Genomic DNA, 452,868 nt, shown 5'->3' with positions numbered 1-452,868 from the left:
CCGACTGGCCGCACGCGCTGCTGCCGAACGGATGGCGGAAACGTTGGGCCAGCGGGCGGGTGAAACGGTTGGTTATCGCGTGCGCGGTGACGCCAAGGTTTCGAAATCCACGCGGATTGAGGTGGTTACCGAGGGTATCCTGACAAGGATGCTCCAATCCGATCCCGACCTGCCCGGCGTCGGTGCGGTGATCTTTGACGAATTCCACGAACGGTCCCTGAACGCAGATCTTGGGCTGGCATTGTGTCTGGAGGTCACAGGAGCACTGCGGGACGATCTGATCCTGTTGGCCATGTCCGCGACACTGGACGCGGAACCCGTAGGGCGACTGATGGAGGCGCCGCTGGTCACTTCAGAGGGGCGCAGCTATCCGGTCGAAACCCGCTGGCTGGACCGGCCCTTAGGTGCGCAGGCCAGACGGCTGGACGCCCTGGTCGATCTGGTTGTTCAGGCCGAGCGAGACACGCGCGCAACCGGCGGCGGCGTGTTGGTATTCCTACCTGGCGAGGGCGAAATTCGGCGGGCCGAGGCCGCCCTGTCCGGGCGCTTGCCCGGCAATTGCGTGACCCGCCCCCTGTTCGGCGCGATGCCCTTTTCCGCCCAGCGCGCGGCGATTACCCCGGTTAAAGAAGGGCGCAAAGTGGTCTTCGCTACGTCGATTGCCGAAACCTCTCTGACCATTCCCGATATCCGCGTAGTGGTCGATATGGGCCAAGCGCGGCGGGCGCGGTTCGATCCGGGCTCGGGCATGTCGCAGTTGGTGACCGAGCGTGTGACACGCGCCGAGGCCACCCAGCGCGCAGGCCGCGCCGGACGTGTGGCCGAAGGGGTCTGCTATCGGCTGTGGTCCAAGGGCGAAGAAGGCGCTCTGACCGCCTACCCCCCGGCCGAGATTGAAGCGGCGGACCTGACCGGACTCGCGTTGGAGCTGGCTTTATGGGGCGCCGAGCCTGGGGATCTGGCCTTTCTAACACCGCCGCCTGAAGGCACCATGGCTGAGGCAAAGGCACTGCTAACCATGCTGGGCGCGCTGGATGTCAAAGGGCGGATCACTGAACACGGGCGTGCACTGGCCGCGCTGCCTTTACATCCGCGTCTGGGGCATATGCTGGTACGCGCCGGACCTGACGCCGCGCCGTTGGCCGCGCTGATGGCCGAACGCGATCCTCTTAAAGGGGCAACGGTGGACCTGCTGCTGCGGTTGGAAGCTTTGCGCGACATGCGCGCGTTTCAGCGCAACCGAGTCTGGCAAGTCAATGCGGGCGCCGTGGAGCGGATCAAGGCCGAAACCAAGCGGTTGCGCCAAAAGGGCAAGCGCACTGATCTAAGCCCAGCCTCAATGGCTGCTTTGGCCTATACCGACCGGATCGGACAACGTCGTAAGGGCGATGTGCCACGCTATGTCCTGTCGGGCGGCAAAGGCGTAGTGCTGGACGCTGGCGACACACTGGCCGCTGCTCCCTATCTGGTGGTCACAGATACCGACGGCAACCCGCGTGAGGCGCGCGTGCGCATGGCGGCCCAGATCTCGGAACGCGAAATCCGCGACCTGTTCACGGACCAGATCGAGTGGGTTGACAGTTGCGAGTGGTCGAAACGCGACCGGAGGGTGGTGGCTCGCCAACAAGAGCGGTTTGGCTCGATCACTCTGAGCGACCGCATCTGGAAGAATGTCCCTGACGACGCGGTGGCCCGAGCCATGCTGGACGGTGTACGCGATCTGGGCCTAAAGCTGGACGGCGCTGCAGCCCGCCTTGCCGCCCGGGTTGAACTGGTGCGGACTGAAGGTGCTGACCTGCCCGATTTCAGCATCGTTGGGCTTACGGGATCCCTTGAAGATTGGCTTTTGCCGATGCTCTCAAACGTGCGAAATGCAGAGGAGTGGAAGCGGTTTGATCTGCTTCCGGCCCTACGCGCCCGGTTGGACTGGAACCAGACACAAGAGCTGGATCGCCGCGCGCCGGGATCGTTTGAAACGCCGCTGGGGCGCAAAGTGCCGATTGATTACAGCGGCGCCGTGCCTGAAATATCGGTACGTCTGCAAGAATTGTTCGGTATCACCCGCCATCCCGTTGTCGGAGGCGAAGCATTGAAGATCACCCTGCTATCTCCGGCACAGCGCCCGATCCAAATCACCCGCGACCTGCCCGGTTTCTGGGCCGGATCCTATGCGGACGTCCGCAAGGACATGCGCGCGCAATACCCTAAGCACCCCTGGCCCGAGGATCCGACCCAGGCTGATCCCACACTGCGCGCTAAACGGCGTGGGCAAAATCGCGATTGATCTTTTCTTCAGGTTTTTCGATCAAACATCTTTGCGAGCAAAGGGGACACGCCGGCTTTCATAAAAGGTTCATTGAAGCTGCGCCTTTGTGTTGCTATATCTCTGCGGCTTAACAGTAACGCGCGTGTAGTTGATCAACTCATGACAAAATGGTTGCGAAATATTTGGGAGGAGGTCGCACGACCTATTTTCCTGCGCCCCAAGCGGGTGCAGTTCGCTGCGCTGTGCACACGTGAAACTGAGACCGGACCTGAAGTTCTGCTGATCACCAGCCGCGACACAGGACGTTGGATCATTCCCAAAGGCTGGCCGATGAACGGCAAGGACGGCGCTGAAACCGCCCTGCAGGAGGCCTGGGAAGAGGCTGGCGTACGCGCGCCAGTTCCCGCCAAAGACCCGATTGGCCATTTTACCTATGACAAAATTCTAAAAGACGGCTCGGCCCTGCCGGTTCTGACCAGCGTCTATCGGATCGTGGTGCGGGATCTTGCAGATGATTTCCCCGAAGCCCGGGAACGCACCCGAGATTGGGTAACTCCCGCAGTAGCCGCCGAACGTGTAAATGAGCCGGAACTGCGCGACATACTGCTCCAATTGTAACAGTTTCCCAAAAATTTGATGACAAAGCGGTTGCCCGCGCGGGTGAAACCGTCTAGCCGCGTGTGTCAATTCAAATAAGCCGCAAAATCCCATGTCAAACATGACTACTAAAACCCGTTGGCAGGCGCTGGACAGCGACCTGCACCGCATCTCGCGTGTCGAAAACGCGAATGTCCACGTCGCTCGCCCCATGCTGGCACCCGGCATCGCACTGGCCTTTATAGCGTTGGCCGGCTTGTCTGCGGCCGTGTTTTTCGGACAGGCGGACGGCGGGCTTATTGTTGTCGCGGCTGCGGTTTTCGGGGCCTATATGGCCGTCAATATTGGTGCCAATGATGTGGCCAACAACATGGGCCCAGCGGTTGGCGCAAATGCTCTGACCATGGGCGGCGCGATCGTCATCGCAGCCATCGCCGAAAGTGCGGGCGCGCTGTTGGCGGGTGGCGATGTGGTCTCGACCATTTCAAAAGGGATCATCGACCCGGCCTCGGTTCAGAACAGCAACGTGTTTATCTGGGCAATGATGGCGGCGCTGATTTCATCGGCGATGTGGGTCAACCTTGCCACCTGGGTCGGCGCACCGGTTTCAACCACACACTCGGTCGTCGGAGGTGTGATGGGCGCGGGCATCGCTGCAGCGGGCCTGAGCGCCGTCAGCTGGGGCACGATGAGCGCTATCGCGGCAAGCTGGGTGATCTCTCCTGTTCTGGGCGGAGTCATCGCGGCGGGTTTCCTGGCGCTGATCAAAGCCAAAATCCAGTATCAGGACGACAAGATTGCTGCCGCCCGGCGATGGGTTCCGATCCTCGTGGCCGTTATGGCCGCGGCATTCGCCACATATCTGGCTGTCAAAGGTCTAAAGCGGATCGTGAAGATCGAGCTTGAGATCGCTTTGCTGATCGGTCTGGCTTCGGGCCTGCTGGCCTGGTCGGTGACAGTCCCTTGGGTGCGGCGCAAATCCGAAGGGTTGGAGAACCGAACGAAGTCACTAAAGACGCTGTTTGGCTTGCCGTTGGTGATCTCAGCCACATTCCTCAGCTTTGCCCATGGCGCCAATGACGTGGCGAATGCGGTTGGTCCGCTGGCAGCGATCGTGCACGCGGCGGAATTCGGCGATTTCGCTTCGAAAGTGGCGATCCCAAGCTGGGTGATGGTGATCGGTGCCTTTGGGATTTCCTTTGGTCTGTTCCTGTTCGGTCCCAAGCTGATCCGTATGGTGGGTAGTCAGATCACCAAACTGAACCCGATGCGCGCCTTCTGTGTGGCGTTGTCGGCTGCGATTACAGTAATCGTGGCCAGCTGGCTTGGTCTGCCGGTTAGCTCCACCCACATTGCCGTAGGTGCGGTGTTCGGAGTTGGGTTCTACCGCGAGTGGCACTCGGACCGCCGCTGGAAACAATCGAACCTCCAGCGTCCCGCCGAACAGCGCTTGGCCCGCGAAGAACACCAGCGTCGCAAGCTGGTGCGTCGGTCGCATTTCATGACCATCGTGGCAGCCTGGGTGATTACCGTTCCTGCTGCGGCGGCGATGTCGGCGGCGATTTTCGTGTTCCTGACGGCCTTTGTCTGACCGCGACTATGGTCTGATCTGATCCGGCGACAGTGCGGTTTTCGGTGCTTGTTCGATCAGCGCCCGCACTTTGGTGCAGATTGGGGTTGCCACTCCAAACTGCACGCCAAGGCAGATAATTTCACCTTGCAGGCTGTCGATCTCGGTCGGGCGGTCTGCCATCAGATCATAGGCCATTGAGGTTCGCGCACTGGGATCAATCGTCAGCAAACGCGCGGCGATCCGGGTAAACACCGGCGTCGGCAGGCGCAGAATGTGCGGCGTCATCCACGCCGGCAGAGGTGTGGTCGAGGCCACCGGGTGACCTGCTGCCTTAAGAACTGCCAAGGCTTCAGTCATCTGATCGGCCATCAGCCGCCGCCAGTTGCGATCCAGCAGTTGCTCTTTCAGCGTCAGACCAGACAGCGCATTCAGCGCGTTGTTGAGGTTGATCAACAACTTACCCCATTGCACGGCGTCGATGTCATCGCTTTCGATCACCGGCAGATCGGGGCTGCTGAGCCTTTGGCCCAAGGCACCGGGGCCGCTTTGAATGACAATCTCGCCCGAAGTTGCCCGATGAAAACAAGCCGGTTCAGTCGGCACTACGTTAAAAGGCACCATCCCGGCCCGCACATCGTGATCCGGCAGGGCCTCACGCAGTGTGCCTGCGTTTTCCATCCCATTCTGCCAGGAAAGAACCGGGGCAGACGTCTGCGTGAACTGGGCAATTCGGGCCGCCATTTCAGCCGTTGCACCGGTCTTGACGGTCACGATCACCACTTCTGCTGCAGCCAGACAGCTTGCATCCTCGGTCAGAGTCACATTCTGCGCTGCCACATGACAATTCAAGCCCGAGAAATCGGTAACCGTCAGACCCATGTCCCGGATTGGGTCTAGAATGCGTGGTCGGCCCAGCAGGGCCACGTCATGGCCGGAATTGGCCAGCAACGCCCCGCAATAGCATCCGATACTGCCCGCGCCTGCGATCACAATCTTCATGGTGCGCCTCCCCGGCGGGAAGGATCGCCGGGATCAAAGTGCCGGGCAAGCCCCCCTGACGTTTGGTCAGCGGGCCAGTCTTGGCCGGGTTCGCTCCAACTCTTCAGAGATCGGAATGAACTCCTGATCATCCCCCGGAGGCAGGTGAAATGCGCCATTCGCCCAATCGGCGGTTTTCCATTCACGGGTGGCGGTCTCGATCTTCTCCTTCGAGGACGACACGAAATTCCACCAGATGTAACGGTCCTCGTTCAGTGTCGCACCACCCAACAGCATCAGCCGTGCCCCCAATGGCCCGGCCTTGACCGACAGATGATCCCCCGGGCGGAACACCATCATGCGACCCTCTTCGAACGTGTCACCGGCAATTTCGACCGAACCCTGCGTGACATAAACACCCCGATCCTCGTGATCATCCGGCAGGGGAAACGCGGCGCCCGGTTCAAGCTGAACGTCCAGGTAAAAAGTTTCGGACAGCATCGTAACCGGGCTGGTTTCACCATAGGCTGAGCCGAGGATCAGGCGGGCGCTGACCCCTTGGTCCTGAATATGCGGCAGGGCGGTTTGTTTGTGATGCTCGAAATCCGGGGCCATATCCTCATGCGCCTCGGGCAGAGCGATCCAAGTCTGGATGCCGAACAGACTGTGTTTTTGCGCACGCGTTTCCGCGCTGGTACGTTCAGAATGCGTAACACCACGCCCGGCCACCATCCAATTGACCTCGCCGGGGTAGATCATCTGATGGGTCCCCAAGCTATCTCGATGTTCGAATTCACCCTGATATAGATAGGTGACCGTGCCCAGACCGATATGCGGATGCGGGCGCACGTCGATGCCGCCTTCGGTGATGAACTCGGCGGGACCCATCTGATCAAAGAAGATGAACGGCCCGACAAGTTGGCGTTTGATCGAAGGCAGCGCGCGGCGCACTTCGAACCCGCCCAGATCGCGAGCACGCGGGATGATCAAGGTTTCCAGCGCCGTGCTTTCCGACAGGCATTCGGGGGTGTGGGTCGGGTTCCAACTCATTCCAGCTCTCCTGTGATCAGGGTATTAAGGTTCACAAAAGAAGGATATAGGGCGAATTTTTGCAATAAAAATTGCAAATTCGCACAGACAGGGTGCAGGCATTTTCGCGATGCCTACGGCCACAGCTGTGGGAAGAACGGCCCGTCGATGCGATCCCCTTCACGGTAGCCAGCCGCCTCGAACTGCGCGCGCTCATCTTTTGCCCAATCGCCGCGATACCGGATGGTCCCGTCGGGCGCCGTCATTCGCAGGGTAAAGCGTCGGACCGTTTCGCTGGGCGTGACCGAGGACAGACCACCATGTAGCGTACGCATGTCGAAAAAAATGCAGTCGCCCAACTGCATATCCCACTGCAGCAGATCATAGGCGTCCGGGTCAGCGTTGACATCGGGCGGCGGATGATAGGTCAGGCCGGCCACCTCGGTCGGTTCATAGCTAGGATGTCCGTCCGCAAACCGCACCCGCATGAACAGCTTGTCCCACAGGTGCGAGCCTCTGACGAAGGCGATTCCGTTTTCCTTGCTGACAGGCTCCAGCGGCAGCCAGAGCACGCACATCGTGCCTTCGAAATCGAAATAGGACAGGTCCTGATGGAACGGTGGGCGTGAGGTCGACCCGGCCTCGCGCAGGAACCAGTTGTCCATGACAAGGTTGATCGAAGGTGCGCCAAGCAGTTGCCCGGCCAGCGCGGCGCAAGGGGAATTGTGCACAAAATCAGTGAATTGAGGGATTTTTTTCCAGGCCCAGTAGTCCTCGAAATAGGCCGGGGCGCTGGGGTCTTTGGTGTGGCGAGTGAAGTTGTCTGTTGGGTCGGCAAGGTCCGCATCAATTCCTGCGCGCAGCAACGACAGCCAATGGCCCGAAAACTTCGAGCGCAGGACCACGGCCCCGTCGCGTTTAAAGGCGGCGATTTCGTCAGGTGACACTGCTTGCATTTTGTCCATTGGGCGCCCTTTCGGATCGGTAGCGCAAGGATGGCACCACCGTTTGCTTGCGGTCAAAGAAATTCGCGCTGAACGATCACAGGCCCGTGAAGGTCGCCTCGGAATTTGCGTGAACCGTGCTATCTTTGCGCAGTGGCGCGTTGCGATCCTATTGGAAGACACCTTGCAGGAGGTCCCGACATGACGAAGACAGGCTTTTCCCGCCGTTCCATGATTGCCATCGGCGGTGCTGTTTTGGCAACCGGCACAACTGGATTGCTGCTGCCCGCACGTGCAGCTGGGCTGTCCCCGACACCGTCCATGCGCGGAGGATCCAACAACTATCGCCCAGGCGCACCCGTCGTTGATCGGATCGGAGGTGGCGGATTCTGGATGACCGGTACCGTACGCCGCGCGGGTGACGGAGCGCCCCTTCCCGGCCAGCGCATCCAGATCTGGGCGCACACGACCGAAGGCCATGAACGCGACCCGCAGAGCCACGGCGCAACTCTGACCGATGCGAACGGAGAATTTCGGCTCGAGATGCCACAGATCGTACCTGCGTTCGGCCAACCCCATGGCCATCTGGCCTATGACAGTGGTGAGTTTGAGACAGTATTCCTGCGCCCGATCATGGCAAGTTCAAAGGACAAGACCCTAGCCGCACACTTCGTCCTGCAACCCCTCTGACCATTCGTGACCCGTGCCTTGCTGATCTGGACGGTTCTTGCCCTCGTCCTGACGGTCCCGTTGATCGCGGCAGTGAACAGCCCGTTTCTGGCTTGGCGCGATCCAGTCTACATCATCGCAGGGTTTGCGGGCGTTTTCGGTATGGGTTTGCTGCTGCTCCAGCCACTTCTGGCCGGTCGTTACCTGCCTGGGCTTTCTCCGCTGACCAGCCGTAGATGGCACCGGTGGGTTGGCATCACTCTGATCGCGGCCATCCTGATCCATGTCGGCGGCTTATGGATTACCAGCCCACCCGACGTTGTGGACGCTTTGCTGTTCGTCTCACCCACTCCGTTCTCGGCTTGGGGCGTAGTTGCAATGTGGGCGGCATTTGGGGCCGCCCTTTTAGGCGTATACCGGCAACGGCTCGGGCTTCGGTTCAGAGTATGGAGGCTAAGTCATACGGGACTGGCCGCTGTAACCATCATCGGTAGCGTGGTGCACGCAATGCTGATCGAAGGCACGATGGAAGTTATGACCAAAACCGCCCTGTGCACGTTGGTCGTATTGGCGAGCATTCGGACGCTCGCCAAACTGCGTGTTTGGGATGTAGGCAGGCGTTAAACGCCCAGACACCAGCGCATGACAGCCTTTTGCGCGTGCAGGCGGTTCTCGGCCTCATCAAAGATCACCGAGTTCGGGCCGTCCATGACCTCAGACGTTGCCTCTTCCTCTCGGTGCGCGGGCAGGCAGTGCATGAACAGCGCGTCGGGCTTGGCGTGGGACATCAACTCGGTGTTGACCTGATACGGGCGCAGCAGGTTGTGGCGGCGCTCCTTAGCCGACTGAGAATCGTGCATCGAGACCCAGGTGTCAGCAACAACCAGATCAGCGCCTTCAACGGCCTTGTACGGGTCCCGCTCAACTACGATTTTCGAGCCTTTCTGGCGTGCAAATCCCATGAATTCCTCTTCGGGATCAAATTGGGCCGGGCCGGTGAAGGTCAGATCGAATCCGAACTGGCCAGCGGCGTGCAGGAACGAGGCGCAGACATTGTTGCCATCGCCGGTCCAGACAACCTTTTTGCCCGCGATAGGGCCGCGATGCTCCTCAAACGTCAGCACGTCGGCCATGATCTGGCAGGGGTGGGTGCGGTCCGTCAGGCCGTTTATTACCGGCACGTCGGAATATTCGGCCATCTCGGTCAGGATGGTTTCATCAAAAGTCCGGATCATGATCATGTCGACATAGCGCGACAGCACGCGCGCGGTGTCCGCGATCGTCTCACCATGGCCCAACTGCATGTCTTTGCCCGAGAGCACCATCGTCTGGCCGCCCATCTGACGCACGCCCACATCAAAGGACACGCGGGTCCGGGTCGAGGGTTTTTCGAATATCAACGCAACCATGCGGTCCTTGAGCGGCTGTTCGTCGTCCAGTGCTGCCTTGGGCTGGCCCGAACGGGCCTGCTTCATCGCGGTGGCTTGATTGATCATCGCCCGCAGATCGTCTGCGTCTGTTTTGTGGATATCGAGAAAATGGTTCATTTCGTTTCGCTTTTGGCTGTCGGTCGGCGGGGGTCAGCCCCCACACCCCGGAATAATTGGGAAAAGATGAAGATCAGGCGGTCGCAAGCGCGCCTTCGACCTGCGCGGCGGCCTTGTCGAGGCGGATCATGGCCTGGGCAATGTCATCCTCGGTCAGGGTCAGCGGCGGCAGCAGGCGGATCACGTTGTCCGCAGCGGGAACAGTGATGACCTCGTTGTCATAACCCGCATTCACAACATCCGTGTTGGTCGCCTTGCATTTGATGCCCAGCATCAGCCCAGAGCCGCGCACGTCTTCAAACACCTCCGGGTGATCGGCAACCAAACCCTCCAGCTTTTGGCGCAGCAGGCCGGCCTTGCGGTTTACCCCTTCCAGAAAAGCGGGGGTGGCGACCTGATCGATCACCGCACAGCCGACGGCGCAGCCCAGAGGGTTGCCGCCATAGGTAGAGCCATGGGTACCCGCCGTCATGCCGCTTGCTGCGTCTTCGGTGGCCAGTACAGCGCCCAGAGGGAAGCCGCCGCCGATGCCTTTGGCAACCATCATGATATCCGGCGTAACTCCCGCCCATTCATGCGCGAACAGCTTACCGGTCCGACCGACGCCGCACTGCACCTCATCAAGGATCAACAGCAAGCCGTTTTCGTCGCAGATCTGGCGCAGGGCCTTCATCTCAGCGTCTGGTACCGGGCGGATACCACCTTCGCCTTGCACCGGCTCAATCATGATGGCAGCCGTCTTGTCGGTGATCGCATCGGTGACTCCATCGAGGTCTCCGAACGTGACATGCACAAAACCCGGCAGCAGCGGGCCGAAACCCTTGGTCATCTTCTCGGACCCAGCCGCCGCGATACCGGCCGAGGACCTGCCGTGGAACGAGCCGCTGAAGGTGATGATCTCAACCTTCTCAGGCTGGTCTTTGTCATAGAAATACTTGCGGGCCATCTTCACGGCCAGCTCGCAGGATTCCGTACCCGAGTTGGTGAAGAACACCGTGTCGGCAAAAGTATGTTCGACCAGCTTATCCGCCAGCGCCTGCTGTTGCGGGATGTTGTACAGGTTCGAGACATGCCACAGCGCGTGCGCCTGTTCCGTCAATGCATTGACCAGTGCGGGGTGCGCATGGCCCAGCGCGTTCACCGCAATCCCGGCGCCGAGGTCCAGAAAACGTCGGCCGTCCGCCTCGGTCAGCCAAGCGCCTTCGCCCTTCACAAAGGTCAGGGGCGCACGATTATAGGTCGGCAGAACGGACGGGATCATCGGATCATCCTTTTCGATATGTTGAGCCCCGTGAGTGATACACGAAGGCAGTGTTCGTCAACAGATTTGGTGGGGTTTGCGCGGATTTACAGCGCGCAATAGATCAAACAGGCCGGTTACGCGGCAATGCGTCGGCGTCGGAGTCGCAGGATATGTGCGTGTTTGATCATGTCGCGCCGTATAGCGGGGCGCGGGCGTTGTGAAAACCCTGAAAATCACGACCTCCGAAATTTCGTTCTGAGACGAATGTTTCTTGCTTGCTATTTTCACGATGCTGGCCCACCGCTAGGGGCATGACACCCGCGCGCCAGAACCCTGCCCTTGCGGCTTTGCTGATCGTGACCGCCAGCGCATTCATCGCGGGCACGACGCTGCTGGCCAAAGCACTGGGGACGGATACGCTGGGCCCCGCGCTGCATCCGATGCAGATCAGCCACGGGCGGTTTCTGTTTGCGTTTCTGGTGATTGTTAGCGCGGTGGGCATTCTGCGCCCAAAACTGCGTCGCCCGCATTGGGGACTACATATTGGACGGACCAGTTTCGGGTGGGTCGGGATCACGCTGATGTTCGCCTCGGTCGCGTTCATCCCGATTGCGGACGCCACGGCAATCTCATTCCTAAACCCGGTCTTCGCAATGGTGCTGGCCGTCCCGTTGCTGAAAGAGGGGGTAGGCCCCTGGCGCTGGCTGGCTGCGGCTGTGGCACTGACCGGAGCCTTGATCTTACTGCGACCGACGCCTGCCAGTTTTCAGCCCGCAGCGCTGCTTGCACTGTCAGCGGCGGCGGTGATTGGGATGGAGCTGATTTTCATCAAGAAACTCTCGGGCCGAGAAATTCCGATCCAGATCCTGCTGGTCAATAACGCGATGGGGCTTACGATTGCCTCGGTAGCGGTCAGTTTCGTGTTTCAGATGCCAACGCCTGCGCAATGGGCGGCACTGGCGGGTATTGGCGTGCTGATGGCCTGCGCTCAGGCCTGTTTTGTCAACGGCATGGCCCGCGCGGATGCGTCCTTTGTCGCGCCCATCAGCTATGCAACGCTGATTTTCGCCGCCCTGTACGACTTTGCAGTGTTCGACGTGATCCCGGATGTTGTGAGTCAGATCGGTTCAGCCATCATCCTGACAGGTGGGCTGATCCTGGTCTGGCGCGAAACACGGCAGCGTCAGGCCTTGAGCCGGTAACCCGTCCGCAGCATCTGCCAGGTGATCGCGCCAACCACCAGCGTAGCACTGGTGCACACGACCATTCCTAACCACGGAGAGCTGTCGGACACTCCGATCATCCCAAAGCGCAAGCCATCTATAAGGTAGAATACCGGGTTCAGGTGGCTCAGCTTGTTCAGCAGCGGCGGCAGCGCCTCGACCGAGTAGAACGTGCCCGACAGAAAGGCGAGCGGCGTGACGATGAAGTTGGTAATCGCCGCCATCTGGTCGAACTTGTTTGCGAAGATACCGGCAAACAGGCCCAACGCACCCATGAAGGCCCCACCGAGGATGACAAAAACCAGCGTGATCAACAGGTTTTGCGGCGCAATCGACAGAAAGACCAGGAACGCAGTCGCGACGACAAAGGCGATCAACACGCCCCGGATAATGCCGCCAGCCAGATAGCCCAGCAGAACTTCCAGAGGCGAAAGTGGCGGCATAAGCGTGTCGACAATGTTTCCCTGAATCTTGGCGATGATGATCGAAGACGACGTATTGGCAAATGAATTCTGGATAACTGTCATCATCATGATGCCCGGTGCCAGAAAGACCAGAAACGGAACCCCCATTACGTCGGGTCGCCCTGGTCCAATGGCGATGGTGAAGATCAGCAGGAACAATCCTGCGGTCACCAAAGGCGCCAGCAAGGTCTGCGTCCAGACGGCCAAGAACCGCAGCGTTTCGCGTTTGGCCAGCGTGTAGAGGCCCATCCAGTTGACCGCACCAAACCGGCGCGCGTCCTGATCAATAAGATTCTGCATGTCTGCCCCATAGCTGATTCGAAGACCGCTTGTAACTCGGCCCGCAGTGATTAAAATAGGGGGCTGAGACGAATTCCCAAGGCGGCCCGAATCCGGGGCCGCTTTCCGCTTTTGAAAGGCAACCGATGTCCTGGACTGACGAGCGCGTAGAACTTCTGAAGAAAATGTGGGGCGAAGGCCAGTCGGCCAGCCAGATCGCCAAGGAACTGGGCGGTGTAACCCGCAACGCCGTGATCGGCAAAGTGCACCGTCTGGGCCTGTCGAACCGCGCAACCGGTGCAACGCCTGCCAAGGCCGAGCCCAAGGAAAAACCGGCACCCGCGCCCAAGGCCGAGGCCAAGCCGAAGCCCGCACCCAAAACCGAACCGGCGCGTCCCGCCCCTGCCCCCGCGGCAGAGGCGAAACCCGCCGTACCTGCACGCCGCCAGATCATCCCGGCAGGTCAGCCGCTGCCGCCGCAGCCCTCGGCCAACGAGATCAGTCCCGAGGCACTGGCCAAGGTCAACGAGATCGAAAAGAAGGCCAAGAAGCTGACGCTGATGGAACTGACCGAGAAGACCTGCAAATGGCCTGTGGGTGACCCCGCGACCGAGGATTTCTGGTTCTGCGGCCTGCCCGTAGAAGCCGGTAAGCCCTATTGCGAGGCGCATGTCGGCGTAGCCTTCCAGCCCATGAGCTCGCGCCGCGACCGCCGCCGGTAAGCTTGATCTAACAAATAGGCTGGCCGCTCGCCCAATGGCGGGCGGTCAATCCTAACACTCCGCTTTCTTTACAAGAGTTTTTCAGATTCAGTTCAGATTGAATCCCAAATACCTTTTCTGCGGGTACGCTGCCCTGATCCTTTTGGCCTATTTCCAGCCTTTGGATCGAAATGTTGTCGAGCCGAACTATTCCTTCGGAACTTTCGAATTTTGGATAAAGGCCATGTATCTTGTGGTCTGGATTGCGCCTGCGGTGCCTTTGATCCTTTCAGCCATGACCCTCATGGGTTTGCGCGGGATTCCCACATTTCTCGCCCATACCCTTTTCGCCGTCACACTTCTTCTTGGAGTTTTCTTCACAATAGCCTCTGGCGTACTTTCTCTGTTTTCCACCACTCAACTGCTCCATGGCCTTACCCTGACAATGGCATTGGGGTTCGGGTTCCTCATCTGGTCGAGAAAAGATGGAAAAGTACGTCCATCACGTTTTGCAAAGCTGGGAATAGCGGTGTCGGTTATCGCAGCGCTGTGGTCATTGCTGACCGTTCCGATGATCCTAATTCAAACACGTGTGATCGCGGGTGGTTCGCCCTATTGCATCGCCGAACATGCAGAAAACTCTCCGATCGAAACCCTGCACCAACTACGTGGGTTTTCATTCTACACAACAGAGACCGGCTACAAATCGACTTCCGAATGGTACTTTCACGGTCTGCTGTTTGTCGATGATACCGACGAAGAACGTATCTACAATTGGTCCCCGAGACGATGGCGCTTCGATCTGGTCGAGCGTCCGGATGCACTGATCAAACAAGTCACAAACGTCTGCGTCCCAAGCTGACCTTCTACTGCGCCGGATGCGAGGGCAAATCCGGCATCGGCACCCAGCCCGGCAATTCATCCGGTGCGACCGAGACATGCAGGCGTTCTGACGGATCGCGACCAATCTTGCGGTGCTTGCGCAGCAGGAAAATCTTGCCCCACCCGCGCCAGGTGCCGACCGACGGCGCGGTTGTCGCGGTCGGAAACCGGTCGCGCCAGCCGTCGGGCAGCGGCAACCCGTGCAACTCGGCCTTGTCCAACATCCAGATCAGAGAAATGTTGCTAAGCGGTCGTGCGTCTTCGAACCCGTTCAGCTGGCCGCCGACATCGCCGTGGGTGCCGCGAAACCAGACCTGTTCGACATGACCGTCGAAGTCAGAGGTACACTCCCATAGAACCGGTTCATAAACCTCACGCGTCTCGTCCAGCGCCATGGCATGATAGCCGTGCCGGGTGGCAGGCCCAAGCTGATGGTTGTGGAACGCGTGCTTTTCCTCAGCCCGGCGCCACAGCAACGGCAGACGCAAGCCCAGCGCCTTGACCGTGTCCCAAACGCCAATCATTTCGATGGCGATTTCATCATGACAGAACTTGCGGCGGAAATCCCGGGCTGCGGTGCCTTCGGGATTGCATTCATAGTGGCGGTAAGCCTGTTTGATGTTGCGCACGGTGGCGTGCTCGGCCTTGAGCAGGCCAATCATGTCGATCACGCCCGCAAGGCTGCGCACACCGTAGGCCCCGCGCGAGTAACCGATAAAGAAAATCCGGTCACCGGGTTTGTAGCGCGACGCCAGATAGCCATAGGCGCGGCGGATTTGGCGGTTGATCCCCCGCCCCATCATCACATCCAGCGAAGTTTTCCAGCTTTCCCACTGAACCCCTGCTTCGTAGAATACCGAGACCTTGCCACCCATCTCCTGACATAGGCGGAATGCCTGACCGGCATGGGTCTCAAATCCCGGTTCCAGCGTCGACATGGTACCATCGAGGATGATGACATGGCTGACAGGCTCGCGATGAGGCGTCTCGGCCGAGTGCTCGGATCGCAGAGGCCGTCCGAGCCATCCCAGTACCTTTCTACTCAGCCGCGACAGAACCATGCGTCAACAATTCCCATACTCTGTTGGGTGTGAAAGGCATATCCGCCTGCCGCACCCCGTGATCCCAAAGCGCGTCCTGAACCGCGTTTGCCACAGCGGCCAGCGCGCCCACGGTGCCGGCCTCTCCGCAGCCTTTCATCCCCATCGGGTTGGAAGTTGACGGAACCGGCGCCGAGGTAAACTTAATCATGGGTATCTCGGCCGCGCGGGGCAAGGCGTAGTCCATCAACGAAGCCGTGAGCAGTTGCCCTTGCGCATCATGCACAACATGCTCTGTCAAGGCTTGTCCAATGCCCTGAACCACACCGCCATGCACCTGCCCTTCGGCCAGCATCGGGTTGATTAGGTTACCAAAATCATCAACGACTGTATAGTTGTCCACCCATGTTTCACCGGTGAAGGAGTCGATAACGATTTCGGCAACATGCGCGCCGTTGGGATAGCTTCGGGCATCCAGGTTGGCGCGTGCTTCGTGCTGCAACAAATCGGTGCGACCATCGGCGCGGGCCATCTCGGCCGCCTCGGTCAGGGTGGGCGTCAGGTTTGACCCCGGCGCGCGGAATGTTTCGTGATCAAAGCTCACGTCAGCCTCCTCAACGCCCATCTTATCGGCAAGGTAAGGCGTGAATGCGGCAGTCATGACGTCGATTGTTGCCAGCGTCGCGGTACTTTGCACAGTGACAGAACGTGACCCACCTGTGCCGCCACCGTGAGGCAGCTGGTCGCTGTCGCCCTGAATGACGATGATCCGGTCCATGGGAATGCCGGTTTGATCTGACAGAAACTGGGTATAGGCCGTCTCATGCCCCTGCCCGTTTGACTGGGTTCCGACATAGAGGTTCACGGTCCCATCCTCACAAAATTCGATCTTTGCGTTTTCAGACGGGTCACCCAGAATGCTCTCGATATAGTAACACAACCCCTGCCCCCGGATCAGGCCACGTTCGGCATCGGCCGCCTTACGATCAGCAAACCCCTGCGTCTGTTCACCTACTCGGTTCAGGACCATGTTGAAGTCGCCGACGTCATAAGTTTCGCCGGTCGCAGAGGTGTAGGGAAACTTCTCGGGTCGGATGAAATTCTTCCGCCGCAGCTCCCACGGATCCACGCCCAGCTCACGTGCTGCTCGGTCCATCAAACGTTCAAGCACATAGATGGCCTCGGGCCGTCCGGCACCACGATATGCATCAACTTGTGTGGTGTTGGTATAAAACCCCTCGACCCGCAGATAGGTGGTTTGGACATCATAAACCCCCATCAACACCTTGCTGAATAGGTTGGTCTGGATAGCCTGACCGAAATGGCTGTTATAGGCGCCCAGATTTACCTTGCTGTGGACGCGGTAAGCGGTAACCCGATGGTCCTCGTCAAACGCCAGTTCAGCCAGCGATGTCAGATCACGGCCATGATGGTCAGACAGCATCGCCTCGGACCGGTCAGACATCCAGTGGACGGGCTGACCCAACTTCATCGCGGCGACCGCGACGCAGAAGTATTCAGGATACGGCATCACTTTCATGCCAAAGCCACCGCCCACATCGGGGGTGGTGACACGGATCGCTTCAAGCTCCAGCTTCAGCTTTTGTGCCATTTGCGCTCGCATGGCCCAGACCCCCTGGCCTCCATAAGAAAACTGCAGTCGCCCATCGACCCAATGCGCCTGACAGCCGCGCGGCTCAAGTGAGGTGATGATCACCCGATTGTCCGCCACATTCAGCGAAACAGTATGGGCAGCCTGCTGAAACGCAGCCGCGGTCTCAGCCTCGTCCCCCAGCCCCCAGTCAAAGGCTCGGTTGTCCGGAGCCTCGGGGTGCAGCACTTCTCCTCCGGTGTGGACATCCAGCTTGGCGGGCAGATCGTCGATCTCCATCCAGATCATCTCAACCGCGTCGCGGGCCTGCATCGGGGTCTCGGCAATAACCACCGCCACTGGTTCACCGACAAACCGCACCCGATCCTTGGCCAGCATATGCCGATCCGGTGCCGCCGCCTTGGAGCCATCTCGGTTCTGAAGCGTCGCCGCATTCAACACGGTGTCTATCCCGGCCCCGGTCAGATCATCCAGCGCCATGACCAGCCGCACGCCGTCGGCCTCTCTTGCTGCGTCCAGATCCAGTGCAGTGATCTGGCCATGGGCAACTGGGCTGCGGAAAAACGCCGCATACAGCGCGTCACCCGGCACATCGTCATCCATGTAACGCCCCTGTCCGGTCAAAAAGCGCTGATCTTCGGTCCGCTTGACCGGCTGGCTTTTTCCGAACTTTTCCATTGCGTGCTCCTGTCGCTGCCCTGCAGGCGACATTAGGCTGCGCCGGTTCGTTGTCCAGAGCGTCCGCAGACCCTTCCACTTCGCGCCGCGTTTCGCTATTGCAGGCGCTAACCCAAGATTGATGACGCAGGACGCACCCCATGGCGATGGAAAAGACATTCAACGCGGCCGAGGCCGAGGCCCGCATCTACGAAGCCTGGGAGCAGGCCGGAGCCTTCAAGGCAGGCGCGAACAAATCGCGCGACGAAAGCTTTACCATCATGATCCCGCCCCCCAACGTGACGGGGGCGCTGCACGTGGGTCACGCCTTCAACAACACCCTGCAGGACATCCTGATCCGCTGGCACCGGATGCGCGGGTTTGACACGCTGTGGCAGCCCGGTCAGGACCACGCGGGCATCGCCACGCAGATGCAGGTCGAGAAAATGCTCGCCGCCACCCAACAACCCGGTCGGCGCGAGCTGGGCCGCGAGAAGTTCCTTGAGAAAGTTTGGGAATGGAAGGGCGAGTACGGCGGCACGATCATCGAGCAGTTGAAACGGCTCGGCTCGTCGTGCGACTGGTCGCGTAACGCGTTCACCATGGCCGGTGCCGCGGGTGACCCGCGCACGGGGCACGAGAACTCCGCCAATTTTCACGACGCGGTGATCAAGGTCTTCGTCGACATGTACGAAAAGGGCCTGATCTATCGCGGCAAGCGTCTGGTCAATTGGGATCCGCATTTCGAAACCGCAATCTCGGACCTTGAGGTCGAAAACATCGAAGTCGCGGGCCATATGTGGCACTTCAAATACCCGCTGGCCGGGGGCGAGACCTACACCTACGTCGAAAAAGACGAAGACGGGAACGTTATCCTAGAGGAAGAGCGCGATTACATCTCGATCGCCACGACCCGCCCCGAAACTATGCTGGGCGACGGTGCAGTTGCGGTTCACCCCTCGGATGAACGTTACGCGCCAATCGTTGGAAAACTCTGCGAAATCCCTGTTGGCCCGAAAGAGCATCGCCGTCAAATTCCGATCATCACCGACGACTATCCTGATCCTGATTTCGGCTCGGGTGCGGTGAAGATCACCGGTGCGCATGACTTTAACGACAACATGGTCGCCAAGCGCGGTGGCATTCCGATGTACCGCCTGATGGACACCAAAGGTGCGATGCGGGCCGATGGTGCGCCCTACGCCGACGAGGCGGGCAAGGCGCAGGAATACGCGCGCGGTCGTGAGTTCACCGAGAACGAGATCGACGCGATCAACCTAGTCCCCGACCATCTGCGCGGGCTCGACCGGTTCGAGGCGCGGGCGAAGGTCGTCGAAGAAATCACCAATGACGGTCTGGCCGTCATGTGCCGTGCCGATGACGCGCGTCTCGGCTCCACTGCTCTAAAACCTGAGCACGAGGGCGCGGACAAGCTGGTTCCGCTGGTCGAGAGCAAACCGATCATGCAGCCCTTCGGCGACCGCTCGAAAGTGGTGATCGAGCCGATGTTCACCGACCAGTGGTTCGTAGATGCCGAAAAGGTTGTCGGCCCCGCGCTGGATGCGGTCAAGGACGGCACGGTCAAGATCATCCCCGAGTCGGGCGAAAAGACCTATTATCACTGGCTGGAAAACATCGAGCCTTGGTGCATCTCGCGCCAGCTGTGGTGGGGGCATCAGATTCCGGTTTGGTATGGGCTCAATCTGTCCGCAGAAGGGTTCAAGGACGACGAGAACGACGGCGACCTTGATCTGGTCGAGTTGGGCCGTTTGCTGAACGAAGGCGGCATGCTGCATCGTGGCAGTGTTATGGAATGCGCGGCGAACCTTGAGGCCGTCACGGAAAAATTCCTCGACGACAATGCAAACATCCCCAGCCCGCTGAGCCACGCGACCGTCATCGAAGTCGCAGACAAACAGGAAGCGATCCACCAGTTCGCTGAAAGCCTTGCTCAATACGCTGTCGACCAAGACCCGACCAAGCTGGTTTACCCGGTGTGGCGCGACCCCGACGTCCTCGACACCTGGTTCTCCTCCGGCCTCTGGCCCATCGGCACTCTCGGCTGGCCCGAGCAAACCGAGGAATTGGAGCGTTATTTCCCGACGGACGTTCTGATCACCGGCTTCGACATCCTGTTCTTCTGGGTCGCCCGGATGATGATGATGCAGCTGGCCGTGGTCGATCAGATCCCGTTCCACACCGTCTACCTGCACCAGCTCGTCCGTGACGAGAAGGGCAAGAAGATGTCCAAAACCACCGGCAACGTCATCGATCCGTTGGAAATCGTCGACGAATTCGGTGCCGACGCGCTGCGCTTTACCAATGCCTCGATGGCGGCGATTGGCGGGGTGTTGAAACTGTCCAAAGAGCGTATCACCGGTTACCGGAACTTCGGCACCAAGCTTTGGAATGCCGTCCGCTTTGCCGAGATGAACGAGGTCTTCACCGACTCCGTTCCGCAATTGGACGTGGCCAATCTGAAGCCCAAAGCCGCCGTGAACCGCTGGATCATTGGCGAAACCGCCCGTGTGCGGGAAGAGGTTGATGCGGCGCTGGAAAGCTATCGCTTCAACGATGCCGCCAACGGTCTCTATGCCTTTGTCTGGGGCAAGGTCTGCGACTGGTATGTGGAACTGTCGAAACCGCTACTGCAGGGCGATGACGCCGAGGCGCAGGCAGAAACCAGAGCCACCATGCGCTGGGTTCTGGATCAGTGCATGGTTCTGCTTCACCCGATCATGCCCTTTGTCACCGAAGAGCTGTGGGGCCTGACAGGCAACCGTGCAAAGATGATCGTTCACGCCGACTGGCCGACCTACGCCGCTGCCGATCTGGTGGATGCGGATGCGGATCGTGAGATGAACTGGGTGATTTCCGTGATCGAAAACACCCGTTCGGCCCGCGCGCAGATGCGCGTCCCTGCTGGCCTCTATGTGCCAATGCTGGTGACCGAGATCGACGAAAACGGCCAATCCGCGTGGGACCGCAACGAGGCGCTGATCAAACGTCTGGCGCGGATCGACAGCCTGACCAAGGCCGGTGAGCTGCCTAAAGGCACCATCTCGATCGCCGCCCCCGGCGCGAGTTTCGGCCTGCCGCTGGCGGATATCATCGACATCGGCGCGGAAAAGGAACGGCTTGAGAAGGCCAAGGGCAAGCTCGCCAAAGAGCTCGGCGGTCTGCGCGGGCGCCTGAACAACCCGAAATTCGTGGCATCGGCCCCGGAAGAGGTTGTCGCAGAAGCCAAAGCCAACCTCGCCGCCCGCGAAGAAGAAGAAGAGAAACTGAACGAGGCGCTCGCCCGTCTGGCTGAAATCGCCTGATCTTCACCTTTTCGAAATTACGCAACACCAAACCCCACCGCCCGATCCGGCGGTGGGGTTTTCTTTTACCTTAGGGGACTTGCCCCCAAAGCCTGACCCTTGTTAGCAAGTGCTGGTGACAAGCCCCGAGGTCAGAATGGCACGTACAGTTCCCCCGATCCAAACCGTCTCGACCGGGCTGGTCGTGGCCATTGTCGGGTTTTTCAGCTCATTCCCCATTGTGTTACAGGGGCTGGCTGCTATGGGCGCATCCCCGGCCGAGTCCGCCTCGGGCTTGATGATGGCGGCTATCGCTATGGGCTTGACGGCAATTGGTCTCAGCCTGTGGTACCGTCAACCCATCAGCGTTGCGTGGTCGACACCCGGAGTTGCACTCTTGGCGGTGTCCGCGATGCCTGCGGAGGGTTTCTCCGAAGCCGTGGGGGCGTTTCTATGTGCAGGCGCGCTTACCGTGTTGGCCGGGCTTTGGCGCCCATTGGGAAGGTTGGCTGCAGCCATCCCAACGACATTGGCACAAGCTATGTTGGGCGGCGTTCTGCTGCCGCTGTGCATCGCCCCTTTCAAGGCTGCCGTTGACCTGCCCTGGCAAGCGCTGCCGGTGATCCTAACGTGGTTCATCGCCGGACGGATCAATCGGCTGTTCGCCGTTCCGGCGGCGGTGGTCGCTGCAGCGATTATCGTGATCCTGAACGCCGGCGACACATCGGTTGCGCCCTCTCATCTGATGGCCGCGCCTGTCTGGATCATGCCGACGTTTTCTCTGGCATCGATCATAGGCATAGGCGTGCCGCTATTCGTTGTCACCATGGCCACACAGAACATCCCCGGCATCGCGGTGATGCGCAGCTTTGGGTACACACCCGCGCCGGGCAAACTGTTCTCATCCGTCGGCGCGGCAAGTATTCTGTCAGCGCCTTTCGGTGCTCCGGCGACCTGCCTTGCCGCGATCACCGCCGCGATGTGTTCCAACGAAGACAGCCACCCCGACCCGACCCAACGCTACTGGTCGGCCGTGATGGCGGGGGTATTTTATTGCCTGTTCGGCATCTTCGCGGTGGCCATAACAGGGTTCGCCGTGCATGCCGATCCTCTGCTGATGGGCACATTGACCGGGATCGCCCTGATCGGAGTGCTGGCCAACGCCACCCACGCCGCGCTTGAAATCCCCGCCGAACGCGAGGCTGCGATTCTGACCTTTGCTATAACAGCTTCGGGCATATCCGTCTTTGGCCTGGGTGCGGCCGTCTGGGGCTTGGTGGTGGGTGGCATTGCCTATCTTGTGACGAACCGAACGCGCTAGCCGCTTTCACCCGCCACAGAGCTGGAGTATCCTTTCGCCATGTTTGGATCGCTAGGTAAACTGATCGAACGCCAGATCAAAAAGGCGCAGGCCGAGGGCCAATTGCAGGGTTTGGAAGGCGAAGGCCGCCCGCTGCCTGACCGATCCGGAGAGGCCCAAAGCGACCCGGCCATCGCCGCCGGGCATCGGATCATGGCGCAGGCCGGAGTGCTTCCCGAAGAATTCGAGATCCGGAAAAAGCTGGATGCAGCCCGAAAAGACTATGCTGTGCTGACCGACCCGAATGACCGCAGAGCCGCAATGGTCCGGATTGCAGACCTTGAGATGCGGTACAACATGGCACGCGATGCGCGGCGAGCGTTTATGCGCTGACCTCAGGTGGCAAAAGCGCGGCTGGAAATGGAAATCGAGTTTTTTGAAGGGTCCTTTGCGTTTGCAAACTGGTATCCGTCTGCCTTGTGGATTGGACCGAAATCCAGTCCCCTTTCACGAGCAGCCTCACAAAAACCCGCAACATCCGGAACATCAAAAACTAGCTTTATGGCGACCTGACCTTCCCGTGCTGCCTTACCAGCCGGGTGCAGAAGCAAACGCAGGCCCTTTGCTCTGGGGACTAACTCTATGATGCGGTCCCCCTCTGCGTGATGCGCAGAGTACCCGAAATGCGTTTCGTAAAAACGAACCATTTCCTCCATGCGTTTGGTGTACAGGATGATCCGGGTGATCGCGGCATCGGTCATTTGAACTCGGGCTTACGACCCTGCATCTGTGCCACCACCACCTCCATCTGATCGGGTTTGCCGATCAGTTCGACCTGCTCGGCGGATTCTTCCATCAGAACTTCGGCGCGGGATTTAGTCTCAGCCACTTCGATCAGGCGTTTTGCCGCGCGGATAGCTGAAGGGCTTCTACCCGCGATGTCTTCGGCCAGCGCTTGTGCTTCGGTCAACGGGTCATCTGAGAGTTTCGTGACCAGCCCCCAGTCTGCCGCCTGCTGCGCGCCGATGGGACGCGCAGTGTAGGTTAGCAAACGCAGCACGTCCGAGCGGACAAGCTGCGGCAGCAGAACCATCCCGCCCATATCGGGGATGATGCCCCATTTCATCTCCATCACCGCCAGTTTGGCCTCGGGGTGGGCGATGCGGATATCCGCACCCAGCGCAATTTGCAGACCACCGCCATAGGCCACGCCCTGAATGGCGCAAATCACCGGCACCGGCACACGTCGCCAGACCAGGGCCAGTTCCTGCATCTCGTTGGCGTCTTCATGGCTGCGGGTCATCAGCCATTCGGTCGGGTCCATATGGGCCATTTTGGCAAAGCTCGCCATGTCGAGGCCAGCGCAAAAGCCTTTACCTTCGCCTGACAGCACCACCGCGCGCACGCCTGAGGCCGCGACCTCTTGCCCGGCGGACAGCAGTGCTTTGATCATCGCGTCATCCAACGCGTTCATCTTGTCGCCGCGCGTCAGCGTGACATGGGCGATGTGATCTTTGTACTCGACGGATACGCGTGTCATGCGGCCCTCCCAAATTCTGTTACCCCAAACATGCCCGGATGGGTCGCCAAGTTCCACCGCAACGTGGGGGCACGTCCAGCGGTACTGTTGCAGGTGGTTGCCTGACAGGAGGTCATGAGGTTATCTCGCAGCATGACTGACCCACGCTATACCCCGCTTGCCCTGTCACTGCCTGCAACCGTGCCCTTTGTCGGGCCGGAGACGCAAGAGCGTCAGCGCGGCGCGCCCTTTGTGGCGCGGTTGGGCGCAAATGAGAGCATCTTCGGCCCCTCACCTCGCGCGATCGAGGCGATGGCTGCGACCGATATCTGGATGTATGGCGACCCCGAGAACTATGATTTGCGCCAAGCGCTTGCGGATCATCACGATGTGAGGCCTGAAAACATCGTGGTTGGCGAAGGCATCGACGGTTTGCTAGGCTACCTCGTGCGGTTGCTGGTTGAACCCGGTAATGCGGTCGTCACATCGGACGGGGCTTATCCGACTTTCAACTATCACGTCGCAGGCTTCGGCGGCGTGTTGCACAAGGTTCCTTACAAGGGTGACCACGAAGACCCCGCGGTGCTGTTCGCTAGGGCCGCGGAAGTGGATGCAAAGCTGGTCTATCTGGCGAACCCCGACAACCCGATGGGCAGCTGGCATAGCGGCGCAGAAATCGTCGCCGCGATGGACGCTCTGCCCGATGGATGCCTTTTGGTATTGGATGAGGCTTATGTGGAGTGTGCACCCGACGGAACAGCGGCCCCGATCGAAGCGGATGATCCGCGAGTAGTCCGGATGCGCACGTTTTCCAAAGTCTATGGCATGGCAGGGGCACGGGTTGGCTACGCCATAGGTGCGCCGGGTTTGATCGAAGCGTTCAACAAGGTGCGCAACCATTTCGGCATGAATCGGGCTGCTCAGGCTGGGGCTTTGGCAGCGTTGCAGGATACGGAATGGCTCGCCCATGTGCAGGTGAAGATCAGTGCTGCCCGCGACCGGATCGGCCAAATTGCGCGAGATAACGGGCTAGAACCCCTCCCCTCGGCCACAAATTTTGTGGCCATTGATTGTGGACGGGACAGCGCCTTCGCCAAGGCGGTGCTGGAATCACTTGTAGCGCAGGGCATCTTTGTGCGTATGCCCTTCGCCACGCCCCAAAACCGGTGCATCCGTGTCAGCTGTGGTGCAAAGGATGATCTGGACGCATTTGCTGCCGCGCTGCCACAAGCCTTGGCGGCTGCGCGGGCCGAATAGGTTTCGTCTATTGGGATAGAACAGCCGCCGCCGCTTCGAGCGCGCCTTTACCGCGCGGGATGTTCTGGGCGGTCATTGCGGTCTCCATTCCCCCCAACATCGCCATCACCATCTGACCGTTCACATGGCCCATATGGCCCAGACGGAAAAAGCCGTTCCAGTCTTCCATTCCAAGACCGATGCCCAGTGTCAGACCCATCTGTGTCTCGGTAAACTGGCGCAATGGCGTGCCGCGCTCATCTGTTAGGCGCAGAGTAGTGACAGCGTGGCTGCGATAGGCGCGATCAGCGACGTTCAGGTGCAGCGCGCCGTCGTCAGCCCAGATTTCACATGCCGTCCAGATTGCAGTGGCAAGGCGTTCATGGCGGGCCCAGACCGTCTCAATGCCTTCTGCGTGGATCAGGTCCAAGGCGGCGCGCAGGCCGTACAGGTGATGCGTCGGGGCGGTGCCGTTGAAATACTGGTAAAACAGTTCCGGCTTTGCTCGCGGCTGCCAGTCCCAATACTGAGAGACACGCGGCATTTCAGCCCGCTTGGCCTGCGCTTTTTCGTTGAAGAACACGAACCCGACCCCCGCCGGGGTCATCAGCCCCTTTTGGCAAGCGGTGACCATGACATCGACGCCCCAGGCATCCATCTCAAACCGATCACAGCCAAGCGACGCGATACAATCCGCCAGCAGCAGCGCGGGGTGGTTCAGATCGTCCAGCAGAGCCCTCAGCGCCGGGACGTTGTTGCGGATCGAGCTTGAGGTATCCACATGCACTGCCAGAACCGCCTTGATCCGGTGGCCTGTGTCCGCGCGCAGAGCGTCCGCGATGCGCTCCATATCCCACGGTGAGGACGTGCCGAAATCGATCAGCTCAACTTTGGCGCCGATGGCTTCGGCCATTTCGGCCCAGCCATGGGTGAACCGGCCCGAGGCCGGTGCCAGCACGGTTTCCCCCGGTGCGATCACGTTGGACAGCGCGGCCTCCCATGTGCCGTGACCGTTGGCGATATAGATGGCGACGTGATGCTCAGTCCGGGCCACGCGCTTCAGATCGCGGGTCAGAGCAGGCATCATCTCGATCAGTTCGCCGTCATAGATATTGGGCGACGGACGGTGCATCGCCTGCAACACCGCATCGGGCATGACGGACGGGCCGGGAATAGCCAGATACTCGCGCCCCCGCGCGAGAGAGATTTGATTTGTCATGGGGTCAACCTGTTTGAATTAACGCCCACCCTAACGCAGCTAAAAGTGGCGTCAATCCGCTAGCTTGGCGGCCTCACGCGCAAGTGCTTCGATACCGGCCCAATCCCCATCCAAAACCTTCTGCTTAGGTGCGACCCAGCTGCCTCCGGCGCAGACCACATTCGACAATGACAGGTAATCCCGCGCGTTTGCGGGGGACACGCCGCCGGTCGGGCAGAAGGTGATCTGAGGCAGAGGCGCACCAATGGCTTTCAACGCAGGCGCGCCGCCCGAAGCCTCGGCAGGGAAGAATTTCAGCATGTCATAGCCCTGCTCCAGCAGGCGCATTGCCTCGCTAGCCGTGGCCGCACCGGGCAGCAGCGGCAGGCCTTCCGCCTCACAGGCCGCAATCAGGGCATCGGTCGCGCCGGGTGATACGCCGAACTGTGCGCCCGCCGCTTTGGCAGCGCGGACGTCTTCGGGGGTAACCAGCGTGCCTGCCCCGACGACCCCGCCGGGCACCTGCGCCATCTCGCGGATTACGTCCAATGCCGCAGGTGTACGCAGCGTGACCTCCAACGCGGGCAGCCCGCCCGAGACCAACGCCTCGGCCAGAGGGCGGGCGTGTTTGGCATCATCGACGACTAAAACGGGCACAATCGGCGCAAGGGCACAAATCTCACGGGTACGTTGGGTTTTCGACATTGGGATTAAGCTCCGAAAATGCTGGCGCCTGCGTCGGCAGAGCCGACATTGTTGCGGAAAGCGGCGAACAGATCGCGACCAACTCCGTGTTGGTTGGCCGACAAGTCGGCGGTGGCAGGGGTACGGTCCAGCACGCTTGGGGTGAGGATTTCCAGATCCCCTTTCACTGCATCAACGCGCAGCAGATCACCATCCTGCAGATATGCGATCGGGCCGCCGTCAAGCGCCTCGGGGCAGACATGGATCGCAGCGGGAACTTTGCCCGACGCGCCGGACATGCGGCCATCCGTGACCAGCGCCACCTTTTGGCCTCGTCCCTGCAAGATCGACAGCATTGGCGTCAGCGAGTGCAGCTCGGGCATACCGTTGGCCTTGGGGCCCTGAAAGCGGACAACAACGATAACGTCATCGGTGAATTCACCGGCCTTGAAGGCTGCTTTGACCGCATCCTGATCGTGGAACACACGCACGGGTGCTTCGACGATCTGATGTTCAGGGGCCACGGCCGAAACCTTCATGACGGCTGTCCCCAGATTGCCGGTCAGACGCGACAGGCCACCGGTGGGCTGGAACGGGTCGTTGGCGGGGCGCACGATCTTGTCGTTCAGACTGTGGCCTGCGCCTTCTTCCCAGTTCAGCTCGCCGCCCTTCAACTTGGGCTCTTTAGTGTAGTTGTGCAGGCCCTGCCCCGCCACGGTCAGCGTGTCCGGATGCAGCAAGCCATCCTCAAGCAGTGTGCCGATGGCAAAGCCCAGACCGCCAGCTGCGTGGAAGTGATTCACATCGGCCAGACCGTTGGGATAGACACGCGCGATCAGCGGCACCACTGCAGAGATGTCGGAGAAGTCCTCCCAATCCAGCACGATCCCCCCCGCACGCGCCATGGCGATCAGGTGAATCAGCAGGTTGGTCGAGCCACCTGTCGCCATCAATCCGACAATGCCGTTCACAAAGGCGCGTTCGTCCAGCACCTGATAGACCGGAGTATAATCATTGCCCAACGCGCTGAGGGAAAGGGCGCGGCGAGCACCCTCTTTTGTCAACGCATCGCGCAGGGGAGTGTTTGGGTTGATAAAGCTGGAGCCCGGCAGGTGCAGACCCATGAATTCCATCAGCATCTGGTTGGTGTTGGCCGTGCCATAGAACGTACATGTGCCGGGACCGTGATAGGCTGCCATTTCCGCCTTCATCAACTCGTCGCGGCCAACCTCTCCGGCGGCGAATTTCTGTCGGACCTTGGCCTTTTCGTCGTTTGGCAAGCCGCTGGTCATCGGACCCGCAGGCAAGAAAACCGCAGGCAAATGCCCGAACGCCTGCGCACCGATAATCAAACCAGGCACGATCTTGTCACAGACGCCAAGGAACACCGCCGCGTCGTAAGTGTTGTGGCTAAGCGCTACACCCGTCGCCAGCGCGATCACGTCGCGTGAGAACAGCGACAATTCCATCCCCGCTTCACCCTGTGTGACGCCATCACACATGGCAGGCACGCCGCCTGCAACCTGTGCAGTGCCACCGGCCGCTCGGATCGCATCGCGGATCAGGCCGGGGTAGCGTTCGAATGGTTGGTGGGCCGAAAGCATGTCGTTATACGAGGTGACAATGCCCAGATTTCCAGCAGTTCCCGTTGCCATCGACTGCTGATCTTGCCCTGCTCCTGCATAGGCATGGGCCTGACCGCTGCAGGACAGATGCGCGCGCGCTGGCCCTTTTGACCGGGCTTCCTCCATCCGTTTTACGTGCGGTCCGCGCAGGTCGGCGCTGCGGCCGATGATCCGCTGGGTTACGTCAGTGATAACAGAATGAACCATGATTAACCTCCGATCTGACGCCAGCGACGACCGTCGCGATGCATCAGCATCAATGCTTCTTCGGGGCCTGAACTGCCCTGATCATAGCGCGCAGGGCGATCGCCCCTCTCTTCCCAACCCTGAATGATGGGATCGACCCAGGCCCAGGCCGCTTCGGCCTCATCCCCGCGCATGAACAGGGTCTGGTCGCCGCGGATGACGTCCATAACCAGCCGTTCATAGGCATCAGGTGCGCTGGATTCAGCACCCAGCGCGTCGGCAAAGCTCATGTCCAGCGCCACATCCGACAGGCGGAACCCACCCGGGCCGGGATCTTTGATCGTGGTGCGTAGGGTGATGCCTTCGTCCGGTTGTAGACGGATTACCAGGACGTTGCCATGCAGCGGGCCGACATTCGGAAAGATCGTATGTGGAGGGTCGCGGAAGAACACTGCAATCTCGGATTCCCGCGCACGCAGGCGTTTACCGGTGCGCAGGTAGAAAGGAACCCCGGCCCACCGCCAGTTGCCCAGGTGAACCTTGAGGGCAATAAAGCTCTCGGTCCGGCTGGCGGGATTGTCGACGTGATCAACGTACCCACCCTTCCCTTCTTCAGCACGGTACTGGCCACGCGCAATATCTTTGGGCTCAACCGGTTCCAGCGCCTCGATCACCTTGACCTTTTCGTCCCGCACAGCGTTCGGCGCGAATCTCGAAGGCGGCTCCATCGCCGTCAGGCACAGAAGCTGCACAAGATGGTTCTGGATCATATCCCGCATGGCACCGGACTGGTCGTAATACCCGCCGCGTCCTTCGACGCTTACGGTTTCGGCGACAGTGATCTGCACGTGATCGATATGGGTCGAGTTCCACAACGGTTCGAACAAAGAATTGGCAAAGCGCAGAGCCATCAGGTTCTGTACTGTTTCCTTACCCAGATAGTGATCGATCCGATAAATCTGATGCTCTTCGAAACAGGCACGCAGACCCTCGTTTAGCGCCTTGGCCGAGGGCAGATCGTGACCGAAGGGTTTTTCCACCACGATGCGGCTGTCCGGCGTCGCCATTCCGTGATCATGCAAACGCTGCGCGATACCCGAAAACAGGCTGGGACCAACCGACAGATAGAAGGCGCGAACCACATCCGGACGCAGAAACTTGGCGAGATCAGACCAGCCCGCCTCACCCATTGCGTCGACCGGCACATATTCGACCCGGCTTAGAAACTGGTCCAGCACGTCCTTTTTGAACTTGGGCGCAAATTCCTTCATCGAAGTGCGGATCTGTTCGCGAAACGCGTCGCTGTCCATATCCGACCGGGCTGTGCCGATGATCCGGGCGTCTTCGGGCATCTGACCCACTTCGAAGCGATGATAGAGGCCCGGCAGAATCTTGCGCTGTGCTAGATCGCCAGTGGCGCCGAACAACACCAGATCGAACGGGTTGACCGGAATTACGCGTGAAACCATCGACGGGCTCCTTCAGTGTTCACCTGAGCCACCATAGCACCACCAATTGGTTGCGCTTGGGGTATGGGTAATGTTACCGCTAACATTCACGGTCTGAATAGGCAATGCGGATGCAGAAAGCAAGCCCGGATTTGGAAAATCAACTCTGATTGCGCAGCCATTCCATGACAGCCGGGCGAACGGATTGCTCTCCGCGATGGCGCGCGTCGGCGATAATCTTGCGCAGCGATTGCAAATCAGCCCGCAACAGAAGGCTTTTGACAGGGCCGATTGAGGCCGGGCGCATCGACAGTGACCGAATGCCCATCGCGGCCAGGCACAGCGCCTCGACCGGGCGGCCCGCATCCTCGCCACAGAAAGACAGTGGCGTGTCCGAGATGTTGCAGCGCTCCACGATACGCTCGATGAAACTTAGAAAGCTGACATTCAGCGTATCATAGCGGCGGCGCACCAATTCGTTCTCGCGGTCGGCGGCAAAGAAGAATTGCTTCAGGTCGTTTCCGCCGATCGATACGAAATCGACCTCGTCAAAGAACTTCTGCGGCGCAAAGGCCAGCGACGGTGTCTCGAGCATCGCGCCGACCTCAATTGTTTCGGGCAGGACATGGCCAAGGCGCTTTTCCCGCTCGATGGTCTTGTTGACTTCCCACTTGGCCTCGCGGAACTCGTCGGCCTGCGCCACGAAGGGGAACATGATTGTCAGTGGCCGCCCATTGGCGGCGCGCAGCAAGGCCTGCAACTGCATCCGCATGACCCCGCGCTTGTCCAGCCCGACACGAATCGCGCGCCAGCCCAGCGCCGGGTTCGGCTCGGCCACGTGTTTCATATAGGGCAGAACCTTGTCTGACCCGATATCCAGCGTCCGGAACACCACACGCTTGTCGCCGGCGGCATCCAGAACCCGCTGATACTGTGCCACCAATTCCGACCGTTTCGGCATCTGGTTGCGGATTAGGAACTGCAACTCGGTCCGGAACAGGCCCACGCCCTCAGCGCCTGAGTTGTTTAAAGACGGCAAATCAGCCATCAGCCCCGCGTTCATCACCAGATTGATCCGCTCACCATCCCGCGTCACGGTCGGGGTTTCGCGGATCGAGGCGTAGCGTTCCTGCGCCTTGGCCTGCATCGCGATCTTGTCGCGGAAGGCACTGACCACGGTATCTTCGGGGCGCAGGTGAACAACGCCATGATCGCCGTCGACCAGAATGTGATCTCCGTTCAGCGCCTCGGTGGTGATGCGACCCACATGAACGACCAGCGGAATCGCCAGAGCACGGGCAACAATCGTCGCGTGACTACCGACCGAACCTTCCTCAAGCACGATGCCCCTGAGCGAGCGGCCATACTCCAAAAGATCCCCGGGGCCGATATTGCGGGCGATCAGGATCGGATCTGGCGGCAGGTCGGCCCCATCGGTTTTGCCCTGCCCGGTCAGGATGCGCAGCAACCGGTTCGACAGATCGTCCAGATCGGCCAACCGCTCGCGCAGATAGGGGTCGGTCACCTGCCCCATACGGGCGCGGGCCTGCGATTGTTCTTTCTCGACAGCGGCTTCGGCACTGAGACCGCGGGCGATGTCCTCTTCCATCCGCCGCATCCAGCCCTTGGAATTGGCAAACATGCGGTAGGCTTCCAGAACCTGAAGCTGTTCCTTGTCTGCTCCTTGTGAGATCTCTAGCATCTTGTCGACGCCGACGCGCAACTCCTCGATCGACTCGGTCAGGCGCTCAAGCTCACGATGGGGGTCTTCGGCGATTGGGTTGGTCACCACGACGCGGGGTTCATGCAGCCAAACATGCCCTTCGGCTGAACCTTCCTGCGCGGGGCCACCGTTCAGCTGCACCGATTGCTGGTGCAGCGGCGACAGGGCAGCGCCTTCACCCACAAAAGCGCCCAGCTCGGCCATTTCGGCCAGAACCATGGCGACCACTTCAAGCGCGTAAACCTCATCCGCTGAAAGCTCGCGCGCTTCGCGGGATTGAACCACCAGCACGCCCAGCTTTTCACCCAAGCGCTGAATGGGAACACCAAGGAAGGACGAGAACCGTTCCTCGCCGGTTTCCGGCATATAGCGGAAGCCTTTGGCCGACGGCGCATCCGCCGTGTTCATCACTTTGCCGGACTGGGCGACACGACCGACCAGCCCCTCACCCATGCGCATGCGGGTCTTATGGACCGCCTCGGGCGACAGGCCTTCGGTGGCGCACAGTTCAAGCGTGTCTTCGTCGCGGAACAGGTAGATCGAGCAGACTTCGGCCCGGATGCTGTCGGCGATCAGGCTGGTGATCCGATCAAGACGTTCCTGACCGGCGGCTTCGCTCGCCATCTCTTCGCGCAGCCGCCCCAGCAGCTTGCGGGATTCTGTTTCGGTGCCGTCCGCCATGGCCCAACCAAATTAAGGTGTCAGGCTAAAACCTTGGCTGAAAGCTCAGGCCGCCTTGTCCAGTTCAAAGGCATCATGCAGTGCCTGAACCGCAAGTTCCATGTATTTCCTGTCGACCAGGACGGAAATTTTAATCTCAGAGGTTGTAATAACCTTGATGTTGATTCCCTCATCCGAGAGCACCTTGAACATTTTGGCTGCCACACCGGACTGAGAGCGCATGCCGATCCCAACAACCGAGACCTTGCAAACGTCCTGATCCGCAACCAGTTCGGCATAGTTCAACTCGCCCGCGTCCTTGATCGCCAGCAGGGCTTTTTCTGCGCGCGCCACCTGATCAGTCGGGCACGAGAAGGTCATGTCTGTGCGTCCCTCGTCCGAGATGTTCTGCACGATCATGTCCACGTTCACGCCCTCATCGCTGAGTGCCGTAAAGATGGTCGAGGCGATTCCGGGGCGGTCCGCCACCGATACGACGGTCATCTTGGCCTCGTCGCGGGAATAGGCCACACCGGCCACAACATTGGATTCCATGATATCCTCCTCGTCAACGACCAGCGTACCGGCCTCATCGGATTGTTCTTCGAAACTTGAAAGAACGCGCAGTTTCACCTTATAGCGCATCGCCAGCTCGACCGAGCGGGTCTGCAGCACCTTGGCCCCCAGCGAGGCCAGTTCGAGCATCTCTTCGAACGAAATACGGTCCAGCTTGCGCGCTTTTTCACAGATGCGCGGGTCAGTGGTATAGACCCCGTCAACATCAGTGTAGATATCGCAACGTTCGGCGCCGAACGCGGCAGCAAAGGCCACAGCTGTGGTATCCGAACCGCCCCGGCCCAGCGTCGTGATGCGGCCTTCGGGGCTAATGCCCTGGAAACCCGCCACAACGGCTACTCGCATGCCTTCGCCGAACTTCTGGTTGAGGTTTTCGGTCGGGATTTCCTCAATCCGCGCCTGGCTGTGGGCGCTGGTGGTCATCAGCGGCACCTGCCAACCCTGCCAACTGCGCGCCGGGATATCCATTTCCTGCAGCGTCAGCGCCATCAAGCCAGCTGTGACGTTCTCACCCGAGGACACCACGGCGTCGTATTCGCGCGCATCAAACAGCGGAGACGTTTCGTTGACCCAACCCACCAGTTCATTGGTCTTGCCGGACATGGCCGAAACGATGACGATCACATCATAACCCTTGGCCACTTCGACACCGATGCGTTTCGCCGCTCGGCGGATGCGGTCAAGATTGGCAACCGACGTGCCACCGAATTTCATAACAAGTAAGGGCATGGGGGTGGTCTCTCCGCGCCTTGGAATTCAGGTTCCGTGCGTCTTATGCGAGGGGGGCCGTAAGGGCAAGGGTTCAAAACTGCCGCGAATGCCGCATGGGGCCGCTTTACATCTGATCGTGCCGGTGTCAGCCTTAGACACCGAATTTTCCAAGAGGTTTTCCATGCTCCGCCTTGCCATCGCAGCCATGCTGCTTTCTTCGCCCGCTATTGCGCAAGAGGCCTCATTGGCCGCAACCGATGGAAAGAACGCCTTGGGCACGGTGCCCTGCGCTGCGGGCGGCGCACCCCTAAGCAGCTGCCATGCCGAACTGCGCCACCATGACGATGGCACCACCACCCTTGCCGTTGCGCTGGGTGCCGGTGAGGTGCGTAGCATCTATTTCACCGATGGCGTGCCGACGTCCAGCAGCTCGCCCGCCAAGATCACGCATGAGACTCGCGGTGACCTTACGGTGGTTTTTATTGACCCCGATGAGGTCTACGAAATCCCTTCGGCCGCGTTAATCCGTCAATAAGCGTGGGGACGACCGTCCCAGGTTTCGAAACAGCCCGTGGTGTCCAGTGACAACGCGTCAAACCGCTCAATCAGGCCCTCTGCGGCCTGGGCTGAGGTGATCTCGGCCGCAGGTCCACCCATTTCAGTTTTGACCCAACCGGGATGATAGACGCCCACGGCGATGCCATCCGCTCGCAGATCGGTGGCCAGATTTCGCCCCAGATTCAAAGCAGCGGCCTTTGACGCACGATAGATATAGCTGCCGCCCGGTGCACGCGTGTGCGAAGCCATCTGAGAGGACAGGATCGCAACCTTCCCCTGCGCGGCGCGCAGGTTGGGTAGCAAAGACTGAACAGTCAGGAATACGCCGGTGACATTGGTGGCAAAGCTCTGTGCCCACATCTCAGCCGGATAGCCGTCGATCCCTTGCCCCTTGTCAAGATAAACCCCGGCGTTACAGATCAACAGATCAACCGGCTGGTCCGCTAAGTGCGCTGCCATGTCGGCTTGCTGCGCCGGGTCGGCGACGTCCAGCACCACCTGCGCGGACCCATCACGCGCGGTGCCGGTCAGCGTGTCTCCGCGCGCTCGATAGTGATCCGCCAGCGTTCGGCCAATCCCACGACCGGCGCCAGTGATCACAACATGCATGGGTCAGTTGGTCTTTCTGCTGGGAACAAAGGGCAGCGGAGCCACCGGCACCCCGTCATCTATAAGCGCCTGCGCGTCTTCCGGCTTGGCCTCGCCATAGATCGCCCGCTCGGGGGCGTCGCCCAAGTGTATTTTGCGCGCTTCGCTAGCAAAATCCTTACCGACATAGTCCGAGTTCTCTTCGACTTTGCGGCGCAGTTCGGTCAGTACCTTTTCGACATCGGGGTCCGGGGCCGCAACATCGATCGTTTCAGCCTCGGGCGTCGGCGCCAGAGGCCGTGCCTCGGCGTTGCGGGCCGGGCGAACGCGTGGTGTCATGATAGCTTTTTCAACATCCGAGCACCCGCACACCGCGCAGGTCACCATACCCGCGGATGCCAGTTTGTCGTAAGCAGCGGCCGATTGGAACCAGCTGTCAAAGGTGTGGCCGTTGCTGCACTTCAATGCGTACTGAATCATGGTCCGTCCAAATGTCGGTTGCCGAATAGATACCGAGGGACATGACAAGATCAAGCCCTTCCAAAGACAACTCAGTGCTTAACGGGCTCAAGCTTGCGTAACAATATTGCCAATTCGCGAGAATTCACCATTTGAGCCGCCTTTTTCGGCGAGAACCACTTTCGGTTCCGCTGCCTACATTCCGGAAAACGCGAAGAGACCGACTGCACCAACAGGGGATAAACGTCCACGGCACATAGTACCGGCCCTTTTTTGCTGCGATTCTTCTGATAGTGAAACCGGCCAATCGCGTGGCTGTCGCACAAACCTCGAATACCCGCCTCTTCCCATGCTTCTTGGCAGGCTGTTTCGGATGGGCTAAGCCCATCGATCAGCCATCCTTTGGGAATGATCCAGCGGCGGGATTTGCGGGTGGTAATCAGCAACACCTCGGGGCGCCCCTGCGCAACGCGATAGCACAGCGCCGCAGATTGCTGGCGCACCGGAATGTGCCGGGTCTTTCGCGAAACATGTGGCGCAATTCTGGCGTCAACCACGCTGAGCCGCCTTTCAAATGGGATTCTTGCCTGTTTTCCCGCAGTTTTCTGCTTATTTAGCGGGTCCTCAGATAACGGATACCATATAAGGCGTTTTCCTCCAAGCCCACGGCTTTGGATTACATGCGCGCGACTAGCTTCCGCACCAGATCATCATGCGGGATATCGGCGTCGACCGCCAATCGCCGCAACCCAAAATGCACGCGGGCGATCTGCTGATAATAGCGCGAATAGACATAGTTGGTGCCGCCACCAGCAATCGCCCCCAGCACCGGCACGGACTGCGCCGCCAGTTTCTGCCCCAGCACAACGGACAGGCGCGGAGCAACCGCCGCAACCAGTTTTTGCATGGCTGGTCCGGTCAGCGTTAGCCTGACGGAAAAGAACCCCAGATCGGCACCATCGTCATTGGACAAGGGGCCCGCCGCAGACAGAACGCGCACGCAATCGAACTTCACACCCTTTTCAGAGGGATCGAACCCTTCGCGTGCCGCAGCACCCTGAATGGCGCGCAGTAGCATTGCGGTGGTGGCAGGCAACTCCATCAAGGCGGTTGATACACCACCCAACCCACCCGCCGCGCCCATGGCGGTAGTCACTGCGGTATTGACCCACGGGCGTTGATCGGGAACTGCACGTCGTGACCCTTCGGCTGCGTGCATGGCCAGCCACAGCGCTTGCTCCGTAGCACCCGTCAAGCCGTGTCGGATCGGTTCGGGCAATTGCTCCAGTAAGGATTCGGCCGAACCGCCCAAACTGTTCAACAGTTTGACACCCGGGCCACCCGCAGACCTGTAATACCCGGCCAAACGGTCAAGTTCAGCCTCGGCATCCAGTTTTTCGACAAGAACCACGTCCTGCATAAACTCCCTCCTGTCCTTTAGACATCGGGGCTTACGGTCAGCGTTTCAATAGCTCAGCGGCTCCAACGGGTCACCGGGCCACGGATCCCATCCCAAACGCCTGGCGACAATTCCACGCCCAAAACACGGTCCGGGTTGGTAGGCGGCGGCATCTCTACCCCTCTAAGAAGAGTAAACCCGAACCGGGCGTAATAGGGCGCATCACCGACCAGCATGACACGGTCCCAACCCAAAGCGCGGCCGGCCTCAAGGCCTTCGTGGATCAGAAACCCACCCAGACCCTCGCCCTGGTGGGTGGGGTGTACGGCAACCGGCCCCAGTAACAGGGCATCGTGCCCCCCCACATGCACCGGCCAGAATCGGATGGCACCGGCCAAAATGCCCTGCCCGTCACGTGCCACCAAGGACATACCTGAAACGGGTGGCACATCATCGCGCAAACGGTACGAGGACAGCGCCTCGCGCCCGGGCGCAAAGCACAGGTCATAGAGGGCCTCGACCTCCCACCAATCATCCGGCTCTTCCGGCCTGATCCCGAACTGCTGCACCCCGGCCCTCTTTTCCTTGCTGGCATTCGCCCTAGCACTTCGGTACGCCTTGGGCAAACGCTTGGAGATCAGATGTTCTATCGCCCCGAAGACGGCCACGGCCTGCCGCACAATCCGTTCAATGCAGTTATTACTCCTCGCCCGATCGGTTGGATTTCCAGCCGAAGCCCCGACGGGATCAACAATCTGGCGCCCTATTCATTTTTCAATGGCGTTGCCTACACGCCGCCGCAAGTGATGTTCGCCTCAACCGGCACCAAACACGATCAGGATAGTGGCAAGGACAGTGTGTCGAATATCGAGGCAACCGGCGTGTTCTGCGTGAACGTGGTGGCCCATGCACATCGAGACGCGATGAATGCCAGTTCCGCAGGCCTGCCCAAACACCACGACGAATTCGATCACGCCGGCCTGACACCGGTCGAATGCGAAACCATCCCTTGCGCCCGGGTCCAAGGCGCTCCGGCCGCATTGGAATGTAAACTGACGAAGATTGTCACTCTTCCGGGCGAGTCAAACCGTGTCGTTTTTGGCGAAGTTACTGGTGTTCACCTGCGCGACGACTGCCTGAAGGACGGTATTTTTGATGTCACATCCTTCCAACCGCTGGCCCGGCTTGGATATCGGGATTATTCGGTCGTAACCGAATTGTTTTCACTGAGCCGCCCGGACGATTGATGTGCGTTTGTGGATGCATTCCACGCCAGAAAGCTTGAGGCCAGACGAAGCAACGATTCCCTGCCTCATCTGGCCTAAACTATCCCAGAGCGCGAGGCTGAGTCTCGCAATAATCAGTGACCGCCGAGGATACCCGTGCGGACTGAATAATCGACGGCCAACTCGTAATCCGGGTCATCATCGCTATCGACCATCAAGTGTCCGGCCTTGTTTAGCAACTTGTGGCAGTCCCGGCTGAGATGGCGCAGCATGACGCGTTTGCCCGCGGCCTCGTATTTGGCGGCGACGTTCTCAATTGCCTGCAGCGCCGACTGATCGACCACGCGGCTTTCGGCAAAATCTACGATCACAGTTTCTGGATCGTTGGGCACATCGAACAACTCAACAAATCCTTCAGATGAGCCAAAGAACAGCGGGCCCTGAATTTCGTAGACTTTCGCACCTTTTTCCGTCGAAGAGTCGCGGGTAACGGCGTGAATACGCTTGGCATTGTTCCAGGCGTAGGCCAGCGCCGAGACGATGACACCGACCACCACAGCAACTGCCAAGTCTTCCATCACAGTCACAACGGTTACCAGAACGATCACGAACGCATCGGTGAGCGGCACCTTGCGCAGGATTTTGAACGAGTTCCAGGCAAAGGTTCCGATGACCACCATGAACATCACCCCGACCAGCGCAGCCAGCGGGATCTGTTCGATAAGGGGTGAAGCGAACAGGATGAAAATCAGCAGGAACAGCGCCGCTGCGATGCCCGCAATCCGCGTACGACCACCGGATTTTACGTTGATCATCGACTGACCGATCATCGCACAACCGCCCATACCCCCAAAGAAACCGGTGGCCACGTTTGCGACGCCCTGCGCGATACACTCCTGCGAGGCTCCGCCGCGCTTGCCGGTGATTTCGCCCACAAGGTTCAGGGTCAGCAGCGATTCAATTAGGCCAATGGCGGCCAGAATGACTGCGTAGGGCAGTATAATTTCAAAGGTTTCCCAGGTCAGCGGGACCATTGGGATGTGGAATGCGGGCAGTCCGCCCTCGATTGAGGCCAAGTCGCCGACACGCGGGACCTCCAGTCCAAAGCCAATCACCAGCGCGGCCACAACCACAATTCCCGCCAGCGGTGCGGGAATGATGCGTGTGATACGCGGCATTACCCAGATCACCGCCATGGTCAGCGCAACCAACCCCAGCATAGTATAGAGCTGCATGCCCGAGAGCCATTCGCCCCCACCAACGCCATGGCCGGTGTTTTCCATGGTACCCGGCACTTTGAACTGGCCCAATTGCGCCAGGAAAATCACGATCGCCAGACCGTTCACAAAGCCCAGCATCACCGGATGCGGCACCAGACGTATGAACCGTCCCCAATGCATGGCTCCGGCAATCACCTGCAGGATACCCATCAGCACAACGGTCGCGAAAAGGTATTCAACTCCATGCTCGGCCACCAACGCGACCATCACAACCGCCAGCGCTCCGGTCGCACCCGAGATCATGCCCGGGCGACCGCCGATCAGCGCTGTGATCAGACCGACCATGAAGGCCGCGTAAAGACCTACCAGCGGGTGCACCCCAGCAACAAAGGCAAAAGCCACCGCCTCGGGCACGAGCGCCAGGGCCACGGTCAGACCGGACAGCAGCTCGATCCGCAAACGTGAAGCAGTCAGCCCCTCGTCCGGCACCCAACGCAAATCGGGTTTGGCTATACGATTGGCAAAGCTTGCCAGCATGGCTCGGGGCATGGGGCGGTCCTGTCGGTCAGTTTTTGTTCGCGCGAAAGGGGCCTTTTAGCGGTCAAACCCCACCTGAGATACCGCGTCAGGCGGGACCCTGATATGCGTCTGACGCATACCGGACCAGCGCCCAACACAAACCGTTGAAGCCACTTGCCAAATCCTCTGCCGCCCCGCAGAAATTCCCCAACGGATTTTTTTCTTGCGGAGCACAGCCATGACCCAGACCAAAATCGCCATCATCGGTGGATCAGGCATTTACGATATCGACGGGCTGGAGAACGCGGAATGGGTGACTGTTGAAACGCCATGGGGAGATCCTTCGGACCAAATCCTGACCGGTTCCTTGAACGGTGTCGAAATGGCGTTCCTGCCCCGCCACGGCCGCGGCCATGTGCATTCTCCGACCGACGTGCCCTATCGTGCCAATATAGACGCGCTGAAGCGGCTGGGGGTGACGGATGTGATCTCAGTTTCTGCCTGCGGGTCATTCCGCGAGCATATGGCGCCGGGGGACTTCGTGATCGTGGACCAGTTCATCGACCGGACCTTTGCCCGCGAGAAGAGCTTTTTCGGCACTGGATGCGTCGCTCATGTCAGCGTCGCGCACCCGACCTGCCCGCGCTTGTCGGATGCTTGCGAAACCGCGGGCAAAGCTGCGGGCATCACCATTCACCGTGGCGGCACCTATCTGGCGATGGAGGGGCCGCAATTCTCATCACTTGCGGAATCGAAGATGTATCGCGAGCAATGGGGCTGTGACGTGATCGGCATGACCAACATGCCCGAGGCCAAACTCGCCCGCGAGGCCGAGCTTTGTTATGCCTCGATCGCTATGGTTACCGACTATGACAGCTGGCACCCGGACCACGGCGAGGTTGACGTGACCGCAATCATCGCCACGCTGACTGGCAATGCCGAGAAAGGCCGCGCGCTGGTCAAAGGTCTGCCCGATCTGTTGGGAGCTGAGCGCGAACCCTGCCCCCATGGCTGCGACCGGGCGCTGGAATATGCTATCCTGACGGCACCGGAAAAACGCGACCCGGCGTTACTGGCCAAGCTGGATGCAGTTGCCGGTCGGATTCTCTAACCGGGCTGCTGCCCAAGCACGTTTTGCACTTCAGACCAAAGCCCATGCGACCAGAGATCGCTATGGGTTCCGCCCGGGATGACGTGCAATTGGGCACTATCCCCAGACATCGCAGCCAGTGCCTCACCGTGATGCAGCGGGACGGTTTCATCCTCGGTGCCGTGGAAGATCAGGGTTGGCACGGTGATGCTGTCGATCAAGTCCCGGGTGGCGAACTGATCCTTCATCAGGAGCGAGACCGGCAGAAACGGATAGCGCTCAGCCGCAACGTCCACAGTTGCCGTAAACGGTGCCTCAAGCACCAGCAACTGCGCATTCGGGCGCTCTTCGGCCACCGCAGCCGCAATGCCGGTGCCTAAGCTCTGGCCATGCAAAACAATGTTCGAGCCTTCTGCGTCCAAACGATCAAACAGAGTAATCCCGTCCGAGATCAACGCCAACTCCGAGGGCTCACCCCCACTGCCCGGAAAGCCACGATAGCTGGGTGCAAGCAGGCCGAAACCACTGTTGAGGATTTCACGCATACGGTCTGCACGGTCACCCAGGTTTCCGCTTTGACCATGGAAGAACAGAACCGTCGGCGCACCCTCGGTCGCTGGCGGCGCGGTCCATGCGGTTAGTACCACCCCATCAGACATTGGGACCTTGATTACCTCAACATCTGCAAGACCGACAGCCTTGGGGTCCGGCAATTCGCCCGAGGGTTTGTAAAGCAGCGTATCCTGATTTGCGTACATGTAACCTACGATCCCGGCGTAAATCACGCCACCAATCAGGATGAAAAGGATCAGAACACGTCTCAACCGTCCGGCTTTCGACCGGGACATGTCTTCGAACACTTTCGAATAGTCGGGATGCGTCTGCGACACGATAGCCTCCAATCCTCAATTTACCTGAGTTTGGAATGCCAGAAGCTTGTTTCAAGGAACATGTAGAAGCCTTAACAATATCTTTATCTGACCGGCGCTCGCACCCCTTCGATTAATCCGCGGAAACAGAACAGCCTCGCAATTCACGAAAGGCTTGACCTTGTCGCCACACCGGGGCTTGGTAAGGGCGATTTCAAAACAGGAACGCCCATGTCCCTCGACCTTTGGCTGGCCTTTGTGGCCGCATCGACCGCCTTGCTCCTGATCCCTGGACCGACCGTTCTGCTGGTGCTTAGCTATGCCTTATCGAAAGGGCGCAGCGTCGCTGTCGCCTCGGCCACCGGAGTCGCGGTTGGGGATCTGGTGGCAATGACCGCTTCGCTGCTGGGTTTGGGGGCGCTGGTACTGGCCTCGGCCACGCTGTTTTCGGTGCTGAAATGGGTGGGCGCGGCCTACCTGGTGTGGCTCGGTATCAAATTGTTGCGCAGCGCGCCGGAAGGCGGATTACAGACAGTTGAGACTGGGCGCGACGTCACGGCCCGCAGCGTCTTTGGCCACGCCGCCGCCGTGACGGCGCTGAATCCGAAGTCCATCGCGTTTTTCATAGCCTTCGTGCCGCAATTCCTGCGCCCGGCGGACCCATTGGGCCCACAATTCGCTATCCTGATCGCAACTTTCGTCGGCCTCGCCTGGCTAAACGCTCTGGCCTATGCCCTGCTTGCGGACCGCCTGCGCCGCATGATCGGACGGGCCGGTGTCATCACCGCGATGACCCGGTTCGGAGGGCTGACTCTGATCGGAATGGGGGTAGCGACCGCCGTCCTGCGTCGCCCGGCCTGAGGATCAATCCTCGGCGTGTTCCTTCATGAATCCACGGATGAACCGACGGATTTCCCGCGCAGCTGAGGTATCCAACTCCTTGCACAGCTCAACAAAAGCGTCGCGCTCATCTTTGTCCAGACGCAAGACCAACTGACTGTTTTTCTTGGTAGACCCCATACCGTCTTTCTTTCCCACGCGTCTTTTCCCTGTCCAGCTCTTGATTCTTTTTGCGATGCATTGTATATACATAGCATAGAAGTTGTAGTTATCGAGCACCTAACAATAAAAAAGGGAACATGGCAATGAACCTTCATGCTGCTCAGGCATTTCTTTTGCGAGACCAGCGCAACTGGCGCAAACCGCATCTGTCGTGGCTGCCCGCCGCGCTGTATCGCTACAAAAGCCTGCCGAACTCAATTTCGCGACGTCGCAAGTAAGCTGGTAGTAATCTTTCCTTGCAAGGCTGACCCCAATGGGCCAAACACGCCCGCGTGTTTTGACGCCAAAGGGGTTGGCCATGTCCAGAAACAAGTCGGTCAAGGATTACATCCGAACCATCGTTGATTTCCCGCACGAAGGGATCATGTTCCGGGATGTCACCACCCTATTTGCTGACCCGCGTGGGTTCCGCATGGCGATCGACCAGATGCTGCATCCCTATGCGGGCGAGCGGATCGACAAGGTCGTCGGCCTTGAGGCGCGCGGCTTCATCCTTGGTGGCGCGATTGCCCACCAGCTGAGCGTCGGCTTTGTCCCGATCCGCAAAAAGGGCAAGCTGCCCGGCACCACCATCAGCGAGGATTACAAGCTTGAGTACGGTGAGGCCATTGTCGAAATCCATGATGATGCCATTCAGCCGGGTGAAAAAATCCTTGTGGTCGATGACCTGCTGGCCACCGGAGGCACGGCCGCTGCCGGGATCAAGCTGATAGAACGGCTGGGGGGTGAGATCGTCTCGTGTTCCTTCATCATCGACCTGCCGGAACTGGGCGGCCGCAAGGTGCTGGAAGAGATGGGTATGGACGTGCATATTCTGTGTGAGTTCGAAGGGCTTTAACCCCTTTTTCTTCACAAAAACGTGAGTGGAAATTGGATTTCGCACTGGCTTAGCGCGGGATACTTTTATTTCAACCCAGTCTCATAGACACATTCAGTGATCTTATTGTGGAGATCACGCGTATCGCTGTTGATGCCATATGAGGCATTCCAACAAGGGATTTGTATCATGTTTCGCAAGCTCGCTTTCGCTGGTGTGGCCAGCCTGATCGTTGGCACATCCGCATTCGCAGATGGCCACTCGAAGGATATCGTCGACACCGCCGTTGGTGCCGGCAGCTTTGAAACCCTGGTGGCCGCCGTGCAAGCCGCCGACCTCGTGGACACGCTGAAAGGCGAAGGCCCTTTCACTGTCTTCGCTCCCACAGATGAAGCATTCGCGGCGCTGCCTGAAGGCACAGTAGAAACGCTGCTGATGCCCGAGAACAAAGATCAGCTGGTCGCAGTGCTGACCTATCACGTGGTACCGGGCAAAGTGATGTCAGGCGATCTGTCCGACGACATGACCGCTGCCACAGTTCAGGGCGGGGACATCACCATTGATCTGGACAACGGCGTGATGGTGAATGACGCCAACGTTGTGCAGGCTGATATCGAGACCTCGAACGGCGTGATCCACGTCATCGACAAGGTCATCCTGCCAGGGTCGTAATCGCCCAGGCGCGGCCCGGCACAAGCCAGGGGCCGCGTCACTACCTCAAAACCGCGCCTGGATTCATGATCCCCAACGGGTCCAGCGCGGTTTTGATGGCGCGCATGGCCGCCAGCTTTGTCGCATCGCCGTATTTCTCAAGATCGCCGGTTTTTAGTCGTCCGACCCCGTGTTCGGCACTGACGGACCCACCAAACGCGTGCACCAGATCGTGCACAGCGTACTTAACGTTCTGCCTCAGACCGTCGAATTCCGATCGGTCATGACCCTTAGGAGGGAACACGTTGTAGTGCAGATTGCCGTCCCCCAGATGCCCAAAGCAATTGATGCGGAACGGACCAAGCGCCGCCACGACTTCGGCGCCACGAACGATAAACTCGGGAATCCGTGAGATAGGGACAGAGATATCGTGGCTCGATACCGACCCGATCAAGCGGTTCGCCTCGGGGATGCGTTCGCGCACGGCCCAGAGGTCCGCACGCTGCGCCTCGCTTTGCGCTATGACGGCGTCGCCGACTAGGCCGGCGTTGTCCGCTGCGGCGTAGAGCGTTTCCAGTGCCGTGGACGGCACGTGGCCAGCAAACAATCCCAGTTCGATCAGCACGCACCATTCGGGCTGCGCCGCAAAGGGCTGCCGCACTTCCGGCAGCACCTCGGTGAGGAATTGCAGGCCCTGCCGGTGGATCAGTTCAAACGTGCTGATGCCATCACCCAACTGATCCCGCGCCAACGCCAGCAACTCAATCGCCGCCTCAGGCGAGGTGACCTGAACCATCGCCGTCCCCACCGCTTCGGGCCGTGGAAACAGATGCAGAGAAGCCGCGGTGATGATCCCCAGCGTGCCCTCGGACCCGATCAGCAGGTTGCGAAGGTCATATCCGGTATTGTCTTTACGCAGACGGCTGAGACCGTGCCAGATCTCTCCATTCGGCAAAACCGTCTCAAGCCCCAAGCACAGGTCGCGCGCATTGCCATAGCGCAACACGTTAACTCCACCAGCATTGGTGGCCAGGTTCCCGCCGATCCGGCATGACCCTTGCGCCGCCAGCGCCAGAGGAAACAGCCGGTTCGTCTCCTCAGCGGCGGCCTGCACATCAGCCAGAATCGCACCCGCTTCGGCGATCAGAATGTTCTCAGTCGGATATACCGCCCGGATCGCCGTCATCCGTTCCAGAGAGATCAACAGCGGCGCAGGCCCATCGGACATGACCTGACCGCCCACCAGCCCGGTGCCACCGCCATAGGGCACCACCGGCACCCGCGTGTCCGAAGCTAACCGCACCAGCCCGGCTACCTCTTCAACCGTTCGCGGCAGGGCAAGCAGCCCCGCATGCCCGGCAAACCGGCGGCGCGGTTCTTCCAGATATCGCTCTGTGACGGGGCGCAGGATATCGTCACCAAGGTTGGCGCGGATCAGATTGGCAAAGGTCTCATTGGCAGGATTCAGTGTCATACCCATTCCTTGCCCAAGCGGCACGACCGCGACAAGCCCTATTCCAATTCAATCAGATAGCGCGGCTCCAACACCACCACCGTGGGTCGGTCCGGAAGTGTCTGAAGCGATACGGTCAACTCGGAAGCGCCATCGCGTTCGACAGGAAAGTCATTGCGGATATCAACCAGGAACCGGTCCAGCGAAAAGCCTGAAAACCAATGCATCGGGATGATCACCGAGCTTTTCAGCCGCTTCAAAACCGAGATCATGTCGGGAAGCGGCATGGTCGTGCCGCCATCCACTGCAGCCATCACCACATCCAACCGCCCCAAAGCGGCAAACTGTTCGTCCGAAGGCACGTGGTGCAGATGGCCGAGATGACCGATGCAAAGCCCTTCGATCTCAAACACAAAAATCGAATTTCCACGTTCTTCAACCCCACCATAGGGGGACCGGATATCGGTCGAGACATTGCGCACCAACATCTCACCCAAATCGAGGTGATGCTCGATGCCCTGCCCGAACTCTCCCCAACCGGGCAACACATGCGGAATGGCCGGATCGGGATGGGCCGTCCAATGGGTGCTGTGGGCGTGGTTCATGGTCACCACGTCCGGGATCAGATCAGCGCTGCCGATGAAGCCAGTGAAATCGGTCACCGCGTTCAACCCGCCCTGCGTCTGGATTAGGAACGAGGCGTGAGCAATATAGCTGATCCGCACTGAATAGTCGGGGATGGGATCCTGCCAAGCAGCCTTGTGAATGTACTCAATACCCGGCGCGGCATCGGCGATGGCGATACAATGGCTCGACCGCCGCTCCTGCGCCGCAGCCCCGCCCGAGATCACCATCAATGCCGCAACTATCCAGCGCATGACGGAAGTGTAGCGCAGATCGCCCTCATGTCATGCCCCTTGTTCATCCGGCCGAAAACAACCTAGGGAGTCGCGGCCTGCCGCGACGGTGGCAGAACCCCCTACCCCGCGTCGGTTTTCCCGCGTCGGTCCGACCGTAGGCTGGCATACAGGACATGCGTTCGCCACCGCCCGTTAATCTGCAGATACGACTGAGCCACGCCCTCGTATTTGAAACCCGAGCTTTCCAGCAAGCCGCGTGAGGGCTTGTTTTCGGGCAGACAGGCGGCTTCGATCCGACTCAGGTCCAGACGGGTAAAGGCGTGATGCACCACTGCTCCGATCGCCTCGCGCATGTAGCCGTTGCGCGCAAAAGCCTCACCGGTCCAGTAGCCCAGAGTCCCTGCTTGCGCCGGGCCGCGGCGGACGTTGTCCAGAGTGATCGCACCTACCAGAATATCGTCTTCGCGACGGAACAGAAACAAGGGAATCGCAGTACCGCTCGCCACCGATCTCTGTGCCCAATAGACCCGGTTGGTGAAGGACTTGCGGCTCAGATGATCCTTGGCCCAGACCGGCTCCCACGGAGTCAGGTATTCCTTGGAGGAACGCCGTAACGCCGCCCAGCCGTTAAAGTCCGAATGCACGGGCGGGCGCAAGCTCAAGCGCTCGGTTTCGAGTTTCAGCTTGCGTCTGCCCAGAAGCATCACGCCGCACGCCTCTCCTGCAGTTCCGCCAAAGTGGGGGCGCCCGAAACCGGACCGTACAGCGCCAGCGCCGCCGGGGCTTTGACGGCCATGGCTTCGGCAAAGGCGCGCACGTCCTCGGTGCTGACCGCATCGATCTTGGCAACGGTATCCTCAAGCGAGGGCACCCGACCCCAGATCTGCACCAGCCGCGCCAGACGTTCCGCCCGATTCGACGGGCTTTCCAGGCCCATTAGCATCCCGGCCTTCATCTGAGCGCGCGCGCGGGCGACCTCTTCGGGGCTCATATCCTCGGCAGCGCGCTTCATCTCGTCGATGGTGATACTAGCCAGTTCCGCGACTTGTTCGGCCGACGTCCCTGCATAGATCGTGGTCGTCCCGGTATCGGCATAGGCCCCGGTTTGCGCAAATATCGTGTAGCAGAGCCCGCGCGTTTCGCGCACTTCCTGAAACAGGCGCGAGGACATACCACCACCCAAAGCGGTAGAGTATATCTGAGCGGTATAGATCGCATCGTCACGATAGCCGGGGCTTTCCAGCGCCAGCGCGAAATGAGCCTGCTCCAGCTCTTTCTCCTGCCGCGCTTCACCGCCTGTAAATCGAGCCGCGTCAGGGATCAGCCCCTTGCGCGGCTGCAGATGACCAAACATTTCTTCGGCCATCTTCATCAGCGCATCGTGATCCACGGCACCTGCGGCTGACAGGATCATCTGCTCGGGGCCATAATGCTCGGCCACGAATCCCGACAAATCTTCACGCGAGAAAGCACTTACCCGCTCGGTTGGGCCAAGAATGGTGCGGCCCAAAGGCTGATCGTGATAGCTCTGCTCCTGTAGCCAGTCAAAGATCACGTCGTCCGGCGTGTCATAGGCCTGACCGATCTCTTGCAGGATCACGCCGCGCTCGACTTCGATCTCGCGCGGGTCAAAGACGGGGTTCAAAACGATGTCGCCAATCACATCCATCGCGAGCGCCACGTCGTCCTTCAGAACGCGCGCGTAATAGGCCGTCACCTCGCGCGAGGTGTAGGCGTTAATGTATCCGCCCACATCCTCGATCGCCTCGGCGATTTGCAATGCCGAACGACGCTCAGTTCCCTTGAACGCCATATGCTCAAGAAAATGCGCGATGCCGTTCTGTTCGATCCGCTCATGCCGCCCGCCGGCGGTCACCCAGATGCCGATGGCCGCAGATTGCAGCCCCGGCATATGTTCACTGACGATACGAAAGCCGTTCTTCAGTTGGTCTTGTCTGACTGTCACTCAGCGATATGCCTTCTGATATGATCCTCAAGGGCACCCAGATCGTTGGCAATGCGGGTCACCCGTTCCGGACGTTCATACAGATCAGACATGCGGGATGGAAGAGGCGGATGCACGTCGCTGGCCTTCTCGACCGCTTCAGGGAATTTCGCGGGGTGCGCGGTGGCCAGAGTTATCATCGGCACGTCTGCGGCGCGATGCTCTTCGGCGACCTTGATGCCAACTGCAGTGTGGGGGCAGACCAGTTCTGCACTGTGGGCGAGCGTGTGCTTAATGGTCTCCAGCGTTTCATCCTCAGACACACGGCCCGAGTCGAAGCTTTCGCGCAGCGCTTCCATTGCGCCCTGGCTGACGTTGAAACCACCATTCTTGAGCTCATCCATCAACTGAGCCACGGCACCACCATCCTCGCCATAGGCATAGTACAGCGCACGCTCAAAGTTCGAGCTGACCTGAATATCCATCGACGGGCTGATCGAGGGGATGGTGTCACCCTTGAAATACCCTTCGTCCGACAAGCAGCGATGCAGGATGTCGTTCTGGTTGGTCGCCACCACCAGACGGTCGATGGGCAGGCCCATGCGTTTGGCAAGATAGCCCGCGAAGATATCGCCGAAATTACCGGTCGGCACCGTGAAGCTCACCTTGCGATGCGGAGCACCAAGGCTAACCGCCGCCGAGAAGTAGTAGACGATCTGAGCCAGGACCCGCGCAAAGTTGATCGAGTTTACACCCGCCAGCTTCACACCATCGCGGAAGTCGAAATCGTTGAACATGTCCTTCAGCGCGGCCTGACAATCGTCGAAGTCTCCGTCCACAGCCAGAGCATGAACATTGCCGTCCGCAGGCGTCGTCATCTGGCGGCGCTGCACTTCGGACACGCGGCCATGCGGGAACAGGATGAACACGTCCACCGCGTCCAGCCCCCGAAACGCCTCAATGGCAGCCGAGCCCGTGTCACCACTGGTTGCGCCGACGATGGTCACCCGGTCACCGCGCCGTTTCAGAGCCACCTGGAACAGCTGGCCGATCAACTGCATGGCAAAGTCCTTGAAGGCTAGCGTCGGCCCGTGGAAAAGTTCCAGCAGGAAGTGGTTCTCGTTCAGCTGCTTTAGCGGCGCGCGGGCATCGTGGCCGAACCCGTCGTAGGCGCGGGCGATGATCGCCTTGAACTCATCCTCGGCGAACGAGCTGCTGACATAGGGCCACATCACCCGAAAGGCGATTTCCTCATAGGGCAGACCGGCGAGCGCTGCGATCTCGTCGCGCGACATCACAGGGATCTCGGCGGGTAGATACAGTCCGCCATCCCGGGCCAGCCCGGTCAGCATCGCCTCTTCAAACGTCAGTTCTGGCGCTTGGCCGCGGGTCGAGATGTACTTCATTGCTCTTCACTCTCAGAAGGGGCGCGGTTGCGCCACAGGAAATAACCGGTCATCGCGGCCCAGACCAGAGCCAGACCAAACCATGTGATTGCATACTGCAGGTGATCGTTGGGAATGCCTGCCGTATCCACTGGCAGAGGCGTCACACCCGGATCTGTTTCCGAACGGGCGATCAGCAGCACCGGTTCGGCCCCCAAGGCGGCCGCCAGGTTGGGCACATCACGGGCAAACCAGATGTTATCGTCGATATCAGGTTCGGGGGTGTAGCTGTCGATCTCGTCCGGCCAATGAAGGTTACCGATGACCTCCATCGGACCGGTCAGGCGATCAGCCTGCTTGGCCGTCGTCGGCACAAACCCCCGATCTACAAGAATAGTCCGATCTTCCGTGCTGAAGGACTGGATGATCCGATACCCCGCCCCTACCAGCTTGACCGAGACCAGAACGTGGATTTCACCCGGTTCCATATCTCCGGCAAGCTTAACTGGCAGATATCTGTCACGTTCCGGTGCGATGTTTTGTGGTAGGCCGACAGGCTCTGCCTCGATCCTGGCTTCGATATCCGCCAGCACATCCTGCTTCCACGACAGGCGCTGCACCTGCCAGACGCCCAGCGACAGCAACACGCCCAAACCGGCGAGGCCGAAGGTCAGCAAGAACAGAATGCGGCGCATGTTGGGGTCAAACCTTGTTGCAGAAACCGGCGTCTTGTTAAGGGGCGCGCGACCCGAATTGCAACCACGCAATTGTATCGGGCGCAATCTTGCGTCCTGATTGAGAAAAAGCCGCCCCGAAGGGCGGCTTTTGCAATTGAACAGCCTGATCGGCGTTACATCAGCGGGGCTTGGCCCCAGATGTAGACGGCGAAGAACAGGAACAGCCAGACAACGTCCACGAAGTGCCAGTACCAAGCCGCAGCCTCGAATCCGACGTGTTTTTCGGGGGTGAAGTCACCGCGCAGTGCTCGGATCAAACAGACAGACAGGAAGATCGTCCCGATGATCACGTGCGCACCGTGGAAGCCAGTTGCCATGAAGAAGTTCGAATAGAACTGGTCGCCGCCGAACTTCCAGCCTTCATGCGCCAGCAATTCATAGTATTCAAACGCCTGCAGGAAGGTAAACGCGATGCCCAGAACGATGCCGATGGCCAGACCCTGCACGAGCGCTTTGCGATCGTTGTTATGAACCAGAGCGTGGTGCGCCCAGGTGATCGCACAGCCCGACAGCAGCAGAACCAGTGTGTTGATCAGCGGCAGGTGGAACGGATCAACCGCGTGGATATCCGGCTGGATGTATTCGGTGCCAGCATAGTCGTACATCGGGTACATGCGATGTTTGAAGAACGACCAGAACCAGGCAAAGAAGAACATCACCTCGGACATCACGAACAGGATGAAGCCATAGCGCAGGCCGATACGAACAACCGGTGTGTGATCGCCGGCGCGGCTTTCGGCCACCACTTCGGACCACCAGGCGAACATGGTGTAGAGAACCGCCACCAGCCCCATCCAGAACATGAACGAGGTAATGCCGTGCATCCAGAGGACAGCTCCGAACAGCATCACAAAGCCGCCGACTGCGCCCAAGAGCGGCCAGATCGACGGGGCCAGAATGTGATAATCGTGGTTTTTAGCGTGTGCCATCAGCGTCCCTCACCTACAGGCGTTAGTTCGTGTTTGTGTCTGCCTGCGCTTCCAGGGCAGCAAAGCCCTCGGGCAGGTCTATTTCATAAAATGTATACGACAGAGTGATCGTATGCACATACTTGGCTTCCAGATCTTCAACCATTTCAGGATCGACGAAGAAGCTAACCGGCATCTGCACCCGTTCCCCGGGTTGCAGCACCTGTTCCTCAAAGCAGAAACAGGCGATTTTCTGGAAATACCCACCGGCCGAATAAGGCGCAACGTTGTAAGATGCCTGCCCTGCAATCGGGCGGTCGGTCGGGTTGTAAGCCTCGTAGAAGGCCAAACCGGTCTCACCGATGCGCACTTCCATTTCGCGCTCGACCGGTTTGAACTCCCAGGCCATGTCTTTGGCCTTGGAGGCATCGAACCGGACGGTCACAGTGCGGTCCAGAATATCCTCAGGCGCGGTGGTAGCCACACCTGTGGTGCCACCAAAACCGGTTACGCGGCAGAACCAGTCATAGAACGGCACCGCGGCCCAGGCCAGGCTGCCCATCAGGACAACCACACCCACCGTCTGCGCTACTGTCTTTTGCGGACCGGTCAAAGCCATCAGTTCTGCACCTCCTGCGCGGGCACACCCATACTTGTGCCCGAAACCTTCACGATCGTCAGGCCAAAGATAATCACGATGAAAGCAGCCAATGTCACGCCGACCCCCAGATTGCGGCTAAAGCGGCGTTCGTGCAGTTCGTGGCTCTTGCGCAGGCTCATGACCACCCTCCAAAGCCATAGGGTTTCAGCAGGGCTTCGGCCAGAATCGCACCGAAGTGCAAGAACAGGTAGAGCAGCGACAGCTTGAAGAAAGAGCGCTCGACCTTGAAGTTATCCGCCTCCGCGTCGTCCTCGGTCCGGCGCGAGATCTGCCAAGCGCCGCGTAGGAACAGGGCATTCATCACAACCGCTACGGTCAGATAGATCGGGCCACCGATGCCCGAAAAGGCGGTGCCAACGGCCAGCGTGGCTAGCAGAGCGGTATAGATCAGGATATGCCAGCGGGTTGCGCGGCGCCCGTGGGTCACGGTCAGCATTGGCACGCCCGCATCGTCGTAATCCGAACGCATGAACAACGCCAGAGCCCAGAAATGCGGCGGGGTCCACATGAAGGTCAGGGCGAACATCAGCCATGGCTCCAGCGTCATGGAACCGGTGGCGGCAACCCAGCCGATCACCGGCGGGAAAGCCCCTGCTGCACCGCCGATTACGATGTTCTGAGGCGTCGAACGCTTCAGCCACATCGTGTAGACAACGACATAGAAGAAGATGGTGAAGGCCAGAAACGCACCGGCAAACCAGTTCGTTGCCAGCCCCAACATGATCACCGACAGGCCGGATAGCGCCAAACCCAGCGCCAGCGCCTCGCCTTCCTGCACTTTACCGGACGGGATCGGTCGGCCTTTGGTGCGTTTCATCACCTTGTCGATATCCGCATCCCACCACATGTTCAGCGCGCCGGACGCGCCTCCGCCAATGGCAATGAACAAGATGGCGCAGAAGCCCACAAACGGATGCACCGGCACCGGCGCGGCCAGCAGACCAACCAGAGCCGTAAACACGACTAGTGACATCACGCGGGGCTTCAGCAGGGCGAAAAAATCGCCAAAGCTGGCCTCGTCCGCATGTGCCGTGGCGGTCACTGTGCTGGCATTGATGCTTGCGTCGCTCATACTCGGTCCTTTTGGGGCGAAAGCTGCGCGTTTCCCGCGCAGCTCACGTGTATTTACCTAGGCCTTATCAGGCTTAGTTCGAGGCAACCTGATAGGCAGCAGGCTGGCCTGCGTACTCTTCCAGAGCGCCCTGCAGCCATTGCTCATACGCCTCTTCGCTGACCACTTTGACGGTGATCGGCATATAGGCGTGGTCCTTGCCGCAGAGTTCCGAACACTGGCCGAAATAGACGCCTTCCTTGTCGGCCTGGAACCACAGTTCCGCCAGACGACCCGGTACGCCGTCCTGCTTCACGCCGAAGGACGGGATGGTCCACGAATGGATCACGTCGGATGCAGTCACCTGCATGACGACAATCTTGCCGACCGGGACAACAACAGCGGTGTCGGTGGCCAGCAGCCATTCGTCATCGCTGTAACCGGCGTCAGCCAGCTTGGCCCGCATCGCATCATCCAGAACAAAAGGAGTAACCTCGGCATCCGCCGGGCGAGCCCCTTCGTCCAGCGTGGCCGGGTGGCCCAGCAGATAGCTGTCGAATGCAAAATCGTGATCAACGTATTCGTAGGTCCAGTACCACTGGTTGCCCACCACCTTGATCACAACGTCGCCTTCCGGGATCTCCTGCTGTTTGAACAGAACCGGCAGCGAGAAGGCACCGATGAAGACCAGAATCAGAATCGGCCCCAAGGTCCATGCGATTTCAACCGGGGTATAGTGCGAGAAACGCGCCGGTGTCGGGTTCGCACGCTGGTTGTAACGCACGATACAGTAAACCAGCAGCGCGGCAACGAACACGCAGATCACGGTGATGATCACCAGAATCATGCCGTCCAACTTATGGATCCCGTCAGCAAGGCTGGTGGCTGCGGGCTGGAAACCCATACCCCCGTCAACCGGTTTGCCAATAATCTCAAGCTCCTGAGCCATGGCGGGAAGGCTGGAGAGGGCTGTCATAAAGCCCGAAAGCATCAAAGCATTCTTCATATTCTGTCCTGATCGTTTGATCTTTGCTTCTCTCGCGAAAAGGTGTGAATCGGTCGCACCTCTCCCGTTGTCTTTGGCGAAGTTAAAAACCATATTCCTGATGCTAGATAAAGCAAAATGCTTGCGTCAAACAGACGCTATTTTTGATCTGGATCAAACTCGAAAGGTCCCAAGTGATGCCCAACGACCCGTTTCGCCCTTTTGAGAGCGCTCTTCCGCAGGACGAAGCGCTGTCGGTTTTGCAGTCTGCCACTGCCGGGGCCGAAGACGGAGAGCTGTTTGTCGAACGCCGGAAATCCGAGTCTCTGGTCTTTGATGACGGGCGATTGAAGACAGCATCCTACGACGCGTCCGAGGGGTTCGGTCTGCGCGCAGTTCAAGGTGAGGTCGCGGGATATGCCCATTCCACCGACGTCTCGATTGCGGCGCTGAAGCGGGCGGCGGAAACTGCGCGGCTGGCTGTGGGTGACGGCGGCGGCACGCTGGCCGAGGCGCCGCGCGCCACCAACACCCGGCTTTATACAGACGAAGATCCGATCGAATCTGCCAGCTTTCCGGTTAAAATCGAAACACTACGCGAGATCGACGCGTTTGCCCGCGACCTTGACCCCCGCGTCGTACAGGTCAGCGCCACCATCGCTGCTGCGGTGCAAGAGGTCGAAATCCTGCGCCCTGATGGCGTTTTGGTACGCGATGTGCGCCCGATGACCCGCCTGAACATCTCGGTCATTGTGGAACAGAACGGCCGTCGCGAAAGCGGCTCGGCAGGAGGTGGCGGTCGCGTTGGTCTGGACGGGCTGATTGACCCATCTGATTGGCAGGACAAAGCCCGCGAGGCGCTGCGGATCGCGATGGTCAATCTGGACGCCGTCCCTGCCCCCGCTGGTGTGATGGAGGTTGCGCTTGGCCCCGGTTGGCCCGGCATCCTGCTGCACGAGGCCATCGGGCACGGGCTGGAAGGCGATTTCAATCGTAAGGGCAGCTCGGCCTTTGCCGGTTTGATGGGTCAACAGATCGCGTCCAAGGGCGTGACGGTTGTGGATGACGGTACCATTGCTGACCGGCGTGGTTCGATCACGGTGGATGACGAAGGCACACCCAGTTCGCGGACCGTGTTGATCGAGGATGGTGTCCTGACCGGTTACATGCAGGACCGCCAGAACGCCCGCCTGATGGGGGTTGCCCCCACCGGAAACGGTCGGCGGCAGAGCTATGCGCACAAACCCATGCCGCGCATGACCAATACAGTGATGCTGGGCGGGGACGCTGATCCTGCATCCTTGGTTGCAGATATCAAAGACGGCATCTGGGCCGTGGGTTTCGGCGGCGGACAAGTCGACATCACCAACGGCAAGTTCGTGTTTTCCTGCACCGAGGCCTATCGGGTTGAAAACGGCAAGATCGGTGCTCCGGTCAAAGGCGCGACATTGATTGGCGACGGGCCGTCGGCGTTGAACCGTATTCGCGGGCTGGGCAACGACATGGCGCTTGATCCGGGCATGGGAACATGCGGCAAGGATGGTCAGTGGGTGCCGGTTGGTGTTGGTCAGCCCACAGTTTTGATGGATGGCCTGACGGTCGGCGGCTCAGCGGCCTGAGAGAATCGGAGTCCGTTACGGTTAACGCCACGCCTTTGAAAACTAGGCTTTCTTGCGTTCGCTTGATATTCACCTCAAGCGGACGCATTTAGTTTTTACATTAAGATCAGTGCATTACGCGTTTTCACGCATGGAACCTCGAAAATTGTCCGAATAATTTGGCTGGATTCACAAGCTGTTAACCCCTGCAGCCGTAAACCAGTTCTGCAATCAGGCGGAGCATCGGATGACCGAAGAGCAGCTTTCTTCCTATCACCCCACACTCCCACCCACCACGGAAGAGGATCGGTTTTCCTGGCTTCGTCTGTTGCGTTCACGCAAGGTCGGTCCGGCGACGTTTCGTCGGCTATTGCGAGAACATGGCTCGGCGCAGAACGCGCTGGCCGCGCTGCCTGAAATGGCACGCGCTGCCGGAATTGAAGGGTATGAAATTTGCCCGCCCGGCGTGATTGAGGCGGAACTCAAGGCCGCAAAAGTCGCAAATGCGCGGCTTTTGTGCCTTGGGTCCGCTGATTTTCCTGATGCTTTGAATGATCTGTCCGATGCCCCTCCGATGCTGTGGGCGGTTGGCGATGTGTCTTTGCTGCACAAACCCTGTATTGCCGTGGTCGGGGCGCGAAACTGTTCATCACTGGGTGCGCGGATGGCACGCGGGTTGGCAACCGATCTAGGAAAGCGGGGTTATGTCGTCGTGTCCGGATTGGCACGTGGCATCGACACTTCGGCACATATGGCGGCACTGGACACCGGCACCGTAGCGATTATGGCCGGTGGTGTGGACGTGATCTACCCAACCGAAAACACCGAACTGGCCAGAGACATCGCCCAATCTGGGCTGCGCGTGTCAGAGCAACCGATGGGCGTGACCCCGCAGGCCCGGCATTTCCCGCGCCGCAACCGGATCATCTCGGGGCTGGCGCAGGCGGTCGTGGTGGTCGAAGCCGCGGCTAAGTCCGGCAGTCTGATCACTGCCCGGGATGCCCTGGATCAGGGGCGTGAGGTTTTGGCAGTACCCGGCCACCCATTCGATGCCCGAGCGGCTGGCTGCAACCTGCTGATCCGCGACGGGGCTACATTGGTTCGGTCTGCCGAAGACGTCATCGAAGCGTTGCCACAGCAGCAGACCAATTTGTTTGATGCTCCCCTGACCGAAATGCCTGTGGAATCGCCCCCCTCGGGCGCGACGCTCCAAAGTGAGATTCTTGCCCGGCTGGGACCGTCGCCTATCGCCGAAGACCAGCTGATCCGCGACATCGCCGCCACGGCGGGCGAGATTGGCCCGGCTCTGGTCGATCTGGAACTGGACGGGCGCATTCAGCGACAGCCCGGCGGGTTATTGTCACTGACGGCCTGACGCAGCAAACGCTGAAAACGCCGCGTCTAGCACACTGGAATCGCCATCAATTTTCGGTTTTTAAAGGAACGCATTGACAATTCGCTCTTGCCCTACACATTTTGCACGATCATAGAAGGCGCCCAATTCGTCGAGCGAGGTTTTCCCTTAAATGCCTGTAGTTGTTGTAGAATCCCCAGCTAAAGCCAAGACAATCAACAAATATCTTGGCCCCGACTACACGGTTTTGGCGTCTTATGGACATGTTCGCGACCTGCCCCCAAAGGACGGATCCGTCGACACTGAGCACGAATTTGCGATGAAATGGGAGGTCGGCAATGACAGCCGCAAACATGTCAAAGCCATCGCCGACGCGCTGAAAGAAGACAATGCCCTGATCCTCGCCACCGACCCCGATCGCGAGGGCGAGGCGATCAGCTGGCATTTGCAGGAGGCGCTGACCAAGCGCCGCTCGATCAAAAAAGATACGCCGGTCAGCCGAGTGACATTCAACGCTATCACCAAAGACGCGGTGACCGAGGCAATGCAAAACCCGCGTGAGGTCGACATGCCTCTGGTTGAGGCCTATCTGGCGCGGCGTGCGCTGGACTATTTGGTGGGGTTCAATCTTTCGCCTGTTTTATGGCGCAAGCTGCCCGGCGCAAAGTCCGCAGGTCGTGTGCAATCCGTCTGCCTGCGTTTGATCGTCGAACGCGAGATGGAGATCGAGGCATTTAAACCGGTCGAATACTGGTCGGTGCGCGCAGTATTTGAAACACCGCGCGGCCAGACCTTCGAAGCCCGTCTGATTACTCTGGCCGGCAAGAAGCTGGATAAACACGATCTGGCGAACGCCACACAGGCCGAACTGGCCGTGCAGGCGATTACCAGCCGCGCGCTCAGCGTCACCTCGGTCGAGGCCAAACCGGCCGCCCGTAACCCCAGCGCGCCGTTCATGACCTCAACCCTGCAGCAAGAAGCTAGCCGCAAGTTCGGCATGGGCGCGCGTCACGCGATGCAGGTGGCACAGCGGCTTTATGAGGCGGGCTACATTACCTATATGCGGACTGACGGCATCGACATGGCGCCCGAAGCTGTGACCGCCACCCGCGACGCGATCACGGACCGCTATGGTGCGGAATATGTGCCGGACAGCCCGCGTATCTATAAAAACAAGGCCAAGAACGCGCAGGAAGCGCACGAATGTATCCGCCCCACTGACATGTCGCGCGACGCCAAGGCCCTGAAGGTGACAGATGAAGATCAACGAAAGCTTTATGATCTTATTTGGAAGCGCACCATCGCCTGTCAGATGGCCGCCGCACGTTTGGAGCGGACGACGGTCGAGATTGGCAGCGCAGACGGTCAAGTCGGCCTGCGCGCCACCGGTCAGGTGGTTCTGTTCGACGGCTTCATGCGTGTCTATGAAGAGGGTCGCGACGACGTCTCGGACGACGACGAAAAGCGCCTGCCGCAGATCATGCAGGGCGATCCGGCTCCGTTCGCAAAAACCTCTCTGAAGGATCAGTTCGCCAAGGCGGAGGACAAGGCCGCCATCCTGTCCGACAACGAAGCTGTTCTGGCCCTGCAGCACCACACCCAGCCACCGCCGCGCTATACTGAGGCCACTCTGGTTAAGCGGATGGAAGAGCTGGGGATCGGGCGCCCCTCGACCTACGCCTCGATCGTGACCACGATCCAGGACCGGGAATATGTGCGCAAGGACAAGAACCGGCTGATACCGGAAGAAAAGGGCCGGATTGTCACCATCTTCCTGCTGAACTTCTTCCGGCAATATGTCGGTTATGAGTTTACGGCTAATCTGGAAGAACAATTGGACGACGTCAGCGCCGGTGACCGTGATTACAAGGACCTGCTGGGCAAGTTCTGGCGCGATTTCTCGGCGGCCATTGGCGAGACGTCGGAACTTCGTATTTCCGAAGTGCTGGACAAATTGGACGAAGCGCTGGCCCCTCAGCTCTACCCCCCGCGCGAAGACGGCTCTGACCCGCGTATCTGCCCGAAATGCGGAACGGGCCAGTTGCATCTGAAAACCTCGCGGACCGGTGGGTTTGTGGGCTGCGGCAACTATCCCGAATGCACTTATACCCGCCCCATCGCGGGCGAAGGCGCCGAGGGCGACGAACGTCTGTTGGGCGAGGATGCGGGCGATGAGATCTGGCTGAAATCCGGTCGGTTCGGGCCTTATGTACAGCGTGGAGAACCCACGCCCGAAAACAAGAAACCTCCACGCGCCTCCCTGCCCCGAGGCTGGAGCAAGGACGACATGGATCTGGACAAGGCACTGACGCTGTTGTCCCTGCCCCGCCAGATCGGTGAGCATCCTGAGGGCGGCATGATCAGCTCAAACTTCGGGCGGTTCGGGCCGTATATCATGCACCAGTTGCCGGAAGAGGCGAAACCCGTCTACGCCAACCTCAAAGACCCCAATGACGTGTTCGAAATCGGCATGAACCGCGCGGTCGAGATGCTGGCCGAGAAACGTGCCAATCCGGGGCGCGGACGACGGGCGGCCGCGAAGCCGTTGAAAGAACTGGGCGACCACCCCGATGGCGGCGCGATGCAGGTTCTGGACGGGCGTTATGGGCCGTATGTGAAATGGGAAAAGGTCAACGCCACCATCCCCAAGGACATTAAGCCCGAGGACGTGACCCAAGAAATGGCCATCGAACTGGTCAATGAGCGGGCAGCCAAAAAAGGCACCAAGAAAAAGGCCGCGCCGAAGAAAAAAGCCGCCGCTAAGAAGACAACCAAAAAGGCGGTCAACTAAGGGATTAGGTAGAAATACCACTACACAGTTGGATTCGTTGACTTCCCCGTGACGTGGCGGCACAACCTGCCCATCACCATATCATTGGGGGAGTTTTCCATGAAGAAAATCTATGCCAATGCCACCGAAGCACTCGACGGAGTGCTGACGGATGGCATGCTGATTGCTGCAGGCGGGTTCGGCCTGTGCGGCATTCCTGAACTGCTACTCGAAGCGATCAAGGACTCGGGTGCGCAGGACCTGACTTTCGCTTCGAACAACGCGGGCGTCGACGATTTCGGCATCGGCATCCTGTTGCAGACCAAGCAGGTCAAGAAAATGATCAGCTCGTATGTCGGCGAAAACGCCGAGTTCATGCGTCAATATCTGGCTGGAGAGCTTGAGTTGGAATTCAACCCGCAAGGTACTCTGGCCGAGCGTATGCGCGCAGGCGGCGCCGGTATCCCCGGTTTCTACACCAAAACCGGTGTGGGCACCGTGATCGCCGAAGGCAAAGAGCATAAAGACTTCAACGGCGAAACCTACATCATGGAAGAAGGCATCTTTGCCGATCTGGCCATCGTCAAGGCGTGGAAGGCCGATGACACCGGTAACCTGATTTTCCGCAAGACCGCCCGCAACTTTAACGTGCCTGCAGCCACCTGCGGCAAAATCTGCGTGGCCGAGGTCGAAGAAATCGTCCCGCGCGGCTCGCTGGACCCGGACGGCATCCACCTGCCCGGCATCTATGTGCATCGCATTATTCAGGGCGATCACGAAAAGCGCATTGAACAGCGCACCACCCGTCAGAAGGAGGAAGCATAATGCCCTGGGACCGCAATCAGATGGCCGCCCGCGCGGCACAAGAGCTGGAAGACGGCATGTATGTGAACCTCGGCATCGGTATCCCGACGCTGGTGGCGAACTATGTGGGTGACAAGGACATCACTCTGCAATCAGAGAATGGTATGCTGGGCATGGGTCCCTTCCCGTTCGAGGGTGAAGAAGACCCCGACCTGATCAACGCTGGCAAGCAGACGATCACCGAGCTGTCCCGCACCTCTTATTTCGACAGTGCCACATCCTTTGCCATGATCCGCGGCGGCAAGATTGCTGCGGCTGTTCTGGGCGCGATGGAAGTGGACGAAGAAGGCGATCTGGCCAACTGGATGATCCCCGGCGTGCTGGTCAAAGGCATGGGTGGCGCGATGGACCTTGTGGCCGGTGTCGGCCGTGTGATCGTCGTGATGGATCACACCAACAAGCACGGCAAGTCCAAGCTGCTGCAGAAATGCACCCTGCCGTTGACCGGTAAAAAGGTGGTGGATCGCATCATTACCAATCTGGGCGTTCTGGATGTGGTTAAAGGCGGCCTGAAGATCGTCGAAATCGCCGAGGGCGTGACCGAAGACGAAATCCGCGCGGCCACTGAAGCCAAGATCGTCAACTGATCTGCATGATCGAGAGAGAAGGCCCGCCGAAAGTGGCGGGCCTTTTTCAATTCAGAGTTTGGAACACACAGCCGTCCGAGATCAATTCGGGTGGCGTGGAACACAGGGCCTTTGCAATCTGAAAGGCCGCAAGCACCTTGGGCACATAGTCCCGCGTCTCGGCATAGGGTGGCACGCCGTCATGTTTGCGCACAGCCCCTTCACCTGCATTGTACCCGGCCAGCACCAGAATTGGGTCATTGCCGAACTCTTCCATCAGCCAGTTCAAGTATTTCACACCGCCGGAAATGTTTTGACTGGGCTGGAAACTGTCCTGAACACCAAATCGCTTGGCTGTGGCTGGCATCAATTGCATCAATCCCTGCGCTCCGGCCGAACTCACCGCATCCGCACGTCCCGCCGATTCGACCGAGATCACGGCAAGCACCAGCGCGGGTGATACTTCTGTCCCGACAGTGGATCGTAGAATCTCGATCCCTTGCTGCTGTGCGATGTTCTGAAGGGTCTGCAAACGCGGTGATGCCACATTGGTTGCGGACAACGCCCTAATCGCCTCATTCAGCCGACCCGCCCCCGAAGCAGAGAGCGCAGGCGAGATATTGTCCCAAAAGGCTTTGTAGGACCCCACCGGCTTTTTCTGCGATCCTGGGCCCGGAGCGCTTGGCGGAACGGTCGCCGTTCGCGGAGCAACTTCGGGTATGGAAATCTCAGCCCCCGTGCTGGGCGCGTAAGGGGCCGCCGCGTGTTCCTCGGGCGATATCTGAACAGTCACCTTGGGCCGGGAGCCGGGCTTAGGTGCCTTCACTCTCTTATAAACGCCCCTGGGTTCGGTTTCGGTCGCGACGACTGGCAATGGTGCTGACACCATCAACGCCGCGATACCGGCGCATGTGATTGCGTCCCGGAGTTTCATTTTGCCTGCCTCGTGTTTTTTCTTTTCAACAGTTTGAACCCCGAATCCCTTTGAAAAGCCAGAAAAACACGGCGAATTGGGGCAATTTCGCCTCATTTGCCGCAATTTTGCATCGGCGATACCAAAGGCCGCCTTTCGTTCCGATTTTTATTTCATTTATTTTCAATATGTTAGGTAAAAAACTACCAAAAAGTTAAGCCCAGAAGGAAAAAAACGGTGTTTGGCCCAATTCCTGCCACGCCTGACAGGCAAACATAATGCCATACCGAGACGGTCGGGAGCGGACTGAGAGAGAAAGCTCTGTTAGACACCGAGGTTTAATTGACTTTTTTGATCCTTTAGGAGGGACGTAACATGATCAAGTTCATCAAGAACTTCCGCAAAGACGAAGACGGCGCCGTAACTGTAGACTGGGTTGTTCTGACCGCAGCTGTCGTTGGCCTGGCCGCCGTTGCTTACACCCAGGTTGGTGAAGGCACCAAAGCGATCGCCGACGCTGTTGGCTCGACCCTGGACACCGCAGCAAGCAGCGTTGCAAGCGACATCCCGGTCAACCCCGAATAATAAGACCGGCTGCTTAGCCTAAGAAATTCTTTAGTGGGGCCTTGCCTGTTTAGGCGTGGCCCCATTTGTTTTGTAACCACCTAAGTCCGGCGCTTTCATGATGAACAGAATCCGAAACTTCATAGAGCACGAAGACGGGGCAGTAACTGTTGACTGGGTCGTGCTGACAGCCGCCATCGTAGGCATCTGCGCCAGCGTATACGCTTACTTTGGAGACCCCGTAAAAGAGCTGGATGCCAGATCAGGTGCTGCTCTGAGCAACGTCGATGTCGCCGAAGATATCAGCGTCAACTTTGACACAACGGACCCCTGATCGACACGGCCCATGATTGTCCCGAAAGCCACGGAGGCAAAATATTTCAAATATTGTCCCCTTTTTCGACACAATCTACCTTTATCCAAAAGTGATCTTTGTCGTAGCTTCTGCGGCAATTAACACGGAATAGAAAGAACGAGGGGACGCGAATGCGTTTGGTATTTGGACTTGTCCTGATTGCCGGTGTGGCTTTGGCCGGGGGTGCGGTCTACATGGCCCGCGACTACATCGCTCAGTATCAGGATCAGCTCGCCCGTGAGCGTCAAGCCACGAAGGATGCGCTGGAAAACGTCAAATCGGTGCCAACCGTCGGAGTCATTGTGTCCACACGGGCGATGAAATACGGCGAACCTCTGGTCAAAGAAGACGTTCGCATCGTGAATTGGCCCGAGGATGCGATTCCCGAAGGTAGCTTTGTGGACATGGCGGTGTTGTTTCCTGATGACGCCAAAGGGGATCGCTTTGTTCTAAGGGCGATGGAAAAAGACGAAGCGCTTATGGAGGTCAAGGTCACCAAACCTGGCCAGGCGGCAGGCCTTGTCTCTCGCATTGAAAAAGGTATGCGCGCGTTTGCCATCAGCGTTGACGTTTCCTCGGGCGTTTCCGGGTTTCTACGTCCGGGCGACAAGGTGGACGTATATTGGACTGGCGCTGTCAGCCGGGAATTCGAAGGCGGCGGCAACGAAATCACCCGCCTGATTCAGACCAACATCGAACTTATCGCGGTGGACCAGACCGCTGGATCCGACGTGACGGGCGCAACGATCGCGCGAACCGTAACCGTTGCAGCGACACCGGAACAGATCGCCGCTTTGGCACAGGCCCAAAACACTGGCCGGTTGTCTCTGGCTCTGGTTGGCGTACAGGATGATACGGTCGCATCGGCCGTCGAAGTGGACCAGCGCAAATTGCTGGACCTCAAGGAATCGGCCCCTGCTGCGGCCCCGGTCGTGGAAAAGGTCTGCACCGTAAACACACGGCGCGGCGGCGAGATCGTGAAAACCGAGATTCCCTGCACAAACTGACGTTAAATCAGAGATTTACGACCACAAGCCGCGCCATTTGCGCGGCTTGTTTCGTTTTTGATGTTGCGCATTGTCCACATAAGGAAAATTCCGGAAACCCTTGATTATTGCAATAAATTCGTAATTCGCGCAGTGTTACGTCACATAGGGCATTAGACCTAAAAACGAGGCGTGATCGGAGAGGCAGGTCACATGAAAATACGTTCTTGGATCAGCGCAACCCTGCTGGGGTTGGCGCTTACAGTTGGTCCGGTCGGCCATACGGCCTGGGCTGAAACTTTACGCGTGGTGAAGAATGGTACAGCGGAAACTCTGGACGTTCCGATGAACCGCGCGATTGTCGTGGAAAGCGAAGAACCGTTCGCCGAACTCAGCATCGCCAATGCCGGCATTGCTGACATTTCGTCGCTTTCGGATCGCACTATTTATGTGTTGGGCAAAACACCGGGTTTGACCACGCTGACCCTGTTTGACGGCGCGGGCAATCTGCTTGCGAACGTTCGGGTCCGTGTTTCTCCGGATGTGTCCGAGTTTAAAGAGCGGCTGCGGCAGATTCTGCCGGCTGAGCCGATCGAAGTGCGGACGGCTAACGACGGCATTGTACTTTCGGGTGTGGTTTCAGGCAGCGCAAAACTTGAGCGCGCGCTGGAGCTGGCCGAACGCTACGCGCCTGACCGGGTTTCGAATCTGATGTCGGTTGGCGGCGTTCAGCAGGTGATGCTAAAAGTACGTTTTGCTGAAATGAACCGCTCGGTAGCCAAAAGCCTGACCGCTTCGCTTGGTTTCGGCGGCGGTGACGTGACCGGTGGTATCAACAGCTTGAACACTTCGGCTGCTTTGGCAAACGCACTGAACAACAATATCCCTCCCCTGCAGACCAATACAGGTGCCATCCTGTTCGGGTTTGGGGCCGGATCGACGCAGGTTCGCCTGCTGCTTGAAGCTTTGGAATCTAAAGGGCTTGCACGCAGTCTCGCGGAACCCAACCTGTCCGCTCTGTCGGGTCAGGAAGCAACGTTCCTTGCCGGTGGCGAAGTTCCCATCCCGGTACCGCAGGAATTTGGTGTAATTGCCATTGAATACAAGCGCTTCGGGGTCGAAATCGACTTTATCCCGCGTGTGGTCGATGGCGATCTGATCAATCTTGAACTGGCAACTTCGGTCTCGAGCATTGATACCAACTCGAACTTCACGATCCAGGGTGACACGATCCCCAGCTTTGTCACCCGCCAGACCAGCACAACGATTGAGCTGCGCGATGGTGAGAGTTTTGCGATTGCCGGTCTGATTCAGGACGACTTTACCGACCTGAGCAGTCAGCTTCCTTGGATCGGTGATGTTCCGGTTCTGGGTGCCTTGTTCCGCAGCGCAGAATACCAGCGCGCGCAAAGCGAACTGGTTGTCATCATCACCGCTCATTTGGTGTCCCCGACACGTGGTGAAGCCCTGGCATTGCCAACGGATCGGGTTAAACCGCCCAGCGAATTTGATCTGTTCGTTAACGGCAAAGTCGGTCGTACAACACGCCCGGGTTCCGGTGCGGCTTCGGAAGTGGCCAAGCAAGACTTTGGCAGCTCCTACGGCTACGTTCTGGATTGATAGGAGGATAGACCAATGCACAAGTGGATCATCACACTGGGTCTTTCGGTCGCTGTCACCGCATGTACGCGTGAGGCCGGGTACGAAGTCGACCAAGGTTCATTCGGGAATGCGACCCTGAACAACCTCCAGGTCATGAACGGCGAATTGACCTACGCTCAGATCTTGGGCCAGCGATTCGCGGCCGAGGTTCCGACGCAGATCAACTTTGCCTTCGACAGCGCACAGCTGGATGAAACAGCTCAGCGTGTTCTGTTGCGGCAGGCTTCGTGGATCAAACAGTTCCCCGAGGCGCGCTTCCGCGTGTACGGCCATACCGATGCGGTTGGATCGGCGTCGTATAACAAGGCACTGGGCCAGCGACGCGCCGATGCGGCTGTTGCGTTCCTGACGCGGCAAGGCATCTCTCGCTCGCGCCTCGAAGCCGTCGTATCCTTTGGTAAAACGCGGCCACTCATCGCCACGCCGGACAGGGATCGCCGCAACCGCCGCACCGTGACCGAAGTGTCCGGCTTTGTGGATCGCAACCCGCTCATCCTGGACGGGAAGTACGCGGAAGTCATCTATCGCGAGTATGTTGCAAGCGCGACATATGTCGGCCGACTGAGCAAAGATACCGCTATTGGCGACACTAGCGAGTAACAATAAACTGGAACTGGGCGGCATCGTCGCCCATTTCCCTACAATTGGTTCTTTTGCGCCTAAATCTTGCCTAAGTTCCAAGCCAAATTTTCAACAATTAGGTGACTTGCGGCTGATCATGGCCGCACTGGGGCAAGAGCGAACCAGACGGGTCTTCAAGCCCACTGTGTTTGCCTGCTCCTGCGACGAGGATTGTGTTAATGACGAGCGCTTCGCCACAAGACGATACGAATGGCATTCTGGCCTGCACCATCAGCCGTGATGTCCAGAACTTCGATCTATTGATTGAGGATATGGAGGCCGCACTGGGGGAACGCTGGGGCGATCTCGGCTTTGCTGAAGCACTGGCCTTTTTCAGCCAACCCGATGCAGATTCACTGGAATTTGTGGCTTTGGCGATCGATGGCGAAGATGAAGACAACCTGTCGCTGATGGGCGAAATCATCTCCCGCGCCAAAGAAAAGAAGATCAAGGTTGTTCTGATTGCCGAAGATGTCACGCCGGCATCTCTGCATCAGCTGCTGCGTAAGGGGGCGGATGAATTCGTCCCCTACCCCCTCCCCGAGGGCGAGCTGCAGGAAGCCATCACCCGGATGAACCAACCTGACCCGGTTGCCGTTCACGAATCAGCCGCGACGCTGACACATGGCGAATCAAGAGAAGGCGCACTTTTCGTTGTGCATGGTCTGGCCGGAGGCGTGGGCTCGACTACAATGGCGGTCAACTTGGCCTGGGAATTGGCCACCGTTTCGGAAAAAGAGGAACCCTCGGTCTGCCTGATTGATCTGGACTTACAATTTGGCACCGTATCCACCTATTTGGACTTGCCCCGCCGTGAAACCGTCTTTGAGATGCTGTCCGACACGGCCTCGATGGATGAGGACGTGTTTGCTCAGGCGCTTCAAACCTACGAAGAAAAGCTGCAGGTTCTGACCGCGCCGTCGGACATGGTACCGCTGGATCTGATCACACCTGAGGATATTCAACGGGTGATCGACGCCGCCCGCCGTCATTTTGACTATGTGATCGTGGACATGCCTTCGACGCTTGTTCACTGGTCGGAAACCGTTCTTCAGGCCGCGCACGTATATTTCGCCTTGATTGAGTTGGACATGCGCTCAGCCCAGAACGCGCTGCGTCTGAAGCGTGCTCTGCAGGCCGAGGAACTGCCGTTTGAAAAATTGCGTTTCGCCCTGAACCGGGCCCCGAAATTCACCGATCTGAACGGCAAGAGCCGGGTTAAGCGGATGGGCGAAAGCCTTGGTATCTCGATCGATCTGCAACTGCCCGATGGCGGCAAGCAGGTCATGCAAAGCGGTGACCACGGACAACCATTGGCCAATGCGGCCGCCAAAAACCCGCTGCGTCGTGAAATTGCGAAACTTGCGAAATCGCTTCACAGCCTGGGCAGCAACAACGCTGAAGCTGCGTAACACAGTCTGAAAGGGAACGAGCCGCCGTGTTTTCAAGATATAAGAAACAGCCCGAAGCGCAGCCGGTTCAAACCCCGGCCGCTACACCGGAACCCGCAGTTCAAAAAAAGCCCACGGCCAATGCCGTCGCCCGACGCCCTGCGCCGAAGAAGGCAGCCGAGCCCGTGGTCGCCGATCGTGACCGCAAACGCAAAGAGCGTCTTGGCGAAATCAAGATCGAATTGCACCGCGAACTGCTGGAGAACCTGAACCTCGCCGCACTCGAGAATGCGGGTGAATCTGAACTGCGTGCTGAAATCAGCGCCATTGCCAGCGAAGTTCTCGAATCGCGCAATATCGTACTGAACCGAGAGGATCGCACGCAGCTAAACAAAGAGCTGTATGACGAGGTCACCGGTCTTGGCCCGCTTGAAACCTTGCTGCAGGACGACACGGTCAACGATATTCTGGTCAACGGCCCGCAACAGATCTTTGTGGAACGTGACGGTCGTTTGGAAATCAGCGACATCACGTTCAAGGATGAAAAGCACCTGATGCGGATCATCGACAAGATCGTGTCCGCTGTGGGACGTCGCGTTGATGAATCCAACCCTTATGTTGACGCCCGTCTGGCTGATGGCTCTCGTTTCAACGCCATGGTCCCGCCGATTGCGGTGGACGGATCGCTGGTTTCGATTCGTAAGTTCAAAAAAGACAAGCTGGGCATCGACGACCTGGTCAATTTCGGCGCCTTTACCGAAGAGATGGCCGCCTATCTGCAGGCCGCCGTTTCGACCCGCCTGAACATCATCGTTTCGGGCGGTACAGGTTCCGGTAAAACGACAACTCTGAACGCCCTGTCCAGCTTTATCGATGACGCCGAACGCATCCTAACCATCGAGGATACGGCGGAACTTCAGCTGCAGCAGACCCATGTGGGCCGAATGGAAAGCCGCCCGCCCAACGTGGAAGGCAAAGGTGAGGTCAGCCCTCGCGACTGTCTGAAAAACGCCCTGCGTATGCGTCCTGACCGCATCATCGTGGGTGAGACACGTGGCGCCGAGGTGATCGACATGCTGCAAGCCATGAACACCGGCCACGATGGTTCTATGACCACGATCCACGCTAACTCGGCGCGGGATGGTATCTCGCGTCTGGAAAACATGATCGCGATGGCAGGGATCGAAATGCCGATCAAAGCCGTCCGCAGCCAGATCTCGTCAGCTGTGAACCTGATCGTACAGGCCAGCCGTCTGCAGGACGGCTCGCGCCGGATGACTTCGATCACCGAGATCACCGGCATGGAAGGTGACGTTATCTCGATGCAGGAAATCTTTAAATTCCAGCGGGTTGGCCTGACACCGGACAACAAGATCATCGGTCATTTCACGGCAACAGGCGTGCGCAGCCACTATTCCGAGCGCTTCCGCCTGTGGGGCTTTGATCTGCCCACATCGATCTATGAACCCACGACTATGTAGGAGATCTGGATATGCAACTGCCTGTTGAGGCGCTCATATATGTCGTGATCTTCATCGCGGTGTTCTTTCTGGTCGAAGGCATCTATCTGGTGGCCTTCGGCAAATCCATCAGCCTGAACAGCAAGGTCAACCGCCGTCTCGACATGCTCGACAAAGGTGTCGGCCGAGAGCAGGTTCTGGAACAGCTGCGCAAGGAAATGCAGCAGCACATGAAGACGCAGAGTATCCCGCTCTACTCGCTGCTAGCCGACAAGGCGCAAAAAGCGGCGATCGCCTTCACCCCGCGGCAATTGATCATGGTCATGGTGCTGTTGTCCGGCTTTGCCTTTGTGGGCCTCAGCATTGGTACCGCGACCGATATGGTTCTGCGGGTCGCGCTGTCGGTCTTTATCGGTGTTGGCGGCGTTTACACCTGGGTAAACCGCAAGGCAAAAACACGTATGTCCCTGATGGAGGAACAACTGCCAGACGCGGTTGAACTGATGGTTCGTTCGCTGCGCGTGGGTAACCCGTTCGTTTCATCCGTTCAGATCGTTGCAAACGAAGTGCAGGACCCCTTGGGTACCGAGTTCGGCATCATTGCCGATGAATGCGCCTATGGCCGTGACGTGGGTGAAGCCCTGAAAGACATGGCCGAGCGTCTGGGTATGCAGGACCTTCGTTTTTTGTCGGTGGCCGTCGGGATTCAACAACAATCGGGTGGTAACCTGGCCGAGATTCTGGCCGGACTTGCCAAGGTGATCCGCGCCCGTTTCCGCCTGTTCCGGCGCGTCAAGGCAATCACTGCCGAGGCGCAATGGTCGGGCAAGTTCCTGTCCGGATTTCCGGTCTTCTGCCTACTGTTCATTTTGGTGACTGATCCCGGGTACTATGACGACGTGATCGACCACCCCCTGTTCATCCCGCTCTGTTTCTTTGTGGGCATCATGCTGACACTGAACCTGATTGTGATGCGCGTTCTTACCAACATTAAGGTCTGAGGGCTTAGCAATGGAATTCCTGACCCAAATCAACGACCTGATCAAACAATACCTGGGCGAGTTCGGACCCCTGATCGTCATCGGCGTTCTGGGGCTTTTCATGATCCTGATCGCTGTTTCCCTGATGCTGAACCAGCCAGAGGATCCGCTGAAAAAGCTGCAGAAATCTACTGCTGCGCCCAAGTCCGATAAGAAGTCCAAGAAGGACAAGCTCCGCAATACCAGCCGCAACGAGCAGTTGCAGAAATTCGCAACCTTCCTTGAACCCCAGAACGAGGAAGAACTGTCCGCGATGCAGCTCAAGCTGCGTCAGGCCGGTTATCACTCGAAAGATGCGGTGAGGTTTTTCCATTTTGCTCAGTTTGCACTGGGCATTGTCGGAATTCTGGTCGGCGTATTGTTGGTTACGGTGCTGTCGGGCGGGCAGGAATTCACCGGCAGCCAGATGACAATTCGCGTTCTGATTCCATCGGCCGCAGGGTATTTCCTGCCCCGCTACTGGATCACCCGGCGCGTCGAAGAACGGAAAGAAGCGATCACAGCCGGCTTTCCCGACACGCTGGACCTTATGCTGGTCTGCGTCGAGGCTGGTCAGTCTCTGGATCAGGCCATCGTGCGGGTGGCCCGCGAGATGAGCGTTTCCTACCCGGATATCGCGCAGGAATTTGAAGTCGTCGCCCAGGAAATGAAGGCTGGTAAAGACAAGGACACCGTGTTGCGCGACTTCGGTACCCGCTGCGGCGTTCAGGATGTCAGCGCATTTGTGACCGTGATGATCCAATCGGCGACATTCGGTACATCCATCGCCGAAGCTCTGCGGGTTTATGCCAGCGAGATGCGTGACAAACGCGTGATGCGCGCGGAAGAGGCTGCGAACAAGTTGCCAACCAAGATGACACTTGCCACAATGATGCTGACGGTACCGCCTTTGCTGGTCATTCTGGTCGGACCTTCGGCAAAAGGGATCGCAGATTTTGCAGGCAATGCTGGCGGATAACAGCAAGACATCCAGCTTCAGGCGTATCCGCTTTGGGATACGCCACCTATTAAAGGCCGCCGTGGTGATCGCCATGGTGGCCTCTTGCACGGACGCGTCGGGTAATCTGGACGCCCCCGGAATTGATCCGAATGGACCGGGCGCGGACGAGCTTACGGTCGGAAATCGGCTGATGGCTGCCGGAGAATACGAATTGGCGTTGGATTCCTTTACCCGTGCCGCACTGGATCAGGGGATGACGTCGCAGATATTGACTTCGATGGGGACGGCTAACCTTGGACTCAGCCGTCTGGGACAGGCCGAAGCCCTGCTGCGCCGCGCTGTAAAAGCTGACCCCGAATGGTCTGTCGCGTGGAATAATCTTGGCGTTTTGCTGGTCGAAACGGGCGAATACCCAGAGGCCGCACAGGTCTTCAAACGCGCCTATGCGCTGGACAATGGCGAAAGTGACGCAATCCGCGACAATCTACGCTTAGCACTCGCAAAAATGGAAAATCCTGCTAATAATACAGCGGAAGAACAAGAATATACGCTGGAGCGGCAAGGCGACGGGCAATTCAAGCTGCGCAAGCTCCCATAAAACAGGCAAGAGCAGTAAAGGACGCAAAAATGCGCCAACAATTCTTGATTGCGCCGATGATGATGTGCGGGCTGATCCTGTCAGCCTGCGAAAAAGAGACTGAGGAAGAAAAAGTCGAACGCACCTATCAGGAGGTCAACGTCATTGACGAGACCAACCTGAGCGAAGTGCTTCTGACCGCTGCAGATCCGAATGAGGCCGTGACCTACTTTCAGGGTGCGGCAGCCAAGAACCCCGGCAGGATCGACCTGCAGCGCGGATTGGCGATTTCACTTGCCCGCGCGAAACGCACGACCGAGGCCGCCGCCGCCTGGAAAAAGGTGACGACCATGAAGGGCTCGGCAAGTGTCGACAAGGTCGAATATGCCGACGCCCTTGTGCGCTCCGGCAACTGGAGCCAGGCTAAATCTGTTTTGGATTCGGTACCGCCCACCTATGAAACTTTCAAACGTTATCGCCTTGAGGCGGTGGTGGCCGATTCCAGACAAGACTGGAAACGCGCGGATCATTTCTATGAAACCGCTGTCGGCCTGACCACGCGCCCCGGCGGAGTTATGAATAATTGGGGCTATTCCAAGTTGACCCGTGGCCAGTACGCCGAAGCCGAACGCTTGTTCAACGAAGCGATCCAGCAGGACAAATCCCTTTTCACCGCCAAGAACAACCTGGTTCTGGCCCGGGCCGCGCAGGGTAACTACAGCCTGCCGGTGGTGCCGATGACACAGATCGAACGCGCCATGCTGTTGAACACGATGGGGATTTCTGCGGTCAAACAAGGCGATGTGGCCACGGCCAAGAACCTTTTCCGCGAAGCCATCGCCACGCACCCTCAGCATTATGACGAGGCCGTCCGCTCGCTCCGCGCGCTTGAGGATGCTTGATTGATGAACATTCCCGCGAACGCGGCGCTGTTATTTCTGCCCTTCGTTCTGCCGATCTGCCTGTACGTGACCTTCACGGACTTGCGTGCCATGCGGATCAAGAACCAAGCGGTGTATGCGCTGTTCGCGGTGTTTGTTGTTTTCGGTCTGTTCGTTCTGCCACCATGGTCGACCGCGTGGTCGACCACAAATCTGGGCTCATTAACGATCTCGCTGCCGCCGTATGTCTGGCATCTGCTTAATATCATACCGGCGCTAGCGTTTGGCATCCTGTTCAACCTGATGCGCCAAATGGGGGCCGGAGACGCCAAGTTTCTGGCTGCAGCCTCGCCATTTATCTGGCCCGGCGATTATGTTCTGGTGATCCTTATTCTGACGACGATGAACGTGGCGGCTTTGGTAACTCATCGGGTCGCCAGCATCACGGGCCTGCGGAATTTTGCGCCAGATTGGAAAAGCTGGAGCAGGGCCAGACGCATACCTATGGGGCTTTCCCTGGGCGGCGCTCTCGCCCTCTATCTGGTTCTCGGTACTGTTTACGGCTCGTGAACTATCATTATGCCGCCTTGCCCGTGCCTTGGTGCTGACACAAAGCCGGGACAGATTTCACCGTAGTGGCCCTTTTCGGGGCCTTTGGCGCGAAAACTGGATAGACGGGCAACGCTCATGAATATGCAGACAACCACGGTAATGGCCCCCCCTGCCCCCAAGGGCTTGGGTGAAATGAAACTGCCCATAGTCATGATGCGCGACATCATGTTGAAGACGATCTTCCGCAAAAACGTGGACACCGTTTCCGAGATCGCCGCAGCTGTCTGCCTGCCAGGTTCTGTCACACAAGAACTGATCGACATGGCGCGCGAGCAAAAGTTGATTGAGGCCACCGGCACGCTGAACGCCAACAGCGGTAACGAGATGGGCTATCAGTTGACCGATGCCGGCAAAGCCCGCGCGTTGGACGCGCTGAGTCAATCTGAATATTTCGGCGCCATGCCCGTGCCGCTGGATGTCTATCGCGAACAGGTCAAGCGTCAATCGATCCGCAACATTCAGGTCACCCGAGACCAGCTGACAGGCGCGATGGGCCATCTCGTTCTGCCCGACAGCCTGCTGGACCACCTTGGCCCAGCAGTCAGCGCCGGCCGGTCGATCCTGATGTATGGCCCGCCGGGCAACGGTAAGTCTTCGATCTCGAACGGGATCAAGGATGCCTTGGGGGACAATGTCTATGTTCCCTATGCCATCGAATACGCCGGTCAGGTGATCACCGTTTATGACCCGATCGTGCACACCGCGGTCGAGCAGGAACCCGATGATCCCAACAGCCTGCGCCGCCGCAAACGGTTCGACACACGCTATGTTCAGTGCGAACGCCCGACCGTTGTTACGGGTGGTGAACTGTCTTTGAGCATGCTGGATCTGGTCTACAACCCCACAGCGCGGACCTATCAGGCTCCATTGCAGCTGAAATCGACTGGCGGCATTTTCATTGTGGACGACCTTGGCCGTCAGCAAGAGCCGCCGCAGGCACTGATCAACCGTTGGATTGTTCCCCTTGAAGAGAAAAAGGATATCCTCGGCCTGCAATCGGGTGAAAAGTTCGAAGTTCCCTTCGACACGCTGGTCATCTTCTCGACCAACTTCCACCCCAACGAAATCTTCGACCAAGCGGCTTTGCGCCGGATCTTCTTCAAGATCAAGATCGACGGCCCGAACCAAGAGAACTTCTTGAAAATCTTCGCGATGGTGGCCCGCAAACGCGGTATGCCGCTGGATGAGGCCGCACTGGTACATTTGCTGAAGGTCAAGTACCCGACCATCAACAATATCTACGCGAACTATCAGCCGATCTTCCTGATCGACCAGATGATCTCGATATGCGAATTTGAAGGCATTCCCTATCAGATGAGCCCCGACCTGATCGACCGCGCCTGGGCCAACATGTTCGTCAGGGAAGAAAAGATCATTCACTGACCCCCTGCAATTCTGATCCCGGGCGGGTAATCATGCGACCATGACGCAGATTCCCGCCCGGATTACCGATTGGTTTGCCGCCAAAGGCTGGTCGATCCACCCCCATCAACAGGACATGTTCAACCGGGCCTCGGACCCGGCGACGTTGCTGATCGCCCCCACCGGCGGTGGCAAGACCATGGCTGGATTTCTACCGACGCTGGCCGAATTGGCCAAAACAGAACATCACGGCCTGCACACCATTTATGTCTCGCCGCTTAAGGCGCTGGCCGCCGATATTCGCCGCAATCTGCGCGGCCCCGCCGATGAAATCGGCCTGCCCATCCGGATCGAGGACCGCACCGGGGACACCTCGGCCACGCAGAAGAAACGCCAACGTGTGGACCCGCCGCATATCCTGCTGACCACGCCGGAAAGCCTGGCCCTGCTGACCTCGTACGAAGACGCACCCCGGATGTTTGCAGACGTCCAGCGGGTGATCGTCGATGAAATCCACGCCCTAGCCGAAAGCAAGCGCGGCGATCAGCTGATGCTGGCCTTAGCGCGTTTACAATCCTTGTGCCCCGATCTGCGCCGGGTCGGTTTGTCAGCCACAGTCGAAGACCCCGATGCCATCGCGCGGTTTCTGGCCCGGCATCCCGACCCGTGCCAGATCGTTCAGGCCGATCCCGGCCCGGACCCCGACATTCGCATGCTGGAGACGCAGGAAATGCCCCCCTGGTCCGGCGGCGGCGCAGCCTATTCGATCCCGGCTGTGTTGGATCAGATCAAGCAGCACAGGACCACGCTGATCTTCCACAACACCCGTGCGCAGGCTGAGATTTTCTTTCACAACCTGTGGCTTGCCAACGAAGATGGCCTGCCTATCGGTATCCATCACGGCAGCCTGGACCGGCAACAGCGTGAACGAGTCGAGGCCGCCATGGTCCGCGGTGACCTGCGCGCCATCGTCTGCACCGGCTCTTTGGATCTGGGTATCGACTGGGGCGATGTCGATCTGGTGATCCAGATTGGCGCGCCAAAGAACGTCAAACGTCTGGTGCAGCGGATCGGGCGGGCGAACCACCGCTACAACGCGCCCTCCAAGGCGCTTCTGGTGCCTGCCAATCGGTTTGAGGTGGTGGAATGTGTCGCCGCGCTTGAGGCTGCCAAGGCGCATGATCTGGACGGTGATCCGCGCGGCCCCGGGCCGCGAGACGTACTGTGCCAGCATATCCTGATCTCGGCAGCCGCCGGGCCGTTCGACGCGGATACACTCTTTACCGAAATGACCGCCGCCGGACCCTATGCGCAGCTGAGCCGCGCTGAGTTCGACGCCTGCCTGGAATTCTGCGCCACCGGCGGCTACGCCTTGCGCGCTTATGATCGCTGGCAACGGCTGCAACAGCGCGCCGATGGCCGCTGGCAATTGCGCGACCCCCGCGCAGCACAGCGGATCCGCATGAATCTTGGCACCATTCAGGATACCGATACGCTCAAGGTGCGCTTAAAGCGCAATCGCGGAGGCAAACCATTGGGCGAAGTGGAAGAGGTTTTCGCAGCCTCGCTGACCCCCGGCGACACCTTTCTGATCGGCGGCCAGATCGTCCGTTATGAAGGCCTGCGCGAGATGGTGGTCGAAGTAAGCCGCCGCGCGGATCGCAAGCCAAAGGTTGCGGTGTTCTCGGGCACGAAATTCGCCACCTCCACGCAGCTGAGCGACCGCATCCTGCGCATGTTCGCGCAACCCGACTGGCCGCAGCTGCCAACGCACACAGCCGAATGGCTGGCCCTGCAGCGCGAGATATCCCGCCTGCCCCAACGCGACCGCCTGCTGATTGAGAGCTTTCCCAATGACGGGCGCGAAAACCTGTGTGTATACGGCTTTGCCGGGCGCAACGCACAACAAACGCTGGGCCTTCTGTTAACCAAACGCATGGAGGAAACCGGCCTTGCCCCGCTGGGTTTCGTCGCCACTGACTATGCCACCCTGATCTGGGGGCTGGACGCGGTGACCGACCCGCGCCCCCTGTTTCAGCTGGATACCCTACGCGATGGGCTTGAGACATGGCTGGCCAGTAACGCGGTGATGAAGCGTACCTTCCGCGCCTCGGCCACTATTGCTGGTCTGATCGAACGGAACACCGGCGGGCAACGCAAAAGCGGACGTCAGGCGACGTTTTCCTCGGATATTCTCTATGACACCTTGCTAAAATACGACCCCGACCACTTACTGATGCAGATCACCCGCGAAGAGGCTATGCGCGGGCTAGTGGATTTCGGGCGGATCGAGGCGATGATCGACCGCATTGGCGACCGGATTGACCTGCTGCGGCTGGACCGCGTGTCACCCCTTGCAGCACCGCTGTTCCTTGAGGTCGGCAAAGTGCCGGTCAAAGGCGCGGCCGAGGAACGCTTGTTAGCCGAGGAAAGCGCGCGGCTGTTGCAGGCCGCGGGGCTGGCGCCCGGCTGATACCACTTGCGCCCCAGATCGAAACACGCGAAGAACGGATCATGAACAGCATCGCGTTTTCCTTTGCCGGTCAAAGCCTCAGCGCTTTGGGGTCCGGAGCGCTCTGGTGGCCCGAGCAGAAGCTGCTTTGCGTCTCTGACCTGCATTTGGGCAAGTCCGAGCGCATTGCCCGGCGCGGCGGCCCCACCCTGCCACCCTATGACAGTCATGAGACCTTGACCCGTCTGGCTGACGACATCGCACACACTGTTCCGGATACCGTCATCTGTCTGGGCGACAGCTTTGACGATCTGGATGCCTTGGCAGCGATGGGCCTGGCTGAGAAACGGGACATCTCCGCGTTGCAGGCCGGCCGCCGTTGGATCTGGATTGAAGGCAACCACGACCCCGGCCCGATTGATCTGGGCGGGGCGCACCTGTCTGAATTCAGTACCGGCCCGCTGACCTTTCGCCACATCGCGCAGACTGAGGCACAGGCAGAGGTTTCTGGGCATTACCACCCCAAAGCCCGGCTGCGCACGCGCGGGCGTACGATCAGCCGTCCGGCATTTCTGGTCGACCAGACGCGACTGATCCTGCCCGCTTACGGCACTTACACCGGCGGATTACGCAGCTCAGAAGCCGTGTTGAACGCGTTGATGGACGATCGGGCGATGGCAATCCTGACTGGCCCTCAACCCCAGATCATCCCCATGCCCAGATGAGGCGGGTTACATGACGCCGTCCTGTTCCAGCATCGGTTTGTACTTTCGGCTGACCGGAACCAAGTCACCGTTCAGCAACCGAACAAAGGTCTTGCCGTCCTCACGTTCGACCCCGACGATTGCATTATCCACCACCCAGTGCGAACGGTGTGTGCAGTGGCCCGGCACCGGATCCATATCGGCAATCGCATCGGTAAAACGCGACCTGATGGTGAAGGTCCCCTCGGATGTGACAACATCAACGGCATGATCCCGGACCGTTAGGCGGTAAATTTGGCCTTGGAAGGTTTCCGGCAGACGCTTCGCCAACCGCGGTAATGCGGGCGCAGAGTCTTCCTGCAGCGCATCCGTCGGCTTGTGTCCTCGTACCAGCAGCAACCCGGTGACGAACAGCGCCCCGTAAGGCACCACCGAGAGCAAACCCGGGGCCTGTTGTCCATTGATGGTGATCAACAAGTAGGACAAAACCCAAAGGGAGGGAACGAAAAGAGCCAGATTGACCAGAACCAGCGCTGTGTCCCGCCAGGAAAAATGAACACCTGCAAACAACGTCCGCCCCACATGTCTGGCAGCCCATGTCACACACAAAGCCAGTGCCAAAACACCGACCCAGAACACCAGTCGTTGGGTATAGGTAAGGTCAATGGTTGAAAACGGCTGAAAAGCAGAGGCCAGCAAAGGCGGAAAGGCAAGGACAGCAATTACTTTGCGCAATGAGACCTCGGCCAGAAACAGACTCAGCGTTTTGTTCATACCTACTCAACAATAAGTCTACGGGTCCAGCACAAACCCCGGAGACTTGCAATATCACAACGTAACCGGCTGGATTCATGTGTTTATCATTGAACCCGATACATTCAAACCCCGAGATTTAAAACTTAACGCGAGGGGATTGAAACAATGAGGTCGAGGGGTGCCTCCACCCCTCGACCCAAAAAACTTACAATACGCTGATGATCAGGCGGTCAGGCCTTCGGGCTCTGGTAGGCCGTTAGCGCGGCAGCAGGCGGTCAGCGTATTGGCCAACAGACAGGCGATAGTCATCGGACCGACGCCACCCGGAACCGGAGTAATGGCACCTGCGCGTTCGGCGGCGCTGGCGTAGTCGACATCGCCAACCAGCTTGTTCTTGCCGTCACGCTCGATGCGGTTGATGCCCACGTCGATTACGGTGGCGCCTTCCTTGATCCAGTCGCCCGGCACCATCTCGGGGCGGCCAACGGCGGCAACGACGATGTCTGCGCGGCGGACAACATCCGGCAGGTCCTTTGTACGCGAATGCGCGATGGTCACGGTGCAGCTGTCACCCAGCAGCAGCTGCGCCATCGGCTTGCCCACGATGTTCGAACGGCCAATCACAACCGCGTCCATACCCGACAGTGAGCCGTGATAGTCGCGCAGCATCATCAGGCAGCCCAATGGGGTGCAGGGCACCATAGATTTCTGACCGGTGCCCAGCAGGCCCACGTTCGAGATGTGGAAGCCGTCAACGTCCTTGGCGGGATCGATCGAGTTAATCACCAGATCTTCGTTCAGGTGCTTGGGCAGCGGCAGTTGCACCAGAATGCCATGTACGGCCGGATCGTTGTTCAGCTTGTCGATCAGCGCCAGCAGATCCTCTTCCGAAGTTTCTGCATCCAGCTTGTGCTCGTACGAGTTCATGCCGACTTCGACGGTCTGCTTACCCTTCGAACGGACATAGACCTGGCTGGCCGGGTCTTCGCCCACCAGAACCACAGCCAGACCGGGCGTGATGTCGTTTTCCTCTCTTAGCTTTGCAACCTGATCGGCCACTTGCGCGCGCACCTTCGCCGCAAAGGCCTTACCGTCGATAACCTGGGCTACCATCCTGTGATCCCTTCTTTCCAAAAAACGGATCGGGCGCAAGGCGCCCGGGTGTTCAATCGGGGCCGAGCACGCGTTCTTCGCGGGCGATCGACCAGTCAATCAGAATGCGCCAAAGCTGCTCGGCAAGATCGGGGTCCATCCCCAGTTCACCGGAACTCGTGCGCACGCGCTGCACCACGTCTTCGACACGATCCGGAATACGGGCCGGCAGGCCCTCGCCGGGTTTCAGCTGCGAAGCGCGATCAATGTAACCTGCGCGCGTCACCAACATTTCAATCAGTTGGCGATCCAGCTTGTCGATCTGAACGCGCAATTCCTGCATCGATTGGCAATCTTGCGGCGGTGTCAGAGTGGGCATTGCGATCTCCTCATGGCCCGGGGATATCCCCGGACCACGAGATGTCCTATTCGGCGGCTTAGAACAAGCCCTCGATCTGACCTTCTTCGTTGAGACGGATTGTCTCAGCTGCAGGTTTACGGGGCAGACCGGGCATGGTCATGATCTCGCCGCAGACAACCACGATGAAGCCGGCACCTGCGGACAGGCGAACTTCACGCACCGGAACCGAGTGGCCGGTGGGCGCGCCGCGCAGCGACGGGTCGGTCGAGAACGAGTACTGGGTTTTCGCCATGCAGACCGGCAGGTTGCCGTAGCCAGCGTCTTCCCACTCGCGCAGCTGGTTGCGGATTTTGTTGTCGGCCAGAACCTCGTCGGCGCGGTAGATGCGCTTGGCGATGGTTTCGATCTTCTCGAACAGCGGCATTTCGTCGGGGTAGATCGGCGCGAAGTTCGCGGTGCCACCTTCTACGATTTCGACAACTTTTTCGGCCAGCGGCGCCGAGCCGTCCGAGCCCAGTTCCCAGTGACGCGACAGAACCGCTTCAACACCGTGATCGGCGCAGTAGCTCTTAACCGCTTCAACTTCGTCATCAGTGTCAGTGACAAAGTGGTTGATGGCGACAACAACCGGAACACCGAAGGACTTCACGTTCTCGATGTGACGGCCCAGGTTGGCGCAACCGCTGACCACGGCGTCGACGTTCTCGGCACCCAGATCGGCTTTGGCAACGCCGCCGTTCATTTTCATCGCGCGCACGGTGGCAACCAGAACAACGGCCGACGGTGCTATGCCTGCTTTGCGGCATTTGATGTTCATGAACTTCTCGGCACCCAGATCAGCACCGAAACCAGCTTCGGTTACGACATAGTCAGCGACTTTCAGAGCGGTTTTGGTCGCGATGACCGAGTTACAGCCGTGCGCGATGTTCGCGAAGGGGCCGCCGTGGACGAAGGCCGGGTTGTTTTCCAGCGTCTGCACCAGGTTGGGCTGCATTGCGTCTTTCAGCAGAACGGTCATTGCGCCTTCTGCTTTGATATCGCGGCAGTAGACCGGTGTCTTGTCACGGCGGTAAGCAACGATGATGTCGCCGAGACGCTTTTCCAGGTCTTTCAGGTCGTTTGCGAGGCAGAGGATCGCCATAACTTCGGATGCAACGGTGATGTCAAAACCTGCTTCACGCGGGAAGCCGTTCGATACGCCACCCAAGCTAGCGGTGATCTGACGCAGAGCACGATCATTCATGTCGACCACACGACGCCATGCAACGCGGCGTACGTCGATTTCAGCTTCGTTGCCCCAGTAGATGTGGTTGTCGATCATCGCCGACAGCAGCGAGTGAGCCGAGGTGATCGCATGGAAGTCACCTGTGAAGTGCAGGTTCATTTCTTCCATCGGAACAACCTGCGCGTAGCCGCCACCTGCTGCGCCGCCCTTCATGCCGAAGTTCGGGCCAAGCGAGGCTTCGCGGATACAGATCATCGCGTTTTTGCCGATGCGGTTCAGGCCGTCTCCCAGACCAACGGTGGTAGTGGTTTTACCTTCGCCCGCTGGGGTCGGGTTGATCGCGGTAACCAAGATCAGCTTGCCATCTTCGCGGTCCTGAACCGAGTTGATGAAGTCCTGGCTGACTTTCGCCTTGTCGTGGCCGTAGGGCAGCAGATCGGCGGAATCGATGCCGATCTTGGCACCGATTTCCTGAATCGGCTTTTTGTTCGCTTCGCGGGCGATTTCGATATCGGATTTATAGCTCATTGGGCAGGGTCCCTGATTGAATGCCGTGCAAAACCGACATGGAACGTCGGCGCTGGGCAATCCATACAGTTGTGTACCGAACAGATGGCTGTGGATTCCGACATAATTATGCCGCGAAACGGCGTAGCGTCATTTCAGCCGTTTCAGATCGGAAACGAGCGCCCCTTATGGTGCCCACGCCCTTTGGTCAGGAACAAATAGGCTCATGCGTTCGCCCAGCTTCAGTTCACCTGGCCGTTCGACCCAAGCGGTAACGCCTCGTCGTCCTTTAGCCGCCGGTTTGAACGCAGCGCCGTGCCCTGGATAGTCTGCCTCAACCTCGCGGCCAGGGATCACGCAAGGGCGGTTTTCCATATCAACTGTGATGGTGACACCGCTTGCGGCCTGCAACCGTGACGAAGGCGGAATATGGGTAAAGTCGGGGATGCCCCGCAGCACGATGCTGACACCCAAAAAAGACGGGTCCAGTTGAGGCAGTTTCATCTCATGTGCGGTCGCTTCGATCTCTTCCGCGGAAAGTACTGAAAGCTGCCGGACATTGCGGATTTCCGTGCCCCGCGGGTAGAGGTTCGTCATTCGCACGCATGAGGCCCGGTTTACCCCTTCATGCCGCGCACCGCGATCCCCGGCAAAGCCCAATTCCAGTGAATTGACCGCCTTGGCTCGGATCGATCCACCTGCGGGCACATGGCCCAGCCAGACAACTTCACCCTTGAATTCGGTCTCTCGCATCACCGGCATTTTTGCCCCTTTCTGTGTCGGTCTTGTCGCCCGGCAGTAGAGGGGAGTCGGCACTGATTGGAAAGAAAAAAGACCCGGGACTAAGCCCGGGTCTTGTATGTTTATGCCGAAGGTTCCGGCTCCATCCCGCCATCGGGAGGAGACTTCTTGACCTTGGTCTTCGGGATCGCCGTCACGCTGGGCGCACTGCCTTCATCCGGCTTGTCACCCTCGTCGTCACCCTCGCCGGGTGATTCACCGTTCATGACGCGTTTGATCTCATCCCCGGTCAGGGTTTCGTATTCCAGAAGACCTTGCGCCAAACGCTCCCATTCCTCGTTCTTCTCGGTCAGGATCTGGTGGGCGCGTTCATAGCCCTGCTGGATCAGGCGCTTCACCTCTTCTTCGATCAGCTCTTTGGTATGAGCCGAAACCGAAAAGCCTGCGGTGTTCCCCTGATAACCTTCGTGGGCTTCCGCGTAGTCGATATTGCCAACCTTGTCCGACATACCCCAGCGCATCACCATGGCGCGTGCCAACTGGCTGGCTTGCATGATGTCGCCCGCCGGGCCGTTCGAAACGTGATCTTCACCGTACTTGATGACCTCGGCAGCCTTACCGGCCATGGTCATGGCCAGCTTCTGCTCGCACTCATCACGGTGATAGTTCAGGCGGTCCATTTCCGGCAGCGAGACAACCATACCCAGCGCACCGCCGCGCGGGATGATCGTCGCCTTGTACACCGGATCGCACAGTGGCAGCTCCAGACCAACAACTGCGTGACCAGCCTCGTGGTATGCGGTCTTCTCTTTCTGATCTTGGGTCAGCACCATCGAACGGCGCTCGGCCCCCATCATCACCTTGTCCTTCGCGTTTTCGAAGTCTTCCATGGTAACAAAGCGGCGACCTACACGTGCAGCCATCAGCGCGGCCTCGTTCACGAGGTTCGCCAAATCAGCGCCCGAGAAACCTGGAGTACCGCGCGCAATGATGCGCAGATCGACATCGGGGCCCAGCGGCGTCTTACGCGCGTGAACGCCCAGAATCTTCTCACGGCCTTTGATGTCCGGGTTGCCAACGGTCACGTTGCGGTCGAACCGGCCCGGACGCAGCAGCGCGGGGTCCAGAACGTCTTTACGGTTGGTCGCGGCCAGAATGATCACGCCTTCGTTGGCCTCGAACCCGTCCATCTCGACCAGCAACTGGTTGAGGGTCTGTTCGCGTTCGTCGTTACCGCCCCCGTAGCCAGCGCCACGATGGCGACCCACGGCGTCGATCTCGTCGATGAAAACGATACAGGGTGCATTCTTCTTAGCCTGTTCGAACATGTCGCGCACACGGGATGCACCCACACCAACGAACATCTCAACAAAGTCGGAACCTGAGATGGTGAAGAACGGAACACCCGCCTCACCCGCAATGGCACGGGCCAGCAGCGTTTTACCGGTACCCGGAGGGCCAACCAGTAGCGCACCCTTGGGAATCTTGCCGCCCAGGCGGCTGAATTTCTGCGGGTTGCGCAAGAATTCGACGATCTCTTCCAGCTCTTCCTTAGCCTCGTCGATGCCTGCAACGTCGTCAAACGTCACGCGACCATGCTTTTCAGTCAGCATCTTGGCCTTGGACTTGCCAAAGCCCATCGCGCCGCCTTTGCCGCCGCCCTGCATGCGGTTCATGAAGTAAATCCACACACCGATCAGCAGCAGGAAGGGCAGCAACGTGATCAGGAAGGACTGAAAGCCCGATTGCTGTTGCTTCACCGCCTGAACAGGAATGTCTTCCTTGATCAGCAGCTGGGTGACCTCGGCATCGCCAGGCTTGATAGTGACGTAGTTTGCGCCGCTTTGGGTGGTATAGCGAATCTGCTCACCATCCAGCGTCACATTCTTGACTTCGCCGCTTTCAACAGCGGTTACGAAGTCGGAATAGGTTTTTTCATTGCTCTGAAGTGTTCCGCCCTGACCGCTGAAAAAATTGAACAGTGCAAGGATCAGCAGAAACAGAACGACCCAGAAGGCGATGTTACGAGCGTTGCCCAAGGAAAATCTCCCAAAAGGTTTCGGCAGATGGGGACCTGCCGGGTTGCTCTATAAAATAGAGATGATTCAAGCATGTTCAATGCGATAAAAGAGAAGAGTAAAACTCGGGTCTTTGCGGCGCGAATTTTGCGGTCCAACCGTTTGAATAGTCGGCCAGAGGAGCCGCGAGCAGGTTTTCCCCGCTCCAGACGGCCGGAGTGGACAACAGCGCCTGACGCGGTTTGCCCATAGCCCGCCACCCAGGCACCTGCGGCAAGCCGGCCTCTGCCAGTGTGCGGATTTTGACACCTGCGGTCTGCGGCCCGGACAAAATCCACCGGTTGTCCCAGACCTCTGACGGTGCAGCGGTTTCCGTCGCAACTGCGTTTAGTTCCCTGCAAAACCACATATTATCCTTGTGCGAGATCAGCAGACACCCCGCGAGGGTCAGCGTATGCCCTTCGTCAACGGCGGCCACGGCCTGATCAACGGCCGCGCCGCGCGGCGGATAACCATTCCCCGCAATCCAGGCGATGATGCCGACGACCAACCGCCTTTGGATTTCCGTTGGCAGCAGCCTGAACCCATTGCGGTCGATACAGATGTCACCGCCGTCTACTTTTGCAAGCTTCCGCGCGGATTCTTGCGTGTAGAGCGCCAGCGCCTCACGCGCTTGTGCAAGGTTTTCAGCGACCCGGGCCAGAGAATGGGCCGAAATCCCGAGCTCTCCAAGCCAAGTCAACGCCTCGCGCGCCTTGATCCGGTCAAATTTCTGGTCCTGATTCGAAGGGTCTTCGATCCAGCCCTCTCCAAGCTCAGAAAGGTAATCCCGCAGGCTTTGCCGCGTGATCCCCAACATCGGGCGAAGCAACGTGACGCCGTTGTGATCCCGCGCGTAGGGCATGCCTGAAAGGCCGCTAACGCCGGCCGTCCGCCCCAAACGCATCAATACCGTTTCGGCCTGATCGTCCTCGGTGTGACCCAAAGCGATCACTGGAATGTCGTGGCGCTGCGCCCAGTCGGCCAACAGACGGTATCTCGCCTGCCGCGCCTGATCCTGCAGATTTCCCGATCCATCCCAGCCTTGCCACAGCAGCGTCTCGTGGGGGATGCCCAAACGCGCGGCCCGCTCGGCCACCTGATCGGCCTCGGCAGACGCTTCGGGACGCAAACCGTGATCTACCGTCGCGGCAAACAGCCGAATTGGTTCACTTTGTGTGATTTCGTGCAACAGGTGCAGAAGAGCAACCGAATCTCCCCCGCCAGACACCGCGACACCCAATCGCTGCGGCAGCCGGTCAGGCAGCCGCGCGCGGAGTTTGGATCGAAGCGTATTGCCCTGATCGGTCAAGAACAGCCCAGCGACGCCATTTCCTGCGTGGCAGCGGCTACGGTGGCCGAGGACGGAAAACGCACGCCAACCTCGGACAAGGTGATGCAGGCCTGATCGGTCTGACCCAAGCGCCCCAATGCGGCACCCAGTTCAAACAGGGCCTCGGGCGCGAAGACACCTTCGGAGTCACCTGTAAAGCTGGCCAGGAACGCCCGCGCAGCCTCACGCGTATCGCCAAGACCTTCCAGCGCCTGTCCGCGTTTCAAATTGGCTTCGGGCGCAAGGGGGCTGCCAGGGTATGAAGCCTCGAACTGCGCAAACTGATCGGCGGCGGCCTGAAAGTTTCCTTCGGCCAAAGCCTGCGCTGCAACATCGAAATCTGCCTGTTCACCTACCGCCAATTCTCCCTGTTCGATTACCGGAGGGGTCGTTGGTGTTGCAGGTGCTGCTGCGGTGATCTGAGCATCTCCGCCAAGGGTTGAGGTTTCACCCAATGTGCTCAGATCGCCACCTTCCAGCTCGACCAGACGGAACTCGAGATCACCGATACGGTTGGTTCCGTCCGTCACGATATTCTGCACCCGCTGGTTCAGCTGTTCGGTCTGGCGCGTCAGGCGCTGCAATTCGGCCTCGATGGCGTCTACCCGTTCCAAAACGGAACTGCCGGACAGGTTCGGGGCCGGAGAGCCCGTGGTCGAAAACTCACGCTTCAGACGCTGAACTTCCACATGCAGCACCGTCAGCTCCTGCCGGATATCCGCCAGAGTTTGCTGATCCTGTGCTTGTGCCATGCCAGCGGTCGCGACAACCGCGGCCAGAACCCATCCTGCAACTTTCATCGTCTTACCCCAAGGTTGAACCGGTCAGCACCGTCACCGCACGGCGGTTCTTGGAATAGCAATCCTCGGTGCTACAAATCTCGATCGGGCGTTCCTTGCCATAGCTGACGGTGGTCAGACGGTTGCCCGCCACCCCGCGCGAAATCAGAAACTCACGCGCGGCATTGGCCCGGCGTGCGCCCAAGGCGAGGTTGTATTCGCGGGTGCCCTGCTCATCCGCATGGCCCTCGATTGTTGCCACGTAGTCCGGATTTGCCATCAGCCAATCGGCCTGCCCCTGCAGGATCTGTTGCGCCTGCGGCGTCAGTGTCGACTGATCTACCGCGAACAACACTCGGTCGCCGATGGTTTGCTGGAAATAGGCCGGCGAGCGCGGATCGCTGGGCGAGCCCGGCTCAATCGCACCGTTCGCGCCATTCCCAAACCCGCCACCCAATGCAGACGGATCGTTGTTGGTACATGCGGCCATCACGCTCAGCGTGCCCAAGGCCAGGATTTTGCCCAATACGTTCATTTCAAGTGCCTCGTTGATTTATCGGTTTATTGCCGTCTCTGTAGCACAGTGCAGGATTTTTGTGAACTTTTCCAAGCCCCTGCCCCGATCAATTCTGTAATGGCCCCCATGACGGGTCGCTGCCACCATCCGGCGTACGCACCGGGCGCAGGTTCCGCCCTGAGATATCAACCGAATAAAGCGACGCCCGGCCACTGGCTCCCTGCGTTTCGCGAGTGAACATGATAACCCGACCGTTGGGCGACCACGTGGGGCCTTCGTCCAGGAACGACGAGGTCAGCAGGCGTTCCTCACTGCCATCAGTGCGCATAACGCCGATATGGAACCGGCCCTTGTTCTGCTTGGTAAAGGCGATCAAGTCCCCGCGCGGCGACCAGACCGGAGTACCATAGCGGCCCGCGCCAAAGCTGATCCGGGTCGCCTCACCCCCATTTGCGGGCATGATGTAAAGTTGCGGCGTACCGGAGCGGTCGCTTTCGAATACGATCCGTGACCCATCCGGCGAATAGCTGGGCGCCGTTTCAATCGCTGGTGTGTTGGTCAGGCGCACACTTTGCCCCGAAGCGATATCCATTTTCCACAGATCAGTATTGCCGCCCTGAATCAGCGAATACACAATTGACCGACCGTCCGGAGAAAACCGGGGCGAAAAACTCATCGTGCCGTCTTGGGTTTTCAGCTCGGTCCTGCGGACGCGGTCCACGTCCAGAACATAGATGCGCGGTTGGCCGGTTTCATAACTGGTATACAGCAACCGGTCGCCAGTGGGCGAAAACCGCGGGGCCAGAACGATGGCAGCGCTGTCAGTCAGGTACTGCACATTCGCACCGTCATAGTCCATGATCGCCAGCCGCTTCAGGCGTTGGTTCTTTGGGCCGCTTTCGGATACAAACGCCACGCGGCTGTCAAAATAGCCGCCCTCGCCGGTGATCCGACTATAGACCTGATCGGCCACCTTATGCGCCATACGCCGCCAGCCGTCGGTGGTGCCCGCAAATTGCAGACCATTGCCCAGTTCCTGCCCCGAGAACACGTCCCACACCCGGAACCGCACCGTCAAGCGGTTGCCCGAAACGTTAACGGCACCCGTCACCAGCGCATCGGCATTGATAGCCTTCCAGTCCGCGAACTGAACCGGGGCCTCGAAACTGCTAACCCGACTGATGAACGCGTCCGACGAGATTTCGCGGAACAGCCCGGTGCCGGTCAGATCGGCCGCAACGACCCGAGAGATGTCGTTGGCGTATTGCGTGGCCGCTGGCCCATCGGGCACAAAGTTCGGCACGGCAAAGGGCAAGGGTTCGATGATCCCGTCTTTCAGTTCCAGCCGCAGCGGTTCATTCTGGGCGTGTACCGGTGCTGCCAAAATCGTCAGGCCTAGCAACAGACTGGTCAGAAATCTCATCATTTGATCCGCATCCTCTCGGGATTGAATGTAATCTCAATATCTTTCCACTGATCATATTTGTCAGCAGGTAAGTCATATCCTCTGGCACCGCAGCGCAATATTGCTCGCCGGGCGGCCTCATAGGCCTGTTTTGCAGACACTTCTGTGCCGCCAGAGCTGTCGATCATACGCAGGCTGTTGCCAACGACCTTGCCATCAGGTGTGAGTGAAAAGCCAACAACCACAATCGTTTGCAATGCATCCGTGGACAAGGACCCTACATTCCAACACTGCGACACGGCCAGACGCATGGCGTCTTTCTCTCCGCTGGTCAAAGGCGGGCCAGACGGCGCGTTGCTCTCTTGCAAAGCTTCAGCCAACGCATCTTCAACCGCGTTTTCGTCAACCTGTTTCGGAGGCGTCGGCTCCTGCTCTTCGGCCACTTCGGTCTGCGGCTGAGGTGCAGGGCGGTTCGGCCTCACCCGCGGCCGCGGAGAGGTGCGCGGGGCGTTATCCTTGGTCTCTTCGGCCTCGGTTACGATCTCATCGGTCGCCTCTTCCGGGGCGGTCTGATCCTGCTGTTCCTGCTGAGTCTCGGCGCCCTCATCCAGCGACACGGCGGGTGTTTCCACATCATCCGGCTGCGCTTCGGGTGGCGGTGGTGCGATGGGTTCCGGCGCCACTTTGTCCGCGGGACGCGGCTGCGCCTCGGGGCCCGGAGGCACCGGCAACACCTCGGTCACTGGTTCGGGTTGCTCAAGCGTCGGAGGTTCCTCGACCACTTCTGGCTCGGGTGGTTCCTCTACCGGATCGGGCACCGGATCGGGTTCCGGTTCCGGGGGGGTCACAACCTCGGGAGGGGTCAGTTCCTCTTCTGCCGGCGCGGGCGGGGTTACTTCGTCTTCTGGTGTCTCGGGTTGTTGCAAGGCTGTTGGGGTTGTCACCTCGGGAGCGTCCCGCTGTGCGGTCATCGCATCGAATTGCTCACCCGTGACCACCGACACCTCCTGCACCGCCATAGGCAGGGGTTCGGACCGGAACGTACCGCCGAAAAAAGCCCATCCGATCAAAACGACGTGGGCAACTGCCGAGATCTTGGTGCCGGTGTCCACCGTGCGGCCTCACTCTCCACCTTCTTCCAGCGTCGGACCACCGGTGTCAGTCACCAGGCCGACATTGGAAAACCCACCTGCGTTCAGCGCGCCCATGATCTGCATCACCTGTGCGTAAGGGATCGCCCCATCGGCCCGCAGGAACACGCGGTCACTGCTGCGTTCTGACGCAATCGCTCGCAATTTGCCAATCAACTCTTCCCGCACAACATCCGTGGTCTGAATTTGCACCCGACCGTCCGAGGTCAGTGTGATGGTCAGCGGTTCCTCGTTGTCGCCCGGCAAAGCGCTGGCCGCAGTTTTCGGCAAATCCACAGGCACCCCGACTGTCAGCAGCGGGGCCGCCACCATGAAGATAATCAACAACACCAACATAACGTCGACGAATGGCGTTACGTTAATCTCGGCCATCGGCTGCGCGCGGCCACGACGCCGCCCGCGCCTGCGTCCGTTGCCGCCACCGTTCTGCTGAACCGCCGCACCCATGTCAGCTGTCCAACTGGCGCGACAGGATAGTTGCGAACTCGTCGGCAAAGGCTTCATAGCCGTTGACGATCCGGTCGCTGTCCGCGCTGAGCTTGTTGTAGAAAATAACCGCCGGAATCGCTGCCAGCAGGCCCAGACCGGTGGCTAGAAGGGCCTCGGCAATACCGGGGGCCACAACAGCCAAGTTGGTATTCTGTTGCTCGGCAATTTCGATAAAGGCGTTCATGATGCCCCAGACGGTGCCGAAGAGGCCAATAAACGGCGCGGTCGAACCCACTGTTGCCAGAATGGACAGGCCCTTTTGCAAGCCCTCAGCTTCTTTCGCGATGGCCACATCCATCGAGCGGTCAATCCGCGCCGTAGCCCCGGCAATCAACCCGCCATCGGTGCGGTGAGACCGCCGCCATTCGATCATCCCGGCGGCAAATATCTTTTCCGAACTGCCGTCAGGCTGAGTGCCAATCTGTTCAAACAGTTCATCAAGAGGATTCCCGGACCAGAAGCTTTCATCAAACCCCTGCGCCTCACGTCTGGCTGCGCGGTAGTTTATCAGTTTCTGAATGATAATCGCCCAGGACCAGATCGATGCGCCAACCAGCATCAACATCACCAGTTTGACGATAAATGTTGCGCGGGCATACAGCCCCCACATGGAGAAATCGATCTCCTGCGCCAGCGCCAGCGTTTCAGCTTCCATGAACCTGCTCTTTTTTGCCTGATGGCCGTTGGTTTGGCCTTGTTTTGCCAAACGCTAACCCAGATGGTCCTGAAAAGCCAACAGAACCACCCCAACGCCGCAATTTGTTACAACAATGCGCGAATCTCTGCCGGAAGACGCACCGGTTTGCCCTGCGCATTCATGCAAACAGCCGTGACGGTAGCGCGAAAAATCTCGGTTTCGCCGCGTTTTACCAACTGTCCCATGGTCAGCCGAACGCCCGAACGCGAAATGAACCAGGTCTCAATGGTCAGTTCATCCTCGAATTTTGCCGTTGCCAGATAATCCGCCTCGATCCGTCGTATGACCCAGACAACGCCGTCGTCACGCATGGCATTCTGATCATTGCCAAGACGACGTACGTAATCCGACCGGGCGCGCTCGATATATTTCAAATAATTCGCATGATAGACCACGCCGCCCATGTCGGTGTCTTCGTAATACACCCTGACCCGATAGATGTGCGTGTCTTGCGCTTGGGTGTTTTCGGCCATGGTTACAAATCCGGTTATTCAATCCGCTTAAATCATCGGGCTCGGACGAGCCCCCCCCTCAACAGATGCACCCGCGGTCGCGGTCGTGCAATCCCTGCGAGACTACAAAATTCGGCGCACACGGTTCTCGGTATCGAAATCCTGCCCTTTGCCGACTAACCTGCCAAAATTGGATTGTGAACGTAACAGGTGATTGAATGGCCGAACCCCAAGGAAAAGAGAGCAAATTTTCGCTTCCCGTTCTGCAGGGAATCCTGCCGGTCAATCGCGCTACCCTGCCGGCCGAAGTTCTGGCCGGACTGACCTTCGCCTGCCTCGCAATCCCCGAAGTCATGGGCTACACCAAAATCGCTGGCACCCCTGTGGTGACGGGGCTCTATACGATCCTAATCCCGATGGCTCTGTTCGCTTTGTTCGGATCGTCGCGGCACCTTGTGGTGGGGGCGGATTCTGCCACAGCCGCGATCACGGCGTCGGCACTGGCGGGCATGGCCGTGTCTGGGTCGTCCGAGTATCTGGCGCTGGCCTCCTTGCTGGCCCTGATGGCGGCGGTGTTGTTGATCGCCGCGCGCATTGTTGGCCTTGGGTTTCTGGCGGATTTCCTATCGCGTACGGTTCTGGTCGGCTTTCTGACCGGTGTGGGCATACAGGTGGCCACCGGCGAGATTCCCGGAATGCTGGGGATCGAGGGCGCGGGCCACGGCACAATTACCAAGCTCATAGACGTCGCGCGGCATTTCAGCCAGACCCACTGGCCGACAGTGGCGGTGTCTGCGGCCGTGTTGGCGGTTGTGATCGGGTGCAAAAGGCTGTCACCCAAACTTCCCGGGCCCCTCTTCGCCATACTGGGCATCATTCTGTGTAGCTGGGCCTTTCAGTTCAGCGCATCCGGCATTGGCGTATTGGGAACGGTTCTAGGCGGACTGCCCGCCCTGTCGATCCCCGATGTGGATTGGAGCTGGTCGCTGTTCAAACAGCTTCTACCCACAGCGCTGTCGATCTTTGTGGTCATCCTGGCACAAAGCGCGGCGACCTCTCGCGCCTATGCCGCTCGCTATGATGACAAGTTCAGCGAAAACACCGACCTCGTCGGGCTGGGGCTGGCCAATCTGGGCGCGGCCTTTACCGGAACCTTTGTGGTCAACGGCAGCCCCACCAAGACCGAAATGGTCGCCAGCGCGGGCGGGCGCAGCCAGATCGCGCAGCTAACGACGGTTGCCATTGTCCTCGTGGTAATCCTGTTTCTGACTGGCCCACTGGCGTTTCTGCCGAACGCGGCACTGTCAGCTGTAGTATTCCTGATCGGCGTCAAACTCATAGACCTCAAGGGCCTTGCTGCCATCTACCGCCAGGCGCGGTCCGAGTTCTGGATTGCAATCGCCACCGCCGCCGTGGTGGTTCTGGTGGGCGTCGAGCAAGGGATCATTTTTGCAATGGTCCTGTCACTGATTGACCACACGCGCCGCGGTTACCGGCCCAAAAACGCTGTAATCGTCAAAAGCGACGATGGAGGGTGGCGGTCGAAACCCATCACTGCCCCTAACCAGTTTGATCCGGGCCTTGTGATCTATCGTTTTTCCCACAGCCTGTACTATGCCAACACCCAACGCCTGTCGGATGAGGTCGCGGCCATCGTCGACCAATCCGATCCACCGCTGCAGTGGCTTTGTATCGAAGCGTCCGCCGTGGATGATATCGACTTTACCGCAGGCTACACGCTGCGCAGCATTCACGACCTGCTCAAGCCCAAAAACATCAAACTGGTTTTTCTGCTGGTCGAACCCAATGTCCGCAAAGAGCTTGATCGCTACGGTGTCACCGATCTTGTCGGCCCCGAGGCTTACTTTGAAAGTGGCACTGATCTGGTTAAAGCGTTTAAGCGAGCGAATAGCCCGCCCAGCTAACCCTTATTGCAGCGGCTGCATTCGCGCAAAGAGCCGCAACGCATGAGAGCCATCCTGCGCTGCCCCGGGCAAAACCGGATCGTATGCGGCCCGGATCAGCTCAGCGATGTCGGGGCGCAAAACCGTTGTATCTCCGGCCACGGCCAGCGGTGACTGAGACCGAAACGCGGTATCCGACCACAACAGAATGGTCTGCACCACCTGGCTGAGCGCCAGCGTTTCAGCAGGTACTTTGGACATCTCTTTGTCCATCCGCAAAAAAACAAAGGCCGCGCGGATCGTACCATCGTCCTCGAACCGGAAGACGCGGTATTGGTTGGCATCCGCGGCGACCAAGCGCTCTACCAGAGGCCCGAGATCGGGGATCAGCCGGTCCAAGTCAGGGACTTCCAGCAGCTCCTGCCAATCGCGAAAGAAGAACACCATGCAATTGGCGCCAAGTTCCGGGTCGGTCTCAGCCATCTTGTGGCAGGCCAACGCCACTACGGCTTCGAACGCGCCCTTGACGGTGGCCAGCGTTTCATCCTGAACGCCAAAGACGATGGGCACGATGGGGCGCCCCCAGCGAGCGAACAGAAAATCACCGCTTTCGCGGGTAAACAACGCCTGGATGTCTTCGGGTGTCACGCCCTGTCCTTTATCTATTCGAACAAACTCTCGCCAACGGCATAAAATCTCTGACGCCCGGCTTCAACCAAACAGATCGCTTTGGCCCCTCGGAGCGGCCATGCCCAGATGCGTCCACGCCTTTTTCGCCAGCATCCGTCCGCGTGGCGTGCGTTGGATCAAACCCTGCTGAAGCAGATAGGGCTCGATCACCTCTTCCAGCGAATCCCTGCTTTCCGAGAGGGCCGCTGACAGGGTTTCGATCCCTACCGGTCCGCCAGCGTAATTCTCGGCAATCAGCTTCAGATACCGCCGGTCAGCGCCATCCAGACCCAAATTGTCGACGCCCAGCCGGGTCAGCGCCCCGTCTGCCAATTCGCGCGTGATCCGCCCGTCGCCTTCGACGATGGCGAAATCCACCACCCGGCGCAACAATCGGCCAGCAATTCGGGGTGTACCGCGTGACCGACGAGCGATTTCTCTCGCGCCGTCATCGTCAGCGGGCGCTCCCAGCTTGCGGGCGTTGCGGGTGACGATCTCATGCAATTCTTCAACCGTGTAAAACTGCAGGCGCGTCGGAATACCGAACCGATCCCGCAAGGGCGTCGTCAACAGGCCCATCCGCGTGGTCGCACCGACCAGAGTAAATGGCTGCAACTCGATCCGGACGGTGCGCGCGGCGGGGCCTTCGCCGATCACCAGATCCAGCTCAAAATCCTCCATCGCCGGATACAGCACCTCTTCGACCGCCGGGTTCAGGCGGTGAATTTCGTCGATAAACAGCACATCCCGCGATTCAAGATTCGTCAGAATAGCAGCCAAGTCCCCCGCCTTGGCCAGCACGGGCCCCGAGGTCATGCGGAAGTTCACCCCCAGCTCGCGCGCCATGATCTGCGCCAGCGTCGTCTTCCCAAGCCCCGGAGGGCCGTGGAACAGCGTATGGTCCATCGCCTCGCCCCGCTGGCGGGCGGATTGGATAAATATGCGCAGGTTGGCACGCGCTTCGGCTTGACCGATAAACTCATCCAGCCCCTGCGGACGCAGCGCGCGGTCATTGTCCTCGGGCATGGGCTCGGGGCGCAGGGTGGGATCGGCGTCTACCATTCAGTCAGCCTTTCGGTGCAAGCAATTTCAGCGCCGCGCGTATCAGATCAGCCTCACCGGCATCGGGCAGGCTGGCCGCCGCTTCGGCCACGGCGGATGCAGCGTCAGACGGTCCATACCCCAGATTGGACAGGGCCGACAATGCGCCCGCCGAAGCGGCTGCAGACCCCGAGGCCGGTTTCGCCGCCCGCTTCGGCGCCGGTGTGGGTTCGGCCAGTTCCACGACTTCAAGAGCGGGTCCCTCCGTGGCTTCGGTAACCGTTCCGCCCATCGCCATCACACCCGGCGCTTTATCCTTGAGGTCCAGCACGATTCGCTGCGCCGTTTTCGGCCCAACCCCTTTGGCCGCCTTGACTGCACCCCAGTCGCCCAGAGCAATCGCCCGGCTAACGCCGTCCGGCCCCAGCGCTGACAAGATAGCCAGCGACACCTTGGCACCAACCCCTTGAACCGAGCACAGCAGACGATGCCATTCCTTCTCGACCAAAGACAGGAAGCCGTAAAGCTGCATCAGGTCCTCGCGCACCACCATATCAGTATAGATGGAGACTGCTTCGCCCACACCTGGCAGTGCCGCCATGGTTCGATCCGAGCAATAGACGATATAGCCAACTCCACGCACGTCGATCAGCACGTGATCCGCCGCGCGGTAATCCAGTCGCCCTGTCAGTTTTCCAATCATGCCCGCACCTCTTTCATCCGCGCCTGCGGCGCCGTACCGTAATAGGAGTGACAGATGGCAATCGCCAGCGCATCTGCGGCATCCGCGCCCTTGGGCTGACAGCCCGGCAATTGCAGTTTGACCATGTGCAGGACCTGTTCCTTCTCGGCGTGCCCCACACCCACGACGGTCTTCTTGACCCGATTGGGTGCATATTCCCCGACCGGCAGCCCGGCCTGCGCCAGCGTCAAAAGCGCTACGCCACGGGCCTGACCCAGCTTGAGCGTGCCTGCGCCGTCCTTGTTGACGAAAGTCTGTTCAATGGCGGCCTGATCGGGTTGATGTTCGGCAATGACCTCGACGATCTGGTTGTGTAGCGACAGCAACCGTTCGCCCAGATCATCGCCGTCGGATTTGCATAGACCGTTCGCAACGTGGCTCAGGCGGCTGCCATGCGATTCGATGACGCCCCATCCCAGGGTCCTGAGCCCCGGATCAATGCCCAGAATTCGCATGTTTCGCCTCAGCCTGCTCGGGTTTTTGTGATCTTTCTTTCGGATTAGCACGAAGCGTGAACATTTTCCAAGCGAATTGACCCCAAGCCTGAAAACGACACACCTATCTCAGGGGCGACAAAACGGCCTGTTTGCGACTGCAGAAAGTCTGAATTCGACACGTTTTCTGAACGATTAATGGCCTATAAATTAACGGCTTTTAAGGATTCAGCACCCTTGCAAAAAACGCATAGGACACATGCAATTTCCGCACTTGCGCGACCAGATCGACAAGACTAGATGCCGCGTACATCAGATGATTAAAAATTAAACACTAACCAGAAGGAAACAGGATATGGCTGCACTGGACACCACTCGCACCACCACTGGCTCGTTCGGCCTCGTCGGCCGTATCGGCGAGACTTTCGCATCGGTCGTAAACGCCGTTGTTGAATGGAATGACGCCCGCGTAACACGCAACGTGCTGAACGGTCTGTCGGACCGCGAACTGGACGATATCGGTATGTGCCGCGGGGACATTGACCTCGTGGCAGATGGTCGTCGCTAAGAGACAACCACCGCTCACTCTCCCCACTGGGGCACAAACAAAGAACGCCGCGCATGTCCCAATGCGCGGCGTTTCTTTTGAAATCCAGCGGGCTTAGCTGAGGAAACCGCCGATCAGCGTCGCCAGATACTCGGATACCGGATCAATCTGCATCACCCAAGCACCGGCTTTTTCAACAGATGTCCCCTGCGCCAGACTGTCGACGCGGTATTGATATGCCGACGCCCCCAGGCTTGTCAGCAAAAAGACCTTGAACGCGAATAAGCCTACAAAGCACCCTACAAGCGCCTTAACCGGAACCGCAGATTTGACCCGCTGCGGCTTCATCACCACAAGGCCATCCTTGCGCATGGTCGCGCGATAGCCCCGGCTAAGCTTAGCGTGCTTTTTGTTCAGGCGTTGAACGCGCTGATCGAATTCAAGATGTTTCACCGTCATGGCAGCCTCCAAAAACCGCCCCCGTAACCACGCAATGACGGTAGTTACAGATTGCGACAAAAAAGAGGCAAGAATCCATGGAACTCCTGCAAATGGTCTAATTTAGGCCTTTTTTGCACAAAATTAGCGTTGTCCATTCACCAATCTCATCTCTTTTGACCAGATTGAACCCGTTCCGAGAATAAACCGAAATTACATCATCGGCCTGTTCGTTGAGGATTCCCGATAGGATCGCATATCCTCCGACTTGCAGATTCGCTGCGATATCGGGGGACAAAGCCACCAGCGGGCCCTTGAGAATATTGGCAAAAATCAGATCATAGGGGGCGTGTGACTGCAGGTCAGGATGGTCGAACCCGGCGGCCTCGACACAGTGTACCTGCCCGGACATACCGTTGGCCTTCAGGTTGGCCTCGGCCACATCCACCGCGACCTGATCAATGTCACTGGCGATAATGTCACCATCCCAGACCCGCGCGGCCGCCATAGCCAGAACCGCAGTGCCGCAGCCGATATCGGCCACTTTGGTCGCCGCAAACCCGTCGTTCAGAAGATGATCCAGCGCCTTAAGGCAGCCCAGCGTGGTGCCATGATGGCCGGTGCCAAAGGCCATCGCGGCCTCGATAAGCAGCGGAATGCGCCCCTCAGGCAGTTTATCGGCATCGTGACTGCCGTAGACAAAGAATCGTCCGGCCTCGACCGGGGCCAGTTCGCGGCGCACATGGGCAACCCAATCGGTTTCAGGTAATTCCGAAACAACAAACGGCTTGGCCTCGAACGCGGCGGCCAAAACGGCCAGTGCGGTGTCATCCGGTTCTTCGGTGAAGTAGCCGCCGATCTCCCACAGGCCCGATCCATCCTCGACCTCGAACACGCCGACGCCGGTGGGCTCCGGATCAAGACGCTCCATCGCTTCGCCCAGACCTTCGGCGGCCTTCTTGCCGGTCAAAGTGGTAAGCGCGGTAAATGTGGGCATGAGGGCCTCCTGTCTCAGTTGAGACAGCGCCTAGGGCCACAAGTTGGCAAGGTCAAGCTTTGACACCTATTCCGCGGGCGCCGGAGCGTATTTCGACAGGATGGTCTCATTGCCGGGCTCGGGGTGGCGTGGGATCAGCAGCGACAAGGCCAGCGACACCAGCGCCATTGCGGCGGCCAGTGCAAAGACCGCGCCAGGCGACACTACCCAGAGCAGTCCCAGCAGCGCGGGCAGGAACACGGCCGCAATGTGGTTGATGGTAAAGGCCACAGCTGCCGTAGGCGCGATATCAGCCGGGTCAGCGATCTTTTGGAAATAGGTTTTCAACGCCAGCGCCAAAGCGAATAGCACATGGTCGATCACATAAAGGATCGCCGCCAACAAAACGCCCCAACCGAACCAGTAGATGCCGCCGTAGGCCGCAAAGACAATGGCCAAACCCGCGTATTCGAAAATTAGCGTGCGGCGTTCACCAAACATAGACACCGCTTTGCCCAACATAGGGGCGGCGGCCATGTTAATCACCAGGTTGATCAGGTAGAGGCTGGTCAACTCGTGTACTTCAAAGCCGAACTTTTCGACCATCATGAAGCCCGCGAAGACGACGAAAATCTGCCGCCGCGCGCCCGCCATGAATTGCAGCGCGTAATACAGCCAATACCGTTTGCGCAGGACCAGCTTTTTAGTCTGCGGCGTGGGTGCATCGAACTGAGGGTAGGCAAACAGGCAGAACAGCGCCAGCAACGCCGTCACACCTCCTGCGGCCATGAATACGAAATTATAGGACAGATCGAACCGATCCCAGGTCAGCACGATTAAGCCATAGACCACCGCGGTGGACGCCGAGCCCATGGCCACCAACCAACCCAGCACCTGTGGCGCCCGATCCTTGGGCAGCCACTGAAGTTGCAATGACTGGTTCACAGTTTCGTAGTAGTGAAATCCGATCGAGCTGAACAAGGTCACGAACAGCAACCCGCCCAGGCTCGGGAACCACGCCGTCACCGCCGTCGCCACACCCAGCATCATCAGCGAGATCATCGCCAGCACTTGCTCGCGGACGAAGATGATTACTGCGATCACACCTACCGCGAGGAAACCGGGGATTTCACGGACCGTATGCAGCAGACCTATATCCGCACCGTCGAAATTGGCCACTTCGATAACGAAGTTGTTCAGCAGTGCGCTCCACGCGTTGAAAGCGATAGGCATAGTCAGCGCCATCACGAACAAGAGCGTTATGGGACGGCGCCAGAACGGCAGGCTTTGCGCCTCGGAAAGCGGCATGGGTTTCAACATGGGACTCCCTCTACGCCCATTTTCACGGTTTGGCGAGGGGCAAGGACGCGGTGCACATTAGCCCTGCGCTGACGCAGGGTCAGTAAAAGTTCTGCGGGTCGATATCGACGGTCAGGCGGATATCCCCTTTCAGGCGCAGCGGAGCAATCCAGCGGGCGATGGCGTCTTGAATGGGCGCGCCCTTGGGGGCCTTGACCAACAGGCGCACGCGGTGGCGTCCCCGAATACGCGCAATCGGCGCCGGGGCTGGGCCGAAAACCTGCGCGCCGATCTCGCGCAGCGGTGCATCATTGCGGGCCATTGCGTTGCCGATATCGAACACCGGCCCCACCTCTGGCCCAGACAGCACGATCCCGGCCATGCGCCCATAGGGCGGCACTCCGGCGGCCTGCCGTCCGGCGGCTTCGGCCTTCCAGAACCCCTCTTCGTCGCCCGAGAGGATGGCCCGTATCACTGGGTGTTCGGGCTGAAAGGTTTGCAGTAGTGCTTGACCCGGCTTGTCCGCCCGTCCCGCACGGCCCGCGACCTGCCGCATCAACTGAAACGTCCGCTCGGCCGCGCGCAAATCGGCCCCGTGAAGGCTGAGGTCGGCGTCGATTACACCCACCAGTGTCAGCTTGGGGAAGTTATGCCCCTTGGCCACCAGTTGCGTGCCGATGACAATATCCGCGTCCCCTTCGGCAATTTCTTCGATCTTGGCCTTCAGTGCCCGCGCGGAACCGAACAGGTCAGAGCTGAGCATTGCAATTTTGGCTTCGGGAAAGGTCGCCTCGGCCTCTTCCGCCAACCGTTCAATTCCCGGCCCGACCGGGGCCAGCTTGCCCTCGACCCCGCAAGACGGGCAAGTGTCTGGCATCGGTTTGGTCTCACCGCATTGGTGGCACATCAGACGTTTGAGGAACCGATGCTCGACCATCCGCGCATCGCAGTGGTCGCAGGCGATCTGTTCGCCACAAGCCCGGCACAGCGTCACCGGCGCGTAACCCCGGCGATTGATGAACAGCAGCGATTGCTCGCTGCGTTCAATCCGCTGCCGCACTGCCTGCCGCAGAGACGGGGAAATCCACGTCCCAGGCTGCATCTGCTCGGCTCGCATATCAATCGGCTTCATCTCTGGCAAAACTGCCGCACCAAACCGCGAGGTCAGGTCGAGGCGCTCATACTTGCCAGCTTCGGCATTGGCCCAACTTTCCAGCGAGGGCGTCGCACTCGCCAGAACCACCCGACCGCCACATATGGCCGAACGCAGAACCGCCATGTCGCGGGCGCTGTAATGCACGCCGTCTTCCTGTTTGTAGGAGGTATCATGCTCCTCATCGACCACGACCAATCCTAGATCGCGGAACGGCAAGAACAGCGCTGACCGCGCGCCCACGACCAATTGCGCATCGCCCTGCCCGACCATCCGCCAGACCCGACGACGTTCGGTCATGGTCGCACCGGAATGCCACTCTGCAGGACGCGCACCAAACCGCGCCTCGACCCGCGTCAGGAATTCGGCGGTCAGCGCGATCTCAGGCAACAACACCAACGCCTGCCGTCCCATACGCAGCGCTTCGGCGACGGCCTCAAGATAGACCTCGGTCTTGCCCGACCCGGTCACACCTTTTAGCAACGTTGTTCCGTAGTCACCCGTCCGCTGCCCGACCTGAAGCTTGGCAACTGCAGCCGCCTGATCCTCGGTCAGCTCTTTTCCAGGCAGGTCGGGGTCCAGATGTGGATAGGGCAGATCGCGGGGACTGTCCTCTTCCCGAACCGCACCCTGTTTCACCAGCCCTTTCACGACCGAGGATGTCACCCCTGCCTGCTCCGCCAGCTCTTTCAACGTGAATGCCAGTCCACCAAAATCCCGCAGCACCTCAAGTACACGGGTTCGCGCATCGGTCATCCGATCCGGCTCACCATCGCCCAGACGATAAATCTTGCGCATCGACGGCGGATCACCCAGCCCGGGCGCGCGCGTTGCCAGCCGCAACATCGCAGGCATCGGCGTCAGCGTGTAATCGGCGACACGACCCAGAAACATCCGCATCTCTTCACGCATCGGCGCGACTTCAAGCACCCGGATGACCGACCGCGCCTTGCTGATGTCAAAGCCGCCCTGTCCCGGCCCCCAGACCACACCCAGCACCTTTCGCGGCCCCAAAGGCACCTCGACAAATGCACCCAGAAAACAACCGCCCTCGGGCGCTTTGTAATCCAGCGTCCGGTCCAGCGGCTGTGTGGTCAGCACTGCCACCAGCTCTCCGTGGTCGAAAAATCCGTTAGCGCTCACTGCATATCCTTTGCAGGGGGTTCCAGCATGGGTCTCTTTGAGGTAAAGCCATCCGCGACCAAGGCCAACCCATCAAAGGACTGCCCTCATGAAATTCTTCGTAGACACCGCCGAGATTGATGCCATCGCCGAACTGAACGATCTGGGCATGGTGGACGGCGTAACCACCAACCCCTCGCTGATCCTGAAATCGGGCCGCGACATTCTGGAAGTGACCAAAGAGATCTGCGATCTGGTCGACGGCCCCGTATCCGCCGAAGTGGTTGCCACTGAGGCCGACGATATGATCGCCGAAGGCCGCAAACTGGCCAAGATCGCGCCTAACATCGCCGTCAAAGTGCCGCTGACCTGGGCCGGCCTGAAAACATGTAAAACCCTCAGCGACGAAGGTCAGATGGTCAACGTGACCCTGTGCTTCTCGGCCAATCAGGCGCTTTTGGCCGCTAAAGCGGGCGCGACCTTCATCTCACCCTTTATTGGCCGCCTGGACGACATCAACCTCGACGGTATGGACCTGATTGCTGACATCCGCCAGATCTACGACAACTACGGGTTCGAAACCGAAATTCTCGCCGCTTCGATCCGCACGGTGAACCACGTAACCGACAGCGCGCGTATCGGCGCTGACGTGATCACCGCCCCGCCCGCCGTGATCAAGAAACTGGCCGACCACCCCCTGACCGACAAGGGCCTTGAAACCTTCTTGGCAGACTGGGCCAAGACCGGTCAGAAAATCCTCTGACACTGAACGCGACCACGCGGTGCCGTGAGGCGCCGCGCCCGGCCCAACTGTGAAGCCCGATCTTCTGATCAGGGCATTGCAGGCGGGAGCCATTCCGACACAATCAAGCGTTAAATCCACTTTTGCGTGCATTTTTTCCAAGGCAAATCGGGCGTCCCGTGTTATAAGCCGCTCAACAAAAAAAGACCGGACGGGACATGAGCAGCAACATCAAACTCAAGGATAATCTTCGCGCCGCGATTCTGGCTGAACCAGACGCCGTGCTGGACGACAAGGACCTGATGCAGGCGCTTGTGGCCGCTAACGAACAGGCGCGTGGTGACAATGTCATCGACCTGCGTGGCATCGCCATGCAGCGGCTTGAGGCTCGGCTGGATCGGCTCGAGGACACGCACCGCTCGGTCATCGCGGCGGCCTATGAAAACCTCGCTGGCACCAATCAGGTGCACCGCGCCATACTGCGGTTGTTGGAACCGGTCGATTTCGAAGATTTCCTGCGCACGCTGGGCGATGAAGTCGCCGATATCCTGCGCGTGGACCACATCACGCTGGTTCTGGAAACCACAGCCCTGCAGGAAGACCCCGCGATCGAAAAGCTAGGCGGAGTGCTGACCGTGGTCGAACCGGGTGCAGTCGATGCTTATCTCAGTCAGGACCGCGGCGGGCCGGCCCGGCAAGTTGTCTTGCGCCCGATTGCTCATGCCAATCCCCGAATTTTCGGCGCCATGGCCGGTCAGCTTCGATCCGAAGCCTGCCTGAGGCTGAATTTGGGTGAAGGCCGCCTGCCTGGCATGATTATTATGGCGGCCAGAGACGCTAACCACTTCACTCCGCAACTGGGTACTGATCTTCTGTCCTTCTTCGCTGGCGTGTTCGAACGCTCGATGCGCCACTGGCTATCGTGAGCCTGATCTCTCCCGCCTGTCGCGATGCGCTTCAGCATTGGCTGGACAGTCTGGGAGCACTGGCTGGGCGATCCGAGAACACGCAGACCGCGTATCGTGGTGATGTCACCGAATTCCTGTCTTTCATGACCTTGCATCACAGCGAACGCCAGGGGTTGGCGGCGCTGGCCCGGATCACCGTATCTGATATGCGCGCATGGATGGCGGATCAACGCGCCTCGGGCGTGGGTGCGCGGTCGCTGGCTCGTAAACTCTCAGCCGTCAAAAGCTTTTACCGCTGGCTGGCCGAACGTGAGGGGTTCGAACCCACAGCCGTCCTGTCGACCCGCGCCCCCAAATTCACCAAGAAACTGCCCCGCCCGCTGGCCGAAGACGCTGCCCGCGCCATGATCGAAACGGTCGAACTACAATCGACCAACGATTGGGTATCTGCCCGCGATGTGGCCGTAGTCACGCTGTTGTACGGCTGCGGGCTGCGCATATCTGAGGCCCTGTCCCTGACCGGAGCAGATGCGCCGTTGCCCGAAACCCTGCGAATCGTCGGCAAAGGCGACAAAGAGCGGATCGTGCCTGTCCTGCCCGCTGCTCGCGCGGCGGTGGATCACTACCTGAAACTGTGCCCCCATCCGCAAGACAAGGACAAGGCCCTGTTTCGCGGCGTCCGAGGTGGCCCTCTGAACCCGCGAGCCATTCAGGGCGTGATGGCCAAGGCGCGGATGCAACTCGGCCTGCCTGCAACGGCCACGCCGCACGCTCTGCGACACAGCTTTGCCACCCATCTTCTATCCGCCGGGGGCGACCTGCGCGCCATTCAGGAACTGCTTGGACACGCGTCGCTGTCGACCACCCAGACCTATACAGCCGTGGATACCGCGCGGTTGATGGAGGTCTACAACCGCGCGCATCCAAAGGCCTGATTAGTCCGCCTTCAACTTGATGGCTTTATAGCCGTAAGCGTCGCCCTCTTTTTCACCGCTCACCGATCCCGCGACCGCCCCACCGATAATACCGCCGACAAGAATGCCCGCTCCGATGGCATTGGCCTTGCGGTTGTCAGCCGAAGGGTTTGAGGGCTTAACGGTTTGAGAAAGCTCTTTTCCATCTACCAGGCATTTCACCTGAATGGGTTTCGTATTCTTCCCGTAGCTGGGAAGATTGACGATCCCCGGAGTGGCGACTTTCGCTGCAAAACCCTCGCCTACCAGATCACATGTCGCCTGCAGACTTGAGTTTTCGTCACGCGAAACCCGCACGCTTGTTGCGCGAAAACCGATAACGCCTTGCTATGCTACGTCTGAGGCAAACTCTACATTCTCAGCATGGCCTTTGGCTTTGAGAATACTCTCCTGTTTTGTCGCGCAAGCCGTGCATACCAAAGTCAGAATGACGGCAGTGAAGGGGGCAATTTTCAGTTGGGAACTGTTCCGAATTGGATTGTTTTTTGGTTGTGCAGTTAGGGTGCTAGTTGCGCACCCAAAAGTACTCAACAACGCGTAAAGCTCGCGTTAAAAGGTACTCTCCACCATGCGGCATGGAAACTACACAGGTAGCGCGTCTAGCAGAAGGGCTGGGCTTATCACCGCTCTAAAGTGATCAAAATTCATCTTATGTTGGTCGCGTGCGCAATAGAGAGTTTTTTGCTTTGCATCTGTGGCGCGCTTCGTACATGACACCCGCATGACACTCAGATTCAAAGCGCTTCTCGTCCATCTTTTCACCGCCACTGGCGCTGTTTTCGCGATGCTGGCCATGCTGGCCGCTGTCGAAGAGAAGTGGAGCTTGATGTATCTATGGCTGGTGGTCTCGTTCATCGTGGATGGCATCGACGGTCCTCTGGCCCGCCACTACCATGTGAAAAAGAATGCGCCCGAGTTCGATGGTGTGCTGCTGGATCTGATCATCGACTATCTGACCTATGTGTTCATCCCGGCCTATGCGCTGTTCAAATCCGGGCTGATGGACGGCTGGACTGGCTGGTTCGCGATCATCGTCATCACCTTTGCAAGCGCGATGTATTTTGCCGATACGCGCATGAAAACAAAGGATAACTCTTTTTCAGGCTTCCCCGGTTGCTGGAACATGTTCGTGATCGTGATCTTCGCGCTGGAGCCCAATTTCTGGATCATCTTGCTGCTGGTGTCGCTGCTGTCGCTGGCGATGTTCCTGCCCTTGAAGTTCATTCACCCCGTCCGCACTGAACGCTGGCGTGCCATATCACTGCCCATAGCGTTTGCCTGGACTTTCTTTGCCGGTTGGGCTGCCTGGGTCGATTTCCATCCTGAAAGCTGGGCGCATTGGGGCCTGGTGATCACCAGCCTGTATCTGGTGTCAGCAGGAATTGCGCAGCAGATCATTCCGCAGCGGAAAAGCGTGGATTACAGAACTTCCTGAACTTCGAACTCGGTACCGTTATGGGTGAAGACGTCGCCCTCTTGCAAGCCTACCATCGACAGGTAGATCGGGCTTTGGGTTGAGATCCCCATATAGGTTTTACCATCGACATCGAACCGCGTGGTCGAAACGCAGACCACAAAGCGGCGGTTGTTGAACTTGACCACTGCACCGGGCTGCACCTTGTCCGTCACACTAAAATCAGTGTTCTCGATCACGTCGATCTTTGCGTGGTGGGCGTGGACAGGGGCGTCAAAGGCTGCCGCCAGGTCCGCATTCTCGCGCGAGGCGGCAATATCGTCCTTGTCATGCCCTTCCCGGTCATCCAGCTGGGAATCCTTCAGGAAGGCATCGTAATGCGCCTGAGCAGTTGCCAGCTCTTGTTCCTCCAACGACATCAGTCGGTCAATAATAGCCTTTTTACGAGCGGCCGTATCTGTTTGGGCGGTCATGCAATGCGGTCCCTTGAATTCTCTATCTGATACAAATTGGGCCTCAAGCAACCGGATTGCAATAGAATTCCGCGTCTCAGATCAGTAAGCCCGCTGCCCGTTCATGACGCAGCAAGGCAACCTTGGTCTCGATTCCACCATCGCCGGAAAAGCCACCCAGTCCGTTGGCCGACAGAACCCGGTGGCAGGGAATGATAACCGGGATCGGGTTAGCTCCGCAGGCTTGCCCCACGGGCTGAGCGGGTTGCCCCAGCTCTTTGGCGATATCGCCATAGGTGCGGGTTTCGCCCAACGGGATGGCATACATCAGATCACAGACTTGCTGCTGAAACGCGGACCCGGCCACGTTATAGGGTAGGTCGAACCGTTCCAGCCGCCCCTGATCATAGGCCGTCAACTGCGCGGCAGCTTCTTGCAACAAAGGCGTATCGGGCCCTTCGTTCCGGCCATCCCAAACAAGGCGTGTGATGGCCCCGTCAGTCTCTTCAACCCCGAGGCAACCGAACTGAGTTTCTACGGCAATCATAGGCATGGGCGTAGGGTTTCAGATCGCTTCGTCCGGCGCAACGAAAAAACCCCGGCCGTTGGGCCGGGGGTTGATGTTAGCTCAGCGCTTCGTCGCAGCGTCCGCAGACACCTGCGTGGGCGTGGCGACCCACATCGGGCAGGATTTTCCAGCAACGCTGGCACTTTTCGCCATCAGCCTTTTCGAACACCACTGCAACGCCTTCGATTTCCGGCACGCGGAATGCCTCGGCTGGGGCCGGGTCGCCAGTGACGGTAAGGCCGGACGTGATGCACATGTCATCCACGTCGAAGGTGGCCAGCAGATCACGTGTTTCCTGATCCTCAACATGCACGATCGGCGCAGCCTCGAGGCTGGAGCCGATCACCTTGTCCTGACGCTGAACCTCCAACGCGGCGGTCACGGCGCGGCGCACGCGGCGCACCTTGGCCATGTAGGTTTCCATCACCTCGTTGCGCCAATCGGCGGGCGTGTCCGGGAAGTCCACCAGATGGACCGAGCTGTCATCGCCCGGGAACCGTTCCAGCCAGACCTCTTCCATAGTGAACACCAGCACCGGGGCCAACCATGTGGTCAGGCGATGGAACAGGATGTCCAGCACGGTGCGGGCCGCGCGGCGGCGCAGGCTGTCACCGTCGCAATACAGCGCGTCCTTTCGCACGTCGAAGTAGAAGGACGACAGATCGACCGTAGCAAAGGTAAAGACGGCGCTGAACACGCCCTGGAAGTCGAAAGACGCATAGCCTTTACGGACCTGCTCATCCAGGTCGGCCAGACGGCTGAGAACCCAGCGTTCCAGACGCGGCATCTCCTCGGGCGCGACGCGGTCGGCCTCGGTGAAATCGGCCAGCGAGCCCAGCATGAACCGCATGGTGTTGCGCAGACGGCGATAGCTGTCGGCGGTGCCTTTCAGAATCTCCGGCCCGATCCGCTGGTCAGCGGTATAGTCGGTCTGAGCCACCCACAGGCGCAGAATGTCGGCGCCGTATTGCTTGACCACCTCTTCCGGCACGATTGTGTTGCCCAGCGACTTGGACATTTTGTTGCCCTTGGCATCCAGCGTGAAGCCATGGGTCACCACATTGCGGTACGGTGCACGACCCTTGGTGCCGCAGGCCTGCAGCATGGACGAGTGGAACCAACCGCGATGCTGGTCGGTGCCCTCCATGTAAACATCAGCGATGCCGTCCTCGGTACCGTCTTCGCGATCACGCAGAACAAAGGCATGGGTCGAGCCGGAGTCGAACCACACGTCCAACACGTCAAACACCTGATCGTAATCGTCGGGGTTGGCGATACCGTCGAGGATCTTTTCTTTAAAGCCATCCGTGTACCAGATATCTGCGCCGTCTTTCTCGAACGCCGCCTTGATGCGGGCGTTCAGGTCTTCGTTGCGCAGCAGGTAATCCGCGTCGGTCGGCAGAGCGCCCTTCTTGGTGAAGCAGGTTAGCGGTACGCCCCAGGCGCGCTGGCGTGACAGAACCCAGTCCGGGCGCGCTTCGATCATCGAATACAGGCGATTGCGGCCGGTCTGCGGCGTCCATTTCACCAGTTCGTCGATAGACCGCAGGGCACGTTCGCGGATGGTATCCCCCATCTCACCCATGCCGTCATTCAGCTTGCGGTCGACAGAGGCAAACCACTGCGGCGTGTTGCGATAGATGATCGGAGCTTTCGAGCGCCACGAATGCGGATAGCTGTGTTTGATCTTGCCACGCGCCAGCAGACCGCCAACCTCGACTAGCTTGTCGATGACGGCCTTGTTTGCGTCACCCTCACCGCCCTTGCGGGACAGGATGAACTTACCGCCAAAGAACGGTAGATCGGCGCGGAAGCTGCCATCGTCCATCACGTTATAGGTGATGACCTGTTCCAGCATGCCCAGATCACGATAGAGTTCGAATTCCTCCATACCGTGCGAGGGTGCACAGTGGACGAAACCGGTACCTTCGGTATCGGTCACAAACTCGGCCGCGCGGAAGTCACGGATGTCATCCCATTCGCCATTGCCGCCCTCAGCACCGGCCAGCGGGTGGGTCAGTTGCACGCCTGCCAGCTCATCTGCGGTCACGTCACGAACGCGGGTCCACTGGTCGTCGTTAAGACGAGCGCGGCCAAGCACATCGGCGGCCAGATTGTCGGCCAGCAGGAACTTGTCGCCCACCGCAGCCCAGCATTCTTCTGGAGCGCCGGTGACTTCGTACAGGCCGTAGGAGATATCCTTGCCATACACTACCGCTTTGTTCGACGGCATGGTCCACGGAGTCGTCGTCCAGATCACGACAAAGGCATCATCCAGATCGCCCGCATTCACGACCTTGAACTTCACCCAGATGGTGAAGCTCTCCTTGTCGTGATACTCAACCTCGGCCTCAGCCAAGGCGGTCTTTTCGATGGGCGACCACATCACAGGTTTCGAGCCCTGATAGAGCGTACCGTTCATCAGGAACTTCATGAACTCATCGGCAATCACGGCCTCGGCGTGATAGTCCATGGTGATGTAGGGATCGGCCCAGTTGCCGGTGATACCCAGGCGCTTGAACTCTTCGCGCTGGATGTCGATCCAGCCCTCGGCGAACTTGCGGCATTCCTGACGGAAATCGACAACGTTCACCTCGTCCTTGTTCTTGCCCTTCTTGCGGTACTGCTCTTCGATCTTCCACTCGATGGGCAGACCGTGACAGTCCCAACCGGGCACATAGCGCGCGTCGAAGCCCATCATCTGATGCGACCGCACGATCATGTCCTTGATGGTCTTGTTCAGCGCGTGGCCGATATGCAGGTGGCCGTTGGCGTAGGGCGGGCCATCGTGCAGCGTAAAGGGCGCGCGGCCCTCTTTTTCGCGCAAGCGGTCATATACGCCGATGGTCTCCCACCGCTCCAGCCATGCGGGCTCGCGCTTGGGCAGACCAGCGCGCATGGGGAAATCGGTTTTGGGCAGGTTCAGCGTGTCTTTGTAATCAGGTGTCTGGATCGTGTCGGCGCACATTGGGGGCGTCCTTTGGATGATCTGGTCGTACTAGGATCGAAGCGGTCGGTGCGAAGTCTCAAACACCTTTGCCCGGCGTCTCAGAGGGTCAGAGCGCCGGGGATATAATTCGAATAATGATGGCCGTCCGGTCATACATGGCCGGGCTTATAGGACGCCCACGCCTAATGGTCCAGAGGTTCCGGGTCGTGCGGCGAATGGCGCAGCTTGGCCCAGCGATTGAGCCAAGCCAGACCTGCCAACGCCAGACCCAAAGCCAGCAGCGAGAACACCCGGATCAGGCCGCCAAGCCCGGCGATGTCGATCAGGAACACCTTGGCCACAGCCAACCCGATCACCACCAGACCCGCCTTGCGCATCAGGTCAGATCGGCGCGCCAACGACTGGTAGAACAACGCCGCCCCGATCACCAGCAGGGCCATAGTGTAAGTGTAAAGCTCAGGCTGGGTCACGCCGTTGACCTCATACATGCCGGTCGCGCCCTGCCAGACATGACGGATCATCAGCCCCAGCCAGACGGCTGCCAACAGTCCGCTCAAGCCCCAACTGGCGCGTTTCAGCCACAGCGGCGTTGCATGGATACGCCAGACCGAGAACCCGATGGCCAGTGCGGGTAACAAGTAAGCAACTGCGAGCGTATTCAATACCGGCGGCCCCAGAACCGGTGGCGCAACCGTGCTTAGCAACGGGTTCGCATCAACCAACGCCTGAACCAAACGGAAAAGACCGTGCCCGGCAAAGAAAGCTGCCAGCAGATATCGGGCATAGTTCAGCTTTCCGCCCAGTTCGAACCGCTGCACCTGCGCAAAGGCCAGCAGCAACCAGATGATCGCCAGCAGGCCCAGCCCCCAGTGACTGTTTGTAGCGTTGCCCTCGCCAAAGCTCTGCAGCCAACGTTCCAGCAGCAAGGACAGGAATATACCCCCGGTGGCCCAGGTGGCGCTCTCTAACAGCAGCGTTGCAACGGGTCGGTTAAGCGGTCGGATCAGCAGCCAACCCGACAGGAAACCAAGGGTTGCGACCGCATAGACCAGCGTCATTTCAAGGACCGGAGCCGTGCTGGCCCAACCAAGCCCCGGGTTCAGCACTAGCCTAACCGTGACCGTGAAGACACCCGCCCATATGAACCAACTCATCGGCGGTAAGGTGAATTTGCGATCCAGCGCGGCGGCCACGACAACCATCGCGACCAAAGCGATAGTCAGCGCCGCAGAACTGAGGACGATAACGCAGGCAAAGGTCAAACAGGATAAGGCCGAGAGCGTCGCCAGAGAGGCGCGCATCCGTTCATCCCCGTCAACGCGCGCAAAACGTTCGGCAAAGACAACCATCAAAACGCCCAAGGCGATACCATGCAGTGCCCAGGGGTAAGCTCCGATGACTGTCGCGGGGTGCCAACCAACCTCAAGCGCGATGGCCAACACGGGCGCAAAGACGGCGGCGGCACCGGCCCAGCCTGCCGCAAACCTGTGCGCCTGCATCGAGCGCCACACTGCGGTGACGGAAATCATCGCACCCAGAATGATCAGGATCGTGACCACCCACGGGTAATCCGCCTCGGCGGTCTCCGCATAGGTTTCAGCGAAATGGCGCAGTACGACCCCATTGTCCCACCCATGCATCAGAACGAACCAAACCAGACCGAGCGCAGGTAACACCGTCGCGTCCTGCAAGGCCCCTGCCCGCCTGCCCCACAGCATCAGTCCAAGCGTCAGTCCTGCCAATAGCGCAACACCCAACCAGAACTCCGCTGGGCTGTCGGCCCAATGCACTGACAGAATCGCGGAACTCACGGCAACTGCGGCAAAGCTAAGCCGCGTGGGAAACTCGGGCCACGCATCACCCTTTTTACGGGTGATGATCTGGCTGATCATCGCGCCGTCATGGTCGGGCCAGACACGCTGAACCGGGATGGCAATCGCAATCACCGCCAGTGCCGTAACGCAGATTAGATAGTCCGGTTCTGTCAGCGGCGAGGACAGCACCAGCAACAGGCAGGCGGTATAGGCACCAAACAGGGTCAGAACTGAAATCCACGCCCAGCGCCGCACTGTGTCGATACCCAATCCCAAAACCGCGATCACGAAGAAATAGGCATAGAGCCAACCCGGATCCTCGGACGTGCCACCAACAACAAAGGGCGCCGAAAAGGTCCCGATCAAACCCACGGCCGCCAGCAACGGGCCGTGAAACCAGCCGAGGATCAATCCCACCAGGGCAACCGCGACCATCGCGATCAATGCGGCTTCGGGGCCAATCAGGTCATAGAGCTGCCTTGCGGCCAGAATGCCTCCGAACAGAGTAACCAAACCGGCGCCAGAGAAGACCGAGGGCAAATAGGCGGTGGCCGAGGCTTCATCATCGCCGAACCTGCGGCGGATTACTTCTCCAACTACAATCGACACCGCACCGAAACTCAAAGCAGCAATCACGCGGGCGGACGGCGGTAGCAACCCGTTTTCGACACCGTATTGAACCAGGAATATCCCCGCCAGCGCCAGCGACAGGGCGGACACCGCATAAAACCAGTTCTCACGCAACCAGTTCGCGAGCGCGGCAAACCGATCCTCACGAAACACGACGGCGGCGGGCGGTGTCTGCTCAACAGCGGGTTGGGGTGTCTGCGCCTTGGACCACGGGGCGGGCTTTGGCGGCTTGTCTGGTTTCTCGGTCGGTTTGCGCGGCTCGGGTCGGGGTGGCGCAGCGCTGGTTTCGGAGACATCGCCCCCCAGCGCGCGAAGTTGCTTTTCCAACTGCTCGACACGGCGACGCAGGCGGGTGTGACCGACAAGCAGAACAATGATGGCTACCGGGATGGCCAGTACGATCAATCCGACAAGAACAAGCAGGGATTCCAATGGGCTCTCCGGTTGGTTTCACCGTCAGGCTACCCGAGGCACGCATTGGGCAACAGTCAGAAAACCCGCCAGTTTGCAGGTACATCCGCGCGCTGAATCTAGCCTAGCGTGGGGCGCGCGATAACTGTCCGAGGATGGTCTGCACCGCCGCAAAAGCCGCAAGCCCGCAATCAGAATAGTTGCGGGACAGGCCTGAGGCTGCATTTGTTGTCGGCGACAACCTCCTGCGCCAAGCTGGATTAATCTAGCCCGTCAGGGGTGAAACAGTGACCCGACGAGGAACGCGATCAATGCCGCAGCCCCGCCGATTAGGAAAGTTTCGAACCCGGATCGCCACCAGGGCGACAACGACCAGCGGCTCTTGAACGCTCCGATGGCAAAAAAAACACCCATGGTCATGCAGGCCGAGACGGCAAAGGCTTGATCAACCGACAGAAGGAAGGGCAGCAGCGGCACCATACCAGCAACCAGGAACGCAATGAACGTAGCCATCGCAGCCTTGAACGGATGCGGATCGACGCTGCCCAGCCCGTATTCGCCTTCGACCATCAGGTTGATCCAGTTTTCGTGGTTGGCTGTGATCGCATCTGTCGCCTCATCCAAAACGCGACCGGACAGACCTTTCTGCGCTAGAATCTCGCGTACCTCGCGGCGCTCACCATCGGGATAGAGGTCTATGTGACGCTCCTCAATGGCGCGGATTCGGCGAATATTGTCCAGTTCAGCCTTGGTGCCCGAATAGTTCCCGGCGGCCATGGAAAACCCATCCGCCAGCACATTCGCCAACCCCAATGCAACAATGATGAAGGGTGACAGCCCCGCCCCGGCTACCCCGGCCACGATGGCAAAGGTAGTCACGGACCCGTCGATTCCCCCATAGACCACATCGCGCAGCACCCCCCGACCCGGTGGCGCATTGATCCGCGCGGCGATTTCCTGCTGGCTGTGTCCGTGATCGGTCATGGCTGGCTCCGGCTTTATATTGCGCACCAGCAGACCGGAGGGCTTTGCGTCAGGTCAAGTTTTCGAAAACAACCCTCTCAGCGCCCGCTTGATCATCCCACGCGTCGAGGGTTGGTGCCGCTCGGAAAATGGCAGCGGACGGCAGACCTCCATCGCGGCCACGCCTACCCGCGCGCTGAGGGCACCGTTCACCAGCCCCTCACCAAACCGGCGAGACAGCTTGCTGAGGACCGATCCGCCCAGAACCGGTTCCAGCAGGTCGTCGCCCACAGCCACGGCCCCGGTTGCGACAAGATGCACAAAGACCGCCCGGGTCAGTCGCCAGCTGCCCAGAAACCCTGCGCGACCGCCGTAGATTTCGGCCACCCGGCGGATCATCCGCAGCGACGCTGCCAGCGCCGTCACTACATCCGCCAGCGCCAGAGGCACCAACGCGGTCACGGTCGCCACCTGCCGGGCGGCGGCCTCGACCTCGCGGCTGGCAGCGGCGTCCAGAGGGGCCAGCAATTCGTCTTCGGCCAAAGTCAAAAGGGTCGAGGCGTCGAATTGCTCGCCCATCCGCTCCGCCAGACGGTCGCGGCCCCATTGGGTTTCGTCGCGCCCTTTGTAGAATGCGATCAGACGGTTGGTGACCGCGCGGGCCTTTGCAAGATCACCTTCAGCCAGCGCAACGTCGGCAGCGTGCCGCATGCCATCCACCCGGGACAGTCGCCCAATGGCCGCCAGTTCCCGCACCGCGATGATCAAAGCAACCAAAACAAGCGCTCCGATAAGGCCGGTCACCACCCAGCCCAAAATCGGCGCGCGCAGCAGCAGCGAATTGACGAAATCCCACGCAGCAACCGAGACCACTGCACCGATCACCGCCAGCGCCAAGCCCCAGAACCATCTCGACAAGGCCGAAGGTTTGCGCGCCGCCAACCGCGCCGCCGTCTGCATCGCCTGCCCTTGCGGCGGCGCTATATCGGGCACCGGCGGTGCCTGCGACACGTCGGCTGCGGGTTCTTCCGCGTCCAGATCAATCAGTACCGGACCTTTAGCCATCCGCCCCCCCTTCGCTGCGCCAGACATATTTGATGTCCGGCAGATTCTCATCATTGTCGGTGCCGTCGCTGCGGGCAACCTCGGCAAACCCATTGCGCTCATAGAACCGCTGCGCACTCAAATTGGCCTGAAACGCAAATAGAGACAGTTGCGTCCGGCCGGATTTGGCGCCTTGCAGCAGACGCTGCCCGATCCCCTGCCCGCGCGCCGCTGGCGTCAAGTACAACGAGTGGATGTCATCCCCGTTCAGCGCCAGAAACCCAAGGACCTGGTCATCCGCTTCGGCCACAGTGACCCAACCCCAGTCTATCATGCGACCGCAAAAGGCGATGGTTTCGGCTCGGGAATGCAGTTCAGGCATCCAGTCGTTTTCAAGGGCGAACCGGTGCAGGATCTCTCCGATAGTGCCGGCGTCCGTGGTACGGGCGGGGCGGAGGGTGACGGTCACAGGCGGTCTCCAATCAGGAACTGCGCGGCGCGGTCTAGTCGGATATGCGGTGGCCCATCACCGGGGCGCAGGGTCAAATGGGCTGGCGCGAAGGCCATAAAACCGTATTCCTCACCCAACCAGCTTTCTGCTCCGTTTCGAGCAGGTCCCAGCAAATGCGCCGGATCGTCCGGTAGTTCGCCCGGATAAAACGCCGCCTGCTTGCCATCCAGCAAAGTGCCGCGCACACAAGGCAAATCCGCCCCATTGTGAGCGCGAATTTCTTCGGTCGTCGCCCGCAACGCAGCCAAAGACAACGCCGCTGTTTCCGCCCCGGCAAAACTGGCGCGGTCGCGGGCATCACGGGTCAGGGCCTCCATGATATGGGTCAGGCGGGGATGTTGTGTGTGATGCAGGTGATCAGCCTTGGTGGCTGCGAATAGGATACGTTCGACACGTTTGCCCAACAGTAACTGACTGAGCCAAGCGTTGCGCCCGGGACGGAAAGCCGCAAGGATATCGGCCATAGCGCGGCGCATATCCTCGACCGCTTGCGGCCCCTTGTGGATAGCGCCCAGCGCGTCGACCAGAACCACTTGTCGGTCGATCCGCGAAAAATGATCGCGAAAGAACGGCTTTACAACCTGAGATTTATACGCCTCGTAGCGCCGCGCCATTTCGCGGTGCAGGCTACGGCGGGGGGCGTGTCCCTCCACCGGCAGGGGGGCAAAGGTGAGCACCGGTGAACCCTCCAGATCGCCTGGCAAAAGGAAACGGCCAGGCGTGCAATCGTAGAACCCGGCATCTCGTGCGCCAGCCAGATAAGCCGCAAATGCCTTGGACAATGCCTGAGCCGTTGGTTCGTCATGCGCAGCAGCCGGGTCGGCTGCTTTAGCCTGCGCCAGAAATGCCTCAGCCTCGGATCGCTGCGCAATGCGCTCCAATGTTTCTGCCGACCAGACCTCATAGGATTTGTCCAGCAGCGCCAAATCCAGCAGCCATTCGCCGGGATAGTCAACAATATCCAGGTGGATGGTCCGCGGCCCCTGCAGACCGGACAGCAGACCAGATGGACGTGCCTTGAAGGACAGGCGCAGCTCGGACACAGCACGGGTGCTGTCAGGCCAGTGCGGCTGCGGGCCAGTCAGCGCGGCCAGGTGGTTTTCATAGTCGAACCGGGGCACTGTATCGTCGGGCTGCGGCTGCAGATAGGCGGTGTTGATCCGGCCCTCCTGCTGCGCGACCAATCCGGGCATCCGCCCCCGATCCAGCAGGTTTGCAACCAGAGACGTGATGAACACCGTCTTGCCCGACCGCGCCAGTCCGGTGACACCCAGACGTATGACAGGCTCGAACAACGTCTCGGACACGCGGTCGCCGACGGATTCGACACTACGTACAAGACTGTCTGCCAGGGATGAGATGACCAAACTGTCGCCCCGCTTTTTTCGTTTCGCTCAAGATAGGTAGAGCACACCGGACTTGCCAGAGCTTTCCCGCCCTTGCCCCTTTTCGCGCGGCACGTTACCAGCGGCCCATGCCCAGATACGCGCTGAAAGTCGAATACCAAGGGGAACCGTTTGCCGGGTGGCAGCGGCAAAAGGAATTGCCATCCGTGCAAGGGGCAATCGAACAGGCACTGTCACGTATTCAGCCCGGCGATCACACCATCGCCGCCGCCGGGCGCACCGATGCAGGTGTGCACGCGCTAGGTCAGGTGGCCCATTGCGATCTGATCAAGGACTGGGACCCGTTCCGCCTATCCGAAGCGTTGAACTATCACCTCAAGCCGCAGCCTGTCGCCATCGTAAAGGCCGCTCGGGTAGATGACGACTGGCACGCTCGGTTTTCGGCGCTGGAACGCCAGTATCTGTTCCGTATTTTGATGCGTCGCGCACCCGCGACCCATGACGCCGGGCAGGTCTGGCAAATTAATCACCGGCTGGACATTGATGCGATGCAGGCCGGGGCAGATATGCTGATCGGGCGGCATGATTTCACCACCTTCCGCTCGTCCATCTGTCAGGCTGCCAGCCCGGTTAAAACCCTGGACGAGCTGCGGATTGAGCAGGTTGAAGGCTTTTCCGGCCCCGAGGTGCATTTCCACGTCCGCGCGCGGTCTTTCCTGCACAATCAGGTCCGCAGTTTTGTCGGAACACTGGAACGCGTCGGTGCAGGTGCTTGGACGCCCGATGATGTGCGCAATGCGCTAGAGGCCGCAGATCGGGCCGCCTGCGGGCCAGTATGCCCGCCGCAGGGCCTGTACCTTGCGCGGGTCGGCTATCCGGAACCTGTGTTCGACTAGATCGCTCGCATCAGCAGGCCACTGGCGATCACAACGATGATCAGTCCTGCTACCAGTTCGATCGTCGGCGCCAACACCGAGGCAAATCGCGTGGCCGAAACAGAGGCCAACAACCCTCCGCGCAGTCCGAACGAGGTCCAACCGACCAGAGTCGTGACCAACGCGGTACCCAAAGCCATAGCAAACGCGCCTGCGATGCCGACCATTGCGATTCCCATTTGCCATGTCAGGATCAATACGAACAAAGCGCCGGTACAGGGCCGCGCGGCAATGCCAGCGATCAGCAGCATGGCCTCACGCAGACTACCGACCTGAGCGACCTCTTCGGCCGTCGGGCCGTGGCGGTGGCCGCAATCGGCACAGACGCCGTCATCGTGATCATGATGATGGTGGTTCTGGTTATGCTGATGGTGATGGTGATGATCATGATGCTGATGGCTGGTTTCGGTGCGATGCCGCCGTGCAAAGCTGCGAACGGAGCGGACCACTAGCCAAAGACCGATTGCGGCAATGGCTGCGTAACTGATTGGGGCCATGACCTGCTCAGTCGTTCCTACAAGGCTCTCGCGCGACATCTGAAAGATGAGAACCCCTGCGTAGACCAGCACAACGGCCGTCACCGCCTGACCCAAACTGGACAGCACACTGATCGCGGACAGGCGCCAAAAGGCGACGCGACGGCCCAGCCCGTAGCCTCCGATCAGCACCTTGCCGTGGCCGGGACCGATGGCGTGAAAGAAGCCATAGGCGAAACAAACCGTTAGCAGGGTCGCAACAGCCTCGGGCTGTTCGGCACGCGCGGCCCGCAGGGCGCGGGCGATCTGGTTTTGGAACTCGCGCTGCTCACCGGCGGCCCAAGCGGCCAGGCTGTCAAAGCCGCCACTTCCCCAGAACCACAGCAGCAACGCAATGGCGATGCCAACCGGAACAATCAAGTATTTGGACATGAAACGAAAATCTCGGTCGCAAAGCTTTCCCCGACCAGCGGGATATCGTTTTCTTCAAGATCGTAGTCGGCATCCAGCGTTAACAAGAAGGCCTGCATCTGGGCCAGTTGACCGTCGATATCAGGATCAATCCGGCTGATCTGGCAAGACGCGGGGCCTGTGACCGTCACCGGGCGGGTCACCTCATACGCGGTATAATAAGTTTCATCATAGGCTTTTGCCGTCAGCGCCGAAGCTGGCACAACACCTGCTTCAACGGCACGAAGGTGGGACGAAACGATACGCCCGTCCTCGGTGGTGGCCTGCGGCTCCATCGGGCCGGACAAGGCGACCGGAGCGCCATCTGCAAACACGACCAGATCGCCGTTATACCCCTCAACCCATTGCGCATCAAAACCGGCCAGAAAACCCTGTTCGCTGTCCGTCAGAACGCCGTCCGCATCCTGATCTAGCTTCATGTCTTCGAGGATCAGTAACGAGTAGAACTCATCATAGGCCCAGGTCACGCGTACATGCGTCAGCTGGCCGGTCTCGTCCACGATGAACTCCAACCCGGTGTCGATGAACACATGCGGGTGCGCCATCACCGGGATCGGCAGGCAGCAGGTCAAAAGGGTCACAATCCAGCGCATGGACGAAAGATAGGGGTTCGACCCACGCCCGGCAATGCGATTCACGGGTGACGTGCAGAAACCGGCCCACAGATCAGGTTGGTGGGAACAGAATAATTGTTTGCAAGGCCGTGCCCACCGGCCCTTCGGTGTCATAGAGAACCGATTGAGACATCCCGATTCCTGAGGGTTGCCAATGGCTGATCGATTCTGAGGCCAACCAGTCCGACACGGGCTCACGATGAATCTGGACCGTTAGATCGGTGTTCATGAACCCCATCTCACGCGTCGGCGCGTTCCACGAGATGCCATTGCCGCAATCGGCCAGCGGGCACAGGGCCTGTATCGGCGACGGAGCCTCTCCCTCCAACAGGGTCGGGACACGCATCCAGACAGTTTTGGGGCCTGCGTCCTGATTGCCGTTTTTCGGATACAACACGTCCGAATGATTGGCGAAGCCGGGTAAATCGTGGCGCACCTCACCGATCGGGAACGGGCCGGTCACCGCGTCTTCCAACCGAGGTGGAACCATCTTCACATTCGGAACTTGGCCCAGATCTCGGCGTACCAGATGCATCGTTGTAGCCGTCGCGCAGAGCCTGTCGTCCAAATCATGTACGGTGACCCGCGTGGTCGCCAGCGTCTTTGTATGGCGCGTGGTTTCCGCAGCCACCCGCAACCCCGCCAACGGTTGTGGCCGCAACAGATCGACCGTCAGACGGGTCAGCATCTTCTCGGGCCCAACCTCGGTTTCCGCCGCGCGCACGATCAGGCCGCTGACTGGCCCCGCGTGGCAATGATCGGCAGACCACGGCCCGCGCGCAGGATCATTGCCGATAAAAGCTCCGTCATCGCGCAAGTGGAAATAAGCCTGCCGGCTTTGCTCTGATGTGCCGTTCATCGACTGCCTCAAGTGTTTTCTGATCACCCGCCCCAGACCGGGCTTTACCTTCGGCCCGAGAATGACTTAGCTGCGTGGAAAATGTCCAGTTCAACGACGGGGCATAACGCAATTTGAAGCAGTGGGAGGTGCGACATGGCGTTGTTGATCGAAACCGGGCTGTCTGACTGGATCAGCGACAGCGATATCGCCCGTGATATCCAGCGGCAATATCCGGACGCGGATGTGCGGACGCCGGACAATTTGGGCAATCCCGCCGACATCACCATGGTCGCCGTGGTAGGGCTGAGAAACGACCACCCCGAACGCCTACCCAATTTACAACTGGTGCAAAAACTGGGCGCCGGCGTTGAGACCATCGTCAGCAACCCCTACCTGCCCAGCCATGTGCGCGTGGCGCGGTTGAAGCCGGATGCTCCTGCACAGGAAATCGCCGAATGGTTCGTGGGCTACGTCCTGCGCCATCAGCGCCACATGGTCTTTCACGAGGCCGCCCAGCGCCGCGCGGAATGGCTGCCCAAGGCGCCGCTCTATGCGCCCGAAACCGTAGTCGGCGTTCTTGGGCTGGGCCATATCGGTGCACGCAGCGCTAAAATGCTGCGCGCAATCGGGTTTCAGGTCATGGGTTGGAGTCGTTCGCCCAAACAGATTGAAGGCGTGACCTGCCTGCACGGCGACACAGCCCTGCCCGAACTGCTGGGCCAGTGCGATCATGTCTGTTCGATTCTGCCCTCGACCCCTCAGACCATTGGGCTGTTCGATGCCCGGATGCTGGCCGCGATGAAACCTGGCAGCCAGCTGTTGAATGCGGGCCGGGGCGATCTGATTGACGAAAATGCACTGATGGCTGCGCTGGACCAAGGCACGCCGGGCCACGCGGTGCTGGATGTGACCTCGGCCGAACCGCTGCCGTCTGACAACCCGCTTTGGACGCATCCCGGCGTTACCATCACACCGCATGTCTCTGGCTGGCATCTGGGCAACGCGCTGTCAGATGTCGGTGAAAACTTTCAACGGCTGAGCGTTGGGGACCCTCTGCTGCACGAGGTCGACAGGGCGCGCGGTTACTGATCCCGGATCAGGGCGTCAGGATCCAGTTGCCGCCCGCATCGCGGCAGCGGCGGGTCCTGACCTCTCGGGTCTGATCCGCCCCTTCGGGCTGAATAAAGTGCTGCAAGTGCACGCAGTTGTCACGCACATCGCGCACTCGGACCGTGCCTTTCGATCCGGTGTCGTCATTCACCCAGGTGCTTTCTTCGCCTACGCGGGGCGTACCATCCGCCAACATTGCAGCCGAGGTTGCGCTCAAAATTTCAAAGTCCGCCGGACTCAGGCCCATATCCGCAATGATTCGGGAAATTGTTTGGGCTTGAGCGATTGGGGCCGATCCCAACATCGCGACCGCCAACAGTGTAGAAGAAATCCAGGCTTTCATGTGCGCCTCGCCTTGCTGAAATAGATTTGCATTCAAGAATATACCGCCCGCGAACCGGGGCCAAGCCCCGTTGAGCGACCTTCAAATAATCCCGAACAAACCTATTTCTACACCGCCGCTAGGACCGGTGCGGCAATCCCCGCATAGTGCCCCAATCACCAAGCAGAGGCATCCAATGGCAAACCCCACCTACTACGCGCCCACCGGCGGCCACCCCGGTCAGGACCAGCTTTTGACCGACCGCGCCATGTTCACCGAGGCCTATGCGGTGATCCCAAAAGGCACGATGCGCGACATCGTCACCAGCGCGCTGCCGTTCTGGGACAAAACCCGGCTCTGGGTGCTGTCTCGCCCCCTCAGCGGATTTGCCGAGACGTTTTCGCAATACATCATGGAGGTCCAGCCGGGCGGTGGCAGCGACAGACCCGAGACCGACCCGCAAGCGCAAGGCGTGCTGTTTGTCGTCGATGGCGCGGTGACGTTGACGCTGGGCGACGAGGCGCACCCGCTGGGCACAGGCGGATATGCCTATATTCCAGCGGGTTCAGACTGGACCCTGCACAATAACACCGACGAAACCGCCCGCTTCCACTGGGTCCGCAAAGCCTACGAGGCCGTTGCCGGCCTGCCCGCCCCTGATCCAATCATCACCAATGAACGCGACGTGACCCCCGTCGAGATGCCCGGCACCGAGGGCCGCTGGTCCACCACCCGTTTTGCCGACCCGCAGGACCTGCGCCACGACATGCACGTGAACATCGTCAATTTCGAGCCCGGCGGCGTGATCCCTTTTGCCGAAACGCATGTGATGGAACATGGCCTCTATGTTCTTGAAGGTAAGGCCGTTTACCGGCTCAACCAGGATTGGGTTGAGGTCGAGGCCGGCGATTACATGTGGCTGCGCGCCTTCTGCCCGCAGGCCTGCTATGCAGGCGGTCCGGGACGATTCCGTTACCTGCTCTACAAGGACGTAAACCGACACATGCCGCTGTCCCTGCCTAAACGCTGACGCCAAATCGGCTTTTTCCGGCGCGGGGGTTCACAGATGCGCTTTAATCTGGTGAAATAACACCGGTTTTTAGCACTGGAGATTGTTCAATGGTACTGCGCGGATCGATGCTGGCACTGGCAGCTGTAGTTGGCCTATCGGCCCTGGAGGCAACCCCTGTTGCAGCCAGAGAGGAAACCAAATCGGTATTCGTCATGAGCCGCACATGGGCCGTTACAAAGGTTTCAGACTCTCCGGTCGTGTATCGCGCCACCCGCGACAACAACAACCTGAACCCGTTTGGCCCACCGCCGCGCCTGCGCACCATTCAGGCGATGGCGGCCATTCAGGCGGCAACTGGATGCAAGGCGCTCCGGTCCAGTATGTATCAAAACATCTCAGGTCAGTTCTTCTCGCAGGTCAGCTGCAACTGACCTCAGGTCGAAACGGGCATTGAGGTCGACGCGACCCGCTGCCATAGCTTGCGCATGAAACTTGCGATCAACGGATTCGGCCGCATCGGCCGCACGATCCTGCGGCAGCTGCTGGCTTTGCCGCAAGACAGTGATGTTGAATTGGTGCTGATCAACGATATCGCACCACTTGAAACCTGTGCCTATCTATTCAAATACGACAGCACCTTCGGGCCCTACCCTGGCGCGGTTGAGGCCGGTGACGAAGTATTGTTGATCGACGGACGCTCGATCCCCGTCACCCACAGCCCGGACCTGTCCAGCATAGACCTGACCGGCGTTGACGTTCTAATGGACTGCACCGGCGTCGCACGCACCTCGGACGTAGCCGGACAGGGGCTGACTGCCGGGGCGGGCAAAGTGTTGATCTCTGGGCCATCGCCTGCCACCGAAGTGACCATCGTCCTGGGTGCGAATGAAGGGCAGTTGGGTAACGCACGGATCGTGTCGAACGCCTCGTGCACCACCAACGGGCTTGCGCCACTGGTCAAGGTGGTGGACGGGATCGCAGGCATCGCCTCGGCCCATATGACAACGATCCATTGCTATACCAACAGCCAGCCCATGGTGGACGCGCCGCGCGGCGATCTCGCCAGGTCGCGCGCCGGGGCGCTGTCCATGGTTCCTACGACAACCAGCGCCACGCATCTGATTGATGAGGTCATGCCCCATCTTGCTGGCCGTATCTCGGGCGCAGCGGTGCGCGTCCCAACCGCCAGCGTCTCCGCCGTCGATCTGGTCGCAACCCTGAACCGCGGCATGTCCGCCACCGAGTTTGAGGCCGAACTGCGAAAGGCGATTGCACACTCCCCCGTTTTGGGCTGGACCGACCACCCGCTGGTATCGTCGGACTTGCGGACCAGACCTGAATCACTGGTCGTCGCTGGCCCCGAAACACGCATGGTCGGCGAAAATCAGGTCCGCATCTTCGGCTGGTACGACAACGAGTGGGGCTTTTCCGCGCGGATGCTTGATGTCGCGCGCCTGATGGCACAACCCTGATCCTCGCGAAACCGCAGCAGGCGGGCTTGCACGCGCGCTGCCCGGCCCAACGGGCCCCAAGCATCTTTGATGCGCAAGGGGCTGGGCGGGAGAGCCGGTATTAACTGGCCACCACCTCATACGGCTCGTCGAACCACACCTCTTCCAGATTGGCCCCCTCGCCGATCCGATCGACAACCGCAAACAGACCCGGCGCATGCAGCGGGGTCAGCACGCCGTGCCATGTGCCCCGATGATAATTCACCGCCTGCCCGGGCGCGGTGACAAATGCCAAAGGCTCTCCCGGCTGCCCGCCCACATCGGGTGCGACGATGACCAGAAATGGGTGTTGCGTCATCGGGATGAAGGCCTGACTGCCCTCGGGGTGCCGCTCTACCATATCTAGCCGATACGGAAAGCTGCGCGCATTGGCATCGAATAGGCTGATCCCCGCGCGTCCGTCAGAAAAATCCAGCCCAGCGCGATCATGATACCGGCCACACTGCCCCTGATTGATAATCTTGTCCGGCTCCCCCTCGACCTCCAGCACATCGCCAAACGGCGCGAAAGCCTCGGCGGTCAGCGGCGCGGCAACGATCCGGCGGCTCATGCGGGCAACACGTCCTGCAAACGGAACTCTGCGATCCGTTCGACCTGACGGCAGGCCTCGGCGAACTCCGTAGCGCGATCCTGTTCGATCCGACGCTGGAACGCTTGTAGGATCGAGGCCTTATTGTGATCGCGCACTGCAATTATGAAAGGAAACCCAAACGTCTCTGTGTAGCGCTGGTTCAGATCGGTGAAGGCTGCATGCTCTTCATCCGTCAAAGCGTCCAACCCGGCCGAGGCCTGCTCGGACGTGCTTTCCTGCGTCAAACGCTTGGCTTGCGCCAGCTTGCCCGCCAAATCCGGGTGCGCGGTCAACACGCCCAGACGTTCCTCGTCCGAGGCCGAGCGGAACATGCGGGACAGCGCGTTGTGCAACCCGCCCGCCGTGTCATGAGCCGGTCCAAGTTCCAGATCAAAGGCACGCTCCGCGATCCAAGCGGAATGCTCAAAAATGCCCCCATACGCCGCTACAAACTCATCACGTTCCATCTGCGAAGGCTTCGGATGCTGCACCGGGGGATGCTGCGTCGCCCAATGTTCCGCAATCTGCAACCGCGTCGCAAACCAGACATCCGAAAACCCACGCGCATAGTCCAAAAACCGCTTCAATGCCTTCACCCGCCCTGGCCGCCCAATCAGGCGGCAATGCAACCCGATCGACAGCATCTTGGGCGCTCCCGTCTCACCTTCCGCATAAAGTGCATCAAAACTGTCCTTGAGATAGGTGTAGAACTGATCGCCCGAGTTGAACCCCTGCGGCGTGGCAAAGCGCATGTCGTTGCAATCCAAAGTGTATGGCACGATCAACTGATCCCGCCCGCCGGTCTGCATCCAATAGGGAAGATCATCGGCATAGGTATCGGCCACATAGTCAAAACCGCCCTCTTCAGCCACCAGCCGAACGGTATTCTCGGAACAGCGCCCGGTGTACCAGCCGCGCGGGCGTTCACCCACGACCTCGGTGTGCAGCCGGATGGCCGCGTCGATCTGCGCACGTTCCTCATCCTCGGGCATGTCCTTGTGTTCGATCCATTTCAGACCATGGCTGGCAATTTCCCAACCTGCCGACTTCATCGCCGAAACCTGATCCGGCGAGCGAGCCAGCGCCGTTGCCACGCCATAAACCGTGATCGGCAAGTCCTGCATCAACCGATGCAAACGCCAAAATCCCGCGCGCGATCCGTATTCATAGATCGACTCCATATTCCAGTGGCGCTGCCCGGGCCATGCCGCAACACCCACGATTTCGGACAGGAACGCCTCGGACGCGGGATCCCCGTGCAGGATGTTGTTCTCGCCGCCCTCTTCATAATTCAGCACGATCTGTACGGCCAACTTGGCCCCGCCGGGCCATTTGGCCTCGGGCGGGTTGGCTCCATATCCGATCATGTCACGAGGGTATCGAGGCGGCTGCATGGCATCTTCCGTTCTTTTGTGTTTTGTCAGCCTTAGCCCAGAAACGCGCGGTTGATTATCAAACTAATCCGAACGCTGTTTCCGGTTCTTTCGGCATTTCCACTGTTTCGAACTTTGCGCCACACTGCGACAAAGCGAAAGGCAAATCAAAGGAGGCCCTCGTGGCAGGTTATCTGACAACCCACGTTCTGGACACGGCACGCGGCTGCCCGGCCCAAGGGCTGCGGATCGCCCTGTATGAAATCACCGGGGAAGACCGCCGCAAACTGGCCGAGACCGAAACCAATTCCGACGGCCGCACCAACAGTCCGATCCTACCGCAGGAGGATTTCAAAACAGGCAGCTACGAGTTGGTTTTCTTTGCCGGAGACTACTTACGTGCGTCAGGTCAAGCCGCCGAGGACCCTCTGTTTCTGGATCAGGTGCCGATCCGTTTCGGCATGTCTGACGCCGAAGCGCACTATCATGTGCCCTTGTTGCTGTCGCCCTACGGCTACTCGACCTATCGCGGCAGCTGAAGAAAAACCGTAGGGTGTCCGCAGGGCGCAATGAGGGGCGGGAGCCGTTGCTAGTTTGAAGTTTCGGAACTTCGTACAACCTTGCCAATCCGGGCGATCATGAAGTCCATGAACAGGCGCGCCTTAGGGTCCTGATGGCGACGGTGGGTATACAGGCAGGCCATCTGCACTGGAACCGGAGGTGTCTCGGCCGCAACGGGCACCAGTCGCCCGGCCTTTAGGTGTTCGGACACTTCAAAAACTGGCTTCATCGCAATGCCTTGTCCCGACAGGGCCCAATCGGTCAGCACATCGCCATCATCACATTCGAAACGGCCCGACACTGCGAAACGCCTCGGCCCTTCGGGTGTCTCCAACTGCCACTGAAACTCTGTTGCGCCGGGAAAGCGCAGGTTCAGGCACTCGTGCTTGCCCGCGATCAGGTCGGCCCCTGTCTGTGGCATCCCCCGTCGCTGCACGTAGTCGGGCGCTGCACAAAGCACCCTTTGGCAGTCGGCGATCTTGCGGATGCGCAGGGTGCTGTCCTCGGGCTGACCAATGAAAAACGCCAGGTCCAACCCTTCAGTCGTCAGATCCACCAACCGATCTGTCAGACGCAAACGCACATCGATCTCGGGGTATTCCTCCAGAAAATCAGGTACATGCGGAGCCAGCAGCCTACGCCCGACCCCTAATGGTGCAGCGACAAATAACGACCCGCGCGGTGCTTCGGTCAGGTGAACGACCTGCGCCTCGGCCTCATCCACGGCGTCCAGAACCGCCACCGCGCCGGGATAGAATGCACGGCCCTGCTCGGTCGGGCTGAGGTTGCGCGTGGTGCGCTGGAACAGGCGCACACCCAGATGATCTTCAAGCTGCGATATCCGCGCCGAGGTCACAGCAGGCGAAATCCTCAAATCGCGGCCAGCAGCAGACATGCTGCCCAGATCGTAGACACGAACAAACGTGCGGATATTGTCGAGATAGGACATCTTATCGTTTTTTTTGATACAGTTTGACAATATACGGGAATACCGAAGAAAAGCCCGTTTGCCTAGTGTGGCGATAACTTACCGGAGAGACCTCTCATGTTCGAATTCGCCGTGTTCTGGGATTGGATGGCATTTGCCGTGCGCTGGCTGCACGTCATCACCGCGATCGCCTGGATCGGATCGTCCTTCTACTTCATCGCTTTGGACCTAGGCCTGAACCGCGACATCCCCGGCCCGGCGGATGGCGAGGAATGGCAAGTGCATGGCGGTGGCTTCTATCACATCCAGAAATACCTGGTCGCGCCCGAGCGGATGCCGGACCACCTGACCTGGTTCAAATGGGAAAGCTACGCCACTTGGCTCAGCGGCGCGGGGCTTTTGATGATCATATACTGGGTCGGCGGAGAGCTATATCTGATCGACGCAGAAAAGGCCGATTTGGCGCTGTGGCAGGGCATCCTGATCTCGGCCGCGTCGCTGACCGTTGGCTGGCTGATCTACGACTTCCTATGCAAATCCGGGCTGGGCGAGCGCCCGACCCTGCTGATGGTGCTGCTGTTTATTCTGCTGGTGGCGATGGGCTGGGGCTATAACCAGATCTTCACGGGCCGTGCGATGATGCTGCATCTGGGGGCCTTCACCGCAACGATCATGACGGCAAACGTGTTCTTCATCATCATGCCGAACCAGCGCATTGTGGTGGATGACCTGAAAAACGGCCGCACACCGGACCCGAAATACGGCAAGATCGCCAAGCTGCGGTCGACCCACAACAACTACCTGACGTTGCCCGTCGTATTCCTGATGTTGTCAAACCACTACCCGCTGGCCTTTGCCACCGAGTATAACTGGATCATCGCGGCGCTGGTGTTCCTGATGGGCGTCACCATCCGACACTACTTCAACACCCGCCACGCCCGCGCTGGCAACCCGACCTGGACCTGGGCCGCCACCGCCATTCTGTTCATCGCCATCATGTGGCTTTCCACCGCACCGATGTACAAGCCGTTGGAAGAGGCAGAAGCTCAACCGCTGACGCCCTATGAACAGAAATTCGCAGCAGCAGACGGGTTTGCAGAGGCACATGACGTCGTTCTGGGCCGTTGCTCAATGTGCCACGCCCGCGAACCGGTGTGGGAGGGCATTCAGTGGGCCCCCAAAGGGGTCTTGCTGGAAACCGAAGGCGATATCGCCCGCAATGCCAAACAAATCTACCTGCAAGCGGGCATCAGCCACGCTATGCCCCCCGCGAACGTCACCTATATGGAACCCGAAGACCGCGACGCGATTATCCGCTGGTTCCGCAATGCCGGGTCCTGACCACAACAGGGCCGGTTAATTCGGCGTTGTTTTCGATAAGTTCTTTCCCTGCGTGGAAACTGATGCTCTAACATGAATGTAATGAGCCGTTGCTTTGCATAAAACGGCGAAATTGATTTCGACTTGGGGCAGTTGGAGCCATTCGATGCAGGGAAGCAGGCCAAACGGCTTTGTGAAATATTGCCTTCTTGGCGCGATCTTCGCTCTGCCTTCGCCTTTGGCCGCGCTGGAAACGACGCTGTCCGCGCCCGGTGCCCCGAAAGAGCTGATCGAACGCATCGAGGAAACGTCCTCGGTCGCGACCGCAGAAGACAGGGGGCTGGATACGCCGCTAGAGATCCTCTCTGCCGCGTTGTCAGATTACCGCACCATTGTTCAAATTCTGTATGACGAGGGCTATTTCAGCCCTGTCGTCAGCATCAAGCTGGATGGGCAGGAAGCTGCGGACATGAGCTCGCTGACAGTGCCCAATGCGATCAACCGCGCTGTGATCACTGTGAATACTGGCCCAACCTTCACTTTCGGGACTGCTATCGTTGAGCCGGTCGCGCCGGGCACCACCCTGCCCGAAGAGTTTGCACCCGGGAAACTGGCCACGACCGGCGCCATCCAACAGGCGGCTTCGGCCGGGGTGCAAGGCTGGCGCGATACCGGGCACGCAAAGGCCAAGGTCGAGGGCCAGAAGGTCATTGCCCGCCACGCGCAAGATCGGCTGGACGCCGAGATCGACCTGGCACCAGGGCCGCAGTTGGTCTTTGGCAAGATGATCATCAAGGGCGATACCGATGTTCGTTACCGGTCGATCGAAAAGATCGCCGGTTTCCCCTCGGGAGAGGTATTTTCACCAGCGAAAATCCAGAAGGTTGGCACGCGCCTGCGCCGTACCGGCACGTTCAGCGTCGTGTCTATCGAGGAACATGAAACTCCAAATCCGGATGGCACGCTGGATTTCGATGCCACGTTTGAAGACATGCCCAAGCGCCGCCTGACCTTCGGGATCGAGGCGGCGTCCAACGCAGGGCTAGACATCACCGCAACCTGGACACATCGCAACGTGTTCCGCCGCGCTGAACGGCTGCGGTTCGAAGCTGCACTGCGCAACATCGGCGGGTCCGAAGACCTTGACGGCCGTATCGGTCTGCGTCTGGATCAGCCCGACCGGCTAGGTCCGGATGACAACACCTTCTGGAGCGCATTGCTGGAGCGGCGCAACACCGACAACTACAATGTCACCATCGCTTCGTTGGCCTATGGTGCGCGGCGTACCTTTTCCGACCGGCTTTATGCCGAAGCGTCAGCCGGTTTCCAGTGGTCGGATGCGGATGACGCCTATGGCACTGGCCGAAAGTTCCGGTATTTTATCATTCCGCTCCGGTCTGAATGGGATCAGCGCGACAGCAAAGTCAGCGCGACCCGTGGGTTCTATCTGGACGCGCAAGCCATGCCCTTCGTCGGGTTTTCGGGTACGGACACCGGCATCCGGTTATTCGGTGACGCACGCGCCTATACCAGCCTGAGCACAGGCGGTCGGATCGTTTTGGCCGGTCGCGCTCAGATCGGTTCGGTGATCGGGCCTTCGCCCAGCAACGTGACACCGGATTTCCTGTTTTTCTCGGGTGGTGCAGGAACTGTGCGCGGGCAACCCTATGAAAGCCTCGGTATTCCGGTCAACGGTGGCGTCGCCGGGGGCAAATCCTTCCTCGGGCTGTCTGGTGAGGTCCGCGGAAAGATCACAGACACAATTTCCCTTGTTGGGTTTTATGATTTCGGTACCGTGGACACGTCATCCTTTATCGGCAGTGGCGCGGAGTACCATTCGGGCGCCGGTCTTGGCGTTCGGTATGATCTGGGTGGGTTCGGCCCGCTGCGTCTGGACCTTGCGCTGCCTGTGCAGGGCGACACTGGCGACGGGCTGCAATTCTATATCGGGATCGGACAGGCATTTTGATACGGCGCTATGCATATCCTGTTGTGGCCACGGTCCTGATCGTGACCGCCCCGCCTGTGACCGCGCAAGAGGATGATGGCGGCGGCAGTATGCTGGAGCGGTTCCTGCAAGACACGCTGTCGGGCGACGATCAAAACGTCACCGTTAAGGGCCTGCAAGGGGCGCTGAGCGCGCGCGCCACGATTCAAGAGATCACTGTTTCGGACGATGAAGGGATCTGGCTGACCATCAAGGATGCCGAACTGGACTGGAACCGGCTGGCCCTGATCCGCGGCCGATTTTCAGTCAATGCCCTGACCGCGCAAGAGATCGACATCGCCCGCGCCCCTGGCACTACCACCAAAGAGGCATCGCCCCCTTCGGTCGAAACACAACCCTTTCAACTGCCCGAACTGCCGGTTTCTATTGAGATTGGCGAGATTCGCGTGGATGAGCTGTTATTGGGTGAACCCCTGATCGGAGTCTCTGCCGCGTTGTCGGTGACTGGTAACCTGTCGCTTGCCGATGGCGCGCTGGACACCAATCTCGACATCACCCGTCTGGACCGTGCAGGTGATCGGATAAAGCTGACGGCCGGGTTCCAGAACTCTTCGCGTGAAATCAATCTGGATCTGGACGTGAACGAGGCCGAAGGCGGATTGATTTCGACCGCATTGAAAATCCCCGACAGCCCGCCGATCGGTTTTACGGCCAAAGGTACCGGACCATTGACCGATTTCACCGCCGATATCGCGCTCAGCAGCGACAAGCAGCCTCGGGTAACCGGACAGGTTGAATTGCGGGCCGCGGAAACAGGTGCGGCTGACGGGATCGCCTTTACCGCCGATCTGGGCGGCGATCTGACCCCCTTCCTGGCCGAGGATCTGGACCCATTTTTTGGCCCCAGAACGCGGCTTTTCGTGGATGGTCAGACCAAACCTGAAGGCGCACTAGATATCTCTGATCTGGAGCTGACAACGCAAGCGCTGGACTTGAAGGGTGAGTTGCAGCTGGCCGAAGGCAGCACCCTGCAGCTTGCAGCCTTGCAGGGCCGGATCACGCCACCGGATGGCAATACCGTGGTGCTGCCGGTCGCAGGCGGGGACACCTCGATCGAGGCAGCGCAGGTATCTATGCTGTTCGATCAGAAGAACGGAAACCTGTGGGACCTAAGCCTGACCGCAGACGCGTTTCAGTCGCCACAGGCGAAACTGGACAATGCCCGGATCACCGCGCAGGGCGTTTTGGAACAAGGCGAGGCGTTCACCGTCACCGGCGATCTTCAAGCCATCGTGGACGGAATCGACCTGAACGATCAGGCGTTGAACACCGCTTTGGGCGAACGTCTCACGCTGGACGGTCAGTTCGACTATGGCAGCGATCAATCCCTGAACCTGTCCGGGTTCGAGCTGGTTGGCACCGACTATACGCTTGCGCTGGATGCGCTGATCGACGGGTTGAACAGCGGGCTGACGGTTGACGGATCAGCCACGCTTGACGCGTCGGACCTGTCAAGGTTCTCGGAACTGGCGCAGATGGATTTGGGCGGCGAGGCCTCGGCGCGGGTTGAGGGCAAAGGCTCTCCGCTGGAACGCAGCTTTGACGGCAAAGTGGTGGTCCAGGGCCGCGATCTGGTCACCGGGCGCGACGATATCGATCCGGTCATCAAAGGCGAGACCACGATCACGCTGGATGCCAGCCGTGGCAGCGACGGCATCACCATCCGCGAATTCGACCTGAACAGCGAGGCCGCGCAGGCCCAGGCCAGCGGCGAGGTCACAACTCCTGATGGCAACCTGACCATCGACGGGCAGGCGAGCGTGAATGCGCCGGACCTGTCGGTTTTCTCTGGTCTGGCCAAGCGCGAGCTGGGTGGTGCTTTACAGGCGGAGTTTGATGGCAAGGGCACGGTACAGACGCTGGAATTCGACGGCACGGCCAGCATGACCGGGCAGGATATCAAGACCGGTATGTCCGATATTGATCCGTTGCTGAGCGGCAAAACCGCGATCACTTGGGACGGTGCGCGGACGGCAGATCAGATCGAAATCCGACAGGCGACTGTGAACGGCACCGCCCTGACCGCACAAGTCGCCGCAACGGTTGATGATCCAACCGGCGACCTTGCGGTGGACGGCAAAGCACAGGTGAATGCGCCCGATCTTTCGCTTTTTTCGGGGCTCGCCAAACGGGATCTAGCCGGGGCGATCTCGGCCAATCTTCAGGGCTCTGCCACCCTTGCCGACAAGATATTTGACATTCAGGGCGGCGTGAATGCGGATGACATTCAAACCGGTATCGAATTGGTCGACAAGTTGATCCAGGGCCGCACGACGCTGAACGTCGATGCCGAAAAAAGCGAGGATGGCGTGGATATCCGCACCTTCCGACTGAATGGCACCGCCTTGTCCGCCACCGCATCCGGCAAGCTGGACCGTGACGCCGGCGGGTTGAGCTTTACCGCGCAGCTCGACGATGTGTCCCGTATCCTCACCACGATGTCCGGACCACTGACACTGGACGGTAACGTCGCACCAAACAGATCAGGGCTTGAGGGCACCATGCGGCTGAGCGGGCCGGACAGTTCTTACGCGGAACTGAAGGGAACCGTAGACACAGACGGCACAGCAGATGTGGATTTCGACGCCAAGCTGAACAAGATCGAACGTTTTGCGCCCGAATTCCCCGGCACCATCGCGGCAACCGGCAACGCCAAGCGCAAAAACGGTGTCTGGACGATCGACAGTTCGGCCAATGGCCCGGCTGAAATCAGCAGCACGGTCAAAGGCACTTTCGATGAAACATCGGGTGAGGCTGACTTGCAGGCGCAGGGTGGCATCAATCTGGGTATCGCCAACCTCTTTATCTCGCCCAACAAGATCGACGGGCAAGCCCGGCACAATCTGCGCCTAAAAGGCAAACCCGCGCTTGAGTCGCTCAGCGGGTCTATCACAACCTCGGGTACGTCACTGGCAATCCCGAATATCGGGCAAACGGTCACAGGCATCAGCGGTTCCGTCGAGTTGGCACAAAGCCGGGCCACGATTTCGCTCAGTGGCGGGATGCGAGCCGGCGGCAACTTTACCATCTCGGGCCCTGTGGACTTAACACCACCACTCAATGCGAATATCGTTGCGCGTCTCAACCAACTCGTGCTGACCGACCAGCTGCTGTATGAAACCACCCTGGACGGTGAGATTGCCATGACCGGTGCGCTGGCAGGCGACAGCGCCATTTCCGGGCAAATCACTTTCGAAGAGACCAACATCAACCTCGCCGCTGCGGCCGGCGCTGTTGGGGCGGCGCCGATCCCCGAGATCGAACACATCAACGAAAGCCGGGCCGGTTACATCACCCGCGAACGCGCACGGCTGATCGTTGAGGAAGGGACCAGCCAAAGCGATTCCCGGATCGCGCTGGACATCAGCCTGCTGGCCCCCAAGGCAGTTTTCGTGCGTGGTCGTGGCGTGAATGCCGAGCTGGGTGGAAGCCTGTTCATTCGCGGCACCACAACGTCGGTAATACCATCCGGCCAGATCGAGCTGATCCGCGGTAATTTTGACATTCTTGGCCGGAGGCTTGCCCTGACCAAAGGGATCGTCTCGCTGCAGGGAGACCTGAAACCCTATATCGAGTTCGCCTCGTCAGCCAGCACGTCCGAAGGCACCGCCACGATCGAAATCGCCGGTCCGCTGGATGCACCCGAAGTGAATGTGTTTTCTGACCCCGAACGCCCGGCCGAAGAGGCCTTGGCCATGCTTTTGTTCGGCAATAGTTTCTCGGAACTGTCGCCCTTTGTCATTGCCCAGATGGCGGCCTCGCTTGCCCAACTCAGCGGCGCTGGCGGCGATGCGACAAAAGGCGTTCGTGAGGCAACTGGTCTGGATACGATCGACGTGGGTTCAGCAGAAGGTGGAGGCGGCGTCTTGGGTGCGGGCGCATATCTGAGCGACAATCTCTATACTGACTTCAGCGTCAACACTGAGGGCGACACCGAAGTGAACCTGAACCTTGACGTCACCGATAGTTTCACCGTGCGCGGTACTGTGGACGGGCGCGGCGAAACCGGGCTTGGTGTGTTTTTTCAGCGAGATTACTGACCGCTTCGCCGTATACCAATCGACTGCCCGATCTTCGGCGCAGTCTCCAGCCTCGCGTGATCGCGGACCATGCGGGCCAATCTTTCGATCGCCCAGTCCGGGTAGGGCTCTGATCGTCCAGTTGCGTGGCTGACATTCATGAACAACGCTTCCTGGGTCGCGCAAATCGCGTCGTCTTTTTCTGATAACAACTGCGCAAAATAGTGGCCGCGTTTCTGATCGGAGTCCAACATCCGGATTCGAAAAAAGAACGGCTCGTCCGGCTGAACCTCGCGAAGGAAATTCATGTTGGATTGCAGCACGTAAGGCCCCTGCCCCAACGCCTTGACCTGCACCTCACCCAGCCCAAGGTGATCGACCATCAGCTTCTCCAGCGCCATATCGAAAGCCACGCCGTAATATCCCACGTTCATGTGGCCGTTATAGTCGACCCAATCCGGCAGGACCGAAAACCCCCGCATTTCGACGGGTGCATCATAGGGTCCGTCATGTCCGCTGAGGGGTTTATTCATCACTGTCCTCCTCAAAGATCGCGACAGCCCGGACAAAACCTGCAGATGCCCCTTTGATCTTGAACGGAAAGCACGAGATTTCGAACCCGGTGGGCGGCAGATCTTCGAGGTTGGTCAGCTTTTCGATGTGGCAGTAGCCGATCTCTATCGAGGCGCGATGCCCTTCCCAGATGATCGAGGCATCCTTGGTTTCGGCGTATTCCTGCGCTGTCAGGGGAAAGGGTGCGTCCCAACTCCAGGCATCAGTACCGGTCACCCGCACGCCGCGTTCGGTCAGGTACAAGGTCGCCTCGCGCCCGATCCCGCAACCTTTCATCAAATAGTCGGGCTGGCCGTACCGCGTTCCGGCCGAGGTATTCACAATCACGATATCCAGCGGCTGCAGGTCATGACCGATGCGTTTCAACTCGGCCTCGACATCGGCCGCGGTTGCAACATAGCCATCGTCAAAATGACGAAAATCCAGTTTCACGCCGGGATTCATGCACCATTCTAACGGAACCTCGTCGATGGTGATCGCCCTTTCACCATTGTTCATGGTCGAGTGATGGTGGTACGGCGCATCCAGATGCGTGCCGTTGTGTGTGGCGATCTGCAGCCGCTCGATGGCCCAACCTTCGCCGCCCGGCAGGTCGTCCTTCTGTAGTCCCGGGAAAAAGCCCATGACCTGTTCTGCGGTTTGGTCATGGGTCATGTACTCGATCTCAGGCAGCATGATCGGTGGGTCGGATACGATCCCGGTTTCCAAAGGCACGGACAGATCAACGAAACGGCGGGCCATATGCTTCTCCAACATCAAGTTGGGGACAGGTTTGGCTGTAAGCAACACTCTGTCAAGGAAAGAGAAAAGGCGACCCAGAGGGCCGCCTTTCTTATTCGTGAGTAGTGATTTTATTCCGCTGCGATGGCGTCTTCGATTTTTTCGACCCGGATCGCCGAGAACTTGAACTCGGGGATTTTGCCATAAGGATCGATGGCCGAGTTGGTCAGGATGTTCGCCGCGGCCTCGACATAGGCAAACGGGATGAACACCATGTCTTCGGCAATCGCGCGATCGGCACGCGCCATGATCTCGATCGAACCACGACGGGTGGTCAGACGGATCATCTCGCCCGGTTCAATCCCCATTAGCTTGAGCGTACGAGGGTTCAGCGAACAGTTCGCCTCCGGCTCAACCGCGTCCAGAACATTGGATCGGCGGGTCATCGACCCGGTGTGCCAGTGCTCCAGCTGACGGCCAGTGGTAGCGATCATCGGATACTCATCATCCGGTGCCTCATCCGGCGGGATGACGCTGGCCGGGGTAAACCGGGCTTTACCATCCGCACGCGGGAAGCCGTCGCCGAACACAATCGCCTGCCCCGGGTCTGTCTCAGACAGCGACGGATAGGTGATGGTTTCGGTTTCCAGACGCTCCCACGTGATGTTGTTGAGCGAATTCATCGTCAGCTTCATCTCAGCAAAGACCTGAGACACATCAGTGTACTCCCAGTTCAGACCGATCCGCTGCGCCAGTTCGACGGTGATCTTCCAATCCTCGCGCGCTTCACCCGGAGGAGTCACGGCCGGGCGCACACGCTGAACCTGACGGTTGGTGTTCGACACGGTGCCGTTCTTCTCATAGAGCGCCGAGGCAGGCAGGATGATGTCGGCATAGTTCGCCGTCTCGGTCAGGAAAATATCCTGCACGATCATCAGGTCCAGCTTGGCCAGTGCGTCGCGGGCGTGGTTTACATCTGGGTCGGACATGGCCGGGTTCTCACCCATGATGTACATACCCTTGATGTTGCCCGCATACGCCTGATCGATGATCTCGGTGACGGTCAGACCCTTCTCGTTCGAGAAGTCGTCCGAATTCCAGACGTTGTTGAACTTGGCGCGGATGCCATCGTCGGTCACGGTCTGGTAGTCCGGCAAGAACATCGGGATCAGACCGGCGTCCGAGGCACCCTGCACGTTGTTCTGACCCCGCAACGGGTGCAGACCCGCACCGGGTTTACCAACGTTACCGGTCATCAAAGCCAGCGAGATCAGGCAGCGCGAGTTGTCGGTGCCGTGGATGTGCTGACTGACGCCCATACCCCAGAAGATCAAACCGGCCTTGGCTTGCGCGAAGGTGCGCGCGACACGGCGCAGCTGATCCGGTTCGATGCCACAGATCGGCGACATCGCCTCGGGCGTGAACTGGCGCAGGTGCTCTTTCTCGGCTTCCCAGTTCTCGGTCCAGCGGTGGATGTACTGGCTGTCATAGAGTTCCTCTTCGACGATCACGTTCATGATCGCGTTAAGCATCGAAACATCCGCCCCCGGACGGAACTGCAGCATCTCATCCGCAAACTTGCGCATGCCAACACCGCGCGGGTCCATCACGATCAGCTTGCCGCCGCGCTTGGCGAACTGTTTGAAGTAGGTCGCCGCAACGGGGTGGTTCTCGATTGGGTTCGAGCCAATGATGATCGCCACATCCGCGTTTTCGATCTCGTTGAAAGTCGCGGTCACAGCACCCGAACCGACGTTCTCGATCAGAGCCGCAACGGACGACGCGTGGCACAGACGGGTGCAGTGGTCGACGTTGTTGTGCTTGAAACCCTGACGGATGAACTTCTGGAACAGGTACGCTTCTTCGTTGGTGCACTTGGCCGAACCAAAGCCTGCGACGCTGCGCGGGTCTTCTTCGCGCAGTGTTTTCAGCTTGGTCGCCGCCAGATCCATCGCCTCTTCCCACGTCGCTTCGCGGAAATGGGTCGACAGGTTACCCGGATCGACGTTCAGGCCCTTAGCGGGTGCGTCCTCACGGCGGATCAGCGGCTTGGTCAGACGGTGCGGGTGGTGGATGTAGTCGAAACCAAAGCGACCTTTGACGCACAGACGACCTTCGTTTGCGGGGCCGTTGATGCCCTCGACATATTTGACCTTACCGTCTTTGACCTTCAGCGAGACCTTGCAGCCCACACCGCAGAACGGGCAGACGCTTTCGGTTTCGCTATCGTAATCCTTGCTGTCACCTTTTTGCTGGTCGTCCAGCACGGTGGCGGGCATCAGCGCGCCGGTCGGGCAGGCTTGGACGCATTCACCACAGGCGACACAGGTTGAATCGCCCATCGGATCGTTCTGATCGAACACCACTTGCGCCGTATGTCCACGACCGGCCATGCCGATCACGTCATTCACCTGCACTTCACGGCAGGCACGGACGCAAAGGTTGCAGTTGATGCAGGCGTCCAGATTGACGCGCATCGCTACGTGGCTGTCATCCAGCAGTGGGATCTTCTCGGCCTCTTTCGCCGGGAAACGGCTGTCGCTGACATCGTTCAGCTTCGCCATATCCCAGAAATGGCTGGAGGTGTCGTGCGCCTCTTCGGGCTGGTCGGCGACCAGCAGTTCCATAACCATGGCGCGCGATTTCTCGGCGCGGTCTGAGTCGGTTTTCACCACCATACCGTCCGCTGCGGGACGGATGCACGAGGCGACCAACGTGCGCTCGCCTTCCACCTCGACCATACAGGCGCGGCAGTTGCCGTCCGGGCGGTAGCCCGGCTGCGGCTTGTGGCACAGGTGCGGAATGGTGAACCCCTGCCCCTTGGCGGCTTCCCAGATGGTCCAGCCCTCGGGCACGGTGACATCTTCGCCGTTCAGGTTGAAGGTGACGGTCTTGTTTGGGCTTGCATCAAGCATGGCTCTGTCTCCCTCAGATTTCGTCGGCGAAGTGTTTCATGACAAGGCGGATCGGGTTCGGGGCCGCCTGGCCCAGACCGCAGATCGAGGCATCGCCCATGACCTGGCACAGATCTTCCAGCAGATCGGTGTCCCATTTATCGGCTTGCATCAGTTTGACTGCCTTTTCGCAGCCCGCGCGGCAGGGCGTACACTGGCCACAGCTTTCATCTTCGAAGAAGCGCAGCATGTTCAGCGCCGCATCGCGGGCAGTGTCCTGATCGGACAGAACCACAACCGCGGCGGACCCGATAAAGGTGCCCAGCGGCTGCAGAGTGTCAAAGTCGAGCGGGACGTCGTCGATGTCAGAGGGGAGAAGACCTGACGACGGCCCGCCCGGTTGATACGCCTTGAACACATGACCTTCGGCCATGCCGCCGGCGGCACCAATCACGTCAAGAATGGTCGAACCCGCGGGTAGCAGGTAGACACCGGGCTTCGCCACCCGGCCCGAGACCGAATAGCTGCGCAGGCCCTTGCGGCCATTCTTTTCAACTGAATTCAGGATCTGCGGCCCTTCGCGGCAAATCTTCGAGACCCAATAAAGAGTCTCGACATTGTGCACCAAGGTCGGGCGGTTAAAGACCCCAACCTGCGCCACGAATGGAGGACGGTGGCGCGGCAGGCCCTTTTTGCCCTCGATCGACTCGATCATCGCGGATTCTTCACCGCAGATGTAGGCACCTGCACCTCGGCGCAGGTCAATATAGCCTTTCTCGACGATCCCGGCCTCTTCCAGCGCAGCAATCTCACGGCGCAAGATTTCCAGCACCGCCGGATATTCGTCACGCATGTAGATGAAGCAGGTCTGTGCCTCTACGGCCCAAGCGGCGATAAGCATCCCTTCGAGGAAGACATGCGGTGCGCGCTCCAGGTAATAGCGGTCCTTGAACGTGCCCGGCTCGCCCTCATCACCATTCACGGCCAGATAGCGCGTGCCTTCGTTCATACGAACAAAGCCCCATTTCTTGCCGGAAGGGAAGCCAGCGCCACCCAGACCACGCAGGCCTGAGGACAGCACATCTTCCTGCACCTTCTCCCAATCACCGCTTTCACGCAGTTCGATCAGTTTGTCGTAGCCACCCTTGAACCGATAAACTTGGAATTCCTCGTAGTCGGGCAGATGTGCATGCGTGTCATCGGCTGCAATCGCGGCCTGCACCTTCTCGGGGGTCGCATGGTCAATGTGGTTGTGACCAATCTCAAGCACCGGTGCGGTGTCACAGCGGCCCATGCAGGGCGCGCGCACAACGCGGACTTCAGCAGGATCAAGGCCGTCTTCCAGTGCTTTTTGCAACTGCTGGGCACCGGCCATTTCGCAGGACAGAGAATCACAAACGCGGATCGTCAACGCCGGAGGAGGCGTCTCGCCCTCTTTCACCACATCAAAATGGGCATAGAAGGTCGCAGTTTCGTAAATTTCGGCCTGACCAATCCGCATCTCGACCGCAAGTGCTGCGATGTGGTCGGCGCTGATATGGCCGTGTTCGTCCTGAATCAAATGCAGGAATTCAATCAGCAGGTCGCGGCGGCGCGGGCGATCCCCTAACAGACGGGTAATCTCCGCCTGTGCTTCATCCGTGAACTGACGGCCTTTTGGTGTGTGCCGTCCTCTGCCTTTACCTGACTTCCAAACGCCCTTATTCGCGTCGGATGGCTTGGTATCCAAGGGTGCCATGCTTTCCTCCGTTTGAGACTCAAGTCTGTCTCATCAGAGAAGCATATCGTCAAATCGCCAAATTCAATCGCACGATAACGACACCTTATCACCGCAAAGAGGTCACCACCGCTCGCAAAGCCTCGACCGTCGGCAATTCCGGGTCTCGGGTCAGGGTTGCCAAACAGATCGGTTTGCTGACAACAGGGTCGACCAGAGGCAGCACTTTCGTGCCCTTTAAGTCTCCCAACGCACGGACCAACACGCGCGGAACGACGGTGGCCGCCAGCCCCTCGCGCGCCATGACCATCGAGGCGGTGAAACCGCTGGTCTCGGCCACAACGATCGGGTGCAAACCCTGATCCAGGAAAATACGATCCAGAATACGCCGGTTCTGCATTTGCGGGACAAGCAGGCTCAGCGGGAATTCAGCGACTTTTGCCCACGGAATAGGCCCGTTTTCCTCCGTAAAATGCGCCGGAGCCAGCAATACGTAGGTCTCTTCGTACAAGGGCTGAACATGGCGCAGATCGGTGCCGATACTGTCACCATAGGTGACACCGGCGTCCAGACTTCCCTCATCCAAACGGTGCTGTATGGCCGAAGCGGACATAGTTTCAATGCGCGTTACGATGCGTGGATGCGCCTGACGCAGGCGTTTCGTCAACCGCCCGGTAAAGGCAATGGCCGTTGGGATCACTCCCAGCATAAGCGTGCCGGTGATTTCACCCTTCGCAGCCTGAACCTGCTGTTCCAGCGCCTTGGCGTCGTCGAGGATACGCCGCGCGCGCTGGACGATCATCGCGCCCTCTTCGGTCAGGCCCTGAAACCGGTTTGCGCGGCGGACGATGGAAACGCCCAGTCGATCCTCAAGATTGCGGATGCGCATCGAGAAGGCAGGCTGCGATATCCCACATTCTTCGGCCGCCTTGGCAAAATGCTGATGCCGCGCCAAGGCGCTGAGCAGTTGAAGGTCGCGGATTTCAATCATTTGCAGACGGTCCAATTAGAGGGCGAACAGCAGACTAACGCGTTTTTATCGATGTAGAAATGCCCGCCGTCGATGAACTGTGAACAGTTTCTTATTGGTTTCATAGGCGATACGATGAGAGGCACAGTATAAGCGAGTATTGGTATGTCTGACGGCAAATATCTCGATGACCTGGCGGTTGGAGACTGCTTCGAGACAGGGGGCATTTCTCTTACGGAGGGCGGGATTGTGGACTTTGCCCTTGTGCATGACCCACAACCCTTCCACATAGACAAGGTCGCCGCGACCGAGTCGATTTTTGGCGGCCTTATTGCAAGTGGCTTTCAGACCATTGCCCTTACTTTTCGGCTTTTTCGCGACACGGGCGTTCTTAACGGCACAAATCTTGGTGGTCATGGCATGGACGAAGTCCGGTGGTTGGCACCAGTCTTCGCAGGCGACACCATCCGCGCGCGCGTCACGGTCGAAGCGATCAAGCCATCCCGTTCCAAGCCTGATCGGGGTACGGTTCGTTTCCGTTATCGAACGTACAATCAAAAAGACATCGAAGTCCTCAGCTTCATCATTCACCACGTAATGGCACGACGAAAACAACTCGATACAGCCTGACACAAGAGAATGGCAGAGGGCGCACGTTGGCCGCAATCCTGGAACTTCAGCAACTGTTCGATGGCTATGTCGAAGTTTATCAATCCAATGACCCAGCAGGATGCGCGTCCTATTTCTAAGACGATGCCGAACCCAAAGCCATCGAGGTCGTGCAAGCCGACACAAACGGGCCCATCGGTTGGCGCCTAACCCGCTTCAGTGAAGAGGCAGCGGATCATGGGACATCGCTCAACGATTGGTACAAGTTCCCGACGGCAGGTGGCCGATTACCCATCGCTGCTTAAACGAAACGCTTGATGTACGCGTTGGACAAGCTGGCTCAGGTGTTGAACAAAAAGTGCATCACGTCGCCATCCTTGACGATGTAGCCCTTGCCCTCAGCCCGCATCTTGCCTGCCTCTTTCGCGCCCTGCTCGCCATTGGTAGCGATGTAGTCGTCATAGGCGATGGTTTCGGCGCGGATGAAGCCTTTCTCAAAGTCACCATGAATCACGCCAGCGGCTTGCGGCGCGGCGGTGCCTGTGCGGATAGTCCAGGCGCGGGCCTCTTTCGGGCCGACGGTGAAATAGGTTTCCAACTTGAGCAGGTCGTAACCAGCGCGGATCAGACGATCCAGACCGGGTTCTTCCAGACCCATTTCCTCAAGGAACATCTGGGCTTCTTCGTCTTCCAGCAGGCTGATCTCTTCTTCGATCTTGGCGCTGATGATGACGTGGGCGTTGCCTTGTGCAGCGGCCATCTCGGCAACTTTGGCCGAGTATTCGTTGCCGTCGGCGGCCTCTTCCTCGGACACGTTGCAGACATAGAGCACCGGCTTGGTGGTCAGCAGCTGCAGCATCTTCCACGCCTTGGCATCCTCGTCCGAGACCTCGACCAGACGCGCGGGTTTGCCGTTTTCCAGCATCGCTTGCGCTTCGGCCAAAAGGCGATCTTGCTGTTGGGCTTCCTTATCGTTGCCCTTCAACTTGCGCACCAGATTGGCGCGGCGCTTTTCGATGCTTTCCAGATCAGCCAGCATCAGCTCGGTTTCGATTGTGTCTGCATCTGCCACCGGATCAACGCGGCCATCAACATGTGTCACGTCGCCGTCTTCGAAACAGCGCAGCACATGGGCGATGGCGTCCGTCTCACGAATGTTGGCCAGAAACTGGTTGCCTAGACCTTCGCCTTTCGAGGCACCCTTCACCAGACCGGCAATATCCACGAAAGTCATCCGGGTGGGGATAATCTGCTTTGAGCTGGCAATTGCCGCTAGTTTGTCCAGACGGTCATCAGGCACGGCGACATCGCCCACGTTGGGTTCGATCGTGCAGAACGGGAAATTCGCCGCCTGTGCGGCTGCGGTTTTGGTCAACGCATTGAAGAGGGTCGACTTGCCAACATTCGGCAAACCCACGATTCCCATTTTAAAGCCCATGACGGTCTCCTGATGCCATTCGAGGGGTGCTTCTATGCAGGTCCGGATCAATGCGCAAGCCGGACTGCAAACAACCGGGCCAAGTCCAATCGGCAACATCACAAAAATGTTCATCGTTTGGCGGCTTGCCCGGGCTCGAAACCGCGCCCTAAGATCGGCGTATAGAGCTTTAATAACAAACAAATAGTGAATATTAGATATGAAGAAAACAGCCACTACCCTTGCGCTGCTGCTGGCCGCCCAGACAGCGCAAGCCCAGTCCCTTGTTTTTGGCGCTGGCTATTCTGACTTTTCCAACAGCGCGGCTGAAGACGAAGCCGCATTTGCGCTTGAATACCATCACCGCCCGTTTCACAAAGCGACCCGCTTTTCCGCATCCTGGGGCGCTGCCCTGACGGTGGATACGGCAAGCAACGTCCATATTGGCATCGGGCTGATCGGCTTATACACCTTTGCGGAACGCTGGTTTGTCGAAGGCAGTGTCATGCCGGGGTACTTCTCTGAGAGCGACGAACTGAACGATCTTGGCGGGGAGTTCCAGATCCGCAGCCTTTTGAGCCTTGGCTATACCCTTGATAACGGCAACAAGGTCTCGTTTGCGATCACCCACAAGTCCAACGCCAGCACAAATATCGAAAACCCCGGTGTCAACTCGGCCCTGCTGCGATATCACTACCAGTTCTGAGTCAATCTGAACCGGCGGGATTGATTTCCGGGCAAAGTTTCTGCACATCAGGTTCAACTCTGAATGCAAGGACTGCAGATGACCCGTATTGACGCCAAATTCGCCGCCCTGAAGGCCGAGGGGAAAAAGGCCTTTGTAGCTTATATCATGGCAGGCGACCCCGATTTCGACACCTCGCTTGAGATTGTGAAAGGCCTGCCCGGCGCCGGTGTGGATGTCATCGAACTGGGGCTGCCCTTTACCGATCCAATGGCGGATGGCCCGACCATTCAAGCCGCGGGCCAACGGGCGCTGGATGGGGGTATGACCCTGCAGCGCACTCTGGACCTCGCAACTGCATTCCGCGAAACCGACGACACGACCCCGATTGTTCTCATGGGGTATTACAACCCGATCTACAGCCGCGGTGTGGATCGGTTTCTGGCTGACGCCCAAGCCGCCGGCATCGACGGCCTGATCGTCGTAGACCTGCCGCCAGAGGAAGACGAAGAGCTGTGCTTGCCCGCGCAAGCGGCGGGTCTGAACTTCATCCGTTTGGCGACTCCGACCACCGATGACAAACGCCTGCCCCGTGTACTGCAGAACACCTCGGGCTTTGTATATTACGTTTCGATCACTGGTATCACGGGCGCAGCCGAGGCACAGGCCACGAATGTTGGCCCCGAAGTCGCCCGGATCAAATCCGCAACCGACCTGCCCGTGATCGTGGGATTTGGCATCAACACACCCGAAAAATCCAAGGCCATTGCCAGCGTCGCTGATGGTGCGGTGGTCGGCTCGGCCATTGTCAGCCAAATCGCTGCGGGCAAACCCGTGCCCGAGGTTCTGGATTTTGTGAAAACACTGGCCGACGGCGCGCATTCCGCCTGAGCGTTCCGTTCTGAACACATCCGGAAAACCGCAGCAAGCAACTGGCCTGCTGCGGTTTTTTCTTACTTGCAGCCAATTGCGCCAACCCGGTTGCCCCATTAGAAATACTTGACCACTTAACCAAAGGCGCGACCCCATGCCCGTAATCACCACTATCGAAGACCTACGGCGCATCTATGAACGTCGTGTCCCACGGATGTTCTACGACTATGCCGAAAGCGGCAGTTGGACCGAGCAGACCTTCCGCGACAACAGCTCGGATTTTTCGGATATCCGCCTGCGGCAACGGGTTGCCGTGGACATGGCAGGGCGCTCTACCACGTCGCAGATGATCGGAGAGGATGTCGCGATGCCCGTCGCACTGGCTCCGGTCGGGCTGACGGGCATGCAGCATGCGGATGGTGAGATGAAAACCGCCAAAGCCGCCGAGGAGTTCGGCGTACCCTTTACCCTGTCCACAATGTCAATCAACTCGATCGAGGATGTGGCCGAGCACACAACGAAACCGTTCTGGTTTCAGCTCTATACGATGAAGGATCAGGACTATGTCAGTCGCCTGATTCAGCGCGCCAAGGATGCAAACTGCTCCGCCTTGGTGATTACGCTCGACCTGCAGATTCTGGGCCAGCGCCATAAAGACCTGAAGAACGGTTTGTCCGCGCCACCAAAACTCACGGCGAAGACCATTGCAAACCTTGCGACCAAGTGGTCGTGGGGCATCGAAATGCTGGGCGCCAAGCGTCGTGAATTCGGTAATATTGTCGGTCACGTCGAAGGTATCTCGGACGCCTCGTCCCTAGGCGCATGGACGGCCGAGCAGTTTGATCCCAGCCTCGACTGGGGCAAGGTCGAAAAGCTGATGGAGCAATGGGGCGGCAAGGTTATCCTAAAAGGCATTCTGGACGCCGAAGACGCCAAAATGGCCGCGAAACTTGGGGCCGATGCCATCGTCGTGTCGAACCACGGCGGACGGCAGTTGGACGGTGCACTCAGTTCCATTCGTATGCTCCCGCAGATCATGGATGCGGTCGGCGGGGATATCGAAGTCCATCTGGACAGCGGCATCCGATCTGGTCAGGACGTTCTCAAGGCCGTGGCAATGGGGGCCAAAGGCACCTATATCGGCCGCGCTTTTGTTTATGGCTTGGGCGCGATGGGGCAGAAAGGTGTGACAACTGCACTCGACGTCATCCAAAAGGAACTGGACACTACAATGGCTCTGTGTGGAGAGCGCAATGTTGGCGATCTGGGCCGGCACAACCTGTTGATCCCCGAAGATTTCGGCGGCCGCTGGCAGGACTGAAAACGCGGGATCAGTGGGCCCTGCTCCCGCCGCCGTTTGGGCAACTCCCCCGGGATACTTTCAGCCCGATGAAGCAAGGGATCCTGTATTCATCTGGCCCCAACTATCCCAAAGCGAAAGGCAGAGCCTCGCAAATAGGTATTAGGGGTAAAAACCCCTTTCCAAACCCAATGAATCAAGCTAAGGACGCGGCTTCACGCGGGCATACAGCCTTGGAGGATGCCCGCCCTAACATTTGGAGATATATCATGGCTGGTGAGATTCCTGATCTCGTAGCTCTGGAACGGACGGGGACAGGCAAGGGCGCCGCTCGTCAAGCACGCCGCGACGGCATGGTTCCGGGCATTGTTTTTGGTGGTGACAAAGAGCCGCTGCCGATTCAGATCCCGTTCAACGTCCTGTTCAAGCGCCTGAAAGCAGGCCGGTTCAAGTCGACCCTGTGGAACCTGAAGGTTGAAGGCCACGAAGACGTCCGCGTCATCTGCCGCGACGTTCAGCGTGACGTTGTCAAAGACCTGCCGACCCACCTGGACCTGATGCGCCTGCGTCGGACCACCAAGATCGCGCTGTTCATCCCGGTTGAGTTCATCAACGAAGACGAAGCGCCCGGCATCAAGAAGGGCGGCGTTCTGACCGTTGTTCGTCCGGAAGTCGAACTGGTCTGCACCGCCGGTGACATTCCCGAGAAGATCACCGTTGACGTGACCGGCATGGAAATCAACGACGTTGTGACCATCTCGTCCGTTGACCTGCCCACAGGCACCAAGCCGACCATCGACCGTGACTTCGTAATCGCGAACGTGTCGGCGCCGACTGGCCTGTCGACCAGCGACGACGAAGAAGAAGAAGCAGTGGCCGCAGACGAAGTTGAAGTCGTCGGTCAGGAAGAAGCAGAAGAATAAGTCCGGACCCAAATATCCGGATTGTAAAACGGGGCCTCTAGCAGGCCCCGTTTTCTTTTCCGCCCGGTCTGGAAAAACGGTGGCATTCCGTGCCATCAACCACGTGCATCGCACAAGGACGAGACTATGAAACTGTTTGTCGGATTGGGTAACCCGGGGTCAAAATACGCCCGCAACCGGCATAATATCGGCTTTATGGCCTTGGACCGGATTGCCGGGGATCACGGTTTTGGTCCCTGGAAATCCAAGTTTCAGGCTGAAATCGCCGAGGGGCGACTAGGCCGCGAAAAAGTGTTGTTGATCAAGCCGCAGACTTTCATGAACCGCTCGGGCCAGTCGGTGGGCGAAGCGATGCGCTTTTACAAACTGGACTCGACCGACGTGACCGTCTTTCACGACGAACTGGATCTGGCCCCCGGAAAAGTGCGCGTCAAAGCGGGTGGCGGGCATGCCGGCCATAACGGACTGCGCTCGATCCATGAGCATATCAGCCCTGCCTATGACCGGGTGCGACTGGGCATTGGGCACCCGGGGCGGAAAGAGATGGTCTCGCCCTATGTCCTAAGCGACTTTGCCAAGTCTGATGCTGATTGGCTGGACGATGTGCTGCGTGGTGTATCGGACGGTGCCGGACAACTGGCCGACGGCGAAAGCGGAAAGTTCATGAACGCGGTTGCCCTGCGCACCGCGCCACCTCGCTCGTCTAAATCGCCGGTCAAGGCACCGAAAACGGAGACCGCACCCGTGCCCGAACCCGAGGTCGACGAACGCTCGGCCATGCAAAAGCTGCTGGACAAGTTCAAATAGGCAGCTGACCTTGCCGCAACGTCTCAATTGCGGAAACGCATTGGGCGGGGTCCAATGTGACAGGGATATGGGAGGCAATAGATGAAAGCTCTGTTGAAATGGGCGCTGCGCATCCTGCTGATGTTAGTGCTGGCTGCAATTGTTGTAGGCGTTTGGAAACGCGAAGAGATTCAGCGGTTGATGGCCGTGAACTCTCTGTTCTCCGAAGACAAGATCGTTCATAACTTCTCTCATATGGATGAGGCTTTCCTGACGGTCGATCTGCCGCGCGGCGATGGCCCAACACGGGAGCTTCCCTATGGTCCCGGTTTTGACCTGCCCGACGGCACCGATGAGTGGATCGAGGATCGGGCGGTTACCTCGCTGCTGGTGATGCAGGACGGTCAGATCCGGTTCGAAGAGTACTATCTGGGCACCACCCCCGAGGACCGCCGGATTTCATGGTCGGTTGCCAAAAGCTACCTCTCGTCGTTGTTCGGTGTCCTGTTGGCCGAAGGGGCCATCGACTCGTTGGACGATCCGGTTGTGAAATACGCGCCAAATCTGGCGGGCACTGCATACGACGGCGCGACAATCCGGAATGTGCTAAACATGGCCAGCGGCGTCACCTTTAACGAGGACTATTTCGACCCCAATTCAGACATTAACCGGATGGGCCGCGTGGTGGCCCTGGGCGGAGAGTTGGACGACTTCGCGGCCTCGCTTCAGGACACGTTCGCCACCCCGGGCGAGACCTGGCAATACGTCTCAATCGACACCCATGTGATCGGCATGGTGATCCGTGGCGCAACCGGACGCAGCGTGACCGAGTTGCTGACCGAAAAGATCATTCAGCCGCTGGGTTTGGAGTATGATGGCTATTACGTGACCGACGGTGCCGGGGTTGCCTTTGTGCTGGGTGGGCTGAACTTCACAACCCGTGACTTCGCCCGCTTTGGTCAAATGATCCTGCAAAACGGAGAGATTGACGGCCAGCAATTGGTGCCAGCAGACTGGATCGCCGAATCCGTCCTGCCCAGCGCGCCGACCGAGACGGGCAAGATCGGGTACGGCTATCAGTGGTGGATTCCGGTCGGAGCGCATGAGGGTGAGTTTCTCGCACGTGGCGTTTATGGTCAGTACATCTATTTCGACCGGCCGCGTGGGGTTCTGATCGTCACAACCGGGGCAGATCGGAAATTCCGCGACGATGGCGTGAACGAAGCAAACATAGAAATGTTCCGCAAAATCGCGCAAAGCCTGTAAGGTAGGCGTATGGAAAAACAGGACAGCATCAATGTGTTGGGCAGTGTGCTCGCCCCATGTTCCCGCGATCCGCTGACCGGGTTCTTTCGCGATGGTGCCTGCAACACCTGCCCCGAGGATCAGGGCAGCCACACCGTTTGTGCTGTTATGACGGCCGAATTTCTGGCCTTTTCAAAATACGTGGGAAACGATCTGAGCACCCCACGCCCCGAGTTCAACTTTCCCGGTCTGAAGCCCGGTGACAGCTGGTGCCTTTGCGCCGGGCGATTTTTGCAGGCCCATGACGAAGGTTGTGCCCCCAAGGTGCATCTTGAGGCCACCCATCAGCGCGCGCTGGATGTGGTACCCTTGGACATACTGCATCAGCACGCGGCCGAAGTTGATTGACCCTTAGCGAAATCCGCATCACAAACCCTGCAGCCAATTCTGATTAGCTAACCATGTACTTAGCACCGACGAGGCCTGCCATGAGCTATATCGCAATGAACCGTTTCAAAGTCCGTTTGGGCAGTGAAGCCGATTTCGAAAACGTCTGGAAAGAGCGCCAGAGCCGCCTGAACGAATTGCCGGGTTTTAACGAGTTCCGTTTGCTCAAAGGACCCGAAGGTGACGGCTATCGCCTGTATTCCAGCCATGTAGTCTGGGATCGCCGCGAAGATTTCGAAGCGTGGACCAAGTCTGAGCAATTCCGCGATGCTCATCGGAATGCCGGGAACAGTAAAACGCAGTCGGCCCTGATGGGGCCGCCGCAATTCGAAGGGTTTGAGACGGTCCTGATCGAAAGCTGACGGAATGGGCCGACCCGGATTTTCGCCGGATCGGCCCTTTGCTTTGGGCGGGATCACTCCCGCAGTTTCACAAGGTCGGTCATCAGACCTTCGGTCCCGTTATGGACCGTCAGCCGCTCGACCTTTCCGGCGATGGTTTCCAGAGCCTCAAGCTCTTTCAACCGCAGCATCACCGGGTTTTCGGCCATCACCTTCGCGGTATTCAACAGGGACCGCGTGGCGTTGGTTTCTTCCCGCCGCCGGATGACGTTTGCCTCGGCTTGTTTCTCAGCAGCGACCACGGCGGTCAGGATTTCCCGCATCTCACCGGGCAGGATAACGTCTTTCAACGCGATCTCACCCACTTCGATACCGATCCCGGCCATCTGTGTCCGCACCCGATCTGCAGCCTCGGTGTCGACGGTCACTTTCTCGGCCAACAGCCGGTCCAGCGTCATCGCGCCCAAGGTCTTCCGGAACGCCAGCTGCAACGCCCGGTGCAGGGCCTGGTCGAAGTCCTTAACCGCCCCCACCGCCGTGATCGGATCAACGACCCGGTAGTCGGCGCTAAGGTTTACCCGGATGGTTACCCGGTCTTTGGTCAGGATCTCTTGCCCTGTCACCTCATGGGTCCGTTGCCGGAGGTCGATCTGCTTGACCTCGACGTTCCGCCCGACTTTCCAGAAGGCGTGCGCACCCGTAGTCAGCTGATCCACCAGCACCCCGTCCACCGTCAGCAGCCCGGTATGCCCTTCGGCAATCTCGACCTGCGTCAGGTTCAACCGCAGCCCGGCACGAACCAGCCGCTGTGCGACTGCTTTGGGAACGGCCATGGTTTCGGTCAGCGCGTAATGCTCGACCTTCCACGGCCCCGCAGCTTTCCAGACCAGCACCCGGGCTTCGGGGTTCAACACCCGAACAGGCACCCCATCCCGCAGCAGAACCAGAACTTCGTCAGGTGCGGCCCGAAACTCGGTCAAATGCTTGGCGGCCAGTTCGGGCCGGTTCTGCATCAGCGCCCGCTCATAGGGCGACACGAAAAAGAGCTTCTCCAGATCGTGCAGCTCGGTCAGCACATCCTTGCGCGGCAACCGGTGTTTCCCGGGGCCGAGGATTGCATCGAACACCCCGTTGCGCAGGACCAGCATCCGCTGGGTCTCGGTCAGGGTCAGCCGCCGGTGGCCGGTCAGCCGGTCAATCAGATCTTGGAACAGTGTCATATCATTTCTCCTTTTCGTCTCGCTCTATCGTCGTCGCAAATGCGAACTCCTTTTCATGTTTTCAGTGGGTTGCACCCCGAACGGGTGACAGGTGTGAAACCTTCGGTCGAAGGCAGGAAAGATCCGGACATCCCCCGCGCCATGCCCCTGCGCGGGAGGGTCAGAGAGAGGGGCGCGGGACCCATGCGCCGCGCAAACCAAGGGTCAAGCGGGGCACCGATCCGGCGGTACCGTCATCCGCCCTCCGGCCCAAGGCCAGAGCAGCGAAGGCCCCTGCCCCGCCCGACCTAAGCCTGACGTTGCGCGGTGCCGCCCCTGCTGGGGAACACCCGGACCCATATGTTTTGGACCGTTTTCACGGGCCGGCGTTGAAGGCCGGTGCTGACTTAACAGCGTTTTTTCAAATGACGGGATTCGAACCCGCAACACATCGATTCGCAGTCGATTACTCTACCATTGAGCTACACTTGCGGCTTTGGAAGGAATCGAACCTTCGCTCACAGAACCTGAATCTGTTGCTCTATCCAATTGAGCTACAAAGCATACCAATCCCCGGTTTCGGCCCTGGCATACGGTTTCGGCAGTGCCGTCCGCACCGGGAGAGTGATCACCTCTGCCCGCTAGGGTCCGGCCCGTTTTGACCGGTAACGGCGGGTTTAGGCGAAGGGTCTGGATTCGCTCAATATTTTTTTGTACCGCTGATACGCACCTGTGGCGGTCGCGCAACAAAGTTACCCAGCCGCGCAATATTCGAAAAGGCCGCATGTCAAAAACAAAGCGGCGCACCCGTCAAAGGCGCGCCGCTCTTTTCAGAAATTTCAAAATTTACCGCTTGGTCAATCGGCGGTACGGCCTTCGGTATCCGACATGTCGAAGTTCAGATATTTGGCCACGGTCTGCACGTCCTTGTCACCGCGTCCGCACATGTTCATGCAGATCAGGTGGTCTTTAGGCAGGTCGGGCGCGATCTTCATGACGTGGGCCAGCGCGTGGGACGGTTCCAGAGCCGGGATGATGCCTTCGGTTGCGCAGCACAGCTGGAACGCCTCAAGCGCCTCTTTATCGGTGATCGAGACATAGTTGGCGCGGCCAATGTCGTTCAGCCAGGAATGCTCGGGCCCAATGCCCGGATAGTCCAGACCGGCCGAGATCGAATAGCCTTCAAGAATCTGGCCATCGTCATCCTGCAGCAGGTAGGTGCGGTTACCGTGCAGTACGCCCGGACGACCACCGGTCAGCGAGGCGCAGTGCTCCATCTTTTCGTTCACGCCCTTACCACCAGCCTCAACGCCGATGATGTTGACGTCCTTGTCGTCGAGGAACGGGTAGAACAAGCCCATCGCGTTCGAGCCACCACCAATGGCGGCGATAATCGTGTCGGGCAGACGGCCCTCGGCCTTCATCATCTGTTCCTTGGCTTCCTTGCCGATGATAGATTGGAAGTCACGCACCATCGCCGGATACGGGTGCGGCCCGGCCACGGTGCCTATGCAGTAGAACGTATCACGCACATTGGTCACCCAATCGCGCAGCGCATCGTTCATCGCGTCTTTCAGCGTGCCACGGCCAGAGGTCACCGGAATCACCTCTGCGCCCAGCAAGCGCATCCGGAACACGTTCGGGGCCTGACGCTGTACGTCATGCGCGCCCATATAAACCACGCATTTCAGGCCGAACTTGGCACAGACCGTGGCCGTTGCCACGCCGTGCTGCCCTGCCCCGGTTTCCGCGATGATCCGGGTCTTGCCCATGCGCCGCGCCAGAATGATCTGGCCCAGAACGTTATTGATCTTATGCGCGCCGGTGTGGTTCAGCTCATCCCGCTTTAGGTAAATCTTGGCACCGCCAAGATGCTCGGTCAGGCGTTCCGCGTAATACAGCGGCGAGGGGCGACCCACATAATTCGCCCACAGATCGTCCATTTCGGCCCAGAAGGTGGGATCGTCCTTGGCCTTCTCATATTCCTCTTCCAGAGACAGGATCAGGGGCATCAGCGTTTCGCTGACAAACCGCCCGCCGAAGATGCCAAAGCGGCCCTGTTCGTCGGGGCCGGACATGAAGGAATTGAAAAGATCGTTGGCCATGGGTGTCTCCATCGTCGTATTCGTTGTTCATAGGAGGTGGCGGCGGGATTTGCCATGGCAAAACGTATCATTCCGCCGCTTGAACACGCTGTGCCCAAACCTGCAACGCCTGATCCCTGCTGGGTACAGCGATGCAGGGGAAGTGATGAAACTCATTGACCTCGGCCAGACGCGCCGCCGCCTGCACGACACGACGGTGCGGACCCGAATGGGCGAAGGTCAGCATCGCCTCGGCATCGTGCCAGACACTAAGCGAGAAATAGAGCCCTTTATGCGGGAAGACTTCCACCTTCATGCAGAGTGGATCACCGCGCGCCTGCAGCATCGCCTGACGCGCACGCCAGAAGAACTCCGGCCCGTGATACCACCGTTTCAATGAAACTCCGCCAATCGCTGCGAGCATTGCTGCGCCCTCCCCTAACGGGGATACGCGGGCACTCAGCGATCAGATCACCGGGTAGCGTCGATAAAGGCGCGGATCAGAGCAGCATCCTTAACGCCGGGTGCGCTTTCAACACCCGAAGACACATCAACCTGACGGGCGCCGGTCATACGTATGGCTTCGGCCACGTTGTCAGGCGTCAGCCCCCCGGCCAACATCCACGGACGGCGCCAGTACTTACGTCCGGCCAACAGACGCCAGTCGAAAGCCAGCCCGTTGCCACCCGGCAGCTCGGCGTTGCGCGGTGGCTTGGCGTCGATCAGAAGTTGGTCCGCGACCTCAGAGTACTGGTCGATTGCCGCTAGATCCTCGGCCTCGGCCACGCCGATGGCTTTCATCACGGGCAGACCAAACCGTTCGCGAACCTCGGCCACGCGATCCGGGCTTTCCTTGCCGTGCAGCTGCAACATGTCCAACGGCACACTGGCTACAATTCGGTCCAGTTCCTCATCCGATGCGTTGACGGTCAGCGCGACCTTGGCGATCCCGGCGGGCACCAGATGCGCCAGTCCGGCAGCGGCCTCAGGTTCCACATGCCGCGGCGATTTCGGGAAGAACACAAACCCGACATAGCGCGCGCCAGCCTCAGCGGCCGCGCGCACGTGATCAGGGGCGGTCAGACCGCAGATTTTGACACTTGCTTCTTGGGGCATTGGTTTGCCTCAGCTGGCTTCGTCCAGCAGAGCCAGAACTTCGTCCTGACCTTCGTTCTGCTTTTTCTTGAGCTTCTTAACTTCACGCTCAAGCTTGCGTACTTCGCTTTTCTTAGCCGACGCATCCCGGCGGTGCTTATGTTCGCGCAGCCATTCCCACAGGAAGCCGATAATCAGGCCCGCAACCACACCGCCCAGCACCACCACGAACAGCGGCAGCGACGTGCTCAGGTTAAAACCCACAAGCTCCGCAAAAGGTTCCGGCATCAGCGAAAGCTGAACCGATTCCCGGTTGGCTAGAGAAACGGAAATAAGTACGATCCCGAGGATCGCCAGAAAAGCATATCGAAGGTAGCGCATCATGGCTTAGGCTTTACCGTTCAATCGATCCCTAAGCAACTTACCAGTTTTGAAAAACGGCACACATTTTTCTTCGACCTGAACGGTTTCGCCGGTGCGGGGATTGCGCCCTACCCGCGCGTCGCGCTGTTTGACGGAAAAGGCGCCAAAGCCACGCAGTTCGACACGGTCACCACGCGCCATGGCATCCGTCACTTCTTCGAACACGGTATTCACGATCCGCTCGACGTCGCGTTGATAAAGATGCGGGTTCTCGTCGGCGATTTTCTGAATCAGTTCTGAACGGATCATGAGTGCTACCCTCCCAGGCGACCGGTTAACAATCTCTATTGTTCTGAACAGTATAGGAAAAAAGTCTGATCGGGGGAACGTAAACTCTATGTGCAAAGCCTTCATTTTGCAGCGAAACCGCGCGATTTTTCGCTTGTTCTCGGGGTTTCGTCTCAAAAAGAGCGTACGTTAGGTCAATTTAGCCCGGAAATCGGAACATATTGATTCGCAACAAAAACGGCCCCGCGCGGGTACGCGGGGCCGTAAATTCGGCTAAGGCTGAGGTCCGGGCTTAGTCGCCCGACTTCAGCGCTGCACCCAGGATATCGCCCAGCGATGCGCCCGAGTCGGAGGAACCGTACTGTTCCACGGCCTCTTTCTCTTCGGCGATCTCGCGTGCCTTGATCGAAAGGCCCAGACGACGGGTTTTGCTGTCGACATTGGTGACGCGGACGTCGACCTTGTCACCGACCGAGAAACGCTCGGGGCGCTGTTCGGCACGGTCACGCGACAGGTCGGAGCGGCGGATGAAGGATTTCATGCCTTCGTATTCCACTTCGATGCCGCCATCTTCGATAGCAGTCACTTCAACGGTGATGACCGAGCCACGCTTCACGCCGCCCACGGCTTCGGCGAACTTGTCACCGCCCAGGGCTTTGATCGACAGCGAGATACGCTCTTTTTCAACGTCAACTTCCGAGACAACGGCCGAAACCATGTCGCCTTTGCGGTAGTTCTGGATCGCATCCTCGCCACGCTCGTCCCACGACAGGTCCGACAGGTGAACCATGCCGTCGATGTCGCCTTCGAGGCCAATGAACAGACCGAATTCGGTGATGTTCTTGACTTCGCCTTCGACCTGCGTGCCCTCGGGGTGCGTTTCTGCAAACACTTCCCACGGGTTGCGCTGAGTCTGCTTGAGGCCCAGAGACACGCGACGCTTGGCACCGTCGATTTCCAGAACCATGACGTCGACTTCCTGGCTGGTCGAAACGATCTTGCCGGGATGGACGTTTTTCTTGGTCCAGGACATCTCGGACACGTGCACCAGACCTTCGACACCGGCTTCCAGCTCGACGAACGCGCCGTAATCGGTGATGTTGGTGACGCGACCCTGATGGACCGAGCCCAGCGGGTACTTGGCAGCAACCAGATCCCACGGATCTTCCTGCAGCTGCTTCATGCCCAGGCTGATGCGGTGGGTCTCTTTGTTGATCTTGATGACCTGAACCTTGATGGTTTCGCCGATCGTCAGGATCTCGGACGGGTGGTTCACACGGCGCCATGCCATGTCGGTGACGTGCAGCAGGCCGTCAACGCCGCCCAGGTCAACAAATGCACCGTATTCGGTGATGTTCTTGACGACACCCTCGACGGTCTGACCTTCGGACAGGTTGCCGATAACTTCAGCACGCTGCTCGGCACGCGATTCTTCCAGGATAGCGCGACGCGAAACAACGATGTTGCCACGGCGACGGTCCATTTTCAGGATCTGGAACGGCTGCTTCAGACCCATCAGCGGGCCAGCGTCGCGCACGGGGCGCACGTCAACCTGCGAGCCGGGCAGGAACGCAACTGCGCCACCCAGATCGACGGTGAAGCCACCTTTGACGCGGCCAAAGATTGCACCTTCGACGCGCTGGTCGTCGGCATATGCTTTTTCCAGACGGTCCCATGCCTCTTCACGGCGGGCCATCTCACGCGAGATGACAGCTTCGCCACGGGCGTTTTCTGCGGCGCGCAGGTAAACTTCTACCTCGTCGCCTACAGCGATTTCAGGGGCTTCGCCAGGATTTGCGAATTCTTTCAGATCAACGCGGCCTTCCATTTTGTAGCCTACGTCGATGATGGCTTGGCCGGCTTCGATCGCCAGAACCTTGCCTTTGACAACAGAACCCTCTTCGGGTGTGTCCATTTCGAAGCTTTCATTCAGGAGGGCTTCGAATTCCTCCATGGATGCGTTAGCCATGTGGCGTTGTTTTCCTTTACATAACGTTTTTGCTGGCCGAGCGGTTGTCTCCGCCGGTCTTAATGGATTGGTCAGACGACCTGACATATGCCACAAAACAAAGAGGGCCGGTTGCTTCCGACCCTGCTCGTCTCATTGTTTTATGGCTCAAATCGCCTTGTCGACGCGCGCTCTATAGCGGGTTCGCCAAGTGGCTGCAAGTTATTAGGGTTGCGAGCGACCTAACTTACAAAGTTTGACAGCGCAGGACCCGCGCGCCCCGCTTGCAAAGCTGGGGGAAAATCGTGTCGAATTCCCCCAGTTTAGCCGCTACGAACACCTTAGAAGAGCTGCAAATCTTTCGCCCCGCTTTGGATTTCTGCAAAATTTGGCATGTTCTGAACCGCTACGGGTGCCGGTTTTGTACCCGGCATCGCCACCGTCGGCTGCATCGCCGCAGCCATGCCGAAAGCTGGTTTCTTCAGCTCTCCGCGAATATCGCGCAGCAGCGTCTTGTGGTCCGGCATTGTCTTGACGATCTGAGCAAGGTCCATTTTGGCGCGTTTCATACCCTGGAACCAAATCGGTTTCTTCAATGGGCGCAGGCGATCACGGATGCCCGGACCATAGCCGGTATCATAGACCTGCTTGCCCAGTAGAACCGTCTGGTAAACGCGATGGTCAAACAGCGTGGCAAACTCGACGTCGTGGTCTATGGGCAGGCGGTGCTGCCACAACTCGAGGTTCTCAGCCAGCCGATCCGGCACCTTCATCTGAGTCCGCGCGTCGATCCAATATTGGTCGTCAGTGCGGTTGCCCAACTTATAATGCAGACAGATGAACTCCAGTACCTCGTTGTACATCTTGTCCATCTGACGGTTGTATCTTGCCCGCAGTGACGGCTCGATATCTTTCGTTGGCAAGTGTTCGGCGAACCAGCGTACTGCGTGATCGATCATATGGATCGCGGTGCTTTCCAACGGCTCGATGAACCCTCCGGACAGGCCAATCGCTACACAGTTCTTGACCCAGGCATTGCGCACGCGACCAACGCGCATTGGGATCACCCGCGGTGTCAGACCCTTGCCGCTGTCGCCCAGCCATTCAAGGTACTCATCGGCGGCCTGATCATCAGTTCGGTGCGCCGATGAGAACACATAGCCCGTGCCCACCCGGTTATACAGCGGCACCCGCCACGTCCAACCGGCCCCAAGTGCGGTCGATCGCGTAAGGCTTTCGATCTTTTCCGGATCGGGATGTTCGACCTGCAAAGCCATGGCGCGGTCGTTGGGCAGGTAGTCCGAATAATCCATAAACGGTTCACCCAGCGCCTGATTGATGATCAAGCCGCGGAACCCGGTACAATCGATAACCATCTCGACGTCATGACGGCCTTTTCGCTCTAGCATCAGGTGGCTGACATTGCCTTGCTCGTCCAGCTCGACCGCTTGCACCTCGTCCTGAATGTGCTCAACGCCGCGGCTTGTGCAAACTCTGGTCAGCATACCCGCGAATTTCACGGCATCCAGGTGGTAGGCATAGCCAAATCGTTGCTCGAACTCGGGCTGCCCCAACTGCCGCGCACCCTTGCACAGGCGGCCCAGATGGTCATGCGGCGAGATTGACTGTGTGAAATCCCGATCCCCGTTGCCAAAGCGTAGGAAATACTCGGCAGCGTCCAGCCCCTCTAACATCTGACCGTGGGCAAAGGGGTTCACATAGTCGATCCGGTTCCCCTTGGCATCCTTGTTCCAGTTGCAGAATTTCACACCCAGCTTGAAGGATGCGTTTGTCTCGCGAAAGAAATCCCGCTCGGCGATACCAGCCTGTCGAAGGGTGACCGGCATGCGTGGCACCGTGGCCTCACCCACGCCGACGGTCGAGATATTGGGGCTTTCGATCAGGCAGATGCGCGGTCGATCCTTTGGCCCAGAAGTACGGGAGAACACCATGTCCAGTATTAGCGCGGTCATCCAACCCGCCGTACCTCCACCCACGATAGTTATCTTGCCCAAACGATTGTTCATATTATTGGTCCCTGTTGGCTTGTGGGAATTTTATGACTGCCTCCCCCATTTTTGGGGTTGTAGAGCAGCCTTCCCTTTTTTGGCTTTCAGGAAACCATAGCAGCTTTCCTACGTTCAGCTAGAGCCTATGACTTGCAACTTTTGCGCAGACAAAACTCGCGCTGCCGAACAAACGCACGGCACGTTTCAAGGAAACAGTGCCGCACACCCTCTTCACCTATGAGAAAAGAACAAAATCCGGAAGAGGGTCAGATTTCCTCGCCTTTTTTCAGAAGCTCTTCGATCAGGTCACGCTGCAGATCCTGACTGTCGCCGCCTCCGAACTCGGCGGCGCCACCGGTATACAAGGTGCCATAGGTTTTTGCGATATTCACCGTCTGTGCCAGCCCCGAGATTAACTGGTCTTTCTTCAGCGGCGACAACGGGTGGATAAACGCAGCCCATAAGGTGCCGTTGGCTATCGCATACCGTGCGTCCAGCGTGCTGTCGAAATTTGCCTGCATCATGCGTTGCAGGTCCTCAGGTGACAAATCTGCGGCGCTGCCAATTGGCACCATGGCGCGCATTCGGTCCGCATTGGTATCGGTGACAACCAGCACCGTCACATCAGCAACCGTCAGCTCGAACCCAGGCCCAAAGGGCTGCGCCTCAGGATCAAGCGCAAAAATGATATTGCCCAGACGTTCATAGTCCATTGGCGGCTCGGCTTCTTGAGCGGCCAGACCTCCGGCCAGAAAAATCAGCGTTAGGGCTAGTCGGATCATCGCATCTCTCCTGCAGGCTATGCCCCAACAATAGGGGTCGCCTGACAGGCTGACCAAACAAAGCTTGGTGATGAGGATTCTGCACGCGGTCGCAGGTTCGAACGATCTGCAAGATTTGTCGGGCTTCCTGCGATAGCCCGTTCAGAACCGCCCCTCTACCTATGTTTCAGCGATTGGCCACCCGGCTGATCCAAACCTGAACAGGAAAGGAAATTCCAATGAAGTCTCTGGTTCTGACCGCCCTCATCGCCGCCCTGCCCTTGGTCGCGGCCCCGGCCTTTGCCGCAGATGAGATCAACGTCTCGAACGGTATCTCGGCCGCAGGCGCGCCGCTGGCAGCGCATGGCGTAGATTTGGTTGCACTGGTGAATGACGGCAACCCGGTCGAAGGTTTTGCCACTCATTCTGCGACCTATGACGGCGCATCTTACTACTTTACCAGCGCCGCAAACCGCGAAGCGTTCGAGGCCAACCCCGCCGCCTATCTGCCGCAGCATGGCGGGTTCTGCTCGTTCGGTGTGTCGGTGGGCAAGAAGTTCGATGGAGACCCGGATCAGTATCTGGTCGCGGATGGCAAGCTGTACCTGTTCCTGAACGCCGAAACCCGCGCGGCCTTCCTGAAAGACGTGGCTGCCACGGCTAAAACCGCTGACAATCAGTGGGCGAATATCAAAAGCATCGCCGTTGGTGAATTGTAATCCTGAAAGCCTGCGGCGCTAAGCTGTCGCGGGCTTTTTCTTTTCGATGAAGGCCACGGCCCGAGCCAGCGCCGCCTCGATACTCAGATCGGATGTGTCCAGCTGAACGGCATCGTCAGCAGGTTTCATCGGCGCGGTGCTGCGTTCGGCATCCCGCGCGTCACGTTCACGAACGTCAGCCAGAACCTGTTCGCGTGTCACGTCTGAACCCTTGGCGTTCAGTTCCAGAAAACGCCGCTCGGCCCGGACCTCGGCGCTGGCGGTGACGAACAACTTCACCTCGGCCTCGGGGCAGATCACCGTCCCGATATCGCGACCGTCCAGAACTGCGCCACCTGCCCGACGGGCAAACGCGCGCTGGAAATCCACCAAGGCCGCGCGGACCTCGGGGATCACGGCCACTTTCGACGCCGCCTGCGCAATTTCGGCCGTGCGCAGATCGCCCTGCTCCAGTTCCTCAGCCGTCAACGCCTGCGCGGCCTCGACAGGATCGGTGCCATCCAGCGTCCGACGCCCAACCGCACGGTAGAGCAACCCCGTATCCAGATGCGCAAACCCGAAATGCGCAGCAACGCCTTTCGAGATCGTGCCTTTACCCGCCGCAGCAGGGCCGTCAATGGCGACCGTAAAGCTCACGTGCGTTCGACCTTGGCGCCCAAAGACGCCATCAGCGGTTCGAAAATCGGGAACGAGGTCGCGATCGGACCGCCGTCATCCACGGAAACCGGGGTTTTCGAGCCCATGCCCATCACCATGAACGACATGGCGATGCGGTGGTCCAGAAAGCTCTCGCAGGTGCCGCCGCCGGGGACGTTGCCGATACCAAGCCCGTTAACCGACCACCATTCCTCACCCTCGTCCACGGTCACGCCGTTGGCACGCAGCCCGCGGGCCATGGCGTCGATCCGGTCGCTTTCCTTGACGCGCAGCTCTTTTACGCCTCCCATCATCGTCGTGCCGGTGGCGTTGGCGGCAACCACGGACAGAACCGGGTATTCGTCGATCATCGAGGCCGCACGTTCCGGCGGCACGTTGATGCCCTTCATGTTGGGCGAGTATTTCGCGCGCAGATCGGCAACCGGCTCGCCGCCCTCTTCGCGTTCGTTTTCATAGGTCAGATCGGCCCCCATTTCACGCAGCGTGGTGAACAGACCCGCGCGGGTGGGGTTCAGACCGATACCGGGCACCAAAACGTCCGAACCCGGCGTGATCAGCGCCGCGCAGACCGGGAAAGCCGCGCTGGACGGATCACGCGGCACGGCAATGACTTGCGGTTTTAGTTCAGGGCGACCGGTCAGAGTGATCACCCGGCCTTCATCGGTATCTTCAACGGTGATTTCTGCGCCAAATCCGGCCAGCATCCGCTCCGAATGGTCACGGGTGGCCTCTTTCTCAATCACGACGGTCTTGCCCGGCGCGTTCAGACCAGCCAGCAGCACAGCGGATTTTACCTGTGCCGACGGGACCGGCACTTCGTAACGGACTGGCACTGGCTCTGCCGCGCCGACGATGGTCATCGGCAGGCGTCCACCGGAACGGCCAACCGATTGCGTGCCAAACAGCTCCAGCGGATCGGTCACCCGCGCCATCGGGCGTTTGTTCAGGCTGGCATCGCCTGTGAATGTCGCCGTGATGGGCGAGGTCGCCATTGCGCCCATGATCAGTCGCACGCCGGTGCCAGAGTTGCCGCAGTCGATCACCTGATCCGGTTCGGCAAAGCCGCCGACACCAACCCCGTGAACAGTCCATTCACCGCCGCCGTGATCGGTAACCTCGGCGCCAAAGGCGCGCATCGCCTTGGCGGTGTCCAGGACATCCTCGCCCTCCAAAAGGCCGGAAATCTTCGTCTCACCCACCGCCATCGCGCCAAGGATCAGCGAGCGGTGCGAGATCGACTTGTCGCCGGGCACCTCTGCCGTGCCGGTCAGCGGGCCGCAGGGATGCGAGGTCATCGGGATGGGCGTGCCGTGTCCGGACATGGGGGCTCCTGTTTTCGCTATCAGTGCCCAAGCCGATTAGCGAATTGGGGCGGCTTGGTCCAGCCGCAATACGACCACCGTAGCAAGCAGGATTTGGGTGATCAGGGATTTACGGGCTACAATGGGCGAATTCAGGGCGAGTTCATTTGTTTTCCGCAATTCACTGTCCGAGGTCATTTCTCATGTCGCAACTTCAGTCCATGCTTTCCAGCGGAACAGAAAAGTACTTTCAACCCAAAGACCCGCTAAAGACTGACAGCGTTCTGCAGATGCGGCTGGCCTTTCTGGTCGGCCTCGTTGCCTTTGGCCTGCCGATCATTCTGGCCGGAGGTGCGGTATTTGGTGGTAGCTGTTTTCGCGACAGCATCAGCCACTTTTATTACGCCCAATTTCTGGGGGCCATTTTCGTAGGCTGCTTAATTTTTATCGGTGGCTTTCTGATTGCCTATACCGGAGATCATCCGCTTGAGGATGTCGGGTCCTTGATCGCTGGCATTGGCGCGTGTTTTGTCGCCGTTTTCCCTACAAGCGGATCTGGCTGCGAAGAACCCGTGAGCTTCAAGTCACGGATCTTTGCCGACGTGAACCAAACGCCTCCGCCTGACCTGTCAGCCCCTGATCCAGACGCGTTCTTTACTCTGTTTTCCAGCGCCCCGCATTTACACGCCTGGGCCGCCGGCATCCTGTTTATCTATTTGGGCCTCTATTGCCTATTCGTTCTACGTCGCGTGGTTCCCGAGCGTCACATAAAAGACGGGCAGATGATCCCGACCAAAAGGCGCCGCAATACGCGGTATGCGTGGTGCGGCATCACGATTCTGGCCTGCGTTCTGGTTCTGGGTATCGTCGCCTTTTCCGGCGAAGGCAGCCAGTCGGGGTGGAAGTCCTACAACATGACGTTTTTTGTAGAAACCATCGCGCTTTGGGCGTTCGGATTGGCATGGTTCACCAAAGGCCGCGCCTTTCCCAGCCTGCGCGATCCCAAGCCCTAGCGGTCAGATTTTGCGGAACGTCAGGTAATGCGGTGTGCGGCCTTCGCGCAGGGCCTTCTGCTCATACCGGGTGGAAATCCAGTCATCCCAAGGCTCACGCCAATCTGTCGGTCGCTCGGCCAGCCATTCGAACCCTGCTCGCGGCACTTCCTCCAGCGTCTGGCGGACATAGTCGGGAATGTCCGTGGCCACGCGAAAGATTGACCCCGGTTTCAGCACGCGCGCCAGCGGCTCCAGATGCTCGGGCGTGACAAAACGGCGGCGGTGGTGCCGGGTCTTGGGCCACGGGTCGGGGTACAGCAGGAAGGCGCGCGAGATGCTGGCCTCAGGCAGAACGTCGAAAAGATCACGTGCATCGCCGGGATGCACCGCTAAGTTTTCGACCCCGGCCTGACGGATTTTGCCCAGCAGCATTGCGACGCCGTTGATATAAGGCTCAGCCCCGATGATCCCAATATCGGGATTGCTGGCGGCCTGATGCACCAGATGCTCACCACCGCCAAAGCCGACCTCAAGCCAGACATCCTTGCCACCGAACAGCGCCTGCAGGTCCAGCGGGTGGCGTTCCGGGTTGTTCTCCCAATCAACCGCGCCGGGTGACAGTGCGTCGAGGTCTTCGTTCAGATACGTCTTTTGACTGGGCTTCAGGGTTTTGCCCTTGAAGCGGCCATAGAAGTTTCTGCGGGGGCGTTGGGGTGTCTGGGTGCTCATGGCGGAGCCCTTACTGCGCGGGCCGCACCGTTGCAACCCCGGGGGCCAAATCGAAAAGCGCGCCGAAATCGGCGCGCTTTGTTTGGTTTCGGATCAGACCGCCGCTTTCAGCGCGTCGACCAGATCGGTACGCTCCCAGCTAAAGCCGCCATCCGCGTCGGGCTCGCGCCCGAAGTGGCCATAAGCAGCAGTACGCTGATAGATCGGCTTGTTCATCTGCAGGTGCTCACGAATGCCGCGCGGGGTCAGGTCCATCACCTGGCCGACGGCTGTTTCGATCAGAGCGTCCGCAATCTGACCGGTGCCGTGCGTGTCGGCATAGATCGACAGCGGCTTGGACACACCAATCGCATAGCTCAGCTGAATGGTGCAGCGTTCCGCCATACCTGCAGCGACCACGTTCTTGGCCAGATAGCGCGCTGCATATGCAGCCGAACGGTCAACCTTGGTCGGGTCTTTCCCCGAGAACGCACCGCCGCCATGCGGCGCGGCACCGCCATAGGTGTCGACAATGATCTTGCGGCCGGTCAGGCCAGCATCACCATCGGGGCCGCCAATCACGAACTTGCCGGTGGGGTTCACGTGCCACTCGGTTTCAGCGGTCAGCCAGCCTTCGGGCAGTGTCTCGGTGATATAGGGCTCAACAATCGCGCGGATGTCATCCGATGTCAGTGCCTCGTCCAGGTGTTGGGTCGACAGCACGATCGAGCTGACGCCAACCGGCTTGCCATCGCGGTACACAACCGACAGCTGCGATTTCGCGTCCGGGCCCAGCGCGGGTTCGGTGCCGTTCTTGCGCACTTCTGCCAGACGACGCAGAATCGCGTGCGAGTACTGGATCGGTGCCGGCATCAGCGCGGGGGTTTCTGTGGTCGCGTAACCGAACATGATGCCCTGGTCGCCTGCGCCTTCGTCTTTGTCTTCTGCCGCATCCACGCCCTGCGCGATATGAGCGGATTGTTCGTGCAGCAGGTTCGTCACCTCGACGGTTTCGTGGTGGAACTTATCCTGCTCGTAGCCGATATCCTTGATACAAGCGCGCGCGATCTCGTCGATGCGGCCCATATAGTCGTGCAGCTTTTCCTGATCAGACAGACCTACTTCGCCACCAATCACCACACGGTCGGTCGTGGCAAAGGTTTCGCACGCAACGCGTGCTTCGGGTTCTTCGTTCAGAAATGCGTCAAGTACGGCGTCGGAAATGCGGTCGCAAACCTTATCCGGGTGCCCTTCGGATACAGATTCCGAAGTAAAAGTGTAGTTCTGTCGGGACATGAAAGTGCTCCAATAAGATTTCCCCATCACGTCAGGAAGCCGTTGTGACAGGCATGCGAGGGCATACGCCCACAACTTCAAAGGGTCAATCGGAAATTAAGACTGTTGTCGCTGGACGTTGCGCCAAAGCAGCGCATACAGAATCGCAAGCAGAGTAAAGATTGGGATATCACCGATCCGGGCGTATACGGTCGGGGCAAACGGCGCCGGCAGTTTTGCATCCACAAAACCCGCCTGCCCCAACGCCAGCGAATCCACAATGCGCCCCAGAGGATCGATCATCGCCGACACTCCAGTATTGGCGGATCGCATCATCGGCAGGCCCTGCTCGATCGCGCGCATCTGCGCCTGAGCCAGATGCTGGTATGGGCCGGACCGTGTACCGAACCAGGCGTCGTTGGTGATCTGTAGCAAGAAGTCCGCACGACCGGGCGCGGACAGGACATCCTGTGTGAACACGGCCTCGTAACAAATCAGCGGCAGTGCCTTCCCCAGCTTCCCGGCATCCATCAGCGCCGCCCCTGGCCCCGAGCTAAAGCCATGACCAGCAGTCGTCGCCATCCCGTGAATGCCGAATTTTGCCATAAGGTTGCCCAGCGGCACGTATTCCCCAAAAGGCGCAAGGTGGTGTTTGTCATAAAGCCCCCGTTGCTGGCCCATCTCGTCCAGATAGATCATCGAGTTGTAGATTTGTGGCCCGTCTCCCCGCTGGATACCCAGAAACACTGGAACACCCTGCGCCGCATCCGCAACCGCGTTCAGGTAAGGCTGCGCGCTACCCAGCCAGGCCGGGATCGAGGTCTCCGGCCAGACAATCAGGTCGGGCCGGGGTTGCGCGGCGGTGAACTCAATTTGGCGTGCAAAAAACAATGGTGCGTAATCTGGGTCCCATTTCTGATGCTGTGGGGCGTTGGGCTGGATCAGGCGGACGGTGTGGTCGGTCTCAGCAACAGAAGGGCGCGTGGCCGCATAGCCCAACGTCAGACAGGCTGTGCCAACCAACAGCGCCAAGGGCAACGCAAACCCTCCGCGTTGTGCTAAAGCCGCGCCTAAGGGCAGAGTTGCGAGTAGAGTCATTGCGCCCAGGCCATAGGGCCCGAACAGGGACAATAGCTGTGCCGCTGGCGTGTCGACCCATACCTGTGCCAGACCGGCCCAAGGGAACCCCGTCAGCACATAGCCTCGGGCGCATTCGGCCAAAGACACGGCTAGCGCAAGGAAAATCGCTTGTTTGACTTTGTCCTCATCCGGCCGCCTCGTGGCCCAAAAGGCCAGCGCCCAGAACAGGGCCAGCCCGCCGGCCATGAAGATCAACGCAAAAGGGGCCATCCAAGCGTGGCGCTCTGCATCCACAAAAAACGGCTCGGTAATCCAGCTGAGCCCATGCGCAAAGTACCCGGTGGCGAAAGCCCAACCCAACCATGCGGCTCGGCCGCGCGCCTCAGTGGATACGAATAGAGGTGCCAGCAGCACCAGAGCGATCAGCGTCGCCGCCCAAACACCATAGGGCGCAAGGCCAAATGCTGCCAGCGCGCCCAACAGCGCCGACAGCACGAACCTTAACCAAAACGGCCAGCCCCGCGATGGGTTCATGCAGCAAGATCCGGCAACATGACACGCAATCGCTTGATCCGGCGCGGATCGGCGTCGATCACCTCAAATTCCGGGCCTTCGGGATGCAGGACAACCTCACCGCGTGCGGGCACCCGGCCCGACAGCATGAAGACCAATCCGCCAAGGGTGTCGATCTCTTCCTCGTCCACATCCTCGTGGCTTGTCAGTGAGCGCCCGATCTCGGCCTCGAATTCCTCAAGCGGGACGCGGGCCTGAACGATGTAGCAACCAGGTTTTTCCTGAACCCAAAGTTGATCTTCGTCGGCGTCGTGTTCGTCGGCAATTTCACCAACAACCTGTTCAATCAGGTCTTCGATGGTCAACAGGCCATCAACACCGCCATATTCGTCGATCACCAACGCCATGTGGCGGCGCTCGGTCTGCATCTTGGTCAGCAGCACACCAATCGGCATCGAGGGCGGCACGAACAGCAAGGTCCGCAGCATCGAAACCAGATCAAATTCAGCGCCACCGCCGTTGAACCCATGGGTCAGCGCGAAATCCTTGAGGTGGACGAACCCCAATGGCGTATCCAGCGTGCCTTCATACACTGGTATCCGCGACAGACCGCTATCGCGGAAAAGCTGCGCCAACTCGTCTTTCGTGATGGTGGAGGGGACCGAGATGATCTCGGCCGTCGGAATGGCCACGTCTTCGACCCGCATCCGTCGCAGGTTGATCATACCGCGCGGTTGCGCTTTGTCGGCTTCGTGTCCGTTCGCAACGTGGATTTCATCCTCGTCTGGCGGAGAAAACGCATCCACTAGTCGAGAAAACAATCCGGGTTTCTCTTTGACATTGTCACCGCTGCTCTTTGGTTGCGCGCTCTGCGCCGCCATAGAACTGCCGTCTGTATCGCCCATAGTCCTGTTCCAAATAATCGGCCCTAATGGCCCGTCTACGCATTATATGGGTCATCGAGACCCAGTTTGCCAAGTATATCGACCTCTGCCGCTTCCATCAAATCAGCGTCTGCGTCGTGGATGTGATCGTATCCCAGCAAGTGTAACGTTCCGTGAATAATCAGATGTGTGACGTGATCATCCATGGGCTTTCCCGCCTCGGCCGCCTCGCGTGCGCAGGTATCATAGGAAACCGCGATATCCCCCAAAGCGATTTCACCGGTAAAGTCCGGCTCGGGCGGCAGCGGAGCCTGTCCCGGCTGGTCGGCGACCAAATCCTCGGCTGGCCAGCTGAGTACATTGGTCGGTGTGGGTTTCTCCCGAAACTCCGCGTTCAACTCGGTGATGCGGGTGTCATCGCAGGCCAGCAAGCTGATCTCACACAGGTCTGCATCCAGATCGCAATGATCCAGAACTGCCTCAATGGCCCGCGTGGCCAAGGGCTCCAGCCCCTGCCAGCGGACGTCTTCGATCGTTATTTCAAGGTTCATGTCACTGCGCCCAAAGCCCGCGGCCCTGGACGGTTACCCCGTCTCACGGCCTGAGTCGGCCTCATACGCTTCGATAATGGCGGCGACAAGCGGGTGACGCACCACGTCTTTCGATGTGAAATAGTTGAAGCTGATATTCGGGATGGTTTTCAGCAAACGCTCGGCATCCGCCAGACCCGACTGAACACCGCGCGGCAAGTCCACCTGCGACCGATCACCAGTGATCACCATGCGGCTGCCCTCACCTAGACGGGTCAGGAACATCTTCATCTGCATGGTGGTGGCGTTCTGCGCCTCATCCAGCACAACAAAAGCATTGGCCAGCGTCCGTCCGCGCATGAAAGCCAGAGGAGCAATTTCGATTCGTTTTTCTTCGATCAGTTTGGCCAACTGTTTGCCGGGAAGGAAATCGTTCAGCGCGTCATACAGCGGCTGCATGTAAGGATCGACCTTGTCCTTCATATCGCCCGGCAGATAGCCCAACTTTTCACCAGCCTCGACGGCAGGGCGGCTGAGGATGATCCGGTCCACATGCCCACCGATGAACATCGATACGCCAACGGCCACAGCCAGATAGGTCTTGCCGGTGCCCGCGGGACCGATCCCGAAGGCCAGCTCGTTTTGGAACAACGACTGGACATAAGTCTTTTGCGCATCCGTGCGCGGCTCGACCAGTTTCTTGCGGGTTTTGATTTCGACCGTGCCGCCCTTGAACATCTCAAGCTGGTCGCCATCACGGCTGCCGGTTCCGGTCTCGGAGCCACCCATCCGAAGCTCGCGATCCACGTCGGCGGCCTCGACATCGCGCCCCCCTTCGAGACGGGTGTAAAGCGCCTGCAGCACTTCGATGGCCTGCTTTTGCGAATCCTCATCGCCCATGACAACTAATTGGTTGCCGCGCCGGACGATCTGGACGGACAGCTTTTGTTCGATTTCGGTCAGGTTGCGGTCATACTCGCCGCACAAATCAATCAACAACCGATTGTCAGGGAATTCAACAAACGCCTCGCGCTGGGGCATGTCATCTTGCGGTGGGGTAAGGGCACCGATGGCCAATCCGTTCTCCTGTCTTGGCGTTTCACCCTGAGCGTAGACAACAAGTCTCGGTGGGCGCAAGCCACAGATTCAAATTTTCCGAAACGGATGGCAAAACCGCCGAAGCGTGCCCCAATCGCACCGTCCCCAAGCAAGGAATTGATCAAAACGTGTAGTTCAGTCCAAATCGCAACCCGCGGTAGCGCGGTGTGGATTTCGTCGAGAAGCCATTGCTGAATTCGACGCGGCGCGAGTCGAACTGCACGTATTCATATTCACCCGTGATCGACCAGTTCTCACTCAGGCTGTGCTCAGCACCGATACTTGCCGAAAACCCGTTCCGAGTATCACTGTCTTCAAAAGGTTGCGTCGTGGCACCGGACGTCAGGCTGCTGGTGGTATTGACGTCCCCCTGCACGTATCCGACCGTAACAAAGTACAAAACTGTACCGCTTTTATTAGTCAGACCATTACGAAACCGAACCGACAAGATGTCCGAAACCTCGGACGAGCCGGTGACAGTATTGCTGCCGATATCCGTCATGACGTCGTCTTCGAGCGTGCCAAAATCATACCCAAGCTCGAACCCATAGACATAGTCACGCCCCCCGACGGCCGGCAAAACGCCACGCCAGCCCCCACGGACACCGCCGTAGTTGCCAGTCAGGTCAAGTTCTCCGACTTCGAAAGTTCCGCTTGGGGTCGTCAGGCCGAATCGGTCGGTGCCGCTGGTCGCGTAACCTCCACTAAGGCCCAAATAAAAAGCGCTGACATCGCTACCGAAACGCTTCGGGCTTACGATCGGAGGATCTGTCACACCCTGTTCCAGGTTACCAGCAACAGTCGCGCTGGAAAGAAGCGAAAGCACCAGCGCCGACGAAAAAATACCCCGGCGGCTCGGTCCAAAAAAACGTGTTAGAATTTCCACTCGTTACCTCCATCGTCCCAACCCGATAGCCGGACCGGCACAGAACTGGATTTTCAGGAGCGCCGCGCGCTAGACCCTGAAAAAATCTGGCCTTTTTCGGAACATAGTTCTCGGTTGTGAATCAAGGGTTAAAATTTGAAACAAGTGCCGACTATGGTTTTCTGACAGCACCCGTCGCTCAAGTCAGATCAATGCTCCCGCCAGCGAATTTGCCCCGGAGCCTGTGATTTTGACCTTCCTCAACTCTCCAACAGCGACGTCTGCATCCGACACGTGGACCGAGTGCAAATAATCTGATTTTCCAACCATTTGCCCGGGCAAGCGACCGGATTTTTCAAACAGAACGCCTACCGTGCGCCCCACCATCGCATCCTGAATTTCCCGCTGATGCTGCGTGATCAGCGCCTGCAGACGTTGCAAGCGGTCATCCGCCGCAGCAGGCTCAACCTGAGGCCGCTCGGCCGCCGGCGTACCGGGTCGTGTCGAGTATTTGAAGGAATAGGCATAGCCGTATTTAACCTCTTCGACCAAGTCCATAGTCGCCTGGAAATCCTCTTCGGTCTCCTCGGGGAAACCAACGATGAAGTCACCAGACATCACGATATCCGGGCGCGCGGCGCGAATACGCTCGATCAGGCGCAAATAACTTTCGGCCGTGTGGCTACGGTTCATCCGCTTGAGAATACGGTCCGAACCCGACTGCACCGGCAAATGCAGATACGGCATCAGCTTTTCGCAGGTTCCGTGTGCTTCGATCAAGTCATCGGCCATGTCGTTGGGGTGCGAGGTGGTAAAGCGGATGCGCTCTAACCCATCAACCTTGTTTAACTCCCAAATCAAACCGGCTAGCGTCATGTCACCATTCGCGCCAGCACCGTGATAGGCGTTGACGTTCTGGCCCAGCAAAGTGATCTCGCGCACACCACGCTCGACCAGATCGTGGGCTTCGCGGATGATGCGATCTGCCGGACGGCTGACCTCGGCCCCACGGGTATAAGGTACCACGCAGAAGGCGCAGAATTTGTCACAACCTTCCTGAACGGTCAGGAACGCGGTCGGGCCGCGCTTGGCCTTGGGGCGGTTCTTAAGCTTTTCGAACTTGTCTTCCTCGGGGAAATCCGTGTCCAACGCCTTGGCGCCGGTGCGGGTCTTGGCCTCCATCTCGGGCAGCCGGTGATAGCTTTGCGGGCCCACAACCAGATCGACCAGCGGCTGACGGCGCATAATCTCTTCGCCCTCAGCCTGCGCCACGCATCCCGCCACACCAATCTTCAGATCGGGCTTTTCCGCTTTCAGACCCTTAAACCGACCCAACTCGGAATAGACTTTTTCGGCAGCCTTTTCCCGAATATGGCAGGTGTTCAGCAGAATCATATCCGCGTCATCGGGGCTTTGCGTTTCCACATATCCCTGCCCACCCAGCGTCTCGGACATGCGTTCACTGTCATAGACGTTCATCTGGCAACCATAGGTTTTGATGTACAGCTTTTTGGGTTCTGACATGAGTATGGCCTTTGCGTTCGCGGGATCGGCGTCATCTATACCTTACGAACGCCGCTTGCAATGCCGGGGCGGATACCCGATTTTGGCCGAAGATTCCAGCAAAGTGGAACCGGACAGGCAATGCAATACGACTCACTCGACGTTTTCCTGAACTCAGGCAAATCGGCGCTGGCCAAAGGCCCGGTCGCCCTGATCTTTGCCGAAGACATGGTCGAGATCGACAGCACCATCCGGCATCATCTGCATCTGGGTTTCAAATCCGTCATCGCATTCATGTCGCAGGATTTTGCGCTGGACCCCGATCTGTCCGAGCGCATTCACCGCGTCGGCCTGACCTGCGTGCCCAGCACAGTTGTCTTCGACACCATCAACAGAATCATACAGGCTGCCCCCGGCATCTGGATGTATTACTGCTATAACGCCGAATATCTTTTCTTTCCGTTTTGCGAGACCCGCACGGTCGGCGAGTTGCTGGCCTTCCACGCCGAAGAGCGCCGCAACGCAATGCTGAGCCATGTGGTCGATCTCTATGCCGACGACCTGGACGCCTATCCGAACGGAGTCGCCCCAGACCGCGCGATGCTGGACAGCACGGGCTATTACGCCCACACCCGCCACAATGCCGAAGGCCACCCGGTCGAGCGACAGCTGGACATGTCCGGCGGCCTGCGCTGGCGGTTCGAGGATCACATTCCATACGAGCGCCGTCGTATCGACCGGATCGCCCTGTTTAAATCCCGCAAGGGTTTGGAATTGCGTCCCGATCACACCTTTGACGAGCCGGAATACAACACCTATTCCTGCCCGTGGCACCACAACATGACGGCCGCCGTGTGCTCATTCCGCGCCGCCAAAGCGCTGAAAAGCAATGCCGGGTCCACCTTCGACATCCCGAGCTTTTGCTGGCACAACTCGGTTCCATTCCAGTGGACGTCGGGCCAATTGCTCGATCTGGGGCTGATCGAATCGGGCCAGTGGTTCTGACCCTAGCGCCGCAGCAGCACTGGGAACCAATCTTCACGCAGGCGCTGGCCGGGGGTCATGTCATGACCCGGAAACGGCGGTGAGGTCCGGCCCGGGCGTTCAACATATCGTGCATCATCCCCAACCAGACGCAGCGAGAACGCCCGACGGCGGCTGTCGGATTGGTTGCCACGAGCGCCGTGCAAAGTGCGATAGTTGAAGGCAACTGCATCACCCGGTTCCATTTCGAACTCCACAACCTTCATCCCTTCGGCATCCGGGTCCGGGACCGGGATGTACTGACCTTCATCTGGGAAGAAGCCCTCTTCCGAGACCCAACGGGTTGGCAGAACCTCTTTCTCCCACCGGTGCGAGCCTGCAACACAACGTAGCGTTGCCTGTTTCACCGGGTCCAGAGGCGACCAGAAGCTGATCGTTTGTTGCCCTTCGACAAAATAATATGGACCGTCCTGATGCCACGGGGTCGCCATCGACGTGCCGGGCTCTTTGACCAGCACATGGTCGTGGAACATCTGCACGGTCTGCGATTGCATCAGATCCGCCGCGACCTCGGCCGCCGGAGAGTTTTCAATTGCATCCCGGAACTGATCAATCCGCGACCAGTTGCAGTAATCATCAAAGAACAGGCCGGTCTGGCCTTCTTTCTTGTTGTCCGACGCATAGGGGCCCGGCTCGGCCATATTCACGGCGACACCCTCGCGCAGGGCATCGACGTGGTCGGCGAACAGCCCTTTGATCAGGACGACACCGTCCTGCTGATAGGTGTCGATCATCTCTTGCGTGACCAGAGGGTGCGTCATGTCTGTCTCCGTGCCTTTGGATGCTGTGATCTGCCCATGGGAAAGCCCTCTGTTCAAGTCATATCTTTCAAAGATACACTTAACTTCATGTTATATATCTCGCTGCGCCAATATGAATATGTCTGCGCCATCGGACGGCATGGGAGCCTGTCCGCCGCTGCGCAGCATCTGAACGTTTCGCAACCGGCGCTGTCCAACGCGCTGACACGAGTTGAGGAACAACTAGGCTATCCCCTGTTCGCCCGCAGGCGCGGCGCGGCCATGGCTCTGACCCCGCAAGGTCGCAGCTTTATCGAAGAGGCCGAGGCGTTGCTGGCCAACGCAGCACGTCTGGAAAACGCCACTGACACCAGCACGGACAAGGCGCGGCTGCGGCTGGGCTGTTTCGTCGATCTGGCCCCTTTTCTGTTGGCCCGTGCGCTACGTCAGTTGCGCGTCGAGATGCCGGATGTGGCCGTATCCTACAGGGTGGACAGTTTCGAAGGCCTGATTTCCGGCCTGATCGACGGGCGGATCGATCTGGCACTGACCTATGGGCTGAGCATGGATGCAACCTTTACGCGGCACACACTGTTTACCAGCTCTCCGCGCGCGCTTCTGTCACCGGATCATCCACTGGCCGCCAAATGCGAGGTTTCCCTAAAGGATGTAGCCGCCTACCCGCTGATCCTGTCCGACGAGGGCCTATCCGCGCAGCATGTGCTGGGGCTGTTTCGTCAGATCGGAGAAAGCCCGACAGTGGCCCACCGTGCAGCTTCACTAGAGATTCAGCGCAGCCTCGCGGCTCATAACGAGGGCGTTGCGATCAGCTATGCCAATCCACCCACCAAGGTCAGCTATGACGGGGTGCCGCTGGTGAGCTTGCCGATTTCTGACAAGTTTGCAGCCGAACCGGTGGTGCTGGCTCGGCACGGCACAGGCCCAACAGACGCGCAAATTGCGGTCGCCGAACGCGCCCTGACAGTAATAGTGACGTGAGGTTACTTCTTCCGCAAACGGATCACGACGTCGACCGAGGCGATCTCGACCCCTTCGGGGGCTTCGGGAAGCCGCTGAATCACAAGTTCCTCTGAAGGCGCATCGCTCAGACGGCCCTCATCCTCCCAGAAGAAATGGGGGTGATCATGGGTGTTGGTGTCGAAATAACTTTTCGATCCGTCTACCGTGATTTCCTGCAGAACACCGGCCTCGCAAAACGCGCGCAGCGTATTGTAGACCGTTGCAAGAGAGACAGCATCGCCGTTCTTTTTCGCCGATTCAAACAAGCTCTCCGCCGTTACGTGGCGGTGCAGGCCGTCGCCGACCAGCAGTTCGGCCAAAGCCATACGCTGTCTCGTCGGACGCAATCCTGCGTCGACCAACCAATTTGTGGCTCTGCTCTGGCTTTGAGGTGTCATGAATCCGAAACCCAATTGTTGCTGATCTATATATAAGTGCTCTGGTCAGGTAATTTCAAATGAAATTCATTCGCAAAGAATGTCATGAACACAACATGATGTGGGCGACCGCTCTTGCAGGACCTTGCATACGGGTGCTAGGTGAGGCCAGATTAAAGAAACGGACCCCTGGCAGGAGAGGCGGCAGAATGGCCCAATTCCCGAGCAGCTTTGACAAGGACGATCTGCTGAAATGCGCCCGAGGCGAATTATTCGGCCCCGGCAATGCGCAGTTGCCTGCTCCGCCGATGCTGATGATGGACCGGATCACCGACATCTCGGCCGATGGAGGCGCGCATGGAAAAGGTCACATTCTGGCCGAGTTCGATATTACACCGGACCTTTGGTTCTTTGACTGCCATTTCCCCGGCAATCCGATCATGCCCGGCTGTCTGGGGCTGGATGGGCTGTGGCAGCTGACCGGATTCAACCTTGGCTGGCGTGGCTGGCAGGGGCGCGGCATGGCTGTGGGCGTGGGCGAGGTCAAGCTGACCGGTATGGTGCGCCCGGACCGCAAAATGCTGACCTATAAAATTGATTTCAAAAAGGCGATCCAGACCCGCCGCCTGACCATGGGTGTGGCGGATGGTATCGTCGAAGCGGACGGCGAAATGATTTACGACGTCAAAGACATGAAAGTCGTTCTGTCCGAAGCCTAAGCCGGACCGGCCTGAAATAAGGAGCACGCACATGCGTCGAGTAGTTGTCACCGGTTTGGGAGTTGTCTCCTCCATCGGGAACAATGCCGAAGAGGTTCTGGCCTCGCTGAAGGCTGGCAAGTCCGGCATCGAAGCCAATGAACAAATGGTCGAACACGGCTTTCGCAGCCAGATCGCCGGGTCGCTGAAGATCGACGTGGCCGAGCATGTGGACAAGCGCACCCTGCGCTTCATGGGACCCGGTGCCGCCTATGCTCATATCGCGATGAGCCAGGCGATTGCCGATGCTGGCTTGACCGAAGAGCAGGTGGTGAACCCGCGCACCGGTCTGGTTGCAGGGTCCGGAGGCCCTTCGACCAGTGCGATGCTGACCGCACATCAGACGGTGCTGAAAACCGGTGCGACCAAGCGGATCGGGCCGTTTGCGGTTCCGAAATGTATGTGTTCGACGATTTCCGCGAACCTTGCGACTGCGTTCAAAATCAAAGGCATCAACTACTCGATCACCTCGGCTTGCTCGACTTCGCTGCACTGTATCGGCAACGCGGCAGAGCAGATCATGCTGGGCAAGCAGGACGTCATGTTTGCTGGCGGCGGCGAGGAACTGGACTGGACCCTGTCCTGCCTGTTTGACGCGATGGGCGCGATGTCCTCGAAATACAATGACACGCCGAGTAAAGCCTCGCGCGCCTTCGATCAGGATCGCGACGGGTTCGTGATCTCCGGCGGCGGCGGCATCGTCGTGCTGGAGGATCTGGATCACGCGCTGGCGCGCGGCGCCAAGATCTACGCCGAAGTTACCGGCTATGCGGCTACCTCGGACGGGCACGATATGGTGGCCCCTTCGGGTGAAGGCGGCGAGCGCGCGATGCGTCTGGCGCTGGATACCCTGCCCGAAGGCCGCAAGGTCGGTTACATCAACGCCCACGGCACCTCGACCCCGGTCGGCGATGTGGGCGAGGTCGAAGCAGTCCGCCGCATCTTTGGCGAAGGCAACGTGCCGCCGATTTCATCGACCAAGTCGATGACCGGCCACGCACAGGGTGCTGCTGGCGCGCTGGAAGCCATCTTCTGCCTGCTGATGCTGGACAATGACTTTATTACTCCGTCGATCAACGTCGACACGCTTGCCGAAGGCATCCTGCCCGGTGAAATTGCAACTCAAGTGGTTGAAAACGCAGGCCTGGACAGTGTCATGACCAACAGCTTCGGCTTTGGTGGCACAAACGGGTCCATGGTTCTGTCAAAGTATAACGGGTGAATATGATGTCGGATCTTCTAAAGGGCAAACGCGGCCTGATTATGGGCGTGGCCAATGACCGCTCGATTGCGTGGGGCATTGCCAAAGCCATGCACGAGGCCGGCGCGGAGCTGGCATTCACCTATCAGGGTGAAGCGTTCGGCAAACGGCTGGAACCGCTGGCACAGAGCCTTGGCAGCGATTTCATGGTGGATGCTGATGTCACCGACGACGCATCGCTGGACCGCGCGTTCAGCGAGCTGGGCGAACGTTGGCCAACGATTGATTTCGTGGTCCACGCGATTGCATATTCGGACAAGTCCGAACTGACTGGCCGGTTCCTGAACACCACGCGGGCGAACTTCAAACATTCAATGGACGTCTCGGCCTATTCCTTTATCGAGGTAGCGCGCCGTGCCTATCCGCTGATGAAAGAAAATGGCGGTACGCTTTTGACTCTGACCTATCAGGGTTCAAACCGTGTCGTGCCGAACTACAACGTTATGGGCGTGGCGAAAGCCGCGCTGGAATCGGCAACCCGCTATCTGGCCAACGACCTTGGCCCCGAAGGCATCCGCGTCAACGCGATCTCGCCCGGCCCGATGAAAACGCTGGCAGGTGCAGCCATCGGTGGTGCGCGTAAGACCTACAAGTTCTGCGATCAGAACGCACCGATGCGTTCTAACGCAACGCTTGAGGCCGTTGGCGGTACCGCCGTTTATCTTGCATCCGAAGCCGGTGCCTGCACCTCAGGTGAGATCATCAAAGTCGACGGCGGCTTCCACGTTCTGGGTATGCCGCAGCCTGATCACATGTGACTCGAACTTTCCCTGCCCGCGCCAAGATTTGACCATCTTTCGCGGGCACGGATAGCGGCATGAGCAAAGCAGAACAAATCCTCACGAACACCTCTCGGTCATCCCGGCGCAAACAGGGCTTTTTGGGACAACGCGGACGTATCACGTTGCTGGCCCTGACCATGCTTCTGATGCTGTTTGTGTTTTTCACACAGCCAGATGTGCGCGCTGCGTTTACTTCCTGGACCAGCCTGTTCTCAGGCTGATCCGACACACTGCCCTATTGCGGTCAGTTGATTGAGACGACCTCAATATCGAAAATCAGGTCTTGCCCGGCCAGCGGATGATTTGCGTCCAAGGTAACGGTTGCCTCGTCAGAATCCACCACTGTCACCGGTACCGCCTGCCCGTCCGGCGTCTGCATCTGCAACTGGGTGCCGGGGTCCAATGGGATGTCATCAGGAATACCCTCACGCGGAATCTGCTGACGCGCTGCGGGGTTGATCGGGCCATATGCATCCACGCAAGCAATCTCGACCCGCTTTTTCTCACCCACCGTCAGGCCCGGCATGGCGGTATCCAACCCGGGAATGATCTGGCCTGACCCGACCACAAACTCCAGCGGATCGCGCCCCTCGGAACTGTCGAACACGTTGCCGTCCAACAGCGTACCTGTATAGTGGATGCGAACAGTGTCGCCTTGTTTGATCTCGGTCATGGGTGGCCTCCGGCCGTTAATGGATTAGGCGGCCAACCCTAGGGTGTGACACAGCATTGTAAACCCTGCCCCCCTTTTGCGCTTACAACTCTTGTGCCAACCTGCGCGCGACTGAGGGAGGGGAACCATGCCGATCACCACTTGCGTATTCGACGCCTATGGAACGCTGTTCGACGTTGCAGCCGCAGCACGACAGGCCGCAGGCGAGCCTGGGTTTGAGAAACTGCAGCAGAAATGGCCCGAACTGGCCAATCATTGGCGGCTGAAACAGCTGCAATACACCTGGCTACGCGCCATCACCCATGCCCATGCCGATTTCTGGGACGTGACCCAAGACGGGCTGGATTGGGCGCTTGAGGCCACAGGGCTGCACGGAGATCCAACCCTACGCCAGCGCCTGCTAGACCTGTATTGGGAGTTACAGGCCTACCCCGAGGTACCTCAAATGCTGGCCGACCTGAAAGCTAAAGGGCTGAACACCGCGATTCTGTCTAACGGGTCGCTTCCCATGTTGGATGGCGCAGTGAAATCGGCTGGAATTGGCGATGTGCTGGACGATGTTCTGTCGGTCGAAAGCGTCGGTGTCTTCAAACCCCATTCCAGCGTCTATGATCTGGTCCAGCAGAGATTCGGCTGCGCCCGGGACGAGGTGCTGTTCGTCAGTTCCAACGGTTGGGATGCCGCCGGGGCCAGCGGTTACGGCTTTGTAACCGCCTGGGTCAATCGGGCAAACGAGCCAATGGACCGCTTGCCATGGACACCAGCACATGTACTGTCCGACCTGACAAGAATCCCTCAACTGGCTGGACTTTAATGGCTTTCTTCAACACCTCCGACGACAGGCGTCTTTACTATTCCGATACCGGGTCTGGGACCCCGGTGCTCTGCCTGGCCGGACTGACCCGCAACAGCCGGGATTTCTCGTTTCTTGCACCGCACATCACAGACTTGCGCATGATCACGATGGATTACCGGGGACGTGGACAGTCGGAGTTTGATCCGGACTTCATGAACTACAACGTCCTGCGCGAATCCCATGACGCGATCGAGTTGCTGGATCATCTGGGGCTTAACCGGGTGGCGGTGCTGGGCACCTCGCGCGGGGGCCTGATTGCCATGGCTCTGGCCGCTAGCCATCCCGAGCGCCTTTCAGCGGTGGTGCTAACCGATGTGGGTCCGGTGATCGAAACCTCGGGCATGGCCAAGATTATGGATTATGTCGGCCGACAGCCAGCCGCGAATACCTATGACGAAGCCGCCCAAACCCTACAGCAGGTAATGGAGCCGCACTTCCCTGGCGTCCACCTCAGCCGGTGGCGGCAGCAAGCCGAAATTCAATATGAGCAAACTGCGGACGGTTTGGCCCTGCGCTATGATCCCGCCTTGCGCAAAGCCTTGTTGGACCAGGCCGCCGCCGGGGCCATACCGGACATGTGGATGTTCTTTGAGGCGCTGCGCGACATCCCGACAGGTGTCATTCGGGGTGCAAATTCGGATGTACTGGGCAAGGATACGCTTACCGAAATGCACAAGCGTCATCCCGGTCTTATCTCAATAGAGGTCCCGGATCGCGGTCATGTCCCGTTTCTGGATGAACCGCAGTCACTGGACCTTATTCACAAGGTATTGGACGCCGCATGAGCACGCTGGAAATGATCGAAGCCGCCGCCAAGCGGTTGAAGGGCCACGTCCGGGAAACACCTTTTCTGAACTCACCGTTTCTGGACGAACTGGCCGGACGCCGGGTGCTGGTGAAACCCGAATGTCTGCAGCACACCGGCAGCTTCAAGTTTCGCGGTGCTTGGTCCGCGATCTCGGCCTTGGACGAGCAGAATCGGAAGCGCGGTGTCATCGCCTTTTCCTCGGGCAATCACGCGCAGGGTGTGGCCTATGCCGCCGCGCAACACGGGATTTCATCGGTGATCGTCATGCCATCGGACGCCCCGCAGCTGAAGATCGACAATACCCGCGCGCTGGGCGGCGAGGTGGTTCTGTACGACCGCGCCAACGAAAGCCGCGAAGAAATTGGCGAAGCGCTGGCCTCTGAGCGCGGCCTGACCCTGATCCGCCCGTATGACGAACCGCAGGTGATTGCCGGTCAGGGCACCACCGGGTTGGAGCTTGCCCGACAAGCCGCCGCAATGGGTGTAGACCAAGCTGATGTACTTGTCTGCTGCGGTGGCGGCGGGCTGACCTCGGGGATCGCTTTGGCGCTGGAAGGCCACGCGCCCGGTCTGCGTGCCCGCCCGTGCGAGCCAGAAGGGTTCGATGACGTCAAACGGTCGCTCGCCACAGGCCAGATTCAAAGCAACGACGCTGCTTCTGGAAACATCTGCGACGCGATCCTGACACCGCAGCCGGGGCAGATCACCTTTCCGATTCTGAACCGCCTGTGCGGGCCCGGTCTATCGGTCACAGAAGAAGAAGCAATGCGCGCAATGGCGCAGGCATTCCTGCGCCTTAAGCTGGTGTTGGAACCGGGCGGCGCGGTGTCGCTGGCCTCGGCTCTGTTCCGCCGTGATGAAATCAAAGGCGATACGGTGATCGTTGTGGCCTCGGGGGGCAATGCTGACCCCGAAGTGTTTGGAAAAGCGCTGGAATTCCTGACCTGACATGAATCAATGATTAGGTCAATGTGATGTCTTAACGTATGACAACGGGGATTGTGTCATGCAAATCTTGGATATTGGCGAAGTGCAGTTGCACTATAGGGTCGATGGTGATCCGGATGGTGCGCCGATTGTTTTTGCCAACTCACTGGGTACCGATCTGCGCCTTTGGGACGCCGTGCTGCCTCATCTGCCAGCCGGTCTTCGGATTATCCGCTATGACAAACGCGGGCATGGGCTGTCGTCGCAGCCCCCGGCCCCCTATTCCATGGGAGCGCTGGTCCGCGATGCCGAGGGGCTTCTGGATCACCTGAACGTCCGGGATTGCGTCTTTGTCGGTCTGTCCATCGGCGGGCTGATTGCTCAGGGTCTGGCGGTAAAGCGCATGGATCAGGTCCGCGCGTTGGTGCTGTCGAACACGGCTGCCAAAATCGGCATCCCCTCAATCTGGCAGGATCGAATGGATGCGGTGCGTCAGGGCGGTATCGAAGCCTTGGCCGATGCAACGATGGAGCGATGGTTTTCCAAGAAATTCCGCGCCTCGACCGATCACCTGCTGTGGCGCAACATGATGGTGCGGCAACCGGTGGACGGATATCTGGGCTGTTGCGCAGCGATCTCGGGCACGGATTTCTACACCCCCACCAGCGGCCTGCGACTGCCAACGCTGGGGATTGCCGGCAGCGAGGATGGTTCAACCCCGCCAGATCTGGTGCGCGAAACGATTGACCTGATCCCTGGCTCGAAATTCGAACTGATGCGCCGGGCAGGTCATCTGCCCTGCGTCGAACAACCGGAGGAGTACGCGGCCCTGCTGCGGAATTTCCTGACCGATATCGGACATAAATGAAGGAGCGCGACAATGGCAGATTTTCTGTTGGTCCATGGATCCTGTCATGGCGCCTGGTGCTGGCGTGATCTGATCCCAGCGCTAGAGGTTCTGGGTCATTCGGCGCGCGCCATTGACCTGCCCAGCCATGGCTCAGACCCTACTCCGATTGCCGATGTCACGCTGGAGGGCTGCCGGGATGCGGTGCTGTCGGCCTCGACCCCGCAGACGATTGTGGTCGGCCATTCCTGGGGCGGATATCCGATCAGTGCAGCCGCCGAGGCCAACCCCAAGGCCATGCGCGCGCTGATTTATCTATGCGCCTATGTTCCACAAAACGGCCTGTCCATGGTTGAGATGCGCAGGCGCGCGCCGCGGCAATTGATCGTCGATGCAGTCGAAAAATCCACCGACGGCCTGTCTTACACGGTCAGGCCAGACACGGTGCGCGACCTGTTCTATCACGATTGCCCGCCCGAGATCGTGCCCTTTGCCTTCGCGCGCCTGTGCCCGCAGGCAATTGCGCCGCAGGAAACCCCTCTGCCCTTGTCCGAAAATTTCACGCGCGTCCCCAAAGCCTATATCCGTGCCACGGACGACCACACGATTCCGACGGAATATGAAGAAGAGATGAGCCACATCGCACCCGAAGAGCTGCGCGCGACAATCGACAGCTCTCATTCGCCGTTTTTTTCGCACCCCCGCCATCTGGCTGAAATTCTGGACGATCTGCAACAAAAGCTGCCAGCAGCCTGACCGCACGTAACGGACGCTTCACACGTGAACGAACCGTGATAATGTCCGGCCAAAACTCGCGACTGGGTGCCATGCGTCTGCCTTTTCTCTTTGTTCTCGGTACGGTCATGATCGACGCCATGGGCATCGGCCTTGTGTTGCCAATTATGCCCGATCTGATTGTCGAGGTTCAGGGTGGCACCCTGGCCGATGCGGCGATCTGGGGCGGCGTTCTGAGTACGGCCTTTGCCGCGATGCAATTCGTCTTCGGGCCTATTCTGGGAAACCTGTCCGACGCTTATGGGCGTCGCGCGGTTCTATTGGTGTCGCTGTTCGTGATGTCGCTGGATTACGTGGTGATGGCGATCGCGGGCAGCATCTGGCTGCTGCTGGTTGGGCGGATCGTTGGCGGGATCACTGCTGCCACTCACGCCACGGCCGCCGCGTTTATGGCAGATGTATCAAAACCCCATGAAAAGGCCGCCAATTTTGGCTTGCTTGGCGCTGCGTTTGGGGTTGGCTTTGTGCTGGGTCCGGTGATCGGAGGGCTGCTGAGCGAATATGGCACCCGCGCGCCCTTCTGGGCCGCTGCCGGTTTGTCTGCCCTAACTTTTCTGACCGGCTTACTCGTCATGCCAGAGACAGTAACAGACAATACCCGCCGGGCCTTCAGCCTCCGCCGCGCCAATCCGGTAAACTCTCTCCGCGCGATTGCTGCGCTGCCCGGCATTCGTCCAATGCTGTGGGTCTATTTCCTGTATTCGGTGTCGATCTATGTCTACCCCGCGATCTGGGCCTATTTCACGACCGAGCGCTTCGGTTGGTCACCGCAGATGATCGGCCTGTCGCTGGGTGTCTACGGAATAGGAATGGCAGCCGTTCAGGGCGGCCTGATCCGCCCGGCAACGCGATACTTGGGTGAACGGGTCACAATCATCTACGGAATGGGGTTTGAGATCGTCAGCTTCTTACTATTAGCCTTCCTAACCAACGGGTTCATCGCGTTGTTGCTGATCCCGATCACTGCGCTTGGGGCGGTTGTGACCCCTGCCCTGCAGGCCCTGACATCCCGTGCCACGCCCGATTCTCAGCAGGGCGAACTGCAGGGTGTGCTGACGTCCTTGCACGCGCTTTCGATGGTAATCTCTCCGTTGGTCATGACCACTGTCTTCGCGCAGTTCGTCAAAGCCGAGGCCGTGCTTTATCTGCCTGGGGCACCATTCCTTCTGGCCCTGTTGCTAATGTGTGTCGGTTTCGCACTGTTTTTGCGGGCACGTCCTGTCGTGGCGTAACTGCGACACCCGAATGACGGTTTCCGTCTTGCGACACACTGTTTCCCGCGCCACCGTGGACAAAAGGGAGTGAGGAACAAGAATGCACACCATCAAAGCCGCCGTCTGCCGAGCGTTCAACGAACCTCTGGTCATCGAAGACATCCAAATCGCGCCACCCGGCACCGGAGAGGTCGAGGTGACGCTGGAGGCGGTGGCGATCTGCCATTCCGACATCACTTACGCCACTGGGGCGTGGGGCGGGCATCTGCCCGCCGTTTACGGGCATGAGGCCGCCGGGATCATCACCGCAACTGGTGACGCGGTCGGCGGGTTTCAGGTGGGTGATGCCGTTGTGGTCACTCTGATCCGTGCCTGCGGGTCTTGCCCGTCCTGCGCAGGCGGTCAGCCAACGATCTGCGAAACCCCATATGACTCGATCAACGGTCCCCTGCGCACGGCGGATGGCGGACCTCTGGATCAAGCAATGGCCTGCGGGGCCTTTGCCGAGAAGGTTGTAGTCAGCCACCGGCAGATTGTGAAGATTCCCGAAACCATGCCGAAAGACGTGGCCAGTCTGCTGTCTTGCGGGGTGATCACCGGGGTTGGTGCGGCGGTGAATGCTGCGAAACTGCGCCCAGGCCAGGATGTGGTTGTCATCGGTGCAGGCGGTGTTGGGCTGAACGCCATTCAGGGCGCACGCCTTGCCGGCGCGCGGCGGATCGTGGCGGTCGATATGACCGAGGAAAAGCTGGACATCGCGAAAGAGTTCGGCGCCACCCATGGCGTGTTGGCCAGCCTCAAGCAACCGTGGAAAGCTGCTTATGAGGCACTGGGCGGGCGCGGCGCAGATGCGGTGCTGATCACCGTTGGCGCCATCCCGGCCTACGATCAGGCCCCGCGCTATCTGGGTCGAGGCGGCAAGGCCATCATGATCGGCATGCCGCATTCAGGCGATATGTCCAGCTATGAACCCGTCGTTCTGGCGGCGCTGGGACAGGGCGTTGTCGGTTCGAAAATGGGCGATGTGGTTATTCAGCGCGATATCCCTTGGATGATCGACCTGTACGAACAGGGGCGGCTGAAACTCGATGAGCTGATCTCGGGCCGCTGGTCTCTGGATCAGATCAACGAGGCGATTGAGGACACCAAGACCGGATCAGCCAAGCGCAATGTGATCCTGTTCGACAGGGGGTAACAGCGGATGAAACTGCAAGACCTCGATATCGTCGTAACCGCCCCACCCGCACCGGGTTGGGGGGGGCGCTATTGGATACTGGTGAAAGTCACTACTGATACCGGGATCACCGGTTGGGGCGAATGTTATGCGTCCTCGGTTGGCCCCGAGGCGATGCGGCACGTGATCCGGGACGTGTTCGAGCGGCACATGCTGGGCGAAAACCCCGAAAACATCGAACTGATGTTCCGCCGCGCCTATTCCAGCGGCTTTACCCAGCGCCCGGACCTGACCGTGATGGGCGCATTCTCGGGGCTCGAAATTGCTTGCTGGGATATTCTGGGCAAGGATCGCGACCGCCCAGTCTATGCCTTGTTAGGCGGGCTGATGAACCAGCGAATCCGCGCTTATACCTACCTTTATCCCCTGCCCCAGCACAATCTGAGCGACTTCTGGACCTCGCCCGATCAGGCCGGTGAATGCGCGGCGGAAATGGTGCGGCGCGGGTTCACGGCAGTCAAATTCGACCCTGCAGGTCCCTATACCGTCCGCGGCGGGCATATGCCTGCGATGTCCGATATCTCGATGTCGGTCGCGTTCTGCAAGGCGATCCGCGAGGCTGTGGGCGACAAGGCCGATCTGCTGTTTGGCACCCATGGCCAGTTCAACACCGCAGGCGCCATTCGTCTCGGCCAAGCATTAGAACCGTATTCCCCGCTCTGGTTCGAAGAGCCTACCCCGCCAGACATGATCGAAGACATGGCCCGCGTCGCCCGAAACGTCCGCATCCCCGTCGCTACCGGGGAACGCATGACCACCAAGGCCGAATTCGGAGCCGTCCTGCGCGCAGGGGCGGCCGAAATCCTTCAACCTGCATTGGGTCGCGCCGGTGGTATCTGGGAAATGAAGAAAGTCGCCGCCTTGGCTGAGGTGTTCAATGCGCAAATGGCCCCGCACCTTTATGCCGGTCCTGTGGAATGGGCCGCCAATATCCACCTGGCTGCATCAATCCCGAACCTGCTGTTGCTGGAAACCATAGAAACTCCGTTCCATGATAAGTTGATCAAAGGAACGCTGCGCGTGGATGATGGATTTGTAGCAGCCCCGACCGCGCCCGGCCTCGGGATTGAGGTGGACGAGGATCTGGCCCGCGCACATCACTACACTGGCGATGGGTTGCACCTGCAAATGCAGGAAGAGCCTTGCGACTATGTCAATGGAAATGCCTTTCAGGGCGGTGCGCCAGCGACTGAGGGGTGACATTATAACATACTTTAGGGCATAGTGGGTCAACACCAAGTTGCGAAACAGGACGCACGTGGCCTTAAAAGACAAAGAAGATAAGAGCGATCAAGCAGATAACCCCGCGGACATGAAAGAAAACGCTGCGAGGGCGGCGGCCTTTCTCAAGTCGCTAGCCCACGAAGGGCGACTGATGATCCTGTGCCATTTGGGCCAAGGGGAAAAATCGGTCAGTGAACTTGAAGACCTTCTGCAAATCCGGCAGGCCGCCGTCAGCCAGATGTTAGCCCGGCTGCGTCAGGAACGGCTTGTCTCGACCCGCAGGGATGGCAAGACTATCTACTACTCGCTGCAGAACGGCAACGCCACGCAGGTCATCGGGTTGCTCTACGATCTGTTCTGCAAGCCGGACGGTTAGTTCGAGACGTAGCCCGCAATCACCTGCAGCAGCTTGAACGCAGTCGCGGCGTCGTTTTCGACCACAGCCAGGAATTCTTCTTCACCGATGCGCAGACAAGACAGCTCGGTCTCGGCAACCATGCTGAGCGCGCGGGGTTCTTTGCGGATCAGTCCCAGTTCCCCAACCAGAGCCCCCGGTCCAACCTTGGTGATCAATTGGTCCGGGCCTTCAATCTGCGGCAAGTACAGCCCTGCTTCACCTTCAAGCACCACATAGGCTCCGTCGGTGGGTTGGTCGTCTTTCAGGAACACGACCTCGCCGGGCTGAGCATTATACCAGCGCGCACCGAAGGCCAGCAGGCGCAACTGTCTGCGGTCGAGACCGGAAAACAGCGGTGTCTGCTCCAAGGCGCGCAGCTTGCGCGCCAAGTCTGCCGAGGCAGCGCTGTCCTCTTCCACCGTGGCGTCCCTTTCGTCTGAGACTACCCGACCTTGCCGGATTTCGACAAAGTTATCGAATTTGTCCGGATTTTCAAAATGGTCGTTCAGATAAATTACCGTCGTGTCTGGCAGCAGTTCGCGCAGGTTTTTGTAGACCGCCACTTGGGTCGCCATATCATAGCTTGCCAGCGCGTTTTCCAGGATCAGGATATCCGGCTTCTTGATTGTCGCCCGGGTAAAGGCCAAAGGCTCGGCAAAGACGGCGGGCAGGTTCTGACCACCGATCGCGACCGGCACATCATAGATTAGCTCGACCACCAGCGGGCGCGCGCCGTTTTCGTCCAGAACATCCACAATCAGCTTGCGCGCCTCATCCGAGCGGCCACCGCCAATCTGGCTGACCTTACCGAACAGCGCGTTCTCCATCACCGTCAGGCCGGGTGCAAAAGCATCTTTGTGCAGCGGCAGAAAGACATCCTGCAGCCGCTCCAACAGCTTTTCCGAGTGGCTATGGCGCAGTTCCAGAATGCGGTTCTTTAGCTCATCCGTAAAGGCAGGCCCGATCTGCTCGGCCGAGATCACAAACGGCACCGCAAGAAGGTTCGCAAGCTTTTCATCATCCAGCCCTGACACGCCCTCGTTCCGGGTTTTCTCGACAAGCTCAAGCGCAGTTTCATAAGTTTTGGCTTCCAGACCGAGCTTGCGGAACAACGGGTGGTCCGTACCATCCAGACCAAAGATCTGGCGCAGCATCTCGATCACGTCGCGGGTGAGGTTGACCAGCGTTTCATCCAGCCCCAATTCGCGCAACTGCCCAAGGAACACGGTCTGACGGGCCAGCAAGTCCTGCGTCACCGGAACCCGAGGAGTGGCAAACAACAGGTTTTCCGCGACCGGCAAGGCCGAATTATAAGCGCTCCAGTCGAAGACCAACGCCTGTTGATCCAGCCCGGCCTTTTGCACTGCTTGTTGTACCAGAGGGCGCAGTTCGACCAGCTTTTGCGCCAGTTCCGGGTGTTCGGCTGCGACAAAGACCTGATCCGATCCGCGCTGGAACAATGCGGCACCCGATCCCATTCCGTCGATCAGATGCAACCACCAATCCCGCAACGCCTCGGGGCTGTCCAATCCGGCCAGAGATGGGTCCAGCCAGTCTGTCGTATAAGGATCGGAGCTGTTGCCCGCGCGTTGTGTTTCAGCGAAGTCTGGGTCATCACTTTGGGTCGTCAGCGGCCTCTGGCGCATCGGCATCATGACGTTGTCGCCCAACGTGCCCTGAAACATGACCGGGCGCGACGAGGCATAGCCGATACGCGCAGCCACAACGCTTTGGTGCAGGGTAGACAGGTTTTCGCCGCCCACCTCAACCCGGCCCGAACTGGGCAGGATTTCCCGCGTCAGCAGCTCGGCCACGGCGCGTCTGTCTTCTTCGCTGGGGGCTGCGATGCCGATGGTTTGTCCGCCCGCAAAGGTGAGGTTCAGATCATCCAGAACCTGATTGCCATCCATATCCCGGACCGAAACCCGATCCAGCACGATATCGCCATTCAATCGCGGCCGGGTTTCGGGTTCACCCTCGAACAGCTTTTCGTCCGGCATCCCCGGCGGGGCAAAGCGTTCGATCACCACATCCCAGCGCAGCGACATGTCCTGCGTCTGGTTGTAATAGGTCAGCAGTTCCTTCCACGGCGAGCTCAGGTCTTTATACGCCGCCAGCGCCGCCACTAGCGCGCCCAGCGAGACCGAGCCCTGCAACACCAGCAGCCCACCGACCAGATAGAACATGAAAGGTGTCAGCTGCGAGATGAAGTTGTTGATGAACTTCATAAAGAACTTTTTCTGATAGATCTCGAACCGGATACCGAACAAACGCCCCAACTGTTCCGAGATCATCGCCCGGCGATAGCGCCAGCCGCCATTGCCCCTCAGAGTCGAGGCCCCGGCGGCGTTCTCACCGATCTGAGCGGCCAGAATGCGAACCTCCTGAATGCGTTTCTTGTTCAGCAGGTTGATCTGCCGCTGCAGCTTGGGGATCAGCCAAGCCTGAAGCGGAATCAACGCCACGGCGGCTAGGCCGAACCAGACGCTTTGTAGGAACAGGAAAGACAGGATCGTAATCATCTGCCCTGCCTGCAAAACCGGCTGGCTAATCGCGTCACCCATCAGTCCGCCCATCGGCTCGCTTTCGGCAGTGACCATCGACACCATCTCGCCCTGGCTGACCCTCTCGAAATAGGGTTGCGGAAAGCGCAAGGCGCGGTTGATCAGCTGATACCGGAACCGACGCAGCATTCGTTCGCTCAGCACACCTTTCATGGTGTTGATGCGCATCTTCATCAGGCCATGGCACAGCACGGCCAGCAGGAACGCCCCGCACAGAATAATCAGAAACGTGGTTTGCGGCAGATCATAGCCAAGAAAATTCACCACGGGGCTGGCCGCACCGATCGCATCGTTGATGATGCGCTTGGGCAGCTCCAGCGTCAGGTACAACAACGGAAAAAGCGTGGAGGTCACGGCCAGCAAGATCAGCTGGTCGCGTTTGGAGTACTTCCAAATAAACCGGAAAATCGAACGTTCTATGGAACCTGCCCCTGTTAAGGATCACGCACCCGATCCTAAAGAAAGTGCCGCAAATCAAACACTCCGAATTTACAGCAATCGTGGCCTGAGACGCAAATGGTTTCCAGTTTGATCATATATCCGCCATGTGTGAACAAGTTCATTTGCGCCGCAACGGTTTAGCCCCTAAGATTCCCATCAGGACGATATCGGGAGGAACAATTTGACTGCCAGTATAGGCGCAGTGTTGTTGATGCTCTGCTTATTGCAGATCAAACATATGTTTGCGGACTATTTCCTCCAGACACCGAAAATGTTGTCCGGGCGCAGTGAGTATTTTCACTCGGGCCGTGCGCAGCATGCCGGTGTGCATGTTGTTGGATCAGTTATTGTCTTTCTGCTGTTTGGCGCGCCGTGGTCTTTCATCCTGATCATTGCCGCGCTGGAATGGATTGTGCATTTCAATATCGATTTTGCCAAAGCCAGCTACTCGGACAAGAAACAACTGTCACCGACGCAGGCAGCTTTCTGGCGTGCAACCGGGTTAGACCAGTGCATGCACAATCTGACCTATATTGCGATGGTCTGGGCCTGGGTGACTTTCGCCGCCTGATCGGGCACCATTTCCGGGGTAGAGTGCCGGTAGGCCTCTCGCCATTGCCTATCCAACGCATCAAGTTGCGCTGTGTCGAACTTGTCCGCCACTTCCCAGTACCTGCCCGAAGGGACGAAATGGCCCAGCTTCTGTTCTGCATTCAGGACCGTTTCCATCGCATCGGTGGCGGGCAATTCAGCGTTCATCAAATTATTCAACGTCACGGACGGAAACAGTAAACGGCTTTTCCCATGGGACAGTCTGACAATCCGGCATCCCTGAACTGCGCCAAACAACGCAAGACGCGCTGACTTCGCTTCAAGCGACCTTAGGGTTACATCTGAACGCAACGGATCAGCCGTTCCGGTGCCATAGAAATGCGTTTTCCCGGATTCCGGGTAAATCATGTCACAACCGAAATAGGCCAAAACTGCTGGCCGAAGCGCCGCAAGCGCCCAATACCCAGCGGTGAATGCCATGGTACCGCCAGCATAGACGAAACCGCCGAAATCGTTCTGTACAGGCACGTAATCCTTCGCCGTCACCACCCGCTGATGGTCACGAATTTTCTGTGGTTGGTTTTTGGCCGGGAAGTCCTCGGGATGAATCAAAACATCCCAATCCGGACGAACACGCCAGGCGTTATTGATGGCCACGATGTGAGTAAATGTCGCGCGTGGCCACTGCTGCGCGGCCACTGCGCTTGGGGCACTGCCCAGTATCAAAACTCGGTTCGTCGGCTCGGTCATTCTGGACCCCGTTTCGTGCGGTTTCCAGAAGGTTAGGGCGTTTTCCCCGACCGGCTAGCCCAGAACCGAAAAACTGCTTTCTTCGTTGATCGGACGCTTGCGGGAATAGAAGCCGACATCGATGGTCCGCTTGATGTAAGGTAGTTCGAATTGCAGCGGTTGGGCATCGTGATCTGCCCCGCCCTCACAGTAATCAATCAGAGCAGCCATCATTTTACCCGCAATCGGTGCATTCTTGTATTGGTTACCGCTGGTGCCGCAGGCCATGTAGAAGCCCGGCAGGCTGGATTTGTCATAGATTGGAATCCAGTCGGTCGAGGCATCGTACAGATCGACCACGCCGCGCGTCTTGGACGGGATACCAAGGCTGGGCACCCGCTGCGCATAGCGCATGGCCTGCGTTGTCCACTGGTCGGTGAAGTCGTGATTGAAATGCACGTCATCCTCGCACCATTGGTGCGGGTCGCATTCCGGGTCCTCTGAGCCGACCAGAATGTGGTTGCCATGCTCGGGGCGGCAATAACACGCGATGTCGCTGTCCGACACAATGGTGCCGTCGTTTTCGAAATCGAACCCTTCGGGCGCAGGGACGTGTACCACCTCTTGCCGCAGGGGACGGGTTTCGATGGTCATGTCGTCCAGTACGCCCGCCATCTTGTTGATGATCGCCGAGCCCGGTCCGGCCACGTTCACCACCACTTTGGCGCGAAGCTCTTCGCCCGAGGCCAGCTTGACCCCGGCCACGCGACCGCCGTCGGTCAGGATTTCAACCACCTCAGCGCCGGTGCGCACTTCGGCTCCGTGCTGCTTTGCGGCATCCATCAGGTTCTGCGCTGACAGGGCTGGGTCGGTGACATACCCGGCTTGCGGCCAATACACCGCGCCCTGCATCTTGCGCCCGTTCGGCTGGCCGAACTCCGGGTCATCCATGCGGCGTGCGGGCGCGAAGCTGTCAAGTGAATAGATCGGCAAGCGTTCTGTAATTTGCTCGGGCGACCATTCCTCGAACGGGCAATCCAGATCGGCACTGTTCTTCATGTGCTTTTCCAACATCCCGTTGGCGTCTGTTTTCATCACCATGGTGCCCGTCTCTCGGAACTGCGCCAGGTTGGCATCCGCGGGCAGTCCCAGATATTCTGGCCAGTCGCGCCAATAGTGATATCCCTCCCACGCAAAAGCGGTGCCGTCGAACGTCGAATAGTGCATCCGAATAATCGCACAGGACCCTGCGGTCGACCCATGGCCCACCTGAGAATTGCGGTCCAGCGACAGGGTTTTCCACCCGGCTTTTGCCATCTCGAACGCGATGGCGGCTCCGATGACACCAGTGCCGATGATAATTGCGTCTGGTTGGCTCATGACAGGTCTCCTTTCCAGCAGCGCCGCGAATATGCGCTGAATTCCTCAACTTCTTCAGGTTTCGGTTCGACGCCGGTGAACGCAAACAGGTAATGCGGCACCATCGAAATCCGTGTTTCTATTGGCTCGTTCAGCTGTGCCAGATCGTATCCGATTTGCATGTAGTACAGAACGCGTGCCCGGGTTTCCGACTCGATATCGGAGTAGCCATAACGCGCGAACATGGCGTGCAGCGCCTCAATCCGCCGGGCGTCCGATTGATCCAACGCGCGGCGGACCTTACCCGATTTACGCGCCCAGTCCCGCACGGCAAAATCCAATGCCGTATCGAACAGGTCGGTGTTCACCACGCAGCGATGCACATTACAGACCGCTGCCGTGATGGTCTCTGCCGGGGCCTCAGCCTGAGCAATCAGGCCCACTGTATTCGTGGCCTGCCAGCGTGTCAGCAAAGCGTCCAGCAGCTCCTGGCGTGACTTGAAGTACCAGTAGAACGAGGACCGCGAGACCGCCATTCGCTCGGCCAGGCTCAGAACCTTGATCTGGTCCACCCCGTCCGAGATCAGCACATCCATTGCCACATTCAGCCAGTCGTCACGCGTGACCTTGATGTTGCCAACTAAGGGCTCAGCTTTTGGATCATCGCGGTGCAGAATCGGTTTGCTATTCATTCAACTCTCCGGCGGCGCGCCGCCTTCAGCGGTGCGTCGTGCGACGAAATCCTGCAGGGCACCCAGTCGGTCACTGTCACCGGCCGGCGCTTTGAAATCGTTCAGAATGCCCTTCCAGACTCCGGTCGCGCGGTGATTAGCATCAACCGAGCCACGCTCGGTCCACGTACCGAAATTGGCATAGTCGTGAACGTGCGGTTGATAGAACTCGGTGTTGTACCGTTCCATCGTTTGACTTGAGGCAAAGAAGTGGCCGCTGGGGTCGACCTCGCGCAGGGCGGTGTCAAAGCCGATCTCGGCGGTCCCGGCCTGCGCCCCCGCGCATAGCTCGGCGACCATGTTCAGCACCTCAGCGTCACAGATCATCTTTTCGAACGACACCGTCAGCCCGCCCTCGAGCCAGCCAGCCGAGTGGATGATCACCGTCGCCCCGGCCATCAGGCAGCCCCAAAGTCCGAACTGGTTCTCATTCGCCGCTTGTACGTCGTTGATGTTCGATGCCGACCCGGCCGCGGATCGCCAAGGCAGCCCCAGATGCCGCGCCAACTGCCCCGCCGCCAGCGACGCCTGAAAATGCGAGGGTGTTCCGAAAGCCGGCGCGCCAGATTTCATGTCCACATTGCTGGTGAAGGTCCCATAGCACACAGGCGCGCCGGGATTAGTCAGTTGTGTCAATGTCAGCGCCGCCAGCGCCTCGGCATGCGATAGGGTGATTGCCCCGGCTACTGTGATCGGCGCCATTGCCCCCATCAGCGTAAAAGGTGTGATGATCGACATCTGACCGTGTCGGGCAAAGTCGATCAAGCCCTGCGCCATGGGGATATCAAGAGTCCGCGGGCTGTTTGTGTTGATGATCGTGTAGCAATGCGCGTTGCCGCGAAACGCGTCATCCGACAGGCCACGCGCGATGGACAGCATCTCAAAGCAATCCATCACCTGCGGCGTTCCGCGCGAAAAGAAGAACGGGAACTTGTCCGTCAGCTCCATCTGGGCCTGCGTGGTGAAGTAGTGGCGCAGATGGGTCGGTACGTCTTGCGGCTCGACCTGCGGCGAGATCATCTGGAAAACGTCGAAATGATGCGTGAGTTTCAAGAACTCCAGATAATCCTGCCCGGTTGCAGGGCGGCGGCCCCGTTCCAGATCAGTCGCGTTTGGGGCTCCTGCTCCCGGCTGAAACACCAGACTGCCCAGTTCCAGCGTGAAATCGCGATGACGCGCTCCTGCCTGACAGGCGATCGATTTCGGTGCCGAGGCGACAGCCGCTTCGACCATATCGCGCCCGATAAAAACCATCTCGGTACCTTCATCCACGCGCGCTCCAGCCGCGGCGAAGATCCGGCGGGCTTCGGGCAGCAGGACCTTTACCCCCAGTTCCTCTAGCGTGCGCAGAGACGTTTCGTGCATGTCTGCGATCTGGTCGGCCGGGAACACTTCCATCTGCGGAAAGGGGTTTTTCAGCTGCCGGTAGTTCACATCCCGGCTGGGTGTGGGCGCAGCCTCGGCCCCGCGCCCACGTCGTCGCCGACCGCGTTCTGAGGTTTGTGAGATCATCTTCAGCCCCTCATCGCCTTGCCCTGCGGATCATACGGTGACGGTGCGATCACCTTTGCGGGGCGTTCAACACCGACCACATGCACAGTCAGCTCTGTGCCGGGTTCGGCCTTGTCACGGTTGACCAGCGCCATAGCCAGCGACTTGCCGGTATAGTGGCCGTAACCCCCCGAAGTCACAAAGCCCACACGGTCTTCGCCCGACCAGATGGGCTCATACCCGCTGGCATCTGCGTCCAGCGCGTCCACCTCAAGCGTAACCTGAACCTGCGCGGGACCATTGCCGTCACGTTCGGCTACGGCGGCGTCCTTGCCGACAAAGTCCTTATCCCAGTCGATCCAACGATCCATTCCGGTCATGCCCGGCGTATAAAGTTGTGTGAATTCCGCCGACCAAATGCCAAAGCTCTTTTCCAATCGGGTCGAAAGCATCGCGTTGAAACCACACTCGCGTATTCCCTCTTCGGCGCCCGCTTCCAACAGCATCCGGCGCAGTTTGATATGGTCGCCATACCGGCAGTTGATCTCATAGCCCTTTTCACCGGTTACCGACATCCGCGCGACCCGGGCGCGCACAAGACCGATATCGAAATCGCCACAGCCCATGAATTTGAGGCCCGAGATATCCTGTTCCGCCAGTTTCTCGACCACGGCCTGCGATTTCGGGCCGACCACGGCAAAGCCGCAATATTCTTCACCCAGATCACGGATATTGACGCCGTCGATCATGTGATCGTCGAACCAACGCATGTGCCAGGCACGCAGATAGTAGCTGCCCATGATCCACCACGTGCCGTCGCCCCAGTTGAGCACGGTCAAATCGCCCTTCAGCCGTCCGTTCTCTCCCAGCATCGGCGCCAGCTTGGCGCGACCCGGCGCGGGCAGTTTCGAGGCCATAACCTTATCCAGCCAGACCTCGGCATTCTGGCCACTGACCTCGAACCGCGAAAAGCCTGAGATGTCCAACAGGGCAGCGCCTTCGCGGATCACCTTGCATTCTTCGGCCACGATGTCATGCGCGTTTGAACGCTTGAGGGTCGGCGTTTCCTCGAACCCCTTGGGCGCGAAGTAAAGCGGCACCTCAAGATCCCAGCTGACGCCCCACTTGCACCCGGCGTCGGTCATCGCGTCATGCGCCGGGGCCATTTTCAGCGGACGCCCTGCAGGCAACTGCTCATTCGGGTAGGTCATCACAAAGCGCCGCGAGTAGAACTGCCCGGTCGTCTCACGGATGTACCGCTTGTTCTGCGCGAAGTCGCCATAGCGGGCCACATCCATCGGCCACGCGTCTGCCTCGGGCTCGCCATGGATCATCCACTCGGCCAGCGTCTTGCCAACGCCGCCGCCCTGCAAGAAGCCCGCCATCACGGCGCAGGCAGACCAATAGCCAGGCTTGCCGGGAACTGGCCCCACCAGCGGGTTGCCATCGGGTGAGAACGTAAACGCGCCGTTCACCCATGTCTTGATGCCGACATTCTGGATCGACGGGTAGCGTTCAAAGCCCAGCGTCAGTTCGTTCTCGATCCGGTCAAGCTGCTCCTGAAACAGCTCTTCACCATAATTCCAAGGCGCGCCGTCCATGGCCCAGTGTTCGTGGTCCACCTCGTAGATGCCAACCAAAACGCCCTTCTGGTCCTGCCGCATATAGGTGAAGCCCTCGAGGTCCACGGTCATCGGCATCTCGAAATCGGCCTCGGCCACTTCGGGGACCGTGTCGGTTATCAGATAGTGGTGCTTCAGCGGAGACACTGGTAGTTCGATGCCCGCCATGCGCCCAACCTGCTTGGCCCAAAGGCCCGCCGCGTTGACCACATGCTCGCATGTGATCGTGCCTCGATCGGTTACTACCTGCCAGCCGTCAGCGGTCTGGATAAGTTCTTCGACCTTGGTTTCTTCATAGTACTCGGCACCGCGCTTCTTAGCCGCCGTGGCGTACGCCTGCACTGTGCCTGTCGTATCAATATAGCCTTCGCGGTCTGCCCACATTGCGCCCAACACGCCATCAGTCGACATGATCGGACAGCGTCTCTGCGCCTCTTCCGGCGACAGCAATTCGCAGTCATCAATGCCGATGGACTGGAAGATGCGATAGTTGGCCTGCAGCCATTCCCAGCGCTCTGGTGTGCCAGCCAGCGTCAAGCCGCCGGTCATGTGCAGGCCGATATTCTGACCGGATTCCTTTTCGATCTCGCTCAGCAGGTCGATAGTGTAAGACTGCAACGACGCCATGTTCGGATCGGCGTTCAGCGCGTGGACCCCACCGGCCGCGTGCCAGGACGAGCCCGACGCCAGCCGCCGCCGTTCGAGCATGACTACATCCGACCAGCCAAACTTGGCCAGGTGATACAGAACCGAGGCGCCCACAACGCCGCCCCCGATTACCACAACGCGATACTGAGATTTCATCCTGCTCTCCCCTGCATGGCTCGCAGTGGACGCTAGACGCACTGTTCACATCTGTCTAGACATTTCTGTACAGTTCAAATCATGCGAAGCCTACATCGAGGTTTCTTCGTTTTAAAGCTGAGCGCTGGGCCTTGAGCCAACCTTTTCGTACCACGCCAGAGTGGCCGAATTTTCCTGTGGAATCCGCCGTTTGATCACGCGGGCGAAGTCGACGAAGACAAATGCCGTAACATCGGCCAAGGTGAATTCCGTTCCGGCGATATAGGGACTTTCCGCTAACCGCCGTTCGAGCAGATCGAAGAAATGACCGACCCGCGCTGCGCCTCTTTGAGCCAGCTCTGGAATCTGAGCGTGATTCTCGAGACCGGGAACCGCCCGGTCGGCAAAGGCTGGATGGGCGTTACGCAAAGTATCGGCGATTGGTACGCCCCCCTGTTGTTCGACAATGCTGTTCCACATCAGAACCAGCCCCTTTTCATCCGGGGTACGTCCCATCAAGGGTGGCTCGGGAAAGCGGGCCTCAAGATAGGCCGCGATGCCAAGGTTTTCGGCCAGCACCGTGCCTTCATCGGTGACCAGAACCGGAAGTGTTGCGTTTGGATTGACCGCCTTGAACGCGTCGCCTAGCTGCTCCCCCTTGGCGATCGACACCTCGCGGGTTTCGATTCGCACCCCTTTTTCCGCGATGAACATGCGGGCACGGCGCGGGTTTGGGGCAGTAGAGCAATCGTAGAACAGCATGGGGAACCCTTCGGATCAGCGGCGATAGATGAAACAGCGCCCCTCGACAGCATCTGGCGGCAAGGGCAGTTCGGTTAGCGTATCAAAATACATCCGGTCGCTGGACACCATCAGCCCGCCCTCAGCCAACAACGGCTCGATCAAGGGAGAAACGAACCGGGCGAAAGCATCGTTCTTTTCTCGGTTATGTCCGCCAAGGTCGGCATGGATCAAGCTGGCGGTCGCGCCGAAACGATCCAACGCGGCGGGCAGCGTCTCGCGCACATCCCCCAGAATCACGCGATCTTCTGGCGGCGTCGAATCCGGGTGCGAGGCCACGGCGCGCTCGAACACATAGACGGGGCGGTTCTTAACGTATCGCACCATGTGATGATAGGTGCGCCCATTGCCCAACCCCAATTCGAACACTGGCCCTTCCAGGCCACTCGTCTCGGAAATCGCGAAATCCAGGCAGGCGCGCTGCGACACCATGCGGTCAATGAACAGATCCAGTCGGCTTTGATCGTCGGACACGGGGAAATCTCTCCTTGATACCAGTCGGCTTGCCAGATGGCGCCGACAGGACGTTTGATGACAAATCCTCAAGACTTTGTGTAGGCAAATTGGCGTCAGTTTCACAAATCCGCGACATTTCACCCCAAGAACGGGTTTGACTAGCCTGCACCAACCGCGCGAAACTGCGACAAAAAACACGGGGAGTTGATCAAGCGAATGCCGAGCTACGGCCCAACGGGTGGAACACCCGCATGACGGCGTTGTTGTCCGTCCGCGATCTGAGCATTGGATTTGGCAAGGGTGAACCCGTTGTCAAAGGCGTCAATTTCGATGTCGAGGCCGGGCAGACTTTGGCGCTGGTCGGCGAATCCGGATCGGGCAAAACGATCTCATGCCGGGCGGCATTGCGGATTTTGCCGCGCACGGCTCAGATTCGCAGCGGTACGATTACCCTCAACGATTCCAAGGGCACCGAAGAACTGACACAGATCAGCGAAAAGCAAATGCGCGGGATTCGCGGGAACCGGATTTCGATGATCTTTCAGGAGCCGATGCGATCCCTGTCGCCCTTGCACAAGATCGGCAATCAGGTCAGCGAGGTTTTGTGGCTGCACCGCGGCGCGTCCGAAGCGCAGGCCCGCAAAGAAGTCCTGACCCAGTTCGAACGCGTGGGCTTTCCCGATCCCCAGCGCGCCTATGATTCTTACCCGTTTGAATTGTCCGGCGGTATGCGTCAGCGCGCCATGATTGCGATGGCGATGGTATCCAAGCCGGAATTGCTGATCGCAGACGAACCAACCACCGCGCTTGACGTTACGACACAAGCGCAGGTTTTGGGCCTGATTAAAGAGCTGCAGCGCGAGACCGGGATGGCGCTGATCCTTGTCACGCACGATCTGGGCGTTGTTGCAAATATGGCCGAACAGGTCGTCGTTATGCACAAGGGCCGCGTCATGGAAGCCGGTGCCGCAGCCCCCATCCTGACCGCACCTGCACACCCCTATACGCAGCAGTTGTTCAATGCTGCACCCGAGATCCCGGACGAGGATTCCGTTGGCATACCCATGCCTGACGAGGACCTGATCCTGCAGATGAAGGGCGTGTCAAAGACCTATACCATGCGCTCCAGCAAGGGCTGGAAGGGCGATCAACTTATCCATGCCTGCCGCGGTGTCGATCTGAATCTGGCGCGCGGTAAGACACTTGCCATCGTCGGCGAAAGTGGCTCTGGCAAGACCACCGCGGCCCGCATCGCGCTGGGGGCTGAACCGCCTGATCCCGGCGGAGAGGTGCTGTTTCGAACCTCTCCCGACGCTGATCCGATCACCGTACACCATATGACCCGCGCACAGCGTACTGCCTTTCAACGCAAGGCGCAGATGGTGTTTCAGGACCCCTACAGCTCGCTCAGCCCCAGGATGCGCATTCAGGACGCGATGACCGAACCGCTGGAGATCCACAATATCGGTACAACGTCCGAGCAAAGGGACAAGGCGGCCGAAATGCTGCAACGGGTCGGTCTGAACTCCGACATGCTGAAACGCTATCCGCACGCCTTTTCCGGCGGTCAGCGCCAACGTCTGTCCATTGCACGTGCTATGATGCTAGACCCGCAGCTGATCGTCTGCGACGAGCCGACCTCAGCGCTGGATGTTTCGGTTCAGGAACAAATCCTGACGCTGCTGGAAAACCTTCAGGACAGCCTGAACCTGTCCTACTTCTTCATCTCACACGACCTTGCCGTCGTGGCGCGCATCGCCGACGAAGTTGCCGTGATGCGCCGTGGGCTGGTGGTCGAACAGGCCCCGCCCGAGACGCTTTTCTACAATCCCCGCCATCCCTACACCAAGGCGCTGATTGCCGCTCAGCCTGAACCTGACATCAACCGCCCGATCGACCTGAAACTGGTTGCTTTGGGCGCAGGATCACCAGACAGTTGGGAAGACGCCTTCCGATTTACGGACTCCGTGATACCTTCATTGGTGGAAATGGAGCCCGGCCATAAGGTAAGATGCCATGTTTAAGACCACTCGCCCCCTGTTTCTGGCCACCGCACTGGCCGCTGCATGGATGCTGCCCGCCACGGCAGACACCCCCACTCCTGTTGAAGGAGAGTTCTGGTCCACCGAAGTGAACGCCGGCAACCTACCCCCCATTCAGGATCGCCTTCCGGACGAGCCGCTGGTGGTTGATCTGGCCGCCAAAGGACGCGAGTTCGGAACCCCGGGCGGCACGCTGCGCACCATGGTTACCCGGAACAAGGACATCCGCCAGATGGTTGTCTATGGTTATGCCAGGCTTGTGGGGTTCAACGAGAATTACGAACTGGCGCCCGACTTGCTGGAATCATTTGAAAGCGAAGACAACCGCAAGTTCACGCTGCATCTGCGCGAGGGGCACAAGTGGTCAGACGGGTCGCCCTTCACCTCTGAGGATTTCCGCTATTGGTGGGAGGACGTAGCGAATAACGAGCTTCTAAGCCCCTCGGGCCCACCGGATTTTCTGATCGTCGAAGGCAAGCTGCCCACCGTATCCTTCCCAGACGAAACCACCGTCGTTTATGAGTGGGAAGACCCGAACCCCGATTTCCTGCAATCGCTGGCACAGGCCCGTCCACCCTTCATCTACCGGCCCGCCGCGTTTCTGAAGAAATACCACGAACAATATGCCGACACCGAAGAGCTTGCCTTTCAGGTCAGCGATGCCCGTGTCAAAAGCTGGGCGGCGCTGCATAACAAGTTGGACAACCTCTACAAGTTCGACAATCACGAACTGCCAACCCTGCAGCCCTGGCTGAACGCAAGCTCGGGCAAGAAAATCCGGCACAATTTCGTCCGCAACCCCTACTACCACCGCATCGACAGCAACGGCGTTCAACTGCCCTATATCGATGTGGTCGAAATGGAGATCGTCGCGCCCGGCCTCGTTGCCGCCAAGGCCAATGCCGGTGAAACCGACCTGCAGGGGCGCGGGTTGGCGTTCCGCGATGCCTCGATCCTGAAAAAGGGCGAACAGGTCGGGGACTATACGACGCGGCTGTGGAAAACCGGTGTTGCGTCGCAGATCGCTATTTATCCGAACCTGAACTTCGCCGATGACGGCTGGCGCGAGGTTTTGCGCGATGTCCGCGTGCGCCGCGCCCTGTCGTTGGCGATTGACCGCAAGACAATCAACCAGGCGCTATATTTCAAATTGGCGCAACCCGGCGCGATGTCGGTCTTACCCGCCTCCCCGTTCTATGACGAGGAAAACGCTCAGGCCTGGGCACAGTTCGACATCGAACAGGCCAACGCCCTGCTGGACGAGGCCGGCCTGACCCAGCGCAACAAGAACGGCATTCGCCTTTTGCCGGACGGCCGCCCGATGGAACTGATCATCGAAACTGCCGGTGAGCGGCAAGAGGTCGAGAACGCGTTGCAGATCGTCACCGACACATGGCGTGAGATTGGCGTTGATCTGGTGATGCGCCCGCTGGATCGGGACATCCTGCGCAACCGTGTATTTGCCGGCAACACCATGGCCTCGGTCTGGTTCGGCTGGGATGACGGCATTCCGCAGCTCCACACGTCTCCGGCCTATCTGGCACCGACGGATCAGGTGTTTTTGGCATGGCCCAAATGGGGTCAGTATTACCAGACCGGCGGCGATGTGGGCGAAGCACCTGACTTGCCCGAAGCTGAACGCCTGATGCAACTGGCCCATGACTGGGAGGTCGCCTCTACCGATGACGAACGCAAGGCCGTCTGGACCGAGATGCTGAACATCCATGCTGACCAGCTGTATGCTATCGGTATCCTGAATGGCGCCCCGCAGCCGATCGTGGTTTCCAACCGCCTGCGCAATGTGCCCGAACAGGCGATGTGGGCGTGGGAGCCCGGCGCGCATTTCGGCATTCACCGGCCGGACGAATTCTTCTTCGCCGACTGATCAGGAGCAGCTAAATGGTCATGCTGCGCTATGCAGTCTATCGCTTTTTCACGATGCTGCTGACGCTGCTGGTGGTGTCGGTTTTGATCTTCGTGATCATCAACCTGCCGCCCGGCGACTACCTCAGCAACCAGATTGCGGAACTGCAGGCCTCGGGCCAGTCCGCTGGCGTGGCCAAGGCCGAGTTTTTGCGCGCGGAATACGCTTTGGACCGTCCCATATGGGAGCAATACCTGATCTGGATGGGCTTTTGGCCGGGCCCGCATGGGTTCGAAGGTCTGTTGCAGGGCAACTATGGATGGTCGTTCGAGTTCGACCGCCCCGTGGCCGAAATTGTGGGTGACACCCTATGGCTGACCGTGGTGGTCAATCTGGCGGCGATCCTGTTTGTTTATGCCGTAGCGCTGCCTCTGGGCGTTATCGCTGCGGCGCGGTCGCGGACATGGATCGACTATACCTCGGCTTTTGTGGGGTATCTTGGGTTGGCCACTCCGAACTTTCTGTTGGCGCTGATCTTGTTCTATTACGGCCACCGCTATTTCAACCTGCCTATTGGCGGTCTCATGGATCCCAGATTCGAAGGCCTGCCAATGAGTTGGGATAAGTTGAAGTCCATCCTTGTTCACTTGATCGTCCCGACATTCGTGATCGGCACGTCCGGCGCATCGGCCATGATGCAACGTCTGCGCGCCAATATGCTGGATGAGCTGGGCAAACCTTACGTGGAAACCGCAATCGCCAAGGGCATGGCCCCGTCGCGGATGCTGACGAAATACCCGTTGCGCGTCGCCTTCAACCCATTCGTGGCCGATATCGGCAACCTGCTGCCCTCGATGGTGTCCGGCTCGGTTCTGGTCTCGGTGGTTCTTGGTCTGCAGACAATCGGCCCGACCCTGCTGACGGCGCTGAAAACTCAGGATCAGTTCCTGTCCGCCTTCATTCTGATGTTTGTGGCCTTGCTGACTCTGATCGGCACCATGATTTCTGACATTCTGCTGGTCATGCTGGACCCGCGCATCCGGTATGAAGGGCGTGACGCATGACCCAACGCCCTGACGGTCGCTATGTCGACGACGCCCCCTATGATCCGGATGTTGCCCTGCAACAGCTTGAGCGCGCCGATCTTGACGCGCCCAACTGGGTGCTGGTCTGGCGCAAGTTCAAGACCCACAAGCTGGGCCTGATCTCGGGCATCTTTCTACTGCTGTGCTACCTGATGCTGCCCTTTGCGGGTTTCATTGCGCCCTATGGCCCGAATGAACGGAACGGAGAGCACCTCTATGCCCCGCCGCAAAGCGTCAGTTGGTTCCATGAAGGCGAGTTCATCGGCCCCCATGTCTATCCGATCGTGGCCGAGGCCGATCTTGAGACGTTTCAATGGAAATTCGTCCCCGATCTGGATGATCCGCGCGCGATCAAGTTCTTCTGCGAAGGCGCCGAGTATAAACTCGCTGGTCTGATCCGGTCTGACACGCACTTGTTCTGTGCACCCGAAGGGGCAACGCTGTTCCTTTGGGGTTCGGATCGGTTGGGCCGGGATGTATTCAGCCGCATCCTGTATGGTGCGCAGCTATCGCTGACCGTGGGCCTGATCGGCATTACCGTATCCTTCGTTCTTGGCATCTTCTTCGGCTCGATGGCTGGTTATTTCGGCGGCAAGATCGATTGGGTCATCAACCGCGTGATCGAAGTCCTGCGCTCGCTGCCCGAACTGCCGCTGTGGCTGGCCTTGTCCGCTGCGGTACCTTCGAACTGGAGTCCCGTCGCGGTGTTCTTCATCATCTCGATCATCCTGGGTATCCTCGACTGGCCAGGTCTCGCCCGCTCCGTACGCGCCAAATTCTTGTCGCTGCGTGAAGAGGAATATGTCCGCGCGGCCGAGATGATGGGCGCAAGTTCAGGTCGGGTGATCCGCAAGCACCTGCTGCCGAACTTCATGTCTCACTTGATCGCATCGGCGACCTTGTCGATCCCCGCGATGATCCTTGGGGAAACTGCGCTCAGCTTCCTCGGCTTGGGCCTGCGGGCACCGGCCGTCAGCTGGGGTGTGATGCTGAACGACGCACAGAACCTCGCTTCAATCGAGATTTATCCGTGGACGGCCATTCCGATGCTGCCGATCATCGTCGTGGTGCTGGCGTTCAACTTCCTCGGTGACGGTCTACGCGACAGCCTAGACCCCTATCAGCAATGAGCCTGTTCTCCGCCCTCCCCGCCGCTGACAGTTACAAGACAACCGGCAAGGGTGCGCGGCCCAGCGCGTTTGCGGTATCTGAACTGGCCACGGCCAGCTTCGCCGCCGTAGGTCAAGAACTGGCGCGCCTCGTAATGGCATTGAACCTTGCACCCACCGCGCCCGAGATTTCGGTCGACCACCGGCTAGCCTCGCTCTGGTACGGGTTTTCGTTCAAGCCAGACGGGTGGGAGATGCCCAGCCTCTGGGATGCCGTGGCCGGAGATTATCAGGCCTCGGACGGTTGGATCAGGCTGCACACCAACTTGCCCCGCCACAAGGCGGCGGCACTGAAGGTTTTGGGGGTTCCGGGCAATCGGGACGCCGTGGCGCAAGCGCTGAAAGAGTGGTCGATCTCTGATCTGGAGACCGCGATTGTGGCCGAGGGCGGTGTTGCCGCCGCCATGCGCGGCCGGGTGGAATGGTTGGAGCATCCGCAGGGGCGGGCTGTGTCCCGCGACCCGCTGATCGGTTGGCAAAACCCAAGACACATCACTCTGCGCGACCGCCCTCAGGCCACGGCCAGCCGCCCGTTGGCAGGCCTGCGCGTTCTGGATCTGACGCGGGTTCTGGCAGGCCCGGTCTCAACCCGAACGCTTGCGGGTTTCGGGGCCGAGGTTCTTCGGATCGACCCGCCCGGATGGGACGAGCCCGGCGTCATCCCGGATATTTCTCTGGGCAAGCACTGCGCCTATCTGGATTTGAAAACGCCCAACGGCCTGACAAAACTGCAGGATCTGCTGGCGCAAGCAGATGTCTTTGTCCACGGTTACCGGCCCGGCGCACTGGACGCGCTTGGGCTGACCAAGGTCAAACGCGATGAACTGGCACCGAACCGGGTCGAGGTCACTCTGAACGCTTATGGCTGGCAGGGTCCGTGGGCCACCCGGCGAGGATTTGACAGCCTTGTACAGATGAGCGCCGGGATCGCGGACGCAGGCCGCGCCTGGGCCAAGGCCGACAAGCCGACACCACTGCCGGTTCAGGCGCTGGATCACGCGACGGGCTATCTGATGGCGGCGGCCGTCTTGTCCGCACTGGCAGAGGCCGCCTCTGGCAACTCCATCATGCTTGCGCAACTTTCGCTGGCCCGTACGGCAGAATTACTGACTGCACTGGCGAAATCCGAACCCGACGGTGATATTACCGGCCCATCACCCGCAGACTATTCGCAACAACTCGAAGAGTCCGGTTGGGGAACAGGCCACCGCCTGAAACCTGCGTTGGCCGTTGGAGCCGCGCAGATGTCCTGGCCCTTGCCCGCCGGGAAGCTGGGCACCTCCCATCCGATCTGGCCGTCGCTGTCCACCTGACACGCAAGCCGCGCAGCACGCGCGGCTTGGCCCAACGCTTTGGGTGGCGTCTCGCCAGAGACGCAATTCAAAGGGGCGGGAGCTGCCCTTAACGGTCATCCCCACCAGGGCCGATATCGTCCAGATAATCCTCGTCGATCGCGGCCTGCACCGCGCCAGTGACGGCCTCACGCTGTTTCGGTGACAAGTCTTCTGGTTCCTTCCCTTCTGCCAGACGCACGGTGACCTCGCGGTGCGCGAACTTGATGCCTTCGCGCGCAAACAGCTCACGGATTTCCTGATAGACCTTCTTGCGCACCAGCCACTGATCGCCCGGTTTGGTCATGAACTTGACCCGAATGATCATCGCCGAGTCCTGCATTTCGATCACACCCTGCGATTTCAGCGGCTGGATGAAGTTCTCACCGATCACCGGATCACTCAGCAACTCCTGCCCCAGCTTCTTGATCAGTTTGCGCACCTTCTCGACATCCGTGTCATAGGTCACACGCAGCGGCAGCTTCATGATCACCCAGTCGCGGGAATAGTTGGTCAGCACCTTGATCTCGCCAAACGGGATCGTGTTCAGCGCCCCCAGATGGTGGCGCAGCTGGAACGAACGGACAGAGATCTTCTCGACCGTTCCTTTCACATCCCCGATATCGATATATTCGCCTTTGCGGAACGCATCATCCAACAGGAAGAACGCACCCGAAAAGATGTCCCGCACCAGCGTCTGAGAACCGAAACCAACTGCCAGACCCACCACGCCCGCACCCGCAAACAGCGGGCTGACATTGATGCCCAATTCCATCAGAACGATTAGAACGATGGTGACAACGACCACGGCCAAGATCGCCCCGCGAAACAGCGGCAACAGCGTGGCCAGACGGCTTTGCCCACCTTCGCCGCCTTCATCGCCCAACTCCGCCTCTTCGCTACCATCGTCAATCTCTTCAGCGATTTTCGTGTCGATCCAGATGCGGAAAAAGTGGAACAGGATGTACCCGATAAACAGGATCACCATCACGTCCAAAGCCCGATCAATCGGCAGGTCTTCGCTCCAGCTGGCTTCGGGGTTCCAGATCACGACCAGTGCATAAAGGCCAACGACAAAGGCCAGAATACCTGCCACGCGACGAGCCAGATCCTCATAGGTCAGCATGCTGTGCTTGCGGACCTCGGCCTCAATGGTTTCCACCGGTTCACCGACCTCTTCCGAGGTCTCTTCTTCGGTGTTCATTTCGTCCATCTTGCGATTGCGATCGAAATAACGCTCGAGCAGGTAGTTCATCGCCCCATAGGCCACGACAACCGACATGAAGATCGCATAGCTGCTGGCCACGATCGGCAACGAGTTTTCGTTCTCCAGCACCAGATCGACCGCCAGCTTGAACCAGCTGAACACGATATAGACGATCAGGACGGGCGCCCACGCGAAGGAAATGAACCGCACAATCCACGACACCGCATCCGCCGCCCGCCCCCCACGGATAGCGTTGGAAATGGCACGGGCATTGAACAGGATCATCATCACATTGCCCAACGCTCCAAGCATGGTCAGGCTGCCATAGACCATGGCATAGACGTTGTAGTTCAACCCGAAATCCGCCACCCAAGTCGCAAACAGCACCACGGAAATGTCATAGGTCGCAAGCGCCGAGGCCCAAACATACAGCCGCTTTGCATCCCGGTCGGAAAAGGGCGGCAGGCGGTATTGGCTCAGATAAGGCGACAGCACCATTCGCCACAGGTCCGACACAGTCCGCGACAGGAAAAACGCCGTGAAAATTGCCGTGACCGTGAACTGGATCGAGATGTCTTCGGCCTCGCCAAAGAACAGGTACCCCACAATCAGGGCCATAAGCATCGCAAAGACCGTGGCGCCAATCCCCATGAAGAACCGGAACACCAGAAACGGCATCTTTTCGCGGTAACCCTGCGGGTTTTCCTTAGACCGCGCCACGACCAGCCTTTTGGCCATGCGCTTGCCGTAAATCTCAATGGACAGCCAGCGCCCCAGCAGCAGGAACAGAATGTTCCAGAACAGGACCTCGACATAGGTCTGGATGCGGCCATCGGGGCTGGTCTGGCGCAGAATGTACTGCACTTCGAAGATCGAATAGGGCATGGCCTGCAGCCGCGATTCCATGGATTCGCGGAATTTCGAGAACCTCTCCTGCGCTTTCATCAGCTGCGAACCTTCGGCCATCGGATCGTGAGGTTCATCGGCTGCGGTGTTGGCTTCGCCCGAGGACACGACCTGCCCCGCGCTATCGATGACGATCACGCTGGCGCCGGCATCCGTCGCGGCCCGTATCGCGGCGGCCACGTCGCCTTCGGCGCTTGTGTCAGCTTCGGACCCGGAATCCGAGTTGTATCCGGGGATCAAAGACGTCTGCGCCGCTGCTCCGGTGACAAAGGCCGCTGCAAGGGCCCAGATCATTAGGGCAATTCCAGCAAAAATTTTGAGTTTCATCGAGTTATTCGTCCAATCCGCGTGATGCACCACAGATTATCGAACCACCTAAGTGTATTCAAATATTCAGCCTTTCACTTCCCAAGATCGTGTCAATTCGTGTTCCCGGTGCAATGATAGCGACTTGGGTGTTTGCAACCTCGAAAAAACTGAATATGACCAATCCGGTAATTTGCGTGGAATGGCGGCGTCAGGGGCGCAAGAACACCTGCAAGCCCGCATGCGCCGGATGTTGCCATTTCGCAATGCTTGACGAGTTTGCACAATCGCGTCTCACCCTTTGGCAAGCGGCGGCAAAGAATATACGGTAACGGGTGTAAACGCGCGGATTTGCACCGATAAAAACGACAGGCGAAGGCATGAGCCTAAGAATACAAAACGACACCACCGGCCGGGCGCCGCGCATCCTTTTCTACAGCCACGATACGTTTGGATTGGGGCATCTGCGCAGATCGCGCGCTCTGGCCGCAGCCATCACGCAAGCCAACCCCGAGGCATCCGCCCTGATCCTGACCGGATCCCCCGTGGCAGGCCGCTTTACCTTTCCGCGCCGGGTTGACCATGTGCGTCTGCCGGGCGTAACAAAACGCGCCGATGGATCCTATGCCGCCCGGACGATCGGCATGGGCATCGAAGAGGTGACCGAACTGCGCTCGGGTTTGATCCAAACCGCCGTGCAGCAATTCGACCCCGATATGCTGATCGTCGATAAGGAACCTACCGGTTTTCGCGGTGAGCTGCTGCCGACGTTGGAAACACTGCTGCATTCGGAACGCACGAAACTGGTGCTGGGCTTGCGCGATGTGCTGGACGAGCCCGAGGTGTTGGCCGCCGAGTGGGAGCGGAAAGAGGCCCTGGCTGCGACCGAGCGTTTCTACGACGAAATCTGGGTCTATGGGCTTCGCTCGATTTATGACCCGACAAAGGGCCTGCCGCTCAGCCACGCGGCTCAATCGCGTATCCACTGGACGGGCTACCTGCGCCGTGATCTCGGCCCAGTCGGCGAACCGCCGGAACAGCCCTATATCCTGATCACACCGGGTGGCGGCGGTGACGGCAAGGCGATGGTGAACCTTGTGCTGTCGGCCTATGAGAATGACCCGACCCTTTCGCCGCGCGCGGTGCTGGTCTATGGCCCGTTCCTGTCGGGCGAGCTGCGCGAAGACTTCGAAGCCCGCGTTGCTGCGCTGAATGGGCGGGTAACGGCAGTCGGTTTTGAATCCCAGATCGAAACGCTGTTTGCCGGGGCCGCCGGGGTGGTCTGCATGGGGGGCTACAACACGTTTTGCGAGGTTCTGTCCTTTGACAAACGCGCCGTCATCGTGCCCCGCACGACGCCGCGACTGGAACAATGGATCCGTGCTTCACGTGCCGAAGGTCTGGGCCTTGTTCGGATGCTGGATGAGAACCGCGACGGGCTGACCCCGGATGCGATGATACAGGCAATCCGCAACCTTGCGCACCAGCCTCTTCCATCGGAGGCGATCCAAGGCGGACTTCTGGACGGGCTGGATTACGTCACCGACCGGGTCGATGCCCTGCTAAGCCGGGAACAGGAACGGGCCACCGGATGACAACGCCGCAGCCGAAACTGGCGGTGCTGGTCAAGGGATGGCCGCGCCTGTCCGAGACGTTCATCGCGCAGGAACTTGTCGCCTTGCAGGAGGCCGGGCACAGCTTTGATATCTGGTCCTTGCGCCATCCGACCGACATAAAGCAGCATCCCTTGCATGACCGGTTCCGGGGTCAGGTGCGCTACCTGCCCGAATACCTGTACGAAGAGCCGCAGCGCGTCTGGGCCGCACGCAGGATTGCACAAGCGCTGCCCGGATACGCCGAGGCCTACCGGGTCTGGCGAGCCGATCTGCGGCGTGACCCGACGCACAATCGCATTCGCCGCTTTGGTCAGGCCTGTGTCCTGGCCGCCGAATTGCCCAAGGCCACTAGGGTGATGTACGCGCATTTCATGCACACCCCGTCCTCAGTCGCACGCTACGCGGCCATCATGCGTGGCCTGCCGTGGAGCTTTTCAGCCCACGCCAAAGACATCTGGACCTCGCCCGATTGGGAAAAGACCGAGAAACTGCAGGAGCAGACCCACGGTGCCGCCTTTGGGGCGACCTGCACCGCCATCGGGGCCGACCATCTGCGCAGCCTAGCGGACGATCCGGCGCGGGTTGATCTGATCTATCACGGTTTGGATCTCGCCCGTTTCCCCGCCCCCCCGCACCGCCCCCAACGCGGCCCGGACGCACCGTTTCACATGCTGTCGGTCGGTCGTCTGGTCGAGAAAAAGGGGTTCGACCGGCTGATCGACGCTTTCGCCATGCTGCAGGACCCGCTGGACTGGCACTGGACCCATATTGGCGGCGGCTCACTCGGCGACACTCTTCGCGCCCGGGCCGAAGCTGCAGGCGTAACGCACCGGATCACATGGAAAGGCGCCTGTGACCAGCCCGAGGTGATCGAAGCGATGCGCGTATCCGACCTGTTCGTGCTGCCCAGCCGGATTGCCTCTGACGGGGACCGTGACGGTCTGCCCAATGTGCTGATGGAGGCCGCATCGCAACTCTTGCCGATCCTGTCGACACCTGTCTCTGCGATCCCTGAATTTATCGAAACGGGTATCCACGGCATCTTGTCCGACGACGACCCAGCCGCGCTGGCCTCGGCCATCACGGAAATGGCCGTCGCGCCCGACCAAACCGTATCAATGGCCACCGCCGCCTATGACCGCCTGATTGCCGAGTTCCGCATGGACCCGGGCATCGCCCGCCTGTCCGAACGGCTGCGCGCCTTGGGTGCGGACACGGTCTGATGGCAAGGGTTGCCTTTTACACACCAATGAAAGCCCCCGACAGCCCGGTACCGTCGGGCGACCGTGAGATGGCGCGCAATCTGATGCAGGCAATTGGAGCACAAGGGGATACGGTCCAGCTGGCCTCGCGGCTGCGCATCTATGACAAAGCCGGAAACGCACAGGTGCAGGCAGCATTGCACACCGAAGCACACGCTGAGGCCTTGCGCTTGATAGACGATCTGCCAGCGGACACGGCGCTGTGGGTGACCTATCACAACTATTACAAGGCACCGGATCTGCTGGGTCCGCGCATTTGCAAGGCGCGAAAAATCCCTTATGTCCAGCTGGAAAGCACCCGCGCGACCAGCCGCCTGACCGGTCCGTGGGCCGGGTTTGCCGAGGCAGCGCATGACGCCTGCGACGCGGCGCAGGTGATTTTCTACCACACCGCCAATGATCTGATAACCTTGGAACGGGAACGGTTCGGGGAACAGCGCCTTGTTGAACTGCCCCCTTTTCTACCCCTTTCAGACCTACCACCCGCCTCGACCTGCGATGGCCCGATGCTGACGGTGGGCATGATGCGGCAGGGTGACAAACTGGCGTCTTATACCCTGCTTGCTCAAACGCTTGCCCTCTTACCCGGCGATTGGGCACTGAACATCGCAGGCGACGGCCCCGCCCGACCAGAGGTTGAGGCGCTGATGGCCCCGTTTGGTTCAAAGGTCCGGTTTCTGGGGCAATGCGACCGAGATGTCCTGCAGGCTCACTACGCGAAGGCGTCCGTTCTGGTGTGGCCTGGCGTCAACGAGGCTTATGGGATGATCTATCTTGAAGCACAGGCATTCGGCGTGCCGGTCGTAGCTCAGGATCGGCCCGGCGTGCGGGATGTGTTAACCCCGTCTGAGTACCCCACCGTGGAGAAAGGGCCAGAAGGGCTGGCCGCGCGGCTACGCAACTTGCTTGATGACCGGATCCTCCGCCTGTCTCTGGGGTCCAAGGCTCGCAAACGGATGGCTGAACGCCATCTGATGCCAGCAGCCACTAATCGTTTCTGGCAAGCCGCCCGCCCGTTGTTGGAGGCCACCCGATGACCCGGCTGGCCCTGCTGCGGCATGGACACACACATTGGAACCGCGCGGGACGCATACAGGGACGCAGCGACATTCCGTTGGATGAGGACGCTCGGGCGGAACTGGCTGTCGCGCGCCTGCCCGAACCTTGGGAGGACGCAACCCTCTGGTCCAGCCCTTTGAAGCGGGCTAGTGAAACCGCCCGGTTGGTCGCCGGGCGCGAACCGCAGACATCCGATGCCCTGACCGAGATGAATTGGGGAGATTGGGAAGGCCTGCGCGGGGTCGATCTGATTGCCGACCCAAACAGCGGGTACCGCCATATCGAGGATTGGAGTTGGGAATACCGCCCCCCAAACGGTGAGACCCCGGCCGAGGTTTGGGCACGGCTAGAACCCTGGCTGAAAAGCCTGTCGGGCGACACAGTGGCGGTCTGCCACATCGGTATAATGCGGGTCATCCTCGCTCGTGCCTGGGGTTGGGATTTCGACGGCCTCGCCCCCTTCAAAATCAAGCGCAACCGCCTGTATATCGTTGATATGTCGAATATGACTCCCTTGCCGGAACCAATCCGCCTGATCAGGCCCGAGGTCTCTTCATGAAGGTCATGATCGTTGTGACTCACTTGTTGGGAACCGGGCATCTCAGCCGCGCGCTGACACTGGGCCGGGCCTTTCGACAGGCCGGGCATGAGACCTTTGTCGTCTCAGGCGGGATGCCGGCTCCGCAGCTGGGCAGTTCGGGCATAACGCTGCTGGGGCTGCCGCCGCTTCGCTCGGATGGCGCCGATTTTACCCGGCTGTTGACCCAGAGCGGTGATGTGGCAGACGCGGACTATCTGGCAGCACGCCAAACCGCATTGGTGAAAGCTGTCCAGAGTTTTGAACCGGACATTCTGATCACCGAGTTGTTCCCCTTTGGCCGCAGGTCATTGGCTTCCGAATTCACCGCAGCGCTGGAGGCCGCCCACGCCCTGCCACGCCGTCCGGTTGTTCTGGGATCGATTAGGGACATCCTTGCGCCGCCTTCTAAACCATCAAAAGCGGAACGCGCGGAAGAGATCGTATGCGGGTTTTATAACGGTATCCTCGTCCACTCCGACCCCGAAGTTGTTCCGCTGAACGTCAGCTGGCCGGTCACTGACCGGCTGCGCGAGAAGTTGTTCTATACCGACTTTGTCGCCCCCGACGCCCCTGAACCGCACCCCGCCGAGATTGGGGAAGGCGAGATTGTGGTGAGCGCAGGCGGTGGTTCGGTAGGCCAGCCGATCTTTCGCGCGGCCATCGAGGCCGCCCAAAAGATGCCTAACAGGCGCTGGCGTCTGTTGGTGGGCGGACAAGACGCGCCCGCACGCATCGACCAATTGCAACAGCTAGTTGGTGATACTCCGGTCACCCTGGAACCCGTACGCCCCGACTTCCGGCAAATGCTGCCCCTCGCTGCGGCTTCGGTCAGTATGTGTGGCTACAACACCGCGCTGGACATCCTGCAATCCGGGACACCCGCCGTGTTTGTGCCGTTCGACGATGGCAACGAGGTCGAGCAGAGCCTGCGAGGGCGAAGCCTGTCGGACTTGCCCGCTATCGAGGTGTTGCCAAGCAAAAAACTTGACGGCGCGGCTTTGGCGCAAGCCGTCGCCAATGTCATCTCCGAAGGCCCTCGCCCGGTTTCCTCTAAGGGCTTTGATGGCGCTGCTAAGTCAGTTGAAATCGCATGTTCCTTGAGGGAGCACACATGAGCATTAATTGGCGGCCATTGGAAACCGAGCTGGACGTCTGGCAGGCCCAAGGTCTGACCCTGCCCCTTTGGTGGCGGGATGATGACGCGGTCTCAGCAACGCCGCAACTTGAGACACTGTCCGTGCTGTCCCGCTCTCTCAACCTGCCTGTCCATCTTGCGATCATCCCGCGCGATGCCGATGCCGGGTTAGTGGAGTATGTCGGACAACGCGACACACTGATCCCGGTTGTACATGGCTGGGCGCATCAAAACCACGCGCCGCCAGAAGAGAAGAAGTCCGAATTCCGGCTGCACAGACCAATGCCGGATATCCTTGCCGATGCGCGCTCGGGTTTTGATCGTTTGAACTCGTCGTTCGGAGAAAGGCTGTGCCCGATCTTTGTCCCTCCCTGGAACCGGATCGCGCCAGAGGTGGTGCTTGAATTGCCCGCCCTGGGTTACCGCGTCATCTCAACAGCTACTCCGCGCAAGATGAGAAAGCCCGCGCCTGGGTTGGAACAGGTCAATACTCATCTCGACCCGATTGATTGGCGGGGAACGCGGGGGCTGGTTGCCCCTGACAAATTGATTGCCCGGACGGCCGACTTTTTGAAGGACCGGCGCGAAGGGCGGGCTGACAATTCCGAACCTTTCGGCGTTTTGACTCATCATCTGGTCCATAATCCCGACATCTGGACCTTTACCGAAGCCCTGCTGCACAGGCTTCTGGATGGCCCCGGTTTTGCCTGGGCCTTGCCTGCCACCACATCAACCGGAGACCCCGAATGAGCCGACTGGATTCCATGCTGCGCCGCCTGACAGCGCAACGAGACGGGCTGAACTGGGCCGTCGCTCAGATCAGCGAGACCGAAGGCGACGTTCTGGATATGGGGCTGGGCAACGGCCGCACCTATGATCACCTGCGAGAGATTCTGCCCGAGCGGCGTATCTGGGTAATGGACCGGGTGCTGCAATGCCATCCGTCCAGCACTCCTCCGGCCGAGGATTTCCTGCAGGGCGAAGCCGAACCCATGCTGGAGAAATTGGCCGCTGGCGGGGCCAGGATCGCGATGGCGCACTACGATTTTGGGCGTGGCATTAAGGAAGAAGACGTGGCCGAAGCGGCGCGCCTCAGCCCTCTGATCGCGCAGGTGATGCGGCCCGGCGGAATGCTGATTTCTGGGCAACCCCTGGTGGGGTTCGAACAGATCAGTGGCCCGGACACTATCGCGCCGGACCGGTATCTGTTCTATCGCGCCTGATCAGGCAACGCGCCGGCCACGTGACCAAACACCGTTCAGTGCGGGCGCTCCTTCGCGCATACAGAAGCGAATTATGTCCGCACGGGCGCCTTGGCGTAGCTCTCCACGATCTGCCAGCCCGACAACGCGCGCCGGGGTCTGGGTCACCGTTCGCAGGCCACGCGCCATGTCGCCCCATGTTTCGCCCAGACGAGTGGCTGACAGTAGCAGCGCAGCGGGAACATAATCCGACGATAGGATATCCAGATGGCCCAGATCGGCCAGTTCCTGTGCCGCAACGTTGCCCGAATGCGATCCGCCACGGATCACATTGGGTGCCCCCATCATCACCTTGATGCCGTGATCGTGACAGGCCCGGGCAGCCTCGACCGTGGTTGGGAACTCAGCCAACCGAATGCCATGACCAGCCGACACCGCCACCTGTTCCTGCGTGGTATCATCGTGGCTGGCCAACATTGCACCGAAACGCTGGGCGGCCTTGACCGTTTCAACCTCATGTCGGTCGCCATACCGATCCCGCAACGCCTTGAGCTGCGCGACATGCTGTAGGAAATCGTCATCGGTCATGCCGTGCTTGCCCTTCATGTAGGCTTCAAGCTGCGACATATCCCGGAACTGACGCTGACCGGGCGTGTGGTCCATCAATGACACCAGCCCGACGCGATCTTCGGGCCCGAACTCATCCAACTCAGCCACCAGAGTTTCCGAACAGACTTCGGCACGCAGGTGCAGGAAGTGGCTGATCTTCAGCGCATCCTGTTCACGCAGCTCCCACAACTCACGCGAAAGATCGCGGGCATATTTCTTGTACCGATTGCCGCTGGGGATCGAGCCGATACGCATCGCATCGAAGACGGTCGTAATCCCGGTGCTGGCCAGTTCGGCGTCATGGGCTAGAATCGCTGCCGCGTGGGGCCAGTCGACCTTGGGGCGTGGCTGGATATGGCGCTCCAGATTGTCCGTGTGCAGTTCAACTAGCCCAGGGCTGACATAGTCGCCGCCGCAATCGACCGCCCCCGATGGAACTGTGGTGCCTGGGGCGATCTCGGCGATGGTTTCGCCCACAATCCGCACGCTGCCGGTTACGGTCTCATCCGGCAGGACAAGCGTGGCATTGGCAAGGATCATTTCTTCTGTCATCTGAACTTCACACAGTCTGAGCTATTGGGAAGGCCACGCATAGGAGGCCAATGTGACATTCACGCGATACGCGATCTATTTTTCGCCGCCAGCCGAGGCTGAATGGGTGAAATTCGCCACCAGCTGGCTGGGTTGGGACACGGAAACCGGCGAAGACGTCGAGCATCCGTCGGTCGATGGCGTGGACGTTGCAGCCGTTAGCGAGGTGCCGCGCAAATACGGGCTGCACGCGACGATGAAACCACCCTTCCGGCTGCGCGACGGACAGTCGGTGGATGCGCTGGCCGAGGCTTGCATGCGGCTTGCGCAATCGCAGCCTCCGGTCACGCTGGACGGGCTGGAAATCGCCCGCCTCGGCCGGTTTCTGGCACTGCGTCCACTGGGGGATGAAACCGCGCTGAACACGCTGGCCGCCGCATGTGTGCGCGATCTGGACAGCTTTCGCGCGCCCGCGCCCGAGGCCGAACTGGAACGTCGCCGCGCCGCCGGTCTGTCGCCCGAACAGGACGCCAATTTGGTACAGTGGGGCTATCCTTATGTGATGGAGGCCTTCCGCTTTCACATCACCCTCAGCGGCAAGCTGGGTAAGCCGACACTGGCAACAGTTCAGGACGCCCTGCAAACGCGGCTTGCGCCTTTGTTGCCCGCCCCTTTCCGGATCACCGATCTGGCCCTTGTGGGTGAGGCAGAGGACGGGCGTTTTCACCTGATCCATCGCTACGCCCTTTCCGGTTGAAGCTGTGACAGGATGGCGGCAATTGTCGCCTCCAACGACCCCGAGTTGTCAACCTCGATGACCCGCGCCAGATCCTCGGGCAAAGGGGTCGTTGCCCGCGCCAGCCGCCGCGCTTGTTCCTGCCCGCACTCACGGGCCCGCGCGGACAGACGCTGGGCCAGAACGTCCGGATCGGCGGTCAAAGAGACCACGATCATTTCACCAAACACCTCTTGCGCCTGCAGCAGGACCGAGCGGGACAGGTTCACCAGAACCGCATCCGACTGATGCCGCAGATCGCCAATTGCATTGGGCACCCCATAAAGCAACCCATGTGCGGGCCAATGCAGCGCAAAGGCGCCCTCGGCCACCATTTGCTGAAAGACTTCAACCGATACCCGGTCGAAATCTTCGCCTTCTTCGCCTTCGGGGCGGGTGATCACTCGACGCACCCTGACAATACCCGGCGCGCGGGCCTCCAGCGCCTCCATCACGCTGTCCTTGCCAACACCCGAGGGACCAACAACCGCTATGACCGGCGCAAGGCTCATGCTGCTACTCCGGGCGTGAAATCCGAGACGTTGATCTCACGATCACAGACCCGTTCACGCGCTCCAACGTCATGGAAAATACCCACAATCGCAGCGCCGCGCGCCTTGGCTTCTTCGATCAGCGACAGCACCGTTTCCCGGTTCTGGACATCCAGCGAGGCTGTGGGTTCATCGAGTAACATCGCCGGGTAGTCATGCGCAAAGCCCCGGGCGATGTTCACCCGCTGCTGCTCACCGCCCGAAAAGGTTGTAGGGCTCAGCGACCACAGACGTTCCGGAATGTTCAGTCGCGCCAGCAAACTCGCCGCCTTGTTCAGCGCTGCCTGACGGTCGCACCCGATGGCCAACAATGGCTCAGCAACAACGTCCAGCGTTGGCACTCGGGGCACTACGCGCAGGAACTGGCTGACATAGCCCAGCGTCTCGCGGCGCAGCGCCAGAATCTCGCGCGGCTCGGCCTGTGCAACATCCAAACCACCGACCAGAACCTGCCCGGACGCTGCCAAATAGTTGCCGTAGATCACCCGCATCAAGGTGGACTTGCCTGCCCCCGACGCACCCGTAAGCGCCACACATTCACCGGGTGCGACCTTCAGCGAGGCCCGCTCCATCACCGGGATCACCGCACTACCCTGATTGTGCAGGGTAAAACTCTTGCTGACATCCTTAAGCTCAATCATCGTATTCACCTTCAGACCTGTAGAACACTGGAGACAAGCAACTGCGTATAAGAGTGTTGCGGGTCGTCCAGCACCTGATCGGTCAAACCTGCCTCAACCACGTGACCGTCCTTCATCACCATCAGCCGGTCCGCCAGCAGGCGCACAACGGCCAGGTCATGAGTAACGATGATGGCGCTCAGCCCCATCTCACGCACCAAGCCGCGCAACAGATCCAGCAGCCGGGCCTGAACCGAGACATCTAGCCCGCCCGTCGGTTCATCCATGAACACCAGCCGAGGCCCGGTCACCAGATTACGCGCGATCTGCAAGCGTTGCTGCATCCCGCCCGAAAACGCCGTCGGACGGTCATCCACACGGGCGCCGTCGATCTCGACCCGGCCCAACCAGTCAATCGCCCGATCTCGGATCTGGCCATAGTGACGGTCGCCAACGGCCATTAGCCTCTCACCGATATTGCCGCCTGCACTCACCGACATCCGCAGGCCATCGCGGGCATGCTGGTGGACAAAAGCCCAATCAGTACGGCCCAGCATCCGCCGTTCAGGCTCTGACATGGTTACTGTATCCACCGGACCATCGGTGCGCGTATCAAATACCACCTGCCCGGCGTCGGGCTCCAAATGCCCCGCAAGACAGTTCAACAAGGTTGATTTGCCAGAACCGCTTTCACCGACGATGCCCATCACTTCGCCGGGGTAGAGATCAAAGCTGACATTCGCACAGCCGATCCGCGCGCCATACCGCTTTTCGATGCCATTGACCTGCAACAACGGGGTCATGCCGCATCCTCCTTGCTCAAGCGTCCTTCGTGACCCTGCGCGCGGCGGGACCGGCAGTAATCGGTGTCGGAACAAACAAACATCCGGTTTCCCGCGTCATCCATAATCACCTCGTCCAGATAGCTGTCCTCGGCCCCGCACAGATCGCAGGGATGGTCGGCCTTGGTGGCCTCAAACGGGTAATCCTCGAAATCCAGGCTGACGACCTGAGTATGCGGCGGCACCGCGTAGATGCGCTGTTCCCGCCCGGCCCCAAACAGCTGGATTGCTTCCATCTCAAGCTTGGGGTTGTCGAATTTCGGGATCGGAGACGGGTCCATCACATACCGACCCGACACTTTCACCGGATAAGCATATGAGGTCGAAATCGCGCCGTGCTGGCTGATGTCTTCGTACAGTTTTACATGCATAAGCCCGTATTCCTCAAGGCTGTGCATCTTACGCGTCTCGGTTTCACGCGGTTCCAGAAACCGCAGCGGTTCCGGGATCGGCACCTGATAGACCAGAATCTGATCCTCGGTCAGCATTGCTTCGGGGATGCGGTGACGGGTCTGGATGACTGTTGCCTTCTCGGTTTCCTCAGTGGTTTCAACCCCGGCGGTGTTTTCAAAGAACTTGCGGATCGAAACGGCATTGGTGGTGTCATCCGCGCCTTGATCGATCACCTTGAACGTATCATCCGGTGTCAGCGTCGCGGCCGAGACCTGCACCCCTCCGGTGCCCCAGCCATAGGGCATCGGCATCTCACGACTGGCAAATGGCACCTGGTATCCGGGCACGGCCAACCCTTTCAGGATGGCTCGGCGGATCATCCGCTTGGTTTGCTCGTCCAAATATGCAAAATTATACTCATTCATTTTTGTATCACTTTGTTTTTATTGGTGTTGACGTGGACATATTCCTGAGTTGTTTGTTCTTTTTTTCCGTTATGATCTATTTCGCTTGGCGACGGGTTCATTTGCACCGACGCCGCCGCGCTATGGGTCGTGATAAAACCGCCCAGTGGAGCGCAATCGAGCCATCGCCCGACAGTTTTGTTTCCCCTGAAAAGCCAATCAAAGGTTCCGATCGGCAACATTTCGCTTACGGAAACAAAGGGGCGCACTAACATCTCTGACGTCATTCCGCCGCCTCCTTCGGTGTGATCCGTTCCTCGGCCTCGCGGCGCAGCTTGCGGACCAGTTCCAGCTCGGACTGGAAATCCACGTAATGCGGCAGCTTGATGTGTTCGAGGAACCCGGTGGCCTGAATGTTGTCGGCGTGGCTCAGAACGAATTCTTCATCCTGCGCGGGGGCACCCAGATTATCCTCGCCCAGTTCTTCCCAGCGCAGCGCGCGATCGACCAGAGCCATGGCGATGGACTTGCGTTCCGATTGGCCAAAGACCAGCCCATAGCCGCGTGTGAACTGAGGTGGTTCGGTCTTTGAGCCTTTGAACTGGTTGACTGTCTCGCATTCGGTCACTTCGACCTCACCAATCTCGATGGCGAAGCCCAGTTCGGGGATTTCCATTTCAACCGCAGCCTTGCCGATGCGCAACTCGCCGACAAAGGCATGGTTGCGGGCATAGCCGCGCTGGGTCGAATAGGCCATGCCCAGCACAAACCCTTCATCCCCTCGGGTCAGCGACTGCAAGCGCAAGGGTCGACCGGCCGGGAACTCCATCGGTTCACGGGTCAAATCTCCCGGGGTTTCATCGTTGGCAGGTTCGTCCTGAATGATGTCCTCGCCCTTGAGGAACTCGGTGATATGCGGCGTCGGCTCTGTGCGCGGCTGTGCTTCGGGTGCGGCAGGAGCTTCACCCTCGGCGGCCAGTTTGAAATCCAGCAGGCGGTGTGTGTAGTCGAAGGTCGGCCCCAGCACCTGCCCGCCCGGCGCATCCTTGAACGTGGCTGAGATACGGCGGTCACAGGTCATCTCACCGGTTTCCACCGGGTTAGAATAGCCGAACCGGGGCAAAGTTGTGCGATAAGCGCGGATCAAAAAGATCGCCTCGATCAGGTCCCCACGCGCCTGCTTGATTGCCAGCGCTGCCAAGTCCGGATCGTACAGTGACCCTTCGGCCATCACCCGGTTCACTGCAAGCGAGAGCTGTTCGCGGATTTGCGCGATGCTCAACTCGGCAATATCGGTTGATCCGCGGCGCTCTTCGGCCAGCCAAGCATGAGCGTTTTCGATGGCCTTTTCACCACCTTTGACAGCTACGTACATCGTCTAATCCTCCGCCTTGATCTGCGTGCTGCGTGGCAAGGCCGCGAGCTTGTCGCCGCATGTGAAGAAGAAGTCGCAGCCCAATGGATATTGCGCCGCGTTCGCCTGAAGAGCGGGTACGTCCGGCAGAGAAAGATGCGCGGTGTCTTTGATCCCCGGGCCGGTCAATTCCGCGCCTTTTTGTTGCAGGTCTTCGCATGCAACAATCAGTGTGGACGAGCGATCAGGATATTCTGGCGTCCCTATACGGTATTGGGACAGCGGCCCAAGGGCCTCCCACGTCCCGACGGCAAAATCCGCCTCGGACGCATCAGCGATTGGTGCGCCAGTATGGAAGGTCAGCCATTGGCGTACGGCATTTGTGTCCAAGTCACCCGCCAGATGCACACGCGTATCCGGATCACATAGCGTCAGCAGCAGGGTTCCAGCTGCCACAGACAAGGGTGCTGGCGGTTGGGCACCTGAGATCGTGCGAATCTGACCCGGCCGTGCCATGACTGTCATCGCAGCACGGAAGGCGCGGGCCGCATCGATCGGTGCATTTTCAAATCCGCCCGAGAATTGGGTCTGCGCGTTCATCAATCCTCTCCCCGAACCAGCGTAAAGAATTCAACCTTCGTGGCGGCGGCTTTCGCAGCGCGGACCGTCTTGGCTTCCTGCATCTGCTGGCTAAGCGCTGCGATCACCTGGGCACGAATGTCTCCGGCTGCATCGGTCTGCATCAGCGCGTCGATCAGTGCTGCGGCCTCAGCCTTGCGCTTTGACCGTCCTTGCACATAGCCATGCCCGATCGTTCCATCCGTCAGCACCAGCGAACACCGCGTGACGGTCATTTCTCCAAGATTGAAGGGCGCGCCTGTGCTGCCTGTGCGACCTCGCACCATGACGCCGCCAACCTCAGGGCTGCGAAGCCAATTAAAACTTGGGGGCGTACCAATCTCGCCCCATAAATCCATCAGCGCCCTCTCGGGGGCACGAGCCAGCAGGCCCATCCACTCTTTGCGCGTGGCGATTGCAATATCTTGAATATCCGCCATCAAAACCTCTTGGCCGGGTTGTCTATGTGAACTATACAACTAGACAAATATTACACCCCAACGATGAGTCCCGCAATCCGCAACACTGTGAAAGTTTAGTGACATGAGCAAAACACCGGTCTGGAAAAGCATCGCGCTGAGCCTGACCTCGGACATCGCCGAGGGGCGTTACAACACCGGAGATCGCCTGCCGACTGAGGCGCAACTGGCGGCGCAGCATGGGGTTAACCGGCACACGGTACGGCGCGCGCTGGCGGATATGGCGGAACAGGGGTTGGTGCATCCAAGGCGCGGCGCGGGTGTGTTTGTGGCCGCGCGCCCGACAGATTATCCGATTGGTAAGCGGGTCAGATACCACAAGAGCATCTCGGCCAGTGGCAAGATACCGGGTAAGACGATCCTCTCGCTGACCACACGTTTGGCGGATGACGCCGAGGCCGAGGCGTTGGAACTGGCCCCGGGCGACCAGGTGCATGTTTATGACGGGTTGTCGCTGGCTGATGGTCAACCCATCGGTCTGTTCCAGAGCATCTTTCCGGCGGATCGCCTGCCTGACATCCTGGCAGCGCTGCAAGACACGCAATCAGTGACCAAAGCGCTGCAACGCTGTGGAGTCTCGGATTACACCCGCGTTTCGACCCGCCTGACCGCGCGGGCAGCAACAGCGACCCAAGCCCTGCATCTGCAACTTCCCGAAGGGGCGCCGGTGCTGTTTTCCACCGGAGTAAACGCTGATCTGTCAGGCGTACCGGTCGAGTACGGCCGCACCGTTTTTGCCGGAGAGCGAGTCACGCTGACACTGAACGACGATTAGGCGGCGAAGGCCTTCCGTCTGTCTTCGGTCTCCTTGCGGAGGACTCATCCCGTTGGGCGTAAAGTGATCGACGTGGCCGATGCTCCTGCGGGTGCGGGAGGATTCCCTCGCGCAGGCTTGCACTGTTTACTCGTACTTTTCCAGAAAGGCTTCGGCGTTCAACGCCCGGAAGTCCGGCAATGCAGTTCGCAGACGCTGGTTGTCCCAGTCCCACCAGGCTAAAGCCAGCATCCGCTCAGTCACATCTTCGGAAAACCGGCGGCGGATCGGTTTGGCTGTCACCCCGCCGACAATGGTGTAGGGGTCGACATCCTTGGTCACCACAGCGCCCGAAGCCACTACCGCGCCGTGGCCAATCATCACTTCGGGTTTGATGATTGCCGCATGGCCGATCCATGTGTCGTGTCCGATCACGGCCTTGCGACTGGCTCGATAAGCGAACCAGTCCTGATCGTCTTCGGCATCGTCCCAGTAGTCAGCCGACCGGTACAGGAAATGGTGCTGAGACGCCTTTTCCATCGGATGATCCGTTGCCCCGATCCGCGTGAAACTGGCGATATTGGCAAATTTTCCTATCTCGGCATTGGCGATATCGCAGGTTCGGTCGCAATAGGAATAATCCCCCCAGACCGAATTCGCGACCCGGCTGCCTGCACCGATCTCAACATATTCGCCAAAGCTGCTGTTCGTGATCTGGCAATCGGGATGAATAAACGGCTGATCCGGGCACAAGCGTGGCATTGTCTTTCGTCCTTACGGCTGCAGCTTTGCTTTCGCGCCGCGCGGTTTGCGTTTTTTATCCTTCTCACCCTGGATCAAGCGCCGACGCAACCAACCCGAGAACCAGTCCATCAGCATGACCATCAAAATGATCAGGACGATGTAATAGGCCACCTCTTCCCAGTCCTTTTGGGTAATGATCGCCTGCGTCAGCAGCAGACCAATACCGCCGCCCGTTATTGCACCGATCACGGTGGCGCTGCGGGTGTTGGATTCAAGGAAATAGAGTAATTGGCTCAGCAGCACCGGCGTCACCTGCGGGATCACGCCAAACCGATAACGTTGCGGTGCGTTGGCCCCGGTGGATTGCACGCCCTCGATCTGCTTGTTGTCCACGTTCTCCAGCGCTTCCGAGAAGATCTTGCCGAAGGTGCCCGCGTCAGTCACCAGAATGGCCAGTGCGCCGGTCAGCGGGCCGGGACCAAAGGCGCGGGCCAGAACCACGGTCCAGATCAGGGCATCCACGCCGCGAACAAAGTCGAACACCCGGCGGGTCGCAAAGCGCACGGTTTTCACCGGGTTGAAGTTACGCGTCGCCATAAACGCCAGTGGCAGGGCGACCATAGCCGCGCCGAGGGTACCCAGAAACGCCATCAGGATGGTCTCAAAAATGGCCCAGGCCACATCCTGATGCCGCCACATCTTGTTGGTCCAGAAATCGTTCAGGATCGCACCGGCCTCACCGTTCATGGCCCGTCCGGCCAGTTCGGGGAAGGGCTTGCCGTAATACGGACTGTCGAGCGTGAACCAGAACAGTTCCCACCCGGTGAAATAGCGGAACACCTCGGACCGGTTGCGGGTCACGGTAAGGCGCCCCGCATCGGAGAAAACGGTCAAACGGTTTTTGGACACGCTGATCCACTCTGGCACGTCGCCAGCGGGCAGTTCCGCCTGCACCCCGGCCGAACGGGTCGGTGTCGCCCGGATGGTGCCATAACCTGGAATGTCATATTCCACCGTTTCAGGACCAAAGCGCACAACATGACCGTCTTCCAGATCAATCACCGTGGTCTCACCCAGCGTGACCCAATCGGGGGCCTGACCTTCGGGGTAAGCGCCCTTGCGCTCGCCCTCGATGGCCGCGGACACTTCGCCCGAGCGGTTGTCCCGCTCGATATGGGTTTTGTAGCTGTAGCTGTCCGAAACCAGCGTCTTGCCGTTTTTCCAGTTCGCCTGCGCGGCCAGACCCGGCACGTCGAAGGCAAAGAACACATAGACTAGATAGGCCAGAACCAGCGCAGGCAGGCCAAAGTTCACCAGCCGTTTGCGATTGAAAATACGATCCGCCTCGGCCTTGAGCTCATCAACGGTCAGGTTGGTTGCGAAGGTGCTCATGCCGTGGCTCCTTTTTCCGACCCGTGGGCCAGACGGTCGCGCAGATATCCGGATATTTGATCCACAACGACGATTGTGACGAACAGAAGGATGAAAATGGCGGCGGCTTCGTCATAGCGCCCCTGCCCCCAAGACATTGCATTGCGCAGCTCATACCCAAGACCACCTGCGCCGACGAAGCCAAGGATGGCCGAGGCGCGGATGTTGATCTCGAACCGCAGCAGGGCATAGCTGACATAGTTCGGACCGACCTGCGGGATCACGCCCAGATACATGCGCTGCGACCAGTTTGCGCCCACCGATTGCAGCCCCTCGACCGGTTTGAGCGAGGCGTTTTCGTTCACTTCTGAAAACAGTTTGCCCAGCGCGCCGGCGGTGTGAATGGCGATGGCGATCATCGCGGGCACTGGACCGCCACCCAAAACAAAGATCAGAACCAGCGCGATGACAATCTCGGGCACGGCCCGGAAAATGTCTGAGATACGCCGGAACAGAGGGATTAGCGCAGGCCAGAGCGCCATCCCACGCGTCGCCATAAGCGCCAGGAACGTGCCCACGATGGTGCCGATCAGAGTCGCCGCCGCCGCTATGTTCAGCGTCTCGACCAGCGCCGGAAAGAACTCAACCAAATTGGTGGGCATCTCGGCGATCTTTTCCCAAGCCTCGGACAGAACCTCGGCTGGATAATCCAGAATCCGGTGCCAGCCGTCGATAAAACTGCCCGCGTTACGATCGTCAGCCGTGCGAAAACCCGCAGCCATCATGGCTACGAACACGATCAGGAGGATACCACCATAGACCCGTTTGCGCCGCGCCATCGCGGTGTATTCGTCGCGGATCTGATCAACGGTCGAGGACCCAGCAGTCAGGTCTGTCATGGAATGCTCCTGAGTGGAAAAACGGGGCCCGGTTTTCCACCGGACCCCGATCATAGGATATGCAGGCTTAGTTGGACTTCAGCTTGCGTGCTTCGATGATGACTTCGTAGGCGTCATGAGTGATCGGATCAAAGCTTTTGGCTTCGCCCGCGGCCACGCCGTAGAAGCAATCCTGGTCTTTCTCGCTCAGCGTGTCCCACAGCTCGGTCACTTTGGCTTTGACGTCGTCAGGCAGAGCCTTGCGGACCACAACCGGACCTTCCGGGATCGGCTTGGACTTCCAGATTTCAACCATGTCGTTCATGTCGACCAGACCGGCATCCACAGCGCGGCGCAGCGCGCCCGACTGGTAACCGTCTTCCCATTCACCCAGGCCGTCAGCCCAGGTTACGCCGCCATCAACGTCGCCGTTGTTGACCGCAACGATGGTCTGCTCGTGACCGCCGGTGAACTTCACTTCACCAAAATAGTCGCCCGAGTCCATGGTCGCGCCGGTAGCCGCCGGGATTTCAATCGACGGGATCAGGTAGCCCGAGGTCGAGTTCGGGTCACCAAAACCAAAGGTCTTGCCCTTCATGTCTTCCAGCGAGGTGATGCCGCTGTCCTTGCGGGCAAAACCAACCGAGTAATAGCCGTATCCGCCATCGGTGTTGACCTTGACCAGAACCGGCTCAACGGCTTCGGGGTCAGACAGATAGGTTTTTGCATAGCCCGACGCGCCCAGCCAGGCCACGTCGATTGTGCCGCCCAGTAGGCCCTGGATCACACCGTTATAGTCGGCAGGTGCGAACAGTTTGGCCGGAACGCCCAGCGCTTCTTCGGTATAGACGCGCAGGCATTCGTTGTTGTTCAGGCGGTCCTGAGCGTTCTCACCGCCCAGAATGCCGATACGGAGTTCGCTGATTTCTTGGGCCATGGCAGGTGCGGCCAGTGCAGTGGTCGCCGCCAGGGCAGCAATCAGTTTTTTCATCTGTCTTTCTCCAGGTTGATGTGCCGGCCTTTCATCGGGCCGGTCGATGAAAGGGGGTCGGTGGCTCAGATAGTGGCTTCAGCTTCCATCAGGGCCTTCTGGGTGGCATCCAGAGTTTCGATCTCGGTCGAGGTCGCCTCTTCCGAGAAGCTGGCATCGGCGCCATAGATTTCGCGGGCAACGCCGGTGGTCAGTTGTTCGGGCAACCCGTCGAAAACAATGCGCCCGTCGCGCATACCGACCACGCGGTCACAATAGCGGCGGGCGGTGTCTAGCGTGTGCAGATTGGCGATGACGGTGCGGCCGTCCTCTTCGTGGATGCGGCGCAGCGCCTGCATTACCACCTGCGCGTTCATCGGGTCCAGCGAGGCGATGGGTTCGTCTGCCAGAATGATTCTGGGGTCCTGCATAAGGGCGCGTGCAATAGCGACGCGCTGCTGCTGACCGCCCGATAGGGCCTCGGCGCGCTTGGGGGCGTGCTCTGCAATACCCAAACGGTCCAAAATGTCGATGGCACGGTGAATCTCGTCCATCGGGAACAGATTGAACATGGTCGCCAGCGTCGAGTGACGGTTTAGCGTGCCGTGCAGCACGTTCGAGACCACATCCATACGCGGGACCAGATTGAACTGTTGGAAGATCATCGCGCATTCGGCCTGCCAGGCACGCTTTTCGCGACCTTTCAACTGGGTGACGTCACGGCCTTCGAACAGGATCTGACCGTCGCTGGAATCCGTCAGGCGGTTGATCATCCGCAACAGGGTGGACTTCCCGGCACCAGACCGACCGATGATGCCAATCATGCAGGGCTTGTCGACATCCAGCGTCGCCGCATCCACGGCGATATTGTCGCCGAAGCGTTTGGTCAGTTTCTCGATACGCAGCACGTGCCACCCCCAATTCTTGTTGGCGGTCAGCTACAGAGGTCATTCAACGGCTATGTGTCAGTGTGGTGAAAGTTTTGTAACGGCACGCAAGTTACGGGGGCTACCCATTGCGGCGCGGCACAGGTATACGCGGGCCGACTCTTCAGCTGACACGAGGCCGCCATGAGCTTTGACCGCACTATCAAGATCGCCCCTTCGATCCTGTCCGCCGATTTCGCAAATTTCGGACAAGAGATTCAGGCCATCGAGGCACAGGGCGCCGATTGGGTCCATGTCGACGTGATGGACGGCCATTTCGTCCCGAACCTGACCTTCGGCCCACCCGCGGTAAAAGCGTTCCGTCCGCATGTGAAAACCGTGATGGATGTGCATCTGATGATCACGCCCGTCGATCCCTATATTCAGGCCTATGCGGACGCCGGCGCCGATATCCTGACCGCGCATATCGAGGCCGGACCCCACACCCACCGCACTCTGCAGGCCATCCGTGCCGCCGGCATGAAAGCCGGTGTCGCCCTCAACCCCGGCACCCCGGCCGAGGCGGTCGAGCATCTTTTGGACTTGACCGATCTGGTTTGCGTCATGACCGTTAACCCCGGTTTTGGCGGCCAGAAATTCATCGACATGACCGACAAAGTGCGCAAACTGCGTCAGATGATTGGCGACCGCCCTGTCCATATCGAAATCGACGGCGGCGTTGATCCACAGACCGCGCCTCTGGTTGCAGCAGCCGGTGCCGATGTTCTGGTCGCAGGATCAGCCGTTTTCAAAGGCGGATCGGTGTCCAACCCCGACGTCTACGGCGAAAACATCAAAGCCGTCCGCGCTGCAGCGGAATCGGCTCTGACCTAAAAGTCTGGCGTTGTCGTTCACAAGACGGCAACGTTCCTGTCTGCGTCACGCACGTTTGGCGCAGAGGTCAGAACGAAATCTTGAAACTCAGCGAACCAACAACCTGCCCTTCCAGTTGTTGGTTGAACTCCTCGCTCAGATACGTTGCGCCGTAAAACAACGTCCCGTGTTTAGCCTCCCAATTCAGGCCGAGGCGCGCGCGATACCGTTCCCGCTTTAGACTGACCGAACCCGAGTTCGGAATATATGCGCTGTCCGCAACATAGGCAGCATCAAAACCAACAACTCCGCTAACACCCTTGGGGCCAGAGCGCATGGTCCGATACCGTTGCCCCGTGATCTTGTCCCGTATCAACAGTTCAGAGCGGCCGACTTGACCAAAAGTAACGTCGACACCAACGCGCGCCAAAGTTTCATCACCGGCCCTTAAAGAGGCAAACGGCCGTACGCGCGTGCTACGCCCCAAATTCCATTCGCGGCCGATTTCCGCAACTGCGGTCGGGTAGAAGTCATTCGATATCTGGTCATCCAGAATCGCCTGTGAAGGAGGTGTACTGCCAATAAGCTTGTGAAACTCGGTCTGTAGTTTGTCGACACCAGTCTGCGGCCCAACTGCAACCAGTTCGGCACCAACAGTGAATTCAGCGCCTCGCTTTTGAAAATGCGTATAGGCCCCCAGCGACAGGATGCCAGCATACCGCCTGTCGGTTGGGCTGGGTGAAACGAGGTCCTCGGGCGAAATCATCTGTGTGTAGGCCCGGATTTCGATCACATCCCCAAACGCTTCGGGCAATTCCCCGTTCCACCCTCGTGCCAAAACCCAGGACAGATTCAAGGAGGACGTTTGCCAGCGATCCTGATCGTCGCCGAGTAGATCGTCAGAGAACATCCAGCCAAACCCAACCAGCTCTCGCTTTTCAGGCTTTGTGGCAACCGGTGTGGTCGATGCGGATTGTGCGTATAGAAGCTGAGGAATACAGAGCAGAACAAGAGCCAGAAAAATCTTCATTATTAGCTCCTTACCCTTCCCAGCACCGATCGCTTTTCGGTGACCGTAGAAAGCGGAAACACTTGCGACAAGAACTGCATGGCACCTCGGAAGAACCCGATACTGAAAAGCAACAGCTTGAAGACGCTCAATTATTGGGGGGATGAATTGGCAGAGATAACTTGGTGCAGCAGATCTGGTTCTTTACGGGATCTGTACTCGGGCAGCCTGCAAAAAGCGCGAGACTTCAAGCCCCAGACAGGCTTCTATCGAAATCGCCAGATCCGGTTGTTTCCGAAGTTCGGCGTTCAGATTCGGCATTTCCCAATTTATGACACGTGACGGTCCCAGCGCCGTCACTGTCACTGGCGCTGTAAAATCCTGATCCCCGCTCAGAAACGCCGTGCCGCCGAGGAACCGCCCCTCGCCCAGCGTGTCCACGCGGTTTCCGTTCATTTCCACGGCAAATTCACCATCTACGATCAGCGAAAGGCACGGAACTGGCTCCCCCTGCGCCAACAGCTTTGTCCCGGATGGAACGGTTTTCCAGACACCCGTTTTAAGAAGGCTATACGCGTCACGTTCACTGAAATTGCGCAGGGCAATTTCGTACAGATGCCGTTCGGTATCGGTAAAAGGCACCGGGCGGCGTTCCAGCAACAGACGTATGATCCAAAAGATGTTGATCCCCGTGAAAAACAGGTTCCACCCGATCGGCGCCCATAGCGGCGTGCTTTGCAAATAATAGTAGGGCAGAAGGAAAAACGCCCCGATTACCGTCAGCACCCGTAGCCAGAAAATGTCTCGGACCGAATAGGAGATAAGGTAAAAGACATTCGCCGCGTTCACCAACAGGTCCAAACCCACCATACCGTGCCTCGTCTGCTATGCCTGCCCAAAAGTGCAGCGCGTTACTAAAGGAGCATGGTGAGTTTAGCCGTGCATTAAGCCGGCATGGAAGATTTCTGTGCCGTTCCCGAACCGTTGTCAAAAACCCGGAAAAGGCAAAGGTCTACTTGGCTGACAGACGACGCTGAGGCGCGTCCGTGTTGGTATGCCCCGAGTAGCAGGCTGTCAGCTTGACCATCTTCTTTGGTTGCGATCCGCCCGCACCGCATTGGAAACCGTCATCACCAAGGATCGCTGCCTGCATATCATCCAGATCTTTGCTGTGCAGGATGCGTGTGCCGTATTGTACGAACTGAAGTCCAAACATGGTGTTCCCCATCTTCTGACCCCTTGGCGTATCGACCCGCGAATGGTGCGGGCTCTTGATGCGTTCAAGCGGATATGATTGCAACATGAAGCTAAACGGCGCGGTTCAGACGCAGCGCTATTGCCTCGAGGCTTAGATGGGGTCGCTTCTTTACCGAATGATGAAGACAGGATTAATCCGGTGGATCGCACCTTTAAAAACGGCGCTCCGAGGGACGCCCTTTCATTGGGGGGGCGCTCGGGCAAGTTACTTGGTGACTTTCGAGGCGACGCCGAAAGCGCGGCCGCCTTCACGGATGGCCAAGCGCATTTCCAACCCAGCCCATATTCAGCGAGCTCTAGTCCACTTCAGGCTAATTCCTCACCAGCCACGGGTCTTCGACCTTCATGCCTTGATACAGCGCATGCAGGAAAAGGTGAGCGATCACAGGGTCACTAGAAAAAGGCGAGAACTGCAGTTTTCCCTCTCGGACATCGCCTTCAGCTTCGTAGACAACCTCGTCGCCCTTGATGGTTACGCGCACTTCAAGCTGCGAAAGCGTTTCTGGATCGACGGCGGTTGGGTCGTCAGACAGGATTACAAAATCCGCGACCTTTCCAACTTCGATAGAGCCTTTTTCATCTTCCTCGAAATGCTGCCAGGCGGGCCATATCGTCATGGCCTTTAAGGCGGTCATCACATCGACCCTTTGATGCGGTCCCAGAATGTCGCCCGATCGGGTGCGACGGGTGACCGTGGCCGCAAGTACGCGCATGCTGTCGGGAAAAGCCACCGGGGCGTCGTGATGCGTCCCAAACATCATGTCTCTCTCACGTAGCCACCCTGTTGGCGAGATGTTCTCTGCGTTGACAGGTCCAACGGTATGGTCACGGTGCCAATCCCCCCAATAGAACGTATGCATTGGGAACAGCGATGGGAAAACGCCAAGGCGTTTAAAGCTCGCGACCTGATCTTCCCGTAGAAACTGGCCGTGTATCAGCACCGGGCGGTTTCCCGGGTCCCCGTACTTCATCTGAGCCTCTTCGAGCGCGGCAATCAGCATGTCTGATGCCCCTTCTCCATTCGAGTGCACGAGGATCTGGAAACCGTTTTCGTAACACCAATTCACAGCATCTTGGAGTTGCTCCATCGTGATGGCTGCATATCCTGTATACCCCGCAGGATAGTTCCCCACGGGATCAAAATAGGGTCGATCCCTCAACGCCGTGAACCCCTGTGGCGAGCCGTCGACTGTCAACTTACACCCCCCGACACGAACCCTGTCGTCATAGTTGACTGAGGTGTTGGCCCCGATAAAGTCCCTGGACTCTAGCACGTCCGGGAACGCGACCACGTCGATGGGAAGCCCCTCTTCAGCGGCAACCTTCCTGAGAACCTGTACAATTTCACCCGAAGAACGGCCTTCTTGTCCGGTCGTATATCCAAACTTTGCCCAGAGATCGGTTCCGGCGCGTGCAAAGGCGGCCAAACCCTCCTCACCCAAATTCCCCAACATGGGCACGAGAACCGCAAAGAACGCGTACTCTTCCAGAACTCCGTTTGGCTCGCCAGCTTCATCGCGTTGGATCACCCCGCCCGGAGGTGCTTCGGATGCCGCAGTGATTCCCGCCAATTCCAAGGCTTTCGAGTTTGCGACACCCAAATGCCCAGACTGATGAATGATGACGACAGGAAAGTCCTTTGACACCATATCCAGCTCTTGCCGCGTTGGGTGGCGCAGTTCCTTTAACTGAGCGTTGTCGTAGCCGAAGCCGATGATCATTTTGACCTGTTCAACGGCCTGCGCATTCTCTGCGGTCCAGCCAGTCAACGTGGACTGCAGACTGGCAATATCAATGACCTCCCCATCTGGTGGCGCAAGGAGGTTGGCGGACAGCGCCTGCAAGCCGCCCATGACCACATGCCCGTGACTGTCGACGAAACCCGGTAGCATCGCGCGCCCGTCCAAATTATAAGTTTCTGTTTCGTCACCCTGATGGGCAGACAGATCAGACAGCGCCCCCACTGCAAGAATGCGCCCGTCTTTGACTGCGACGGCTTCGGCGGACGGGGCAGTATCGTCCATCGTGACAATTGGCCCTCCCAAATAGATCCGATCTGCAATCTGTTGTGAGGACGCTGAGGTGGCTGAAAACGCAAAGGCTGCAACAAGGCAAATTGAACGTGCCGGAAAGTGCATCTTAGAACCTCTTTCGAATTGCAATGTATCAATACGAAACAGGTTAGCATCAGTGTTGGTGTATTCGAAAATGAAAAAGGCCGCCCCGAGGGACGGCCTTCTTTAGTTGAACCGAGTTTCTTGCAGCAGATTTTCCTTTGGAAAATCGCCTGCCGCAACCAGGCGCGACAAGCGCGCCTTACTCGATGATTTTCGACACCACGCCGGCGCCGACGGTGCGGCCGCCTTCGCGGATCGCGAAGCGCAGACCGTTTTCCATCGCGATCGGTGCGATCAGCTCAACGCCGAACGACACGTTGTCGCCGGGCATGACCATCTCGGTGCCTTCGGCCAGGGTCACGGTGCCGGTCACGTCAGTCGTACGGAAGTAGAACTGCGGACGGTAGTTCGCGAAGAACGGAGTGTGACGGCCGCCTTCTTCCTTGGTCAGGATGTAGGCTTCGGCTTCGAACTTGGTGTGCGGTGTAACCGAACCCGGCTTACACAGAACCTGGCCACGCTCAACGCCTTCACGGTCAACACCACGCAGCAGGGCGCCGATGTTGTCGCCTGCTTCACCGCGGTCCAGCAGCTTGCGGAACATTTCAACGCCGGTGCAGGTGGTTTTCGAAGTGTCGCGGATGCCGACGATTTCGATTTCGTCACCAACGTTGATCACGCCACGCTCAACACGGCCGGTCACAACGGTACCACGACCCGAGATCGAGAACACGTCTTCGATCGGCATCAGGAACGGCTGGTCAACAGCACGCTCAGGGGTGTCGATGTATTCATCAACAGCCGCCATCAGTTCCTTGATTTTCTCTTCGCCGATTTCCGGGTTGTTGCCTTCCATCGCGGCCAGAGCCGAACCTGCGATGATCGGAATATCGTCGCCGGGGTATTCGTAGCTGGACAGCAGTTCGCGAACTTCCATCTCAACCAGTTCCAGCAGCTCTTCGTCGTCAACCTGGTCAACTTTGTTCAGGAACACGACCATCTTCGGGATGCCAACCTGGCGGCCCAGAAGGATGTGCTCGCGGGTCTGCGGCATCGGGCCGTCAGCTGCGTTCACAACCAGGATCGCGCCGTCCATCTGCGCAGCACCGGTGATCATGTTCTTGACGTAGTCGGCGTGGCCGGGGCAGTCAACGTGCGCGTAGTGGCGGTTCTCGGTCTCGTATTCCACGTGGGCGGTCGAGATGGTGATGCCGCGCGCTTTCTCTTCCGGCGCACCGTCAATCTGGTCATACGCTTTGAAGTCACCAAAATACTTGGTGATCGCTGCGGTCAGCGTCGTTTTACCATGGTCAACGTGGCCAATCGTGCCGATGTTGACGTGCGGTTTTGTACGCTCAAACTTTTCCTTTGCCATTCCTCAGGCGCCCTTTTGCGATTTGGGGGACCCTTGGTCCCGTGGTTACATCTGCGCGCGCGAGATATTTGGTTCAAAGGGGAAAATCAAGCACATCCTGCGTTAAAACCCGTTTATGATGCCGGATTTTGCGTGACGACGTCGGAATCCAGCGGTTGGATCAGGTCTGGGCGCCGATCGAACCATCCGTTCTCGTCATGTTCTTCGGCCAACCACTCTTCGACCCGGTCGGCGACCTTCAGGGCAAGACCACTCATTTGCTCCTCTTTGGTGCGCTCATGACCCGATCCTTTCAGGGCACTGCCCCCGGTCGTATCTTCCAGCACCTGGAACTGCTTACCCTTGGCAAGGAACTCTTTCTTGTTCACGTCGTAAACATTGACCAGAACAATTGCCGTGCTTTTGGGGTTATAGATGACCGGAATGCCCGGAGGGGCCAGCATATAGCCTTCGAGGCTGATGCCGATGTCATATTCCTGCGCGCCCTCATAGCGGCCCAGTCTAATATCGACCGCATTCTGGATAGCGGACGTCCATTCGTCCGGAGTGGCGTCCCGCGACACTGGTCCCTGAACAGCCTTGTCAGCAAAGGCGTAGTTCACGCGCATTTTGAACTCGCCCAGCGACTCAGGTTCTTCGTAAACCTGCGTCTGTGTACAAGCGCCCATCAGGGCCAGTCCGGTGATCAGGGTCAAAATGCGCAGCATGTCTCTCGTCTCGATAGGCCTGTTTTGCTTTGATCTAGCGCACCGATACGGCCTGTGCCAAGCAGTATCGGCAGAATTCCACCCGCGAACGCAGCCTGTTCACGAGAATTTATAGTCGCGCGGGAAGCCGTAAGGCGGTTTTTTCCCGACACTGGCGCGTTTGGCCAGCCACTGGGACAAATCGGCCTCGTGCCTGGTTTTGTCACCACCCATGGACCATTTCAGGCCCTCTTCCCAATTAAAGGTCGTCAGGTCAGACAGGCCGCCATCCAGCTCCAACGTGCCCTGACGCCCGCGCGCCATGTTGTACTTTTGCAGACGTACGCCTTTGCCTCGGGTCATCTCGGGCAACTCCTCGGCCGGGAAAACCAGGAACTTGCCGTTCTGAGAAACAACAGCCACGTGGTCACCCGAAACCGGCTTACAAATCATCGCGGTCTCGTCGCCCTTGACATTCAGAACCTGTTTCCCGTTGCGGGTCTGGGCCAACACCTCATCCTCGGGCACCATGAAGCCATTGCCCGCATCCGAGGCCACCAGCAGCTTGCGCCCCGGTTTGTGGATCAGGATGTCGATAATCTGCGCCTCGTTCGGCAGATCAACCATTAGGCGCAACGGCTCGCCCATACCCCGCCCACCGGGCAGGTTGGCGGCACTGATCGTATAGAACCGGCCGTTCGAGGCAAAGACCAGCAGTCGGTCGGTGGTTTCCGCATGGAAGATGAACCGCGGGCCGTCGCCGTCTTTGAACTTGAGTTCACGCTTCAGGTCGATATGGCCGGTCATGGCGCGAATCCAGCCCATCTGAGAGCAAACAACAGTGATCGGTTCCTTGTCGATCATCGCCTCAAGCGGAACTTCTTCGACCTGCCCGGCCTCAGCGAACTGGGTCCGGCGTGCACCGCCTTCATAGTCTTTGCCAAAGGTTTTCTTGGTTTCTTTCAACTGCTCGGCGATCTTGGCCCATTGCAGGGCGGGATCGGCCAGCAGGTCTTCGAGATTGGCACGCTCTTCCATCAAGGCATCGCGTTCACGGACCAGTTCCATCTCTTCGAGACGACGCAAGGAGCGCAGGCGCATGTTGAGGATTGCATCGACCTGCACCTCGGACAGCTCGCCCTCACCCGGTTTGGGCGAGACATAATCGGCCTCGCTGGTCGCGCGAACGTGGTCGATGCCCCAATCCTCGCGCATCAGCGCGGCTTTGGGATCGTCGTCATAGCGGATGATGTCGATCACACGGTCAAGGTTCAGGAAGGCGACGATAAAGCCCTCCAGTACCTCCAGCCGGTGGTCGATCTTAGCCATGCGGTGGCGTGAGCGACGCAGCAGCACTTCTTGCCGGTGATCAAGGAAAGCGCGCAGCACTTCCTTCATCGAGCAGACCTTGGGCGTCACGCCGTCGATCAGCACGTTCATGTTCAGGCTGAACCGAACCTCAAGGTCCGAGTTGCGATAAAGCATCCCCATCAGCACCTCAGGGTCCACGTTCTTAGAGCGCGGCTCGAGGATCAGGCGGATGTCATCAGCGGATTCATCACGAACATCGGCCAGGATCGGTATCTTTTTGGTCTGGATCAGTTCCGCGATCTTTTCGATCAGCTTGGATTTCTGAACCTGATAGGGAATCTCGGTGACCACGATTTGCCACTGACCGCGACCCAGATCCTCGACCTCAAACTTACAGCGCAGACGGAAAGACCCACGCCCTGTGCGATACGCTTGCGCGATGTTCTCGGGCGGCTCGACGATGACGCCACCGGTAGGGAAGTCCGGGCCCGGCACGTAGTTCAGCAGAGTGTCGTCACGTGCATCCGGTGTCTTGATCAGATGCAAACAAGCATCACAAAGCTCGGAAATATTATGCGGCGGAATATTCGTCGCCATCCCCACCGCAATACCGCTGGAGCCATTGGCCAGCAGATTTGGGAACTGCGCCGGCAGCACGACCGGCTCGGATAGGGTGCCATCATAGTTGTCGCGGAAATCAACGGCGTCTTCGTTTAGCCCCTCAAGCAGCGCCTCGGCGACGATGGTCATCCGCGCCTCAGTGTATCGCGAGGCCGCCGGGTTATCACCGTCGATGTTGCCAAAGTTTCCCTGACCGTCGACCAGCGGGTAGCGCACGTTGAAGTCCTGCGCCAGGCGCGCCATTGCGTCGTAAATCGCAGCGTCGCCGTGCGGGTGATAGTTACCCATTACGTCGCCAGAAATCTTCGCGGACTTACGGAACCCACCCGTCGCACTGAGTCGCAGCTCGCGCATCGCATAGAGGATTCGCCGGTGAACCGGCTTCAGACCATCCCGTGCGTCCGGCAGGGCCCGGTGCATGATGGTGGACAGCGCATAGGTCAGATAGCGTTCGCCAATCGCGCGGCGCAGCGGTTCGGCTACCTCGCCCCCGTTCTCGGGGGCCTCCATGTTGGGGTCGTCGATCGTATCGTTCATATATGATGTGATACGACGCAAGCGCGTCTTGGTAAAGCAAGCAACGCTTATTTTGCTGGGGACAAGTGGCGCTTTTTGCAACAGGGGGAGGCAACCCCCGGATTTCCCCCGTTTTTCGACTCAGGGCTCGAAATATGATATTCTCAACACATTAGACTGCTGCCTATTTGTTGTTTCTTACGATTACCGGGGGATGCGCCATGACGCGCCTTATTGTTATGACTTTCGCCGCACTTGGTTGGTGCTTCTATGTAATGAGCGGTGGGCCTGATTTCGAGCCGCGCGGCCTGCGCGCGGATCAACCTGTTCGTGTCGCCTCTGCCCCGAACTTAGCAGTTGCCCCTGCCCGGGCTGAAGAGCTTGTGACCAATGTAGCAGCCCGCGTTCCGACCGTTCGCACTCAGCCGGAAACGGTGGTGGACGAGGTGGTTGAGTTTGTGGCCGATGATGCCACGCTCGAATCGTTCTCGTCCCTGACGGTGTTCGACGACCAAAGCGCCAACATCACGCTGGCCTCACTTGAAGACGGCGTGGTCGGCCTGACCCAAGTCACGAATGAAGTGCAGAGCGATGTGGTGGAAACACCAGCCACCCCCGAGCCGGAAAAGGACATGCGCGAAATCTCAGGCACCCGCGTAAACATGCGCGACGGACCGGGCACGATCTATCCGATCATTGGCAAAGCCACCATTGGCCAACAGGTCGAGGTGCTGAGTGAATCCGGCACCGGCTGGCTACGTCTGCGCGTGTTGCCCCAGCAACAGGTTGGATGGGTTTCTGCCTCGCTCGTGCGAAAAACCTCGAACTGACGTCCTGCTGTCATTGTCCTGACCCAAACCTCGCAATAGCTTAGACGCAGGTTCAAAGTCAGGAAGATCATGCAAAAGACCATTCTTATCACCGGCTGCTCATCTGGCATTGGTCTGGACGCGGCCCATGGGATGCGTGCACGTGGCTGGCGGGTGTTTGCATCCTGCCGCCAGCAGCGCGATTGTGACCGGTTGCGCGCGCAGGGGTTTGAAAGCCCCCGCATTGATTACACCGACGCAGACAGCATCACCTCGGGCGTGGCTGAGGTTTTGGAGGCCACAGGCGGCACGCTGGATGCACTGTTCAACAACGGCGCACATGGCCTGCCCGGCGCGGTCGAGGATCTTCCGACGGAGGGTTTGCGCGCGATTTTCGAATCCAACTTCTTTGGCTGGCACGAACTGACCCGGCAGATCATTCCTGTCATGCGGGCGCAGGGGCATGGGCGAATCGTTCAGAACTCTTCGGTGCTGGGACTGGTGGCTTTTCCCTGGCGCGGGGCCTATGTGGCGACGAAATACGCAGTCGAAGGTCTGACTGATACGCTGCGCCTTGAACTGGCTGATACCGACATAAAGGTCAGCCTGATCGAACCCGGTCCGATCACCTCGAAAATCCGCGAAAACTCGATCCCGTTTTTCGAACGTTTTATCAACTGGCAGAACTCGGCCCTGCGAGAGAGGTACGAGGCGTCCCTGTTGAAAAGATTGTACGAATCCTCGGGGCCAGACCGGTTCGAGCTTCCTGCCTCGGCGGTGACGGAAAAGCTGGCCCATGCGGTCGGGTCGAAACGCCCCCGGGCACGGTACTACGTGACAACCCCAACCTATATCGCCGGATACCTGCGCCGCATCCTGCCGACCCGCACCATCGACCGCATCCTCTCGGACGTCTGACGCAAAATTAACCGTTCGCTTTTTGGCCCTGTGGGTCTAGATGATAGGCCAACGAAACAAGAAACGCGGACGGTGCACCCATGGACCTTTTGATGGTCGTTTTGCTGTTGGCCATGGCGGCGGTGGTCGTCGTGTTGGCGATCGGCATCTCTAATTTCGGAAAAAGCGGCAAAAGCGCCGCGATGAAAAGCAACAGGATGATGCAGTTGCGTATCCTGTTTCAGTTCATTGCCGTGGTGCTGATCGTGCTCTACGTCTGGCTGCGTGGACAAGGAGCACAGTAAATGGTCGTTCTGAACAAGATTTACACCCGTACTGGTGATGACGGGAAAACGGCGCTTGGCAATGGTGAACGGGTTGCCAAATATTCGGGCCGCGTGGCCGCCTATGGTACCGTGGACGAGTTGAACGCCTTTGTCGGCGTGGCTCGCACCGAGGCAGAGGGCGAGGTCGACGCCGCCCTGTCGCGTATTCAGAACGACTTGTTCGATCTGGGTGCTGATTTCTGTCGCCCCGACATGGAAAAGGACGCCGAGGCCGACTATCCGCCCCTGCGCGTCGTCGCCTCGCAGATCGACCGGCTTGAGGCTGAAATAGACGTCATGAACGAATCGTTGGAACCGCTGCGCAGCTTCATCCTACCCGGTGGATCGCGTCTGGCGGCACACCTGCATGTCTGCAGGACTGTTTCGCGCCGTGCCGAACGGCTGGCTGTGGAACTGACCAACATGGAACCGGTGAACGAGGTCGCGGTGAAGTACCTCAACCGTCTGAGCGACTGGTTCTTTGTGGCCGCCCGCTGCGCCAATGAAAACGGCACAAAAGACGTGCTGTGGGTTCCCGGCGCAAACCGCTAAGTTTCGGGCCGTAACGTCAAAAAACACGAAACGCGACGTCCCAAGCCCATGACGTGACGATTTTGCTCTGTTGCAGGGCGAATTCAGACGTTATTCAAACGTCCGAGAGCATTGGTGGAGTCGCAACGCGGCTTACCGTTTTTTGTGAGGAGCAAGCGCAAAATGAAGGTACTCGTGCCTGTCAAACGCGTGATTGACTATAACGTTAAGGTTCGCGTTAAGGCGGACGGAAGCGGTGTCGATCTCGCCAATGTCAAAATGTCGATGAACCCGTTCGACGAGATTGCGGTGGAAGAAGCGATCCGCCTGAAAGAAGCAGGCAAGGCTGACGAAGTTGTCGCCGTTTCGATCGGCGTCAAGCAGGCGCAGGAAACCCTGCGCACCGCTCTGGCCATGGGCGCAGACCGCGCGATCCTGGTTGTTGCGGCGGATGACGTCCACACCGATATCGAGCCTCTAGCCGTCGCGAAAATCCTGGCCAAAGTGGTCGAGGAAGAGCAGCCGGGCATCGTTCTGGCGGGTAAGCAGGCGATCGACAACGACATGAACGCCACCGGCCAGATGCTGTCGGCCCTGCTGGGCTGGTCGCAAGGTACCTTCGCGTCCGAGCTGGACATCGAAGGCGACAGCGCCAAGATCACCCGTGAGGTTGACGGCGGCCTGCAAACCATCAGCGTCAAGATGCCAACCATCGTGACCGTTGACCTGCGCCTGAACGAGCCGCGCTATGCGTCGCTGCCGAACATCATGAAGGCAAAGAAAAAGCCGCTGGATGAGAAGACCGCCGCCGATTACGGCGTCGACGTCACTCCGCGTCTGGAAGTCGTCAAAACCGAAGAGCCGCCGGCACGTGCCGCCGGTATCGTCGTGGGCTCGGTCGACGAGCTGGTCGAGAAACTCAAAGAAGCGGGGGCTGTGTAATGGCTGTTCTTCTTCTCGCTGAAGTCAACAATGGTGAGCTGTCCATGGACGCCACCGCCAAGGCCGTCAACGCCGCGAAGGCGCTGGGTGACGTGACCGTTCTGGCCGCAGGTGGTTCTGCCGCTGCTGCCGGCGAGGCCGCTGCCAAGATCGACGGTGTGTCCAAGGTTCTGGTTGCCGAAGATGCCTCGCTGGGTCACCGCCTGGCGGAATCGACCGCAGCCCTGATCGTCTCGTTGGCCGATGGCTACGAGCATATTGTTGCACCCGCCACCACCGACGCCAAGAACGTCATGCCCCGCGTTGCGGCGCTGCTGGACGTGATGGTGATCTCGGATGCATCCGGCGTGGTTGACGGCTCGACCTTCGAGCGCCCGATCTATGCGGGCAACGCAATCCAGACCGTAAAGTCGAGCGACGCTAAGAAGGTTGTCACCCTGCGGACCGCCAGCTTTGACGCTGCGGGCGAAGGCGGCTCGGCCCCGGTTGAAACCGTTTCGGTTCCGGGCTCCGAAGGTCTGTCGTCGTGGGTCGAGGACAAGGTTGCCGAAAGCGACCGTCCGGAACTGACCTCGGCCGGCGTTGTTGTCTCGGGCGGCCGCGGTGTCGGCTCGGAAGAGGACTTCAAACTGATCGAAACCCTGGCCGACAAGCTGGGCGCCGCCGTTGGCGCGTCGCGCGCTGCGGTAGACTCGGGCTATGCTCCGAACGACTGGCAGGTGGGTCAGACCGGTAAGGTTGTTGCACCTGACCTGTATGTCGCTGTCGGCATCTCGGGCGCGATCCAGCACTTGGCTGGTATGAAGGACTCAAAGGTCATCGTTGCGATCAACAAAGACGAAGAAGCACCGATCTTCCAGGTCGCCGACTTCGGACTGGTCGCAGACCTGTTCCAGGCCGTACCGGAACTCACCGAGAAACTCGGCTGATCACAGAATCGGGCTTTTCCCTGAAAAGTCTTGGGAGGCCCGCCAACTGGCGGGCCTTTTTCAGTTCAGCTTCCTAATTGGACCAATCAACGCATCGGCGATGGTTTTGTGCGCGGCGGGGCCGATCATATGCTCAGCCATCGGCTGTTGCAGAGTACCGAACAGCATATCCTCAAGCTCGTCAGATTGACCGGACACATGCGCCGCGACCTCGATACAGGTGGCAGTGTGCGGGCGGACGACCTCCAGCATCTCGGCCGTAACTGAGACCGGCACCCTCTGACTGTCGTTGTCCTGCAAGACGTGAAGGCCCAGCAGAATGACCGGTGTGTCAAGCCTGCCCAGAAGATCGCGGATTTGTCGAACCCAGTTACGGCGTAGCTCTTCGGCCACAACCTCGAAGCGGGCGTCCTGATGTCCTCGCAGCAGGCGCATCAAGTGGCACACGAAGTGGACGTCGGCAAAATCGACCTCGGGGTAAAGATCGATCAAGTCCGGCGCTGGGGCCAGAACCCGGTCATTGCGCCGGGGGTGGACGCGATAGAAGTGATTCGACTGGCTCAGGACGCTGGGAGCCTGCAGAACGCATAGTTCTGCCCCGTTCAGTAGCGAGAACAACCCCGCATCACCGCACAGCGCATCAAGCCCGCAGAACAGGCTGCCCAGATTCAGGCACCTCCGATCCAGCCTGTCTTCGAGAATCGCTGCAAAGGGGCGTTCGACAAATCGGCCATAGGTCTCATCCCCGCCTGCGCAGACCATGTAGGCCGAATCCAGAGACCGTTCTGGCCCGCGGAACCAAAGACGCGATTCACCATATTGGCATACGTCATACCCGGCCACCGCCGAGCCTGTTTGATGATAGCTCATAACACTCACCCATTTTTCACCCGGTTGCCACCTTGCAGCCCCATGTCTTTAGAAAGTGCTAATGTGCGCATTTGAAGCAAATTGGATGGGTTCGATCCCCTTGCCGCCCCTACCGATCTGCCGCTACTGTCCCCTCAATCCCGAGACACAGAGGCGTCAAAAAATGGATGTAAAATCAGTCGGAGTGATCGGCGCGGGCCAAATGGGAAATGGTATCGCCCATGTCTTGGCGCTGGCGGACTATGACGTTCTGCTCACCGATGTGAACCAGGACGCTCTGAACGCTGCGGTGACGACGATCGAAGGCAACATGGCGCGCCAAGCCTCGCGCGGGAAAATCAGCGATGAGGCGATGCACGCCGCAATTGGGCGGATCAAGACTACGCTGCAGCTGCCAGAACTGGGCCAGACGGATCTGGTGATCGAGGCCGCCACCGAACGTGAGGCGATCAAGCAGGCCATATTCGAGGACCTGCAGCCGCATCTGCAGCCGCATACGATTCTGACTTCGAACACCTCCTCGATCTCGATCACGCGCCTAGCGAGTCGCACGGACCGGCCCGAAAAGTTCATGGGGTTCCACTTCATGAACCCAGTGCCGGTGATGCAACTTGTCGAACTGATCCGCGGCATTGCCACGGACGAAGAAACATTCGGCACATGCAAGGCCGTGGTGGATCGTCTGGGCAAGACCGCTGCCAGCGCGGAAGATTTCCCGGCATTCATCGTGAACCGCATCCTAATGCCGATGATCAACGAGGCAGTCTATACCCTGTATGAAGGTGTCGGTAACGTGCAGTCCATCGACCAGTCGATGAAGCTGGGTGCGAACCATCCGATGGGGCCGCTGGAACTGGCTGATTTCATTGGCTTGGACACGTGTTTGGCCATCATGAACGTATTGCATGATGGGTTGGCCGACACCAAGTACCGCCCCTGCCCGCTGTTGACCAAGTATGTCGAGGCCGGGTGGTTGGGACGCAAGACCGAACGTGGATTTTATGATTACCGGGGCGAGGTTCCGGTTCCGACGCGTTAAGGCAAAGGGGGCCAGCCCCCTTCTCGCCCGAGATACTTCTGGCTAGATGAAGCGGCAGATCAGCGTTTGAGCGACTGTCCAAGCGACATCGTATGCTTTCTGAGCCATGCCATGAACCCGCGCGGGTCACGTTCCAACAACTGCATATCCTCATCCGAAATCGGCTCACCAATCACCGGGGATTGCGGCTTGTTGCAGGAGCGCACGATCTCATGCAGCAAAAGTCCCTGCCGCAGGATCGGAGACAGCTTGTTAGCGATCTGATAGGCGCGTGAGTTGCTGCCGGGGAAGAAGATCGGAACAACGCGGGCGCCGGAGCGGCGGATCATTTTCGCGGTGAACACGTTCCATTCCCGCTCTTGCGCCGGGCCGAACCAGTCATCCGAGGACATCACCACACCCGATGGGAACAGGGCCACAACGCCGCCGTCTTTCAGATGGTCCATCGCCTTGCCGCGCATTTCCAGCATCTTGGACTGCGCCTCGGGGTCATGCGGGAACGGCACCGGTATCATGAAAGAGGTGGCCGCTTCGTCCAGCCCTGTCAGAACCGAGCGGGTCAGGATGCGATAATCGCTGCGAACCCGACCGATCAGCTCGGCAAAGATCATGCCGTCGACCATGCCATGAGGGTGGTTCGCCACTACAACCACGGGGCCTTCTTTCGGGATGCGGGCAATCTGCTCTTCCGGCGTGGTCAGGTCGATACCCATGACCTCGAGCGCACCACCCCAGAACCGCTGGCCGCGATAGTATTCGTTCTTTTTCTCGAACTTGTTGACCATACGCAGAATGGTCAGCTTACCCGTGCACCATTCGATGGCGCGGATGGCTGTGGACGTCCAGGCATCATCAAACGAGTTGGCGTAGGTCAAGGTTCTACGGTCGTAGACTTCACCCTGATCCGCTGTCCCATCCACAATCGGGCCTGTCTTGGTCTCGTGCGTCGTTTCCGCCAATTCCTGGTCTTCCCGTTATTCGTATCGCGGCTGGTTTGGTCAGAACCCTTCCCCGAACTTGTCGTTCACCAGGGTCTCCAATGCATCAGCCAACGCCTCAGCATCCGGTCCGGACGTCTCGACGTCAATAGTCGTTCCGCGTGAGGCTGCCAACATCAAAAGGCCCATAATGCTGTCACCGGATGCAGAAAAACCATCCTTTGACACTTCGGCCTGCGCGTCAAAGCCCTCGACCACCTCAACCAGCTTGGCCGAAGCGCGGGCGTGCAAACCTTTTTCGTTAATGATTTTCAGGCTTCGATTGGTCATTCTTAGTCAATCCGGTCTTCTTGCAATGTCACATTTTGCGCATTGATGTATTTGCGTCCAGCCTCCATCGCCTGCCGCACGGCATCCGCGATGGGCAGGTGGCGGGTTTTAGCCAATTTAATCAACATAGGCAGATTTGCACCGTAAAGGATACGGCGATCCTGCGGCGCGCAGGCCCGCAAGCTCAGATTCGACGGGCTGCCGCCGAACAAGTCAGTCACGACAACCACGCCGTCCCCGGCATCGACACTGTCTGCCGCGGCGCAAATCTCTGCCTGCTTGGCCTCACGATCATGATCGGGCTCGATCGAAATCGCGACCAGACCGGGTTGTTTTCCAACCACATGCTGCATGGCGGCCAGGTATTCCTGCGCCAGTCCACCATGTGCTACGAGTACAATCCCGATCAATCCGGCCTCACATTCAACGATCGTCGTTCCATTTCGCGGTGCCTAATTGCCACTTGCTGCCCTTCCTCTGCAAGGGCCTTTGCAACCGCTTCTGCCATTGCCACCGATCTGTGTTGCCCTCCGGTACATCCGAAGGCCACGGATAGGTGCGCTTTGCCTTCAGCCCGGAAGGTTGGCAACAGAAGTTTCAGCAGATCAACCACCCGGTCGTAAAACGGCGCATAATTTGTATCCGTCTGAACATAGCGCGCCACATCCGGGTTTCGACCATCTTCAGCCCGCAGCTCGGGTCGCCAATAGGGATTGGCCAGAAACCGACAGTCGAACACCATGTCCAAGCCCCGCGGCAGACCGCGTTTATATGAGAAGGATTCGATGGCCACCGCCAGATGTCGTCCGCCCTGCGGGGCGAACCAACGCTCAACCTCTTCACGCAACTGATGAACGTTCAACGGGCTGGTATCGATCAGGATGTCAGCGATTTCGCGGATCGGGGCCAGCAATTCCTTTTCCTGTCGTACACCGGTTTCCGGGCTCGCATCGGTGGCCACAGGGTGCCGGCGACGGGTTTCCGAAAACCGCCGCAGCAACACATCGTCGCTGCAATCCAGATACAGCGTCGTCAGATCGACCTGCTCCATCCGCCGCAACTTGACGGCCAGTGCGATAAAACCGGTGGTCGAGAAATCACGGTTGCGCGCATCAATGCCCAATGCCATTGGTCTGTCGCTTTGCGGACCTTCCAGCAAGCGCATCAAAAGGCCCATCGGCAGGTTGTCGATGGCCTCAAAGCCCAGATCCTCAAGAACACGGATCGCCGTCGAACGGCCCGCGCCTGACGGGCCTGTCACCAGTACGATGCGTCGTTGTGTTGTCATGTACAGGGCCAATCCGGGTACACGCGCCCCATCTTCAACAATTGCATTAGTGCTGCGGCCAAATTTGGCACACCCGCCGCCCGAAGCAAGGGAACAGTTTGCCTCAGCACCACGGTTTTTACCGGCTCCGGCAAACGTGCCGGTTCGGTCTGATCAATGTCCACCACATAGCAGACCGGCACTGCCCCCACAGCCTGAGCGCGGAGCAAGCCGATGCCGCGCGCCTCAATCAATCCGCGCAGGTTTGGAGCAGCATCGGCCATGGCCTTTTCACCCTCCATTCGCAGCTCTATCCGATCATCGCCGACCAACCCTGCCCCAAGCGCCATCATCTGCAAGGCCAGCGCTGATTTCCCCGCCCCCGATCGCCCTAGGATCAGCGCGCCGCGCCCTTCAACGGCAACGCATGTGGCGTGAAGTATGGCGTTGTCTTGTTGTTGGATGTCCAATAAGGGCTGGTCGTTCATGTGTTTACACGGGTAGGCCCACGACAAAACGCGCGCCTTGCGGATCCGATGTGATGTCCGCCTCGGTCGGGCGGATATTCTCGGCCCAGATCACACCACCATGCGCTTCGACAATCTGTTTCGAAATTGCCAAACCAAGACCCGAGTTATTGCCGAAATGTTCGGCCGGGCGCTGCGAGTAGAACCGTTTGAAGATTTTGGTCAGCGCCTGCTCCGGTATGCCGGGACCTGTGTCTTCGACCACGACCAAAACCCGGTTTTCGCGCCGCCGCACCCAGACCCGGATGGCATCGCTTTCCTCGCAGAAAGAGATGGCGTTGGTGATCAGGTTGACGAAAACCTGCGCCAGACGCGCCTCGAGCCCGTTGATCGTGATCGATTGAGACGGCAAATCGGTGATATAGTCGATGCCTTTCGAGCGAGCATCTTCGCCCAAAAACTGGCTGATGTTGCCCAACAGTTTGAGCAGATCGAAGGGCTGTTCCTCTTCTTTAACCAGTTCGGCATCCAGACGGGACGCGTTCGAGATATCGCTGACCAAACGATCCAGGCGCCGCACATCATGCTCGATCACGCCCAACAGCTTTTCGCGCTGATCCTCGCGTTTGACCATGCGCAGGGTGCCCACCGCCGACTGCAGACTGGCCAGCGGGTTCTTGATCTCATGCGCCACATCCGCGGCGAACTGTTCGTTGGCGTCGATGCGGCTGTAGAGCGCCGTCACCATCCCGCGCAGCGCCCGACTGAGGCGTCCGATCTCATCCGGGCGGGCGGTGAGATCCGGGATGCGGATACGGCCCGGATTGACCCCTGCCCCTCGGTCCTTGCCCATTTCGGCAGCGGCGGCCAGATCGGCCAGCGGGTTGGCAATGGTCGAAGCCAGCACAAGACTAAGCCCGATCGACACCAGCAGCGCCACGACAAACATCTGAAGAATGCGTTCCTGTTCACGTCGGGCCAGCGCGTCGATTTCACCGGCAGGGCCGGCCATGGCCACGGCACCGACCGGCTCGCCATCCAGCAAGATCGGCGCTGCTCCTACGATAACGGTTTGTCCAACGTCATCCTGCACCGCCTGCACCTGCATCTGCCCCTGCAGCGCCTGCGGAATGATTTCTTGCACCCTTTGGGCAAGTGTCGGTGCGTCAGTGCTGGCACCACCCGCAAAAACCCGCGACAAGCCGGTCCAAACTGCATTCAACGCGTCGCTGATCAGTGTGCTGCCAGTCGGAACATCAGAATCAGACCTCAAAAGAACAGGCATCTGCGACGTCGCCGAGGCCCCACGCGTCCAGCCGATCAGAGTACCGCCACCATCATAGACAAAGACCTCACCCCCGTCAGGAAGGCTAAGGCCCGCAAGCGTGCCCTTCACATCCAGCGCCGCCGTCTCCGCCGGGCCTGCGGCTTGGTTCTGACGTAGCTGGGCCTCGAACACGTTGCTAACCAGTTGCGCGTCGCCAATCAGGTTGCGCGCGGTCTGCTGGACCTGTTCTTCCCGGGAATCGTCGAGATACAGCAAACCGGTGACAAGGATCACCAGCGCGATCAGGTTGAAAGTGATGATCTTCCGCGCCAGCGGCGACCCACGCAACGAAAACAGGTTGCGGCGGCGGCGCGAAGCGCGCAGCTCGGCCGACTCCGGGTCTTGCGGGATGACCCAGTCATCCCCAAGAACGACGTCACCGTCCCGTACTTCGATGGCTTGTTCCGTATCGCGCACCAGATCCGGTCACCCTTTTACAGCGGCTACGCTTATTCTTCGTTATATCTGTATCCGATGCCGTACAGCGTTTCGATGGCCGAAAACTCGGGATCTGCTGCGCGCATCTTTTTCCGCAACCGTTTGATATGGCTGTCGATGGTCCGGTCATCCACATAGACCTGATCGTCATAGGCCACGTCCATCAGCTGATCACGGCTTTTGACGAAACCCGGACGCTGCGCCAGCGCCTGCAGCAACAGGAACTCGGTGACAGTCAACGAGACGTCCGCGCCCTTCCAACTGACCGCGTGACGCAACGGGTCCATACGCAGATCGCCCCGCTCCATCACCTTGGTGTCGCCGGTATTCGCATTTGTCACGTCGCCCGAGGTCGCCTCCTGACGGCGCAGCAGCGCGCGGATGCGTTCGACCAGCAAACGCTGCGAGAACGGCTTTTTCACATAGTCGTCCGCGCCCATACGCAAGCCAAGCACTTCGTCGATCTCATCATCTTTCGAGGTCAGAAAGATCACCGGCATCTGGGTTTTCTGCCGCAACCGTTGCAGCAGATCCATGCCGTCCATCCGTGGCATCTTGATATCCAGCACGGCCATATCGGGCAGTTTCTTGTTGAATGCATCCAGGGCCGCCTGGCCGTCATTATAGGTTTCGACCTCGAATCCTTCGGCTTCGAGCGTCATGGATACGGACGTCAGAATGTTTCTGTCGTCGTCCACCAGTGCAATCTTTGACATCGGGATTACCCCTATTCCTGCTCACTCATGCAATATTTCGCTTATTAGTAAGGCATCTTTGTCGGTTTTATGGCCGCGAATCAATCCGTATCTGCGAATCGCGTGTTTCTTGTCACACAGTTGCGGCAAAAAAGCCGTTAATCCGCACAGAAAAGCGCCTTGATTTCCGACAGGAAATTCCTGATGGCGCTAAACCTGACCTTGGTTGCGCTAACTGCGCCAAACCGTCCTGTTCATGCCCCAAACGACCGTGATAAGAGGCGCCCAGCCGCCGGACTTTCCCGGCACGAATGCCCCAAGAGCGCCCGTGGCCTAACAGCCGCAGCGCCGCCACAGGAGAAGACACACATGACATCTGGACGGGTTAACCCGCAATTCCGCCTCGAAGATCAGGGCATCGAGGGTCTGGGCAATGTCTATTACAACTTCATGGAACCGGCGCTGATCGAAGAGGCGCTGAAGCGCGGCGAAGGCACATTGGGCAATGGCGGGGCTTTCCTAGTCACCACCGGCAAGTTCACCGGTCGCTCGCCCAAGGACAAGCACGTCGTCAAAACCGAGAGCGTTGTCGACACTATCTGGTGGGAAAACAACGCCGAGATGAGCCCCGAGGGCTTTGACGCGCTGTACGAAGACATGCTGGCCCACATGAAAGGCCGCGACTACTTTGTGCAGGACCTCGTCGGTGGAGCCGATCCGGCCTACTCGATCAACGTGCGCATGGTCACCGAACTGGCGTGGCACAACCTGTTCATCCGTCACCTGCTGCGCCGTCCGGATCGTGAAGATCTGAACGAGTTCATCGCTGACTTCACCATCATCAACTGCCCCAGCTTCCAGGCCGATCCGGCCAAGCATGGCTGCCGCAGCGAGACGGTGATCGCGCTGAACTTTGATCGCAAGATGATCCTGATCGGCGGTACCGAGTATGCCGGCGAGAACAAGAAATCCGTCTTCACCCTGCTGAACTACATGCTGCCGGAAAAAGGCGTGATGCCGATGCACTGCTCGGCCAACCACGCTGTGGGCAACCCCGTCGATACGGCAGTGTTCTTCGGCCTGTCCGGCACCGGCAAGACAACCCTGTCCGCCGACCCGGCGCGCACCCTGATCGGTGACGATGAACATGGCTGGTCGGATCGTGGCACCTTCAACTTCGAAGGCGGCTGCTATGCCAAGACCATCAACCTGAACGCCGAGGCCGAGCCGGAGATCTACGCGACCACCAGCAAGTTCGGCACCGTGATCGAGAACATGGTCTTCGATCCCGAAACCAAGGAACTGGATTTCGACGACGACTCGCTGACCGCGAACATGCGCTGCGCCTACCCGCTCGAGTATATCTCGAACGCGTCCAGCAGCGCCCTGGGTGGTCACCCCAAGAACATCATCATGCTGACCTGTGATGCGTTTGGTGTTCTGCCTCCGATCGCACGGCTGACCCCGGCGCAGGCGATGTATCACTTCTTGTCCGGCTTCACCTCGAAGGTCGCCGGAACCGAGCGTGGTATTACTGAGCCGCAGCCGACCTTCTCGACCTGCTTTGGCGCGCCCTTCATGCCGCGCCGCCCCGAGGCCTATGGCAACCTGCTGCGCGACAAGATCGCTCAGCACGGCGCGACCTGCTGGCTAGTGAACACTGGATGGACCGGCGGCGCCTATGGCGTTGGTTCGCGGATGCCGATCAAGGCCACGCGCGCCCTGCTCACAGCTGCACTGGACGGATCGTTGCGCGACGCCGAGTTCCGCAAAGACGCGAACTTCGGCTTTGACGTGCCGGTTTCTGTACCCGGCGTGGCCGAGGTTCTGCTGGACCCGCGGCGCACCTGGGACGATCAGGGCGCGTTCGACAAACAGGCCGAGAAACTGGTTCAGATGTTCGCGGAGAACTTCGAGCAGTACCTGCCGTTCATCGATGAAGACATCAAAGCCGTCGCAATCGGCTAAACGAAGAAGGGGGCGGGTTTGCCCCCTTTTTCTTTGAGCTTCTTCACTGCGATGTGATCATCCTATGATTGTATTGCGCACAGATCGGTTACAAATCCGTTGCTCGTGAAAGTTTCCTGGGGTATTTGATGACGTCATTATGACGAAAAAGTCCGGCGCAATTTTGCACCGGACCCAACTTGAAAAGACCTAGGGGAAGCTCAAGCAGACTATCACATCAGCAAATTGAGCAACCTAATCAGATACGTAGTGTATTACAAAGGGGATAAGTGTCAAGGTGAGACGTACTGAAAACACTCAGATCAGTACGTCAAATTTCGTCGCAGGAACGCGACCGACGGCACTTAAAAGCGATGGGTAAAATATGACCGAAATCTCGAAACTGACTGAACTGCGCAAGCTGATGCAAAGCATGGAGCGCACACTGGGGCTGGAGCAACTGTCTCCGGTTGAGCGTGATATCTATTATGCTGCTGAAGAGCTGTCCAAAGCCGACATAGAGGTGCGCACTTTTGGACTGATCGAACACACACTTGTTCAGAGCGTCTCGCGCCCGACTTTCTTTCGCGCGCTGAAATCGCTGGTGCAAAAGGGCTATCTGTCTCAAAGCGGCAGCGCCAACCGGGGCCGGTATATCGTTCATGCCCCCAAGTGATGCCTTGAACCTGCGCACAGGTAGCTGATGATCGACGCGCGCAGGTGGGCTACTGACACATTCTGGGCCTCGTTGGCCTATGTCGTTGCATCGTACCTGACGTTTCAGGTGCTGATGCCGCTACAGAATGTGTTCTTTCCGGAATATCCCAGTCGGGCCAGCTTGCTGTTCCTGCCACATGGTGTGCGGGTTCTGTCAGCGTGGCTTTTGGGGTGGCGGGCGATCTTTGCTCTGCTGCCCGGTGTTTTTCTGGTCTTTGCCTTTCTCGGTGGCAGTGACGTCTTCCTGCCAAGCCGGTTGATGGCAATCACCATAGCCGTCACCACGGTGCCAGCGGTTTTTTATCTGTGCAAATGGGCCGGATGGGATCTGTTCCCCCGACCTGATCGCAAACCCTGCTGGTCCTGCGTCATGGGGGTTGGGATCATTACGTCCTTCCTTGTTTCAGGCCTGACCAATCTGGCCTTCGGCAGCGCAAGCGTGGAATACGTCGCCTTTCTGATTGGCGACATCTCGGGTCTGTTCTTCCTGATGTTGGGTCTGTACTTCACTTTCCGGTTCGCCGACCGCCACAGCTAACCCAGCAGCCCGCGCCGCAACAGGTTCACACCCGCAATCAGAAGCACCAGCAGAGTCACTTTGCGAAACACAGCCTGATCAATGCGTGACTGCAACCCCAGCCCGATCCACATCCCCGCTAGTGCTGGAAAGATCAGGATCGCCGAAAACGGCACCGTCTCGGCCCGCAGAATACCCGAGCCCAGATGCGCCACCATCAGCGCCACCGCACCTAAGCCATAGATCACCCCCTGCACCCGCATTTGCACCGTCTTGGGCGTGTTCAGCGCAGTCAGATAGGCAACAGTCGGCGGACCCCAGATACCGGACATGCCGCCGATAAACCCGGCGACCGCGCCGATCACGACCTCGATCCGTGCAGAGGGCTTGCCAAGCGAAAGCTGTACCCCCAACACCTGTATCAGCGCAAAGAACGTGACCGGAATGCCGATCATCAGCAAAAAGGTTCGGGCAGGAACGGCGCTGACCAGCTGGGCGCCTAGAAGCAAGAACACAAGTCCGACCACCAGAAAGATCCGGAACTGCTTGATTGCGGAAATGGCGGCAGGGACGCCCTCTCGCAGGGCCTGTACGCTATTGGTCACCAAAGTAGGCAGGATCAGCCCCGCAATCGCCAGGTCGGGCGACAGGAACATGCTGAGCCCGGACACCAAAACCATTGGCATGGCAAACCCGACCATGCCTTTCACCCACCCCGCTACAAAGGCGACGACCAGAGCCAGCATCAGATCTTGCGGAGTGAGTAACGAAAACAGCGTCATACGCCCGTGATATCACTCTTGACCGGCGCTGCACCGCAAAATCGTCAAAGCAATTTTCGAACTATTTAGCCGCAGTTCACGTATTTTTGTTGCGCTGCACGTGCAGCATGATATGACCGGACGACACCAGAGAAGGACCCGATTCATGGCCCATGACGGACAGGATATGACCCAGATGACGACATCCGCTGTTTTGCCCGAGCTTCTGACGTTGACCCGTGCTGCTTTGCCCGCAGTTGAAACCGTGTTCGAACGCGCCCGCGAAGCGGTCCGTGAGATGGTCACTGCGGATGGCCGGATCTCTGGCGCACTGATCGAGGCGAACCAAACCGCCGCGCATGGTCTGGCCTGGCTGGCGACGTACAACCAATCTCTGCAACAGATGCAACGCTGGGCCGATGCTTTGGAAGCAGACGGCAAGTTTGGTGAGTTGGAGCAGCTGCTGCACCAGATCGCTTTTGGTGAATACCTGCATCAGGTCGCAGGTGGCATTCCGATGAACCAGGGTGAGGTCGTGCGGCTGCAGGATATGGGCCTTGGCTGGGACGCGCTGTCGGGCTTCCAAAGCTCCGAAATTCAGACGTTGATGGCGCAGGCGAATTCTCAGGCAGCCCGTACGCGTCTGGTGGTCCTGATGGAGGATCAGGCCGGCGCCACCATGTTCGGTGCCTCGGGTCTGGATGAAGAGCTGGAAATGATCCGCGACCAATTCCGCCGCTACGCGCAGGAAAAGGTCGAGCCAAACGCCCACGAATGGCACCTCAAAGACGAGCTGATCCCGATCGAGATCATCGAAGAACTGGCCGAAATGGGTGTTTTCGGTCTGACCATCCCCGAAGAGTTCGGCGGCTTCGGCCTGTCCAAAGCCTCGATGTGCGTGGTGTCCGAGGAACTGTCGCGCGGCTATATCGGCGTGGGTTCGCTGGGCACCCGGTCCGAGATCGCGGCCGAGCTGATCATCGCAGGCGGTACCGACGAACAAAAAGCCAACTGGCTGCCGAAACTGGCCAGCGCGGAAATCCTGCCGACCGCCGTGTTCACCGAACCCAACACCGGATCGGACCTTGGCAGCCTGCGTACCCGCGCGGTCAAAAACGCGGATGGCGACTATGAGATCACCGGCAACAAGACATGGATCACCCATGCGGCGCGCACCCATGTGATGACCCTACTGGCCCGCACCAACCCGGACACCACCGACCACCGTGGCCTGTCGATGTTTCTGGCCGAGAAAACACCGGGCACCGATGAGAACCCTTTCCCCACCCCCGGCATGACCGGTGGCGAGATCGAGGTTCTGGGCTATCGCGGCATGAAGGAATACGAACTGGGCTTTGACGGCTTTAAGGTCAAAGGCGAGAACCTTCTGGGCGGCGAAGAAGGCAAGGGCTTCAAGCAGCTGATGGAGACCTTCGAATCCGCCCGTATCCAAACTGCCGCGCGCGCCATCGGCGTAGCGCAAAGCGCGTTGGATATCGCCATGCAATACGCGCAGGATCGCAAACAATTCGGCAAATCTCTCATCAACTTCCCCCGCGTGTCGGGCAAACTGGCAATGATGGCGGTTGAGATCATGATCGCACGCCAGCTGACCTATTTCTCGGCCTGGGAAAAGGATCACGGCCAGCGGTGTGACCTTGAGGCCGGCATGGCCAAGCTGCTGGGCGCGCGTGTGGCATGGGCGGCTGCGGATAACGGTCTGCAGATCCATGGTGGCAACGGCTTTGCGCTGGAATACAAAATCAGCCGCGTCCTGTGCGACGCGCGCATTCTGAATATTTTCGAAGGGGCTGCCGAAATTCAGGCACAGGTTATCGCTCGGCGTCTGCTCGGGTGACCGAATTCGGCATTCCTGTTTCCCCGACTGACCCGGCCTTAGCGCCGGGTCTTTTTCTGTCTGGCACCGGTTATGATCCGCCGATACGCGAACTTCCCCTTTGATCTCAGGCAGCAACCCGGTTACAGCACCCTGCGCTTGGAAAGGAACGGCACCCGGAATGACCAGACGACTTTTCGCACTTTGGGCGATCCTTGCAGCCCTTGCCCTAAGCGGTTGCGCCAAGACACAGCCGACTGCCACACAGAACGATATCGACGATCTGGCGCAGGCCATTCAGTCCCTCGACCCAAACGTCGATCCAGTCGAGGCGCAAACGGCGGCCGCAATCGCCTATACCTACTCGCAGCAGTTGAAACAGCAGTGGAACGTCACCGACACGGCCATCATTCACAACGCCAAGGTCATCAACGGCTTTCGCGAAAAGGGCTTGTGTAACGACTGGGCGCAGGCCATGACCACACGGCTGCGTCAGGAAAACTTCCGTACGCTGGACCTGCACTGGGCCACATCCCCGCCGACTCAGTTCCGGATTATCCACCATTCGGCCCTGATCAGCGCCAAGGGGGACTCGATGTATGACGGGATCATCCTTGATCCATGGCGCGCCAGTGGCGCGTTAACATGGGCACCTGTACGAGAGGATACCAAGTACAACTGGCGCCCCCGTCTGGACGTGCGGGAAGAACTGATCAGCGGCGAGCTTCCGTACTAACCGTTTCGCCAACCGCTTAGTTGAGCTAAGACCGACCCATGACACGCCTGATCCTGACCCTGCCCCTGCTGGCCCTGTTCCAATGCGACAAGGATGAGACGGTCGCCGCATATGGCGCGGGCGACCGAACGTGGGCGCTGCAAGAGATCGACGGCCAGCCTTACGAGGCCAGTGCCCTGCTGCGTTTTCCCGAGGCAGGAAAGATCGAAGGCAACGCCCCCTGCAACAGCTATAGCGGCACTCTGAATGCGCCCTACCCGTGGTTTGAGGTCACAGACCTTGTCGCCACCCGCGCCGCTTGTGCCGGGCTTGAGGCCGAAGGTTTCTATTTCGCCGCCCTCATGGCCATGAGCCAGTCCGAAGTGTCAGGCGATGTGCTGATCCTGCGCAACGATGACGGGCATGAGATGGTGTTTACAGCCGTCGAGTGAACCGGTTCACAAACCGCGCCCGCGCCTCAGGCAGCGGATGGTGGCCCAGCGAGGGCGCAACCCTGTGTTCCAGAAAATACCCGGTTGTCTTCAAAGCATCGGCAATTTCGGCGTCCGGCGCGGCCCCTTCGCCACGCAAACAGGGCGGCAACGGCAACAGCTTGTCCGCCCATTCCCCCGCGCCTTGGGCGCTGACGGCTCGGCCGGTCTTGGGTGAGACATAGACCAGCCCCTCAGTCGCCCCTGTCACCGCACAGGCGGACAGGTCCAGTCCAAAGCCCAGTTCCTCAAGCAGTGCCAATTCCCAGCGCAGATAGGCTAGCGGCCAAATCTCGTCCTGCCCCAACAGGTCCATCAACTGTTCGGTCTGTTTGTATATGGCCGGATGCGGCTCACGCTCGGGCAGGCAGAACGACAGCAACGACACCACCGCGTTCAACCCGGCCAGTGCCAGCCGCCCCGAAAACGCCGCCGCCGCCCGCGACCGCAGGGGTTCCACCTGAAACGTCCCGATATGCTCCTCAAGCCGCGCGCGCCAGAGCACATCCAGCTGCGCGCCGGGCTGCAGGATCGGAGCAATCTTACGGCTGGTCCCACCGCGCACGACACCAGCATGACGACCGTGGCCCTCGGTAAAGACCTCAATGATCGCCGCTGTCTCACCGTGTCGGCGAGAGGTCAGAAGTATGCCGTGGTCGCGCCAATCCAAGAATGGCTCCGTTAAATCATTGGTTCAGTGCGCAGAAAATCTTAAGGCCGTTGCGCGCGCAAGGTACAAACCGGCTTCAATGCCCGAACGCTTGCGGCAATTTGTGAAACGCCGAACACAATTGCGGTTAGAGGTCGTTCCAGCAACACGGCGAAAAACACATTGCACGCGACGAACTCGCACATTAATGTTCACTTTATGTTCTAAAAATCAGGATTCAAAAAATGTCTCTGAATTACGTAATGATCGGTTCAAACGATGTCGCTAACGCCCGCACATTCTATGACGCGGTTGTGCCCCTAATCGGCGGTAAGGTCATCGCGGAATACATGCCCCACGCAGTGTGCTATGAACTGCGCGGCGGAGGAAGCATGTGGGTCGCTACGCCATTCAATCAAGAAGCTGCAACAGTAGGAAATGGCAACATGGTCGGATTGTTGTGCCAGAGCGAAGCCGAAGTTCGAGAAGCGCATGAAACTGCTCTTGCCAATGGCGGTACAAACGAAGGTGACCCAGGCGCACGCCCCCAATATGGCCCAAACTTTTATGGTGCCTACGCCCGCGACCCTGACGGAAACAAAATGAGCTTTGTTTTTCTCGGTGAAGACGGTTAACGACAAGCGAACCGGGCTGTAGGTGCCTACTCCAACCCCTCTTCGCCCAACAGGTGCCGCCCCTGCCGATCCTCGACCTCGATCACCCAGAGGTCGGGGTCAAAGCTGCGCTGGCGTTCGATGGCGGTGTCCACATCCGCCTCTGCCCCGCTGGACAGTTCGACCCATTTGCGTTCACCACTCATCAGGTCAAAGCTGCGCTGGAAGGCCACTGCCTCACCGTTCAAAGTATTCAGTTTGACTAACACTGCCCCTGCTGTGTCGTCGCCATGGGCCACTACAAAGGCCGGGATTTCCTGAAATCGAAGCCGCGCCAGATAGGCGTGGACCCAGAATTCAGCCGTCAGGCGCGTCATGCGTTGCCGTCTTTGAAATCCAGCCCCATTTCCGAATAGCGCTCGGATTCCTCCAGCCAGTTGGGCCGGACTTTGACCTGAAGGAACAGGTGTACCTTGCGGTCAAGGAACTCTTCCAACTCGGCACGTGCCGCTTGGCTGACGGCCTTGATCGTCTCACCACGTTTGCCCAGAACGATGCCTTTGTGACCGTCGCGCATAACGTAGATCACCTGGTCGATCTTGGCCGAGCCGTCTTTGCGTTCTTCCCAGTTCTCGGTCTCGACGGTCAGTTGGTATGGCAATTCCTGATGCAGGCGCAGGGTCAGCTTCTCGCGCGTCATTTCCGCAGCGATCATGCGCAAAGGCAGATCGGCGATCTGGTCCTCAGGGTATAACCACGGGCCTTCTGGCAGTTTCGCCGCAAGCCACGCGCGCAGATCGTCAACGCCATAGCCTTTTTCAGCAGAAATCATGAAGGTTTCGGCAAACGGATAGCGTGCGTTCAGGTCGCTGGTCAGGGCCAGAAGCTTCTCGCTTGGTACTTTGTCAATCTTGTTGATCGCCAGCGCGATGGTGCGGCCCTGCCCGATCTCTTCCAGACCTTCAAGGATGCGTTCAACCCCTTCGGTGATCCCACGATGCGCCTCAACCATCAGCACAACAACATCGGCATCCGCTGCCCCGCCCCACGCGGCGGCGACCATGGCGCGGTCCAGACGTCTGCGGGGCTTGAAGAGGCCCGGCGTGTCCACAAAGACCAGCTGCGCGTCGCCTTCCATTGCGACACCGCGGATACGAGCACGCGTGGTCTGCACCTTATGTGTCACGATCGAGACCTTGGCCCCGACCATGCGGTTCAAAAGGGTGGATTTGCCTGCGTTGGGCTCTCCGATCAGGGCGATAAATCCGGCGCGTGTGGTCATGTGTCCTGCGATCCTGTTTGCAAGTGCGCATCCCTATAGCAGAAAGGCCCGGCGGGCCAGAGGGATTTGTCGCATTGCCGCCATGCGGTTACGGTGGCAGAACCCGGTCATGCCGCGCCAGACCCAGCCAGGCAATTCTTCTTCTGTGAGGCAACCATGAAACGTCGAGAGTTTCTTTTAGGTACCGGCGCCGCCGCCGGTGCGTTGGGCTTGGGTAGTTTTGGTTTGGCCGCGGGGCCGCAGGAACTGGTTGTTCAACCCGCCAGCTTTGCTTTGCGAGATCAAGTGACCACTGGCATGATCAGCCTGTCGCCTGATGCGCCGCCCCCTGTGCTTTATGGCAAAAAGGGTGAGCCGATGCGCCTTCCAGTGCGCAATTCCCTGCCCGATTATACCGCGATGCACTGGCATGGGCTGCGCATTCCCAACGGAATGGACGGCGTGCCCTACTTGACCCAGATGCCGATCGGGCCAGATGAAGTGTTTGACTATCTGTTCACGCCTCCGGATGCGGGCACGTATTGGTATCACCCTCATTGCATGACGATGGAGCAGATGGCCCATGGCCTTACCGGTGTGATGGTGATTGCCGAAGCCGAAGACCCCGGTTTTAACAGCGAGCAGGTGGTCAACCTTCGCGATTTTCGGCTGTATGAGGACGGATCATTCCTACCTGCCTATACCGCACGCGGGGCAGCGCGAGCGGGCACGTTCGGCAATGTGCAGACGGCAAACTGGCTGGATAAGCCAGTCTACGATCATACGACAGGCGGTCTGGTGCGATTGCGGGTGGTCAACACGGACACGACCCGCATCTACAAAATCCATTTGCAGGGTGCCGAGGCCCGGATCATTGCTTGGGACGGTCACCCGGTTGAAACAGAAGTGCCAATGCCCAGCGCCGAAGCTCCGCTGTTGATTGGTCCGGGTCAGCGAGTGGATTTCGCAGTACAGATGCCTTCGAGTGAAGGGCAAACGCTAGACCTCATGGCAAAGTTTCCAGGTCAGCCGCATCGCGCGATGACCAGTTTGCGGGCGGTCGGGGCGTCTGTGGCACGTGAACTACGCGCGCTGCGTCCCCTGCCGATAAACCCGGTGGCTAAACCCGATCTGAGCACGGCGGAACTGCATGAGTTTGTCTTCGGCTGGACGCCCGAAGGGGGTGAACCGACCAACGGGTTCTGTGGCTCGCTGGGTTACAATTTTTGGTCCATCAACCGGACCCCATGGCCCGGTGACGCGGCACAGGGTGTTGGCCCGCTGGCAACGCTGGAGATGGGCAAAAGCTATGTCTTGCGTTTGCGCAATGAGTCGCCAAACCTGCATCCGATCCATCTGCACGGGTTGGCCTTTGTGCCGCTGAAATCAAACTTGCGCAACTTGCCGCCTTTGATGACTGACACAATGCTGCTGCTGAAGGATGAAGTGGTAGACATCGGTCTGGTCGCAGACAATCGCGGCGATTGGGCATTCCATTGCCATGTGATTGAGCATCAGAAAACCGGCTTGACCGGGTTCATTCGGGTGGTTTGAGGGTCGAATTGGCTACGCCAATCCGACTGGAAGGGAGCCAGCTCCTCGCCCGGGACACTTTCGGCCAGATTAAGAAGATCCCGTGGAGAACCGGGGCTGTTACTTCGGCAGGCTTTCAAGCAAAGCCTTGGCCGCAGCTTGTTCGGCCTGACGTTTTGATCCTGCGGTGGCTTGCGCCTCTGTTCCGTCCTGCAGGCGGGCGGCGATGGTAAAAACTGGGGCGTGGTCCGGGCCGCTGCGCTTGACCTCAACATAGCTGGGCGGCTTCTGGCCCCGGGCCTGCGCCCACTCCTGAAGCGAGGTTTTGGCGTCACGGGCATCGGCCTCGACCTTGTGGATACGGTCACCCCAAAGCGCCAGGATCACGTCACGCGCGGCCTCAAACCCGGCATCGCGGTAGATCGCGGCGATGACGGCCTCCATCGCGTCGCCCAGCAGGGCCTGTTTACGTCGACCGCCGGACAGCATCTCGGACCGGCCCAGTTTCAACACAGCGCCCAGATCGATCTGACGAGCGACGTCGGCGCAGGCCTCTTTGCGTACCAGCGCATTGAAACGGGGGGCGAGCTGCCCTTCGGACGCGTTCTTGTCGGCCTCAAGCAGCGCGGTGGCCATGACAAGGCCGAGTACCCGATCACCCAGAAACTCGAGCCGTTGGTTGTCAGGCCGGGTGGACGACGAAACTGACCCGTGCGTCAACGCGCGCACCAGAAGTTCAGGGGTGGCGAATTCATACCCCAATCGCTGCTGAAACGCTTTTATATCGGCCGAGAGTTTCAATTGACCGCCTTGAAGAACCGGTCGCTGCGCCATGTCCAGAAGAACAGCATTGAACGGCCTGCAGACGAGAACATGATCCGGTCGGCCCGACCAATCAGGTTTTCATAGGGCACATAGCCAACACCACCCGCAGAGAGCGGCAAGCGGCTATCGCTGGAATTATCCCGATTGTCGCCCATGAAGAAATAGTGGCCTTCGGGCACGGTATAAATGCCGGTGTTGTCGGACGCCTGATTGCCGATGTTCAGCACATCGTAAGTGACCCCATTCGGCAGGGTTTCGATCGAACGGGATTTTTCGCATGCACCGCCAACGCCCACCGGTCCGTTTTCGCAGCGCGGACGCAGACGTTGCGGACCTTGTGGCGCTGCCGTTTCGGTGAAAACGCCATCGGGTTCTTGCGGAACCGGGGTGCCGTTCAGGATGATCTGACCTTCGCGGATCTGGATCCGGTCACCCGGCATACCGATCAGGCGTTTGATATAGTCGCGCCCGGTGGCAGGGTGGCGAAAGACGATTACGTCGCCGCGCACCGGGTCTCCACCGAGAAAGCGGGTGTTTTCGTCCCCCTGCATCCAGCCACAGATGTCCTCGGCGTCGATATCCAGACCGACGCGAGGAATGATCAGGCTGGGGCACGAAGCGTAAGAGTAGCCATAGGCCATCTTGTTGACGAACAGGAAATCTCCGATCAGCAGGGTCTGCTTCATCGACCCAGAGGGGATCCAGAACGGCTGAAAGAACAGAGTGCGGAAAACGCCCGCGATCAGCAGGGCATAGACGATAGTTTTGATCGTCTCCCACACGGGATTTCCGGTTTTCACGTCCTCGGCCATAATGCTCTCCGGTCCTTGCGTTGTTGGGTGCTACATGCGGGGCCAAAGGGGGCAAGTCAAGGCTGCGCGCCCTGATCTTGAACAGGCCGCGCTTCGATCACCACGAAGGCCTGCGCCCAGGGGTGGTCGTCGGTCAGGGTGACGTGGATAATCGCGTCGTGCCCTTCAGGCGTCATCTCTTTCAGACGCTCGGCCGCCCAGCCGGTGACATGCATGACCGGCTGGCCGGTACGTAGGTTGGTGACCGCCATGTCCTTCCACGCGATGCCCATGCGCAGACCAGTGCCCAGCGCCTTGGAGCACGCCTCTTTCGCGGCCCAACGCTTGGCGTAGGTGCCCGCCGTGTCGGCACGGCGTTCGGCCTTACGCTGTTCTATGTCAGTGAAGACACGATTTCGGAACCGGTCGCCGAACCGATCAAGCGTGCCTTGAATGCGGTCGATATTGGCAAGGTCCGTGCCGATTCCGAGGATCATGCGCTTTGGTTCTTTTTCAGATACATCGCAAAGCCCCTTTTGACGCCAAGCATGAAGGCGTATCGGCACAAAACGAATGAGATCAAACCGACAACAAGGATCTGGACGGCATAGCGTATCAGCACTGTGCTGTCGGACATAATCGTCCAAAGACCCAACACGAAGACCTGAAACAGGAAGAGCGTCAGAACGATACCAAGCCCGGTCAAAACCATCTTTCTGGCCATGACCCAACTTTTGAACGAAGGGTCGCAGTGCTTACCGCTCCGGCCGGCCGAAACCCCATATATGAACGCCGACACAACAAGCGCAAAACTCATGGGCATGAGGGGGAAAGGCAGATCAAAGTCGACCATGCGCCTGACGATGGAAAAGACCACCAAAACGGCAAAGACAAGACCAACGTAAGTGACGTGGTCAAGCTTTACAGTGGCTTCTGTCGGGGGGGCAGGAATCTCTCGTGTCATTGTGCCCGCGCCTCGTCCATCAGGCGGCGCATCTCGGCAATGGCCGGGGTGAGGCCGCGAAAGATCGACTCGCCGATCAAAAAGTGGCCGATATTCAGCTCACGCACCTCGGGAAAGGCTGCAATGGGTTTCACCGTGTCGTAAGTTAGGCCATGGCCGGCGTGCACCTCGAGCCCCAGTGAATGTGCATAGGCGGACATTTCACGCAGGCCTTCAAGCTCGCGCGCGGCCTCGTCCGTGCGGCCTTCGGCATGGGCGTCGCAATAGGCACCGGTGTGCAGCTCAATCACCTCGGCTCCGATGCGGTGGGCAGCTTCGATCTGGCGTTGATCGGCGGCGATGAAGATGGACACACGGCAGCCTGCGTTACGAAGCGGCGCGATGTAATGGGCCAGCTTGTTTTCCTCGCGCGCGACCTCAAGCCCGCCTTCGGTGGTGCGTTCCTCACGCTTTTCGGGGACGATGCAGACAGCGTGCGGTTTGTGGCGCAAAGCGATCTGCTGCATCTCCAGCGTGGCCGCCATTTCAAAGTTTAGCGGAACCGACAGCACCGCCATCAACCCGTCGATATCGGCGTCCGAGATATGGCGACGGTCCTCACGCAGATGGGCGGTGATACCGTCTGCCCCGGCCTCTTCGGCCAATTTGGCGGCGCGTAACGGATCTGGATAGGCACCGCCGCGGGCGTTACGCACCGTGGCCACGTGATCGATATTCACACCCAAACGCAGGTGGTTGTCAGACATCGCTTATTTCCTTTTCCGAATTCCGGTCCGAGCCTACAGGGTTTGCAACAGGTGCGGCCAGCTTGGATTCGGCCAACCGTTTGATTTCCTCGAACTTCGCCTTGATCCGGGCGCGGCGGCGCTGTTGGTAGGTGCGAACCACCGGCAGGCTGAGATAGTAGCAAATGACCCCCGCCAGAAGCCCTGGCAAGATGCCCCCTATCAGATAAGGAAAAAACACCTCGTCGTAGAACACCGCGAGGCCACGCCAATCGGCAACGCGGTCGGTGAACAAAGCCATGAAGTTGTTCTTCAGGTCGCTCAACGCCTTGAAAAAGCTATCCATCAGGCCGTGGGTTTCGCCTTCGTCGAAATCGTCGCCCAGCAGGTAGTTCCCGGTTTGAAGGCAGACAACCCCAATGGGTACATAGGTCAGTGGGTTTCCGAAAAACGTACCGCTGAGCGATGCCAGCAAGTTGCCGTTGATGAGGCGGCTGATCAGGGCCGCGATAACGAAATGGAACCCGTAAAAAGGCGTGAAGGCGGTAAACACACCCGCCCCGACACCACGCGCGATACGTTCAGGTGAATCCGGCAACCGCCGGATACGGTGTTTGACGTAATGAAAGGCGCGGGTCCAGCCGCCGCGCGGATAGACAAACTCCGAAGCAATCCGAATGGGCGAGCGTCGATCTCGGCGCTTGAAAACCACTCCTGATCACCCCTTCTCAGCCAGCCGCAACGGCGGTTTTTTCCCGATCCCGATGCCGTTCAACCGCAGCAACGTCGCTTTCAGCCTCAAGCATCAACATAAGCGAATGCAGCTGTTCAAGGTCTCGCAGCTCGACACTGATCAGCAGACGGTAAAAATCCGGTTTGCGATCAACGAATTCCAGGTTCGAGATATTGGCCTTTTTCTCGCCGATCAATGTGCAAATACGCCCCAGTACCCCAGCGTCATTGCCGATGGTCAAATCCAGTGTAACGCCATAAGCTGCCGGGTGGGTGCCTGAATGCCAGTGCAGATCGACCCAGCGGTCAGGTTCGCTTTCGTACTCGGACAGACGGTCACAGTCGATTGCATGAACAACCACGCCCTTACCGCGAAACGTAATGCCGACGATGCGTTCCCCCGGCAGAGGCTGGCAGCAGGGCGCACGATCAAACTTTTGCCCCGGCTCCAAGCCGATTACCGCACGGCGCGGGGAAATCGCGTCGCCCTCGTCCTGTGTTAGTTCTGGGTAAACCGCGCTAACCACCTCATGCGCGGTCAGTTCAGCGCTGCCTAGGCGGGCCAGCAACTCGTGCCGGTCTTTCAGACGCAAGTGCTTGGCGGCGGTGTCCAGCGCCTTGTCCGTAGCCTTGCGACCGACGTGATCAAATCCCGATCGCGCCAATTCTTTGCCCAGCTTGATGAACCGCTCGCGGTCCACCTCGCGCAGGGCGCGGCGGATGGATGTACGGGCCTTGCCGGTGACAGCGATTTCAAGCCATGTGACCTGCGGGGTTTGGCCGTCAGCGGTGATGATATCCACCGATTGCCCATTCTTGATCCGGGTCCACAGCGGCACACGGATGCCGTCGACTTTGGCCCCGACGCACGCGTGACCGATGCGAGTGTGGATGGCGTAGGCGAAGTCAATTGGCGTTGCGCCACGGGGCAGCTTCACAACATCCCCCTTGGGGGTGAAGCAGAACACCTGATCCGAATACATCTCGAGCTTGACGGCTTCGAGGAAATCCTCGTGGTCGTCCTCGCTGTCGAACTGCTCGGTCAGGTTGGCAATCCACTTGGCCGGATCGACCGCGAACGGGTTTTCCGAACGCACACCGTCGCGGTACGACCAATGCGCAGCAACGCCGGTTTCGGCAACATCATGCATCTGGCGGGTGCGTATCTGAACCTCGACCCGTTTGCCGTCACGCCCCGAGACGGTGGTGTGGATCGAGCGATAGCCGTTCGATTTCGGCTGGCTGATGTAATCCTTGAACCGCCCCGGCACTGCGCGCCAGCGCTGGTGAATTGCGCCCAACGTGCGATAGCAGTCTTCCTCGGTCTGGGTGATGATGCGGAAGCCATAGATGTCGGACAGGCGTGAAAAGCCCTGATCCTTTTCCTGCATCTTGCGCCAGATTGAATAGGGCTTCTTGGCGCGGCCAAAGACCTCGGCCTCGATCCCGGCCTTTTCCAGTTCATGCCGCATGTCGCCGGTAATGCGATGAATCACGTCTCCTGTTTCACGCTGCAGCGTGATGAAACGGCGGATGATCGACTGACGGCCTTCGGGGTTCAGAACGCGGAAGGCGAGGTCTTCCAGTTCTTCGCGCATCCATTGCATACCCATCCGGCCTGCAAGCGGCGCGTAGATATCCATGGTTTCACGAGCTTTGACGATCTGCTTTTCAGGCCGCATCGCCTTGATCGTCCGCATGTTGTGCAGACGGTCAGCCAGTTTGACCAGAATGACCCGCAGGTCCTTGGACATAGCCATGAACAGCTTGCGGAAGTTTTCGGCCTGCTTCGTCTCACGGCTGGAAAGCTGCAGGTTGGTCAGCTTGGTGACGCCATCGACCAGCTTGGCGACCTCATCCCCAAACAGCTCGGCCACCTTGCTGTAGTTGGCCTTGGTGTCTTCGATCGTGTCGTGCAAAAGTGCCGTGATAATGGTCGCATCATCCAGACGCTGTTCGGTCAGGATGGCGGCAACGGCAACGGGGTGCGTGAAATAGGGTTCGCCGGAATGGCGGAACTGACCCTCATGCATCTGTTGCCCGAACTCATAGGCCCGGGCGATGCGGTCAGCATTGGTTTTGGGGTTGTAGTTGCGGACCAGCGCAATCAGGTCGTCTGCAGAAATCATCCGGTCCGCACCTTCGTCTTTGGGAATTACCCCTGGCCTTGAGCCTCCATCAGAGCGCGCAGAAGCTTCTCTTCCGACATGTCATCCTCGGCCGGCTTGTCCGATTCCGCACCCATCAGCAGAGCCATCTGGTCTTCTTCGGGCTCATCGACCTCGATCTGGGTCTGGTTGGCTTCGATCAGACGCTCGCGCAGTTCGTCGGCGCTCTGGGTCTCGTCCGCGATCTCGCGCAGCGACACAACAGGGTTCTTGTCATTGTCACGGTCCACCGTGATCGGACCACCGGCAGAGATCTCGCGCGCACGATGGGCGGCAAGCATCACCAGTTCGAACCGGTTCGGAACCTTGTCTACGCAATCTTCAACCGTCACGCGGGCCATGGGGCGCTCTCCACTACTGAATCCATGTCAGGAAGACGTTTATCTAAGCGCGAATCCCCGCCTTGACAAGCAAGAAATGCCGCAAATGCATCATTCACAGAGGCGTCACCGCCGCAATATCCTCGGCAGGCAGCTCGGCCAGCATGTCGGTGACGGTTCGACCCAGCACCGGATGGCGCCAGTCTGGGGCCACATCCGCCATCGGAACCAGCACAAAGGCGCGATCCTGCAATCGCGGATGCGGCAGGATCAGTTGATCCGGGGTTTGCAGCGTCTGCGCCTCGGGCGGTAGAGCCAGCCATTGGTCGTACACCGCACGATCCGGAAGGATAAGGTCGCGATAGCAAACCAGATCCAGATCCAGCGTGCGCATCCCCCAGCGCTGTACCCTCTCGCGGCCGAATTCATGCTCGACCTCATGCAGCACCTGCAACAGTTCGTCCGGGGTTTTGTCGGTCTCGATCAGGGCGGCTGCATTCACGTAATCCGGGCCTGCACCAGTCGGGAAACACGGGGTTTCGAAAAAGCGGCTAACGGCGCGAATCACCACCCCATGACGCAATATCGCGTCAATTCCCTTTTTAAGTGTCACCTTGGGTTCTAATTCTCTCAAACTGAGATTTCCACCCAGTGCAATCACCGCTTCTGACATAAAATTGCTCATTAGACTCCCTATATTCGGCGAATTGCATGCTTGCGATACACATCAAATGCCCTAATTATGGTACTGTCAGCACGCCGCATTTTTTCTAGCTCACTCACCTAACACCCGGTGTTGCTGGTTTGTACCGGAAGGATCTATTTATGTTTTATAAAGACGAACGGCTAGCGCTGTTCATCGACGGCTCGAATCTTTATGCAGCCGCAAAAGCACTGGGGTTTGATATCGACTACAAATTGCTGCGCCAGGAGTTCATGCGCCGCGGCAAAATGCTTCGTGCTTTCTACTACACAGCGCTACTGGAAAATGACGAGTATTCGCCGATCCGTCCCCTGGTTGACTGGCTGCATTACAACGGCTTCACCATGGTGACGAAACCGGCAAAAGAATACACCGACAGCATGGGGCGTCGGAAAGTCAAAGGAAACATGGATATCGAATTGACCGTCGACGCCATGGAACTGGCCCCGCGCGTAGATCATATCGTGCTGTTCTCGGGCGATGGGGATTTCCGCCCGCTGATTGCCAGCCTGCAGCGTCAGGGCGTGCGCGTGTCGGTGGTGTCGACCATCCGCAGCCAGCCGCCGATGATTTCGGACGAGCTGCGCCGCCAGGCCGACAACTTCATCGAACTGGAAGACCTGCGCGACGTGATCGGGCGGCCTCCGCGTGAAATGCCGATGGAACCGCGCAGCGTTGCGGCTGCCGGCGGACAATAAACCCCGACCACTCATCAAACCGGGGGAAAGAAACAGGCGCGGTCAGGGTATGAAAACCTGACCGCGCTTTTTTAACTAAGAACAAGTGCTGAAAACGCCCTCTGGCTAGCACCGATTCATGTCAGTCAAATGACAATGTGGCGTCTGGACCAGGGCCAGGAAAAGACTTACCTGTGGCCTATGGAGACCGCGACATGACCAAGCCACCCCTGACCCTTTACCTTGCCGCTCCGCGTGGCTTTTGCGCCGGTGTGGACCGGGCCATCAAGATCGTTGAAATGGCGCTGCAGAAGTGGGGTGCCCCGGTTTATGTGCGCCACGAGATCGTGCACAACAAATTCGTCGTCGACGGGCTGCGCGCGCAAGGTGCCGTGTTTGTCGAGGAACTGGACGAATGCCCCGATGACCGCCCGGTGATTTTCTCTGCCCACGGCGTACCGAAATCCGTTCCGGCCACAGCTACGCAGCGCGAGATGATCTATGTCGACGCCACCTGCCCGTTGGTCTCTAAGGTGCATGTCGAGGCCCAACGCCATGCTGACGCCGGACTGCAGATGATCATGATCGGCCACAAGGGCCACCCCGAGACGATCGGAACCATGGGTCAGTTGCCGGATGGAGAGGTTCTGCTGGTCGAAACCGTCGAAGATGTGGGGACCGTGCAGGTGCGCAATCCGGACAAACTGGCCTATGTCACCCAGACCACCCTGTCGGTGGATGACACCAAGGATATAGTTGCCGCACTCGAGGTGCGTTTCCCCGCCATCGTTGGCCCGCACAAGGAAGACATCTGCTACGCCACGACTAATCGACAAGAGGCCGTCAAGGCCGTGGCCCCGAAATCGGACGCCCTGCTGGTGGTCGGTGCGCCGAACTCGTCAAACTCGCGCCGACTGGTCGAGGTTGCCTCGCGTGCCGGGTGCAACTATGCGCAGTTGGTGCAGCGCTCGACCGATATCGACTGGCGGGCGCTAGAGGGTATCTCGTCCGTTGCCATCACCGCAGGCGCGTCGGCCCCCGAAGTGCTGGTCAACGAGGTGATCGACGCCTTCCGCGACCATTACGACGTCACTGTCGAGTTGGTCGAAACTGCCGTCGAGAACGTCGAATTCAAGGTCCCCCGCGTTCTGAGGCAACCCGCATGAGGGGCGTTCCAAGGGCTCCGCTGATCCTGGGGCTGGCCGGGTTGATTCCGTTTATCTGGGGCGCACTGACGTATCTGAACGATGATTTGCACACCTGGGGCACACAGACTTTTGGGTCGCGCTTCGTAGGCCCCTATGTGCAGTTATTCTACGGCTCTGTGATCCTCAGTTTTATGTCGGGTGTCCTGTGGGGATTTGCCACCAAGACCTCGGGCAGCAAGGCTGCGACCTGCTATCTGCTGTCGGTTCTACCCGCGCTGTGGGCGTTCTTCAAAACCGGCGGTGGTCCGGTCGGTGCCGGCACCAACCTGATGTACGGGTTTGCCGGGGTGCTGGTTCTGGATGCCCTCTTTGCCTATTGGCGCCTGACCCCAACTTGGTGGCTACGGCTGCGTGTGACGCTGACCGCCATCGTACTGGCCTGCCTTGCTGTAGGAGTTTACCTGTGACCGACAAAAGAACGATCAACGCCTACACGACGCGCGTGGCAGATTATCTTCAGATCCCTTTGCCCCCGGAACAGATCGAAGCTCGCATGGCTTTTGCCGAAGCCGTCGGCGCCGGGTATGTTCTGGATCTGGGCGCGGGCCCCGGATCAGACAGCGGGTTCTTCATGCGCGAGGGTCTGACCGTACGGGCGCTGGACGCAACCCCGGCCTTTGTCGAGCACGCACGTGAAAACGGTGTAGATGCGCATTTGGGCACCTTTGACGATGTAACGGAAGAGGCTGAGTATGACGGCATTTACGCCAGCTTTTCCCTGCTGCACGCCCCCCGCTCAGATTTCCCACGGCATCTGGCCGCGATCCACCGAGCACTGAAGCCTGAGGGTGTCTTTTTCCTCGGCCTAAAACTGGGCACGGGTGAACATCGCGACGACCTGGATCGCTACTACACCTATTTCTCGCAGACCGAGATTGAAGAGGCATTGGATCAGGCTGGTTTCACAATCGACCGGGTCACCACCGGTATGGGTTCGGGTCTGGCCGGTTCCTATGACGGTTTCATTCTGGTGCTGGCCCATGCCTGAGCTTTTTGCCTATACCGACGGAGCTTGTTCGGGCAATCCCGGCCCCGGCGGCTGGGGCGTGTTGTTACGCGCGGTCGACGGCGACAAAGTCCTGAAAGAGCGCGAGTTGAAGGGCGGCGAGGCCGAGACCACCAACAACCGCATGGAACTGCTGGCCGCGATCAGCGCTCTGGAAACGCTGGAGCGCTCGTCGAAGATCACCGTGGTCACCGATAGTGCCTATGTGAAAAACGGCGTCACTGGCTGGATTTTCGGGTGGAAGCGGAACGGCTGGAAAACCTCGAACAAAAAGCCAGTTAAAAATGTCGATCTGTGGCAACGGCTGGATGAGGCACAGACCTGTCACGATGTGACCTGGGAGTGGGTTAAGGGCCACGCCGGCCACCCCGAAAACGAAAAAGCTGATGAGCTCGCCCGCGCGGGCATGGCCCCCTACAAGCCGAAAAAGGCGCAGACGTGAGCGGGCTTGCCCTGCTGGACTACGCCTCAGTTCTGGTTTTTGCATTGACCGGAGCTCTGGTGGCCAGCCGGGCGCAGCTGGATCTGGTCGGGTTTGCCTTCATAGCCTGCCTGACGGCGGTGGGCGGCGGCACGGTTCGAGACCTTCTGTTGAACCGCCACCCGGTCTTCTGGGTCGGACAACCCGATTATATCCTAATCGCCGTCGCCGCAGCGGTTCTGGTATTCTTTACCGCCCATTTGGTCGAAAGCCGCTACAACTGGCTGGTCTGGCTGGACAGTTTCGCCTTGTCCATCGCAGTCGCTGCCGGGACGGGCGCTGCGCTGTCGCTGGGCCAATCGGGCGTGATTGTTGTGCTGATGGGCATTTCCACGGGTTGTCTCGGCGGATTGATGCGCGATGTGGTCTGCAACGAAGTGCCTCTGGTTTTGAAGCAGGGCGAGCTGTATGTCTCCTGCGCATTTACGGGGGCTTTAACCGCAGTCATGGCAGACCGTCTTGGATTCGAAGAGCTCGTCGCCCTTGCCGCCTGCGCGCTGATCTGCTGGGCATTGCGGGCCGGGTCGCTGCTATTTGGCTGGCGGCTCCCTGTGTACAAAAGTCGCCCGCCGAGAAATTAAGAAAGGTCGCGTTCCAAATGAAGAAATCGTCCGTTTTTGTCGCGACTGGTTTCGCGTTGCTGAGTGCTTGCGCGGAACAATACGACCCGGTTCGTTTTGAGGCGCAGGGAGATGAGATTATCGTGGTCGGCACTATTGATCACACGACTCTGACCGCGTTTCAGGACGTCACTCGGCAGAACCCAGAGATCAAAACCCTTGTACTGCAATACATCGAAGGTTCGGTCGATGATGACGCCAATGTCGTGTTTTCGCGCGTCGTGCACGAACAAGGGTTTGACACGGTCGTTCCCTCGGACGGAATGGTCGCCTCGGGCGGAACAGACCTGTTTTTAGCAGGCAACAAGCGCGTTCTGGAACCTGGGGCTTGCGTTGGTGTCCATAGCTGGGGTGGCTGGAACATCGTCGCCACCGAAATTCCGGAAGATGACCCCGAGCATGACCGTTACCTCGACTATTACGAAGATATCGGCGTCGAGGACGCGTTCTATTGGTACACCCTAGACGCCGCGCCCGCCGAAGGGATGCACTGGATGACCGCCGCCGAGGCTGATCAATACGATCTAACCACCGGCAGGGCACCGCGCCTCGGATCATCCGTTATCTGCGACGAACGCTAGCCTTAGCGTGACAGCAGCCGCCCGCCGATTTCCTTGACGAATTTTGCCGCCACCATCGCGGTCATCCCGTATGGGTCGCGATGCGGGTTCAACTCAACAATATCCGCGCCGACCAGTTGCCCTTTGAACCGGTGGATCAGGTTGATCACCTCACGCGTGCTGAGCCCGCCGGGTTCGTGATGCGAGACGCCCGGCGCAAATGCCGGATCCAGCGCGTCCAAGTCCAGCGATAGGTAGACCGGGCCGTCAAAGCTGATCTCAAGCTCAGGGCGCCAGCTTTGCATGTCGATCACCTCGACCCCAAATTTATCGGCCTGCTCCTGTTGGTGCTTGTTCATGGTGCGGATGCCGACCTGAACCAGTCGGTTGATCTGGCAGGTCTCCATCACCCGCGCGAAGGGGCAGCCATGGCCCAGCGGACCAATCTGCTGACTGTCATAAAGGTCGGGATGCGAGTCGATGTGCAGGATGTTCAGCCCTTCGTACTTCTCGGCGTGGGCTTTGATCAGCGGATAGGCGACCGAGTGATCGCCGCCCAGCGACAACAACCGCGCGCCGGTGGCGATGCGATCAGCGGCCCCGGCTTCGATCCGGTCGATGGGTTCCTGTCCCATCATCTCGAACACATCCAGATCGCCGGTGTCCTTGAAACGGTCAGTCGCGCCTAGATCGGTGCCATCCTCGGCCGTCAGGTTCGCTGCCCCGGAATGCAGCGCCTCACGAATACGGCCCGGCGCAAAGGCTGGTCCCTGCAAGAACGAAGAATGCAAGTCCAGCGGCACCCCCATCAGGGCGACGTCACCGGATTTCAGATCGTAGGGCATCGTATTTCCTTCGGATAAAGCGTTCCGGCGATCTGGCCGTCAACTTGTCCGAAGGTCAAGAGGTTAGCGACGCAGGTAGGTTTGCCAGATCCAGATAACCAGCAACGCACCCAACACGGCGCCAACAAAACCCGAAAGCCAACCCGCAACAGTTATCAACGCGCGCAGAAGGAAGCCGCCCACCAGCGCCCCCACGATGCCGATTAGCATGGTCGTGGGGATGTCGGCCTCGATCCGCATCAGCCTTGTGGCCAGAAACCCGGCGGCGGCGCCAATGACGATCAGGGCGATGACGGGCACGTTATTTCCTCCAATGTGTCGGCACGATGATCAGCGCCCCGATGGACGAGATTACGGCGTTCAATCCGGGCGGGCCAAAGCTGATGCCGAACATGATGCGGACAAAATAGAACAGGAACGCACCGCCCACGCAAATGATGATCGAGGGCAGGTAACCGTTGTGGGTGAATCCGGTTTTCTCGGACAGGTAGCCCACGATAGCCGCAATCACGACGGTGCCCATCAGGACCATGAACATCTGGCTTACTCCGAACTCAGGCGGGTTCCGGCTGCTACCGGCCAGCCCCGCAGGAAGGTTTCCGCATCTTGTGCTCCCTTTCCTGCCCGCTGCAGGCGCAACAGGTCAATTGCCCCTTCACCACAAGCCACGCGGAGTGTGTCGTTCAGAACCTCTCCCGGCGCACCCTGCCCGTCGGTTAGTACCGAGGCCAGCAGTTTGACTCGGTCGCCAGCAATCTCGGTCCAGGCACCAGGGAAAGGTGACAGGCCGCGGATCTGACGATCAACCTCCGCTGCCGGGCGAGACCAGTCCACCCGCGCCTCGGCCTTGTCGATTTTTGAGGCATAAGTCACGCCGTCCTTGGGCTGCAGCTCGGGCGTCAGGTCTGATAGGCGGGCCAGTGCCTCGACGATCAGATCGGCCCCCATAGGCGCCAGCCGGTCATGCAGTTGTACCGTGGTTTCCTGCGGCCCGATATCGGTGGCCTTTCGCAACAGGACGGGGCCGGTGTCCAGCCCGGCCTCCATCTGCATGATGCAGATACCGGTCTGCGCATCCCCCGCCATGATTGCACGATGGATCGGCGCGGCCCCGCGCCAGCGCGGCAGCAGGCTTGCGTGGATATTCAGACAGCCGTGGTTGGGCGCATCCAGAATGGGTTGCGGCAACAACAATCCATACGCCACAACCACTGCCACATCAGCGTTCAGGTCGGCAAACGCGGCCTGCTCCTCGGGGGATTTCAGCGAAACCGGATGGCGGACAGTCAGGCCCAAGGCCTCGGCTCTGGCATGAACCGGCGTTGGGCGGTCCTTCTTACCCCGACCCGCCGGGCGCGGAGGCTGGCAGTAGACAGCGGCTATTTCATGCCCGGCTTCAACCAGCGCATCCAGCACCGGAACCGAGAAATCGGGTGTCCCCATGAAAACAACGCGCATGGTCACCCCTGTTTCTTGGCTTTGCGCAGTAGCATGTCGCGTTTCACCTTGCTGAGCCGGTCGAAATACATCCTGCCATTCAGATGGTCGATCTGATGCTGCACGCTGGTGGCCTCGATCCCCACGAAATCGCGACGGTCGATCATGCCCTGTTCGTTCAGGAATTTCACCGTCACCGCGCGCGGGCGCTTCACCTTGGCGGACACGCCGGGCAGGTTCGGGCTGGCCTCGTCATGCTCGCGCAGTTCAATCGAGCTGTGCAGGATTTCGGGATTCGCTAACCGCACCGCCTTGCCCCGCTCGGTCGAGCCATCCACGACCGCCAGACGCAGCATCACCCCAATCTGTGGACCCGCGAGGCCGACGCCGGGCATCGCCTCCATCGTGTCGATCATGTCGTCCCAGATGGCGCGAATGTCATCGGTGATCTCGGCCACGTCCTCGGCCTTGGTCCGCAGACGTTTGTCGGGCCACGGCAAGCAGGTTCGAACGGTCATGCGCGGGCCTGTTCGCGTTTCAGCTTCTGCATTTTGCGGGTGATCATCTGACGTTTCAGCGGTTTGAGATAGTCGATGAACAGCTTGCCGTTCAGGTGGTCGATCTCATGCTGAACGCAGGTGGCCCAGAGACCATAAAACGTCTCCTGCTGCAGGTTGCCGTCTCGATCCAACCACGTGACGTCAACCACTTTGGGCCGAGTCACTTCGGCGAATTGCTCAGGGATCGACAGGCAGCCCTCCTCATAGACGTTGGTTTCCTCCGAGGACGCAATGACCTCGGGGTTGAACATGATCAACGGGCGCGGGGCCTCGCCTTCTTCCTTCACGCAATCCATCACGATCAGGCGATCCAGCACGCCAATCTGCGGTGCCGCCAGCCCAATACCGGGGGCGTCATACATTGTCTCCAGCATGTCGTCGGCCAGTTTGCGCAGCTCGTCCGACAGGTCGGCCACCGGGGCACAGACCTTTTTCAGACGGGGGTCGGGATGGATCAGGATATTGCGTTTCATGGGCTTGATGTAGGCCATCCCGCCCCCCGCCGCAACGCCCCCCTTGCGCCTGCTGTAATTGTGGCTAGCTTTCCCCCCAACAGACGGAGCAGACATGACTTTCAACGACCTGACCGACCGCCGCGGAACCAACAGTTCCAAATGGGACAAGATGGAAGACCTGTACGGCGTGTCGCCGCAGGATGGGCTGGCCATGTGGACGGCCGATTCCGATTATGCCACCGCGCCTTGCGTGATCGAAGCGGTGCGCGAAGCGGCCGATCACGGCGTTTTTGGCTATTCATGGACCCACCCCGATTATCTGGCCTCGGTCCAGTGGTGGATGAAGAACCGCCACGACTGGGAGATCGACACCGATTGGGCGCTGACCTCGCAAGGGCTGGGCAACGCGATTGCCCTGTGTCTGGACGTCTGGACCGAACCTGGTGACGGGGTGGTGATCTTCACGCCCGTCTATCATGAGTTCGCTTACAAGGTGAACAAAACCGGCCGCCGCGTGGTCGAATGCCCGCTGGTTCGCGAAGGTGACAGCTATGGCATCGATCTGGAGGACGCACAGTCACGGCTGGACGGAACGGAAAAGATGTTGCTGTGGTGTTCGCCGCAAAACCCTTCAGGCCGGGTTTGGACCCCAGACGAACTGCGCGCCGTGGCCGCATTTGCCGAGCGGAATGGGTTGATCCTGGTCTCGGACGAGATTCACCACGATCTGGTCTATCCCGGCCACAAGTTTGTGCCGATGGACGTGGCCGCACCTGATGCGCGGCCATGGACGGTGACTCTGACGGCGGCATCCAAGACCTTCAACATTGCAGGTCAGCGCACCGGCAACATGATCATCCCCGACCCCGAGCTGCGCGCGGCCATGCGGTATCGCCTGCACACGCTGGACTATGCCCCCAGTGCGCTGGGTGTCGCCATGATCACCGCCGCTTATTCTCCGGCAGGTGCAGCCTGGGTCGATGAACAGATCGCCCATCTGGACAGCAACCGAAAACTGTTCGACGCGACCATCGCCGAAATCCCTGGCTTGTGGTCGATGCCACTGCAGGCCACCTATCTGGCTTGGGTCGATTTCTCAGGCACTGGCATGAATCACGACGAATTCGTCCGCCGCCTGCGGGAAGACGCCAAAATCGCCACCTCCTCCGGCCCCGGATTCGGCCCGGGTGGTGAGACCTTTGAACGGTTCAACCTCGCCACCCAACGTGCGCGGGTGGAAGAGGCTTGCGCCCGCCTGAAACACGCGTTTGCCGATTTGCAATAAGACCATGCGGCGGATCGCACGCATTGTCCTGCTGATCTGTCTGATTGGCGTGGCGTGGTTTGGTTGGCATCGCTACGGCCCGCGCTCGCCCGCGCCGCCAATGGCCCCAGAAGCCACGCAGGTCGACCATATACTGATCGAGAAATCCGCCCGCCGACTGACCGCATCTCTGGACGGTGCGATTGTCATGCAGGCGGATGTGGCCCTGGGTTTCGAACCCGAAGGCGACAAACAGCAGGAAGGTGACGGCAAGACCCCGATTGGGGTCTTCCTGATCGACCGGCGCAATCCGCAGAGTGCTTTTCACCTCTCACTCGGGATCAACTACCCCTTGCCCGAAGATATCGACCGCGCCCAAAGTCAAGGCCTCAATCCGGGCGGAGACATCTTCATTCACGGGCAGCCCAACGGCGTCACAGGTCTGACCCTGCCCGGAGACTGGACGGCGGGCTGTATCGCCCTTTCAAATGCCGAGATGGCACGGCTTTGGAGCTTGACCGCCACTGGCACAGTGGTTGAAATCCGCCCCTAGTCCTCATACCCCAACAGCGCGATCGGAGCGTCCGGCGCGCGGTAGAAATCTAGCGGAGCTTTGTCGCTAGCTGCGGTGCTGCGCTTGAATTCGTAACGCATCTCTCCCGCTTCCTCGTCATCCGCGATGATCAGGCATTGGTACAGGTGGCGCGCGCCGTCATAGATATCGACCAGCCCGCGCAGTTGCGGCGTGGTTTCGGCCTCAACCGTAAAACCATCCTTCCACAATCTGAGAATTTTAAAGGTATTGTCGCCAAACTCTACTCGAAGGCGACTGGCTTTTTTCAATCCTGCGATTCGCGCCGCATCCAATTCGGCGCTTATCTCCTTAGAAACATAGGTTGTCATAATAAGTTCCCCCCGGAAAAACGGATTCTATTGTGCGCCATTGAGTGTAAAAATCCAGTGAAGACGGTCACATAGCGTGGCATGAATTCGATCTGTTGCGCGGATATCTCGATCCGGCCTGTGCACCCATGCAGACCAGATGCGCGGCGCCTGATGTGGGAAGGCCGCGTGCTACGCCCTATGTTTGCGAAAACGCACAAGCGGAGGATGCACAATGGGCCTATTGGTCGACGGCAAATGGCACGACACTTGGTATGACACCAAATCCACCGGCGGCGCTTTCAAGCGCAGCGCCGCGCAGTTCCGCAACTGGTTGACCGCGGATGGCAGCGCAGGGCCGTCCGGCAAGGGCGGTTTTCAGGCGGAACCCGACCGATATCACCTCTATGTCAGCCACGCCTGCCCCTGGGCTCACCGCACACTGATATTCCGCGAGTTGAAGGGGCTGGGCGACCTGATCTCGGTCTCGGTTGTGCATCCGGATATGCTGGACAAAGGCTGGACGTTCGAAACGGATGACAACGGCGCGACCGGGGATACGCTCTATGGCCTCGATTTCGCACATCAGATTTATACAAAGGCCGACCCCACTTATTCGGGCCGTGTCACCGTGCCGATCCTTTGGGATAAACGGCAAGCGACCATCGTGTCCAATGAAAGCTCGGAAATCATCCGTATGTTCAATACGGCTTTTGACGGGATCACCGGCAATACTGACGATTACTGGCCCGAAGGGATGCGGGACGAGATCGAAGAGGTCAACAAACGCATCTATTCCGACGTCAACAACGGCGTCTACAAGTCGGGTTTTGCCACAACCCAGCAGGCCTACGACGCAGCCGTGGGTCCACTGTTCGACACGCTGGACTGGCTCGAAGACCGCCTTGCCAGTAACCGCTATCTGATGGGTGACCGCGTGACCGAAGCCGATTGGCGCCTGTTCACCACCCTGATCCGCTTTGACCCGGTCTATCACCTGCACTTCAAGTGCAACCGTCAGCGGCTGGTCGATTACCCGAACCTATGGGCCTATACCCGCGAGCTGTACCAATGGCCGGGCGTCGCGCGGACCGTGAACATGACCCATATCGTGCGTCACTATCACTACAGCCACGACACGATTAACCCGAACCGGATCATACCTGTGAACCCCGGTCTGGACTATCTGGAGCCTCATGGTCGTGATCAGCGGCCAGCCGCGTAGTGTTCGACCATCGCCGCCAGATCTTCTGGCGGCGTTGCGCTTTGCACATAGGCGCAGGCGTTGGGACTGTGGGCAAAGATCGACCCGTCCGAGAAAAAGGTGGTGTTGGTGACAAAGATCACCCGCGCGTCGGGGCGGCGGTAGCTGGCGAAATCAGCCACAGCCAGCGCGCTACCGGTTTCCAGAACCAAATCCAGCACAATGATTTCAAAGTCCTGACCATAGAGCGCAAGAATGGCCGCCTCTTGCCCCGGCACCAGCGTCACCTCCGCGCCGTGCCGTTCGAGATGCCTTTTCCAGACCCGACCAAGGTCGGGGTTACTCTCAACAATCAGAACTTTCATTCGCAACAACCTCGGCCCATGATGTGGTGTCTGGTGCCGTCCCCCATAAATCGTGATCACGCTTATTCCTTAACAAAGTGTTAACGGCACCATCTGGGGACGCTGAACAGGCGGATTTGCTTGTATAAACGGCAAAAATCCGCTTGAAGCAGGCCGAAACGAGCGATTCCGGCGAGAAACCCATGGCAAGCGATACCGAAAACTTGAACCCGCGCGCTGCGCGCGACCATGGCGGAGGGCTGGATGGAGCCATGGCCAATTTTGGCGGAGCCCGCGCGGATTGGATGGACTTGTCCACCGGAATTAACCCCCACCCATATGAGGTCTCAGGCCTGTCTCCCTCGGACTGGACCGAATTGCCTGATCACGGCGCATTTGAACGGCTGACTGAGGCCGCGCGCCAATTCTGGTCCGTCCCCGAAAGTGCCGCGATCCTGCCCGCGCCCGGCGCCTCGGCCGTGATTGCCCGCATTCCCGCGCTGGCCCCGCAAGGCCGGGTGCAGATCACGACACCCACCTATAACGAACACGCGGCTGCCTTTGCCGCGCAGGGCTGGTCGGTTCAGCCCAACCCCCCGGCCGAGGCCCGCGTCATCGTGCACCCCAACAACCCCGACGGGCGGGTCTGGACCGAGGCAGAAGCGAACGCCCCCCTGACCGTGATCGACGAGAGCTTTTGCGACGTCACACCTGAAGCATCCCTGATCCATCTGGCCGCCCAGCCCGGCGTGGTTGTGCTGAAGAGCTTTGGAAAATTCTGGGGCTTGGCCGGGTTGCGGCTGGGTTTTGCCATCGGCCAGCCCGACCTTATCGCCCGGCTGAACGATCTGACCGGTCCCTGGGCCGTATCTGGCCCCGCCCTGCGGATCGGAACGCGTGCGCTGCAGGATGCCGAATGGGCACATTCCACCCGCGAGCGCCTGACCTCTGAAACCGCCCGGCTGGACGATCTGATGACCGCCAAGGGCGCGACCCTTGTGGGCGGCACCACCCTGTTCCGCCTGTACGAAGTTGACAGCGCCTCCGACTGGCAGAACCGCCTGGCCAAAGCGCATATTTGGAGCCGTATCTTCCCCTATTCCAAAACCTACTTGCGGCTGGGCCTGCCCCCAGCCGATGGATGGAAAAGGTTGGAGGCCGCACTGTGAGCACAGCCTTTCTGCTTGTCTGCGCGATGTGTTTGGACGCCGCGTTGGGTGAACCGGATTGGCTGTGGTCGCGAGTGAAACACCCTGCGGTGATGATGGGCAATGTCATCGGATGGCTGGATAAGCGTCTGAACCACGGCGCGCAGCGGCAGCTGAAGGGGGTCGCTGTGGTGGTCCTACTGACTTGCGGTGCGCTGATCCTTGGTTGGCTTCTGGCCTTGCTGGGGCCCGTGGTAGAGATCATCATCTGCGCCATCCTGCTGGCTCAGAAATCTCTGGTGACACATGTGCGGGAAGTGGGCGAAGGACTGCGCGCTTCGGTAACCGAAGGGCGCGCTAAAGTCGCTATGATCGTCTCACGCGACACGCGTGACATGTCCGAGGCGCAAGTGGCGCGATCGGCGATCGAAAGCGCCGCAGAAAACCTCAGCGATGGGGTCATTGCACCTGCTTTCTGGTTTCTGGTCGCCGGGTTGCCGGGCCTGCTAATCTACAAGGCGATCAACACTGCAGACAGCATGATCGGTTACCGCACCGAAAAATACCGCGATTTCGGCTGGGCCGCCGCGCGTCTCGACGATGTGCTGAACCTAATCCCTGCCCGCCTGACCGGCTTGTTAATCGTGGCGCTGTCAGGTCAATGGAAGCGCTGGCCAGAGATGGTCGCGGATGCGCGCCGCCATATTTCTCCCAACGCCGGCTGGCCCGAGGCCGCAATGGCCCGCGCCCTAAACGTGGCTCTCGCCGGTCCGCGCAGCTATGACGGGCAGATCCGCGATCTAGCTTGGGTCAACGGCGATGCTCCGCGCGAAATCGGTGCACCGGAAGTTTTTCGCGCATGTGATATGCTTTGGAGGGTCTGGGGGCTTGCGCTTGGCCTCGTGTCGGTGTGGGTTGGGCTCAACTTTCTTTTCTGACGGAGCCTCCATGCGCTTTCTCTCTGGCCTTGTTGCCGCCACCCTGTTCGCCTCGCCGGCTCTGGCCCAATGCGGCGGCGGATTCAATTCCTTCGTTAAGGGACTAAAGGCCGAGGCCGTCCAGCAAGGGTTCGACAAGTCCACCGTCAACGCGTTCTTCAAAGGCGTGCAGCAGGACGGAGCGGTTCTGAAAGCCGACCGAGCGCAGGGCGTGTTCCAGAAACCGTTCATCGACTTTTCCCGCCACCTGATCTCGCAAAACCGGATCGAGCGCGGGCAGGCCATGTCGCGAAAATACGATGCGGTGTTCGACAGGATCGAGGCCGAATACGGCGTCTCACGAGGGGTTCTATTGGCCTTTTGGGCGTTCGAGACTGACTACGGTTCGTTTCAGGGCGACTTCAACACCCGTAACGCGCTGGTGACCTTGGCGCATGACTGCCGCCGCCCCGAACTGTTCCGCCCACAGATCTTCGCCGCGATTGAACTGTACCAACAGGGCAATTTCGACCCCGCCCGTACCACCGGTGCATGGGCAGGTGAGATCGGCATGGTCCAGATGTTGCCCCGCGATATTCTGGAAAACGGTGTGGATGAGGATGGCGATGGCAAGGTCTCGCTGAAAACTTCAGCACCGGATGCTTTGATGTCGGGCGCTAAAATGCTGTCGCATCTGGGTTGGCAGCCCGGTCAGCCTTGGCTGCAAGAGGTCACCGTGCCCGCACAAATGGACTGGTCTCTGTCCGGCCCCGGAAAACCACGCCCGGTGTCCGAGTGGCAAGCCATGGGTGTGCAGGCGCGCAGCGGATCGCTTGCTAACCTGCCCGCCTCGCTGATCCTGCCACAGGGACACAACGGTCCGGCCTTTCTGGCCTATCCGAATTTCGACGTCTATTTCGAATGGAACCAAAGCTTTGTCTATGTCCTGACCGCCGCCTATTTCGGCACACGGCTTGAGGGTGCTCAGGTTTATGACGCCGGCAACCCGGCACAGGGCCTGTCGGGGGCGCAGATGAAACAGTTGCAGAGCAAACTTCAGGCCAAAGGCTACGACGTAGGCAAGGTCGACGGCATTCTGGGGGCCGGAACGCGCGCGGCGGTTCAGGCAGAGCAGGTGCGGCTTGGGCTGCCGGCGGATGCATGGCCGACAGCAACGCTCTTGAACAAGCTCTGAGGATCATTTCATGAACCTGTTCGACGCTTACAATCTCTGGTGGGCTGACCCAAGCAACCTGATCATTCCGGCCGGAAAAACCGAGGAAATTCTGGACTGGCTTACGAGACAGACTCCTGACACTTGGCATCAGGTCGCAAGCTCTTGGAACTACGATTGGCAAGACGATGCGGTTGCTTGGATACTTGAACAGGACGCGTGCGACAAAGGTACCGCTGCCCAGGTTTTTCGAGTGCTAGGTGGAGGTTATTGGCTAACCGAGGTTTTCAACGACCCCGCTAAATATGATGATGAGGGCGCACTCTGCAAAATCATCCTCAAAAACTGGCACAGATACAAATCAGGTGAACTCAAACCCATAGCTGAGGTTCCTGCGTTTGTTATGAAAATGGTGGAAGAGAAAGGTGACGCACCACCGTTCAAAAACACGCCACTCAAAGAGATTATGACCTACTCCGGCACACGTGGCAGCGAGTCGATGTACGGATCAGAAGATGGAAAGATCGTTGTAACCCTTGACTACTGGATGAAATCCAAGGGGTACGAGCTTACAAAATAGCTTTGGAATGAACGAGCTGTTTCAACCTAAGTCAGAGCATCTAAACGAAAAGCAGTATTGTGAACTTGGTAGAAACAAAGCTCACATCCAATCCAGCAATTCACTAAAACTGCTTTCCCTCACTCCGGTCGCACCGGATACCGATCCCCTTTCTGATCAATCAGGATTAGCCTCTCGCCGCTGCGCACATACAAGTCGCACCGGCTGAACCCGTTGCGATAGGCGATGCAGACGCTGCCGTCCTCGGCGATAGTGTACGTGCCAAAGGCCGCGTCTCCGCTGGCGTATGTATAGGAATAGGCGCCTCCAGCCGAGAAAGCGGCCTTGCCGTCATCGTAAAAGGTGAACGTCTGGCCCGCCAGAGCGTCTAGTTCCTCGGGGGACAGAGGCACATCTCCGGGTTTGGTGGGCCATTCGGCGGCGATGGCTGGGCTTGCTGTCAACAGAGCGAGGATCAGATATCGGGTCATTTGGCCAGCTTACCCTGCCCGGTCGCAGATCGTCATAACGTTGCAGTGAGCGGTCAGGCGACCATCTGCTCGGCCTTTTTCAGATCGACCGACACCAGTTGGCTGACGCCCTGTTCCTGCATGGTCACACCGAACAGCCGGTCCATCCGCGCCATTGTCACCGCGTGGTGGGTGATGATCAGGAACCGCGTGTCGGTCTGGCGGCACATCTCGTCCAGAAGGTCACAGAAGCGGGTCACGTTGGCGTCGTCCAGCGGTGCGTCGACCTCGTCCAGCACACAGATCGGGGCCGGATTGGCGAGGAAGACGCCAAAGATCAGCGCTGTGGCCGTCAGGGTTTGTTCACCGCCCGACAGCAGGCTCAGGGTTGAAAGCTTCTTGCCCGGCGGCTGGCACATGATCTCAAGACCCGCGTCCAGCGGATCGTCGCTTTCGACCATGACCAGATTGGCCTCACCGCCACCAAACAGATGCTTGAACAACATGGCGAAGTTCGAGTTCACCTGTTCGAACGCGGTCAGCAAACGCTCACGCCCTTCACGGTTGAGGCTGGCGATGCCGCTGCGCAGGGCCTTGATCGCTTCTTCCAGATCAGCCTTTTCAGTGTTCAACGTGTCGAATTCTTCCTGAACTTCCTTGCTGTCCTCTTCGGCCCGCAGGTTCACCGCCCCCATCGCATCGCGCTGACGCTTGTGGCGGTTCACTTCGGATTCAAGGGCATCGGCCGCGGGCATCTGGTCGGGGTTCACATCCAACTGGTTCAGCAACTGGTTCGGCGTCAGTTGCTGATCCTCGGCAATACGTTCCGCCGCAGCGGTGACGCTTTCCTTAGCCGCATCACAACGTGCTTCAGCCGCAGCCCGGGTCTCACGCGCCTCGGAAGCCAGACGTTCCGCATCCCGCTCGGCCATCACGACCTCGCGTTGTTGGGTTTCGGCTTCGGCCAGCTTGTCCGCGGCCTCAGCACGGCGAGCCTCAGCGGCGTCGATCAACTCGTTCAGTTCTTCCCGCGCCTCGGCAATTTCAGCCGGTGCGGCCATGGCCTCGGACAGTTCTTCTTCCGAGCTTTCCTTGCGTTCCGCCAGTTCGGAGATTCGTTTCTCGGCGGTTTCTAAACGGTGTTTCCAACCGCTCAGGTCTTTAGTCACCTCCTGCGTTCGGCGAGTGCGAGCCTCTCCCTCGCGGCGCAGCTCATCATGGGTCGAGCGGTGAGTCAGCATAGTGATCCGCGCCGCCTCGACTGTTTGCTTGATGTCCTCGACCTGCGCACGGGCGCTGTCGAGGTCACCCAGCCCGTTCAACGCGCCCTCGGCCTCGCGCAGTTGCGCGCGGGCCGACATGGCGTCTTCCTTGTGGCGATCGACGGCAAGGGTCAGGGTCTCCAACTTACCTTGCGCCAGATTGCGGTCGGCTTCGGCCCGGCTGAGCTGGCGTGCGGTTTCTGCCATACGCTGATCAGCAGCGCGGCGGGCCTCACGCGCGCGGCGGTCGGCTTCAGTCACGTCGGCCAATTGCTGCGACAGCGCCTCATGCGCGGCGCGGGCGCCATCGGCCTGCGCTTCGATCCGGGCAAGTTCCTGTTTCAGCGCTTCCAGCTTGTTGAGCTGTTCCAAACGCAAGGCCGCTGCACTAGGTGCATCCTCGGCCCAGGCCCGGAACCCGTCCCAGCGCCACAGGTCGCCCGAGCGCGACACCAGCCGTTGGCCGGGTTTTAACGAAGCCTGCAACCGCGCACCCTGATCCGCGTCGACTAGGCCGATCTGTGCGATCCGACGGCTGAGCCGATCTGGCCCGGAAACATGCAACGCCAGAGGTTCAACTCCGTCCGGCAAGGGCTGATCGGCGTCATACCCCGCGACCTGCACCCAGCCCGAAGGACCATCCCCTTCGACCAGAGGTGCGCGCAAATCATCAGCCAGAGCCGCGCCCAGAGCCTTTTCATAGCCGGGCTCGACGCGCAGCAGGTCAAGCACCTGCCCGCCCTCAGCCGTGTCGCGTTCAACCAGCTTGGCCAGTGCGCCAGTTTCGGCGCGGATCGCACCCAGCTCGCCCTCGGCCTCGGAGCGTTGCGCCCGGGCCTCGGCCTCACGCGCCTGCGTTTCGTTGCGCAGCTCATCAGCGGCGGCCAGCGCTTCTTCAGCGGCTTCAGCGGCTTCGCGGGCCTCTTCTTCGCCCTCTTGCGCCGCCTCGAACGCCTCGCTGGCGCGGGTCAGGGCACCGCGCGCCTCATCCACAGCCGCGCGGGCCTTTTCCTCTTCTCCCTCGGACCGGGCCAGCGTCTTGCGACTGTCTTCGACCAGACGTTGCGCCGACTGGTGGCGGGCAACCAGACGGGCCATGTCCTCGGTTTCTTGCGACAGGTGATCTTCTCGATCCTGAAGAACTGCGGCCGCTTCCCGCGCAATCTCGGCGGCCTCGGCCACCTTGTCATCGTGGCCCTCAGCGGCTTTGGAAAGCTCGCGCGCCTCCCATTCCAGACGTTCGATCATCTGACCCGCGTCTCGGTTCAGGCCGGTCTCGCGTTCGATATCATGGGCCAGTTGCTGGATACGGTTGGTCAGCGTCTCGATGGTCTGGCGAGCACGGGTCTCCTGATCTGACAGTGCGTCACGCTGTACCTGCTGACGTTGCAGGACGGCAGCGGCAATGGCTTCTTCCTCACGCAGAGGCGGCAGGGTCTCCTCGATCTCGGCACGCTTGGTAGCGGCAGCGCGGGCTTCGGCCTCGGCGCGGGACGCCTCGGTGATCCGGTCGCGCAGCTTTTCCTCGGCCTGCTGGCGGGCCATGTCAGCCTCTTTCCAACGGCGATAAAGCAGCATCCCTTCGGCCTGACGCAGCTGTTCCCCAATCTCGCGGTAACGCGCGGCCTGTCGAGCCTGACGCGCCAACTGCGCCAGTTGCCCACCCAATTGTTCAAGCACGTCGTCAACGCGGGTCAGGTTGGATTCAGTGCCCTTCAGCTTTAGCTCGGCCTCGTGACGGCGCTGGTACAGGCCCGAGATCCCGGCGGCCTCTTCCAGAATACGGCGGCGGGCGCGAGGTTTGGCGTTAATCAACTCGGCAATGCGGTTCTGCCCAACCAGCGCAGGTGAATGTGCACCGGTCGAGGCATCGGCAAACAGCATCTGAACGTCACGTGCGCGCACGTCCTTACCGTTGGTCTTATAGGCACTGCCGACATCGCGGGTGATGCGGCGCACGATTTCAAGCTGATCGCTATCGTTGAAACCCGACGGCGCCAGACGCTCCGAGTTGTCCATGGTCAGGACCACTTCGGCGAAGTTGCGTGCGGGTCGCGTGGCCGCCCCCGCAAAGATCACATCCTCCATGGCCCCACCGCGCATGGATTTGGGACGATTTTCCCCCATCACCCAGCGCAAAGCTTCCAGAAGGTTGGATTTGCCACACCCATTGGGACCCACCACACCGGTCAATCCATCCGCGATGATCAGATCGGTCGGGTCGACAAAGCTTTTGAAGCCAGTGAGTTTGAGTTTGCTGAAGCGCAAAGGCAATTATTCCCGTGATTCCTATATCTGGAAGTCTGCGCAACCGATTGGGGTTGAGTCAACGGAGTTGCGCAGGATATGGGATATCAGGCCGACTTATCCACAATATCTTGCCGAAATGCGCAGGAATACGCGTATCTCAATAGGGCGTACACTCGAATACTTGATAACCCTCGCCACGGCCGATGTTTTCATAGATGCCGTAATCAACGCATTCGTAGTTTGGGGTGGATACAGCCGTCAGCAGTAACCTTTTCCCGGCTTCGCGGTCGCATCCCAGCACCCCTACGGTGACCGCTGCATCACCCAGCACATCCAGTATCGGACAGCCCGAGACTTGCGCCATCGCCAACCCGGCCCGGTCGCGGATCGGACCCAGACGGGGAGCGTACTGCATATTGACCCGAACCGCTTCGGCCAGTTCCCCGCGGACGCGCACGTCAAACACGCTGCCATTCACCGCAATCCGTGTGGCAGGCACATCGCGAAAATAAGGCGTGCCGGCCGAACAAGCGGCCAGCACGAGGAGGGAAAGGTACCGGATCATGCAGCCAGCCTAGCCGCTATATGGTTAACAGAACCTTTCCAGTTTCAGGCGCGCAACACGTCCCCTAAACGACGGATACCCTCGCGGATCGTATCCTCGTCCGAGTTCGAAAAACTCAGCCGGATCGTATTGGCACCGGACTCGTCCGGAAAAAACGCCTGGCCGGGGACAAAGGCCACCTTGACCGTCTCAAGCGCCCGCGCCAACAGATCGGTTCCGACAGTGCCCTTGGGCAGGGTCACCCAAATGAACATGCCACCTTCGGGTTTGGTCCACTCGACCCCGTCCGGCATGTGCTGTTTCAATGCCTCCAGCATCGCATCGCGGCGCGCACCGTAAACGCGGCGCAACATTGGGATATGAGTGTCAAAGCAGGCTCGTGCCACCCCGTTGATGGCCATCTGATTGATCGTTGCAGAATGCAGATCGGCGGCCTGTTTCATCAGCACCAGCTGCGAGATCACCGGCTTGGCCGCCACAACCCACCCAACACGCAAACCCGGGGACAGGGTTTTCGAGAAGCTGCCGCAATAGATCGTCCGGCAGTTCTCTATCGACCCCTTCCGCGCCAGTTCCAGAGCCAGAACCGGAGGGATCTCCTCTCCGTCATAGCGCAGGGCTTGATAGGCGCCGTCTTCGATGACGGCACAGTTCAGGTCTTCGGCTAGATCCAACAGGGCTTCGCGCCTGCGCAAGTCAACGGTTTCCCCTGTCGGGTTGGCGAAGTCTGGTGAGAGATAGGCAAACTTCACCGTCCCCTCGCCTGCTGCTGCCCTGTATTCCGCAGCGCCGCGATTGCCATTGATGCTGAGCCGGTCAAAACGTGGCTCGTACGCGTTGAAGGCTGCCAATGCGCCCAGATATGTGGGCCAACCAACCAGTGCTGTGTCACCCGGCGACAGATAGAGCTTGCCAAGGTAGTCCAGCGCCTGCTGTGAGCCCGAGGTGATCAGGATGTTGTCCAACTCGCATTCGACTCCGATCTGACGCATGTGATCGACCAGCCATTCGCGCAACGGCACATAGCCTTCGCTGACAGAGTATTGTAGCGCCTGCGCCTGGCTCTCAGCCCCCAATGCGTTTTGGAACGCCAACGCAAATCCATCCGCCGGGAACCGAGCCGGATCGGGAATGCCGCCGGCAAAGGAAATGATCCCTGGCTGGTCCAGCAGTTTGAGCAATTCGCGGATCTCGGACGCCTTCATCCGTGACGCCCGCGTGGCAAACAGGTCTTTCGTCGACATGGGTCTCCTCCTCTATGCCGGGCAGACTAGGCGCGGCGCCATTAATGTCAATAATTCTGACCTACTGTAACAAAACAGGTGATCGGCCGTTCTTGTACCAACCAGGAATACGTGGTCATATGAATTGACCAATTTCGGATTGCCCCCATGCCTTTTCAAAAAATCCAGCCCGAAAAACTGTCCATCGCGGTGGTAAAACAGATCGAGATGCTGATCCTGCGCGGCATCCTTCGCCCGGGCGAACGGCTTCCGGCGGAACGTGAGCTGGCAGAACGGCTGGGCGTGTCACGACCCTCGCTGCGCGAGGCGATCTCGAACCTGCAGGATCAGGGGCTGCTGTCCGCCAAGGCTGGGTCAGGCATCTATGTGGCCGAAGTTCTTGGATCGGCCTTTTCCCCGGCGCTGGTCCGTTTGTTCGGCAGTCACGATGAGGCCGTTTTTGACTACCTTTCATTCCGCAAGGATCTTGAAGGCCTGGCCGCCGAACGCGCTGCACGGCTTGGATCGGACAGCGATCTGAAGGTCGTGCAGGCGATATTCGACAAGATGCAGGCCGCCCATGAACGCAACGCCTCTGAGGATGAGGCGCAACTGGACGCCCAGTTTCACATGGCCATCATTGAGGCCAGCCACAACGTGGTGATGCTGCACATGATGCGGTCAATGTACGAGCTACTGCAACAAGGTGTGTTCTACAACCGACAGATCATGTTCCAGCAGCAAACCACGCGCGGAGCCATTCTGGATCAGCACCGCGCCATCAACACCGCCCTGCAGGCCCGCGACGCCGAAGGTGCGCGCGACGCAATTCACAAGCATCTCAGCTTTGTCCAGCGGTGCATGGAAGACCATCTGAAGGCACAGCGCAACGAGGCTATCGCGCAGCAACGGCTACAACACGAGACGGGTCAGGCCTAATGTTTATCGGGCATTTACCAGGCGCCTATCTGGTCTTTCGGGCGGTCACGCCGAATGTCGGGAAAACTGTCTTTGCAGCAGCGATGCTCGGCGCGGTCGCACCGGATCTGGACATGCTATGGTTCTATCTGGTCGATAACCGCGCCCATCACCACCACGCTTACCTGACACATCGCCCGGTATTGTGGGTAGGAATTGTGTTGGCGGGACTAATGATCGGGTTGCGATGGACGCAGGCGGGACGCGTCGTGGCATTCTTTGGCGCTGGTGGACTGGTCCATATGGCGCTGGATTCCATCGTCGGAGAAATCACCTGGCTTTGGCCGCTTTCAGATTTCTCCCACCCTCTGGTGACCGTTGAGGCCACGCATTCGCACTGGATACTCTCTTTCCTCAACCATTGGACATTCATGGTTGAGATCGCGATTACCGTACTGGCCGTGGTCGTGTTTTTCGCGGGCAAAAACAGACCAGCGCGCGTGGGTTAAGGTTGGGTTTCGGGATGGAGCGGCAACCTGATTGTCGTCTCCAGCAAATCCTTATCCCAAAAATGGCAAACCCGGCAGAAATCTACCGGGTCGCTCAAAGTTCATACTGGGCAATGCTTAGTGCAGCTTTTCACCTACATCGGCAATCGCCGCATCGATCAGCTTGTTCGCCTGTGTCGCCGTCATCTGCTTGGCCAGAACTGCGTTTGCTGCAGAAACAGCAACGGTAATGGCCTGATCACGAACTTCCTTCACAGCCGAGGCTTCCGCCGATGCGATCTGATCCTGCGCAGCTGCCAGACGGCGTGCGATGGATTTTTCCAGATCAGCTTTGGCCTGTTCAGCGGCCAGAGCGGCGTCGTCTTTCGCAGCAGCCACGATGGCGTCCGCCTGCGTCTGCACTTCACGCTGCTTGCGCTCGTACGAGGCCAGCAGGCTGCGCGCTTCTTCATGCAGGGCGCGGGCTTCGTCGAGTTCGGACTTGATGCCAGCGGCACGGTTGTCCAGCGCACCACCGATCATGCCCGGGACCTTGAAATAGAACAGGACCGCGATGAAAACGATGAAGCCCAGAAGGACCACAAAGTCGGTGTTGCCAAGCGAGAAGAACGGGCCGCTTGCAGCGAATGCAGGACTGGCTGCACCGACGGTCAGGATAAGGGCAAGAGTGTTCCGCATGTCACTTATCCTTTCATCTGCGCGTCAACGGCACTGTCGATGGTCGAAGCATCCGCCTCGCCGCCCAGTGCGGTCACCAGTTCAGCCGCCGTGTCCTTGGCAACCACTTGAATGCTTTCCAGCGCACCGGCACGGATGTCGGCAATTGCCTTTTCCGATTCAGCCGCCTTTGCAGCGATTTCCGCGTCAGCCTTGGCAATCGCGTCATCCAGACCAGCCTGGATTTCTGCACGGGCTTCGGCAGCGATACGCTGCGCTTCGGCACGGGCATCGGCCAGCGCCTTGTTATAGGCCTCTTCGGCCTCGACCGCCTTGGCCTTCAGATCTTCGGCCGCAGCCAGGTCATTTGTAATGGTCCCCTGACGTTCAGCCAGGATTGCCGCGATGCGGGGCAGAGCCACGCGAGACAGGACCAGAAAGATGACGACCAGCGTGATGACCAGCCAGAAAATCTGGTTGGGGAACCAATCGAAGCAGAGCTGCGGCATCCCGATGGCAGAGCCATGCGAGTCGACGCACGCGCCTACTACTTCTTCGCTAATGGGTTCAGTCGCCATGATGTCCTCCGTCGGAACGTTGTCTTTACAACAGGTGGGCCGCTATGGCTTGGGCCCACCTGCGCGTAAGGATCAGGTTCCGCAGATTAGACGGCGAACATCAGCAGCAGCGAGACCAGGAATGCAAAGATGCCCAGCGCTTCTGCGAATGCGATACCGATGAAGAGGGTTGCGGTCTGCGAAGCAGCCGCCGAAGGGTTGCGAAGGGCGCCGGCCAGGAAGTTGCCTGCAACGTTGCCCACCCCGATTGCGGCTGCGCCGGAACCGATTGCTGCCAGGCCTGCGCCGATGTGTGCGAGATCGCCTTCCATGATGTATCTCCTTACGAATTGGAAGTTTCGATGTTGGGGTATCGGACCTTAGTGCGAAGGATGCAGCGCATCTTTCAGATAAACACAGGTCAGAATGGTGAATACGTAGGCCTGAATGAAGGCCACCAGGACCTCAAGGCCGTACATTGCGGTAATCGCCAGAACGGACACGGGCGAGATCACGGCAACCGCGGCGAAGCCTGCGAAAACCTTAATAACCGCATGGCCTGCCATGACGTTACCAGCAAGACGAATGGAGTGGCTGACCGGGCGTACGAAGTACGAAATCAGCTCAATGATCGCCAGGATCGGGCGCAGCGCCAGCGGCGCGCTAGAGACCCAAAACAAGCCCAGGAAAGCGGCGCCATTCTTGACGAAGCCCAGGACCGTCACGGTCAGGAACACGGCCAGTGCCAGCGGGATGGTGACCGCAAAGTGCGACGTGGTGGTGAAAGAGGTCGGGATCAGGCCCAGGAAGTTCGCACTTACGATGAACATGAACAGGGTCATGACATAGGGGAAGAACTTCACACCTTCCTTACCGCAAATGTCCTCCAGCATCTTGTAGATGAAGCCGTAGGTCAGTTCGGCGATCGACTGCATCCGGGTCGGGACGATAGCACGCTTTGAAGTGCTCAGAACCAGCAGACCGATGATGGCCAGGATCGCGAAGAACAGCCAAAGAGTCACGTTTGTGGGCGTGTACCAAGCAATATCACCACCAAACAGAGGTTTGACGATGAACTGGTCCATCGGGTGGAATACCAGGCTGCTGCCTTCTGCTGCGGTGGTCTCAGTTGCCACGTTCAGTCCCTCTCGTCCTTCTCGGCAGCCGTCGCTGCCGTTTGTTTCTCTTGAGCCTCTTTCGCGCTGCGGAGCATAACCTTCACGCCCGCGACAAGGCCCAGCAATGTGAATAGCACCAGGAAGATCGGGATTGTCCCGAGCAGGCTGTCCAGCCCGTATCCGATACCAAATCCGATCCCCAGACCGGATACCATTTCGATGACCATCCTCCAGGCAAGCTCTCCGCCCGAGACGTCAGCGTCCGCACGGGGTTTCGGCGCTTTGGCCTTTTTCGCCGCGTCGATCTTAGCCTCCAGCTGCGCCATACGCTGCTTTTGGTCATCATCGGTCACGGGCGTTTCCCTCGCACAGTCTTGGGCATGGTGCTAAGGGGCGAAGGGCGCAGAGTCAACGGCGTTGATCGCCCGAAATGACGCAGGCTAAATATTTGTTATAAAATGATTTTTTGCGAAATATGGTGGCCACTAAAACCGGCCCATCCCATTTAACCGGCTCAAATGTATTGAATCCGCATATTCAACCAAATGGTTGACCAAACCCAGACGCTGTGGTTCAGCGGGAACATGTCCAACGATCTCGATACCGTTTTCGCGGCCCTAGCCGACCCCACGCGCCGCGCCATTCTGGCGATGCTGCTTGAGGATGACATGGCCGTCACCGATGTCGCGGAACCGTTCGAGATGTCGCTGGCCGCGATCTCGAAACATCTGGTCATCCTGACCAAAGCCGGATTGATTAGTCAGGAGAAACGCGGCCGGGTGAAATGGTGCAAGCTGGAACCCGACGCCCTACGTGCGGCGTCGGTGTGGATGCAAGGGTTCGGACAATTCGAACCGGTCAATCTGGATGCGTTCGAGCGGTTTTTGGAAACCGAACTACCCACCGCTGACGATCCCTGATCCTAGCGCACGACGAAGACCGACACTTTCGCATGATTGGCCAGATACCCTGCGTGGCTTGAAAAGATATAGTCGGTGATCCGTGGAGCATGGGTACCAACGACGATCAGGTCGGCACCAATTTCTTCGGCAGCGCGAGCTAGATCACCATCGACCTCAGCCGCAACATCGACAGAATGGATGTTTCGACATGCGACATCCGTCCCACTGTTATTGGCGAGTTGGTCTGCAAAAGCGCGCAGGTCTTCATTGACTTTTGCGTCCGTCTGAACGGGATCACCGGGCTGGGTTCCCGTTACGCTAACGACGGTAATCCTGGCCCCCTGCCACTTGGCAACTTCGGCGGCAACATCGGCGGCTTTTCGAACCTCTGGCGGAAGATGCAGGTCAACTGGAAACATAATGTGAGTGTACATGGCGAATTCCTCCTCATGCAAAGCATAGGGAAAGCCGAATATGAGCACATTGATCTAACGCAACGCCAGAGGGTATCCGTGATTCAGGCTATCCCTCCTGACTGTATTCCACGCCGGTGATTACCCCAAACGGATCGGCCCGACACAGCCACGGTGCCTGTGCTCCGACAACCGAAACGGTTGTGACCGAACCCGTCGGGGCTTTTTCGGTCGACCCTGCTGATACATCCTCGGGGCGTACACCGGTCTCAGCAGACACTAGCGCCTCGCAGCTGCCCTTCAGGTCCGCGTCAGAGACCGTATTGCTGGGGGCGGGCTCGGTACAAGCTGCAAGCCCTGCTATCGCGATCAGAAAAAATGCCGGTTTCATCAGAATACCCCTGTACCACCTTTCTGCAAAGCTGCCACAAACCGAAACAAACGCAACATTTATTCCGAGGCAGGCTTTGACGTTGCCCGGGGCTGATCCTCGACCTTCAGCAACAGCACGAGCGCCATGACGGTGAGAAGCGCACCGACCAGGACCAGCGCAGGTGGCGGCGTCTGCCCCAACGCGATTTCCCAAAGGATCACCCAGCTGGGCACCAGATAGGTATAGGCCATGACCTTGGCCGAGGGCAGACGCAACGCTGAGAACTGCACCAGAACAAAACTGGCGGCCGTGGCGAACACCGACAAGTATAACAGCCCGACCCAAACGATTAGCGGCAAGTTAGCCCAATCCGTCGCGCGGATATCGGACCACGCATACAGGAGCAATAGCAGGCACCCCGCCACCATGGTGCCAAAACTGAACACCACTGCAGGTTCTCCCCGGTTCAGCTTACGCACCATCGGTGTGTAGATTGCATGCGCGATGCAGCCCCAGAAATAGATGATCTCACCACGGTCAATCTGGAACGCCGTAAACGCCTGCCAATCCGCGCGGAAAATGACCCAGAGCGCGCCCAGAGCACCCACCGTCAGGGCAAGCGCCATACGTGGCGTCGTGATCTGCCGCAAAAGCACCCAGCCCGCAATGGCCGACATCACCGGTGTCAGCGTGAAAACTGCCGCCGCACTGACCGGTGGCGCGGTTTTCAAGCCATGAAACATCAGCACGAAATACGTGGCAAACAGCCCACCCAACACCAGATATCGCCACGGTGCCTGTGCCGCGCTGCGCGGCAGTCCTGTAGTCATCAGCGCAGCCGCCCCAATCACCAGCGCCGCGATCAAAAAGCGTGCTGCCGTAAGGGCCTCGGGCGCGATCTGGTTTGCGACCATTGAGCCCAGCGAAAAGCTGCCCGCGACCAAGGACGAAAACACAAGCATGGCCAGGTGGCCCTGCGCTTGAGGGCTCACGCCAGCCAGCCCTTGGACTTGTCCTTAAGGAACGTCAGGAAGCTCTGAACCTTGGTGGTGCGGTGTAGGTCCACATGGGTCACCAGCCAAAGGTTTCCAAACCATTCCGGCAGCGGGTCGATCACCTCGATCAGATTCGGGTCACGGGCTGCCTCCCATCGCGCCATAAAGCCGATCCCGGCACCGGACAGAACGGCCTCACGAATGCAGAAATTGTTGGTGCAGCGAAAGGTGATGTTCTTGGCAGGCACCGTTGTACGCAACCAGCGGGAAAACGGAGCCCGGCTGTTTTCGTCATCAGTGCTCACGAAGTAATGGTTATTAAAATCCTCAACCCCCGAGGGCTTCCCATAGCGGTCCACGTAGTCATTGCTAGCGAATAGCCCGACCTCTTGGGTGATGAACGGCTGCACGACGTTGTCCGGCTGATCCGGAGCGGATCCCGCTCGAATAGCCACATGCGCCTCGCCATATTCAAGACGGAACAGGCGGTCTCCGGTCAGGTAGCGCACGATCAGACCGGGGTGCAGGCGCTGAAACTCACTGAGCACCGGCACCACCAAAGGCGCCAATGAGGACAGAGACGTCACGACCAACTCACCCCCGACATCGTCGCCACGCCCCTTCATCCGCCCGATCAATTGATTGAACTGATCTTCGGTCGCCTGCGCGACACGCAACAAGTCCTCCCCAGCCTCAGTGGGGGTATAGCCGCGCGCGTGGCGCTGGAACAGCTTGACGCCCAGCCGCGCCTCGATTGCGTCAATGTGGCGGATCACCGTCGCATGGTGCACACCCAACACCTCGGCCGCGCCGCTGACAGTGCCCATGCGGGCCACTTGATAGGCGGTTCTCACTTCGTCCCAGTTGTCCACGGCGCCACCTTAATGTGCAAATTCCAACATCAACTGTTGATGTATCCGACTTTTGTTCACGTACGCAACATCCATATTGGGGTCAGACGAAAAATCCGCACCCACAAGGACCTAGAGAAATGACCAAAACTATCCTGCACATCGATGCCTCAGCCCGCCGCGAAGGCTCTGCCACCCGTGATCTGTCCGATCGCATCGTCAAGCATCTGGGCGCCGCGCGCATCATCCGCCGCGACCTCGCCAGCCACCTGCCCCTGCTGAACGAAGACTGGATCAATGCTAACTTCACCCCCGCCGATCAGCGTGACGAGACCCAGCGCGATCAGCTGGCGCTGTCGGATACGCTGGTGAACGAACTGCAAGAGGCCGACACCATCGTCGTTGGCCTGCCGATCTACAACTTCTCAGTGCCTGCAGCGTTCAAAGCCTGGATCGATCTGGTGGCTCGTGCCGGTCTGACCTTTAGCTACACCGAAAACGGCCCAAAGGGCCTGTTGGAAGGCAAACGCGCGGTTCTGGCCATTGCGTCGGGTGGTGTCCCCGTCGGGTCCGAGGTCGATTTCGCCACCAACTATGCCAAACATGTGCTGGGTTTTATCGGCATTCACGATGTGGACGTAGTAGCCGCTGACCAGATGGCTCTGGACGCTGAAACCACGTTGGCCAAGGCACAGAAGGCCGTTTTGGAACTGGCGGCCTGATCGCCATCAACATTTGAAACCGGATGCGTCCAGCCTGTAATTGCTCAGGCTGGACGTTTCTATTGTACTGCGCTGATTAAGGCAGCCAGGTTACCTCACAGCCAACCCGTTCGTAAAAGGCCATCAGATCGGTCAGCGCCATCGCGACGGTTCGGTCATTGACCAGCGGGTGCATATAGATGACATCGGCCTGCTGCGCCGCGCTATCCATGAAGAACCGCACGTTGTTCTGCACCCCGTTGATCATCGCCAACGGGCTGACCGCTCCGGGGCGGATACCGAGATTTTGCAACAACCGGTCTGCCGAACCGAAGGAAAGGTTGCCCACACCTAGCTCTGTGCCCAGCGCCTTGAGGTCAATCTCGCGGCTTTGTTCAAGCGTCACCAGATAGTTCCGCTTTTTCTTGTCGCGCAAGTAAAGGTTCTTCAGGCGCAGAGCATTCTCACCCGGCACCATGAACTGATCCTCGACCGACTTTGAATCCTCAACCGTGCGCAGCGGCACATGGGTGTGCAGACGATATGTCAGACCCCAATCATCCAGCTGCGCCAAGAGCGCGTCCGAGCTAAGCGGTAGTGAGTCCTGAAAAGCGGATGATGCGTCCATGAGAGCCTCCTGTTTGGCGCGCTCATCGCGCAACACGCGGACGAATTCAAGCCACGACAGTGCCAGAATTCAGTGTTAGCGTGCCGCCATGAAAGTGACGCGAAACACCCCAAATCAATTGATACTGTCCAACACGCCCTGGTTCATCGGCATCACGCTGGTGCTTTTTGTCCTTTGTTTTGTTGGGGCTGGTTTGTTCATGGCCAGCGAGGGTGGTGAGGGCATATTGTTCGGCATCTTCTTTGCAGTCTTCGGCGGGGGGATGGGCTTTGGCGCATTCTGCGTCTTTGTGCGCCGCGTTCAGGTCATATTGGACCGCAGCCAAGACAGCATCGTGATCCGTCGCCAATCGATCTTTGGATATGACACCGTAGAACATGAGCTGTCGAACCTGTCCCATGCCGAGGTGGAAACCACCACCTCGCGCCGCGACAGGACCACGTCCAAGATGCATCGCCCCGTTCTGATCCTAGACAAGGGTATGAGCGCCGGTCGCCACCCGATTGTCGAAGCCTATGTCAGCGGGCGAGGCGCGCAACGGATGGTTGATGCGGTCAACGATTGGCTTCCGGCACACGAGGTTGACTCCGACAGCCAATCCGCCTAAATCCCCTCCAAACATCCGGAAGCGTCTAACCTTCCGGTCCCTTGAGTCGTTCAGGGATCGCCCCCCACCAGCGAGTTTCGCCCGTGGGGGCAATTGTGTATTTAACCGGTGTTTCCTACCTAGGAAATGCCACCAGATAACCGGCTAAGGAGGCCGAAGGCATGTTTGAAAATCTATCCGAACGCCTTTCCGGCGTCTTTGACCGACTGACCAAACAGGGTGCCCTGTCCGAAGAAGACGTCAAGACCGCCCTGCGCGAGGTTCGCGTTGCCCTGCTTGAGGCAGACGTCTCGCTGCCGGTGGCCCGTGCGTTCGTCAAGAAGGTACAGGAACAGGCCACCGGTCAGGCGGTCACCAAGTCGATCACCCCCGGTCAGCAGGTCGTCAAGATCGTGCACGACGCGCTGGTCGACACCCTGCGTGGCGAGGAAGACCCCGGCAAACTGAAGATCGACAACCCACCTGCTCCGATCCTGATGGTTGGTCTACAGGGTTCGGGTAAGACGACCACCACCGGTAAGTTGGCCAAACGCCTGAAAGAGAAAGAAGGCAAGAAGGTCCTGATGGCCTCGCTCGACGTCTATCGCCCGGCGGCGATGGATCAGTTGGCTGTTCTGGGCACGCAGGTCGGCGTCGATACACTGCCGATCGTTCCCGGTCAGAAACCCGTCGACATCGCCAAGCGCGCCAAGCAACAGGCGACGCTGGGCGGCTATGACGTCTACATGCTTGATACCGCGGGCCGTCTACATATCGACGAAGTACTGATGGATGAGGTCGAGCAGGTCCGCAATGCGGTCGACCCGCGCGAAACCTTGTTGGTCGTTGACGGCCTGACGGGTCAGGTTGCTGTTGAAGTGGCCGAAGAGTTTGACGCCAAGGTCGGCATCTCGGGCGTAGTTCTGACCCGGATGGACGGTGACGGCCGTGGCGGTGCGGCGCTGTCAATGCGCGCAGTCACTGGCAAACCGATCCGCTTTGTCGGTCTGGGCGAAAAGATGGACGCCCTCGAAACCTTCGAGCCTGACCGGATCGCCGGTCGTATTCTGGGCATGGGCGACATCGTTGCCCTGGTCGAAAAAGCCCAGGAAACGATGGAGATGGAACAGACCGAGCGCATGATGAAGCGCATGGTCAAAGGTCAGTTCAACATGAACGACCTGAAAATGCAGCTGGAACAAATGATCCAGATGGGCGGCATGCAGGGCATGATGGGCATGATGCCGGGCATGGGCAAGATGGCCAAGCAGATGGATCAGGCAGGTCTCGACGACAAGATCCTGCGCCAGCAGATCGCCATGATCCAATCCATGACCAAACGCGAACGGGCCAACCCGCAACTGCTTCAGGCGAGCCGCAAGAAACGTATCGCCGCCGGTTCGGGCATGGAGGTCAGCGACCTCAACAAATTGCTCAAAATGCATCGGCAGATGTCGGACATGATGAAGAAGATGGGCAAAATGGGCAAAGGCAAGATGCTGAAACAGGCCATGAAAGGCATGTTCGGCAAAGGTGGCCCCAGCCCCGAGGAAATGGCAGCAGGCATGGACCCCAAGGCACTGGAACAGGCGGCCAAAGCGATGGGCGGCAAGATGCCCGGCATGCCTGGCATGGGTGGCGGCATGGGGCTGCCCTCTGGCCTCAGCGGGTTTGGCAAGAAGAAGTAAATGACAGCCCTCGCCCTTCATATCCCCCGGCTTGAAACAGAGCGCTTGATCCTGCGCGCGCCGTCCGTGGCCGACCTTGACGCTGAGGCCGAGTTTTTCGCCTCGGACGCCGCCAAGTATGTTGGCGGCCCGCTGCGTCGGGATGAGACATGGCGGTCAATCGCCATGCTGCTGGGGCATTGGGCCATCCGCGGCTTTGGCTTTTGGGGGGTCGAGGAAAAAGACACCGGCATCTATGTCGGCCGTGTCGGCCTTTGGTTCCCCGAAGGCTGGCCCGAGCCCGAGGTCGGGTGGACGCTGATGACCTATGCCACCGGCAAAGGCTACGCGACCGAAGCCGCCTTGGCCGCGCGCACCCACGCTTATGACATTCTGGGCTGGGAAACCGCGATCTCGCTGATCGACCCGGACAACGACGCCAGCAAAGCCGTTGCCAAACGGTTGGGCGCCCAGCTCGACTATCACTACGAGCACCCGAAATTCGGCACCACCGAAATCTGGCGCCACCCCGCCCCAGACGATCTGGTGAATGGCGGTATGGAGGCCTACGCATGACCCACACCGCTTTGACCACCAAGAGGACCGGCCAATGACCAACCCCGTGGCGCAAGCTGCCGTGCTGTTGAAAGAGCACCGCGAAAGCATCGACCGGCTGGACGCGATCCTCGTCTATACGCTGGGCGAGCGGTTCAAGCACACGCAGGCCGTTGGCAAGCTCAAGGCCGAACACGACCTTCCCCCGTCCGATCCCTCGCGCGAGGCTGCGCAGATCGCTCGGCTAGAAGACCTGGCGAAACAGGCCGATCTGGACCCTGACTTCGCCAAGGCTTTCCTGAATTTCATCATTCAGGAAGTCATCCGACACCACCGGAAACATCAGGAATAACCATCCGTTTCCACGAATACCAAGAATAACCGGGCACTTCCCGGTCACGCCATCCAAAGGAGATACCACCATGGCAATGAAAATTCGTCTCGCCCGCGGCGGCTCGAAAAAACGTCCCTTCTACCGCATCGTGGCCGCTGACAGCCGCATGCCTCGTGACGGCCGTTTCATCGAGAAACTGGGCACCTACAACCCGCTGCTGCCGAAAGACAGCGAAGAGCGCGTGAAAATGAACATGGAGCGCGTTCAGTACTGGCTGGACCAGGGTGCACAGCCCACCGACCGTATCGCTCGCATGCTGGAAGCTGCCGGCACCCGTGAAAAGGCCGAGCGCAACAACCCCAACAAGGGCGCCCCGGGCAAGAAAGCCCAAGAACGCGCGGAAGAAAAAGCTGCAAAGGCCGCTGAAGCTGCCGAAGCTGCTGCTGCACCGGCTGAAGAAGCGGCTGCAGAAGAGTAAGCAGGCGGGCGCGTGCAGGATCAGACTTTCACCGACGATTTCCGCACGCAGTTTGACCTGTTGATGCGGCTCCGGCGCGACGTGCGCCGATTCCGCACCGACGCGATAGACGAGGCAGTGCTAACGCGCTGCCTCGACGCGTTTCGACTGGCGCCCTCAGTGGGGCTCAGCGAACCTTGGCGCGTGATCCGCGTCGAAAGCGAAGCCGCGCGCGCTGCGGCGCTGAAGAATTTCCAAGCCGCAAATGCCGAGGCCCTCGCCGGATACTCCGGCGAAAAGGCACAGCTTTACAGCGGCCTGAAACTGTCAGGGATGCAAGAAGCCCCGGTACAACTGGCCGTGTTCTGCGACGACGCCACCGACAAGGGGCAAGGTCTGGGCGCGGGCACGATGCCCGAGATGCGGCGCTATTCGGTGGTTTCGGCCATCACCCTGTTTTGGCTGGCATTACGCACGCATGGGCTGGGTTTGGGGTGGGTGTCCATTCTGGACCCCGATCAGATGGCCCGCGATCTGGACGTGTCCGAGAACTGGCGCCTGATCGGCTATTTCTGCGTCGGCTGGCCCGAGGAACTGTCGGACACGCCAGAACTAGAGCGTCTCGGATGGGAATGCCGCGACGACACCCTGCCGGTCGAGGTGAGATAGTCAGATGTTCGGGTTGATACGACTTCCCATCCTGTTGCTGATCGCATTTATTGTCGGCGTGTTTTTTGAACGCAACAACCAGCGCGAGGCTTGCGCAGTGCGAGGGGACTGGCAGGATGGGCTATGTGTGACGGTGGACAAGCCAAATGAGTGATCTGATCTGCGTGGGCAGCATTGCGGGCTCCTATGGTGTACGCGGCGAAGTGCGCCTGAAAAGCTATTGCGCGATCCCTGAGGATATCGAGGGGTATTCGCCTCTGACGGATGAGGCGGGCGCTCAGCGCTATCCTTTAGTCCTGACCCGCTCGATCAAGAACGGGTTCGCCGCACGTCTGGGCGGAGTTGAAACCAAAGAAGAGGCCGACGCGTTGAAGGGTCTGCGGCTGTTTGCACGACGCGATCAACTGCCGTCATTGCCGGATGATGAGTTTTACCACACCGATCTCATCGGGCTTGAGGTCTATGACACCGGCGGCACCCTGCTGGGCCGAGTCAAATCGGTCCAGAACCACGGCGCTTCCGATCTGCTGGAATTGCACGGACCGGGCCTGAAAGGCACCGTGCTACTGCCCTTTACGCTCGAGGCCGTTCCAACCGTCGATCTGGACAAGGGCCGCATCGTCGCGGACCCCCCCGAAGGTTTGATCTGATGCGCCGCATCCTGCTGCATCTGGGTCTACACAAAACCGGCACCACGGCAGCACAGTCTTTTCTCTATGACAATCGCGAGCTGATCTGGCCGCATTTTGCGCTGGTGCTGCCCTATCGCACCCGGAAGTCCGGCCTGTCGCGGGCGGCCACCAACCACTCCATTTACGGCACGGTCGGAACCTTGTCCGAGTTCGGCACCCAATTGGGCGCGTTTCTTGAGACGCTGGATTTCGGTGAAAAACGCGGACTGATCCTGAGCGAGGAGAACTTCTCCGGTCGGCGCCCCAGCCGCAACGCCGAAAACGGGTACGCCGCCGCGCCAGAGCTTGCGGCCTGTCTGGTGGACGCGATCCGTCATCGCTTTGCCCAGCAAGAGGTCGAGATCACGATCTACCTGTCCCTGCGCCAACGTGGCAGCTGGCTGCGCAGCCTTTGGGCGCATGATCTGGAGCGTATTCGCCAGGTTCATGACTTTGAGGCCTTTCGATCAAACCTCGACCATCTTCCCCCCTTGCAGGACACGGTGGATCAGATCCGGGACAGGCTACCGTCGGTCGCCGTTACGGCCGAATGGCTTGAAGAACTGCAACTCCGCCGCTATGGCCCCGGCACCCCGTTTGCCGAGTATCTGGATCTGCCCCACGACAAGGCCAAGCTGCTGGTGCCGCCTTCCAAGGCCAACAGTCGCCTACCCGAAGACGCCTTGGCAGAGTTGCTGGACCTGAACCGTTCACGTCTGGACGAGGGTGCTCTGATCGAGCAGAAGAAAGCGATAATTGAACGCGCGAAAGGCGCGCTGATCGGCACGACATGACAGACAAGCCCAGTAAATCCTATGGCCGCAAGGCTATACGTCCAACCCTCAAACCGCGCGAGCTGTTGACGCCCACGCCGGACTTGCATGGTGTGTGGAAGGCCAAGATCATTACCCTTTTCCCCTCGGCCTTTCCGGGTGTGTTAGGGGAAAGCCTGACCGGCAAGGCGCTGCAGGAAGGTCTCTGGCAGCTGGAAACCGTCGATCTGCGCCAATTCGGCATCGGCAAGCACCGCAATGTGGATGACACGCCTGCTGGCGGCGGTGCGGGCATGGTGCTGCGCGCCGATGTTCTGGGTGAGGCGATTGAACAGACTATGGACGGAGTTCAGGGCAACTGGCCGCTGATCTACCTCAGCCCCCGTGGCCGCCGAATGGACCAACGCATGATGCAGAACCTGGCGCGCTGTGATGGCATGACCCTTCTGTGTGGCCGGTTCGAGGGCGTCGATGAACGGGTGCTGGAACACTATGGCGTGCAGGAAGTCAGCTTGGGTGATTTCGTCATGACCGGTGGCGAGATCGCGGCACAGGCGCTGATAGACGCAACGGTACGGCTGATCCCCGGCGTTCTGGGCAATCAGGCCTCCGCCGAGGAAGAAAGCTTTTCGTCGGGCCTTCTGGAGCATCCACAATACACTCGCCCCGCCGAATGGAAGGGGCGACCGATCCCGGATATTCTGATGTCCGGCCACCACGGGCGCATCGCCGAGTGGCGGCACGAGATGTCCGAACAGATCACCCAGGAACGTCGTCCCGACCTGTGGGCGAGCTACCGCAAGGCACGGGACTAACCCCCCGCCTTCCAGCGCGCCCATGTCTCGGGGTGGCCGTTAAACGTGTTGATGTCCACCTTGCCCTGCACACCCGGCACCAAGCCTGTGCCGGTATACTGCCAGAACCGCCACTGAGACTTCGGGTAAACCTTGTGTGGATGGCCCGCGACCGAGCGCAGCCAGAACTCGGTTCCGCGCAAGCGGGCGATATCCGTGTCGCCATGGAAATCTACCGTTGTGTAGACAATCGGACGGCGACCGTAGTGACGTTCGAGTATGTCGAGGAACTTCTTGGCCTCAGCCCGGACTGTAGCGCCATCCGGGCGCAACCTGCAGGTTTTGGAATGCGGGGTCCATTCCATGTCTAACACATGCGGCAGGTCAGCCCCCTTGGGCACGTTCCTGATGAACCACCGCGCCTGCTCATGGGCCGGGCGACAGAAATAATAGTAGTGGTATGCCCCCCACGGCACCCCTGCCGCTTGCGCCCCACGCCGGTGGTCATCGAACATGGGGTCGGCCACATCGCCGCCCTCCGTCGCTTTGATGAATACGAAACTGACGCCCGAGGCCTTGGCCCGGCGCCAGTCGATCGACCCCTGCCAGCGCGACACGTCCAATCCGTGCACCGGATAGTGGCCGGGATGACGCCCATCCCAATCATGCGGGTCGGCATCGCCAAAGGCGGGGTAGATGACCGAAGGCGACGTGGTGCCCAGAAAAGCCTTGGCCTCAACCTGTTGCGGCGGAGGGGTGCTGCGACCGCATGACAGGGTCGCCATGGCCAGGACGGCCAGCATCAACGCTAAGCGCATGATCTGTTCCTGTTATAAATTTCTGCTCGAATAATTCCCACCAGAATGCCTGTTCGGCCTCACAAGGCAACGGCCTATTTTGCAGACGGCGAAAACCCACCGCCCCGCGTTGGATATATGGCGATTTAGGCTTGATCCCGGCCCGCAAATTCCTTAAAGCAGCGCAATCCGGTGCCGCAACTGCGCGACTCCGGTGTTTTGGTTTGCAAAATGGCGCAACGCTCGGCTTTCTTCAGCCACTGCGTGTCAGGGCGGACCAGACCAAAGGAACATTCGATCTGACCTCTGGCGGGCTGTACGCAGGACCCGGTGAAGACCAAGAGCTCTCAGGCCGTGCTCAACTTCGTGGACCAACCACGAGCAGATAGGAGAAACTGCGATGGACCTGATCGCACAGCTTGAGGCGGAACAGATTGCCGCCCTGGGGAAAGACATTCCCGATTTCAAAGCCGGTGACACCATCCGTGTCGGCTTTAAAGTGACCGAAGGCTCGCGCACCCGTGTGCAGAACTACGAAGGCGTCTGCATCGCGCGCAAAGGTGGCAGCGGCATCGCCGGTTCGTTCACCGTCCGTAAAATCTCGTTTGGAGAAGGCGTGGAGCGTGTGTTCCCTCTGCATTCGACCAACATCGACAGCATCACCGTAGTCCGCCGTGGCCGCGTTCGCCGCGCCAAACTGTACTACCTGCGCTCGCGTCGTGGTAAATCCGCACGTATCGCAGAAGTCACCAACTACAAGCCCAAGGCTGGCGCCGAGGCGTAAGGAGCGGAAAGATGAAAAAAGACATCCATCCCGATTACCACTTCATCGACGTCAAAATGACCGACGGCTCGATCGTGAAAATGAAATCCACCTGGGGCGCCGAAGGCGACCAGCTGGCTCTGGAAATCGACCCCTCCTCGCACCCCGCGTGGACCGGTGGCTCGTCGCGCCTGATGGACGCCGGCGGCCGCGTGTCGAAGTTCAAGAAGAAATACGAAGGTCTGGGTTTCTAAACCTGCCTCGTTTGAAATGCGAAAGGCCGTCCCTTGGGGCGGCCTTTTTGTTTTTCTGTTCAATAGCTTGAATGGTAGCTCAATTCGATTGCAGCGCACCATGAACAGTGACAGCTTGCGTTCATGTTTCGTATTTTCATCAACACATTGATCATTCTTATTCTGACAGTACTGACGCAGATTGGCGGGCTTGCCTGGGGAATTGCGCTGTTCTTCAAACGACGATTGATTTCATTTGTGGTCGCTTATGCCGCTTTTTCGCTCGCCGCGATCTGGATCGCCCCGCACTTCGGGCGCGTGGCATTAAGTTGTTCAGAAAGCGGCCCGCTGCAAGTTCAAAGCTGGATATACTGCGCCCTGAACAGAAACTATGTCTCTCCTAAACTCGCCGATGTTCTGCGGGATGCGGCGGAAGAAATGGATCGCCAATACCCGGGAACCAAAACTCTTGTTCTGGACGCAAACTTTCCGTTTCTGAACGGGTTTCCCCTGCTGCCACATCTGTCACATGATGACGGAGAGAAGGCTGACCTCGCCTTCTACTACTCGGATGACGGCAGTTACCTGAGTGGTGCCACGCGATCTCCAATCGGATACTTCGCCTTTGAGCATGGCAGCACCAACTGTCCAAAGCGTTGGCCGACCCTAAGATGGGATTTCGATTTCCTGCAGCCCCTTTGGCACAGTTACACTTTAGATCATCAACGCTTGCGCTCAGTCCTGATTGTGCTGTCTGACGACGACCGTGTTGGCAAGATCTTCGTTGAACCTCATCTGACCCAAAGCCTAAATGTGTCCGCTCCCAAGATCCGCTTTCAGGGATGCCGAGCCGCACGCCATGATGACCACATTCATTTTCAGCTTTAACGGCATTCATCAGGCACTGGCCAATTTCGCCAATAGTCAGCAGGTGCTATACTGGTTCGCAACGCAGGTATTGAACCCACGGAGACCCCGAATATGCCCCAGTACAATGACATGATCGAGCTTTCGGTAGAGGACATGGACCTGATCGAAACGGCGTTGCGTGGCTCGGTCGCTTCGTTGTCGCAAGCTGCTCTGGATGAGGAAGAGGCCGGCAATCCAGACCGCGAAGAGACCTTGCGCCGCATTCACGACCTTTTGGGCAAGCTTCACGATCAGAAGGTGTTTTATCGTCCCAAAGATGGGGTGTATCTTGGGGGCTAAACCCTGCCAAAACCCGTGCGCTTAACGAGGGTCACGTGTCAGGTCTGCCGCGCTGTGCAATGGCGGCACCGGTCCACGCAGCAACATCAGCGCCAGCGCCATTCCGACCAGCGCCGCAACCGCAGCAACCAGCATCGCGCTGTCAAAAGCGTTATCCTGCAAGTCCCGCAGCGCCTTGGCGAGGGCGGTTCCGGTGGTCGGGTCCATCGCCGCGAGCTGCTGCTGAATCTGGCTGGGTGTGCCATGAGTCAGCGCGTGCGCCAGATCCTCGCGCTGGGTTGATCCTGCGGGCAGCGCGTCGATCACCTCGGACAGGCCGCGGCGTTTGGTGATGGATTCGGCAAGGCCTCCGACCACGGCACCCAAGGTGGCTCCGAAATACAGGCAGGCGTTAATGACGCCCGATCCCTGCCCTACATGCTCTTCGGGCAGCAGGCGCAGACCAAGGCGCGGCAGCAGCGAGAAACAGATGCCCATCCCGATGCCGACAATCAGCAGCTTCCACCAGATTTCGGCGTATTGAGTGGTATTCGTCGTCGTCATCAACAACAGGAACCCGCAGGCCATCGCGCCAAGGCCAATCGCAACCGGCCATTGAAAGCTATAGGGCGCCAGAAACCGCGGCGCGGTGACTGAGATCACGAACATGCTGAGGCTGAGCGGCATGATCGCCAAACCAGCTCCGATAGAACTGTACCCGAAGGCATCAGGCGACTGCACGAAAGTGTTGAAATAGACAAAGAAGCAGAACAGCGTGAAGCCGGTGAAAAACATCCCCGCTGCGGCCATGAAATAGCGCGGATGGCGGAAATAGCGCAGCTCAATCAGCGGGTCTTCGGCGCGGCGTGAGACGATTACCAGCACAACCGTCGCCAACGCCGCAATGGCCAGTGGCACCAACGTCAGTGGTGTGGTCCAGCCCCCACTTTCACCGTTGCTGAGCGCGAATGACAACGGCCCCAGAAAAAAGAGGATTGCAACGGCTCCGGGAAAGTCGAACTTTGCTCCGGGCAAACGGATGTCAGGCACATATTTTCGTTTATGGACGTGCAAACCTATGGCAAAAGCCACAACCAGCAACAGCAGGTCAGTCGCGAAAATTGCACGCCAACTGATAAAATGCCCCATCGCACCGCCCACGATCGGGCCAACGCCAATCGCCAGTCCGACAACTGCGCCCCAGGCTCCGGTGACGCTGGCGCGCTGCTCTTCGGGCGTGGCCGCTGTCAGAACGGACAGAGAAGTGCCGAACAGCGCCGCCGCCCCAGCCCCCTGCGCACCGCGACCGATCAGAAGCATCGTACCATCCTGTGCAAACAGGACCGAAACCGACCCGATGGCAAACACGATCATACCAACGAAAAACACGCCCATCTTGCCGGTTATGTCCCCCATTCGACTGACGATTGTGACCAGAGTGGCGCTTGCGACCGTGTAGGTGGCCATCACCCATTGCAACCCTGACGGGGTCAGATCGAACTCGGCCTTCAGATTGGGCAGCACGGTGGTCACAGCTGTTGTGTTGAACCCTACGACCATCATGCAGATTGCCGTCATCGCCAACACAACACGGGCGCGGGCCTGCGGGGTCACGTCTTCCGAGGTCTTGTCACGCATCAAACTGCCCTCAAACCATGGTTGATTAATGCAATTATTCAGCAGTTTAGTGATTTTTGCCTCTGCGCATAGGGTGCGCGTCAGATCCAGTAGGACAGCGCGACCGGCAGTACCACAATCGTGCTGAGCGTCGACACCAGAATAAAGCCCGCCACATCCGACCCGTATTCCGGAACGTGTTGATCGATGAACAGGTAGGTCGCCACCGAAGATGGCATCAGGCAACACAGGATCACCGCGCCCCGCTCCGCGTCAGTAAAGCCGAACCCCCAGACCAGCGCACTGGCTATCACCACCGCCATTGCCAGATGCAAAACGGTCAGCGTCACCGCCCGGCCAAGGCTTTGGATCTGCAACGCCGCCAACGTGTGGCCCAGCGTCAGCAGCATCAGCGGTATCGACAACCCTCCGAGAATGTCAAAAGACTTGGCCACCGGCTGCGGCAGGCTGTAGCCGGTAGCCATCAGGATCAGAGAGATCACAACCGCATAGATGATGGGAGATGTGGCAAGTTTTTTCGGAGAAAACTCCCCTGCCGGTATCCACATGCCAACAGTGAAGATGCTGATCAGCACGACCACCACGAACCCCATAGTATAGGCCATACCCGCATCGCCCAACGCAAGCAGAGTGATCGGCAAGCCGATATTGCCGACATTGCCATGCATCAACGGCGTCAGAAACGCTCGTACGGGCAGGCGCATCGCCTTCAGTGCGACAAACCCCAACGCCCCGAATGCGGCAATCGCCAGCGCGGCAGCAGCCATCACATCCAGAAACGTATCCACGGCGATCTTGGTGGTGGACAGGTGTGAGATGATCAGCGTCGGATACCCAACGCGCGAGACAAGCCCGCCAATCACCTTGTTGTCGAACGGCGCCTTGATCAGCGCCAGACTATAGCCGATCCCGGCGCAGATCAGCACGGGCAGGACCACGTTCAGAACGTTCAGAAACAGGTGATCCACCGGCTGCCCCTATCGCATTTCCCTGCCCCTGACAGTGAAACAGGGCACGGTGTTTGACAAGAGCACAGCCTAACCCGCCCCCACACCTTGGTTTTCCAAATTAGAGCCTGATATCACCTATTGGGGTCCTTCCCTTCCCGCTTTCCACAACATATAGTGGCTCACAACAACGTGTGGGCAAGCACGGCGGGACATGGGAATACAAGCATGGCACATATCATCGTAGTGGGGAACGAGAAGGGCGGCGCAGGCAAATCGACCGTGTCGATGCATGTCGCCACCGCGCTGGCGCGGCTGGGGCACAAGGTCAGCACACTTGACCTGGACCTGCGTCAACGCAGCCTTGGGCGCTATTTCGAAAACCGCGGCAACTTCATGAACGGCTCCGAGGCACGTCTGCCCAGCCCACGCCATCATGACTTGCCCGAGATCGACGCCAGCAAGCTGAAACCGGGTGAGAATATCTATGACCACCGCCTGTCCGCCGCAGTGGCCGAGCTGGAGAGCGACAGCGACTTTATCCTGATCGATTGCCCCGGCTCACACACCCGCCTCAGCCAGGTGGCGCATTCGCTGGCTGACACGCTGATCACGCCACTGAACGACAGTTTCATCGATTTCGACCTGCTGGCGCGGATTGACTCAAAGGGTGAGAAAATCCTCGGGCCGTCGGTCTATTCTGAGATGGTCTGGAACGCGCGACAACTGCGCGCGCAAGCTGGGCTGAAGCCCATCGACTGGGTCGTTGTGCGCAACCGCGTCGGTACGCAGCGCATGGTCAACAAGGAAAAGATGCAACGCGCGATCGAGATGCTGTCGCAGCGCATCGGTTTCCGCGTCGCCTCGGGCTTTTCCGAGCGGGTGATCTTCCGCGAATTGTTTCCGCGCGGTCTGACCCTGCTGGACCTCAAGGATATCGGGGTCAAACAGCTGAACATCTCGAACATCGCCGCTCGGCAAGAGCTGCGCGACATGATGAAAGAGCTGAACCTTCCGGGCGTCGAAATCGACTTTTGAGAAGGTTTCGGCTGCTCTGGCACACGCGCTTCAGCGGCCATTCTCCCCCTCCTTGCCCTTGCACCTAACCTGATGCAAACTTGTTTGCGAAGGAAAGGCGCCTGTAGACAGCTGGGTCCGTTGGTAAACGGATCCGCCAAGCCTTGTGTTTTGGGAGGAGCGCGCCATGACATCCGACACCGAAGAGTCACCACCACCAAATAATCTGACACCGCAGCAACACACCGTGCCCGAAGTCAACACGGTTACGTCGAGCGACATCGCCGCCTCGTTGAAGGCCGGTTTCGCTGACTTTTTGGCGCGTCCATTCATGAGCGGCTTTTTCGGCCTGTTCTATGCGGTATTCGGTATTCTGCTTGTTTGGAGCTTGGTTTGGCTTGGCAAAATTTGGATGATCATTCCCGCCATCGTCGGCTTCCCATTGATTGCACCCTTCGCCGCCGCCGGGCTTTACGAAATGTCCCGACGGCTTCAGAAGGGTGAGAGTTTCGGCTGGTCAGAAATCCTTGGTGTCATGGCCAATCAGCGCAAGCGTGAAATGGGCTGGATGGCCTTTGTCACCTTGTTCATTTTCTGGGTGTGGGTTTACCAGGTTCGGCTTTGGCTGGCCATCATCCTGCAGAACGCATCCTTCTCGGATCTGGACGGGTTTTTGAATACCGTCTTCTTCACACCACAGGGCTGGGCCTTCCTAGCCGTTGGTACCTGCGTCGGTGCCTTTTTGTCGGCAGTTCTGTTCTCGGTGACTGTCATTGCAATGCCCATGCTGCTGGATCGGGAAACCAATTTCGTGTCCGCCATGCTGACGTCCATCCGCGCCGTCGCTGAAAACCCTGTGGTTATGCTGACCTGGGCGGCAATCATCTCGGTCACCATGCTGCTGTCGATGGTTCCAGCCTTTCTAGGCCTGATCTTCACGCTGCCGATCCTTGGTCACGCCACATGGCACCTGTATCAGCGGGCCGTGCCGCCAGCCGAGGGATAGGCTAAAACGCCAGATACCCAATCAGTGGCACCGCAAACAGGCTGAGCACGAAGGTCGCGATCAACAAGGCTGAGGCGATGGCCGCATCGCATCCGTATCGCGCGGCGATAACTGCGGCCAAGGCGCCCGACGGCATCGCGGCTTCGATCACCAGAATGTCGCGCTGAAAATCCGGCAACCCAAGGACAAAGGCAAACCCGCCCGCAACCAACGGCTCGAGCAACAGTTTCAGCGCACAGACCAGCACGAACAAGCCCGCGAACTGCTGAAAGCCGACAGGCCGCAGCATCAGCCCGATCGTAAAGGCCACGAGGAATGTCAGCGAGGCACTGGCAATCCCAAGAAAGTCGTTCAGCAGTTCCACAACCCTGCTGCCTTGCGGCAGACCAATGGCAGACGCCAAAACACCCAATACAAATGCCAGGAAAATCGGTGACCGCACGAATGTCTTCAAAGCATCCGCGACCGTGGGCCCTTCGTCGTTGTTCTCGCCGTAATAACTGGCGATCGCAACACCCACGGTAAACAGAGGCAGCACTACGCCAATCTCTCCCATCACGACGAGCTGGCTCATGATCTCGGAATTGTCGCCATAGATGTTTTGCAACAGCGAATATCCAAGGGTTGAAGTGCTGCCGACCCCTGCCACTAGGATCACGGACCCCAGAACCGGTCTGTCCAATCGCATCCAGCGCCCGGCCACCCATGCAACGGTCATGACCACCGCGATGGCCAGGAAGAGCACAAAGGCGAGTTCGAAGTTCCGAATGCGAAACGGCTCGTTGCTGAGGTTGGCGAATATCAGGGCTGGCAAGGCGAAATCGGTGACCAGGCGGGCGAAAACCCCTTGTTCGCGCTCCTGAATAACATTGCGATGTCGGAACCAGACCGCCGACCCGACCAGCGCCAGCATCACTATGAAAGAGTCAAAGAGACTGTCGAACTGCAAGGTCTGATCGGCTCCTTGTAGACGCAACTTGTTACTTACCACTGCCGTCAATGACAGGGCATGATCATACGACAGAAGCCTTTTCCGTCAAAATCGCTTGAAAGCAGGTCTTTGCTGCGATGGTACAGCCGCCCCCTAAAGCGGGGGCTCGTAGATCGTGAACAGCTCTTTCGGTTCGGCCACACCGCGCAGCATGTATCGACCGACCGACACAAGGTTCTCGCCACACGGCTGCGCCGCACGCGCGACATCGTCCGAGATCAGAATACGCTGCCCCAATGACCGGTGCATCCCGGCGATCCGGGCGGTCTGGTTCACAGCAGGCCCGATCACCGTAAAGTCCAGACGCGTCGCGGACCCGATATTACCATACAGGATTTCCCCCGCATGCAGGGCAAGGGTAAAGCTGGCCACCGGCAAGCCCTCGGCCTCGCGGCGAGCATTCAGCGCTTCCATCCGTTGCTGCAGCACCGGCACGGCCTTCAAGGCCGCGCGCGCGTCTTCGTCGATCTCACCAACGTCGAACATCGCCATCAGCCCGTCGCCCATGAACTTAAGGATGTTCCCGCGATTTTCATGCACGACACCCACAGCCTCGGCCAGATAGTCGTTCAGCATGTCGATGATTTCGTTGCCCGGCAGTTCCTCGGACAAGCTGGTGAAGCCTTCGAGGTCAAAGTTCCAGATCACAGCATCAATCTGCTGTAGCGATCCCCTCCGAATTTCGCCCGACAAGACCCGGCGCCCCGCATCACGGCCCAGATATACCCGCATAAGGTCCTTCGAAACCCGAGCGCTGGACGCAGATTTCAGCGCCAGCCCCAAATGGGGCAACGCGGTGTTGATCAGCCCCAGATCGTCGTCCTGAAATCCTTCAGGCGCATTCGAGGTCCAGGACATAAGAACTCCACCTACTGCCTCTTTGGCGTCTTTGGGCCCGTTATGCGTCGGAACGTCAAAGCTGACCCCAGTTGCATAATAATCGGTTGCCCCGATCTCGCGCAGGTCATTTAGCAGGGGAAAGCGGCTGGCTTCATTCTGATCGACCAGACGCTCGCGGATTTCATCAACCTCATCGTTCAGAATCGCGTAGAGGGGGCTTTGCTTCCACTGTTCGCTGGGCTCTTCGGTGTATTCAAAGGTCTCGGACTCGCCGCCCTTGCCGTCATACCAGCTGAACCCGGTGCCGCCATACACAGGGTGCAGCGCGGACTGCGCCGCGTGAAACCGCATCAGAGGCACGCCAAGTTCCAACAGCTTGTTGCAATAGCCGTCCAACAGGTCTTCTTTCGTGGCCCCTTCAAGGCCACGGGTAACGATCCATTCAATAAGATCGGTTGATTTCGCCATATCGGCGTTCAGGGTCGTCATTTTGTTATTATTCCAGTGTCCGCTCTGGTTGTCATCTGGGGACCGGAGGGCGGAATTACCAGTGTTCACCCCATATGCGCCAACTGACGCAACATTTTGCGCAACAGGGCCGCCTCGTCTGCGCTGAACTGAGCCGCCAACCGCGCGTCATACTGCCCCGCCACACCGCAAAGCTCGTGATAGGCAGTCTGGCCCATGGCCGTCAGTGTCAGGTTTTCCAATCGGCGGTCCGTGTCACTGCGGCTGCGCAGCAGAAACCGGCGCTCTTCCAGCCTTTGTACGGCCCTGCTAATCTTGGTCTTATGCAGCCGGGCGCGTTCACCGATCTCTTTCGCGGTCATTTCGCCGTAATTGCCCAAATGGAACAAGACCCGCCATTCGTTGCGCAGCATACCATAACGGTTCTTGTAGACCTTCTGAAACTCTAACGAGCTTTCCTCGGCCGCGCGGTTTAGCAGGTAGGGCAGGAAATCCTGCAAATCAAAGTCATCTTTTTTCATGGAGTCGTCCCGAGTCATGCTTGTTAGTTACAAAACCAACTATTATTCCTCAAGCAGCAAACGGAGGAACGCGGGATGAACCATCCGACTGATCCGCATGAAATGACCCAAGCCGGCAGCCTGGTCGGCACCCATGCGGGCTATATGCCCGGCTTTGGCAATGATTTTGAGACCGAGGCCCTGCCTGGTGCACTGCCACAGGGAATGAACAGCCCCCAGCGCTGCAACTATGGCCTTTATGGTGAGCAACTGAGCGGCACGGCCTTTACCGCGAACCCGCCCGAGCGGACGTGGTGCTATCGCATCCGGCCGTCAGTAAAGCACTCGCATCGTTATGAAAAAATCGACCTGCCTTACTGGAAATCGGCGCCGTTTGTCGATCCGAACGTAGTAAGCCTGGGCCAGTACCGCTGGGATGCGGTGCCGCATTCCGATCAGGGTATGACCTGGCTGACCGGCATGCGAACCATGACCACGGCGGGGGATGTGAACACGCAGGTGGGTATGGCCAGCCATATCTATCTGGTTACCGAGTCGATGGTGGATGACTATTTCTTCTCGGCCGATTCCGAATTGCTGGTGGTCCCGCAAGAAGGCCGCCTGCGCTTTGCGACCGAACTGGGGATCATCGATCTGGAGCCCAAGGAAATCGCGATTATCCCGCGCGGGCTGGTTTATCGGGTCGAAGTTCTGGAAGGCCCCGCGCGCGGCTTTGTGTGCGAAAACTACGGTCAAAAGTTCGAACTGCCGGGCCGTGGCCCGATCGGGGCCAACTGCATGGCCAACCCACGCGACTTCAAAGCGCCCGTGGCGGCGTTTGAGGACCGCGAGGTGCCCTCGACCGTCACCGTGAAATGGTGCGGGCAGTTCCATACGACCAAAATCAATCAAAGTCCGCTGGACGTGGTCGCGTGGCACGGAAACTACGCGCCGTACAAATACGACCTGCGCACCTATTGCCCTGTCGGCGCGATCCTGTTCGACCACCCCGATCCGTCGATCTTTACCGTGCTGACCGCACCTTCGGGGCAGCCGGGCACGGCCAATATCGACTTTGTCCTGTTCCGCGAGCGCTGGATGGTGGCCGAAGATACGTTCCGCCCGCCATGGTATCACAAGAACATCATGTCTGAGCTGATGGGCAATATATACGGTCAGTATGACGCCAAGCCGCAGGGCTTTGTTCCCGGCGGCATGAGCCTGCACAACATGATGCTACCGCACGGACCGGACCGCGAGGCGTTCGAAAAAGCGTCGAATGCCAACCTTGGGCCGGACAAGCTGGACAACACCATGTCCTTCATGTTTGAAACCCGGTTCCCTCAGCACCTGACACCTTTTGCCGCCAACGAGGCCCCTTTGCAGGACGATTACATTGACTGCTGGACCTCGCTTGAGAAAAAGTTCGACGGAACCCCGGGCAAAAAGTGAGGCCGTCATGAGCTTTGATATCTGGACCACCTATATCGCGACTATCCTGTTGCTGATGAGCACACCTGGGCCGAGCCAGCTATTGATGCTGTCCAACTCGGCGACCAACGGGCTCAAGCGCGGGATGTTCACGGCAGCCGGGGACCTAACGGCAAACCTGCTGCAAATGCTGGCAGCGGGGCTTGGTCTGGCCGCAATCATCGCCGCTTCGGGCGCGGCGCTGGCCGTGATCAAATGGCTGGGCGTGATCTATCTGGTGTATCTTGGGGTGAAAATGATCGTCAAAGCCGACCGGAAAGAGGCGCAAACAGCCCCTCGCGCCAGCCGCAAGTCGCTTTGGATGCAGGGTTTCATCACCTCAGCCGCCAATCCTAAGGCGGTGGTGTTCTTTGCTGCCCTGTTCCCGCTGTTCATCGATGGCACTCTGCCGTTCTGGCCGCAATTCGCCATCCTCTCGGTCACCTATCTGACCATAGACGGGCTGTTCCTGACCGCCTATGGCGGCAGCGCCAGCTGGCTGGCCACCCGCCTCAAGGGCTCGGCGCGGCTGTGGCTGGACCGGGCTGGCGGCGGTTTCATGATACTGGCCGCCCTTCTGCTGGGGCTGAAGTCCCTGCGGGACGCGCAATAAACTTGTAAGGATCACAGATGCCATTGATGAAATCCTGGGTGGCCTCGGCCAATGACGCCAATCACCCGTTTCCGCTGAACAACCTGCCTTATGGTGTCTTTTCGGTCGACGGGTCCGACCCGCGTTGCGGCGTAGCAATCGGAGACATGATTTTGGATGTCACCGCGGCCGAGGCCGAAGGGGTGATCAATCTGGACGACGAGCCGCTGTTCGACCTGCCCTTCTGGAATCCGCTGATGGAGCAAGGCCCAGCCGTCTGGGCCGCTTTGCGCGCGCGGCTAACATCCCTTCTGGCAGAAGGGTCTGAAGAGCAGGGCAAGGTCGAACACCTACTGGTTCCGCAGGGCGCAGCAGCACTGCACATGCCCTTCGCCGTCAGCGAATACACCGACTTCTATGCCGGGCGTCACCATGCGCAAAACGTTGGCACCATGTTCCGCGGGCCGGAAAACGCCCTGCCGCCGAACTGGCTGCATATTCCGATTGGGTATAATGGCCGGGCGTCCTCGGTTGTGGTATCGGGCACGGATATCCGCCGCCCCTGGGGTCAGTTGAAAGCACCAGACCAGGATAAACCCGCATTCCTGCCCAGCCGCCGTTTTGATATTGAACTTGAGATGGGTGCCATCGTTGGCACCCCCTCGGATGGACCGATTTCGGTGCAGCAGGCCGACGACCACATCTTCGGCTACGTCCTTCTAAACGATTGGTCCGCGCGCGACATTCAGGCGTGGGAATACCAGCCGCTCGGCCCGTTTCAGGCCAAGGCCACTGCGACGTCCATCAGCCCTTGGATCGTGACCAAAGCCGCTCTTGAGCCGTTCCGCTGTGACACGCCCAAGCGCGAAGTTGAGTTGCTGGACCACCTGAAGGATTGCGGCCCGATGCTGTATGACATCGACCTGTCGGTGACGATGACGCCCGAAGGCAAGCCAGCCACCACGATTGCACAAACCAATTACCGGGAAATGTACTATTCCGCCGCGCAGCAACTAGCTCACCATTCGACTTCGGGCTGCCCGATGAATACCGGGGATCTGCTGGGGTCCGGCACGATCTCAGGCCCGTCCAAACCGGAACGCGGCTCGCTGCTGGAGCTCAGTTGGGGCGGAAAGGAGCCGCTGACACTGGACACAGGCGAGACGCGCAGTTTCATTGAAGACGGCGACACACTCACCCTGACTGGTGCCGCCAAAGGCAAGGGCTACACAATCGGTTTCGGCGACTGCACCGGCACGGTGTTGCCAGCGCTCTCGGACCCCTACGCGCGGTAAGGACAACAAAACGGTCGGGGACATTCCGTCGCATTTGATCCAGATCGTTTTAAGGCGGAAATTTCGGTGAAACCATGGCTCAAGCCTTCGGCCCCAAAGGGCCGGAGAACGAAATCTTGCGCGTAACCCGCGCCAGACATCGGGGGAGAGCCCATGAACAAAGTTTTCGAAGTCCCGCTTTACGCCTATGAACGCAGCCCGGATCAGGACGCACCCACCCCTGCCCGGCACAAAGTGATCGTCATCGGTGCCGGTCCGATCGGACTGGCCACCGCCATTGATCTGGCCCAGCAAGGCGTCGAGGTTGTGGTATTGGACGACAATGACAAGGTCAGTTTCGGCAGCCGTGCCATCTGCTTTTCTCAGCGTACACTCGAAATCGCCGACCGCTTGGGCGCAGGGCGTGCAATGGTCGAGAAAGGTGTGCTGTGGAACGCCGGCAAAGTCTATTTTGATGAGCGTCAGGTTTACGAATTCAACCTGCAACCCGATGCAGGCTACGCAAACCCGGCCTTCATCAACCTGCAGCAATACTATTTTGAAAACGCCCTTGTAGACCGTGTGCGCGAGTTGCAGGCCGAAGGCGCGCCGCTGGAAATCCGTGGGCGAAACAAGGTCGAAGCCATCGGCACCCATGACACTCATGTCACGCTTGAGGTGGAAACCCCTGAAGGCCCCTATAATATCGAGGCCGATTGGCTGATCGCCTGTGACGGTGCGCATTCGCCGACGCGCCGGATGCTGGGTTTGGATTTCGAAGGGCGTGTTTTCGAAGACAATTTCCTGATCGCTGACGTGGTGATGGAGGCCGATTTCCCCACCGAGCGCTGGTTCTGGTTCGATCCGCCCTTCAATCGCGGGCAATCGGCGCTGCTGCACAAACAACCCGACAATGTCTGGCGCATCGACCTGCAATTGGGCTGGGACATCGACAAAGAGTATGAACAAAAGCCCGAGAACGTCATTCCCCGGCTCAAGGCGATGCTGGGTGAGGAGGTAAAGTTCGATCTGGAATGGGTATCGATCTACACCTTCCAGTGTCGGCGGATGGAAAGGTTCCGCTATGGCCGCGTGCTATTCGCCGGGGACAGCGCGCATCAGGTCAGCCCGTTTGGGGCGCGTGGTGCGAACTCTGGAATGCAGGACGCAGATAACCTGTGCTGGAAGCTGAAGCTGGTCATCGACGGCAAAGCGCCCGAGATCCTGCTGGACAGCTACAACCGCGAGCGGGTGCAGGCCGCCGATGAAAATATCCGCATGTCCACACGTTCGACCGATTTCATCACGCCTAAGTCCGACATGTCGCGCCTGCTGAGAGATGCCGTGCTGGACCTGAGCGAACACTTCGAATTCGCCCGACCGCTTGTGAATTCCGGCCGGTTGAGTACACCCTGCACTTACACCGGATCTTCACTGAGTTCGGCGGACGCTCTGAACGGGCCGGACATCACCCGCCCGGGCGCGGCCTGCCCGGACGCACCTTTGGGCGATGACTTCCTGTTGCCGAAACTGGCGGGCAAATTCACCCTGTTAACTATCGACGCCGACGCCCCCGAACGCATCGAGGAAGACGGCATCAAAGCCACCCGGCTGGCGCTGTCGGTCAAGGATGATCTGACTTTGGAGCTCAAGCGTCGTTATCTGGGGGATGCCACCAGCGCGGTTTACCTGATCCGCCCGGATCAACATGTGGCTGCGCGACGCGACTCGTTCGAAGAAAACGCATTCCGGCAAGCAATCCGCCGGACCACCGGTAAGGAGTAAGCAAGATGGCCGATCTTATCCTCAGTCCGAACCTCGACAATGGTGATGATTTCTATGCCGGACTGCTGGCCGCCCACGACGGGTTGGACAAGTCCGCAAGTGATGCTCTAAATGCCAGGCTTGTTCTGGTGCTGGCCAACCATATCGGAGATGCGGGCGTGCTGGCACAGGCTTTGAAAGCCGCAGCGTTGCCGAACGGCTGACAGCATGAGCGAGGTGATCCTGTACGACTTCAGCCATTCCTCAGCTAGCTACCGTGTGCGCATCGCGCTGAATCTGGCCGGGGTCGCCTATCGCTCTGTTTCCGTTGATCTCAGGGAGAGGGTGCAAAAGACGCAAACCCATCTGTCACGCAACCCGCAGGGGCTCGTACCTGTGCTTGAGATAGACGGGCTGCGGCTGACGCAATCGCTGGCGATCATCGACTACTTGGATCAGACCCGAGGCTTGGGTTTGCTGCCAGCCGAGCCCGCGCACCGGGCGAAAGTGGCGGCTTTGGCGCAGTCCATTGCCGTGGATATACACCCGGTTTGCAACCTATCGGTCGCCCAGCATGCCGCCGCATTGGGTGGTGGGGCCGAAGGGCTGTTAGGCGACTGGATGCGCCACTTTATCCGCCCAGGCCTGCTGGCGTTCGAGGCGCTGTTGCCCGAGTTTGAGCAAGCCCCCTATTGTGCCGGGTCTCAACCCGGTCTGGCCGATCTATGCCTGATCCCGCAATTGTACAACGCGCGGCGCTGGGACGTAAACCTGTCCGACCTGCCGCGCAGTCTGGCGGTCGAGGACGCCTGCGCAGATCATCCCGCCTTTAGGGCCGCCCACCCTGACGTCGTGACCTGATCTGGCGCACAGGCCCTGTGTGCCGGCATAGGTGGGCCGACCAACCAGCCTCGTGTATCCTTCTATGGAACGTAGGAGGCCAAAATGCCAGAGATCACCGGTTACCACGCCCATGTCTATTTTGACGCGACAACTCAGGACATCGCAGAAAAGCTCTGCCAAGAGGCCGCGCGCCTGTTTCCTGTCCAGATGGGGCGGATGCATGTAAAGAATGTCGGCCCGCATCCGCGTTGGAGTTGTCAGCTGGCTTTCGCCCCGGACGCGTTCAATCAGGTGTTTCCCTGGCTGATGCTGAACCGGCAGGGTTTGACCATCTTCACACACCCTGAGACCGGTGACCACCTGGCCGATCACCGGGACCGCGCGGTTTGGATGGGTGAGATGCTCGACCTCGATCTTTCGATTTTTGACAAAATGGGCGCTTAGGTCAGCGCCCGCGCCTGATCCCGCAGCTTGAATTTCTGAATCTTGCCAGTCGAAGTTTTGGGCAACGCCCCGAACACCACCGTCTTGGGTGCCTTGAAATGGGCCATGTTGTCCCGGCAGAAGGCAATGATATCCGCCTCGCTCGCCTGCACATCGGGTTTAAGCTCAACAAAGGCACAGGGCGTCTCGCCCCATTTCTCATCCGGGCGCGCGACCACGGCGGCTTCCATCACAGCAGGATGCTTGTAAAGGATATCCTCAACCTCAACCGATGAGATATTTTCACCGCCCGAGATGATGATGTCCTTGGACCGGTCCTTCAGCGCGATATAACCATCCGGGTGCATCACGCCCAAATCGCCGGAGGCGAACCATCCGCCGCGAAAGGCCTTGTCTGAGGCCTCGGCGTTTTTCAGGTAGCCCTTCATGACGACGTTGCCCTGCATGAATATCTCACCCATCGTCTCGCCATCTGCCGGAACGGGTTCAAGGGTATCCGGATCAGCCACCATTAGTCCTGACAGGGCCGTGTAGGGAACCCCCTGCCGAACCTTGAGCGCCGCGCGCTCCTCGGCCCCTTTGCTGTTCCACTCGTCCTTCCAAGCACACACAACCGAGGGTCCGTAGGTTTCCGTCAGGCCGTAGACATGGGTCACTTCGACCCCCATGCCTTCCATCTTTTCGATCACGGCGGCTGGTGGCGGGGCACCTGCGGTCATCACCTTGATCTCATGATCGAAATCCTTGAGGTGATCGGGCGCATTAGCCAGCATATTCAGAACAATCGGCGCGCCGCAGAAATGAGTGACCTTTTCATCGCGGAAGGCGGCATAGATCGGCTCATCCCGCACCGCCCGCAAACAGACCGAGACCCCGGCATTGGCCGCCATTGCCCAAGGAAAACACCAGCCGTTGCAATGGAACATCGGCAGGGTCCACAGATAGACTGAGTGTTTTGGCATATCCCAGTCCAGCAGGTCCGACTGTGCGTTCAGAGTCGCGCCCCGGTGGTGATACACAACCCCTTTCGGGTTGCCGGTGGTGCCAGAGGTATAGTTCAGCGTGATCGCATCCCATTCGTCCTCGGGTAAGGACCAGGCAAATTCCGGATCGCCCTCGGCCAGCAGCGTGTCATAGGTCAGGCTGCCCAGCTTTTCACCGCCGTCAAAGCTGGGGTCTTCGATGTCGATGACCAGAACGTCATGATCCACCTGTTTCAGAGCCTCTTTCACCACGCCCGAAAACTCGGGATCGACCAGCAGCACCTTGGCCTCGGCGTGGTTCAGGATGAAGGCGATGATCGGCGCGTCCAGTCGTGTGTTGATCGTGTTCAGCACCGCGCCGGCCATGGGTACACCAAAATGCGCCTCGTACATCTCGGGGATATTGGCAGCGATGATCGAGACCGTGTCGCCCTTGCCAATCCCCCGCTCAGACAGCGCCCCCGCCAGACGGCGGCAGCGGGCATAGGTCTCCGCCCAGCCATAACGGCGTTCACCATAAACCACGGACGCATAATCCGGGTAAATCTTCGCGGTACGCTCAATGAAACTCAGCGGGGACAAGGGCGTGTAGTTCGCGCGGTTCTTGTCCAAATGACGTTCGTAGATATTGGCCGTTGCCATCTGCTGACCCTCCCAGTTCAGTTCTCGCGCGACTTGATCACAAAGTATCGCGGCTGACAAACCCGTAAAAATACGCCGAAGGCATGGACTGGCGATACGGGATGATACAATCTGGCCCTATCTACAGATGGCCATTCGCGGTGATCTGGGCCATCAAAAATTCCAAGCCGGGGCGGCATCGTTCCCGCAACTTGCACACCCAATACTTCTGAAAGGACATGTCATGGACGGCACGTTCAACGAAAACGATCTTTCCCGTGTGGTCGAAGCCGACCGCGCCCATATCTGGCACCACCTGATCCAGCACAAACCCTTTGAAACCAATGATCCCCGCATCATTGTCGAAGGCAAGGGAATGCGCGTCTGGGACCAGAACGGCAAAGAGCATCTGGATGCAGTTTCGGGCGGTGTGTGGACCGTCAACGTAGGCTATGGCCGCGAATCGATCTGTAAGGCCGTGTACGACCAGCTGATGAAGCTGTGCTATTTCGCTAACTCGGCTGGTTCAATCCCCGGTGCAATCTTTGCTGAAAAGCTGATCGAAAAGATGCCGGGCATGAGCCGTGTGTACTACACCAACTCAGGGAGTGAGGCGAACGAGAAGGCGTTCAAGATGATCCGCCAGATCGCCCACAAGAAGTATGGCGGCAAGAAAACCAAAATTCTGTACCGCGACCGCGACTATCACGGCTCGACTCTTGCGACCATGTCGGCAGGTGGTCAGGATGAGCGCACCGCGCAATACGGCCCCTTCGCGCCCGATTTCGTGCGCGTGCCGCATTGCATGGAGTACCGCAAGCACGAGCTGGACGGCGCACCGGTCGAGAACTTCGGCGAGTGGGCTGCGGATCAGATCGAAGAGGTCATCCTGCGTGAAGGCCCCGACACCGTTGGCGCGCTGTGCCTTGAACCGGTGACAGCAGGCGGCGGCGTGATTGAAGCGCCCGAAGGCTACTGGCAGCGTGTGCAGGAGATCTGCAAGAAATACGACATCCTGCTTCACATCGATGAGGTCGTCTGCGGCGTTGGTCGGACCGGCACATGGTTTGGCTATCAGCAATATGGCATCAAGCCGGACTTCGTGACCATGGCGAAAGGCGTCGCCTCGGGCTATGCTGCGATTGCCTGCATGGTGACCACCGAAGAAGTCTTTGAGATGTTCAAGGACGATGCAGCCGATCCGCTGAACTATTTCCGCGACATCTCGACCTTCGGCGGTTGCACCGCCGGTCCGGCCGCGGCGATCGAGAACATGCGCATCATCGAGGATGAGAACCTGCTGGGGAATTGCTCGGCTATGGGTGATCGCATGACGGCCAACCTGCAGGCGCTGATGGAAAAGCACAAGGTCATCGGCGACGTGCGCGGCAAGGGCCTTTTCCTGGGGGCCGAACTGGTTGCAGATCGCGGCAGCAAAGAGCCGGTCGAAGAAAAGCTGGCGCAGGCCGTTGTTGCCGATTGTATGGCGCAGGGCGTGATCATCGGTGTCACCAACCGCTCGATCCCCGGTCGCAACAACACGCTGTGCTTCTCGCCCGCGCTGATCGCAACAGCGGATGATATCGACCAGATCACTGATGCGGTCGATGGCGCATTGGGTCGAGTTTTCGGCTAAAGCGCTGCACAATACCTACGAGAACCGGCGCCAACCGCGCCGGTTTTTTCGTTTCTACGCTGCGGTTTGCCAAATTCCTGAACTCGGGTAGCCTATGGCCATTCTATTCAGGAGATACACCCATGGCATTCAACATCCTTCGCAGCATGGTCGCGGTTCTTGCGCTCTCTCTCGCCGCCCCCGCCAGCGCTGAAGACGGCAGTGGTTTCCCACAGATCGTCGGTACATGGCACGGCACCTATCTCGTGGCTTTTGCCAAATCGAACCCGAACCACGAAAAAGGTCTGTTGAAGACCGAAATGGAGCTGGAGATCTCCAAGCTTGACGGCAACCTGATCACCGCCACCAACCGCTGGCGCCGCATCGGAGACAAAGACTGGATCGTCGAAGAGGCGATGGGCACGTTCAGTCTGGACGACCCCACCCGCTTTGTTCTGGCCGAGGCCGGCATTTCGGGAGAGGACGTTTCGGCCGGTATTTTCAACGGTGTTTATCTGGATGACGTAATCATGGTCACCTACGCAGGACCGGGCACGGGTGTCGCTTTCGCAGCGCAGTTGGTGAAGAAAAACGGCGGGCAGTAAACCGTTTAAGCGGGACGCGTTCGCTTCAGCTCATCACCTTGGCGCGCGGGACGTTCGATAGACTATTGTTTCATCCAGCTTTCACCGCGCTGTAGTGGCGAGGTTCTATTGCGTGGCCGGCATTATTACCTCTTCATCCACGCCCCGGATCGCGTCCAACGCCTGTTGATAGGCTGGCTGATCTCTGATCACGTCCATATAGGCCTGACCCAAGGTTTGTCCGGCAACAACGTCCATTGGATAATGCACGCCTCCGATGACACGCCCGTAACCGATTTCGCGCCCAAGTTCCTCAAGCGTCTCTGAATGCTCGGGAAAGATATCCGCAAGGACCGAAGTATATACCATGGCGCGGATCGTGTGCCCACTGGGATATGACGTGACCGGGAACGTCGTAGCGACAGGCTCGACAGCGTTGTTGATCACGAAAGGGCGCGGGATGTCATAGTTTGCTTTGACCAAGTTATAGTCGGTGCGTACTTCATTGATGATTTGATCCAACGTCTCACCCAAAAGCTGGATATCGATGTCCAGCAGCCCGCTTAAGACAACGGGCGCAAAACGTTCCAAATCGACAGACCGTTGGACAAAGTCGATTTGTTCGGCCGTCCGGCTTTCCTGCAACCACAGCACAGTGAACATTTCCCGATCGAACTCCGTCGAGCCGGGCTCAGCCGGAGGCCCGATTAATGCCGCGGTATCGACGGTGTTCGCGGGGTAAAACTCGCCCGATAGGGCGGGTCCACAAAGGGCAACGAAGGCAAATACTGCAACAGTGCCTTTGACCATTGCTACGTCCTCCTCAGGCTAAACAGCGCGTGTTTTCGGAAACGCGTCAGGCTTCGGCGATCAGGGTTCCCCAGATCGAGGTCTCGCCGCCCGTTTCGCAGATGATTGTTTCCATACCGGTCACTGCATCGGTCCCGAATGAACAGGCCGCAGATGCCGGGTTACTTAGAAAAGCTAAGTTCAGGGCTACAAGGCCCACAGCAGCAGTAAGGTTCATCGCATCAACTCCGGTTAGGTAACCTTCATATGTTGATGGTATCTTGTCGCTCTTACTGTGCTTCCATTAAGTTTGCTTAACATGCAGATAGCGCCCCCAACCTGGCGTCTAACCGGGCTCCCAACATGCAGTGGCCGGTCTAGGGAGCACACAATCGATACTGCGCAAGCCGAGAGCTGGATACACGAAACCAAAAAGGCCGCCCCAAACGGGACGGCCCTTCATTCACTGTCTCTCGAAAGAGGATCAGGCAGCCAGAGCGGCCTGAGCTTTGGCGACGATCGCGCCGAACGCTTCCGGTTCGTGCACGGCCAGGTCGGCCAGAACTTTGCGGTCCACTTCGATACCGGCTAGGTTCAGGCCGTTGATGAAGCGGGAATATGTCAGTGCTTCGTCATGCGAACGGACTGCAGCGTTGATACGCTGGATCCACAGCGCGCGGAAGTTGCGCTTGCGGTTCTTGCGGTCGCGGGTTGCGTACTGGTTGGCCTTGTCGACGGCCTGACGGGCAACCTTGAAGGTGCTCTTGCGGCGGCCATAGTAACCTTTGGCGGCCTTGATAACCTTCTTGTGACGGGCGTGAGTTACGGTTCCACCTTTAACGCGGGACATCTCTTAATCTCCTCTTAGCGGTCGTAGGGCATGTAGCCCTTGACGATCTTGGCGTCGGGGGCGGACAGGGTGGTGTTGCCACGGGCGTCGCGGATGAATTTCTTGGTCCGCTTGATCATGCCGTGCCGTTTGCCGGCCTGGCCAGCAAGGACCTTACCGGTCGCAGTCACCTTAAAGCGCTTCTTGGCGCTCGATTTTGTCTTCATCTTAGGCATTTCCGTCTCCTTTCAGGGTTCGGTACTAAACGCGACTCGGCATGCCATCTCGGCCGGTCACGCGATCAGAAGCGCCGTTTACGCAAGTTCGGTCATACTGGCAAGGGGGTTTTGACCAGAATCTGCGCTTTTCGCAGGGTGGTCAGGCACCGGGGCGACAATGGACGCCCCGGTGAAAGGATTTAGTGCTCGAACTTGCGAATCTCGCCGCTTTTCAGACGGGCTGAATAGCTGGCCAGCTCTTCCCGCACCACTTTCATCAGGAAGTAGAGCGCAAAGACGTTCACAACCGCCATCGCAAAGATCGCTGCGTCCGAGAAGTCGATAACCGGGCCAAGGTTGGCCGCCGCACCGATCACCACAAAGACACAGAAGATGATCTTGAAGACCAGCTCTTTGGTGTGGCCCTCGCCGAACAGATAGGTCCAGGCCTTGAGGCCGTAGTAGGACCAGCTGATCATGGTCGAGAAAGCAAACAGCACCACAGCGATGGCCAGCACATAGGGGAACCAGCCAAAGGCGCTGGCAAAGGCTGCCGAGGTCAGGCTGACGCCCGAGTTGCCATCAACAGTTGCAATGCCGCCGCCGTCTTCGTTCAGCATATAGAGACCGGTTTGCGGGTCGATGATCAGCTGCTGGGTGATGATGATCACCAATGCCGTCATCGTACAGATCACAACCGTATCGATGAACGGCTCCAACAGAGACACGAAGCCCTCGGTGATCGGCTCACTGGTCCGCACGGCCGAGTGTGCAATCGCCGCGGAACCAACGCCCGCTTCGTTCGAGAACGCCGCACGGCGGAAGCCCTGGATCAGCGCACCGACCATACCGCCAGCAACGCCGAGACCTGTGAAGGCACCCGCAAAGATCTGGCCAAAGGCCCAACCGATCTGGTCTGCATGCATGATGATGATGACCAACGCGGCCAGCACGTACATGACACCCATGAACGGAACGACCTTCTCGGTCACTCGCGCAATAGATTTCAGGCCGCCTACGATCACCGCAAACACGATAGCTGCAAAGATCAGACCGGTGATCCAGCCCGGATAGTCTCCGACAATGCCAGCGATCTGAGCATGCGCCTGGTTGGCCTGGAACATGTTGCCACCGCCCAGCGCGCCAAGGATACAGAAGATCGAGAACAGAACCGCCAGGATCTTACCACCGGGCAGACCCAGTTCACTGAACCCTTTGGACATGTAATACATCGGACCACCGGAAACGGTACCGTCTTCGTATTCGTTGCGGTATTTCACACCCAGCGTACATTCGGTGAATTTCGACGCCATACCCAGCAGGCCCGCCATGATCATCCAGAACGTCGCGCCCGGACCGCCGATACCGACGGCCACCGCCACACCGGCGATGTTACCCAGACCGACCGTGCCCGACAGCGCGGTTGCCAGCGCTTGGAAGTGGCTGACCTCGCCCGCATCGTTGGGATCGGAATAGTCACCTTTGACCAAGCTGACAGCGTGTCCGAAAAAGCGGAACTGCACAAAGGCGAAATACAGCGAAAACACTGTCGCTGCGACGACCAGCCATCCCACAATCCAGGGAAAACCAGTTCCCGGGAATGGCGCGAAGATAAAGCTGACGAATGGCCCGGTGAAATCGGCAAACGCCTGATTGATCTTGTCGTCCAGACCCGGAGCATCTTGCGCCAAAGCCGGACTGGCAAACAACGCTGCAATTGCACCAAGGCTCAGTTTTTGAAGCATATTCATACTCATCACTCCCCTCAGTTCACGACGGTGACCGGCACGTCGGCGTGCATGACCAGATTCTGGGTCGAACTGCCAAACAAGCGTTTCTTGAATCCGTCTGCCGAAGCGCGCCCGACGATAATCTGGGTGCCGCCGTTTTCGACGGTGATCGCGTTCAGCGTTTCGGCCACGTCGCCATGGCGGACAATGCCATGTGCTGTGAAGCCCTCGGCCTTCAACGCATCTACCGCAGGTGTGACGATCCGGGTCGTGGCCAGTTCGACCTCTTCCTCGCGCCGTTTGTGCCGCAGGGCGTTTTCTTCAGGTGTCTGGAAAGTGAAAGGGGACCATTCGATCACATAGACCATCAGCAATTCACACGATCCGATCCGCCCGGCCAAATCCTTGGCAAAGGCGATCGCTCGTTCCCCGGTTTCAGTCCCGTCCAGTCCAATGACAATTTTCGTTGTCATGACGTTCCTCCATTATTTTTTGATTGTACCGGGGCCCGTGCCCCCGGCGGGGCAGCCGGAACCTGGAACTTTCTGAGTAGACTACCCCTGCGGACCAGTATCCGGGAAAAACACCGAAAAACAGAGGGGAAATTGCCGGACTCAACCCAGAGTCCGGCTGTGTATTGATTTTATTGTATTTTTTTCGATTAAAAAATAGGCAAAATCCTCACCCCAACCAAGGGGAAAGCTGCTGAGGCGCAAGGATCAGCCCGGATCGGTGTTGTATATCAGGCGCTCATCACAGGGTGCGATACGCAAAATATTGGTGGTACCCGGCACGTTGAAGGGCACACCCGCAGTCACCACGATCTGGTCAGCCTCGGACGCGAACCCGTCTGCGCGGGCGGCGCGAGCGGCGTTGACGACGGCACCTTTGAACCGCTCAAGTTCTGGTGTCATCACGCAGTGGCACCCCCAGCTAAGGCACAAGCGCCGGGCTGTTCCGGTCGCAGGCGTCATGGCAATGATCGGCACACTGGGACGTTCCCGCGCGGTCAACAGCGCCGTAGTGCCGCTTTGGGTAAAGCAGCAAATAGCCTTGATGTCGGTCTTTTCCGCAATCTCACGTGCCGCAGCCACGATCCCGTCGGCAATTGTTGTCCCCATGGCGCTGCGCGAAGCGGTTATGATCTGCATGTAGGTGGGGTCGGCCTCGACCTCGATGGCGACCTTGTTCATAGTCTGCACCGCCTCGATCGGGTACGAACCCGCGGCGGATTCCGCGCTCAGCATGATGGCATCGGTACCCTCGTAGATGGCGGTAGCCACATCCGAGACCTCGGCGCGGGTAGGCATCGGGCTTTCAATCATGCTTTCCAGCATCTGGGTCGCCACGATCACCGGCTTGGCCGCACCCCGGCATTTCCGCACCAGACGTTTCTGGATGGGAGGCACGGCAGACACCGGCAATTCCACTCCCAGATCACCACGCGCAACCATGATCCCGTCCGAGGCGTCGAGGATGTCATCAAACGCCTCAACCGCTGCGGGCTTTTCAATCTTTGACAGGATAGAGGCACGGCCATCCGCCAGCGCCCGGGCCTCGAACACATCCTTGGCACGCTGCACAAAGCTAAGCGCCAGCCAGTCGACGCCCAACTGGCAGACAAATTCCAGATCGTCACGATCCTTGGCCGACAGCGCTGCCAGCGGCAACACCACGTCAGGCACATTGACGCCCTTGCGATTCGAAATCGTGCCACCGACCTCAACCGTGCAATTGGCGAAATCCTGGCCGCAGTCCTGAACGATCAAACGGATCTTGCCGTCATTGACCAGCAGGCGCGCGCCCGGTTCAAGTGCTGCGAAAATCTCGGGGTGCGGCAGACATACACGGGCCGCATCGCCCGGCGCCGGGTCAAGGTCCAGGCGGAAGGCTGCACCCTCTTCCAGTTCTTCGGCATCGTTGGAGAAAACGCCCACACGCAGTTTTGGCCCCTGAAGATCAGCCAGAATGGCAATTGGGCTGTCCAGGTCCTTTTCCACCTGCCGGATGATCCGGTGCCGTTCGCGGATCTCATCATGGCTGCCGTGGCTCATGTTCAGACGGAACACATCTGCGCCAGCCTCGTGCAGGGCACGGATCATGTCATAGTCATTGGACGCCGGACCCAGCGTCGCCACGATTTTTACTTTTCTCAGGCGTCGCATTGGTGGTGTTCTCCTAACGTCATCTCTTGGTTTCGCACAAATGTTACCGCAAACATTGCCTCACGCTGCTTATTGCGCAATTCCCTTTTCAAAGCAACTGCCCTACACCTGCGACAAACTAGATGACAGGCTTATGACGTATTCTCCGTTTTTTATCCACGGCGCTGATCGCCCGTCGCGCTGGCTGATCACATGCGACCACGCAACCAACACGGTGCCGCCCGAAATCAACGGTGGCGACCTCGGCCTGCCGCGCGAGGATATGGAGCGTCACATCGCCTATGACGTTGGTGCCTATGAGGTCTCAAAGCATCTGGGTGAGATCCTGAACGCGCCAGTAATTGCGGCCAACTTCTCACGCCTCGTGATTGATCCGAACCGGGGCGAGGATGATCCGACCCTGCTGATGAAGCTGTATGACGGTTCGATCATCCCCGGCAATCGCCACGCCGACGTGGTTGAGCGGGATCGCCGCCTGAACATGTGCTATCGCCCCTATCACGAAGCGCTGGAGCGAATGGCAGGCCTGCCTCACGCTGTTATCGTTTCGATGCATTCCTTCACCCGTCAATTGCGCGGTCGCGCGCCGCGCCCGTGGCATATCGGTGTGCTGCACACGCCGGATGAAAGGTTCTCGCGCCCGCTGGTCAACCGGCTAGAGGCTGAGGGCGATCTGTGCGTCGGTGTCAACCAACCCTATACCGGCGTCCTGCCCGGCGATGCGATTGACAGGCACTGCACCGCCCATGGCCGCCCCAATGTTCTGATCGAGCTGCGTAACGACCTGATCGCAGATCACGCTGGGCAGCGCGCCTGGGCCGAGCGCATGGCTGTGATCCTGCAGGACGCTCTGACAGACAGCGGCCTTTGATCACACCTCATTGTGAGGCCCGCTTCTGATCACCATATTTGCAGGGGAAAGGAGGCGATCATGACACAGGAGTTTCTGACCTCTGTCTTTGGCTGGATGGCGGTGCTCAACATCGCGATTTTGATGTTCACAACCCTAATGATCGTATTGTTGCAGGATTGGATCGCAGGTATTCATGGCCGGATGTTTCAGATGGAGCGCGCGGATGTGAAACGGGCGTATTTCCAGTATCTGGCGAATTACAAAATCCTGACCCTGATCTTTTGCATAATCCCTTGGCTGGCATTGAAACTGGCCTGAGGCACTGAGTTGAAACATCGCCATCAGACCGCTAGGTCAAAGGCAACGATACTTTCATCCGGAGCCAGACCATGGACAAGCAAACCGAAATCGAACTTCAGGCCGCCGCGTTCCGCCGGTTGCAAAAGCACCTGATGGAAGATCGGACCGACGTGCAGAACATCGACATGATGAATCTGGCCGGGTTCTGTCGCAACTGCCTGTCGCGCTGGTATCAGGAAGCGGCCAACGAAAAAGGCATCGAGATGGGCAAGGATGAAGCCCGTGAGATTTTCTATGGCATGACCATGGATGAATGGAAGGCCAACTACCAGACCGACGCCAGCCCCGAGAAACAGGCCGCGTTCAAGGTCGCCTTCGAAGAAAACGTAACGAAGAAGGGCTGACGCCCAAAACGAAAATGGCCCGCCGATCTGGCGGGCCTTTTTGTTTAGATCGCAGCCTTACGGCTCTCGTCCAGATAAATCTCGCGCAAGCGTTTGGCGATCGGACCCGGCGATCCGTCTCCCAGTGCGACGCCGTCAATCTCAACCACGGGCATGACAAAGGCGCTGGCCGAAGTGGTAAAGGCCTCATCGGCCTCTTTCGCCTCATCGATGGTGAACAGACGCTCTTCAACTTCCATCTGCGCCTCAGCCGCCATGCGCAGCACCGCCTTGCGGGTGATGCCGTGAAGAATGTCGTTGGACAGCGGGCGCGTCACGATTTTGCCGTTCTTGACGAAATATGCGTTGTTGCTGGTGCCCTCAGTGACATAGCCATCCTCGACCATCCACGCATCATCGCAGCCGGCTTTCTTGGCCATCATCTTACCCATCGACGGGTAGAGCAGTTGCACGGTCTTGATGTCGCGACGGCCCCAACGGATATCTTCGATCGAGATGATCTTGGCACCCTTCTTGGCCGCAGGACTGTCGGCCAGACCCGGCTTGTTCTGGGTGAACAGCACGAGGCTGGGCTTGGTATCAGCGCGCGGGAACACGAAATCCCGGTCGCCGTCCGAGCCACGGCTGACCTGTAGATAGATCAGCCCCTCTTCGATGCCGTTCAGCTCCACCAGCTTGCGGTGAATCTCCAGCAGCTCTTCTTTGGTGCAGGGCTCGGCCATCTCCAATTCGTCCAGCGACCGCTTGAGGCGCACCGCGTGGCCATCGAAATCGATCAGCTTGCCGTCCAGAACGCTGGTGACTTCGTAAACGGCGTCCGCGAACAAGAAACCACGGTCAAAGATGGACACCTTGGCCTCGGTCTCGGGCAGGTATTCGCCATTTACGTAAACGGTGCGGGTCATGTGTTGTCTCCTCAGCCCCAGAGTTTCGCCACGGGCGGGTGCACTCCGGCATCATCAAATTTCAGCGGGTTGGTGCGGTCTTCGGCCAACAGAAGCGGGCCGTCAAGGTCCGTTACCATTGCACCCTGCGCCAACAGTGTCGCGGGCGCCATGGCTAGCGAACTGCCGACCATACAGCCGACCATAACTTTGTAGCCTTCAGCCTGCGCAGCTTCACGCAAGGCCAAGGCCTCGGTCAGGCCACCCGTTTTATCAAGCTTGATGTTCACCACATCATATTTGCCCTTCAACCCCGGCAGGCTGGCGCGGTCATGGCAGGATTCGTCGGCGCAGACAGGCACCGGGCGCTCCATACCGATCAGCGCATCGTCTTCCCCGGCGGGCAACGGCTGTTCGACCAACTCAACCCCCAATCGCACCAGATGCGGCGCAAGGTCGGCGTAGACCCCAGCAGACCAGCCTTCATTGGCATCGACAATAATCTTGGACTTTGGCGCACCAGCACGCACGGCCTCAAGCCGGGGCATGTCGTCAGGCGTGCCCAGCTTGATCTTCAACAACGGGCGATGAGCGTTTTCGGCGGCTTGTGCCTGCATCGCTTCGGGCGTTGCCAAAGACAAGGTGTATGCAGTGATCTCAGGCCCCGGAACCGGCAGTCCGGCCAGATCCCAAGCCCGTTTGCCCGCATGCTTGCATTCCAAGTCCCACAGAGCGCAGTCCACTGCGTTGCGAGCGGCACCGGCAGGCAACAGATCCATAAGAGACTGGCGAGTGAACGCGGCAGGCAAGCCCGCGATTTCAGCCTCAACCGACTCGAGCGTTTCGTCATAGCGCGCATAGGGAACGCATTCGCCCCAGCCCTGATGGGTTCCATCCGAAATCCGAACCGTCAGCACCTTTGCCTCGGTCCGCGACCCGCGCGAAATGGTGAACACCTGCGCCAGCCGAAACACATCACGAGAGACCTCTACCTGCACGCAACCGCTCCTTCGTCTTTTCCATAATGCACCGGGGCAGACAAACCTGCCCCCGGCGCGTTGTTCAGATCACATCGCGGCCAGCGCGTCCACCAGCTTGCCCGAACCAAAGCGGAACGGGTCGGTCGCGGGCAGGCCCATGTCGGCTTCGATCTTGGCCAGATAGGCGGATGCGTCGTCCTCGGACATGTGCTGCGTGTTGACCGAAACGCCAACGACCTGGCAATCCGGGTTGCCCACTTTGGCCAGCGCCAGCGCGGTGTCACGCAGGGTTTCGAGCGTCGGCAACTGATAGGTCGGCAGGCCGCGCATATGCTCGCGGGTCGGTTCGTGGCACAGGATCAGCGCGTCAGGCTGGCCACCGTGAACCAGAGCCATGGTGACACCCGAATAGGACACGTGGAACAGCGAACCCTGCCCTTCGATCAGGTCCCAGTGGTCGTCGTCATTGTCGGGCGTCAGCCATTCGACCGAACCGGCCATAAAGTCAGCAATGACGGCATCCAAAGGCACACCATCACCGGTGATCAGGATGCCGGTCTGACCTGTGGCGCGGAAGGTGGATTTCATGCCGCGCTCACGCATCTCGGCGTCCATCGCCAGAGCGGTGTACATTTTACCAACCGAACAATCGGTACCCACGGCCAGACAGCGCTTGCCTTTCCGCTTGATGCCATTGGCGATCGGATAGTCGACCTCAGGCACACGCACGTCGTGCAGTTTCTGGCCGGTCGCCTCAGCAACGGCGACCAGATCGGGCTCATCGCGCAGAAGATTGTGCAGGCCGGAAGCAAGATCGAATCCTTCCTCCAGAGCCATGACCAGAACCTTTTTCCACTCCTGGCTGATCACGCCACCGCGGTTGGCCACGCCGATGACCAGAGTCTTTGCCCCGGCCTCTTTCGCTTCGGTCAGGGTCATGTCGGCCAGGCCCAGGTCGGCCTTGCAGCCGTCCATCCGGTATTGACCCACGGCGTTTTCGGGACGCCAGTCTTTAATGCCAATTGCCACTTTGGCCGCCAATTGGTCGGGCGCATCGCCCAAAAACAGCAGGTACGGTGTCTCGATCATTGCGGTCGCTCCTTTGATTCCGGCGCAGGCTAAGGGACGTGCCTGACGAGTGTTTCGCGTTTTCCTTCGGGTTCAAATGCCCAACAGGGAAATTCTTGCGCAGATGCGAAACAATGCGCACGATTCTCCCAAGCTTTCACAGTGATTAATATTTAACCACCACGCAGACCCCAACCCGCGGCAGATGCTGCGGTTGCATTGCCGCAGCTGCACAAAGATGCTTGCGAAGCCTCGCGCAATTTAATACCTCATACGACAAGAAAATCGCAATTTCCTTTCTTTCACGAGGTCCAGATGAGCTTTCGCATTCAACCCGCCGCACCCGCGCGCCCCAACCGTTGTCAGTTGTTCGGGCCGGGATCGAACACAAAGCTATTCCCGAAAATGGCCGCGTCGGCTGCGGATGTGATCAACCTCGACCTTGAGGACTCGGTTGCGCCCTCGGACAAGGACGTTGCCCGTGCCAATGTGATCGAGGCGCTGAACACCGTTGACTGGGGCAACAAGTATATGTCGGTGCGGATCAACGGGCTGGACACGCCTTATTGGTATCGCGATGTGGTCGATGTGATGGAACAGGCCGGCGACCGTCTGGACCAGATCATGATCCCCAAGGTCGGCTGTGCAGCGGATGTCTATGCCGTAGACGCTCTGGTCACTGCCATTGAACGCGCCAAGGGCCGGACCAAGCCTGTCAGCTTTGAGGTCATCATCGAGTCCGCGGCTGGCATCGCTCATGTCGAAGAGATCGCAGCCTCTTCCCCCCGGATGCAGGCGATGAGCCTGGGTGCGGCGGATTTTGCAGCCTCGATGGGAATGCAGACCACCGGCATCGGCGGCACGCAGGAAAACTACTACATGCTGCGCGAAGACGAAAAGCACTGGTCCGATCCGTGGCACTGGGCGCAGGCCGCCATCGTCGCCGCCTGCCGCACCCATGGCGTGCTACCGGTGGACGGTCCCTTCGGCGATTTCTCTGACGACGAGGGCTATATCGCGCAGGCCAAACGCTCGGCCACGCTGGGTATGGTCGGTAAATGGGCGATCCACCCGAAACAGATCGCACTGGCCAATCAGGTCTTTACCCCGTCGGACGAGGCTGTTTCCGAGGCGCGCGAAATCCTCGCTGCGATGGAACAGGCCAAGGCCAATGGTGAAGGTGCCACCGTATATAAAGGGCGTCTTGTCGATATTGCTTCGATCAAACAGGCCGAAGTGATCGTGGCACAGGCCGAGCTGATCGCTGCCAACGGTTAAAAAAAGGCGCCCTACGGGGCGCCTTTTTCCTATCGACCGAAGACGTCGTTTGGCGTCCAGGTGAAGCGCTCACCCTGTTTGCCCGACTTCATCATCAGGCAAGAGCTTCCCAGTTTTTGGAAGTAAACAATCTTCAATGGATACCAGCCCGCCTGAGGCACCTCTACTTCGGTTCGTTGATTGGCTTCACAACCTTGAATGCCATTCACGCGGCCAATCTGTTGACCACCAACCGAAGCCTCGATCCCGTCATTGGACCATGTTTCCAGCTCGTAAATCCCCGGCGAGTCGAACCGCATGTACCCGGTAACTTCGGCAGCAACATTGTATGCGCCATCGAAGGTCATGACATCTTCACCTTTGCTGGTGTCGGCATAGTCCAACCCCCGCAGCGGCTTTCCAGGCTGCGCTTGAGACAAAAGACTTTTAGCCTGACTCAGATCTCGGATCTTCTTGTGCTGATTGCCTGTGCCATAGTATTTCACATTCAACCCGGCCTTAGGGTTGGGTTGCGGGTTTGCGGGTTGCAGTTTCAACGGCGCGGCCATGGTTGCCCCGGCGATCATCGCCAAGGTTGCGGCAAGCGCTCCGGTCCGAACGAATGTCATAGTTATCTCCCTGAGCTTGGCCCGTCTAAGGTTCTTCTGCCTGTTCGATCGGGCCTTTTGGTGACACTAAGACGTGAATTTTCACCCTGCAAGTCAGTTAAAGATCACATTCCCCGCTCAGGCGCGCATGTCCTTGGGCGATCCCATCACCACATAGGAAGTGATTGACGTCACATGCGGCAGAGTTCCCAAGACGTCGGTATGAAAGGTTTTGTAGGCGGCAAGGTCCGCGCATTCCACGCGCAGCAGATATTCGATCGTGCCTGTGATATTGTGGCATTCCACCACCTCCGGCGCACGTTGAAGGGCGCGTTCGAACCCTTCCTGTGCGGCCTTGGTATGCTCGCCAAGCCCCACGCCAATATAGGCAACGAACCCCACGCCCTGCGCTGCCGGGTTCAGAACAGCGCGATAGCCCGAGATGACGCCCGTGCGCTCAAGCTCTTGAACCCGGCGCAGACAGGCCGAGGGTGACAGCCCGACACGATCTGCCAGTTCCAGATTGCTGATGCGGCCATCGCGCGACAATTCACGCAATATATGTTGGTTTATTCGGTCAATCTTAGTCATTAATTGTGAAAATACTGCAATCACGCACAAAAACGCAATTTCATTTGGCCCTTTTACCGCAATTATAGCGGACATGACCTATGAGATACTACTGGCACTGATCGCCTTTGCCTTTGTTTCGTCCATCACACCGGGGCCGAACAACCTGATGCTGATGGCATCGGGGGCCAATTTCGGGTTTCGCCGCACCATCCCTCATATGCTGGGGATCGGGTTGGGGTTCACCATCATGGTTCTTCTTGTTGGCGCCGGGCTGGTGCAGTTGTTTGACCGCTATCCTGTCAGCTACTCGGTGCTGAAACTCCTCTCGGTCGGATATCTGCTGTACCTGGCATGGAAGATCGCTCATTCGGCCCCAACCAAGGGCGAAACCGCCGAGGGCAAGCCCATGACCTTCCTCCAGGCCGCCGCATTTCAATGGGTCAATCCCAAGGCCTGGGCCATGGCCCTGACGGCCACCACCGCCTACACGCCGGACCATACACTTGAGGCCATCGTGATCGTGGCCCTGATCTTTGGCGCGGTGAACCTGCCGTCAGTCAGCACCTGGACCGTTCTGGGACAGCAAATGGCGCGAGTCCTCACGAACCCGCGCCGATTGGTGGTGTTCAACTGGACCATGGCGGCGCTGCTGGTTGCCTCGCTTTACCCGGTCCTGTGGCCGAACTGAGTTACTTTAGAGGCAGGCAGATTTCCGTCAGCAACTCCTCGGGCGCGGTATTACGCGGATCGTTCAGATAGATTTCGTAGCAGGGCTGATCCGCAGGTTCCTCGCCCGATTCCGGCAACCAGTTGCCGAACAGGCTGTGATAGGCCGTAGAAAGCCCTGAATATGGGCCCTTGAAGGTCAGAACGGCCGTCTTGCCGCCGTGGATTTGCACAGCCTCCATGCCATCGGGCGTGTCAGCGCCACGGAACTCAGCCCCGGCATAGCTGCGCAGGTCGGCCTCGGGCACAGCTTCGGGGCTGTCAAGGTAGACGCCGATTACAGGACCGATCTGCGGCCACAGCTGGCGGGATTTGCACAAGGCTCCGAAGGCCTCAAAGCTTTTGCCGATCTTGGCATAGGTGCCCTTGTGCAGCAGGCCGACAACACGACGGGCGGGTTCGGTGCGGGTGGTCACAGGATACATTGGATATTCTCCGGTTCTGAAACGAGGATGGGCGGGCAAAGACTGCCTGGCCTTGCGAAATGCGGCAGGGCTGCTGCCGTAGGCCTCGGAAAAGGCCCGCGCAAAAGAGTTCAAGTTGGGATAGCCAACGTCCGACGCGATCCGCGCCACTGGCTTGTCGGACTGAACCAACGCAATGGCCGCACGGTGCAGACGGACACGACGCACCGCCTGCGCGCAGGTTTCACCTGTCAGGGCGCGAAACACCCTGTGCCAGTGAAACCGGGACATCGCCGCTACATCAGCCAGTGAGTCCAGCGACAGATCCCCCGCGGGGTGGTCGTGGATATACTCCAGCACGCGCAGTATGCGGTTTTCATAGCTGGTTGGCATTGGTGTCACTTCCCTCTTCTTGCCCATCCGTGGTCGCATATCCTGCATCCACAAATCTTGCTGAGTTGCATCCCGGGCAACCACAGGTCATATAGCAGGGAACTTCCGCGTTGAGAGGCGTCATGACCCAGTATCTGGATTTCGAAAAACCCCTGGCCGAGATCGAAGGCAAGGCCGAGGAACTGCGCGCGCTGGCCCGCGCCAACGAAGAGATGGACGTGGCCGAAGAAGCCGCCGCGCTGGACGCCAAGGCCGCCAAGCTGCTGGAAGAGCTGTATGGCGATCTGACCCCTTGGCGCAAATGTCAGGTGGCGCGTCATCCGGAGCGTCCGCACTGCAACGATTACGTGGATGCACTGTTCACTGAATTCACCCCTCTGGCCGGAGACCGGAACTTTGCCGACGATCTGGCCGTCATTGGTGGTCTGGCCCGGTTCAACGATCAGCCTGTGATGGTAATCGGCCACGAAAAGGGATCTGACACCAAATCGCGGATCGAACGCAACTTTGGCATGGCCCGCCCTGAAGGATACCGCAAGGCCGTGCGCCTGATGGAGATGGCCGGGCGGTTTGGCCTGCCGGTGATCACTCTGATCGACACGGCCGGTGCCTATCCCGGCAAAGGCGCCGAAGAGCGTGGCCAATCCGAAGCAATCGCACGCTCGACCGAGATGTGCCTGAAAATCGGCGTACCTCTGGTCTCGGTGATTATCGGTGAAGGTGGCTCGGGCGGGGCGGTGGCTTTTGCGACCGCGAACCGCGTCGCGATGCTGGAACACTCGGTCTATTCAGTGATTTCGCCCGAGGGCTGCGCCTCGATCCTGTGGAAGGATGCCGAGAAGATGCGCGAAGCCGCCGAAGCGCTGCGCCTTACCGCGCAGGACCTCTACAAGCTGGGCGTCTGCGACCGGATCATCACCGAACCCAGGGGCGGCGCTCACCGGGACCGTGAGGCCACTGTTGAATCCGTGCGTTCTGCGATTGCCGCCATGTTGGAAGAGCTGGGCGGCAAGGATGCGGCAGCCCTGATTCAGGACCGCCGTCAAAAATTTCTGGATATCGGCTCGAAAGGGTTGGCGGCCTAACCGCCCAACTGCCGCAGCAACTCGACCGAGGGTTTGCCGGTAACGGCCAGCCCATTGGCACGTTGATATGCGGTGATCGCGGCCTCTGTATTCTTGCCGATTACCCCGTCCGCGCCCTGCGTGTCATAACCGGCTGAGGTCAGGCGGCGCTGAAGCTCCTTGCGGTCCTCCAGCGTCAGACCCGTGGCATCCGGCCCGAAAGAAGCCTGAAACGGCGCGCCGCCCGCGATCCGGTCGGACAGGTGCCCGACGCCAATCGCATAACTGTCCGAGTTGTTATAGCGCTTGATCACCTGAAAATTGCGAAAGACTGCTATACGCGGTCCGGGCTTTTGCGGCTGCAGCACCGCGACAGGTGTGCCTGAAACCGTACCAGCTTCACCACCCCAAGGCTGCCCGCGCACCCAACCGGCACGGGCCAGATAGGCTGCGGTCGAGGCCAGCGAGTCTGACGGGTCTTCGGACCAGATGTCCCGCCGCCCGTCACCGGTGAAATCCACCGCATAAGCAAGATAAGACGTTGGGATGAACTGCGTGTGCCCCATTGCACCCGCCCAGCTGCCGGTCATCTTGTCAGGCGTGGTGTCGCCTTCCTGAATAATCTTCAGCGCCGCGACCAGTTGCTTTTCAAAGAAAGCGCCGCGCCGCCCGTCATAGGCCAAAGTGGACACTGCCGAGATAACGGGCACGTCGCCACGCCGCGCGCCGTAACGGCTTTCAAGCCCCCAAACGGCCACAACGACCTCTTTATCGACGCCGTATTGCGCCTCGAGCTGCGACAAGGTTCCGGCGTGACGGACAAGCATCTGTTTGCCGGTGGCGATCCGCTCGTCCGAGGCAGCAATCGCCAGATAATCCTCAAGCGAGCGTTTGAATTCGACCTGATTACGGTCGCGCTCAATCACCTCGGGCAGATACCCTGCCCCCTGAAAGGCGCGATTGATTGTGGTCTGCGAAATCCCCTGCGATGCCGCCCGCCCTTTAAAGCCTGCAACCCAGGCGTCCCATCCGGCATTGGGCACCGGTCGCATCCGCGAAGCAGGGGTACTGGTCGGTGCGCCGGTGGAACAGGCGGTCAGAAAGGCCGAGCCAAGGCCAATTGAAAATATCCGTCGGTTGATCATGACTAAAAACTGCTCTTGTTGTGATTTGGGCCAGAGTAACGCAGACCCGATCGCCAAGCCACAGCGACAAAGCCAATCAGGGGCAATTTCGGACCTTCGGCAACAAGCCGCTTAACTCACCAGCATCCGCAGGCCTTGGGTGACGTCCGAGCGGACCGCAAGACGCAGGCCGGGCTCATCTCCGGCCTGCAGCGCCGCGATGATCAACTTGTGGTTATGCGGAGGATCGGTTCGCCGCAACCGTCCGTAAAGCGCGCGCATGGTGGGGCCAAGCTGCAGCCACACAGTTTCAGCAATCGCCAGCATCGCTGGGGCCTGAGCCCGCAAGTAGAGTGTGCGGTGGAACTCCAGGTTGGTGCGGATATAGCCAACGGCATCACGTTTGGTGACCATCTCGGCCACGTTCATGTTGATGCTCTGCAACCGGTCGATCAGCGCCATGTGGGCCCGCGGCAAGGCGCGGCTGGCCAGTTCGACCTCAAGCAATGCGCGCAGGGCGGCCAGTTCCTCGATCCGGTCATTGGTGAGCTCGGGCGTTGAAACGCGGCCCGACGTGGACAGAAATAACGCCCCTTCGGCTGCCAGTCTCCGCACGGCTTCACGCGCGGGAGTCATCGACACGCCGAATTCCTTGCCAATCCCACGCAGGGTCAGCGCCTGCCCGGGCGCCATTTCACCATGCATGATACGAGAGCGCAAAGTGCGATACACACGGTCGTGTGTCGCGCCGTGGGAGTCAGAGGGGCGTGGGGTCAACATACCCAATTTGTGATCACAGATGTGCGCAAGGTCAACTCACCGCAGCATCAAATCTGTACTGATGCAGCTGCGCCCCGTTGTCGCGCAGCCAGCGTCTTTGGTCACGATAATCACCGAAGATATTCTCGACCTGCGCCCAAAACGCGGGGGAGTGATTCATCTCGACCAAATGCGCCACCTCATGCGCGGCGACGTAGTGCAGAATCTCGGAGGGCGCCAGGATCAACCGCCACGAAAACATCAACCCACCGGCAGAACTGCAAGATCCCCACCGGGACCGGGTATCGCGGATGGTCAGGCTGGAGTAAGACCGGCCCAGCATCGCCGCGTAATCATCACAGGCCCCGGTCAGACGATCCCGTGCCAGTTCCTTGAGAAACCGCGCCAGACGCCGAGCTTCGGCCCCTGCGGGCACGGCAATCTCATCGCCCTGCAACTGAACTCGTCGACCCTTTGCGGGCACGATTCGCAGCTCTTTGCCCTCGATGGGGATGGCCTGGCCGAACTGAACGACTGCCGGATCGGGACGATCCTGCAAATGCTGGCGTATCCACTCTTCCTTGGTGCGGGCAAAGCTCAGCGCTTCGGTCTCAGGCACACTCTGCGGGTAAGTCAGTGTAACCCGCCCATCCAGCTGGGAAATCCTCAGGCTGATCCGCCGCGCCCGCGCCGACTTGCGCAACGTCAGCGGCACCGGAGGCTTCCCGGGCAGTGCGTGATCTCCCATATGCCAGTTTCTCCTGCTCAAAGGCTTTGACAGTGCCTGCTGCATGTGGCACGTGACCTGAATCATTATTACGACTCACCTGATATCAAGGGGATTTGACATGCCCAAGGAAGAATGGGGCGTAAAGCGCGTTTGCCCGACAACCGGCAAGCGTTTTTACGACCTAAACAAGGACCCGATCATCAGCCCCTACACTGGCGAGATCGTGGAGCTTGAGACCGGCAAGAGCCGGATGATCGCCGCGGACGCAGAAGATGCGGCATCGGCCAAAGCGCGCAAAAACGCTTCGGATGAGGATCTGGTTCTGGAGGATGACGACAACGTCGATGTCGAACTGGACGATGATCTGCTGGACGATGATGATGACGACAACGATAACGTCTCGCTGGACGATATCACCGACATGTCGTCGGAAGACGAGAACTAAAACCGGTCAGAGGCGGCCCCACGCCGCCTCATGCCCACCCCGGGCGCGGGACGGAAACTTTTTGGCATTTTCCATTTTTTGGACTTGCGCTTGCCGCCGCCGTCTCATAAACGTCCGTCCACTGCTTCAGCAGTACCATGATGGGGCCTTAGCTCAGTTGGGAGAGCGCTTGCATGGCATGCAAGAGGTCAGGGGTTCGACTCCCCTAGGCTCCACCAAAATCCTAGCAGTTCACTAGTATAGTTTTCTTTTTGCAGTTTCGCGCGCGGCCATAACCCGAAGACTTTGCAAGACATACGGCGCAGCGCTTCTGCTTGCTGCCATCTTGACAGTGATCATTTGCCCTTAGTGTCGAGCGCTTGAACACCGGGATGCCGGAACAGCTTAGCCATCGCAAAAAGCGCCAAGACGCAACAGACAACAGCGATGATAAAGGGCATTCTAAGGTTAATGGCCATGAGAGAGCCGCTCAAAGCCGTGATGCTGCCAGAGCCCAACGCGTAGATCGCCACCGTCACACCCATCACCCACCCTTGTTCACTGGGTCCGACGCTGCTGGAAAACAGTGACAGCATGGTCGGATACATGATGGCAAATGCAATCGTTATCGGGATGATCAACACGTATGAAAGATCGGGAACAGGGTTGAGCATAAACACCAATATTCCCAAGCCCATAGCTGCAATGGACACATATAGTATCGGAAATTTCTTGAAGCGCTCGTGTAGCGGTGCCGTCAGGTAGGCACTTCCCAAGGCCATAGACCCTCCAAATACGGCCAGCGCCATGCTGTTTTGCAATGTGCCGAACTTGAACCGCGTCAGTAGGTAAGTGTCGATAAAAAAGAAAAATGCATTCAGGCACATAAGCGAGAACAACATCACGACCGACAGCCTTAGAACGACGGGATGCGAGAAGACCTTCCACAAATTCATGACGACGTCCAAAAGCCCAAAGTCGATTGTCTGCTTTTTAAAACCCGGTTCCGAGAAGAAGAGCAGAACCAGAGCCATGTTGATCAGGATAAGGCCAATGGCGACATAGAATGGCAGTTCCAGAGATGCGAATGATCCCATCAGGTTTTGGTCGCTCAGCAATCCTGAAATCAACGGGCCACCGAGCAGACCCAGCGCGGACGCCGCCACGATCATCCCAAGGTTCTTCGACTTCTCCTGATCGTCATGGCTGATGTCGATCAAGGCAGCCTGCGCGATGGGTTGGTTGGCGGTTGTGAAGCCAGAAATCGCGCGCCCCAACAGCAACAGCCAATAGCTTGCGGTCATAATCGCAGCCACGGTCAAAACATATCCGATCAGCGCGCCGGTCAGACAAACCATTATTCCGCTTTTGCGGCCAATGTAGTCCGACACTTTGGCAATGAAGGCCGCGCCGAAAAAGTAAAACAGGAAGAAGACGGCGATGAGAACGGTGTAGTCGACCTGACGAATATGGGCCGGAGTGTCATGCGGCAGGAAGGTCTGCTGAGGGTCCAGCAGGATCGTGTTGAAAATCGGCAGGATTAGCCCAAACCCCATCACATCAATGAACACGACAAGCAAAAGGGACAACCGCGAAAGGTTCATAACAACTACCTCAACAAAACCCCGAATGATCCAATCTGAATTGAGCTTTATGGCAGGCAAAAAAAACGACCGGGGACACTCAATGGACCTAATTGACCGCACTGAAACGAGTATTACTGGCCAAGGCACTTTGAGTCCAATTGAGGGAGACCCAAGACGGCACACAAGCAATCAGATCAGTGGCCATCGCCGCATTAGGCCCTACGGCGATTGGGTCGCAATTCGCGGGAACCTGCCGCGCCGCCTTTGCCAATAGCAGGCGCGCGTCAGGGTAACGGCCAAATAGGCCCGCTATTGGCAAGCCTCGGCCCCAGCACCAACAAAAGGGGCGTGGATCACACGTAAAGCAGGGGTTTTGGCAAAGTCCCTGCAATATAGCCGAGTTTCCACTTAGCCGCTTAGCTGAACCAAGTACCAGGCCCTATACCACGGCACACGTGGCACCTATGCCGAACAGTATCCAGTGCGCGGGCATCCTGACTCACCAACCTCCGAAAGGGACAGATGAGTCACATAGGTTCTATTGCTCTACCGACACTGCCTCAATTGATGCAAGGCAGATGCAACCGATCAGGTGGGGCTACCTGACTTGGACGCGTAGTAAGACCGAATTGTCTCGGCCTCCGCATCGCTTGGAATCCTGTTCAAATGCAATCCACCATAGTCCCGAACATGCGCCGGGTTGGGGCCATAAAGACGGTAGCCGAATGAACTTCCGTCGGACAATTCCACGCCTGCGGCAGAAGCAGTCCGACCATTCGCATTTGCACGCAGCGCAGCCGGGCTTCCCGAAACAGAAAAAACGACATCCGTATTGAGCAGGGTCGCCGCAAGATTGACGCCAATAGATGGACCACCGATGGAGGCCGAAATCCGCGTTGGCGAGGAATGAGACGCATAAACCAGCGGCTGTCTGTGACTGGCATTGTTCGAAAACACCCCCCTGTTGCTGACGAGCGATGGAAAGGAATGACTAAATGATAGCATCCGGAACGCGACCACCTCAAAAACCTCGGACGAGAATGGAATGGTTCTGGAAAACTCCAGCGTGCCGCCACTCCCATCGGTTTCCAACCAGTGATGCGAACCGTCGGTTTGGTAGGTCAGAGCGCCGGTTGCCAGAAAGTGCCCCCCGAGGTTGCCCTTGTTGTTTTGCCGCATCACCGTATCGCCCGGAGACGTCACCGGGATAGTGCCCGCCGCATCCTGAAACAGCGTAGACAGGTCGGAGGGATCGCGCAAAAGCGGCGCATCCAGGCGCGCTAAGGGGTTGCCCGGATTCTGCCGAACGGCCAGGGACGTGATTGATAAGCCAACTCCGATCATTGCGGGCAATCTCCTTGCGTTTTTCGCTTTTCAGTCCGGCAAGAAATATTTGGGCCAGTTGCAAAAATGCGGAAACACAAAGTCCGCTCTGTTTACGCATTCCGAGATTGGGTTGGCTTAGCGACTGGCGACACGGGTGGTTTCAAAACCTCCACTCGCCTGAATATCTAAAAAATACTCTACGAAGGAACTGAACATAGGACCAATAAGGAACCGCCGTCTCCGGATCAGACTCAAGCAAGTTGGCAGTGTTCAAAGGTGAACAATGGTCAAAAACTATGCAGCAGATTCGGCCCGGAAAGCCTTTCGCCGGTAATCCTTGACCTTTAGGCAGCAAAATGTTTTGGCATGGCCACACATTATTGTGGACCATATTTTTTGAGGCTATTGGGCAATGGCTTATTTTTCCACCACGGTGCAAGCTCCACGTGCGAACAACCTGGATAGCCTCCGTCTCATTCTGGCCTTGTTGGTGGTTCTAGAGCACAGCAATAATCTGTTCCACGTTGCCCTTGATGATCCCGCCCGGTTTCCATTCTTTCTGATGAACTTGTCAGATGTAGCCGTGTCTACGTTCTTCATTATTTCGGGTATGCTGACCTATGTCAGTTTCGCGCGGGACCCAGACGTGGTTCGGTTTTACTTGCGCCGTTTTTTCCGGGTTTTTCCAGCCTACTGGAGCATCGTGATCCTTCAAATCGCAGTCTTCTGCCTTTTTGCCACGGCTCTAGTCAACTGGGGGCAACTACCAGCATATGCTCTGTTCAACGCGCTTACAGCTAACTTTCTAGCCCCGACTTTCCTTGAAGGCATCCCGGCAATAAACGGTTCGCTCTGGACGATTAAGATCGAGGCTTCGTACTATCTTCTTCTGCCGGCGATGTTTCCGCTTTTGGTGCGGTCGCGCTGGTTGCTGATCATCTCAGTCTTGTCTTTTCTATGGGCGACAGGGCTTGCTCACGAAACGCTGGCAAAGCAACTGCCGGGCAAGCTTTACCTATTCGCCATCGGTGTAGCGTTGGCGCGTGTCACTGCCAACATAACTGCGCGTCACTCGATAATTGCCATGTTGCTGGTACCATTTGGCTTGGCCCTCAAGTTCATCGTTGCGGACGTCGGTGTTGCGTCAGAACTGGCGGAAGCAGTGCTGGGCGTCTGCCTTATTGTGGGCTTCATGCGGCAATGGGTCAAAAGTGAACCGAAGGATATCTCGTACACACTCTACCTTGTGCACTATCCGGTCCTAATTTTCGTCACGCGGATTTTGTTTCCAGAGCAACCGTTCTGGTTGGTGCTGTGCGCTGGGCTTGTGCTTTCGGTGACACTGGCCATCGCACTATCACGACTGGTCGAACGCCCCGCTCTGGCGTTAGGGCGCAAGCTCGTTTCACGCTCGGGGAAACCGCGTCCTTACGTTTCCGGCACACAGTCAGCAAAAACATGAGACAGAAACCCACATTCGGTGTGTTCTGGCGCCGCCAAGGAACGCACCTCAGTTTTTCTAAACCTGTTCAGTCTTCAAATCAGATACCCCAATGACCTTTCTTCTGCTTGCTATCCTCTTTTTCCTTGTCGCGGCCTACCCGTTTGTCATTTATCCCCGGGTGCTTGGACTGTTGCCGAAAAAACCACTGGCCACTCCGATCGACGGAGTCGAGACCCGCTTTACGTTAGTGTTTTGCGCCTACAACGAAGAACCTGCACTGCCAGAAAAACTGGCCAATCTGCGCAAGTTGAAACAACGCTACCCAGAGCTTGAAATTCTCGCCTATTCCGACATGTCCACAGATCGCACGCTGGAGATGTTGCAGGAGCAGTGTGACATCCTGACCGCAGTGCCTGCCACCGAACGGCTTGGGAAAGCTTGGGGGATGCGGCAGCTGGTGGCCCGGGCAAGTGGTGATGTCGTCATTTTCACCGACGCCAATGTCAGCCTGGACGAAGAGGCTATCGACCGGCTGGCCCGGTATTTTTCGGACCCGACTATCGGCACCGTGGCTGGGCATTTGAAATACGTGAATTCGGGCGAGAGCGAAACCGCCGATGTCGGCAACCAGTATTGGAGCCTGGAAGAGCGTATCAAGGCACTGGAAAGCGAAACCGGCTCAACCATGGGCGCAGATGGCGCGATTTTTGCCCGGCGCCGTGCTGATTATCCCGAGGTGCCACCACATCTGCTGGATGACCTGACTGCCTCGATCAGCCCATTGTTTGACAGCTACCGGGTTATTTCAGCCCCTGACGTGGTGGCTTATGAGCGCCTGACAACCGACGGCCGCGACGAATATCGCCGCAAGCGCCGGATCGCGTGTCGCGCTTTCAACACGCATCGCTTTCTGACACCCAAACTGCGCAGCATGAGCGGGATGAACCGGTTCAAATACGTCTCGCACAAGCTCATCCGCTGGTTCAGCCCGTTCTTTCTGGCACTGTCTATGCTCTGCGGTCTGTTCTGGCTGATAACGGTTCTGGGCCTTGTTGGCGGGCTGGCTTTGGCACTGGCGCTGTGTTTTGCGGCCTGGCTGGCCTGGAAAAGCGACCTGCCCAAGGCGCGCAAAATCGGCGAAATCTTGATGGCATTGGCCGCAACCGGGCACGGAATCGTGGAATCTTTGCGCGGAAAAACCTATCAGACATGGACACCGGCTCAAAGCCGCAACACCTGAGGGCAAGACGCACCAGAATGACATTGGTAAAACCACAAATCATGGTTCTAATGATGACCGTGGCAGCCCTGGCGGTTGTTGCGCGCGCCGGTGTGGTTGTTGACCTATTGTTGTTGCTGATTGCCGCGTTCATGTTCGTACGCCTATCGTCGCAACCCTACCTGCCAGGGCGCGTGCGCTGGGTTCTGGCGGCGTTCACTCTGCTCTTTGTCTACTATTTAACTCTAACGCTGCTTAGCCCGACACGTACCGGGATCGTGAACGTGATCGGCATTCTTATAACGGGTATCGTGTTCTTTTACTTTGTGCAGAACGCCCGTCGCCTTATCGAATGGCCAGGGACCGGAGCTATACTCTTGCTGTCCGGCTGTTTGATCGGGCTTATCGGGACTGCCTTGGGCGTAGTCAGTAAGAACACAATCAGCGGGATAGTGGTCTATTTCTTTCTCTCTGCCGGCGTTGTTTGGCTGAGGCGCGGCGTTTCGTTGCGGCGGGTGTCATTCTGGATTTTCTTGCTACTTGCAACTGTCGGTATCCTTCTTGGACATCGGCTGATGGTTGGTTCTTCCTTGGCGTTTCTGGCTGTGGTCGTAACCTTGCGTGTCCTTCCGATGAGCTTGCTGCGAAACCTGGTTCTCGCGGTTGTTGTTGGCGGGTTGTTTGCAATGATCGTACTTTACGCGGGGTTGTGGGGCTTTGACATCCGGGATCTGGATTCCTGGTTCATCGAGTATACCGGACGGACAGCGCGCAGCGGGCGTCAGATCATCTGGCCTCTGATCATTGCCTTCACCGCAGAAAGCCCTTGGGTGGGGCTTGGCACCGGCATGACGTTCTCGAACCTCTATGACAGCGATTGGAGTGCGCACAGCTACTTCCTTCAGGTCTATATGCAGTCCGGCAGGATTGGGATCGGCTGTCTGCTTCTGTTGCTTTTCACGGTCTGGGCCGCCATCGGACGCCCGAACCGGTCTCAGCCAATAAAAATTTATGCTACCGCCTGCTTTCTGGTTCTTCTCATCCACGTCTCGTTCGAGGTGTTCCTCATGCAGGTCAACCTGCTCATGGGGTGCTGTGCATGGATGATGCTAGGACTGGCGATAGGCTGCATCCGAAGCACAGAAAGCTCCGCTTCATACTCCTCTTTCATTCCGCGTCCGGGACCCGTTTTGCCGGCTGAACAAACATAGGATTTATTCATTGACCCCTCTTTTTGTCGTCGGCGCACCGCGCAGCGGAACCACACTGACCAGAGCCTTGCTGAGGGGGTTCGAAGAGGTCTACTTGCCGCCGGACGAGTTTCAGATTTTGCCGCGCTTTGCTGCTGTGACAGACGGTGGTGCCAGTGCGGCCGAAATCACCGAATTGGTCGCAGGTTCGGTTTTCGCGCAACACATGCGGCGGCGTGGCATCTGGCCCAGTGAGCATGACCTAGAAAGGGCCATAGCTGGTCTGGGCGCAAGCGAGGCATTTCGCGCCATTGTCCTGGCCATAGCAGAAAAAGAAAACACCGGTCTGGTGCGATACTGGGGCGACAAAACGCCCGAAACAGTATTTGAGCTGGATCTTGTGATGCGCCTTTGGCCCGATGCGCGTGTGATTGAGGTGGTGCGCGATCCGCGCGCGACCGTTCTGTCGATGCGACAGGCTTGGAACCGCAGCCTGCTGCGTGGGGCAGTGATCTGGCGTGACGCGCAAAACGCGACCAAGCGTTTCGCCGAAACGTATGGCAATGACCGCCTACACCGTCTGAAATATGAGGATCTCGTCGAGGATCCTGCGGCTGAAATGGACCGCCTCGGCGCATGGCTTGGGCTGACCTATGACCATGATGCTCTGTCCCAAATTTCCAGCGAAGAGCGGTGGGGCGGAGCTTCTGGCGCAAAGGGCGTTCAAAAACGCGGGACAAATTGGCGCGAACACCTCTCGTCCGGCGATCTGCGTCTGATAGAAGAGATTTGCTTTGATGTCATGCAAGAGGCGGGGTTCAAGCCGTCCGAGGCTCAGCAGGTTCGGCAACCAGGCAAATCGGCGCTACAACTGGCACGTGCCGGGGACGCATTCCGCGTGTTGCGCGCCTATGCCCGCGAGCGTGGCTGGGCAAACGCGCTTCGCTATAAACTGAACCAGTGGCGAAACAGCTAACAGGGGCGGTGACATGAGCATTCTTGGAAAGCTGCACGCCCGAATGTCCAGCGGAGACTTCACCACCCGCTTTCTTGGGCGCAGCTTTGCTGCATTCTCGATCAAGCTGGGCAGTGCCGGGCTTTCCTTTGTCATGTTCGTACTTCTGGCTCGTGCAATGGGGCGCGACGACTACGGGTTCTTTGGCTCAATCTTCTCGCTGACCATGTTGCTGGCGGTGGTTGGAAGCCTCGGGCAACGGCCGCTAGTGCTCCGCTTTGGGGCGTCATACCACGAAACCCAATCTGACACTTTGCGCAGAGGGGTAATCTGGCGCGGATATGCCATTGTGTTGGCCGGGTGCCTCACGGTTGGATGCGCCGGGGCGGTTATTTTTCAATATTTCGGCGGCGGGCTGGATATGCGATGGATTGCAGCCGTTGTGGCGCTGACAGTCGCCTGGGCTTTGGTTGAGTATCAGTCTTTCGTGATGCGGATCTCCAGCGGCGTCGCGCTGGCCCTCATGCCCCGCGACATAATCTGGCGGTTGCTGATTTGCGGACTGGCAGGCCTGGCGGCCCTTGGTTATCTGCCCGGCTCAATCGGAACCAGAGGTTGGGTCTGGATCATGGCGGGCTCACTGCTCGTGATCGGTGCTGTGCAATTCGGGCTCAACGAACGTGGAGGCGAAACTCAGCGTATTTTCGGCCCGGCCGATATGCGGCATTCCGAGTGGAATGCGCCGATGCGCCACCTCTGGCTGTCCTCAGTGATCATGATTGCCGCGCAAAGCCTGTCCGTCATCCTGATTGAACGCCAGATCGGCCCCGATCAGGCGGGGCCGTATTTCTCGGCTCTGCGCACCGCGCAACTTCTGAACCTGTTTCTGTTTGCAACCAGTGTGATCTGCAGCCCGATGTTGTCACGCAGCATGACGCGCGGCGACAGAGAGGAAACGCAAAAGGTCTGCGCCTTGACGGCCACCGTCGGTGGCGGATTCGGGGCCGCGGGGTTCCTGATGATTTTGGTAGCTGGCGGTTTCCTGATGAGATTGTTCGGAGAAGGGTTCGATAGCGCAACACCGGCGTTGATCATTCTGGCAGCAGGATTTCTGGTGAACACGCTTGCCGGCCCAACAGGCCCCCTATTGGAAATGAGCGGACACGAGCGCGCGTATTTCCGCGTGTTGTTTGTCGCAAATACCATCGGCATTGCCATTATGCCCTTGGCCATCATCTACGCAGACACAATAGGTGCCGCCCTGTGCACCGCTGGCATTGCGATTGCCTGGAACATAGCCGCGGTCGTTTATTGCCGCCGAAAGCTGGGCATCGACCCCAGCCTCGCCGTCTTCCTTTTGGGTAAACCTGCTGCAAAGCAAATGCCTGTTGTGTCGGATCACAGCAAAGGGGCGATATGAAAATCCTATTCCTCGCCAAAGCCTACCCACCGGAAACCGGTGGGGTTGAAACTTATTCCGAGCAAGTCGCTATGGCTTATGCCCGCGCGGGTCACGACGTCACTGTTCTGACTGCACACCCCGGTGCTATCGGGCAGGAGAAGCGCGGCGATGTGGCTGTGATCAACGTCGGACAGCACGGCGGGCAAGCGCGCGTCTTCCGCCGCATGATGGGTCAGCTTTGGGCGCTGCGCCGCGAAGACTACGACATAGTACATGCAACAACGTGGCGGGTTGCCCTACCCGCACTGCTCCTTCGTCGTAGTTTGACAATGGTGGTCACCATCCATGGGCGCGAAGTTTTTGTGGTGCCCAAACCCCTGCGACCGTTGATGATGCGGGTGCTGCGTCACGCCGATCACTTTCCCACCGTCAGCCAGCCGATACTGGACAAGTTCGAAGACGAACTAGGCCGCAGGCTGAACGGCGCGTTTTCCGACTGGAACGGTATTTCCTTTGAAGAGGATAGCCACCTGCCCTGTGAAAAACCGGACGGAATGCGACTGTTCTGTATGTGCCGTCTTGTCGAACGCAAGAACATGCATGGCGCAATTCAGGCCGTGGCACGGCTGATTGACAAGGGTCACAAGCTGGATTTCCGGATCGCGGGTGGCGGAGAAGAAACTGCGCGCCTGCAGGCCCTGATCGAAGACCTGGGAATGCAGGATCATATTCAGTTGCTGGGACGGGTTCCGGACGAGGACGTGCGGCCACTCTATCGCAGTAGCCACGTCTTTCTGCATCCTCAAATCGCTACGCACTCGGGGCAGGATATGGAAGGATTTGGCCTGACCATCGCCGACGCCATGGCGTTCCGCTGCGTGCCGGTGGCCGGCGCCTCTGGTGGGCCGTTGGACTTTATACGCTCGGGCGAAACCGGATTTTTGGTTGATGGCGAAAACATCAGCGACATCGAAGCCGCTCTAGAACATCTAATCACCAAACCAGAGCGGCGTGAAATGATGGCCTCAGCTGCGCAGGAATTTGCCCGCGAACATCTGACTTGGGATGCGCATGTCAGCAAAATTCTGGAACGGCTCCCTGTGGCAGCAATACGTGAGGCCGCCGAATAACTGACGGGTCATTCGCGAACTTTTGACTAGCGCCCACAATGGTGTAAGCGCTGGTTGAACTACGCGTACTTCGGTGCTGGGTCTGTTCAGGTTTAAGTAAACGTCAAAGAGCCAGAAACCTCGGGGCGTTGCAGCGCTAAGGTGGGGAATTGCTCCATTCCCAATACAAGCGGCCGAGATATAGAATGAGGGCTCAACGCCAGGAAGACGTATGAAAGTTTCTATCCTCGGATCCGGTCGGTCCCTGCCGACGCAATCACTGCGAAGCAGCGCAATGAGCAACGACTTGGGATTTGCTGATCGCGTCTCGTCGACCGGAGTAAAACAGCGGTTTATTTGTCGCGATGAGGATCAGATCGATCTGGCAAGGGCTGCCAGCCTTGCGTCAATTGAGGATGCTGGCCTGTCTGCAACCGATATTGATCTGGTCATTTCAGGGGCTTCCGTGCCATTTCAACCGATACCCTCAACCGCACCGCTGATCATGCGCGCGTTGGGGATACCGGATGGCACCGCCGCAGCATTTGATATCAACAGTACCTGTCTGAGCTTTGTCAGCGCGTTGGAAACTGCGGCGCGGATGATTGAGGGTGGTGCGGCAAAGCGGGCGCTGGTGGTATCGTCGGAAATCGCCTCGCGCGCATTACCGTGGGATGACCAGCCCGAAGTTGCAGCTCTTTTCGGAGACGGCGCAGCAGCGGTGGTATTGGGCCCGTCAGATATTGGCCAAGCCAGCGAGATCAAGGCAATCCGGCTCCGCAGTTTTCCCTCGGCATACGAGGCCTGCAGCATTGGCGCTGGTGGCACCCGGTTCGACTTTGAAGCTGACCGCGACGGGTTTGAGGCCAACGCCAAGTTCAGGATGGACGGAAAGGCCTTGTTCCGTCTCACATCACGGCACTTCAAGACCTTTGTGGATGACCTGCTACAGCAGGCAGGCTGGACACAGTCAGAAGTCGATCTTGTGATCCCTCATCAGGCCAGCCCATCGGGGCTTGAACACATGATCCGGCAGACTGGCCTCGATCGGGATCGGGTGGTGCGCATTATCGAAGACCACGGAAACCAAATCGCGGCCTCTATTCCCTTTGCGTTCGATATCGCACGGGAAAAGGGCTTGTTGTCCGAAGGCAGCAGGGTACTGATGCTGGGAACCTCTGCAGGCGTTAGCTTTGGCGGCGCCGCCTTGGTGATCTGAGATGAAGGGGCGCGTTCTTGTCACAGGGGCCACCGGTTTTCTAGGTGGTGCGGTCCTGCGCCGCTTGGGCACGCAGGGCGTTGGGCAGGGGCGCGACACCGCACGTCTCGCGGCCCTTGAAGATTACGGGTCAAGCACCGTCTGCTGGGAATTGCCCGATCCGGCACCCGAACTGCGGATACCCGACGACATTTCAGCGATTGTTCATTGCGCGGGATTATCTGCACCGTTTGGTCCGCGCCGGGCGTTTCACAGCGCAAATGTGGCGGGCACGAAGGCAGTTCTGGATTTCGCACGCAAACGCGACATCAGGCGGTTGGTTTTTGTGTCCAGTCCCTCGATCTATTTCTCTCTGAATGATCAACTTGACGTAAGCGAAGACAAGGCTTTGCCCCGCCCGTTTACAGCTTACGCCGCAAGCAAGATCGTGGCCGAGAACCTTGTGATGGATGCTAAAGAGATTGGGCCAGTCATTCTACGGCCGCGCGGCATCTATGGCCCTGGGGACACCTCGCTTTTGCCCCGGTTACTGAACTCTGCCAGAGCACGTGCGTTGCCTCGTTTTCGGGATGGCCGCGCACGGATTGACCTGACCTTCGTGGATGATGTGGTCGATGCTGTGCTCGCCGCCCTTCATGCAGGGCCTTCGGTTGAGCAACGGGTTTTCAATATTTCCGGTGGCGAAGTGATCCCGATACGTGACATCGTCGAATGCGCCTGCAAGCGGGCCAGGATCACACCCCGTTGGCGCAAGTTACCGTTGCAACCCGCCTTGATCGCAGCACAGGCGGCCGAAGCAATCGCCTTAATGCGGCCAGGCCAACCCGAACCGCCGATTACTCGCTACGCTCTGGGCTTGTTTGCCTTTGAACAAAGCCTCAACATCTCGCGGGCTCAAAACGAACTGGGCTGGACACCAAGAGTGTCCTTTTCCGAAGGCCTCGAGCGTACCTTCAAGGCAGGAGATGCGACATGACACCGGTTTTTGCCAACAGCGCTTGGATCAGTGCACGCGAAAGGTTCATTTTGCGGAAAGGTTCATGGTGCAAACACTGGTTAAAGGTCCGCTATGGGATCTTTATTCATCCTGTTGCAGGGCCTGTTTTGATCGACACCGGTTATACCACCCACAGCATCCACGGGCCGGGTCGGACCGGATGGCTGCGGGCCTATGGGCGCGTCTTCGCGCCCAATCTGAATGAAGATGCGCAGCCGGAACCTTTCCTGCGCCAGTTTGGTCTTGTCCCTGGCGATATCACCACTGTCATCGTCACCCATTTTCACGCCGACCACATCTCTGGCCTGTCCGAGTTTCCGAACGCGCGCTTCCTGAGCAGCAGGGCGGCTTGGACCAGCCTTCAACGCAACAGGAGCTTCCAGAATATCCGGCACGGGATATTCGCGGAACTGCTGCCGGATGACTTTGCCACCCGGCGTACCCCGATAGAGGACAAGCCCAAGCAGAGCGTTCCACACCTGCCGGACGGCCATGACCTTTTTGGCGATGGCAGTGTTTTGTCGATCCCGCTACCCGGACATGCGGCTGGCCATTTCGGATTGTTGTTCCCGCAAATGGAGGTGCCATTGCTTTATGCCACAGATACGCAATGGTTGATTGATGCTTTGCCCAGAAACGCACGGCCCCGCTTGATGCCGCGCCTTCTTTCGGATGACTACCAAGCCATGCGGCGCAGCACAGATCACGTCCAGAAGTTCCGCGACTCCGGAGGTCGCGTCATGCTGTGTCACGATGATGCGCCTTCGCCCTATGACGTTGAAGAAGGCGCCCGTCTTTGATCGCCCGGCTTCAAGCCCCTATAAGCTTTGTCACGACACGCCGCCTCTCAAACGCGAGGCTATCGCGAAGTCTGTTCGAACAGCTGCAGGCCCGCGCGCTGCAACGATGGCTTGGGCAGGCGGTGCCACGGGTGCGCGCCTATGCCGAGGTACCGATCCGATTAGTGGATCTGCCGGTGATGGACAAGGCACAGCTCATGGTGGATTTTGCCAGCTACAACGTGCCCGGCGTGACGGCCCAACAAGTTCGAGACGCGATGGCACGGGACTATCGCATCGGCTCTCACACCGTGGGTGCAAGCACCGGAACCAGCGGTAACCGAGGTTTCTTTGTCATCTCGGACGCGGAACGGTTCCGTTGGCTGGGGACCATTGTGGCAAAGACCATTGCCGATCTTCTTTGGCACCGGCAAAGGGTGGCGATCATCCTCCCACAGAGAACCGGGCTGTATGACAGCGCCAACCAATTCCGGCAAATCCAGTTGCGGTTTTTCGATCTGACAGTCGGGCCAGAAACATGGCAGGGTGCGTTGGAAACCTTCGATCCCACCGTGATCGTCGCCCCGCCAAAAGTGCTGCGCCACATGGCAGAACAGGGCTTCCGGGTAAAGCCAATCCGCGTTTTCTCGGCGGCGGAAACGCTTGATCCGGTGGACCGGCCGATGATCGAGACAGCCTTCGGGGCACCGTTAGAACAAATCTATATGGCCACTGAAGGGCTATTGGGAGTGACCTGCCGCCATGGGTGCCTGCATCTGGCCGAGGATTCGATTCACTTTGAGTTCGAACCAGCAGAAGACGGGCTTGTCACGCCGTTGATTTCATCTTTCCGAAGGGACACGCAGATCCTTGCCCGTTACAGGATGAACGATCTTCTCAGGCTTGCACCTGAACCCTGCCCCTGCGGCTCACCCTTACAAGCGGTAGAGGAGGTGGTTGGGCGTATGGACGATTGTTTTCACCTACAGGGCCAACTCATCACTCCTGACGTACTGCGCAACGCCGTGCTTACAGCGGATTCGCGGATTACAGATTTCAGGATCGTTCAGATGGGCGGGCAGGACATTGCCCTGACACTGCCGCCGGACCTTCCGTCAGAAACAGCAGATCGCGCCAAACACCAACTGGAAACCCTGCTGAGGCATCGCGGACTTCGAGCAGAGGTAACGTTGACACGCAAGCCGCTTGCGCTGGACGTGTCACGGAAGCTAAGGCGTGTTGAGCGCCGCTGCACCCTGGACGACAAGACATGATGGATAGCCCCGCCCGCGTTGCGCAGTTTGTCGACCTTTTTGCCCGGCACAAATCCGAAGCCCTGATTGCGAACCTGTCCACGCGGGTAGAGCAATTGGAGATCGGCGGGCTGAGCGCTCCGTTGACGGTGAATGACGGCGGGCTACACGGCAATTGCTACATCTGTGATCCGGTTACGGGCTATGTCGACTATGCCATCGAAGAGACCCGTAACTTCGTCAGTCGCCCACTGTTGCAGCGCGCTTTGATCGGGCTGATCCATTCTGCGTCACCTTTCGTTCGGGCCACAGGGCTGGACCGCTCCGTTCAGGTGAACAATTGGCTCTTTTCCACTAATCCGGTGACGCAGATCGACCGGCCCGCAGCCGCCGCATTGCGCGATCACCTGACGGCCCGATTCCCGACTCATGCGATCATCCTACGCTCACTCAATACCTATGCGGATGCGCCTACGCTGGGCGCGTTCCAAGCCGAGGGTTTCCATCTGATCCCCTCGCGGCAGGTCTATATTTTCGATGGGTGCACAGCACCTGGCCCGGGGCGTGACATGAAAAACGACCGGCGCCTTCTGCAGAAAACACGGTATGAGTTGGTCACCAATGAAGCCTTTGAACCGCGTGACTATGCCCGCTGCGCCGAACTGTACCGTTTGCTCTATCTGGAAAAGTACACCCCGCTAAACCCGCAATACACTCCGGGCTTCATCGCTGAAATGCACCAAGCCGGGTTGATAGAGCTTGAGGGGCTGCGCGGTAAAGACAGAGAGCTTGCGGCTTTTGGTGGGCGATTTCAGATCGGGCACACCCTGACGCAACCGCTTCTTGGCTACGACACAAGCCGCCCGCAAAAGGACGGGCTTTATCGGTTGATCACCGCGCTCGCGCAGCACGCTGCGCTGGAGCGCGGCCTACTGTTCAACATGAGTGCCGGGGCGGCGGGCTTCAAATGTCATCGGGGGGCTGTACCTGCCATAGAGTACAGCGCCGTTTACGTCCGGCATTTGCCCAGACGCCAAAGAATGGCCTTGCGCGCGATTGAAGGCGTGTTGTCAGGCGTCGGCGTCCCCCTCCTGCAAAGGTTCGAATTATGACAATTGATCTATGGCACGCTGTCGCCCGGTGCCGCGACTTGCGGCGCAAACCGATCCGCGTGCACTTTGACGGCAAACACGTCGTGCTTTTCCGAACCGGAACAGGCATCTCGGCGCTGCACGACCAATGCCCCCACCGGTTGGTTCCGCTTTCGCACGGCCGCGTGGTGGGTGACACAATCGAATGCCCCTATCATGGCTGGCGGTTTTCCGGCGAAGGCACATGTGTCGACATGCCCGGAACTGTCGAGCCCCTGCCGCGCTGCCGCGTCCCGCGCTATCGGGTTTTGGAAACAGAAGGTGGAATTTTCCTGTCCGGCGGACAGCCGACCGCCCCGCCCGTTGCTCACCCGCTGCAAGGGCAGGACGTCGTTGTGCAGGTTGTTAAAAGCACAACGCGCTCGACCTTGGTCGACGTGGCCGAAAACATCCTTGATGCCACCCATACACACTATACGCACAAGGGCCTTTTGCGCGGGCTCTCCTCCAAACGCTACCGGGTTCGGGTTGAGGTGACACGTGGCCCGGATTGGGTCAAGGCTGTCTATAAAGGGGAAGAGCGTCAGCATGGTCTGGTCAGCGCCTTGCTGGATGGTTCCCGCACGAAAAGCGTGGGCCGCTATCGCCGACCAGGAATTGCCGAGCTTGAATATTGGGGCCCTCAGGGCATGGTACTGGCCACGACCTTCCACCTGCGGCAGACAGTTGAGGAAACGGTCGAGGGCATTGGCTGGCTCAGCGCCCCGCGTCAACATGGTTTGGGCCATCTCAAGGCGCTGTTCTTCAAACCGATGTTTCGCGTGGCGCTGGAACAGGACCGGCGAGTGTTGGCGGCGGCCTACGACAACGGGCACAGCAGCACCCGCATGATCGGGCCACTGGACATTCTGCGCCGCGAGATTGAGATGATCGAAGCGGGCAAGACCCTGACACCCGGCGTGCAACACTATGAGATGGAGATTTAGCCCTCTCCATTCCATTCGATACCCCAGGTCGAGGCGCGTTCCAATCGAACCCTATGTCGCAGCGCGATTCCAGCAAACTCGGCGACAGATCGAAGCTGTGCCCCCAAGCCAACCCGATCGCCGGGCCATCCCATCACATCGCCCGAGCGGCGCAGGGCGTCCTGAAAGACACGCCGTTGCTGTCGCTGCAGCATCATCGGCAAACCGTATAGCCAAAGCGCCAGCCGTACCGATTGCGGTCCGTCAACGTCCGGATTCACCTCAGCGCCATCCGCGAACAGAGCCCTTGCAAACGCCGCCCCGTCAGTGAAGAAATGCAGACCGCTTGTCGAACGGGGATTGCATTCAAGCGGGACGATCCTCCCGTCTTCCGTCCGCATCAGGTCGAACGAGACCTGGCCGGTCCATCCGGTCGCTTGGATAAAGCGTTCTACAAAAGGGCGGACGATCTCTGCATCGGCAGGCTCAAAGCAAACGGCAGCACCCGGTCCGGCACGCACCAGCCCCCGGTAGGCCGCCAGCACAACAGGTCGACCCTGCCGCGCCACAGCATAGGCGCAGAGCTCTGTGCCTGAGGCGTAGCTTTGCGCGACCCAAGGCGCCCTACCGGTGGGCTTCACCCGGCGCAAGCTCGCGGCATCCGGCCGGATCAGCACATTCGACCCGAACCGCGACCACACCGGTTTGAACACAAAATCCCGCGCAGACGCCGCAAAATCGGCGTAGTCGGCCTGGCTGGTCAGAAGGTGGGTATCAAGGGTGTCTAGGCCAATCTCGTCACACAGTTGTATGAAGTCGAACTTGTTGTGGGCCCGTTTCAGCAACTGAAAATCCGGCGCGAACAATTCGGCACCCATCGGGTTCTTTGCCCATATTGCGCCCAGATGCAGCGCTTCCTCGCAGGTGGGGATGACAATTTTGATGCCTTTGGATGCAACGACCTCGGACAGCGCCTCACGCGCTGCCTGAGGCTTGGTCGTGAAGGGCGGGATTCGGTGATATCCGATTCCCAACCGACTGGCCGCAGCAATGGGGTATTTCAGGTGATCGACCAAAGTGACCGGGTGACCAGCCTGTACAAGCAACCGTGCAAGATGCAGCGCAACCGGCGCGCGCGCACCCGAAATCAAAACTGGCACTTTTGATGCCATCACGTCTTCACCGAATTGGCCGCCACAGACAAAGCCTCGTTTGCTGGATCAGCCGACCCAAACGCATATGCACCAAGTTTACAAGCGAACACTGATACAGTGGTTGGGATGCAACGCATGTGTTTCAGGCATCTCTGAGCATAGGGGGCCGTAGGGTACAATTTGACAGATCGCAAAGTCGATGCTTACCTGAGCGCAGCGCGATACAGGTAATCTGAATTTCCAAGATTTATCAGCGTTCTGAGACGTCTTTCGGGGCGGTTTTGAAGCCAGACTTGCAACCTGGAGAATTTGAGATGGAATTGATCACAGAACAGCTTCGCGCCTATCCGATCATGGCGCTGTTTCTTTGTCTGGGCCTCGGCTATGGCGTCGGCAAGTTCCGGGTCGGCAAGTTCGAATTGGGCGGGATTGCCGGAACCCTGTTGGTGGCGGTTTTCGTGGGCCAGATCGGCGGCATCAACCTGAGCACCGATGTCCAGAACGTCTTTTTCTCGCTGTTCATCTTCATGGTCGGCTACAACGGCGGCCCGCAATTCTTTGCCGCCCTGAACCGAACTGCCCTGACCAAGCTCTTGGCTGCGTTCATGATGACCCTTTGGGGGCTGTTCTTTGTCATAGTCGTCGCCAGATTGGCCGGGCTGGACAAAGGGCTGGCTGCTGGGCTGGCAGCAGGCGGCCTGACGCAATCGGCCATCATCGGCACCGCCGGCAACGCCATCGACCTGCTGGGACTGGCTGCGGATGAGGCCGAAAAGCTCAAGACCAACATCGCGGTGGGCTATTCGGTCACTTATATCTTTGGCTCGATCGGCCCTATCCTGGCGGTCAGTGTCATACCGATCATCATGCGCGTCGACCTGCGGCAAGAAGCTATCAAGCTGGCCCAAAAACTTAGCGGGGGTGGCCGCAAGCTGGAGGAAGGAGAGTTCCTTCCGATGAACCGGTTCGATGCCCGTGCCTATCAGGTGAATGACGACGCCTCAATTGCGGGCCAATCGGTGAAGGCGATTGAGGGTGGATACGACGGTGATCTGATCGTCGAGAAGTTGCTGCAAGACGGCGCCCCAGTCGATCCGACGCCGGAAACCGTTGTCAACGCGGGTGACGTAATTGTCGTGTCAGCGCTGGTTGCGACCCTGACACAATTCGAGGGCACCGCCAGTGGCGAGATCGGAGAATACCCGCCCGAACTGACTGTCGTGGAAGAACGCCGCAACGTCGTCATCACCAACCGCAAGCTGGCAGGCAAGACCCTTTCGGAACTGCGCGACGCTTTGACAGCGGATCAGCGGCGTGGGGTTCATATCTCAAAGATCACGCGCATGGGGCATGACGTGCCCGTCCTGCACAACACCGAAATCCACGCGGGCGATGAGGTTTCAATTGTCGGCCACAAGGACGATCTGAACCGGGTGTCGAAAGTGGCGGGCTATGTGCCCCCGTCAGCCTCGGTCACGAATTTCATCGCACTGGGGATCGGTGTGGCCGTCGGCTATCTGATCGGCGAGATCAGCTTTGTCATTGCCGGTACTAAAGTGGCGTTGGGGTCCGGCCTTGGATGCCTCGTGACCGGATTGATCATCGGCTATCTGCGTATCCGGCGGCCCAAGATCGGCGGCATCAACCGCGGTGCCGCGAATTTTCTGCAGAGCTTTGGTCTGGCGGTGTTCGTCGGTGTTGTCGGTCTGAACGCAGGCAAGCCCGCGCTTGAGGCGATACAGGAATACGGCATCATCCTGCTACTGCTGGGCGTCGTCGTCACGCTGATGCCGATGATCGTTCAGTTCCCGATCAACTACTTTGTCTTGCGCATCAAAAACCCGGTCGAGGCCTGCGCGGTTGTGACCGGGTCACGCTCGGGCAATCCGGGATTTGCAACGCTGTTGGAAAAGGCCGGGAACGCGACCCCGACACCGGCCTTTACCATGACCTATGCGGTGGCGAACATCTTCCTGACGCTCTGGGGGCCACTGGTCGTGGCCTTCGTGCCGTAAGCTACATAAGCAGGATCACGATAACCGAGCCCCACAGGGCCAACAACACGTTGCCGACCGCATAGCCGAGGCCGTACCCCAGTGTGGGTACCTGACTCTGTGCGGCTTCCTGCACCGCAGCCAGACCGGGTGCCGAGGTCCCTGCCCCGCAGCAAGTGCCGGCCAGAACACCCTCGTTTATCCCAAAGACCTTTCGCCCAACAAAAACTGCCGATCCATGGGCCAGCAGCACAATGGCAACCGAACCAAAGATCAACGTCGGTCCGTTTTCCATGACCCCTGTTACAAAACTGGGGCCCGAGGTGATGCCCACACAGGCCACAAACACACACAACCCCAGAGAGTCGAATATCCACAACGTCGCCTCGGGCACAAAACCAAACGTCCGATGGACTGAGCGCAGCCACCCCGCCACCAGTCCACCCAACAACACCCCGACCGAGGTGCCCAGGCCCAGCTCAATAGCGCCATATTTCAGCGCGGGGATGCCGATCAGCCCGCCCAACAGAATGAAAAAGGCCACAAAAACCATGTCGGTCTTGTTCGTTTCACGATCCAGATAACCCAGGCGCGCAGCGGCATCCTCGATATGGCTACGGGTGCCCGAGACGGTTAGAACATCGCCCTTATGTAGCGTGACACCGCGAAAGATCGGCAGCCGCTCGCCGCTTCGCATGATGCCGCGCAGATAGATCGTACGCGCCTCGGGGCGGGCGGATAGTTCCGCCAAGGTCGCGTTGACCACCTCATTGTTAGTCACGACGATATCGTTGGTTTGCACCGGAAGATCAAGAAGTTCGGGGTCTTCGACTTCTTCTCCCAGCATGGCTGTGTGATCGATCAGATAGGACCGGAGACCTGCGATAGCGGCGATGTCACCCTCTTGCAGCACCATGTCGCGTGAGGTCGGCAGGATCTTGTCACCACGCCGCACACGGTCAAAAAAGGCGCGAACATGGTCAGGAACACGGGCCTCAAGCTCGGATATGCGACGGCCTGCAAATTCGGGGTTGATGCGATAGGCGCGGGCCTCAAAGTCGCGATGCTCAGACACCATCGGGGCACCATTGTTGTCAAGTTCAGCCTCATGTTCAGCGCAGGCCTCTTTCAGTGACCGGCCGTAGAACCTGGGGGCCAGCTGCGTGTGGAAAAAGATTGTGGCAATCACGCCGACGAAATAGGCCACGGCGAAACCGGTGGCGATCTCACCATCGAAAATCTGCTGCGCAGCCTCGTCCGCCCCGGTTTTGGCAAAGGCGTCGATTGCCACGCCCAACGTTGCGCTTTCAGTCACGCCACCCGCCAAAAGACCGGCCGCGATCCCCACCGACAACCCCATTAGCGGGGCTAGCAACGCGGCAACAACCAGCGCCACGACACACAACAGCACGGTAACGGCAATCTGCGGCAAAGCACTTAGGTTTAGGGATCGGAAGAATTGCGGCCCGGTTCTGTAGCCAATCGAGAACAGGAACAGCAGGAAGAACGCCTGTTTCAGGTCATCCGACACAACCACCCCGGTTTGGCCGACCAGGACTCCGGCCAGCAGACAACCCGCAACCGATCCAACCGTAAAAGAACCGATTGTGATTTTGCCCAACGCATAGCCAAGCGCGAGGCTGCAAAACAGGGCTAAAGCAGGGTGGTGGCCAAAGATCGACCCTATTAATTCCATTTTGCCCCTCCCCTGCGATCTTTCCTTAGCCGTGCAGCGGCAATCCCTTCGAGGCGCGATAGGCCTGCACATAACCCACAGCCACTGCCCGCACCGCACGGCCAATCTGACGATAGGCGCTGTCATCGAGATTGGCGAAAGATACCCGCGCCGACCAATTCGGGGCATCAAAGCCCGACCCGTTCAGCAGCACGATCCCATGGTCCTGCGCCAGCTTGAACGAGATATCGAGCGGGTGGACATTTTCCTTGATCCACTCGACCACCTCCTCGCCGACGTATTTGCGCAGCCAGAATTCAAAATCGATGATACCGTAGTATTTGTCGAACAGCGGATTGTCGGGGACTTCAATGCCCATACCCTCAACCAATTCGTCAAAGCGGTGTTTCAGGATACCCCAGCAGAATTTCTGATAGGCTTTTTCTTCATCCATCAACTCGACCAGCGAGAACAGCGTCATCATCGCCTGCTGCGGCAGTGACAAGCCCGCCGTATGGTTCAAGGCCACATCGCGGCTGTCGGCAACAATGCGGTCGATAAACTTGAACGAGCTTGGATCCGGTGTCAGCGTCTCGTACCGCGCGTTCACAACGGCTTTTGTCTCGGCCGGAGCCTCTGCGATCATCTCGTCAAAGATATTGTTCTCGGCCACCAGTATCGCGCCCAGACGCCAACCGGTGCAGCCGAAATACTTGGAGTAGGAATAGACCCCGATCGTGTTCTCGGGCAGATGCCCCATCACCGACTGAAAATTCGGAATGAAGGTGCCATAGACGTCGTCGGTCAGGATGATCAGGTCGGGGCGTCGAGTTTTGACGAACTCGACTAGCCGGGCCATTACCTCGGGGCTGATCGCGACCGAGGACGGGTTGCCCGGATTGACCAAAAACAGTGCTTTGACCTTCGGGTCGGCCAGCTGTTCCAGGTCATCATCGGTCAGCTGGAAATTGTCCTCCTCTTCCGAGGACACGTCCACCACGTTCAGCCCGTAGTCTTCCAACACAGGCATTTCGAGGTAAGGCGTAAAGATCGGCGTACCCAGCGCGATGGTGTCGCCCGCGTTCAGCAGTCGCTGGTTCTTGAGCGCCTTGAAGATATAGCACATCGCGGCGGTGCCACCTTCGACCGCGTAGATATCGAATTTGGCCTCGGGTCGATGTCCGGAACACATCGCCCACATCACGTATTCATGGACGATCGCTTCGTTGTGCTTCATGCACCGATCTGGCATCGGATAGTGGTCGCCAACGATACCGTCGGTCAGTTCCAGCACGAAGTCATCGGGCGTGAAGCCAAACTTCTCAATGGCAAAATCCACAACGGCGGCCAAAGTATCCGCACCCGGAGGGCCGTTCTTCTCGATTGAGTCCGCGCAATACGCCTTAAGCCGGTCATAGCAGCCCGGCCCTTGCGGCATCCCCGCCAATCCGACTTGCGGTTCGTTGCGATGGCGTTGTGCTTCGGTCATAGCGAACTGACCCAGCAGGAAAAACGCCTCGCGGGCCCTGGTTGCGATCCAGTTGGGGTTGCCGCGCCCCGCGTTCAGATAGGGCAGCGCCATCTGGCGCGACTCTTTCTCGGCCAGCTTAATGAGTTCATCTTTGATCTGGAAAGGACTTAGATTTTCAAACTTGTGCAGGTCCAGTGTTTCTGTCATCGCATCAAACCCTTGCGTTAAATCGATCGGAAGAATTCACCCGGATCGTACGCAAGGATTTGTGCTTGTGTAAACTGTGCAGTCGGAACGTTACGTAGGGGCAGCCACTGTCGAAGGGATCAGTTTATCCGGGCAGACGCCGCCAACGCACCTGCCAGAGCGTTCTGAATCTCTTCCGGGAAATCCCGGCCGTCTTCATGCAAACCTGCGGCGACCCAGCCTACGGTATGCCCGCGACTGCCGATGTCATTGGCACGAACCACCGTTGGAGATGTACGCTCTATACTCACCAATTCCATGGAGCGTTCGATCTCGCGTTCGGTCAGTACCATTTTGACCGCACTGAAAATATCCACCGACACTTGCAGCGTCTGATGTTCCAGTCGATGCGCGGCATTTGTCAGCATTCGCGTGCAAAAGGCTGAAAGAAAATACCAGCGGAAGATTGAAAATACACGATCCTGCAGTTCGCCGTTTACAGATACATCACCAGAGGCGGCACTTGCAATACGTTCAAAAGCGGCTTCGGCTGCTTTGGACGCCTGACAAATCTGCCGCTCGCGCTTGGCAACAGAGATAACACGCGGCGCAAACTCCACTGCGGCTTCGTGAGATTCCAGATTCATAGGCGTCCTCCAACGTTAATTCCTGATGAGGACTTAGAAACACTCAGAACGGATGTGTTGCGATTTAACGCCATTTTTAGCCGAAAATGTCCCTTTCTTGGCTAAATAAAAATGACACAAAGCAAGTACTAACGCAAACATAACTGATCGCTAGCGGCCAATATTCGCACCCTTGCGGCGTTTATGGGCGCAGTTTGAAATGAGGCACAAACCGTAACTCGGGCCGCAAAACACAAACATCTGACACGATCTCGTAATACTTATGCCCATATTTGCATCTATCAATACTCAATCCTGCTGATCAGTTTACGAGTTAGAATTTAACGAGGGGGTACGAGCGGGACTAGGGGGTGAGCGCCTGACCACCGGGCTCGCCGACGATCAGAGCAGCTCCCCCCGCCGCTTACACTCAGCCCGTTTTTTAGTTTGCGCGTGCGGCGTGATGCCGAAACTCCACTCACTTGCCCACCTAAGAAGTCCCGGACCTTGAGGCCCGCAGGGCCTAGCGATCTGCGACAGGCCGCCAAGTGCCTTTTGCTTGGCGTCGTTGGTCGCTGATATCACAGGATTCTTTTATGTATACAGATTGTATTTTTCTGGGATACAAGCGGCACATCGATGCCGCAACGCGATTCGCGCCGCACGTCCGAGGAGGGGCAGATGAGAGACGACGTCAAATCCCGCAAAGCTGAGCTGACCGAGCATCTGCGGACGTCGATCATGACGCTTGAGTTGCGCCCGGGTGCTGATTTAGACGAATCGCGCTTATCGGAAGAGTTCGAGCTTTCACGCACACCCTTGCGCGAGGTTTTGCGCCACTTGGCTGGTCAAGGATATGTGGACCTGCGCGAAAACCGCGGTGCTCGAGTCAGTGAGATGTCGCACACCACATTACGCGATTTCTTTCTGGCGGCACCGATGATGTATGGCGCTGTACTTCAACTGGCGGCCAAGAATGCCACTCCGGACCAGATTGAAGACCTTAAAGAAGCACAACAGGCGTTCAAGGCGGCTCTGCGCAGTGGCTCTGGCGCGGACCGTGCAATGGCCAACAACCGTTTCCACGAGATCACGGGCGAGATGGCGGACAATATCTATCTTACACCTTCGTTTCAGCGCTTGCTGATCGATCATGCCCGGATCGGGATGACCTTCTACCGCCCTCAGGACCGCCATATGGCGGATAACCTGTCTGAGGCCAGTGCTCAGCATGACGCCATCATCGCCGCCATCGAGGCGGGCGACGAAGCGGCTGCATCGCAGCTGGCCATCGATCATTGGAACCTGTCGCGCGACCAGATCGAGCTGTTCGTCATGCCCGCCGGGCTTGACCTGCCGCTGGGGACAATGGCGCGCAAAACCCCTGCATGAGGACATAAATGACACCCCTGTTCAAATTTGAAGGGATCTACACACCTGTAGTCACCCCTTATCGCGAAGATGGCAGCGTGAACTGGGACGCTCTTTCGGATGTGATCGAATACCTGATCGAGAACGGCGTCCACGGGCTGATTTCGGGCGGATCGACTGGCGAGAACTATTCTCAGACCGTTGCCGAGCGTCTGGAACTGGCAAAGTTCACTCATGAGCGCCTGAACGGCCGCCTGCCGCTGGTTGTTGGCACCGGCGCGATGATGACGCCGGATTCGATTGCGTTGGCCTCTGGTGCCCGCGAAATCGGGGCGGATTCTATACTGCTGGCCAGCCCGGCCTATTCAGTTCCGACCGACCGTGAAAACGCGCTCAACGCGCTGGCTATCGACAAGGCCGCCGATCTGCCGGTGATGCTGTACAACTATCCGCACCGCACCGGCACCATGATGGGTCCGGAATTCCTGGACCGCGTAGGTCGCAGCCGCAACTTCTGTGGCATCAAGGAAAGTTCGGGCGATATCAACCGGGTGCACCTGCTGGCGCGCGACTATCCGCATATCCAGATGGGGTGCGGCATGGACGATCAGGCGCTGGAATTCTTTGCCTGGGGCGCGCCGTTCTGGGTCTGTGGCGGATCTAACTTCCTGCCGGCAGAACACGTGGCGCTGTACAATGCTTGCGTGGTCGAAGGCAATTTCGACAAGGGCCGCCGTATCATGAGCGCGCTGCTGCCGCTGATGCATGTGCTGGAACAGGGTGGCAAGTTCATCCAGACCATCAAGCATGGTGTCACCATGAACGGCATCGATGCAGGCATCATGCGCCCGCCGCTGAAGGGTCTGAACAAGGATGACAAGCGCGCGCTGGAACAGGTCACGCGCGTGTTGAAACGCAAAATCGCTGACATTGTGGCGGAGGGATAAAGCATGAGCTTGCTGACACAGGACGAATACAAATCCATTGCCGCAGGCCTGAACCTGCCCACCGGCGCGTTCATCGACGGCACTTTCCGCCCGGCGATTTCCGGCAAGACCTTCACCAGCACCAACCCGGCCACCGGTGAGACGCTGGCCGAGATCGCGGCTTGCGGCTCCGAGGATGTGGACTTTGCCGTCGAGAAGGCGCGCGAATCCTTTGACGATGGCCGCTGGTCGAAACTGCACCCGTCCGAGCGCAAGGACGTGCTGATCCGGCTGTGCAAACTGATGACCCGCAACGCGCATGAGCTTGCGGTGATGGAAAGCCTCGACAGCGGCAAGACGATCTACGACTGCGAAACCGTGGACGTGCCCGAGACCATCCACTGCCTGAAATGGCACGCCGAGGCGATCGACAAGATCTATGATCAGGTGGCGCCTGCCAGCGACGATCACATCGCCATGGTGGTGCGTGAGCCCATCGGCGTGGTTGGCCTGGTGCTGCCGTGGAACTTCCCGCTGCTGATGCTGGCGTGGAAGATCGGCCCGGCGCTGGCCGCTGGCTGTTCGCTGGTGATCAAACCGGCCAAGGAAACCACTCTGACCGCGCTGCGCGTGGCCGAGCTGGCCGCCGAAGCGGGCCTGCCTGCCGGTGTTCTGAACATCCTGCCCGGCGGTGGTGGTGAAGTGGGTGAGCCGATCGGCCGTCACATGGATATCGACATGGTGTCCTTCACCGGCTCGACCGTGACCGGCAAGAAATTCCTGACCTATTCGGCGGAATCGAATGCCAAAGAGGTCGTGCTGGAGATGGGCGGCAAGAACCCGGCCATCGTGATGGACGATGCCGAGAACCTGGACCGCGTGGCCCAGCATCTGGTCAATGGGGCGTTCTGGAACATGGGCGAGAACTGCTCGGCCAGCTCCCGCCTGATCGTGCACAAGGAGGTCAAGGCCGACCTGCTGGAGCGCATCGCGCATCACGCCAAACAGTGGAACATCGGCGACCCGCTGGACCCGGAAACCCGCATGGGCGCGCTGGTCAGCGAAAGCCACTACACCAAGGTATGCTCGTACCTGGATCAGGTCGAGAACGTGGTGATCGGCGGCAAGGCCGAGAACGGCTTTGTCGAGGCCACCGTTGTCGAGGTCGCAGACAACAATGCGGTGCTGGCGCGGGAAGAGATCTTTGGCCCGGTTTTGTCGGTTATCGAGGTCTCGGGCTTTGACGAGGCAATCCAGGTCGGCAATGACACCGAATACGGCCTCTGCGCGTCGATCTTCACAGCCAATGCCAAACGCGCCATTCGTGGCGCCCGTGCCCTGCGGGCCGGAACCGTGACGGTCAACAGCTTCGGCGAGGGCGATATCTCAACCCCGTTTGGGGGCTACAAGCAATCGGGCTTCGGTGGCCGCGACAACTCCGTCCATGCACATGATCAATACACCCAGCTGAAAACCATCTGGATCGATCTGGCCGATGACGCTGACGAGGCGGTGGATTGACCCGATACTCTGCCAGAACCCTGCCGGTTCATTGCGGACCGGCAGCTTGGAGCGCCATTCTTGGCGCCCAGCCCCCGGCGGTTGCGCTGGAGAACGATACCACCGCCGACTTTGTAGTCGTCGGCGCGGGTTTTGCCGGCTTGTCGGCAGCACGGCGTCTGAATCAGTTGCAGCCAGATGCGAAAGTGGTGGTGCTTGAAGCCGGACGCGTGGCCGAGGGTGCTGCAGGTCGCAACTCGGGCTTCATGATCGATCTGCCGCATGACTTGGCATCGGATGACTATGCCGGGTCCGGTGACGACCGCAAGATGATCGACCTGAACCGGCAGGCGATTGCCTTTGCCCGTTCAGCAGTCGAGCAATACAAGATCGACCCGAACTTTTTTGATCCCGCGGGCAAAGTGAATGGTGCCGCCAGTGCTGCGGGCCACGCCCACAACGTCAGCTATGCCCAACATCTCGAGAGTCTGGGTGAAACCAGCGAGATGCTGGATTCTCAACAGATGCACGACCTTACCGGCTCGCGCCATTACCAGTCCGGGCTTTATACATCCGGAACGGTCATGCTACAGCCGGCAGGCTATATTCGCGGGCTGGCGGCAGGGTTGGTTAATGACGGCGTGACGCTGTATGAAAACTCGGCCGTCATCGGATTCGAAAAGCAGGGCGATGCGTGGCAGGTGAAAACCGGGCGCGGCACGGTCAGCACCGGCGCAGTGATCCTCACGGTCAACGGCCATTTGGAAAGCTTCGGGATCGAGCGCGACCATCTGATGCAGCTGTTCCTGTTTGCAGCAATGACGCCGGAACTGGACAGCGAGGCATTGGCGAAGTTGGGCGGCCAGCCGCGCTGGGGCGTGACCCCCTCCGATCCGATGGGCACCACGATGCGGCGCATTGATACCGGTCAGGGCGGCAATCGCATTGCCACCCGCACCTGCGCAGCACTGCGTCCTGGCATGACGGCAACAGCGAACGATCTGACGCGGGCCTCCCGGGTGATGCAACGCAAGTTCGACCAGCGGTTCCCGCAATTGGCCGGGTTGGATATGGAATATCATTGGGCCGGCCATCTGTGCCTGAGCTTGAATGGTGTCTCGGTCACCCGCGAGATTGAGCAGGGCGTCTATTCCGCCTGCGTCCAGAACGGTCTGGGCACCGCGCGGGGCACGTTGACAGGTATTGCTGCGGCCGAGATGGCCTGCGGCCACAGCTCTGACGTCAGCTGCCATTTCCAGGCGGAAGATCAGCCCAAACGTCTCCCACCCCAACCCTTTCGGGAAATCGGCGCAAACACCGTTCTCAGATGGAAGGAATGGAAGGCGCGGGACGAGTGATCAGGGCAGGCTCAGCTTGGCCATCCGACCGCCATCAACCGTGTAAACCTGACCGGTGATGAAACCAGCATCCTCCGACGCCAGAAACGCAACCAACGAGGCAACTTCCTCGGGGCTGCCGGTTCTGGCGACCGGATGGATCTTGGCGATGTCACGGCGGAATGCGGCAGGGTCTTCCATGCTTTCGATGAAATCGAGGTTCAGATCCGTGTCGATCCAGCCCGGCGCAACCGCATTGCAGCGTATCCCCTCGGGGCCGTGATCCACGGCCACCGCGCGGGTCAGACCATGCAAGCCCGCCTTGGATGCGCAATAGGCCGCATGCCCCGGATTGCTGCCCAACCCCTCAATCGAGCCGGTGTTGACGATGCTGCCACGGCTTCTGCGCAAGTGTGGCAGGGCAGCCTGAATCGTCAGGAACGGAGCGGTCAGGTTGACCGTCATGTTGCGCTGCCAATCTTCAAGGCTCATATCCTCGACACTGACCTCCTGCATCATCCCGGCGTTGTTGACCAGAATGTCAAGTTGCCCTGCCCTGTCGATGACCGTTTCCACCACCTGCGCAGGGCTGGCGGGATTGGTGAAGTCTGCGGTAATCCCCTGAAACTCGGGGTCTTCACCACGCTGAGCGGTAAGGACCTGAGCACCCTCATCCCGCAACCGGCAAGCAATGGCCCGCCCGATGCCGCTGCGCCCGCCGGTAACCAGCGCGACTTTGCCGTCGAACCGTTTCATGATACGGGCTTCCCGCCGTTGACCTCGACCAACGTTCCACAGACATAACGCGAAGCGTCCGAGACAAGGAACATGATCACGTCGACAATATCCTCCGGCTCGGCAATGCGCCCCAGAGGCACGGTCTGGCCCAGCTCTTTAACCGCGGTGTCCGGGTCGAACCCGCGTTTGGCAAAGCCCGAGCGCAGCATGGGTGTGTTCACCTCATTCGGGCAGACGGCATTGATGCGAATGCCCTGATGTGCATGGTCCATCCCCATACACTGGGTCAGGGACGCTATCGCCGCCTTGGTCATGCAATATACCGCATGGTTGGGGCCGGGGCGCAGGCCCCAGCACGAGGCGGTGTTGACGATAGCACCACCGCCACCGTCTGCCATGAGAGGAATTGCGGAACGGCATATGCGGAACGGCGCCTCGACATTCACACCCAACGACAGGGACCAGTCGTCATCTGAGGTCTCGGTCACTGGTCCACGGGTGATGACGCCCGCATTGTTGATGACGATATCCAATCCGCCCAACTGATCCGCCGCCGCCTTTGGCAGCGCATCAGCATAGGCGGCGTCCAGCAGATCGCCGGGCAGATGGGCTTCGGCCTCGATACCACTGACATCACGGTCAGCAACCGCCACACATACGCCTTCCGCGCGCAAACGGGCCACTAGAGCGGCTCCGATGCCGCCCGCTGCGCCGGTGACCAGCGCTGTTTTTCCATTCAGTTCCATTGCTTACCTTATTCCTTTTAAAAGGACGCGACCGGAGCACCAAAACGGCTTTCGTCCGGAGCAATACCCAGCCCTGGGCCAGTGGGCAGGTCAATATGGCCACCCCTGATCTGAATGCCGTTCTCGGGGTCGTAGTTCCCGTCGATGTAAGGGGCAGCCAACCAGACACCTTCCAGCAGATCGGGCCGAACAGTTGCGCCGATTTGGGTGCAGGCGGCTGCGATGATATCGCCACCCCAGCTGTCATCGCAGGTATGTGGCAGGTTGCGGGCCTCGCAAATATCACGGAAGGCGCGCATCGGGTGCAGACCTCCGATCCGGGTGACCTTCATGCCAAAACCGTCCACCAGACCGGTGCCCGCCGCCGAGACAACAGTGTTCAGGCTGGTGCTGTTCTCATCCATGTAGATCCCATGGCTGACTTGAGGGCGGATCTTCTGCAAATCCTCAATGGTGTTGCAGGGCTGTTCCATGATGAAGGGCACGTCCGGGCATTCGCGGCTGACGCGCAGGGCATCGCGGGTTGTCCAGCCCCGGTTGCCGTCCACGGCCAGACGCATTCCACTGCCCTGAACCACCTCCCAGACCTTGCGGATGGTCTCGATATCGATCTCGACAGGGCGGCCACCAACTTTGATCTGCAGACGGGGATAGCCCTCCGCCAGCTTCTCGCGCGCCAGTTCGGCGATATCGTCAGGGGCGCCAACACCGGTGGCATAGTAAGACGGCACCCTCTCTGTTGCCGCCCCGCCCAGCAGATCACAGACCCGGAGCCCCAGATGTTTGCCCAGCAAGTCATGTACCGCGATATCGATAGCTGCCTTGGCATAGGTATGGCCGTTCAGCAGCCTCTCCATTTGACGGTGCAGCGTTAGCGGTAAGGCTTCGGTTCCGATCAGGCCGGGGGCCAGCTGAGCCAGCGCCGAGCGGGCACCCGCAGCGTGCGATTCAGCATAGGTGGGTCCAACCGGGCAGGTTTCGCCCCACCCCACCAGGCCATTGTCTGCAACCACCTTCACCAGAGTGCTGTCCAGCGCCCAAACTTGGGCATTGGCCATAGTATAGGGTCCGTTTTTGACAGGAAGATCATGCTGATAGATATGGATTTCTTTGATTTTCATGGTCGTTCCATCTTGTTTTCAGAAGTAGATATGGCGCGGCGTCATTGAACGACTGCAGCCAATTTGCAGAGCGGACGGAGCCAAATACAGAAGTGTGTTTTGCGGTCCGGTCATGACCTGATCGCATAGGCGAGAGTTGTGACGTTCATCGGCATATCGGATCGTATTGCGCCTAGGATCAGCGCGGCATTTTTGGGCTAATGCGTCATCCACCGTCGCGATGTAGTTTTTCACGGCACGCAGAGAAAAACCTACGCGCGGCGCCTCAACGCCCAGCGTGGCAAACCGCATCTTCGCGATCTCTTTGTCCAGGCTTTCGGTCCTGCGGTGTTGAATCGGTGTCATGGCACCAAGGTAGAGCAATCGCTCTACCTCCATCATACCCAAATACGACCTCAAACCCGCAATTTGGCGACAAAAAGGCCTGCCCGATCTTTTGGGCAGGCCAGTCGGGGAGTGAGTTGTGTGCTTAGAAGCTCTGGTTCAGTTCATCGGCGGCCGGGATTTCGCGTTCGCGGCGGGCGATGTAGTCCAGCAGTTCTTCGTTCCTGGCCTCGTCCAGCTTCGGCTCCTGATATTCGCCCAGCAGTTTGCGGGCGTGTTTCAGGGCGCGCTCTGTGATCTCGACGCTGCCCTCGGCCTGCCATTGCTCGATCGAGTTGTTGTCGAACAGTTCCGGCATGAAGAACGCGGTCTGGAAGTTCTCCTGCGTGTGCGGATGACCCAGGTAGTGGCCGCCGGGGCCCACATCCGGCACCGCTGACAGCGCCTGATCGAAGTCATGCCATTTCGGGCCCTCGGCCATGCGGTAGGCCATCGCGCATTGCTCGGCATCGACGATGAACTTGGCGACGGAACAGTGCATCCCCGCCTCGTTCCAGCCGGCCGAGTGCCAGATATAGTTGGCACCCGCATGCACAACCGCGCCCAGCGTGGTTGCCGATTCATAGCCCGCCTGCGCGTCAAAGGTCTTGGCTCCGCCCAGCGTGTTCGAGGTCCGCCATGGCACGTCATAGAACCGCGCCATCTGACCAATCATGAAGTTCATCAGGCTGATCTCGGGCGTGCCCGCCATCGGTGCACCCGACTTCATCGACACCGTCGACAGATAGTGCCCCCAGATCGCCGGCGCGCCTTTGCGGATCACTTGCGTGTAGGCCAGTGCCGACAGCGCCTCGGCGGTCAGCTGCGCCACGGTGGCCGGAACGGATGCGGGCGTGTTGGCACCGCCCAGAACGAAGGGCGAGCACAGCACCGGCTGGTTGCGGCGGCAGAAAGCACGCATGGCGCCCAGCATGGTCTCATCCCAGACCAGCGGGCTGTTGCCGTTGCAGTTGCCGGTGGTCACCGGGTGATCGTCGATGAAGCCTTCGCCAAACAGGATATCGCACATATCCATCACATCCTCGGCGTTCTTGGGCGAGGTGGTCATGCCCATGAACATCTTGTCCGAGTATTTCATCGATGAGTACGTAATCCGCAGATGCCGCTGGCTGATCGGGTGGTCATAGGGCTCGACAATGTGGTGGGCCGAGCTGTGCAGCGCCGGCATCATGTGGCTCAGTTTGTGGAACATCGCCAGATCTTCCAGCAACGGGTTGCGGCGCACATCGTCCAGATCGCGCAGGAACGGCGCGCCGGTCATCGGCACGAAGACCGAGTGCTTGCCGCCCAGCTTGACGTTATTGGCCGGGTTGCGGGCGTGATAGGTGAACTGCGCCGGGATGGTCGAGATCAGCTCGCGCACCATGTTGCGATCCAGATAGACCAGCTCTCCAACGACCTTGGCGCCGGCTTTCTTCCAGTCTTCCAGCGCGATCGGGTCGCGGAACTGGACGCCGACATTTTCCAGAATGTCCATCGCGGCGGCGTCGATACGTTCCACCTGGCTGCCGTCCATGACCTCACAATCGGGGATCGCGCGGGTCAGGCCCGGAAGCATCTGAAAGTTTGGCGCAGTGCGCAGGGCGCGGCGCGCTGAGCGCCCACCAGAGCGCGAAGCTGTACGAGTGTTCATAGGGCCTGTCTCCAATCCTGGCCCCAAAACTGAAGGATTCGCGAATGCGCCACCTCACCGATTGCGATATCTCATTGCAAGAAACGACACCGTTCACGAAACGAAAAACGCCGCCCCAAACGGGGCGGCGTCTTATTGGTGTTTCGCGTCTACTTACTCGGCGGCTTGAGTCGCAACGCCATGTTTGTCGCGCTGACCGTCACGGAACAACGCCTTGGCTAGCGAGACACACATCAGACCCATCACCATGGTGAATGGCAGGGCACCGATGATCATCGCATTGCGCAGCGCGTCCATCGGGTTGTTTTCACCTGCCGCCAGGATCAGCGCACCGATCACGGCCATCAGGATCAGACCCCAGATGATGCGGTGCTTGATGCCGGTCTCCTGGCTACCGCCAGACATGATAGTGTTCATCACCAGAATACCCGAGTCCGCAGAGGTCACCAGGAAGGTCATGATCAGGATCACGCACATGACGTTCAGCATGGACAACAGCCCACCATCGATCATGTAGGACAGGGTCACGAATAGTTTGTTGGTGTTCGATGCCCCGATGATCGCGCCCTCAGCGGCACCTGCCAGTTCCAGGTCAATCGCGGTGCCACCCAGAACCGTCATCCAGGCAAAGCACACCAGCGCCGGTGCGAACACACAACCCAGGATGAACTCACGCACGGTACGGCCTTTCGAGATACGCGCCAGGAACAGGCCAACGAAGGGCGAGAACGCGATCCACCAAGCCCAGTAGAAGGTGGTCCAGCCTGCCTGCCAGCCAAACTGACGGCCCTGTTCACCAGCGGCGTATGCCGCGGCCAGAGTCGTTTCGTCCAGCTCGGCTGCTGCGCCTTCCAGACCACTTTTGAAGCCGTCAAAACTGCCCCATGCGTTGGTTGCGCCACCCACCAGATCTGCTGCGTGGGCCTGTGCCTCGGCGGGCAGAGCTGCTGCAAAGGCTTCAGCCGACAACGGACCATAGGCGTTGAAGCTGAGCGAGAGGAAGTGCAGGATGTAGTCAACCATAGCCGTGCCATAGGTGGTCATGGCAAAGACGAACGAGCCGAACACGACGAAGGTTCCCAGCAGGATGACCGACAGCACCAGGTTCAGGTTCGACAGGTATTTTACGCCCCGTCCAACACCCGAAACAGCCGAGATGATCGACAGGCCCATGATAACAACCAGACCGCTGATGAGGCCCACTTTGCTTGGGGTCGGAACCTCGCCACCCATATCCATGATCCACTCCATACCGGTGATGGCATAGAGACCGTCGATGAACTGGCTGACGCCGTAGCCGATGGTCACGGACACGCCAAGGATCGTTGCCACTACACCCAGAACGTCAACCACATGGCCGAAGAAACCGTTGACGAAACGACCGAACAGCGGCGTCAGAGCCGAGCGAATGGTCAGGGGCATATCACGGGTATACGCGTAGTAAGCCAGCGACAGGCCGGTGACGACATAGATCGCCCAGGCGTGGAAGCCGTAGTGCAGGTAGGTGAAGCGGTAGGCCGATTGCAATGCCTCGGGCGAGTTGCCCTCGACAGCGCCGGAGACCACAACGGGGTTCGATCCCCACAGGCCCAGCGGTTCAGCCGTGGCAAACACCATCAGGCCAACGCCCAGACCGGCGCCAAACATCATTGAGAACCAGGAGAAGTTCGAGAACTCTGGCTTTTCTCCGGGCGTACCCATGATCCGGCGCCCAGTGGAGGGGATGATGGCCACAATGGCCAGGAAAAAGAAAAACAACCCTACGATGATGACGTAGAAGCTGTTGAAAATCTCAAGCAACTTGCCGTTGAGGCTGCCCAGAGTGCTGTTTGCGTTGGCGGGGAACACAAGTGCCCACAGAACCAGCGCGACCATGATGGCCTTACTGATCAAAGCGATGGGGACGCTGTAATTCTCATAGAAACCGGCATCCGCCGTTTCTATCTCAATATCCGTAAAGGGTTCGGGTACCGACATATTTACCTCCGTGTTGACGGTATAGCTGGATTGAACTCACCAAAAGGGAGCCTCCAATCTTGTTCTTATCTTTCGACCTGATCCCTTGAGGTATTACACCACTCCTCCGTCAGGTCAGATCACTAAACGTTCTGTTGGGGCAGGATGCCCGGACTGCCAGTCAAACGTGGCAGTTGCTGGTTTTCCTGCCTATATTGACGCTTTCATCCTGTTCGGGCTGGAACCGACATATTTTGCAGTTTTGCGACATATATCTTTGGACGTGGCCAATAATCCGCCCTCAGCTAACTGAACTCAGAATTTTACCCGGAATAAAACTAACACTCGATTTAGTATGCCTCATGCGCACCTCGGTGAATGCTACCAGATCCTGTTTTTCCAGGCGCGCTCTGGACCCGCCGCAACCGGACATTTACCTACTTTGCCCTCGCATCTGCGATTCGAGGACGCGGTCCCAGTGAACAAGCAGGGCACCAACCGCCGAACCCGGATCGACCCCCCCCTGACCCAACGGGAGGCTGTTCACAAACCCTTTCCGGCTTATAGTCAGCAACAACCATCACGGTCGCTTTGGGAGGGGCGGGCGCATGGAGCACAACGTGGACATGCTGATTATCGGAGCTGGGTTCTCGGGGCTGATCATGGCGCTTGAGGCCCGCAATCGCGGCATAACCAGTATTGCGATCCTTGAGAAAGCCGGTGATATCGGCGGAACATGGCGCGAAAACACGTACCCCGGTGTCGCCTGCGATATCCCCTCACATCTTTATTCGATGGCGACGCACCTGAACCCGGATTGGAGCCGCGCCTATGCGGGCGGGGCTGAGATTCAGGCCTACCTGAAAAACGTCTGTCATAACGAGGGGCTGTACGACCTGTGCCATTTTCACCAAAAGCTTAAGTCCGCCCAATGGGACGGAAACCGATGGCAAGTGGAAACCGAAGAAGGTCAACACTGGACGGCAAGGTTTCTGGTCTCGGCCATCGGCGCGCTGCACCACCCCAGCATTCCGGACATCCCCGGGGCCGACAGCTTTGCCGGACCGCGCTTCCACTCAGCCGAGTGGGATCATGAGACGGATTTCACCGGCAAGCGCATAGCGGTGGTTGGCACAGGGGCCTCGGCCGTTCAGTTCGTGCCGGAAATTGCCAAGTCTGCCTCGCATGTATTGATCTTTCAAAGGACCCCGCCGTATGTGCTGCCGCGCCCGGATGGTCCGATTGCACCATGGGTCCGCCGCTTGTACCGGCGTATCCCGATGCTGCCCCGGCTGCGGCGCAAGCTGATTTACATGATCTTCGAATACCGCCACCGGGTATTTCGGGGCGAAGAGCGGATGGTGAACTTTGCCATGAAGATGTGGCGCCATTCGCTTGAAAAAGCGATCACCGATCCCGAAGAGCGCCAGCGCCTGACGCCAAACTACCGGATCGGTTGCAAACGCATCCTCAGTTCAAATGACTGGTACCCGGCTTTGGCGCAAGACAACGTCACCGTGATCCCGCATGGCGTCACCGCGATTGACGGCGATCATATCGTCGCGTCGGACGGCACCCGGTCCCAGGCAGATGTTCTGATCTGGGGCACTGGCTTTCACGTGACCGACATGGTTGAGCGTCTGGACATCACTGGTGCGGATGGGGTGTCCTTGCGCGAAGCCTGGGCAGATGGAATGCAGGCCAATCTTGGCACCGCGATCGCGGGGTTTCCGAACTTTTTCATGCTGCTGGGACCACATACCGGGCTGGGGCATAACTCGGTTGTGCTGATGATCGAGGCGCAGGTCAGCCACATCGGCCGCGTACTGGAGCAGATGCAGCGCGAAGGGCTTGATACGATCACCCCAGACCCGGCAAAACAGGCGATCTTTACGCAAGAGATGCGAGAACGGCACCTGAACAGCGTCTGGCAGGCGGGCGGGTGCTCATCCTGGTATCAGGACGACCAGGGCCGCAACACAACGCTTTGGCCCGGCACCGTATCCGAGTATGAAAAGCGTATGGCCCGATCCGGGCTGGAACAGTACCACCCTGCCCCACCCCATGGCGGAGACCACTGATATGACTTTGTTGACCATCCTCCTGCTGATCGTCGCATTTTTCGTCGGCATGAACGTTTGGACCCGAAAACTGACGGCCGATGGGCAGAAGCGGGTTCCTCAGATAGGCGAAATCATCCCGGTAAACGGCGGCAGCATTCATTACATCGAGCGAGGGGATCCAGCGAAGCAGACCATCGTCATGATCCACGGGCTGACCGGACAGTTGCAACACTTCACCTATGCGCTGGTCGATTTGCTGGCCGATGACTACCACGTCATCGCGGTTGACCGGCCCGGTTGCGGGTATTCAACCAGGGATACAGCCGATCTGGGGCGCTTGCCCGAACAGGGGCGAATGATACAGGAGCTTCTGGACGCCAAGGGCATCACGGATGCAATTCTGGTCGGCCATTCTCTGGGCGGGGCGGTCTCGCTGGCGATGGCACTGGACTATCCCGAAAAGACCAAAGCCCTCGCCCTTCTGGCGCCCTTGACGCACAAATTGCCATCCACTCCGCAGGTTTTCAAACCGCTTGAAATACGTGCCGAGTGGCTGCGGAGCCTGATCGGCAACACTCTGGCCGTTCCATTGGCCGCCAAAACCGCACCGCACACACTAGATGTCGTATTCGCCCCGGAACCCGCGCCCGCTGATTTTCTCGACCGCGCGGGCGGCGCGCTGGGGCTGCGGCCGTCCGCCTATATCACCGGATCACAGGATGTTGCCGGCATCGATAACAGCATTGAGGCGCAGATGGCGCGATACGGTGAACTGACTGTACCGGGAGGGATTCTGTATGGCACGCAAGACGCGCTCCTGCCAGCCGAGACACAGGGCGACCCGATGGAGCAGTTCGGCCTAACCAACGAACGGATAGAAGGAGCAGGTCATATGATCCTTATCACCCTTCCAGAGGCATGCGCTGCATTCATCCGCCAGATCGCGGAAGGTGCACGTACCAAACCCGAGGCGGTTTGAACGGGGTGAAAAAGAATCCGGCTTTGACCGTCTTTTCCCTCTTGACCCTATGCAGCCCCTCCCTTAAATCGCCTCTCACTCATGGCGGAGTAGCTCAGTTGGTTAGAGCAGCGGAATCATAATCCGCGTGTCGGGGGTTCAAGTCCCTCCTCCGCTACCAAAACCCCCTGAAAATCAGAATATTGCGGTCAACGACCAAAATCCTCCCTGCCGCTTATCCGACGGATCCGCGACCCTGCGAGAAGGTTTCTAGCCCGGACCCAACCGATTGTCCTGTCCATAAGATCGAACCCCGGGTCTGTCGGCATACAGGAAAGGCATTGGCCACCGCTGGCGTAAGCCCATGCGCCGCCGATCTGGCGCTTGGCATCTCCTGAGTCACAGAGATACGCGCCCTCGTATTCGACAACCAAGATTATCCTATCGTCAAGCATCGCTACGAAATCCGGATAGAACTTGCCATGCGGTAGCAGGAGCTAGAAGGCGGTCTTCTTGTCTTCGATTTTCCGAATCCGGTATTTCACCGCATCCAGCCGATCCGGACAGACGGCGCTATCGAACTCCTGTACCCAGCTTTCAAGTCGCCAAACAAAGAGGTGTAGCGCTTGTTGAACTTGGTGGCCCCGGTATAGGGCTGGTCGAAGGTATAGCTTGGCTCATTAAAGATCATGGGCAGTTCCGCGCTGATGGCAAACTGGTCACCATGAAGGGTAAACCGAGCAGCACAGTTTTTGGTTACTCGGTTGGATCGAAGATCGGAAATGAAACCTGCCATCACCGTGCACAGGTTGTATTTGTTCCGCGCCAAGGTGTCCAATCATGGCCGCTGGCCAACAGCTTTTTCAGGGCATTCCCGTTGAACATCACCTCGCTCGGCTTGGTAATGTGAGGGCGCTTTATGCCCATGCCAATCCAGCAGGCTAGTCTGGGTATCCCAATAATAAGACAATCATGTGTTCTGCTTTGCCAGAGCATCTCGCAACGCGTCCCCACAGAGGTTTATGGCGAGTACGCATGTCACCACCGCCAGTCCGGGCCAGATCATTTGCAACGGCGTTGAACGCATATGAATCCGGGCATCAAGAAGCATGGTGCCCCATTCCGGCATCGGGGGCTGAACGCCAAAGCCCAGAAAGCCCAACGCCGAAATCCCCAAAATTGCTCGGGCAAACATTCCAGTCCAGACAACGGTTAGCGAAGGTATAAGTGCAGGCAGATAGTGCCAACGCGCTATCGCTAACGAGGAAAGCCCCGCAAGCTGCGCCTGGACCACATAGCCGCGGTTCCTTTGGGCCAGGCCGATCCCTCGGGCCACGCGGGCATAGCGCATCCAACCTGTGACGCTGAGTGCAAATATCAGGCTACCGGTTCCAGCACCCAACAATCCTGCAATGACAACAGCCGCAACCAACTCCGGGAACGCGAGGAATGTATCGGTTGCTCGCATGACCAACCAATCCGCTGTTTTCCCGCCTTGAGCAGCTATGAGGCCCGCCAGTGTTCCGATGCACATGCCGATTACCGAAATGAGGAAGGCTAACCCCAACGACCAACGCGCCCCGTACAAAAGCCGTGAAAGGATATCGCGACCGAGGGCATCTGTTCCCAACGGCCATTCAGCCGAAGGTGCACTCAGACGATTTGGAATGTTTATTGCTGTTGGATCATATGGGGCCAACATCGGGCCAAACAACGCAAGCATCGCGAAGATGCAGGATAACGCGATTACACTACGCATCATGCTCTCCGATCCGGGGATCGATCACTTGGTAAATCATGTCGATGACAAGATTTATGACCACGAAGACCACCGCGGTCAAAAGAACGACGGCCTGAACCTTTGGGAAATCCCGTGCTTCGATTGCATAGACCAGAAAGCCGCCCAATCCGGGGCGACCAAAGATGACCTCGACCATCAGTAACCCTTCAAGCAGGAAAGCCAATTCCAACCCAAGCACCGTAATCACTGGTATGGTGGCGTGTGGGGCGATGTGATCCCGGCCTATACCCGTTGACGGAACCCCACGACGTCGGAACGCGGGCAGAAAATGCTGTTCCCGTGCTTCAAGGATGCCCGATCGGATGATCCGCGTCAGCGATGCAGCCACGCCCAATGCAAGCGTCAGAGCAGGTAGGATCATATGTGCTGTCGTGCGTGCACCCATTGCTGGCAACCAGTCCAGATAGACAGCGAACAGCAGAATCAAAAGCAACCCCAACCAATAGGCGGGAATGGCCGCCCCCAGAGATGCCAGCGCAACCGCGGCGCGATCCAGAATACTGCCCGGGCATTTTGCCGCCAGAATGGCGAGCGGTAACGAAATGCCCAAGCCCAAAGCAAGGGCAAGAAACGCAAGAGGTACTGTGTAGGAAACCGCCGCCATCAGTTCGGGCCAGACCTCGCGGCCAGTTACCGAGGATTTTCCAAAGTCGCCAACCAGAAGAGGGCCAATCCAAGATTTGAAAGCATCCCAGAAGCCAGCGTCCAATCCCACTTCCGCTCGGATCTGGTCCAGAACATCTGTCGACACAACTTCGTGGTATCGCGCCATGGCAATGGCAAGAGCCGGGTCTCCGGGTGCGTTCCAAAGCAGTACAAACGTAGCGATTGCTACAGCGCTGAGAACGACGATTGCCCGTAGCAAAAGGCTTAGAGCACCTCGGATCATGCTGCCCGCTCCAAGGCCCCAAGGGAAAACGCCGCATCCCTCAGCTTGCGGCCGTATTCCGTTTTGGGTGAAGCGATGAACTCCGCCGGCGTGCTGACCTCTTCAATCCGACCAGATTTCAGCACTGCCATTTCCTGTGAGAAGGCGCAGGCATACCCCAAATCATGCGTCACAATCAGGGCCGCAAAACCTTCTTCAGCTTGAAGGTCTTCAATCAAACTTGCCGTGTGTTTCTGGGTCACCGCATCAAGGGCTGAGAGAGGTTCGTCAAACAAGATCAACGGCGGAGCGGCGATGAGCGCGCGCAGTATCCCAACCCTTTGCGCCTGCCCGATGGAAATCTCGGTCGGATTCCTGTTTAAAATTTCTGGTGCCAACTCCAAGCCTGCGCAAAGGCGCTCTAAGCGTTGGGATGGCAGGCCCGCCCGGCGTGCCTTCAGGGGTTCCATAACAGAGTGTTTCAGTGACAGCACAGGATTGAAAGCCGCACGTGGCTCTTGCATCACAAGTGCAGGACGACAGGTCTGAACCGGCGCGCCAGACCAAGTGATCGATCCCCGCCAAGGCTTTAGCATCCCCAATATACTGGCAATGAGCGTCGATTTTCCTGCGCCGCTTTCCCCAACAACGGCAAGTGTTTTGCCTTGCTCGATGGTCAGAGAGACATCCTGAAGCGCAGGTGACTTTCCGCGCCGTACACTGATGTTTTCGACATTCAACATGGAAGCGCCATCCAGTTTCTATGCGCCGACAAACGTTTAGCCGGTTCGGATTGAGGTCGCTCCAGCAAGTCTTGTGTGCTTGACCGTTCGACCAGCCGCCCGTCATCCATCACCATCAGTTGCGTCACCCGTCGTGCCGCTAGCGCCAAATCATGGGTAATCAGGATCATTGCGGTCTGGCGACCTGCAAGGAATTGATCCAACAAGTCCATCGTATCGGCCGCAACGACCGGATCCAGCGCCGATGTCGGTTCGTCCAATACGATCAATTCGGGTGACCCGATCAATGCCATGGCGATCACAAAACGTTGCTGCATTCCCCGGCTCCAACCCCAAGGGCGTTTCCGCAAATCGCCATGTGCGATCCCGAGGGCTGAAAACAGTCGTTTCTGACGCTTTGCATCATGCGGCAAACTCAGGGCTTTTTCGGCTTCGCGCCAGTGGAACCTCATTGTGCGCAACGGATCCAGCGCCTCGTCCGGGCTTTGGGGCACGTGAGCGACGCCACAGCCCTGCCGATGCAGATCGTCGATTAACGCATGGCCCAAAGTAGACTTACCCGACCCCGAAGAGCCGACCAACCCGATGCGCGCACCGGGCTCAATATCCAGCGATGTAGGGTGAAGAATGGTCCGACCCGAGCGTTCAACGCTCAGGCCGGAAACAGAGAGTGTCATTCGCTGAGCTTCGTTTCGTGTGTGACCCAATAGGTCTCGGTCGGGTGCACGGCATAACCGGTCAGACCGGGGCGCGCGACGTTTACCTGATTGACGTGGAAGACCGGGATCAGGGCGGCGTCGGCCGCGATGAGCTCTTGCACCTTGTCATAAATGACCGCACGGTCTTCGTGCTCAAAGTTCAGGCGGCCATCTTCCAACAACTTGTCCATCTCGGGGTTGGAATAGTGCCCTGCATTCGATCCGCCGTCAGACTTCAGCAGCGTTTCAAGTACGGCACTGGGATCGCCCTGCGGTGTCATCACCCAAGCCTGCAGGAACATATCTGCATCACCTGCTGCGATGGCATCGTTGCTGGCGCCATATTCGCCGACGCGCACATTGGCTTTCACACCGATCGCCTGCAGAAACGCCTGCGTCAGTTCAGCCGTTGGCGCCAGGGCAGCGCGCGAGGAATATGTGACAATATCCAGTTCCAGTGGTTCGCCGTCCAGCATCCACTGGCCGCCCTCTTTCACAGCTCCGGCTTCGACCAACAGCGCCTCGGCTTTTGCCATATCGTAGACAGCCGGGATATCCGCAGCCCAGCCTTTACCTTCCGGGAACATTGTGCCAGCAGGCGCGCCACCAACCCCTGACAGAACCGCGTCGACGATACCCTGCCGGTCAATTGCGACCGACACGGCCTGACGGATCAGCGGGTTTGCCATCGGGCCGTCCGCCGCGTTGACCGTGTAGAAATAGAGACGTGCTGTAGAGGCGGAAAACCCAAGTGCGCCAGTTTCCTGAATGCGTTTGAAATCGGTTTCAGGGTAGTTGATGACCATGTCCACTTCACCTGCTTCAAACGCCAACGCGGCAGAAGCCGGGTCGCTCGAAACAACGACGCGAACCTCTTCGAGACCCGGGGCGCCCAGTCTGTAGTCAGTGTTGGCCTCAGCGCGATAGAGCTGATCGGGGATTGCCTCGCGGAAGACATAGGGGCCAGTCGCGTTGATCGGATAGGCATCGGATTCCGCACCAAGGATCGCGATCCCAGGTTCGGCCAGCGTCCAGGGGAATGCGGCGTTCGGGTTGTTGGTCTCAAAGACCACAACATTGTCGCCATCGGTCGACATACCCGCCAGATCAAGCAATTTGGATACCCGGGCGTTGTTGCCCGGATGGCCTTCCTGAGAAATTGGCTCAATGGCGTCGATTACCGATTGAGCCGTAACCGGGGAACCATCATGGAACTTTACCCCATCACGCAGCGTGACACGCCAAGTGGTCGGAGAGGTCTGCTCGATCGTTTCTGCAACACGAGGATAGAGGTTCAGGTCATAGTCGATCCCCATCAGGGTTTCAGTCACACCTGTCTGGTTCGACATCCATCCATTAAAACCCGCGCGAGGATCAGGAACTTCCGCGTTTGGGCCAAAAGCGTTGGAAATCCGCAAGCTGCCCTCTTGGGCTACGACCGGAACAGCGGGCGCAAAGGCGACTAAAGTCGAAAGAGCTATGCGAGTGAAAATGGACATTCGGGTTTCCTTCTGAAGTAGAAAATCTGTTGGCTTGAGACGCTGGTGTTTTGGTCGATGAAAGCGCTGCTATCACGTCATGTGATTACATAACAATCATCTTCTTAAGCAATTTGAAAACTGTCCTCTACACAGATGTGTAGTGACGCTCTCTATCTTTTAGGGGCATTCAATGCGCCTTTCGTTCCAAAAACGCCAGTGCCGAAACACCAACAAACCTATGATGTCTTTGAAGGAAAGCTCCTCCGCGGACGATGAAACGTCACCGCTACGGATTGACCGTTGCCCTTGGCGCGCCCCGCACCCGGACAGGATGAACTCTTCGGCAGGTCTCCTGGCTTGCGGGTCGTCGCTGGGCCGGGCCTTCCCAACGCACCCAATGCACGTCAGTGGCAGTTCCGGCTTGGCTCACCGCTCACAGTTGCGGGGGCAGCCGCAGACTTGGCTTTGTCGGCCTCACTGCGTTCCCTTTTCATCGGACATAAGAAATGCCCGAACCGAAGCCAGTCCTGCTTATTATGGCTGAGGCAAAAATCAAGCAAAGAATGCGCGTGGATCACGCCCGTGTACTTGTCGACCAGATCAACATTCAGAATTCCGCGACTTTCCCCCAAGAGGACGCGCGCAGGCGGGATAGTCGGAATTGACTGGGGTCCACGATCGGAGGCGTTCCGCTTATCAGATCAGCCACCAGATGGCCCGCCGCCGGACCTATCCCGAATCCATGGCCACTAAAGCCAGCTGCAAGAATAAACCCAGGAAGGGTTTCAGACAGGTCAATCACAGGTACACCGTCGGGCGTACTGTCTATGAACCCGGCCCAAGAAGCCTGAATTTCGACAGCCTTTAAATCGGGCAGCAGCTTGCGGCTCCGCTCTAATGTTGTTTTGACGATAGCTGGGTTTGCAGCTGGATCCAAAACTCTATGTCGCTCCATTGGCGTCCGCTTATCCAAATCCCAGCGAAAACGTGCTTCATGAGGAGCCTTGGCCATCCCCGGTGACAACAACCGCCTGCGTCGCGCAAACATGGGTAGGAAGTCACGGGCAAAGCGCAGTTTTTGAAAGCTCGGGTCAATTTGGCCCCGACCGCTGGTTGCAAGAGTATAGCCACCATCTCCACGCCGGGTAACGGTCGCCTTCGACGTGTGCAAAGCCGCCGGCAAACCCTCTGCACCCGGTGCTACTGACAGGACAGTTTGCCGGATCGAGGCCTGGGGAAAGGTGATCCCAAGCTGATGACAGAATTGGGAAGCCCAAGCACCCCCAGCCATAACCACTTGAGAGCAACGAACTTCGCCCCGCTCTGTCACGACACCCGAAACCTGTCCAGCCTCTGTCAGAATACCGCGCACAGCGCAGTTTTGTACAACATGCCCGCCCAAGGCGGCGACACCTTTGGCAATCATCGGCACGGCCCGAGCCGGATCGGCGATGCCGTCACTTTCCGAAAAGACACCACCTTTCCACGAAAGGCCCGTCGAGGCACCTCGATCAGTAGCTGCTTTCGCATTCAAGGGGTGGCTTTTTACGCCCTGTTCCGCAGCAAAACGACACCACGACGCCCATGTTTCGATCTCTGCCAGATCATTGCTGAGATACAGAAGGCCGCAGCGGCGAAACCCGACATCTTCACCCAGTTCACCTGCAAGGTTCTCCCATAGCTCCAACGCCTTTGTTGCCATCGGCAACTCGCGTGCGTCCCGGTTCTGCTGACGACACCACCCCCAGTTGCGGCTGGATTGCTCCCCTCCAACGCGCCCTTTTTCGAGTAACAGAACCGGTATGCCGCTCCGCGCCAGATAGTAGGCCGTTGTGGTGCCAATGATGCCGGCGCCAATAACTACCACCTCAGTTTGCTCAGGAAGTGTTGTTTCCGTATCTATGGTTGCTAACGGAGCGGGCATTGCAACCTCATACCAGAGCCTGGCTAAACAGCGCTAAGCGCTGCGGCGAGAGAGGCATCTCCCCCCGCTGCATGATAGGTGGCTGACTGACACGCATCAGCCCCAAGTCAATCAACCAAGGGGACAGACCACTCTCTCGCATGACGTCCAAACGTACAAACTGGCCGACAAGACCTGTCAGATGGCGTGCGATCAGTGCTTGTGCGTCTTGGACACTGTCCGCCACGACAGGGCCGACAACATATCCCAGTCCAAAGGGTCGACAAGCCGCATACCCGGACACCTTGCCATTCCGTCGCATGACTGAAATGCGTGTATTCGAGGCCATCCAATTGACCAATGCCGCCCGGTCTCCTCCGAAGCTTCGATTTTCAACTTCGATAACGCCTTTCAGATCATCTGCCTCTGCGTCTTGCGCCCCTACAATGCCTGGTGCTTTGCCAACGATCCCCTGATGTTGAACAATGTATGCAACATCCTGAAAACCGAGTTTTTGATAGAGTGGTCTGCCAGAAACAGTAGCCACCAGCCGGATATGTCTTTCTTCTTTTTCGATCAATGACGTGACCAAGGAGCGACCCAGCCCTTGTCCTCGTTGGTCTTCCGAAACGATGACCATGTTAATCGTCGACATTTCCGGCCCGAAGTCAGATCTCAAAGCTGTGCCTATCAGCCCATAACTCTTGGTAGCCACGACGCCCTCCGAAAAGGGCAACAGCATCTCCCAGTCTTTACGCTGATGTGGCCAGCCTACGGCCGCAGATAGTTCGACACTCGGGTTTAAGTGTTCGCATCGAAATTGGGTGAGTTCAAAAGTCATAGGGCAACACCGACAGATGATAGGGATTGATGTGGTAAGCCTTTGACGAAATGACAGCTACTCAGCTGGTTTCTGCGTAAATTACTCTGCTCCTATCCACAAGTGCCTCAGCGGTTTCGAACTTGGAAAACCACCCTCACTGCTTCCCCGTTATCCTTGCGGCTAAGAGTGCAAGAAACCGTCACTGCGAGGAAACACAAGACGCGTTGAAACGACTAAAATGCGTACTGGCCGATATCTGCTGACTCGCGTAAACTTGATCAAGCCATAAAGAAAATTCCAGCCCGTCGATCTATATATTGACAATCAAATCCCACCACACCCAATATGGTGTTGCTTCGGTTCTTTCGATTCCTGTCGAAAGCTAAGAGGGAAACCGGTGAGATTCCGGCGCTGCCCCCGCAACTGTAAGCGGAGAGTTCGGCTGACTACGCCACTGAAAGCACGCTTTTGGGAAGGCCAGACCGAACGATGATCCGCAAGCCAGGAGACCTGCCGCAAGCGTGAATGATAACCACGAACGGAGGGTTCGGGGGCGTCTGACGGGCCTGTTTGCCCATGGCGTCCTCGGCTTTGATTAAAGGGACTGAGGACAAATGAGCATTACCGTATATTCCAAACCCGCCTGCGTACAATGCACTGCCACCACCCGTGCGCTGGACGCTAAAGGCATAACCTATGACGTCATCGATCTGACCCAGGACGACGGCGCCATGTCCCATGTGACCGAGCTGGGATATCGTCAGGCACCTGTCGTTGTGGCCGGCAGTGATCATTGGTCGGGTTTCCGCCCGGACATGATCGCACAACTGGCCTAATCCATGGCCACGCCGATCCCGGCGCTGGTCTATTTCTCATCGAAATCCGGAAACACCCACCGCTTTGTGACGCGGCTGGGCCTGACCTCTTTCCGCATACCGAACGGGATGGACCAGCTGCCTGACCCCAAAGGACCCTATGTTCTGATCTGCCCAACCTACGCTGATGGCGAGGGGCGCGGTGCAGTGCCGAAACAGGTGATCCGCTTTTTGAATGACCCAGCCATCCGTTCCGGGATCATAGGGGTGATCGGCACAGGCAACCGCAATTTCGGTGCGACCTACGCCCTGTCCGGTCGCATCATCGCCCAAAAATGCAACGTGCCGCTGCTCTATTCGTTCGAGCTTGCAGGCACCGACACTGACATCACCCGCGTCCGCGCCGGGCTTGAAAAACTATGGAGACATCTATGCTCGACAGCAGCGTAAACGAGCAGGACTATCACGCATTGAACGCGATGCTGAACCTCTATGATGGTGAGGGGAAGATCCGCTTTGAAGCCGACCGCATGGCCGCGCGGCAGTACTTCCTGCAGCATGTGAATCAGAACACCGTGTTCTTCCATTCTCTGGATGAAAAGTTGGGCTATCTGGTGTCCGAAGGCTATTACGAAGAGGCCGTGCTGGACCAGTATTCCAAGAACTTCATGCGCAAGATCTGGGATGCGGCCTATGCCAAGAAATTTCGGTTCCCGACCTTTCTGGGTGCGTTCAAGTATTATACCTCGTACACGCTAAAAACCCGTGACGGACAGCGATTCTTGGAACGCTATGAGGACCGCGTTGTCATGACCGCACTGGCGTTGGCGCGGGGAGATGAGGCGCTGGCCATGTCCTTCATGGAGGAGATCCTAGAAGGCCGCTTCCAGCCTGCCACGCCGACCTTCCTGAACGCGGGTAAAGCGTCGCGCGGTGAGCTGATCTCGTGCTTCCTGCTGCGGCTGGAAGACAACATGGAAAGCATCGGGCGCGGTATCAACTCGGCCCTGCAACTGTCCAAACGCGGCGGCGGCGTGGCCTTGCTGTTGACCAATATCCGCGAGCACGGCGCGCCGATTAAGGGGATCGAGAACCAGTCCTCGGGCGTAATCCCGGTGATGAAGCTGTTGGAGGACAGCTTTTCCTACGCCAACCAGCTGGGCGCGCGGCAGGGGGCCGGGGCAGTATACCTGAACGCGCACCATCCAGATATCATGCGGTTCCTCGACACCAAGCGCGAGAACGCGGACGAGAAAATCCGCATCAAGACGCTAAGCCTTGGCGTGGTGATCCCCGATATCACCTTTGAGTTGGCGAAGAAGAACGCCGACATGTACCTGTTCTCGCCGCATGACGTGGAAAAGGTTCATGGCGTGCCATTCTCGGAAATCTCAGTCACCGAGAAATACCACGAGATGGTGGATGACAAGCGCATCCGTAAATCCAAGGTCAACGCGCGTGAATTCTTCCAGACCATTGCCGAGTTGCAGTTCGAATCCGGCTATCCGTATGTGATGTTCGAGGACACGGTGAACCGGATGAACCCCATCGCGGGGCGGATCAACATGTCGAACCTGTGTTCCGAAATCTTGCAGGTCAATGAAGCATCCGAGTTCAACGATGACCTCAGCTATGCGCATCTGGGCACGGATATCTCCTGCAACCTCGGGTCGCTTAACATCGCGAAGACCATGGATGGCAACGATCTGGGTCGCACTGTCGGAGCTGCGATCCGCGCTTTGACTGCCGTGTCCGAGATGTCGGCGATCGACTCGGTGCCCTCGGTGCGTCGCGGTAATGACGAAAGCCACGCGATTGGTCTGGGGCAGATGAACCTGCATGGGTTCCTGGCGCGCGAACACATCCACTATGGCACGCCCGAGGGTGTCGAGTTCACGTCGGTTTACTTTGCCGCCGTGGCCTATCACGCGATCCGCACCTCTTGCGATCTGGCGCAGGAACGCAAGGCGTCGTTCAAGGGCTTCGAGGAATCCGACTATGCCTCGGGCACCTTCTTCGACAAATACACCACCCGCGATTGGCTGCCCGAAAGCGAGCGGGTGAAGGCGTTGTTCGAGGACATCGCCCTGCCCACACGCGAAGACTGGGCGGCGCTAAAGGCCGATGTGATGAAACACGGCCTCTATAACCGCAACCTTCAGGCCGTGCCGCCAACAGGGTCGATCAGCTACATCAACAACTCGACCTCTTCGATCCACCCGATCGTGTCCAAGATCGAGATTCGCAAAGAAGGCAAGATTGGCCGCGTTTATTACCCGGCGGCCTTCATGAACAATGACAACCTCGAATACTACCGCGATGCCTACGAGATCGGCCCCGAGGCACTGATCGACACCTATGCCGCGGCCACCGAACACGTGGATCAGGGCCTGTCGCTGACCCTGTTCTTCCCGGCCGAGGCCACCACCCGCGATATCAACCGCGCACAAATCTACGCGTGGAAGAAGGGCATCAAAACCATTTACTACATCCGCCTGCGCCAGGAGGCCCTTGAAGGGACCGAAGTGCAGGGCTGCGTATCCTGCAGTTTGTAAGGGGAACGAAAATGAAAGACATGATCCAAACCAAGATCCCCCGCGCGATCAACTGGAACCGGTTGGACGACGACAAAGACCTTGAGGTCTGGAACCGTCTGACGGTGAACTTCTGGCTGCCGGAAAAAGTGCCGCTGTCCAACGACATCCAAAGCTGGGTCACTCTGACGGACCATGAAAAGCAACTGACCATCCGCGTTTTCACCGGCTTGACCCTGCTGGACACGATCCAGAACACCGTCGGCGCGCCTGCCCTGATGCCGGACGCAGTGACCCCGCATGAAGAGGCCGTGTTGACCAACATCGCCTTCATGGAGGCGGTTCACGCGCGCAGTTATTCCTCGATCTTTTCGACGCTGTGTTCGACCAAGGAAATCGACGAGGCCTTCCGCTGGTCCGAGGAAAACCCACACCTGCAGGCCAAGGCCGAGGCCATCCTGAACACCTATGCCCCCGGCAACGACCCGTTGAAACGCAAGATCGCGTCGGTGTTTCTGGAAAGCTTCCTGTTCTATTCCGGCTTTTACCTGCCGATGTACTGGTCCAGCCGTGCCAAGCTGACCAACACCGCCGACCTGATCCGCCTGATCATCCGCGATGAGGCCGTGCATGGCTATTACATCGGCTACAAGTTCCAGCGGGGCTATGAGAAACTGTCTGAGGCGGAACAGCAGGAGCTGAAAGACTATGCCTTCGGCTTGATGTTTGAGCTTTACGGTATCGAAAACCAGTACACCGAGGAGCTCTATGACGAAATCGGTCTGACCGAGGACGTGAAGGTCTTCCTGCACTACAACGCCAACAAGGCGCTGCAGAACCTCGGGTTCGAGGCCCTGTTCCCACCCGAAGTCTCCGAAGTGAACCCGGCCATTCTGGCGGCACTTAGCCCCGACAGTGAAAACCACGACTTCTTCTCGGGCTCCGGCTCTTCTTATGTCATTGGCAAGGCGGTCGCCACCGAAGACGAGGATTGGGACTTCTGATGCCGAAGGACACCCTCGCAATTGTCAAAGAATGGCACGCGGCGTTCGACGTTCCGGTCGTTGACGCCCCGTCGATCCCCGAGGAGCGCGCGCAGATGCGGCTGGCGATCCTTGAAGAGGAAGTGGCCGAGCTGCGTACTGCAGTTGAGGCTGGTGATCTGATCGAAGTTCTGGATGCGCTTTGCGACATCCAGTACGTGCTCGACGGCACGCTTCTCGAATTTGGCCTGCACGGTTTCAAGCAGGATGCGATGGAAGAGGTCCACGCGTCGAACATGTCCAAACTCGGTGCCGATGGGCGGCCGGTTCTGCGTGACGACGGCAAGGTGCTGAAAGGGCCGGACTTCCGGCGGCCCGATCTGGCCCGCATTCTGCAGCGGACATAGTCAGCGCATCGAAACCGCAGCAAGCGTCAGCCACGCTGCGGTTTCGAATGCAAACCGCCTAAACCTCGACTTCAACCTTGCCGATCGGGTTTGAGCAGCAGGCAAGAATGTAACCTGCCTCGATGTCGTCTTCGGAGATCCCGCCATTGTGGACCATGTGGACCTCTCCGGCCGTTTTCTTGACCTTGCAGGTTCCGCAGACACCGAAAGTACATCCCGACGGAATGTTCAGACCAACCGAACGGGCGGCGGCAAGAACCGTATCGGTCTCAGTGACCTTGGCAGTCACGCCGGAGCTTGCAAACAGGATCTCAGCGCTGCTGTCATCGTCGAGGACAACGTCATCCAACTCAGGCTGATCCGCCTCGGTTTCCACCGGCGCGCCAAAGCTCTCCTGATGGTAGTTGTCCATATCAAAGCCAAGACCGGCCAGAGCGTCGCGCACAGCCTGCATGAAGGGCTCAGGGCCGCAGCAGTAAACCTCGCGCTCAAGGTAATCAGGGGCCATCAACCCCAGCATCAAGATTTTGCTTCAAAGCTAAGGCCTTAGGTTGTTGCGCGGGAAAACTCGCCAAACAGTCTGGAAGCGGACGCAGATCAGCCCTCCTACAAAGGCAGTTCCGGCATGGATCGTGTGACCTCGTGCATCTGAACCTCACCGGACCGGTCTATGTTCACAACCAACTTCCGGGCATTCGGGAACCGCTCGAAATAGGCGAAACCGATGACTTCAATCACGTCCATCGACTGACACTGAATCTGATAGTCGGCCTGAAACTCGGCGTGATGTTCCTGATCTGCCGCCGACGTTTCGTCAACTTCCGGACCAAGCCCTTCTGCTAGCAAAGTCACATTGGCCGCTGCCGTGAAGCACGCCGCGTCTTCCGGCAGGGCAAACAACTCCAGGGGCTTGGACAGATCTGAGATTGCTCCGGCAACCAAGGCCCGGTCGTTGTCGGTTTGCGCCGGACGCTCAAATCCGATGATATCTGCAGCAGGCACAGCCAGCGACAAGGACATCTCGCCCTCTGAGACCGCTATGTCCAGACGACCCGTGCCATGCTCATGCTCAATCCCAACTTGCATCTGCGACAAAACAGCCGTCGGGATCAAAGTCAGGGCGAGAGCTACGCTTCTCATTAACAGGCACCACCTACCAAGGAATCACACAGTTTATTTTAATATGTTTCAAAATCGGCGCAATCTCGGCCCAGACCGAGCACCCCCACCAGATCTGGGGAGGGTAAGGGTTAACTTACCTGATAATAAAACTCAGGTTGACATGGCTGACTAAATCACTCAGTTTTTGCGCCGTATACGCCGCCCAGGCGGCGCCTGTGAAATTGTTTCTGACAAGAAAGTGTCACCCCATGACCAGATTTTTTGCCGCCGCCAGCGTTTTGACCCTTGGCATCGCATCCGCAGCCGTTGCAGCTGACGCCCCGTCGAAAGCTGATGTTCTGACCACCTACGCAAACATTGCCGAAGCCAAATACGATGACAGCCTGATCGCGGCGAAGGCTCTGCAAGAAGCTGTGAATGCCCTGATCGCCGAGCCGTCGGATGCCACGCTGAACGCCGCGCGGGCCGCATGGGTGGCCGCGCGCGTGCCCTATCAGCAGACCGAGGTCTACCGTTTCGGCAACGCCATCGTTGATGACTGGGAAGGCAAAGTGAACGCATGGCCACTGGACGAAGGCCTGATCGACTATGTCGACGCATCTTACGGTGGTCCGACCGACGAAAACGAATTCGCAGCGCTGAACGTGATCGCCAACCCCAGCTTTGAGCTGTCGGGTGAAACCATTGACGCCAGCGAAATCACTCCGGCACTGCTGGGCGAAACCCTGCATGAGGCCGACGGGATCGAAGCAAACGTCGCAACCGGCTATCACGCCATCGAATTCCTGCTGTGGGGACAAGACATGAACGGCCACGGTGCCGGCGCGGGCAATCGTCCGTATACCGACTATGTCCAGGGTGATGGCTGCACCGGTGGCAATTGCGACCGCCGCGCCCAGTACCTGAACGCAGCGACCGAACTGCTGGTCAGCGACCTGGAGTGGATGGCTGCACAATGGGCCGAGGGTGGCGACGCACGCGCCGCGCTGTCCGCGGATGAAACCGCAGGCGTAAGCGCAATCCTAACTGGCATGGGCTCGCTGTCCTATGGCGAACAGGCTGGTGAGCGGATGCGCCTGGGCCTGATGCTGAACGACCCCGAGGAAGAGCATGATTGCTTCTCGGACAACACTCATAACAGCCACTACTACGATGGCCTTGGCGTTCAAAACGTGTATCTGGGCAGCTACACCCGCATCGACGGCACTCCGGTCAGCGGCGCATCGCTGTCCGATCTGGTGATCGCCTCCGATCCGTCGCTGGACGCTGAAATGAAGGTCAAACTGGCCAACACCATGCAGGCGCTGGGTCTGCTGAAATCTACCGCCGAAGCTGGCTTTGCTTATGACCAGATGCTGGAACGCGGCAATGAAGGTGGCGAACTGCTGATCATGGGCGGTGTCAACGGGCTGGTTGATCAGACAAAAACCATCGAGCGGATTGTTAACGCGTTGGAGTTGGACCAGATCGAGTTTGAAGGTTCGGACAGCCTGGATAATCCTGACGCAGTCTTCCAATAAACTTACCTCCGGCCGGAAGCATGGGCAATTACATGCTTCCGGTTACTCTAACCGCGCAAGTTTGTGACTGGACGCAAAGAGAATAACTTACTAAAAAAGTAAGAAACCTACCGAGCCTAGAATCGCCATGATCGTATGTCACTGCACGAATATAACTGACCATGAAATCCGTGCCGCAATCGACTGGATGCGGACTGCAGACGCGCAAGCGATAATTACCCCTGGAAAGGTCTATCACGCTCTCGGGAAATCAGCCGATTGTGGCGGCTGCATGCCGCTTTTCTTAGACACGATGCGATCGAACGATAGTCTGGAAGTACCCATGCAACTCCGTGCACTGCGCACCGGGGCTACACAGGAGAAAGCAGATGAAGGGCGACACCAAAGCCATAGAATACCTCAACAAATCTCTGCGGCATGAGTTGACGGCCGTCAGCCAGTATTGGCTGCACTACCGCCTGCAGGAGGATTGGGGCCTGGTCCACATGGCCAAGAAGAGCCGCGAAGAATCCATTCAAGAAATGGAACACGCGGACAAACTGATTGAGCGGATCATCTTTCTTGAAGGTCACCCGAATCTGCAGAAGCTTGACCCGCTGAGAATCGGTCAGACCCCCAAGGAAACACTGGAATGCGACCTCGCCGCAGAGCTTGACGCCCGTGCGTTGTACGCCGAGGCGCGAGAGTATTGCCGCGAAGCAGGCGACTACGTCTCTATGTCGCTGTTCGAGGGATTGCTCAGGGATGAAGAAGGTCATATCGATTTCTTGGAAACGCAGCTCGACCTGTACGAAAGGATTGGCGAAGCCAATTATGCGCAACTCAACGCATCGAAAATGGACGAGGGCGAATAGCCTCGTTGCATTGTCGGTGGCCGCCCTTGCGGCCACCCCACCCCTTGCAGCAGACCTGCAGGACCTCCACCTGAATTTCGAACCCAGAACCGAGGACGAGCGTGCCCGGATTGCCAACGTAATCGTGGCACCCGAAGACTTCAGCGTGCCGCAACGGTTCGAGGACCTGCCCGCCGGGGCCGCCACTGTCCGCGCCCGCACCGATGCCGATGCGTTTTCGCAACCCTCCGGCAATCTGAGTTTTGAGCAAGAGCTGGACTTCAAGGTCGGCAACGGATTGTTCAAGAAAATCTGGGTGTCTTCCCCAGCGTCCACTTTGGCCTCAGACGGGCTGGGACCACTATACAACGCGCGTTCGTGCCAGCGCTGCCATATCAAGGATGGGCGCGGCCATACGCCGGCCGGACCCGGCGACAATGCGACCTCGATGTTCCTGCGCATCTCGATCCCGGGCGGTGACAGCTTTGAAGAGATCGAAGACTATATCGCCACCCAGCCCGAGCCGAATTACGGCGGCCAGATGCAGGACCTGGCCCTGCCCGGCCACCCTGCGGAATACCGGCTGGACATCACCTATGAAGATGTACCCGTGACCCTGTCCGATGGCGAAACAGTCACTCTGCGCAAGCCGACCTATCAGGCGGCGGATCTGGGCTACGGCCCGCTGCACCCCGATGCCATGCTCAGCCCGCGCGTGGCACCACAGATGATCGGACTGGGCTTGCTCGAGGCGATACCGGTCGAAGACCTGCTAGCCAATGCCGATCCCGATGACAACGACGGAGATGGCATTTCCGGTCGTCCGAACATCGTTTGGTCGAAGGAATATGATGCGCCGATGATGGGCCGGTTTGGCCTGAAAGCGGGGATGCCCACTATCATGGAGCAATCGGCTGCGGCCTTTGCAGGCGATATTGGCATATCCAGCCCGCTCTACCCTGCGGGCCATGGTGATTGTACCGATGCGCAGGAGAAATGCGTAAATGCCCCGCATGGTGATGGTGATGACCGCGTGTTTGAAGTCGATCAGCTGGGTATGGATCTGGTCGCCTTCTATAGCCGCAATCTGGGCGTTCCCGCACGCCGGGATGCGGACAACCCGCAGGTCTTGCGCGGCAAGCAGGTGTTTCACGACACCGGCTGCGCCTCGTGCCACACACCGGCCTTTGTCACCCACCGTATGGAAGACCGGCCTGAGCACAGTTTTCAGCTGATCTGGCCCTATTCCGACCTGTTGCTGCATGACATGGGTGAGGGGCTGGCCGATAACCGCCCCGAAGCCCGTGCAACCGGGCGTGAATGGCGTACGCCGCCGCTCTGGGGGATTGGTCTGACCCAGCAGGTCTCGGGCCATACCCAATTTCTGCATGACGGCCGCGCGGAAACCTTGCTTGAGGCCATCCTGTGGCACGGGGGTGAGGCCCAAGCCGCCCGTGATACGGTTGTGGCGATGCCCAAACCCGACCGCGACGCCCTGATCCGTTTCCTAGAAAGCCTCTGACCCATGCGTATTCTTGCTTTTGCCCTCGCTTTGACGCTGCCCTGCTCTGCGATGGCGCAGGATCGCGGCCCGATCCTGACCGCAACCGTCGAGGAACACATCTTGCCGGGTTTTGCTGCGCTTTCCGACGCAACCGGAGCATTGGCGCAGGCGGCACAAACCGATTGCACTGCTGCCTCGCCCGAATTGCGCGCGGCTTACCACTCGGCCTTTGACGGCTGGATTTCGATTAGCCATCTGCGGTTTGGTCCCTCAGAAACTGGCGACCGGGCCTTTGCGCTGGCCTTCTGGCCGGATACCAAGGGCTTCACACCCAAGGCCCTGTCCGGTCTGATTGCGTCCGAAGATAACGCCATCGAAACCCCTCAGGCCTTTGCCGAGACCTCAATCGCAGGGCGTGGGTTCTTTGCGCTGGAACAGATGCTTTATGACCCGCGTTTTGCGGATCAGGGCAGCAAAGCCTATCGCTGCGGGCTGATACAAGCCATCGCCACCGATATCGATCAAAACGCCCAGGCGATGGACGAGGATTGGGGCGGCTACGCATTGGCCTTGACGCAACCGGGCCATAGCAGCCCCTATCGGTCTGGCGATGAAGCGATGCAAGAACTGTACAAGGCGCTGGTCACCGGTCTGGAATTCACTGGCGATACCCGTCTTGGCCGCCCGATGGGTACCTACGACCGTCCGCGCCCCAACCGCGCCGAAGCACGCCGCTCGGAACGATCCCTGCGCCATGTTGAGCTGTCCCTGATTGCACTGCGCGACCTGGCGGTGCACCTGTCGGAAGATCACCCCGAGATCGCGGCAGACCTAGATAGCGGCTTCGACAAGGCTATCACCCGCGCGCAGGCATTGGATGATCCGGCTTTCGCAGGCGTGGCCGATCCGCAAGGTCGGTTCCGGGTCGAGGCGTTGCAGCAGTCGATCAACGATATCCGCCAGATCGCATCGACCGAGCTTGGCCCGACACTGGGCATCAGTGCCGGGTTCAACTCATTGGACGGGGACTGATCCATGCCAAGCCGCCGACATTTTCTGGCCGGACTTGCCGCCAGTAGCCTAGCGCCGCTACGCGGTTGGGCCTCGGTCGGCGCACCGGATTATCTTGCAGCGGCGTTGTTCCCGGATGGCAGCTATCGTCTGGCCGGGTTGGATGCGGCTGGCGACATCCTGTTTTCTCTGCCCCTGCCCGCGCGGGGCCATGCGGCGGCGGCCCACCCCTTTCGCGCACAGGCGGTGGCCTTCGCCCGCCGACCGGGTACCTTCGCGCTGGTCATTGATTGCGCCACAGGCACCGAGCTCACCCGACTGACCGCCCCCGAAGGTCGCCATTTCTTTGGCCACGGCGTATTTTCACCCGATGGCACCCGGCTTTTCACTACCGAGAACGACTATGAAGCCGGAGAGGGCGTGATCGGCATTTGGGACACTGCCGACTACAGACGTTTGGGCGAATTTCCATCAGGAGGCGTTGGCCCGCATGATATGCGGTTGATGCCCGACGGTCAGACGTTGGTCATCGCCAATGGCGGTATCGAAACCCACCCCGACATGGGCCGCACAAAACTGAACCTGCCGACCATGCAACCGCGCCTCTCTTATTTAGACCTGAACGGTACCGTTCTGGAGCAGGTGGAACTGCCGCAGGCCTTGCACAAGAATTCGATCCGTCATCTGGCCCTGCGCCGGGACGGGCTGGTGGCGTTTGCAATGCAATGGCAGGGGGACAAAACTCAGCATCCGCCGCTTTTGGGTTTGCACCGTCGCGGTGAATCTCCGCGCCTGCTGTCGGCGCCCGACACCGACCAAAGCGCTCTGCAAGGCTATGCCGGCAGCATCGCTTTTTCAGGCGACGGTGAAACCGTTGCGATCACATGCCCACGTGGCAACGCGCTGCACAGGTTCGACATAGAAAGCGGCCAGCTTGCCGGAGCATTTACGCTGGAAGACGTCTGCGGGCTGGGTCCCGGACCCACTGGTTTCGTCTTCACCACAGGCACTGGAATCGTCGGAGAACTGAACGCAAAGGTCGAGATTTCTGCCCGACCAAACTGCCAATGGGACAATCATCTGATCCCAATTCACCCGGCCGCATAAATTCGGCAAACCCCGTCACATAGATTACACTTGGACGAATCAAACTGCTGCCGTATTGGCGGGCGCTAAACTGGCACCCCTACGTTAAGGACCGACTTGATTGAAACAGACGCCCGACGCACCGCATTCTATTTACGGGGTTGAAAAATGGGGCAAAGGCCTCATCGAGGTGACGGAGGATGGCGAGATCGGTCTGCGCAATCCTTTGGCGCCCGAAGCCGATGCGATCAGCCTGCCCGGCATTCTGCACGATTTGGACGACCGGGGCATCAAGGCTCCGATGCTGCTGCGCGTAAGCTCTTATCTGGAGCATGAGATCGCGCATCTGAACCAGAGTTTTCACGATGCCATAGCCCGAGTCGGCTATAAGGGCCAGTATCGTGGTGTGTTCCCGATCAAGGTGAACCAGCAGGCGCAAGTCGTCGACCGGATCGTCGAGTTTGGTAAAAAATACGAATACGGGCTCGAGGCGGGTTCCAAGCCTGAACTGGTCATCGCCCTCGCCCACCGTCTGTCACGCGAGGCGCTGATCGTCTGCAACGGCGTGAAGGATGCCGAGTTCATCCAACTGGCGATCCTCAGCCGCAAGATTGGCTTCAACACGGTCATCGTGCTGGAAAGTCCGAAAGAGACTGACACGGTGATCGAAGTTTATAACGAACTGGGCATTGAACCCCTGATCGGCGTACGGGTTAAACTGACCAACCAGATCAGCGGCAAGTGGGAAGAAAGCTCAGGCGACCGTTCGGCTTTCGGTATGAACACTGACCAGTTGGTCACCACGATCGACAAACTGAAGAACGCGGGCTTGTTGCATTGCCTAAAGCTGCAGCACTCGCACCTTGGCTCGCAGGTACAGGACGTGAACGACGTCCGCCGCGCCGTGGGTGAGGCCTGCCGTTACTACACCGAACTGACACGCGAGGGCGTAGCCCTGACCCATCTGGACCTCGGTGGCGGCATGGGCGTGGACTATACCGGTGAGAAAAAGGCAGCAGAAAACTCGATCAACTACACGGTCGAGGAATATTGCGCCAACGTGGTCGAAACCGTGGCCTATGCCATGGATGAGGCCGAAGTCGCGCACCCAACGTTGGTTACCGAAAGCGGCCGCGCGGTCGTTGCGACTTCCTCGATGTTGGTGTTCAACGTGCTGGAAAGCACACTGTATGACGCGGCAACGGCTCCGGCGGTTGAGGCAGACGATCACCATATCCTGTCGGATTTGGCAGCGGTTCAAGGATACCTGTCCTGCGACCGTCTGCAGGAATGCTGGAACGACGCCAATTTCTATCGCAATGAGCTGCGCGCCCTGTTCCGCCGCGGTTATGTCGATCTGCGCCAGATGGCCCGGGGCGAGCGCATCTACCTGTCGCTGATGGCCCGGATCAAGGCGCTGGCGGCCAGCGATGAACTGGAAACCGATGTCGACGACCAGCTTGAGAAAGTGGCTGACATCTACCACTGCAACTTCTCGCTGTTCCAATCCCTTCCCGATGTCTGGGCCATTGACCAGCTGCACCCGATAGTGCCGCTGCAAAACCTGAACCAGACACCGGACCGCCGCGCAGTTCTGTCCGACATTACCTGTGACAGCGATGGCAAGATCGACCGTTTCATTCTGGCCGACGGTGTCTCGCCCAGTTTACCGGTGCACTCCTTGCCTGAGGATGAAGAATACTACATGGGCGTCTTCTTTGTCGGCGCCTATCAGGAAACACTCGGCGATCTGCACAACCTGTTCGGCGACACGAACGTGGTCACTATCGATCTGCGCGCCGATGGCGGGTTCGACCTGCTGCACGAACAAGAGGGCGATACGATTAGCCAGGTCCTGTCCTATGTCGAGTTCGACCCGCAGGACTGCGTCGCTGCCTTCCGCAAGATGGTGGACGAGGCGATCTCGACCGGTACTCTGAAAGCCAAAGACCGCAAAACCCTGATGAGCGCCTATCGCGACTCGATCAACGGCTACACCTATTACGAATAACCCCCTGTGAGAGGAGATTACCCCATGGGCAAAACACTGGTTGTCGGCGCAGGCGGCGTATCCCACGCCGCGGTGCACAAGATGGCGATGAATTCGGACATCTTTACCGAGATCACTCTGGCCAGCCGCACGAAGGCAAAATGCGACGCCATAGCCAAAGCGGTGAAAGAGCGTGTGGGCGTTGATATCGCAACCGCCGAACTGGACGCCTACAAGGTCGAAGACACGGTTAAGCTGATCAAGGAAACCGGCGCCGAAATCCTCGTGAACCTCGCCCTCCCCTATCAGGATCTGGTGCTGATGGATGCGTGCCTTGAGGCCGGTATCAACTATCTCGACACCGCGAACTACGAGCCCGAGGACGAGGCCAAGTTCGAATACCACTGGCAGTGGGCCTATCAAGAGCGGTTCAAAGAGGCCGGCCTGACCGCTATCCTTGGCTCCGGCTTCGATCCGGGCGTGACCAGCGTGTTTGCTAAATGGCTGAAGAAACACAAGCTCGACACGATCCGCCAGATCGACGTGCTGGATGCCAATGGCGGCTCGAACGATCAGGAGTTTGCCACCAACTTCAACCCGGAAATCAACCTGCGCGAAGTACTGGCCGAAGTGCGTCACTGGGAGGGTGGCGAGTGGAAACACTCTCCTGCGATGACCCATAAGGTCGAATTCGACTTTCCCGCCATCGGCCCCAAGAACATGTACCTGATGTATCACGAGGAACTGGAGTCGCTCTCGACCCACTTCCCCGAAATCGAACGCGCGCGTTTCTGGATGACCTTCGGCGATGCCTACATCACACACGCCAAGGTGCTGGAAAATGTCGGCATGACCCGCATCGATCCGGTGATGCATGACGGCAAGGAAATCATCCCGATCCAATTCCTGAAAACCCTGTTACCCGATCCCGGCGATCTTGGCGCGGAAACCAAGGGCAAAGCCTGCATCGGCGACATCGCCACAGGTCAGGCCAAGGACGGTTCGGGCGAGAAGACCTATTACATCTACAATATCTGCGACCACGAAGAGTGCTACGCCGAGGTCGGCTCACAAGCAGTCAGCTATACCACTGGCGTCCCCGCGATGATCGGTGCAGCGCAGGTGCTGAAGGGCAATTGGACCAAGCCGGGCGTGTGGAACATGGAACAGCTCGACCCTGATGATTTCATGGACATGCTGAATGAACACGGCCTGCCCTGGCAGGTCCACGAACTCAACGGCCCGGTCGAATTCTGATCCTTCGGGCGGTCAGCGCGACCGCCCTGCTTCATCTGGCCAAAAATATCCCGGGGGGCCGGTGGGCAATGCTCCCCGGCCTTCCCACAAACGGAGACGCCGGACATGTCCGATATGATGACCACGCAGGCCGGCGACGCCGGTGCCTTCCGCAATTTCGACCTTTGCCGTGTGCCCACTCCTTGTTTTGTGGTCGATGAAAAGGCTGTAGAACGGAACCTGATGATCCTTGCCGATATCGGTACCCGGTCCGGCGCTCATGTGTTGAGCGCCCTCAAGGCTTTTTCCATGTTCTCACTGGCCTCACTGGTGCGCCAACATCTCGGTGGCACCTGCGCCAGCGGCATCTACGAGGCGCGTCTGGGCCGCGAAGAATACGGCGGCGAAGTAGCCACCTTCTGCGCAGGCTACAAAGATGCTGACATGGACGAAATCCTATCGCTGTCCGACCACATCATCTTCAACTCTCCAGCGCAAAAGGATCGATTTCTAACAAAAGCCCAATCCGCCAGTGTTCAGATCGGCCTGCGCATTAACCCGGAACACTCCGAAGGTGAGATACCAAAATACGATCCCTGTGCCCCCTGCTCGCGCCTTGGCACGCCGGTCAGCCAACTGACCACCGCGACTATGACCGGCGTGGACGGCTTGCACATGCACACACTTTGTGAACAGGGGTTCGAGCCGCTGCAACGTACGTGGGAAGCCGTCGAACCGAAACTCAAACCCTTCCTAGGCCAGCTCAAATGGTTGAACTTCGGTGGCGGTCACCACATTACGCGCAACGACTACGATCGCGACGGGCTGGTGGCTTTCATCAAGTCCATCCGCGAAACATACAACGTCGACGTGTATCTCGAACCCGGCGAGGCCATCGCCTTGGACGCAGGCATTCTGGTCGGCGAAATCCTCGACCTGCCGACCAATGGCATGAACCTCGCGATCACCGATATCTCGGCCACATGCCACATGCCCGACGTGATTGAGGCCCCTTATCGCCCAGCCCTGATGGACGAGGCCGAGGTGGGCCATACCTATCGGCTGGGCGGTCCCTCGTGCCTCGCCGGCGACGTAATAGGCGACTACACGTGGGGCAAACCACTGGAAATCGGTCGGCGCTTTGCCTTCCTCGATCAAGCGCATTACTCGATGGTCAAGACCAACACGTTCAACGGTGTTCCCCTGCCGACCATCGCCTTGTGGAACAGCAAAACGGACGAGCTGAAAATCATCAAACAGTTCGGCTATGACGACTTTAAGGACCGACTCTCATGAGCATTTTCCTCGACAGTGAACTGACCGCATCCGAGCGCTCTGAAGATGCGCGCTTTCGTGTGATCCCAGTCCCGCTGGAACGCACGGTTTCTTATGGCTCGGGCACCGCCAAAGGCCCCGAAGCCATCATCGAGGCCAGCAATGAGCTGGAACGCATCACTGGCCACGCTGAGCCTTGTGTCGAAGGCATCTTCACTGAAGAGCCTGTGGACTGTGACGCGTCACTGTCCGAGATTATGGAACGTCTTGCCCAGCGCACCGAAGCCGCCGTACGTGCGGGTAAAGTGCCGGTCACTTTGGGCGGGGAACATTCGCTCAGCTACGGTGCAGTCATGGGTGTGTCGCGGGCGCTTAACCAACCGATTGGTATCGTTCAAATCGACGCACACGCCGACCTGCGCAACGCTTATCAAGGCGAGAAACACTCCCACGCTTCGGTCATGCATCTGCTGGCCGAGGAAGGTGTCCGTCTTGCTCAGTTCGGCGTCCGCGCGTTCTCGACCGAAGAAGCCAAAAGCCGCCTGAAGAACCACGTCTTCCACGTGGATGCCGAGGAACTGGTCACCGGCAACATCCACGCTGTCGACCTGCCCGAGGACTTCCCCGAGCTGGTCTATGTCAGCTTTGATGTTGATGGTCTGGACCCATCCCAAATGCCCGCCACAGGAACACCCGTGCCGGGCGGTTTGGGCTATTATCAGGCGCTGCGGTTAGTCGAGCACGCCCTAAAGGGCCGCAAATGTGTGGGCTTCGACGTGGTGGAGCTAGCCCCGGACGGCAACGCCGCCTGGGACTTCACTGCAGCACAGATCGTCTATCGCCTGATGGCGGCCTGTTAACCCTCAGCCGTTTCGTTCAACTCCATATGGCCCTCGCCCTTGTTCAGGACGCGGCGCAGCATGGGCTCGAAGAACTCCAGAGGTTTGGTCGGGTAACTCGGGTCGAACGCTTTCTGATCATATTCGTGGCAGAAATAGCGGCAGTCCTCCCAATAGGGGCTGTCGCGATACTTGTCTCGTGCGTTGCGATCTCCACCAAGGAAGTGATTGTAGTAGTAGCCCTGAAACACACAGTGGTGCTTTAGGATCCAGTGGGTTTTCTCACTTACGTAAGGCTTCATCATCGCCGCGGACAACTCACCATGATTGTAGGGCGACAGGATATCTCCGGTGTCATGGATCAGAGCCGCAACGACAAGCTCTTCTTCCGCGCCGTCTTCATAAGCACGCGTCGCGGCCTGCAACGAGTGCTGATAGCGATTCACTGGATAAGGCGTCCATTCCTCATCCAAAGAACGGATCGCATCGAGGATCCGATCAGGCAGAGCGGCATTGAACTCCTCCTCATAGTCCATGACGGCGTCCCAGTCGGCCTGCGTGGCCTCTTCAAAACTGGTCCAAGTGGGTTTGTGGCTTTTGTCCAGCATCGCGCGTTCCTTTGGCTCATGTGTTGGGGGCAGGCTACCGCAAACAGGGAGCGCAAAAAAATGAATTGATTTTATCACCTCGATGAAAAAATACTTTCGATATGCAACTCAAGGCAATCGAGACATTTCTGTGTGTGGCCGAGACCGGCGGCTTTCACGCCGCCGCCCGCAAGCTGAATGTGACCCAGACGGCTGTCAGCGCGCGTATCCGTCTGATCGAAGAGGAAACTGGCAAGCCACTATTTACACGTGGCGCCGGGGGCACCAGCCTAACCGATTTCGGACGTCAGTTTCGGCCCTATGCCGAACAGATGCTGTCACTGTGGTCCTTCGCCTCGCACGACCTGCCCGCGCAAACGCAGAACCGGGTTGCCCTGCGCCTTGGTGCACAGCTGAGCATCTGGGACCCTTTGCTGGTTGATCTGGCCGTCCGGTTCGAAAAGCGTCTTGGGCATTTGCTGCTTACGCTGAACTATGACCACGATCTGAATATGGTTGACGCGGTCGCCACTCATGTTCTGGACGCGGCACTGACCCATGAACAACCTTCTGACCCGCGCGTACAGGTTCACGAGCTGAACCCCGAACGCCTGTTGTTAGTCGAAACCCCTGCCACGGATGCCCCAGTTTTCATCAACCTCGAACTAGGTGAGGTGTATCAGGATCACGTGCGCTCAGCAGCGCGAAAAGCGGCAGGACAGACCGTGTTTCTGGGCAATTGCCTAATGGCGCTGCGCTATGTTCTGCGACGGGGCGGAACCGGGTACTTTCCCGAATATGTCATACGGGATCACCTGTCAGCGCGAGATTTAATCCCGGTGGCCGGAGCCATTGACCTGATGCTGCCCCTGTTTCTGGTGACCCGCCGCAGCAGCGCCACCACCGAAGACATCCTGACTTGCCTGACCGACCTGCGCGCGGCGGATCAGGCCTGAGACAGCGCCCGCGGTGCATCCCTGTGCCGTCTACGTATCAGAGGCCGTCCTGCGATCAGCAGGAACAGACACGAGATGGCAATGCCGATAACCGCCGGTAGGTACAGCAAACCCCACAGTTTCGGATCATCAATCACAACGGGTGATACAAAGCCACGCACGCCCTCGAGCAAGACCAGAATGGTAAAGGCGCCCAGAATCTGTGGCCATAGCCCAAATCGTGAGAAACTGCCCAGCATCAAGGTTGCATACCCGGCCAGAGCGACCGCAACGCAGATGGCAATCCAGGAAAACCGTTGATGCAACTCATCGATCAATTCGCCTTCGGTGAACGCTTCGGCGGCGGTGATGGCCTCGCGGTTCTGCAAAAGCTCGATCGTTGGAATGGCCTCAAGGCTGCGCTTGGCCATGTCGTTGGAATTGGTTAACTCGGAAATGTCGTACGAGGCATCTTCGAACAGGGTCGAGGACAAGGTCAAACCCAGTTGATCCAGACGCAGCGCAATCCCGTCCAGCATCACAAGATGGATGCCGGTACCGTTGTTGACCAGATAAGCGGTCTTTGATGAATAGCTGACCGGGTTCAATGGATCACGTCGATCCGAGACGAAAACTTCAGACAACGTGCCGTCCAGATCGATCTCGCCGATATAGACCGTGACACCGTAGGCGGGATGCAAAAACTCGCCCTCATTCAGCAGTTGCGCCGTGACGTCACCGGCAACTTCGGCCTGACGCTGTTCAAGCTGCTCGACCGAGGCCGGGCGTAGAAAAACGCTGATGACGGCCATCATCAAACCGGCAACGAGGCCAAACAGAACAACTGCCCGCGCCAGACGCCATGGGCTTGAGCCGGTGGCCAACATCACCGTCATCTCGCTTTCCCGGCTAAGGCGGTTGGTGGCATAGACGGCGGCCGCAAACACCGCCATCGGCATCACCGTGCGGATCAGCGTCGGCAAGGTCAGAGCGGTGAATTCCAGAAACACCATGGCCGATTGCCCGCCGCTGATCACGCGATCAAACAAGCTGACGGAACGGGTGATCCAGAACACCCCCACCAGAACCAAGGTGAAAAAGCCGAACAGAATCAGCAGTTGCCGCAGGAAATAACCATCAAAGCGCGACATGAACCCTCTTCCGCCTGTCTGTTGTGGGCAGGACCATATGCCATTCTACTAGCGTAGGAAACCGGGATTGACCCCTTGACAGCAGGGCGCGGGAAGAACGTTGTCAGGACAAAGTGAGATTGCGAACTTCACCCCACAAAAACAATGTGGGTAGAAATCAAAATTCTTTATTTCTGAATTACTTAGAAGATCACGTAGTGATGGACACCGGTCACGACAACGACAGACGCAGCAATGACCACGACAGACGCATAGTCGGTTAGTTTGAGCTTACGCTTCTTAGGATGCATCGTCCATTCGGCCCACTTCTTTTGGTCTTCCGTCAGTTCTGAACCTTCACCATACGCCATCACTACCACCTCACACTTGATATCGCTAAGTCGACAAACTTTCGCCAGTATTTTGACACAAACCGAATAAATCAAGTAAAACAGTGTGTTCTTACCGGGTTAACCTTACGGCAGGCTCGGCGCATGGGCTCTGAAAAGCTTTCACAGACATCCAAACTCTCGAAAATCCTCGCTCGTCTGACCACAGCGATCCGATATTTGCTATTAAGCAGCCTGCAGTCGTGCACCCAACGAACGAGCGCAATTCACAAGGTTTCCGCCGATTCTAGGTTTTCATTGTAGGAATGGCAGGGGCAGCAGGGTTCGAACCCGCGACCTACGGTTTTGGAGACCGTCGCTCTACCAACTGAGCTATACCCCTAAGGTGCGCCTCAGATATGCCAGCCGCGCGACGGACTCAAGAGGCTTTTTCAGATTCCGTGCGACTTATCCGCATGACAAACAAGTTGCGTGCAGCGTTGAGTTCTATAAGACACGGTTTGGTCAGAACAAAGGACCCCAACCGTGAGCATTCGCAAAAGAATCGCCGACAGCGAAGCTGTTCTGAATTGGGCTGCTCGACGGATTGCGAGCTATATCCGGATGGTCAACCGCAACACAAAATGGCAGCGCATCGGGTATGAGGAACTGGACCAGCTGGCTGAACAGGGTGAACCGGTCATCGTTGTGCTGTGGCATCAACGATTGGCGCAGTCACCGTATTTCTTCCCGTTGGACAAGGGACGCATCTGCTCAATCACCTCCTCTGCACGGGCAGGCAGCATGGTGGGCCGGGTTCAGAAACTGTTTGGCATGGACACGATTGCCATGGCCAGCAAACACAAGAGCAACGTTGCCGTTTCGCGCGAAGTACTGGGCAAAATGAAGCAGGGGATTTCCATCGGCATCGCCGCCGATGGCCCGCGCGGGCCCGAACGAGTGCTGTCGACAGTGCCTCTGGTCTGGGCCCGCACGTCAGGCAAACGGGTGTTCGGAATAACCTTTTCTGCGCAGTATGGCAGCGAAGCGGGCACATGGGACCGCCTGTTGATGCCCCGCCCCTGGCGCAACAAGGGTGTGTTTCTTTGCCGCGAGTGGACGGAAACTGTACCGCGCAAGGCCTCGGAAGAACAGATCGAAGAGCTGCGCCAAAACCTTGAGCAGCACATGAACGATATCACCGCCGAAGCCGACCAGATGGTCGGCCGCAAACCTTGGTCGCCCAGGGCCTAACCGCCCCTCAGGCGTTGCATCAGGTAGATCTCGCTGCCTTCGGGGATTGGTTCGGTCAACCTGCTGGCGATGACCCGTCCGTCTATAGCGATAGAAACACCTGCATCAATCGGGCCTTGCAGTTGCGGATGAACCCGCACCAGCTCCCGCAACAGCTCGCCGGTGGTTTTGGCTTCAACCTCGACCACCTGCTGACCCCCGGTCAGAGACCGGAGGCCGGACCAGAGGTGGACCTCAACCATTGTCCTTGAGCGCCGCAAGGATGCGCGGCGGGGACATCGGCAGTTGCTTCATCCGCACACCCGCAGCGTGCGACACCGCGTTTGCGATGGCGGCCAGAGGCGGTACAATGCCGGTTTCCCCCACGCCCCGTACACCGAATGGGTGGCCGGGGTTGGGCACCTCGACAATCACCGTGTCGATCATCGGCAAATCACTGGCGACCGGGATGCGGTAGTCGAGGAAGATCGAGTTCTGCAGGCGGCCGTCCTCACCATAGATATATTCCTCGTTCAGCGCCCAGCCGATGCCCTGCGCCGCGCCGCCCTGATACTGGCCCTCCACGTAGGTCGGGTGGATCGCCTTACCGGCATCCTGAATGACCGTGTAGCGGGTGACGCTGGTTTTGCCGGTTTCCGGGTCAACCTCGGCATCGACGATATGGGTGCCAAAGGACACGCCAGCCCCTTCGGGGGTCGCTTCGAAATGGCCCGAGATCGGACCACCGGTCGAACCCATATGAGCGGTAATGTCCGCCAGCGGGCGCGGGTCGAAATCACCAGCATTTGGGCCCGAAGGCACAGCACAGCCGTTTTCCCATTTGACCGCATCTGTCGGGATGCCCCAAGCAGCTGCTGCGCGTTCGCACAATTTCTCGACCGCGTGTTTTGCCGCCTTGATCGTGGCAAGACCCGACGCGTAGGTCACGCGCGAGCCGTGGCTGACGTCGTTGTAGCCCAGCGTTGCGGTGTCGGCGATGGTGACGCGGATGTTCTCGTAGGGAATACCCAGAACTTCGGCCGCCATCAGCGCCATCGATGCGCGCGAACCTCCAATGTCAGGCGTGCCGACCATCAGCTGCGCCGAGCCATCCTCGGACAGGGCCAGCGATACCGAGGTCTCGCCACCATGGTTGAACCAGAACCCGCAGGAAATCCCGCGCCCTTGCCCCGGTTTCAGCGGGGCAGAGTAGTGTGGATGAGCCTTAGCGGCCTCAAGCGTTTCGACCAGACCGATGCGTTCGTAGCGCGGGCCATAGCTGGCCTTGGTGCCTTCGTGAGCGGCGTTTTTCAGGCGCACATCCAAGGGGTCGAGGCCCAGCTTCTTGCACAGCTCGTCAATCACCGACTCAACCGCGAAGGCCCCCATTGGAGCGCCAGGCGCGCGATAGGCCGCTTGCTTTGGGCGGTTCGACATTACGTCATAACCGACCTGTTTGACGTTGGTTAGGTTGTAAGGCGCAAAGGCGCACATCGCGGTGAAGTCACCCGGCGCCCCCGGGAAGGCCCCACCCTGCAGGCGGAACACGCCCTGCGCGGCCGAAATCGTGCCGTCCTTCTTCATCCCGATCTTGATGTCCATCGAGGCCGAGGCTGTCGGACCGGTGGCCCGGAACACCTCGGACCGGGTCATGACCAGTTTCACCGGGCGGTTCGCCTTACGGCTCAGCGCCAAAGCTACGGGTTCGATGAACACAGTCGTCTTGCCGCCAAAGCCACCGCCGATTTCCGATGCGGTCACGCGCAGCTGCGAGGTTTCGATCCCCAGCAGCGCCGCACAGGTTTTCTGCGCGATCCAGTGGCCCTGGGTGGTGCACCAAAGCTCGCCCTTGCCGTCATTGCCAAGCATACCCAGACAGGCGTGGGGTTCGATATAGCCCTGATGAGTCGCCTCGGTCGTGAAACTGTCTTCGATGACCAGATCAGCCTCGGCAAACCCGGCTTCGACATCCCCATGACCGCTTTCGTGGTACCGTACGACGTTCGGGTGCATCCCCTTGGGCACGGAATAATCCGCAGCGCTCTCACGGATCACGGGCGCGTCCGGGGCCATTGCCTTGTCCACGTCGGTGACGTGGGGCAGCACCTCGTATTCAATCTCGATCAGTTTCAGAGCGTCGCGCGCCGCCAAGGCTGAGGTGGCTGCGACAGCCGCGACTGCATGACCGTCATACAGAGCCTTTTCACCGGCCATGACGTTTTCCAGCACGTTCCAAAACTCACCTTCCAGACCGGGCTTGAACGGCACTTCGGCAAAATCCGCGCGGGTGACGACGGCTTTGACATCCTTCAAGGCCTCGGCCTTGGAGGTGTCGATCTTAACGATCCGCGCATGGGCGTGTGGCGAGCGCAGGATCGCCCCGTGCAGCATCCCGGGGGCAGACATGTCCGCGCCGAATTTTGCCCGGCCTGTAACCTTGTCCAACCCATCCGGGCGGTTCGGGCGGGTGCCGACGAATGTGAATTCCGATTTGCGATCGTCGAGTGCCATTACGAAGCCTCCCGCAGCTCTTCCGCCGTTTCCATCACGGCGCGAATGATCTTGTCATAACCTGTGCAGCGGCAGAGGTTGCCTGCCAGCCAGTACCGGGTTTCCTCTTCAGTCGGGTTGGGGTTTTTCTCCAACAACGACTTGGCAGCGACCAGAATGCCCGGTGTGCAGATACCGCACTGTAAGGCGGCGTGTTCGATGAACTTCTGCTGCAGCGGATGCAAAACGTCACCATCGGCGATGCCTTCGACGGTTTCGATGGTCTTACCGTCCGCCTCGACACCCAGCATCAGGCAGGAACAGACCAAACGGCCGTCAACAGTGACCGAGCACGCGCCACAGTCGCCGGTGCCGCAGCCTTCCTTCGCGCCGGTCAGGCTCAGCTTGTCGCGCAGACAGTCCAGCAGGGTTTCGCGCGGGTCGCACAGGTATTCAACCGCGTCCCCGTTCACGGTGGTGGATACGTGGAACTTGCTCATACGTCTTCTCCCTTGGCACGGGCATAGGCGATTTTCGCGGCGCGCTTGGCCAGAACGCCGGCGACCTCGGTGCGGAACGCAATGGTACCGCGTTTGTCATCAATCGGGTTGCAGGCAGCGGATGCCGCAGCGGCCAGCGCCTCCAGCGCGGCGTCATCAAGCGCGCTGCCGATGATGGCCTTGGCGCAGTCTTCGACCAGCAGAACGGTCGGGGCAACAGCGCCCAGAGAAACGCGCGCCTCGGTGATGGTGTCGCCGTCCAGACGCAGGTTCACGCCAACGCCGACCACAGCGATGTCCATTTCCGTGCGCGGGATAAAGCGCAGATAGGCGTCACCGCCATTCTCGCCCCTCGCGGGGATGTTGACGGCTGAAACCACTTCACCCTTCGCCAGCGACGTCTTACCGGGGCCGGTGGGGATGTCTTCAACCTTAACCGCACGGTCTCCATCCGGGCCGGTCACGATGACCGTCACACCCGCCGCAACCATCGCAGGCACCGAATCCGCCGCCGGAGAGCCGTTGCACAAGTTACCTGTAAGCGTCGCGCGGCCTTGTACTTGGGTCGAACCGATCAGATCCATCGCTTCAACCACGCCGGGCCAGTCGCCGCCAAGCTCGGGATGCTCGCTCATTTCGGCACCAGTGGCAGCAACGCCCAGCGTCCAGCTGCCATCGGCGTTGCGGGTGATGTCGCGCACGCCATTGATTTTCTTGATGTCGATCAACGTATCGGGCGTCACCAGTTCCGAACGCAGCTGTACCAGCACATCCGTGCCGCCTGCCAGAAATCGTGTGGTGCCCGTCGCGTTTGCGGCCAGTGCCGACGCCTCGGCAAAGCTGGCGGGGCTGTGATAATCCATGAAATACCTCGCACCTGTTGATCAGGATTCACTGGGTTCGCAAGGGACGTTAGTGCAGCATCTCCCCGGCGTCCATGGCAGGAGCGACCAATTTTACTATCACTGAAGGTCGTTTCCAGACCTTGTGTCAGAGGTCGAGCTCGATCACGCCATCGGGATGCGCCGCGCGGCTTTGACATAGAATGATAGCGCTCTCGCGTTGTTTGTTGGACAGAACGAAGTCGCGATGTTCGATTTCGCCGGAAACAACACCACACTTGCAGACCCCGCAGATACCATCAGCGCATTTCACATCCACGTGAATTCCGGCCTCGTTCAACACCTGCGCGGCATCTTTTTCGGCTGGGACCGTCAACTCACGCCCCGAAAGCAACAGCTTCAGCGTGAACGGATGGTTTACATAATCCGGCTGTTCGGGAACCGAGAAATACTCAAGATGCCGGGCGTCCTCAGGGAAGCCCTGTCGTTCCGCCGCCTGTATGACGCCGTCCATATATCGATCCGGGCCGCAGGTGTAGACATGCCAATTGTCCTGATAGCCGGACAGGATCGCGTCCAGATCAGCGCGCGTCCCTTCGTCCGAAAAATGGTAATGCACGTGATCTGCCCAGGGCATTGCGGCCAGATCGCCCAAATACCCCGCCCCGGCGCGGGTGCTGGCGGAATAGTGTAGCTCGAACGGTTTACCTAAGCTGTGCAGGCGGTGGGCAAAGGCGATCATCGGCGTGATGCCGATACCGCCGGCCATCAGAAATGTCTTTGTCGCCGCCTCATCCAGTTCGAAATGGTTGATTGGTTTCGAGATGAAGACCTTGCGCCCCTCGTTGAAGATACGATGCAACAGGGCCGAACCGCCGCGGCCTTCATCCTCGCGCAACACTCCGATCTGATAGGCCGTCCGATCCGAGGGGTCACCGGACATGGAGTATTGCCGCAGGAATTCCGGCGCGACCAGCACATCCAGATGCGCGCCCGCGGTCCATTCCGGCAGCGTTGCGCCGTTAAGCGCAGAAAACTCGTATTTGGTCACGTCAGCCGTCATCTTATCGACCTTCGTCAATTCGACCCGCATGACAGGCGCATCGCCGGCGATGGTATAGCGGTGGATCACCGACAGGTCGCCCACAGCCTTTCTGGCTTTGTACTCTTCAGCCGTAACCATCGCCTGATAGGCAGCAATGCCGGCCTCGCGATCCATGACAAAGGGATAGGGCCAGGGGTGCGGCGCCAAGTAGGCCGGGTAAACAGCCAGCGTCTGATCCTGGTATTTCAGGTCCAGATCTGTTTGCAAGCCCCGCCGGTTCAGCGGATGTTCGGTCGGGCGATAAGCACCATCCGGCTGCAATTCGATATCCCACCACCATTTCTTGGTGTCGTTCAGACCACCATTACCAACCACATCGTCCAGTTTTGCCAAGGCAGGCGCAGCTTGAGGAATGTTCATCGCCGCCCAACGGAAAGGACGTTCCTTGAATATACCTTCAAGGTTCCACGGGCAGGTCTTCATGCACCGCCCGCACATTGCGCCTCCGGGCGTGGTCACTCGGTAGGTGGCGCATTTCTGGCTGTCGGATTTCCAGATTTCATAGCCGTTGAACATCAGCTTTGGCCCGGCTGTTATCGCCCCCGAGGGGCACTCACGCGCGCATTTGTTGCAGCTTTCACAAAATGTCTGCAGGCCGAAATCAATCGGCTTGTCGTACGTCATCGGCATATCCGTCGTCACTGCGCCGGATTTCAAACGCGGTCCAAGATAGGGGTTCAAAATAACCTCTCCGATCCGGCTGACCTCACCCAGCCCGGACAACAACAACAGCGGAGGCTGCAGCACCTCACCATCCATCACCGTGTGCGCCTTGGCTTTGTAACCGAGATTTCGGATCTGCTGCGCGATCACACCACCCAAAAGCGAAAAGCGCAGATAGGCGCGCATGGACTGGGCGACGCTGATCCAGTCGTCGCCGCTGGCGCCCTCCATCGTTTCATAGCCCTGATCGATGATCATACTGATGGCCTGATCGTGTGGAGGAGTGATCTCCTCGCCCGTCGCATCATGGGAATACCACGCCCATTCGGGACACCGGCTGAGACCCACCGCATCCACGCCAAGGAAATAAGTCGCGGCCTTTATGTTCGCAGCGTTGCGGGCGGCGTCGGTCGGCGGCGTCGCATCGGCGCTGTCGCCGTCCTGCAGAAGAACAAACGCGCCCAGCGCGCGGCGTTGCGCGAAACTCGGCGCGGACTTGCGTACATAGTGGCCACCCTTCGCCGCATCCTGCAGATGCTTGCCCATATCCCCGAATTGCGCCCGCGCAAACATGTCTGCGCGTTTGGGAACGCGGGCGACGTTTTCTTCGTCGATATAGGTTGTTGGCGTCTCAACCCGTTTGAGGGTATCGAACGGATGCGCCCCGTCCACATAACGTCGTTTGGCGTAGCGGTCACGATTCAAGGCGTTCTTCGCAAACCCCGTGCCCAACCACCACGCGGGCCCCTGAGTACGGAACCACGGCTGCTGCGCCATCGGCTGCAGGGGCTGGTCGTGGGCAATCTCCATCTCGGTGGTCACGGCGGCCAGACCGAACCGCTTGCCCAGCCACGGGGCCACAATATCGCCACCCTCTACCGAGGCCAAACCCGCCGAAACCGCCAGCTTGCCCAGATCGACCTCGGATGACATCGCCGTATGCGCCCGCGCGTCAAAGCCCAGCAGGCGGATATAGTTGGCTATGACCACCGCGTTTTCGGTCGCCAGCAGGCAGGCCCGGTGATCCTGCGCGTCAGTGATCCAGTCCGCGCCGGGCTCGTCCGGATCGGGGTCACGATTGTGTTCATAAAGAAAGACGATGGCATGGCGGTGCGTGCCCATCGGCCGGGGCGCGGCTTCCATACTTTCCTTGAGGTCTGCCATGATCAGGTCGATGCCGGAGGCCAGCGTCTTGGTCTGCCGCGTTTTCAGCGCATGGGCCAGCCGTTCAATATCAGGATTGCGGCGGGGTCCGGACAGCATCGCCTCGGGCGGCAGCGGGCCGCACCCCATCATCGAAGCATCGTTGAAATAGCCAAATGCCTTCAAGTGGTTGGCGCGCTCCGCCGGATCGGCTGGAATCTCCGAGGCCACCGGGTTCACGAACCCGTCACGGATGGTGTCCATCATCGCCTGAAATTCACCCATCGCGTTGACGATGCTTGCGGGCTGATCGGGGCGATGAAAGCTTAGCGTTTGCATCGGCTTCACCACAGACAAGTCAGGCATGGATGCCTGCCGGGCCAACCGCTCCAGCGGGTACTTACCCATATGAACCGGCCGGTTCTTGTCCGAGAAAAAGCGGATTCCCATTGCGTGCCTCCTTATCATCAGTGTCACCTAATGTGCACTGGACCGCAAATCCATTCATGACTAGTCATAGATGGTATGAGCAAAACTGATTTCACCGATCTGGACGGCAAGGTTCTGCGGACCTTCCTGATTATCCTCGAGGAAAGCTCGGTCTCGAAAGCCGCCGATCGTCTGGGGGTGACGCAATCGGCGATCAGCCACACGCTGGCCAAGCTGCGGCAGGTGCTGGGTGATCCGCTGTTCGTACGCTCGGGTCAGGGTCTGACGCCGACCGAACGCGCCCTGGCATTAAAAGAGCCAGTTCAACAAGTGCTGGACGGAATGCGCGCGCTGACCGATGATCGCCCGTTCGATCCGCTGGCCGAAGAGATCAGCGTCCAGATCGCCACCAACGACATGCCGCGCGAGTTGATCTTTCCGCCGCTGCTGCGCGCGTTGCGGGCCGAGGGCGTCCGGTTGCGGCTGGGGTTCATTCCCTCGGGCGTCCCCGATCCGAACCTGCTGCGCAGTGATCGGTGCCAATTGATGCTGAGCCCTCTTCCCCCTGATGGGCCGGATATCTTCCAGAAACGCGTGCTGTTCAGCCCGTTGATGATCTTCTACGACGCCACGCGGCGCAATCCGCCGGACAGTTGGCAAAGCTATTGTGAAACCGAACATGTCGAGGTGCGCTTCGCCGACGGGCGCAGTTCCCGAGCAGTGATGCGAGGTGTGGATCAGACCCAGATCCGGCCGCCTACCGTCACCCTGCCGCATTTCAATGCCATCCCGCCCTTTGTGAAGGGCAGCGATCTGATCTCAACCGACACGCTGCTGATGAAACAGGGCCCGTTGGCCGCGCTGGATTGCGCGCCGCTGCCATTCGAGTGCAAGCCGGTTTCGATCTACATGGTCTGGCACCAGCGTTCGACCAACGATCCTGCCCATCGCTGGCTTCGCGACCGGATCGAGGTCGTGGCCGCAGCGTTGCAGGGCTAAGCCGCCGCAATCAGAACCGCGCCTTGACGAAATGGGTCAACGCCGCACCGGTTTCGAAATAGGCATGGCGCAGGCCGGTCCAGCTTTCGTGGTATTCGGGAACCGCCGGAACGGGCAGCAGTGACGGATCACCCTGCAGCAGGCTTTCTGCGGCAAGCCGACCAAATACGGTGCCGGGACCGATACCACGCCCGGAATACCCATGCACCGACAGGGCGTTGGGACCGATCTGCGTAATCTTGGGAATATGGTCCGAGGTCATGGCGATCCGCCCGTGCCACCCTTCGATCAGCGGCTGGTCGGCCAATTGCGGGAAAAGCTCGGCCAGTTTGCGCCTGATCCAGGCGGTGTGGGCGGCGCGGCCCGCCTGCCCCAGATCACCCATCGCACCGATGATCAGGCGCCCCTCGGCGTCCATCCGGAACGAGGTCATAATCAGGCCAGTATCCCAGCACCCCTCTCCGCCCGGCAAAACACTTGTACGCAGATTGTCCGACAGAGGGGCGGTCGAGAACTGGAAATAGTAGACCGGCACATATTCGGGGGCCGTGGCCTGCAGCCCCTGATGATACGCATTGGTGGCCTGGACCACCGATTTCGCACGCACCGTGCCCCGAGGGGTTTTCAGCATCCAAACACCACCGCTGTGGTGCATGGATTGCACCGGGTTTTGGGTCGCGATATGCGCCCCCGCTTCGGCGGCTGCGCGGGCAAGGCCCCGGACATAGCTGAGCGGCTGGATCGTTCCCGCACGTGGATCGTACAAAGCACCCTGAAACGCGGCGCTGCCGGTGCGCTGCGCTGTTTGGTCGGCGGATACTAATTCAACCGGAGCACCCGTGGCGGATAACTGCGTGTATCTCGCCTGCAGGTCCCGCAACCCTTTGGCCGAATGCGCGCAATGCAGGGTTCCGTTCCGCACCGGTTCGCAGTTGATGTCATGCTGTTCGACCAGATCAAACACATCACCCGGTGCAGCAGCCAGCAGATCGATTAGGCGATCCCCGGCCTCGTCCCCTAGATGCTGGCGAATTTCGTCGGGTGGCAACCACAACCCGGCATTCGCAAGCCCGACATTGCGGCCCGAGCCGCCGTGACCGATTTCCTGCGCCTCGAGCAGGCACACCGACGCCCCCGCCTGCGCCGCCGTCAGCGCGGCGGAACAGCCTGTATAGCCCCCACCGATCACCGCCAGATCAACGGTCATATCACTGGTCAGGGGATGACTTTCGACATGCTCGCGGCAAGTCTTCAGCCAGAGGGACTTATCATGGTCACTCACGCGAGACTCCTTGAATTTGCGGGGATCATCGGGGCTGGATCAGCCGGTTGCAAGCACCCTTTGATCATCCCGACCCATGGCGATCAGGAAAGACTGCGCGTCCTGCTGCGCCTGGAACGCCGCCTTGTCGGACATGCTGCGCCAGTTGGCCAGAACCAGCGATTGCGCCACAGCCCCACCCAGCGTCGCACCGGGGCCGGTCACTATAAACAGATCAGGAGCAAATTCACGCGCGGCGGTTTGAATCGCGCGGGTAAAGTCATAGGCCTCGGTCACCTGATGGCCCAGCGTATAATCCCAAAGCGCCTGCGTGTCCGTCGCACCCGGCCACCATACTTTGCCACGTCCGTCGATCAGGGGGCGTTCGGGTTGGCCAAACATCTCGGCCCTCAGCCGGGCGCGCCCTTCGGCGGCAACGGAGGCTTGCAACGCGGTGTGAAAGGCCGCGTGATTGGGAAGCCGCATCGGGAAACGGTCCTGAATTGTCGGGTGTGCGGCTTCAAACGCTTTGAGTCCGGCCTCATTGCCCGCAAGAACCAACATCCCGCCCAGATCAATGGACAGTGCCAGATCACACCCATCAGACGCGTCGATCTGCGCCACATCCGCCAACAATTCAGCCTTGCGGGCAGCATCGTTTTCCCAGCTTTCATCCACGAACGGATAGACCAATTGGCCACCGATCAGCTGTTCTTGCATCAGCGTGCCCATGGTGTTCACCACCCGGAACCCATCTTGCGGTGACAGGGCGCCACCTGCGGCCAGCGTAATGTACCATCCCATCGAATTGCCGGTGACGGCGACGACATCGATATCCTCTGCCACGGCCTGAGCGTCGGCCAACGAGGCCGCATAGATCAAGGGTGAGGCCACATCACCGCGGGAATACTTGCTGACCGTAAAGCCGCTGGCATCATCCAGCGCGATCACGGCCTCCTGCCCTGACTCGGTGCGGATGGCGTCGAAACTACGAAACAGGTCCATCCGCTGCGCGTGATGACGATGCAGATAGCCCAGCTCGGGTTTGTTATAGGTGCCCCGCCCGGGGCAGATCACAACAGCAGTGCGGGTCATGGGCGGCCTCCGGTCAAAGCTAGCGCGGCAGCAACAATGCCGTCTTTCGACGGCAGCGGTGCGGCATAGGCCGGGCCGGTGGCGATAAAACAATCCTCCGCCGCAACGCGGGCGGTAGGGGTATCGGGGCTTTCCTCGGTAAAGAACGTCATCAGCGCCTCGGACTGGCTGCCGGTGCGGCGGCATTCGTCCACAACCAGAACATGCGCGCAGGGTTTGGTGGCCTCGCGCAGAGCTCCGACCGGCAGCGGCGCGAGCCAACGCATGTCGATGATCCGGGTCGTCACGCCGGCGGCCTCAAGCTCGAGCAAGGCCTGTTTCGACAGGTAGTGCCCATTGCCATAGGTCACGATGGCCAGATCGGTGCCATCCCCATGCACGCCCACCTCGCCCAACGCAATGCGTTGATCGGGTGAGGGATAGGTGGTCATCCACCCGCCATCCTGCGCCTCGTGCAGGTCTCGCATCGGGTAGAGGGCAATGGGTTCCAGGAACACCACCACGCGCTGCTCTTCCCGCGCCAAACGCACACATTCGCGCATCATCTGCGCTGCGTCCGACCCGCTGGAGGGGCAGGCGATGATCACACCCGGAATGTCCCGCAACACCGCCAGAGAGTTGTCGTTGTGGAAATGCCCGCCGAACCCTTTCTGATAGCCTAACCCCGCAATCCGCAGCACCATCGGGTTGGTGAACTGACCGTTCGAGAAAAACGGCAGGGTCGCGGCCTCGCCCCGGATCTGATCCTCGGCATTGTGCAAATATGCGAGGAACTGGATTTCCGGGATCGGGATGAAGCCGTTATGCCCCATGCCAATCGCCAGCCCCAGAATCGACTGTTCGTCCAGCAATGTGTCGATCACCCGATCTGGCCCGAACCGTTGCTGTAGTTTCTGGGTCACGCCATAGACGCCCCCTTTGCGGCCCACGTCTTCACCCATACTAACGATCTCACCATGTTCCAGCATCAGATCGGTTAGCGCCCAGTTGATGAGGCGGCTCATGGGCTGAGGGTCTTCCATCGCGCGCATGTCCCCGCCAAAGGCCTTGGCCCGCGCCTCGGCGCTGGGGCCGTTGGTGGGTTTGCAGGGGCGTTTGGGAGGGATCAGACTGGCCATCACCTCAGCGGCAGTGGCCAAATGCGGGCGGGTTGCCGCCTCGACCGCGATACGATCGGTACGGGCGCAGGTATCTTCGTAGATTTTCAGAGCTTCAGTTGGCGACAACGCACCTGCCTGATCCAACAAACGCACAGAGTGTAGCAAGGGATCATTGGCCTCGTCAGCTTCGACCTCAGATTTCGACAGATATGTGGTCGGCACATCCGCGCCCGCATGACCGTAAAGGCGCACGGTTTTCAGATGCAGAAAGGCCGGTTTACGGCGGGTGCGCACATATTCGGCGGCCTCCTTTGCCACGGCATAAGTCTCATAAATGTCCAAGCCGTTGGCCTGAAAAAACTTAATACCGGGGCGATGTTCCATCGACGCCTGTATCCAGCCCTTCGGCGTTTTCACCGAGATGCCGATGCCATTGTCCTCGCACACAAACAGCAGCGGCAGCGGCGTCGATTGCACGCTGGTCCATCCGGCGGTGTTGATTGCGCCTTGCGCCGTGGAATGGTTGGCCGAAGCGTCGCCAAACGAGCACATCGCTATCCCGTCTTCGGGCAGCTCCCGATGCTCGGGGGCGTGCCGTCGGGCCGCGCCTAGACTATAGGCAGCGCCAACCGCCTTGGGCAAATGGCTGGCAATGGTCGAGGTCTGCGGTGGGATCATCAGCGCCTTGGAGCCAAGCACTTTGTGACGCCCGCCCGAAGTCGGATCTTCTTTGGAGCAGGCAAAACTAAGCAGCATATCCCAAGCGATCTGCTGGCCGGGAACCTGTTCGGCCCGAGCAATCTGAAACGCAGCATCGCGATAGTGGAGAAACGCAATATCGGTCGGGCGCAAGGCGTGCGCCACGGCCGCCATCCCCTCATGCCCGGATGAGCCGATGGTATAGAACCCTTGCCCTGCTTTCTGCATTGCTCGGCTGGTGCGGTCTAATGCCCGGCTAAGCACCTGAGATCGAAACAGCGATACCGCATCCGAGTTACTAAGGCTCGGTCGAGGTGCCGAGCCTTCGGGAAAGTCACCTTTCGCGACCCGGTTCAGGAAGTTTTCGTGAACGATCTGAGCGCGATCCATGGCCTGTTCCCTGGTCTTTCAACTTGTTAGATGGGCGATTTCGTCATGGATAGCACGCGGGTTCTTACCCGGTCACCCAAAAGAAAAGCCTGTATGTGTATCGGGCTGGTGCACGGCAAATGCCAGTGATATTCCATCCGAAAGGTATGAGGATTTGTAATATGATTGCCCCGCGTCGGTTCTTGCCCTCGATCCCATCTTTGCTGGCACTTGAGGCCGTTGATCGCCTCGGCAGCGCCTCCGCGGCAGCAGACGAGCTGTCCCTGACGCAAAGTGCGATCAGCCGACAGCTGAAGTCGATGGAAGAGCAACTGGGCGTGGACCTGATCCAGCGCAGCCAGATGCGGCTGCACCTGACACCCGCGGCGCAAGAATACGTGCAGGTCGCGCGCACCGCACTGACCCAACTGGCGCAGGCATCGCTGAAGTTAAAAGCCAACCCGACCGGAGGGTCGCTGAACCTGTCGATCCTGCCCGCCTTCGGTATGCACTGGCTGGCCCCGCGCCTACAGGATTTCGCGCGCAGCCACCCGGAGGTTACGGTGAACCTGAACACGCGGCTTCGGCCGTTCGACTTTGACACCGAACACTTCGACGCTGCCATACATTTTGGCCAGCGTGACTGGGCTGGCGTCAACTATCTGCGCATAATGCGTGAAGATGTTCTGCCAGTATGCGCGCCCGATCTGCTGCCCGACAACGCGGAAGACATCGGATGGCTGACTGACGCCCCTTTGCTGCACCTCGAAACGCGCCCCGATGCCTGGGAGCAGTGGTTTACTGCACAAGGGCGCGAGGTTACCGGAATTCGCGGGATGTTGTTCGACCAGTTCTCGACCATGGGGCAGGCCACAATTCACGGACTGGGCGTTGCATTGCTGCCCAGCTATCTGGTCGAGGCCGACCTGAAGGCGGGACGGCTGGTGCAGGCCTGGCGCGGTCCGGGGGTGAGCCTTGGGGATTTCTACCTAGTCTGGCCGCAATCCCGCGCGGAATCCGAACCGCTCAGGTCGTTTCGCCTTTGGCTGCAAAGTCAGATCACACAAACGCCACATCTGTAAGAAAGTGATCGAGCGCACAGTGCGCGGCCTTCGGCCTGGCCCAACGGGAGGAGATGTTTCGCCAGAAACGTCGACGACGGGCCGGAGACTTACAGGTTCGGTTAGGTGTCTATTGACCGAGCGATGAGTTCCTTCATGATCTCATTAGTACCGCCATAGATCATCTGCACGCGCGCATCCGCGTAAAGGCGGGCGATCGGGTATTCCATCATGAACCCGTAACCGCCAAACAATTGCAGGCATTCATGCATGACTTCGTTCTGAACTTCCGAACCCCAGTATTTCACCATCGAGGCCGTGGCAGCATCCAACGTACCTGCCTCAAGCCGCGCGATGCAGTCATTGACGAAACTGCGCAGGACCTCGGCCTTGGTTTTGCACTCGGCCAGTTTAAAGCGGGTATTCTGGAAATCCATCACCCGTTGGCCGAACGCCTTACGCTCTTGCGTGTACTTCACCGTTTCAGAGATGGCGAAGTCGATTGCGCCCAGCGCGCCGATGCCGATGGTCAGACGCTCCCACGGCAACTGTTTCATCATCTGATAGAAACCCTGGCCCTCTTCCGGGCCCAGAAGATTGGTCATCGGCACCTTGACGTCTTCAAAAAACAACTCGGCCGTGTCATTGGCCTTCATGCCCAACTTCTTCAGGTTCCGCCCCTTGCGGAAACCCTCCGCGCCTTCGGTTTCAACAGCAATCAGAGAGACACCCTTCGAGCCCTGTGACTTGTCGGTCTTGCAGGCCACAAGGATCAGGTCTGCCGATTGTCCATTGGTGATGAAAATCTTGGACCCGTTCAGCCGATAGGAGTTGCCATCCTTATCCGCGGTCGTTCGAATGGATTGCACGTCCGAACCGGTGCTGGGTTCGGTCATGGCAAGTGCGCCCACCATCTCGCCCGAGGCCAGAAGCGGCAGCCATTTCTGCTTCTGATCTTCACTGCCATAGGTGCTGATGTAGTGAACGACGATGCTCTGGATTGCATACCCCCAGCCAGAATCTCCTCGCGATGCCTGCGCATACAGCGTCACCGCATCAAAGCCGATGCCGCCCCCAACCCCGCCATAGGCTTCAGGGATCGCACCCGCCATCAACCCCATTTCGCCCGCCTTGCGCCACATGTCCCGATCGACGACACCGTTTTCATTCCAGCGGTCGAGATTGGGAACCAGTTCGTCCCCCATGAACCGATCCGCCATTTCGGCAAACATCTGATGTTCATCGGTCGCCCAACCGGCGGTGGTGGTAAAAAGCGGCATACGATGTCCTCCCCTTGCCTATGCCCCATCAGCCTAGCTTTGGAAGTTTCTCAATCCAATCCGCTGGCAAGACATGCAACGCAACGTCGTTTTCACGATCGGGTGCCGTTCACTCCAGTGCGTTGTCCACAAGAATCTGCGCGGCAGCCTTGGCGCCCTGTGCCGGATTGCAAGACTTCAGAAACACCGCTGAGACAATCGCACCCTCCTGCAACAGTACGATCTGACAGGCCAGGTGTTCCGGATCGCGCGCACCTGCCTGACGGGCAAGGTCGGTGAAATGATCCAGCAAGATCTGCTTGTGTTCCGCCGACTGTTTGTGGATCGGATGATCGCCTTCCTGAAACTCCGCCCCGGCCTTGATGAACATGCAGCCGCGATAGTCTTCTTCACTGAACCACTCGCCCAGCGCATCGAAACTAGCGATCAACTGCCCGGCGGGGGTATCCGACAACTCACTGATACGGCGCAGGAAATCTTCGCGAAAGCTCTCGTCCCGCAACTGCAGCGCGGCAAGTATCAGATCCTCTTTGGTGCGGAAATGCTTGTACATCGAGGTCTTGGAGACGCCCGTCTCAACCACCAGCTTGTCCATTCCGGTGGCGTGAAAGCCATCACGGTAGAAAACCTGCAGGGCCTTGCGGACCAGTTCGTCTCTTTTGTTAGGGCGCATGGGCAAGCTCCTGGCTGTACAGATCAGTACATAATGGCCGAGCGCTGAAATCACAACTGTCGAGAGAGCTCTGGGCAGTTGCAAAATAAGACTTGCAAAAGTTTACCGATCAGTACACATTGAACCAAGATGTACCGATCTGTTAACTTTGGAGCGATCAAATGAGACGCCATGCCAGCCTTTTCTCCCCCCAGTACGTCCCCGTTCTTTTGACATTGGCGCTGATTGCCGCTGCCCTGACATGAAAGACCATGCCATGAGCCGCCCTCCTCTGCCGCCTTTCACGTTGGAAAGCGCCACGCAAAAGGTCCGCATGGCCGAAAACGCGTGGAACAGCCGTGATGCGGATGTAGTCACGCCGGCCTACACCGATGACAGTCAGTGGCGGAACCGGTCAGAGTTCCTTAGCGGTCACGAAGCAATCCACGCCTTTTTGACACGCAAGTGGAACAAGGAGCTGGACTACCGGCTGATCAAGGAACTATGGGCATTTTCCGGCAACAGAATTGCTGTCCGATACGCGTATGAATGGCGCGACGACAGCGGTCAGTGGTTCCGATCATATGGCAACGAAAACTGGGAGTTTGCCGAAGATGGTCGAATGGCCAAGCGACATGCCTCGTTGAACGACTTACCTATTTCCGAGGATGGTCGCCTGTTTCACTGGCCCCAAGGCCCCCGCCCTGACGATCATCCCGGTCTGTCTGACCTGAGATTGTGAGAGGATAGATCATGCCGCGCGCCTTTTCCGAACTGACGTTCACCCCTGCCGTTCGAGCACATCAGGAGAGGATGGGCTCGGCCGGGACCTACGCCAAGTTCATCGAAGGCGGCCCGCAGCAGGGGCACCAGATCGGATCGGCCGAAAAGGCGTTCATTCAAGCGCGCGACGGGTTTTACCAATCCACCGTTTCCGAAAGTGGATGGCCCTATGTCCAATACCGCGGCGGGCCGATCGGTTTCCTCAAGGTACTAGGCCCGCAAACCATCGGTTACGCCGATTTTTCCGGCAACAAACAGTATATCTCGCGCGGGAACCTCGACGGGAATGACCGGATCGCATTGATCCTGATGGACTATGCCAACCAACGGCGCCTCAAGATACTGGGCCGTGTAGAGTTTACTGAGGGTGAGGCCGCAGCGGCCAGCCTGTACCCCGAAGGCGCCGAAGCCCCAGCCGAACGCGCCGTGATCATTCGGGTCGAGGCGCTGGACTGGAACTGCCCGCGCCATATCACACCACGATTTACCGAGGCAGAGCTGCGCCCGCATCTGAACGCTCTTGGGCAGCAGCTGGCGCAGCTTCAGGCCGAGAACGAAAAACTGAAACAGCAATTGGCCCAGCGGTCCTGACACGCGGACCTGACTGGTCACTCCAGACAGAAGGAGCCCCAAACATGCTGCGATCTGCGCTGAACTTTGTCAGCCTTTTTGTGATTGGCGCTTTGCTGTTGATCATGGCCGTGGCGCTGGCTTTTTTCGCCTCACCGGAATCTGTGCGTAGTACTCCGCCTGCTATCTACGATTCCCGTTTGTTGGATCAGCTCTTGGACCGCTGACCTTCGCCCCCAGAAATCTCGAAGAAATCTGCTATGGCCCCTTGACCTTCCCGTGACTGGAACCCCCATTTGGAGGGGAAAGTTCCTTACAGGATGAGTCGGATGGCAACGCCGCAGACAACTCAGTTGAAAATTACGGGCATGGGATGCGCGTCTTGCGTGGGGCGGGTGGAAACCGCGCTGCGCGATGTGCCGGGCGTGTCCGACGCCTCGGTCAATTTCGCAACCGAAACCGCCCAGGTCACCTATGACGGTCAGATTGGCGCCGTGACCGAGGCGCTGGGCCGCGCGGGCTACCCTGCTGCGACGCGGCAAACGGTACTGAAGATCGGCGGCATGAATTGTGCGTCATGCGTGTCACGGATCGAGCGCGCCCTGACCGCCGATCCGGCTGTGGTCGAAGCGCAGGTCAATCTGGCCACGGAAAGTGCCACGGTCACATATATTGAAGGCGCGATCGATCCGCAGGCGTTGGCGAATCTGTCCGAGGATGCCGGATATCCGGCGCGCGTGGCGGAAACAGCCGAAACACCAGCCGATCAGGCAAAAACCGAAGAAGCCCATGCTCTTACCAAAGCGACAGTATTCGCCGCAGTACTGGCTTTGCCTGTTTTCGTGCTGGAAATGGGCGGGCACTTGATCCCGGCGTTTCACCACTGGGTCCACGCCACTATCGGTATACAGAACAGCCACCTCATTCAGTTCGCGCTGACCTCGGTGCTGTTGCTGGGCCCGGGGCGGGTTTTCTACGCAAAAGGCATCCCCTCACTGCTTCGCAGATCACCTGATATGAACGCGCTTGTGGCTTTGGGTACGGGCGCGGCCTATCTGTTTTCGGTCACGGCGACCTTTGCGCCTCAGCTCCTGCCGCAAGGCAGCGCCAATGTGTATTTCGAGGCCGCCTCGGTCATCGTGGTCCTCATCCTGCTGGGACGGGTGATGGAGGCACGCGCCAAGGGCCGCACCGGCGCCGCCATCCGCAAGCTGGTGGGGCTGCAGCCAAAAACTGCACGGGTTGAAATGGACGGCACCTTCGTCGATCGCCCGATTGCCGAGATCACGGTGGGGGATATCCTGCAAATCCGCCCCGGAGAGCGGGTTCCGGTGGACGGAGACGTGCTGGACGGAACCTCTTACGTCGATGAAAGCATGATTACCGGCGAACCCGTTCCCGTTGGCAAAGCTCCCACTGATCAAGTCGTCGGCGGTACGGTCAACGGCACCGGTGCGTTGCGGGTCTGCGCTACGCGAGTTGGGGCTGACACCGTTCTGGCACAGGTCATCCGAATGGTCGAGCAGGCGCAAGGGGCGAAACTACCGATTCAGGGGTTGGTGGATAGGATTACCGCCTGGTTCGTGCCGGTGGTCATTACCGTCGCTCTGCTGACTATCGCGGTCTGGCTGATCTTTGGCCCGGCACCGGCCTTGCCGATGGCGTTGGTCACAGGTGTCTCAGTCCTGATCATTGCCTGCCCCTGCGCTATGGGTCTGGCAACGCCAACCTCGATTATGGTGGGCACCGGACGCGCGGCAGAACTGGGCGTTTTGTTCCGCAAGGGTGATGCGCTCCAGCAGTTGCAACAGGCCAAGGTGATCGCGCTGGACAAGACTGGCACTCTGACATTGGGGCGGCCTGAACTAGAAAACGTAACCTCTGTAAACGGCTTTGACCGCGACACCGTTCTGCGCCTGGCAGCAGCGGTCGAGGCACAATCCGAACACCCCATCGCCACCGCAATCACCCGCGCTGGCCCCGCAGATCTGCCATCGCCTTCGGGATTCAAGTCACTGACCGGGCTGGGTGTTCAGGCAATGGTCGAAGGGCGCAACATCCTGATCGGGTCCCCTCGCCTTATGGCACAGCACGATGTCGATCTGGCTGACCTGACTGCCGAAGCCGACCAGCGCGCCAGCGAAGGGGCCACACCGCTGTTCGTCGCAATCGACGGACAGGCTGCGGCGCTGCTTGCTGTCTCGGACCCGGTCAAACCCGGTACGCGACAAGCACTAAAACGGCTACACGCAATGGGCCTGACACTGGCGATGGTAACCGGGGACAATGCCCGCACCGCGCAGGCTCTGGCTGACCGACTTGGCATCGACCATGTCACGGCCGAGGTTCTGCCGGATGGCAAGCTGGCCGCAATCACCGCATTGCGCGAGCAGTTCGGCACGCTGGCTTTTGTCGGGGATGGCATCAACGACGCCCCGGCGCTGGCGGCGGCAGATATCGGCGTGGCCATTGGCACCGGCACCGACGTGGCCATTGAAACAGCGGATGTGGTGTTGATGTCCGGCGATCTGCGCGGTGTGGCGAACGCCGTTGAGATCAGCCGCCGCACCATGCGCAACATCCGCCAGAACCTCGGCTGGGCGTTTGGCTATAACATCCTGCTGATCCCGGTGGCCGCCGGGGCACTGTATCCGTTCAGCGGGCACCTTCTGTCCCCTGCCCTGGCTGCCGGGGCGATGGCCTTGTCCAGCGTCTTTGTCGTCTCGAACGCGCTGCGCCTGCGCCGCGTGCGTGCAAGCCTTCCTGAGGCTGCGCAAAGTCACAAAACGCAAGAGGTCACGCCATGAATATCGGAGACGTCGCCACCAAGACCGGCCTGCCCGCCAAGACGATCCGGTATTATGAGGATATCGGCCTGATCAAACCGATGCGCGACGATAACGGTTATCGCCGTTTTCGCTCGCAGGACGTTCACAAGCTGAACTTTCTGGGCCGCGCCCGCGCCTTGGGCTTCACCATCGAGGATTGCCGCACCCTTATGGCTCTGTACGAAGATGAGACCCGCGCCAGCGCCGATGTCAAAAAGGTTGCCCGGGCGCATCTGGTGCAGATCGAGACCAAGATTGCGGACCTCAACGCGATGCGCGACACGCTGGGTCATCTGATCGACGCCTGCGCCGGGGATGACCGTCCCGATTGCCCGATCCTACAGGATTTGGGCGGCAAGCTCTGACGCGGGGTTGCTCTTTGGGCGCAGCTTTGCTTTGTCTCTGCTCAACACTCCGGCCTGCCGAACAAAATGGGACCGGACAGCAGAGAGGATCACCAAATGGCAAAAGTTGCGTTTCTGGGCCTGGGCGTCATGGGCTATCCAATGGCAGGCCACCTGCAGGCGGCCGGTCATGAGGTAACCGTCTACAATCGCACCGCCGCAAAGGCGGAGGCGTGGGTTGCGCAACACGGCGGCACGATGGCATCCACGCCGAGAGAGGCCGCGCAGGGTGCTGAATTCGTGATGGCCTGCGTCGGCAACGATGACGATCTGCGGATGGTTTGCACCGGCGCAGATGGCGCATTCCACGGCATGGCCAAAGGGGCCGTATTCGTCGACCACACCACAGTTTCAGCCAAGGTGACGCGTGAGCTTTGTGCAGCCGGTCAGGCGCAGGGTATCGCGTTCGTGGACGCTCCGATCTCAGGCGGTCAGGCAGGGGCCGAGAATGGCGTTCTGTCAATCATGTGTGGCGGTGATCAAGCGGCCTATGATGCGGCCGAGCCAATCATGCAGGTCTACTCAAAAATCTGCCGCAGGATCGGTGATAGCGGCGCGGGGCAGATGACCAAGATGTGCAACCAAATAGCCATTGCCGGGCTGGTTCAGGGCCTCAGCGAAGCCCTGCATTTTGCCGAGAAAGCCGGGCTCGACGGACGCTCGGTCGTTGAGGTGATCAGCCAGGGTGCGGCGGGCAGCTGGCAGATGGCGAACCGGTATGAGACTATGCTGGACGATCACTTCGATCACGGCTTTGCGGTGGACTGGATGCGCAAGGATCTGGGAATCTGCCTTGAGACGGCCAACGAGACCGGGGCATCTTTGCCCGTAACCGCACTGGTCGATCAGTTCTATAAGGATGTGCAGAAACTGGGCGGAAACCGGTGGGATACGTCTTCGTTGATCAAGCGTTTGCGCGCATTGGACTGATGGAAAAAGGGGGCTGTCTGCCCCCTCTTGGCCCGGTGGGCCAATTCACCCCCGAAGGTATTTTTAGCCAGATGAAGAGGCTCCCGATGACGAAGGGACTGGAAATCGTATGAGCGGCATGACGGAATTCTGGGCAATTGCCCTGCGCACCTATTGGGGGCTGGACGCCAAATTGGAGCGTCTGGATGGCGAATACGACCTGAACTTTATGGTCCGGGCGACGAACGGTCAGGATTACGTGCTGAAGGTCATGCGCGCGGGGTGTGAAGCCGAATTCGTGGACCTGCAAGTCAAGGCTCTGGCCCATATCGCAAGCGAGGCACCCGGTCTGCCCTTCCCTCAGGTGTTCCCGGATCTGAACGGGGCGTTGCTGCCCGAGATTGCCGATCAGCAAGGAGAAATGCGGCTGGCTTGGTTGCTCGAATGCCTGCCGGGGCAGTGCTATGCCAAAACAGCACCCAAATCCGAGGAGTTGATCCTGAAGCTGGGCCGCGTTCTGGGGGCGACGGACAAGGCGCTGGAGCGGTTCTCGCATGACGGTTTGCACCGGGCAGACTTCAAATGGGATCTGACGCAGGCAGGCTGGATCGCCGATCAGTTGGATGCGATTGCGGATCCCGTACGCCGTGGGTTGCTGTCCGAGATTTGCGGCGCGTTCGATGCGATCTCTGGTCAATTGTCAGGCTTGCCCAAGCAGGCCATCCACAACGACGCGAACGATTACAACATTCTGGTCGAGGGCGAGCTGGGTCAACGCCAGAGCGTCTCGGGCTTGATTGATCTGGGCGACATGTGCGCGGCGCCGCGCACATGTGATCTGGCAATTGCGGGCGCCTATATCGTTTTGGACCACCCCAAACCTGAACGCGCTTTGGCGGCGCTGGTCCGTGGCTATCACGCGGCCAACCGGTTGCGCGCGGATGAGGTCGATCTGATCTGGCCGTTGCTGCGGATGCGATTGGCGGTATCCGTCGTGAATTCGACTTTGATGGCGGCTGAAAACCCGGATGATCCTTACGTGACCATCAGTCAGGCCCCGGCCTGGCGGTTCCTTGAGAATGCAGACGTGAATGGCGGCCTGATGTCTGCCCGGCTGCGCACCGCCTGTGGCCTGCCGGTCACCGATGGGGCCGAACGCATCCACGCGTACCTGTCCGAACATCGCGGCCAGTTCGCCCAGATGTTCGAGCAAGACCTGAGCGATGCGCCGATGGGCTCACTGTCGGTTGAAAACTCGACCTGGCCGCAGAACCCGTTCCACATGCCGCTGGAAGAGGCCGCCCGCGTGGGTGAGGAATTCGGCGAGGGGCTGTGGCTGGGCTATTACAACGAACCCCGCCTGATCTATGCCGAACCCGGGTTCCGCAAGGGGCCTTGGAAGGCCTCGGACCGGCGCACGGTGCATCTGGCGGTGGACGTGTTTGCGTCTGCGGGCGCAGTTCTGCACGCACCGATGAGCGGCCGAGTTGAGGCGATCGAGAACCGGGACGCGCATCTGGACTATGGCGGCGTGGTGATCCTGCACCACGAAACGCCCGAGGGTGATCCGTTCTATACGCTCTACGGCCATCTGGACCCCGAGGTCTGCGACCGGCTGAAACCGGGCGATCCGGTGGCGCAGGGCGCGGCCTTTGCGCGGCTGGGGGATGCCAGCCAGAATGGAGGCTGGGCGCCCCATGTGCATTTCCAACTGGCCCTAACCACGGACGGCATGCAAAACGACTGGCCCGGCGTCGGTGACCCGGATGAGATGGAGCTGTGGCACGCGGTTTGCCCCAACCCGGCGGCGTTGCTAAACCTGCCCGACGACAAGGTGTTCTACCAGCCGACCGATAAGCAGGCGATCCTGCAAGGACGGCACGATCATTTCGGCGGCAACCTCAGCCTGACCTACGATGATCCGGTCATGTTGGTGCGTGGGTGGAAGCACCACCTGTTCGACGAGTGGGGCCGCCCCTATCTGGACGCCTATAACAACGTCCCGCATGTGGGCCACGCGCACCCGCGCATTCAGACGGTGGCAGCGGATCAGTTGAAGCGGATGAACTCGAACACCCGCTATCTGCACCCGGCACAGACAGCCTTTGCCGACAAGGTACTGTCCAAGCTGCCCGATCATTTCGAGGTCTGTTTCTTCGTCAATTCCGGCACCGAGGCCAATGAGTTGGCCCTGCGACTGGCCCGCGCCCATACGGGGGCCAAGGGGATCGTGACGCCGGACCATGGTTATCACGGCAACACCAACGCGGCCGTTGCGATCTCGGCCTACAAGTTCAACAAGCCCGGCGGGATCGGTCAGGCCGATTGGGTCGAACTGGTTGAAGTAGCCGACGACTATCGCGGCTCTTTCAAACGGGACGATCCTGATCGCGCCCGGAAATATGCAGATCTGGTTGATCCGGCGATTGCCGCCTTGCAGGACAAGGGCCAGGGCGTGGCCGGTTTCATCGCTGAGACATTCCCCTCGGTCGGTGGTCAGATCATTCCGCCCAAAGGCTACCTGCCTGCGGTTTATGAGAAAATCCGCGCCGCGGGCGGCATCTGCATCGCTGACGAAGTGCAGACCGGGCTGGGACGTCTGGGCGAATACTATTTCGGCTTTGAACACCAGGGCGCGCTGCCGGACATCGTTGTGATGGGCAAACCCATCGGCAATGGCCACCCGTTGGGTGTGCTGGTCACGACCAAGGAAATTGCCCGCAGTTTTGACAACGGGATCGAGTTCTTTTCGACCTTCGGCGGCTCGACCTTGTCTTGCCGGATCGGCAAAGAGGTGTTGGACATTGTCGATGACGAGGGTCTGCAGGACAACGCCCGGAACATGGGCGCACGCCTGATGGATGGCCTGCGCCAGATCGAGGCTGATTTCGGCTGCGTCGGTGACGTGCGCGGCATGGGCCTGTTTCTGGGTGTCGAACTTGTTAACCCCGACGGGTCAGAGGGCACCGAGATTTGCAAACACGTCAAGAACCGGATGCGCGATCATCGCATCCTGATCGGCAGCGAAGGGCCGAAGGACAACATCCTGAAAATCCGCCCGCCTTTGACCATCGAGGCCGAGGACGTGGACATGATCCTCTGGGCGCTGCGGGATGTACTGGCAGAGGTCGGCGACTATGCTCCTGCCCCGGCCTGTGATCATGATCACCACCACGCCGGGTGCGGGTGCTGCTGAAAAAAATAAACCCCGGCACAAGGGAGGCCGGGGTTTAACGCTTGCCTGCTGATTTAATGCAGCACGGCCGCGGGGGGTACGTGCCCGGTGGTTGGTATTGGAACAGCCGCTGTCATGCGACGCAGGGCCAGTCCCAGTTCTTCAGACAATGAGGCCAACGCAGGGGCGAAATCCGCCCGAACAATCAGTGAGGCCATCATCATCGCGTCTTCACGGTCCCCTTCCGAGGCCGCAGCAATCATCTGCGCAAAGCAGTTCTCATCTGCGCCCAGACAGGAACACCCCAGCCCGTGGCGGATCAGCGGGCGGCGTCCGTGATGCGCACATAACGAGCACAACTGGTCCAGAGTCATCATCGCAGCGCGACCGCATTCTGCGCCCAGCGCGATTTCAAAGTCACTGGCCGCGTCGGAACGCCCCTGCGCCCCGTCACCCCAGAGTCGCAAATACATCACGGCACCAGCCTCAACAGGGCTCAGGTCTGCAAGACGGCCAACGGCCGCCCCGCCGCGAGGGGGGCGCGTGCTCATTTTGTCAGAATCAGCTTACCAGCGCGCGTTATGCGCAGCGTATACAACTGGTCGCCCAGCTCGATATGGGCTAGGTTGCCACCCTTTGTCAGGTCTTCTGCCTTATGGGACGGCAGCATAGATACAGCGTAGGTTTGGCTGGAACTCGTGTTCTGCATATTCATCAGGACAACTCCAAGTGGTCTCAGGCGCAATGCCTTGATCTGTTCGCGTTTTCTTGATCTGGCTGGCCCAAAATGGGGTTGGCTGCTTACTTGCCTGTTAATCTGATTATTTTAGTCAGGTATGTCAAGCGCGTTCTGAAAAAACCTCCAAACCGACGTGATTGCGCCAAAAAATCAGGCGGGATAGGTCTTGTGAGAGTGTTGAAACAGGAGAGGCTGCCAATGAGTGCGACAATCATGTTCGATCTGGACGGGACGCTGGTGGACAGCCTCCCTGACATTGCGGCAGCAACCAACAGGATGCTGCAGGACAACGACGTCGCCGCCCTTCCGCGGGAACAGATTCGACAATTCGTCGGCAACGGCCTGCCCAAGCTGGTCGAACGTGTGATCCTGCATTGCGACTTGTCGATGGAAAATCATGCTGACCTGACCCAACAGACCTTGGCGCACTACAATGCCGCGTCCAGCGACCAAACTGTCGTCTATCCCGGCGTGGTACAGGCGCTGGAGCAACTGCGCGATATCGGCTGTGTTTTGGGTGTCTGCACCAACAAGCCCGAAGCCCCCGCACGTCACGTGCTTGAAGCGATGGATCTGGCGCATCATTTCGACGCCGTTCTCGGTGGCGACAGCCTGCACACACGCAAACCGGACCCGACCCACCTGCAGGCAAGCTTCGCCGCCGTGACTCCCGCCGGTCCGCACTTGTTTGTTGGCGACAGCGAGGTCGACGCTGAAACCGCCCAACGCGCGCAAGTGCCGTTTCTGCTTTTCACTGAAGGCTATCGCAAATCGCCGGTCGCCGAGATTCCACACGCGGCGAGTTACGACGATTCTTCAAAACTGCCGACGCTTGTCATACAGGTGCTGAATTCGCTTGAAGCGAACGCCTGACGGTAAATCTAGGGGAATCGGGACGGCGCCCGGCAGTTTGTTGAGGGGCCGGCCGAGGGGGTAAGAAGCCAGCCCCTCACAGGGGAAAAGTGGTATTGTCCGAAGTGATCCGTTCAATACGTTACAGTTAACGAATCTCCCCATATGCCGGTATTGGGGGTTTCCCGTAGGCCCATAAAAACCGTTGAAATTACGCGATTATTTTTTGTTTTTTTTCGCCCTGAATCGGGCTTCGAACGGGAATTTTCTTAGCCCCACGTTTCCAGGCAAGAAAATGACAAAGCAAACACCACTCTAACGCAGTCACAGCTAAGGGCTGCTGAGTCGTTGCGCACCCACAAGACCAAGCCATTAGGCCGATCAGCACACAGTTTTCGGTTAATCAGTCTTTGCCCGGCGCACTACCATTAGACCGTGACGCCTTGCAGGACCTGATCGCGTGAAAGCTCTGCCTTGAGGCCCGAAAGCAGGATCTCACCGCGGCGCAAGACGATGAACTGATCGGCGAGGTCGTAAGCAAAGTCGAAGTACTGCTCGACCAGAACGATGGCCATGTCACCCCGGGCCCGCAGATGGCGAATAACCTCTCCGATTTGCTGGATGATATTGGGCTGAATACCTTCGGTCGGCTCGTCCAGCAGCAAAAGGCGTGGTTTGGTGATAAGCGCGCGCGCAATAGCCAGTTGCTGCTGCTGCCCGCCTGACAAATCCCCGCCGCGCCGGCTCTGCATTTTCTTAAGCACCGGAAATAGATCGAAAATCTCATCCGGGATAAAGTGCTCGCTGGCGGGCAGACAGGCAAAACCTGTTTCAAGGTTCTCGCGCACGGTCAGCAGCGGGAAAATCTCGCGCCCCTGCGGGACACAGGCCACGCCTTTCCACGCCATTTTATGGGCAGGCAGGATGCCGAGTTCTTCGCCGTTCAGCGCCACCTTGCCGCCCGAACGCGGATGAGTGCCGGAAATGGCCTTGATCAGGCTGGTCTTGCCGACACCATTGGTGCCCATGACGCAGGTCACCTCGCCTTGCTCGGCCTCCATCGAGATACCGTAGAGGATTTGCGAATGCCCATAATGCAGGGTCAGATCGGTCAGTGTCAGCATTGCCTAGCGCCCCAGATAGACGTCGATGACGTCCTGATTTGATGTCACATGGTCCAGCGACCCCTCGGCCAGAACCGAGCCTTCGTGCAGCACCGTGACCTTGCAGTTCAGGCGGCGGACGAACTCCATGTCATGCTCGACGACCACAACGGCGCGGGTCTTGGCCGCCTGAACCAACAAGTCAGTAGTGTGTTCGCGTTCCTGCGGGGTCATACCGGCGGCTGGTTCGTCGACCAACAGCAGGCGCGGCTCTTGTGCCAGTAACATACCAATTTCGAGCCACTGTTTCTGCCCGTGGCTAAGCTCACCGGACTTGCGGGCCAGTTCGTCCTTCAGCCCTATCTCGGCGGCCAGTTCCTCAACCTTCTCTAGATCATTCGTCGAGGGACGATAGAGCAGCACGCCTAACCAGCCGCGTTTGTTCTTAAGCGCCATCAGCAGGTTTTCCTGCACGGTCTGATCTTCGAACACCGTGGGTTTCTGAAACTTCCGTCCGATGCCTGCTTGCGCGATCCTGGCCTCGCTCATGCTCAGCAGAGACACGGATTTCTCGCCCCAGATCACCCGGCCCTCATCAGGGCGGGTCTTACCTGTGACGATATCCATGAAGGTGGTCTTACCTGCCCCGTTCGGCCCGATCACCGCGCGCAGTTCGGCGCTCCCGATCTGAAAGGAGAGGTTGTTGATGGCACGGAACCCGTCAAAGGTGACCGAAACGCCGCTGACCTCTAGCAGAGTGCTCATTCGATGGCCTCCTTCTCACGCAGGGCACCGTCATCTGGCCCAAGGTTTGCGCCGTGACGATCCGGGTGGCGGCGATTGTTCCACAGATCGAACAAACCGCCGATCCCCTGGGGCGCGCACAGAGTGACCAGCACGAAAGACACGCCCAGCAGCACTTGCCACCAATCGACCCATTTGATCGTGTAGAACCCCAGCGGAATGTCCGGGGCTTGCCCGCCGGTGAACCACGTGCTGAGCAGACTGACAAAGGCCGCGCCGATGACGGCACCATACAGACGACCGCGCCCGCCGATGGCGACCCAGACGGCCAGATAGATCGAAGCGATGGGCGCCATTTCTTCAGGGTTGATAATGCCCGCCTGCGGATAATAGAGCGCGCCTGCGATGGCCGCGATACAGGCGGTCAGGGTAAAGACGGCCAGCTTGTAAACCTCGACCGAGTAACCAAGGAACCGTACTCGCGCCTCGTTATCGCGGATGCCCCGGATGACCGAGCCGAACTTGCCCGACACGATCCACGCCGCCAGCATGTAGCCCAGTCCCAAGGCCAAAGCCGAAGCCCACAGGAACCAGATCGACACCACATCTTGGGAAGCGGTGACCCCCGGCAAGTTCTGCAGGCCGGAGAGGCCGTTGTTGCCGCGCAATCCGCTGTCGTTCTGAAACAGGTACAATGCCAGCGCCAATGTCATGGCTTGGGTCAGGATCGACAGGTACACACCCGTCACCCGGCTGCGGAACGCCAGCCATCCGAAGATCAGCGCCAGAAAGCCCGGCACCAGCACGACTAGTGCCAGCTGCAGGAACAGGCTGTCCGAGAAGGCCCAGATCAACGGGAACTCGGATGATCCCACCACGCCGAAGATTTGCGTACCAATGGCGTCAACGACCTCGGCAGATGTTGGTGGGATGTCGGCTTGCGACAGCGACTCGACCACGATCAGGCGGGTGCGTTCGTACATCAGCCACATGCCGATCATGTAGCCGCCCAGCCCGAAAAAGGCGAAATGCCCCAGCGAGAGGATACCGGTGAAGCCCCAGACCAGATCCATCGCCACGGCGATCAGGCACAGGCACAGGGTCTTGCCCAGCGTTTTGACGAAACTGGTCGAGATCACACCGATCCCGAACCCTTCGGACAGGACGGTCACGCCTAGGGTGAACAGCGACAGGATGGCCAGAAAGACCAGCACGGATGGGTTCTTGGCGACAAAGCTACGTTCCATGGCTCAATCCCCCGCCGCGCGACCTTTGAGGGCGATGATCCCCCTTGGCCGGAACTGGATGAAAATGATGATAAAGATGATCATGTAGGTCTGTGCCGCGAGGGTGTTCGACGGGTTCATCCACTCGATCCCCTTCTGCAGGAAGCCGATCATGCCTGCACCAGCCAGCGCACCCCAGATGTTGCCGACACCGCCGACAACCACGGTCATGAAGCTTTGCACGATATAGTCGCTGCCCAGATCGGACGTCACCTTGGCGAACAGCCCAATCGCAACCCCGGCGATCCCGGCGATACCCGAGCCCAGCCCGAAGGTCAGCATGTTCACCCGCCCCGGATTGATGCCCATCGACCCGGCCATACGCGGGTTCTGCGTCACGGCGCGCATCTCAAGCCCCAGCCGTGTGCGTTTCATGATATACAGGAACAGCCCCAGAAAGATCATAGCCAGCACGAAGATCGCGATGCGGATATAGCTGATCGAGACAACATCGTTCAGCACCCATGCCCCGTCCAGCCAACCGGGCGCGGTCAGAGGCCGGGCCTGCGTGCCGAAGATGTTCTTGGCCAACTGCTGCAGGGCAATCGAGATACCGAAGGTCGCCAGCAGCGTCTCCAGCGGGCGCGCATACAGCCAACGGATCACCAGCCGCTCCATCGCGACGCCCATGGCGAAGGTGACCGCAAAAGCCATCGGGATGGCAACGATGATCGAAAGCGTATGGTCAGGGATGAATTGCTGCACCACGTAGCCTGTGTAGGCGCCCATCATGATGAACTCGCCATGGGCCATGTTGATCACGCCCATCACACCAAAGGTGATGGCAAGGCCGATCGCGGCAAGAAAATAGATTGAGGCCAGCGAGATTGCGTCCAGCGTCAGGTCGAGCGTCTGATTCAGTCCAACTTTCAGCTCGATCTGCTCCAGTGCCTTATCGGCAGCGGCGGTCACTTCAGGTGAGGGCTCCACGTAAGTTTCAAAGAACACATGCGCGCTCAACGCCGCCTCATTATCAGCCTGTGTGATTAGCGCGGGCACCGCTCCAGCCTCGGCAAGTGCCGCATAGGCCTGCGCACGGGACGCGTCGGAGTTCAACTGCGCCACCGGGACACCACCGACCCGGCCACCGTCGATATTGGCGGACAAAGCGGTGCGAATATCATTTGGTGAAACGTGCGGGGCGGCCAGATCACGCGCGACCAGCAGGTCGTATGCGTCGGCCTCGCTCAGCGCATCCGAGCCCGGCTCAAGTATGGTGGCGATGTTGGCGTCCGTCGGAACCTCGGCTGCGACCTGCCGATTGGTCACGACTAGAGGGTTCAACGCGGCGCGGACGTCAACGCCCAGATCATCCGACATGTCCTCAATCGCGGCCACACGCGCCGCTGTATCTTCGTCATAGCCGATGGTCAGCAGCCGCTCGAGCCGTTGTTTCTGCGCTTTCAGATCGGCATCGGGTTCTTCGTCGATCGAAGCCCGCAGGGGTTCCAGCAAGGCGCCATCGGGGTCACGCTGAATGGAACGCAGCGCTGCTGAACGCTTGGCGCGACTTGGGTCCATTAGCTGGAATTGCACCAGCGCGGTGCCGATCATCGCACGGATGCCGCTGTTGGGTTTCATCTGTTTCAGGTCGGCTTTCTCGAACGTACCGACGACCTCTCCGGTATCGAAATCGGTCAGCTCATACGACCGCCCTTCGGCCTTCTTGCCCGCAAAGAACTGACCATCCGCCTTGCGCATCCACATGTTCTTGGCGGCCCAGGTCTCAAGCATCACCTGCGCCTGTGGCAAACCGCTGGCCGCAATCGCATCAATCGCTGGTTTGATCGTCTTGCGCGAGCTTTTGGCGATGATCTCCTGATGCTCTTGAAGGATCGGTTGCAGACCACCCTCTTGCGCGTTGGCAGTCAGGCAGGCGCACAGTATTGCGAGGCCCGCAAGGAAAAGTCGTAACATGTGGAGAAACCCGAGTGTCTTGGGCAAGGCGGGCGCTTACACCCGCCTTGCGAGAGGATTAGTAGTTCGACAGGGTCTGAACGCAGCTCTCGGTCTCGGTGTTGTACATACCGCAACCCAGATTTTTCCAATCCGATTTCAGGACCGCTGATTCCGGCAGGAAATCAGTCCAGGCATCGCCAGGTACGACGTCGGTCTCGCTGATGATGTCGAACTGACCGTCTTCCTGAATCTCACCAATCAGAACCGGTTTCGCCAGGTGGTGGTTCGGCAGCATGACCGCCGTACCGCCGGTCAGGTTCGGGAATTCCTGCCCATACATCGCAGCGCGCACAGCATCGACTTCGGTCGAACCTGCCTCGGTCGCGGCGTTCACCCACATGTTGAAGCCGATATAGTGCGCCTCCATCGGGTCGTTAGTTACGCGCTCATCACCCATGGTGGCTTTCCATGTTTCGACAAATTCAGCGTTCGCATCGGTGTCAGCCGACTGGAAGTAGTTCCACGCCGCCAGGTGACCAACAAGGTTGGCTGTATCCAGACCGGACAGCTCTTCTTCTCCAACAGAGAAGGCCACGACCGGAATGTCGTCCGCCGAAACCCCTGCCGCAGCCAGCTCCTTGTAGAAACCGATGTTGGCATCACCATTGATGGTCGAGATCACGCCAACCTTCTTACCATCAGCACCCAGCGCAACGACGTCTGCGACAATTTTCGACCAGTCCGAATGGCCAAAGGGTGTGTAGTTAACGAAGATATCTTCGTCCGAGATGCCCTTACCCTTCAGGTAGCTTTCGAGGATGTTGTTGGTGGTACGCGGATAGACATAGTCGGTGCCCAACAGCGCGAATTTCTCGACACCCAGCTCGTCCAGAAAATAGTCGGTCGCAGGGATTGCCTGCTGGTTCGGCGCGGCGCCAGTGTAGAAGACGTTTTTGGAAGATTCTTCACCCTCATACTGCACGGGGTAGAACAGCAGGCCGTTCAGCTCTTCGATCACAGGCAGGACCGATTTACGGCTGACGGACGTCCAGTTGCCAAAGATCACATCCACCTCATGCACAGTCAGCAGCTCACGTGCCTTTTCGGCGAACAGCGGCCAGTCCGAGGCCGGGTCGACCACGACGGCCTCGAGCTGTTTACCCAGCAGGCCGCCCTTGGCGTTTTGCTGATCGATCAGCATCAGCATGGTGTCTTTCAGCGTGGTCTCCGAGATCGCCATGGTGCCCGACAGCGAGTGCAGCACGCCGACCTTGATGGTGTCTTCATCTGACAGGGCCGCTGTGGCCATGGCCGCGAAAACCGCCGAACCGGCGAGTGTGGCTTTGAGAGATTTCATGTAATCCTCCTGGCGGGTTCCGCGGCAGAAGGCTTGCGCAAAGGCGCAATCTTCCTCTACCTGATACCCGCAACTGTTGTTGCGTTCCGTGTGGCGGTTGTGTCCGAGGTCCAATTCGCGCAGCCGTCACACACCCTCGGGGTTCGTCCCCGTGGTGGGCACCCACACGGTTTCTGCATTGCGGCGAACTTGGCAAATTGCGGGCCCTGCCAAATCGTTAATTTGACCCCGTCTGCTTAATTTTTGACCTGCCGCTGCGACCAGTGTTCAAAAATTAATCAAGTCTATCGAAAAATCTCCCAAATGCGGCATCCCGGAATAGAGTTCCGACGCCCCAGCGGTGAAACAAGTGGCAGAAGTCTGAAATCTGCAGGTGCGCCATTACTCAACATGCCTCCATATTGCCCAAACAGGGCGCGATGCCGCCGCGGGCCAGAGGCGCGATTCACCTGAGTGCCAAGCGATTGGGCGACAGATCGGTTCTGGACGGGTTTCGCCAGTCGGGGTCTTTCAAGTGCCTGTTCCCGCGGTCCGATAACATCGGGCTGGATGCGGTGCTGCTGAACACGGCGGGCGGGATCACCGGCGGAGATGCGTTCCGGTTCACAGGGCACGCCGCCGCGGGCACAACACTAAACCTGACGACCCAGGCTTGCGAGCGCGCCTACAAGGCGCAATCCGGCCCTTATGGCCAGATCACCAACCATCTGCAGGCTGAAACCGGGGCTCGGCTGAATTGGCTGCCACAGGAGACTATCCTGTTCAACGGCAGCGCGCTGGATCGGCGCTTGCTGATCGAGTTGGCCCCGGATGCCTCAGCGCTGATGGTCGAGCCGCTGGTCTTTGGCCGCACCGCGATGGGCGAGACCCTATCCGATGTCTGCCTCCGCGACCGGATCGAGATCCGGCGCGATGGCACTCCGGTCTTTTGGGACGCCACACAGTTTACAGGCGATCTGAACGCCCATCTGACCAAACCACATATTGCCAACGGCGCCAGAGCCATGGCGCTGGTTGTCTTTGCCTCAGCAACGGCAGAGGGGCAGTTGGAGCCGGTCCGTCGGATGCTGCCCGACAGCGCAGGCGCAACGCTGATCCAAGACGATCTGCTGGTGACCCGGATACTGGCCGCAAACAGCTTTGCCCTGCGGCGTGTGCTGATGCCGGTGCTGCGACACCTGAATAATGACACTCTTCCCCGATGCTGGATGATCTGACATGAACTTGACCCCCAGAGAAAAAGACAAACTGCTGGTCGCCATGGCCGCCGAGGTCGCGCGAAAGCGGCTGGCGCGCGGCGTGAAACTGAACCACCCTGAGGCGATCGCCCTGATCACCGACGCCGTGGTCGAAGGCGCCCGTGATGGGCGGTCCGTGGCCGACATGATGCAGGCCGGGGCCGAGGTGATTAGCCGCGAACACTGCATGGAAGGCGTGCCTGAGATGATCCACGAGGTTCAGGTCGAGGCCACCTTTCCCGACGGCACCAAGTTAGTAACCGTCCACAACCCCATCCGCTGAATAAGGAAACCTGACATGACCCGCATGCTCTTCCCTGCCCTGATCCTGGCTGGCCCCGCCGCCGCGCATACCGACACGCATGTCCACGCCCATAGCACGGATTATGCCGCTTTGGGCCTTGGTCTGGCGGTGATCGCACTGGCCGCAATCGCGCTGATGATAAAGTTGAACAAATGATCCCCGGAGAGCTGTTTCCCGCTGAGGGTGAGATTACCCTGAACGCAAGCGCGGAGGCGATCACCCTAATGGTCGCCAATACTGGCGACCGCCCCATTCAGGTGGGCTCGCACTATCATTTCGCCGAAACCAACCCGGCGCTTAAATTCGACCGTGCTGCGGCCCACGGGCTGCGTCTGGATATCGCGCCCGGCACCGCAGTGCGGTTCGAGCCGGGGCAAGAGCGTGAGGTCTCACTGATCCCAATCGGCGGGGCGCGCAAGGTTTACGGCTTCAATCAAAAGGTCATGGGGGCACTCTGATGCCAGCAACAATCAAACGCTCTGACTATGCCGCCATGTTTGGCCCCACCACCGGTGACAAACTGCGGCTGGCTGATACCGATCTGGTGATCGAGGTTGAACGCGATCTGACAACCTATGGCGAAGAGGTCAAGTTCGGTGGCGGTAAGGTGATCCGCGACGGGATGGGGCAATCTCAGGTCACGCGGGCCGAGGGGGCCGCGGATACAGTTATCACCAACGCCCTGATCGTGGACCAATCGGGCATCTACAAGGCGGATGTGGGTCTGAAGGACGGGCGTATCGCCAAAATTGGCAAAGCCGGGAACCCTGACACCCAGACCGGTGTCGACATCATCGTCGGACCGGGGACAGAAGTGATTGCGGGCGAAGGCCGCATCCTGACCGCAGGCGGGTTTGACAGCCATATCCATTTCATCTGCCCGCAACAGATCGAAGACGCGCTGCATTCCGGTCTGACCACCATGCTGGGTGGCGGAACAGGACCCGCGCACGGCACGCTGGCGACCACTTGCACCCCAGGCCCTTGGCATATAGGGCGGATGCTGCAAGCGGCAGACGCCTTCCCGATGAATCTGGCCTTCGCGGGCAAGGGCAACGCCTCACTGCCCGCCGCATTAGAAGAACAGGTCAAGGCCGGGGCTTGCGCGCTGAAACTGCACGAAGATTGGGGCACAACCCCTGCGGCCATCGACTGCTGCCTGTCGGTCGCGGACGCAATGGACGTTCAGGTGATGATCCACACGGACACGCTGAACGAATCCGGTTTCGTTGAAAACACTGTAGCTGCCATGAAAGGCCGCACAATCCACGCCTTCCACACCGAGGGCGCTGGCGGGGGTCATGCCCCCGACATCATCAAGATCTGCGGCGAGAACCACGTTCTGCCGTCCTCGACCAACCCGACGCGGCCCTTCACAGTGAACACGGTCGAAGAGCATCTGGACATGCTGATGGTCTGCCATCACCTCGACAAATCCATCCCCGAGGACGTGGCCTTTGCCGAAAGTCGCATTCGGCGCGAGACGATCGCAGCCGAGGATATCCTGCACGACATGGGGGCCTTCAGTATCATCGCGTCCGACAGTCAGGCCATGGGCCGGGTCGGCGAGGTTCTGATCCGCACCTGGCAAACCGCTGACAAGATGAAGAAACAACGCGGGCGTCTGGCCGAAGAAACCGGCGAGAACGACAATATGCGCGTGCGCCGCTACATCGCCAAATACACCATCAACCCGGCGATTGCGCATGGCCTGAGCCATGAGATCGGCAGCATCGAAGAAGGCAAACGCGCCGATCTGGTCCTTTGGAACCCGGCCTTTTTCGGTGTGAAGCCCGAGATGGTTCTGCTGGGCGGCACCATTGCCTGCGCGCAGATGGGCGATCCCAACGCCTCGATCCCCACGCCGCAGCCAGTTTATAGCCGCCCGATGTTCGGGGCCTATGGCCGCTCGGTCGAACATTCGGCGATCACATTTGTTTCCGAGGCCGCGCAAGCGGAGGGGATCGGTGATACACTGGGCTTGGCGAAAAAGACCCTCGCCGTTCAAAACACCCGCAACATTGGCAAGCGTGATCTGCTGCTGAACGACGCGACGCCACATGTCGAGGTCAACCCGGAAACCTATGAGGTGCGTGCCGATGGAGAATTGCTGACCTGCCAGCCTGCCGAAGTGCTGCCGATGGCGCAGCGGTACTTTTTGTTCTGATTAATAATTATGCTGCATTGCAGCAATCGCATCCCAGCCATGATCAAATACCCACTACTAAGTGAGGGCAAAATGACCGATATTTTGAAACTAGGGAGGACCAACGTCTCGCAAGCTAACGAGGGTCCAAATGGCACACACAGAAAATCAAACACATACCGGTTTTTCCGTCCACGGTCTGATCTCGTCGATTGGCTCGTCAATCTACTCAGCGCTTGTTCGGTTGGCCGAAGCAAGATCCCGCACCGATCGGATCCAGTTCCTGCAATCGCTGAGCGACGACGAACTGCGCAAACGCGGCCTGACCCGCGACCGGATCGTGCAACACGTTTTCGCAGGTTCTATCTGGTAAAACTTGCGCCTTCCGCAAAGGAGGCGCTGGCATGACCATCCTTCTCTGTACTGCCCGCCAGTATTCGGATCACTTTCACGTTGAGCCTTCTGACACACTATCGCTGACTTACGAAGATCGGTTTTTGCGCCGCAAAGTTCTGACCTGCGAAAGCGGCGAGCAAATTCTTGTCGATCTGGCGCAGACAACGTCACTGGATCATGGTGGCGCGTTGGTTCTGGATGACGGGCGCGCAATCGAGATTCAGGCCGCGCCTGAGTCTTTACTTGAGGTAACGGCCTCTGACCTGCCCCGTATCGCCTGGCATATCGGCAACCGCCACACCCCCTGTCAGATCGAATCCAACCGGCTGCTGATCCAAGTGGATCACGTGATCCGGGACATGCTTCTGAAGATCGGAGCCGAAGTTCGCGAAACCCGCGAGCCCTTCACCCCAGAAGGCGGCGCCTATGGCCACGGCAGGACCCATGGCCACGCCCACTGACGCCTATATCCTGACCCTGACGCAATGGCTTTCTCCCGCCTATCCGGTGGGGGGATTTGCCTATTCACATGGGCTGGAATGGGCGATTGAAAGCGGTGCAGTCACCAACGCGCAAGATACTGGCGATTGGATTTCCGACGTCATCGAACATGGTTCGGGGCGCAACGATTGCATCTTTCTCGCTGCTGCGTATGCAACCAACACGCCGAACAGGCTGTCTGAAATCGATCGCATCGCGCGTGCCTTCAGCGCATCGTCCGAGCGCCTGATGGAAACACGCCTTTTGGGCGAGGCGTTTTGCGGTATCACTGCGGAGGTCTGGGTGATGGACTTGAGCGCTCTGACCTACCCGGTCGCCGTTGGCCACGCTGCAGCGACCCAAAACCTGCCGCTTAGCCTGACGGCGCAGATGTTCCTGCAGGCCTTTATGGCCAATCTGGTGGCCTGCGCGACCCGACTGGTACCATTGGGCCAGACTGAGAGCCAACGTCTGATCCGCAACCTCACCCCGCTGTGTCAGCGCGTGGCGACCACCGCGATTGAAACCGGGCTCGAGGATCTGGGTTCGACTACGTTCCTATCCGACATCGCGTCAATGAAACACGAAACTCAATATTCAAGGATGTTCCGAACATGAGAAGCATGAACGGCCCCCTGCGTGTGGGCATCGGCGGCCCGGTTGGCGCAGGCAAAACCACCCTCACCGCCGCACTTTCTGAAGCACTGCGCGACAAGGTCTCGGTTGGCGTGATCACCAATGACATCTACACACGCGAGGACGCCGAAGCCCTGATGCGAATGCAAATCTTGCCGCAGGATCGGATCATAGGCGTGGAAACCGGTGGCTGTCCGCACACCGCAATTCGCGAGGACGCCTCGATCAATCTGGCGGCCGTGGCCGAGATGCAGACCCGCCACCCGGAGGTCGAGGTGGTTTTAATCGAAAGCGGTGGCGACAATCTTTCCGCCACGTTCAGCCCGGAACTAGCCGACGTGACACTCTATGTGATCGACGTTGCGGCTGGTGAGGAAATCCCCCGAAAAGGCGGTCCAGCGATCACGAAATCCGACGTGCTGATCATCAACAAAACCGATCTGGCCCCACATGTCGGCGCCTCACTTGACGTTATGAAACGCGACGCAACGCGCATGCGCAACGGTCGCCCGTTTGTCTTTTCCTCGCTGCGCCAAAGGCAGGGCGTCGACGATATCGTTGCCCTTCTGGCGCAGATTGGGGGATTGAACATCGCAAGCACAGAGACCGCCGGAGTTGATTGAAGGTCGTCTAGCCGACACTTAGCAAAGTTTGGCCGCTGCCCGCCCAAAACAGTTGGACGGTGCCGTCAATCTCCAACAGAGCTTTTAGGCTGAGAAACTGAAGTTCACGCCGACCATGGGCCCAAGCTGGTTTACGTCATATTCGAACGCACCAATGCCCAGCGTATCACTGTTGTCCGTGCTGAATTCGCACCAACCTAGGAACAGCGAGGTTGTGCCCGATAGGCGCCAGTCAATCCAGACCTTGAACCCGATTTGCAGGTCGTTGTCTCCTATCACATGAACGGCTTTGCAGGCCGCAAGCAAACACAGCGATTTTTGACGAATTGAGCCAGTGAGAAGCTTCGGGATGCAAGGCTGAAACTTCTACCAAAGCGCTAATATCGGGGCGGTTGGATGATCCTCAGATCGGTTCTCAGAACAGACCTTTCGGCGCGGAGACTAGGCACGTCATGGTCACATCCATCAGTTATTCCGTTGTGATGACCTGTGTTGGCAGAACTGTGGGACAAGACGGCTCATTGCTGCCCGAACCGTCAATTGTTTCTTTTGTCAGCCCGAACCAGCGTTCCAGCGCAGCGAACCCGTCTTCGGTGATCGTCAACGCGCGACTCCCCGTGCGTCGATGAAGCCAGTTCTCGTCCAGCGACTTTTGCATAATCGCAGTGGCCAGCGGCCCGGATATGTGGTGCCGCCGCTCTGTCCAATCGAGGCAAAGCTTTGCTGGAGACTTCCCCGAGGTCACAAGTGGAGGTTTGATCCCAATGTCTTCCAGAAACACGTTGTAGCGCAGGCCGGACTTTATGGCCTCATGGTCCAGAGCCAATACATTGAGAGCAACAAGGCGCTGTTTCACCAAGACACCCAACCTGCCCGCGATATGGTTATAGCAACTACGTGCACATCGGGTGTCTTTGGCAATTTGACTAGGTCGGTTCAGGTGATCGACCGGGGAAAGGGTGGCCAATCCTTCAAGCATTTGCGCAACGTTAGCGCTCGCGATCCGGTGGTAGATGTGCCGCCCACTTCGCAACGACGAGGTCAGACCAGCCATTTCGAGCTGTTTCAGATGGGCGCTCGCAGTTTGCGGGCTGACAGCGGCGGCGCAGGCCAACTCTTTGTTTGTGAATGCGCGCCCGTCCATTAGTTCACACAGAATTCGTGAACGACTTGGATCAGCCAACGCGGCCCCGATGATGTCCAGTCTGGGTTCAATTGCCATGTCAGACAGGTTAAGGGTGGATTGCCTCAGCCTCCAGAGTATTCAGTTCGCCAAAGGACGTATCGACACACCGCGCTGGAACTGAACCAGTAGCAAAATTTCACAACGAGCAATTCCACTTTTCGCAGGAACGCGCGACCCACCAAAATCAGACCAGACAGTTTCGGGAAGCAAGCTATCCGGCACATTCTCAAGGCAAACGCGGATCAGGGAAGGCCGGATAGACAACGTGCGGACAGCGGTCGCGCCAAAGTCTGTCGAAGCGGATCGAGCCCTCCATGCACCGCAGTATCGGGAACCCCAACGCCGTGAGAATACTTTCGATGAGAACACGACCTGCCTTATTCTCAACGAGCTGCATTTAGGACTGGGCGGTATTCGTGTCGTCGTCTTATGATCTAGATAAAACACTGTATCACTGCCAGCGCAGCTTGTTTTCTAAACCTCTGTCAGGCCATGACAGCCCGAGAAACGCATACAACCACTCCGATGAGAATCAGAGACCCCATTTGTCTCTGTCGTTTGAGCGACGGAATGCTTTAAAGTTGACGTCGCGGCTTCAACGAACCTTCTATGCCGGGTAGCACAACCCCGATTCCCGGAATGGTGCAGAACTGACCCGTTCCCATAGACGGGGAACGCGCCGTTGAGGCCATGCCTGTTGAAGCGAAAGACTACTTCGTATGGGACAGCAAGATGGTCGGGTTTGGAGTCCTCTTAATACACCTTCGAGGCTGAGACCTATGATGCGCAGTATCGCCTATTGAGGAGCAATCGACCTGTTCGTCGATCCAGCCATTGGCAGCTTCAAAGTTGTCGACATAAAACGGCAGGATATTGCTGAATGCCCCACACGTTCCGAGACAAGGTTCGGGGGCGCCATCGGCTTGCTTCCACAGTGTTTTCCTTGGGGATGGCACAAAGCAAAAAGCCCCGCGTGATGCGAGGCTAAGTGTTTGATTTCCGACCTGTAAGATTGGTTGCGGGAGTAGGATTTGAACCTACGACCTTCAGGTTATGAGCCTGACGAGCTACCGGGCTGCTCCATCCCGCGTCAGGGTCGGAAAGTGTGATATCGTTTTAGAGAGATGGGGATTTTTCTAGGTTTGGCGGTGACCTACTCTCCCGGGGCTTAAGCCCAAGTACCATTGGCGCGGCAGTGCTTAACTTCCGGGTTCGGGATGGGACCGGGTGTTTCACTTGCGCTATGACCACCAAACCGAGGAAAATCCCCGTCGCGACTTTTGCGGAGCAAAAGCGCGACGCGCGGCAGGCAGCGTCTTTATCGCAGATAAAGGCGCGTTGCCGCACGGTTGTTGTCTCAATCAACATCGCGGCTAGGTGCTGCGACGCTATCCTTAGTCAAGGTCAGTGTATGCTTTTGGTGATTTGTCTTTCTGTTACTGGATCAAATCAAGCCTATCGGGCGATTAGTACCGGTCAACTGAACGCATTACTGCGCTTACATCTCCGGCCTATTGACGTGGTGGTCTTCCACGGCCCTCAGGGAGACCTTGTTTTGAGGGGGGCTTCCCGCTTAGATGCCTTCAGCGGTTATCCTGTCCGATCATAGCTACCCAGCACTGCCGTTGGCACGACAACTGGTCCACCAGTGGATCGTTCACCCCGGTCCTCTCGTACTAGGGGCAACTCCTCTCAAGTCTCCTACACCCACGGCAGATAGGGACCGAACTGTCTCACGACGTTCTAAACCCAGCTCACGTACCTCTTTAAACGGCGAACAGCCGTACCCTTGGGACCTGCTCCAGCCCCAGGATGAGATGAGCCGACATCGAGGTGCCAAACACTGCCGTCGATATGGACTCTTGGGCAGTATCAGCCTGTTATCCCCGGCGTACCTTTTATCCGTTGAGCGATGGCCCTTCCACTCGGGACCACCGGATCACTATGGCCGTCTTTCGACTCTGCTCGACTTGTCAGTCTCGCAGTCAGGCTGGCTTCTGCCATTGCACTCAACGAGCGATTTCCGACCGCTCTGAGCCAACCTTCGCGCGCCTCCGTTACGCTTTAGGAGGCGACCGCCCCAGTCAAACTACCCGCCACGCAGGGTCCCGGATCCGGATAACGGACCGCGGTTAGACATCAAGAGTGCGAAGGGTGGTATCTCAAGGGAGGCTCCACCGCGACTGGCGTCACGGTTTCAAAGCCTACCACCTATCCTGCACATCACAATCCTGATGCCAGTGCGAAGCTGTAGTAAAGGTGCACGGGGTCTTTCCGTCTAACCGCGGGAAGCCTGCATCTTGACAGGCAATTCAATTTCGCTGAGTCGATGTTGGAGACAGCGGGGAAGTCGTTACGCCATTCGTGCAGGTCGGAACTTACCCGACAAGGAATTTCGCTACCTTAGGACCGTTATAGTTACGGCCGCCGTTTACCTGGGCTTCAATTCAAGGCTCTCACCTCTCC

Annotated in this window: 459 protein-coding genes, 7 tRNA genes, 2 rRNA genes, 1 pseudogene and 3 riboswitches (2 of these 472 cut by a window edge); of the genes and pseudogenes, 217 read left to right on the top strand and 252 right to left on the bottom strand. The window is 59.0% G+C overall.

Annotated features, from left to right (window positions below):
• Positions 1-2,284, top strand: the 3' portion of a protein-coding gene (hrpB, locus tag ACXAGD_RS04200; protein ID WP_475212488.1) for an ATP-dependent helicase HrpB. Its footprint begins 170 nt before the window's first position; the window shows 2,284 of its 2,454 coding nt (coding positions 171-2,454); its start codon lies off the left edge, out of view; its stop codon occupies positions 2,282-2,284.
• 141 nt (positions 2,285-2,425) lie between these two features.
• Complete coding sequence (locus ACXAGD_RS04195; RefSeq protein WP_475208687.1) at positions 2,426-2,884, top strand: NUDIX hydrolase; 459 nt, start codon at positions 2,426-2,428, stop codon at positions 2,882-2,884.
• 492 nt (positions 2,885-3,376) lie between these two features.
• Here the strand turns inward: ACXAGD_RS04195 and ACXAGD_RS04190 are convergent, their stop codons facing one another.
• From ACXAGD_RS04190 to ACXAGD_RS04160, 7 genes are all read right to left on the bottom strand, one after another.
• Positions 3,377-3,604 (bottom strand): hypothetical protein, encoded by a 228-nt coding sequence (locus tag ACXAGD_RS04190; protein WP_475208686.1) that lies wholly within the window; start codon positions 3,602-3,604, stop codon positions 3,377-3,379.
• A gap of 42 nt (positions 3,605-3,646) precedes the next feature.
• Positions 3,647-3,913 (bottom strand): hypothetical protein, encoded by a 267-nt coding sequence (locus ACXAGD_RS04185; protein WP_475208685.1) that lies wholly within the window; start codon positions 3,911-3,913, stop codon positions 3,647-3,649.
• Positions 3,906-4,262 (bottom strand): hypothetical protein, encoded by a 357-nt coding sequence (locus ACXAGD_RS04180; RefSeq protein WP_475208683.1) that lies wholly within the window; start codon positions 4,260-4,262, stop codon positions 3,906-3,908. Before ACXAGD_RS04180 ends, ACXAGD_RS04185 begins: the two co-directional genes overlap by 8 nt.
• 6 nt (positions 4,263-4,268) lie before the next feature.
• A tRNA-Arg gene (locus tag ACXAGD_RS04175) sits at positions 4,269-4,411 on the bottom strand.
• Positions 4,412-4,460: 49 nt separating this feature from the next.
• Entirely contained in the window at positions 4,461-5,435 is a 975-nt protein-coding gene (locus ACXAGD_RS04170; RefSeq protein ID WP_475208682.1) for a 2-dehydropantoate 2-reductase, read from the bottom strand.
• 66 nt (positions 5,436-5,501) lie between these two features.
• The gene (locus ACXAGD_RS04165; RefSeq protein WP_475208681.1) at positions 5,502-6,464 is read right to left on the bottom strand and encodes a pirin family protein; all 963 of its coding nucleotides are present in this window, start codon (positions 6,462-6,464) and stop codon (positions 5,502-5,504) included.
• 113 nt (positions 6,465-6,577) lie between these two features.
• Positions 6,578-7,399 (bottom strand): phytanoyl-CoA dioxygenase family protein, encoded by an 822-nt coding sequence (locus ACXAGD_RS04160; protein ID WP_475212486.1) that lies wholly within the window; start codon positions 7,397-7,399, stop codon positions 6,578-6,580.
• 189 nt (positions 7,400-7,588) lie between these two features.
• Between ACXAGD_RS04160 and ACXAGD_RS04155 the strand changes: the two genes are divergently transcribed.
• Together ACXAGD_RS04155 and ACXAGD_RS04150 are read left to right on the top strand one after the other, a co-directional pair.
• Positions 7,589-8,077 carry a twin-arginine translocation pathway signal gene (locus ACXAGD_RS04155; protein WP_475208680.1) on the top strand — a complete coding sequence of 163 codons (489 nt, stop codon included), beginning with the start codon at positions 7,589-7,591 and terminating at the stop codon, positions 8,075-8,077.
• Positions 8,078-8,083: 6 nt separating this feature from the next.
• Positions 8,084-8,680 (top strand): ferric reductase-like transmembrane domain-containing protein, encoded by a 597-nt coding sequence (locus tag ACXAGD_RS04150; protein ID WP_475208679.1) that lies wholly within the window; start codon positions 8,084-8,086, stop codon positions 8,678-8,680.
• On the opposite strand, the gene argF is transcribed toward ACXAGD_RS04150, so the two are convergent.
• Together argF and ACXAGD_RS04140 are read right to left on the bottom strand one after the other, a co-directional pair.
• Complete coding sequence (argF, locus tag ACXAGD_RS04145) at positions 8,677-9,603, bottom strand: ornithine carbamoyltransferase (RefSeq protein WP_475208678.1); 927 nt, start codon at positions 9,601-9,603, stop codon at positions 8,677-8,679. The genes ACXAGD_RS04150 and argF overlap by 4 nt on opposite strands.
• Positions 9,604-9,676: 73 nt before the next feature.
• Entirely contained in the window at positions 9,677-10,864 is a 1,188-nt protein-coding gene (locus tag ACXAGD_RS04140; RefSeq protein ID WP_475208676.1) for an acetylornithine transaminase, read from the bottom strand.
• Between the two features lie 293 nt (positions 10,865-11,157).
• Here ACXAGD_RS04140 and ACXAGD_RS04135 point away from each other — a divergent pair, with 293 nt between their 5' ends.
• The gene (locus ACXAGD_RS04135; protein WP_475208675.1) at positions 11,158-12,048 is read left to right on the top strand and encodes a DMT family transporter; all 891 of its coding nucleotides are present in this window, start codon (positions 11,158-11,160) and stop codon (positions 12,046-12,048) included.
• Here ACXAGD_RS04135 and ACXAGD_RS04130 read toward each other — a convergent pair.
• Positions 12,030-12,833, bottom strand: a complete 804-nt coding sequence (locus tag ACXAGD_RS04130) for an ABC transporter permease (RefSeq protein ID WP_475208674.1) — start codon at positions 12,831-12,833, stop codon at positions 12,030-12,032. The genes ACXAGD_RS04135 and ACXAGD_RS04130 overlap by 19 nt on opposite strands.
• Positions 12,834-12,958: 125 nt before the next feature.
• Here ACXAGD_RS04130 and ACXAGD_RS04125 point away from each other — a divergent pair, with 125 nt between their 5' ends.
• Together ACXAGD_RS04125 and ACXAGD_RS04120 are read left to right on the top strand one after the other, a co-directional pair.
• Positions 12,959-13,534 carry a GcrA family cell cycle regulator gene (locus ACXAGD_RS04125; protein ID WP_170445228.1) on the top strand — a complete coding sequence of 192 codons (576 nt, stop codon included), beginning with the start codon at positions 12,959-12,961 and terminating at the stop codon, positions 13,532-13,534.
• Between the two features lie 223 nt (positions 13,535-13,757).
• Positions 13,758-14,375 carry a hypothetical protein gene (locus ACXAGD_RS04120; protein WP_475208671.1) on the top strand — a complete coding sequence of 206 codons (618 nt, stop codon included), beginning with the start codon at positions 13,758-13,760 and terminating at the stop codon, positions 14,373-14,375.
• 4 nt (positions 14,376-14,379) lie between these two features.
• Here ACXAGD_RS04120 and ACXAGD_RS04115 read toward each other — a convergent pair whose 3' ends face one another.
• Together ACXAGD_RS04115 and ACXAGD_RS04110 are read right to left on the bottom strand one after the other, a co-directional pair.
• Positions 14,380-15,456 (bottom strand): DUF2235 domain-containing protein, encoded by a 1,077-nt coding sequence (locus ACXAGD_RS04115; protein ID WP_475208669.1) that lies wholly within the window; start codon positions 15,454-15,456, stop codon positions 14,380-14,382.
• Positions 15,434-17,725, bottom strand: a complete 2,292-nt coding sequence (locus ACXAGD_RS04110) for a xanthine dehydrogenase family protein molybdopterin-binding subunit (protein WP_475208668.1) — start codon at positions 17,723-17,725, stop codon at positions 15,434-15,436. The genes ACXAGD_RS04115 and ACXAGD_RS04110 overlap by 23 nt, the downstream gene beginning before the upstream one ends.
• A 140-nt stretch (positions 17,726-17,865) precedes the next feature.
• Here ACXAGD_RS04110 and ACXAGD_RS04105 point away from each other — a divergent pair, with 140 nt between their 5' ends.
• From ACXAGD_RS04105 to ACXAGD_RS04095, 3 genes are all read left to right on the top strand, one after another.
• Complete coding sequence (locus ACXAGD_RS04105; protein ID WP_475208667.1) at positions 17,866-21,027, top strand: valine--tRNA ligase; 3,162 nt, start codon at positions 17,866-17,868, stop codon at positions 21,025-21,027.
• Between the two features lie 136 nt (positions 21,028-21,163).
• Positions 21,164-22,327 carry a benzoate/H(+) symporter BenE family transporter gene (locus tag ACXAGD_RS04100; RefSeq protein ID WP_475208665.1) on the top strand — a complete coding sequence of 388 codons (1,164 nt, stop codon included), beginning with the start codon at positions 21,164-21,166 and terminating at the stop codon, positions 22,325-22,327.
• A 39-nt stretch (positions 22,328-22,366) separates the two neighbouring features.
• Entirely contained in the window at positions 22,367-22,699 is a 333-nt protein-coding gene (locus tag ACXAGD_RS04095) for a DnaJ family domain-containing protein (protein ID WP_475208664.1), read from the top strand.
• Between the two features lie 2 nt (positions 22,700-22,701).
• Here ACXAGD_RS04095 and ACXAGD_RS04090 read toward each other — a convergent pair whose 3' ends face one another.
• Both ACXAGD_RS04090 and ACXAGD_RS04085 read right to left on the bottom strand, forming a co-directional pair.
• Complete coding sequence (locus ACXAGD_RS04090) at positions 22,702-23,067, bottom strand: VOC family protein (protein WP_475208663.1); 366 nt, start codon at positions 23,065-23,067, stop codon at positions 22,702-22,704.
• Positions 23,064-23,846 carry a crotonase/enoyl-CoA hydratase family protein gene (locus ACXAGD_RS04085; protein ID WP_475208662.1) on the bottom strand — a complete coding sequence of 261 codons (783 nt, stop codon included), beginning with the start codon at positions 23,844-23,846 and terminating at the stop codon, positions 23,064-23,066. The genes ACXAGD_RS04090 and ACXAGD_RS04085 overlap by 4 nt, the downstream gene beginning before the upstream one ends.
• A 132-nt stretch (positions 23,847-23,978) precedes the next feature.
• Here ACXAGD_RS04085 and ACXAGD_RS04080 point away from each other — a divergent pair, with 132 nt between their 5' ends.
• Positions 23,979-25,082 (top strand): pyridoxal phosphate-dependent aminotransferase, encoded by a 1,104-nt coding sequence (locus ACXAGD_RS04080; RefSeq protein WP_475208661.1) that lies wholly within the window; start codon positions 23,979-23,981, stop codon positions 25,080-25,082.
• Positions 25,083-25,089: 7 nt separating this feature from the next.
• On the opposite strand, the gene ACXAGD_RS04075 is transcribed toward ACXAGD_RS04080, so the two are convergent.
• From ACXAGD_RS04075 to ACXAGD_RS04050, 6 genes are all read right to left on the bottom strand, one after another.
• Positions 25,090-26,280 (bottom strand): pyridoxal-phosphate-dependent aminotransferase family protein, encoded by a 1,191-nt coding sequence (locus tag ACXAGD_RS04075; protein WP_475208660.1) that lies wholly within the window; start codon positions 26,278-26,280, stop codon positions 25,090-25,092.
• Between the two features lie 51 nt (positions 26,281-26,331).
• Positions 26,332-26,964: a bifunctional 4-hydroxy-2-oxoglutarate aldolase/2-dehydro-3-deoxy-phosphogluconate aldolase gene (locus tag ACXAGD_RS04070; protein WP_475208659.1), complete on the bottom strand. Its 633-nt coding sequence runs from the start codon at positions 26,962-26,964 to the stop codon at positions 26,332-26,334.
• A 5-nt stretch (positions 26,965-26,969) separates the two neighbouring features.
• Positions 26,970-28,775, bottom strand: a complete 1,806-nt coding sequence (gene edd, locus ACXAGD_RS04065) for a phosphogluconate dehydratase (RefSeq protein WP_475208658.1) — start codon at positions 28,773-28,775, stop codon at positions 26,970-26,972.
• Between the two features lie 2 nt (positions 28,776-28,777).
• Complete coding sequence (gene zwf / locus ACXAGD_RS04060) at positions 28,778-30,223, bottom strand: glucose-6-phosphate dehydrogenase (RefSeq protein WP_475208656.1); 1,446 nt, start codon at positions 30,221-30,223, stop codon at positions 28,778-28,780.
• A gap of 139 nt (positions 30,224-30,362) precedes the next feature.
• A complete protein-coding gene (gene ptsP / locus ACXAGD_RS04055) occupies positions 30,363-32,606 on the bottom strand; it encodes a phosphoenolpyruvate--protein phosphotransferase (protein WP_475208655.1) in 2,244 nt (747 codons plus the stop codon).
• A 45-nt stretch (positions 32,607-32,651) separates the two neighbouring features.
• Positions 32,652-33,890 (bottom strand): aspartate kinase, encoded by a 1,239-nt coding sequence (locus ACXAGD_RS04050; RefSeq protein ID WP_475208653.1) that lies wholly within the window; start codon positions 33,888-33,890, stop codon positions 32,652-32,654.
• A gap of 163 nt (positions 33,891-34,053) precedes the next feature.
• Between ACXAGD_RS04050 and ACXAGD_RS04045 the strand changes: the two genes are divergently transcribed.
• Complete coding sequence (locus tag ACXAGD_RS04045; protein ID WP_475208652.1) at positions 34,054-34,407, top strand: hypothetical protein; 354 nt, start codon at positions 34,054-34,056, stop codon at positions 34,405-34,407.
• Here ACXAGD_RS04045 and ACXAGD_RS04040 read toward each other — a convergent pair.
• The 5 genes from ACXAGD_RS04040 to ACXAGD_RS04020 all read right to left on the bottom strand — a co-directional run bounded on the left by ACXAGD_RS04040 (position 34,401) and on the right by ACXAGD_RS04020 (position 37,445).
• Positions 34,401-35,039, bottom strand: coding sequence for an SDR family NAD(P)-dependent oxidoreductase (locus ACXAGD_RS04040; protein ID WP_475208649.1), 639 nt, complete (start codon positions 35,037-35,039; stop codon positions 34,401-34,403). The genes ACXAGD_RS04045 and ACXAGD_RS04040 overlap by 7 nt on opposite strands.
• A 3-nt stretch (positions 35,040-35,042) precedes the next feature.
• Positions 35,043-35,498: a DUF1178 family protein gene (locus ACXAGD_RS04035; RefSeq protein ID WP_475208648.1), complete on the bottom strand. Its 456-nt coding sequence runs from the start codon at positions 35,496-35,498 to the stop codon at positions 35,043-35,045.
• Between the two features lie 71 nt (positions 35,499-35,569).
• Complete coding sequence (locus tag ACXAGD_RS04030; RefSeq protein ID WP_475208646.1) at positions 35,570-36,034, bottom strand: NUDIX hydrolase; 465 nt, start codon at positions 36,032-36,034, stop codon at positions 35,570-35,572.
• 119 nt (positions 36,035-36,153) lie between these two features.
• Positions 36,154-36,897 (bottom strand): EcsC family protein, encoded by a 744-nt coding sequence (locus tag ACXAGD_RS04025; protein ID WP_475208644.1) that lies wholly within the window; start codon positions 36,895-36,897, stop codon positions 36,154-36,156.
• A gap of 53 nt (positions 36,898-36,950) precedes the next feature.
• Positions 36,951-37,445, bottom strand: a complete 495-nt coding sequence (locus tag ACXAGD_RS04020; RefSeq protein WP_475208643.1) for a GNAT family N-acetyltransferase — start codon at positions 37,443-37,445, stop codon at positions 36,951-36,953.
• Between the two features lie 72 nt (positions 37,446-37,517).
• Here ACXAGD_RS04020 and ACXAGD_RS04015 point away from each other — a divergent pair, with 72 nt between their 5' ends.
• On the top strand, positions 37,518-38,123 hold the full coding sequence (locus tag ACXAGD_RS04015; protein WP_475208642.1) for a flavin reductase family protein: 606 nt from the start codon (positions 37,518-37,520) through the stop codon (positions 38,121-38,123).
• A gap of 113 nt (positions 38,124-38,236) precedes the next feature.
• Here ACXAGD_RS04015 and ACXAGD_RS04010 read toward each other — a convergent pair whose 3' ends face one another.
• Complete coding sequence (locus ACXAGD_RS04010; RefSeq protein ID WP_475208641.1) at positions 38,237-39,871, bottom strand: SulP family inorganic anion transporter; 1,635 nt, start codon at positions 39,869-39,871, stop codon at positions 38,237-38,239.
• Between the two features lie 208 nt (positions 39,872-40,079).
• On the opposite strand from ACXAGD_RS04010, the gene ACXAGD_RS04005 reads away from it, so the two are divergent.
• Positions 40,080-40,952 carry an S-methyl-5'-thioadenosine phosphorylase gene (locus tag ACXAGD_RS04005; protein WP_475208640.1) on the top strand — a complete coding sequence of 291 codons (873 nt, stop codon included), beginning with the start codon at positions 40,080-40,082 and terminating at the stop codon, positions 40,950-40,952.
• On the opposite strand, the gene ACXAGD_RS04000 is transcribed toward ACXAGD_RS04005, so the two are convergent.
• Positions 40,949-41,821: an alpha/beta hydrolase gene (locus ACXAGD_RS04000; RefSeq protein WP_475208639.1), complete on the bottom strand. Its 873-nt coding sequence runs from the start codon at positions 41,819-41,821 to the stop codon at positions 40,949-40,951. The genes ACXAGD_RS04005 and ACXAGD_RS04000 overlap by 4 nt on opposite strands.
• Positions 41,822-42,031: 210 nt before the next feature.
• Here ACXAGD_RS04000 and ACXAGD_RS03995 point away from each other — a divergent pair, with 210 nt between their 5' ends.
• Positions 42,032-42,661, top strand: a complete 630-nt coding sequence (locus tag ACXAGD_RS03995) for a LysE family translocator (protein ID WP_475208638.1) — start codon at positions 42,032-42,034, stop codon at positions 42,659-42,661.
• Positions 42,662-42,664: 3 nt separating this feature from the next.
• Here the strand turns inward: ACXAGD_RS03995 and ACXAGD_RS03990 are convergent, their stop codons facing one another.
• Entirely contained in the window at positions 42,665-42,838 is a 174-nt protein-coding gene (locus ACXAGD_RS03990; RefSeq protein WP_475208637.1) for a hypothetical protein, read from the bottom strand.
• A 101-nt stretch (positions 42,839-42,939) separates the two neighbouring features.
• Here ACXAGD_RS03990 and ACXAGD_RS03985 point away from each other — a divergent pair, with 101 nt between their 5' ends.
• The 3 genes from ACXAGD_RS03985 to ACXAGD_RS03975 all read left to right on the top strand — a co-directional run bounded on the left by ACXAGD_RS03985 (position 42,940) and on the right by ACXAGD_RS03975 (position 44,351).
• Positions 42,940-43,080, top strand: coding sequence for a hypothetical protein (locus tag ACXAGD_RS03985; protein ID WP_475208635.1), 141 nt, complete (start codon positions 42,940-42,942; stop codon positions 43,078-43,080).
• A gap of 80 nt (positions 43,081-43,160) precedes the next feature.
• A complete protein-coding gene (locus ACXAGD_RS03980) occupies positions 43,161-43,700 on the top strand; it encodes an adenine phosphoribosyltransferase (protein WP_475208633.1) in 540 nt (179 codons plus the stop codon).
• Between the two features lie 168 nt (positions 43,701-43,868).
• Positions 43,869-44,351 (top strand): fasciclin domain-containing protein, encoded by a 483-nt coding sequence (locus ACXAGD_RS03975; RefSeq protein WP_475208632.1) that lies wholly within the window; start codon positions 43,869-43,871, stop codon positions 44,349-44,351.
• 40 nt (positions 44,352-44,391) lie between these two features.
• Here ACXAGD_RS03975 and ACXAGD_RS03970 read toward each other — a convergent pair whose 3' ends face one another.
• From ACXAGD_RS03970 to coxB, 11 genes are all read right to left on the bottom strand, one after another.
• A complete protein-coding gene (locus ACXAGD_RS03970) occupies positions 44,392-45,804 on the bottom strand; it encodes an FAD-binding oxidoreductase (protein ID WP_475208629.1) in 1,413 nt (470 codons plus the stop codon).
• 38 nt (positions 45,805-45,842) lie between these two features.
• Complete coding sequence (locus ACXAGD_RS03965; protein WP_475208628.1) at positions 45,843-46,661, bottom strand: MBL fold metallo-hydrolase; 819 nt, start codon at positions 46,659-46,661, stop codon at positions 45,843-45,845.
• A gap of 101 nt (positions 46,662-46,762) precedes the next feature.
• Positions 46,763-47,347 (bottom strand): GNAT family N-acetyltransferase, encoded by a 585-nt coding sequence (locus ACXAGD_RS03960; protein ID WP_475208627.1) that lies wholly within the window; start codon positions 47,345-47,347, stop codon positions 46,763-46,765.
• Positions 47,347-48,609, bottom strand: a complete 1,263-nt coding sequence (locus ACXAGD_RS03955) for a M16 family metallopeptidase (protein ID WP_475208625.1) — start codon at positions 48,607-48,609, stop codon at positions 47,347-47,349. Before ACXAGD_RS03955 ends, ACXAGD_RS03960 begins: the two co-directional genes overlap by 1 nt.
• Positions 48,606-49,994, bottom strand: coding sequence for a threonine synthase (gene thrC / locus ACXAGD_RS03950; protein WP_475208623.1), 1,389 nt, complete (start codon positions 49,992-49,994; stop codon positions 48,606-48,608). The genes ACXAGD_RS03955 and thrC overlap by 4 nt, the downstream gene beginning before the upstream one ends.
• Positions 49,991-50,668, bottom strand: a complete 678-nt coding sequence (locus tag ACXAGD_RS03945) for an SURF1 family protein (protein ID WP_475208621.1) — start codon at positions 50,666-50,668, stop codon at positions 49,991-49,993. The genes thrC and ACXAGD_RS03945 overlap by 4 nt, the downstream gene beginning before the upstream one ends.
• Positions 50,669-50,823: 155 nt before the next feature.
• Positions 50,824-51,639, bottom strand: coding sequence for a cytochrome c oxidase subunit 3 (locus ACXAGD_RS03940; protein WP_475208620.1), 816 nt, complete (start codon positions 51,637-51,639; stop codon positions 50,824-50,826).
• A 22-nt stretch (positions 51,640-51,661) separates the two neighbouring features.
• Positions 51,662-52,237, bottom strand: a complete 576-nt coding sequence (locus ACXAGD_RS03935; RefSeq protein ID WP_475208619.1) for a cytochrome c oxidase assembly protein — start codon at positions 52,235-52,237, stop codon at positions 51,662-51,664.
• Entirely contained in the window at positions 52,237-52,398 is a 162-nt protein-coding gene (locus ACXAGD_RS03930) for a hypothetical protein (RefSeq protein ID WP_475208618.1), read from the bottom strand. The genes ACXAGD_RS03935 and ACXAGD_RS03930 overlap by 1 nt, the downstream gene beginning before the upstream one ends.
• Entirely contained in the window at positions 52,395-53,351 is a 957-nt protein-coding gene (gene cyoE / locus ACXAGD_RS03925) for a heme o synthase (protein ID WP_475208617.1), read from the bottom strand. Before cyoE ends, ACXAGD_RS03930 begins: the two co-directional genes overlap by 4 nt.
• A gap of 73 nt (positions 53,352-53,424) precedes the next feature.
• Positions 53,425-54,336, bottom strand: a complete 912-nt coding sequence (gene coxB, locus ACXAGD_RS03920) for a cytochrome c oxidase subunit II (RefSeq protein WP_475208616.1) — start codon at positions 54,334-54,336, stop codon at positions 53,425-53,427.
• A gap of 176 nt (positions 54,337-54,512) precedes the next feature.
• Here coxB and tldD point away from each other — a divergent pair, with 176 nt between their 5' ends.
• The 5 genes from tldD (at position 54,513) to ACXAGD_RS03895 (ending at position 61,488) form a co-directional block, all read left to right on the top strand.
• Positions 54,513-55,934: a metalloprotease TldD gene (gene tldD, locus ACXAGD_RS03915; RefSeq protein ID WP_475208615.1), complete on the top strand. Its 1,422-nt coding sequence runs from the start codon at positions 54,513-54,515 to the stop codon at positions 55,932-55,934.
• Positions 55,935-56,160: 226 nt separating this feature from the next.
• Complete coding sequence (gene dprA / locus ACXAGD_RS03910) at positions 56,161-57,288, top strand: DNA-processing protein DprA (protein WP_475208614.1); 1,128 nt, start codon at positions 56,161-56,163, stop codon at positions 57,286-57,288.
• Positions 57,289-57,439: 151 nt separating this feature from the next.
• Positions 57,440-60,058, top strand: a complete 2,619-nt coding sequence (gene topA, locus ACXAGD_RS03905; RefSeq protein ID WP_475208613.1) for a type I DNA topoisomerase — start codon at positions 57,440-57,442, stop codon at positions 60,056-60,058.
• Positions 60,059-60,157: 99 nt separating this feature from the next.
• Complete coding sequence (locus tag ACXAGD_RS03900; RefSeq protein WP_475208612.1) at positions 60,158-60,862, top strand: CoA transferase subunit A; 705 nt, start codon at positions 60,158-60,160, stop codon at positions 60,860-60,862.
• Positions 60,862-61,488, top strand: a complete 627-nt coding sequence (locus ACXAGD_RS03895) for a CoA transferase subunit B (protein WP_475208609.1) — start codon at positions 60,862-60,864, stop codon at positions 61,486-61,488. The genes ACXAGD_RS03900 and ACXAGD_RS03895 overlap by 1 nt, the downstream gene beginning before the upstream one ends.
• A gap of 46 nt (positions 61,489-61,534) precedes the next feature.
• Here the strand turns inward: ACXAGD_RS03895 and ACXAGD_RS03890 are convergent, their stop codons facing one another.
• Complete coding sequence (locus tag ACXAGD_RS03890; RefSeq protein WP_475208607.1) at positions 61,535-62,401, bottom strand: lytic transglycosylase domain-containing protein; 867 nt, start codon at positions 62,399-62,401, stop codon at positions 61,535-61,537.
• A 354-nt stretch (positions 62,402-62,755) separates the two neighbouring features.
• Between ACXAGD_RS03890 and ACXAGD_RS03885 the strand changes: the two genes are divergently transcribed.
• The 15 genes from ACXAGD_RS03885 (at position 62,756) to pdeM (ending at position 78,008) form a co-directional block, all read left to right on the top strand.
• A complete protein-coding gene (locus ACXAGD_RS03885; RefSeq protein ID WP_475208606.1) occupies positions 62,756-62,965 on the top strand; it encodes a Flp family type IVb pilin in 210 nt (69 codons plus the stop codon).
• Positions 62,966-63,065: 100 nt separating this feature from the next.
• On the top strand, positions 63,066-63,278 hold the full coding sequence (locus tag ACXAGD_RS03880) for a Flp family type IVb pilin (RefSeq protein ID WP_475208605.1): 213 nt from the start codon (positions 63,066-63,068) through the stop codon (positions 63,276-63,278).
• A 152-nt stretch (positions 63,279-63,430) separates the two neighbouring features.
• Positions 63,431-64,306 carry a Flp pilus assembly protein CpaB gene (cpaB, locus tag ACXAGD_RS03875; RefSeq protein WP_475208604.1) on the top strand — a complete coding sequence of 292 codons (876 nt, stop codon included), beginning with the start codon at positions 63,431-63,433 and terminating at the stop codon, positions 64,304-64,306.
• A 192-nt stretch (positions 64,307-64,498) separates the two neighbouring features.
• Complete coding sequence (locus ACXAGD_RS03870; protein WP_475208603.1) at positions 64,499-65,905, top strand: type II and III secretion system protein family protein; 1,407 nt, start codon at positions 64,499-64,501, stop codon at positions 65,903-65,905.
• Between the two features lie 15 nt (positions 65,906-65,920).
• On the top strand, positions 65,921-66,547 hold the full coding sequence (locus ACXAGD_RS03865; protein WP_475208602.1) for an OmpA family protein: 627 nt from the start codon (positions 65,921-65,923) through the stop codon (positions 66,545-66,547).
• A 200-nt stretch (positions 66,548-66,747) separates the two neighbouring features.
• Positions 66,748-67,980: a CpaE/TadZ family protein gene (locus ACXAGD_RS03860; protein ID WP_475208600.1), complete on the top strand. Its 1,233-nt coding sequence runs from the start codon at positions 66,748-66,750 to the stop codon at positions 67,978-67,980.
• Positions 67,981-68,006: 26 nt separating this feature from the next.
• Positions 68,007-69,440 carry a CpaF family protein gene (locus ACXAGD_RS03855; RefSeq protein WP_475208599.1) on the top strand — a complete coding sequence of 478 codons (1,434 nt, stop codon included), beginning with the start codon at positions 68,007-68,009 and terminating at the stop codon, positions 69,438-69,440.
• 11 nt (positions 69,441-69,451) lie between these two features.
• Complete coding sequence (locus ACXAGD_RS03850) at positions 69,452-70,420, top strand: type II secretion system F family protein (protein WP_475208598.1); 969 nt, start codon at positions 69,452-69,454, stop codon at positions 70,418-70,420.
• A gap of 10 nt (positions 70,421-70,430) precedes the next feature.
• Complete coding sequence (locus ACXAGD_RS03845; RefSeq protein ID WP_475208595.1) at positions 70,431-71,417, top strand: type II secretion system F family protein; 987 nt, start codon at positions 70,431-70,433, stop codon at positions 71,415-71,417.
• A complete protein-coding gene (locus tag ACXAGD_RS03840) occupies positions 71,404-71,997 on the top strand; it encodes a tetratricopeptide repeat protein (protein WP_475208594.1) in 594 nt (197 codons plus the stop codon). The genes ACXAGD_RS03845 and ACXAGD_RS03840 overlap by 14 nt, the downstream gene beginning before the upstream one ends.
• 29 nt (positions 71,998-72,026) lie before the next feature.
• A complete protein-coding gene (locus ACXAGD_RS03835; RefSeq protein ID WP_475208592.1) occupies positions 72,027-72,878 on the top strand; it encodes a tetratricopeptide repeat protein in 852 nt (283 codons plus the stop codon).
• A gap of 3 nt (positions 72,879-72,881) precedes the next feature.
• Positions 72,882-73,427, top strand: coding sequence for a prepilin peptidase (locus ACXAGD_RS03830; protein WP_475208588.1), 546 nt, complete (start codon positions 72,882-72,884; stop codon positions 73,425-73,427).
• Positions 73,428-73,544: 117 nt separating this feature from the next.
• Positions 73,545-74,852, top strand: a complete 1,308-nt coding sequence (locus ACXAGD_RS03825) for an ATPase (RefSeq protein WP_475208587.1) — start codon at positions 73,545-73,547, stop codon at positions 74,850-74,852.
• Positions 74,853-74,892: 40 nt separating this feature from the next.
• Positions 74,893-77,304 (top strand): ligase-associated DNA damage response DEXH box helicase, encoded by a 2,412-nt coding sequence (locus ACXAGD_RS03820; RefSeq protein ID WP_475208586.1) that lies wholly within the window; start codon positions 74,893-74,895, stop codon positions 77,302-77,304.
• Between the two features lie 41 nt (positions 77,305-77,345).
• Entirely contained in the window at positions 77,346-78,008 is a 663-nt protein-coding gene (pdeM, locus tag ACXAGD_RS03815; protein ID WP_475208585.1) for a ligase-associated DNA damage response endonuclease PdeM, read from the top strand.
• Positions 78,009-78,014: 6 nt separating this feature from the next.
• Here the strand turns inward: pdeM and ACXAGD_RS03810 are convergent, their stop codons facing one another.
• From ACXAGD_RS03810 to ybgC, 14 genes are all read right to left on the bottom strand, one after another.
• Positions 78,015-78,761 carry a LytTR family DNA-binding domain-containing protein gene (locus ACXAGD_RS03810; RefSeq protein WP_475208584.1) on the bottom strand — a complete coding sequence of 249 codons (747 nt, stop codon included), beginning with the start codon at positions 78,759-78,761 and terminating at the stop codon, positions 78,015-78,017.
• Positions 78,762-78,965: 204 nt separating this feature from the next.
• Positions 78,966-79,856, bottom strand: a complete 891-nt coding sequence (gene folD / locus ACXAGD_RS03805) for a bifunctional methylenetetrahydrofolate dehydrogenase/methenyltetrahydrofolate cyclohydrolase FolD (RefSeq protein ID WP_475208583.1) — start codon at positions 79,854-79,856, stop codon at positions 78,966-78,968.
• A 52-nt stretch (positions 79,857-79,908) separates the two neighbouring features.
• Positions 79,909-80,214: a chorismate mutase gene (locus ACXAGD_RS03800; RefSeq protein ID WP_475208581.1), complete on the bottom strand. Its 306-nt coding sequence runs from the start codon at positions 80,212-80,214 to the stop codon at positions 79,909-79,911.
• Positions 80,215-80,272: 58 nt separating this feature from the next.
• Positions 80,273-81,949 carry a formate--tetrahydrofolate ligase gene (locus ACXAGD_RS03795; RefSeq protein ID WP_475208579.1) on the bottom strand — a complete coding sequence of 559 codons (1,677 nt, stop codon included), beginning with the start codon at positions 81,947-81,949 and terminating at the stop codon, positions 80,273-80,275.
• Between the two features lie 165 nt (positions 81,950-82,114).
• Positions 82,115-82,690 (bottom strand): MOSC domain-containing protein, encoded by a 576-nt coding sequence (locus tag ACXAGD_RS03790; RefSeq protein WP_475208578.1) that lies wholly within the window; start codon positions 82,688-82,690, stop codon positions 82,115-82,117.
• 101 nt (positions 82,691-82,791) lie between these two features.
• A complete protein-coding gene (ftsH, locus tag ACXAGD_RS03785) occupies positions 82,792-84,708 on the bottom strand; it encodes an ATP-dependent zinc metalloprotease FtsH (RefSeq protein WP_475208576.1) in 1,917 nt (638 codons plus the stop codon).
• A 76-nt stretch (positions 84,709-84,784) separates the two neighbouring features.
• Positions 84,785-86,038: a tRNA lysidine(34) synthetase TilS gene (gene tilS / locus ACXAGD_RS03780; RefSeq protein ID WP_475208575.1), complete on the bottom strand. Its 1,254-nt coding sequence runs from the start codon at positions 86,036-86,038 to the stop codon at positions 84,785-84,787.
• On the bottom strand, positions 86,035-86,859 hold the full coding sequence (ybgF, locus tag ACXAGD_RS03775; RefSeq protein WP_475208574.1) for a tol-pal system protein YbgF: 825 nt from the start codon (positions 86,857-86,859) through the stop codon (positions 86,035-86,037). Before ybgF ends, tilS begins: the two co-directional genes overlap by 4 nt.
• 4 nt (positions 86,860-86,863) lie before the next feature.
• Positions 86,864-87,373 (bottom strand): peptidoglycan-associated lipoprotein Pal, encoded by a 510-nt coding sequence (gene pal / locus ACXAGD_RS03770; protein WP_475208573.1) that lies wholly within the window; start codon positions 87,371-87,373, stop codon positions 86,864-86,866.
• Between the two features lie 88 nt (positions 87,374-87,461).
• Positions 87,462-88,781, bottom strand: a complete 1,320-nt coding sequence (tolB, locus tag ACXAGD_RS03765) for a Tol-Pal system beta propeller repeat protein TolB (protein ID WP_475208572.1) — start codon at positions 88,779-88,781, stop codon at positions 87,462-87,464.
• Positions 88,778-89,872, bottom strand: a complete 1,095-nt coding sequence (locus tag ACXAGD_RS03760) for an energy transducer TonB (protein WP_475208570.1) — start codon at positions 89,870-89,872, stop codon at positions 88,778-88,780. The genes tolB and ACXAGD_RS03760 overlap by 4 nt, the downstream gene beginning before the upstream one ends.
• A 9-nt stretch (positions 89,873-89,881) precedes the next feature.
• The gene (tolR, locus tag ACXAGD_RS03755; protein ID WP_475208569.1) at positions 89,882-90,358 is read right to left on the bottom strand and encodes a protein TolR; all 477 of its coding nucleotides are present in this window, start codon (positions 90,356-90,358) and stop codon (positions 89,882-89,884) included.
• 1 nt (position 90,359) lies between these two features.
• A complete protein-coding gene (gene tolQ, locus ACXAGD_RS03750; RefSeq protein WP_475208568.1) occupies positions 90,360-91,055 on the bottom strand; it encodes a protein TolQ in 696 nt (231 codons plus the stop codon).
• Between the two features lie 107 nt (positions 91,056-91,162).
• The gene (ybgC, locus tag ACXAGD_RS03745) at positions 91,163-91,570 is read right to left on the bottom strand and encodes a tol-pal system-associated acyl-CoA thioesterase (protein ID WP_475208567.1); all 408 of its coding nucleotides are present in this window, start codon (positions 91,568-91,570) and stop codon (positions 91,163-91,165) included.
• Between the two features lie 197 nt (positions 91,571-91,767).
• On the opposite strand from ybgC, the gene ACXAGD_RS03740 reads away from it, so the two are divergent.
• Entirely contained in the window at positions 91,768-93,474 is a 1,707-nt protein-coding gene (locus tag ACXAGD_RS03740; protein WP_475208566.1) for a SulP family inorganic anion transporter, read from the top strand.
• 3 nt (positions 93,475-93,477) lie between these two features.
• Here ACXAGD_RS03740 and ACXAGD_RS03735 read toward each other — a convergent pair whose 3' ends face one another.
• The 4 genes from ACXAGD_RS03735 to ruvC form a co-directional block, all read right to left on the bottom strand.
• Complete coding sequence (locus ACXAGD_RS03735; protein ID WP_475208565.1) at positions 93,478-94,101, bottom strand: hypothetical protein; 624 nt, start codon at positions 94,099-94,101, stop codon at positions 93,478-93,480.
• A gap of 63 nt (positions 94,102-94,164) precedes the next feature.
• Positions 94,165-95,184 (bottom strand): Holliday junction branch migration DNA helicase RuvB, encoded by a 1,020-nt coding sequence (gene ruvB, locus ACXAGD_RS03730; protein WP_475208564.1) that lies wholly within the window; start codon positions 95,182-95,184, stop codon positions 94,165-94,167.
• 4 nt (positions 95,185-95,188) lie between these two features.
• Positions 95,189-95,866, bottom strand: coding sequence for a Holliday junction branch migration protein RuvA (gene ruvA, locus ACXAGD_RS03725; protein WP_475208563.1), 678 nt, complete (start codon positions 95,864-95,866; stop codon positions 95,189-95,191).
• Positions 95,863-96,360 (bottom strand): crossover junction endodeoxyribonuclease RuvC, encoded by a 498-nt coding sequence (ruvC, locus tag ACXAGD_RS03720; protein ID WP_170572909.1) that lies wholly within the window; start codon positions 96,358-96,360, stop codon positions 95,863-95,865. Before ruvC ends, ruvA begins: the two co-directional genes overlap by 4 nt.
• A 334-nt stretch (positions 96,361-96,694) precedes the next feature.
• On the opposite strand from ruvC, the gene ACXAGD_RS03715 reads away from it, so the two are divergent.
• Positions 96,695-96,907 (top strand): DUF1127 domain-containing protein, encoded by a 213-nt coding sequence (locus ACXAGD_RS03715; RefSeq protein WP_475208562.1) that lies wholly within the window; start codon positions 96,695-96,697, stop codon positions 96,905-96,907.
• 93 nt (positions 96,908-97,000) lie between these two features.
• Here ACXAGD_RS03715 and ACXAGD_RS03710 read toward each other — a convergent pair whose 3' ends face one another.
• The 4 genes from ACXAGD_RS03710 to ACXAGD_RS03695 form a co-directional block, all read right to left on the bottom strand.
• On the bottom strand, positions 97,001-97,345 hold the full coding sequence (locus ACXAGD_RS03710; protein ID WP_475208560.1) for a hypothetical protein: 345 nt from the start codon (positions 97,343-97,345) through the stop codon (positions 97,001-97,003).
• 97 nt (positions 97,346-97,442) lie between these two features.
• The gene (locus tag ACXAGD_RS03705; protein ID WP_475208559.1) at positions 97,443-98,321 is read right to left on the bottom strand and encodes a 50S ribosomal protein L11 methyltransferase; all 879 of its coding nucleotides are present in this window, start codon (positions 98,319-98,321) and stop codon (positions 97,443-97,445) included.
• A gap of 66 nt (positions 98,322-98,387) precedes the next feature.
• Positions 98,388-99,620, bottom strand: coding sequence for an MFS transporter (locus ACXAGD_RS03700; RefSeq protein ID WP_475208558.1), 1,233 nt, complete (start codon positions 99,618-99,620; stop codon positions 98,388-98,390).
• Positions 99,621-99,699: 79 nt separating this feature from the next.
• Positions 99,700-101,895: a primosomal protein N' gene (locus tag ACXAGD_RS03695; protein WP_475208557.1), complete on the bottom strand. Its 2,196-nt coding sequence runs from the start codon at positions 101,893-101,895 to the stop codon at positions 99,700-99,702.
• Between the two features lie 88 nt (positions 101,896-101,983).
• Here ACXAGD_RS03695 and fsa point away from each other — a divergent pair, with 88 nt between their 5' ends.
• The 3 genes from fsa (at position 101,984) to ACXAGD_RS03680 (ending at position 104,459) form a co-directional block, all read left to right on the top strand.
• Positions 101,984-102,637: a fructose-6-phosphate aldolase gene (fsa, locus tag ACXAGD_RS03690; protein WP_475208555.1), complete on the top strand. Its 654-nt coding sequence runs from the start codon at positions 101,984-101,986 to the stop codon at positions 102,635-102,637.
• Positions 102,638-102,834: 197 nt separating this feature from the next.
• The gene (locus ACXAGD_RS03685; protein WP_475208554.1) at positions 102,835-103,542 is read left to right on the top strand and encodes a DUF484 family protein; all 708 of its coding nucleotides are present in this window, start codon (positions 102,835-102,837) and stop codon (positions 103,540-103,542) included.
• Positions 103,539-104,459 carry a tyrosine recombinase XerC gene (locus ACXAGD_RS03680; RefSeq protein ID WP_475208553.1) on the top strand — a complete coding sequence of 307 codons (921 nt, stop codon included), beginning with the start codon at positions 103,539-103,541 and terminating at the stop codon, positions 104,457-104,459. Before ACXAGD_RS03685 ends, ACXAGD_RS03680 begins: the two co-directional genes overlap by 4 nt.
• Here ACXAGD_RS03680 and ACXAGD_RS03675 read toward each other — a convergent pair whose 3' ends face one another.
• Positions 104,460-104,795, bottom strand: a complete 336-nt coding sequence (locus tag ACXAGD_RS03675) for a hypothetical protein (RefSeq protein ID WP_475208552.1) — start codon at positions 104,793-104,795, stop codon at positions 104,460-104,462.
• A 424-nt stretch (positions 104,796-105,219) separates the two neighbouring features.
• Between ACXAGD_RS03675 and ACXAGD_RS03670 the strand changes: the two genes are divergently transcribed.
• A complete protein-coding gene (locus tag ACXAGD_RS03670; protein ID WP_475208551.1) occupies positions 105,220-105,933 on the top strand; it encodes a CDP-alcohol phosphatidyltransferase family protein in 714 nt (237 codons plus the stop codon).
• Here ACXAGD_RS03670 and ACXAGD_RS03665 read toward each other — a convergent pair.
• From ACXAGD_RS03665 to ACXAGD_RS03630, 8 genes are all read right to left on the bottom strand, one after another.
• Positions 105,918-106,385 carry a hypothetical protein gene (locus ACXAGD_RS03665; RefSeq protein ID WP_475208549.1) on the bottom strand — a complete coding sequence of 156 codons (468 nt, stop codon included), beginning with the start codon at positions 106,383-106,385 and terminating at the stop codon, positions 105,918-105,920. The two genes, ACXAGD_RS03670 and ACXAGD_RS03665, sit on opposite strands and share 16 nt — an antisense overlap.
• Before the next feature lie 76 nt (positions 106,386-106,461).
• Positions 106,462-106,917 (bottom strand): methylated-DNA--[protein]-cysteine S-methyltransferase, encoded by a 456-nt coding sequence (locus ACXAGD_RS03660; RefSeq protein ID WP_475208548.1) that lies wholly within the window; start codon positions 106,915-106,917, stop codon positions 106,462-106,464.
• Between the two features lie 70 nt (positions 106,918-106,987).
• Positions 106,988-109,900: an isoleucine--tRNA ligase gene (ileS, locus tag ACXAGD_RS03655; protein ID WP_475208546.1), complete on the bottom strand. Its 2,913-nt coding sequence runs from the start codon at positions 109,898-109,900 to the stop codon at positions 106,988-106,990.
• Between the two features lie 164 nt (positions 109,901-110,064).
• On the bottom strand, positions 110,065-112,758 hold the full coding sequence (locus tag ACXAGD_RS03650) for a DUF2339 domain-containing protein (protein WP_475208545.1): 2,694 nt from the start codon (positions 112,756-112,758) through the stop codon (positions 110,065-110,067).
• Positions 112,759-113,010: 252 nt separating this feature from the next.
• Positions 113,011-113,721 carry a VIT1/CCC1 transporter family protein gene (locus tag ACXAGD_RS03645; RefSeq protein ID WP_475208544.1) on the bottom strand — a complete coding sequence of 237 codons (711 nt, stop codon included), beginning with the start codon at positions 113,719-113,721 and terminating at the stop codon, positions 113,011-113,013.
• A 54-nt stretch (positions 113,722-113,775) separates the two neighbouring features.
• A complete protein-coding gene (locus ACXAGD_RS03640; protein ID WP_475208543.1) occupies positions 113,776-114,765 on the bottom strand; it encodes a YcjF family protein in 990 nt (329 codons plus the stop codon).
• Positions 114,758-115,213 (bottom strand): N-acetyltransferase family protein, encoded by a 456-nt coding sequence (locus tag ACXAGD_RS03635; RefSeq protein WP_475208542.1) that lies wholly within the window; start codon positions 115,211-115,213, stop codon positions 114,758-114,760. The genes ACXAGD_RS03640 and ACXAGD_RS03635 overlap by 8 nt, the downstream gene beginning before the upstream one ends.
• A complete protein-coding gene (locus ACXAGD_RS03630; RefSeq protein WP_475208541.1) occupies positions 115,210-116,622 on the bottom strand; it encodes a YcjX family GTP-binding protein in 1,413 nt (470 codons plus the stop codon). The genes ACXAGD_RS03635 and ACXAGD_RS03630 overlap by 4 nt, the downstream gene beginning before the upstream one ends.
• Positions 116,623-116,729: 107 nt before the next feature.
• On the opposite strand from ACXAGD_RS03630, the gene truA reads away from it, so the two are divergent.
• Positions 116,730-117,497 carry a tRNA pseudouridine(38-40) synthase TruA gene (truA, locus tag ACXAGD_RS03625; protein ID WP_475208540.1) on the top strand — a complete coding sequence of 256 codons (768 nt, stop codon included), beginning with the start codon at positions 116,730-116,732 and terminating at the stop codon, positions 117,495-117,497.
• Here the strand turns inward: truA and ACXAGD_RS03620 are convergent.
• From ACXAGD_RS03620 to ACXAGD_RS03610, 3 genes are read right to left on the bottom strand one after another with little or no spacing between them, the layout of a single operon-like run.
• Entirely contained in the window at positions 117,494-118,444 is a 951-nt protein-coding gene (locus tag ACXAGD_RS03620; protein ID WP_475208539.1) for a nickel/cobalt transporter, read from the bottom strand. The two genes, truA and ACXAGD_RS03620, sit on opposite strands and share 4 nt — an antisense overlap.
• Positions 118,429-119,121, bottom strand: coding sequence for a DUF1007 family protein (locus tag ACXAGD_RS03615; RefSeq protein ID WP_475208537.1), 693 nt, complete (start codon positions 119,119-119,121; stop codon positions 118,429-118,431). The genes ACXAGD_RS03620 and ACXAGD_RS03615 overlap by 16 nt, the downstream gene beginning before the upstream one ends.
• A gap of 28 nt (positions 119,122-119,149) precedes the next feature.
• Complete coding sequence (locus ACXAGD_RS03610; protein WP_475208536.1) at positions 119,150-119,956, bottom strand: thioesterase family protein; 807 nt, start codon at positions 119,954-119,956, stop codon at positions 119,150-119,152.
• 135 nt (positions 119,957-120,091) lie between these two features.
• Between ACXAGD_RS03610 and ACXAGD_RS03605 the strand changes: the two genes are divergently transcribed.
• Positions 120,092-121,027 (top strand): 2-hydroxyacid dehydrogenase, encoded by a 936-nt coding sequence (locus ACXAGD_RS03605; RefSeq protein ID WP_475208535.1) that lies wholly within the window; start codon positions 120,092-120,094, stop codon positions 121,025-121,027.
• 7 nt (positions 121,028-121,034) lie between these two features.
• Here the strand turns inward: ACXAGD_RS03605 and ACXAGD_RS03600 are convergent, their stop codons facing one another.
• Positions 121,035-121,391 carry a hypothetical protein gene (locus ACXAGD_RS03600; protein ID WP_475208533.1) on the bottom strand — a complete coding sequence of 119 codons (357 nt, stop codon included), beginning with the start codon at positions 121,389-121,391 and terminating at the stop codon, positions 121,035-121,037.
• A 175-nt stretch (positions 121,392-121,566) separates the two neighbouring features.
• Between ACXAGD_RS03600 and ACXAGD_RS03595 the strand changes: the two genes are divergently transcribed.
• The 3 genes from ACXAGD_RS03595 to ACXAGD_RS03585 all read left to right on the top strand — a co-directional run bounded on the left by ACXAGD_RS03595 (position 121,567) and on the right by ACXAGD_RS03585 (position 123,854).
• Positions 121,567-122,400 carry a bifunctional allantoicase/(S)-ureidoglycine aminohydrolase gene (locus ACXAGD_RS03595; RefSeq protein WP_475208531.1) on the top strand — a complete coding sequence of 278 codons (834 nt, stop codon included), beginning with the start codon at positions 121,567-121,569 and terminating at the stop codon, positions 122,398-122,400.
• An 89-nt stretch (positions 122,401-122,489) separates the two neighbouring features.
• Complete coding sequence (locus ACXAGD_RS03590; RefSeq protein ID WP_475208530.1) at positions 122,490-122,813, top strand: hypothetical protein; 324 nt, start codon at positions 122,490-122,492, stop codon at positions 122,811-122,813.
• Between the two features lie 54 nt (positions 122,814-122,867).
• Positions 122,868-123,854, top strand: a complete 987-nt coding sequence (locus ACXAGD_RS03585) for a type I glyceraldehyde-3-phosphate dehydrogenase (RefSeq protein WP_475208529.1) — start codon at positions 122,868-122,870, stop codon at positions 123,852-123,854.
• A 100-nt stretch (positions 123,855-123,954) separates the two neighbouring features.
• Here ACXAGD_RS03585 and ACXAGD_RS03580 read toward each other — a convergent pair whose 3' ends face one another.
• Together ACXAGD_RS03580 and puuE are read right to left on the bottom strand one after the other, a co-directional pair.
• Positions 123,955-124,443, bottom strand: coding sequence for an ureidoglycolate lyase (locus tag ACXAGD_RS03580; protein ID WP_475208528.1), 489 nt, complete (start codon positions 124,441-124,443; stop codon positions 123,955-123,957).
• Positions 124,440-125,858, bottom strand: coding sequence for an allantoinase PuuE (gene puuE, locus ACXAGD_RS03575; protein WP_475208527.1), 1,419 nt, complete (start codon positions 125,856-125,858; stop codon positions 124,440-124,442). Before puuE ends, ACXAGD_RS03580 begins: the two co-directional genes overlap by 4 nt.
• A 161-nt stretch (positions 125,859-126,019) precedes the next feature.
• Between puuE and uraH the strand changes: the two genes are divergently transcribed.
• Positions 126,020-126,376: a hydroxyisourate hydrolase gene (gene uraH / locus ACXAGD_RS03570; RefSeq protein ID WP_475208526.1), complete on the top strand. Its 357-nt coding sequence runs from the start codon at positions 126,020-126,022 to the stop codon at positions 126,374-126,376.
• Between the two features lie 50 nt (positions 126,377-126,426).
• Here uraH and ACXAGD_RS03565 read toward each other — a convergent pair whose 3' ends face one another.
• A complete protein-coding gene (locus ACXAGD_RS03565) occupies positions 126,427-127,347 on the bottom strand; it encodes a LysR family transcriptional regulator (RefSeq protein WP_475208525.1) in 921 nt (306 codons plus the stop codon).
• A gap of 96 nt (positions 127,348-127,443) precedes the next feature.
• Between ACXAGD_RS03565 and ACXAGD_RS03560 the strand changes: the two genes are divergently transcribed.
• From ACXAGD_RS03560 to ACXAGD_RS03550, 3 genes are all read left to right on the top strand, one after another.
• On the top strand, positions 127,444-128,667 hold the full coding sequence (locus ACXAGD_RS03560; protein ID WP_475208524.1) for a urate hydroxylase PuuD: 1,224 nt from the start codon (positions 127,444-127,446) through the stop codon (positions 128,665-128,667).
• Between the two features lie 145 nt (positions 128,668-128,812).
• Positions 128,813-130,615 carry an autotransporter assembly complex protein TamA gene (locus tag ACXAGD_RS03555; protein WP_475208521.1) on the top strand — a complete coding sequence of 601 codons (1,803 nt, stop codon included), beginning with the start codon at positions 128,813-128,815 and terminating at the stop codon, positions 130,613-130,615.
• A complete protein-coding gene (locus ACXAGD_RS03550) occupies positions 130,612-134,694 on the top strand; it encodes a translocation/assembly module TamB domain-containing protein (RefSeq protein WP_475208520.1) in 4,083 nt (1,360 codons plus the stop codon). The genes ACXAGD_RS03555 and ACXAGD_RS03550 overlap by 4 nt, the downstream gene beginning before the upstream one ends.
• Here the strand turns inward: ACXAGD_RS03550 and ACXAGD_RS03545 are convergent.
• From ACXAGD_RS03545 to ACXAGD_RS03525, 5 genes are all read right to left on the bottom strand, one after another.
• Positions 134,688-135,206, bottom strand: coding sequence for a thioesterase family protein (locus ACXAGD_RS03545; RefSeq protein ID WP_475208519.1), 519 nt, complete (start codon positions 135,204-135,206; stop codon positions 134,688-134,690). The two genes, ACXAGD_RS03550 and ACXAGD_RS03545, sit on opposite strands and share 7 nt — an antisense overlap.
• Positions 135,199-135,987, bottom strand: a complete 789-nt coding sequence (locus ACXAGD_RS03540; protein WP_475208518.1) for a cyclase family protein — start codon at positions 135,985-135,987, stop codon at positions 135,199-135,201. The genes ACXAGD_RS03545 and ACXAGD_RS03540 overlap by 8 nt, the downstream gene beginning before the upstream one ends.
• Before the next feature lie 110 nt (positions 135,988-136,097).
• The gene (gene fdhF / locus ACXAGD_RS03535; protein WP_475208517.1) at positions 136,098-138,881 is read right to left on the bottom strand and encodes a formate dehydrogenase subunit alpha; all 2,784 of its coding nucleotides are present in this window, start codon (positions 138,879-138,881) and stop codon (positions 136,098-136,100) included.
• 13 nt (positions 138,882-138,894) lie between these two features.
• Positions 138,895-140,598, bottom strand: a complete 1,704-nt coding sequence (locus ACXAGD_RS03530) for an NAD(P)H-dependent oxidoreductase subunit E (RefSeq protein ID WP_475208516.1) — start codon at positions 140,596-140,598, stop codon at positions 138,895-138,897.
• Positions 140,599-140,686: 88 nt separating this feature from the next.
• Positions 140,687-141,568 (bottom strand): LysR family transcriptional regulator, encoded by an 882-nt coding sequence (locus tag ACXAGD_RS03525; RefSeq protein WP_475212483.1) that lies wholly within the window; start codon positions 141,566-141,568, stop codon positions 140,687-140,689.
• A 144-nt stretch (positions 141,569-141,712) separates the two neighbouring features.
• Between ACXAGD_RS03525 and ACXAGD_RS03520 the strand changes: the two genes are divergently transcribed.
• Entirely contained in the window at positions 141,713-142,177 is a 465-nt protein-coding gene (locus ACXAGD_RS03520) for a MaoC family dehydratase (RefSeq protein ID WP_475208515.1), read from the top strand.
• 319 nt (positions 142,178-142,496) lie between these two features.
• On the opposite strand, the gene ychF is transcribed toward ACXAGD_RS03520, so the two are convergent.
• The gene (gene ychF / locus ACXAGD_RS03515; RefSeq protein ID WP_475208514.1) at positions 142,497-143,594 is read right to left on the bottom strand and encodes a redox-regulated ATPase YchF; all 1,098 of its coding nucleotides are present in this window, start codon (positions 143,592-143,594) and stop codon (positions 142,497-142,499) included.
• A 199-nt stretch (positions 143,595-143,793) separates the two neighbouring features.
• On the opposite strand from ychF, the gene ACXAGD_RS03510 reads away from it, so the two are divergent.
• The 8 genes from ACXAGD_RS03510 to hmuQ all read left to right on the top strand — a co-directional run bounded on the left by ACXAGD_RS03510 (position 143,794) and on the right by hmuQ (position 150,194).
• Positions 143,794-144,279 carry an acyloxyacyl hydrolase gene (locus ACXAGD_RS03510; RefSeq protein ID WP_475208513.1) on the top strand — a complete coding sequence of 162 codons (486 nt, stop codon included), beginning with the start codon at positions 143,794-143,796 and terminating at the stop codon, positions 144,277-144,279.
• 78 nt (positions 144,280-144,357) lie between these two features.
• Positions 144,358-145,149, top strand: coding sequence for a tryptophan synthase subunit alpha (gene trpA, locus ACXAGD_RS03505; protein ID WP_475208512.1), 792 nt, complete (start codon positions 144,358-144,360; stop codon positions 145,147-145,149).
• Positions 145,150-145,285: 136 nt separating this feature from the next.
• The gene (locus tag ACXAGD_RS03500) at positions 145,286-146,452 is read left to right on the top strand and encodes an alpha-hydroxy acid oxidase (RefSeq protein WP_475208510.1); all 1,167 of its coding nucleotides are present in this window, start codon (positions 145,286-145,288) and stop codon (positions 146,450-146,452) included.
• Between the two features lie 248 nt (positions 146,453-146,700).
• Positions 146,701-147,354: a 50S ribosomal protein L25/general stress protein Ctc gene (locus ACXAGD_RS03495; RefSeq protein ID WP_475208509.1), complete on the top strand. Its 654-nt coding sequence runs from the start codon at positions 146,701-146,703 to the stop codon at positions 147,352-147,354.
• A gap of 126 nt (positions 147,355-147,480) precedes the next feature.
• Positions 147,481-148,161 (top strand): aminoacyl-tRNA hydrolase, encoded by a 681-nt coding sequence (gene pth, locus ACXAGD_RS03490; RefSeq protein ID WP_475208508.1) that lies wholly within the window; start codon positions 147,481-147,483, stop codon positions 148,159-148,161.
• 81 nt (positions 148,162-148,242) lie between these two features.
• Positions 148,243-149,406: a serine hydrolase domain-containing protein gene (locus tag ACXAGD_RS03485; RefSeq protein ID WP_475208507.1), complete on the top strand. Its 1,164-nt coding sequence runs from the start codon at positions 148,243-148,245 to the stop codon at positions 149,404-149,406.
• A 9-nt stretch (positions 149,407-149,415) separates the two neighbouring features.
• A complete protein-coding gene (locus ACXAGD_RS03480; protein ID WP_475208506.1) occupies positions 149,416-149,793 on the top strand; it encodes a DUF2237 family protein in 378 nt (125 codons plus the stop codon).
• Between the two features lie 80 nt (positions 149,794-149,873).
• Positions 149,874-150,194 (top strand): heme-degrading protein HmuQ, encoded by a 321-nt coding sequence (gene hmuQ / locus ACXAGD_RS03475; protein WP_475208505.1) that lies wholly within the window; start codon positions 149,874-149,876, stop codon positions 150,192-150,194.
• A 53-nt stretch (positions 150,195-150,247) separates the two neighbouring features.
• Here hmuQ and ACXAGD_RS03470 read toward each other — a convergent pair whose 3' ends face one another.
• The 11 genes from ACXAGD_RS03470 to ACXAGD_RS03420 form a co-directional block, all read right to left on the bottom strand.
• Entirely contained in the window at positions 150,248-151,393 is a 1,146-nt protein-coding gene (locus tag ACXAGD_RS03470; protein ID WP_475208504.1) for a slipin family protein, read from the bottom strand.
• Positions 151,394-151,792: 399 nt separating this feature from the next.
• A tRNA-Arg gene (locus tag ACXAGD_RS03465) sits at positions 151,793-151,863 on the bottom strand.
• A tRNA-Leu gene (locus ACXAGD_RS03460) sits at positions 151,864-151,935 on the bottom strand.
• Between the two features lie 294 nt (positions 151,936-152,229).
• On the bottom strand, positions 152,230-153,477 hold the full coding sequence (trpB, locus tag ACXAGD_RS03455) for a tryptophan synthase subunit beta (RefSeq protein WP_475208503.1): 1,248 nt from the start codon (positions 153,475-153,477) through the stop codon (positions 152,230-152,232).
• Between the two features lie 67 nt (positions 153,478-153,544).
• The gene (locus ACXAGD_RS03450; RefSeq protein WP_475208502.1) at positions 153,545-153,880 is read right to left on the bottom strand and encodes a hypothetical protein; all 336 of its coding nucleotides are present in this window, start codon (positions 153,878-153,880) and stop codon (positions 153,545-153,547) included.
• A 47-nt stretch (positions 153,881-153,927) separates the two neighbouring features.
• Complete coding sequence (locus ACXAGD_RS03445) at positions 153,928-154,572, bottom strand: phosphoribosylanthranilate isomerase (RefSeq protein WP_475208501.1); 645 nt, start codon at positions 154,570-154,572, stop codon at positions 153,928-153,930.
• 9 nt (positions 154,573-154,581) lie between these two features.
• Positions 154,582-154,932, bottom strand: coding sequence for a lipopolysaccharide assembly protein LapA domain-containing protein (locus ACXAGD_RS03440; RefSeq protein WP_475212481.1), 351 nt, complete (start codon positions 154,930-154,932; stop codon positions 154,582-154,584).
• Between the two features lie 6 nt (positions 154,933-154,938).
• Positions 154,939-155,223 carry an integration host factor subunit beta gene (gene ihfB, locus ACXAGD_RS03435; RefSeq protein ID WP_037310872.1) on the bottom strand — a complete coding sequence of 95 codons (285 nt, stop codon included), beginning with the start codon at positions 155,221-155,223 and terminating at the stop codon, positions 154,939-154,941.
• A 271-nt stretch (positions 155,224-155,494) separates the two neighbouring features.
• A complete protein-coding gene (gene rpsA / locus ACXAGD_RS03430) occupies positions 155,495-157,171 on the bottom strand; it encodes a 30S ribosomal protein S1 (RefSeq protein ID WP_170326968.1) in 1,677 nt (558 codons plus the stop codon).
• A gap of 320 nt (positions 157,172-157,491) precedes the next feature.
• Complete coding sequence (locus ACXAGD_RS03425; protein WP_475208500.1) at positions 157,492-159,177, bottom strand: tryptophan halogenase family protein; 1,686 nt, start codon at positions 159,175-159,177, stop codon at positions 157,492-157,494.
• 248 nt (positions 159,178-159,425) lie between these two features.
• Positions 159,426-159,941, bottom strand: coding sequence for a hypothetical protein (locus ACXAGD_RS03420; protein ID WP_475208499.1), 516 nt, complete (start codon positions 159,939-159,941; stop codon positions 159,426-159,428).
• 218 nt (positions 159,942-160,159) lie between these two features.
• Here ACXAGD_RS03420 and ACXAGD_RS03415 point away from each other — a divergent pair, with 218 nt between their 5' ends.
• Positions 160,160-160,639, top strand: a complete 480-nt coding sequence (locus ACXAGD_RS03415; RefSeq protein ID WP_475208498.1) for a YHS domain-containing (seleno)protein — start codon at positions 160,160-160,162, stop codon at positions 160,637-160,639.
• A gap of 18 nt (positions 160,640-160,657) precedes the next feature.
• Here ACXAGD_RS03415 and cmk read toward each other — a convergent pair whose 3' ends face one another.
• Positions 160,658-161,275 carry a (d)CMP kinase gene (gene cmk, locus ACXAGD_RS03410; RefSeq protein WP_475208497.1) on the bottom strand — a complete coding sequence of 206 codons (618 nt, stop codon included), beginning with the start codon at positions 161,273-161,275 and terminating at the stop codon, positions 160,658-160,660.
• Positions 161,272-162,618 carry a 3-phosphoshikimate 1-carboxyvinyltransferase gene (gene aroA / locus ACXAGD_RS03405; RefSeq protein ID WP_475208496.1) on the bottom strand — a complete coding sequence of 449 codons (1,347 nt, stop codon included), beginning with the start codon at positions 162,616-162,618 and terminating at the stop codon, positions 161,272-161,274. The genes cmk and aroA overlap by 4 nt, the downstream gene beginning before the upstream one ends.
• A gap of 182 nt (positions 162,619-162,800) precedes the next feature.
• Here aroA and ACXAGD_RS03400 point away from each other — a divergent pair, with 182 nt between their 5' ends.
• Positions 162,801-163,610: a hypothetical protein gene (locus tag ACXAGD_RS03400; protein ID WP_475208495.1), complete on the top strand. Its 810-nt coding sequence runs from the start codon at positions 162,801-162,803 to the stop codon at positions 163,608-163,610.
• 3 nt (positions 163,611-163,613) lie between these two features.
• Here the strand turns inward: ACXAGD_RS03400 and trmB are convergent, their stop codons facing one another.
• From trmB to miaB, 8 genes are all read right to left on the bottom strand, one after another.
• Positions 163,614-164,321: a tRNA (guanine(46)-N(7))-methyltransferase TrmB gene (trmB, locus tag ACXAGD_RS03395; protein ID WP_475208494.1), complete on the bottom strand. Its 708-nt coding sequence runs from the start codon at positions 164,319-164,321 to the stop codon at positions 163,614-163,616.
• Positions 164,322-164,414: 93 nt separating this feature from the next.
• Positions 164,415-165,596, bottom strand: coding sequence for a methionine adenosyltransferase (gene metK / locus ACXAGD_RS03390; protein WP_475208493.1), 1,182 nt, complete (start codon positions 165,594-165,596; stop codon positions 164,415-164,417).
• 5 nt (positions 165,597-165,601) lie between these two features.
• Positions 165,602-165,650: riboswitch (SAM-SAH riboswitch) on the bottom strand.
• Positions 165,651-165,692: 42 nt separating this feature from the next.
• The gene (lnt, locus tag ACXAGD_RS03385) at positions 165,693-167,189 is read right to left on the bottom strand and encodes an apolipoprotein N-acyltransferase (RefSeq protein ID WP_475208492.1); all 1,497 of its coding nucleotides are present in this window, start codon (positions 167,187-167,189) and stop codon (positions 165,693-165,695) included.
• On the bottom strand, positions 167,186-168,073 hold the full coding sequence (locus ACXAGD_RS03380; protein WP_475208491.1) for a hemolysin family protein: 888 nt from the start codon (positions 168,071-168,073) through the stop codon (positions 167,186-167,188). The genes lnt and ACXAGD_RS03380 overlap by 4 nt, the downstream gene beginning before the upstream one ends.
• 35 nt (positions 168,074-168,108) lie before the next feature.
• Positions 168,109-168,603: an rRNA maturation RNase YbeY gene (ybeY, locus tag ACXAGD_RS03375; protein WP_475208490.1), complete on the bottom strand. Its 495-nt coding sequence runs from the start codon at positions 168,601-168,603 to the stop codon at positions 168,109-168,111.
• A gap of 33 nt (positions 168,604-168,636) precedes the next feature.
• A complete protein-coding gene (locus ACXAGD_RS03370) occupies positions 168,637-169,659 on the bottom strand; it encodes a PhoH family protein (protein WP_475208487.1) in 1,023 nt (340 codons plus the stop codon).
• A 142-nt stretch (positions 169,660-169,801) separates the two neighbouring features.
• Positions 169,802-170,455, bottom strand: coding sequence for an outer membrane protein (locus ACXAGD_RS03365; RefSeq protein ID WP_475208486.1), 654 nt, complete (start codon positions 170,453-170,455; stop codon positions 169,802-169,804).
• Between the two features lie 294 nt (positions 170,456-170,749).
• Positions 170,750-172,069, bottom strand: coding sequence for a tRNA (N6-isopentenyl adenosine(37)-C2)-methylthiotransferase MiaB (gene miaB, locus ACXAGD_RS03360; RefSeq protein WP_475208485.1), 1,320 nt, complete (start codon positions 172,067-172,069; stop codon positions 170,750-170,752).
• Positions 172,070-172,189: 120 nt separating this feature from the next.
• Between miaB and ACXAGD_RS03355 the strand changes: the two genes are divergently transcribed.
• Positions 172,190-173,053 (top strand): hypothetical protein, encoded by an 864-nt coding sequence (locus ACXAGD_RS03355; protein WP_475208483.1) that lies wholly within the window; start codon positions 172,190-172,192, stop codon positions 173,051-173,053.
• Between the two features lie 2 nt (positions 173,054-173,055).
• Here the strand turns inward: ACXAGD_RS03355 and ACXAGD_RS03350 are convergent, their stop codons facing one another.
• Positions 173,056-173,853 (bottom strand): phytanoyl-CoA dioxygenase family protein, encoded by a 798-nt coding sequence (locus tag ACXAGD_RS03350; protein ID WP_475208481.1) that lies wholly within the window; start codon positions 173,851-173,853, stop codon positions 173,056-173,058.
• An 87-nt stretch (positions 173,854-173,940) separates the two neighbouring features.
• Here ACXAGD_RS03350 and ACXAGD_RS03345 point away from each other — a divergent pair, with 87 nt between their 5' ends.
• A complete protein-coding gene (locus ACXAGD_RS03345) occupies positions 173,941-174,831 on the top strand; it encodes a LysR family transcriptional regulator (protein WP_475208479.1) in 891 nt (296 codons plus the stop codon).
• A 2-nt stretch (positions 174,832-174,833) separates the two neighbouring features.
• On the opposite strand, the gene irrA is transcribed toward ACXAGD_RS03345, so the two are convergent.
• Complete coding sequence (gene irrA, locus ACXAGD_RS03340) at positions 174,834-175,250, bottom strand: iron response transcriptional regulator IrrA (RefSeq protein ID WP_475208478.1); 417 nt, start codon at positions 175,248-175,250, stop codon at positions 174,834-174,836.
• A 188-nt stretch (positions 175,251-175,438) separates the two neighbouring features.
• Here irrA and fabA point away from each other — a divergent pair, with 188 nt between their 5' ends.
• Genes fabA through ACXAGD_RS03320 form a run of 4 tightly spaced genes read left to right on the top strand, consistent with a single transcriptional unit; the run spans position 175,439 to position 178,251 of the window.
• Positions 175,439-175,948, top strand: a complete 510-nt coding sequence (gene fabA, locus ACXAGD_RS03335) for a bifunctional 3-hydroxydecanoyl-ACP dehydratase/trans-2-decenoyl-ACP isomerase (RefSeq protein WP_058279458.1) — start codon at positions 175,439-175,441, stop codon at positions 175,946-175,948.
• A gap of 31 nt (positions 175,949-175,979) precedes the next feature.
• Positions 175,980-177,209, top strand: coding sequence for a beta-ketoacyl-ACP synthase I (gene fabB / locus ACXAGD_RS03330; protein WP_475208476.1), 1,230 nt, complete (start codon positions 175,980-175,982; stop codon positions 177,207-177,209).
• A 5-nt stretch (positions 177,210-177,214) separates the two neighbouring features.
• Positions 177,215-178,006 (top strand): enoyl-ACP reductase FabI, encoded by a 792-nt coding sequence (locus tag ACXAGD_RS03325; protein WP_475208475.1) that lies wholly within the window; start codon positions 177,215-177,217, stop codon positions 178,004-178,006.
• A gap of 59 nt (positions 178,007-178,065) precedes the next feature.
• Complete coding sequence (locus tag ACXAGD_RS03320) at positions 178,066-178,251, top strand: hypothetical protein (RefSeq protein ID WP_475208474.1); 186 nt, start codon at positions 178,066-178,068, stop codon at positions 178,249-178,251.
• Between the two features lie 23 nt (positions 178,252-178,274).
• Here ACXAGD_RS03320 and ACXAGD_RS03315 read toward each other — a convergent pair whose 3' ends face one another.
• Complete coding sequence (locus tag ACXAGD_RS03315; RefSeq protein WP_475208473.1) at positions 178,275-178,703, bottom strand: FKBP-type peptidyl-prolyl cis-trans isomerase; 429 nt, start codon at positions 178,701-178,703, stop codon at positions 178,275-178,277.
• A 127-nt stretch (positions 178,704-178,830) separates the two neighbouring features.
• On the opposite strand from ACXAGD_RS03315, the gene ACXAGD_RS03310 reads away from it, so the two are divergent.
• From ACXAGD_RS03310 to ACXAGD_RS03270, 9 genes are all read left to right on the top strand, one after another.
• Positions 178,831-179,517: a haloacid dehalogenase type II gene (locus tag ACXAGD_RS03310; RefSeq protein WP_475208472.1), complete on the top strand. Its 687-nt coding sequence runs from the start codon at positions 178,831-178,833 to the stop codon at positions 179,515-179,517.
• On the top strand, positions 179,517-180,344 hold the full coding sequence (locus ACXAGD_RS03305; protein ID WP_475208470.1) for an alpha/beta fold hydrolase: 828 nt from the start codon (positions 179,517-179,519) through the stop codon (positions 180,342-180,344). The genes ACXAGD_RS03310 and ACXAGD_RS03305 overlap by 1 nt, the downstream gene beginning before the upstream one ends.
• Positions 180,341-181,315: a threonine ammonia-lyase gene (locus ACXAGD_RS03300; protein ID WP_475208468.1), complete on the top strand. Its 975-nt coding sequence runs from the start codon at positions 180,341-180,343 to the stop codon at positions 181,313-181,315. Before ACXAGD_RS03305 ends, ACXAGD_RS03300 begins: the two co-directional genes overlap by 4 nt.
• A 58-nt stretch (positions 181,316-181,373) precedes the next feature.
• The gene (gene pcaD / locus ACXAGD_RS03295) at positions 181,374-182,162 is read left to right on the top strand and encodes a 3-oxoadipate enol-lactonase (protein ID WP_475208467.1); all 789 of its coding nucleotides are present in this window, start codon (positions 181,374-181,376) and stop codon (positions 182,160-182,162) included.
• A 12-nt stretch (positions 182,163-182,174) separates the two neighbouring features.
• Positions 182,175-182,897: an alpha/beta fold hydrolase gene (locus ACXAGD_RS03290; RefSeq protein ID WP_475208466.1), complete on the top strand. Its 723-nt coding sequence runs from the start codon at positions 182,175-182,177 to the stop codon at positions 182,895-182,897.
• A 71-nt stretch (positions 182,898-182,968) separates the two neighbouring features.
• Positions 182,969-184,168 carry a TCR/Tet family MFS transporter gene (locus ACXAGD_RS03285; RefSeq protein WP_475208465.1) on the top strand — a complete coding sequence of 400 codons (1,200 nt, stop codon included), beginning with the start codon at positions 182,969-182,971 and terminating at the stop codon, positions 184,166-184,168.
• An 82-nt stretch (positions 184,169-184,250) separates the two neighbouring features.
• The gene (locus ACXAGD_RS03280; RefSeq protein ID WP_475208464.1) at positions 184,251-185,345 is read left to right on the top strand and encodes a Zn-dependent alcohol dehydrogenase; all 1,095 of its coding nucleotides are present in this window, start codon (positions 184,251-184,253) and stop codon (positions 185,343-185,345) included.
• A gap of 6 nt (positions 185,346-185,351) precedes the next feature.
• Complete coding sequence (locus ACXAGD_RS03275) at positions 185,352-186,584, top strand: mandelate racemase/muconate lactonizing enzyme family protein (RefSeq protein WP_475208462.1); 1,233 nt, start codon at positions 185,352-185,354, stop codon at positions 186,582-186,584.
• Positions 186,585-186,696: 112 nt separating this feature from the next.
• A complete protein-coding gene (locus tag ACXAGD_RS03270) occupies positions 186,697-186,984 on the top strand; it encodes an ArsR/SmtB family transcription factor (protein WP_475208461.1) in 288 nt (95 codons plus the stop codon).
• Here the strand turns inward: ACXAGD_RS03270 and ACXAGD_RS03265 are convergent.
• Positions 186,981-189,977 (bottom strand): ABC transporter transmembrane domain-containing protein, encoded by a 2,997-nt coding sequence (locus ACXAGD_RS03265; protein ID WP_475212479.1) that lies wholly within the window; start codon positions 189,975-189,977, stop codon positions 186,981-186,983. The genes ACXAGD_RS03270 and ACXAGD_RS03265 overlap by 4 nt on opposite strands.
• Before the next feature lie 244 nt (positions 189,978-190,221).
• On the opposite strand from ACXAGD_RS03265, the gene ACXAGD_RS03260 reads away from it, so the two are divergent.
• On the top strand, positions 190,222-190,581 hold the full coding sequence (locus ACXAGD_RS03260) for a DUF3307 domain-containing protein (protein ID WP_475212477.1): 360 nt from the start codon (positions 190,222-190,224) through the stop codon (positions 190,579-190,581).
• Here the strand turns inward: ACXAGD_RS03260 and ACXAGD_RS03255 are convergent.
• From ACXAGD_RS03255 to ACXAGD_RS03225, 7 genes are all read right to left on the bottom strand, one after another.
• On the bottom strand, positions 190,539-191,261 hold the full coding sequence (locus ACXAGD_RS03255; RefSeq protein ID WP_475208460.1) for a hypothetical protein: 723 nt from the start codon (positions 191,259-191,261) through the stop codon (positions 190,539-190,541). The two genes, ACXAGD_RS03260 and ACXAGD_RS03255, sit on opposite strands and share 43 nt — an antisense overlap.
• Positions 191,262-191,366: 105 nt before the next feature.
• Positions 191,367-192,671 carry an NAD(P)/FAD-dependent oxidoreductase gene (locus ACXAGD_RS03250; RefSeq protein WP_475208459.1) on the bottom strand — a complete coding sequence of 435 codons (1,305 nt, stop codon included), beginning with the start codon at positions 192,669-192,671 and terminating at the stop codon, positions 191,367-191,369.
• Positions 192,668-193,342 carry a TetR/AcrR family transcriptional regulator gene (locus ACXAGD_RS03245; RefSeq protein WP_475208458.1) on the bottom strand — a complete coding sequence of 225 codons (675 nt, stop codon included), beginning with the start codon at positions 193,340-193,342 and terminating at the stop codon, positions 192,668-192,670. Before ACXAGD_RS03245 ends, ACXAGD_RS03250 begins: the two co-directional genes overlap by 4 nt.
• Positions 193,343-194,893, bottom strand: coding sequence for a trimethylamine methyltransferase family protein (locus tag ACXAGD_RS03240; protein ID WP_475208457.1), 1,551 nt, complete (start codon positions 194,891-194,893; stop codon positions 193,343-193,345).
• A 2-nt stretch (positions 194,894-194,895) separates the two neighbouring features.
• Complete coding sequence (locus ACXAGD_RS03235; RefSeq protein WP_475208456.1) at positions 194,896-197,298, bottom strand: GcvT family protein; 2,403 nt, start codon at positions 197,296-197,298, stop codon at positions 194,896-194,898.
• 111 nt (positions 197,299-197,409) lie between these two features.
• Positions 197,410-198,039 (bottom strand): glutathione S-transferase family protein, encoded by a 630-nt coding sequence (locus tag ACXAGD_RS03230; protein WP_475208455.1) that lies wholly within the window; start codon positions 198,037-198,039, stop codon positions 197,410-197,412.
• A gap of 15 nt (positions 198,040-198,054) precedes the next feature.
• Positions 198,055-198,552: a class I SAM-dependent methyltransferase gene (locus ACXAGD_RS03225; protein WP_475208454.1), complete on the bottom strand. Its 498-nt coding sequence runs from the start codon at positions 198,550-198,552 to the stop codon at positions 198,055-198,057.
• Positions 198,553-198,785: 233 nt separating this feature from the next.
• Between ACXAGD_RS03225 and ACXAGD_RS03220 the strand changes: the two genes are divergently transcribed.
• The 5 genes from ACXAGD_RS03220 to ACXAGD_RS03200 are packed head-to-tail and all read left to right on the top strand — an operon-like array spanning position 198,786 to position 206,007.
• Positions 198,786-200,558, top strand: coding sequence for an ABC transporter ATP-binding protein (locus tag ACXAGD_RS03220; RefSeq protein WP_475208453.1), 1,773 nt, complete (start codon positions 198,786-198,788; stop codon positions 200,556-200,558).
• A complete protein-coding gene (locus ACXAGD_RS03215) occupies positions 200,551-202,461 on the top strand; it encodes an ABC transporter substrate-binding protein (protein ID WP_475208452.1) in 1,911 nt (636 codons plus the stop codon). The genes ACXAGD_RS03220 and ACXAGD_RS03215 overlap by 8 nt, the downstream gene beginning before the upstream one ends.
• 14 nt (positions 202,462-202,475) lie before the next feature.
• Entirely contained in the window at positions 202,476-203,504 is a 1,029-nt protein-coding gene (locus tag ACXAGD_RS03210; protein ID WP_475208451.1) for an ABC transporter permease, read from the top strand.
• Positions 203,501-204,655, top strand: a complete 1,155-nt coding sequence (locus ACXAGD_RS03205) for an ABC transporter permease (RefSeq protein ID WP_475208450.1) — start codon at positions 203,501-203,503, stop codon at positions 204,653-204,655. Before ACXAGD_RS03210 ends, ACXAGD_RS03205 begins: the two co-directional genes overlap by 4 nt.
• A complete protein-coding gene (locus ACXAGD_RS03200) occupies positions 204,652-206,007 on the top strand; it encodes a CoA transferase (protein ID WP_475208448.1) in 1,356 nt (451 codons plus the stop codon). Before ACXAGD_RS03205 ends, ACXAGD_RS03200 begins: the two co-directional genes overlap by 4 nt.
• An 88-nt stretch (positions 206,008-206,095) precedes the next feature.
• Here the strand turns inward: ACXAGD_RS03200 and ACXAGD_RS03195 are convergent, their stop codons facing one another.
• Complete coding sequence (locus ACXAGD_RS03195; RefSeq protein ID WP_475208447.1) at positions 206,096-208,465, bottom strand: mechanosensitive ion channel domain-containing protein; 2,370 nt, start codon at positions 208,463-208,465, stop codon at positions 206,096-206,098.
• 359 nt (positions 208,466-208,824) lie between these two features.
• Here ACXAGD_RS03195 and ACXAGD_RS03190 point away from each other — a divergent pair, with 359 nt between their 5' ends.
• From ACXAGD_RS03190 to ACXAGD_RS03160, 7 genes are read left to right on the top strand one after another with little or no spacing between them, the layout of a single operon-like run.
• Positions 208,825-210,039, top strand: coding sequence for a glycosyltransferase family protein (locus tag ACXAGD_RS03190; protein WP_475208446.1), 1,215 nt, complete (start codon positions 208,825-208,827; stop codon positions 210,037-210,039).
• Entirely contained in the window at positions 210,036-211,283 is a 1,248-nt protein-coding gene (locus ACXAGD_RS03185) for a glycosyltransferase family 4 protein (protein WP_475208445.1), read from the top strand. The genes ACXAGD_RS03190 and ACXAGD_RS03185 overlap by 4 nt, the downstream gene beginning before the upstream one ends.
• On the top strand, positions 211,283-212,359 hold the full coding sequence (locus ACXAGD_RS03180; protein WP_475208443.1) for a glycosyltransferase family 4 protein: 1,077 nt from the start codon (positions 211,283-211,285) through the stop codon (positions 212,357-212,359). The genes ACXAGD_RS03185 and ACXAGD_RS03180 overlap by 1 nt, the downstream gene beginning before the upstream one ends.
• Positions 212,356-212,940, top strand: coding sequence for a histidine phosphatase family protein (locus ACXAGD_RS03175; protein WP_475208442.1), 585 nt, complete (start codon positions 212,356-212,358; stop codon positions 212,938-212,940). The genes ACXAGD_RS03180 and ACXAGD_RS03175 overlap by 4 nt, the downstream gene beginning before the upstream one ends.
• Entirely contained in the window at positions 212,937-214,076 is a 1,140-nt protein-coding gene (locus ACXAGD_RS03170; RefSeq protein ID WP_475208441.1) for a glycosyltransferase family protein, read from the top strand. Before ACXAGD_RS03175 ends, ACXAGD_RS03170 begins: the two co-directional genes overlap by 4 nt.
• Positions 214,073-214,846 carry a polysaccharide deacetylase family protein gene (locus ACXAGD_RS03165; protein ID WP_475208439.1) on the top strand — a complete coding sequence of 258 codons (774 nt, stop codon included), beginning with the start codon at positions 214,073-214,075 and terminating at the stop codon, positions 214,844-214,846. Before ACXAGD_RS03170 ends, ACXAGD_RS03165 begins: the two co-directional genes overlap by 4 nt.
• A complete protein-coding gene (locus tag ACXAGD_RS03160; protein ID WP_475208438.1) occupies positions 214,843-215,319 on the top strand; it encodes a class I SAM-dependent methyltransferase in 477 nt (158 codons plus the stop codon). Before ACXAGD_RS03165 ends, ACXAGD_RS03160 begins: the two co-directional genes overlap by 4 nt.
• Here the strand turns inward: ACXAGD_RS03160 and ACXAGD_RS03155 are convergent, their stop codons facing one another.
• The gene (locus ACXAGD_RS03155) at positions 215,320-216,459 is read right to left on the bottom strand and encodes an alpha-D-ribose 1-methylphosphonate 5-triphosphate diphosphatase (protein ID WP_475208437.1); all 1,140 of its coding nucleotides are present in this window, start codon (positions 216,457-216,459) and stop codon (positions 215,320-215,322) included.
• Between the two features lie 52 nt (positions 216,460-216,511).
• Between ACXAGD_RS03155 and ACXAGD_RS03150 the strand changes: the two genes are divergently transcribed.
• The gene (locus tag ACXAGD_RS03150) at positions 216,512-217,195 is read left to right on the top strand and encodes a DUF1045 domain-containing protein (RefSeq protein ID WP_475208436.1); all 684 of its coding nucleotides are present in this window, start codon (positions 216,512-216,514) and stop codon (positions 217,193-217,195) included.
• Here ACXAGD_RS03150 and phnN read toward each other — a convergent pair.
• From phnN to phnG, 8 genes are read right to left on the bottom strand one after another with little or no spacing between them, the layout of a single operon-like run.
• Complete coding sequence (gene phnN / locus ACXAGD_RS03145) at positions 217,177-217,725, bottom strand: phosphonate metabolism protein/1,5-bisphosphokinase (PRPP-forming) PhnN (RefSeq protein ID WP_475208435.1); 549 nt, start codon at positions 217,723-217,725, stop codon at positions 217,177-217,179. The two genes, ACXAGD_RS03150 and phnN, sit on opposite strands and share 19 nt — an antisense overlap.
• Positions 217,722-218,405: a phosphonate C-P lyase system protein PhnL gene (gene phnL / locus ACXAGD_RS03140; protein ID WP_475208434.1), complete on the bottom strand. Its 684-nt coding sequence runs from the start codon at positions 218,403-218,405 to the stop codon at positions 217,722-217,724. Before phnL ends, phnN begins: the two co-directional genes overlap by 4 nt.
• 11 nt (positions 218,406-218,416) lie before the next feature.
• Positions 218,417-219,187, bottom strand: coding sequence for a phosphonate C-P lyase system protein PhnK (gene phnK, locus ACXAGD_RS03135; RefSeq protein ID WP_475208432.1), 771 nt, complete (start codon positions 219,185-219,187; stop codon positions 218,417-218,419).
• Positions 219,184-220,044, bottom strand: a complete 861-nt coding sequence (locus ACXAGD_RS03130) for an alpha-D-ribose 1-methylphosphonate 5-phosphate C-P-lyase PhnJ (RefSeq protein WP_475208431.1) — start codon at positions 220,042-220,044, stop codon at positions 219,184-219,186. Before ACXAGD_RS03130 ends, phnK begins: the two co-directional genes overlap by 4 nt.
• Positions 220,041-220,310, bottom strand: coding sequence for a hypothetical protein (locus ACXAGD_RS03125; protein WP_475208429.1), 270 nt, complete (start codon positions 220,308-220,310; stop codon positions 220,041-220,043). Before ACXAGD_RS03125 ends, ACXAGD_RS03130 begins: the two co-directional genes overlap by 4 nt.
• Complete coding sequence (locus ACXAGD_RS03120; RefSeq protein WP_475208428.1) at positions 220,307-221,398, bottom strand: carbon-phosphorus lyase complex subunit; 1,092 nt, start codon at positions 221,396-221,398, stop codon at positions 220,307-220,309. Before ACXAGD_RS03120 ends, ACXAGD_RS03125 begins: the two co-directional genes overlap by 4 nt.
• A gap of 3 nt (positions 221,399-221,401) precedes the next feature.
• Positions 221,402-221,977 carry a phosphonate C-P lyase system protein PhnH gene (gene phnH, locus ACXAGD_RS03115; protein ID WP_475208426.1) on the bottom strand — a complete coding sequence of 192 codons (576 nt, stop codon included), beginning with the start codon at positions 221,975-221,977 and terminating at the stop codon, positions 221,402-221,404.
• Positions 221,977-222,435: a phosphonate C-P lyase system protein PhnG gene (gene phnG, locus ACXAGD_RS03110; protein WP_475208424.1), complete on the bottom strand. Its 459-nt coding sequence runs from the start codon at positions 222,433-222,435 to the stop codon at positions 221,977-221,979. Before phnG ends, phnH begins: the two co-directional genes overlap by 1 nt.
• Before the next feature lie 103 nt (positions 222,436-222,538).
• On the opposite strand from phnG, the gene phnF reads away from it, so the two are divergent.
• Complete coding sequence (gene phnF, locus ACXAGD_RS03105) at positions 222,539-223,249, top strand: phosphonate metabolism transcriptional regulator PhnF (RefSeq protein WP_475208422.1); 711 nt, start codon at positions 222,539-222,541, stop codon at positions 223,247-223,249.
• 126 nt (positions 223,250-223,375) lie between these two features.
• Here phnF and ACXAGD_RS03100 read toward each other — a convergent pair whose 3' ends face one another.
• From ACXAGD_RS03100 to phnC, 5 genes are all read right to left on the bottom strand, one after another.
• The gene (locus ACXAGD_RS03100) at positions 223,376-223,990 is read right to left on the bottom strand and encodes an LbetaH domain-containing protein (RefSeq protein ID WP_475208420.1); all 615 of its coding nucleotides are present in this window, start codon (positions 223,988-223,990) and stop codon (positions 223,376-223,378) included.
• 12 nt (positions 223,991-224,002) lie between these two features.
• Positions 224,003-225,364 (bottom strand): phosphonate ABC transporter, permease protein PhnE, encoded by a 1,362-nt coding sequence (gene phnE / locus ACXAGD_RS03095; protein WP_475208418.1) that lies wholly within the window; start codon positions 225,362-225,364, stop codon positions 224,003-224,005.
• Positions 225,361-226,242, bottom strand: coding sequence for a phosphonate ABC transporter, permease protein PhnE (gene phnE, locus ACXAGD_RS03090; RefSeq protein ID WP_475208417.1), 882 nt, complete (start codon positions 226,240-226,242; stop codon positions 225,361-225,363). The genes phnE (ACXAGD_RS03095) and phnE (ACXAGD_RS03090) overlap by 4 nt, the downstream gene beginning before the upstream one ends.
• Positions 226,243-226,309: 67 nt before the next feature.
• The gene (gene phnD / locus ACXAGD_RS03085) at positions 226,310-227,212 is read right to left on the bottom strand and encodes a phosphonate ABC transporter substrate-binding protein (RefSeq protein ID WP_475208415.1); all 903 of its coding nucleotides are present in this window, start codon (positions 227,210-227,212) and stop codon (positions 226,310-226,312) included.
• 65 nt (positions 227,213-227,277) lie between these two features.
• The gene (gene phnC, locus ACXAGD_RS03080; RefSeq protein WP_475208412.1) at positions 227,278-228,099 is read right to left on the bottom strand and encodes a phosphonate ABC transporter ATP-binding protein; all 822 of its coding nucleotides are present in this window, start codon (positions 228,097-228,099) and stop codon (positions 227,278-227,280) included.
• A gap of 162 nt (positions 228,100-228,261) precedes the next feature.
• Between phnC and rpe the strand changes: the two genes are divergently transcribed.
• Complete coding sequence (gene rpe / locus ACXAGD_RS03075) at positions 228,262-228,951, top strand: ribulose-phosphate 3-epimerase (protein WP_475208410.1); 690 nt, start codon at positions 228,262-228,264, stop codon at positions 228,949-228,951.
• Between the two features lie 67 nt (positions 228,952-229,018).
• On the opposite strand, the gene ACXAGD_RS03070 is transcribed toward rpe, so the two are convergent.
• The 7 genes from ACXAGD_RS03070 to ACXAGD_RS03040 form a co-directional block, all read right to left on the bottom strand.
• Positions 229,019-229,960: a lipid A-modifier LpxR family protein gene (locus tag ACXAGD_RS03070; protein ID WP_475208408.1), complete on the bottom strand. Its 942-nt coding sequence runs from the start codon at positions 229,958-229,960 to the stop codon at positions 229,019-229,021.
• Between the two features lie 183 nt (positions 229,961-230,143).
• Positions 230,144-230,809, bottom strand: a complete 666-nt coding sequence (locus ACXAGD_RS03065; protein WP_475208407.1) for a Crp/Fnr family transcriptional regulator — start codon at positions 230,807-230,809, stop codon at positions 230,144-230,146.
• A 142-nt stretch (positions 230,810-230,951) separates the two neighbouring features.
• Positions 230,952-231,155 carry a hypothetical protein gene (locus ACXAGD_RS03060; RefSeq protein WP_475208405.1) on the bottom strand — a complete coding sequence of 68 codons (204 nt, stop codon included), beginning with the start codon at positions 231,153-231,155 and terminating at the stop codon, positions 230,952-230,954.
• A 352-nt stretch (positions 231,156-231,507) separates the two neighbouring features.
• Positions 231,508-233,220: an amidohydrolase gene (locus ACXAGD_RS03055; RefSeq protein WP_475208404.1), complete on the bottom strand. Its 1,713-nt coding sequence runs from the start codon at positions 233,218-233,220 to the stop codon at positions 231,508-231,510.
• Positions 233,221-233,512: 292 nt separating this feature from the next.
• Positions 233,513-234,688 carry an elongation factor Tu gene (gene tuf / locus ACXAGD_RS03050; RefSeq protein WP_475208403.1) on the bottom strand — a complete coding sequence of 392 codons (1,176 nt, stop codon included), beginning with the start codon at positions 234,686-234,688 and terminating at the stop codon, positions 233,513-233,515.
• Positions 234,689-234,801: 113 nt separating this feature from the next.
• A complete protein-coding gene (locus tag ACXAGD_RS03045; RefSeq protein WP_475208401.1) occupies positions 234,802-235,395 on the bottom strand; it encodes a hypothetical protein in 594 nt (197 codons plus the stop codon).
• A 99-nt stretch (positions 235,396-235,494) separates the two neighbouring features.
• Complete coding sequence (locus tag ACXAGD_RS03040; RefSeq protein ID WP_475208400.1) at positions 235,495-237,843, bottom strand: DNA topoisomerase IV subunit A; 2,349 nt, start codon at positions 237,841-237,843, stop codon at positions 235,495-235,497.
• A 200-nt stretch (positions 237,844-238,043) separates the two neighbouring features.
• On the opposite strand from ACXAGD_RS03040, the gene ACXAGD_RS03035 reads away from it, so the two are divergent.
• From ACXAGD_RS03035 to ACXAGD_RS03010, 6 genes are all read left to right on the top strand, one after another.
• A complete protein-coding gene (locus ACXAGD_RS03035; protein WP_475208399.1) occupies positions 238,044-238,652 on the top strand; it encodes an SH3 domain-containing protein in 609 nt (202 codons plus the stop codon).
• 69 nt (positions 238,653-238,721) lie between these two features.
• Positions 238,722-239,549 carry an SDR family NAD(P)-dependent oxidoreductase gene (locus ACXAGD_RS03030; RefSeq protein ID WP_475208398.1) on the top strand — a complete coding sequence of 276 codons (828 nt, stop codon included), beginning with the start codon at positions 238,722-238,724 and terminating at the stop codon, positions 239,547-239,549.
• Positions 239,550-239,629: 80 nt separating this feature from the next.
• Positions 239,630-239,833: a twin transmembrane helix small protein gene (locus ACXAGD_RS03025; RefSeq protein WP_170448106.1), complete on the top strand. Its 204-nt coding sequence runs from the start codon at positions 239,630-239,632 to the stop codon at positions 239,831-239,833.
• The gene (locus ACXAGD_RS03020) at positions 239,834-240,406 is read left to right on the top strand and encodes a cob(I)yrinic acid a,c-diamide adenosyltransferase (protein WP_475208397.1); all 573 of its coding nucleotides are present in this window, start codon (positions 239,834-239,836) and stop codon (positions 240,404-240,406) included. It abuts the gene before it with no gap.
• 162 nt (positions 240,407-240,568) lie between these two features.
• The gene (locus tag ACXAGD_RS03015; RefSeq protein WP_170493937.1) at positions 240,569-241,327 is read left to right on the top strand and encodes an electron transfer flavoprotein subunit beta/FixA family protein; all 759 of its coding nucleotides are present in this window, start codon (positions 240,569-240,571) and stop codon (positions 241,325-241,327) included.
• Positions 241,327-242,256, top strand: coding sequence for an electron transfer flavoprotein subunit alpha/FixB family protein (locus ACXAGD_RS03010; protein WP_475208396.1), 930 nt, complete (start codon positions 241,327-241,329; stop codon positions 242,254-242,256). The genes ACXAGD_RS03015 and ACXAGD_RS03010 overlap by 1 nt, the downstream gene beginning before the upstream one ends.
• Positions 242,257-242,316: 60 nt before the next feature.
• Here ACXAGD_RS03010 and ACXAGD_RS03005 read toward each other — a convergent pair whose 3' ends face one another.
• Positions 242,317-243,126 (bottom strand): DUF6473 family protein, encoded by an 810-nt coding sequence (locus ACXAGD_RS03005; RefSeq protein WP_475208395.1) that lies wholly within the window; start codon positions 243,124-243,126, stop codon positions 242,317-242,319.
• Between the two features lie 163 nt (positions 243,127-243,289).
• On the opposite strand from ACXAGD_RS03005, the gene ACXAGD_RS03000 reads away from it, so the two are divergent.
• Positions 243,290-244,165 (top strand): 3-hydroxybutyryl-CoA dehydrogenase, encoded by an 876-nt coding sequence (locus ACXAGD_RS03000; protein ID WP_475208394.1) that lies wholly within the window; start codon positions 243,290-243,292, stop codon positions 244,163-244,165.
• 59 nt (positions 244,166-244,224) lie between these two features.
• Here ACXAGD_RS03000 and ACXAGD_RS02995 read toward each other — a convergent pair whose 3' ends face one another.
• The 7 genes from ACXAGD_RS02995 to ACXAGD_RS02965 are packed head-to-tail and all read right to left on the bottom strand — an operon-like array spanning position 244,225 to position 249,648.
• Positions 244,225-245,124: a lysophospholipid acyltransferase family protein gene (locus ACXAGD_RS02995; RefSeq protein ID WP_475208391.1), complete on the bottom strand. Its 900-nt coding sequence runs from the start codon at positions 245,122-245,124 to the stop codon at positions 244,225-244,227.
• A 39-nt stretch (positions 245,125-245,163) separates the two neighbouring features.
• A complete protein-coding gene (locus ACXAGD_RS02990; RefSeq protein ID WP_170328297.1) occupies positions 245,164-245,433 on the bottom strand; it encodes an HPr family phosphocarrier protein in 270 nt (89 codons plus the stop codon).
• A 2-nt stretch (positions 245,434-245,435) separates the two neighbouring features.
• Positions 245,436-245,843, bottom strand: a complete 408-nt coding sequence (locus tag ACXAGD_RS02985) for a PTS sugar transporter subunit IIA (protein WP_475208390.1) — start codon at positions 245,841-245,843, stop codon at positions 245,436-245,438.
• On the bottom strand, positions 245,840-246,721 hold the full coding sequence (rapZ, locus tag ACXAGD_RS02980) for an RNase adapter RapZ (RefSeq protein ID WP_475208388.1): 882 nt from the start codon (positions 246,719-246,721) through the stop codon (positions 245,840-245,842). The genes ACXAGD_RS02985 and rapZ overlap by 4 nt, the downstream gene beginning before the upstream one ends.
• Positions 246,718-247,188 (bottom strand): HPr kinase/phosphorylase, encoded by a 471-nt coding sequence (locus ACXAGD_RS02975; RefSeq protein ID WP_475208387.1) that lies wholly within the window; start codon positions 247,186-247,188, stop codon positions 246,718-246,720. Before ACXAGD_RS02975 ends, rapZ begins: the two co-directional genes overlap by 4 nt.
• Positions 247,189-247,192: 4 nt before the next feature.
• On the bottom strand, positions 247,193-248,911 hold the full coding sequence (locus tag ACXAGD_RS02970; protein WP_475208386.1) for a sensor histidine kinase: 1,719 nt from the start codon (positions 248,909-248,911) through the stop codon (positions 247,193-247,195).
• Positions 248,912-248,943: 32 nt separating this feature from the next.
• Positions 248,944-249,648, bottom strand: a complete 705-nt coding sequence (locus ACXAGD_RS02965; RefSeq protein WP_475208385.1) for a response regulator transcription factor — start codon at positions 249,646-249,648, stop codon at positions 248,944-248,946.
• A 348-nt stretch (positions 249,649-249,996) separates the two neighbouring features.
• On the opposite strand from ACXAGD_RS02965, the gene ACXAGD_RS02960 reads away from it, so the two are divergent.
• The 3 genes from ACXAGD_RS02960 to ACXAGD_RS02950 all read left to right on the top strand — a co-directional run bounded on the left by ACXAGD_RS02960 (position 249,997) and on the right by ACXAGD_RS02950 (position 252,829).
• A complete protein-coding gene (locus tag ACXAGD_RS02960) occupies positions 249,997-251,595 on the top strand; it encodes a phosphoenolpyruvate carboxykinase (RefSeq protein WP_475208384.1) in 1,599 nt (532 codons plus the stop codon).
• Between the two features lie 364 nt (positions 251,596-251,959).
• A complete protein-coding gene (locus ACXAGD_RS02955) occupies positions 251,960-252,250 on the top strand; it encodes a hypothetical protein (protein ID WP_475208382.1) in 291 nt (96 codons plus the stop codon).
• A gap of 27 nt (positions 252,251-252,277) precedes the next feature.
• Positions 252,278-252,829 (top strand): hypothetical protein, encoded by a 552-nt coding sequence (locus ACXAGD_RS02950; protein WP_475208381.1) that lies wholly within the window; start codon positions 252,278-252,280, stop codon positions 252,827-252,829.
• Here ACXAGD_RS02950 and ACXAGD_RS02945 read toward each other — a convergent pair.
• Positions 252,826-253,590 carry a sulfite exporter TauE/SafE family protein gene (locus ACXAGD_RS02945; protein WP_475208380.1) on the bottom strand — a complete coding sequence of 255 codons (765 nt, stop codon included), beginning with the start codon at positions 253,588-253,590 and terminating at the stop codon, positions 252,826-252,828. The two genes, ACXAGD_RS02950 and ACXAGD_RS02945, sit on opposite strands and share 4 nt — an antisense overlap.
• A gap of 145 nt (positions 253,591-253,735) precedes the next feature.
• Here ACXAGD_RS02945 and ACXAGD_RS02940 point away from each other — a divergent pair, with 145 nt between their 5' ends.
• The 3 genes from ACXAGD_RS02940 (at position 253,736) to ACXAGD_RS02930 (ending at position 256,573) form a co-directional block, all read left to right on the top strand.
• Positions 253,736-255,427 (top strand): acyl-CoA dehydrogenase family protein, encoded by a 1,692-nt coding sequence (locus tag ACXAGD_RS02940; protein ID WP_475208379.1) that lies wholly within the window; start codon positions 253,736-253,738, stop codon positions 255,425-255,427.
• A gap of 160 nt (positions 255,428-255,587) precedes the next feature.
• Positions 255,588-256,142: a hypothetical protein gene (locus tag ACXAGD_RS02935; protein WP_475208378.1), complete on the top strand. Its 555-nt coding sequence runs from the start codon at positions 255,588-255,590 to the stop codon at positions 256,140-256,142.
• Between the two features lie 38 nt (positions 256,143-256,180).
• Entirely contained in the window at positions 256,181-256,573 is a 393-nt protein-coding gene (locus ACXAGD_RS02930; RefSeq protein WP_475208377.1) for an META domain-containing protein, read from the top strand.
• On the opposite strand, the gene recO is transcribed toward ACXAGD_RS02930, so the two are convergent.
• Positions 256,557-257,282, bottom strand: a complete 726-nt coding sequence (recO, locus tag ACXAGD_RS02925) for a DNA repair protein RecO (protein ID WP_475208376.1) — start codon at positions 257,280-257,282, stop codon at positions 256,557-256,559. The two genes, ACXAGD_RS02930 and recO, sit on opposite strands and share 17 nt — an antisense overlap.
• A 224-nt stretch (positions 257,283-257,506) precedes the next feature.
• Here recO and ACXAGD_RS02920 point away from each other — a divergent pair, with 224 nt between their 5' ends.
• The gene (locus tag ACXAGD_RS02920; protein ID WP_475208375.1) at positions 257,507-257,896 is read left to right on the top strand and encodes a VOC family protein; all 390 of its coding nucleotides are present in this window, start codon (positions 257,507-257,509) and stop codon (positions 257,894-257,896) included.
• A 26-nt stretch (positions 257,897-257,922) separates the two neighbouring features.
• On the opposite strand, the gene ACXAGD_RS02915 is transcribed toward ACXAGD_RS02920, so the two are convergent.
• Together ACXAGD_RS02915 and era are read right to left on the bottom strand one after the other, a co-directional pair.
• Complete coding sequence (locus ACXAGD_RS02915) at positions 257,923-258,252, bottom strand: DUF1491 family protein (protein ID WP_475208374.1); 330 nt, start codon at positions 258,250-258,252, stop codon at positions 257,923-257,925.
• Positions 258,249-259,157, bottom strand: coding sequence for a GTPase Era (gene era, locus ACXAGD_RS02910; protein WP_475208373.1), 909 nt, complete (start codon positions 259,155-259,157; stop codon positions 258,249-258,251). The genes ACXAGD_RS02915 and era overlap by 4 nt, the downstream gene beginning before the upstream one ends.
• A gap of 156 nt (positions 259,158-259,313) precedes the next feature.
• Here era and ACXAGD_RS02905 point away from each other — a divergent pair, with 156 nt between their 5' ends.
• Complete coding sequence (locus ACXAGD_RS02905) at positions 259,314-260,690, top strand: multicopper oxidase family protein (RefSeq protein WP_475208372.1); 1,377 nt, start codon at positions 259,314-259,316, stop codon at positions 260,688-260,690.
• A 99-nt stretch (positions 260,691-260,789) separates the two neighbouring features.
• Here the strand turns inward: ACXAGD_RS02905 and rnc are convergent, their stop codons facing one another.
• The 9 genes from rnc to folK form a co-directional block, all read right to left on the bottom strand.
• Positions 260,790-261,470 carry a ribonuclease III gene (gene rnc / locus ACXAGD_RS02900; RefSeq protein ID WP_475212475.1) on the bottom strand — a complete coding sequence of 227 codons (681 nt, stop codon included), beginning with the start codon at positions 261,468-261,470 and terminating at the stop codon, positions 260,790-260,792.
• A complete protein-coding gene (lepB, locus tag ACXAGD_RS02895; RefSeq protein WP_475208371.1) occupies positions 261,467-262,306 on the bottom strand; it encodes a signal peptidase I in 840 nt (279 codons plus the stop codon). Before lepB ends, rnc begins: the two co-directional genes overlap by 4 nt.
• 56 nt (positions 262,307-262,362) lie before the next feature.
• On the bottom strand, positions 262,363-262,782 hold the full coding sequence (gene acpS, locus ACXAGD_RS02890) for a holo-ACP synthase (protein WP_475208370.1): 420 nt from the start codon (positions 262,780-262,782) through the stop codon (positions 262,363-262,365).
• Positions 262,779-263,249: a hypothetical protein gene (locus ACXAGD_RS02885; RefSeq protein WP_475208369.1), complete on the bottom strand. Its 471-nt coding sequence runs from the start codon at positions 263,247-263,249 to the stop codon at positions 262,779-262,781. The genes acpS and ACXAGD_RS02885 overlap by 4 nt, the downstream gene beginning before the upstream one ends.
• Positions 263,246-263,995: a pyridoxine 5'-phosphate synthase gene (locus tag ACXAGD_RS02880; RefSeq protein ID WP_475208368.1), complete on the bottom strand. Its 750-nt coding sequence runs from the start codon at positions 263,993-263,995 to the stop codon at positions 263,246-263,248. The genes ACXAGD_RS02885 and ACXAGD_RS02880 overlap by 4 nt, the downstream gene beginning before the upstream one ends.
• Entirely contained in the window at positions 263,988-264,686 is a 699-nt protein-coding gene (locus tag ACXAGD_RS02875) for a DUF2062 domain-containing protein (protein ID WP_475208367.1), read from the bottom strand. The genes ACXAGD_RS02880 and ACXAGD_RS02875 overlap by 8 nt, the downstream gene beginning before the upstream one ends.
• 16 nt (positions 264,687-264,702) lie before the next feature.
• On the bottom strand, positions 264,703-266,835 hold the full coding sequence (locus ACXAGD_RS02870; RefSeq protein ID WP_475208366.1) for a RelA/SpoT family protein: 2,133 nt from the start codon (positions 266,833-266,835) through the stop codon (positions 264,703-264,705).
• A 26-nt stretch (positions 266,836-266,861) separates the two neighbouring features.
• Positions 266,862-267,215, bottom strand: a complete 354-nt coding sequence (gene rpoZ, locus ACXAGD_RS02865; protein WP_170380450.1) for a DNA-directed RNA polymerase subunit omega — start codon at positions 267,213-267,215, stop codon at positions 266,862-266,864.
• 94 nt (positions 267,216-267,309) lie between these two features.
• Complete coding sequence (gene folK / locus ACXAGD_RS02860) at positions 267,310-267,879, bottom strand: 2-amino-4-hydroxy-6-hydroxymethyldihydropteridine diphosphokinase (protein ID WP_475208363.1); 570 nt, start codon at positions 267,877-267,879, stop codon at positions 267,310-267,312.
• A 140-nt stretch (positions 267,880-268,019) separates the two neighbouring features.
• Here folK and ACXAGD_RS02855 point away from each other — a divergent pair, with 140 nt between their 5' ends.
• The 7 genes from ACXAGD_RS02855 to ACXAGD_RS02825 all read left to right on the top strand — a co-directional run bounded on the left by ACXAGD_RS02855 (position 268,020) and on the right by ACXAGD_RS02825 (position 272,470).
• Positions 268,020-268,595 (top strand): LabA-like NYN domain-containing protein, encoded by a 576-nt coding sequence (locus ACXAGD_RS02855; protein ID WP_058283597.1) that lies wholly within the window; start codon positions 268,020-268,022, stop codon positions 268,593-268,595.
• A 194-nt stretch (positions 268,596-268,789) separates the two neighbouring features.
• Positions 268,790-269,740, top strand: coding sequence for a 4-hydroxy-3-methylbut-2-enyl diphosphate reductase (gene ispH, locus ACXAGD_RS02850; protein WP_475208362.1), 951 nt, complete (start codon positions 268,790-268,792; stop codon positions 269,738-269,740).
• Positions 269,737-270,189 carry a DUF3429 domain-containing protein gene (locus ACXAGD_RS02845; protein WP_475208361.1) on the top strand — a complete coding sequence of 151 codons (453 nt, stop codon included), beginning with the start codon at positions 269,737-269,739 and terminating at the stop codon, positions 270,187-270,189. Before ispH ends, ACXAGD_RS02845 begins: the two co-directional genes overlap by 4 nt.
• Positions 270,186-270,770: a class I SAM-dependent DNA methyltransferase gene (locus ACXAGD_RS02840; RefSeq protein WP_475208360.1), complete on the top strand. Its 585-nt coding sequence runs from the start codon at positions 270,186-270,188 to the stop codon at positions 270,768-270,770. The genes ACXAGD_RS02845 and ACXAGD_RS02840 overlap by 4 nt, the downstream gene beginning before the upstream one ends.
• Positions 270,763-271,230 carry a ribonuclease HI gene (gene rnhA, locus ACXAGD_RS02835; RefSeq protein WP_475208359.1) on the top strand — a complete coding sequence of 156 codons (468 nt, stop codon included), beginning with the start codon at positions 270,763-270,765 and terminating at the stop codon, positions 271,228-271,230. Before ACXAGD_RS02840 ends, rnhA begins: the two co-directional genes overlap by 8 nt.
• A complete protein-coding gene (locus tag ACXAGD_RS02830; protein WP_475208358.1) occupies positions 271,227-271,850 on the top strand; it encodes a trimeric intracellular cation channel family protein in 624 nt (207 codons plus the stop codon). Before rnhA ends, ACXAGD_RS02830 begins: the two co-directional genes overlap by 4 nt.
• 17 nt (positions 271,851-271,867) lie before the next feature.
• The gene (locus ACXAGD_RS02825; protein ID WP_475208357.1) at positions 271,868-272,470 is read left to right on the top strand and encodes a COG3904 family protein; all 603 of its coding nucleotides are present in this window, start codon (positions 271,868-271,870) and stop codon (positions 272,468-272,470) included.
• 2 nt (positions 272,471-272,472) lie between these two features.
• Here the strand turns inward: ACXAGD_RS02825 and speB (ACXAGD_RS02820) are convergent, their stop codons facing one another.
• From speB (ACXAGD_RS02820) to def (ACXAGD_RS02795), 6 genes are all read right to left on the bottom strand, one after another.
• A complete protein-coding gene (gene speB / locus ACXAGD_RS02820) occupies positions 272,473-273,294 on the bottom strand; it encodes an agmatinase (protein WP_475208356.1) in 822 nt (273 codons plus the stop codon).
• A 63-nt stretch (positions 273,295-273,357) separates the two neighbouring features.
• Positions 273,358-273,594, bottom strand: coding sequence for a GlsB/YeaQ/YmgE family stress response membrane protein (locus ACXAGD_RS02815; RefSeq protein WP_170333744.1), 237 nt, complete (start codon positions 273,592-273,594; stop codon positions 273,358-273,360).
• A gap of 1 nt (position 273,595) precedes the next feature.
• Complete coding sequence (locus tag ACXAGD_RS02810) at positions 273,596-273,832, bottom strand: hypothetical protein (RefSeq protein WP_475208355.1); 237 nt, start codon at positions 273,830-273,832, stop codon at positions 273,596-273,598.
• Positions 273,833-273,837: 5 nt separating this feature from the next.
• The gene (gene fmt / locus ACXAGD_RS02805; RefSeq protein ID WP_475208354.1) at positions 273,838-274,752 is read right to left on the bottom strand and encodes a methionyl-tRNA formyltransferase; all 915 of its coding nucleotides are present in this window, start codon (positions 274,750-274,752) and stop codon (positions 273,838-273,840) included.
• 2 nt (positions 274,753-274,754) lie between these two features.
• The gene (gene def, locus ACXAGD_RS02800) at positions 274,755-275,249 is read right to left on the bottom strand and encodes a peptide deformylase (protein WP_170328333.1); all 495 of its coding nucleotides are present in this window, start codon (positions 275,247-275,249) and stop codon (positions 274,755-274,757) included.
• Positions 275,246-275,764 carry a peptide deformylase gene (def, locus tag ACXAGD_RS02795; RefSeq protein WP_475212473.1) on the bottom strand — a complete coding sequence of 173 codons (519 nt, stop codon included), beginning with the start codon at positions 275,762-275,764 and terminating at the stop codon, positions 275,246-275,248. Before def (ACXAGD_RS02795) ends, def (ACXAGD_RS02800) begins: the two co-directional genes overlap by 4 nt.
• Positions 275,765-275,858: 94 nt before the next feature.
• Here def (ACXAGD_RS02795) and ACXAGD_RS02790 point away from each other — a divergent pair, with 94 nt between their 5' ends.
• Positions 275,859-277,031: a MalY/PatB family protein gene (locus ACXAGD_RS02790; RefSeq protein WP_475208353.1), complete on the top strand. Its 1,173-nt coding sequence runs from the start codon at positions 275,859-275,861 to the stop codon at positions 277,029-277,031.
• A gap of 4 nt (positions 277,032-277,035) precedes the next feature.
• Positions 277,036-277,563, top strand: a complete 528-nt coding sequence (locus ACXAGD_RS02785; protein ID WP_475208351.1) for a L,D-transpeptidase family protein — start codon at positions 277,036-277,038, stop codon at positions 277,561-277,563.
• Here ACXAGD_RS02785 and ACXAGD_RS02780 read toward each other — a convergent pair.
• Positions 277,560-277,913 (bottom strand): hypothetical protein, encoded by a 354-nt coding sequence (locus ACXAGD_RS02780; RefSeq protein WP_475208350.1) that lies wholly within the window; start codon positions 277,911-277,913, stop codon positions 277,560-277,562. The genes ACXAGD_RS02785 and ACXAGD_RS02780 overlap by 4 nt on opposite strands.
• A gap of 214 nt (positions 277,914-278,127) precedes the next feature.
• On the opposite strand from ACXAGD_RS02780, the gene ACXAGD_RS02775 reads away from it, so the two are divergent.
• Complete coding sequence (locus ACXAGD_RS02775; RefSeq protein ID WP_475208349.1) at positions 278,128-279,117, top strand: glutathione S-transferase family protein; 990 nt, start codon at positions 278,128-278,130, stop codon at positions 279,115-279,117.
• Here ACXAGD_RS02775 and ACXAGD_RS02770 read toward each other — a convergent pair.
• The gene (locus ACXAGD_RS02770; RefSeq protein WP_475208348.1) at positions 279,099-279,461 is read right to left on the bottom strand and encodes a response regulator transcription factor; all 363 of its coding nucleotides are present in this window, start codon (positions 279,459-279,461) and stop codon (positions 279,099-279,101) included. The two genes, ACXAGD_RS02775 and ACXAGD_RS02770, sit on opposite strands and share 19 nt — an antisense overlap.
• 182 nt (positions 279,462-279,643) lie before the next feature.
• Between ACXAGD_RS02770 and cobD the strand changes: the two genes are divergently transcribed.
• Genes cobD through ACXAGD_RS02750 form a run of 4 tightly spaced genes read left to right on the top strand, consistent with a single transcriptional unit; the run spans position 279,644 to position 283,259 of the window.
• Positions 279,644-280,609, top strand: coding sequence for a threonine-phosphate decarboxylase CobD (gene cobD, locus ACXAGD_RS02765; protein WP_475208347.1), 966 nt, complete (start codon positions 279,644-279,646; stop codon positions 280,607-280,609).
• Positions 280,606-281,526, top strand: coding sequence for an adenosylcobinamide-phosphate synthase CbiB (gene cbiB, locus ACXAGD_RS02760; protein ID WP_475208346.1), 921 nt, complete (start codon positions 280,606-280,608; stop codon positions 281,524-281,526). Before cobD ends, cbiB begins: the two co-directional genes overlap by 4 nt.
• Positions 281,527-281,536: 10 nt before the next feature.
• Positions 281,537-282,700 carry a lytic murein transglycosylase gene (locus tag ACXAGD_RS02755; protein WP_475208345.1) on the top strand — a complete coding sequence of 388 codons (1,164 nt, stop codon included), beginning with the start codon at positions 281,537-281,539 and terminating at the stop codon, positions 282,698-282,700.
• Between the two features lie 10 nt (positions 282,701-282,710).
• Positions 282,711-283,259 carry a DUF4274 domain-containing protein gene (locus ACXAGD_RS02750; RefSeq protein WP_475208344.1) on the top strand — a complete coding sequence of 183 codons (549 nt, stop codon included), beginning with the start codon at positions 282,711-282,713 and terminating at the stop codon, positions 283,257-283,259.
• Positions 283,260-283,378: 119 nt separating this feature from the next.
• Here ACXAGD_RS02750 and ACXAGD_RS02745 read toward each other — a convergent pair whose 3' ends face one another.
• From ACXAGD_RS02745 to ACXAGD_RS02730, 4 genes are all read right to left on the bottom strand, one after another.
• A complete protein-coding gene (locus tag ACXAGD_RS02745; protein WP_475208343.1) occupies positions 283,379-283,729 on the bottom strand; it encodes a hypothetical protein in 351 nt (116 codons plus the stop codon).
• A gap of 53 nt (positions 283,730-283,782) precedes the next feature.
• Positions 283,783-287,238 carry a chromosome segregation SMC family protein gene (locus ACXAGD_RS02740; RefSeq protein WP_475208342.1) on the bottom strand — a complete coding sequence of 1,152 codons (3,456 nt, stop codon included), beginning with the start codon at positions 287,236-287,238 and terminating at the stop codon, positions 283,783-283,785.
• A gap of 139 nt (positions 287,239-287,377) precedes the next feature.
• The gene (locus tag ACXAGD_RS02735; protein ID WP_475208341.1) at positions 287,378-287,785 is read right to left on the bottom strand and encodes a hypothetical protein; all 408 of its coding nucleotides are present in this window, start codon (positions 287,783-287,785) and stop codon (positions 287,378-287,380) included.
• A gap of 44 nt (positions 287,786-287,829) precedes the next feature.
• Positions 287,830-289,029, bottom strand: coding sequence for an aminotransferase-like domain-containing protein (locus ACXAGD_RS02730; protein WP_475208340.1), 1,200 nt, complete (start codon positions 289,027-289,029; stop codon positions 287,830-287,832).
• A gap of 147 nt (positions 289,030-289,176) precedes the next feature.
• Between ACXAGD_RS02730 and ACXAGD_RS02725 the strand changes: the two genes are divergently transcribed.
• Both ACXAGD_RS02725 and ACXAGD_RS02720 read left to right on the top strand, forming a co-directional pair.
• Positions 289,177-289,947 (top strand): FadR/GntR family transcriptional regulator, encoded by a 771-nt coding sequence (locus tag ACXAGD_RS02725; RefSeq protein WP_475208339.1) that lies wholly within the window; start codon positions 289,177-289,179, stop codon positions 289,945-289,947.
• Entirely contained in the window at positions 289,947-290,435 is a 489-nt protein-coding gene (locus ACXAGD_RS02720; RefSeq protein WP_475208338.1) for a metal-dependent hydrolase, read from the top strand. Before ACXAGD_RS02725 ends, ACXAGD_RS02720 begins: the two co-directional genes overlap by 1 nt.
• Positions 290,436-290,552: 117 nt before the next feature.
• Here ACXAGD_RS02720 and ACXAGD_RS02715 read toward each other — a convergent pair whose 3' ends face one another.
• The 5 genes from ACXAGD_RS02715 to ACXAGD_RS02695 form a co-directional block, all read right to left on the bottom strand.
• Positions 290,553-291,113 (bottom strand): F0F1 ATP synthase subunit B, encoded by a 561-nt coding sequence (locus tag ACXAGD_RS02715; RefSeq protein WP_475208337.1) that lies wholly within the window; start codon positions 291,111-291,113, stop codon positions 290,553-290,555.
• Positions 291,114-291,118: 5 nt separating this feature from the next.
• On the bottom strand, positions 291,119-291,670 hold the full coding sequence (locus ACXAGD_RS02710) for a F0F1 ATP synthase subunit B' (RefSeq protein WP_475208336.1): 552 nt from the start codon (positions 291,668-291,670) through the stop codon (positions 291,119-291,121).
• A gap of 86 nt (positions 291,671-291,756) precedes the next feature.
• Positions 291,757-291,981, bottom strand: a complete 225-nt coding sequence (locus ACXAGD_RS02705) for a F0F1 ATP synthase subunit C (protein WP_005981269.1) — start codon at positions 291,979-291,981, stop codon at positions 291,757-291,759.
• 48 nt (positions 291,982-292,029) lie between these two features.
• Positions 292,030-292,785 carry a F0F1 ATP synthase subunit A gene (locus tag ACXAGD_RS02700; RefSeq protein WP_475208335.1) on the bottom strand — a complete coding sequence of 252 codons (756 nt, stop codon included), beginning with the start codon at positions 292,783-292,785 and terminating at the stop codon, positions 292,030-292,032.
• 2 nt (positions 292,786-292,787) lie between these two features.
• Complete coding sequence (locus ACXAGD_RS02695) at positions 292,788-293,120, bottom strand: AtpZ/AtpI family protein (protein ID WP_475208333.1); 333 nt, start codon at positions 293,118-293,120, stop codon at positions 292,788-292,790.
• A 231-nt stretch (positions 293,121-293,351) separates the two neighbouring features.
• Here ACXAGD_RS02695 and ACXAGD_RS02690 point away from each other — a divergent pair, with 231 nt between their 5' ends.
• On the top strand, positions 293,352-293,687 hold the full coding sequence (locus ACXAGD_RS02690) for an ArsR/SmtB family transcription factor (protein WP_475212471.1): 336 nt from the start codon (positions 293,352-293,354) through the stop codon (positions 293,685-293,687).
• Positions 293,688-293,689: 2 nt separating this feature from the next.
• On the opposite strand, the gene ACXAGD_RS02685 is transcribed toward ACXAGD_RS02690, so the two are convergent.
• The 4 genes from ACXAGD_RS02685 to ACXAGD_RS02670 form a co-directional block, all read right to left on the bottom strand.
• Positions 293,690-294,103, bottom strand: a complete 414-nt coding sequence (locus tag ACXAGD_RS02685; RefSeq protein WP_475208332.1) for a universal stress protein — start codon at positions 294,101-294,103, stop codon at positions 293,690-293,692.
• Positions 294,104-294,191: 88 nt separating this feature from the next.
• Entirely contained in the window at positions 294,192-294,473 is a 282-nt protein-coding gene (locus ACXAGD_RS02680) for a hypothetical protein (protein WP_475208331.1), read from the bottom strand.
• A 59-nt stretch (positions 294,474-294,532) separates the two neighbouring features.
• Entirely contained in the window at positions 294,533-295,447 is a 915-nt protein-coding gene (locus ACXAGD_RS02675) for a DMT family transporter (RefSeq protein ID WP_475208330.1), read from the bottom strand.
• A complete protein-coding gene (locus tag ACXAGD_RS02670) occupies positions 295,444-296,322 on the bottom strand; it encodes a LysR family transcriptional regulator (protein ID WP_475208328.1) in 879 nt (292 codons plus the stop codon). Before ACXAGD_RS02670 ends, ACXAGD_RS02675 begins: the two co-directional genes overlap by 4 nt.
• Before the next feature lie 119 nt (positions 296,323-296,441).
• Between ACXAGD_RS02670 and ACXAGD_RS02665 the strand changes: the two genes are divergently transcribed.
• Positions 296,442-297,023: an FMN-dependent NADH-azoreductase gene (locus tag ACXAGD_RS02665; protein WP_475208327.1), complete on the top strand. Its 582-nt coding sequence runs from the start codon at positions 296,442-296,444 to the stop codon at positions 297,021-297,023.
• Between the two features lie 76 nt (positions 297,024-297,099).
• Here the strand turns inward: ACXAGD_RS02665 and ACXAGD_RS02660 are convergent, their stop codons facing one another.
• Entirely contained in the window at positions 297,100-297,630 is a 531-nt protein-coding gene (locus tag ACXAGD_RS02660) for a prolyl-tRNA synthetase associated domain-containing protein (RefSeq protein WP_475208326.1), read from the bottom strand.
• An 88-nt stretch (positions 297,631-297,718) separates the two neighbouring features.
• Between ACXAGD_RS02660 and ACXAGD_RS02655 the strand changes: the two genes are divergently transcribed.
• From ACXAGD_RS02655 to trmD, 10 genes are all read left to right on the top strand, one after another.
• Complete coding sequence (locus ACXAGD_RS02655; RefSeq protein ID WP_475208325.1) at positions 297,719-298,237, top strand: hypothetical protein; 519 nt, start codon at positions 297,719-297,721, stop codon at positions 298,235-298,237.
• A gap of 161 nt (positions 298,238-298,398) precedes the next feature.
• Positions 298,399-299,904, top strand: coding sequence for a signal recognition particle protein (ffh, locus tag ACXAGD_RS02650; RefSeq protein ID WP_475208324.1), 1,506 nt, complete (start codon positions 298,399-298,401; stop codon positions 299,902-299,904).
• Entirely contained in the window at positions 299,905-300,459 is a 555-nt protein-coding gene (locus ACXAGD_RS02645; protein ID WP_475208322.1) for a GNAT family N-acetyltransferase, read from the top strand.
• 34 nt (positions 300,460-300,493) lie between these two features.
• Complete coding sequence (locus ACXAGD_RS02640; RefSeq protein ID WP_475208321.1) at positions 300,494-300,790, top strand: chorismate mutase; 297 nt, start codon at positions 300,494-300,496, stop codon at positions 300,788-300,790.
• Between the two features lie 70 nt (positions 300,791-300,860).
• Complete coding sequence (rpsP, locus tag ACXAGD_RS02635; RefSeq protein WP_475208320.1) at positions 300,861-301,250, top strand: 30S ribosomal protein S16; 390 nt, start codon at positions 300,861-300,863, stop codon at positions 301,248-301,250.
• Between the two features lie 12 nt (positions 301,251-301,262).
• On the top strand, positions 301,263-301,898 hold the full coding sequence (gene bluB / locus ACXAGD_RS02630) for a 5,6-dimethylbenzimidazole synthase (protein WP_475208319.1): 636 nt from the start codon (positions 301,263-301,265) through the stop codon (positions 301,896-301,898).
• Positions 301,899-301,902: 4 nt separating this feature from the next.
• Positions 301,903-302,052, top strand: a complete 150-nt coding sequence (locus ACXAGD_RS02625) for a hypothetical protein (protein WP_475208318.1) — start codon at positions 301,903-301,905, stop codon at positions 302,050-302,052.
• Complete coding sequence (gene rimM / locus ACXAGD_RS02620; protein ID WP_475208317.1) at positions 302,045-302,548, top strand: ribosome maturation factor RimM; 504 nt, start codon at positions 302,045-302,047, stop codon at positions 302,546-302,548. The genes ACXAGD_RS02625 and rimM overlap by 8 nt, the downstream gene beginning before the upstream one ends.
• Entirely contained in the window at positions 302,548-303,363 is an 816-nt protein-coding gene (locus tag ACXAGD_RS02615) for a hypothetical protein (protein WP_475208316.1), read from the top strand. The genes rimM and ACXAGD_RS02615 overlap by 1 nt, the downstream gene beginning before the upstream one ends.
• Positions 303,360-304,157 (top strand): tRNA (guanosine(37)-N1)-methyltransferase TrmD, encoded by a 798-nt coding sequence (trmD, locus tag ACXAGD_RS02610; RefSeq protein ID WP_475208315.1) that lies wholly within the window; start codon positions 303,360-303,362, stop codon positions 304,155-304,157. Before ACXAGD_RS02615 ends, trmD begins: the two co-directional genes overlap by 4 nt.
• Here the strand turns inward: trmD and ACXAGD_RS02605 are convergent.
• On the bottom strand, positions 304,154-304,954 hold the full coding sequence (locus tag ACXAGD_RS02605) for a glycoside hydrolase family 25 protein (protein WP_475208314.1): 801 nt from the start codon (positions 304,952-304,954) through the stop codon (positions 304,154-304,156). The genes trmD and ACXAGD_RS02605 overlap by 4 nt on opposite strands.
• 379 nt (positions 304,955-305,333) lie before the next feature.
• Between ACXAGD_RS02605 and rplS the strand changes: the two genes are divergently transcribed.
• The 4 genes from rplS to ACXAGD_RS02585 all read left to right on the top strand — a co-directional run bounded on the left by rplS (position 305,334) and on the right by ACXAGD_RS02585 (position 307,138).
• Entirely contained in the window at positions 305,334-305,717 is a 384-nt protein-coding gene (rplS, locus tag ACXAGD_RS02600) for a 50S ribosomal protein L19 (protein WP_170328369.1), read from the top strand.
• Between the two features lie 11 nt (positions 305,718-305,728).
• Positions 305,729-305,950 carry a 50S ribosomal protein L31 gene (rpmE, locus tag ACXAGD_RS02595; protein ID WP_475208312.1) on the top strand — a complete coding sequence of 74 codons (222 nt, stop codon included), beginning with the start codon at positions 305,729-305,731 and terminating at the stop codon, positions 305,948-305,950.
• Between the two features lie 123 nt (positions 305,951-306,073).
• The gene (locus ACXAGD_RS02590; protein ID WP_475208311.1) at positions 306,074-306,817 is read left to right on the top strand and encodes a hypothetical protein; all 744 of its coding nucleotides are present in this window, start codon (positions 306,074-306,076) and stop codon (positions 306,815-306,817) included.
• 93 nt (positions 306,818-306,910) lie between these two features.
• Positions 306,911-307,138 (top strand): hypothetical protein, encoded by a 228-nt coding sequence (locus tag ACXAGD_RS02585; RefSeq protein ID WP_475208310.1) that lies wholly within the window; start codon positions 306,911-306,913, stop codon positions 307,136-307,138.
• Between the two features lie 21 nt (positions 307,139-307,159).
• On the opposite strand, the gene ACXAGD_RS02580 is transcribed toward ACXAGD_RS02585, so the two are convergent.
• Positions 307,160-308,755, bottom strand: a complete 1,596-nt coding sequence (locus ACXAGD_RS02580) for an MFS transporter (RefSeq protein ID WP_475208309.1) — start codon at positions 308,753-308,755, stop codon at positions 307,160-307,162.
• An 80-nt stretch (positions 308,756-308,835) separates the two neighbouring features.
• Positions 308,836-309,723: an AEC family transporter gene (locus ACXAGD_RS02575; RefSeq protein ID WP_475208307.1), complete on the bottom strand. Its 888-nt coding sequence runs from the start codon at positions 309,721-309,723 to the stop codon at positions 308,836-308,838.
• A gap of 207 nt (positions 309,724-309,930) precedes the next feature.
• Between ACXAGD_RS02575 and ACXAGD_RS02570 the strand changes: the two genes are divergently transcribed.
• Both ACXAGD_RS02570 and ACXAGD_RS02565 read left to right on the top strand, forming a co-directional pair.
• Positions 309,931-310,740, top strand: coding sequence for a division plane positioning ATPase MipZ (locus tag ACXAGD_RS02570; protein ID WP_170328373.1), 810 nt, complete (start codon positions 309,931-309,933; stop codon positions 310,738-310,740).
• A gap of 166 nt (positions 310,741-310,906) precedes the next feature.
• Positions 310,907-311,725 carry a DUF2189 domain-containing protein gene (locus tag ACXAGD_RS02565; protein WP_475208306.1) on the top strand — a complete coding sequence of 273 codons (819 nt, stop codon included), beginning with the start codon at positions 310,907-310,909 and terminating at the stop codon, positions 311,723-311,725.
• A gap of 1 nt (position 311,726) precedes the next feature.
• Here the strand turns inward: ACXAGD_RS02565 and ACXAGD_RS02560 are convergent, their stop codons facing one another.
• The 3 genes from ACXAGD_RS02560 to ACXAGD_RS02550 form a co-directional block, all read right to left on the bottom strand.
• A complete protein-coding gene (locus tag ACXAGD_RS02560) occupies positions 311,727-312,701 on the bottom strand; it encodes an AEC family transporter (RefSeq protein ID WP_475208305.1) in 975 nt (324 codons plus the stop codon).
• Positions 312,702-312,809: 108 nt separating this feature from the next.
• On the bottom strand, positions 312,810-314,045 hold the full coding sequence (locus ACXAGD_RS02555) for an adenylate/guanylate cyclase domain-containing protein (protein ID WP_475208304.1): 1,236 nt from the start codon (positions 314,043-314,045) through the stop codon (positions 312,810-312,812).
• Between the two features lie 65 nt (positions 314,046-314,110).
• Positions 314,111-314,545: a MarR family winged helix-turn-helix transcriptional regulator gene (locus ACXAGD_RS02550; protein WP_475208302.1), complete on the bottom strand. Its 435-nt coding sequence runs from the start codon at positions 314,543-314,545 to the stop codon at positions 314,111-314,113.
• Positions 314,546-314,620: 75 nt separating this feature from the next.
• On the opposite strand from ACXAGD_RS02550, the gene hmgA reads away from it, so the two are divergent.
• The 7 genes from hmgA (at position 314,621) to ACXAGD_RS02515 (ending at position 320,911) form a co-directional block, all read left to right on the top strand.
• Complete coding sequence (hmgA, locus tag ACXAGD_RS02545; RefSeq protein WP_475208300.1) at positions 314,621-315,976, top strand: homogentisate 1,2-dioxygenase; 1,356 nt, start codon at positions 314,621-314,623, stop codon at positions 315,974-315,976.
• A gap of 7 nt (positions 315,977-315,983) precedes the next feature.
• Positions 315,984-316,607, top strand: a complete 624-nt coding sequence (locus ACXAGD_RS02540) for a LysE family translocator (protein ID WP_475208298.1) — start codon at positions 315,984-315,986, stop codon at positions 316,605-316,607.
• 17 nt (positions 316,608-316,624) lie between these two features.
• Positions 316,625-317,881 carry a fumarylacetoacetase gene (gene fahA / locus ACXAGD_RS02535; protein WP_475208297.1) on the top strand — a complete coding sequence of 419 codons (1,257 nt, stop codon included), beginning with the start codon at positions 316,625-316,627 and terminating at the stop codon, positions 317,879-317,881.
• A gap of 153 nt (positions 317,882-318,034) precedes the next feature.
• Positions 318,035-319,645, top strand: coding sequence for an FAD-dependent oxidoreductase (locus ACXAGD_RS02530; protein WP_475208296.1), 1,611 nt, complete (start codon positions 318,035-318,037; stop codon positions 319,643-319,645).
• A 5-nt stretch (positions 319,646-319,650) separates the two neighbouring features.
• Complete coding sequence (locus ACXAGD_RS02525; protein WP_475208295.1) at positions 319,651-319,848, top strand: DUF2783 domain-containing protein; 198 nt, start codon at positions 319,651-319,653, stop codon at positions 319,846-319,848.
• A gap of 4 nt (positions 319,849-319,852) precedes the next feature.
• Entirely contained in the window at positions 319,853-320,485 is a 633-nt protein-coding gene (gene maiA / locus ACXAGD_RS02520; protein ID WP_475208294.1) for a maleylacetoacetate isomerase, read from the top strand.
• A gap of 84 nt (positions 320,486-320,569) precedes the next feature.
• The gene (locus ACXAGD_RS02515; protein ID WP_475208293.1) at positions 320,570-320,911 is read left to right on the top strand and encodes a DOPA 4,5-dioxygenase family protein; all 342 of its coding nucleotides are present in this window, start codon (positions 320,570-320,572) and stop codon (positions 320,909-320,911) included.
• Here the strand turns inward: ACXAGD_RS02515 and ACXAGD_RS02510 are convergent.
• Positions 320,908-322,536, bottom strand: coding sequence for an acyl-CoA synthetase (locus ACXAGD_RS02510; protein ID WP_475208292.1), 1,629 nt, complete (start codon positions 322,534-322,536; stop codon positions 320,908-320,910). The genes ACXAGD_RS02515 and ACXAGD_RS02510 overlap by 4 nt on opposite strands.
• A 223-nt stretch (positions 322,537-322,759) precedes the next feature.
• On the opposite strand from ACXAGD_RS02510, the gene ACXAGD_RS02505 reads away from it, so the two are divergent.
• Together ACXAGD_RS02505 and ACXAGD_RS02500 are read left to right on the top strand one after the other, a co-directional pair.
• Complete coding sequence (locus tag ACXAGD_RS02505) at positions 322,760-324,151, top strand: aminotransferase family protein (protein WP_475212468.1); 1,392 nt, start codon at positions 322,760-322,762, stop codon at positions 324,149-324,151.
• A 122-nt stretch (positions 324,152-324,273) separates the two neighbouring features.
• On the top strand, positions 324,274-324,735 hold the full coding sequence (locus ACXAGD_RS02500) for a hypothetical protein (RefSeq protein WP_475208291.1): 462 nt from the start codon (positions 324,274-324,276) through the stop codon (positions 324,733-324,735).
• 105 nt (positions 324,736-324,840) lie between these two features.
• On the opposite strand, the gene ACXAGD_RS02495 is transcribed toward ACXAGD_RS02500, so the two are convergent.
• From ACXAGD_RS02495 to pyk, 7 genes are all read right to left on the bottom strand, one after another.
• Positions 324,841-325,524 (bottom strand): phosphatase PAP2 family protein, encoded by a 684-nt coding sequence (locus ACXAGD_RS02495; protein WP_475208290.1) that lies wholly within the window; start codon positions 325,522-325,524, stop codon positions 324,841-324,843.
• A 46-nt stretch (positions 325,525-325,570) separates the two neighbouring features.
• Positions 325,571-325,741: a hypothetical protein gene (locus ACXAGD_RS02490; RefSeq protein WP_475208289.1), complete on the bottom strand. Its 171-nt coding sequence runs from the start codon at positions 325,739-325,741 to the stop codon at positions 325,571-325,573.
• Positions 325,742-325,987: 246 nt separating this feature from the next.
• The gene (rplT, locus tag ACXAGD_RS02485; RefSeq protein WP_008756009.1) at positions 325,988-326,353 is read right to left on the bottom strand and encodes a 50S ribosomal protein L20; all 366 of its coding nucleotides are present in this window, start codon (positions 326,351-326,353) and stop codon (positions 325,988-325,990) included.
• 14 nt (positions 326,354-326,367) lie between these two features.
• Positions 326,368-326,568, bottom strand: a complete 201-nt coding sequence (gene rpmI, locus ACXAGD_RS02480; protein WP_010443552.1) for a 50S ribosomal protein L35 — start codon at positions 326,566-326,568, stop codon at positions 326,368-326,370.
• A 182-nt stretch (positions 326,569-326,750) separates the two neighbouring features.
• The gene (locus ACXAGD_RS02475; protein WP_475208288.1) at positions 326,751-328,301 is read right to left on the bottom strand and encodes an alanine/glycine:cation symporter family protein; all 1,551 of its coding nucleotides are present in this window, start codon (positions 328,299-328,301) and stop codon (positions 326,751-326,753) included.
• A gap of 14 nt (positions 328,302-328,315) precedes the next feature.
• Positions 328,316-328,753 carry a universal stress protein gene (locus tag ACXAGD_RS02470; RefSeq protein WP_475208287.1) on the bottom strand — a complete coding sequence of 146 codons (438 nt, stop codon included), beginning with the start codon at positions 328,751-328,753 and terminating at the stop codon, positions 328,316-328,318.
• A gap of 246 nt (positions 328,754-328,999) precedes the next feature.
• Positions 329,000-330,445, bottom strand: a complete 1,446-nt coding sequence (pyk, locus tag ACXAGD_RS02465) for a pyruvate kinase (RefSeq protein ID WP_475208286.1) — start codon at positions 330,443-330,445, stop codon at positions 329,000-329,002.
• A gap of 133 nt (positions 330,446-330,578) precedes the next feature.
• Here pyk and ACXAGD_RS02460 point away from each other — a divergent pair, with 133 nt between their 5' ends.
• From ACXAGD_RS02460 to ACXAGD_RS02450, 3 genes are all read left to right on the top strand, one after another.
• Positions 330,579-331,316: an N-formylglutamate amidohydrolase gene (locus tag ACXAGD_RS02460; protein WP_475208285.1), complete on the top strand. Its 738-nt coding sequence runs from the start codon at positions 330,579-330,581 to the stop codon at positions 331,314-331,316.
• A gap of 60 nt (positions 331,317-331,376) precedes the next feature.
• The gene (locus tag ACXAGD_RS02455) at positions 331,377-331,616 is read left to right on the top strand and encodes a DUF6868 family protein (protein WP_475208284.1); all 240 of its coding nucleotides are present in this window, start codon (positions 331,377-331,379) and stop codon (positions 331,614-331,616) included.
• Positions 331,617-331,687: 71 nt separating this feature from the next.
• The gene (locus ACXAGD_RS02450; protein ID WP_475208283.1) at positions 331,688-332,002 is read left to right on the top strand and encodes a DUF1244 domain-containing protein; all 315 of its coding nucleotides are present in this window, start codon (positions 331,688-331,690) and stop codon (positions 332,000-332,002) included.
• A gap of 44 nt (positions 332,003-332,046) precedes the next feature.
• On the opposite strand, the gene ACXAGD_RS02445 is transcribed toward ACXAGD_RS02450, so the two are convergent.
• The 3 genes from ACXAGD_RS02445 to dgcN all read right to left on the bottom strand — a co-directional run bounded on the left by ACXAGD_RS02445 (position 332,047) and on the right by dgcN (position 334,955).
• Positions 332,047-332,907: a D-amino-acid transaminase gene (locus ACXAGD_RS02445; RefSeq protein ID WP_475208281.1), complete on the bottom strand. Its 861-nt coding sequence runs from the start codon at positions 332,905-332,907 to the stop codon at positions 332,047-332,049.
• A gap of 11 nt (positions 332,908-332,918) precedes the next feature.
• Positions 332,919-333,884 (bottom strand): N-acetyl-D-Glu racemase DgcA, encoded by a 966-nt coding sequence (gene dgcA, locus ACXAGD_RS02440; RefSeq protein WP_475208280.1) that lies wholly within the window; start codon positions 333,882-333,884, stop codon positions 332,919-332,921.
• Between the two features lie 69 nt (positions 333,885-333,953).
• Positions 333,954-334,955 carry an N-acetyltransferase DgcN gene (dgcN, locus tag ACXAGD_RS02435; RefSeq protein WP_475208279.1) on the bottom strand — a complete coding sequence of 334 codons (1,002 nt, stop codon included), beginning with the start codon at positions 334,953-334,955 and terminating at the stop codon, positions 333,954-333,956.
• Positions 334,956-335,249: 294 nt separating this feature from the next.
• On the opposite strand from dgcN, the gene ACXAGD_RS02430 reads away from it, so the two are divergent.
• Positions 335,250-336,212, top strand: a complete 963-nt coding sequence (locus ACXAGD_RS02430; RefSeq protein WP_475208278.1) for an L-malyl-CoA/beta-methylmalyl-CoA lyase — start codon at positions 335,250-335,252, stop codon at positions 336,210-336,212.
• A 29-nt stretch (positions 336,213-336,241) separates the two neighbouring features.
• Here ACXAGD_RS02430 and ACXAGD_RS02425 read toward each other — a convergent pair whose 3' ends face one another.
• On the bottom strand, positions 336,242-336,820 hold the full coding sequence (locus tag ACXAGD_RS02425; RefSeq protein WP_475208277.1) for a PA14 domain-containing protein: 579 nt from the start codon (positions 336,818-336,820) through the stop codon (positions 336,242-336,244).
• Between the two features lie 117 nt (positions 336,821-336,937).
• Positions 336,938-337,390, bottom strand: coding sequence for an Lrp/AsnC family transcriptional regulator (locus tag ACXAGD_RS02420; RefSeq protein WP_475208276.1), 453 nt, complete (start codon positions 337,388-337,390; stop codon positions 336,938-336,940).
• 73 nt (positions 337,391-337,463) lie between these two features.
• Here ACXAGD_RS02420 and ACXAGD_RS02415 point away from each other — a divergent pair, with 73 nt between their 5' ends.
• Positions 337,464-338,060 (top strand): LysE family translocator, encoded by a 597-nt coding sequence (locus ACXAGD_RS02415; RefSeq protein WP_475208275.1) that lies wholly within the window; start codon positions 337,464-337,466, stop codon positions 338,058-338,060.
• A gap of 1 nt (position 338,061) precedes the next feature.
• Here the strand turns inward: ACXAGD_RS02415 and ACXAGD_RS02410 are convergent, their stop codons facing one another.
• Positions 338,062-338,895, bottom strand: a complete 834-nt coding sequence (locus ACXAGD_RS02410; RefSeq protein ID WP_475208274.1) for an AraC family transcriptional regulator — start codon at positions 338,893-338,895, stop codon at positions 338,062-338,064.
• A gap of 122 nt (positions 338,896-339,017) precedes the next feature.
• On the opposite strand from ACXAGD_RS02410, the gene ACXAGD_RS02405 reads away from it, so the two are divergent.
• A complete protein-coding gene (locus ACXAGD_RS02405) occupies positions 339,018-339,980 on the top strand; it encodes an acetyl-CoA carboxylase carboxyltransferase subunit alpha (protein WP_475208273.1) in 963 nt (320 codons plus the stop codon).
• Here ACXAGD_RS02405 and ACXAGD_RS02400 read toward each other — a convergent pair.
• The 3 genes from ACXAGD_RS02400 to ACXAGD_RS02390 all read right to left on the bottom strand — a co-directional run bounded on the left by ACXAGD_RS02400 (position 339,977) and on the right by ACXAGD_RS02390 (position 342,590).
• The gene (locus ACXAGD_RS02400; RefSeq protein WP_475208272.1) at positions 339,977-341,104 is read right to left on the bottom strand and encodes a lytic murein transglycosylase; all 1,128 of its coding nucleotides are present in this window, start codon (positions 341,102-341,104) and stop codon (positions 339,977-339,979) included. The genes ACXAGD_RS02405 and ACXAGD_RS02400 overlap by 4 nt on opposite strands.
• 111 nt (positions 341,105-341,215) lie before the next feature.
• Entirely contained in the window at positions 341,216-341,863 is a 648-nt protein-coding gene (locus ACXAGD_RS02395) for a GntR family transcriptional regulator (RefSeq protein ID WP_475208271.1), read from the bottom strand.
• Between the two features lie 31 nt (positions 341,864-341,894).
• Positions 341,895-342,590: a M48 family metallopeptidase gene (locus tag ACXAGD_RS02390; protein ID WP_475208269.1), complete on the bottom strand. Its 696-nt coding sequence runs from the start codon at positions 342,588-342,590 to the stop codon at positions 341,895-341,897.
• Positions 342,591-342,690: 100 nt separating this feature from the next.
• Between ACXAGD_RS02390 and ACXAGD_RS02385 the strand changes: the two genes are divergently transcribed.
• Both ACXAGD_RS02385 and ACXAGD_RS02380 read left to right on the top strand, forming a co-directional pair.
• Positions 342,691-343,017, top strand: a complete 327-nt coding sequence (locus tag ACXAGD_RS02385) for a TIGR02300 family protein (RefSeq protein WP_475208268.1) — start codon at positions 342,691-342,693, stop codon at positions 343,015-343,017.
• Between the two features lie 142 nt (positions 343,018-343,159).
• A tRNA-Ala gene (locus ACXAGD_RS02380) sits at positions 343,160-343,235 on the top strand.
• A 117-nt stretch (positions 343,236-343,352) separates the two neighbouring features.
• On the opposite strand, the gene ACXAGD_RS02375 is transcribed toward ACXAGD_RS02380, so the two are convergent.
• Complete coding sequence (locus ACXAGD_RS02375; RefSeq protein WP_475208267.1) at positions 343,353-344,600, bottom strand: MFS transporter; 1,248 nt, start codon at positions 344,598-344,600, stop codon at positions 343,353-343,355.
• A gap of 570 nt (positions 344,601-345,170) precedes the next feature.
• Complete coding sequence (locus tag ACXAGD_RS02370; RefSeq protein ID WP_475208266.1) at positions 345,171-345,926, bottom strand: hypothetical protein; 756 nt, start codon at positions 345,924-345,926, stop codon at positions 345,171-345,173.
• Positions 345,927-346,320: 394 nt separating this feature from the next.
• Between ACXAGD_RS02370 and ACXAGD_RS02365 the strand changes: the two genes are divergently transcribed.
• The 12 genes from ACXAGD_RS02365 (at position 346,321) to ACXAGD_RS02310 (ending at position 359,552) form a co-directional block, all read left to right on the top strand.
• Positions 346,321-347,370, top strand: a complete 1,050-nt coding sequence (locus ACXAGD_RS02365) for an acyltransferase family protein (protein WP_475208265.1) — start codon at positions 346,321-346,323, stop codon at positions 347,368-347,370.
• Between the two features lie 91 nt (positions 347,371-347,461).
• Positions 347,462-348,592: a glycosyltransferase gene (locus ACXAGD_RS02360; protein WP_475208264.1), complete on the top strand. Its 1,131-nt coding sequence runs from the start codon at positions 347,462-347,464 to the stop codon at positions 348,590-348,592.
• Between the two features lie 17 nt (positions 348,593-348,609).
• Complete coding sequence (locus ACXAGD_RS02355; protein ID WP_475208263.1) at positions 348,610-349,782, top strand: O-antigen ligase family protein; 1,173 nt, start codon at positions 348,610-348,612, stop codon at positions 349,780-349,782.
• Between the two features lie 10 nt (positions 349,783-349,792).
• Positions 349,793-350,737: a sulfotransferase family protein gene (locus tag ACXAGD_RS02350; protein WP_475208261.1), complete on the top strand. Its 945-nt coding sequence runs from the start codon at positions 349,793-349,795 to the stop codon at positions 350,735-350,737.
• A 13-nt stretch (positions 350,738-350,750) separates the two neighbouring features.
• The gene (locus tag ACXAGD_RS02345; RefSeq protein WP_475208259.1) at positions 350,751-352,136 is read left to right on the top strand and encodes a lipopolysaccharide biosynthesis protein; all 1,386 of its coding nucleotides are present in this window, start codon (positions 350,751-350,753) and stop codon (positions 352,134-352,136) included.
• The gene (locus ACXAGD_RS02340; RefSeq protein ID WP_475208257.1) at positions 352,133-353,248 is read left to right on the top strand and encodes a glycosyltransferase family 4 protein; all 1,116 of its coding nucleotides are present in this window, start codon (positions 352,133-352,135) and stop codon (positions 353,246-353,248) included. The genes ACXAGD_RS02345 and ACXAGD_RS02340 overlap by 4 nt, the downstream gene beginning before the upstream one ends.
• Before the next feature lie 274 nt (positions 353,249-353,522).
• The gene (locus tag ACXAGD_RS02335; RefSeq protein WP_475208256.1) at positions 353,523-354,446 is read left to right on the top strand and encodes a 3-oxoacyl-ACP synthase III family protein; all 924 of its coding nucleotides are present in this window, start codon (positions 353,523-353,525) and stop codon (positions 354,444-354,446) included.
• Position 354,447: 1 nt separating this feature from the next.
• A complete protein-coding gene (locus ACXAGD_RS02330; protein ID WP_475208255.1) occupies positions 354,448-355,422 on the top strand; it encodes an NAD-dependent epimerase/dehydratase family protein in 975 nt (324 codons plus the stop codon).
• Positions 355,419-356,243, top strand: a complete 825-nt coding sequence (locus ACXAGD_RS02325) for an MBL fold metallo-hydrolase (protein ID WP_475208253.1) — start codon at positions 355,419-355,421, stop codon at positions 356,241-356,243. The genes ACXAGD_RS02330 and ACXAGD_RS02325 overlap by 4 nt, the downstream gene beginning before the upstream one ends.
• Positions 356,240-357,496: a CoF synthetase gene (locus tag ACXAGD_RS02320; RefSeq protein ID WP_475208252.1), complete on the top strand. Its 1,257-nt coding sequence runs from the start codon at positions 356,240-356,242 to the stop codon at positions 357,494-357,496. The genes ACXAGD_RS02325 and ACXAGD_RS02320 overlap by 4 nt, the downstream gene beginning before the upstream one ends.
• On the top strand, positions 357,493-358,587 hold the full coding sequence (locus ACXAGD_RS02315; RefSeq protein WP_475208251.1) for a GNAT family N-acetyltransferase: 1,095 nt from the start codon (positions 357,493-357,495) through the stop codon (positions 358,585-358,587). Before ACXAGD_RS02320 ends, ACXAGD_RS02315 begins: the two co-directional genes overlap by 4 nt.
• On the top strand, positions 358,584-359,552 hold the full coding sequence (locus ACXAGD_RS02310) for a Rieske 2Fe-2S domain-containing protein (RefSeq protein ID WP_475208248.1): 969 nt from the start codon (positions 358,584-358,586) through the stop codon (positions 359,550-359,552). Before ACXAGD_RS02315 ends, ACXAGD_RS02310 begins: the two co-directional genes overlap by 4 nt.
• On the opposite strand, the gene ACXAGD_RS02305 is transcribed toward ACXAGD_RS02310, so the two are convergent.
• On the bottom strand, positions 359,549-360,703 hold the full coding sequence (locus tag ACXAGD_RS02305) for an ATP-grasp domain-containing protein (RefSeq protein ID WP_475208247.1): 1,155 nt from the start codon (positions 360,701-360,703) through the stop codon (positions 359,549-359,551). The genes ACXAGD_RS02310 and ACXAGD_RS02305 overlap by 4 nt on opposite strands.
• Positions 360,704-360,999: 296 nt before the next feature.
• Between ACXAGD_RS02305 and aspT (ACXAGD_RS02300) the strand changes: the two genes are divergently transcribed.
• Complete coding sequence (gene aspT / locus ACXAGD_RS02300; protein WP_475208246.1) at positions 361,000-362,700, top strand: aspartate-alanine antiporter; 1,701 nt, start codon at positions 361,000-361,002, stop codon at positions 362,698-362,700.
• 1 nt (position 362,701) lies between these two features.
• On the opposite strand, the gene aspT (ACXAGD_RS02295) is transcribed toward aspT (ACXAGD_RS02300), so the two are convergent.
• The 3 genes from aspT (ACXAGD_RS02295) to ACXAGD_RS02285 all read right to left on the bottom strand — a co-directional run bounded on the left by aspT (ACXAGD_RS02295) (position 362,702) and on the right by ACXAGD_RS02285 (position 366,658).
• Entirely contained in the window at positions 362,702-364,375 is a 1,674-nt protein-coding gene (aspT, locus tag ACXAGD_RS02295; protein WP_475208244.1) for an aspartate-alanine antiporter, read from the bottom strand.
• Between the two features lie 25 nt (positions 364,376-364,400).
• Positions 364,401-366,032, bottom strand: a complete 1,632-nt coding sequence (locus ACXAGD_RS02290; protein WP_475208243.1) for a bifunctional aspartate transaminase/aspartate 4-decarboxylase — start codon at positions 366,030-366,032, stop codon at positions 364,401-364,403.
• Positions 366,033-366,151: 119 nt separating this feature from the next.
• Entirely contained in the window at positions 366,152-366,658 is a 507-nt protein-coding gene (locus ACXAGD_RS02285) for a hypothetical protein (protein WP_475208242.1), read from the bottom strand.
• Between the two features lie 660 nt (positions 366,659-367,318).
• Between ACXAGD_RS02285 and ACXAGD_RS02280 the strand changes: the two genes are divergently transcribed.
• From ACXAGD_RS02280 to ACXAGD_RS02265, 4 genes are read left to right on the top strand one after another with little or no spacing between them, the layout of a single operon-like run.
• Entirely contained in the window at positions 367,319-368,029 is a 711-nt protein-coding gene (locus tag ACXAGD_RS02280) for a GntR family transcriptional regulator (RefSeq protein WP_475208240.1), read from the top strand.
• A gap of 8 nt (positions 368,030-368,037) precedes the next feature.
• Positions 368,038-368,955: a dihydrodipicolinate synthase family protein gene (locus ACXAGD_RS02275; RefSeq protein ID WP_475208239.1), complete on the top strand. Its 918-nt coding sequence runs from the start codon at positions 368,038-368,040 to the stop codon at positions 368,953-368,955.
• Between the two features lie 3 nt (positions 368,956-368,958).
• On the top strand, positions 368,959-370,455 hold the full coding sequence (locus ACXAGD_RS02270) for an aldehyde dehydrogenase (protein ID WP_475208238.1): 1,497 nt from the start codon (positions 368,959-368,961) through the stop codon (positions 370,453-370,455).
• Positions 370,452-371,792: an NAD(P)/FAD-dependent oxidoreductase gene (locus tag ACXAGD_RS02265; RefSeq protein ID WP_475208236.1), complete on the top strand. Its 1,341-nt coding sequence runs from the start codon at positions 370,452-370,454 to the stop codon at positions 371,790-371,792. Before ACXAGD_RS02270 ends, ACXAGD_RS02265 begins: the two co-directional genes overlap by 4 nt.
• Here ACXAGD_RS02265 and ACXAGD_RS02260 read toward each other — a convergent pair whose 3' ends face one another.
• The 6 genes from ACXAGD_RS02260 to ACXAGD_RS02235 all read right to left on the bottom strand — a co-directional run bounded on the left by ACXAGD_RS02260 (position 371,793) and on the right by ACXAGD_RS02235 (position 378,370).
• The gene (locus tag ACXAGD_RS02260) at positions 371,793-372,527 is read right to left on the bottom strand and encodes an SDR family NAD(P)-dependent oxidoreductase (protein ID WP_475208234.1); all 735 of its coding nucleotides are present in this window, start codon (positions 372,525-372,527) and stop codon (positions 371,793-371,795) included. It abuts the gene before it with no gap.
• Positions 372,524-373,255 (bottom strand): SDR family NAD(P)-dependent oxidoreductase, encoded by a 732-nt coding sequence (locus tag ACXAGD_RS02255; RefSeq protein WP_475208232.1) that lies wholly within the window; start codon positions 373,253-373,255, stop codon positions 372,524-372,526. Before ACXAGD_RS02255 ends, ACXAGD_RS02260 begins: the two co-directional genes overlap by 4 nt.
• Positions 373,256-373,272: 17 nt before the next feature.
• Positions 373,273-374,376 (bottom strand): mandelate racemase/muconate lactonizing enzyme family protein, encoded by a 1,104-nt coding sequence (locus tag ACXAGD_RS02250; protein ID WP_475208230.1) that lies wholly within the window; start codon positions 374,374-374,376, stop codon positions 373,273-373,275.
• Positions 374,377-374,394: 18 nt separating this feature from the next.
• On the bottom strand, positions 374,395-374,721 hold the full coding sequence (locus tag ACXAGD_RS02245) for a hypothetical protein (RefSeq protein ID WP_475208229.1): 327 nt from the start codon (positions 374,719-374,721) through the stop codon (positions 374,395-374,397).
• Positions 374,722-374,845: 124 nt separating this feature from the next.
• Positions 374,846-376,393: a trimethylamine methyltransferase family protein gene (locus ACXAGD_RS02240; RefSeq protein ID WP_475208228.1), complete on the bottom strand. Its 1,548-nt coding sequence runs from the start codon at positions 376,391-376,393 to the stop codon at positions 374,846-374,848.
• 153 nt (positions 376,394-376,546) lie between these two features.
• The gene (locus tag ACXAGD_RS02235; RefSeq protein ID WP_475208226.1) at positions 376,547-378,370 is read right to left on the bottom strand and encodes a BCCT family transporter; all 1,824 of its coding nucleotides are present in this window, start codon (positions 378,368-378,370) and stop codon (positions 376,547-376,549) included.
• A gap of 587 nt (positions 378,371-378,957) precedes the next feature.
• On the opposite strand from ACXAGD_RS02235, the gene ACXAGD_RS02230 reads away from it, so the two are divergent.
• From ACXAGD_RS02230 to ACXAGD_RS02220, 3 genes are all read left to right on the top strand, one after another.
• Complete coding sequence (locus ACXAGD_RS02230; RefSeq protein ID WP_475208224.1) at positions 378,958-380,430, top strand: flavin-containing monooxygenase; 1,473 nt, start codon at positions 378,958-378,960, stop codon at positions 380,428-380,430.
• A gap of 1 nt (position 380,431) precedes the next feature.
• Complete coding sequence (locus ACXAGD_RS02225; RefSeq protein WP_475208223.1) at positions 380,432-381,391, top strand: alpha/beta fold hydrolase; 960 nt, start codon at positions 380,432-380,434, stop codon at positions 381,389-381,391.
• 83 nt (positions 381,392-381,474) lie between these two features.
• Positions 381,475-381,551, top strand: a tRNA-Met gene (locus ACXAGD_RS02220).
• Positions 381,552-381,911: 360 nt separating this feature from the next.
• On the opposite strand, the gene ACXAGD_RS02215 is transcribed toward ACXAGD_RS02220, so the two are convergent.
• From ACXAGD_RS02215 to ACXAGD_RS02180, 8 genes are all read right to left on the bottom strand, one after another.
• Positions 381,912-382,208, bottom strand: coding sequence for a hypothetical protein (locus ACXAGD_RS02215; RefSeq protein WP_475208222.1), 297 nt, complete (start codon positions 382,206-382,208; stop codon positions 381,912-381,914).
• Between the two features lie 132 nt (positions 382,209-382,340).
• Positions 382,341-383,129 carry an ABC transporter permease gene (locus tag ACXAGD_RS02210; RefSeq protein ID WP_475208220.1) on the bottom strand — a complete coding sequence of 263 codons (789 nt, stop codon included), beginning with the start codon at positions 383,127-383,129 and terminating at the stop codon, positions 382,341-382,343.
• Positions 383,122-384,060 carry an ABC transporter permease gene (locus ACXAGD_RS02205; RefSeq protein WP_475208219.1) on the bottom strand — a complete coding sequence of 313 codons (939 nt, stop codon included), beginning with the start codon at positions 384,058-384,060 and terminating at the stop codon, positions 383,122-383,124. Before ACXAGD_RS02205 ends, ACXAGD_RS02210 begins: the two co-directional genes overlap by 8 nt.
• Complete coding sequence (locus ACXAGD_RS02200) at positions 384,057-384,782, bottom strand: ABC transporter ATP-binding protein (protein WP_475208218.1); 726 nt, start codon at positions 384,780-384,782, stop codon at positions 384,057-384,059. Before ACXAGD_RS02200 ends, ACXAGD_RS02205 begins: the two co-directional genes overlap by 4 nt.
• Positions 384,776-385,459, bottom strand: coding sequence for an ATP-binding cassette domain-containing protein (locus ACXAGD_RS02195; protein ID WP_475208217.1), 684 nt, complete (start codon positions 385,457-385,459; stop codon positions 384,776-384,778). The genes ACXAGD_RS02200 and ACXAGD_RS02195 overlap by 7 nt, the downstream gene beginning before the upstream one ends.
• Complete coding sequence (locus ACXAGD_RS02190; protein WP_475208216.1) at positions 385,456-386,979, bottom strand: ABC transporter substrate-binding protein; 1,524 nt, start codon at positions 386,977-386,979, stop codon at positions 385,456-385,458. The genes ACXAGD_RS02195 and ACXAGD_RS02190 overlap by 4 nt, the downstream gene beginning before the upstream one ends.
• A gap of 307 nt (positions 386,980-387,286) precedes the next feature.
• Positions 387,287-387,496: riboswitch (cobalamin riboswitch) on the bottom strand.
• A 72-nt stretch (positions 387,497-387,568) separates the two neighbouring features.
• Complete coding sequence (locus ACXAGD_RS02185) at positions 387,569-388,828, bottom strand: NAD(P)/FAD-dependent oxidoreductase (protein WP_475208215.1); 1,260 nt, start codon at positions 388,826-388,828, stop codon at positions 387,569-387,571.
• A gap of 64 nt (positions 388,829-388,892) precedes the next feature.
• Positions 388,893-389,705 carry a GNAT family N-acetyltransferase gene (locus tag ACXAGD_RS02180; protein WP_475208214.1) on the bottom strand — a complete coding sequence of 271 codons (813 nt, stop codon included), beginning with the start codon at positions 389,703-389,705 and terminating at the stop codon, positions 388,893-388,895.
• A gap of 322 nt (positions 389,706-390,027) precedes the next feature.
• Positions 390,028-390,219, top strand: a riboswitch (cobalamin riboswitch).
• Between the two features lie 82 nt (positions 390,220-390,301).
• On the opposite strand from ACXAGD_RS02180, the gene nrdH reads away from it, so the two are divergent.
• Genes nrdH through ACXAGD_RS02155 form a run of 5 tightly spaced genes read left to right on the top strand, consistent with a single transcriptional unit; the run spans position 390,302 to position 394,426 of the window.
• On the top strand, positions 390,302-390,523 hold the full coding sequence (gene nrdH / locus ACXAGD_RS02175) for a glutaredoxin-like protein NrdH (RefSeq protein ID WP_475208213.1): 222 nt from the start codon (positions 390,302-390,304) through the stop codon (positions 390,521-390,523).
• 15 nt (positions 390,524-390,538) lie between these two features.
• On the top strand, positions 390,539-390,952 hold the full coding sequence (gene nrdI / locus ACXAGD_RS02170) for a class Ib ribonucleoside-diphosphate reductase assembly flavoprotein NrdI (RefSeq protein ID WP_475212466.1): 414 nt from the start codon (positions 390,539-390,541) through the stop codon (positions 390,950-390,952).
• On the top strand, positions 390,934-393,057 hold the full coding sequence (gene nrdE, locus ACXAGD_RS02165) for a class 1b ribonucleoside-diphosphate reductase subunit alpha (RefSeq protein WP_475208212.1): 2,124 nt from the start codon (positions 390,934-390,936) through the stop codon (positions 393,055-393,057). Before nrdI ends, nrdE begins: the two co-directional genes overlap by 19 nt.
• An 11-nt stretch (positions 393,058-393,068) precedes the next feature.
• Positions 393,069-394,040, top strand: coding sequence for a class 1b ribonucleoside-diphosphate reductase subunit beta (nrdF, locus tag ACXAGD_RS02160; protein ID WP_475208211.1), 972 nt, complete (start codon positions 393,069-393,071; stop codon positions 394,038-394,040).
• Positions 394,040-394,426 carry a pyrophosphohydrolase domain-containing protein gene (locus ACXAGD_RS02155; protein ID WP_475208210.1) on the top strand — a complete coding sequence of 129 codons (387 nt, stop codon included), beginning with the start codon at positions 394,040-394,042 and terminating at the stop codon, positions 394,424-394,426. The genes nrdF and ACXAGD_RS02155 overlap by 1 nt, the downstream gene beginning before the upstream one ends.
• A 58-nt stretch (positions 394,427-394,484) precedes the next feature.
• Here ACXAGD_RS02155 and ACXAGD_RS02150 read toward each other — a convergent pair.
• Both ACXAGD_RS02150 and ACXAGD_RS02145 read right to left on the bottom strand, forming a co-directional pair.
• Positions 394,485-394,949: pseudogene (locus tag ACXAGD_RS02150) on the bottom strand (2Fe-2S iron-sulfur cluster-binding protein); the annotation flags it as partial.
• An 83-nt stretch (positions 394,950-395,032) separates the two neighbouring features.
• On the bottom strand, positions 395,033-395,566 hold the full coding sequence (locus ACXAGD_RS02145) for a ZrgA family zinc uptake protein (RefSeq protein WP_475208209.1): 534 nt from the start codon (positions 395,564-395,566) through the stop codon (positions 395,033-395,035).
• 230 nt (positions 395,567-395,796) lie between these two features.
• Here ACXAGD_RS02145 and ACXAGD_RS02140 point away from each other — a divergent pair, with 230 nt between their 5' ends.
• The 10 genes from ACXAGD_RS02140 to speB (ACXAGD_RS02095) all read left to right on the top strand — a co-directional run bounded on the left by ACXAGD_RS02140 (position 395,797) and on the right by speB (ACXAGD_RS02095) (position 406,863).
• Complete coding sequence (locus ACXAGD_RS02140; protein ID WP_475208207.1) at positions 395,797-397,068, top strand: imelysin family protein; 1,272 nt, start codon at positions 395,797-395,799, stop codon at positions 397,066-397,068.
• 127 nt (positions 397,069-397,195) lie between these two features.
• Positions 397,196-397,489, top strand: coding sequence for a (2Fe-2S)-binding protein (locus ACXAGD_RS02135; RefSeq protein ID WP_475208206.1), 294 nt, complete (start codon positions 397,196-397,198; stop codon positions 397,487-397,489).
• The gene (gene bfr / locus ACXAGD_RS02130; protein ID WP_475208205.1) at positions 397,437-397,922 is read left to right on the top strand and encodes a bacterioferritin; all 486 of its coding nucleotides are present in this window, start codon (positions 397,437-397,439) and stop codon (positions 397,920-397,922) included. The genes ACXAGD_RS02135 and bfr overlap by 53 nt, the downstream gene beginning before the upstream one ends.
• A gap of 16 nt (positions 397,923-397,938) precedes the next feature.
• Complete coding sequence (locus ACXAGD_RS02125) at positions 397,939-399,423, top strand: di-heme oxidoreductase family protein (protein WP_475208204.1); 1,485 nt, start codon at positions 397,939-397,941, stop codon at positions 399,421-399,423.
• A 3-nt stretch (positions 399,424-399,426) separates the two neighbouring features.
• Positions 399,427-400,437, top strand: a complete 1,011-nt coding sequence (locus ACXAGD_RS02120) for an imelysin family protein (protein WP_475208203.1) — start codon at positions 399,427-399,429, stop codon at positions 400,435-400,437.
• Positions 400,438-400,440: 3 nt separating this feature from the next.
• The gene (locus ACXAGD_RS02115) at positions 400,441-401,523 is read left to right on the top strand and encodes a DUF1513 domain-containing protein (protein WP_475208202.1); all 1,083 of its coding nucleotides are present in this window, start codon (positions 400,441-400,443) and stop codon (positions 401,521-401,523) included.
• 100 nt (positions 401,524-401,623) lie between these two features.
• Entirely contained in the window at positions 401,624-403,513 is a 1,890-nt protein-coding gene (speA, locus tag ACXAGD_RS02110; RefSeq protein ID WP_475208201.1) for a biosynthetic arginine decarboxylase, read from the top strand.
• 24 nt (positions 403,514-403,537) lie between these two features.
• Positions 403,538-404,749 carry a saccharopine dehydrogenase family protein gene (locus ACXAGD_RS02105; RefSeq protein ID WP_475208200.1) on the top strand — a complete coding sequence of 404 codons (1,212 nt, stop codon included), beginning with the start codon at positions 403,538-403,540 and terminating at the stop codon, positions 404,747-404,749.
• A 105-nt stretch (positions 404,750-404,854) separates the two neighbouring features.
• Positions 404,855-406,024 (top strand): carboxynorspermidine decarboxylase, encoded by a 1,170-nt coding sequence (nspC, locus tag ACXAGD_RS02100; protein ID WP_475208199.1) that lies wholly within the window; start codon positions 404,855-404,857, stop codon positions 406,022-406,024.
• Positions 406,021-406,863, top strand: coding sequence for an agmatinase (gene speB, locus ACXAGD_RS02095; protein WP_475208198.1), 843 nt, complete (start codon positions 406,021-406,023; stop codon positions 406,861-406,863). Before nspC ends, speB (ACXAGD_RS02095) begins: the two co-directional genes overlap by 4 nt.
• Here the strand turns inward: speB (ACXAGD_RS02095) and ACXAGD_RS02090 are convergent.
• Positions 406,860-407,450, bottom strand: a complete 591-nt coding sequence (locus tag ACXAGD_RS02090; RefSeq protein ID WP_475208197.1) for an HD domain-containing protein — start codon at positions 407,448-407,450, stop codon at positions 406,860-406,862. The genes speB (ACXAGD_RS02095) and ACXAGD_RS02090 overlap by 4 nt on opposite strands.
• A 101-nt stretch (positions 407,451-407,551) precedes the next feature.
• Here ACXAGD_RS02090 and ACXAGD_RS02085 point away from each other — a divergent pair, with 101 nt between their 5' ends.
• Complete coding sequence (locus ACXAGD_RS02085; protein ID WP_475208195.1) at positions 407,552-408,385, top strand: LysR family transcriptional regulator; 834 nt, start codon at positions 407,552-407,554, stop codon at positions 408,383-408,385.
• Here ACXAGD_RS02085 and lptF read toward each other — a convergent pair.
• The 3 genes from lptF to ACXAGD_RS02070 all read right to left on the bottom strand — a co-directional run bounded on the left by lptF (position 408,376) and on the right by ACXAGD_RS02070 (position 410,226).
• Complete coding sequence (gene lptF, locus ACXAGD_RS02080) at positions 408,376-409,515, bottom strand: LPS export ABC transporter permease LptF (protein WP_475208193.1); 1,140 nt, start codon at positions 409,513-409,515, stop codon at positions 408,376-408,378. The two genes, ACXAGD_RS02085 and lptF, sit on opposite strands and share 10 nt — an antisense overlap.
• Positions 409,516-409,697: 182 nt before the next feature.
• Positions 409,698-409,865, bottom strand: a complete 168-nt coding sequence (locus ACXAGD_RS02075) for a hypothetical protein (protein ID WP_475208192.1) — start codon at positions 409,863-409,865, stop codon at positions 409,698-409,700.
• Positions 409,866-410,150: 285 nt separating this feature from the next.
• A tRNA-Trp gene (locus ACXAGD_RS02070) sits at positions 410,151-410,226 on the bottom strand.
• Positions 410,227-410,369: 143 nt separating this feature from the next.
• On the opposite strand from ACXAGD_RS02070, the gene ACXAGD_RS02065 reads away from it, so the two are divergent.
• Complete coding sequence (locus tag ACXAGD_RS02065) at positions 410,370-411,077, top strand: lysophospholipid acyltransferase family protein (protein ID WP_475208191.1); 708 nt, start codon at positions 410,370-410,372, stop codon at positions 411,075-411,077.
• On the opposite strand, the gene ACXAGD_RS02060 is transcribed toward ACXAGD_RS02065, so the two are convergent.
• From ACXAGD_RS02060 to ACXAGD_RS02040, 5 genes are all read right to left on the bottom strand, one after another.
• Positions 411,074-411,319 carry a MoaD/ThiS family protein gene (locus ACXAGD_RS02060; RefSeq protein WP_475208189.1) on the bottom strand — a complete coding sequence of 82 codons (246 nt, stop codon included), beginning with the start codon at positions 411,317-411,319 and terminating at the stop codon, positions 411,074-411,076. The two genes, ACXAGD_RS02065 and ACXAGD_RS02060, sit on opposite strands and share 4 nt — an antisense overlap.
• Positions 411,312-413,567 (bottom strand): xanthine dehydrogenase family protein molybdopterin-binding subunit, encoded by a 2,256-nt coding sequence (locus tag ACXAGD_RS02055; protein ID WP_475208188.1) that lies wholly within the window; start codon positions 413,565-413,567, stop codon positions 411,312-411,314. Before ACXAGD_RS02055 ends, ACXAGD_RS02060 begins: the two co-directional genes overlap by 8 nt.
• Positions 413,567-414,046: a (2Fe-2S)-binding protein gene (locus ACXAGD_RS02050; protein WP_475208187.1), complete on the bottom strand. Its 480-nt coding sequence runs from the start codon at positions 414,044-414,046 to the stop codon at positions 413,567-413,569. Before ACXAGD_RS02050 ends, ACXAGD_RS02055 begins: the two co-directional genes overlap by 1 nt.
• Positions 414,043-414,909, bottom strand: a complete 867-nt coding sequence (locus tag ACXAGD_RS02045; protein WP_475208186.1) for an FAD binding domain-containing protein — start codon at positions 414,907-414,909, stop codon at positions 414,043-414,045. Before ACXAGD_RS02045 ends, ACXAGD_RS02050 begins: the two co-directional genes overlap by 4 nt.
• 127 nt (positions 414,910-415,036) lie before the next feature.
• Positions 415,037-418,249 (bottom strand): reductive dehalogenase, encoded by a 3,213-nt coding sequence (locus tag ACXAGD_RS02040; protein WP_475208185.1) that lies wholly within the window; start codon positions 418,247-418,249, stop codon positions 415,037-415,039.
• A gap of 75 nt (positions 418,250-418,324) precedes the next feature.
• Between ACXAGD_RS02040 and ACXAGD_RS02035 the strand changes: the two genes are divergently transcribed.
• Positions 418,325-419,227 carry a LysR family transcriptional regulator gene (locus ACXAGD_RS02035; RefSeq protein WP_475208184.1) on the top strand — a complete coding sequence of 301 codons (903 nt, stop codon included), beginning with the start codon at positions 418,325-418,327 and terminating at the stop codon, positions 419,225-419,227.
• 10 nt (positions 419,228-419,237) lie between these two features.
• Here the strand turns inward: ACXAGD_RS02035 and ACXAGD_RS02030 are convergent, their stop codons facing one another.
• Genes ACXAGD_RS02030 through ACXAGD_RS02020 form a run of 3 tightly spaced genes read right to left on the bottom strand, consistent with a single transcriptional unit; the run spans position 419,238 to position 423,772 of the window.
• Entirely contained in the window at positions 419,238-420,509 is a 1,272-nt protein-coding gene (locus tag ACXAGD_RS02030; protein ID WP_475208183.1) for an NAD(P)/FAD-dependent oxidoreductase, read from the bottom strand.
• A 39-nt stretch (positions 420,510-420,548) separates the two neighbouring features.
• On the bottom strand, positions 420,549-421,583 hold the full coding sequence (locus ACXAGD_RS02025) for an ACP S-malonyltransferase (protein ID WP_475208182.1): 1,035 nt from the start codon (positions 421,581-421,583) through the stop codon (positions 420,549-420,551).
• The gene (locus tag ACXAGD_RS02020; protein WP_475208181.1) at positions 421,580-423,772 is read right to left on the bottom strand and encodes a dehydrogenase E1 component subunit alpha/beta; all 2,193 of its coding nucleotides are present in this window, start codon (positions 423,770-423,772) and stop codon (positions 421,580-421,582) included. Before ACXAGD_RS02020 ends, ACXAGD_RS02025 begins: the two co-directional genes overlap by 4 nt.
• 161 nt (positions 423,773-423,933) lie before the next feature.
• On the opposite strand from ACXAGD_RS02020, the gene ACXAGD_RS02015 reads away from it, so the two are divergent.
• A complete protein-coding gene (locus tag ACXAGD_RS02015; RefSeq protein WP_475208179.1) occupies positions 423,934-424,833 on the top strand; it encodes a LysR substrate-binding domain-containing protein in 900 nt (299 codons plus the stop codon).
• A 101-nt stretch (positions 424,834-424,934) separates the two neighbouring features.
• Here the strand turns inward: ACXAGD_RS02015 and ACXAGD_RS02010 are convergent, their stop codons facing one another.
• Together ACXAGD_RS02010 and ACXAGD_RS02005 are read right to left on the bottom strand one after the other, a co-directional pair.
• Entirely contained in the window at positions 424,935-426,092 is a 1,158-nt protein-coding gene (locus ACXAGD_RS02010) for an acyl-CoA dehydrogenase family protein (RefSeq protein WP_475208178.1), read from the bottom strand.
• A gap of 109 nt (positions 426,093-426,201) precedes the next feature.
• Positions 426,202-426,765 carry a TetR/AcrR family transcriptional regulator gene (locus tag ACXAGD_RS02005; RefSeq protein WP_475208177.1) on the bottom strand — a complete coding sequence of 188 codons (564 nt, stop codon included), beginning with the start codon at positions 426,763-426,765 and terminating at the stop codon, positions 426,202-426,204.
• Positions 426,766-427,021: 256 nt separating this feature from the next.
• On the opposite strand from ACXAGD_RS02005, the gene ACXAGD_RS02000 reads away from it, so the two are divergent.
• From ACXAGD_RS02000 to ACXAGD_RS01970, 7 genes are all read left to right on the top strand, one after another.
• Positions 427,022-427,486, top strand: coding sequence for a nuclear transport factor 2 family protein (locus ACXAGD_RS02000; RefSeq protein WP_475208176.1), 465 nt, complete (start codon positions 427,022-427,024; stop codon positions 427,484-427,486).
• An 11-nt stretch (positions 427,487-427,497) separates the two neighbouring features.
• Positions 427,498-428,118, top strand: coding sequence for a pyridoxamine 5'-phosphate oxidase family protein (locus ACXAGD_RS01995; RefSeq protein ID WP_475208175.1), 621 nt, complete (start codon positions 427,498-427,500; stop codon positions 428,116-428,118).
• 44 nt (positions 428,119-428,162) lie between these two features.
• Positions 428,163-428,324 (top strand): hypothetical protein, encoded by a 162-nt coding sequence (locus ACXAGD_RS01990; RefSeq protein WP_475208174.1) that lies wholly within the window; start codon positions 428,163-428,165, stop codon positions 428,322-428,324.
• A gap of 102 nt (positions 428,325-428,426) precedes the next feature.
• On the top strand, positions 428,427-430,904 hold the full coding sequence (locus ACXAGD_RS01985) for a heavy metal translocating P-type ATPase (RefSeq protein ID WP_475208173.1): 2,478 nt from the start codon (positions 428,427-428,429) through the stop codon (positions 430,902-430,904).
• A complete protein-coding gene (gene cueR, locus ACXAGD_RS01980) occupies positions 430,901-431,290 on the top strand; it encodes a Cu(I)-responsive transcriptional regulator (protein ID WP_475208171.1) in 390 nt (129 codons plus the stop codon). The genes ACXAGD_RS01985 and cueR overlap by 4 nt, the downstream gene beginning before the upstream one ends.
• A gap of 96 nt (positions 431,291-431,386) precedes the next feature.
• A complete protein-coding gene (locus ACXAGD_RS01975; protein ID WP_475208170.1) occupies positions 431,387-432,259 on the top strand; it encodes an NAD(P)-dependent oxidoreductase in 873 nt (290 codons plus the stop codon).
• 109 nt (positions 432,260-432,368) lie between these two features.
• Positions 432,369-435,434 carry an aminotransferase class III-fold pyridoxal phosphate-dependent enzyme gene (locus ACXAGD_RS01970; RefSeq protein WP_475208169.1) on the top strand — a complete coding sequence of 1,022 codons (3,066 nt, stop codon included), beginning with the start codon at positions 432,369-432,371 and terminating at the stop codon, positions 435,432-435,434.
• Between the two features lie 53 nt (positions 435,435-435,487).
• On the opposite strand, the gene ACXAGD_RS01965 is transcribed toward ACXAGD_RS01970, so the two are convergent.
• Entirely contained in the window at positions 435,488-435,964 is a 477-nt protein-coding gene (locus ACXAGD_RS01965) for a hypothetical protein (protein WP_475208168.1), read from the bottom strand.
• Positions 435,961-436,122 (bottom strand): hemin uptake protein HemP, encoded by a 162-nt coding sequence (gene hemP, locus ACXAGD_RS01960; protein ID WP_475212463.1) that lies wholly within the window; start codon positions 436,120-436,122, stop codon positions 435,961-435,963. Before hemP ends, ACXAGD_RS01965 begins: the two co-directional genes overlap by 4 nt.
• Positions 436,123-436,350: 228 nt before the next feature.
• Here hemP and gph point away from each other — a divergent pair, with 228 nt between their 5' ends.
• Entirely contained in the window at positions 436,351-437,025 is a 675-nt protein-coding gene (gene gph / locus ACXAGD_RS01955) for a phosphoglycolate phosphatase (protein WP_475208167.1), read from the top strand.
• Positions 437,026-437,432: 407 nt separating this feature from the next.
• Here gph and urtE read toward each other — a convergent pair whose 3' ends face one another.
• Genes urtE through urtA form a run of 5 tightly spaced genes read right to left on the bottom strand, consistent with a single transcriptional unit; the run spans position 437,433 to position 443,393 of the window.
• Positions 437,433-438,128, bottom strand: a complete 696-nt coding sequence (gene urtE, locus ACXAGD_RS01950) for an urea ABC transporter ATP-binding subunit UrtE (protein WP_475208166.1) — start codon at positions 438,126-438,128, stop codon at positions 437,433-437,435.
• A 3-nt stretch (positions 438,129-438,131) separates the two neighbouring features.
• On the bottom strand, positions 438,132-438,872 hold the full coding sequence (gene urtD, locus ACXAGD_RS01945; RefSeq protein WP_475208162.1) for an urea ABC transporter ATP-binding protein UrtD: 741 nt from the start codon (positions 438,870-438,872) through the stop codon (positions 438,132-438,134).
• Complete coding sequence (gene urtC, locus ACXAGD_RS01940) at positions 438,869-440,098, bottom strand: urea ABC transporter permease subunit UrtC (RefSeq protein WP_475208161.1); 1,230 nt, start codon at positions 440,096-440,098, stop codon at positions 438,869-438,871. Before urtC ends, urtD begins: the two co-directional genes overlap by 4 nt.
• A 3-nt stretch (positions 440,099-440,101) precedes the next feature.
• The gene (urtB, locus tag ACXAGD_RS01935; protein ID WP_475208160.1) at positions 440,102-442,054 is read right to left on the bottom strand and encodes an urea ABC transporter permease subunit UrtB; all 1,953 of its coding nucleotides are present in this window, start codon (positions 442,052-442,054) and stop codon (positions 440,102-440,104) included.
• A 58-nt stretch (positions 442,055-442,112) separates the two neighbouring features.
• Positions 442,113-443,393, bottom strand: a complete 1,281-nt coding sequence (urtA, locus tag ACXAGD_RS01930) for an urea ABC transporter substrate-binding protein (RefSeq protein ID WP_475208158.1) — start codon at positions 443,391-443,393, stop codon at positions 442,113-442,115.
• A 419-nt stretch (positions 443,394-443,812) separates the two neighbouring features.
• Between urtA and ACXAGD_RS01925 the strand changes: the two genes are divergently transcribed.
• The 9 genes from ACXAGD_RS01925 to ureG all read left to right on the top strand — a co-directional run bounded on the left by ACXAGD_RS01925 (position 443,813) and on the right by ureG (position 449,216).
• Positions 443,813-444,610: an urease accessory protein UreD gene (locus tag ACXAGD_RS01925; RefSeq protein ID WP_475208156.1), complete on the top strand. Its 798-nt coding sequence runs from the start codon at positions 443,813-443,815 to the stop codon at positions 444,608-444,610.
• Position 444,611: 1 nt separating this feature from the next.
• Positions 444,612-444,914 carry an urease subunit gamma gene (locus tag ACXAGD_RS01920; RefSeq protein ID WP_152459090.1) on the top strand — a complete coding sequence of 101 codons (303 nt, stop codon included), beginning with the start codon at positions 444,612-444,614 and terminating at the stop codon, positions 444,912-444,914.
• A gap of 15 nt (positions 444,915-444,929) precedes the next feature.
• A complete protein-coding gene (locus ACXAGD_RS01915; RefSeq protein WP_475208155.1) occupies positions 444,930-445,091 on the top strand; it encodes a hypothetical protein in 162 nt (53 codons plus the stop codon).
• On the top strand, positions 445,088-445,393 hold the full coding sequence (locus ACXAGD_RS01910; protein ID WP_475208154.1) for an urease subunit beta: 306 nt from the start codon (positions 445,088-445,090) through the stop codon (positions 445,391-445,393). Before ACXAGD_RS01915 ends, ACXAGD_RS01910 begins: the two co-directional genes overlap by 4 nt.
• On the top strand, positions 445,393-447,102 hold the full coding sequence (ureC, locus tag ACXAGD_RS01905; protein ID WP_475208153.1) for an urease subunit alpha: 1,710 nt from the start codon (positions 445,393-445,395) through the stop codon (positions 447,100-447,102). Before ACXAGD_RS01910 ends, ureC begins: the two co-directional genes overlap by 1 nt.
• A 130-nt stretch (positions 447,103-447,232) precedes the next feature.
• Complete coding sequence (locus ACXAGD_RS01900) at positions 447,233-447,454, top strand: hypothetical protein (protein WP_475208152.1); 222 nt, start codon at positions 447,233-447,235, stop codon at positions 447,452-447,454.
• A 31-nt stretch (positions 447,455-447,485) separates the two neighbouring features.
• Positions 447,486-447,938: an urease accessory protein UreE gene (locus ACXAGD_RS01895; protein ID WP_475208151.1), complete on the top strand. Its 453-nt coding sequence runs from the start codon at positions 447,486-447,488 to the stop codon at positions 447,936-447,938.
• Positions 447,904-448,575 (top strand): urease accessory protein UreF, encoded by a 672-nt coding sequence (locus ACXAGD_RS01890; RefSeq protein WP_475208150.1) that lies wholly within the window; start codon positions 447,904-447,906, stop codon positions 448,573-448,575. Before ACXAGD_RS01895 ends, ACXAGD_RS01890 begins: the two co-directional genes overlap by 35 nt.
• A complete protein-coding gene (gene ureG, locus ACXAGD_RS01885; RefSeq protein WP_475208148.1) occupies positions 448,572-449,216 on the top strand; it encodes an urease accessory protein UreG in 645 nt (214 codons plus the stop codon). Before ACXAGD_RS01890 ends, ureG begins: the two co-directional genes overlap by 4 nt.
• 84 nt (positions 449,217-449,300) lie before the next feature.
• Here the strand turns inward: ureG and ACXAGD_RS01880 are convergent, their stop codons facing one another.
• The 5 genes from ACXAGD_RS01880 to ACXAGD_RS01860 form a co-directional block, all read right to left on the bottom strand.
• A complete protein-coding gene (locus ACXAGD_RS01880) occupies positions 449,301-449,495 on the bottom strand; it encodes a hypothetical protein (RefSeq protein ID WP_475208146.1) in 195 nt (64 codons plus the stop codon).
• 190 nt (positions 449,496-449,685) lie between these two features.
• Positions 449,686-450,438 (bottom strand): ArsR/SmtB family transcription factor, encoded by a 753-nt coding sequence (locus ACXAGD_RS01875; protein ID WP_475208145.1) that lies wholly within the window; start codon positions 450,436-450,438, stop codon positions 449,686-449,688.
• Between the two features lie 977 nt (positions 450,439-451,415).
• A tRNA-Met gene (locus tag ACXAGD_RS01870) sits at positions 451,416-451,492 on the bottom strand.
• A gap of 50 nt (positions 451,493-451,542) precedes the next feature.
• Positions 451,543-451,657, bottom strand: a 5S ribosomal RNA gene (gene rrf / locus ACXAGD_RS01865).
• A 190-nt stretch (positions 451,658-451,847) separates the two neighbouring features.
• Positions 451,848-452,868: ribosomal RNA gene (locus ACXAGD_RS01860) — 23S ribosomal RNA — on the bottom strand (it continues 1,806 nt past the right edge of the window).

The organism is Ruegeria sp. ABF4_144 (assembly GCF_056160045.1).
This window is presented reverse-complemented; position numbering and strand designations above follow the sequence as displayed.

Bases quoted from the DNA above. Each gene is read 5' to 3' on its own strand.
- ACXAGD_RS04195 (WP_475208687.1), top strand. From the start codon at position 2,426: ATGACAAAATGGTTGCGAAATATTTGGGAGGAGGTCGCACGACCTATT.
- ACXAGD_RS04190 (WP_475208686.1), bottom strand. From the start codon at position 3,604: ATGACTCCGCCCAGAACAGGAGAGATCACCCAGCTTGCCGCGATAGCG.
- ACXAGD_RS04170 (WP_475208682.1), bottom strand. From the start codon at position 5,435: ATGAAGATTGTGATCGCAGGCGCGGGCAGTATCGGATGCTATTGCGGG.
- ACXAGD_RS04165 (WP_475208681.1), bottom strand. From the start codon at position 6,464: ATGAGTTGGAACCCGACCCACACCCCCGAATGCCTGTCGGAAAGCACG.
- ACXAGD_RS04160 (WP_475212486.1), bottom strand. From the start codon at position 7,399: ATGCAAGCAGTGTCACCTGACGAAATCGCCGCCTTTAAACGCGACGGG.
- ACXAGD_RS04155 (WP_475208680.1), top strand. From the start codon at position 7,589: ATGACGAAGACAGGCTTTTCCCGCCGTTCCATGATTGCCATCGGCGGT.
- argF (WP_475208678.1), bottom strand. From the start codon at position 9,603: ATGAACCATTTTCTCGATATCCACAAAACAGACGCAGACGATCTGCGG.
- ACXAGD_RS04140 (WP_475208676.1), bottom strand. From the start codon at position 10,864: ATGATCCCGTCCGTTCTGCCGACCTATAATCGTGCGCCCCTGACCTTT.
- ACXAGD_RS04135 (WP_475208675.1), top strand. From the start codon at position 11,158: ATGACACCCGCGCGCCAGAACCCTGCCCTTGCGGCTTTGCTGATCGTG.
- ACXAGD_RS04130 (WP_475208674.1), bottom strand. From the start codon at position 12,833: ATGCAGAATCTTATTGATCAGGACGCGCGCCGGTTTGGTGCGGTCAAC.
- ACXAGD_RS04125 (WP_170445228.1), top strand. From the start codon at position 12,959: ATGTCCTGGACTGACGAGCGCGTAGAACTTCTGAAGAAAATGTGGGGC.
- ACXAGD_RS04120 (WP_475208671.1), top strand. From the start codon at position 13,758: ATGTATCTTGTGGTCTGGATTGCGCCTGCGGTGCCTTTGATCCTTTCA.
- ACXAGD_RS04115 (WP_475208669.1), bottom strand. From the start codon at position 15,456: ATGGTTCTGTCGCGGCTGAGTAGAAAGGTACTGGGATGGCTCGGACGG.
- ACXAGD_RS04110 (WP_475208668.1), bottom strand. From the start codon at position 17,725: ATGGAAAAGTTCGGAAAAAGCCAGCCGGTCAAGCGGACCGAAGATCAG.
- ACXAGD_RS04105 (WP_475208667.1), top strand. From the start codon at position 17,866: ATGGCGATGGAAAAGACATTCAACGCGGCCGAGGCCGAGGCCCGCATC.
- ACXAGD_RS04100 (WP_475208665.1), top strand. From the start codon at position 21,164: ATGGCACGTACAGTTCCCCCGATCCAAACCGTCTCGACCGGGCTGGTC.
- ACXAGD_RS04095 (WP_475208664.1), top strand. From the start codon at position 22,367: ATGTTTGGATCGCTAGGTAAACTGATCGAACGCCAGATCAAAAAGGCG.
- ACXAGD_RS04090 (WP_475208663.1), bottom strand. From the start codon at position 23,067: ATGACCGATGCCGCGATCACCCGGATCATCCTGTACACCAAACGCATG.
- ACXAGD_RS04085 (WP_475208662.1), bottom strand. From the start codon at position 23,846: ATGACACGCGTATCCGTCGAGTACAAAGATCACATCGCCCATGTCACG.
- ACXAGD_RS04080 (WP_475208661.1), top strand. From the start codon at position 23,979: ATGACTGACCCACGCTATACCCCGCTTGCCCTGTCACTGCCTGCAACC.
- ACXAGD_RS04075 (WP_475208660.1), bottom strand. From the start codon at position 26,280: ATGACAAATCAAATCTCTCTCGCGCGGGGGCGCGAGTATCTGGCTATT.
- ACXAGD_RS04070 (WP_475208659.1), bottom strand. From the start codon at position 26,964: ATGTCGAAAACCCAACGTACCCGTGAGATTTGTGCCCTTGCGCCGATT.
- edd (WP_475208658.1), bottom strand. From the start codon at position 28,775: ATGGTTCATTCTGTTATCACTGACGTAACCCAGCGGATCATCGGCCGC.
- zwf (WP_475208656.1), bottom strand. From the start codon at position 30,223: ATGGTTTCACGCGTAATTCCGGTCAACCCGTTCGATCTGGTGTTGTTC.
- ptsP (WP_475208655.1), bottom strand. From the start codon at position 32,606: ATGGCGGACGGCACCGAAACAGAATCCCGCAAGCTGCTGGGGCGGCTG.
- ACXAGD_RS04050 (WP_475208653.1), bottom strand. From the start codon at position 33,890: ATGCCCTTACTTGTTATGAAATTCGGTGGCACGTCGGTTGCCAATCTT.
- ACXAGD_RS04045 (WP_475208652.1), top strand. From the start codon at position 34,054: ATGCTCCGCCTTGCCATCGCAGCCATGCTGCTTTCTTCGCCCGCTATT.
- ACXAGD_RS04040 (WP_475208649.1), bottom strand. From the start codon at position 35,039: ATGCATGTTGTGATCACTGGCGCCGGTCGTGGGATTGGCCGAACGCTG.
- ACXAGD_RS04035 (WP_475208648.1), bottom strand. From the start codon at position 35,498: ATGATTCAGTACGCATTGAAGTGCAGCAACGGCCACACCTTTGACAGC.
- ACXAGD_RS04025 (WP_475208644.1), bottom strand. From the start codon at position 36,897: ATGCAGGACGTGGTTCTTGTCGAAAAACTGGATGCCGAGGCTGAACTT.
- ACXAGD_RS04015 (WP_475208642.1), top strand. From the start codon at position 37,518: ATGTTCTATCGCCCCGAAGACGGCCACGGCCTGCCGCACAATCCGTTC.
- ACXAGD_RS04010 (WP_475208641.1), bottom strand. From the start codon at position 39,871: ATGCCCCGAGCCATGCTGGCAAGCTTTGCCAATCGTATAGCCAAACCC.
- ACXAGD_RS04005 (WP_475208640.1), top strand. From the start codon at position 40,080: ATGACCCAGACCAAAATCGCCATCATCGGTGGATCAGGCATTTACGAT.
- ACXAGD_RS03995 (WP_475208638.1), top strand. From the start codon at position 42,032: ATGTCCCTCGACCTTTGGCTGGCCTTTGTGGCCGCATCGACCGCCTTG.
- ACXAGD_RS03985 (WP_475208635.1), top strand. From the start codon at position 42,940: ATGGCAATGAACCTTCATGCTGCTCAGGCATTTCTTTTGCGAGACCAG.
- ACXAGD_RS03980 (WP_475208633.1), top strand. From the start codon at position 43,161: ATGTCCAGAAACAAGTCGGTCAAGGATTACATCCGAACCATCGTTGAT.
- ACXAGD_RS03975 (WP_475208632.1), top strand. From the start codon at position 43,869: ATGTTTCGCAAGCTCGCTTTCGCTGGTGTGGCCAGCCTGATCGTTGGC.
- ACXAGD_RS03970 (WP_475208629.1), bottom strand. From the start codon at position 45,804: ATGACACTGAATCCTGCCAATGAGACCTTTGCCAATCTGATCCGCGCC.
- ACXAGD_RS03965 (WP_475208628.1), bottom strand. From the start codon at position 46,661: ATGCGCTGGATAGTTGCGGCATTGATGGTGATCTCGGGCGGGGCTGCG.
- ACXAGD_RS03960 (WP_475208627.1), bottom strand. From the start codon at position 47,347: ATGCTTCTGGGCAGACGCAAGCTGAAACTCGAAACCGAGCGCTTGAGC.
- thrC (WP_475208623.1), bottom strand. From the start codon at position 49,994: ATGAAGTACATCTCGACCCGCGGCCAAGCGCCAGAACTGACGTTTGAA.
- ACXAGD_RS03945 (WP_475208621.1), bottom strand. From the start codon at position 50,668: ATGCGCCGCATTCTGTTCTTGCTGACCTTCGGCCTCGCCGGTTTGGGC.
- ACXAGD_RS03940 (WP_475208620.1), bottom strand. From the start codon at position 51,639: ATGGCACACGCTAAAAACCACGATTATCACATTCTGGCCCCGTCGATC.
- ACXAGD_RS03935 (WP_475208619.1), bottom strand. From the start codon at position 52,237: ATGGCTTTGACCGGTCCGCAAAAGACAGTAGCGCAGACGGTGGGTGTG.
- ACXAGD_RS03930 (WP_475208618.1), bottom strand. From the start codon at position 52,398: ATGAGCCTGCGCAAGAGCCACGAACTGCACGAACGCCGCTTTAGCCGC.
- cyoE (WP_475208617.1), bottom strand. From the start codon at position 53,351: ATGAGCGACGCAAGCATCAATGCCAGCACAGTGACCGCCACGGCACAT.
- coxB (WP_475208616.1), bottom strand. From the start codon at position 54,336: ATGAAGAATGCTTTGATGCTTTCGGGCTTTATGACAGCCCTCTCCAGC.
- tldD (WP_475208615.1), top strand. From the start codon at position 54,513: ATGCCCAACGACCCGTTTCGCCCTTTTGAGAGCGCTCTTCCGCAGGAC.
- dprA (WP_475208614.1), top strand. From the start codon at position 56,161: ATGACCGAAGAGCAGCTTTCTTCCTATCACCCCACACTCCCACCCACC.
- topA (WP_475208613.1), top strand. From the start codon at position 57,440: ATGCCTGTAGTTGTTGTAGAATCCCCAGCTAAAGCCAAGACAATCAAC.
- ACXAGD_RS03900 (WP_475208612.1), top strand. From the start codon at position 60,158: ATGAAGAAAATCTATGCCAATGCCACCGAAGCACTCGACGGAGTGCTG.
- ACXAGD_RS03895 (WP_475208609.1), top strand. From the start codon at position 60,862: ATGCCCTGGGACCGCAATCAGATGGCCGCCCGCGCGGCACAAGAGCTG.
- ACXAGD_RS03890 (WP_475208607.1), bottom strand. From the start codon at position 62,401: ATGAAACTCCGGGACGCAATCACATGCGCCGGTATCGCGGCGTTGATG.
- ACXAGD_RS03885 (WP_475208606.1), top strand. From the start codon at position 62,756: ATGATCAAGTTCATCAAGAACTTCCGCAAAGACGAAGACGGCGCCGTA.
- ACXAGD_RS03880 (WP_475208605.1), top strand. From the start codon at position 63,066: ATGAACAGAATCCGAAACTTCATAGAGCACGAAGACGGGGCAGTAACT.
- cpaB (WP_475208604.1), top strand. From the start codon at position 63,431: ATGCGTTTGGTATTTGGACTTGTCCTGATTGCCGGTGTGGCTTTGGCC.
- ACXAGD_RS03870 (WP_475208603.1), top strand. From the start codon at position 64,499: ATGAAAATACGTTCTTGGATCAGCGCAACCCTGCTGGGGTTGGCGCTT.
- ACXAGD_RS03865 (WP_475208602.1), top strand. From the start codon at position 65,921: ATGCACAAGTGGATCATCACACTGGGTCTTTCGGTCGCTGTCACCGCA.
- ACXAGD_RS03860 (WP_475208600.1), top strand. From the start codon at position 66,748: ATGACGAGCGCTTCGCCACAAGACGATACGAATGGCATTCTGGCCTGC.
- ACXAGD_RS03850 (WP_475208598.1), top strand. From the start codon at position 69,452: ATGCAACTGCCTGTTGAGGCGCTCATATATGTCGTGATCTTCATCGCG.
- ACXAGD_RS03845 (WP_475208595.1), top strand. From the start codon at position 70,431: ATGGAATTCCTGACCCAAATCAACGACCTGATCAAACAATACCTGGGC.
- ACXAGD_RS03840 (WP_475208594.1), top strand. From the start codon at position 71,404: ATGCTGGCGGATAACAGCAAGACATCCAGCTTCAGGCGTATCCGCTTT.
- ACXAGD_RS03835 (WP_475208592.1), top strand. From the start codon at position 72,027: ATGCGCCAACAATTCTTGATTGCGCCGATGATGATGTGCGGGCTGATC.
- ACXAGD_RS03830 (WP_475208588.1), top strand. From the start codon at position 72,882: ATGAACATTCCCGCGAACGCGGCGCTGTTATTTCTGCCCTTCGTTCTG.
- ACXAGD_RS03825 (WP_475208587.1), top strand. From the start codon at position 73,545: ATGAATATGCAGACAACCACGGTAATGGCCCCCCCTGCCCCCAAGGGC.
- ACXAGD_RS03820 (WP_475208586.1), top strand. From the start codon at position 74,893: ATGACGCAGATTCCCGCCCGGATTACCGATTGGTTTGCCGCCAAAGGC.
- pdeM (WP_475208585.1), top strand. From the start codon at position 77,346: ATGAACAGCATCGCGTTTTCCTTTGCCGGTCAAAGCCTCAGCGCTTTG.
- ACXAGD_RS03810 (WP_475208584.1), bottom strand. From the start codon at position 78,761: ATGAACAAAACGCTGAGTCTGTTTCTGGCCGAGGTCTCATTGCGCAAA.
- folD (WP_475208583.1), bottom strand. From the start codon at position 79,856: ATGGTAGCCCAGGTTATCGACGGTAAGGCCTTTGCGGCGAAGGTGCGC.
- ACXAGD_RS03800 (WP_475208581.1), bottom strand. From the start codon at position 80,214: ATGCCCACTCTGACACCGCCGCAAGATTGCCAATCGATGCAGGAATTG.
- ACXAGD_RS03795 (WP_475208579.1), bottom strand. From the start codon at position 81,949: ATGAGCTATAAATCCGATATCGAAATCGCCCGCGAAGCGAACAAAAAG.
- ACXAGD_RS03790 (WP_475208578.1), bottom strand. From the start codon at position 82,690: ATGCCGGTGATGCGAGAGACCGAATTCAAGGGTGAAGTTGTCTGGCTG.
- ybgF (WP_475208574.1), bottom strand. From the start codon at position 86,859: ATGAAAGTTGCAGGATGGGTTCTGGCCGCGGTTGTCGCGACCGCTGGC.
- pal (WP_475208573.1), bottom strand. From the start codon at position 87,373: ATGAACGTATTGGGCAAAATCCTGGCCTTGGGCACGCTGAGCGTGATG.
- tolB (WP_475208572.1), bottom strand. From the start codon at position 88,781: ATGATGAGATTTCTGACCAGTCTGTTGCTAGGCCTGACGATTTTGGCA.
- tolR (WP_475208569.1), bottom strand. From the start codon at position 90,358: ATGGGTGCGGCGGTTCAGCAGAACGGTGGCGGCAACGGACGCAGGCGC.
- tolQ (WP_475208568.1), bottom strand. From the start codon at position 91,055: ATGGAAGCTGAAACGCTGGCGCTGGCGCAGGAGATCGATTTCTCCATG.
- ybgC (WP_475208567.1), bottom strand. From the start codon at position 91,570: ATGGCCGAAAACACCCAAGCGCAAGACACGCACATCTATCGGGTCAGG.
- ACXAGD_RS03740 (WP_475208566.1), top strand. From the start codon at position 91,768: ATGGCCGAACCCCAAGGAAAAGAGAGCAAATTTTCGCTTCCCGTTCTG.
- ruvB (WP_475208564.1), bottom strand. From the start codon at position 95,184: ATGGTAGACGCCGATCCCACCCTGCGCCCCGAGCCCATGCCCGAGGAC.
- ruvA (WP_475208563.1), bottom strand. From the start codon at position 95,866: ATGATTGGAAAACTGACAGGGCGACTGGATTACCGCGCGGCGGATCAC.
- ruvC (WP_170572909.1), bottom strand. From the start codon at position 96,360: ATGCGAATTCTGGGCATTGATCCGGGGCTCAGGACCCTGGGATGGGGC.
- ACXAGD_RS03715 (WP_475208562.1), top strand. From the start codon at position 96,695: ATGGCTGCACTGGACACCACTCGCACCACCACTGGCTCGTTCGGCCTC.
- ACXAGD_RS03710 (WP_475208560.1), bottom strand. From the start codon at position 97,345: ATGACGGTGAAACATCTTGAATTCGATCAGCGCGTTCAACGCCTGAAC.
- ACXAGD_RS03705 (WP_475208559.1), bottom strand. From the start codon at position 98,321: ATGCCCACATTTACCGCGCTTACCACTTTGACCGGCAAGAAGGCCGCC.
- ACXAGD_RS03700 (WP_475208558.1), bottom strand. From the start codon at position 99,620: ATGTTGAAACCCATGCCGCTTTCCGAGGCGCAAAGCCTGCCGTTCTGG.
- fsa (WP_475208555.1), top strand. From the start codon at position 101,984: ATGAAATTCTTCGTAGACACCGCCGAGATTGATGCCATCGCCGAACTG.
- ACXAGD_RS03685 (WP_475208554.1), top strand. From the start codon at position 102,835: ATGAGCAGCAACATCAAACTCAAGGATAATCTTCGCGCCGCGATTCTG.
- ACXAGD_RS03670 (WP_475208551.1), top strand. From the start codon at position 105,220: ATGACACTCAGATTCAAAGCGCTTCTCGTCCATCTTTTCACCGCCACT.
- ACXAGD_RS03665 (WP_475208549.1), bottom strand. From the start codon at position 106,385: ATGACCGCCCAAACAGATACGGCCGCTCGTAAAAAGGCTATTATTGAC.
- ACXAGD_RS03660 (WP_475208548.1), bottom strand. From the start codon at position 106,917: ATGCCTATGATTGCCGTAGAAACTCAGTTCGGTTGCCTCGGGGTTGAA.
- ileS (WP_475208546.1), bottom strand. From the start codon at position 109,900: ATGTGCGCCGACACGATCCAGACACCTGATTACAAAGACACGCTGAAC.
- ACXAGD_RS03645 (WP_475208544.1), bottom strand. From the start codon at position 113,721: ATGACCGATCACGGACACAGCCAGCAGGAAATCGCCGCGCGGATCAAT.
- ACXAGD_RS03640 (WP_475208543.1), bottom strand. From the start codon at position 114,765: ATGGCTAAAGGTCCGGTACTGATTGATCTGGACGCGGAAGAACCCGCA.
- truA (WP_475208540.1), top strand. From the start codon at position 116,730: ATGCCCAGATACGCGCTGAAAGTCGAATACCAAGGGGAACCGTTTGCC.
- ACXAGD_RS03620 (WP_475208539.1), bottom strand. From the start codon at position 118,444: ATGTCCAAATACTTGATTGTTCCGGTTGGCATCGCCATTGCGTTGCTG.
- ACXAGD_RS03610 (WP_475208536.1), bottom strand. From the start codon at position 119,956: ATGAACGGCACATCAGAGCAAAGCCGGCAGGCTTATTTCCACTTGCGC.
- ACXAGD_RS03605 (WP_475208535.1), top strand. From the start codon at position 120,092: ATGGCGTTGTTGATCGAAACCGGGCTGTCTGACTGGATCAGCGACAGC.
- ACXAGD_RS03600 (WP_475208533.1), bottom strand. From the start codon at position 121,391: ATGAAAGCCTGGATTTCTTCTACACTGTTGGCGGTCGCGATGTTGGGA.
- ACXAGD_RS03595 (WP_475208531.1), top strand. From the start codon at position 121,567: ATGGCAAACCCCACCTACTACGCGCCCACCGGCGGCCACCCCGGTCAG.
- ACXAGD_RS03590 (WP_475208530.1), top strand. From the start codon at position 122,490: ATGGTACTGCGCGGATCGATGCTGGCACTGGCAGCTGTAGTTGGCCTA.
- ACXAGD_RS03585 (WP_475208529.1), top strand. From the start codon at position 122,868: ATGAAACTTGCGATCAACGGATTCGGCCGCATCGGCCGCACGATCCTG.
- ACXAGD_RS03580 (WP_475208528.1), bottom strand. From the start codon at position 124,443: ATGAGCCGCCGGATCGTTGCCGCGCCGCTGACCGCCGAGGCTTTCGCG.
- puuE (WP_475208527.1), bottom strand. From the start codon at position 125,858: ATGCAGCCGCCTCGATACCCTCGTGACATGATCGGATATGGAGCCAAC.
- ACXAGD_RS03565 (WP_475208525.1), bottom strand. From the start codon at position 127,347: ATGTCCTATCTCGACAATATCCGCACGTTTGTTCGTGTCTACGATCTG.
- ACXAGD_RS03560 (WP_475208524.1), top strand. From the start codon at position 127,444: ATGTTCGAATTCGCCGTGTTCTGGGATTGGATGGCATTTGCCGTGCGC.
- ACXAGD_RS03555 (WP_475208521.1), top strand. From the start codon at position 128,813: ATGCAGGGAAGCAGGCCAAACGGCTTTGTGAAATATTGCCTTCTTGGC.
- ACXAGD_RS03545 (WP_475208519.1), bottom strand. From the start codon at position 135,206: ATGAATAAACCCCTCAGCGGACATGACGGACCCTATGATGCACCCGTC.
- ACXAGD_RS03540 (WP_475208518.1), bottom strand. From the start codon at position 135,987: ATGGCCCGCCGTTTCGTTGATCTGTCCGTGCCTTTGGAAACCGGGATC.
- fdhF (WP_475208517.1), bottom strand. From the start codon at position 138,881: ATGCTTGATGCAAGCCCAAACAAGACCGTCACCTTCAACCTGAACGGC.
- ACXAGD_RS03530 (WP_475208516.1), bottom strand. From the start codon at position 140,598: ATGGCACCCTTGGATACCAAGCCATCCGACGCGAATAAGGGCGTTTGG.
- ACXAGD_RS03525 (WP_475212483.1), bottom strand. From the start codon at position 141,568: ATGATTGAAATCCGCGACCTTCAACTGCTCAGCGCCTTGGCGCGGCAT.
- ACXAGD_RS03520 (WP_475208515.1), top strand. From the start codon at position 141,713: ATGTCTGACGGCAAATATCTCGATGACCTGGCGGTTGGAGACTGCTTC.
- ychF (WP_475208514.1), bottom strand. From the start codon at position 143,594: ATGGGCTTTAAAATGGGAATCGTGGGTTTGCCGAATGTTGGCAAGTCG.
- ACXAGD_RS03510 (WP_475208513.1), top strand. From the start codon at position 143,794: ATGAAGAAAACAGCCACTACCCTTGCGCTGCTGCTGGCCGCCCAGACA.
- trpA (WP_475208512.1), top strand. From the start codon at position 144,358: ATGACCCGTATTGACGCCAAATTCGCCGCCCTGAAGGCCGAGGGGAAA.
- ACXAGD_RS03500 (WP_475208510.1), top strand. From the start codon at position 145,286: ATGCCCGTAATCACCACTATCGAAGACCTACGGCGCATCTATGAACGT.
- ACXAGD_RS03495 (WP_475208509.1), top strand. From the start codon at position 146,701: ATGGCTGGTGAGATTCCTGATCTCGTAGCTCTGGAACGGACGGGGACA.
- pth (WP_475208508.1), top strand. From the start codon at position 147,481: ATGAAACTGTTTGTCGGATTGGGTAACCCGGGGTCAAAATACGCCCGC.
- ACXAGD_RS03485 (WP_475208507.1), top strand. From the start codon at position 148,243: ATGAAAGCTCTGTTGAAATGGGCGCTGCGCATCCTGCTGATGTTAGTG.
- ACXAGD_RS03480 (WP_475208506.1), top strand. From the start codon at position 149,416: ATGGAAAAACAGGACAGCATCAATGTGTTGGGCAGTGTGCTCGCCCCA.
- hmuQ (WP_475208505.1), top strand. From the start codon at position 149,874: ATGAGCTATATCGCAATGAACCGTTTCAAAGTCCGTTTGGGCAGTGAA.
- ACXAGD_RS03470 (WP_475208504.1), bottom strand. From the start codon at position 151,393: ATGACACTGTTCCAAGATCTGATTGACCGGCTGACCGGCCACCGGCGG.
- trpB (WP_475208503.1), bottom strand. From the start codon at position 153,477: ATGGCCAACGATCTTTTCAATTCCTTCATGTCCGGCCCCGACGAACAG.
- ACXAGD_RS03450 (WP_475208502.1), bottom strand. From the start codon at position 153,880: ATGCTCGCAGCGATTGGCGGAGTTTCATTGAAACGGTGGTATCACGGG.
- ACXAGD_RS03445 (WP_475208501.1), bottom strand. From the start codon at position 154,572: ATGCCCCAAGAAGCAAGTGTCAAAATCTGCGGTCTGACCGCCCCTGAT.
- ACXAGD_RS03440 (WP_475212481.1), bottom strand. From the start codon at position 154,932: ATGCGCTACCTTCGATATGCTTTTCTGGCGATCCTCGGGATCGTACTT.
- ihfB (WP_037310872.1), bottom strand. From the start codon at position 155,223: ATGATCCGTTCAGAACTGATTCAGAAAATCGCCGACGAGAACCCGCAT.
- rpsA (WP_170326968.1), bottom strand. From the start codon at position 157,171: ATGGCTAACGCATCCATGGAGGAATTCGAAGCCCTCCTGAATGAAAGC.
- ACXAGD_RS03425 (WP_475208500.1), bottom strand. From the start codon at position 159,177: ATGAACAATCGTTTGGGCAAGATAACTATCGTGGGTGGAGGTACGGCG.
- ACXAGD_RS03420 (WP_475208499.1), bottom strand. From the start codon at position 159,941: ATGATCCGACTAGCCCTAACGCTGATTTTTCTGGCCGGAGGTCTGGCC.
- ACXAGD_RS03415 (WP_475208498.1), top strand. From the start codon at position 160,160: ATGAAGTCTCTGGTTCTGACCGCCCTCATCGCCGCCCTGCCCTTGGTC.
- aroA (WP_475208496.1), bottom strand. From the start codon at position 162,618: ATGTCCGGACACGGCACGCCCATCCCGATGACCTCGCATCCCTGCGGC.
- ACXAGD_RS03400 (WP_475208495.1), top strand. From the start codon at position 162,801: ATGTCGCAACTTCAGTCCATGCTTTCCAGCGGAACAGAAAAGTACTTT.
- trmB (WP_475208494.1), bottom strand. From the start codon at position 164,321: ATGAGCACCCAGACACCCCAACGCCCCCGCAGAAACTTCTATGGCCGC.
- metK (WP_475208493.1), bottom strand. From the start codon at position 165,596: ATGTCCCGACAGAACTACACTTTTACTTCGGAATCTGTATCCGAAGGG.
- lnt (WP_475208492.1), bottom strand. From the start codon at position 167,189: ATGAACCCATCGCGGGGCTGGCCGTTTTGGTTAAGGTTCGTGCTGTCG.
- ACXAGD_RS03380 (WP_475208491.1), bottom strand. From the start codon at position 168,073: ATGGGCGATACAGACGGCAGTTCTATGGCGGCGCAGAGCGCGCAACCA.
- ybeY (WP_475208490.1), bottom strand. From the start codon at position 168,603: ATGAACCTTGAAATAACGATCGAAGACGTCCGCTGGCAGGGGCTGGAG.
- miaB (WP_475208485.1), bottom strand. From the start codon at position 172,069: ATGTCAGAACCCAAAAAGCTGTACATCAAAACCTATGGTTGCCAGATG.
- ACXAGD_RS03355 (WP_475208483.1), top strand. From the start codon at position 172,190: ATGCAATACGACTCACTCGACGTTTTCCTGAACTCAGGCAAATCGGCG.
- ACXAGD_RS03350 (WP_475208481.1), bottom strand. From the start codon at position 173,853: ATGACGCACCCTCTGGTCACGCAAGAGATGATCGACACCTATCAGCAG.
- ACXAGD_RS03345 (WP_475208479.1), top strand. From the start codon at position 173,941: ATGTTATATATCTCGCTGCGCCAATATGAATATGTCTGCGCCATCGGA.
- irrA (WP_475208478.1), bottom strand. From the start codon at position 175,250: ATGACACCTCAAAGCCAGAGCAGAGCCACAAATTGGTTGGTCGACGCA.
- fabA (WP_058279458.1), top strand. From the start codon at position 175,439: ATGGCCCAATTCCCGAGCAGCTTTGACAAGGACGATCTGCTGAAATGC.
- fabB (WP_475208476.1), top strand. From the start codon at position 175,980: ATGCGTCGAGTAGTTGTCACCGGTTTGGGAGTTGTCTCCTCCATCGGG.
- ACXAGD_RS03325 (WP_475208475.1), top strand. From the start codon at position 177,215: ATGTCGGATCTTCTAAAGGGCAAACGCGGCCTGATTATGGGCGTGGCC.
- ACXAGD_RS03320 (WP_475208474.1), top strand. From the start codon at position 178,066: ATGAGCAAAGCAGAACAAATCCTCACGAACACCTCTCGGTCATCCCGG.
- ACXAGD_RS03315 (WP_475208473.1), bottom strand. From the start codon at position 178,703: ATGACCGAGATCAAACAAGGCGACACTGTTCGCATCCACTATACAGGT.
- ACXAGD_RS03310 (WP_475208472.1), top strand. From the start codon at position 178,831: ATGCCGATCACCACTTGCGTATTCGACGCCTATGGAACGCTGTTCGAC.
- ACXAGD_RS03305 (WP_475208470.1), top strand. From the start codon at position 179,517: ATGGCTTTCTTCAACACCTCCGACGACAGGCGTCTTTACTATTCCGAT.
- ACXAGD_RS03300 (WP_475208468.1), top strand. From the start codon at position 180,341: ATGAGCACGCTGGAAATGATCGAAGCCGCCGCCAAGCGGTTGAAGGGC.
- pcaD (WP_475208467.1), top strand. From the start codon at position 181,374: ATGCAAATCTTGGATATTGGCGAAGTGCAGTTGCACTATAGGGTCGAT.
- ACXAGD_RS03290 (WP_475208466.1), top strand. From the start codon at position 182,175: ATGGCAGATTTTCTGTTGGTCCATGGATCCTGTCATGGCGCCTGGTGC.
- ACXAGD_RS03285 (WP_475208465.1), top strand. From the start codon at position 182,969: ATGCGTCTGCCTTTTCTCTTTGTTCTCGGTACGGTCATGATCGACGCC.
- ACXAGD_RS03280 (WP_475208464.1), top strand. From the start codon at position 184,251: ATGCACACCATCAAAGCCGCCGTCTGCCGAGCGTTCAACGAACCTCTG.
- ACXAGD_RS03275 (WP_475208462.1), top strand. From the start codon at position 185,352: ATGAAACTGCAAGACCTCGATATCGTCGTAACCGCCCCACCCGCACCG.
- ACXAGD_RS03270 (WP_475208461.1), top strand. From the start codon at position 186,697: ATGAAAGAAAACGCTGCGAGGGCGGCGGCCTTTCTCAAGTCGCTAGCC.
- ACXAGD_RS03260 (WP_475212477.1), top strand. From the start codon at position 190,222: ATGCTCTGCTTATTGCAGATCAAACATATGTTTGCGGACTATTTCCTC.
- ACXAGD_RS03250 (WP_475208459.1), bottom strand. From the start codon at position 192,671: ATGAGCCAACCAGACGCAATTATCATCGGCACTGGTGTCATCGGAGCC.
- ACXAGD_RS03245 (WP_475208458.1), bottom strand. From the start codon at position 193,342: ATGAATAGCAAACCGATTCTGCACCGCGATGATCCAAAAGCTGAGCCC.
- ACXAGD_RS03240 (WP_475208457.1), bottom strand. From the start codon at position 194,893: ATGATCTCACAAACCTCAGAACGCGGTCGGCGACGACGTGGGCGCGGG.
- ACXAGD_RS03235 (WP_475208456.1), bottom strand. From the start codon at position 197,298: ATGAAATCTCAGTATCGCGTTGTGGTAATCGGGGGCGGCGTTGTGGGC.
- ACXAGD_RS03230 (WP_475208455.1), bottom strand. From the start codon at position 198,039: ATGCTGTTCTACGATTGCTCTACTGCCCCAAACCCGCGCCGTGCCCGC.
- ACXAGD_RS03220 (WP_475208453.1), top strand. From the start codon at position 198,786: ATGACGGCGTTGTTGTCCGTCCGCGATCTGAGCATTGGATTTGGCAAG.
- ACXAGD_RS03215 (WP_475208452.1), top strand. From the start codon at position 200,551: ATGTTTAAGACCACTCGCCCCCTGTTTCTGGCCACCGCACTGGCCGCT.
- ACXAGD_RS03210 (WP_475208451.1), top strand. From the start codon at position 202,476: ATGGTCATGCTGCGCTATGCAGTCTATCGCTTTTTCACGATGCTGCTG.
- ACXAGD_RS03205 (WP_475208450.1), top strand. From the start codon at position 203,501: ATGACCCAACGCCCTGACGGTCGCTATGTCGACGACGCCCCCTATGAT.
- ACXAGD_RS03200 (WP_475208448.1), top strand. From the start codon at position 204,652: ATGAGCCTGTTCTCCGCCCTCCCCGCCGCTGACAGTTACAAGACAACC.
- ACXAGD_RS03195 (WP_475208447.1), bottom strand. From the start codon at position 208,465: ATGAAACTCAAAATTTTTGCTGGAATTGCCCTAATGATCTGGGCCCTT.
- ACXAGD_RS03190 (WP_475208446.1), top strand. From the start codon at position 208,825: ATGAGCCTAAGAATACAAAACGACACCACCGGCCGGGCGCCGCGCATC.
- ACXAGD_RS03185 (WP_475208445.1), top strand. From the start codon at position 210,036: ATGACAACGCCGCAGCCGAAACTGGCGGTGCTGGTCAAGGGATGGCCG.
- ACXAGD_RS03180 (WP_475208443.1), top strand. From the start codon at position 211,283: ATGGCAAGGGTTGCCTTTTACACACCAATGAAAGCCCCCGACAGCCCG.
- ACXAGD_RS03175 (WP_475208442.1), top strand. From the start codon at position 212,356: ATGACCCGGCTGGCCCTGCTGCGGCATGGACACACACATTGGAACCGC.
- ACXAGD_RS03170 (WP_475208441.1), top strand. From the start codon at position 212,937: ATGAAGGTCATGATCGTTGTGACTCACTTGTTGGGAACCGGGCATCTC.
- ACXAGD_RS03165 (WP_475208439.1), top strand. From the start codon at position 214,073: ATGAGCATTAATTGGCGGCCATTGGAAACCGAGCTGGACGTCTGGCAG.
- ACXAGD_RS03160 (WP_475208438.1), top strand. From the start codon at position 214,843: ATGAGCCGACTGGATTCCATGCTGCGCCGCCTGACAGCGCAACGAGAC.
- ACXAGD_RS03155 (WP_475208437.1), bottom strand. From the start codon at position 216,459: ATGACAGAAGAAATGATCCTTGCCAATGCCACGCTTGTCCTGCCGGAT.
- phnN (WP_475208435.1), bottom strand. From the start codon at position 217,725: ATGAGCCTTGCGCCGGTCATAGCGGTTGTTGGTCCCTCGGGTGTTGGC.
- phnL (WP_475208434.1), bottom strand. From the start codon at position 218,405: ATGATTGAGCTTAAGGATGTCAGCAAGAGTTTTACCCTGCACAATCAG.
- phnK (WP_475208432.1), bottom strand. From the start codon at position 219,187: ATGACCCCGTTGTTGCAGGTCAATGGCATCGAAAAGCGGTATGGCGCG.
- ACXAGD_RS03130 (WP_475208431.1), bottom strand. From the start codon at position 220,044: ATGAATGAGTATAATTTTGCATATTTGGACGAGCAAACCAAGCGGATG.
- ACXAGD_RS03125 (WP_475208429.1), bottom strand. From the start codon at position 220,310: ATGACGTCAGAGATGTTAGTGCGCCCCTTTGTTTCCGTAAGCGAAATG.
- ACXAGD_RS03120 (WP_475208428.1), bottom strand. From the start codon at position 221,398: ATGTACGTAGCTGTCAAAGGTGGTGAAAAGGCCATCGAAAACGCTCAT.
- phnH (WP_475208426.1), bottom strand. From the start codon at position 221,977: ATGAACGCGCAGACCCAATTCTCGGGCGGATTTGAAAATGCACCGATC.
- phnG (WP_475208424.1), bottom strand. From the start codon at position 222,435: ATGGCGGATATTCAAGATATTGCAATCGCCACGCGCAAAGAGTGGATG.
- phnF (WP_475208422.1), top strand. From the start codon at position 222,539: ATGAGCAAAACACCGGTCTGGAAAAGCATCGCGCTGAGCCTGACCTCG.
- ACXAGD_RS03100 (WP_475208420.1), bottom strand. From the start codon at position 223,990: ATGCCACGCTTGTGCCCGGATCAGCCGTTTATTCATCCCGATTGCCAG.
- phnE (WP_475208418.1), bottom strand. From the start codon at position 225,364: ATGAGCACCTTCGCAACCAACCTGACCGTTGATGAGCTCAAGGCCGAG.
- phnE (WP_475208417.1), bottom strand. From the start codon at position 226,242: ATGACAGACCTGACTGCTGGGTCCTCGACCGTTGATCAGATCCGCGAC.
- phnD (WP_475208415.1), bottom strand. From the start codon at position 227,212: ATGAAAAAACTGATTGCTGCCCTGGCGGCGACCACTGCACTGGCCGCA.
- rpe (WP_475208410.1), top strand. From the start codon at position 228,262: ATGAGCTTTGACCGCACTATCAAGATCGCCCCTTCGATCCTGTCCGCC.
- ACXAGD_RS03070 (WP_475208408.1), bottom strand. From the start codon at position 229,960: ATGAAGATTTTTCTGGCTCTTGTTCTGCTCTGTATTCCTCAGCTTCTA.
- ACXAGD_RS03065 (WP_475208407.1), bottom strand. From the start codon at position 230,809: ATGGTGGGTTTGGACCTGTTGGTGAACGCGGCGAATGTCTTTTACCTT.
- ACXAGD_RS03060 (WP_475208405.1), bottom strand. From the start codon at position 231,155: ATGTTTGGACTTCAGTTCGTACAATACGGCACACGCATCCTGCACAGC.
- ACXAGD_RS03055 (WP_475208404.1), bottom strand. From the start codon at position 233,220: ATGGACGATACTGCCCCGTCCGCCGAAGCCGTCGCAGTCAAAGACGGG.
- tuf (WP_475208403.1), bottom strand. From the start codon at position 234,688: ATGGCAAAGGAAAAGTTTGAGCGTACAAAACCGCACGTCAACATCGGC.
- ACXAGD_RS03045 (WP_475208401.1), bottom strand. From the start codon at position 235,395: ATGCTGCGCATTTTGACCCTGATCACCGGACTGGCCCTGATGGGCGCT.
- ACXAGD_RS03040 (WP_475208400.1), bottom strand. From the start codon at position 237,843: ATGAACGATACGATCGACGACCCCAACATGGAGGCCCCCGAGAACGGG.
- ACXAGD_RS03035 (WP_475208399.1), top strand. From the start codon at position 238,044: ATGACGCGCCTTATTGTTATGACTTTCGCCGCACTTGGTTGGTGCTTC.
- ACXAGD_RS03030 (WP_475208398.1), top strand. From the start codon at position 238,722: ATGCAAAAGACCATTCTTATCACCGGCTGCTCATCTGGCATTGGTCTG.
- ACXAGD_RS03025 (WP_170448106.1), top strand. From the start codon at position 239,630: ATGGACCTTTTGATGGTCGTTTTGCTGTTGGCCATGGCGGCGGTGGTC.
- ACXAGD_RS03020 (WP_475208397.1), top strand. From the start codon at position 239,834: ATGGTCGTTCTGAACAAGATTTACACCCGTACTGGTGATGACGGGAAA.
- ACXAGD_RS03015 (WP_170493937.1), top strand. From the start codon at position 240,569: ATGAAGGTACTCGTGCCTGTCAAACGCGTGATTGACTATAACGTTAAG.
- ACXAGD_RS03010 (WP_475208396.1), top strand. From the start codon at position 241,327: ATGGCTGTTCTTCTTCTCGCTGAAGTCAACAATGGTGAGCTGTCCATG.
- ACXAGD_RS03005 (WP_475208395.1), bottom strand. From the start codon at position 243,126: ATGAGCTATCATCAAACAGGCTCGGCGGTGGCCGGGTATGACGTATGC.
- ACXAGD_RS03000 (WP_475208394.1), top strand. From the start codon at position 243,290: ATGGATGTAAAATCAGTCGGAGTGATCGGCGCGGGCCAAATGGGAAAT.
- ACXAGD_RS02990 (WP_170328297.1), bottom strand. From the start codon at position 245,433: ATGACCAATCGAAGCCTGAAAATCATTAACGAAAAAGGTTTGCACGCC.
- rapZ (WP_475208388.1), bottom strand. From the start codon at position 246,721: ATGACAACACAACGACGCATCGTACTGGTGACAGGCCCGTCAGGCGCG.
- ACXAGD_RS02975 (WP_475208387.1), bottom strand. From the start codon at position 247,188: ATGAACGACCAGCCCTTATTGGACATCCAACAACAAGACAACGCCATA.
- ACXAGD_RS02965 (WP_475208385.1), bottom strand. From the start codon at position 249,648: ATGTCAAAGATTGCACTGGTGGACGACGACAGAAACATTCTGACGTCC.
- ACXAGD_RS02960 (WP_475208384.1), top strand. From the start codon at position 249,997: ATGACATCTGGACGGGTTAACCCGCAATTCCGCCTCGAAGATCAGGGC.
- ACXAGD_RS02955 (WP_475208382.1), top strand. From the start codon at position 251,960: ATGACCGAAATCTCGAAACTGACTGAACTGCGCAAGCTGATGCAAAGC.
- ACXAGD_RS02950 (WP_475208381.1), top strand. From the start codon at position 252,278: ATGATCGACGCGCGCAGGTGGGCTACTGACACATTCTGGGCCTCGTTG.
- ACXAGD_RS02945 (WP_475208380.1), bottom strand. From the start codon at position 253,590: ATGACGCTGTTTTCGTTACTCACTCCGCAAGATCTGATGCTGGCTCTG.
- ACXAGD_RS02940 (WP_475208379.1), top strand. From the start codon at position 253,736: ATGGCCCATGACGGACAGGATATGACCCAGATGACGACATCCGCTGTT.
- ACXAGD_RS02935 (WP_475208378.1), top strand. From the start codon at position 255,588: ATGACCAGACGACTTTTCGCACTTTGGGCGATCCTTGCAGCCCTTGCC.
- ACXAGD_RS02930 (WP_475208377.1), top strand. From the start codon at position 256,181: ATGACACGCCTGATCCTGACCCTGCCCCTGCTGGCCCTGTTCCAATGC.
- ACXAGD_RS02920 (WP_475208375.1), top strand. From the start codon at position 257,507: ATGTCTCTGAATTACGTAATGATCGGTTCAAACGATGTCGCTAACGCC.
- ACXAGD_RS02915 (WP_475208374.1), bottom strand. From the start codon at position 258,252: ATGACGCGCCTGACGGCTGAATTCTGGGTCCACGCCTATCTGGCGCGG.
- era (WP_475208373.1), bottom strand. From the start codon at position 259,157: ATGACCACACGCGCCGGATTTATCGCCCTGATCGGAGAGCCCAACGCA.
- ACXAGD_RS02905 (WP_475208372.1), top strand. From the start codon at position 259,314: ATGAAACGTCGAGAGTTTCTTTTAGGTACCGGCGCCGCCGCCGGTGCG.
- lepB (WP_475208371.1), bottom strand. From the start codon at position 262,306: ATGGCCGAGGACGTGAAAACCGGAAATCCCGTGTGGGAGACGATCAAA.
- acpS (WP_475208370.1), bottom strand. From the start codon at position 262,782: ATGATCCTCGGAATCGGCACGGACCTTGCCAATATCGACCGCATTCAA.
- ACXAGD_RS02885 (WP_475208369.1), bottom strand. From the start codon at position 263,249: ATGACACGAGAGATTCCTGCCCCCCCGACAGAAGCCACTGTAAAGCTT.
- ACXAGD_RS02880 (WP_475208368.1), bottom strand. From the start codon at position 263,995: ATGTCTGACAACCACCTGCGTTTGGGTGTGAATATCGATCACGTGGCC.
- ACXAGD_RS02870 (WP_475208366.1), bottom strand. From the start codon at position 266,835: ATGATTTCTGCAGACGACCTGATTGCGCTGGTCCGCAACTACAACCCC.
- rpoZ (WP_170380450.1), bottom strand. From the start codon at position 267,215: ATGGCCCGCGTGACGGTTGAAGATTGCGTAGACAAGGTTCCGAACCGG.
- folK (WP_475208363.1), bottom strand. From the start codon at position 267,879: ATGAGCAATTTTATGTCAGAAGCGGTGATTGCACTGGGTGGAAATCTC.
- ACXAGD_RS02855 (WP_058283597.1), top strand. From the start codon at position 268,020: ATGTTTTATAAAGACGAACGGCTAGCGCTGTTCATCGACGGCTCGAAT.
- ispH (WP_475208362.1), top strand. From the start codon at position 268,790: ATGACCAAGCCACCCCTGACCCTTTACCTTGCCGCTCCGCGTGGCTTT.
- ACXAGD_RS02845 (WP_475208361.1), top strand. From the start codon at position 269,737: ATGAGGGGCGTTCCAAGGGCTCCGCTGATCCTGGGGCTGGCCGGGTTG.
- rnhA (WP_475208359.1), top strand. From the start codon at position 270,763: ATGCCTGAGCTTTTTGCCTATACCGACGGAGCTTGTTCGGGCAATCCC.
- ACXAGD_RS02825 (WP_475208357.1), top strand. From the start codon at position 271,868: ATGAAGAAATCGTCCGTTTTTGTCGCGACTGGTTTCGCGTTGCTGAGT.
- speB (WP_475208356.1), bottom strand. From the start codon at position 273,294: ATGCCCTACGATCTGAAATCCGGTGACGTCGCCCTGATGGGGGTGCCG.
- ACXAGD_RS02810 (WP_475208355.1), bottom strand. From the start codon at position 273,832: ATGTTCATGGTCCTGATGGGCACCGTCGTGATTGCGGCTATCGTGGGC.
- fmt (WP_475208354.1), bottom strand. From the start codon at position 274,752: ATGCGCGTTGTTTTCATGGGGACACCCGATTTCTCGGTTCCGGTGCTG.
- def (WP_170328333.1), bottom strand. From the start codon at position 275,249: ATGACCGTTCGAACCTGCTTGCCGTGGCCCGACAAACGTCTGCGGACC.
- def (WP_475212473.1), bottom strand. From the start codon at position 275,764: ATGAAACGCAATATCCTGATCCATCCCGACCCCCGTCTGAAAAAGGTC.
- ACXAGD_RS02790 (WP_475208353.1), top strand. From the start codon at position 275,859: ATGACTTTCAACGACCTGACCGACCGCCGCGGAACCAACAGTTCCAAA.
- ACXAGD_RS02785 (WP_475208351.1), top strand. From the start codon at position 277,036: ATGCGGCGGATCGCACGCATTGTCCTGCTGATCTGTCTGATTGGCGTG.
- ACXAGD_RS02780 (WP_475208350.1), bottom strand. From the start codon at position 277,913: ATGACAACCTATGTTTCTAAGGAGATAAGCGCCGAATTGGATGCGGCG.
- ACXAGD_RS02775 (WP_475208349.1), top strand. From the start codon at position 278,128: ATGGGCCTATTGGTCGACGGCAAATGGCACGACACTTGGTATGACACC.
- ACXAGD_RS02770 (WP_475208348.1), bottom strand. From the start codon at position 279,461: ATGAAAGTTCTGATTGTTGAGAGTAACCCCGACCTTGGTCGGGTCTGG.
- cobD (WP_475208347.1), top strand. From the start codon at position 279,644: ATGGCAAGCGATACCGAAAACTTGAACCCGCGCGCTGCGCGCGACCAT.
- ACXAGD_RS02755 (WP_475208345.1), top strand. From the start codon at position 281,537: ATGCGCTTTCTCTCTGGCCTTGTTGCCGCCACCCTGTTCGCCTCGCCG.
- ACXAGD_RS02750 (WP_475208344.1), top strand. From the start codon at position 282,711: ATGAACCTGTTCGACGCTTACAATCTCTGGTGGGCTGACCCAAGCAAC.
- ACXAGD_RS02745 (WP_475208343.1), bottom strand. From the start codon at position 283,729: ATGACCCGATATCTGATCCTCGCTCTGTTGACAGCAAGCCCAGCCATC.
- ACXAGD_RS02735 (WP_475208341.1), bottom strand. From the start codon at position 287,785: ATGATCCGGTACCTTTCCCTCCTCGTGCTGGCCGCTTGTTCGGCCGGC.
- ACXAGD_RS02730 (WP_475208340.1), bottom strand. From the start codon at position 289,029: ATGTCGACGAAAGACCTGTTTGCCACGCGGGCGTCACGGATGAAGGCG.
- ACXAGD_RS02725 (WP_475208339.1), top strand. From the start codon at position 289,177: ATGCCTTTTCAAAAAATCCAGCCCGAAAAACTGTCCATCGCGGTGGTA.
- ACXAGD_RS02720 (WP_475208338.1), top strand. From the start codon at position 289,947: ATGTTTATCGGGCATTTACCAGGCGCCTATCTGGTCTTTCGGGCGGTC.
- ACXAGD_RS02715 (WP_475208337.1), bottom strand. From the start codon at position 291,113: ATGCGGAACACTCTTGCCCTTATCCTGACCGTCGGTGCAGCCAGTCCT.
- ACXAGD_RS02710 (WP_475208336.1), bottom strand. From the start codon at position 291,670: ATGGCGACTGAACCCATTAGCGAAGAAGTAGTAGGCGCGTGCGTCGAC.
- ACXAGD_RS02705 (WP_005981269.1), bottom strand. From the start codon at position 291,981: ATGGAAGGCGATCTCGCACACATCGGCGCAGGCCTGGCAGCAATCGGT.
- ACXAGD_RS02690 (WP_475212471.1), top strand. From the start codon at position 293,352: ATGTCCAACGATCTCGATACCGTTTTCGCGGCCCTAGCCGACCCCACG.
- ACXAGD_RS02685 (WP_475208332.1), bottom strand. From the start codon at position 294,103: ATGTACACTCACATTATGTTTCCAGTTGACCTGCATCTTCCGCCAGAG.
- ACXAGD_RS02680 (WP_475208331.1), bottom strand. From the start codon at position 294,473: ATGAAACCGGCATTTTTTCTGATCGCGATAGCAGGGCTTGCAGCTTGT.
- ACXAGD_RS02665 (WP_475208327.1), top strand. From the start codon at position 296,442: ATGACCAAAACTATCCTGCACATCGATGCCTCAGCCCGCCGCGAAGGC.
- ACXAGD_RS02660 (WP_475208326.1), bottom strand. From the start codon at position 297,630: ATGGACGCATCATCCGCTTTTCAGGACTCACTACCGCTTAGCTCGGAC.
- ACXAGD_RS02655 (WP_475208325.1), top strand. From the start codon at position 297,719: ATGAAAGTGACGCGAAACACCCCAAATCAATTGATACTGTCCAACACG.
- ffh (WP_475208324.1), top strand. From the start codon at position 298,399: ATGTTTGAAAATCTATCCGAACGCCTTTCCGGCGTCTTTGACCGACTG.
- ACXAGD_RS02645 (WP_475208322.1), top strand. From the start codon at position 299,905: ATGACAGCCCTCGCCCTTCATATCCCCCGGCTTGAAACAGAGCGCTTG.
- ACXAGD_RS02640 (WP_475208321.1), top strand. From the start codon at position 300,494: ATGACCAACCCCGTGGCGCAAGCTGCCGTGCTGTTGAAAGAGCACCGC.
- rpsP (WP_475208320.1), top strand. From the start codon at position 300,861: ATGGCAATGAAAATTCGTCTCGCCCGCGGCGGCTCGAAAAAACGTCCC.
- ACXAGD_RS02625 (WP_475208318.1), top strand. From the start codon at position 301,903: ATGTTCGGGTTGATACGACTTCCCATCCTGTTGCTGATCGCATTTATT.
- rimM (WP_475208317.1), top strand. From the start codon at position 302,045: ATGAGTGATCTGATCTGCGTGGGCAGCATTGCGGGCTCCTATGGTGTA.
- ACXAGD_RS02615 (WP_475208316.1), top strand. From the start codon at position 302,548: ATGCGCCGCATCCTGCTGCATCTGGGTCTACACAAAACCGGCACCACG.
- trmD (WP_475208315.1), top strand. From the start codon at position 303,360: ATGACAGACAAGCCCAGTAAATCCTATGGCCGCAAGGCTATACGTCCA.
- ACXAGD_RS02605 (WP_475208314.1), bottom strand. From the start codon at position 304,954: ATGCGCTTAGCGTTGATGCTGGCCGTCCTGGCCATGGCGACCCTGTCA.
- rplS (WP_170328369.1), top strand. From the start codon at position 305,334: ATGGACCTGATCGCACAGCTTGAGGCGGAACAGATTGCCGCCCTGGGG.
- rpmE (WP_475208312.1), top strand. From the start codon at position 305,729: ATGAAAAAAGACATCCATCCCGATTACCACTTCATCGACGTCAAAATG.
- ACXAGD_RS02590 (WP_475208311.1), top strand. From the start codon at position 306,074: ATGTTTCGTATTTTCATCAACACATTGATCATTCTTATTCTGACAGTA.
- ACXAGD_RS02585 (WP_475208310.1), top strand. From the start codon at position 306,911: ATGCCCCAGTACAATGACATGATCGAGCTTTCGGTAGAGGACATGGAC.
- ACXAGD_RS02580 (WP_475208309.1), bottom strand. From the start codon at position 308,755: ATGCGTGACAAGACCTCGGAAGACGTGACCCCGCAGGCCCGCGCCCGT.
- ACXAGD_RS02570 (WP_170328373.1), top strand. From the start codon at position 309,931: ATGGCACATATCATCGTAGTGGGGAACGAGAAGGGCGGCGCAGGCAAA.
- ACXAGD_RS02565 (WP_475208306.1), top strand. From the start codon at position 310,907: ATGACATCCGACACCGAAGAGTCACCACCACCAAATAATCTGACACCG.
- ACXAGD_RS02555 (WP_475208304.1), bottom strand. From the start codon at position 314,045: ATGACGACCCTGAACGCCGATATGGCGAAATCAACCGATCTTATTGAA.
- ACXAGD_RS02550 (WP_475208302.1), bottom strand. From the start codon at position 314,545: ATGAAAAAAGATGACTTTGATTTGCAGGATTTCCTGCCCTACCTGCTA.
- hmgA (WP_475208300.1), top strand. From the start codon at position 314,621: ATGAACCATCCGACTGATCCGCATGAAATGACCCAAGCCGGCAGCCTG.
- ACXAGD_RS02540 (WP_475208298.1), top strand. From the start codon at position 315,984: ATGAGCTTTGATATCTGGACCACCTATATCGCGACTATCCTGTTGCTG.
- fahA (WP_475208297.1), top strand. From the start codon at position 316,625: ATGCCATTGATGAAATCCTGGGTGGCCTCGGCCAATGACGCCAATCAC.
- ACXAGD_RS02530 (WP_475208296.1), top strand. From the start codon at position 318,035: ATGAACAAAGTTTTCGAAGTCCCGCTTTACGCCTATGAACGCAGCCCG.
- ACXAGD_RS02525 (WP_475208295.1), top strand. From the start codon at position 319,651: ATGGCCGATCTTATCCTCAGTCCGAACCTCGACAATGGTGATGATTTC.
- maiA (WP_475208294.1), top strand. From the start codon at position 319,853: ATGAGCGAGGTGATCCTGTACGACTTCAGCCATTCCTCAGCTAGCTAC.
- ACXAGD_RS02515 (WP_475208293.1), top strand. From the start codon at position 320,570: ATGCCAGAGATCACCGGTTACCACGCCCATGTCTATTTTGACGCGACA.
- ACXAGD_RS02510 (WP_475208292.1), bottom strand. From the start codon at position 322,536: ATGGCAACGGCCAATATCTACGAACGTCATTTGGACAAGAACCGCGCG.
- ACXAGD_RS02505 (WP_475212468.1), top strand. From the start codon at position 322,760: ATGGACGGCACGTTCAACGAAAACGATCTTTCCCGTGTGGTCGAAGCC.
- ACXAGD_RS02500 (WP_475208291.1), top strand. From the start codon at position 324,274: ATGGCATTCAACATCCTTCGCAGCATGGTCGCGGTTCTTGCGCTCTCT.
- ACXAGD_RS02495 (WP_475208290.1), bottom strand. From the start codon at position 325,524: ATGGTCAAAGGCACTGTTGCAGTATTTGCCTTCGTTGCCCTTTGTGGA.
- ACXAGD_RS02490 (WP_475208289.1), bottom strand. From the start codon at position 325,741: ATGAACCTTACTGCTGCTGTGGGCCTTGTAGCCCTGAACTTAGCTTTT.
- rplT (WP_008756009.1), bottom strand. From the start codon at position 326,353: ATGTCCCGCGTTAAAGGTGGAACCGTAACTCACGCCCGTCACAAGAAG.
- rpmI (WP_010443552.1), bottom strand. From the start codon at position 326,568: ATGCCTAAGATGAAGACAAAATCGAGCGCCAAGAAGCGCTTTAAGGTG.
- ACXAGD_RS02475 (WP_475208288.1), bottom strand. From the start codon at position 328,301: ATGAATATGCTTCAAAAACTGAGCCTTGGTGCAATTGCAGCGTTGTTT.
- ACXAGD_RS02470 (WP_475208287.1), bottom strand. From the start codon at position 328,753: ATGACAACGAAAATTGTCATTGGACTGGACGGGACTGAAACCGGGGAA.
- pyk (WP_475208286.1), bottom strand. From the start codon at position 330,445: ATGCGACGCCTGAGAAAAGTAAAAATCGTGGCGACGCTGGGTCCGGCG.
- ACXAGD_RS02460 (WP_475208285.1), top strand. From the start codon at position 330,579: ATGACGTATTCTCCGTTTTTTATCCACGGCGCTGATCGCCCGTCGCGC.
- ACXAGD_RS02455 (WP_475208284.1), top strand. From the start codon at position 331,377: ATGACACAGGAGTTTCTGACCTCTGTCTTTGGCTGGATGGCGGTGCTC.
- ACXAGD_RS02450 (WP_475208283.1), top strand. From the start codon at position 331,688: ATGGACAAGCAAACCGAAATCGAACTTCAGGCCGCCGCGTTCCGCCGG.
- ACXAGD_RS02445 (WP_475208281.1), bottom strand. From the start codon at position 332,907: ATGACCCGCACCGTTTACGTAAATGGCGAATACCTGCCCGAGACCGAG.
- dgcN (WP_475208279.1), bottom strand. From the start codon at position 334,955: ATGATCGAGACACCGTACCTGCTGTTTTTGGGCGATGCGCCCGACCAA.
- ACXAGD_RS02430 (WP_475208278.1), top strand. From the start codon at position 335,250: ATGAGCTTTCGCATTCAACCCGCCGCACCCGCGCGCCCCAACCGTTGT.
- ACXAGD_RS02425 (WP_475208277.1), bottom strand. From the start codon at position 336,820: ATGACATTCGTTCGGACCGGAGCGCTTGCCGCAACCTTGGCGATGATC.
- ACXAGD_RS02420 (WP_475208276.1), bottom strand. From the start codon at position 337,390: ATGACTAAGATTGACCGAATAAACCAACATATATTGCGTGAATTGTCG.
- ACXAGD_RS02415 (WP_475208275.1), top strand. From the start codon at position 337,464: ATGACCTATGAGATACTACTGGCACTGATCGCCTTTGCCTTTGTTTCG.
- ACXAGD_RS02410 (WP_475208274.1), bottom strand. From the start codon at position 338,895: ATGCCAACCAGCTATGAAAACCGCATACTGCGCGTGCTGGAGTATATC.
- ACXAGD_RS02405 (WP_475208273.1), top strand. From the start codon at position 339,018: ATGACCCAGTATCTGGATTTCGAAAAACCCCTGGCCGAGATCGAAGGC.
- ACXAGD_RS02400 (WP_475208272.1), bottom strand. From the start codon at position 341,104: ATGATCAACCGACGGATATTTTCAATTGGCCTTGGCTCGGCCTTTCTG.
- ACXAGD_RS02395 (WP_475208271.1), bottom strand. From the start codon at position 341,863: ATGTTGACCCCACGCCCCTCTGACTCCCACGGCGCGACACACGACCGT.
- ACXAGD_RS02390 (WP_475208269.1), bottom strand. From the start codon at position 342,590: ATGGGAGATCACGCACTGCCCGGGAAGCCTCCGGTGCCGCTGACGTTG.
- ACXAGD_RS02385 (WP_475208268.1), top strand. From the start codon at position 342,691: ATGCCCAAGGAAGAATGGGGCGTAAAGCGCGTTTGCCCGACAACCGGC.
- ACXAGD_RS02375 (WP_475208267.1), bottom strand. From the start codon at position 344,600: ATGAACCTTTCGCGGTTGTCCCTTTTGCTTGTCGTGTTCATTGATGTG.
- ACXAGD_RS02370 (WP_475208266.1), bottom strand. From the start codon at position 345,926: ATGATCGGAGTTGGCTTATCAATCACGTCCCTGGCCGTTCGGCAGAAT.
- ACXAGD_RS02365 (WP_475208265.1), top strand. From the start codon at position 346,321: ATGGCTTATTTTTCCACCACGGTGCAAGCTCCACGTGCGAACAACCTG.
- ACXAGD_RS02360 (WP_475208264.1), top strand. From the start codon at position 347,462: ATGACCTTTCTTCTGCTTGCTATCCTCTTTTTCCTTGTCGCGGCCTAC.
- ACXAGD_RS02355 (WP_475208263.1), top strand. From the start codon at position 348,610: ATGACATTGGTAAAACCACAAATCATGGTTCTAATGATGACCGTGGCA.
- ACXAGD_RS02345 (WP_475208259.1), top strand. From the start codon at position 350,751: ATGAGCATTCTTGGAAAGCTGCACGCCCGAATGTCCAGCGGAGACTTC.
- ACXAGD_RS02340 (WP_475208257.1), top strand. From the start codon at position 352,133: ATGAAAATCCTATTCCTCGCCAAAGCCTACCCACCGGAAACCGGTGGG.
- ACXAGD_RS02335 (WP_475208256.1), top strand. From the start codon at position 353,523: ATGAGCAACGACTTGGGATTTGCTGATCGCGTCTCGTCGACCGGAGTA.
- ACXAGD_RS02330 (WP_475208255.1), top strand. From the start codon at position 354,448: ATGAAGGGGCGCGTTCTTGTCACAGGGGCCACCGGTTTTCTAGGTGGT.
- ACXAGD_RS02325 (WP_475208253.1), top strand. From the start codon at position 355,419: ATGACACCGGTTTTTGCCAACAGCGCTTGGATCAGTGCACGCGAAAGG.
- ACXAGD_RS02315 (WP_475208251.1), top strand. From the start codon at position 357,493: ATGATGGATAGCCCCGCCCGCGTTGCGCAGTTTGTCGACCTTTTTGCC.
- ACXAGD_RS02310 (WP_475208248.1), top strand. From the start codon at position 358,584: ATGACAATTGATCTATGGCACGCTGTCGCCCGGTGCCGCGACTTGCGG.
- ACXAGD_RS02305 (WP_475208247.1), bottom strand. From the start codon at position 360,703: ATGGCATCAAAAGTGCCAGTTTTGATTTCGGGTGCGCGCGCGCCGGTT.
- aspT (WP_475208246.1), top strand. From the start codon at position 361,000: ATGGAATTGATCACAGAACAGCTTCGCGCCTATCCGATCATGGCGCTG.
- aspT (WP_475208244.1), bottom strand. From the start codon at position 364,375: ATGGAATTAATAGGGTCGATCTTTGGCCACCACCCTGCTTTAGCCCTG.
- ACXAGD_RS02290 (WP_475208243.1), bottom strand. From the start codon at position 366,032: ATGACAGAAACACTGGACCTGCACAAGTTTGAAAATCTAAGTCCTTTC.
- ACXAGD_RS02285 (WP_475208242.1), bottom strand. From the start codon at position 366,658: ATGAATCTGGAATCTCACGAAGCCGCAGTGGAGTTTGCGCCGCGTGTT.
- ACXAGD_RS02280 (WP_475208240.1), top strand. From the start codon at position 367,319: ATGAGAGACGACGTCAAATCCCGCAAAGCTGAGCTGACCGAGCATCTG.
- ACXAGD_RS02275 (WP_475208239.1), top strand. From the start codon at position 368,038: ATGACACCCCTGTTCAAATTTGAAGGGATCTACACACCTGTAGTCACC.
- ACXAGD_RS02270 (WP_475208238.1), top strand. From the start codon at position 368,959: ATGAGCTTGCTGACACAGGACGAATACAAATCCATTGCCGCAGGCCTG.
- ACXAGD_RS02260 (WP_475208234.1), bottom strand. From the start codon at position 372,527: ATGAAACGGTTCGACGGCAAAGTCGCGCTGGTTACCGGCGGGCGCAGC.
- ACXAGD_RS02255 (WP_475208232.1), bottom strand. From the start codon at position 373,255: ATGGAACTGAATGGAAAAACAGCGCTGGTCACCGGCGCAGCGGGCGGC.
- ACXAGD_RS02250 (WP_475208230.1), bottom strand. From the start codon at position 374,376: ATGAAAATCAAAGAAATCCATATCTATCAGCATGATCTTCCTGTCAAA.
- ACXAGD_RS02245 (WP_475208229.1), bottom strand. From the start codon at position 374,721: ATGACACCGATTCAACACCGCAGGACCGAAAGCCTGGACAAAGAGATC.
- ACXAGD_RS02240 (WP_475208228.1), bottom strand. From the start codon at position 376,393: ATGAACACTCGTACAGCTTCGCGCTCTGGTGGGCGCTCAGCGCGCCGC.
- ACXAGD_RS02235 (WP_475208226.1), bottom strand. From the start codon at position 378,370: ATGTCGGTACCCGAACCCTTTACGGATATTGAGATAGAAACGGCGGAT.
- ACXAGD_RS02230 (WP_475208224.1), top strand. From the start codon at position 378,958: ATGGAGCACAACGTGGACATGCTGATTATCGGAGCTGGGTTCTCGGGG.
- ACXAGD_RS02225 (WP_475208223.1), top strand. From the start codon at position 380,432: ATGACTTTGTTGACCATCCTCCTGCTGATCGTCGCATTTTTCGTCGGC.
- ACXAGD_RS02210 (WP_475208220.1), bottom strand. From the start codon at position 383,129: ATGCGTAGTGTAATCGCGTTATCCTGCATCTTCGCGATGCTTGCGTTG.
- ACXAGD_RS02205 (WP_475208219.1), bottom strand. From the start codon at position 384,060: ATGATCCGAGGTGCTCTAAGCCTTTTGCTACGGGCAATCGTCGTTCTC.
- ACXAGD_RS02200 (WP_475208218.1), bottom strand. From the start codon at position 384,782: ATGTTGAATGTCGAAAACATCAGTGTACGGCGCGGAAAGTCACCTGCG.
- ACXAGD_RS02195 (WP_475208217.1), bottom strand. From the start codon at position 385,459: ATGACACTCTCTGTTTCCGGCCTGAGCGTTGAACGCTCGGGTCGGACC.
- ACXAGD_RS02190 (WP_475208216.1), bottom strand. From the start codon at position 386,979: ATGTCCATTTTCACTCGCATAGCTCTTTCGACTTTAGTCGCCTTTGCG.
- ACXAGD_RS02180 (WP_475208214.1), bottom strand. From the start codon at position 389,705: ATGACTTTTGAACTCACCCAATTTCGATGCGAACACTTAAACCCGAGT.
- nrdH (WP_475208213.1), top strand. From the start codon at position 390,302: ATGAGCATTACCGTATATTCCAAACCCGCCTGCGTACAATGCACTGCC.
- nrdE (WP_475208212.1), top strand. From the start codon at position 390,934: ATGCTCGACAGCAGCGTAAACGAGCAGGACTATCACGCATTGAACGCG.
- nrdF (WP_475208211.1), top strand. From the start codon at position 393,069: ATGAAAGACATGATCCAAACCAAGATCCCCCGCGCGATCAACTGGAAC.
- ACXAGD_RS02155 (WP_475208210.1), top strand. From the start codon at position 394,040: ATGCCGAAGGACACCCTCGCAATTGTCAAAGAATGGCACGCGGCGTTC.
- ACXAGD_RS02145 (WP_475208209.1), bottom strand. From the start codon at position 395,566: ATGAGAAGCGTAGCTCTCGCCCTGACTTTGATCCCGACGGCTGTTTTG.
- ACXAGD_RS02140 (WP_475208207.1), top strand. From the start codon at position 395,797: ATGACCAGATTTTTTGCCGCCGCCAGCGTTTTGACCCTTGGCATCGCA.
- ACXAGD_RS02135 (WP_475208206.1), top strand. From the start codon at position 397,196: ATGATCGTATGTCACTGCACGAATATAACTGACCATGAAATCCGTGCC.
- bfr (WP_475208205.1), top strand. From the start codon at position 397,437: ATGAAGGGCGACACCAAAGCCATAGAATACCTCAACAAATCTCTGCGG.
- ACXAGD_RS02120 (WP_475208203.1), top strand. From the start codon at position 399,427: ATGCGTATTCTTGCTTTTGCCCTCGCTTTGACGCTGCCCTGCTCTGCG.
- ACXAGD_RS02115 (WP_475208202.1), top strand. From the start codon at position 400,441: ATGCCAAGCCGCCGACATTTTCTGGCCGGACTTGCCGCCAGTAGCCTA.
- ACXAGD_RS02105 (WP_475208200.1), top strand. From the start codon at position 403,538: ATGGGCAAAACACTGGTTGTCGGCGCAGGCGGCGTATCCCACGCCGCG.
- nspC (WP_475208199.1), top strand. From the start codon at position 404,855: ATGTCCGATATGATGACCACGCAGGCCGGCGACGCCGGTGCCTTCCGC.
- speB (WP_475208198.1), top strand. From the start codon at position 406,021: ATGAGCATTTTCCTCGACAGTGAACTGACCGCATCCGAGCGCTCTGAA.
- ACXAGD_RS02090 (WP_475208197.1), bottom strand. From the start codon at position 407,450: ATGCTGGACAAAAGCCACAAACCCACTTGGACCAGTTTTGAAGAGGCC.
- ACXAGD_RS02085 (WP_475208195.1), top strand. From the start codon at position 407,552: ATGCAACTCAAGGCAATCGAGACATTTCTGTGTGTGGCCGAGACCGGC.
- lptF (WP_475208193.1), bottom strand. From the start codon at position 409,515: ATGTCGCGCTTTGATGGTTATTTCCTGCGGCAACTGCTGATTCTGTTC.
- ACXAGD_RS02075 (WP_475208192.1), bottom strand. From the start codon at position 409,865: ATGGCGTATGGTGAAGGTTCAGAACTGACGGAAGACCAAAAGAAGTGG.
- ACXAGD_RS02060 (WP_475208189.1), bottom strand. From the start codon at position 411,319: ATGGTTGAGGTCCACCTCTGGTCCGGCCTCCGGTCTCTGACCGGGGGT.
- ACXAGD_RS02055 (WP_475208188.1), bottom strand. From the start codon at position 413,567: ATGGCACTCGACGATCGCAAATCGGAATTCACATTCGTCGGCACCCGC.
- ACXAGD_RS02050 (WP_475208187.1), bottom strand. From the start codon at position 414,046: ATGAGCAAGTTCCACGTATCCACCACCGTGAACGGGGACGCGGTTGAA.
- ACXAGD_RS02045 (WP_475208186.1), bottom strand. From the start codon at position 414,909: ATGGATTATCACAGCCCCGCCAGCTTTGCCGAGGCGTCGGCACTGGCC.
- ACXAGD_RS02040 (WP_475208185.1), bottom strand. From the start codon at position 418,249: ATGGGAATCCGCTTTTTCTCGGACAAGAACCGGCCGGTTCATATGGGT.
- ACXAGD_RS02035 (WP_475208184.1), top strand. From the start codon at position 418,325: ATGAGCAAAACTGATTTCACCGATCTGGACGGCAAGGTTCTGCGGACC.
- ACXAGD_RS02025 (WP_475208182.1), bottom strand. From the start codon at position 421,583: ATGACCCGCACTGCTGTTGTGATCTGCCCCGGGCGGGGCACCTATAAC.
- ACXAGD_RS02020 (WP_475208181.1), bottom strand. From the start codon at position 423,772: ATGGATCGCGCTCAGATCGTTCACGAAAACTTCCTGAACCGGGTCGCG.
- ACXAGD_RS02015 (WP_475208179.1), top strand. From the start codon at position 423,934: ATGATTGCCCCGCGTCGGTTCTTGCCCTCGATCCCATCTTTGCTGGCA.
- ACXAGD_RS02010 (WP_475208178.1), bottom strand. From the start codon at position 426,092: ATGCCGCTTTTTACCACCACCGCCGGTTGGGCGACCGATGAACATCAG.
- ACXAGD_RS02005 (WP_475208177.1), bottom strand. From the start codon at position 426,765: ATGCGCCCTAACAAAAGAGACGAACTGGTCCGCAAGGCCCTGCAGGTT.
- ACXAGD_RS02000 (WP_475208176.1), top strand. From the start codon at position 427,022: ATGAGCCGCCCTCCTCTGCCGCCTTTCACGTTGGAAAGCGCCACGCAA.
- ACXAGD_RS01995 (WP_475208175.1), top strand. From the start codon at position 427,498: ATGCCGCGCGCCTTTTCCGAACTGACGTTCACCCCTGCCGTTCGAGCA.
- ACXAGD_RS01990 (WP_475208174.1), top strand. From the start codon at position 428,163: ATGCTGCGATCTGCGCTGAACTTTGTCAGCCTTTTTGTGATTGGCGCT.
- ACXAGD_RS01985 (WP_475208173.1), top strand. From the start codon at position 428,427: ATGGCAACGCCGCAGACAACTCAGTTGAAAATTACGGGCATGGGATGC.
- cueR (WP_475208171.1), top strand. From the start codon at position 430,901: ATGAATATCGGAGACGTCGCCACCAAGACCGGCCTGCCCGCCAAGACG.
- ACXAGD_RS01975 (WP_475208170.1), top strand. From the start codon at position 431,387: ATGGCAAAAGTTGCGTTTCTGGGCCTGGGCGTCATGGGCTATCCAATG.
- ACXAGD_RS01970 (WP_475208169.1), top strand. From the start codon at position 432,369: ATGAGCGGCATGACGGAATTCTGGGCAATTGCCCTGCGCACCTATTGG.
- ACXAGD_RS01965 (WP_475208168.1), bottom strand. From the start codon at position 435,964: ATGAGCACGCGCCCCCCTCGCGGCGGGGCGGCCGTTGGCCGTCTTGCA.
- hemP (WP_475212463.1), bottom strand. From the start codon at position 436,122: ATGCAGAACACGAGTTCCAGCCAAACCTACGCTGTATCTATGCTGCCG.
- gph (WP_475208167.1), top strand. From the start codon at position 436,351: ATGAGTGCGACAATCATGTTCGATCTGGACGGGACGCTGGTGGACAGC.
- urtE (WP_475208166.1), bottom strand. From the start codon at position 438,128: ATGCTGACACTGACCGATCTGACCCTGCATTATGGGCATTCGCAAATC.
- urtD (WP_475208162.1), bottom strand. From the start codon at position 438,872: ATGAGCACTCTGCTAGAGGTCAGCGGCGTTTCGGTCACCTTTGACGGG.
- urtC (WP_475208161.1), bottom strand. From the start codon at position 440,098: ATGGAACGTAGCTTTGTCGCCAAGAACCCATCCGTGCTGGTCTTTCTG.
- urtB (WP_475208160.1), bottom strand. From the start codon at position 442,054: ATGTTACGACTTTTCCTTGCGGGCCTCGCAATACTGTGCGCCTGCCTG.
- urtA (WP_475208158.1), bottom strand. From the start codon at position 443,393: ATGAAATCTCTCAAAGCCACACTCGCCGGTTCGGCGGTTTTCGCGGCC.
- ACXAGD_RS01925 (WP_475208156.1), top strand. From the start codon at position 443,813: ATGCCGCCGCGGGCCAGAGGCGCGATTCACCTGAGTGCCAAGCGATTG.
- ACXAGD_RS01920 (WP_152459090.1), top strand. From the start codon at position 444,612: ATGAACTTGACCCCCAGAGAAAAAGACAAACTGCTGGTCGCCATGGCC.
- ACXAGD_RS01915 (WP_475208155.1), top strand. From the start codon at position 444,930: ATGACCCGCATGCTCTTCCCTGCCCTGATCCTGGCTGGCCCCGCCGCC.
- ACXAGD_RS01910 (WP_475208154.1), top strand. From the start codon at position 445,088: ATGATCCCCGGAGAGCTGTTTCCCGCTGAGGGTGAGATTACCCTGAAC.
- ureC (WP_475208153.1), top strand. From the start codon at position 445,393: ATGCCAGCAACAATCAAACGCTCTGACTATGCCGCCATGTTTGGCCCC.
- ACXAGD_RS01900 (WP_475208152.1), top strand. From the start codon at position 447,233: ATGGCACACACAGAAAATCAAACACATACCGGTTTTTCCGTCCACGGT.
- ACXAGD_RS01895 (WP_475208151.1), top strand. From the start codon at position 447,486: ATGACCATCCTTCTCTGTACTGCCCGCCAGTATTCGGATCACTTTCAC.
- ACXAGD_RS01890 (WP_475208150.1), top strand. From the start codon at position 447,904: ATGGCCACGGCAGGACCCATGGCCACGCCCACTGACGCCTATATCCTG.
- ureG (WP_475208148.1), top strand. From the start codon at position 448,572: ATGAGAAGCATGAACGGCCCCCTGCGTGTGGGCATCGGCGGCCCGGTT.
- ACXAGD_RS01875 (WP_475208145.1), bottom strand. From the start codon at position 450,438: ATGGCAATTGAACCCAGACTGGACATCATCGGGGCCGCGTTGGCTGAT.